This window comes from Veillonella dispar (assembly GCF_900637515.1).
GTDB classification, from domain to species: Bacteria; Bacillota; Negativicutes; order Veillonellales; family Veillonellaceae; genus Veillonella; species Veillonella dispar.
The window spans coordinates 502,501-963,873 of sequence record NZ_LR134375.1; the positions used below are offsets into that span (position 1 = coordinate 502,501).

439 protein-coding genes, 7 tRNA genes, 2 rRNA genes, 3 other RNA genes, 2 pseudogenes, 2 riboswitches and 2 other annotated features (2 of these 457 cut by a window edge) are annotated in these 461,373 nt (G+C 38.6%); of the genes and pseudogenes, 413 read left to right on the top strand and 40 right to left on the bottom strand.

What is annotated here, in order from left to right; all coding sequences use genetic code 11:
* The 5 genes from EL171_RS02215 to EL171_RS02235 all read left to right on the top strand — a co-directional run.
* A 23S ribosomal RNA gene (locus EL171_RS02215) occupies positions 1-274 on the top strand (it extends 2,661 nt beyond the left edge of the window).
* 75 nt (positions 275-349) lie between these two features.
* Positions 350-466, top strand: a 5S ribosomal RNA gene (gene rrf / locus EL171_RS02220).
* Between the two features lie 1,187 nt (positions 467-1,653).
* A tRNA-Trp gene (locus tag EL171_RS02225) sits at positions 1,654-1,729 on the top strand.
* Positions 1,730-1,841: 112 nt separating this feature from the next.
* Positions 1,842-1,918: transfer RNA gene (locus EL171_RS02230), tRNA-Arg, on the top strand.
* Positions 1,919-2,184: 266 nt separating this feature from the next.
* Positions 2,185-3,306: an IS1249 family transposase gene (locus EL171_RS02235; RefSeq protein WP_005385687.1), complete on the top strand. Its 1,122-nt coding sequence runs from the start codon at positions 2,185-2,187 to the stop codon at positions 3,304-3,306.
* A 106-nt stretch (positions 3,307-3,412) separates the two neighbouring features.
* Here the strand turns inward: EL171_RS02235 and EL171_RS02240 are convergent, their stop codons facing one another.
* Together EL171_RS02240 and EL171_RS02245 are read right to left on the bottom strand one after the other, a co-directional pair.
* A complete protein-coding gene (locus EL171_RS02240; RefSeq protein ID WP_005385689.1) occupies positions 3,413-3,856 on the bottom strand; it encodes a hypothetical protein in 444 nt (147 codons plus the stop codon).
* A 12-nt stretch (positions 3,857-3,868) separates the two neighbouring features.
* Positions 3,869-4,144 carry a helix-turn-helix domain-containing protein gene (locus tag EL171_RS02245; protein ID WP_005385690.1) on the bottom strand — a complete coding sequence of 92 codons (276 nt, stop codon included), beginning with the start codon at positions 4,142-4,144 and terminating at the stop codon, positions 3,869-3,871.
* 141 nt (positions 4,145-4,285) lie between these two features.
* Positions 4,286-4,457: riboswitch (cobalamin riboswitch) on the top strand.
* Positions 4,458-4,842: 385 nt separating this feature from the next.
* On the opposite strand from EL171_RS02245, the gene EL171_RS02250 reads away from it, so the two are divergent.
* The 7 genes from EL171_RS02250 (at position 4,843) to tnpA (EL171_RS02280) (ending at position 13,150) form a co-directional block, all read left to right on the top strand.
* A tRNA-Leu gene (locus EL171_RS02250) sits at positions 4,843-4,927 on the top strand.
* A 212-nt stretch (positions 4,928-5,139) separates the two neighbouring features.
* Entirely contained in the window at positions 5,140-8,436 is a 3,297-nt protein-coding gene (mfd, locus tag EL171_RS02255; protein ID WP_005385691.1) for a transcription-repair coupling factor, read from the top strand.
* The gene (locus EL171_RS02260) at positions 8,433-10,040 is read left to right on the top strand and encodes a putative polysaccharide biosynthesis protein (protein ID WP_005385692.1); all 1,608 of its coding nucleotides are present in this window, start codon (positions 8,433-8,435) and stop codon (positions 10,038-10,040) included. The genes mfd and EL171_RS02260 overlap by 4 nt, the downstream gene beginning before the upstream one ends.
* Positions 10,024-10,806: a nucleoside triphosphate pyrophosphohydrolase gene (gene mazG / locus EL171_RS02265; RefSeq protein WP_005385693.1), complete on the top strand. Its 783-nt coding sequence runs from the start codon at positions 10,024-10,026 to the stop codon at positions 10,804-10,806. Before EL171_RS02260 ends, mazG begins: the two co-directional genes overlap by 17 nt.
* A gap of 51 nt (positions 10,807-10,857) precedes the next feature.
* On the top strand, positions 10,858-11,157 hold the full coding sequence (locus EL171_RS02270) for a non-specific DNA-binding protein Hbs (protein ID WP_005385694.1): 300 nt from the start codon (positions 10,858-10,860) through the stop codon (positions 11,155-11,157).
* Positions 11,158-11,239: 82 nt separating this feature from the next.
* Positions 11,240-12,394, top strand: a complete 1,155-nt coding sequence (locus EL171_RS02275; protein WP_005385695.1) for an MGDG synthase family glycosyltransferase — start codon at positions 11,240-11,242, stop codon at positions 12,392-12,394.
* Positions 12,395-12,688: 294 nt separating this feature from the next.
* The gene (gene tnpA / locus EL171_RS02280) at positions 12,689-13,150 is read left to right on the top strand and encodes an IS200/IS605 family transposase (RefSeq protein WP_005380067.1); all 462 of its coding nucleotides are present in this window, start codon (positions 12,689-12,691) and stop codon (positions 13,148-13,150) included.
* A gap of 143 nt (positions 13,151-13,293) precedes the next feature.
* Here the strand turns inward: tnpA (EL171_RS02280) and EL171_RS02285 are convergent, their stop codons facing one another.
* The gene (locus EL171_RS02285) at positions 13,294-13,614 is read right to left on the bottom strand and encodes a hypothetical protein (protein ID WP_005385702.1); all 321 of its coding nucleotides are present in this window, start codon (positions 13,612-13,614) and stop codon (positions 13,294-13,296) included.
* Between the two features lie 112 nt (positions 13,615-13,726).
* Here EL171_RS02285 and EL171_RS02290 point away from each other — a divergent pair, with 112 nt between their 5' ends.
* From EL171_RS02290 to EL171_RS09910, 5 genes are all read left to right on the top strand, one after another.
* Entirely contained in the window at positions 13,727-15,733 is a 2,007-nt protein-coding gene (locus EL171_RS02290; RefSeq protein ID WP_005385704.1) for an ABC-F family ATP-binding cassette domain-containing protein, read from the top strand.
* 132 nt (positions 15,734-15,865) lie between these two features.
* Positions 15,866-17,335, top strand: a complete 1,470-nt coding sequence (locus EL171_RS02295) for a [FeFe] hydrogenase, group A (RefSeq protein WP_005385706.1) — start codon at positions 15,866-15,868, stop codon at positions 17,333-17,335.
* Between the two features lie 332 nt (positions 17,336-17,667).
* The gene (locus tag EL171_RS02300) at positions 17,668-18,297 is read left to right on the top strand and encodes a DUF47 domain-containing protein (protein WP_005385708.1); all 630 of its coding nucleotides are present in this window, start codon (positions 17,668-17,670) and stop codon (positions 18,295-18,297) included.
* Positions 18,290-19,288 (top strand): inorganic phosphate transporter, encoded by a 999-nt coding sequence (locus tag EL171_RS02305; RefSeq protein WP_005385710.1) that lies wholly within the window; start codon positions 18,290-18,292, stop codon positions 19,286-19,288. Before EL171_RS02300 ends, EL171_RS02305 begins: the two co-directional genes overlap by 8 nt.
* A 415-nt stretch (positions 19,289-19,703) precedes the next feature.
* A complete protein-coding gene (locus EL171_RS09910) occupies positions 19,704-19,877 on the top strand; it encodes a hypothetical protein (protein ID WP_005385712.1) in 174 nt (57 codons plus the stop codon).
* 288 nt (positions 19,878-20,165) lie between these two features.
* Here the strand turns inward: EL171_RS09910 and EL171_RS02310 are convergent, their stop codons facing one another.
* Genes EL171_RS02310 through EL171_RS02320 form a run of 3 tightly spaced genes read right to left on the bottom strand, consistent with a single transcriptional unit; the run spans position 20,166 to position 22,971 of the window.
* Positions 20,166-21,170 carry an ABC transporter substrate-binding protein gene (locus tag EL171_RS02310; protein WP_005385714.1) on the bottom strand — a complete coding sequence of 335 codons (1,005 nt, stop codon included), beginning with the start codon at positions 21,168-21,170 and terminating at the stop codon, positions 20,166-20,168.
* Between the two features lie 20 nt (positions 21,171-21,190).
* The gene (locus EL171_RS02315) at positions 21,191-21,937 is read right to left on the bottom strand and encodes an ABC transporter ATP-binding protein (RefSeq protein ID WP_039969014.1); all 747 of its coding nucleotides are present in this window, start codon (positions 21,935-21,937) and stop codon (positions 21,191-21,193) included.
* Positions 21,938-21,963: 26 nt separating this feature from the next.
* Entirely contained in the window at positions 21,964-22,971 is a 1,008-nt protein-coding gene (locus tag EL171_RS02320; protein WP_005385718.1) for a FecCD family ABC transporter permease, read from the bottom strand.
* 356 nt (positions 22,972-23,327) lie between these two features.
* On the opposite strand from EL171_RS02320, the gene EL171_RS02325 reads away from it, so the two are divergent.
* The 17 genes from EL171_RS02325 to EL171_RS02405 all read left to right on the top strand — a co-directional run bounded on the left by EL171_RS02325 (position 23,328) and on the right by EL171_RS02405 (position 43,520).
* Complete coding sequence (locus EL171_RS02325) at positions 23,328-23,792, top strand: PTS sugar transporter subunit IIA (RefSeq protein ID WP_005385724.1); 465 nt, start codon at positions 23,328-23,330, stop codon at positions 23,790-23,792.
* Between the two features lie 12 nt (positions 23,793-23,804).
* The gene (locus tag EL171_RS02330; protein ID WP_005385725.1) at positions 23,805-24,080 is read left to right on the top strand and encodes a PTS sugar transporter subunit IIB; all 276 of its coding nucleotides are present in this window, start codon (positions 23,805-23,807) and stop codon (positions 24,078-24,080) included.
* Positions 24,081-24,109: 29 nt separating this feature from the next.
* Positions 24,110-25,477, top strand: coding sequence for a PTS ascorbate transporter subunit IIC (locus tag EL171_RS02335; RefSeq protein ID WP_005385726.1), 1,368 nt, complete (start codon positions 24,110-24,112; stop codon positions 25,475-25,477).
* Positions 25,477-25,872, top strand: coding sequence for a YbaN family protein (locus EL171_RS02340; RefSeq protein WP_126413436.1), 396 nt, complete (start codon positions 25,477-25,479; stop codon positions 25,870-25,872). Before EL171_RS02335 ends, EL171_RS02340 begins: the two co-directional genes overlap by 1 nt.
* Positions 25,873-26,176: 304 nt before the next feature.
* Positions 26,177-27,067, top strand: a complete 891-nt coding sequence (locus EL171_RS02345; protein ID WP_005385728.1) for a helix-turn-helix domain-containing protein — start codon at positions 26,177-26,179, stop codon at positions 27,065-27,067.
* Positions 27,068-27,248: 181 nt separating this feature from the next.
* Positions 27,249-32,333, top strand: a complete 5,085-nt coding sequence (locus tag EL171_RS02350; RefSeq protein ID WP_005385730.1) for a TonB-dependent receptor domain-containing protein — start codon at positions 27,249-27,251, stop codon at positions 32,331-32,333.
* 35 nt (positions 32,334-32,368) lie between these two features.
* A complete protein-coding gene (locus EL171_RS02355) occupies positions 32,369-32,986 on the top strand; it encodes a MotA/TolQ/ExbB proton channel family protein (RefSeq protein WP_039969016.1) in 618 nt (205 codons plus the stop codon).
* Positions 32,987-32,988: 2 nt separating this feature from the next.
* Positions 32,989-33,396, top strand: a complete 408-nt coding sequence (locus EL171_RS02360) for an ExbD/TolR family protein (protein ID WP_039969325.1) — start codon at positions 32,989-32,991, stop codon at positions 33,394-33,396.
* Positions 33,397-33,398: 2 nt separating this feature from the next.
* Complete coding sequence (locus tag EL171_RS02365) at positions 33,399-34,193, top strand: energy transducer TonB family protein (protein WP_005385736.1); 795 nt, start codon at positions 33,399-33,401, stop codon at positions 34,191-34,193.
* A gap of 45 nt (positions 34,194-34,238) precedes the next feature.
* The gene (locus EL171_RS02370; RefSeq protein ID WP_005385737.1) at positions 34,239-34,757 is read left to right on the top strand and encodes a flavodoxin family protein; all 519 of its coding nucleotides are present in this window, start codon (positions 34,239-34,241) and stop codon (positions 34,755-34,757) included.
* A gap of 19 nt (positions 34,758-34,776) precedes the next feature.
* Positions 34,777-36,417, top strand: a complete 1,641-nt coding sequence (gene hutW / locus EL171_RS02375) for a heme anaerobic degradation radical SAM methyltransferase ChuW/HutW (protein ID WP_039969019.1) — start codon at positions 34,777-34,779, stop codon at positions 36,415-36,417.
* 216 nt (positions 36,418-36,633) lie between these two features.
* A complete protein-coding gene (locus tag EL171_RS02380; RefSeq protein ID WP_005385746.1) occupies positions 36,634-37,650 on the top strand; it encodes a carbohydrate kinase family protein in 1,017 nt (338 codons plus the stop codon).
* Between the two features lie 10 nt (positions 37,651-37,660).
* Positions 37,661-39,022 (top strand): TrkH family potassium uptake protein, encoded by a 1,362-nt coding sequence (locus EL171_RS02385; protein ID WP_005385748.1) that lies wholly within the window; start codon positions 37,661-37,663, stop codon positions 39,020-39,022.
* 34 nt (positions 39,023-39,056) lie between these two features.
* Positions 39,057-39,707: a potassium channel family protein gene (locus tag EL171_RS02390; RefSeq protein ID WP_005385754.1), complete on the top strand. Its 651-nt coding sequence runs from the start codon at positions 39,057-39,059 to the stop codon at positions 39,705-39,707.
* Between the two features lie 113 nt (positions 39,708-39,820).
* Positions 39,821-40,627, top strand: a complete 807-nt coding sequence (locus EL171_RS02395; protein ID WP_039969021.1) for a hypothetical protein — start codon at positions 39,821-39,823, stop codon at positions 40,625-40,627.
* A gap of 13 nt (positions 40,628-40,640) precedes the next feature.
* Positions 40,641-41,741 (top strand): AAA family ATPase, encoded by a 1,101-nt coding sequence (locus EL171_RS02400; protein ID WP_005385758.1) that lies wholly within the window; start codon positions 40,641-40,643, stop codon positions 41,739-41,741.
* Between the two features lie 135 nt (positions 41,742-41,876).
* Entirely contained in the window at positions 41,877-43,520 is a 1,644-nt protein-coding gene (locus EL171_RS02405; RefSeq protein WP_039969024.1) for a vWA domain-containing protein, read from the top strand.
* Between the two features lie 124 nt (positions 43,521-43,644).
* On the opposite strand, the gene EL171_RS02410 is transcribed toward EL171_RS02405, so the two are convergent.
* Complete coding sequence (locus EL171_RS02410) at positions 43,645-44,322, bottom strand: metal-dependent hydrolase (protein WP_039969026.1); 678 nt, start codon at positions 44,320-44,322, stop codon at positions 43,645-43,647.
* Positions 44,323-44,430: 108 nt separating this feature from the next.
* Between EL171_RS02410 and moaC the strand changes: the two genes are divergently transcribed.
* The 10 genes from moaC to EL171_RS02460 all read left to right on the top strand — a co-directional run bounded on the left by moaC (position 44,431) and on the right by EL171_RS02460 (position 53,925).
* A complete protein-coding gene (moaC, locus tag EL171_RS02415; RefSeq protein ID WP_005385765.1) occupies positions 44,431-44,943 on the top strand; it encodes a cyclic pyranopterin monophosphate synthase MoaC in 513 nt (170 codons plus the stop codon).
* 28 nt (positions 44,944-44,971) lie between these two features.
* Positions 44,972-45,457 carry a tRNA (uridine(34)/cytosine(34)/5-carboxymethylaminomethyluridine(34)-2'-O)-methyltransferase TrmL gene (trmL, locus tag EL171_RS02420; protein ID WP_005385766.1) on the top strand — a complete coding sequence of 162 codons (486 nt, stop codon included), beginning with the start codon at positions 44,972-44,974 and terminating at the stop codon, positions 45,455-45,457.
* Positions 45,458-45,561: 104 nt separating this feature from the next.
* The gene (locus tag EL171_RS02425; RefSeq protein WP_039969028.1) at positions 45,562-45,927 is read left to right on the top strand and encodes a YlbF/YmcA family competence regulator; all 366 of its coding nucleotides are present in this window, start codon (positions 45,562-45,564) and stop codon (positions 45,925-45,927) included.
* Positions 45,902-46,831, top strand: a complete 930-nt coding sequence (gene murB, locus EL171_RS02430) for a UDP-N-acetylmuramate dehydrogenase (protein WP_005385768.1) — start codon at positions 45,902-45,904, stop codon at positions 46,829-46,831. The genes EL171_RS02425 and murB overlap by 26 nt, the downstream gene beginning before the upstream one ends.
* Before the next feature lie 302 nt (positions 46,832-47,133).
* Positions 47,134-48,945 (top strand): translational GTPase TypA, encoded by a 1,812-nt coding sequence (gene typA / locus EL171_RS02435; RefSeq protein ID WP_005385769.1) that lies wholly within the window; start codon positions 47,134-47,136, stop codon positions 48,943-48,945.
* A 270-nt stretch (positions 48,946-49,215) separates the two neighbouring features.
* A complete protein-coding gene (locus EL171_RS02440; RefSeq protein WP_039969029.1) occupies positions 49,216-49,938 on the top strand; it encodes a DUF4198 domain-containing protein in 723 nt (240 codons plus the stop codon).
* A gap of 153 nt (positions 49,939-50,091) precedes the next feature.
* On the top strand, positions 50,092-52,338 hold the full coding sequence (locus tag EL171_RS02445) for an autotransporter family protein (protein WP_005385771.1): 2,247 nt from the start codon (positions 50,092-50,094) through the stop codon (positions 52,336-52,338).
* A 210-nt stretch (positions 52,339-52,548) separates the two neighbouring features.
* Positions 52,549-53,184, top strand: coding sequence for a flavodoxin family protein (locus tag EL171_RS02450; RefSeq protein WP_005385772.1), 636 nt, complete (start codon positions 52,549-52,551; stop codon positions 53,182-53,184).
* Positions 53,185-53,220: 36 nt separating this feature from the next.
* Positions 53,221-53,679, top strand: coding sequence for a low molecular weight protein-tyrosine-phosphatase (locus EL171_RS02455; protein ID WP_039969030.1), 459 nt, complete (start codon positions 53,221-53,223; stop codon positions 53,677-53,679).
* 171 nt (positions 53,680-53,850) lie between these two features.
* Positions 53,851-53,925, top strand: a tRNA-Arg gene (locus tag EL171_RS02460).
* A gap of 83 nt (positions 53,926-54,008) precedes the next feature.
* On the opposite strand, the gene EL171_RS02465 is transcribed toward EL171_RS02460, so the two are convergent.
* Positions 54,009-54,428, bottom strand: coding sequence for a hypothetical protein (locus tag EL171_RS02465; protein ID WP_005385774.1), 420 nt, complete (start codon positions 54,426-54,428; stop codon positions 54,009-54,011).
* A 601-nt stretch (positions 54,429-55,029) separates the two neighbouring features.
* On the opposite strand from EL171_RS02465, the gene EL171_RS02475 reads away from it, so the two are divergent.
* Both EL171_RS02475 and EL171_RS02480 read left to right on the top strand, forming a co-directional pair.
* Positions 55,030-55,845 carry a class I SAM-dependent methyltransferase gene (locus EL171_RS02475; protein ID WP_005385776.1) on the top strand — a complete coding sequence of 272 codons (816 nt, stop codon included), beginning with the start codon at positions 55,030-55,032 and terminating at the stop codon, positions 55,843-55,845.
* Positions 55,846-55,854: 9 nt separating this feature from the next.
* Positions 55,855-56,184 (top strand): nitrous oxide-stimulated promoter family protein, encoded by a 330-nt coding sequence (locus EL171_RS02480; RefSeq protein ID WP_005385779.1) that lies wholly within the window; start codon positions 55,855-55,857, stop codon positions 56,182-56,184.
* A 49-nt stretch (positions 56,185-56,233) separates the two neighbouring features.
* Here the strand turns inward: EL171_RS02480 and EL171_RS02485 are convergent, their stop codons facing one another.
* A complete protein-coding gene (locus EL171_RS02485) occupies positions 56,234-56,512 on the bottom strand; it encodes a hypothetical protein (RefSeq protein WP_005385785.1) in 279 nt (92 codons plus the stop codon).
* 193 nt (positions 56,513-56,705) lie between these two features.
* On the opposite strand from EL171_RS02485, the gene ilvB reads away from it, so the two are divergent.
* From ilvB to EL171_RS02555, 14 genes are all read left to right on the top strand, one after another.
* On the top strand, positions 56,706-58,433 hold the full coding sequence (ilvB, locus tag EL171_RS02490; RefSeq protein WP_039969031.1) for a biosynthetic-type acetolactate synthase large subunit: 1,728 nt from the start codon (positions 56,706-56,708) through the stop codon (positions 58,431-58,433).
* An 8-nt stretch (positions 58,434-58,441) separates the two neighbouring features.
* Positions 58,442-58,954: an acetolactate synthase small subunit gene (gene ilvN / locus EL171_RS02495; RefSeq protein WP_005385789.1), complete on the top strand. Its 513-nt coding sequence runs from the start codon at positions 58,442-58,444 to the stop codon at positions 58,952-58,954.
* A 161-nt stretch (positions 58,955-59,115) separates the two neighbouring features.
* Positions 59,116-59,703, top strand: a complete 588-nt coding sequence (locus EL171_RS02500) for a beta-class carbonic anhydrase (RefSeq protein ID WP_039969032.1) — start codon at positions 59,116-59,118, stop codon at positions 59,701-59,703.
* A 31-nt stretch (positions 59,704-59,734) separates the two neighbouring features.
* Positions 59,735-60,199 carry a hypothetical protein gene (locus EL171_RS02505; protein ID WP_005385793.1) on the top strand — a complete coding sequence of 155 codons (465 nt, stop codon included), beginning with the start codon at positions 59,735-59,737 and terminating at the stop codon, positions 60,197-60,199.
* A gap of 86 nt (positions 60,200-60,285) precedes the next feature.
* Positions 60,286-61,608, top strand: coding sequence for a fibronectin type III domain-containing protein (locus tag EL171_RS02510; protein ID WP_005385795.1), 1,323 nt, complete (start codon positions 60,286-60,288; stop codon positions 61,606-61,608).
* A gap of 344 nt (positions 61,609-61,952) precedes the next feature.
* A complete protein-coding gene (locus EL171_RS02515; protein WP_039969033.1) occupies positions 61,953-63,137 on the top strand; it encodes a M20 metallopeptidase family protein in 1,185 nt (394 codons plus the stop codon).
* Positions 63,138-63,168: 31 nt separating this feature from the next.
* A complete protein-coding gene (argF, locus tag EL171_RS02520; protein WP_005385802.1) occupies positions 63,169-64,179 on the top strand; it encodes an ornithine carbamoyltransferase in 1,011 nt (336 codons plus the stop codon).
* A 122-nt stretch (positions 64,180-64,301) separates the two neighbouring features.
* Positions 64,302-65,252, top strand: a complete 951-nt coding sequence (gene argC / locus EL171_RS02525; protein ID WP_005385804.1) for an N-acetyl-gamma-glutamyl-phosphate reductase — start codon at positions 64,302-64,304, stop codon at positions 65,250-65,252.
* A 10-nt stretch (positions 65,253-65,262) separates the two neighbouring features.
* Complete coding sequence (gene argB, locus EL171_RS02530; protein ID WP_005385810.1) at positions 65,263-66,120, top strand: acetylglutamate kinase; 858 nt, start codon at positions 65,263-65,265, stop codon at positions 66,118-66,120.
* Positions 66,121-66,210: 90 nt separating this feature from the next.
* The gene (locus tag EL171_RS02535) at positions 66,211-67,398 is read left to right on the top strand and encodes an aspartate aminotransferase family protein (protein WP_005385820.1); all 1,188 of its coding nucleotides are present in this window, start codon (positions 66,211-66,213) and stop codon (positions 67,396-67,398) included.
* A 138-nt stretch (positions 67,399-67,536) separates the two neighbouring features.
* Positions 67,537-67,719, top strand: a complete 183-nt coding sequence (locus tag EL171_RS02540; RefSeq protein ID WP_005385822.1) for a hypothetical protein — start codon at positions 67,537-67,539, stop codon at positions 67,717-67,719.
* A 95-nt stretch (positions 67,720-67,814) separates the two neighbouring features.
* On the top strand, positions 67,815-68,993 hold the full coding sequence (locus EL171_RS02545; RefSeq protein WP_005385825.1) for a M20 metallopeptidase family protein: 1,179 nt from the start codon (positions 67,815-67,817) through the stop codon (positions 68,991-68,993).
* Positions 68,994-69,255: 262 nt separating this feature from the next.
* Positions 69,256-70,611, top strand: a complete 1,356-nt coding sequence (gene dcuC, locus EL171_RS02550) for a C4-dicarboxylate transporter DcuC (protein WP_005385830.1) — start codon at positions 69,256-69,258, stop codon at positions 70,609-70,611.
* A 234-nt stretch (positions 70,612-70,845) separates the two neighbouring features.
* Complete coding sequence (locus EL171_RS02555; protein ID WP_039969035.1) at positions 70,846-72,030, top strand: MFS transporter; 1,185 nt, start codon at positions 70,846-70,848, stop codon at positions 72,028-72,030.
* 141 nt (positions 72,031-72,171) lie between these two features.
* Here EL171_RS02555 and EL171_RS02560 read toward each other — a convergent pair whose 3' ends face one another.
* On the bottom strand, positions 72,172-73,158 hold the full coding sequence (locus EL171_RS02560) for a GMP reductase (RefSeq protein ID WP_039969037.1): 987 nt from the start codon (positions 73,156-73,158) through the stop codon (positions 72,172-72,174).
* Positions 73,159-73,337: 179 nt separating this feature from the next.
* Here EL171_RS02560 and thiT point away from each other — a divergent pair, with 179 nt between their 5' ends.
* The 18 genes from thiT (at position 73,338) to EL171_RS02650 (ending at position 89,047) form a co-directional block, all read left to right on the top strand.
* Positions 73,338-73,868: an energy-coupled thiamine transporter ThiT gene (gene thiT, locus EL171_RS02565; protein WP_024066595.1), complete on the top strand. Its 531-nt coding sequence runs from the start codon at positions 73,338-73,340 to the stop codon at positions 73,866-73,868.
* Positions 73,861-74,985 (top strand): molybdopterin-guanine dinucleotide biosynthesis protein B, encoded by a 1,125-nt coding sequence (mobB, locus tag EL171_RS02570; protein ID WP_005385834.1) that lies wholly within the window; start codon positions 73,861-73,863, stop codon positions 74,983-74,985. Before thiT ends, mobB begins: the two co-directional genes overlap by 8 nt.
* On the top strand, positions 74,966-76,201 hold the full coding sequence (locus EL171_RS02575) for a molybdopterin molybdotransferase MoeA (RefSeq protein WP_005385835.1): 1,236 nt from the start codon (positions 74,966-74,968) through the stop codon (positions 76,199-76,201). Before mobB ends, EL171_RS02575 begins: the two co-directional genes overlap by 20 nt.
* A gap of 308 nt (positions 76,202-76,509) precedes the next feature.
* The gene (locus tag EL171_RS02580; protein ID WP_005385836.1) at positions 76,510-76,845 is read left to right on the top strand and encodes a cupin domain-containing protein; all 336 of its coding nucleotides are present in this window, start codon (positions 76,510-76,512) and stop codon (positions 76,843-76,845) included.
* 70 nt (positions 76,846-76,915) lie between these two features.
* On the top strand, positions 76,916-77,938 hold the full coding sequence (locus EL171_RS02585; protein ID WP_005385838.1) for an AraC family transcriptional regulator: 1,023 nt from the start codon (positions 76,916-76,918) through the stop codon (positions 77,936-77,938).
* A gap of 382 nt (positions 77,939-78,320) precedes the next feature.
* Complete coding sequence (locus tag EL171_RS02590; protein ID WP_005385840.1) at positions 78,321-78,587, top strand: membrane protein; 267 nt, start codon at positions 78,321-78,323, stop codon at positions 78,585-78,587.
* A gap of 144 nt (positions 78,588-78,731) precedes the next feature.
* Complete coding sequence (locus EL171_RS02595) at positions 78,732-79,373, top strand: hypothetical protein (RefSeq protein ID WP_005385841.1); 642 nt, start codon at positions 78,732-78,734, stop codon at positions 79,371-79,373.
* 51 nt (positions 79,374-79,424) lie between these two features.
* Positions 79,425-80,453 (top strand): AraC family transcriptional regulator, encoded by a 1,029-nt coding sequence (locus EL171_RS02600; RefSeq protein ID WP_005385842.1) that lies wholly within the window; start codon positions 79,425-79,427, stop codon positions 80,451-80,453.
* Positions 80,454-80,838: 385 nt separating this feature from the next.
* Complete coding sequence (gene ttdA, locus EL171_RS02605; RefSeq protein WP_021148394.1) at positions 80,839-81,741, top strand: L(+)-tartrate dehydratase subunit alpha; 903 nt, start codon at positions 80,839-80,841, stop codon at positions 81,739-81,741.
* Entirely contained in the window at positions 81,741-82,352 is a 612-nt protein-coding gene (gene ttdB, locus EL171_RS02610) for a L(+)-tartrate dehydratase subunit beta (protein WP_005385844.1), read from the top strand. Before ttdA ends, ttdB begins: the two co-directional genes overlap by 1 nt.
* A gap of 104 nt (positions 82,353-82,456) precedes the next feature.
* Positions 82,457-82,645, top strand: coding sequence for a hypothetical protein (locus EL171_RS02615; RefSeq protein WP_005385854.1), 189 nt, complete (start codon positions 82,457-82,459; stop codon positions 82,643-82,645).
* Between the two features lie 274 nt (positions 82,646-82,919).
* A complete protein-coding gene (locus EL171_RS02620; RefSeq protein WP_005385856.1) occupies positions 82,920-84,590 on the top strand; it encodes a formate--tetrahydrofolate ligase in 1,671 nt (556 codons plus the stop codon).
* 159 nt (positions 84,591-84,749) lie between these two features.
* Positions 84,750-85,367 carry a cyclodeaminase/cyclohydrolase family protein gene (locus tag EL171_RS02625; protein ID WP_005385857.1) on the top strand — a complete coding sequence of 206 codons (618 nt, stop codon included), beginning with the start codon at positions 84,750-84,752 and terminating at the stop codon, positions 85,365-85,367.
* A gap of 247 nt (positions 85,368-85,614) precedes the next feature.
* Entirely contained in the window at positions 85,615-86,943 is a 1,329-nt protein-coding gene (locus tag EL171_RS02630; RefSeq protein ID WP_039969044.1) for a nucleobase:cation symporter-2 family protein, read from the top strand.
* 218 nt (positions 86,944-87,161) lie between these two features.
* Positions 87,162-87,602: an MOSC domain-containing protein gene (locus EL171_RS02635; protein ID WP_005385861.1), complete on the top strand. Its 441-nt coding sequence runs from the start codon at positions 87,162-87,164 to the stop codon at positions 87,600-87,602.
* A 25-nt stretch (positions 87,603-87,627) separates the two neighbouring features.
* On the top strand, positions 87,628-88,593 hold the full coding sequence (gene moaA / locus EL171_RS02640; RefSeq protein ID WP_039969047.1) for a GTP 3',8-cyclase MoaA: 966 nt from the start codon (positions 87,628-87,630) through the stop codon (positions 88,591-88,593).
* A 1-nt stretch (position 88,594) separates the two neighbouring features.
* Positions 88,595-88,897, top strand: a complete 303-nt coding sequence (locus tag EL171_RS02645) for a hypothetical protein (RefSeq protein ID WP_005385865.1) — start codon at positions 88,595-88,597, stop codon at positions 88,895-88,897.
* A 74-nt stretch (positions 88,898-88,971) separates the two neighbouring features.
* Positions 88,972-89,047: transfer RNA gene (locus EL171_RS02650), tRNA-Lys, on the top strand.
* Positions 89,048-89,128: 81 nt separating this feature from the next.
* On the opposite strand, the gene EL171_RS02655 is transcribed toward EL171_RS02650, so the two are convergent.
* The 5 genes and pseudogenes from EL171_RS02655 to EL171_RS02670 all read right to left on the bottom strand — a co-directional run bounded on the left by EL171_RS02655 (position 89,129) and on the right by EL171_RS02670 (position 91,426).
* A complete protein-coding gene (locus EL171_RS02655; RefSeq protein WP_005385867.1) occupies positions 89,129-90,202 on the bottom strand; it encodes a tyrosine-type recombinase/integrase in 1,074 nt (357 codons plus the stop codon).
* Between the two features lie 160 nt (positions 90,203-90,362).
* Complete coding sequence (locus EL171_RS02660) at positions 90,363-90,710, bottom strand: hypothetical protein (RefSeq protein WP_005385869.1); 348 nt, start codon at positions 90,708-90,710, stop codon at positions 90,363-90,365.
* A 41-nt stretch (positions 90,711-90,751) separates the two neighbouring features.
* Entirely contained in the window at positions 90,752-90,913 is a 162-nt protein-coding gene (locus EL171_RS09955) for a hypothetical protein (RefSeq protein WP_232013645.1), read from the bottom strand.
* Positions 90,914-90,925: 12 nt separating this feature from the next.
* A pseudogene (locus tag EL171_RS10075) lies at positions 90,926-90,982 on the bottom strand (ImmA/IrrE family metallo-endopeptidase); the annotation flags it as partial.
* A gap of 66 nt (positions 90,983-91,048) precedes the next feature.
* Complete coding sequence (locus EL171_RS02670) at positions 91,049-91,426, bottom strand: helix-turn-helix domain-containing protein (protein WP_005385873.1); 378 nt, start codon at positions 91,424-91,426, stop codon at positions 91,049-91,051.
* A 183-nt stretch (positions 91,427-91,609) separates the two neighbouring features.
* Between EL171_RS02670 and EL171_RS02675 the strand changes: the two genes are divergently transcribed.
* From EL171_RS02675 to EL171_RS02855, 37 genes are all read left to right on the top strand, one after another.
* Positions 91,610-91,798 (top strand): helix-turn-helix transcriptional regulator, encoded by a 189-nt coding sequence (locus EL171_RS02675; RefSeq protein ID WP_005385874.1) that lies wholly within the window; start codon positions 91,610-91,612, stop codon positions 91,796-91,798.
* Positions 91,799-91,832: 34 nt separating this feature from the next.
* Positions 91,833-92,081 (top strand): helix-turn-helix domain-containing protein, encoded by a 249-nt coding sequence (locus EL171_RS02680; protein WP_005385876.1) that lies wholly within the window; start codon positions 91,833-91,835, stop codon positions 92,079-92,081.
* 128 nt (positions 92,082-92,209) lie between these two features.
* Positions 92,210-92,404 carry a helix-turn-helix domain-containing protein gene (locus EL171_RS02685; protein WP_005385878.1) on the top strand — a complete coding sequence of 65 codons (195 nt, stop codon included), beginning with the start codon at positions 92,210-92,212 and terminating at the stop codon, positions 92,402-92,404.
* A 2-nt stretch (positions 92,405-92,406) separates the two neighbouring features.
* Entirely contained in the window at positions 92,407-92,586 is a 180-nt protein-coding gene (locus EL171_RS02690) for a hypothetical protein (RefSeq protein WP_005385880.1), read from the top strand.
* 328 nt (positions 92,587-92,914) lie between these two features.
* On the top strand, positions 92,915-93,322 hold the full coding sequence (locus tag EL171_RS02695; RefSeq protein WP_126413440.1) for a hypothetical protein: 408 nt from the start codon (positions 92,915-92,917) through the stop codon (positions 93,320-93,322).
* Positions 93,315-94,457: a DUF2800 domain-containing protein gene (locus EL171_RS02700; protein ID WP_005385884.1), complete on the top strand. Its 1,143-nt coding sequence runs from the start codon at positions 93,315-93,317 to the stop codon at positions 94,455-94,457. The genes EL171_RS02695 and EL171_RS02700 overlap by 8 nt, the downstream gene beginning before the upstream one ends.
* Positions 94,458-94,460: 3 nt before the next feature.
* The gene (locus tag EL171_RS02705) at positions 94,461-96,020 is read left to right on the top strand and encodes a YadA-like family protein (RefSeq protein ID WP_005385885.1); all 1,560 of its coding nucleotides are present in this window, start codon (positions 94,461-94,463) and stop codon (positions 96,018-96,020) included.
* 26 nt (positions 96,021-96,046) lie between these two features.
* Positions 96,047-96,607 (top strand): DUF2815 family protein, encoded by a 561-nt coding sequence (locus EL171_RS02710; RefSeq protein WP_005385886.1) that lies wholly within the window; start codon positions 96,047-96,049, stop codon positions 96,605-96,607.
* Positions 96,608-96,785: 178 nt separating this feature from the next.
* Positions 96,786-98,552 carry a DNA polymerase gene (locus EL171_RS02715; RefSeq protein WP_232013647.1) on the top strand — a complete coding sequence of 589 codons (1,767 nt, stop codon included), beginning with the start codon at positions 96,786-96,788 and terminating at the stop codon, positions 98,550-98,552.
* 13 nt (positions 98,553-98,565) lie between these two features.
* Positions 98,566-98,901, top strand: coding sequence for a hypothetical protein (locus tag EL171_RS02720; RefSeq protein ID WP_005385888.1), 336 nt, complete (start codon positions 98,566-98,568; stop codon positions 98,899-98,901).
* Positions 98,902-98,919: 18 nt separating this feature from the next.
* Positions 98,920-100,593: a PcfJ domain-containing protein gene (locus EL171_RS02725; protein ID WP_005385890.1), complete on the top strand. Its 1,674-nt coding sequence runs from the start codon at positions 98,920-98,922 to the stop codon at positions 100,591-100,593.
* Between the two features lies 1 nt (position 100,594).
* Entirely contained in the window at positions 100,595-103,009 is a 2,415-nt protein-coding gene (locus tag EL171_RS02730; protein ID WP_126413442.1) for a virulence-associated E family protein, read from the top strand.
* Between the two features lie 466 nt (positions 103,010-103,475).
* Positions 103,476-103,748 (top strand): VRR-NUC domain-containing protein, encoded by a 273-nt coding sequence (locus EL171_RS02735; protein WP_232013660.1) that lies wholly within the window; start codon positions 103,476-103,478, stop codon positions 103,746-103,748.
* Complete coding sequence (locus EL171_RS02740) at positions 103,696-105,063, top strand: SNF2-related protein (protein ID WP_039969049.1); 1,368 nt, start codon at positions 103,696-103,698, stop codon at positions 105,061-105,063. The genes EL171_RS02735 and EL171_RS02740 overlap by 53 nt, the downstream gene beginning before the upstream one ends.
* A gap of 4 nt (positions 105,064-105,067) precedes the next feature.
* A complete protein-coding gene (locus EL171_RS02745) occupies positions 105,068-105,565 on the top strand; it encodes a DUF3310 domain-containing protein (RefSeq protein ID WP_005385896.1) in 498 nt (165 codons plus the stop codon).
* A complete protein-coding gene (locus EL171_RS02750; protein WP_005385897.1) occupies positions 105,558-105,986 on the top strand; it encodes a DUF1492 domain-containing protein in 429 nt (142 codons plus the stop codon). Before EL171_RS02745 ends, EL171_RS02750 begins: the two co-directional genes overlap by 8 nt.
* Before the next feature lie 704 nt (positions 105,987-106,690).
* Complete coding sequence (locus EL171_RS02755) at positions 106,691-107,077, top strand: terminase small subunit (RefSeq protein WP_071585426.1); 387 nt, start codon at positions 106,691-106,693, stop codon at positions 107,075-107,077.
* 4 nt (positions 107,078-107,081) lie between these two features.
* Positions 107,082-108,305, top strand: coding sequence for a PBSX family phage terminase large subunit (locus EL171_RS02760; RefSeq protein WP_232013661.1), 1,224 nt, complete (start codon positions 107,082-107,084; stop codon positions 108,303-108,305).
* The gene (locus EL171_RS02765) at positions 108,302-109,717 is read left to right on the top strand and encodes a phage portal protein (protein ID WP_050755789.1); all 1,416 of its coding nucleotides are present in this window, start codon (positions 108,302-108,304) and stop codon (positions 109,715-109,717) included. Before EL171_RS02760 ends, EL171_RS02765 begins: the two co-directional genes overlap by 4 nt.
* Positions 109,707-110,729, top strand: a complete 1,023-nt coding sequence (locus EL171_RS02770; protein WP_005385905.1) for a minor capsid protein — start codon at positions 109,707-109,709, stop codon at positions 110,727-110,729. Before EL171_RS02765 ends, EL171_RS02770 begins: the two co-directional genes overlap by 11 nt.
* 122 nt (positions 110,730-110,851) lie before the next feature.
* Entirely contained in the window at positions 110,852-111,466 is a 615-nt protein-coding gene (locus tag EL171_RS02775) for a phage scaffolding protein (RefSeq protein ID WP_050755790.1), read from the top strand.
* Positions 111,459-112,343 carry a N4-gp56 family major capsid protein gene (locus tag EL171_RS02780; protein WP_005385907.1) on the top strand — a complete coding sequence of 295 codons (885 nt, stop codon included), beginning with the start codon at positions 111,459-111,461 and terminating at the stop codon, positions 112,341-112,343. The genes EL171_RS02775 and EL171_RS02780 overlap by 8 nt, the downstream gene beginning before the upstream one ends.
* A 12-nt stretch (positions 112,344-112,355) precedes the next feature.
* Complete coding sequence (locus EL171_RS02785; protein WP_005385908.1) at positions 112,356-112,724, top strand: hypothetical protein; 369 nt, start codon at positions 112,356-112,358, stop codon at positions 112,722-112,724.
* A gap of 348 nt (positions 112,725-113,072) precedes the next feature.
* Positions 113,073-113,591: an HK97 gp10 family phage protein gene (locus tag EL171_RS02790; RefSeq protein ID WP_005385910.1), complete on the top strand. Its 519-nt coding sequence runs from the start codon at positions 113,073-113,075 to the stop codon at positions 113,589-113,591.
* Complete coding sequence (locus tag EL171_RS02795) at positions 113,578-114,015, top strand: phage tail terminator family protein (protein ID WP_005385912.1); 438 nt, start codon at positions 113,578-113,580, stop codon at positions 114,013-114,015. The genes EL171_RS02790 and EL171_RS02795 overlap by 14 nt, the downstream gene beginning before the upstream one ends.
* Positions 114,005-114,196 (top strand): hypothetical protein, encoded by a 192-nt coding sequence (locus tag EL171_RS02800; RefSeq protein ID WP_005385914.1) that lies wholly within the window; start codon positions 114,005-114,007, stop codon positions 114,194-114,196. The genes EL171_RS02795 and EL171_RS02800 overlap by 11 nt, the downstream gene beginning before the upstream one ends.
* A gap of 6 nt (positions 114,197-114,202) precedes the next feature.
* Positions 114,203-115,558 (top strand): phage tail sheath C-terminal domain-containing protein, encoded by a 1,356-nt coding sequence (locus tag EL171_RS02805; RefSeq protein WP_005385915.1) that lies wholly within the window; start codon positions 114,203-114,205, stop codon positions 115,556-115,558.
* An 11-nt stretch (positions 115,559-115,569) separates the two neighbouring features.
* A complete protein-coding gene (locus EL171_RS02810) occupies positions 115,570-116,064 on the top strand; it encodes a phage tail tube protein (protein WP_005385916.1) in 495 nt (164 codons plus the stop codon).
* Between the two features lie 33 nt (positions 116,065-116,097).
* Entirely contained in the window at positions 116,098-116,526 is a 429-nt protein-coding gene (locus EL171_RS02815) for a phage tail assembly chaperone (RefSeq protein ID WP_005385917.1), read from the top strand.
* A 173-nt stretch (positions 116,527-116,699) separates the two neighbouring features.
* Entirely contained in the window at positions 116,700-118,715 is a 2,016-nt protein-coding gene (locus tag EL171_RS02820; protein WP_005385919.1) for a tape measure protein, read from the top strand.
* On the top strand, positions 118,716-119,399 hold the full coding sequence (locus tag EL171_RS02825; protein WP_005385920.1) for a hypothetical protein: 684 nt from the start codon (positions 118,716-118,718) through the stop codon (positions 119,397-119,399).
* Positions 119,390-120,946: an XkdQ/YqbQ family protein gene (locus EL171_RS02830; protein WP_005385921.1), complete on the top strand. Its 1,557-nt coding sequence runs from the start codon at positions 119,390-119,392 to the stop codon at positions 120,944-120,946. Before EL171_RS02825 ends, EL171_RS02830 begins: the two co-directional genes overlap by 10 nt.
* Positions 120,946-121,359, top strand: a complete 414-nt coding sequence (locus EL171_RS02835; RefSeq protein ID WP_005385922.1) for a DUF2577 domain-containing protein — start codon at positions 120,946-120,948, stop codon at positions 121,357-121,359. The genes EL171_RS02830 and EL171_RS02835 overlap by 1 nt, the downstream gene beginning before the upstream one ends.
* Entirely contained in the window at positions 121,359-121,790 is a 432-nt protein-coding gene (locus EL171_RS02840) for a DUF2634 domain-containing protein (protein WP_005385923.1), read from the top strand. The genes EL171_RS02835 and EL171_RS02840 overlap by 1 nt, the downstream gene beginning before the upstream one ends.
* 4 nt (positions 121,791-121,794) lie before the next feature.
* Positions 121,795-122,862 (top strand): baseplate J/gp47 family protein, encoded by a 1,068-nt coding sequence (locus tag EL171_RS02845; RefSeq protein WP_005385924.1) that lies wholly within the window; start codon positions 121,795-121,797, stop codon positions 122,860-122,862.
* Complete coding sequence (locus tag EL171_RS02850) at positions 122,859-123,491, top strand: putative phage tail protein (RefSeq protein WP_005385925.1); 633 nt, start codon at positions 122,859-122,861, stop codon at positions 123,489-123,491. The genes EL171_RS02845 and EL171_RS02850 overlap by 4 nt, the downstream gene beginning before the upstream one ends.
* Before the next feature lie 9 nt (positions 123,492-123,500).
* The gene (locus EL171_RS02855; protein ID WP_005385926.1) at positions 123,501-124,406 is read left to right on the top strand and encodes a gp53-like domain-containing protein; all 906 of its coding nucleotides are present in this window, start codon (positions 123,501-123,503) and stop codon (positions 124,404-124,406) included.
* Here EL171_RS02855 and EL171_RS10085 read toward each other — a convergent pair.
* The 3 genes and pseudogenes from EL171_RS10085 to EL171_RS10095 form a co-directional block, all read right to left on the bottom strand.
* On the bottom strand, positions 124,403-124,588 hold the full coding sequence (locus tag EL171_RS10085) for a hypothetical protein (protein ID WP_422822133.1): 186 nt from the start codon (positions 124,586-124,588) through the stop codon (positions 124,403-124,405). The genes EL171_RS02855 and EL171_RS10085 overlap by 4 nt on opposite strands.
* 294 nt (positions 124,589-124,882) lie before the next feature.
* The gene (locus EL171_RS09960) at positions 124,883-125,308 is read right to left on the bottom strand and encodes a tyrosine-type recombinase/integrase (protein WP_232013662.1); all 426 of its coding nucleotides are present in this window, start codon (positions 125,306-125,308) and stop codon (positions 124,883-124,885) included.
* 267 nt (positions 125,309-125,575) lie between these two features.
* Positions 125,576-125,728, bottom strand: a pseudogene (locus EL171_RS10095) (tyrosine-type recombinase/integrase); the annotation flags it as partial.
* A 26-nt stretch (positions 125,729-125,754) separates the two neighbouring features.
* On the opposite strand from EL171_RS10095, the gene EL171_RS02865 reads away from it, so the two are divergent.
* The 59 genes from EL171_RS02865 (at position 125,755) to pyrR (ending at position 186,327) form a co-directional block, all read left to right on the top strand.
* On the top strand, positions 125,755-126,147 hold the full coding sequence (locus tag EL171_RS02865; protein WP_005385938.1) for a hypothetical protein: 393 nt from the start codon (positions 125,755-125,757) through the stop codon (positions 126,145-126,147).
* Between the two features lies 1 nt (position 126,148).
* Positions 126,149-126,313: a hypothetical protein gene (locus EL171_RS09915; RefSeq protein WP_005385940.1), complete on the top strand. Its 165-nt coding sequence runs from the start codon at positions 126,149-126,151 to the stop codon at positions 126,311-126,313.
* Positions 126,285-126,623, top strand: a complete 339-nt coding sequence (locus tag EL171_RS02870) for a hypothetical protein (RefSeq protein ID WP_005385942.1) — start codon at positions 126,285-126,287, stop codon at positions 126,621-126,623. The genes EL171_RS09915 and EL171_RS02870 overlap by 29 nt, the downstream gene beginning before the upstream one ends.
* On the top strand, positions 126,620-127,939 hold the full coding sequence (locus EL171_RS09935) for a hypothetical protein (protein WP_005385946.1): 1,320 nt from the start codon (positions 126,620-126,622) through the stop codon (positions 127,937-127,939). Before EL171_RS02870 ends, EL171_RS09935 begins: the two co-directional genes overlap by 4 nt.
* Positions 127,940-127,942: 3 nt before the next feature.
* Positions 127,943-128,272 (top strand): hypothetical protein, encoded by a 330-nt coding sequence (locus EL171_RS02880; protein ID WP_005385947.1) that lies wholly within the window; start codon positions 127,943-127,945, stop codon positions 128,270-128,272.
* The gene (locus EL171_RS02885) at positions 128,247-128,579 is read left to right on the top strand and encodes a hypothetical protein (protein ID WP_005385949.1); all 333 of its coding nucleotides are present in this window, start codon (positions 128,247-128,249) and stop codon (positions 128,577-128,579) included. The genes EL171_RS02880 and EL171_RS02885 overlap by 26 nt, the downstream gene beginning before the upstream one ends.
* Positions 128,576-129,094, top strand: a complete 519-nt coding sequence (locus tag EL171_RS02890) for an N-acetylmuramoyl-L-alanine amidase family protein (RefSeq protein WP_005385950.1) — start codon at positions 128,576-128,578, stop codon at positions 129,092-129,094. The genes EL171_RS02885 and EL171_RS02890 overlap by 4 nt, the downstream gene beginning before the upstream one ends.
* A 3-nt stretch (positions 129,095-129,097) precedes the next feature.
* On the top strand, positions 129,098-129,571 hold the full coding sequence (locus EL171_RS02895; protein ID WP_126413444.1) for a hypothetical protein: 474 nt from the start codon (positions 129,098-129,100) through the stop codon (positions 129,569-129,571).
* A gap of 433 nt (positions 129,572-130,004) precedes the next feature.
* A complete protein-coding gene (gene tnpA, locus EL171_RS02900) occupies positions 130,005-130,466 on the top strand; it encodes an IS200/IS605 family transposase (RefSeq protein WP_005380067.1) in 462 nt (153 codons plus the stop codon).
* Positions 130,467-130,728: 262 nt separating this feature from the next.
* Positions 130,729-131,670 carry a Dyp-type peroxidase gene (locus EL171_RS02905; protein WP_039969057.1) on the top strand — a complete coding sequence of 314 codons (942 nt, stop codon included), beginning with the start codon at positions 130,729-130,731 and terminating at the stop codon, positions 131,668-131,670.
* Between the two features lie 179 nt (positions 131,671-131,849).
* Complete coding sequence (gene thrC, locus EL171_RS02910; RefSeq protein WP_005385956.1) at positions 131,850-133,349, top strand: threonine synthase; 1,500 nt, start codon at positions 131,850-131,852, stop codon at positions 133,347-133,349.
* Between the two features lie 144 nt (positions 133,350-133,493).
* Positions 133,494-134,381 (top strand): DMT family transporter, encoded by an 888-nt coding sequence (locus EL171_RS02915; protein ID WP_005385958.1) that lies wholly within the window; start codon positions 133,494-133,496, stop codon positions 134,379-134,381.
* Between the two features lie 257 nt (positions 134,382-134,638).
* On the top strand, positions 134,639-135,106 hold the full coding sequence (gene mscL / locus EL171_RS02920) for a large conductance mechanosensitive channel protein MscL (protein WP_005385960.1): 468 nt from the start codon (positions 134,639-134,641) through the stop codon (positions 135,104-135,106).
* 171 nt (positions 135,107-135,277) lie between these two features.
* Entirely contained in the window at positions 135,278-136,327 is a 1,050-nt protein-coding gene (locus EL171_RS02925; RefSeq protein ID WP_005385962.1) for a 2-hydroxyacid dehydrogenase, read from the top strand.
* Positions 136,328-136,409: 82 nt separating this feature from the next.
* Positions 136,410-138,098: a glutamine--tRNA ligase/YqeY domain fusion protein gene (locus EL171_RS02930; protein ID WP_039969059.1), complete on the top strand. Its 1,689-nt coding sequence runs from the start codon at positions 136,410-136,412 to the stop codon at positions 138,096-138,098.
* A 127-nt stretch (positions 138,099-138,225) separates the two neighbouring features.
* The gene (locus tag EL171_RS02935) at positions 138,226-138,861 is read left to right on the top strand and encodes a hypothetical protein (RefSeq protein WP_005385967.1); all 636 of its coding nucleotides are present in this window, start codon (positions 138,226-138,228) and stop codon (positions 138,859-138,861) included.
* 101 nt (positions 138,862-138,962) lie between these two features.
* On the top strand, positions 138,963-139,550 hold the full coding sequence (locus EL171_RS02940) for a DUF3793 family protein (RefSeq protein ID WP_005385969.1): 588 nt from the start codon (positions 138,963-138,965) through the stop codon (positions 139,548-139,550).
* Between the two features lie 10 nt (positions 139,551-139,560).
* The gene (locus EL171_RS02945; RefSeq protein ID WP_005385971.1) at positions 139,561-139,980 is read left to right on the top strand and encodes a flavodoxin; all 420 of its coding nucleotides are present in this window, start codon (positions 139,561-139,563) and stop codon (positions 139,978-139,980) included.
* A 545-nt stretch (positions 139,981-140,525) separates the two neighbouring features.
* Entirely contained in the window at positions 140,526-141,158 is a 633-nt protein-coding gene (locus tag EL171_RS02950; protein WP_005385972.1) for a helix-turn-helix transcriptional regulator, read from the top strand.
* Positions 141,159-141,167: 9 nt separating this feature from the next.
* Entirely contained in the window at positions 141,168-142,379 is a 1,212-nt protein-coding gene (dpaL, locus tag EL171_RS02955) for a diaminopropionate ammonia-lyase (protein ID WP_005385973.1), read from the top strand.
* A 12-nt stretch (positions 142,380-142,391) separates the two neighbouring features.
* A complete protein-coding gene (locus EL171_RS02960; protein WP_005385974.1) occupies positions 142,392-143,702 on the top strand; it encodes a YgeY family selenium metabolism-linked hydrolase in 1,311 nt (436 codons plus the stop codon).
* 155 nt (positions 143,703-143,857) lie between these two features.
* Positions 143,858-145,051: a knotted carbamoyltransferase YgeW gene (gene ygeW / locus EL171_RS02965; RefSeq protein ID WP_005385975.1), complete on the top strand. Its 1,194-nt coding sequence runs from the start codon at positions 143,858-143,860 to the stop codon at positions 145,049-145,051.
* Positions 145,052-145,120: 69 nt separating this feature from the next.
* On the top strand, positions 145,121-146,056 hold the full coding sequence (arcC, locus tag EL171_RS02970; protein WP_005385976.1) for a carbamate kinase: 936 nt from the start codon (positions 145,121-145,123) through the stop codon (positions 146,054-146,056).
* 52 nt (positions 146,057-146,108) lie between these two features.
* Positions 146,109-147,437, top strand: a complete 1,329-nt coding sequence (ssnA, locus tag EL171_RS02975) for a putative aminohydrolase SsnA (protein ID WP_005385977.1) — start codon at positions 146,109-146,111, stop codon at positions 147,435-147,437.
* 28 nt (positions 147,438-147,465) lie between these two features.
* Positions 147,466-149,157, top strand: coding sequence for a hypothetical protein (locus EL171_RS02980; RefSeq protein WP_005385978.1), 1,692 nt, complete (start codon positions 147,466-147,468; stop codon positions 149,155-149,157).
* The gene (gene hydA, locus EL171_RS02985) at positions 149,154-150,503 is read left to right on the top strand and encodes a dihydropyrimidinase (RefSeq protein ID WP_005385979.1); all 1,350 of its coding nucleotides are present in this window, start codon (positions 149,154-149,156) and stop codon (positions 150,501-150,503) included. Before EL171_RS02980 ends, hydA begins: the two co-directional genes overlap by 4 nt.
* 17 nt (positions 150,504-150,520) lie before the next feature.
* Positions 150,521-153,070 (top strand): selenium-dependent xanthine dehydrogenase, encoded by a 2,550-nt coding sequence (gene xdh / locus EL171_RS02990; RefSeq protein WP_039969063.1) that lies wholly within the window; start codon positions 150,521-150,523, stop codon positions 153,068-153,070.
* Between the two features lie 147 nt (positions 153,071-153,217).
* Positions 153,218-154,603, top strand: coding sequence for a nucleobase:cation symporter-2 family protein (locus tag EL171_RS02995; RefSeq protein ID WP_005385981.1), 1,386 nt, complete (start codon positions 153,218-153,220; stop codon positions 154,601-154,603).
* 204 nt (positions 154,604-154,807) lie between these two features.
* A complete protein-coding gene (locus EL171_RS03000) occupies positions 154,808-155,998 on the top strand; it encodes a RuBisCO large subunit C-terminal-like domain-containing protein (protein ID WP_005385982.1) in 1,191 nt (396 codons plus the stop codon).
* A gap of 106 nt (positions 155,999-156,104) precedes the next feature.
* On the top strand, positions 156,105-156,911 hold the full coding sequence (locus tag EL171_RS03005; RefSeq protein ID WP_005385983.1) for an MBL fold metallo-hydrolase: 807 nt from the start codon (positions 156,105-156,107) through the stop codon (positions 156,909-156,911).
* Positions 156,912-156,914: 3 nt separating this feature from the next.
* Positions 156,915-157,394, top strand: a complete 480-nt coding sequence (rlmH, locus tag EL171_RS03010) for a 23S rRNA (pseudouridine(1915)-N(3))-methyltransferase RlmH (protein ID WP_005385984.1) — start codon at positions 156,915-156,917, stop codon at positions 157,392-157,394.
* A 202-nt stretch (positions 157,395-157,596) separates the two neighbouring features.
* Positions 157,597-158,052 (top strand): CBS domain-containing protein, encoded by a 456-nt coding sequence (locus EL171_RS03015; RefSeq protein ID WP_005385985.1) that lies wholly within the window; start codon positions 157,597-157,599, stop codon positions 158,050-158,052.
* 163 nt (positions 158,053-158,215) lie between these two features.
* Complete coding sequence (tig, locus tag EL171_RS03020; protein WP_005385986.1) at positions 158,216-159,520, top strand: trigger factor; 1,305 nt, start codon at positions 158,216-158,218, stop codon at positions 159,518-159,520.
* A 36-nt stretch (positions 159,521-159,556) separates the two neighbouring features.
* The gene (gene clpP, locus EL171_RS03025; protein WP_005385987.1) at positions 159,557-160,150 is read left to right on the top strand and encodes an ATP-dependent Clp endopeptidase proteolytic subunit ClpP; all 594 of its coding nucleotides are present in this window, start codon (positions 159,557-159,559) and stop codon (positions 160,148-160,150) included.
* 12 nt (positions 160,151-160,162) lie between these two features.
* Positions 160,163-161,416, top strand: coding sequence for an ATP-dependent protease ATP-binding subunit ClpX (gene clpX, locus EL171_RS03030; RefSeq protein ID WP_081442681.1), 1,254 nt, complete (start codon positions 160,163-160,165; stop codon positions 161,414-161,416).
* A gap of 65 nt (positions 161,417-161,481) precedes the next feature.
* The gene (gene lon / locus EL171_RS03035; protein ID WP_005385995.1) at positions 161,482-163,791 is read left to right on the top strand and encodes an endopeptidase La; all 2,310 of its coding nucleotides are present in this window, start codon (positions 161,482-161,484) and stop codon (positions 163,789-163,791) included.
* Positions 163,791-164,489 carry a ribosome biogenesis GTP-binding protein YihA/YsxC gene (gene yihA / locus EL171_RS03040; RefSeq protein ID WP_005385996.1) on the top strand — a complete coding sequence of 233 codons (699 nt, stop codon included), beginning with the start codon at positions 163,791-163,793 and terminating at the stop codon, positions 164,487-164,489. The genes lon and yihA overlap by 1 nt, the downstream gene beginning before the upstream one ends.
* On the top strand, positions 164,486-165,457 hold the full coding sequence (locus EL171_RS03045; RefSeq protein WP_005385997.1) for a polyprenyl synthetase family protein: 972 nt from the start codon (positions 164,486-164,488) through the stop codon (positions 165,455-165,457). The genes yihA and EL171_RS03045 overlap by 4 nt, the downstream gene beginning before the upstream one ends.
* 1 nt (position 165,458) lies before the next feature.
* Positions 165,459-166,349 carry a twin-arginine translocase subunit TatC gene (gene tatC, locus EL171_RS03050; protein WP_005385998.1) on the top strand — a complete coding sequence of 297 codons (891 nt, stop codon included), beginning with the start codon at positions 165,459-165,461 and terminating at the stop codon, positions 166,347-166,349.
* 21 nt (positions 166,350-166,370) lie between these two features.
* On the top strand, positions 166,371-169,028 hold the full coding sequence (locus tag EL171_RS03055; RefSeq protein ID WP_005385999.1) for a valine--tRNA ligase: 2,658 nt from the start codon (positions 166,371-166,373) through the stop codon (positions 169,026-169,028).
* Positions 169,029-169,040: 12 nt separating this feature from the next.
* Positions 169,041-170,348, top strand: a complete 1,308-nt coding sequence (locus EL171_RS03060; protein ID WP_005386000.1) for a bifunctional folylpolyglutamate synthase/dihydrofolate synthase — start codon at positions 169,041-169,043, stop codon at positions 170,346-170,348.
* 9 nt (positions 170,349-170,357) lie between these two features.
* A complete protein-coding gene (locus EL171_RS03065; RefSeq protein WP_005386003.1) occupies positions 170,358-171,596 on the top strand; it encodes an O-antigen ligase family protein in 1,239 nt (412 codons plus the stop codon).
* Between the two features lie 519 nt (positions 171,597-172,115).
* Positions 172,116-173,621, top strand: a complete 1,506-nt coding sequence (locus tag EL171_RS03070; protein WP_039969068.1) for a succinyl-CoA:acetate CoA-transferase ScpC — start codon at positions 172,116-172,118, stop codon at positions 173,619-173,621.
* A gap of 28 nt (positions 173,622-173,649) precedes the next feature.
* Positions 173,650-175,296, top strand: coding sequence for an acyl-CoA mutase large subunit family protein (locus EL171_RS03075; protein ID WP_005386006.1), 1,647 nt, complete (start codon positions 173,650-173,652; stop codon positions 175,294-175,296).
* Positions 175,297-175,324: 28 nt separating this feature from the next.
* On the top strand, positions 175,325-175,720 hold the full coding sequence (locus tag EL171_RS03080) for a cobalamin B12-binding domain-containing protein (RefSeq protein ID WP_005386008.1): 396 nt from the start codon (positions 175,325-175,327) through the stop codon (positions 175,718-175,720).
* Positions 175,721-175,798: 78 nt separating this feature from the next.
* A complete protein-coding gene (gene meaB, locus EL171_RS03085) occupies positions 175,799-176,737 on the top strand; it encodes a methylmalonyl Co-A mutase-associated GTPase MeaB (protein WP_005386009.1) in 939 nt (312 codons plus the stop codon).
* A gap of 51 nt (positions 176,738-176,788) precedes the next feature.
* Positions 176,789-177,211: a methylmalonyl-CoA epimerase gene (mce, locus tag EL171_RS03090; RefSeq protein WP_005386012.1), complete on the top strand. Its 423-nt coding sequence runs from the start codon at positions 176,789-176,791 to the stop codon at positions 177,209-177,211.
* A 151-nt stretch (positions 177,212-177,362) separates the two neighbouring features.
* Positions 177,363-178,892, top strand: coding sequence for a methylmalonyl-CoA decarboxylase subunit alpha (gene mmdA / locus EL171_RS03095; protein ID WP_005386013.1), 1,530 nt, complete (start codon positions 177,363-177,365; stop codon positions 178,890-178,892).
* Positions 178,893-178,965: 73 nt separating this feature from the next.
* Complete coding sequence (mmdD, locus tag EL171_RS03100; protein WP_039969070.1) at positions 178,966-179,310, top strand: methylmalonyl-CoA decarboxylase subunit delta; 345 nt, start codon at positions 178,966-178,968, stop codon at positions 179,308-179,310.
* A 23-nt stretch (positions 179,311-179,333) separates the two neighbouring features.
* A complete protein-coding gene (gene mmdE, locus EL171_RS09920; protein ID WP_004696483.1) occupies positions 179,334-179,501 on the top strand; it encodes a methylmalonyl-CoA decarboxylase subunit epsilon in 168 nt (55 codons plus the stop codon).
* A gap of 101 nt (positions 179,502-179,602) precedes the next feature.
* Positions 179,603-179,986 (top strand): methylmalonyl-CoA decarboxylase subunit gamma, encoded by a 384-nt coding sequence (mmdC, locus tag EL171_RS03105; RefSeq protein WP_005386016.1) that lies wholly within the window; start codon positions 179,603-179,605, stop codon positions 179,984-179,986.
* Between the two features lie 70 nt (positions 179,987-180,056).
* Entirely contained in the window at positions 180,057-181,178 is a 1,122-nt protein-coding gene (gene mmdB, locus EL171_RS03110; protein WP_005386017.1) for a methylmalonyl-CoA decarboxylase subunit beta, read from the top strand.
* A 192-nt stretch (positions 181,179-181,370) separates the two neighbouring features.
* Positions 181,371-181,628: a hypothetical protein gene (locus tag EL171_RS03115; protein ID WP_005377387.1), complete on the top strand. Its 258-nt coding sequence runs from the start codon at positions 181,371-181,373 to the stop codon at positions 181,626-181,628.
* Positions 181,629-181,666: 38 nt separating this feature from the next.
* Positions 181,667-182,965, top strand: a complete 1,299-nt coding sequence (locus tag EL171_RS03120) for an SLC13 family permease (protein ID WP_005386020.1) — start codon at positions 181,667-181,669, stop codon at positions 182,963-182,965.
* Between the two features lie 239 nt (positions 182,966-183,204).
* The gene (locus tag EL171_RS03125; RefSeq protein WP_004696474.1) at positions 183,205-183,468 is read left to right on the top strand and encodes a SemiSWEET family transporter; all 264 of its coding nucleotides are present in this window, start codon (positions 183,205-183,207) and stop codon (positions 183,466-183,468) included.
* A gap of 490 nt (positions 183,469-183,958) precedes the next feature.
* A complete protein-coding gene (locus EL171_RS03130) occupies positions 183,959-184,123 on the top strand; it encodes a 4Fe-4S ferredoxin (protein WP_005386021.1) in 165 nt (54 codons plus the stop codon).
* Positions 184,124-184,230: 107 nt separating this feature from the next.
* Positions 184,231-184,671 carry a signal peptidase II gene (lspA, locus tag EL171_RS03135; RefSeq protein WP_039969072.1) on the top strand — a complete coding sequence of 147 codons (441 nt, stop codon included), beginning with the start codon at positions 184,231-184,233 and terminating at the stop codon, positions 184,669-184,671.
* Positions 184,672-184,732: 61 nt separating this feature from the next.
* Positions 184,733-185,656 carry an RluA family pseudouridine synthase gene (locus EL171_RS03140; RefSeq protein WP_005386023.1) on the top strand — a complete coding sequence of 308 codons (924 nt, stop codon included), beginning with the start codon at positions 184,733-184,735 and terminating at the stop codon, positions 185,654-185,656.
* 149 nt (positions 185,657-185,805) lie between these two features.
* A complete protein-coding gene (gene pyrR / locus EL171_RS03145; protein ID WP_005386024.1) occupies positions 185,806-186,327 on the top strand; it encodes a bifunctional pyr operon transcriptional regulator/uracil phosphoribosyltransferase PyrR in 522 nt (173 codons plus the stop codon).
* A 50-nt stretch (positions 186,328-186,377) separates the two neighbouring features.
* Here pyrR and EL171_RS03150 read toward each other — a convergent pair whose 3' ends face one another.
* A complete protein-coding gene (locus EL171_RS03150; RefSeq protein WP_039969074.1) occupies positions 186,378-187,571 on the bottom strand; it encodes a tRNA(Met) cytidine acetate ligase in 1,194 nt (397 codons plus the stop codon).
* A gap of 187 nt (positions 187,572-187,758) precedes the next feature.
* Between EL171_RS03150 and EL171_RS03155 the strand changes: the two genes are divergently transcribed.
* The 65 genes from EL171_RS03155 (at position 187,759) to EL171_RS03475 (ending at position 258,561) form a co-directional block, all read left to right on the top strand.
* Positions 187,759-188,322 (top strand): hypothetical protein, encoded by a 564-nt coding sequence (locus EL171_RS03155; protein ID WP_039969076.1) that lies wholly within the window; start codon positions 187,759-187,761, stop codon positions 188,320-188,322.
* A gap of 3 nt (positions 188,323-188,325) precedes the next feature.
* The gene (locus EL171_RS03160) at positions 188,326-189,531 is read left to right on the top strand and encodes an acetate/propionate family kinase (RefSeq protein WP_005386027.1); all 1,206 of its coding nucleotides are present in this window, start codon (positions 188,326-188,328) and stop codon (positions 189,529-189,531) included.
* 151 nt (positions 189,532-189,682) lie between these two features.
* Entirely contained in the window at positions 189,683-190,306 is a 624-nt protein-coding gene (locus EL171_RS03165; protein WP_005386028.1) for a hypothetical protein, read from the top strand.
* 102 nt (positions 190,307-190,408) lie between these two features.
* Entirely contained in the window at positions 190,409-190,975 is a 567-nt protein-coding gene (locus EL171_RS03170; RefSeq protein ID WP_005386029.1) for a Maf family protein, read from the top strand.
* Between the two features lie 172 nt (positions 190,976-191,147).
* A complete protein-coding gene (radC, locus tag EL171_RS03175) occupies positions 191,148-191,846 on the top strand; it encodes a RadC family protein (RefSeq protein ID WP_005386030.1) in 699 nt (232 codons plus the stop codon).
* A 327-nt stretch (positions 191,847-192,173) separates the two neighbouring features.
* A complete protein-coding gene (gene mreB / locus EL171_RS03180) occupies positions 192,174-193,211 on the top strand; it encodes a rod shape-determining protein (RefSeq protein WP_005386031.1) in 1,038 nt (345 codons plus the stop codon).
* Position 193,212: 1 nt separating this feature from the next.
* On the top strand, positions 193,213-194,130 hold the full coding sequence (gene mreC / locus EL171_RS03185) for a rod shape-determining protein MreC (protein WP_005386032.1): 918 nt from the start codon (positions 193,213-193,215) through the stop codon (positions 194,128-194,130).
* Complete coding sequence (gene mreD, locus EL171_RS03190; RefSeq protein WP_005386033.1) at positions 194,127-194,618, top strand: rod shape-determining protein MreD; 492 nt, start codon at positions 194,127-194,129, stop codon at positions 194,616-194,618. Before mreC ends, mreD begins: the two co-directional genes overlap by 4 nt.
* A 23-nt stretch (positions 194,619-194,641) precedes the next feature.
* Entirely contained in the window at positions 194,642-196,564 is a 1,923-nt protein-coding gene (mrdA, locus tag EL171_RS03195; RefSeq protein ID WP_005386034.1) for a penicillin-binding protein 2, read from the top strand.
* A 1-nt stretch (position 196,565) separates the two neighbouring features.
* Positions 196,566-197,489, top strand: coding sequence for a P-loop NTPase (locus EL171_RS03200; RefSeq protein ID WP_005386037.1), 924 nt, complete (start codon positions 196,566-196,568; stop codon positions 197,487-197,489).
* An 8-nt stretch (positions 197,490-197,497) separates the two neighbouring features.
* Positions 197,498-198,601 carry a rod shape-determining protein RodA gene (gene rodA / locus EL171_RS03205; protein ID WP_005386038.1) on the top strand — a complete coding sequence of 368 codons (1,104 nt, stop codon included), beginning with the start codon at positions 197,498-197,500 and terminating at the stop codon, positions 198,599-198,601.
* A 58-nt stretch (positions 198,602-198,659) separates the two neighbouring features.
* The gene (locus EL171_RS03210; RefSeq protein ID WP_005386040.1) at positions 198,660-200,543 is read left to right on the top strand and encodes a TIGR03960 family B12-binding radical SAM protein; all 1,884 of its coding nucleotides are present in this window, start codon (positions 198,660-198,662) and stop codon (positions 200,541-200,543) included.
* Positions 200,515-201,210, top strand: a complete 696-nt coding sequence (locus EL171_RS03215) for a TIGR03936 family radical SAM-associated protein (RefSeq protein WP_039969082.1) — start codon at positions 200,515-200,517, stop codon at positions 201,208-201,210. Before EL171_RS03210 ends, EL171_RS03215 begins: the two co-directional genes overlap by 29 nt.
* A gap of 116 nt (positions 201,211-201,326) precedes the next feature.
* Positions 201,327-202,754: an Rne/Rng family ribonuclease gene (locus EL171_RS03220; protein ID WP_005386045.1), complete on the top strand. Its 1,428-nt coding sequence runs from the start codon at positions 201,327-201,329 to the stop codon at positions 202,752-202,754.
* A 27-nt stretch (positions 202,755-202,781) separates the two neighbouring features.
* A complete protein-coding gene (locus EL171_RS03225; protein WP_039969084.1) occupies positions 202,782-203,357 on the top strand; it encodes a manganese efflux pump MntP in 576 nt (191 codons plus the stop codon).
* 204 nt (positions 203,358-203,561) lie between these two features.
* Positions 203,562-203,873 carry a 50S ribosomal protein L21 gene (rplU, locus tag EL171_RS03230; protein WP_005386051.1) on the top strand — a complete coding sequence of 104 codons (312 nt, stop codon included), beginning with the start codon at positions 203,562-203,564 and terminating at the stop codon, positions 203,871-203,873.
* Between the two features lie 2 nt (positions 203,874-203,875).
* On the top strand, positions 203,876-204,190 hold the full coding sequence (locus EL171_RS03235; protein WP_005386053.1) for a ribosomal-processing cysteine protease Prp: 315 nt from the start codon (positions 203,876-203,878) through the stop codon (positions 204,188-204,190).
* 12 nt (positions 204,191-204,202) lie between these two features.
* Positions 204,203-204,487, top strand: coding sequence for a 50S ribosomal protein L27 (rpmA, locus tag EL171_RS03240; RefSeq protein WP_004696430.1), 285 nt, complete (start codon positions 204,203-204,205; stop codon positions 204,485-204,487).
* Between the two features lie 329 nt (positions 204,488-204,816).
* The gene (hydG, locus tag EL171_RS03245; protein ID WP_005386055.1) at positions 204,817-206,235 is read left to right on the top strand and encodes a [FeFe] hydrogenase H-cluster radical SAM maturase HydG; all 1,419 of its coding nucleotides are present in this window, start codon (positions 204,817-204,819) and stop codon (positions 206,233-206,235) included.
* Positions 206,236-206,430: 195 nt separating this feature from the next.
* Entirely contained in the window at positions 206,431-208,413 is a 1,983-nt protein-coding gene (gene recJ, locus EL171_RS03250; RefSeq protein ID WP_005386057.1) for a single-stranded-DNA-specific exonuclease RecJ, read from the top strand.
* Between the two features lie 11 nt (positions 208,414-208,424).
* The gene (locus tag EL171_RS03255; RefSeq protein WP_005386059.1) at positions 208,425-210,665 is read left to right on the top strand and encodes a RelA/SpoT family protein; all 2,241 of its coding nucleotides are present in this window, start codon (positions 208,425-208,427) and stop codon (positions 210,663-210,665) included.
* Positions 210,665-211,300, top strand: a complete 636-nt coding sequence (locus EL171_RS03260; RefSeq protein WP_005386060.1) for an MBL fold metallo-hydrolase — start codon at positions 210,665-210,667, stop codon at positions 211,298-211,300. Before EL171_RS03255 ends, EL171_RS03260 begins: the two co-directional genes overlap by 1 nt.
* Before the next feature lie 41 nt (positions 211,301-211,341).
* A complete protein-coding gene (locus EL171_RS03265; RefSeq protein WP_005386061.1) occupies positions 211,342-211,833 on the top strand; it encodes a Fur family transcriptional regulator in 492 nt (163 codons plus the stop codon).
* On the top strand, positions 211,826-213,253 hold the full coding sequence (hemZ, locus tag EL171_RS03270) for a coproporphyrinogen dehydrogenase HemZ (RefSeq protein ID WP_005386062.1): 1,428 nt from the start codon (positions 211,826-211,828) through the stop codon (positions 213,251-213,253). The genes EL171_RS03265 and hemZ overlap by 8 nt, the downstream gene beginning before the upstream one ends.
* Entirely contained in the window at positions 213,253-214,524 is a 1,272-nt protein-coding gene (gene hisS, locus EL171_RS03275; RefSeq protein ID WP_005386063.1) for a histidine--tRNA ligase, read from the top strand. Before hemZ ends, hisS begins: the two co-directional genes overlap by 1 nt.
* 8 nt (positions 214,525-214,532) lie before the next feature.
* A complete protein-coding gene (gene aspS / locus EL171_RS03280; RefSeq protein ID WP_039969087.1) occupies positions 214,533-216,338 on the top strand; it encodes an aspartate--tRNA ligase in 1,806 nt (601 codons plus the stop codon).
* An 80-nt stretch (positions 216,339-216,418) separates the two neighbouring features.
* Positions 216,419-216,591: non-coding RNA, 6S RNA (gene ssrS, locus EL171_RS03285), on the top strand.
* Between the two features lie 176 nt (positions 216,592-216,767).
* Positions 216,768-218,069, top strand: a complete 1,302-nt coding sequence (locus EL171_RS03290; protein WP_005386071.1) for a replication-associated recombination protein A — start codon at positions 216,768-216,770, stop codon at positions 218,067-218,069.
* A gap of 81 nt (positions 218,070-218,150) precedes the next feature.
* Complete coding sequence (locus EL171_RS03295; protein ID WP_005386073.1) at positions 218,151-220,895, top strand: FtsK/SpoIIIE family DNA translocase; 2,745 nt, start codon at positions 218,151-218,153, stop codon at positions 220,893-220,895.
* Positions 220,896-220,943: 48 nt separating this feature from the next.
* Entirely contained in the window at positions 220,944-221,396 is a 453-nt protein-coding gene (locus EL171_RS03300) for a helix-turn-helix domain-containing protein (RefSeq protein ID WP_005386075.1), read from the top strand.
* Positions 221,397-221,435: 39 nt separating this feature from the next.
* Complete coding sequence (locus EL171_RS03305) at positions 221,436-223,391, top strand: YgiQ family radical SAM protein (RefSeq protein ID WP_005386078.1); 1,956 nt, start codon at positions 221,436-221,438, stop codon at positions 223,389-223,391.
* Positions 223,392-223,452: 61 nt separating this feature from the next.
* Positions 223,453-224,490 (top strand): ABC transporter substrate-binding protein, encoded by a 1,038-nt coding sequence (locus EL171_RS03310; RefSeq protein WP_005386080.1) that lies wholly within the window; start codon positions 223,453-223,455, stop codon positions 224,488-224,490.
* Positions 224,491-224,556: 66 nt separating this feature from the next.
* On the top strand, positions 224,557-225,903 hold the full coding sequence (gene rimO / locus EL171_RS03315) for a 30S ribosomal protein S12 methylthiotransferase RimO (RefSeq protein WP_039969088.1): 1,347 nt from the start codon (positions 224,557-224,559) through the stop codon (positions 225,901-225,903).
* A gap of 35 nt (positions 225,904-225,938) precedes the next feature.
* Positions 225,939-227,186 carry a competence/damage-inducible protein A gene (locus tag EL171_RS03320; RefSeq protein WP_005386084.1) on the top strand — a complete coding sequence of 416 codons (1,248 nt, stop codon included), beginning with the start codon at positions 225,939-225,941 and terminating at the stop codon, positions 227,184-227,186.
* A 4-nt stretch (positions 227,187-227,190) separates the two neighbouring features.
* Positions 227,191-228,231 carry a recombinase RecA gene (gene recA, locus EL171_RS03325; RefSeq protein ID WP_005386086.1) on the top strand — a complete coding sequence of 347 codons (1,041 nt, stop codon included), beginning with the start codon at positions 227,191-227,193 and terminating at the stop codon, positions 228,229-228,231.
* A 2-nt stretch (positions 228,232-228,233) separates the two neighbouring features.
* Positions 228,234-228,677 (top strand): regulatory protein RecX, encoded by a 444-nt coding sequence (locus EL171_RS03330; RefSeq protein ID WP_005386087.1) that lies wholly within the window; start codon positions 228,234-228,236, stop codon positions 228,675-228,677.
* A gap of 214 nt (positions 228,678-228,891) precedes the next feature.
* A complete protein-coding gene (rny, locus tag EL171_RS03335) occupies positions 228,892-230,397 on the top strand; it encodes a ribonuclease Y (RefSeq protein ID WP_005386089.1) in 1,506 nt (501 codons plus the stop codon).
* 251 nt (positions 230,398-230,648) lie between these two features.
* On the top strand, positions 230,649-232,421 hold the full coding sequence (gene dnaG, locus EL171_RS03340; RefSeq protein WP_005386090.1) for a DNA primase: 1,773 nt from the start codon (positions 230,649-230,651) through the stop codon (positions 232,419-232,421).
* A gap of 23 nt (positions 232,422-232,444) precedes the next feature.
* Entirely contained in the window at positions 232,445-233,608 is a 1,164-nt protein-coding gene (gene rpoD, locus EL171_RS03345; RefSeq protein ID WP_005386091.1) for an RNA polymerase sigma factor RpoD, read from the top strand.
* A gap of 182 nt (positions 233,609-233,790) precedes the next feature.
* Positions 233,791-234,129, top strand: coding sequence for a 6-carboxytetrahydropterin synthase QueD (gene queD, locus EL171_RS03350; RefSeq protein WP_004696395.1), 339 nt, complete (start codon positions 233,791-233,793; stop codon positions 234,127-234,129).
* Positions 234,116-234,859, top strand: a complete 744-nt coding sequence (locus EL171_RS03355; protein WP_005386092.1) for a 4Fe-4S cluster-binding domain-containing protein — start codon at positions 234,116-234,118, stop codon at positions 234,857-234,859. The genes queD and EL171_RS03355 overlap by 14 nt, the downstream gene beginning before the upstream one ends.
* A gap of 90 nt (positions 234,860-234,949) precedes the next feature.
* Complete coding sequence (gene folE / locus EL171_RS03360) at positions 234,950-235,513, top strand: GTP cyclohydrolase I FolE (RefSeq protein ID WP_005386093.1); 564 nt, start codon at positions 234,950-234,952, stop codon at positions 235,511-235,513.
* 62 nt (positions 235,514-235,575) lie between these two features.
* Positions 235,576-235,650 (top strand) — tRNA-Ile (locus tag EL171_RS03365).
* 172 nt (positions 235,651-235,822) lie between these two features.
* Positions 235,823-236,554: a tRNA (adenine(22)-N(1))-methyltransferase gene (locus EL171_RS03370; RefSeq protein WP_005386094.1), complete on the top strand. Its 732-nt coding sequence runs from the start codon at positions 235,823-235,825 to the stop codon at positions 236,552-236,554.
* 15 nt (positions 236,555-236,569) lie between these two features.
* Entirely contained in the window at positions 236,570-237,673 is a 1,104-nt protein-coding gene (locus EL171_RS03375) for a Nif3-like dinuclear metal center hexameric protein (RefSeq protein ID WP_005386095.1), read from the top strand.
* A gap of 50 nt (positions 237,674-237,723) precedes the next feature.
* An RNA gene (gene rnpB, locus EL171_RS03380) (RNase P RNA component class A) lies at positions 237,724-238,074 on the top strand.
* Positions 238,075-238,131: 57 nt separating this feature from the next.
* Complete coding sequence (locus EL171_RS03385) at positions 238,132-238,461, top strand: thioredoxin family protein (RefSeq protein WP_005386100.1); 330 nt, start codon at positions 238,132-238,134, stop codon at positions 238,459-238,461.
* 281 nt (positions 238,462-238,742) lie between these two features.
* Entirely contained in the window at positions 238,743-239,882 is a 1,140-nt protein-coding gene (locus EL171_RS03390) for a hydrogenase small subunit (protein WP_039969089.1), read from the top strand.
* Positions 239,882-241,783, top strand: coding sequence for a nickel-dependent hydrogenase large subunit (locus EL171_RS03395; protein ID WP_005386103.1), 1,902 nt, complete (start codon positions 239,882-239,884; stop codon positions 241,781-241,783). The genes EL171_RS03390 and EL171_RS03395 overlap by 1 nt, the downstream gene beginning before the upstream one ends.
* 14 nt (positions 241,784-241,797) lie before the next feature.
* Positions 241,798-242,607 carry a Ni/Fe-hydrogenase, b-type cytochrome subunit gene (gene cybH / locus EL171_RS03400; RefSeq protein WP_005386105.1) on the top strand — a complete coding sequence of 270 codons (810 nt, stop codon included), beginning with the start codon at positions 241,798-241,800 and terminating at the stop codon, positions 242,605-242,607.
* Entirely contained in the window at positions 242,600-243,178 is a 579-nt protein-coding gene (locus EL171_RS03405) for a HyaD/HybD family hydrogenase maturation endopeptidase (protein WP_005386107.1), read from the top strand. The genes cybH and EL171_RS03405 overlap by 8 nt, the downstream gene beginning before the upstream one ends.
* 46 nt (positions 243,179-243,224) lie before the next feature.
* The gene (locus EL171_RS03410; protein ID WP_005386109.1) at positions 243,225-243,602 is read left to right on the top strand and encodes a hydrogenase expression/formation C-terminal domain-containing protein; all 378 of its coding nucleotides are present in this window, start codon (positions 243,225-243,227) and stop codon (positions 243,600-243,602) included.
* A 523-nt stretch (positions 243,603-244,125) separates the two neighbouring features.
* Complete coding sequence (locus tag EL171_RS03415; RefSeq protein ID WP_005386111.1) at positions 244,126-245,136, top strand: glycosyltransferase family 2 protein; 1,011 nt, start codon at positions 244,126-244,128, stop codon at positions 245,134-245,136.
* 82 nt (positions 245,137-245,218) lie between these two features.
* A complete protein-coding gene (locus EL171_RS03420) occupies positions 245,219-246,028 on the top strand; it encodes a C40 family peptidase (protein ID WP_005386113.1) in 810 nt (269 codons plus the stop codon).
* A 216-nt stretch (positions 246,029-246,244) separates the two neighbouring features.
* Complete coding sequence (gene alaS, locus EL171_RS03425; RefSeq protein WP_005386115.1) at positions 246,245-248,860, top strand: alanine--tRNA ligase; 2,616 nt, start codon at positions 246,245-246,247, stop codon at positions 248,858-248,860.
* Between the two features lie 154 nt (positions 248,861-249,014).
* The gene (locus EL171_RS03430; protein ID WP_009351224.1) at positions 249,015-249,275 is read left to right on the top strand and encodes an IreB family regulatory phosphoprotein; all 261 of its coding nucleotides are present in this window, start codon (positions 249,015-249,017) and stop codon (positions 249,273-249,275) included.
* A complete protein-coding gene (gene ruvX / locus EL171_RS03435; RefSeq protein ID WP_005386119.1) occupies positions 249,275-249,694 on the top strand; it encodes a Holliday junction resolvase RuvX in 420 nt (139 codons plus the stop codon). The genes EL171_RS03430 and ruvX overlap by 1 nt, the downstream gene beginning before the upstream one ends.
* 28 nt (positions 249,695-249,722) lie before the next feature.
* On the top strand, positions 249,723-250,019 hold the full coding sequence (locus EL171_RS03440; protein ID WP_005386121.1) for a DUF1292 domain-containing protein: 297 nt from the start codon (positions 249,723-249,725) through the stop codon (positions 250,017-250,019).
* Positions 250,020-250,189: 170 nt separating this feature from the next.
* The gene (gene mltG / locus EL171_RS03445) at positions 250,190-251,596 is read left to right on the top strand and encodes an endolytic transglycosylase MltG (protein WP_005386123.1); all 1,407 of its coding nucleotides are present in this window, start codon (positions 250,190-250,192) and stop codon (positions 251,594-251,596) included.
* Positions 251,597-251,619: 23 nt separating this feature from the next.
* On the top strand, positions 251,620-252,228 hold the full coding sequence (locus EL171_RS03450; RefSeq protein WP_005386125.1) for an O-methyltransferase: 609 nt from the start codon (positions 251,620-251,622) through the stop codon (positions 252,226-252,228).
* Positions 252,228-253,469 (top strand): peptidase U32 family protein, encoded by a 1,242-nt coding sequence (locus EL171_RS03455; protein ID WP_005386127.1) that lies wholly within the window; start codon positions 252,228-252,230, stop codon positions 253,467-253,469. The genes EL171_RS03450 and EL171_RS03455 overlap by 1 nt, the downstream gene beginning before the upstream one ends.
* A 2-nt stretch (positions 253,470-253,471) precedes the next feature.
* Positions 253,472-253,747: a DUF4911 domain-containing protein gene (locus EL171_RS03460; RefSeq protein WP_005386129.1), complete on the top strand. Its 276-nt coding sequence runs from the start codon at positions 253,472-253,474 to the stop codon at positions 253,745-253,747.
* 10 nt (positions 253,748-253,757) lie between these two features.
* Positions 253,758-254,747 carry a hypothetical protein gene (locus EL171_RS03465; RefSeq protein WP_005386131.1) on the top strand — a complete coding sequence of 330 codons (990 nt, stop codon included), beginning with the start codon at positions 253,758-253,760 and terminating at the stop codon, positions 254,745-254,747.
* A gap of 170 nt (positions 254,748-254,917) precedes the next feature.
* Positions 254,918-255,150: a binding site (T-box leader), on the top strand.
* Between the two features lie 73 nt (positions 255,151-255,223).
* Positions 255,224-257,134, top strand: coding sequence for a threonine--tRNA ligase (thrS, locus tag EL171_RS03470; protein ID WP_005386134.1), 1,911 nt, complete (start codon positions 255,224-255,226; stop codon positions 257,132-257,134).
* Positions 257,135-257,355: 221 nt separating this feature from the next.
* Positions 257,356-258,561: an MFS transporter gene (locus tag EL171_RS03475; protein WP_005386135.1), complete on the top strand. Its 1,206-nt coding sequence runs from the start codon at positions 257,356-257,358 to the stop codon at positions 258,559-258,561.
* A gap of 132 nt (positions 258,562-258,693) precedes the next feature.
* On the opposite strand, the gene EL171_RS03480 is transcribed toward EL171_RS03475, so the two are convergent.
* Positions 258,694-260,187, bottom strand: coding sequence for a DASS family sodium-coupled anion symporter (locus EL171_RS03480; RefSeq protein WP_039969093.1), 1,494 nt, complete (start codon positions 260,185-260,187; stop codon positions 258,694-258,696).
* A gap of 403 nt (positions 260,188-260,590) precedes the next feature.
* Between EL171_RS03480 and infC the strand changes: the two genes are divergently transcribed.
* The 5 genes from infC to EL171_RS03505 all read left to right on the top strand — a co-directional run bounded on the left by infC (position 260,591) and on the right by EL171_RS03505 (position 263,180).
* Complete coding sequence (gene infC, locus EL171_RS03485; protein WP_005386139.1) at positions 260,591-261,109, top strand: translation initiation factor IF-3; 519 nt, start codon at positions 260,591-260,593, stop codon at positions 261,107-261,109.
* A gap of 21 nt (positions 261,110-261,130) precedes the next feature.
* Entirely contained in the window at positions 261,131-261,328 is a 198-nt protein-coding gene (rpmI, locus tag EL171_RS03490; RefSeq protein WP_004696338.1) for a 50S ribosomal protein L35, read from the top strand.
* Between the two features lie 46 nt (positions 261,329-261,374).
* Entirely contained in the window at positions 261,375-261,725 is a 351-nt protein-coding gene (gene rplT / locus EL171_RS03495) for a 50S ribosomal protein L20 (protein ID WP_004696335.1), read from the top strand.
* Positions 261,726-261,847: 122 nt separating this feature from the next.
* On the top strand, positions 261,848-262,393 hold the full coding sequence (locus tag EL171_RS03500; protein ID WP_039969095.1) for a hypothetical protein: 546 nt from the start codon (positions 261,848-261,850) through the stop codon (positions 262,391-262,393).
* A gap of 145 nt (positions 262,394-262,538) precedes the next feature.
* A complete protein-coding gene (locus EL171_RS03505) occupies positions 262,539-263,180 on the top strand; it encodes a PdaC/SigV domain-containing protein (RefSeq protein ID WP_005386148.1) in 642 nt (213 codons plus the stop codon).
* 121 nt (positions 263,181-263,301) lie between these two features.
* Here EL171_RS03505 and EL171_RS09925 read toward each other — a convergent pair whose 3' ends face one another.
* Positions 263,302-263,538 carry a hypothetical protein gene (locus EL171_RS09925; protein ID WP_155810143.1) on the bottom strand — a complete coding sequence of 79 codons (237 nt, stop codon included), beginning with the start codon at positions 263,536-263,538 and terminating at the stop codon, positions 263,302-263,304.
* A 111-nt stretch (positions 263,539-263,649) separates the two neighbouring features.
* Here EL171_RS09925 and EL171_RS03510 point away from each other — a divergent pair, with 111 nt between their 5' ends.
* The 8 genes from EL171_RS03510 (at position 263,650) to EL171_RS03545 (ending at position 276,400) form a co-directional block, all read left to right on the top strand.
* On the top strand, positions 263,650-264,870 hold the full coding sequence (locus EL171_RS03510; protein WP_005386152.1) for a hypothetical protein: 1,221 nt from the start codon (positions 263,650-263,652) through the stop codon (positions 264,868-264,870).
* A gap of 11 nt (positions 264,871-264,881) precedes the next feature.
* Entirely contained in the window at positions 264,882-265,241 is a 360-nt protein-coding gene (locus EL171_RS03515; RefSeq protein WP_005386153.1) for an MmcQ/YjbR family DNA-binding protein, read from the top strand.
* A gap of 174 nt (positions 265,242-265,415) precedes the next feature.
* Entirely contained in the window at positions 265,416-267,011 is a 1,596-nt protein-coding gene (locus tag EL171_RS03520; RefSeq protein ID WP_005386154.1) for a type I restriction-modification system subunit M, read from the top strand.
* Positions 267,001-268,224, top strand: coding sequence for a restriction endonuclease subunit S (locus tag EL171_RS03525; RefSeq protein WP_005386155.1), 1,224 nt, complete (start codon positions 267,001-267,003; stop codon positions 268,222-268,224). The genes EL171_RS03520 and EL171_RS03525 overlap by 11 nt, the downstream gene beginning before the upstream one ends.
* A 19-nt stretch (positions 268,225-268,243) precedes the next feature.
* Positions 268,244-271,378: a type I restriction endonuclease subunit R gene (locus tag EL171_RS03530; RefSeq protein WP_005386156.1), complete on the top strand. Its 3,135-nt coding sequence runs from the start codon at positions 268,244-268,246 to the stop codon at positions 271,376-271,378.
* A gap of 224 nt (positions 271,379-271,602) precedes the next feature.
* The gene (locus tag EL171_RS03535; RefSeq protein ID WP_050755792.1) at positions 271,603-273,321 is read left to right on the top strand and encodes an ATP-dependent nuclease; all 1,719 of its coding nucleotides are present in this window, start codon (positions 271,603-271,605) and stop codon (positions 273,319-273,321) included.
* Positions 273,318-275,075 (top strand): UvrD-helicase domain-containing protein, encoded by a 1,758-nt coding sequence (locus EL171_RS03540; protein ID WP_005386158.1) that lies wholly within the window; start codon positions 273,318-273,320, stop codon positions 275,073-275,075. The genes EL171_RS03535 and EL171_RS03540 overlap by 4 nt, the downstream gene beginning before the upstream one ends.
* A 113-nt stretch (positions 275,076-275,188) precedes the next feature.
* Positions 275,189-276,400, top strand: coding sequence for a hypothetical protein (locus EL171_RS03545; protein ID WP_005386159.1), 1,212 nt, complete (start codon positions 275,189-275,191; stop codon positions 276,398-276,400).
* Positions 276,401-276,598: 198 nt separating this feature from the next.
* On the opposite strand, the gene EL171_RS10040 is transcribed toward EL171_RS03545, so the two are convergent.
* The 3 genes from EL171_RS10040 to EL171_RS10045 all read right to left on the bottom strand — a co-directional run bounded on the left by EL171_RS10040 (position 276,599) and on the right by EL171_RS10045 (position 278,641).
* Positions 276,599-276,733, bottom strand: a complete 135-nt coding sequence (locus tag EL171_RS10040; protein WP_005386160.1) for a hypothetical protein — start codon at positions 276,731-276,733, stop codon at positions 276,599-276,601.
* A 120-nt stretch (positions 276,734-276,853) separates the two neighbouring features.
* Entirely contained in the window at positions 276,854-278,074 is a 1,221-nt protein-coding gene (locus EL171_RS03550; RefSeq protein ID WP_005386161.1) for an L-lactate MFS transporter, read from the bottom strand.
* Positions 278,075-278,160: 86 nt separating this feature from the next.
* Positions 278,161-278,248, bottom strand: a riboswitch (ZMP/ZTP riboswitch).
* A gap of 258 nt (positions 278,249-278,506) precedes the next feature.
* Positions 278,507-278,641 carry a hypothetical protein gene (locus EL171_RS10045; protein ID WP_005386162.1) on the bottom strand — a complete coding sequence of 45 codons (135 nt, stop codon included), beginning with the start codon at positions 278,639-278,641 and terminating at the stop codon, positions 278,507-278,509.
* Positions 278,642-278,820: 179 nt separating this feature from the next.
* Here EL171_RS10045 and EL171_RS03555 point away from each other — a divergent pair, with 179 nt between their 5' ends.
* The gene (locus EL171_RS03555) at positions 278,821-279,417 is read left to right on the top strand and encodes a hypothetical protein (RefSeq protein ID WP_039969098.1); all 597 of its coding nucleotides are present in this window, start codon (positions 278,821-278,823) and stop codon (positions 279,415-279,417) included.
* Between the two features lie 125 nt (positions 279,418-279,542).
* Here EL171_RS03555 and EL171_RS03560 read toward each other — a convergent pair whose 3' ends face one another.
* The 3 genes from EL171_RS03560 to EL171_RS03570 all read right to left on the bottom strand — a co-directional run bounded on the left by EL171_RS03560 (position 279,543) and on the right by EL171_RS03570 (position 283,255).
* On the bottom strand, positions 279,543-280,769 hold the full coding sequence (locus EL171_RS03560; RefSeq protein WP_050755800.1) for a threonine/serine exporter family protein: 1,227 nt from the start codon (positions 280,767-280,769) through the stop codon (positions 279,543-279,545).
* A 14-nt stretch (positions 280,770-280,783) separates the two neighbouring features.
* Positions 280,784-282,187: a YkvI family membrane protein gene (locus EL171_RS03565; RefSeq protein ID WP_005386165.1), complete on the bottom strand. Its 1,404-nt coding sequence runs from the start codon at positions 282,185-282,187 to the stop codon at positions 280,784-280,786.
* A 408-nt stretch (positions 282,188-282,595) separates the two neighbouring features.
* Positions 282,596-283,255, bottom strand: a complete 660-nt coding sequence (locus tag EL171_RS03570) for an HAD family hydrolase (RefSeq protein ID WP_005386166.1) — start codon at positions 283,253-283,255, stop codon at positions 282,596-282,598.
* Between the two features lie 124 nt (positions 283,256-283,379).
* On the opposite strand from EL171_RS03570, the gene EL171_RS03575 reads away from it, so the two are divergent.
* Both EL171_RS03575 and EL171_RS03580 read left to right on the top strand, forming a co-directional pair.
* Complete coding sequence (locus tag EL171_RS03575) at positions 283,380-284,723, top strand: hypothetical protein (RefSeq protein ID WP_005386167.1); 1,344 nt, start codon at positions 283,380-283,382, stop codon at positions 284,721-284,723.
* Position 284,724: 1 nt separating this feature from the next.
* On the top strand, positions 284,725-285,564 hold the full coding sequence (locus EL171_RS03580; RefSeq protein ID WP_005386168.1) for a hypothetical protein: 840 nt from the start codon (positions 284,725-284,727) through the stop codon (positions 285,562-285,564).
* A gap of 463 nt (positions 285,565-286,027) precedes the next feature.
* Here the strand turns inward: EL171_RS03580 and EL171_RS03585 are convergent, their stop codons facing one another.
* Entirely contained in the window at positions 286,028-287,290 is a 1,263-nt protein-coding gene (locus tag EL171_RS03585) for an APC family permease (RefSeq protein WP_005386169.1), read from the bottom strand.
* 15 nt (positions 287,291-287,305) lie between these two features.
* Positions 287,306-288,046: a gamma-glutamyl-gamma-aminobutyrate hydrolase family protein gene (locus EL171_RS03590; RefSeq protein ID WP_005386170.1), complete on the bottom strand. Its 741-nt coding sequence runs from the start codon at positions 288,044-288,046 to the stop codon at positions 287,306-287,308.
* A 246-nt stretch (positions 288,047-288,292) separates the two neighbouring features.
* Here EL171_RS03590 and EL171_RS03595 point away from each other — a divergent pair, with 246 nt between their 5' ends.
* The 3 genes from EL171_RS03595 (at position 288,293) to EL171_RS03605 (ending at position 290,940) form a co-directional block, all read left to right on the top strand.
* Complete coding sequence (locus EL171_RS03595) at positions 288,293-289,330, top strand: AEC family transporter (RefSeq protein WP_005386171.1); 1,038 nt, start codon at positions 288,293-288,295, stop codon at positions 289,328-289,330.
* A 272-nt stretch (positions 289,331-289,602) separates the two neighbouring features.
* Positions 289,603-290,061: a hypothetical protein gene (locus tag EL171_RS03600; protein WP_005386172.1), complete on the top strand. Its 459-nt coding sequence runs from the start codon at positions 289,603-289,605 to the stop codon at positions 290,059-290,061.
* Between the two features lie 42 nt (positions 290,062-290,103).
* The gene (locus tag EL171_RS03605) at positions 290,104-290,940 is read left to right on the top strand and encodes a hypothetical protein (RefSeq protein WP_005386174.1); all 837 of its coding nucleotides are present in this window, start codon (positions 290,104-290,106) and stop codon (positions 290,938-290,940) included.
* A 115-nt stretch (positions 290,941-291,055) separates the two neighbouring features.
* On the opposite strand, the gene EL171_RS03610 is transcribed toward EL171_RS03605, so the two are convergent.
* The 3 genes from EL171_RS03610 to EL171_RS03620 form a co-directional block, all read right to left on the bottom strand.
* The gene (locus tag EL171_RS03610; RefSeq protein WP_005386176.1) at positions 291,056-292,612 is read right to left on the bottom strand and encodes a putative polysaccharide biosynthesis protein; all 1,557 of its coding nucleotides are present in this window, start codon (positions 292,610-292,612) and stop codon (positions 291,056-291,058) included.
* A gap of 3 nt (positions 292,613-292,615) precedes the next feature.
* On the bottom strand, positions 292,616-293,545 hold the full coding sequence (gene fba / locus EL171_RS03615) for a class II fructose-1,6-bisphosphate aldolase (protein WP_039969100.1): 930 nt from the start codon (positions 293,543-293,545) through the stop codon (positions 292,616-292,618).
* Between the two features lie 252 nt (positions 293,546-293,797).
* The gene (locus tag EL171_RS03620; protein WP_039969353.1) at positions 293,798-294,697 is read right to left on the bottom strand and encodes an RluA family pseudouridine synthase; all 900 of its coding nucleotides are present in this window, start codon (positions 294,695-294,697) and stop codon (positions 293,798-293,800) included.
* A gap of 205 nt (positions 294,698-294,902) precedes the next feature.
* Between EL171_RS03620 and EL171_RS03625 the strand changes: the two genes are divergently transcribed.
* The 13 genes from EL171_RS03625 to EL171_RS03685 all read left to right on the top strand — a co-directional run bounded on the left by EL171_RS03625 (position 294,903) and on the right by EL171_RS03685 (position 306,412).
* Entirely contained in the window at positions 294,903-296,519 is a 1,617-nt protein-coding gene (locus EL171_RS03625) for a WG repeat-containing protein (protein WP_005386179.1), read from the top strand.
* Positions 296,520-296,716: 197 nt separating this feature from the next.
* A complete protein-coding gene (gene tnpA / locus EL171_RS03630) occupies positions 296,717-297,178 on the top strand; it encodes an IS200/IS605 family transposase (RefSeq protein WP_005380067.1) in 462 nt (153 codons plus the stop codon).
* 397 nt (positions 297,179-297,575) lie between these two features.
* Positions 297,576-298,070: a YajQ family cyclic di-GMP-binding protein gene (locus tag EL171_RS03635; RefSeq protein ID WP_005386185.1), complete on the top strand. Its 495-nt coding sequence runs from the start codon at positions 297,576-297,578 to the stop codon at positions 298,068-298,070.
* Positions 298,071-298,141: 71 nt separating this feature from the next.
* A complete protein-coding gene (gene cbiD / locus EL171_RS03640) occupies positions 298,142-299,260 on the top strand; it encodes a cobalt-precorrin-5B (C(1))-methyltransferase CbiD (RefSeq protein WP_005386187.1) in 1,119 nt (372 codons plus the stop codon).
* Entirely contained in the window at positions 299,236-299,862 is a 627-nt protein-coding gene (cbiE, locus tag EL171_RS03645) for a precorrin-6y C5,15-methyltransferase (decarboxylating) subunit CbiE (RefSeq protein ID WP_005386188.1), read from the top strand. Before cbiD ends, cbiE begins: the two co-directional genes overlap by 25 nt.
* Positions 299,859-300,446, top strand: coding sequence for a precorrin-6Y C5,15-methyltransferase (decarboxylating) subunit CbiT (gene cbiT / locus EL171_RS03650; RefSeq protein ID WP_005386191.1), 588 nt, complete (start codon positions 299,859-299,861; stop codon positions 300,444-300,446). Before cbiE ends, cbiT begins: the two co-directional genes overlap by 4 nt.
* A 1-nt stretch (position 300,447) precedes the next feature.
* Positions 300,448-301,209 (top strand): precorrin-4 C(11)-methyltransferase, encoded by a 762-nt coding sequence (gene cobM, locus EL171_RS03655; protein ID WP_009351723.1) that lies wholly within the window; start codon positions 300,448-300,450, stop codon positions 301,207-301,209.
* A gap of 4 nt (positions 301,210-301,213) precedes the next feature.
* A complete protein-coding gene (locus EL171_RS03660) occupies positions 301,214-302,359 on the top strand; it encodes a cobalt-precorrin 5A hydrolase (RefSeq protein ID WP_039969356.1) in 1,146 nt (381 codons plus the stop codon).
* Between the two features lie 29 nt (positions 302,360-302,388).
* Positions 302,389-303,078 carry a precorrin-3B C(17)-methyltransferase gene (gene cobJ / locus EL171_RS03665; protein WP_005386203.1) on the top strand — a complete coding sequence of 230 codons (690 nt, stop codon included), beginning with the start codon at positions 302,389-302,391 and terminating at the stop codon, positions 303,076-303,078.
* Complete coding sequence (gene cobK, locus EL171_RS03670; RefSeq protein ID WP_005386209.1) at positions 303,075-303,863, top strand: precorrin-6A reductase; 789 nt, start codon at positions 303,075-303,077, stop codon at positions 303,861-303,863. Before cobJ ends, cobK begins: the two co-directional genes overlap by 4 nt.
* Positions 303,850-304,515, top strand: a complete 666-nt coding sequence (locus EL171_RS03675; protein ID WP_005376263.1) for a precorrin-8X methylmutase — start codon at positions 303,850-303,852, stop codon at positions 304,513-304,515. Before cobK ends, EL171_RS03675 begins: the two co-directional genes overlap by 14 nt.
* 119 nt (positions 304,516-304,634) lie before the next feature.
* Entirely contained in the window at positions 304,635-305,630 is a 996-nt protein-coding gene (locus EL171_RS03680; protein ID WP_039969104.1) for a FecCD family ABC transporter permease, read from the top strand.
* Positions 305,630-306,412 (top strand): ABC transporter ATP-binding protein, encoded by a 783-nt coding sequence (locus tag EL171_RS03685; RefSeq protein ID WP_005386212.1) that lies wholly within the window; start codon positions 305,630-305,632, stop codon positions 306,410-306,412. Before EL171_RS03680 ends, EL171_RS03685 begins: the two co-directional genes overlap by 1 nt.
* A gap of 70 nt (positions 306,413-306,482) precedes the next feature.
* Here EL171_RS03685 and EL171_RS03690 read toward each other — a convergent pair whose 3' ends face one another.
* Both EL171_RS03690 and EL171_RS03695 read right to left on the bottom strand, forming a co-directional pair.
* A complete protein-coding gene (locus EL171_RS03690) occupies positions 306,483-307,424 on the bottom strand; it encodes an ABC transporter substrate-binding protein (protein ID WP_005386213.1) in 942 nt (313 codons plus the stop codon).
* A gap of 51 nt (positions 307,425-307,475) precedes the next feature.
* Complete coding sequence (locus EL171_RS03695) at positions 307,476-308,465, bottom strand: sirohydrochlorin cobaltochelatase (RefSeq protein ID WP_005386214.1); 990 nt, start codon at positions 308,463-308,465, stop codon at positions 307,476-307,478.
* A 440-nt stretch (positions 308,466-308,905) separates the two neighbouring features.
* Between EL171_RS03695 and EL171_RS03700 the strand changes: the two genes are divergently transcribed.
* The 30 genes from EL171_RS03700 to EL171_RS03845 all read left to right on the top strand — a co-directional run bounded on the left by EL171_RS03700 (position 308,906) and on the right by EL171_RS03845 (position 345,862).
* Positions 308,906-309,787 (top strand): sirohydrochlorin cobaltochelatase, encoded by an 882-nt coding sequence (locus EL171_RS03700; RefSeq protein WP_005386215.1) that lies wholly within the window; start codon positions 308,906-308,908, stop codon positions 309,785-309,787.
* 207 nt (positions 309,788-309,994) lie between these two features.
* A complete protein-coding gene (locus EL171_RS03705; RefSeq protein ID WP_005386216.1) occupies positions 309,995-310,849 on the top strand; it encodes a sirohydrochlorin cobaltochelatase in 855 nt (284 codons plus the stop codon).
* 86 nt (positions 310,850-310,935) lie between these two features.
* A complete protein-coding gene (gene cobI / locus EL171_RS03710) occupies positions 310,936-311,643 on the top strand; it encodes a precorrin-2 C(20)-methyltransferase (RefSeq protein ID WP_005386217.1) in 708 nt (235 codons plus the stop codon).
* A gap of 29 nt (positions 311,644-311,672) precedes the next feature.
* Entirely contained in the window at positions 311,673-313,052 is a 1,380-nt protein-coding gene (locus tag EL171_RS03715) for a cobyrinic acid a,c-diamide synthase CobB (protein WP_005386218.1), read from the top strand.
* A gap of 2 nt (positions 313,053-313,054) precedes the next feature.
* Positions 313,055-313,597, top strand: coding sequence for a cob(I)yrinic acid a,c-diamide adenosyltransferase (gene cobO, locus EL171_RS03720; protein ID WP_005386219.1), 543 nt, complete (start codon positions 313,055-313,057; stop codon positions 313,595-313,597).
* 148 nt (positions 313,598-313,745) lie between these two features.
* Positions 313,746-314,135 (top strand): class II SORL domain-containing protein, encoded by a 390-nt coding sequence (locus tag EL171_RS03725; RefSeq protein ID WP_005386220.1) that lies wholly within the window; start codon positions 313,746-313,748, stop codon positions 314,133-314,135.
* 221 nt (positions 314,136-314,356) lie between these two features.
* Entirely contained in the window at positions 314,357-315,586 is a 1,230-nt protein-coding gene (locus EL171_RS03730; protein ID WP_126413446.1) for an aspartate kinase, read from the top strand.
* A gap of 3 nt (positions 315,587-315,589) precedes the next feature.
* Positions 315,590-315,907, top strand: a complete 318-nt coding sequence (locus EL171_RS03735; protein ID WP_005386222.1) for a hypothetical protein — start codon at positions 315,590-315,592, stop codon at positions 315,905-315,907.
* Positions 315,908-316,099: 192 nt separating this feature from the next.
* Positions 316,100-316,561: an IS200/IS605 family transposase gene (gene tnpA, locus EL171_RS03740; RefSeq protein WP_005380067.1), complete on the top strand. Its 462-nt coding sequence runs from the start codon at positions 316,100-316,102 to the stop codon at positions 316,559-316,561.
* 242 nt (positions 316,562-316,803) lie between these two features.
* A complete protein-coding gene (locus EL171_RS03745) occupies positions 316,804-319,713 on the top strand; it encodes an insulinase family protein (protein WP_005386223.1) in 2,910 nt (969 codons plus the stop codon).
* Positions 319,714-319,823: 110 nt separating this feature from the next.
* Positions 319,824-320,789 (top strand): tRNA glutamyl-Q(34) synthetase GluQRS, encoded by a 966-nt coding sequence (gluQRS, locus tag EL171_RS03750; RefSeq protein WP_039969106.1) that lies wholly within the window; start codon positions 319,824-319,826, stop codon positions 320,787-320,789.
* Positions 320,790-320,917: 128 nt separating this feature from the next.
* Positions 320,918-321,292: a CoA-binding protein gene (locus tag EL171_RS03755; protein WP_005386225.1), complete on the top strand. Its 375-nt coding sequence runs from the start codon at positions 320,918-320,920 to the stop codon at positions 321,290-321,292.
* Between the two features lie 9 nt (positions 321,293-321,301).
* The gene (trxA, locus tag EL171_RS03760) at positions 321,302-321,622 is read left to right on the top strand and encodes a thioredoxin (RefSeq protein ID WP_005386226.1); all 321 of its coding nucleotides are present in this window, start codon (positions 321,302-321,304) and stop codon (positions 321,620-321,622) included.
* Positions 321,623-322,001: 379 nt separating this feature from the next.
* On the top strand, positions 322,002-329,543 hold the full coding sequence (locus tag EL171_RS03765; RefSeq protein ID WP_050755794.1) for an ESPR-type extended signal peptide-containing protein: 7,542 nt from the start codon (positions 322,002-322,004) through the stop codon (positions 329,541-329,543).
* 399 nt (positions 329,544-329,942) lie between these two features.
* On the top strand, positions 329,943-330,374 hold the full coding sequence (mraZ, locus tag EL171_RS03770) for a division/cell wall cluster transcriptional repressor MraZ (RefSeq protein ID WP_039969108.1): 432 nt from the start codon (positions 329,943-329,945) through the stop codon (positions 330,372-330,374).
* 9 nt (positions 330,375-330,383) lie between these two features.
* Positions 330,384-331,316, top strand: a complete 933-nt coding sequence (gene rsmH / locus EL171_RS03775; protein ID WP_005386229.1) for a 16S rRNA (cytosine(1402)-N(4))-methyltransferase RsmH — start codon at positions 330,384-330,386, stop codon at positions 331,314-331,316.
* A 21-nt stretch (positions 331,317-331,337) separates the two neighbouring features.
* Positions 331,338-331,742, top strand: a complete 405-nt coding sequence (ftsL, locus tag EL171_RS03780; protein ID WP_005386230.1) for a cell division protein FtsL — start codon at positions 331,338-331,340, stop codon at positions 331,740-331,742.
* 55 nt (positions 331,743-331,797) lie between these two features.
* Positions 331,798-333,282 carry a UDP-N-acetylmuramoyl-L-alanyl-D-glutamate--2,6-diaminopimelate ligase gene (locus EL171_RS03785; protein WP_005386231.1) on the top strand — a complete coding sequence of 495 codons (1,485 nt, stop codon included), beginning with the start codon at positions 331,798-331,800 and terminating at the stop codon, positions 333,280-333,282.
* Position 333,283: 1 nt separating this feature from the next.
* Positions 333,284-334,642: a UDP-N-acetylmuramoyl-tripeptide--D-alanyl-D-alanine ligase gene (locus tag EL171_RS03790; protein WP_005386232.1), complete on the top strand. Its 1,359-nt coding sequence runs from the start codon at positions 333,284-333,286 to the stop codon at positions 334,640-334,642.
* 58 nt (positions 334,643-334,700) lie between these two features.
* The gene (mraY, locus tag EL171_RS03795; protein ID WP_005386234.1) at positions 334,701-335,687 is read left to right on the top strand and encodes a phospho-N-acetylmuramoyl-pentapeptide-transferase; all 987 of its coding nucleotides are present in this window, start codon (positions 334,701-334,703) and stop codon (positions 335,685-335,687) included.
* Positions 335,688-335,771: 84 nt separating this feature from the next.
* On the top strand, positions 335,772-337,142 hold the full coding sequence (murD, locus tag EL171_RS03800; protein ID WP_005386236.1) for a UDP-N-acetylmuramoyl-L-alanine--D-glutamate ligase: 1,371 nt from the start codon (positions 335,772-335,774) through the stop codon (positions 337,140-337,142).
* A complete protein-coding gene (murG, locus tag EL171_RS03805) occupies positions 337,142-338,251 on the top strand; it encodes an undecaprenyldiphospho-muramoylpentapeptide beta-N-acetylglucosaminyltransferase (protein ID WP_005386237.1) in 1,110 nt (369 codons plus the stop codon). Before murD ends, murG begins: the two co-directional genes overlap by 1 nt.
* Before the next feature lie 14 nt (positions 338,252-338,265).
* Positions 338,266-339,648 (top strand): UDP-N-acetylmuramate--L-alanine ligase, encoded by a 1,383-nt coding sequence (gene murC / locus EL171_RS03810; protein WP_005386239.1) that lies wholly within the window; start codon positions 338,266-338,268, stop codon positions 339,646-339,648.
* Positions 339,645-340,577 (top strand): D-alanine--D-alanine ligase family protein, encoded by a 933-nt coding sequence (locus EL171_RS03815; protein ID WP_005386240.1) that lies wholly within the window; start codon positions 339,645-339,647, stop codon positions 340,575-340,577. The genes murC and EL171_RS03815 overlap by 4 nt, the downstream gene beginning before the upstream one ends.
* A gap of 27 nt (positions 340,578-340,604) precedes the next feature.
* Positions 340,605-341,459, top strand: coding sequence for a cell division protein FtsQ/DivIB (locus EL171_RS03820; protein WP_005386242.1), 855 nt, complete (start codon positions 340,605-340,607; stop codon positions 341,457-341,459).
* A 28-nt stretch (positions 341,460-341,487) separates the two neighbouring features.
* Positions 341,488-342,183 carry a DUF881 domain-containing protein gene (locus EL171_RS03825; protein WP_005386244.1) on the top strand — a complete coding sequence of 232 codons (696 nt, stop codon included), beginning with the start codon at positions 341,488-341,490 and terminating at the stop codon, positions 342,181-342,183.
* The gene (locus EL171_RS03830; protein WP_005386246.1) at positions 342,180-342,524 is read left to right on the top strand and encodes a small basic family protein; all 345 of its coding nucleotides are present in this window, start codon (positions 342,180-342,182) and stop codon (positions 342,522-342,524) included. Before EL171_RS03825 ends, EL171_RS03830 begins: the two co-directional genes overlap by 4 nt.
* 138 nt (positions 342,525-342,662) lie before the next feature.
* Positions 342,663-343,703, top strand: a complete 1,041-nt coding sequence (ftsZ, locus tag EL171_RS03835) for a cell division protein FtsZ (RefSeq protein ID WP_005386247.1) — start codon at positions 342,663-342,665, stop codon at positions 343,701-343,703.
* A gap of 81 nt (positions 343,704-343,784) precedes the next feature.
* Positions 343,785-344,354 carry an outer membrane beta-barrel protein gene (locus EL171_RS03840; RefSeq protein WP_005386258.1) on the top strand — a complete coding sequence of 190 codons (570 nt, stop codon included), beginning with the start codon at positions 343,785-343,787 and terminating at the stop codon, positions 344,352-344,354.
* Between the two features lie 260 nt (positions 344,355-344,614).
* Positions 344,615-345,862, top strand: coding sequence for an aminotransferase class I/II-fold pyridoxal phosphate-dependent enzyme (locus tag EL171_RS03845; RefSeq protein ID WP_005386260.1), 1,248 nt, complete (start codon positions 344,615-344,617; stop codon positions 345,860-345,862).
* Positions 345,863-345,993: 131 nt separating this feature from the next.
* Here EL171_RS03845 and EL171_RS03850 read toward each other — a convergent pair whose 3' ends face one another.
* Positions 345,994-346,263, bottom strand: a complete 270-nt coding sequence (locus EL171_RS03850; protein ID WP_005386262.1) for a DUF896 domain-containing protein — start codon at positions 346,261-346,263, stop codon at positions 345,994-345,996.
* Positions 346,264-346,386: 123 nt separating this feature from the next.
* On the opposite strand from EL171_RS03850, the gene nth reads away from it, so the two are divergent.
* The 41 genes from nth to EL171_RS04055 all read left to right on the top strand — a co-directional run bounded on the left by nth (position 346,387) and on the right by EL171_RS04055 (position 386,555).
* Positions 346,387-347,022 carry an endonuclease III gene (gene nth, locus EL171_RS03855; protein ID WP_005386264.1) on the top strand — a complete coding sequence of 212 codons (636 nt, stop codon included), beginning with the start codon at positions 346,387-346,389 and terminating at the stop codon, positions 347,020-347,022.
* A 1-nt stretch (position 347,023) separates the two neighbouring features.
* The gene (locus EL171_RS03860) at positions 347,024-348,463 is read left to right on the top strand and encodes a hypothetical protein (RefSeq protein ID WP_005386265.1); all 1,440 of its coding nucleotides are present in this window, start codon (positions 347,024-347,026) and stop codon (positions 348,461-348,463) included.
* A 114-nt stretch (positions 348,464-348,577) separates the two neighbouring features.
* Complete coding sequence (locus tag EL171_RS03865; protein WP_005386267.1) at positions 348,578-348,847, top strand: YdbC family protein; 270 nt, start codon at positions 348,578-348,580, stop codon at positions 348,845-348,847.
* 79 nt (positions 348,848-348,926) lie between these two features.
* On the top strand, positions 348,927-349,124 hold the full coding sequence (rpmE, locus tag EL171_RS03870; RefSeq protein ID WP_004696185.1) for a 50S ribosomal protein L31: 198 nt from the start codon (positions 348,927-348,929) through the stop codon (positions 349,122-349,124).
* Positions 349,125-349,181: 57 nt separating this feature from the next.
* A complete protein-coding gene (locus EL171_RS03875; protein ID WP_005386268.1) occupies positions 349,182-350,087 on the top strand; it encodes a DUF1385 domain-containing protein in 906 nt (301 codons plus the stop codon).
* Between the two features lie 2 nt (positions 350,088-350,089).
* Positions 350,090-351,172, top strand: coding sequence for a peptide chain release factor 1 (prfA, locus tag EL171_RS03880; protein WP_005386269.1), 1,083 nt, complete (start codon positions 350,090-350,092; stop codon positions 351,170-351,172).
* A complete protein-coding gene (gene prmC, locus EL171_RS03885) occupies positions 351,165-352,034 on the top strand; it encodes a peptide chain release factor N(5)-glutamine methyltransferase (RefSeq protein ID WP_005386270.1) in 870 nt (289 codons plus the stop codon). Before prfA ends, prmC begins: the two co-directional genes overlap by 8 nt.
* A 1-nt stretch (position 352,035) precedes the next feature.
* Positions 352,036-353,067 carry an L-threonylcarbamoyladenylate synthase gene (locus EL171_RS03890; protein ID WP_039969113.1) on the top strand — a complete coding sequence of 344 codons (1,032 nt, stop codon included), beginning with the start codon at positions 352,036-352,038 and terminating at the stop codon, positions 353,065-353,067.
* A gap of 112 nt (positions 353,068-353,179) precedes the next feature.
* Complete coding sequence (locus EL171_RS03895; protein WP_039969116.1) at positions 353,180-353,626, top strand: low molecular weight protein arginine phosphatase; 447 nt, start codon at positions 353,180-353,182, stop codon at positions 353,624-353,626.
* Positions 353,627-353,637: 11 nt separating this feature from the next.
* A complete protein-coding gene (gene rpiB / locus EL171_RS03900; RefSeq protein ID WP_005386273.1) occupies positions 353,638-354,075 on the top strand; it encodes a ribose 5-phosphate isomerase B in 438 nt (145 codons plus the stop codon).
* Positions 354,076-354,119: 44 nt separating this feature from the next.
* Entirely contained in the window at positions 354,120-355,352 is a 1,233-nt protein-coding gene (locus tag EL171_RS03905; protein ID WP_005386274.1) for a serine hydroxymethyltransferase, read from the top strand.
* 173 nt (positions 355,353-355,525) lie between these two features.
* Positions 355,526-356,152, top strand: coding sequence for a uracil phosphoribosyltransferase (gene upp / locus EL171_RS03910; protein ID WP_005386275.1), 627 nt, complete (start codon positions 355,526-355,528; stop codon positions 356,150-356,152).
* Positions 356,153-356,361: 209 nt separating this feature from the next.
* The gene (locus tag EL171_RS03915) at positions 356,362-357,387 is read left to right on the top strand and encodes a sugar-binding transcriptional regulator (protein WP_005386277.1); all 1,026 of its coding nucleotides are present in this window, start codon (positions 356,362-356,364) and stop codon (positions 357,385-357,387) included.
* Positions 357,388-357,445: 58 nt separating this feature from the next.
* Positions 357,446-358,456 carry a type I glyceraldehyde-3-phosphate dehydrogenase gene (gene gap / locus EL171_RS03920; protein WP_005386278.1) on the top strand — a complete coding sequence of 337 codons (1,011 nt, stop codon included), beginning with the start codon at positions 357,446-357,448 and terminating at the stop codon, positions 358,454-358,456.
* Positions 358,457-358,469: 13 nt separating this feature from the next.
* Positions 358,470-359,648 carry a phosphoglycerate kinase gene (locus tag EL171_RS03925; RefSeq protein WP_005386280.1) on the top strand — a complete coding sequence of 393 codons (1,179 nt, stop codon included), beginning with the start codon at positions 358,470-358,472 and terminating at the stop codon, positions 359,646-359,648.
* Between the two features lies 1 nt (position 359,649).
* Positions 359,650-360,420 (top strand): triose-phosphate isomerase, encoded by a 771-nt coding sequence (gene tpiA / locus EL171_RS03930; protein ID WP_005386282.1) that lies wholly within the window; start codon positions 359,650-359,652, stop codon positions 360,418-360,420.
* 13 nt (positions 360,421-360,433) lie between these two features.
* Positions 360,434-361,960, top strand: a complete 1,527-nt coding sequence (gene gpmI / locus EL171_RS03935) for a 2,3-bisphosphoglycerate-independent phosphoglycerate mutase (protein WP_039969119.1) — start codon at positions 360,434-360,436, stop codon at positions 361,958-361,960.
* Positions 361,961-362,074: 114 nt separating this feature from the next.
* A complete protein-coding gene (eno, locus tag EL171_RS03940) occupies positions 362,075-363,358 on the top strand; it encodes a phosphopyruvate hydratase (RefSeq protein WP_005386287.1) in 1,284 nt (427 codons plus the stop codon).
* Positions 363,359-363,545: 187 nt separating this feature from the next.
* Positions 363,546-364,556: a GspE/PulE family protein gene (locus EL171_RS03945; RefSeq protein ID WP_005386289.1), complete on the top strand. Its 1,011-nt coding sequence runs from the start codon at positions 363,546-363,548 to the stop codon at positions 364,554-364,556.
* On the top strand, positions 364,540-365,559 hold the full coding sequence (locus tag EL171_RS03950) for a type IV pilus twitching motility protein PilT (RefSeq protein ID WP_005386291.1): 1,020 nt from the start codon (positions 364,540-364,542) through the stop codon (positions 365,557-365,559). Before EL171_RS03945 ends, EL171_RS03950 begins: the two co-directional genes overlap by 17 nt.
* A gap of 8 nt (positions 365,560-365,567) precedes the next feature.
* Positions 365,568-366,743 (top strand): type II secretion system F family protein, encoded by a 1,176-nt coding sequence (locus EL171_RS03955; RefSeq protein ID WP_005386292.1) that lies wholly within the window; start codon positions 365,568-365,570, stop codon positions 366,741-366,743.
* Positions 366,744-366,795: 52 nt separating this feature from the next.
* The gene (locus EL171_RS03960) at positions 366,796-367,242 is read left to right on the top strand and encodes a competence type IV pilus major pilin ComGC (protein ID WP_005386293.1); all 447 of its coding nucleotides are present in this window, start codon (positions 366,796-366,798) and stop codon (positions 367,240-367,242) included.
* 177 nt (positions 367,243-367,419) lie between these two features.
* Positions 367,420-368,001, top strand: a complete 582-nt coding sequence (locus EL171_RS03965) for a prepilin peptidase (protein ID WP_005386294.1) — start codon at positions 367,420-367,422, stop codon at positions 367,999-368,001.
* Positions 367,956-368,417 carry a hypothetical protein gene (locus tag EL171_RS03970; RefSeq protein ID WP_039969122.1) on the top strand — a complete coding sequence of 154 codons (462 nt, stop codon included), beginning with the start codon at positions 367,956-367,958 and terminating at the stop codon, positions 368,415-368,417. Before EL171_RS03965 ends, EL171_RS03970 begins: the two co-directional genes overlap by 46 nt.
* Positions 368,418-368,424: 7 nt before the next feature.
* Complete coding sequence (locus EL171_RS03975) at positions 368,425-368,781, top strand: hypothetical protein (protein WP_005386296.1); 357 nt, start codon at positions 368,425-368,427, stop codon at positions 368,779-368,781.
* Between the two features lie 107 nt (positions 368,782-368,888).
* A complete protein-coding gene (locus EL171_RS03980) occupies positions 368,889-369,353 on the top strand; it encodes a hypothetical protein (protein ID WP_005386297.1) in 465 nt (154 codons plus the stop codon).
* A gap of 34 nt (positions 369,354-369,387) precedes the next feature.
* Entirely contained in the window at positions 369,388-369,741 is a 354-nt protein-coding gene (locus EL171_RS03985; protein ID WP_232013653.1) for a hypothetical protein, read from the top strand.
* A gap of 9 nt (positions 369,742-369,750) precedes the next feature.
* Complete coding sequence (locus EL171_RS03990) at positions 369,751-370,605, top strand: hypothetical protein (RefSeq protein ID WP_005386301.1); 855 nt, start codon at positions 369,751-369,753, stop codon at positions 370,603-370,605.
* A complete protein-coding gene (locus tag EL171_RS03995) occupies positions 370,589-371,179 on the top strand; it encodes a hypothetical protein (protein ID WP_039969126.1) in 591 nt (196 codons plus the stop codon). The genes EL171_RS03990 and EL171_RS03995 overlap by 17 nt, the downstream gene beginning before the upstream one ends.
* Positions 371,180-371,225: 46 nt before the next feature.
* The gene (locus EL171_RS09975) at positions 371,226-371,576 is read left to right on the top strand and encodes a hypothetical protein (RefSeq protein ID WP_232013654.1); all 351 of its coding nucleotides are present in this window, start codon (positions 371,226-371,228) and stop codon (positions 371,574-371,576) included.
* A gap of 125 nt (positions 371,577-371,701) precedes the next feature.
* Positions 371,702-372,616 (top strand): shikimate kinase, encoded by a 915-nt coding sequence (locus EL171_RS04005; protein WP_005386306.1) that lies wholly within the window; start codon positions 371,702-371,704, stop codon positions 372,614-372,616.
* Positions 372,588-373,502, top strand: a complete 915-nt coding sequence (locus tag EL171_RS04010; protein WP_005386308.1) for an ATP-dependent 6-phosphofructokinase — start codon at positions 372,588-372,590, stop codon at positions 373,500-373,502. Before EL171_RS04005 ends, EL171_RS04010 begins: the two co-directional genes overlap by 29 nt.
* 167 nt (positions 373,503-373,669) lie before the next feature.
* The gene (locus EL171_RS04015) at positions 373,670-374,752 is read left to right on the top strand and encodes an efflux RND transporter periplasmic adaptor subunit (RefSeq protein ID WP_005386310.1); all 1,083 of its coding nucleotides are present in this window, start codon (positions 373,670-373,672) and stop codon (positions 374,750-374,752) included.
* Between the two features lie 12 nt (positions 374,753-374,764).
* On the top strand, positions 374,765-375,487 hold the full coding sequence (locus tag EL171_RS04020; protein WP_005386312.1) for an ABC transporter ATP-binding protein: 723 nt from the start codon (positions 374,765-374,767) through the stop codon (positions 375,485-375,487).
* On the top strand, positions 375,480-376,691 hold the full coding sequence (locus EL171_RS04025; RefSeq protein WP_005386315.1) for an ABC transporter permease: 1,212 nt from the start codon (positions 375,480-375,482) through the stop codon (positions 376,689-376,691). The genes EL171_RS04020 and EL171_RS04025 overlap by 8 nt, the downstream gene beginning before the upstream one ends.
* A 262-nt stretch (positions 376,692-376,953) precedes the next feature.
* Complete coding sequence (gene tnpA / locus EL171_RS04030; protein ID WP_005380067.1) at positions 376,954-377,415, top strand: IS200/IS605 family transposase; 462 nt, start codon at positions 376,954-376,956, stop codon at positions 377,413-377,415.
* Between the two features lie 258 nt (positions 377,416-377,673).
* A complete protein-coding gene (locus EL171_RS04035) occupies positions 377,674-378,138 on the top strand; it encodes a PaaI family thioesterase (RefSeq protein ID WP_024061874.1) in 465 nt (154 codons plus the stop codon).
* Between the two features lie 36 nt (positions 378,139-378,174).
* Positions 378,175-379,197 carry a phenylalanine--tRNA ligase subunit alpha gene (pheS, locus tag EL171_RS04040; RefSeq protein ID WP_005386321.1) on the top strand — a complete coding sequence of 341 codons (1,023 nt, stop codon included), beginning with the start codon at positions 378,175-378,177 and terminating at the stop codon, positions 379,195-379,197.
* 9 nt (positions 379,198-379,206) lie between these two features.
* Complete coding sequence (gene pheT / locus EL171_RS04045; RefSeq protein ID WP_005386322.1) at positions 379,207-381,651, top strand: phenylalanine--tRNA ligase subunit beta; 2,445 nt, start codon at positions 379,207-379,209, stop codon at positions 381,649-381,651.
* 88 nt (positions 381,652-381,739) lie between these two features.
* Entirely contained in the window at positions 381,740-384,163 is a 2,424-nt protein-coding gene (locus EL171_RS04050) for a U32 family peptidase (RefSeq protein ID WP_005386324.1), read from the top strand.
* 13 nt (positions 384,164-384,176) lie between these two features.
* Positions 384,177-386,555, top strand: a complete 2,379-nt coding sequence (locus tag EL171_RS04055) for an endonuclease MutS2 (protein WP_039969363.1) — start codon at positions 384,177-384,179, stop codon at positions 386,553-386,555.
* Between the two features lie 183 nt (positions 386,556-386,738).
* Here the strand turns inward: EL171_RS04055 and EL171_RS04060 are convergent, their stop codons facing one another.
* Positions 386,739-388,829, bottom strand: coding sequence for a transglycosylase domain-containing protein (locus EL171_RS04060; RefSeq protein WP_005386326.1), 2,091 nt, complete (start codon positions 388,827-388,829; stop codon positions 386,739-386,741).
* Positions 388,830-388,991: 162 nt separating this feature from the next.
* On the opposite strand from EL171_RS04060, the gene tyrS reads away from it, so the two are divergent.
* The 6 genes from tyrS to EL171_RS04090 all read left to right on the top strand — a co-directional run bounded on the left by tyrS (position 388,992) and on the right by EL171_RS04090 (position 396,086).
* Positions 388,992-390,200, top strand: coding sequence for a tyrosine--tRNA ligase (tyrS, locus tag EL171_RS04065; protein WP_005386327.1), 1,209 nt, complete (start codon positions 388,992-388,994; stop codon positions 390,198-390,200).
* Positions 390,201-390,439: 239 nt separating this feature from the next.
* Positions 390,440-391,081: an NUDIX hydrolase gene (locus tag EL171_RS04070; RefSeq protein ID WP_005386328.1), complete on the top strand. Its 642-nt coding sequence runs from the start codon at positions 390,440-390,442 to the stop codon at positions 391,079-391,081.
* A gap of 77 nt (positions 391,082-391,158) precedes the next feature.
* Positions 391,159-393,540: a phosphoenolpyruvate synthase gene (gene ppsA / locus EL171_RS04075; protein WP_005386329.1), complete on the top strand. Its 2,382-nt coding sequence runs from the start codon at positions 391,159-391,161 to the stop codon at positions 393,538-393,540.
* A gap of 98 nt (positions 393,541-393,638) precedes the next feature.
* Positions 393,639-394,268, top strand: coding sequence for a helix-turn-helix transcriptional regulator (locus EL171_RS04080; RefSeq protein ID WP_174683254.1), 630 nt, complete (start codon positions 393,639-393,641; stop codon positions 394,266-394,268).
* Positions 394,269-394,278: 10 nt separating this feature from the next.
* Complete coding sequence (locus EL171_RS04085; protein ID WP_005386331.1) at positions 394,279-395,100, top strand: pyruvate, water dikinase regulatory protein; 822 nt, start codon at positions 394,279-394,281, stop codon at positions 395,098-395,100.
* The gene (locus EL171_RS04090) at positions 395,097-396,086 is read left to right on the top strand and encodes a deoxyguanosinetriphosphate triphosphohydrolase (protein WP_005386332.1); all 990 of its coding nucleotides are present in this window, start codon (positions 395,097-395,099) and stop codon (positions 396,084-396,086) included. The genes EL171_RS04085 and EL171_RS04090 overlap by 4 nt, the downstream gene beginning before the upstream one ends.
* 107 nt (positions 396,087-396,193) lie before the next feature.
* Here the strand turns inward: EL171_RS04090 and rpmB are convergent, their stop codons facing one another.
* On the bottom strand, positions 396,194-396,382 hold the full coding sequence (gene rpmB / locus EL171_RS04095) for a 50S ribosomal protein L28 (RefSeq protein WP_005386334.1): 189 nt from the start codon (positions 396,380-396,382) through the stop codon (positions 396,194-396,196).
* A 223-nt stretch (positions 396,383-396,605) separates the two neighbouring features.
* Between rpmB and recG the strand changes: the two genes are divergently transcribed.
* From recG to EL171_RS04255, 32 genes are all read left to right on the top strand, one after another.
* Positions 396,606-398,648, top strand: coding sequence for an ATP-dependent DNA helicase RecG (gene recG, locus EL171_RS04100; protein WP_005386335.1), 2,043 nt, complete (start codon positions 396,606-396,608; stop codon positions 398,646-398,648).
* A 131-nt stretch (positions 398,649-398,779) separates the two neighbouring features.
* Positions 398,780-398,965 (top strand): 4-oxalocrotonate tautomerase, encoded by a 186-nt coding sequence (locus EL171_RS04105; protein ID WP_039969136.1) that lies wholly within the window; start codon positions 398,780-398,782, stop codon positions 398,963-398,965.
* 76 nt (positions 398,966-399,041) lie between these two features.
* Complete coding sequence (gene guaB, locus EL171_RS04110; RefSeq protein ID WP_005386338.1) at positions 399,042-400,496, top strand: IMP dehydrogenase; 1,455 nt, start codon at positions 399,042-399,044, stop codon at positions 400,494-400,496.
* Positions 400,497-400,511: 15 nt separating this feature from the next.
* Positions 400,512-401,234, top strand: a complete 723-nt coding sequence (locus EL171_RS04115) for a WecB/TagA/CpsF family glycosyltransferase (RefSeq protein WP_039969137.1) — start codon at positions 400,512-400,514, stop codon at positions 401,232-401,234.
* 14 nt (positions 401,235-401,248) lie between these two features.
* Positions 401,249-401,890 (top strand): phosphatidylserine decarboxylase family protein, encoded by a 642-nt coding sequence (locus tag EL171_RS04120; protein WP_005386340.1) that lies wholly within the window; start codon positions 401,249-401,251, stop codon positions 401,888-401,890.
* Positions 401,883-402,554: a CDP-diacylglycerol--serine O-phosphatidyltransferase gene (gene pssA, locus EL171_RS04125; RefSeq protein WP_126413450.1), complete on the top strand. Its 672-nt coding sequence runs from the start codon at positions 401,883-401,885 to the stop codon at positions 402,552-402,554. Before EL171_RS04120 ends, pssA begins: the two co-directional genes overlap by 8 nt.
* 19 nt (positions 402,555-402,573) lie before the next feature.
* Positions 402,574-403,836, top strand: a complete 1,263-nt coding sequence (locus EL171_RS04130) for a glycosyltransferase family 2 protein (RefSeq protein WP_005386342.1) — start codon at positions 402,574-402,576, stop codon at positions 403,834-403,836.
* Between the two features lie 17 nt (positions 403,837-403,853).
* Positions 403,854-404,615, top strand: a complete 762-nt coding sequence (gene surE, locus EL171_RS04135; RefSeq protein WP_005386343.1) for a 5'/3'-nucleotidase SurE — start codon at positions 403,854-403,856, stop codon at positions 404,613-404,615.
* A 54-nt stretch (positions 404,616-404,669) separates the two neighbouring features.
* Positions 404,670-404,753, top strand: a tRNA-Leu gene (locus EL171_RS04140).
* Positions 404,754-404,855: 102 nt separating this feature from the next.
* A complete protein-coding gene (locus EL171_RS04145; protein ID WP_005386344.1) occupies positions 404,856-405,647 on the top strand; it encodes a hypothetical protein in 792 nt (263 codons plus the stop codon).
* 67 nt (positions 405,648-405,714) lie between these two features.
* On the top strand, positions 405,715-406,086 hold the full coding sequence (acpS, locus tag EL171_RS04150; RefSeq protein WP_005386345.1) for a holo-ACP synthase: 372 nt from the start codon (positions 405,715-405,717) through the stop codon (positions 406,084-406,086).
* A 1-nt stretch (position 406,087) separates the two neighbouring features.
* A complete protein-coding gene (locus tag EL171_RS04155) occupies positions 406,088-407,659 on the top strand; it encodes a bifunctional ADP-dependent NAD(P)H-hydrate dehydratase/NAD(P)H-hydrate epimerase (protein ID WP_005386347.1) in 1,572 nt (523 codons plus the stop codon).
* 2 nt (positions 407,660-407,661) lie between these two features.
* On the top strand, positions 407,662-408,606 hold the full coding sequence (locus EL171_RS04160; protein WP_005386348.1) for a ComEC/Rec2 family competence protein: 945 nt from the start codon (positions 407,662-407,664) through the stop codon (positions 408,604-408,606).
* Positions 408,607-408,851: 245 nt separating this feature from the next.
* Positions 408,852-409,949: an N-acetylmuramoyl-L-alanine amidase family protein gene (locus EL171_RS04165; protein WP_039969139.1), complete on the top strand. Its 1,098-nt coding sequence runs from the start codon at positions 408,852-408,854 to the stop codon at positions 409,947-409,949.
* Between the two features lie 3 nt (positions 409,950-409,952).
* On the top strand, positions 409,953-410,513 hold the full coding sequence (locus EL171_RS04170) for a GerMN domain-containing protein (protein WP_005386352.1): 561 nt from the start codon (positions 409,953-409,955) through the stop codon (positions 410,511-410,513).
* A 114-nt stretch (positions 410,514-410,627) separates the two neighbouring features.
* On the top strand, positions 410,628-411,608 hold the full coding sequence (gene thiL, locus EL171_RS04175) for a thiamine-phosphate kinase (protein ID WP_039969140.1): 981 nt from the start codon (positions 410,628-410,630) through the stop codon (positions 411,606-411,608).
* Complete coding sequence (tsaE, locus tag EL171_RS04180; RefSeq protein WP_005386354.1) at positions 411,598-412,092, top strand: tRNA (adenosine(37)-N6)-threonylcarbamoyltransferase complex ATPase subunit type 1 TsaE; 495 nt, start codon at positions 411,598-411,600, stop codon at positions 412,090-412,092. The genes thiL and tsaE overlap by 11 nt, the downstream gene beginning before the upstream one ends.
* A complete protein-coding gene (tsaB, locus tag EL171_RS04185; protein WP_005386357.1) occupies positions 412,076-412,834 on the top strand; it encodes a tRNA (adenosine(37)-N6)-threonylcarbamoyltransferase complex dimerization subunit type 1 TsaB in 759 nt (252 codons plus the stop codon). Before tsaE ends, tsaB begins: the two co-directional genes overlap by 17 nt.
* Entirely contained in the window at positions 412,834-413,283 is a 450-nt protein-coding gene (gene rimI, locus EL171_RS04190; RefSeq protein ID WP_005386358.1) for a ribosomal protein S18-alanine N-acetyltransferase, read from the top strand. The genes tsaB and rimI overlap by 1 nt, the downstream gene beginning before the upstream one ends.
* Complete coding sequence (gene tsaD / locus EL171_RS04195; RefSeq protein WP_005386360.1) at positions 413,280-414,311, top strand: tRNA (adenosine(37)-N6)-threonylcarbamoyltransferase complex transferase subunit TsaD; 1,032 nt, start codon at positions 413,280-413,282, stop codon at positions 414,309-414,311. The genes rimI and tsaD overlap by 4 nt, the downstream gene beginning before the upstream one ends.
* A gap of 2 nt (positions 414,312-414,313) precedes the next feature.
* On the top strand, positions 414,314-415,702 hold the full coding sequence (locus EL171_RS04200) for a sensor histidine kinase (protein WP_039969143.1): 1,389 nt from the start codon (positions 414,314-414,316) through the stop codon (positions 415,700-415,702).
* Positions 415,703-416,269 (top strand): ANTAR domain-containing response regulator, encoded by a 567-nt coding sequence (locus tag EL171_RS04205; protein WP_005386363.1) that lies wholly within the window; start codon positions 415,703-415,705, stop codon positions 416,267-416,269.
* Between the two features lie 200 nt (positions 416,270-416,469).
* Positions 416,470-416,751 carry a co-chaperone GroES gene (gene groES, locus EL171_RS04210; protein WP_004696047.1) on the top strand — a complete coding sequence of 94 codons (282 nt, stop codon included), beginning with the start codon at positions 416,470-416,472 and terminating at the stop codon, positions 416,749-416,751.
* A 113-nt stretch (positions 416,752-416,864) separates the two neighbouring features.
* Positions 416,865-418,490, top strand: a complete 1,626-nt coding sequence (groL, locus tag EL171_RS04215) for a chaperonin GroEL (protein ID WP_005386365.1) — start codon at positions 416,865-416,867, stop codon at positions 418,488-418,490.
* Between the two features lie 267 nt (positions 418,491-418,757).
* Positions 418,758-419,174: a DoxX family protein gene (locus EL171_RS04220; RefSeq protein ID WP_005386367.1), complete on the top strand. Its 417-nt coding sequence runs from the start codon at positions 418,758-418,760 to the stop codon at positions 419,172-419,174.
* 58 nt (positions 419,175-419,232) lie between these two features.
* Entirely contained in the window at positions 419,233-420,489 is a 1,257-nt protein-coding gene (locus tag EL171_RS04225; protein WP_005386368.1) for a diaminopimelate decarboxylase family protein, read from the top strand.
* A gap of 296 nt (positions 420,490-420,785) precedes the next feature.
* A complete protein-coding gene (sufC, locus tag EL171_RS04230; RefSeq protein ID WP_039969146.1) occupies positions 420,786-421,529 on the top strand; it encodes a Fe-S cluster assembly ATPase SufC in 744 nt (247 codons plus the stop codon).
* An 8-nt stretch (positions 421,530-421,537) separates the two neighbouring features.
* Positions 421,538-422,947, top strand: coding sequence for a Fe-S cluster assembly protein SufB (sufB, locus tag EL171_RS04235; RefSeq protein ID WP_005386372.1), 1,410 nt, complete (start codon positions 421,538-421,540; stop codon positions 422,945-422,947).
* A 9-nt stretch (positions 422,948-422,956) separates the two neighbouring features.
* Positions 422,957-424,003, top strand: a complete 1,047-nt coding sequence (locus EL171_RS04240; protein ID WP_005386373.1) for a SufB/SufD family protein — start codon at positions 422,957-422,959, stop codon at positions 424,001-424,003.
* A gap of 12 nt (positions 424,004-424,015) precedes the next feature.
* On the top strand, positions 424,016-425,245 hold the full coding sequence (locus EL171_RS04245) for a SufS family cysteine desulfurase (protein WP_005386375.1): 1,230 nt from the start codon (positions 424,016-424,018) through the stop codon (positions 425,243-425,245).
* A gap of 14 nt (positions 425,246-425,259) precedes the next feature.
* On the top strand, positions 425,260-425,685 hold the full coding sequence (gene sufU / locus EL171_RS04250; RefSeq protein ID WP_005386377.1) for a Fe-S cluster assembly sulfur transfer protein SufU: 426 nt from the start codon (positions 425,260-425,262) through the stop codon (positions 425,683-425,685).
* A gap of 1 nt (position 425,686) precedes the next feature.
* On the top strand, positions 425,687-426,370 hold the full coding sequence (locus tag EL171_RS04255) for an HAD hydrolase-like protein (RefSeq protein WP_005386378.1): 684 nt from the start codon (positions 425,687-425,689) through the stop codon (positions 426,368-426,370).
* A gap of 217 nt (positions 426,371-426,587) precedes the next feature.
* Here EL171_RS04255 and EL171_RS04260 read toward each other — a convergent pair whose 3' ends face one another.
* On the bottom strand, positions 426,588-427,094 hold the full coding sequence (locus tag EL171_RS04260; protein ID WP_005386379.1) for an S-adenosylmethionine decarboxylase family protein: 507 nt from the start codon (positions 427,092-427,094) through the stop codon (positions 426,588-426,590).
* 328 nt (positions 427,095-427,422) lie between these two features.
* Between EL171_RS04260 and EL171_RS04265 the strand changes: the two genes are divergently transcribed.
* The 21 genes from EL171_RS04265 to ssrA all read left to right on the top strand — a co-directional run bounded on the left by EL171_RS04265 (position 427,423) and on the right by ssrA (position 449,041).
* A complete protein-coding gene (locus EL171_RS04265) occupies positions 427,423-427,902 on the top strand; it encodes a CtsR family transcriptional regulator (protein WP_005386381.1) in 480 nt (159 codons plus the stop codon).
* A 6-nt stretch (positions 427,903-427,908) separates the two neighbouring features.
* Positions 427,909-428,448: a UvrB/UvrC motif-containing protein gene (locus EL171_RS04270; protein WP_005386382.1), complete on the top strand. Its 540-nt coding sequence runs from the start codon at positions 427,909-427,911 to the stop codon at positions 428,446-428,448.
* 9 nt (positions 428,449-428,457) lie between these two features.
* Entirely contained in the window at positions 428,458-429,519 is a 1,062-nt protein-coding gene (locus EL171_RS04275) for a protein arginine kinase (protein ID WP_005386385.1), read from the top strand.
* Positions 429,520-429,628: 109 nt separating this feature from the next.
* A complete protein-coding gene (locus EL171_RS04280) occupies positions 429,629-432,076 on the top strand; it encodes an ATP-dependent Clp protease ATP-binding subunit (RefSeq protein WP_005386386.1) in 2,448 nt (815 codons plus the stop codon).
* A gap of 163 nt (positions 432,077-432,239) precedes the next feature.
* Complete coding sequence (gene radA / locus EL171_RS04285; protein ID WP_005386387.1) at positions 432,240-433,613, top strand: DNA repair protein RadA; 1,374 nt, start codon at positions 432,240-432,242, stop codon at positions 433,611-433,613.
* 15 nt (positions 433,614-433,628) lie between these two features.
* Positions 433,629-434,780 (top strand): PIN/TRAM domain-containing protein, encoded by a 1,152-nt coding sequence (locus EL171_RS04290; protein ID WP_005386389.1) that lies wholly within the window; start codon positions 433,629-433,631, stop codon positions 434,778-434,780.
* Complete coding sequence (gene ispD / locus EL171_RS04295; RefSeq protein ID WP_039969150.1) at positions 434,764-435,939, top strand: 2-C-methyl-D-erythritol 4-phosphate cytidylyltransferase; 1,176 nt, start codon at positions 434,764-434,766, stop codon at positions 435,937-435,939. Before EL171_RS04290 ends, ispD begins: the two co-directional genes overlap by 17 nt.
* A 2-nt stretch (positions 435,940-435,941) precedes the next feature.
* Entirely contained in the window at positions 435,942-437,411 is a 1,470-nt protein-coding gene (gltX, locus tag EL171_RS04300) for a glutamate--tRNA ligase (RefSeq protein ID WP_039969151.1), read from the top strand.
* Positions 437,412-437,543: 132 nt separating this feature from the next.
* Entirely contained in the window at positions 437,544-438,497 is a 954-nt protein-coding gene (locus tag EL171_RS04305) for a bile acid:sodium symporter family protein (RefSeq protein ID WP_004697231.1), read from the top strand.
* A 157-nt stretch (positions 438,498-438,654) separates the two neighbouring features.
* Positions 438,655-438,861: a binding site (T-box leader), on the top strand.
* A 49-nt stretch (positions 438,862-438,910) separates the two neighbouring features.
* The gene (gene cysS, locus EL171_RS04310) at positions 438,911-440,359 is read left to right on the top strand and encodes a cysteine--tRNA ligase (RefSeq protein ID WP_004697420.1); all 1,449 of its coding nucleotides are present in this window, start codon (positions 438,911-438,913) and stop codon (positions 440,357-440,359) included.
* A complete protein-coding gene (locus EL171_RS04315) occupies positions 440,349-440,825 on the top strand; it encodes a Mini-ribonuclease 3 (protein ID WP_004697373.1) in 477 nt (158 codons plus the stop codon). Before cysS ends, EL171_RS04315 begins: the two co-directional genes overlap by 11 nt.
* 1 nt (position 440,826) lies before the next feature.
* Complete coding sequence (gene rlmB, locus EL171_RS04320) at positions 440,827-441,558, top strand: 23S rRNA (guanosine(2251)-2'-O)-methyltransferase RlmB (RefSeq protein WP_004697367.1); 732 nt, start codon at positions 440,827-440,829, stop codon at positions 441,556-441,558.
* 2 nt (positions 441,559-441,560) lie between these two features.
* Positions 441,561-442,094 (top strand): NYN domain-containing protein, encoded by a 534-nt coding sequence (locus EL171_RS04325; protein WP_004697429.1) that lies wholly within the window; start codon positions 441,561-441,563, stop codon positions 442,092-442,094.
* A gap of 72 nt (positions 442,095-442,166) precedes the next feature.
* On the top strand, positions 442,167-442,841 hold the full coding sequence (gene sigH, locus EL171_RS04330) for an RNA polymerase sporulation sigma factor SigH (RefSeq protein ID WP_004696966.1): 675 nt from the start codon (positions 442,167-442,169) through the stop codon (positions 442,839-442,841).
* 5 nt (positions 442,842-442,846) lie between these two features.
* Positions 442,847-443,083, top strand: coding sequence for a preprotein translocase subunit SecG (gene secG, locus EL171_RS04335; protein ID WP_004695991.1), 237 nt, complete (start codon positions 442,847-442,849; stop codon positions 443,081-443,083).
* 55 nt (positions 443,084-443,138) lie between these two features.
* Positions 443,139-445,502 carry a ribonuclease R gene (rnr, locus tag EL171_RS04340; RefSeq protein ID WP_005386400.1) on the top strand — a complete coding sequence of 788 codons (2,364 nt, stop codon included), beginning with the start codon at positions 443,139-443,141 and terminating at the stop codon, positions 445,500-445,502.
* Between the two features lie 8 nt (positions 445,503-445,510).
* Positions 445,511-445,981 (top strand): SsrA-binding protein SmpB, encoded by a 471-nt coding sequence (gene smpB, locus EL171_RS04345; RefSeq protein ID WP_004697155.1) that lies wholly within the window; start codon positions 445,511-445,513, stop codon positions 445,979-445,981.
* 153 nt (positions 445,982-446,134) lie between these two features.
* Positions 446,135-446,635, top strand: a complete 501-nt coding sequence (locus EL171_RS04350) for a hypothetical protein (RefSeq protein WP_004697157.1) — start codon at positions 446,135-446,137, stop codon at positions 446,633-446,635.
* Positions 446,635-447,366: a 6-carboxyhexanoate--CoA ligase gene (locus EL171_RS04355; protein ID WP_005386403.1), complete on the top strand. Its 732-nt coding sequence runs from the start codon at positions 446,635-446,637 to the stop codon at positions 447,364-447,366. The genes EL171_RS04350 and EL171_RS04355 overlap by 1 nt, the downstream gene beginning before the upstream one ends.
* 1 nt (position 447,367) lies before the next feature.
* The gene (bioF, locus tag EL171_RS04360) at positions 447,368-448,522 is read left to right on the top strand and encodes an 8-amino-7-oxononanoate synthase (protein ID WP_004697385.1); all 1,155 of its coding nucleotides are present in this window, start codon (positions 447,368-447,370) and stop codon (positions 448,520-448,522) included.
* Between the two features lie 177 nt (positions 448,523-448,699).
* Positions 448,700-449,041, top strand: a transfer-messenger RNA (tmRNA) gene (gene ssrA, locus EL171_RS04365).
* A 233-nt stretch (positions 449,042-449,274) separates the two neighbouring features.
* Here ssrA and EL171_RS04370 read toward each other — a convergent pair.
* Together EL171_RS04370 and EL171_RS04375 are read right to left on the bottom strand one after the other, a co-directional pair.
* A complete protein-coding gene (locus EL171_RS04370; RefSeq protein ID WP_005386405.1) occupies positions 449,275-450,417 on the bottom strand; it encodes a tyrosine-type recombinase/integrase in 1,143 nt (380 codons plus the stop codon).
* A gap of 14 nt (positions 450,418-450,431) precedes the next feature.
* Positions 450,432-450,824 carry a hypothetical protein gene (locus tag EL171_RS04375; protein WP_005386407.1) on the bottom strand — a complete coding sequence of 131 codons (393 nt, stop codon included), beginning with the start codon at positions 450,822-450,824 and terminating at the stop codon, positions 450,432-450,434.
* Positions 450,825-450,959: 135 nt separating this feature from the next.
* Here EL171_RS04375 and EL171_RS04380 point away from each other — a divergent pair, with 135 nt between their 5' ends.
* The 12 genes from EL171_RS04380 to EL171_RS04435 form a co-directional block, all read left to right on the top strand.
* The gene (locus EL171_RS04380) at positions 450,960-451,166 is read left to right on the top strand and encodes a hypothetical protein (RefSeq protein ID WP_005386409.1); all 207 of its coding nucleotides are present in this window, start codon (positions 450,960-450,962) and stop codon (positions 451,164-451,166) included.
* A gap of 125 nt (positions 451,167-451,291) precedes the next feature.
* Positions 451,292-452,098, top strand: coding sequence for a hypothetical protein (locus EL171_RS04385; protein WP_005386411.1), 807 nt, complete (start codon positions 451,292-451,294; stop codon positions 452,096-452,098).
* A 2,263-nt stretch (positions 452,099-454,361) separates the two neighbouring features.
* Positions 454,362-455,126: a hypothetical protein gene (locus EL171_RS04390; protein ID WP_005386412.1), complete on the top strand. Its 765-nt coding sequence runs from the start codon at positions 454,362-454,364 to the stop codon at positions 455,124-455,126.
* Positions 455,113-455,412 (top strand): hypothetical protein, encoded by a 300-nt coding sequence (locus EL171_RS04395; RefSeq protein ID WP_005386413.1) that lies wholly within the window; start codon positions 455,113-455,115, stop codon positions 455,410-455,412. The genes EL171_RS04390 and EL171_RS04395 overlap by 14 nt, the downstream gene beginning before the upstream one ends.
* A complete protein-coding gene (locus EL171_RS04400; protein ID WP_005386414.1) occupies positions 455,412-455,747 on the top strand; it encodes a hypothetical protein in 336 nt (111 codons plus the stop codon). The genes EL171_RS04395 and EL171_RS04400 overlap by 1 nt, the downstream gene beginning before the upstream one ends.
* Positions 455,748-455,809: 62 nt before the next feature.
* Positions 455,810-456,142, top strand: coding sequence for a hypothetical protein (locus tag EL171_RS04405; protein ID WP_164712003.1), 333 nt, complete (start codon positions 455,810-455,812; stop codon positions 456,140-456,142).
* Between the two features lie 35 nt (positions 456,143-456,177).
* Positions 456,178-456,459, top strand: a complete 282-nt coding sequence (locus EL171_RS04410) for a hypothetical protein (RefSeq protein WP_005386422.1) — start codon at positions 456,178-456,180, stop codon at positions 456,457-456,459.
* A gap of 224 nt (positions 456,460-456,683) precedes the next feature.
* Positions 456,684-457,469 (top strand): sigma-70 family RNA polymerase sigma factor, encoded by a 786-nt coding sequence (locus EL171_RS04415; RefSeq protein ID WP_005386428.1) that lies wholly within the window; start codon positions 456,684-456,686, stop codon positions 457,467-457,469.
* Between the two features lie 179 nt (positions 457,470-457,648).
* Positions 457,649-458,158, top strand: coding sequence for a hypothetical protein (locus EL171_RS04420; RefSeq protein WP_005386435.1), 510 nt, complete (start codon positions 457,649-457,651; stop codon positions 458,156-458,158).
* 442 nt (positions 458,159-458,600) lie between these two features.
* Positions 458,601-459,074 carry a terminase small subunit gene (locus tag EL171_RS04425; protein ID WP_005386437.1) on the top strand — a complete coding sequence of 158 codons (474 nt, stop codon included), beginning with the start codon at positions 458,601-458,603 and terminating at the stop codon, positions 459,072-459,074.
* A 53-nt stretch (positions 459,075-459,127) separates the two neighbouring features.
* Positions 459,128-460,549 (top strand): phage terminase large subunit, encoded by a 1,422-nt coding sequence (gene terL, locus EL171_RS04430; RefSeq protein WP_232013655.1) that lies wholly within the window; start codon positions 459,128-459,130, stop codon positions 460,547-460,549.
* 14 nt (positions 460,550-460,563) lie between these two features.
* Positions 460,564-461,373, top strand: partial view of a phage portal protein gene (locus EL171_RS04435; RefSeq protein ID WP_005386440.1) — the 5' portion only. 594 nt of this gene lie beyond the right edge of the window; the window shows 810 of its 1,404 coding nt (coding positions 1-810); it begins with the start codon at positions 460,564-460,566; its stop codon lies off the right edge, out of view.

Below are 461,373 nucleotides of genomic sequence, written 5' to 3' on the forward strand. Positions count from 1 at the left end.
CGCAAGAAACTTGAAGGGGGCTGCTCCTAGTACGAGAGGACCGGAGTGGACGAACCGCTGGTGTACCAATTATCCTGCCAAGGGTACAGTTGGGTAGCTACGTTCGGGACGGATAAACGCTGAAAGCATCTAAGCGTGAAACCAGCCTTGAGATGAGGTTTCTCATAGCATAAGCTAGTAAGATCCCATGTAGACGACATGGTTGATAGGCCAGGTGTGGAAGAGCCGTGAGGTTTGGAGCTGACTGGTACTAATAGATCGAGGGCTTTACTTAAACAAAACATTAAGCAGAATGTGCAACAAATATATATAACTTCTATGTGGTTTTCAGAGTACAAACTCTGACAGATTCAGTGGCGATGGCTATGAGGATCCACCTGTTCCCATCTCGAACACAGTAGTTAAGCTCATAAACGCCGAAAGTACTTGGCTGGAGACGGCCTGGGAGGATAGGAAGCCGCTGATTAAGCTAAAGGCACACCTGAGGGTGTGTCTTTTTTTTATGTATGGCTTCCTATCCTCCCAGGGTACCTGGTAAGCAGGGCAGTAGAAGATGGAGAAGCGAAGCGACGACAGATTCACTGCATCGCTTAGTTCGGAGCGTAAGATGGACATGTAGCGCAGCTACATAGGTCCATCCACAGCGACGAACACCCAGTATCCTGGAGGGAAGAACCGTACATAAGAACTCGCTGATTAAGCATACTGCGGCTAGTGGTAGTATCCAACTCTATCCATACGGTAACGAGGCACAACGTGCCAATGTTACCGAACCGTAAACCAGTTGAGTAGCTCCAAATACATGTAAATACATATTACATATAAACCTCATCCCAATTTATGTAACATATACATTATTCATTCATATCTATCTTTAAATATTTATCCCTAAATAACCACTATATTATTCAATGGAGATTTACCTCTTAATGATCAAATATCTACCATATAGCCCTAATTTTACTCTTTTTACTGCGATATCTATACATAATAGTTTATGTTTAACTGCTTTAATAGATCATTATACAAGTTATTCTTTAATCAACTTTACTAATTAATCATCTTTATGTAATTAATATTACTTTAATTTTAAATTTTAATAATCACTATCTACTACATATTCTATTCATGCATAGGTTTACCTGAAATTCACATATAAAGCTATAAATATAGATAAATACTGGGTTTATACTTACATTAGTATTGCCTAAATATGCACCAAAATTTACTCATTTCATTTATATCTCATATAACTTTCACTATGTTTTCACATATAATCTTTATACTAGCAATAGTTGATTGAGATCAACTAAGGAAATGGAGGTCTACTGCAAATAACTTTTACCTGTCCCTTTTACAAATAATACAAACAACACAACACAAAACAATACAACACATAAAACAACACTTAAATACACAACAATACTCTCCCTGTGTATAAACAAAACAATACATATACAAAACTCTCTAATTATATATACCATCTCCCGTATATATAAAGGTAAAAGTTAGGTAGACATAAGAGCCCTTGTGAAAGGGCTCTTTTTCCTTTTAAATTCACTATTATTTCATTATTTTAAAGGGCTTTGTTTCTTGACATGGGACCTAATTTTTGTTAAACTAATCAAGTATCAAGCACAGCTTGATGAACATAGGGGTATAGCTCAATTGGTAGAGTAGCGGTCTCCAAAACCGTTGGTTGTGGGTTCAAGTCCTACTGCCCCTGCCAAATTTGGATTGCGGTCTTCGGACCGCATGTCCATAAAATTACTCAAAAAATATTAAAAAAATGCTTGCATAGATGTAAGCGTTATGTTAATATAAGTGAGTACCAAGTACATGACTCAGTAGCTCAGCTGGATAGAGCGTTTGACTACGAATCAAAAGGCCAGGGGTTCGAATCCCTTCTGGGTCACCAAATGAAAGCATCACAGCAATGTGGTGCTTTTTTATTTTTGCAAAAACCATTTATCTATTAAAAAGACGGGTTATAGGACAAAACGTGTTGGTTTTATAGGCGATGGAGCCAGTAATTTACTGGCTCCATCGCTATTTTAAGTTCTTTTGATAAACTTAGAGGGTGGACAAAATGTGTTGGTAAAAAGTCCCGAAACCCTTGATTTTACTGGCTTCAATAAGGTTATATCTTCTTAGAAAATCGTGTTCTAAGTGGAGGGAATAATCATGCTGGTAAGATGTATAAATTGTGGATTTTCTTGTCAAAAATATGGGAAAACTAAAGCTGGATCACAACGATGGCATTGTAAGCAGTGTAACATCACCTTTACACAAACTATTGATAATACTACTAAATGTTTTCATCGATTTCTAAATTGGTTATTTAGTAAAGAAACACAACAGGACATGCCTGGGCAGGGCCGTACATTTCGTAGACAGATAGCTGATTTCTGGCAAATATGGCCTATGCCGCCCAAAATTGAAACCTCGAGAGATGTGGTATTCGTTGATGGTATTTACTTAGCTAAAAAAGCTTGTATTTTGATCTGTTATGATGGTGAATATGTATTAGGGTGGTATTTATGTAGGTCAGAACAGTCTCGCTCATGGCAAGCTCTTATGCAGCGAATAGCGACCCCCATTGTGGTCGTTTCTGATGGTGGACCTGGTCTTAGAAAAGCATTAAAAAAAGTTTGGCGTACCGCCAAGCTTCAACGTTGTATTGTTCATGCCGTATGGCAAGTACATCGTTACACTACTAGGCGGCCTAAGACATTAGCAGGCATTATGTTAAAAGATTTAGCAAGCGATTTATATAACGTAAAAACACAGGAAGATGCAAAAATATGGATTCAACGATTATTTAATTGGAGGGTGACTTTTAAAGAGTTTCTAAATGAAATGACACGTGATAGTAATGATAATTTAAGAGCTACGCATGAACGATTACTAAAAGCCTATAACTCTCTAGTGGTATTAATTAATACAGAGACAATGTTTCGATATTTAGATGAAACATTGGTGTTGGATAAAGAATGTCCGAAGACTAATAACCCTATTGAAGGCGGAGTAAACGCACAACTCAGACGTTTATTGCGTTACCATCGAGGAATGTCTGTAGAAAAACGTATAAAAGCGGTCTTTTGGTGGTGTTATTTACACTCACCAAGACCGCTTTCTGCAAAAGAAATACTTAAGGTAATGCCAACTGATGCAAGTATTTCTAAAATATATAGTTCTATGAATGAAAGAGCCCAACTTCAAGGCATAATTCCAACTTGGGGGGATGCCATTTCTTGGGGTGATTTGCATAACTATGACAAATTATCTTTCAATGATTGGGATTAAAGTACCAACACGTTTTGTCCTATAACCCAAAAAGACTCTACACATAATTGTGTAGAGTCTTTTAGTTTCAGCACTTTAAATCTAATTAGATTTAAAGTGTTTTACCTTATTTTAGCTGCCCTGCAGCTACAGCAAGATCTCTCCAGTAGATAGCTTGCATATAACCATACGTATCTGGTTTTAAGGTAATTAATTTAGCTTTAGGTCGTTTTTCCTCACGTAATACTCTGCCTGTACGGGCATCGATGATATTACGTTGTTCTTGAACCCATTGAATCGTATCCGCATCTTGATCAAAGTAATAATGGTTTATATACTCTGTCATATAATATTGAGCACCTTGATGACTATATGTGCGGGCTACAATTTCAAATTTATTACCTTCTCCTGCGATGACCTTAACGCGTTGTTCTGCGTAATAATTTTGGCCATTCATACGATATAAGTAGGCATAACCTCTGGCATTCTCTAAATCAGCAATATTAACTGCTTGAGAAGGGAGGATACCTAAGATTGTAAAAGCCGCTGCAATTAATAAACTACGCTTCATGTATTCTCCTTATTACTTCGCATGTGGCTGATCAGATTCAGCAACCACATGTACAACTAATTCTTGATTAGAAGGAATCTGAGCCATGACTACAGGCATTGGTACATTCATAGCTGCTGCAATACCCTTGATCTGGCGCATTGCAACAGGTACTACAGTACCATCTTCTTGGATGTTTTTTTCTAATGCTTCAATCTCAGTAACTGTTAAGCTTGCTTTGTTCGCAAAGTCTTCGATAGATACACCATTAGCTTCGCGATATTCTTTAATGAAATCTCCGATATACATAGATTCCTCCTATTTTTAGATACCTTTATATTGTAATTAAAAATATCATATATGGCAATAGATGAATAAAAGATGAATAAATTAAATTACAAAAATAAATTGACTTAATACGATAGTGGTGTTAATATTAACTCATAGAAAACATCATATTTGGGAATAGGTGCTGAAAAGCATAATAGAGAAGCTGGTTAAATGCCAGCACGGTCCCGCCACTGTATGGTCGAGCGAGTCTAAATTAAGTCACTGGGAAACTGGGAAGGCTAGATGAGCGATGACGCCGAGTCAGGAGAACTGCCTATTCAACATTCACCATTTGACCTACGAGAGATAGGGAGGAGAAGTTAGTAGCTCCTTTTTACGTACCCGTAAAAAGGATTTTTTAGTTCTATACGATTTTTATCAGAGATGATTTAAATTGTATTCGAAAGACCTTAATGTCGATGGCATGGTCATGGTGAATAATACCTTCTTGGTATTACCAGCATGACATGTGTTATGACTGTTAATATATTTTATGGTAAATGTAGGGCATGCATTTATTCATCATCATCCTAAAAAAGAGGCTGACCCAGGATTCTAGTAGTTCGGATTCTGGGTCAGTCTCTTTTTATTTTTAGGGGATACATGAAATTTAAGTTAATTCTAAAAAAATGATTGACGATGAATTCTATACATGATATTATTATTTCAGTTGAGACGCGGGAGTGGCGGAATTGGCAGACGCACCAGACTTAGGATCTGGCGCCTTACGGCGTGGGGGTTCAAGTCCCTTCTCCCGCACCAACTTTATTGCACCTTTAGAGGTGCTATTTTTTTTGCCTAAAATTAGCTTTATTAATGGGCATACATAAGACTAAGCGCTTTTAATTAGGTACAAACAAGCGTGATTAGTAAGGCATAACATAGATAGAAAATTAACTATGCCGTTATGTGTTATAATAAATGAGTTAGAACTATTTAATTAATATAATCATAGTAATACTATATGGTGCAGTATGGATAATACATTAACACAACTGCTTTCACAGAACCCATCCTTTGTGGATGGGCTAAACGCATTTCAGCGGAAAGGGAAGTCAGTCATATATGGTCTTAGTGGATCTCAAAAGAGTTTCCTCTTAAACCAAGCTTTTTCTACGGGTCTTACAAAGCCTGTGGTTATCGTAGTCCATGATAAGGACCATAAAGAGATGTGGGAACGAGATTTAGCCTTTTTCTGGACTAATATTCCTGTTCTATCATTTCCTATAACAGATCATGTGGACTTTACAACGATTGCTCGTAGCCTTGAGGACCAAGGGGCTCAAATGCGTGCTTTAGCATTGCTTGCATGGCAGGAACCTGCCGTAGTCATTGCGAATGCTGAAGAGGTTACACAATATGTGGTATCTCCACAATATTTAAAAGGACAGTCGTTACATTTCTCTTTGAATGATACGATTGAACGCGATACAGCTCTTGAACAGCTCGTTACAATTGGATATGAACGTGTAGACCAGGTGGAACAACGTGGTCATTTTGCCGTGCGCGGGGATATTTTAGACATATATCCTGTTAATAGTGAACACCCGATACGTATTGAGTTCTTTGGGGATGAAATTGATACGTTGCGGTTCTTCTCTGTGGAGAACCAACGTTCCATTGAACAAATTGATTCTTATACAGTGACACCTTTCTTTCTTGGTAAAAGTGATGCAGATTGCACCTTATTATCATATGTGAAAGAAGGCACCCTCATTTACGATGAGCCTGGTCGTATTCAGGAAGCATTAAAGAAATTCCTCAAGGAGGATCCAACACATCGTAAAAATCATTGTGACTGGAGTGAATTGCAACGTACTGTAGAAGCGACGAATCAAGTAGCTTTCACATTTATGCAACAACGTTCTATCGGCTTAGCTGGATTTACCCCGATTGGTATTCAAGGCAAGACGATGACGAGCTTTGAGCGTCAAATTCCTTTATTAACCGATGAGATTAAACAATGGCATCGCTTAAAACATCAAGTTGTATTGGTATTAAATAATCAGCAACGAAGAGAAGGAATTGAACGTGCTCTTGAAGGGGAAGGTATTGCCTTTGTTCATAGTGCGGAATGGATTGCAAAGCCTAATACGGTAGTTATCTTACAAGGTTTATTGACCGATGGCTTTGAATTACCAAATAGCCATTTAGTAGTTGTCGTAGAAGGTAATATTTACGGACAACAAAAACGCAAACTTCGGAACAAGCCTAAAAAGGGCCAAGAAATCAATTACTTTACGGATTTAACGCCTGGTGACTATGTAGTTCATAGTATGCACGGTATTGGTAAGTATATTGGTCTTAAAACGATAGAAACAGAAGGGATTCATCGGGATTATATTGAAATTGACTATGCGGGATCAGATAAATTATTCTTACCTGCCAACAACTTAGATCAATTACAAAAGTATATTGGTAATGAAGGTGATGTGCCGCGCATCAATAAAATGGGTGGCCGTGACTGGGCTAAGGTTGTTACAAAGGCAAAGAAATCTATTGATGATTTAGCAGATAAGTTAGTTGACCTCTATGCACAGCGTGAAATAACGCAAGGCTTTGCATTCTTGCCTGACCAACCATGGCAGCAGGAATTTGAAGATGCATTTCCTTATGAAGAAACGGAAGATCAATTACAAGCAACAGCAGAAATAAAGGCATCCATGGAAAAACCAGTTCCTATGGACCGTTTGCTAGCAGGTGACGTAGGCTTTGGTAAAACAGAGGTGGCCATGCGTGCCATCTTTAAGGCTGTTATGAGCGGCAAACAAGTAGCGGTACTTGTTCCAACTACTGTTTTGGCACAGCAACATTTCCAAACCTTCTTGAACCGTTTTGCTCCATTTGGTGTCAAGGTAGATGTACTCAATCGTTTCCGCAGTACAGCAGAGAAAAAACAAGTTCTAAAAGGCGTTGAGGATGGCTCTATTGATGTTCTTATCGGCACACATTCGTTGCTTAATAAAAAGGTTGTCTTCAAAGATTTAGGTATGCTCGTAGTAGATGAAGAACAACGTTTCGGGGTAGCTCAAAAGGAAAAATGGAAAGAGTGGGCCAATAATATTGATGTACTCACCTTGAGTGCCACACCAATTCCTCGGACATTACATATGTCCCTCGTTGGTGTTCGTGAGATGTCCGTTATCAATACGCCACCAGAAGAGCGCCTACCTGTTCAAACCTATGTGGTGGAATATGATATGAACCTCGTGGCCGATGCAATCAAGCGCGAATTAGCGCGTGGTGGTCAGGTTTACTTTGTATATAACCGTGTAGCATCTATTAATCATATGGGTGAGTTATTAGAAGAGGCCTTGCCTGGTTTACGTTACGCTATTGCTCATGGTCAAATGACAGGTCGTCAAATTGAGGAAATCATGACTGATTTCTATGAAGGCCATTACGATGTATTATTGTCTACTAGTATCATCGAAACAGGTCTAGATATACCAAATGCGAATACCATCATCATTTATGATGCGGACCGCTTAGGTTTATCTCAGCTATATCAAATGCGTGGCCGTGTAGGGCGTTCTCGTAGACGGGCTTATGCATACTTTATGTATCGTCCTGATAAAATGCTCTCTGAAGCGGCAGAAAAGCGCTTAAAAGCTATTGAAGAGTTCACAGAGCTCGGTGCTGGCTTTAAATTGGCGATGCGCGACTTAGAAATTCGCGGCGCTGGCAATTTATTAGGCTCGCAGCAACATGGTAATATCGCATCCGTCGGCTTTGGTATGTACGTAAGTATGTTAGAAGAAGCCATTGCGAAGGCTCAAAATAAAGAAGTTGAACGGGAAGTATCCATCGATCCAGCTATCGACTTAGAGGTAGATGCCTTTATCGACGATGCGTATATCAAGGATAGCGCTCGTAAGATCTCCGTATATCAACGGTTGTTACATATTAAATCCAAAGAACAGCTTGATGATATGACCGATGAACTCATCGATCGATTCGGTACTCCAACAGATCCAGTAGACCGATTATTGCGCATTGCCCAAATTAAAGAGCAAGCACGTTTACTTGGCATTAAAAGTATCGTCCGTAGAGATCAACAGCTTACTATCCATTGGCATGATGATTCTAAGATGGCCGACTGGGATATGGGGGCTGTGCGAGAAGATTTATGGAAAAAGATGAAATTTGCAGACTCCAAGCCAGCCATATTGTATGTGAGCCTTAAAGGCATGAAAGGTTCTATTTTGACCATTACGGAAGCGGTGATGAAGGCTTTGAGCCAGAAATCATCGTCTAAGGAGGGCCTATGAATCGATTTTTAAAGGGCGCTATGATTTTAACCTTAGCTGGGATTATCGTTAAGGTTATTGGTGCTTTCAGTAAAGTCCTTATTGCCCGTGTACTCGGTGGGGAAGGGATTGGCCTATATATGATGGCCTATCCGATTTATCAAATTATCGTTAGTATTTCCGCGGCAGGTATTCCTGTGGCCATATCTATTATGATTGCGGAAAAGCTAGCTAATGATGATATGCGTGGCGTACAACAAGTATTTTCCGTATCTTTAAAGGTATTAACACTGTTAGGACTTGTATTTAGTGTTGCTTTATACGGCAGTGCACAGTGGCTCATAGATTCTCATATTATTACAGATCCTCGTGCATTGCTCGCCATTCAGCTATTATCTCCAGCAATCTTTATCGTTACGATTTTAAGTTGTTTTAGAGGTTACTTCCAAGGCTTCCAATACATGGTTCCTACTGGGACTAGCCAAGTCTTTGAACAAATCTTCCGCGTATCCTCTATGGTGGGCTTAGCCTATTACTTCATTGATAGAGGGTTACACTTAGCGGCTGGTGGTGCAACCTTTGCTACATTCCCTGGCGTATTAGCGGGATTACTCGTATTAATTTACTTTTACTATCGTCAACGTCGTGTACGAGCGCAAATGTTGGCACAGCAGAATCCCAATGCTATTGGTGAAAGCAATGGCTCTGTAGTCAAACGACTATTTAGCTTGGCTATACCAGTTTCAATGGCTAATATTATGTTGCCCATGGTATCTCTTATCGATACATTTATCGTACCAAAGCGATTGATGGATATTGGGTATTACCTCAATGAAGCGACAACACAATTTGGCTATCTCACAGGGATGGCTACATCGTTGATTGGTTTGCCTATCATTTTGACTACATCCTTAGCGGCTAGCCTTGTACCAGCTGTATCTGAGGCACATGCCCAAGGTGATGTGCACCGCATTGTACAGCGCGCCGGCACAGCCATTAAGATTGCCAATATGTTCACTATACCGGCCTGCATTGGGCTCTGTGTATTAGCGACACCTATATCTAAATTGATATACGCAACGCCTCATGCTGGTCCTGTTATTGCTGTTATTAGCTTGAGTATTATATTCTTAGGGTGGCAACAGATTACAGCAGGCATTTTGCAGGGCTTAGGTAGAACGGTTATTCCTATGGTAGCCATTTTTATCGGTCTATTGGCTAAGACATTCTTGGACTATCAATTGACAGGTACTATTGAACTTGGTATTAATGGTGCCGCATGGGCAACGAATTTAAACTTTGCTATTGCTGCACTTATAAACTATATATTTGTTAAAAAATATGTAGGCTCCGTACTCAATAAATTAGAGCTATTAAAAATTGTAGTGTCTGCCATGGCTATGGGCGGTGCTACACAGGTGGTGTATGTGACGACTGTAGAACTGTTCGGTAACGGTGGTGCCGTAGCAGCAGCTATTATTGTAGCGGTATTTGTGTATGGTTTATCCTTATGGTTAACAAAGGCCGTTGTAAAAGCCGATATGTATCATTTCCCAGTTATAGGTAAGCGCTTGCAAGCTCGTCGAGATAAGGAGGAGGCTAAGCTATATGAAGAACAATACTGATAAGCCAGTATCGGTACAACCATTAGTAGATGTAGTAAAAGCTTTGCGTGCTCCGAATGGTTGTCCTTGGGATCAAAAACAGACTCATGAGTCGTTGCGTCGATATTTCATCGAAGAAACCTATGAGGTAGTAGATGCTATCGACAATAAAGATATGCCAAATCTTCGTGAAGAATTAGGTGATGTATTATTGCAAGTTGTCTTTCACAGTCAATTAGCTGAGGAAGCAGGTCAATTTACATTAGAAGATGTAATTCACGACGTTACAGAAAAGATGATTCGTCGTCATCCCCATGTTTTTGACCCTGAAAATAATGAAAAATCATACAGTTGGGATGAATTAAAGGCGCAAGAAAAGAAAAATATACAAAAATCTGTATTGGATGGTGTATCCAAAGGTTTACCTGCATTAGTAGCGGCTTACAAACTACAAGAAAAGGCTGCAAAGCTAGGTTTTGACTGGGATGAGCTCGATCCAGTTTGGGCGAAAGTTTCCGAAGAAATGGATGAATTTAAGGAAGCTATTGCCCAAGAAGATAGAGAAAATATGGAAAAAGAAGCGGGAGATGTGCTTTTTTCCTTGATTAATCTATTAAGATGGTATAAAATAAGCGGTGAAAATGCACTAAATCGCACAAACACAAAGTTCCGACAGCGTTTTTTACATGTAGAAGCTTGTGTTAACCAAAGCGATCGCTCATGGGAAGACTTTTCATTAGCTGAGCTGGATGCTTTTTGGGAGGAGGCTAAAGTGCAGGAAAAGTAGCCTAGAGGTTTGCATGCTTCTTAGGTATAGTATTTTTAAGGAGGTTCTGTCATGAACAAAACAGAATTAATCGCAAGTGTTGCACAAAAAACTGAATTAACTAAAAAAGACGCTGAAAAAGCGGTAAAAGCTGTATTTGACACAGTTGCTGAAGAATTAGCTGCTGGCGGTAAAGTACAAGTTATCGGCTTCGGTACATTCGAAGTTCGTGAACGCGCAGCTCGTGAAGGCCGTAACCCACAAAACGGTAAAACTATCACTATCGCAGCTTCCAAATCCCCTGCATTCAAAGCTGGTAAAGGTTTGAAAGAACAAGTTAACGCTGCAAAAGCTAAAAAACGCAAAAAATAATCTCTAACGGATTGGAAAGAGACCTTTCGAGGTCTCTTTTTTTCGTCTATTTATGGTATAATGCACAGAGAAAGGGTGTACTATGAATAACGAAAGATCACGGAAGGTTCTCATCGTGTCCGCTTCTATTGGGACAGGACATATGCAGGCCGCCAGAGCCATAGAAGAATATTGGAAAGAGAAAGAACCACAAGCATCGATAACGCATGTGGACTTTCTTGATACAGAAACCATGTCTGTAGAGCATTTGATCAAGGGTACGTATATCAAGATGATCGACGTATTTCCGATGCTATATGATATGATTTACCGCGTATCAAAAGGGGAAAAACGAGGTACGATTATGCAAACTGCATTATCATACCTATTGAAAAGCCGCATGCTCAAATTGGTACAACAAGAGGAGCCAGATGTAATGGTATTTACGCATCCATTCCCATGTGGTGCAGCATCTATCTTAAAACGCCAAGGCCATATCGATGTACCATTAGTGGCTATCATGACAGATTTTAGTAGTCATCAATTTTGGCTATATCCACAAATTGATACATACTATGTAGCTACTGAATCGATGGTAGATGAAATGGTAGCAGCTGGTATTGATAAATCACGCATCCATGTATCAGGTATTCCTGTGCGTCGCTCCTTCTTCCGTGATGCTATTGAAGAATATATCTTAGAGAAACCGGTAAAAGTGCTCGTTATGGGTGGGGGCCTAGGGTTAGGTTCTCTAGAAACGGCATTAAAACATTTAGATGAAGTAAACGGTATTGATGAAATTACTGTCGTAGCCGGTCAGAATACATCTCTTTATGAATCCTTAGTTACCCTTAGTGAATCTATGCGAACTAAGACCATTGTATACGGGTATACTACAAATATTTCGGAACTTATGAAGTCGTCTTCCTTGCTAGTTACAAAGCCTGGTGCGTTAACATGTATGGAAGCGGTTACTATTGGGTTGCCTATGGTATTCTTTAACGCCATCCCGGGGCAAGAAGAGGCCAATGCAGAGCTGTTAGAACAACGAGGTTGTGCTCGTTGGGCTCGTGATATTCATAACTTGGAAGACGTTGTGACCGCGCTTCTTATTAACTCTCCAAGACTTCAACAAATGTCTGAGCGCGCTCGTGAATGGCATGTGGATGGTGCGGCTAATATCGTAAATAGTCTTATAGCCATATTAGATGCTGAGACGCCGGTAGAATTAGTGAAAGCAGAGCAATCTATCAGTTAATAGTTTAGTATTTACAGAATTATAGTGATTGTAAAAGCTATATAGCTCGATATGTTTCATTAACGATGTTGGTTCAATAAACGTTATATGCTCTATCATAAAATTATAAAAGCGATGACCTGTCTAAGGTCATCGCTTTTGTTATTGTCTTTAGACTGGTTCGCGACGTAGTCGCGAATCATAAAACCACCCGCTATGCGGGTGCGGCAACGAAAGTTATACAAAAAAATCACCTTGCTTAAGTATAATGTAGGTGTTCAAGCCGCATTATATACAAAAGAAAGGTGATTTTATATGGCAACAAAGACACAGAGCCTTGCGCACACAAAATGGTTATGCAAATACCACATAGTATTTACACCTAAGTATAGACGTAAAGTTATATATAATCAATATAGAAATAGTTTACGTGAAATACTGAGACGTTTATGTGAATATAAGGGCGTCAAGATTATAGAGGGGGAGCTTATGGCAGATCATGTGCATATGCTAGTGTTAATTCCACCTAAAATATCAGTTTCATCTTTTATGGGATATCTAAAGGGTAAAAGTGCGCTAATGATGTTCGATAAACACGCAAACTTAAAGTATAAATTTGGAAATAGACACTTTTGGTCCGAGGGATATTATGTAAGTACGGTAGGATTAAATGAAGCTACCGTAAAAAAATATATACGTGAGCAAGAATTACATGACCAAATGAAAGATAAACTTAGTGTAAAAGAATATGAGGACCCTTTTAAGGGTAGCAAGTAATACATATCCCCTTTAAGGGGACCGTTACGAGTCAATGGCTATGCGGCTTGAACGTAGTGAAAGCCAGCGCCTTTAGACGCTGGCCTAGTACTACGGGCTTATAGCCCGTGAGCAAACCACCCGTTTTACGGGTGGTCCTGATTTTATTGGTATTGTTCAATATGTTCTTGTCGAATGTTTTGAAGTGTTTCCAAGAATGTATCTGTGCTTTCAGCACTATCTAACAAGTCTTTTAGTTGGTAAGAATCATCGAGGGTCACACTCCATTGGAAGGAGTCATTGTCGTCGTATACATTGAATACGATTGGCGTTTCTAAATCCTCTGGCAAATGACCGTCATCATCGGACACAGTTGCATAGGTGCCATCTTCCAAGAGCTCTGTAAATAATGTATCATACCCATCGATATCGATAAGTTCAAAATTGATAGTTTCATAAAAGTCTAAAACGATATCTGCTGCCATGTGGACCTCCTCATGAATATATACGTTACGTTTATTCTACTGAGGGGGCCTGTTACTGTCAATGGTAATGTGTAGTATAATAAATATCAGAATGACACAATAGGAGCATACGATGAACGTTATTAGTTTACAAAACATAGAAAAATCATATGGCACACGACTGCTGTTTAAGGAGGTAAATATTACTTTTACCACCGAAAAACGGCTAGGTCTTGTGGGCATTAATGGGACAGGTAAATCTACCTTCTTAAAAATCTTGGCAGGACAAATGGAGCCTGATAAGGGGACCATTGAGCGAAATGGTAAGGCCAGTATACATTATTTAGCACAAACACCTGAGTTTGATCCAGATTCTACATTGTTAGAAGCTGTTCTTGATGGTGATCATCCTCGTTTACGGATGGTACAATCCTTTGAGCGCATTAGTCGTGAATATCGCGAAATGCAAGAGGCTGGTGGTGAGGATGCTAAAGTATCACGGAACTATATGAATGCCTTGGAGCAGATGGACCAACAAGATGGATGGCAAGTGGAGCAAGAGGCGCGTATTATTTTATCTAAGTTAGGTTTTCCTGATGTGAATCAAAAGGTGGCTATGTTATCTGGTGGTCAAAAGCGTCGCCTTGCGTTAGGACAGGCATTATTATATCCTTGTGATCTATTATTGCTAGACGAACCGACAAACCATTTAGATGAAGATAGTATCGATTGGTTGGAATCTTATTTAAGTGCCCGCCAAGGCGGATTATTAATCAGTACCCATGATAGATATTTCCTTGACTCTGTATGTAATGGTATTTTGGAATTATCGAATCGTCGCATGTACCAATACGATGGTAATTATGAAGAATTTATTGCTTTAAAGGCTGATCGAGAGGCTCGTGAGGCAGCTACAGAAGAGAAGCGTCGTCAGTTCTTAAAACGAGAAATCGAATGGGTACGCCGTGGTGCGTTGGCGAGAACGACAAAACAAAAGGCTCGTTTAGACCGCTATGAAAAACTTAAGAATATGGAGAAGACCCGACGCCCGGATCAAATGGATCCTATTGCTTTAAAAACGCGTTTAGGGAAAACCATCTTTGATATTGAACATTTGGCATTCTACTTTGGTGAGCGTCCTATGATTAAGGATTTTACCTATCATGTAGTGCGTCATGATCGTATCGGTATCGTTGGTCCTAATGGGGTTGGCAAGTCCACCTTTATGAATATTCTTGATGGAACCTATGAACCTACAAGCGGTACGATTGGTAAAGGCGAGACAGTTCGCATTGCACACTTCAAACAAGAACTGCCAGAGTTTGATGAAGATATGCGTGTTCTCGATTATATTCGGGAAGACTATTCGTATATGGTGTTGGGCGATGGCTCTACATTGAGTGCTGGTCAGATTCTTGAACGATTCCTATTTACACCTGAGCTACATGGTGTGCCAATCCGTAAACTTTCAGGTGGCGAACGACGTCGGTTGTATCTACTAAAATTGCTTATGAGCGCTCCTAATGTTTTGTTGCTAGACGAACCGACCAATGATCTTGATATTCCTACATTAGAGGTACTAGAGGACTTCCTTGACTCCTTTAGTGGTGTCATTATCACCGTATGCCACGATCGTTATTTCCTAGACCGCGTTGTGGACAAACTCTTTGTGTTCAGTGGTGATGGCCATATTGAGATTGTTCATGGCTCCTATTCTGACTACAAGGATTCTTTAGATGAAAGTAGCGGTGGAAAGCGCCCATTTTATATGGCTAATACAGGTACATCTGTTACTTCTAAAGATGAAAAATTGGAAGGGGCTGCACCTAGTAATGCTAGTGATGATTCATCGTTAGGAAACACAGCAGATGGGAATGATAGTAGCCTCACAACTTCTGGGGGAGATACTTTCAAAGAAGCACCAAAGAAGGGGCTAAATAAAGCGGAAGAAGCGGAGTATGCTAGTATCATGGAGGAATTGCCTAAATTAGAGCATTTAGTAAAGGGCCTCGATGTCATGATTAGTCAAGTTGCTACTGATTATGAGAAGATGCAATCCTTGATGGCTGAGCGAGAAGAGACTCAATCCCAAATAGATGCGCTCACAGAACGGTGGATGGAATTGGAAGAACGCCTATAATTCCTTATAGCATGCGATTTTTTAATATCTGTTATGCAAAGGAATTACATGTAAATTTATTGATAAAAGTCACAATTTATAGTATAATTTCATCGATTAACGATAACAACGTTACCTAAGTAGGAGGAACTCATGAGTAAGTACCAATTTTTAGACCGTCGCGTACCGATTGAAGACGGCAATATTGCTTTAGTTCAAGATTTATCCAAATGTAAAAACTGCTCCTTATGTCGTAAAGCGTGTGCTGTAGACATGGGCGTATTTGATTATTATGATTTAACAACAAATGGGGATCATCCAATTTGTATTCATTGCGGTCAATGTGCATCTATTTGTCCATTTGATTCCATCAATGAACGCTCTGAAATTGATGAAGTAAAAGCAGCTATTGCTGACCCTAATAAAATCGTTGTATTCCAAACTGCACCTGCTGTACGTGTTGGCTTAGGTGAAGAATTTGGTCTTGATGCGGGTACATTCGTAGAAGGTAAAATGGTAGCTGCTCTTCGTAAATTAGGTGGCGACTATATTCTCGATACAAACTTTGGTGCGGACATGACTATCATGGAGGAAGCATCTGAGTTGTTGGAACGCGTTATCAATAGTGATTCCGTATTGCCTCAATTCACATCTTGTTGCCCTGCTTGGGTAAAGTTTGCTGAAACATTCTATCCAGAATTCTTGCCAAACTTGTCTACTGCTAAGAGTCCAATCGCTATGCAAGCGCCTACGCAAAAAACATACTTTGCTGAAAAAATGGGCCTTGATGCAAAACAAATCGTTGCTGTTGCAGTAACACCTTGTACAGCTAAGAAATTCGAAATTCGTCGTGACGAAATGAACTCCTCTGCTGAATACTGGGATGTACCAGAAATGCGCGATACAGACTACTGTATTACTACACGTGAACTTGCAAAATGGTTACGTGCAGAAGAAATCAACTTTGATGAATTAGAAGATTCTGCATTTGATCCATTGATGGGTGAAGCATCTGGTGGTGGTATCATCTTCGGTAACACTGGTGGCGTTATGGAAGCGGCTATGCGTGCGGCTTACAAATTAGCAACTGGTGAAGATGCACCTCAAACATTGATCCCATTCGAAGCAATTCGTGGTATGGACGGTGCTCGTGAAGCAGACGTAGTCATTGGCGATAAAACATTACATGTGGCGGCTGTTCATGGTACAGGCAACTTGCGTAAATTCATCGAACGCATGCGTGCAGAAAATATCCATTATGACTTCATTGAAGTAATGGCTTGCCGTGGTGGCTGTATCGGTGGTGGTGGTCAACCACGCGTTAAATTACCAATGGCTGATAAAGCTCGTGAAGCTCGTATTGCGTCCTTGTACACTCGTGATGCGGAAGTAAAAGTAAAAGCAGCTTGTGATAATCCAGATATCCAAAAATTATATGCTGAGTTCTTCGATGGCAAACCTATGAGCCATAAAGCACATCACATGTTACATACAACATTTGTGAACCGCTCTGAAGATTTGGGCCCTAATGGTGCTTGTACACCTGCTACATGCCCAACATCTGTGCCTAACTTGAAAAAGGCCGCAGAAGCAGCTAAAGCAGCAGCGGAAGCTAATAACTAATAGCTAAAAATAGTTAACCGTAACAATTAACAGTAAATGTAACAGTTAACTATAGTTAATTGATACATACTATAAAAGCATATATGGCTTAAGATAAACGGCAGATAGTTGATATTTCAATCACCTATCTGCTTTTTTATTTAGAATATTTAGGCGCCACCTGTATGATATCTAAATGTTGTTGATACTTTCACGCTAATGAATAGTATATATGCCATATACGCATAGTGGTTAGAATATAGAAATTGGTAAATTGTTTAGGAATTATGGTTAGTGTGCTATAATTAAATTATATTTATAGAAGCAATCAATACTGTTTCAGGAGGATCTTCATGGCTTTTAAATTAAAAGGAAAAGAAGAAAAATTTTTCAGTATTTTAGAAAATCATGCTGCTCTTACATATGAAAGTGCAGAGATGATGGAACGTGTGTTTAAAGGCGATATCTCTAAAGAAGAGGCTTTTCTTGAAATTGATACAAAGGAAAAAGCTGCCGATGAATTAGTAACCGAAACTGTAGAACGTTTGCGTAAAACATTTATCACTCCAATGGATCGCGAAGATATTCAGCTTCTAATCGACCAATTGGATACTACATTGGATAATATTAAAGAAATCATGGATAAAATGGTTATGTACCACGTTGGTAAGCCAAGTGATGGTGCTATCCGTATGAGTGAAATCGTTGTAAAATGCGTTAAGCATATTAATAAATCTATTGGTTATATGGGTAGCCTTAAAAAGGACCATGTGAAGGTAGAAGGCCGTGTACACCAAGTATTAAAACTTGAGTCTGAAGCGGATAATATTTACCACGAAGAAATGGCTAAACTCTTCACTGAGTGTACAGATCCTATTGAAATTATCAAATGGAAGGAAATCCTTAGCGCCATGGAGGATGTAATCGATGGTTGCGAAGATTTGGTAGGTACATTCCGCCGGGTAGTATTGAAATATGCTTGAGTCTCATTATTTAGTATGGCTAGTAGTATTTTTAGCATTAGCCTTCGACTATATCAATGGCTTCCACGATACGGCGAACGCCATTGCCACATCTGTTTCGACCCGTGCTATTGAGCCTAAAAAGGCTATTATGATGACGGCTGCACTCAATTTCTTGGGGGCCATGGTTAGTACAGGGGTTGCAAAGACAATCGGTGGAGATATCGTAATGTCTGCATCTCTTATCAACAGTGGAATCATTTCGGCTGCTCTTATCGGTGCCATTACATGGAACTTGCTTACATGGTATTGGGGGATTCCGAGCTCCTCATCTCATGCGCTTATCGGTGGTATCATCGGTGCTGTAGGCTGGTCCGTAGGCTTTGATGCCTTAAATGAGGCAGGTATTTTAAAAATTTTCTTATCCCTTATTTTATCTCCAATTGTAGCCATGATTGGTGGCTATATTGTGATGAAAGTATTGTTGCTTATCTTTGGTAGATTCTCTCCAATTGTACTAAATGATAGATTTAGATCCATGCAAATTGTATCTGCCATCATGATGGCCTTCTCACATGGCTCTAATGATGCGCAAAAGGCGATGGGGATTATTACGTTAACTTTGCTTAGTGGTGGCTTCATTGATACATTGGATGTACCATTATGGGTTAAACTTTGTTGTGCTACGGCTATGGCTATGGGTACAGCAGTGGGTGGTTGGAAAATCATCTCCACCATGGGGACTAAGATTTTCAAACTAGAAACAATTAATGGTTTTGCTGCTGACTTAAACTCTGCTATCACTATTTTTACAGCTACATTCTTACATTTACCTGTAAGTACGACACACGTTGTAAGTGGTTCCTTGCTTGGCGTAGGTTCCTCTAAACGTCTTAAAGCTGTTAACTGGGGCGTAGCAAGATCGATGGTGTTAGCTTGGTTTGTAACAATTCCATTATCTGGTATTGTAGCGGCTATTGCTTATGAAATCGGTCACTTATTATTTGGTTAATAAATAGCTATATAAAACTAAAAAAGACTGCGAGAGCAGTCTTTTTTTAGTTCTGTTGTTTAAGAATTGGATTAATTGAGTTATACAATTTATCAATTAGATTTTACTATTTTTTTTAGTTTATTATGAACCTGTCATCAAAGAATGTTGATATACACTAGGTTTTAAATACTATATTCTATAAAAGCGATTTATCTATATTTGGCAACGTTAATGTTATAATTCAAGTTGAATATAGAGAAATGCTTATAAATATGTGGTTTTCTTAATTATGCATTTTATTAATAAATACAGTTTATTGCTTGTTTAACAGTTGTTTTAGGATTGTTTATAATGAATAACTGTTGCATACTTATGTAGCAGAGGTTATACTATCGGTAGAAGGAGTTTTTCAAGTGAAAAGTGAGGTATGTATATGGCATGGGGTGGAACTAGACGCGGTGCCGGGCGCCCACGTAATCCGATTAAACGTATTGGTAGAACCATTCGACTAAGTGATGAAGAGTTTCTTTCACTCAAACCATTGATTATGGCCATCAAGGCAAATAATGATAAACGCTATAGGCAACAATGTACTAGAAATGTATAAATAGGCATTGTCACAGCATATAAACATAATAAACTTTTAATCTATTTTACAATAACCCATTATTTAAATCTTTCAACTACAACACATCTCTACTCTCTAACAATATGCTGTGTGCAATACAAGTAGTACGAAAAAGGTCCCAATTCATTGAATTGGGACCTTTTCCGTTACATATAGTATATGTCACAGTATATTTAACTACCTAGGACAAATACTATCTAATACTATATATAATTTTATTAACTTATAGGACTAGTTAATAGAATACTTTCATAGCTGAGTAAATCGTTAGTCGATTTTTACGCCGTGAATTTCTTCAGCTAAACGTTTTAAAGCATCTACTGTACGAACGCCAGGTGTGATCTCAGATAGTTTTACACGAATGAAATGACCTTCTTTTACAGCAGTGATATCTTGAAGTTGAGGGTTAGATTTGATTTTTTCAATTTTTTGTTGGAAATCATCATCGTTGCGAATGGAGTTACCATAGTCAGCAATAATAATGTAATCAGGATTTTGAGCAATTACAGTTTCCCAAGAACCTTTAGCCCATGTTTTATCAACGCCTAAACCGCTCATTACGTTATCAGCGCCGATAAGTTTCAAGATGTTTGTAGTGTAACCTTCGAAGGCTGTGAATGGTTGGCCATCTTCAGAGTCATAAATGAATACCCGTTTACGAGGTAAGTCTTTTAATTTAGCTTGGATAGCTTCTAACGTTTTTCGTTGACCTGCAACCCATTCTTCAGCTTTAGGTTTAACGCCGAAGATTTCACCTAATTTAATCATGTCGTTGAAGTTAGTTTCTAAATCCGCTTTCGTAGACAACATGGATTCAGGAAGCCAAATATTAACCTTTTGAGCGATCATTTTATCTGCAGGAATAGCGCGTTTGCTGAAGGAGTCAGGCCAGCCTGTTGCAAAGTCTGGCTTTACGGACATGAATACTTCGTAGGACGGCCATTTGTCGGATAATACTTTTACCTTGTCATAGGCCGCTTGTAGAGGTGGATAGATTTCTTCTTCTTTGAAAGCTGTACCAGCCATCTTATCTTCAAGACCTAGTTGGAGCATCATTTCTGTAGTTGCTTGGGACATGGATACTGCATGGGTAGGAGCGGATTTTACAGCAAAGTCAGTTTTTGTACCGTCAAATGTTTCACTCCATGTTACCGCATTGCCATTATCAGCAGTATTCTTAGTTGTATCAGAACCACAACCAGCAATAGCAAAGGTTGCGCATGCCATAGCGACTAATAACAATTTTTTTGATTTTCTTAATTTTTGGAACATAGTAAGCCCTTTCTTATGAATTAATAATATAAATGATAGCGCCCTTCATCCCAAGAGGTTTTGAAAGGAACTTCAAATATAGGTTCAAGAATTTCAGGTGTTAACACCTCGGTAGGGGAACCTTCCTTTAGGATGGTTCCCTCGTTCATAACAACAACATGATCGCAATATTGAGCGGCTAAATTCAAGTCGTGTAAGACTACGATAGTTGTGCCTGTAAACGCTCGCAATTGTTTCATCAGTGCTATTTTATATTTCATATCTAGATGGTTTGTAGGCTCATCTAAGAGTAGAATTTGAGGTTTTTGAGTTAATGCTTTGGCGATGAATACCCGTTGCTTTTCGCCACCTGATAAATGATGAATTTCTTCATCTGCTAAATGAGTAATACCTACTTCATGCATATAATGCTCTGCGATTTTTACATCCTCTGAGCTATATGTGCCGAAGTGTTGTTTGTAAGGATAACGACCCATAAGAACGATATCTTTTACGAGAAAATCATCAATCATAGAATCTCTTGATTGTGTTAGAACGGCTACTAATTGAGCAAATTCGCGGCCTTTATACGATTCTAATGGCCTTTGATTCAATATGATTTTATCTTTTGATGGTAGTAGTCGGTAAAGATGGCTCAGTAATGTAGACTTACCACATCCATTTGGCCCGATGATGGCTGTAATTTTATTATTAGGAAATGTTACAGAAATATTCTTTAACACTTCTTTCTTCTCGTAGGAGAAGGACAGCTGATTAATTTGATACATAGTATCTCCTATAGATATGATATACACTAACCATTGTGTTTGTAACGATTCATAATAATCCAAATGAAGAGTGGCGCCCCTAGTAAGGATGTAAGAACACCGATTGGGATTTCTTCCGGACTATATAGGGCTCTTGATAATACATCTGACCATATCATGACGATACTACCGATTAGAGCACTAAAAAGTAATGTGTTTCTATGCTTAGGACCACCTATAATTCTAGCTAGGTGTGGAATTATGAGTCCTATAAAACCGACTACACCCACTTTTGATACTAATGTGGCAATGACAATAGAGGATATAATAACGATGCTTAGCTGTAACTGTTTAACTGATAAGCCCATTTGTGCTGCTTCATGATTACCCAGTAGTAGCACATCAAGATCTTGATTAAACATATAGATGTATAGCATAAACAAGGTTACAATGATAGCCGTTAATGGTAAATCACCCCATTGAATGCCTGCAAAGCTACCTAGGAGCCAGAACATAGCACTACGAACTTGTGCCTCGTGCTTAGCTCCGTAGATGATCATCATAGTTAAAGCCGAGAAAATCCCCGTCATGCCCATACCGATGAGGATAAGTTTTACAGGACTATTGCTTTTACCAACACAGAGCAATACCAAGATAATAGAGAGAGCTGCACCTAGGGCTGCAAAAACAGGTGTATTATAGGCCTCTAGTAGTGGAATACCGCCCATGATGATAGCAAATACGGCACCTGTACTAGCACCCGATGAAACACCTAGTACATAGGGATCTGCTAGAGCATTTCTAGTTACCGTTTGCATTAATAAACCTACAAGGGATAGGCCTATACCTGTTAGTACTGAGTAGATGAGCCTAGGCAAACGAATATCCGTAATAATTGTGTTTGTCATGGACGTGGTCGCATTTGGGTCCATCATAGCCATAAGTGCAGGAATGATTTGATCTAAAGAAATAAATGTGGATCCAAATTGCAAGGCCGTTACCAATGAAATACATAATATTACACAAAGTATTAATGCTTTTATAGAAGTTTGCATAAAATCTCCTTATTCTGTTTTAAAGGTAATATAACCTTATCTAAGTATAGAGAACTTTCTATATATATACAATATACATACGTGTATAGGTATTGATTGTAGTAAATATAATTCTATAGAAGTTCTTTATAGAATTGAGCTCAAAGTGAAATTTGAAATAGGATTTTAGTACTAATAAAAATTTAGAATTGAGGATAAATATTCGTTCGTTAGTTTTGGGTAATCTATTAATAAAATAATAGAAAAATGTTAATTTTATTTATTTTTATTACTGTATTTCTATTTTGTTATATGAAAAAATTCACAGAATGGATATAATAAAAGTATGTACGTAAGTAAATTCAGGAGGTGTTAGCTTGTTACAAGATTTACTATCTGAGGATAATGTATCTTTTCATTATCCTGCAGAAACGTGGGAAGAGGTAATTCGTCACGGTGGCCAACTCATGGTTGATGCTGGTTTTACTGATCCATCTTATACGGAGGCTATGGTTGAAGTAGTACGTGAAATGGGGCCATATATTGTATTGGCACCAGGTCTTGCGATGCCACATGCTCGTCCGGAAAATGGGGCAAAACGTGTAGGTACTGCATTGGTAACCTTAGAAAAACCATTGAATTTTGGTAGTCCTGACAATGATCCTGTGTCTGTTGCGTTGTTTTTATGTGCTCCAAACAAGGATGAACATATTCAGTTGTTGACAGATATTGCTACATTATTTGAAGATGATGAGTTTTTAGATGCGGCTGCTGATTTTGAAAGTATTGAAGATGTACAAGCATTCTTGGCCGAGCATTTAGAAGATCAAGAATACGTTTAGTAGGAGGCAAGTATGATTTCTGTATTAACTGTATGCGGTAATGGCATTGGTTCTAGCTTGATGCTAAAAATGAAAATTGAAGAAATCTGTGCTGAAAATGGTATTGATGCACAAGTTGAATCTATTGATTTTAATGCCGCACAAGGTCGTAAAGCGGACCTTATTGTAACTGTAAAAGAGTTAGCTGAACAATTTGAAGACAAGAATGTCGCTATTGTTCGCAGCTATATTAATAAAAAGAAAATCACTGAAGATATTCTTGATGCATTGAAACAAGCAGCTCAATAATGTAACAACTATATATAGGAGGTAGTGCCATGGAAATGGTATTAGAGTTCTTACGTGATGTGCTGTCTCAACCAGCACTTTTGATTGGTATTATGTCATGTATAGGTTTGATTGCCTTGAAACGCCCGTTTCATAAGGTAATGACTGGTACATTAAAACCTATTCTTGGATACTTGATGCTCGCAGCTGGTGCAGGTGTTATCGTTAACAATCTTGATCCACTAGGTAAGATGATTGAGCATGGCTTCCATATTACTGGTGTAGTACCAAACAACGAAGCTATCGTGGCTGTAGCACAAAAGGTACTTGGCGTTGAAACGATGTCTATTCTCGTAGTAGGCTTATTGATGAACTTATGTATTGCTCGTTTCACCAAGTTCAAATATGTGTTCTTAACAGGTCACCATAGCTTATTTATGGCTTGTCTTATGTCTGCCGTACTCGGTACTGCAGGTTTGTCCGGTATGGAACTCATCCTTGTAGGTGGTTTCTTGATGGGCGCTTGGTCTGCTATTTCTCCAGCAATTGGCCAAAGCTATACATCTAAGGTTACAGAAGGCGATGAAATTGCTATCGGTCACTTTGGTAGTTTAGGTTATTATTTATCCGCTTGGGTTGCCAAATATGTAGGTAAAGCAGACGATAGTACAGAAGACATTGAAATTCCAGAAAAATGGGGTTTCTTGCGTGACTCTACTTTATCTACAGCATTGACTATGATCGTATTCTACTTGATTGCAGCCTTTGCAGCTGGTTCTGAGTTTGTAGCTACTTTATCTGGTGATATGAGTCCTTACTTATACGCTGTTATGAGCGCTATGAACTTTGCTGTAGGTGTAACAATCGTATACTCTGGTGTACGTATGATCTTAGGTGATTTAATTCCTGCATTCCAAGGTATTGCAACAAAAATTATCCCTAATGCTATCCCAGCAGTAGACTGTGCCGTATTCTTTACATATGCTCCAACAGCAGTAGTATTGGGCTTCATTAGCTCCTTTATTGGAGGTATCATTGGTATGCTCATCCTTGGCGCTGTAGGTGGTGTGTTGATCATTCCTGGTCTTGTACCTCATTTCTTCTGCGGTGCAACAGCAGGTATCTATGGTAATGCTACAGGCGGTCGTCGTGGTGCAGCAGTAGGTGCATTCCTTAATGGTTTGGCTATTACTTTCTTGCCAGCATTGGCATTGCCAGTTCTTGGTCAATTAGGTTTCCAAAATACAACATTTGGTGATGCAGACTTTGCCGTAATGGGTCTTGTACTTGGTCATACATTCGAATGGATTGGTATGGCTGGTATCTATGGTATCGTAGCGATTGCAGCTCTTGTACTTATCATTCCAAACTTTATTAAAACAAAAGGTAAAGTTATTAATTATGTAGAAGAGGAGTAATGAAAACAACTGAGCAACATAGTAATGTTGTAATACGATATATATTCCTTACTATAGGGGCTATTAGCTTTGCTCTTGGTACAGCGGGTATCGTATTACCACTATTGCCAACAGTACCTTTTTATATGCTTACCTTATTTTGTTTAGCTAGAGGATCTAAACGTTTTCATAAAATGTTTTTAGAATCTAGTTTATATCAAAAGACTGTTGGTGCTTATGAACGCGATAAAGCGTTAACGTTGCGGACAAAGTTGTCCATTTTCTTATCTGTGAGTACAATAATGGCGATTGGTGCGTATTTTAGTCAAGATATGCCCATTGCACTTGGTGTTATGGCCTTTGTATGGCTTGGTCATGTTATAGCATTAGTCTTTATTGTAAAAACAAAAAAATAAAGAATTATCTCTGATAATTCTAAATATAGCCTTGTAAGTTAGACTGCGTTGGTTTAACTTGCAAGGCTTATTTTATTATAAAATCAATCATACATAGAGTAGACTGTGTAATGAATGGATTTTAATGAATAGAGCGCTATATATTACTGAAATTATCTTATGTGGATTACAAATAGTAGAAACTTATATTTTTAAAGAAAAAATGAATTATTACAAAAATTAATTTGACAATGAATATCAATAAGTATACTATGATAATTGTGTAAGTGATAATTTATATAGTATTTGTGTATATGGTGATAGTATGAATCCACATAATCATGCAATTTCACATGCAGGACTTACTATGTCGAGACATACGGTGTTTGACGGTATCGATCTATTATTTCTGGATGTGAAAGAAGAGTCGGTTCAATTTTATGCTAAATCACATACCAAGACATTTGCCATAAATCATTGTGAAGAGGGGCGCATCGAGTGTAAGTTTACATCTGGGGAATATTTATATATGGGGCCAGGAGATATGTCATTAGGATGGCATACTCATGCTGACTACCAACATAAAAATTATTTCCCTACAAAACTTTTTAAGGGAATTGTATTACTCGTAGATGTAGAAAAAGCGCAACCTGTATTGGATTCGCTTGTTACTGAGTCACGTATTAATTTAACAAGCCTAGCTGAACGATTTTGTGAGCATTCCGAGTACGGTATGATGATGGAAGAAACTGAATCGGTTAGACAGATTTTTTCTAGCTTATATAAAGTGCCTGACCAAATCAAAGGGCACTATTTTAAATTAAAGGTTATTGAGATCTTTTTGTTATTATCTGTAATTTCTACGAGCAATAATGAAAAGAGAGCAACCTATCGGAAACAGCAGGTTGATATTGTGAAAGCTGTTAACGAATATGTATCTACTCAGTTTATGAAGCGTATTACAATTGAGACATTATCTGAACAATTTGATGTACCTACGTCTACATTAAAAAGATGTTTTAAGGGCGTATATGGTACGACGATACATCAATATTTAAAAGAATGTCGTATTAATGCGGCTAAGAGGTTACTCCATGAAACGGATCAATCGATTCTAGAAATTGCTAATGCCGTAGGCTATGAGAATGGCAGTAAGTTTACTAGTGCCTTTAAAGAGGCTACTGGTGTAACTCCAAGTGCTTATCGTAAGATATAACAATTTAATATTGTCCGAAACGTATATTTTTGGTCTTTTCGGAGTAGATATGCAAGATACACTTTGCTAACATTAAAATGTAAATGATATTCAATGTCATTATATGTTGGTAGAGTGTATCTTTTTATTTGAGAGTGAAAGATACAAAACGTATAATTAGTTAAAATTTGAGGAGGGCACAATGGACCGGTGGGGACATACAAAGCGCACCATAATTCTGTCTAGTGCAGTTGCCTTGTGGCTTAGCGCACCTCTTGTAGTATGGGCTGAGAATGCAACCGTTACTACAGATGTTGTTCATGTTAAAGGAACATGGGCAGAAGAAGCAGCCAAATTAGACTCACAGCAAGTGCAAATCATTACCAAGAAAGATATTGAGAAAAAGCAGGCGAAGTCCGTCGAAGATATTATTTTTACACAAACTGGCGTCTCTAGAACTGTAGATGCTATGGGCCGTGTAGGTGTATCTATTCGTGGTGCAGAAGCGCGTCACACACTTATTTTAGTAGATGGTCAACCAGTACTAGGCGATTTTGATAAGTACTCCGGTGCAGCAGATGAAGTTCAACGGTTAGGTGCAGAAAATGTTGAACGTATTGAGGTTATCCAAGGGGCAGCCAGTGCAAAATACGGTTCAGATGCTATTGGTGGTGTTGTTAACATCATCACAAAAAAAGCACAGAAGAAACCGATCTTACAATTAAACGCAGAAGGTATGCGTCGTAAGAGTGATGGTGATACATTCCCATTCCAAAACTTCTTTATTCGTGCCGACTCTGGTCAAATGGGTAAGTTAAAGGTTGGTTTGTCAGGCAGTAAACGTGATCTAATGCCTGTTTTAGCATCCGTTAAACGTCGAGATTCTGGCATGGCTTTTGATTATGCAAAACATAATTTTAAGCCAAATGTGCTTCGTTATTATGGTGATGCGGCTGATATCGGTCTTGTAGCAACCTACGAAGCTAATGATAAGAATAAATTTGAAATGCGACTTAACCGCTACACAGAAGACCTTGTACGCGATGTTAAGCACTCCGACTCTGATTTAGAGCCTCAACAACATTTCAAACGTACCGCAGACCGCAATACGGCTAATTTACAATGGTCCTCCCGAGCAGGCAAAAGCGATTGGACTGTTGAAACTAACTACTCCCGCATTAAAGAAAATGATGTAGCCCTCATTAGCTATACAGGTCGCTCCGCCTATGAAGGCTCCAATGAGTTGCGTTATATCGATAACATCGATCATCGTCAATTGGATATTCGAGCTAATGCGAATACACAGCTTAATAAAAATCATTTGCTTAGCTACGGCGTAAGTTATGCTCGTGAAGAAGGTTCTGGTAGCCGCTTAAAGAGTTCTCCTAATACAAGTACCATGTACATTGATCCTTGGGATTACGATAAGAGCTTATTAGTGGATAAACTAGACCGCCTTGTAAGACGTAAAGGCGATAATAGCATCAAGGTTTACTCTCATATCCACGATTATAAATTCATTAATTCCGGTGGTGGTATGCCGCAATGGGATATGGATTATGAATATTATGGTGCAGAAACAGATGCTCAAAAACCAGGTATAACTTATGATGACTATATAAACTATGGTTTGTCTGAAAGTAGATTAAGTGATTGGTCTAGTACATCTCCTAATAATCAACCTGTAACAGATGAGTTCAAAGCTCGTTATAAGGCTTTAGAAGACCGTTTGAAAGCAGAAAATCCTGTATTATCTGCCACACGTGCCAATATTGTAGGTGACTATTTTAAATATGGCGAGTCCAATGATCCTGAGATGCGCAAAAAGGCACCTAAGCTAAATGGTAAAGCCTTCCTAGAAGAATATCGTAGCCGTGATCAACGCTTAACAACTGGTAGCGGTACGATTCGTAAGTTAAATGCTTATGTTTCTGATACATGGCAGGTAAATAAGAACTTAACATTATCCCCAATTCTTCGCTTTGATAACAGCAGCTTATTTGGTTCTAATTTATCTGCGTCCTTAGGCATGACCTATAACGTTAAAGGTAATACTCACCGTAGATTTAAAGCCAATGTAGGGACGGGCTATACAGAACCAGGTATGGGCGAATTGTGGTACAACTGGGAAATGTATGCTTCTAACCCTGTTGGTATTGGGGTTGCAAAACTTGGTTGGTACTGGGCTGGCAATCCTAATTTGAAACCTGAGAAATCTGTTAACTTTGACATGAGCTTAGAAGGTGAAAATAAGAATACTTATGCTCGTGTAGGCGTATTCCATAACCGCATCAAAAACTATATGTCTGTATACTTCACAGGGGACTTTATGGACTTTGCTCCATACCTCAAAGGTGATGCTAAGTACCAACGTGCACCAGACATGATTTATAGCTTTAAAAATATTGGTAAAGCTGAAATTACGGGCCTTCAAGCAGAGGTACAACAAAAATTCGGTAAGTATTGGTCCGGTAAGCTCGGGTATACATACTTGCATGCGATCAATAAGAGTGATCCAACAATGCCTCGACAATTGTTGGATAAACCAATGCATAAGGTTGATATTGGTATTACCTATGACAACCCTAAATCCGGTTGGAATGGTTCCATTTGGGGCGATTACTATATCAATATGCTTGATAGTAATACTCTTAATAATGGTGGCAACTACTGGCCAGATATTTTATCTGGTGATGCAGGCGTATATAAGAAGCAAACCTATGAAAAGAAAACATTTGGCATTTGGAACGTAATGGTTCAAAAACGATTCAATAAAAATGCCATGATGTACTTTGGCATCAATAATATCTTTAACCATCGCGATGATGACCGTGCTACGCAAGAACGTGTGTATCGTGTAGGGGTTAACCTTAAATTTGGTGGTGGAGACAGCAGTAAAACGACAGCTATCGGTAAGACTAAGGATGGTACAAAAGGTAGCGTAACAGGTGCAAATGTAACGGATACTAATGGGAAAGTTACAAATGGTGAATCCGGTGTACAAAACGTATCTGATGTGGTTCGCTTAACTGATTTTATTCATTCTGATTTCGACACTACTAAAGAACGTGGTGTTACATTAGTTGGCGACTACAGAGCACGTTGGATGGCACATGATGGCTCTAATAGACCACAATCTCCATTTAGAGAAAATTCCGCTATTGGTTCTGCAAAAGCTAATATGTACGATGCCAATCGTCATAGCTTTGAACAACGTTTGCGCCTAGGCTTCGATGCTCGTCTTAATGAGTTTACCAATCTCAAAGTTATCGGTAGTGCAACTGGTATGAGCGGTGTTGATACAAGCTGGACACAATCCGATTCTAAAGGCTTTAACCATCAACGAATCGACACAGTTGATCTCACAAGACGCGTTAAAAAATGGGATGTATCGGTAGGTCGCTTAACAGAACCTATGGGGGCTAGTGGCTACTGGTTTGGTCAATCTTATGATGGCGTTCGTGCCGTTTGGAATGGTAATGACTCACAAGTTCGTATTGGTGTTGGTACTTTCAAACATAGTACAGGTATTACTGATTCGGCTTATACTCATGCAGTACATGAAGTTATTTATAGACCGCCAACAGCGGCTGAATTGATTGGTATCAATCGTGATGAATATCCATATGATATCAACAGTGCTACAAAAACTGGCTCTGATGGTGAGAAAAAATCTAGTGAAGATACAGCTGCACCAGATAGCCCTAATGGTATTTATGATTCTACTTATAAAGGTAAGACAGATAGCATTTACTTCTATCAACAACTGAAAGAATTGCAAGCTGAATATGAAGCTTATAAAGAAACCTTGGATTTAAGCTGGAGTAATCCAAATCGCGATCAAGAGCTTGAAAAGGCAAATGCTAAGCTTGTGGAAACACAACAAAAACAAGCTCAAGTGATGAGCCGCTTACAAGATATTCTTGCTAAGGCATACCCTACAGATATGGCTGAGAAGAAATTCTCCCTCGATATACCATCTGGTGGTTATGCAATGTATGAAATCACTAATAAGAATACAGGGGAAAAACTCTATAAGACCGGGGACATTATGTATAATGTGAACTCTTCTTTATACCCTGAATACTTAAAAGAAAAGGCTAAAGGTCTTATCGTATCTGCTGATAATAAAGATGCTTTAGTAAATCCTAAAGCCTATGTTGAAAAACATGGTGACGAGATTAATCAATCCGTAGCAGAAATTGCTAAATATAATGCTACAGATAACTGGAGCAACTATAACAATAGTGAACTTGATGTGGTTTGGGTTAAACAGCCAGATGGCACATTCAAACAATCTTATGATTACTATGGACAACCAGCTAGTGATTATGAGTTCACTGGTTACTTAGGTGCTAAAACATATAAATACGATAGTGGTAGTTATGTATTTAGTGATTATGATGCTAAAGATGCAATTTACAAAAAGAACTTTACAATGTCCTCTAATGACTGGGGTGAAGGTAGTTCTTACTATGGTTGGGGCATGCCAAATGCATTGTTCAACTATATGTATAATCTTGAAAAGGTTGTACATGATGCAGAGTCTGAAAACAAATTACCACGTGAAGCGATTGGTAAGATCATTGGTAACTTGATTCGTACAGAAGGGGTAGTTCTTGAAAAAGATACTGTACCAGCTATTGATAAAGCTGCCTTTGTTCAATACAAGAAACAAATAGGCTCTCGTCTTGGGTTACAAGCGTGGTATTTACGCTCCTTTGGCGGTAAAACGCATACATACCTAAATGCAAATGGCAACGGTAATGATGAATATAGCTTCTCCAATGTAGCTCATGTATTCGGTATCGGTGCTAAATATCAGTTAGGTGCTAATGCATCTGTTACCGTTGATTACGGTCAAAACCGTTCCAACTTGGGTCGTTATTTAAATGGTAACACTGTATACCAACACGAACGTGGCACAGCCGACTTTGCTCTTAAAGGTCATCAAATGGGTGGTACACCACACTTCTGGATGGCTCGTCTAGATATTGGTCGTGCCGACCTAGATATTCCTAAATCTTGGAATGCGTTCATCGATTACAAATACTTTGAACATGGCTCCTTCTTCGGTGGTAATGGTAGTGGTGCAGTTCCGGATCGTTATCTCGACGGTATTCGCAGCTTTACATTCGGTGCTGGCTATGTGCCTCGCAAGGATTTACTCCTTGAAGCATTCTACACATTTGATGCGAAAGGTACTAATAAACGAGATACGTTATATGGTAGTGAAAGCTTTAAGTTAGGCGATTATACAAGAATTCAAGGGACCTACAGGTTCTAATGTTCAGTCTGTAAACAGGCAGAAAGGTTACTAATATGGAAAACTTAAATTATGTCATTCACTTGTTTCATAGCGGCGGATATGTAATGTATCCATTATTACTCTTGTCTTTCATGGTTATCGCTATCGCTGCAGAACGAGCTTTCTACTATCACAAATATGCCGGTAAAACTTTCGTTGTTACCCATGCAGTCAATGAACTAGCAAAATTACAAAATTGGGCAGAAATTGATAAAGTAATCAAAGAAAACCCATCTATTGCGAGCCGTATTGCAGAAGCAGGTTTACATAATGCTTCTAGCGAGGAAGCTATGAAAACAGCCTTTGCTGACCAAATGGGCGTAGACGCAGTAGGCTTCCGTAAATATATGGACTATCTCAGTGCTACCGTTACAATCTCTCCATTATTGGGCCTATTAGGTACAGTAACAGGTATGATTGGTTCTTTCAGTATCCTCGACTCCGGTGCGGGCGCATCTGCTATTACTGGTGGTGTTGGTGAAGCCCTCATCGCTACAGCATCTGGTTTGTGCGTAGCCATCATGGCCTTTATTGTATATACAGTATTCAGTCATCGTTTGGATGCTATCATTAACCAAATTGAAAATATGTGTGTTAGCATTGTTAGCGCTAAGCGAGAAGGGTGGAAATGATTATGAACTTACAAAGCTTTCGTATGAAAACAAAGCCTGAATTCATGATTATCCCAATGATTGATATTATCTTCTTCTTGTTGGTATTCTTCATGATGAATAGCTTACAAACAGTGGCTCAAAAAGCATTATCTGTACAATTACCACAAGCTACTAGTGCATCTGCACCGGCTCAGTTACCAGTTGTATTTACACTTGATGCGGAAGGGCATATTACAATTGATAACAATCCAATGAGTATTGATCAAGCAGAAGCTATGATTAAACAACGGATTCAAGAAAATCCTAACGCTAGTGTTATCTTACAAGCCGACAAACGTGCAGCTCATGGTCAAGTAGTAGCGATTATGGATATGCTAAAGCAATCTGGTGTTAAACGCTTGGCTATTGCAGCTGAACAGAAAGGATAACTATGGGACTAGGCATATCATGGAAAAAAGCAGCCATTATATCCGCCGTAGTTCATCTTATTGCTCTATTTATTGCCGTAATCTTTTTCGTAGTGGTTCCAGCAATTCAAGACATGGAAACTTATGAAATCGACCTCACACAAAGTGTGCTCGATGATGGCGGCAGTGGTCATGCCGGCGGTGGTGGCGGAAACAGGTCAGACCTATTCCCTAAACCATTATCGGCTGATGAAGTAGCGGCAAGAACAAAGGCTGTTGTAGCAAATGTTGATCCATCTACTGCAAGAGATATTCCTGATGCAGTAGATGTACCCCCGAAAGGCGGCGAACATAAAGGTAATACCTCTGGTGATAATTCCACAGGTGGTTCCGGCCCCGGACATGGTGGCGGCTCTGGCGGTGGAAACGGTACAGGTGATGGCACTGGCAATGGTGATGGCCAAGGTCAGGGGAATGGTAAGGGTGACGGCACTGGTAAAGGTGACGGTCATGGTACGGTGAAAGCTGCATTTGATGTAGAAGGATTCCGTGCAAGAGTGCAAGATAATGCACAAATGCCTTCCATGGCTTTAAAAAGAAAATTACAAGGCGATGTGACTGTACAAGTAACACTTGATACAAATGGTAGTCTTATTGGACAAAGTATCGTATATTCTACAAATGAAATATTCAATGATGCGGCAATGTCTGCCGTAGTGGCCGCAACACCATATAAAAATCCAACTGGAGCAGATATCGATATCAAGGTACCAGTTGAGTTTAGAGGTCATGAATCATCTGATGATGAAGATGAATAGAAGTATCTATGTAATAGACCTATCTATGAATTAAAGGAGCTAATTATGAAATCAATTATTTTATATTCTTCCCTCACGGGAAATACAAAAAGGGTGGCGGAAGCAATGGCTTCTGTAATGCCTGAAGGTACACCTTGCGTTCCTGTAAAAGAGGCGCCTGAGAATTTAGCTGATTATGATACTGTTTTCGTAGGTTTCTGGGTAGACCGTGGTACAGCAAATAAAGAGGCTGCTAAGTTAATTGAAACTTTGAAGAATCCTAACATCGTATTCTTTGCTACATTAGGTATGTATGCAGATTCTGATCATGCTCGTGAAAGTATTGATAAAGCATCTGAATTACTACAAAATAAAGAGTCCCTTGTAGATGGATTCGTATGCCAAGGTAAAATTGATCCAAAAGTCATTGAAATGATGTATAAAATGTTCCCACCTGGATCTGCTCATGGTCAAAGCCCTGAACGCGATGCCTTACATAAAGCGGCTGAAACGCATCCAGACGAACAAGACTTTGCAAATGCAAAAGAATTTACGAAATCTGTACTTGCAAAGTTGCAAGCCTAAACTGAAAGGGGATTGGAGTATGAGTTTAGCAAGTTTCTTTGAATCCATTCCGGAGAAACAACGCAATCTACAATTAGGTTTAGAATGCGATAATCCGATGAGTGGTGCATTCCCTCATAAACGGGTTGTTCATGCAGGGCTAAATGGCACCTTAGTTTCGCCAAAGGAAACACAAGCCGTTTGGGATACCTTAATGAATGGCACACCGAAAAAGGGTGAAATGCAATGTGCTTACATTCACATTCCATTTTGTAAGACAAAATGCACATATTGTGGTTTCTTCCAAAACGGTACGAGTCAAAGTGTAGAGGACCAATATATTGATGGTCTTGTTAGCGAGTTAAAACTAGCTAGTGAGCGTCCAAGATTAAAAGATGGATTAATCCACGCCGTATTTATCGGCGGAGGCACACCAACATCGCTATCTCCAGCAAACTCTGAACGATTGCTAAAAGCAATTAAAGAATATTTGCCACTAGCTAACGATTATGAACTGACCTTAGAAGGTCGTATTCACGACTTGATTCCTGAAAACCTCGACGTATGGATGGCAAATGGTGTTAACCGTATGTCCATTGGTGTACAATCTTTCAACACCGAGGTACGTCAAATGGTGGGCCGTTTAGATACAAGAGAAACAGTATTAGAACGGTTAGCTGCGTTAAAAGCCTATGGTCAATGTTCCGTAGTTATCGACTTGATTTACGGCTTACCAGGCCAAACTATGGAGGTTTGGGAACAAGATTTGGCTGATCTAGTAAGCTCCGGCGTAGACGGTGCAGACCTATACCAACTAAATGTATTTGATGGTAGCGATCTTAATAAAGATATTGCAAAAGGCAAGGTACCCGCTGCTGCTACAACTGCTATGCAAGGGGATATGTTCGAGTTTGGTCGGAAATACTTAGATGAACGTTCCTATCGTCGATTGAGTGCGGCTCACTGGAGTGCGAACAATCGTGAACGTAGCTTGTATAACATCTTAGCTAAAGCTGGTGTTCCTATGTTCCCATTCGGCAGTGGTGCCGGTGGTAACGTTGATGGGTACGGCATGATGTTACATCGTGCATTAAAGCCATACGAAGATATGGTTAGCCGCGGTGAAAAACCATTTATGGCTCTTATGAAACAAAGTGAATTACAACCCATTGTAAATCAAGTTGTAAGCCAACTTGAACAAGGGTTCCTCAATATTATGAGTTTGGTAACACTAGATCCAAGACTAGAAGAATTAAACTGGCTCTATGAATTATGGGAAGAACGTGGCCTCGTAGCTTACAATGGGTTACTTTATAAATTGACTGCAGCTGGTGAATTCTGGACTGTAAATCTTACACAAAGTACCTTGGAGGCTGTGGAGTATATCATGACTGGTAAAAACTCCTTCGCTATGGAAGCGGTGGCTGCCCAAGATACGAAAACAACGTCTAAAGATAATCCTAACCAAGAGGTACGTGGTATTGGTCAAGGTAAAGCTAATATTTCCGTACCAACAGATGAAGACTCCGAAGCACAACGCAAGGAAGCCCTTATAGCTAAGGCAAAAGCAGAAATTGCGAAAAGCGGTGCATCTGGTGAGTCAGCAAATCGAATGGTACAAGCTATGTACAATTTGAGTGCTGATGAAATTGAATATATGATGGAACGTATGATGTCTTAACCTGTTATATTACACCTTATATCTAACAACCTTTCTCACATACAACATATACTAAACAAGACAAACTACGTGACATACAGTACACTTTGTACTACAAAGTAGCCCCAGACCATGGTCTGGGGTTTACTTTTTATAAGGTGAAAGGTATTCTGTAATAAAAGAGCTAGAGTATAATTGTTGTATGAATCGTTGTGGTTTCGGAGTTAGGAGATTAGTATGAGTACATTTCCTCAAAAACATATAGATATTGTTGGCATAGGTGCCAGTACATTAGATCGATTTATCGTCGTCGATCATTATCCTACAGGCCGTGAGGTACAACAAGTCGTATCGTCTACTACAGATGGTGGTGGGCCAGTGGCTACAGCACTAGCGGTGGCAGGAAAATATGGTGCCCGTACCGCTATGATTGATAGCATTGGTGATGACACGGTAGGTCGTCATATATTAGATGACTTTGAAAAATACAATGTTAATACAGAGGCAATTCAAGTTGAACGCGGTGCTAAGAGCGGTGTGGCAACAATCCTCGTAAAACAGAGTACTGGTGAGCGTGCTATATTTTTTGAACGGTCTACTGCAACTGAGCCTGAGTTTTTAGATACCCATAAGCAGCTGATAGGATCTGCCTATATTCTGCATATCAATGGTCGACATCGCCAACTCATGCGCTCTGCTATGGCCGTTGCAAAAGAGGTAGGCACTATCATTTCTTTAGATGGTGGTGCTCAGCGTTACGATGCAGACATGAAGCCTATTACAGAAGCCAGTCACATCGTTATCGTAGCTCGTGATTATGCTGAAAAATATACGGGCACAACTAATCTAAAAGAGGCTTGTCGTATCATTCATGAACGAGGTGCATGTATTGCAGGTGTTACGGATGGTGCAAATGGTAGTTATTTTGTTTGGCCTGATGGAACATTTTATCGATGTGAACCATTTACTCAATCTACCGTAGTAGATACAACGGGGGCTGGGGATAGCTTTCATGGTGCTTTTCTAGCTAATTTAGTATATACAATTAATCATATGAAGGGGCAAGACACAACTTCGACGACTAAGCATGACCGTGCATCTATACATGCTGTAGAGTTGCTCAAAGCTTGTGCACATTCTGATTTAGAGAAGGCCGCTATTTTTGCATCTGCAGTAGCTTCTTTAAATACACAAGGCATAGGCGGGCGCAGTCCACTACCAACGTTAAAGTCAGTGCAGGAACTAATAGGATAGGACTATAGTTATGTGGAAAAATACTTCAAAAAATCAAGTTCAGCAATATATGCAACATAATCCTTATCGCCTATTAGCCCTTAGCTTTTTTGCTACCATGACTATAGGGACGATATTACTCATGTTGCCCATATCACATGCTCAAGGCCTTAGTACAACGCTTGTAGATGCAGCTTTTACCGCAGTATCTTGTGTTTCTGTAACTGGATTGTCAACAGTAGATACCTATCATCATTGGTCCTTGTTTGGCAAAATCGTCATGGTAATCCTTATCCAATTAGGTGGTTTAGGGATTGTTTCCTTTACCACTATTATTGCTCTAGTATTAGGGCGACGGGTAGGTCTGAAAAATCGCGTGCTTTTGTCAGAAGATGTAGGGCAAGATGGCATGAAAGGGCTTCTACACATTACGAAGAAGCTAACCATTTATACCTTTTGTGTCGAAATAATTGGGGGTATTATCTATACCATTCAGCTATATCCCTATATTGGTGATGCTGCTTTATATACGGGGATTATGCAATCTATTTCCAGCTTTTGTAATGCAGGATTTATATTCTTTGATAATGATCTACCTTATGCTATGGTGGGCGATGTATTATTTAATATGAATACAATGGCCCTTATTGTAATAGGTGGTTTTGGGTATCTCGCAACTTTTGATATTTGGTCGCATCGCAAGCTACGACGATTTGTAGATTTAAAACTACATACAAAAATAATGTTAGTTGGTACAACGGCGCTCATCCTTTTAGGGACTATTATTTTCTTGGGGGTTGAGTGGGCGAATCCCAAAACGTTTGGTCCTTTACCTATATGGAACAAGATCATGGCATCTCTGTTTCAATCGATTACACCTCGTACAGCGGGGATTGCAACTGTAGATTATAATGATTTACATCCAATTACACTGTTTATTACCATCATTTTTATGTTTATTGGGGCAGGTCCTAACTCTACAGGGGGCGGTGTTAAGATTAGTACTATTGCCGTCGCTTTTCTAGCATCGCGTACATTATTTAATAACCGTTCTGATACAGAGGTTTTTGAACGTCGTATCTCGTTGATTACTGTACTTAAGGCAAATGGGATAATCTTTTTATCTATCCTTTTTGTTTTATTTGCTACTTGTTATTTGGCTTGGGATGAGCCATATGACTTTATTCGACTGCTTTTTGAGGTAACTTCTGCCTTTGGGACCGTAGGTCTTACAACGGGTATTACACCTAATTTATCTGAAAGTAGTAAATGGGTGTTGATGCTTGTTATGTTTACAGGTCGTGTAGGGGTTATGACTGTTATTGGTACTTGGGCGCTAAGAACGGCACCGACTAAACCAATTAGCTATGCAGAAGAGCGTGTATTGTTATAAAAATAGATTAGATTGAATATAAAAGAGGTCATATATGAAACATAAAACGATAGCAGTAATAGGTCTTGGTCAATTTGGTGGCACTGTTGCCAAGATGTTAGCTTCCATGGAGCATGAGGTATTAGGTGTAGATATTGATCCAGAAGTTGTACAGAAAATTTCGCCATTTATAACACATGCTATAGTTGCAGATACAACTGATGAAGAGGCAATCAAAGAATTGGCCCTAAGCCAGTTTGATATGGTTATTGTGGCTATAGGTGGAAATCTTCAAGCTAATTTAATGACAGCTATGCTTCTTAAAGAATTAAATGCACCTAAAATTGTGGCCAAGGCTGAAAATAATATACAAGGCAAAATGCTTCATAAAATAGGTGTAGATCAAGTGATTTACCCTGAATACGATATGGCATTACGCCTCGTACAGTTTTTAACTAGAGACCATGTGATGGATTATTTACAACTATCTAAAAATATTAGTCTCATAGAAATTAAGGTGCCAACATTCTTGGTAGGATCTAATTTAAAGGATTCTAATTTGCGTGAGAAATATAATCTTAATGCAGTAGGCATAAGACGCGGTGAAGATTTAGAAGTTCCACCAAACCCAATTACCATTCTCGGTGAAGATGATAAATTATTAGTAATTGGGAATAATTCTGATTTAGATGCATTAACGGTGTAGTAAGTATACGAAAGAGATATAATTATATCGAAAAAATGTGATACAATAAAAATAGAATTCAGTATAGGCCATACGTATTCGTATGGCCTTTTTAAATAGAAATGAAGGTTAGTATGACAGAAGAACAATACATAACGGCGCTGACCAATAACCCCCATGGAATTCGGAATATTCCAAACCCTACAGAAGCAATGCAACTTACCTGCGTAGCTCAAAATGGCATGTTGTTGCAATACATTAAAGAACCTACCGAAAAGGTTATTGAAACGGCGCTTTCACAATCACCACGAGCCATACAATTCGTGGAACATCCTACAGAAGAACTATTACAGGCCTTGGTGAAAAAAGATTGGGCTGTTTTAGAATATATCGATACCCCATCCGATGCAGTTGTTCAATGTGCACTCAATCAATCTGGGTGGGCTATTCGCTATATTGCAAATCCATCTGAAGCACTGCAGTTAGAAGCTGTAAAGTCTAACTACGATGCTTTGCAATATATTAAGGAGCCTAGTGAAGCCGTACAATTGCAAGCAGTTAAAGAGAATTACTTGGCATTACGTTATATTGATGAGCCTAGCGTAGCCGTATTAGAAGCAGCAGTTAAACAAGATTCTCAAGCGATGCGGCAAATTACAAAGCTTACAAAGGACTTGGCATTGCACCTATTTGGTGTAAGTGCTGCCACACTAGGGTATATACCAAATAATTTAGGTGTCACTGTGGACGAAATTAAATCGATCATCATTAGCGCCATCTCTAGTGATACAGCTGATGAAGACTATATTCGTGAATTGATTAACAACCAAGCTATCGGTGGTCGCCAATCTAAATGGCATATCGACCTATTGTCACTTATAGACGCTTATGGAACTAGGGCTGTTAAGAAAATTGCAGTCAGTGAATATTTGAAGTATTAGAAATGGAGACACAATGAACTTTATAGATACAATGGCAAGTGTAGAATTAGTGCTTGCTGCTAATCAAGTGCCTTTGCTCGTTGGTGAAACGGGCATTGGTAAAACATCTCTTGCGGCACGCGTAGCTACTGTGCATGACTGGGAATTGGTAACCATTGATGGAAATCTTTTAAAAGAAGGTGAAATTGGTGGTTTACCAACTGTAGAATCTGTAACACATACAGATGGTCGTGGTAACACACATTCTGTAAAGACTACAGTGTATGCTGTACATCATACGTTGGAACATGTGGCTCAAGCTGTGGATAAAGGTCGTCAAGTATTACTGTTTATCGATGAAATTAACCGTGCTGAACATGCAGTACAACAGGAGTTAATGAATCTTATCTTGAATCGTGAAATCAATGGCTTCTCTTTAAGTGATCAAGTGCGTATCATCGCCGCTATGAACCCTGAGGATTCTTTTGACTACCAAACTATCGACATGGACCCGGCACAACAAAACCGTTTTGTATGGCTCTATATGAATGCTGATTATATGCAATGGATTGACTGGGCTATAAGTGCTGGTATTGAGGAAAAAGTTATCGAATTCATTTCTTCCTATCCAGAGTATTTAAATCAACGACATGAAGATGATATTGATGCGACACCACGCTCCTTTGAACGCGTATCTGGCCTGTATACGATTTATAAAAACCAAGAAGATTCAGCCTATAGTCGCGATGTATTTATGAATGTTATCCGCGGTAATGTAGGTAAACTCATTGCCGAGGCGTTTGTAAACTTTATCGAGTCAGACCAAGAACCACTTATTACCTTTGATGATGTATTGGTGGCGGTTCAAAAGCCAGGGGCCATTATGTCTATGGCTGAACAGGTTAAAGGTGAAAGTCCAACACGCTTATACGTAGCGGCTAAAAATATGTTGCATCGTTTAAACCGCAATAGCAATGCCGAAGAAGTTCATCACTTCATTGAATTCCTTACATTGTATCCAGGTGATCTACGCGTAGCAGTTATGAAAGACTTGCGTAACACATACGAACGTGTTTTCGCTTATGCCATTGAAGATGACTTGTTCATCGATACCTTCTTTGAAGCACAAAAATAGTTCTGCTCCATAGTTAACTAAATGAAGCTGTCTATATGGATAAAGAAATTTAGCGAATGATTGGGGATACAATAACCAATATATAAAACATGATATACATAAAATCTGATGTTAAACGAAAAAGGAGGTGGAATGATGCAACGAAATTTAGATAAAGATGATATTCGCGACGCCTCTGATTTACTCACTCATATAGACGGGTGGGAGAAAACAGGTTCCTATGATGAGAAGGCCATCGAGGCTCTCGATCGTTGGCATGCAAAACGGGAGCGTATTCATCGTGAAGCAGAGGCCTTGTACACGCAAATCTATGCTGCTTACGAAGCCTATGTAGATAGTTATGAAGCACAACATCATAGCATGGAACCAGAACGCATAGCGGCAGACTTGATGAACCATAATATGTCTGATAGTCATATAGGGACCATAGGACGTGCCTTAGATGAGATACAAATTGAAGGCACCGATTTTGCGATAATGCAACAAGCCGTAATGACACCTGCCTTTGAGCAACGATTATGGAATATTTTACATGATGTAAATAGCTTACTCCTTGAAGAGGACCAATTCTTTGGTTATTTCTATTTACAAATGGCTCATCGTATTCGTTTTGATATGACCAGTGCCTTCGGTATTAACTTAAAACAAGGTGGCTATGTATTATATGTAAATCCTTTTATCTTACTACGCCAGCCACCAGATGTTATGAAAGATGGCATTAAGCGTGAAATTCTTCATATTATTTCTGCACATTTGATGCGCGTAAAAACATTGAGTCAAAGCTTTAATAAAACGGCCGTACATATGGCGATGGATATGGTTGTAAATGACTACTTAGAACATGTTGATCGTGATGCGGTTACTGTAGCCAATGTAAATGAACGTTTTGGATTGATGCTCAAACGATTCCGTACCATTGAGTATTACGCCAAGGCCATCGATAAGGCGATGAAGGAAAAGCCTGAACTCTTTGTACCTGTAGATAATTCTGATACAGCTGTAGCTATGGAGTTTGACTCTCAAACTAGCCATGATATTTGGGATGAATCTGATTCCATTGATACGGATACGATGGACCAAATTACGGAGCGCTATATCAACGAAGCCTCAAAAGGTGATATGGAAGGGTATGTGAAGAGTCTCATCGATACCTTCCAAAAGACGCGTCGTGCTCTTCCGTGGTATTTCTACCTTAAAAAGCTTATGGGCAAGGTAGCAAGTGGGTACAAAAAAACGACGATGCGTCGCAATCGTCGTCAACCTGAGCGCTTGGAGTTGTCTGGTACCTTGCGTCAACATAAAGCTAATGTATGGGTTGCTCTCGATATGAGTGGTAGTATTACCGATGCAGAGTTTACGAACGCCTTAGAACAAGTACTGCAAATTGTACATGCCTATAACCATCGCATCACCGTTGTAGAATGTGATAATGAGGTGCGCCGTACTTATACGATGGAATCAGTAAAAGATGTAAAGCCTCGCCTTGATGTGCGCGGTGCAACAGCTTTCTCGCCAGTATTTTCTTTAGCCAATCAAAACCGTGTGGATTTATTGGTTTACTTCACGGATGGCAAAGGCGAGGAACGATTACGAGAGGCTCCGAAAGGGTATAAGGTTTTATGGGTTCTTACAGGGGAAAATCCTCAACTATCTCTTCATAATCCGTATGGCATGGTTCGTGAACTAGGTTATGTGGGTGTAGATGAAACACAAGATATAGATGAATTTGTACGTATGTCTAGTCGTAGTGGCTTTTCTATGGCTAACCAAGAGGTTTAGGCTGCTTTATAAAGGTGAGCATTGATATATTTTGGTTTAACCTAGAGATGTGTTTATAAAAGCATATAAAAATGACGCAATTCCTTAGAATTGCGTCATTTCTACGTAGATGTTATTTTTTATTTTAGTTATTGAGCTCGATAGAGGAACCTGGATCGATAATGAGGGCTGTTTGATTATATTTGCCTTCAACTAAGCTTGTAAATACACCTGGTTCACGGTCGATAACAGGCCATGTTTTGTAGTGAATTGGAATGGAGATACGCGCTTTTACATAAGAAGCAGCAAGAGCTGCATCTTCAACGCCCATCGTGAAGTTATCACCAATAGGAAGTAAAGCGTAGTCAATATCTCCAAAGCGATTCAATAATTTCATATCGCTAAAGAGTGCTGTATCACCTGCAAAGTATACAATATCTCCATAGAAATCTACGATACAACCTGCTGCATGACCACCAGGGATACCAGCACCGTGGAAGGCTGGAACTATGCGAACAGAACCGAATTCAAAGTCAAATTTACCGCCTAAATGCATAGCGTGTGTACGACAACCAGCAGCTGCTGCTTTACCTGCTACCTCTGCAGTAGAGATAACGAGCGCATCATTTGTTTTAGCAATGAAATCTGTATCGCCATAGTGGTCATCGTGACCATGGCTGACAAAGATATATTGGCATTTGATATCTTCTTTTTTTGCGATATCCCATGTATTACCTGTTAAGAATGGGTCGAAAATCATGGACACATCACCGCGTGTTAGCATAAAGCAAGCATGACCGAAATAAGTTAGTTTTGTTTTCATAGGAACACTTCCTTCCTTATACATATAAATCTTAATTCTATTGTATAATATAACTAATGAAAATAAAACTATTGATGATAATTTATGCATAATTAGTAAGGATATAGTATGGATTTAACACATTTTGATCAAGATGGTAATGCTTGGATGGTGGACGTATCCGATAAGGATATCACATCCCGCACAGCCATCGCAGAAGGATTCATAGCAATCAATGATGTAATTTATGAGCGCATTGCTGGAGGTACTATAAAAAAGGGCGATGTCCTTAGTGTTGCGCAACTAGCTGCTATTATGGGGGCTAAGCAAACGAGCAATCTCATTCCTCTTTGTCATCCATTAGCGCTCACAAAGGTTGAGGTTCACTGCTCTTTAGTAGATGGTGAAAGCCCTGCTTGCACTGATGAAAATCATAACAAGGCCGTCAAGGTACGTGCCATCGTTAAGACTACTGGAAAAACGGGCGTTGAAATGGAGGCCCTTACAGCTGTACAAGTGGGCTTGCTCACCGTATACGATATGTGTAAGGCCATTGATAAAGGCATGATTATGGGACCTACATACCTCGTAGAAAAAGAAGGCGGGAAAAGTGGACATTTTGTGCGTTCCTTTGTAGAATAATATAGATATAAAGAATAGGGGAACGAAAATGGAAATAGTACTTTATGAGCCAGAAATCCCTGGCAATACAGGAAATATAGCGCGTTTATGCGCAGCTAATCACATGACCCTACATCTTATCAAACCACTTGGTTTTTCTATCGACGATAAGCACGTGAAACGAGCTGGTCTCGATTATTGGCATTTGGTAGATGTACAGGTACATGAAAATATTCAAGAGTTGTATGCGAAATATCCTGATCGCAGATATTTCTACGCTACTACAAAAGCAAAGCATACCCACTCCGAGGTAAAGTATGAAATCGGAGATATGCTCGTATTCGGTCCTGAATCAAGAGGCTTGCCTGAAAGCTTATTAGAAGGTGTTGAAGAAACATGTATTCGCATACCAATGGTAGATGAGGCGCGTTCTCTAAACTTATCTAACGCAGTAGCCATTATTGCGTATGAAGCTATGCGCCAACTTGATTATCCAGATCTCAAGGCCGAAGGCAATTGGATTCAACCTAAATAAATATACTTTCACCATTGAGAGATATACAATAAATATGTGTTAGAAATCCTACCCAATCTACATGACAGGTAGTATTTCGACAGGTGTTGTTAGAGGAGGATATTATGAACTACGATAAAGCTCATGATTTAGCTCACGCTATGCGTGAATCCGAAGAGTACAAAGAGTTAATGGCTGCTCAAGAAGCTTTGAAAGCTGATGCAGTAGCAGCGGCTTTGGTGCGCACATTTATGGCACAACAAATGCAATGGGAATACGCAAAGTTGTCTGGTGCACCAGAAGCTGATGAATTGCAAAAGAAACAAGAGGAAATGATGCCTCAAATTCAAGAAAATGCTGCAGCGGCTGCTTATTTACAAGCACAAATGCGTTGGAGCCAAATCTCTAATGATATTTATAAAATCATTAGCGAACCAATCACTGAGGGGATGAAAGTGTTAGATCATGGCGAACAACAACCACAACATTGAGGCATTAAAAACTGCCTTATTAAAAGAATTACCAAGTACACGTGTACGAGAGCAGGAGTTGCTTTGCAATCATACGACATTTAAAATCGGTGGTCCTGCTGATTTATTTATTGAACCTACTACAATGGCTGAGTTGAGCTTCACACTTCGCACCATTCATGAACTTAAAGTGCCTGTAACTGTTATCGGTTGCGGGTCCAATATTTTGGTGAAAGACGGTGGCATCCGCGGCGCTGTTGTATCGGTTCGTCATATGACCCAAATCATGGATTGCAATGATAATGTATTATGCATTGGTTCTGGGTATATGTTAAAAGATGCGTCTGAATTTGCCTGGGAAAATGGTCTCTCTGGTCTTGAGTTTGCCATTGGTATTCCAGGAACATTGGGCGGTGCTGTATTTATGAATGCAGGTGCTTATGACGGGGAAATGAGCCATGTAGTCACATCAGTACTAGCTGTAGATTTCGAGGGGAATATCAAGGAATATGATGCATCTCATTTAGATTTCGCATATCGTCATAGTGTATTCCACGATAATCATGAGGTTATTGGTGAAGTCGTTATGACCCTTAAACCAGGCGACAAGGATGCTATCAAGGCTCGCATGGATGAGCTCACAGAAAAGCGCGAATCTAAACAACCTTTAGAGTATGCTAGTGCAGGTTCAACCTTTAAGCGACCGCCAGGGTATTTTGCAGGTACTTTGATTGAACAAACAGGTCTTAAAGGGTTATCTGTTGGTGACGCACAAGTATCTCATAAGCATGCTGGTTTTGTTATTAACACTGGCAATGCTAAAGCTAAAGATGTACTTGATCTTATTAAAGAAGTACAAAAACGCGTGTATGATCAACATGGTGTACATCTAGAACCAGAAGTACGTATGATTGGTGAAGATTAATACAAACTAAATATTAATACAAGATTTCTTATGTGACGTTCCTCTTATCTTATTTGAGGCAAGGTATCATAAGAAATCTTTTTTAATACCATATGCTTATGTAGCTAATTTGGCCTTAAGATGACTCAAAAGTATAATCAAATGTAGAAATTGCAATGATTAGAAATCCTATACTTCTTTGACTTTTTTCTATAGACTACGTTATAATTAAGTGTTGCCAATTTTGGGAATATACCTACATAGCTACTTTCACAAGCGCTATGTGATATAGAATATACTGAAAGAATTAAAGGGAGGATCTTATGATTCGCGAAAATCTTCGTAATGTAGCGATTATCGCCCACGTTGACCATGGTAAAACTACTTTGGTGGACGCGTTATTAAAACAAAGCCATGTGTTCCGTGAAAATGAAAAAGTAGCAGAACGCGTAATGGACTCCAACGACTTGGAACGTGAACGCGGTATTACTATTTTGTCTAAAAACACTGCTGTTATGCATGATGGCATTAAAATCAACATCGTTGATACTCCAGGCCATGCTGACTTCGGCGGCGAAGTAGAACGTGTACTTAACATGGTTGACGGCGTATTGCTTCTCGTAGATGCTTACGAAGGTCCAATGCCTCAAACTAAATACGTTTTGCGTAAAGCTTTAGAACAAAAGTTGAAACCAATCGTTGTTATCAACAAAATTGACCGTCCTGACCAACGCGTTAAAGAGGTTGAAGATGAAGTACTTGAATTGTTCATGGAACTTGAAGCTGATGATGACCAACTAGATTTCCCTGTAGTATACGCATCTGCTCGTGCTGGTGTGGCTAAAACTAACTGGGATGACGAAGCTGTAAATATGGAACCATTGTTTGAAACATTGATCGAAGAAATTCCTGCACCACAAGGTGATTTGGAAGGTCCTCTTCAATTCATGGTTACTACACTTGATTACGATAACTTCATCGGTAAAATCGCAGTAGGCCGTATCGTTCGCGGTAAAATGAAACCTAACCAACAAGTAGCTATCATGACTGGTGAAAGCACTCGTAAAGCGAAAATCGGTCGTGTATATACATACAATGGCTTGAACCGTGTTGAAACTGACGAAGCTGAAATGGGTGATATCATTGCGTTCGCTGGTATCGACGATATCAATATCGGCGAAACTGTAGCAGATGCTGAAAATCCTGAAGCATTACCATCCATCTCCATCGACGAACCAACATTGTCCATGGTATTCTCCGTAAACAACTCTCCATTCGCTGGCCGCGAAGGTGAATTCGTTACATCCCGTCACTTACGTGATCGTTTGTTCCGCGAAGTAGAAACTAACGTTTCTATGAAGGTAGAAGAAACTGATTCTGCAGATGCTTTCAAAGTATCTGGCCGTGGCGAATTGCATTTGGCTGTATTAATTGAAACTATGCGTCGTGAAGGCTATGAATTACAAGTAGGTAAACCTCGCGTAATTTTCAAAACTATTAACGACAAATTGTGCGAACCATTAGAAGCATTGACTATCGACGTACCTCAAGAATTCATGGGTACTGTAATGGAAAATCTTGGTCAACGTAAAGCTGAATTGACTAACATGGTTGAGTTAGCTGGTTACCTTCGCATGGAATTCGTAATTCCTGCACGTGGTTTGATCGGTTTCCGTGCACAATTCTTAACAGCTACAAAAGGTAATGGTATTATGAACCATGTATTCCATGGTTATGCACCATACAAAGGCGAAATTCCTTCCCGTACACGCGGTGCCTTGGTAGCATTTGAAAATGGCGAAACTACTCCATATGGCTTGAACTCTGTTCAAGATCGCGGTACATTGTTCGTTGGTCCTAACCAAGACGTGTACGCAGGCCAAGTTATTGGTGAAAACACTCGTGAACTTGATATGGATGTTAACCCATGTAAGAAAAAACACGTTACTAACATGCGTTCTAGCTCCTCTGATGAAGCAGTTCGCTTGACTCCACCTCGTATCTTCTCCTTGGAACAAGCTCTTGAGTGGATTAACGATGACGAACTCGTTGAAGTAACACCTGAAAGTATTCGTATGCGTAAAACAATCCTTGATCGTAACGCACGTGCGAAAGCTGCTAAAAACAAAAAATAATATCCTTAGTGATATAAAACGACGCTCCTATGGGGGCGTCTTTTTTGTTGTCGAAATTATAAAATTTTTATAACATATTCCTATATATTATATCCTTATGAAAAGTTGATGATAATTTTATCATTAATGCTAGATTCGTATACAAATGGTTGTATATACTAACTCTGCATATTAACTAAGTTATAGGGGTATTGGTATATACGAAACGTATGGAAGGCTGTATAATAATATCAAGTTTGTTGAAACAAGTTATTGATTATGGAGGTTCTTATGAATAAGAAAATTCTAGCTTCTTTATTTGCTGTAGGTTTAGCTGCAGGCTGTGTATGCTCTTCTGTTGATGCACATGGTGTGTTCTTCGCTAACCGTACAGATGAAAAAGTACTTGTATTAGGTGAGGGTCCTGTAGATAATGCTTATAGTGCAGATATGGTAAAAAATATTACTGCATATGATGTACAAGGCAAACAAATTCCAGTACAAGTTGTGAAGCATGAAAAAAATATAGCTATTGTTCCACCAGCAGATCTTGGTGTAACTGTAACTAATTTCGATTATGGCTACTGGACTAAGACTAAAGATGGTAAAACAATTCATAAACCAATCACCGAAGTTCCTGGTGCGGTTAAGAGTACACATGCTATCAAATATGATGTTCATTACTGGAATGCACAAGCAAAACCATTTGTAGATAAGAATGCATTTATTCAAATTGTACCTTCTGTTAATCCATTGACATTAAGAAAAGGTGATACCTATGAAATCCAAGTGTTTAAAGATGGTAAACCATATGCGAATGCACCTCTTATCAAAGATTTAGTAAATGATTTAACTGGTGAAGCTAAAGCCGATGAAAATGGTAAAGCTACTGTAGCTGTTACAGCAGATGGCTTAAATGTAGTAGGTGTTGAAGTTGCATTCCCTACACAAACTAAAGGGGAACAAAATAAATACTTTAGTGCATTGTCCTTCCTTATTTCTCCTGAAGAATAATAATTAGTAATTTTAGTACTTACCGAGTGTGTGAGTTAATAGAAGACCTCCTTAGTTGGACTAAGGGGGTCTTTTTATATTTTGAGCAAATAAAAATGTAAATGTGTTCTGTGAGGACGCTTACCTACAAGGTAAGTAAAAGGAGAGATTATTATGAAGTTACATCGCCATTTATCCGCTGTGATGGCTGCTTTAGTTTTAACTGGTATATCTTATTCTGCGATAGCAACAGAAATTACTGTAACAAGCGATAAAGCAGAGGAGTTGCTGGGTTTAACAATGGGGTCACCAGTACAAACGCAACCTGAGGTTAAACACATAGAGGATACATTAACAGTTAATGTACATGGTAAAAGTTTAACAGAGGCTGGTAAAAGTAAGAATGTTACAGGTATTTATAATGGCTTTGGTTCACAACTAACGGTAGATAAAGACCTTATTGTACGATTAAAGAATGATGCACCAGCATCGAAGCGAGAATTAGGTCATTATTATATGAGTGCAGTCTATGCTGGTTATGGCGGTAAGGTACCACGTCTAAGTAAAGATAACCCTGATCGAGACTATGGTGATACTAATATTCATGTGAAAGGTAATGTAGATATCGATGCTATCGGCTCTGGTTTACAAGTCAATCAACGAGGTCATATCCTTGTTGATGGAGGCGGTAAGATTATCACTCATCCTGTAGAAACATCTGATACCTATTCTGTAGTAGCAGAAGAAGGGGATGTATATGTTAATGCAGGCGCTGATGGCAAACATCCAGGCACTCATGACTTGGTTGTTGTTGGTAATGTAGGCTTAATCGATAAGGACTATGGTCGCGATCCAAACCATAATGAAGAACCGACGAATGTAGGTTTAGCTTTCACAACACCAAATTCTAGCCTCACAGGTGCTGTATTAAATGAATATGCTGAAAGCAATAAAAATCCTCATAATTCTGGTGCAGATATTTACTTACAAAATGGTGCTACTTGGAATAATGAGTGGATTGGTATAGAGCGCCCTACACCTAAAAAAGAACGTCCATCAGGGGATAATGCAGCATACCTATACAAGGGCAGTAAGGTTCGTAATTTTGTAGGTGGTGTTAACCCAACTGCAGTAGGTAACATTCATCCTATCGATGCGCGGCCTATAACAATTCAGAACTATAGCGGTTATGTGAATACTATTTATAAATCTGGTGTGCCGGCTAGTGATACAGGAAAAGGGCAAATCATCGTTGAACATGCGGCGGATAATAGCCATATTACAATGCAAGGCGACCATTCCGGTAATACCATCGACGATGCAAGCTACAAAAAGGATATTCAAGCATTAGCTGAGAAATTACAATACACAGGCAATGATAAGAAGCTTAGCACAACAGTTCAAATTAATGAAGGTGTTACTACACCTGGTGCTGTAGCAGACCTAGGGGCAGATCATTTTGATTCTCAAGGTCATCTCGTTGTAGATGATACAACAAAAGTTGTTCGTGCTAGTGAATCATCGCTCGTAGGTGGCACAAAATCTGCCCTTACTTCAACAGTTATGGCGTGGAAAAATAATACTAATAATTTACAACGTCGTTTAGGTGACCTTCGTCTAGCTAATACAGATAAAGGAGTATGGGCTAAATATATAGGTGGTAAATCTAAGATTACAGATGGTGCTGATGCACATATGACATACAATGGCGTACAAGTTGGTTACGACCATAAGGCAACTAATGGTTGGATTTTTGGTGGTGCTATTGATTACAGCACATCTAGCAACTCTTATGCCAACGGCAGTGGCGACGGTAAGCTTGGCGGTATAGCCTTATATGGTACAAAACAACATGAGGATGGTCGGTATATAGATATCATCGCTCGTGGGAATAGATTATCCAACGACTATAGCCTTAACTCAATTAGTGGCCAACGTTTGAATGGTAACTACCATACATTTGGTACATCCTTGAGTGCTGAATATGGCAAACGTATTAAAAAACAAAATGGTTTCTATATCGACCCTAGTGTAGAATTTATTCTAGGGCGTTTAAATGGTGTATCCTATGATGCAACTATTGCAGGCGGCGGATCCATGCATGTGAAATCTGATGCTGTAAACTCTGCGGTAGGTAGACTTGGTATTGGTATTGGTAAAGAAACAGAAAAATCTAATATCTTTGCAAAACTAGCACTAGCTCATGAATTCTCTGGTAAGGTAAATACTACATATTCTGCACCAGGTAATCCAACAGTACAAACAACTGTAGATTTAAAGGATACATGGCTTGATGCGGAAATCGGCGGTTCTTGGAGCGTTCGTCCTAGTACATATCTATATGGTACATTCACTAAAAACTTTGGTGCTACTATAGATAATACATGGCGTATCGATGCAGGCGTTAGACATAACTTTTAATTAAATATATGAAAACTCTGTAGTAGCTTGAATTGAGTTGCTACAGAGTTTTTTTGTAAAAGTGTTTATGTGAATTATTCTTTATCGGCAAATAGACAATATTAACTGGCTTGCTGTGATAGGCAGACTTTAACAATTTTGTATTTCTATGATAGTATATAGAGGCTAGTTAATATGTAACTTCTTAAGTAAGAGTTAGGAGGATATAATATGAAAGTTTTAATCGTAAATGGTAGTAGTCATGTGAATGGCACAACAATGCAAGCTATAAAAGAAGTACAAAAGGTCTTTACTGAGGCAAATGTAGATACTGAAGTCATTCAACTTGGTAATAAGCCGATTCGAGATTGTATTCAATGCGGTTATTGTTTTGAACATGGTGAATGTGTATTTAAGGATGATGATGTAAATGCCTTTGTAGAAAAAGCGAAGGATGCAGATGGCTTTATCTTTGCAACACCTGTATATTATGCACATCCGAGTGGACGTATTTTATCCTTTTTAGATCGCGTATTCTTTAGTGCAGAAAGTGTAAAGCCAAATCCATTTGCCTTTAAACCAGGTGCATCTATCGCCGTAGCTCGTCGCGGTGGTACAACGGCTTCCTTTGATGTACTTAATAAATACTTTGGTATTTCTCAAATGCCAATTGCAGGCTCTACATATTGGAATATTAGCCATGGTCTAGTAGCCGAAGATGCTAAGCAAGATGAAGAAGGTATGCAAACAATGCGCAACTTGGCTAGAAATATGGTTTGGATGATGCGTAGCTTTGCTGTAGCTAAGGAACAAGGTGTACCATATCCAGATACAGAGAAAAACGTATCTACGAACTTTGTACGTTAATACCTTAGCGCTTGGTTAGGTACTATAGGAGTTATGATGGTTAAAATTTTATTCATTTGTCATGGTAATATTTGTCGTTCAACGATGGCTGAGTTTTATATGAGGCATATCGTTGCGAAAGCTGGACTTAGCGATTCTATTTACGTTGAGTCTGCCGCCACATCTCGTGAGGAGATAGGAAACGACACCCATTATGGGACTAAGCAAAAACTAGATGAAATGGGTATTCCTTATACTCGTCGTAAGGCTCGTCAAGTAACTGTTGATGACTATCACAACTTCGATTACCTCATTATTATGGATGAAAATAATGGACGTAATTTAAAACGAATTATTGGTGATGATTTAGATTCTAAGGTATTCAAGGCCATGTCTTTTGTTGGTGAAAGCCGAGATGTAAAGGATCCTTGGTATACGGGAAATTTTGATGAAACCTATGATGATGTCAGTCGTAGCTGTGATGCTCTATTAGCGTTGATTAAAGAAAAAATATAAATATAAAGACCTTACTATTAGATGATGTAGCAATAGTGATTGAGTTTAACTATAGTTATTCCAATCTTGAATTGATTTAATAGTAAGGTCTTTTCTATATACAGACTATCTTGCTTTATACTTTATACTATCGAACCATAACGTAATATGGTATAATTTTTAGGTATTCATGCGCCTATAGCTCAGGGGATAGAGCGCCGGTCTCCGGAACCGGGTGCGCAGGTTCGATTCCTGCTAGGCGCACCAAATAAAAGGCTTCTCGAAATTTCGAGAAGCCTTTTTATGTGTCTTTATTCTTTAGGTTGATGTATAGTTCAGAAAATTATATGTTAGCATCTATATTTAGTACAACGAATTCCTCGTGCTTGAAATTCATTCATCAGTAAGTCTATTGATTTATCAATGATTTCTTCATTAGTTATATATACCATCTTTTTGTAATAGACAGTACCATCAAATTCTATCCAACGGCTTGTTTTACCATTTAGTTTACAAATTTGCATTCTGCCGGCCCAGCTACCCATACTACGGAATTGTTTTCCTTTAGAAAAACGTACCTCACGAATATCGCTAAATTTAAATGTTCTTCTTACTAAGCCAATGCCTATAGAGACTTGATCATCCTTAAAGTAAAGAAGTTTATAACGCTCTCCAGGAGGCATAGATCTGATTATAGATAAGTTATAAGTAGCAAAAACTACAGCAATAGCGATCAATAGAAACATAAGGATTATCATATATTTTCCCATACTTTCAAAGCCTCCTTTTCTTTATTATAATAAATATAAATAATATATGAAACAGCTATATTAACTCTAGTAATAGGAGAGAAACGAATGGAAATACATGCACGAACTACTAAATGGAGTAAGGGTGTATATGTTGATTCCCACCATTGCTGTGTTTTTCGGGATTAAAAAGCCTTTACTCAAGAGGGAAACAAGAAAATTGTTAGAGAAGAAATTAGGGTCTACGTGAAGCTTTCATTACTGGATCTGAACAGCTACGAAGTAATGAGCATATTGTTGATATAAATGATTTAGAAAACCTCTACTCCAATGAGTGGAGGTTTTTTTATGGTGATATATAGGGGATGTGGTACAGCTAAAAGCTCCATATAGGATTTTATATTTGATAGTATTGAAATAGCGTGTAAATGTGATTTGAGTAACACATTTTATTTTGAGAATGATGTACAATAAAAATGTCCTTATGAAAATCTGAACATCCTAGCTGGAACACTAGGCATATAGGACGTGATGAATAACATATAAATTATCTAATTAAGATTAATAAAGTACTAAATTGTATCATTGAATAGTTTTGATGTAGTGATACAGAGGAGATAGAATGACAAATAGAATACAAGAACTCACCGTCGACGAAACTTGGCGTAATGAGCAAGATGCGTGGAATAATCGATCTAATTACTTTGTAGAAATGCACAATCGGGACGATCGTAAGGCGCAGGTTACAGAGTTTTTATCCTTCTTGAAGGATGAAAATCTTTTGCCCCCTAAAGACGGTTGTACCCTTGATATTGGCTGTGGTGTATGTGACTATGCATTAGGATTGGCTCGTGAAGGCTATAAGGCAACAGGTATAGATTTATCTGATGGTATGATTCGTGGTGCTAAACAATTAGCAGAGGCAGAAGGTTTAGATCTTAGCTTGTATATTGCACCGTGGTCTGATGAAACTCGCCGTGAACTAAAATGGGATAAAACCTTTGATTTAACATATAGTATTTTTTGCCCTATCATGTTTGATGTAGAAAACATTCGCGCCATGCATGAATCAAGTAAGGACAAATGCTTGTGGATCGCTTTTAGTGAACGCAGTGATGAAACGGTAGATATGTTATCTGAACATTTCTTTGGTCGCGATTCATTTCCTTGGGATGGTAAGATGAAAGCATGTTTAGATGTTATCCATGAAATAGGACATAATGTAAAAGTGACTTATAAAACAGTGCCTGAAACAGAGGTTATGAGCCTTGATAAAGCGGTTAATTACTTTGCTATGCGACTTCATAATAATACATGGGGCGATATAGAAGATATGAAAGTAGAAATTAGGAATCTCATTGAACCATTAGCCATTAATGGAGAAATCCATAATAAAACAGTTGATAAAGTGGCATGGGTATCATGGTCTGTGAAATAGGAGGGTAGTATGACAGTTGATGAAAAACGTAAGTTAGAACTAAAAACTATGTACCAAATTATTGGCATCTATTGTCATAATAAGCACCATACTCCTAAGGGGCAGCTATGTGAGGCTTGCGAGCAGGTTTGGGAATATGCGGAGCATCGCATTGATGCATGTCCTCATATGGAAAGTAAAACATTCTGTAGTGTATGTAAAACCCATTGCTATGCACCTAATTATCGTGAAAAAATCCGTGAAATTATGCGTTATGGTGGACCAAGGATGTTACTGGTATCGCCGATCCAAGTCATTAGACATATGTATCTTGAATGGAAAGACAAAAAAAGAGGCTAGCCATGCTAGTCTCTTTTTAATGGTTTTATCACGTTTTCATGTAATAATCTTATGCGATTGCTTTGTCCAATACAGCTTTGATTAATGCTTTTGTTTGGTCATAGCTTTCACCAGGTTGAGCCTCATATTGTTTGTCGAGGTCGAACCATAAGTTTGGATAGTACTCATAAGGGTGAGTTTTGAAGAGCTCATGAGCGTCTTGATCTTCAACCCAGTTGATATGAATGTCTGCATATGCAGGGTTTTCTGCAACAAGTTCATCGATAGCACGGAATGCATTTGCACAATAAGGGCAACCGTTTAAGTGGAAACCTAAGATTTCTTTCATGGTTTTACAGTCCTTTCCAGACAAAATTAATATATATTTCTATAATTTGAGATTTATTACATACTCATGTACCACAACATGTGGTACACTACTGAGTATAACACATCTATATAAGATATTCAATTTTTTGGATATATCGAATGAGAATATTGAGAATGCGATATGCATTTTTTACATAGTTAAGGAGGCACCTATGATTTCAGGCGCAGCATATGTGGTGAAGGCCCTTCAAGAGGAGCAGGTAGATATACTATTCAACTATCCTGGGGCAGCAACCATTGATATCATGGATGAATTATATAAACAAGATAAGGTAAAAGTAATTTTGCCACGTCATGAGCAAGCATTGGCTCATGCAGCAGATGGTTATGCTCGCAGTACAGGTAAAGTAGGGGTGTGCATGGTAACCTCTGGACCAGGTGCGACAAACCTTGTGACAGGTATTGCTACAGCATACGCTGATAGTGTTCCTCTTGTTTGTATTACAGGTCAAGTAGACTTAGGCCTCATGGGCAATGACGCATTCCAAGAGGTGGATACGGTTGGTATTGTGCGCAATATCTGTAAATATGCTGTTACCGTTCGTGATCGTAAAGAGCTAGGGCGTATTTTGAAAGAAGCCTTTTATATTGCCCGTACTGGTCGTCCTGGTCCTGTAGTGGTGGATGTTCCTAAAAACATTCAAAAGGCTATGGGCTCTGATGAGTATCCTACAGAGGTTAATATTCGTGGCTATAAACCAAATACAACAGTTCACGTAGGACAAGTAAAAAAAGCATGCTCTATTATCAGCAAGGCTAAACGACCACTATTCTTATTAGGTGGTGGCGTTAGCATTAGTGGTGCTAACGACCTCATGATGAAGCTAGTAGAAAAAACAGGCATTCCTGCTGTAACTACATTGATGGGGAAAGGTGCTATCGATAGTCGACATCCTTTATATCTCGGCAATATTGGTATTCATGGTGGCTATGCACCGAATGTGGCACTCACTGATTGTGATGTAATGATTTCTATTGGTACACGCTTTAACGACCGTATTACAGGCAAATTAAGCACCTTTGCACAAAATTGTAAGATTATCCATATTGATGTGGATGCAGCATCTATTTCTAAAAATATTAAGGTAGATATTCCAATCGTAGCAGATGCTAAATTAGCTATTGAAAAATTATTGGAATATATTGAACCTCATGATCTTGGTGAATGGCCTGCGCAATTACAACAACTTAAGGCTGAGCGCCCTGTTACACAAGCTGGTGAAGAGGGCTTAACACCTCAAATTGTTATTGATTATATTAATAACCACTATGCACGACCTATTGTTGCTACTGATGTAGGACAAAATCAATTATGGACCACACAATTCCTTGAAATTAAAGGACAACACCAAATGTTGACATCTGGCGGCCTTGGCACGATGGGCTATGGGTTCCCAGCGGCGTTAGGGGCTCAAATTGGCAACCCTGATAAACGAGTGTTTGCTATCTGTGGTGATGGTGGCGTACAAATGAATATCCAAGAATTTGCCACAGCTATGCATTACCGTTTACCTGTAATGCTCATCATTTTGAATAATGGCTTCCTTGGTAATGTACGCCAATGGCAACAATTGTTCTACGACAAACGATATGCTTGTACTAATTTGTTGATGGATGAAAGCTCTATTGTGACACGTGATATGATCGATAATGATGAGTTTGAATACGTTCCAAACTTTGTACAATTGGCAGAAGCTTATGGTGCAAAGGCAATGCGCATTACTAAGGTAGAGGATATCGAAAAAGGCTTCCAATTGGCAGATACTTTCAAAGATGGACCAACCTTACTTGAATTTATCATTCCTACAGAACTTAATGTTTTGCCAATGGTACCAGCGGGCAAGTCTTTAAGCGATATGTTATTAAAGGATAAAAAATAGGAGGGGCTATGGAATTACATATGGAAAAACGCTGTATTTCAGCGTATGTAGAGAACCAAATCGGCGTATTGGCTAAAATTTCAGGCCTCTTCGCAGGTAAAAATTATAACCTTGATACATTGACTGTAGGAGAGACAGAAGATCATACCATGTCTCGTATGACCATTGAGCTCACTTGCGATGATTTGACATACGAACAAATTATTAAACAGCTTAATCGCAGTGTAGAGGTGATTAAGGTTATCGACTTTACAGATATGCGGATTACAAAAAAAGAACTATTGTTTATTAAGGTGAACAGCTGCAAAGAAGCAGATAAACAAGAAATCTTCCGCATTGCTCAAACCTTTGACTTGTTGGTAGTCGATTATAACCGCAAATCTGTTCTCGTACAATGTGTAAAAACAGTATCTAAAAATAACGACATGATTGCTCTATTTAAAGATATGTTCGTTAATCGCATTGAAGTTGTACGCGGTGGTAGCGTAGCTATCGAAGCACTATCTACACCTGATAGATAAGTCTTAACTTAATTATTCTAAATCTATTTCTGGAGGATAATGATCTAAAACTGGTAGTGATTTAGAATGGGTACAACTGAATATGATATAATATTTATATCGACCATTATTGATATAGAGACCTTGGTTGTATGCCAAGGTCTTTTTATATAGGAGGTACTATGAGTTTATTAGATGATATTTTAGCCCATAATAGAGAATATGTAGAAGATCAAAATACAGGTTATGTAGAAACAGATACTAAATGCAGTAAGATGCCTAGTCGTGAAATGGCAATCGTTACATGCATGGATACACGTCTTGTTAATTTCTTAGAAGATTCCATGGATATTGGACGCGGTGAAGCGAAAATCGTAAAGACTGCAGGGAACTGTATTACAGGTCCCTTTGATGGCGTTGTACGTAGCTTACTTGTATGTATCTATGAGCTAGGAGTTAACGAAATCTTTATCATTGGTCATCACGAATGTGGTATGGCAAAAACTACAGCAAAAGATCTAACCGAAAAAATGTTGGCTCGTGGTATTGCACCAGAAGCGATTCATATGGTCCGTAAAGAAATGGAACACTGGGCAGATGGATTTACACACCCTGCTGAAAATGTAGAAGACACTGTAGACGAATTGCGTATGAATCCTTTGATTCCGAAAGACGTACCTATTCACGGTCTTATCTTCCATCCTAGAACAGGTGAAATTGAAGTCATCGTTAATGGCTATACACAAATGAAACAATATTACGAAAAATAGTAGGTAAATACTTTAAAAGAGGTATTGTGAATTGAGCAATATAGATAGATTAGATACATTTGAGGTAGCGTGTAAACATTTTCTGGGAGATTTTTCAAATTTTAAAAATCTCATTTCTACCCAAGTTCAATCGTTAAATGGTTTAGAATGGTCTTTTGATAAAGGTTCTACTAAGGTTTGTAGTGCTGACGAAAAGGGCTTAAAAAAACGATGCAAAGTTGGCATAACATATAGACTACAGGTTGAATTATCTCAAGTTGATACGGAAATTATTTGGTCAGAATTTAGCCGATTTTGGGGTGCCACTACTTTAAATCAGATTGAAAGAGTATACAGTAATGAAGAATTAGGGCGCTATCAATTTATAGCTAATAATTCTATAGGCGATGAGCTTACATGTAATATCTATTTACCTAATGAGTGGAATATACCGCAATTAAATATGTTGGGTTTTGTTTCCGCTAGATATAGAAAAGTAGATGTTGAAGAAGTATAGCAAAATCTTATTTGACTTAAAGCTCAGTGTAAGTTTTATAATGTGTTCATATTAGTACTTAATACATATTTACATAAAGGAACTATATGAATAAAAGTAAATTATTAAAAACAATTATAGCTATTGCAGCATTGGTTGTATTAGTCATAGTTGGCTATGTATATAAAGATGCTATACAGAGTCGTATAGCTCGAACAGCAGCTGTTGTGAGTGGTCAAGAGATAAAGCCGCTCCTTGATTCGGAAAGCCGTTACATTCGACAAATTGTAGCTCAAGATAATAGCACAAGCCGTACTATTATGTGGCAGTCTGATAACAGTGAATCTGATGCCATCATAGAATATCGCCAAGATGGGACCGATACTATACAAACCATAAATGCTACAGATAAAGTTTTTACTGATGATGGCAGTACTACCTATATCCATGAGGCCACATTGACAGGGTTAACACCTAAAACAAAGTATGAGTATCGTGTTGGGTATGGCAGTGATCGCCGTAGTGATTGGTACTCCCTGGAAACGGCTGGCGCTAGTGTTTATGATGTGCTCATATATCCAGACTCTCAGTCGGGGGATTATTCTCAATGGGAAGAGATTGTTAAGGATTCTGCACATCGCAATCCAAGGACAGCCCTGTATATTAGTATGGGGGACCTTGTAGATAATGGGGAACAAGACTATCAATGGCGCACTTGGTTAAATTCCATTAGACCGTTGAGTGCTAATGTGCCGTTAGCAACGACCTTAGGCAATCACGAGATGTATACATTAGATTGGAAAATGCGCGAGCCTTATGCGTATTTGAATTACTTCGCAGTACCGCCTAATGGGAATGAAATTTTTAATCGTCGTTATTATTCCTATGACTTCGGTGATGTTCATTATGTTGTATTAGATACGCAACTTTATGAAAGCAATCATGAAGATAATCATGATACACATCATCCAGATCTTTATGATGTACAGATTCAATGGTTACGCCAAGATTTAGCAGCAAATATTAAAAAGTGGACCGTAGTTCTCATGCATCGGGATCCATTCCAATATGCCTTTGACCGCCCTGGCGCAAGTCGTGATGTAGGATTCAACGAAGAGGGCGTATTGTTTATGCCTATCTTTGATGAGTTTAATGTAGATTTAGTGTTGTCAGCTCATTTACATTCTTATCGTAATAGAGGGCATGTACGTAACTTTGATCGAGATGCTTCGGGACCATTATATATTCTGACTGGTATTGCCGGAGATGCTCGTCGTCCTAAGTGGAAAGAACATCCTTTAGATGTATATGTGGCACCAGATCGAGATAAGAATAACTATATGACGATGACTGTTACACCGAATAAATTAATAGTAAAAGCTTTCTTATCAGACGGTACACAGCTAGATGAGTCGGTTATAGAGAAATAGAAGCACAAGAATATAAGAATATATAAGCAAAAGACACCTTCCTTGGAAGGTGTCTTTTTTGTGTGTTTATACAAATAGTTTTCTCTCATTTATAGTTTAAATAGGTAAACATATAAATGATAATTATATATTTATTAGATATTTTATATGCTAAATTAAGTTCATGTAAATTACAGTTCTAAGGACTATGATAAAAATTAATTCATAGCATAACAAATAAAAATACAGAAAATTTGTATAAAACTTGAATAAAACGACTGATAGTATTATAATACGTACATAAGTTATAAAAATACGCTAATAATGTATAAAATATACATATAGTGTATAAAGGAGATAGAGTAATGAATACATTACAAGATTTGATCAAGAAATATGCCGCACAATATAAAGAACAAGTTGTAGAATGGCGTCGACATATTCATAGTCATCCAGAGTTATCTGGTGAAGAGCAAAATACGTCTTTATTTATTCAAAAGGTTCTCAACGAACTAGGGATTCCTTTTGTAAATGATATTTCTGATTATGCGGTAATCGGCAAGATCGAAGGAGCTCATACAGGTCCTGTTATTGCATTGCGTGCCGATATAGATGCATTACCCATTCATGAGGAAACAGGTTTACCATTTGCCTCCCAAAATAAAGGTGTTATGCACGCTTGTGGACACGATAGCCACATAGCGATTTTGCTTGGTGCAGCAGCCATTTTACAGTCTATTAAAGACCAATTGCATGGCACCGTAAAGCTCGTATTCCAGCCTTCCGAAGAGGAAGCATTATTCCCAGGTGCACAAGGTATTGTAGATAGCGGCATTCTTGATGATGTAGATGAAATATATGGCCTTCATGTATGGCCACAATTACCGGTTGGTACGGTAGGTCTAAAAAAAGGTAATTTGATGGCTGCATCGGATCACTTCCTCGTCCATATTAAAGGGAAATCGACCCATGGAGCGGAGCCTCATAATGGGGTAGATGCCATCGTAGCAGCCGCAAACTGGATTGTAAACGTAGAATCTATTGTGGCTCGTGAAACGAATCCAATGGAAAATCTAGTATGTACCATCGGTGTTATCAAGGGGGGCGACAGATACAATGTAGGCTGTGGCGATGTATATCTAGAAGGTACTTGTCGTACTTATGAACCAGCAAAACGGGATTATATAGAACGACGTCTTGGTGAAAGTTTACAAGCTCTCGATATGTTATTAAAAACAGAGAGTACCTTAGATTATAAACGTGGTCATGGTGCTACTATCAATGATCCGGATGCCATCGATTATGCCACATCTATTGTAGAGAAATATCTTGGGAAAGAAGCTGTAGTACATCCTGAATTTCCGTCCATGGCAGCAGAGGACTTCTCCGCGTATCTTCATAAAATAAAAGGTGCTTTCCTTTGGTTAGGTACTGGATTTGAAGGTAATCCGGCCTTGCATAATGAGGCTTTCACCATTGATGAAAGCATCCTAGAACCTGGTATAACAATGATGTCTGCCATTGCCGCCGAATTTTTACAAGAAAAGTAGTTAAATAAGTAGTTTGAAATAAGAGGTTATCATGAAGAGTTTACAATATACATCATTTAAAACAATGCTTCAATACACACCAGAAGAAATTAAATACTTCTTGGACTTAGCAGCAAAATTAAAAGCCGATAAAAAAGCAGGCAAAGAAATCAAAACATTAGTAGGTAAAAACTTTGCATTAATTTTTGAAAAAGACTCTACACGGACGCGTTGTGCCTTTGAAGTAGGTGCTGCGGACCAAGGGGCTCATACAACATATCTTGGTCCTACAGGTTCCCAAATGAATAAAAAAGAATCCTTAAAAGATACAGCTCGTGTTCTAGGATCTATGTATGATGCCATCGAGTTTAGAGGTTTTGATCAAGCCGATGTAGATACACTCGCTGATTATTCTGGCGTACCTGTTTGGAATGGCCTTACCGATATGGATCATCCTACACAAACATTAGCGAATTTTTTGACGCTTCAAGAAAATATTGATAAACCATTGAATGAAATCTCCTATGCTTATGTAGGTCATGGTCAATCTAATATGTGTAATGCCTTAATGAGTGGCACCGCTAAAATGGGGATGGACTTTAGACTTATTGGTCCTAAACAATACTGGCCAGCCGGTCCATTCTATGAAGAATGTTTGAAAGTTGCGAAAGAAACAGGTGCTACCATCACATGTACAGATAACGTAGCGGAAGGTGTTAAAGGCTTAGATGTAATCTATACAGGTGTATGGGTAACTATGGGTGATACATACGATATGTGGGAAGAACGTATCAATACGTTTAAACCATTCCAAGTTAACGCTGAAATGATGGCATTAACAGGTAATCCAAATACAAAATTCTGTCACTGCTTGCCAGCATTCCACAATACGGAAACTCAAGTAGGTAAAGATATCTTTGAACGGTTCGGCATGAATGGTATTGAGGTAACGGAAGAGGTATTTGAAGGCCCAAATTCCTTAGCATTCCAAGAAGCCGAAAATCGTCTCCATACGATTAAGGCCGTTATGGTTGCTACCTTTAGTGACTATCCATTGAAATAATTTCATCTTCCTAGAAGGTGATGAATCGTATAGTTTGTTTCCTATTTATAATCGCTGAAAGTAATAACTGAGAGTTATATAAATAGGTGTGAGTCACCAATAGGTGAGAATTGAGGTTTACTATGACACCCTATAAAGTATTTATTGTCGGTCATGAAGGCACAACAGGTTTAAGAATTCATGAACGGTTATCCGATAGAAAAGATATAGAGCTATTAGCTACAGCTGATGAGGATCGTAAAAATGTAGAGGCTATTAAAGAGGTAGCTAAAGAGGCAGATATTGTATTTCTCTGCTTGCCTGATGCGGCATCTAAAGAAATCATAGCCGCTATCGGTGAATTACCATGTAAGGTAATTGATACATCGACTGCATTTAGAACGGCTGCTGATTGGTCCTATGGTTTCCCAGAGCTCGGTGCGGATTATAAAACAGCCATCGCTACTAAAAAACATATTGCTAACCCTGGTTGTCATGCGAGTGGGATGATTGCTTGTATTGCACCTCTTGTAAAAGCTGGTCTTGTACCAACAGAGTATCCTTTCACTATCACATCCTTAACAGGCTATAGCGGTGGTGGTAAAAAGATGATTGGCCAATATGAAAGTGAACCGAAGGATTATTTCCTCTATGCACCGCGTCAATATGGTCTTAGTCAACAACATAAGCACTTGCCTGAGGTACAGCATGTGTGTGGTCTTAGTGAAGCACCTATTTTTATTCCTATCGTTGATGATTATTATTCTGGCATGGAAGTAACGGTAGGTATTCACAGTCGTTTATGTCAAAAGCCAATAAGCATTGAGACAGTGCAACAGGCATTGGAAAACTTTTATAAAGGTAGTCCGATCATTACTGTCGTACCATTTACTGAGAACAGTAATACAGGCATGTTAAATGCTAATCAATTGAGCAACACAGATAGCATGAAAATCTATGTGACTGGCAACGATGAACGCATTATGGTTCATGCTATTTTCGATAATTTAGGCAAAGGTGCCTCTGGTGCTGCTGTTCAATGTATGAACATTGCTTTAGGTTTGCCTGAGGATACAGGTCTAGCACTAGGTTAGAGAGGGAACTATGAAGGACGTAACAAATGCAATGCGGGCGCATATCTTAACTGCGGCCGTTCCATATATTAAACAATATACAGATCAATACGTTGTCGTTAAATATGGCGGCAATGCTATGATTGATGAAGAATTAAAGAAATCCGTTATGAAGGATTTAATGCTACTTCAATTGGTAGGGGTAAAAGTTGTGCTCGTTCATGGCGGTGGACCAGCTATTAATAGCACACTAGATGCCATGAAAATTGAATCCCGTTTTGCAAATGGCTTGCGTGTCACTGATGAAGCGACAATGGATGTAGTACAAATGGTATTAGCCGGTAAGGTTAATAAAGGCCTTGTAGCAGATTTAACAGACCTTGGTGGTAAGGCTGTTGGTCTCTGTGGTGTGGATGGCAATATGATTCAAGTTCATAAACAAAATGATGAGCTTGGTTATGTAGGCTCTATCGATACGATTGATACAAGTATTATCGACGATGTTATCAGTAGAGGTTATATTCCTGTCATTTCTTCCATTGGTATGGGGGCTGATGGCAAGACATATAATATTAATGCTGATACGGTAGCCGCAAAAATTGCCGGTGCTCTTAAGGCGGAAACAATGGTGGCTATGACAAACATTGATGGTGTGCTACGTGATGTACATGATCCTAGTTCTCTAATCTCTAAAATCACTATGGCAGAGGCAGATCAATTAAAAGCAGAGGGGATTATCGCTGGCGGTATGATCCCAAAAGTGGATTGCTGCTTAGAGGCCATCAAATCAGGAGCTCAAAAGGTGTTTATCATCAATGGTGAGATTCCACATGCCATTCTTATCGAGCTATTGACTGATGAAGGTCTTGGCACCATGTTTGTAAAGTAATATAGTAGGTATAGCGATGGTAAATATTTATTGCCATCGTTACCTTTCACATAGATAGACGACGGCACGACCGTACGTTTGGAGGATGTAATGAGTAATACAATCGATTTTGAACAACAAGATAAAGAATATATAGCCAATACGTATGGCCGGTTTAACGTATGTTTTGAAAAGGGGAAAGGCTCTCTTTTATGGGATGTAAATGGTAAAGAATACATCGATCTTGGATCTGGTATCGGCGTAACAGCTTTTGGTGTCGATGACGATGAATGGACAGAGGCCGTGACAAAACAATCTCATGCGTTGAACCATATCTCTAATTTATACTATTCTTTGCCACAAATTGAATTGGCAAAACAACTATGCGCTAAAACGGGTATGAAGAAGGTATTCTTCTCTAACTCTGGTGCAGAGTCTAATGAATGTGCTATCAAAGCAGCTCGTAAATATAGCCATGACAAATACGGTGAAGGTCGTCATGTCATCGTCACCTTGGTTAATAGCTTCCATGGTCGTACTATTACTACCTTGTCTGCTACAGGCCAAGATGTATTCCATCAACATTTCTTCCCATTTACAGAAGGCTTTATTCATACACCTGCTAATGATATTGATGCGGCTTTAAAAGCTCTTGATAATCCAGCAGTTTGTGCCATCATGATGGAACCTATTCAAGGTGAAGGTGGCGTTATGCCACTAGATAAAGAGTTTGTACAAGCCGTTACAAAATATGCTCATGAACACGATCAACTCGTGTTAATCGATGAAGTACAAACTGGTAATGGCCGTACTGGTAGTCTATACGCATACCAACAATTTGGCATTGAGCCAGATGTAGTATCTACTGCAAAAGGTTTAGCAGGTGGCCTTCCTATGGGGGCTACATTATTCAATGAAAAGATGCAATATGTGTTAAATGCTGGTGCACATGCAACAACCTTTGGTGGCAATCCAATCTGTGCGGCAGCAGGCAATACTATCATTAATCGTTTAACACCAGAATTCTTAGATTCTGTAAAAGCAAAAGGGGACTATGTAAAAGCTACCTTAGCAGGAAAACCTGGTATTCTAGGTGTGAGCGGTATGGGCCTTATGCTTGGTATTGAAACTACAGTAGATCCAAAAGCAGTCATTACGAAATGTCTTGAAAAGGGCGTTGTATGCTTGTCTGCAAAAAATAAAGTACGTCTTTTACCAGCTCTTAATATTCCTCAAGACCAATTGGAAAAAGCGATTGCTATTGTAGCTGAAGCTATTGAAGAGTTAGCGGCAAAATAATTTTAAGGATAACTTTCATAAATATTATTTAAAATAGTTGCGTAACCGTATAATTATTGAGATAAATCGATGAATATATAGACTTTAGTTCTCATTCGTGTTACCCTAGAAGAAACAGTCTATATTGGAGGAGTAAATATGAATACAGAATCCTTACGTAACGAAGTGTTGGTTCCTGCTGTAGCAAAAACATTAGATATTGCTACAAAAGCAAAACCTACAAAAGAAGAACTTTTCACAACAGCAAAAATTACGGCTGCTGTGGCAGTTGCAACAGCTGTTGTATCCTTGGCGGTACAAGCAGTATTACGCAACCGATAAGAAACTAAGAAAACGACATGGCACTGCCTGTCGTTTTCTTTTACTTTTACCCTGTTATTCCCCTTGATTATGGGATTTTATAAGGAGGCGATACCATGCATAGTCGCGATTTAATAGAACAATATAAAGGCTACGTTCAAGAGTGGCGTAGATATTTTCATAAACATCCAGAGCTGAGTAATGAAGAATTTGAAACAACTAAGACACTAGCTAAAGAATTAGAATCTATGGGCGTAGAGGTTCATGTAGATACAGAGCGTGGCATCGGCTTAGTTGGTATTATTCATGGTGATAAAACTGGTAAAGCCATTGCTTTGCGCGCTGATATTGATGCATTGCCTGTTCACGAACATAATACAGTAGACTATAAATCAGAAACTGAAGGCAAAATGCACGCTTGTGGTCATGATGGTCATATGGCCATCTTGCTAGGCGCTTCTAAAATGTTAATGTCTATGAAAGATCGCATCGAAGGCGACGTATATTTAGCCTTTCAACCTGCTGAGGAGACAGGAGCGGGTGCACCAGATTTCATTAAATTTGGTGATTGGTATGATAAGATAGATGCTATCTTTGGCGGCCATGTATGGATTGACTTACCAGCAGGACTTATATCTGTAGAAGAAGGTCCTCGTATGGCTGCAAGTAGTCAGATTACTATTAATGTAAAAGGCAAACAAGGCCATGGTGCACAGCCACATCAAGCGATTGATGCCATTGTAGTAGCTAGTGCTATCGTCATGAACTTGCAAACCGTAGTGTCTCGTAATGTGAGTGCCTTAGATTCTCTTGTACTCACTATTGGTAATATTCACTCTGGATCTGAATGGAATGTTATCCCCGGTGAAGCTAAAATGGGGGGAACTATTCGATTCTTTGATCCTGACCAAGAAGAGTATTATGTAGAATCTATACGTCGCGTAGTAGAACATACTGCTGAAGCTTATGGAGCGACTGCTACATTAGAATATGTAAAAAAAGTACCGCCTACTATTAATGATCCTGAAGCTAGCAAATTGGCGGAACGTGTCGTTATTGACACATTAGGTAAAGACAAGCTTTCTAAAATGCGTAAAGTAATGCCAGGGGAAGATTTTGCATGGTATTTACAAGATAAACCAGGATGCTTTGCCTTTATTGGGATTCAAAACCCTGAATTAGAGGCTACCTACGATCATCATAATAATAGATTTAATATGGATGATACTGTACTATCTGCCGCATCTGCGGTATATGCTGAATATGCCATTGCATGGTTGAAAGAGCATAAATAAAAACTATTTAATTATATAAGAAATAACCTACGTACTAATCTGCCTAATAGATTAGATATTTGTATGTTTAATAATAAAATCAATTAAATATTTCATCTTAAAAGCACTGTTATCTTAAGGGTAATGGTGCTTTTCATTGTATCTTTATTTATCTTTTGTGCATGATATAGGTATAATATAGGTATAACATGGGTTTAATACAAGTGTAGTATACATCTTATATGGGGCTAATATATATTCTCTAGTTGAGAGGTGCTTATTTATGAATATAGTTATATGTATCACCATTATTGCTATTACAGGTATATTGTTAATGAAGCGCTATCAACCACAGCCAGTTTTAATTGGTATGGGGATTCTCATGATGTTTATTGCTTATGAAGCAAATTGGATTGATGCTATACTCGTTGAGTCTCAATCTACAGGTGTCTTGGTATTTGATGCTATGGATATCGTAAGAATAACGACATCAAATAACATAGTCAATCTGGGCCTCATGATTATGACCTGTGCAGGTTATGCAAAATATATGGAGCATATTGGGGCAGGGACGAGATTGGCACATACATTTATACGTCCTTTATATCGTCTAAATCGCCCATATATTGTACTGGCTCTAATGTTTCTTCTTAATATGGGACTGTCTATTTGTGTACCTAATCCGTTGAGTCTTGCACTCCTTATGATGGTCACTATGTATCCCGTATTGCTTCGCCTTGGGGTGAGCCCAGTGGGGGCTGCAGCGGTTATTGCTACGGGACATCTTATGGACGTAGGACCTGGTGCGGTATCTACCTTACTTATTGCAAAGACCTTGAATATGCCCGTGCCAAACTATTTTGTAGGCTACCAGTTGCGTCTTTATTTCTTAGTCGCCATTGTGACTGCTATAGCACACTTTTTCTGGCAGAAATATCGTGACCGGGTGGAGGAACCTAAGGCTATAGATGCTTGTGAAAGTATTCCAGAGGCGCCAATAGGTCCTAAGCCGTATATGATATTCCCATTATTGCCATTGTGTTTTATTTTAGGCTTTAGTCAATATGGCTTTCCTGGGGTGAAGATGAATGTTACCCTTGCTATGATGCTTGCCTTTGGTATAGCTTTATTAGCTGAATTAATTCGTCATCGAAATCTGAGGACAGTACTTAAGAGTACAACTATTTTCTTTGAAGGTATGGGGAACCAGTTCTCTTATGCAGTGACACTTATTATAGGGGGACAAATCTTTGCACAAGGACTAGTGAGTTTAGGTCTTATTGAATCCTTGCTTGGGGCACTTCAAACATTATCTCTTAACTCCATAGGACTTACCTCTGTGCTAGGGGGCGGTATGTTAGGCCTTAGCATGGTGACAGGTAGCAATGTAGCGCCATTATTTACTTTGGTTCCACTAGTACCTAATATCGTAGCTCATCTAGGCCTTGATCCGATTACTACTATGCTTGGTATGCAAAACGGTGCAAGCCTAGGCTTATTCCTTAGCCCAATCAGCCCTGTAATGGTCGGTGTAGCAGGCGTGGCCCATATTAAATCAGTAGACTTACTTAAACGAACTTCTGTACCTGTTCTTGTGGCATTACTTACAAGTTGTGTGGGGATATGTCTCCTTTACTAACTGTCATCTAAAAGACTAATTAGTTATATTTAACCAGATATACTATATATCGCTTTTTAAGTTTAGTTTAAAATTAGAAAACCCTCTTTACATGTATCATAAAGAGAGTTATTATATTCCAAGATTAAATCATATGTAATTAAAATGGTTTCCTGCAATGATGCAAGTTTTAGCGCTTTGCGGATAAAAAGGGCCTTTCTTCGCCGGACGGTTCTAGAAGCCAGAAAGGATGTAATGAGCAATCAAGTTTCTATTTCAACAGCAAATATTCGTGGTGCCTTTGGGGGATTCTTTATCCCAGGTATGTATACAGCTTTATGGGCTGGCTTTGTGCCATATTTAAAAGCAAAGCTTAGTATCGGTGAAGATGTATTGGGCTCTATGATTTTAGTGCTCGGTGTAGGCTCTTGTTTGTCCATGGCCATAGCTGGTAAGCTAGTAGAGACCTTTGGATGCAAGAAAGTCGTTTTACTAGCTAGCTTTATTGGCATGTTATCTCTTGCGGTTGTTACCATGTGTTCTACAATTGCTACGACCACAGCTGCTTTATTCTTCTTTGGTATTGGCGTCGGCTTAAGTGGTGCGTCTGCCAATTTACAAGCTATCTTGACAGAAAAGGTGAGTAAGAAACACTTAATGGGTGCCTATCACGGTGGATGGAGTTTAGGCGGTTTTGCCGGTGCTGGTGTTTTGCTAGTGCTCTTAAAACTATTATCCTTACCTGTTAATGAAAGTATTTGGGGCCTTCTCATCGTATTGTTTATTGCCATGGTTGTGATTAGCCAATTTATGTTGACCTTTGGTAGTGATCCAAATGCAAAGGTTGTTAAAAAATCTAAAAGCCCATTATCTTTCCATCCCATTGCTATTATCTTTGGCCTATTGTCATTTGTATCTTACTTGGTTGAAGGTGCCGTAGGGGACTGGAGTGCATTATACCTGTTCGAAGATAAAGGTATCGTTATTGAAGAGGCCGTTATGGGTGTTATGCTCTTTAATGGTACTATGTGTATTGGCCGTTTGCTAGGGAATACAATTGGTAAACATTTAACCTCTAAACAAGTTGTTGTTGGTGGGTATTTATTAGGCGCTATTGCAATGGGGCTTATCGTATTCTTACCAGGTTATGGCTCTATGTATACGTATTTATTACTTGGTATTTCCTTAGCTATGGTAGTACCAAACTTGTTCTCTGCTATGGGGGAACAAAATGTAATTCCTATGACACAAGCTGTGGCAACATCTACCATGCTTGGCTATATGGGGATTTTGATGGGACCAGCATTGATTGGTTTCATTGCTCATGGCACAAGTCTTACAGTAGCATTTATCGTATTGACTATATTACTTGTAGTAAGTGCAGGTACTGGTAAATACGCCTATATGTTAATGGAAAAATCAAAAGAAGCTGAAGCTTAAATAATAGCCCCAAAGACGGTATGTCTTTGGGGCTAATTTTATGAAATATGGCAATATTATTACGAATATGTTGTAGATCACATTGATTACATACAAAAAAGCCACAGGATTTATCCTGTGGCTTTTACATGTAATATTGTATTAACGGTCACCGTTGAAGATGGAGTTTTTAACAAGTACATAGTCTACTTTGCGGATTGCTTGTAGAGTAGTACCACCAGCGTAAGAAATAGCAGATTGCAAATCTTGTTCCATTTCAACTAATGTATCAAAGATAGAACCTTTGGAATCGATGAAGATTTTTTTACCTTCCACGTTTTTGCGTTCACCTTTTTGGAACTCAGAAGCAGAACCAAAGTATTCTTTTACTGCTTTGCCGTCAACGATTTTTTCTTCCCCTGGAGATTCTTCATGACCAGCGAATAGGGAACCAATCATAACCATAGTCGCACCAAAGCGGATAGATTTAGCGATGTCGCCATGATCGCGGATACCGCCGTCAGCGATGATAGGTTTAGTAGCTGCTTTTGCGCACCAGCGAACAGCAGCCAATTGCCAACCACCAGTACCGAAGCCAGTTTTTAATTTAGTGATACACACTTTACCAGGACCGATACCAACTTTAGTTGCATCTGCACCAGCATTTTCAAGTTCACGAACTGCTTCTGGTGTACCTACGTTACCAGCGATAACGAAAGTTCCAGGCAAGTTCTTTTTGATGTATTGAATCATATCGATTACTGCGTTGGAGTGACCATGTGCAATATCGATTGTAATGTATTCAGGTGTTAAGTTTGCTTTTTTGAATTCGTCAACTAAAGCAAATTCTTCTGGTTTTACACCAATGGAAATAGAAGAATATAAATTAAGGTCGTGCATGCGTTTTACAAAGTCCATACGACGTTCTGGTTGGAAACGATGCATGATATAGAAATAACCTTCACGAGCTAATTTTTCTGCCAATTCTTCGTCGATAATAGTTTGCATATTTGCAGGAACTACTGGCAAGCGGAATGTGCGATTACCTAATTTTACATGTGTATCACATTCGCTACGGCTAGTTACGATACATTTATTAGGAATTAATTGCACGTCTTCATAATCAAAGATGTTCGTTGTATTAATCATATTTTCTATATCTCCTTCGAGTATTACAAATTGAACCTGTACCATTATACAAGAGACGCGTAAAATTTTCAATACGTTCCGAATATTTTGTTTGGACTCAGAAACGAACTGTAGTACAATACAAGTAGATTATGCAAGTTATATACATTAATATATATGGTAAAAGGAGGTTGATTGACATGGATCAGTCCAAAACTCGCATGCTTGCAGAAGCAGGTGTGGCGATTGCAATTGCTCAAGTATTATCCTTTATTACGATTTTTCATATGCCTCAAGGAGGCTCCATTAAGGCTGCAGCTTTGGTGCCGCTCATGATTTATGCCTATCGTTGGGGTGGTGCACGGGGAATTTTTGCTGGCGTCGTATATGGTATTTTACATTTTATTTTAGGCTTTAAATCATCTGTACACTATTTAAGTATTATATTGGATTATCTAGTTGCTTATGGTGCCATAGGTGTATGTGGTTACTTCAAAGATTCTATTTCTGGACTCATTACAGGTTCTATTGTTGGTATTGCATTGCGCTGGATCGCCACTGTTGTGAGCGGTGCCGTTGTGTTCGCTAGCTATGCACCTCAAGGTCAAAATCCATGGATTTACTCCATGATTTATAATGCCTCTTATATGGTGCCAGATGGGATTTTAAATATTGTTGTTTTACTATTCATCTACCAAGGTGTTAAACGAGGTTTAGGACGTCGTGGATAAATTAGGTTTAATTATTTTGGCTGGTGGTTTGAGTTCTCGAATGGGGCAACCTAAGGCATTATTGCCTTGGGTTAATGGTGAAAGCCTCATATCTCATGCACTTCGTAAGGGATTAGAAGCGGATGTGGATGATATCATCATCTCCATTGGTGATGATGATCAGTTAGGACATGCCATTCAGACTCATATCATTGATACGTTATCGAACGATGAGAAGAATAAAGTTTCTATTGTTCGGGATTCTATTGAGCGATGTGGTCCTCTAGGGGGACTTTATAGTGCTCTAGCTGTTGGAATGAGTCCTGCCTATGCGGTGATGGCTGTAGATATGCCATTTATGCCTATGGATTTATATTATGATTGGTTATATCAAGTGAATCATAACAATTGGAATGTCATAGTTCCTACTGGTTCTAGAGGTAAGCCAGAACCTATGGCGGGAATTTATAGACCTCATATTGTATCATTACTTCCATCTATTCTGGCCGGTAAAGACGTATCGTTGCAGCATGCCCTTGATACGATTGGTCATGTTGAATCTATTGATGCCAGTGATTATGATTGGGAGCTAAGTAATGTAAATCATTATGATGATTATCAATGGGCTCGTGCATTAGCAGAAAATGAGTTTCGTCGAGTTCCAGTTATAAGTGTAGTAGCATCAAAACGTAAAACAGGTAAGACTACGGTAGTAACCCGTCTTGTAGCTGAGTTACAACGAGCTGGGTTTTCTGTAGGTGTTGTAAAGAGTGATAAACACGGCTTTCAAATGGACCATGAAGGGACCGATACAGACCTTTCTTATAAAGCTGGCGCTGATGCGGTGGCTATTGCAGGCCCTAATGAAACAGCGATTCGTATACGCACTAAAGAACAATCAAATCTGTATGAAATATCACAGTTTATGCCTGTGGATATAGTTATACTAGAAACAAGGTCCCAAGGCATTGCCCCTATTATAGAGGTTACGCAAGAAGGACATACAGAAGAGCTTATCTCAGATTCTATTGATCGAGTAGCTATAATCGAAATTAGCAAGTTAGACCAAGACGTACCTGGATTAGTACGTCACATACAGGAAATGATGAGGTGTTTAAATGGCCGTCGTTACTGTTGAGGAGGCCCTTCAATTATGGGAGAAGGCCTTAGATACGCAAGTTTATAAAGTAGAAATGATTGATGTTAAGTCTGCTAAGGGATATGTGTTGGCAGAGGATATCGTTGCGCCCACAGATGTACCGGCCTTTTCGAAATCAGCGATGGATGGGTATGCCATTGCCTTTTCCTCGGATTGTAATGAGTATATTGTTGACGGTGTTATAGGCGCCGGCGTTGTATGGGAACAACCTGTTGCACTAGGTCATGCAGTACGTATTATGACGGGCGCACCTATACCGGATACATGTGATACTGTTATCATGCAAGAACAGGTAGTTGGCTCCGGAGAACCAGGTATAACAATTACAATTCAAGGTAAATACAAATGTGGCGATCATATCATCCCTCAAGGTGAGGAATGTAGTGCTGGCACTATTGTGATTCCTCGTGGAACAGAGGTAACCTCTACGGTACAAACTGTTTTGACTGGTCTGGGGTTGACTGAGATTGCTGTCAATGCAATGCCTCGCGTGCTAGTCCTTACCTCTGGCCATGAGGTGATTGAACCTGGTGAAAGCTTAACAGCTGGTAAAATTTATAACTCTAATAGAGCTATGATTTGTGGACTCTTGGAGGATTTAGGCTTTCATAAGATTACGCACTATCATGTCAGTGATGCTCCAGAGGAATTAGACTCTGAAATTAACCATGTGTTACAGCTCAGTGAAGATGCTGATATTATCATTAGCTCTGGCGGCGTATCCGTAGGGCTATTTGATACAATGCCTCTTATTTATGAAAAACTAGGCGCTAAATCCATTTATGAGCGCATTCAAATGCGTCCAGGTGCTGCATCCTATGGTGCAGTGACGCCGAAAGGTCAAATCATCTTTGGTCTATCTGGTAATCCAGGGGCTGCATTCAATGGATGGCATCTAATCGTAGCGCCAACATTGAAACGATATAAAGGCTTAAAAAACTGGACCACACCAGTAGTAGCCTGCGTAATGGATTCAGAAATCTTTAAGCGTAATGCTTTTGATCGGTATGTACAAGGTAAAGTAATCTTTGGCGGTGGGGCACCACGTTTTGTGGCGAATCGGCACTTTAACAGTAGTAGTATGCTAGGTTTATATACTGTGAACGCCCTCGCATGTATTCCTCGTGGGGTACATGAAGTACATCCGGGCGATACCTTTGATGTGTATCTATTAGGATTACTACCTGCAGTTTAAAATATATGGACTTACAAGTTTTATATATGTAGCATTTAAAAATTAAGCATATTAAATATTTGTAAGATTAATAGATATAAATAACAAGACGAGGTCTCTGTGGAGGCCTCGTCTATTTGTTTATATAAGTATATAAAATTACTTCAATTCTGTTGCTGTAGACACTGAAATTAAATCTCAATTAACTTATAATAAAGTCAACAAAAGGATAATCCTTTTAGTTACATCAATTGAGTTTTGACAAAATTTATTTCAATCTACTTTTTAATTACTTTTACCATTATATAGTTATATAAGGAGTGATTTCTATGAGTAAGACTTTCACAAAAAATATCCCAGTCAACGAAATTTTACATCTAGGCGATCGTTTAGAGTATAAAGAGGGGCAAGTGATTAGTATTACGATAGCCCAAAATGAACGACTCAGTATTACCTTGTTTGCATTACCAAAGGGCGAAGAAATCTCTACTCATGTAACTGTAGGTGACGCGATTGTACAAATCCTTGATGGTGAGGCACACATCGTCGTTGGTGATGTGGAACATACTGTGAAAGCTGGTGAAACCTTGATTATGCCTTCTGAAGTGCCTCATAGCCTCGATGCCCGAGAAAACTTCAAGATGCTGTTGACCGTAGTTAAATAAATATATCATAATGAATGCATCCCTTGGATTATAAGGGGTGCATTTTGGCATATGGAGTGATTGGATATCTATGGATTATTTCGACTATTCATATAAACATAATTACATAGAGTTTAGCAGTAACATATATAGAGTTGGCACATATCATTACAACTGGCATAGTGAGACGGAGATTCTTATTTTATTAAAAGGCCAAATGGAAATGAGTTGTAATGGTGAGGCATTTACGATGGAACCACTTGATGTGGTCATTATCTCTCCTCAAGTGGGACATGCCACATTAGCTTTGGAAGAGGATGTCATTGCCTTTGTCATTCATGTAGGAAATGAATTTTACCAACAGTATGATCCAGATTTTGGTGCCTATCAATTTGTATTGCGTTCAGATAATAGTACTCGTCATAATCAATTCTTTACAACCTTACGGCATCATGCAGCTATGACGATGTTGTTGATGGCTAAAGATGAAAGCCCGGTACATCGAATGTGGATAGAGCATCATTACTTAGCATTGGCTGGGGATGTATTTAGAGAGTTTGATCCCATTAAAAAGATTCATGAAAATGCTAGACCTGGTGATATGAAACCAGCAACGTTCGATAAAATGATTGCCTATATTGATGAGCATTATGAGCAGAAAATAGAGTTGGAAGATATTGCAAAAATTGGGGGCTATAATGTTGCCTATACATCACAGTTTTTTAAACGACAAATGGGGATTTCATTTGTTGAGTATGTATTACGGCTGAGAATCCGTGATGCTACTGTGCGATTAGCTAGTACGGATGACGCTGTTGCAAGAATTGCAAGCGATTGTGGCTTTGCCGATGTGAAGGCTTTTAATGTGGCTTTTAAAAAGCATTTTAATATGACACCCACAGAATATCGTAAGCACGTAAAAGGGATTGGCCGTAAAACTGTCTTACAAGATTGGAAAGAAATAATTTCTGCAGACAACCAAGATGTACTTGATGTGTTGCATTCATTCTTGTCCTATGAAGATGATTCACGAGCTAAGAGCGAATTGGAATTTATGAGCAAAAAATTGGAAGCTTTAAAAGAAAAGTTAGCTGATGTAGTAAAGGATTTATAAAGGTATTTTGTTATATCTCTATGGTAACTAGATTATTATAGTAACTAATTCTTTGGATAAACGTTTTGTGGCAAATTATTTTTGCTGAATTTATGACATATATAGAAAGATTAGAATTGGGTAAATTTCTATATTAAGAAAATCTATAAAGTTATAAAAAGAGCACTACTATTGATAAGTAGTGCTTTTTTATATGTGCTTTATGGGCGAATTTATATATCAATAGACTCTAAAAATGCAATAAATCGAGAGAAATCTATATTTTTCTGTGGATTTTACTATAAAAACTACCTTTTAATTTGGATAGTTATATTCTCCAAACTGAGTAGAATATACTTCATCAGGAGTAAAAAAATTAGTAAGTTATAATTTTGGAGGATATATGAATCAAGTAAAATTTATGGAAAACGTAGGTAAAGTTGCAACTGTTACTGCTGTAGCTATGTATGTATCTTACTTCCCACAAATCATGCATAACCTAGCTTATCCAGGCACTGGCGATTGGATCCAACCACTTGTAGCTGCGATCAACTGTACATTATGGGTAGCGTATGGTTTGTTTAAAGAACATAGAGATATTCCAGTAGCATTAGCCAATGCACCTGGCATCTTCTTTGGCTTGGCAGCAGCTATTACAGCGGTTATGTAATTTAAAGAGTAGAAACATAAAACTATAATTTATTGACATGTAAAACAAGATTACTGTTGACCGTTGTTAATTATATATATCATAATGAATGCATCTCTTAGATTTATAAGAGGTGCATTTTTTATGTGAATAAGAGAGGTTTTTGTGGTTAATAGTACTGACTCTATTAGTGTATATAGACAAATTTTTAATGCCGTTGTGCGTCCTAACTTATGGTTGCCATACTTTCAGGCTAGAGGAACTTTAAGTGGTTCTATAAAAGGTATTATATTTTATATAGTATTAATGCTATTTATCATGACTTTGGGGAGCGTAAGCGTCAATTTATTAAAACCTGAAGCTACAACAACATTAGCCGAACTTTTAATTAATCCTACTCTTGCAAGGAATATAGTAGGTTCATTTTTAACTTTTATTGTTATGTCTGTTGTCTTTGTGCCTGTCTTTTTATTGATAGCAAGAGGGGCCGACGCAACATTAACATTAAATCGAGTTTTTATGGTATATTTATATGCTTATTCTGAAATATTTTTAGTTAAGAGTATAGAGTTATTTATTTTTTCACTTATGTCTGTTTTTGTACTGACAAATATTGTTAATATGGTTTTTGCAGGCGCGGTAATTTTTGGGACAACCTTAACCTGTGGACTTTTACAGATAGTGCTGTTTTTTAAAACGTTTAAAATAGCTCTTGATATTCCGTATTTGACAATAGCAGTAGCTGGTGGAATCGGCGGAGGTATTTCTATACTTACCTTATCTCTGTTAGAGAAAATTGGCTTATAAAACTTGGTGTTTAATAATTATTGTTAAATTTTTAGGGAGCATATAGCTAATATGGATTACTTTCACTACACCTATAAACACAATCACATAGATTTCAATAGTGATATATATAAGGTTAGTACCTATCACTATAACTGGCACAGTGGCGTAGAAATCCTAATCTTACTAAAGGGCAGAATCGACATGAGTTGTAATAGTGAGGTTTTTACAATGGAACCTCTTGATACGATTATTATTTCTCCTCAAGTTGGTCATGCTACATTGGCCTTAGAGGAGGATACAACGGCTCTCGTTATTCATGTAAGTAAGGAGTTTTTCCAATATTTTGATCCTAACTTCGGCATGTACCAATTTGTATTGCGTTCAGATAAAACTAATCGGGATAATAAATTCTTTACGTCCTTACGTCATCGTGCCGCACAAATGATGTTATTAATGGTAAATGGTGAAGGTACTGATCGTCAATTATGCTTGGAGAGTCACTTTTTAGCTATGACGAGTGATATATATCGTGAAATTGATGCGGTTAAGACTATCCCTGTACATACAAAGCCTGCTGATATGACTGTAGCTACCTTTGATAAAATGATTACCTATATTGATGAAAACTATAAGCAGAAGATCGAGTTAGAAGATATTGCTAAAATAGGCGGTTATAATGTGAACTATACATCTCAGTTCTTTAAACGCCAATTAGGAGTTTCCTTTTTAGAGTATTTGTTACGGTTGAGATTACGAGAGGCTACAGTTCGTTTAGCTAACTCTGAGGATGGGGTAGCTCATATTGCAAGTAGCTGTGGTTTCGCAGATATTAAAGCCTTTAATGTAGCTTTCAAGAAACATTTCCATACAACACCATCTGAATATAGAAAGCAAGCAAAAGAGATGGGGCGTAAGACAAAGCTACATGATTGGAAGGAAATTATCTCTACTCAGGAAAAGGATATTATAGATATATTGCAAACCTATTTACCATATCAAGATGCCTCTATCAATAAGGATAGATTGGAAGAGGCTAATCAAAAGTTACAGGATGTTAGAGAAGAACTTGAGATGGTTGTAAAAAAATTACAATCATAATTTTCATTGTTATAATTCCTTGTAATTGCTTATAATTTTATGATTTTGAAAATTAAAATTAGGGGGATATACAATCATTAGGTATAGGTGATTTTGTATATTTGATAAGCATATAAAAATAAATGATGAAAGAGCACTACCTTTTGATAAGTAGTGCTCTTTTTGATATTTCTGAATAGGTGTAATTGTATATTTTACATAGGTAAAAATATAATCATATAGGTGATTTTGTATGAAATTAGCGTGCTTTCACAAGCAAAAATCAACTTATAAATTGGATAGTTATATCCTGTAAAAAGAGTACAATGAAATCATCGAAAGGAGCTAAGGTTCCGAAACATAAATAATCACGTCTTAAATAATGAAGTCTTTTTGGAGGTTTGCGATGAGTACGAAGGAACAACAAGTACAAGAAATGACTAATAAGATAGCTAATTTCATTTCTTATATGGCAAAGGTATTGCCTGATGATGTACAAGAAAAAATTCATGAATTGGCACAAGATGAAAAAAATCCTATGGCCAAATCTATTTATGAGACAATGCAACATAATATGGATTTAGCAGCTCAGCTTAATCGTCCTTCTTGTCAAGATACTGGTGTATTACAATTCTGGGTAAAGGTTGGATCTAATTATCCATTACTAGGAGAATTAGAAGATATCCTAAGAGAAGCAACCTATAAGGCTACACAAGAAGCTCCATTGCGATTGAACTGTGTAGAAACTTTTGATGAGTTTAATACTGGTAAAAATATTGGCCTCACTGCACCTTATATTCACTGGGATATCATTCCTGGTCGCGATGATGTAGAAATCTTCCCTTACATGGCTGGTGGCGGGTGCTCCTTGCCAGGGTCCGGTAAAACATTGATGCCAGGCGAAGGTTATGAAGGTGTTGCTAAATTTGTTCTTGATTTGATGACAAGCTATGGCTTAAATGCATGTCCTCCACTATTGGTAGGTGTAGGGATTGCTACAACTATTGATACAGCTGCTGGATTATCTAAAAAGGCATTAATGCGCCCTGTATCTTCAAAAGCACCTAATGAAAAAGCGGCTTATATGGAACAATTGTTAGAAGATGGCATTAATAAGATTGGTATTGGACCTCAAGGTATGGGTGGGGATAAAACTGTATTAGGTGTTAACATTGAACATGGAACACGTCATCCATCTGTTATTTCTTGTGCTGTTAGTGTAGGTTGTTGGAATCATCGTCGCGGCGATCTCGTATTTGATAAGGATGGTAATTGCACAGTTAAATCTCATAAAGGAGTGACATTATAATGGCTAAGAAAATATTAACTACACCAATTCAAAAATCTGATTTAGAAGGCATTAAGCCAGGCGATGTAATTTATTTGACTGGGCATATTACAACTAGTCGTGATATGGGGCATCGTCGTGTGGTAGAAGAAGGTAAAACTTTACCGGTTGATGTTAAAGATGGGGCTATACTTCATGCAGGTCCAATTATTCGAACTATAAGCGATAATGAATTTGAAGTAGTATCTGTAGGTCCTACTACATCTATGCGAATGGAAAAATTCGAATATGACTTTGTTAAAAAGACTGGTGTACGTCTCATTGTAGGTAAAGGTGGCATGGGTCCTGAAACAGCCCGTGCATGTAAAGACTTTGGCGCACTACACTGTGTATTCCCTGCAGGCAATGCAGTTCTTGCTGCTACAGAAGTCGAAAAAGTAGAATCTGCTAATTGGCGTGAATTAGGTATGTGTGAGACTTTGTGGACTTTTAAGGTTAAAGAATTTGGTCCACTTATCGTATCCATTGATGCAGAAGGTAATAACTACTTTGAAAATAAAAAAGTAGAATACAATGCGAAAAAAGAAGAGGTGTTAGAAGAAATCTATAAACATGTAGGCTTCATTAAATAATTGCATTGTGACATGTAACTAAATAGGAGGATTATACGGATTTTGTACAATCCTCCTTTTTTTGTACCCTTTTTTAGGTAGATTACACGTATTAGGAGGTATATATGGATACGAGTGTAATGATAACTCTTGGCTCCTTGGCATATGCTACACCAATTGGTATGCCTGCCAATACTATGGTATACAATATAGCTGGCTATAGCTTCATGGATTATGTGAAAGCTGGTTTGCCACTTATCGTTGTATTTAGTATCGTAGCACTTATTTTACTTCCAATCCTATTCCCATTCTAATAAGATAAGTATTTGGTATATATTGAAAGCCCTGATGTACATTTACATCAGGGCCTTTTCTTGGTTATGTATATATAGTGTTTGTTTTGCTATATATTAGATAGATTACTAAATTTGTTAGACATAAGTATTAGACATTAGAGAAACTTTCACATATAATAGAGTAATGTAAGTGTACAAATATACATTCACAGTAGACATATTTTGCAAAACGTATATGTCTATCTAATAGTTATTATATAGGTTTATGTGGCCATAGCGCCGAGGAGGCTTTATGTTAAGCGATATTGAGATTGCCCAACAGAATAAAATGGAAAAAATTCAGGTTATTGCCGATAAATGCGGATTAACACCTGATGATATTGAACAATATGGTCATTATAAAGCGAAGATTTCTTTTGATGCCATTCGCCGCTTAGAGTCTAAGGCAGATGGTAAGTTGGTACTTGTTACAGCTATTACACCAACACCAGCAGGGGAAGGTAAGTCTACAACGAGCATTGGTCTCGTACAAGGTTTACAAAAAATCGGTAAAAATGCCATTGCTACATTGCGCGAGCCATCCTTGGGACCTGTATTTGGTATTAAAGGTGGTGCAGCGGGGGGCGGTTATGCTCAAGTAGTACCGATGGATGATATTAACCTTCATTTCACAGGTGATATGCATGCTATTACAGCAGCAAATAACTTGTTATCCGCTATGATCGATAATCACATCCATCAAGGTAATGAGTTGCAAATTGACTTGCGTCAATTATCTTGGACTCGTGTTTTAGATATGAATGACCGTGCACTTCGCAACGTAACTGTAGCACTTGGTGGCAAAGTATGTGGTTTCCCTCGAGAAGATCACTTCATGATTACCGTTGCTTCTGAAATTATGGCTATTCTTTGCTTAGCTAAAGATCTAGAAGATTTAAAAGAACGTTTTGGTCGCATTGTAATTGGCTGTAATTTAGCAGGTGAGCCTGTTTATGTGCATCAACTTGGTTGCCAAGGTGCGATGGCCCTTCTTATGAAAGATGCTATTAAACCAAATCTTGTGCAAACATTAGAGCATACACCAGCTATCGTTCACGGCGGTCCATTTGCAAACATTGCTCATGGTTGTAACTCCATCGTAGCTACAAAATTAGGCCTTAAATTAGGTGATATTGTAGTTACAGAAGCTGGCTTCGGTGCTGATTTGGGGGCTGAAAAGTTCCTAGACATTAAATGTCGTTACGGCGATATTTTCCCTGATACAATCGTTATCGTAGCTACATTACGAGCTCTTAAAATGCATGGTGGCGTACCAAAACAAGAGCTTAATACAGAAAATGTTGAGGCTGTTACGAAAGGCTTTAGCAATTTACAAAAAGCAATCGAAAATATGCGTTACTTCAATGTGCCTGTGTTAGTAGCCATAAATAAATTTGCTACCGATACAGATGCGGAAATCGCTGAGTTAACTCGCTTGTGTAATGAATTTGGTGTACCTGTAGAACTTAATGAATGTTGGGAAAAGGGTGGCGAAGGCGGCACTGATATGGCGAAAAAAGTTGTAGAATTGCTTGAAGGTCCAAAACCAACACCTAAGTTCGTATATGATTTAGAAGATAGTTTGGAAGAGAAAGTTAATAAAATTGTTAAAACCATTTATGGTGGCGACGGCGTTATCTTCACAGATAAAGCTAAAAAACAAATTAAACAATTAGCAGATTGGGGGCTAGATCGTCTGCCTGTATGTATGGCAAAAACACAATACTCCTTATCTGATAATCCTGCGTTACTCGGTGCACCGAAAGGCTTTACTATAACGGTATCCGATATTCGTGTTGCTAATGGGGCAGGCTTTATCGTATGCCGTACGGGTGATGTAATGGTTATGCCAGGTCTTCCTAAACGTCCTGCCGCTCTTAATATGGATATCGAAGCAGATGGTACGATTAAAGGCTTATTCTAATAGTAAATACTTATAGTTAGCCTTTCTAAAACGGATTAACCTTTACGCCTAATTTTAATTAGAGTTATAGCGTTTATTGTTTTAACCGTTACAGTTTTATAGTAATTATAAGGAGATAACAAGGTTCCTCTTGTTATCTCCTTTACATGAGGTATAGATATGAAATTAGTAGAACAAAAAGTGAGTGACTTTGTAGCCGCTACTGCATCTAAAGAACCTACACCTGGAGGTGGTGCCATTGCGGCTTTAACAGCTGCAACGGGTGCTGCATTAGCTGAAATGGTGGCAAACTTAACCTTTGGGAAAAAAGGATACGAAGAGGTTCAATCTGAAATGAAAGACCTTCAAAGTAAAGCAGAAGCTATTCGTAATCGCATGCTTGAATTATCCCAAGCTGATGCGGATGTATTTAACATCTTTATGAACGCATTAGGTTTGCCAAAGAATACTGATGAAGAAAAGGCTACGCGCAGTGCAGCCATTCAGCAAGCTTATAAAGATGCGGCTATGGTGCCCTTTGAAATCGGTGAATTAGCGTATCAAATCTTTGATTTGGCGGATATGGCATCTCGCAAGGGCAATCAAAACCTCATTACAGATGGTATTATTGCTGCTATTAATGCCCGTGCTGCCGTAAAGGCGGCATTCTTAAATGTGCGTATTAATTTATCTGGTATTAAAGACGAAGCCTTTGTAACTGATATAACTACAAAAATGAATGCTATTGAAAAAGATCTCGATGAGAAAGAGGCGGCCATTATAGGTTTATATGCATAACTAGCTCAAAATAGCAATTTAAAATAATAGCTTGAAATAACTTGATAGATATCTGGATATATTAATTAATAAAACCTGAACAATTTCGAATGATTTATAATTTTGAGAGTATAATGTTCGGAAAAAATAAAAAAGAGAACTTATTATTGCTTTTGAAAATAATAGGTTCTCTTTTTTCTATTGTTAAAATCCGAACGATAGTGTAAAATAAATGGGTGTTATTTCGAGGTTTGATGTAGGAGACATTATGACAGATCAAAAACAAATGAATACGGTCGATAGTATGTTGCCAATACCACAGCTCTTTGCCTTTGGTTTACAGCACGTATTGGCCATGTATGCAGGTGCCGTTGCCGTACCTATTATCGTGGCACAGGCCATGCACTTACCTGTGGAAGATTTGATTCGCTTAATTACAGCGGACTTATTTACTTGCGGTGTTGCCACATTAATCCAGACATTAGGTTTTGGTAATATTGGTGGACGTATTCCAATGATCCAAGGGGTTACCTTTGCATCTGTAGGCCCTATGGCCATGATTGGTGCCCAACATGGTATGACTGCTATTTACGGCGCCATTATCATAGCCGGTTTATTTACATTCTTGATAGCGCCATTCTTTAGTCGTCTTATTCGACTATTCCCTCCTGTAGTTACAGGTACAATTATTACCATTATCGGTATTAACTTGATGCCAGTTGCCATTAATTGGATGGGCGGTGGTGTAGGAAATCCACAATTTGGTAGTTTTACTAATATTGGACTAGGGTTCCTTACATTCTTAATCGTCGTATTTGTTTATAAATTTGCAAAAGGTTTCTTCAGTAATCTTTCTGTTCTAATCGGTTTGATTGCAGGTACAGCTATTGCTTTTGCAATGGGCGTTACCAACTTTGACGAAGTTGGTCGTTCCAGTTGGATTGCAGTTATTGAACCTTTCTATTTCGGTTTACCAACCTTTGATTGGGCTTCTGTGCTTTCCATGATTATCGTAATGCTTGTTGTTATGGTTGAAACAACTGGTGATAGTATTGCTATTGGTGAAATCGTAGATAAGCCAATTGGTCGTAAAGAATTGGCATCAATCATTCGTGCTGATGGGGTATCTACTGTTATCGGTGGTATTCTTAATAGCTTCCCATATACAGCATTTGCTCAAAACGTTGGTCTTATTGCTGTAACAGGTGTTAAGAGCCGCTTTGTAGTTGCTGCATCTGGTGTGATTTTGATTTTATTAGGCTTATTTCCTAAATTAGCGGCCATCGTAGCTAGTATTCCAAATGCTGTATTAGGTGGTGCTGGTATTGCTATGTTCGGTATGATTGTTGCCAGTGGTATTCGTTCTTTAGGCAAGGTTAGCTTTGAAGGCAATCATAATTTAATGCTTGTAGCAATTAGTGTTGGTGTGGCTATGATTCCTATTGCAGCGCCAAACTTTTATGCTAATTTCCCTGCTTGGGCACAAATTATTTTAAAATCTGGTATTACCTTTGGTAGTATTATGGCAATTTTGCTTAACTTACTACTTAATGGTGTTAATCGTGGTGATGAAATTAAAGAAATGGGTCGCCGATAAGATGTATTATATGAGAACTCTGTTCCTTGGAGCAGAGTTCTTTTTTAGTGATTAAATTCACAGGAAATTTGTATGAATACTATGCTATAATAAATAGATAATTGTAGAATAATTTTGTGGTGCTTTCAGTAAGATGAGAATCATAAAACTAGTTGCAATTACATGTTGAATTAAAGTTATGTATATATGGTATGTTCCCATAAGAAGGGAAGGGTTGCATGGCAGACGGAAAAATTATTGCTATCTCTATTAGTGAGAAAAAAGGGCAAAAGAAACATAATATTGAAACCGCTAATCTTATTGTAGATCACGGTATGGAAGGTGATGCGCATGCCGGTAATTGGCATCGTCAAATCAGCTTGCTTGGCATTGCAAGTATTGACCATATGCGAGCTCAAGGGGCGGATGTAAAACCTGGTGATTTTGCAGAAAATATCACTGTTGAAGGTATGGTGCTTTACGAATTGGCTGTAGGCACACAATTACAAATTGGTAAGGATGTAATTCTTGAAATTACTCAAATTGGTAAGGAATGTCATCATGGCTGTGAAATCATGAAACAAGTAGGATCTTGTATCATGCCTACACAAGGCATCTTTGGCAAAGTCCTTAAAAATGGTACGATTCACGTAGGTGATGAAGTATCTATTATCAAATAACTTAGTCGTACAAACGAGGTGTGTTATGAAAGACGCATGGGGCCGTACAATTGAATATGTACGTCTGTCATTGACAGATGCGTGTAATTTTTGTTGTCCCTATTGCCGACCTGCTGAAATTACACCTCAAAGTCAAACCCAATTATTATCAGTTGATGAATGGATGACTATTTTAGGTGCCTTTCATCGTATTGGCGTGAAAGCGGTACGTTTAACTGGTGGCGAGCCATTGCTATATCCTCATATTGAAGAGCTTTTAACTCGTATCAAGGATACTGGTTGGTTTGAAGATATATCTATGACTACTAATGGTAGCTTGCTTGCATCTCGAGCACAACGATTGAAAAAACTTGGTTTGAACCGAGTGAATATCAGTTTAGATTCTCTTGAAAGTGACGCTTTTGCCACTTGTGTAGGCAAAGAGGGGCAGCTAGATTCCGTATTAGATGGTATTCGCAGTGCTATTAGCGAGAATTTTAAATCAGTAAAGATTAATACCGTATTATCTCGCCATTGGTCTGATGATGAAGTTAAATCTTTATTACAGTATGTAGAAAAGTGGCCTGTTGTATGGCGTTTTATTGAATATATGCCATTCCAAGGCGATGCGTTCCATGGTCCAACCTTTGATGAGTGGAAGGCTCAATTAGAACGTGTTAGTGGAGGTCCGCTTACAGAAGTACATTCCGTTTATGGCTTTGGCCCTGCTACGTACTTAGCGCTACCAAGTGGAAAGGCTATAGGCTTTATCTTTTCTATGTCTCATAGCTACTGCGATACATGTAATCGTGTACGTCTTACATCTGATGGGCAAATGCGTTTATGCTTGTTACGTGATGATGAGGCTGATCTTGTATCTCTTGTGCGCAATGGTGCGACCGAGGAAGATTTAGCTTTGCATATTGAACGTGCATTGCAGCGAAAGCAAGAACGTCATGATGGCGTAGGTATGGAACAACCAGAACGTCCTATGTGGCGCATTGGAGGATAATATGGGATTTTTTGATTTTCTAAAACCAAGATCAAAGGAACATATTGAAGAATGTTGGCCTGGTGGCAAGATGCTTCAAGTCCATATAGAATACGATACAAAATCTGCTGTCATTACCTACAAGGGACGTTATGGATTGCAATTTAATGTGCCAAAGGCAGATGTGACAGATATTATCGTCAAAGAGGTAAGCCGTACGCATAGCGTTCTTCAACTGTATAGTGGTGTTGACTGTGTAGGAACTAGTGATATACTCTCTACAGAGGCTTGTAATACGATGAAGGATTGGCTAAGGCAATATTGATGTATATGTTTTATAGGAATGTAATAAATATTCTTTACATTCCTATAAAATAGGCATATAATTAGTCGTGTCATGGACCACTAGCTCAGCTGGCAGAGCACCTGACTCTTAATCAGGGTGTCCAGGGTTCGAACCCCTGGTGGTCCACCAAAATAAACCCGCACTACTGTGCGGGTTTTTCTTTTGACATCATTTTTATCAGGGTACCTTTTGACATCATTTTGACATCAATTAGAATATGTTTGAAATCTTTTCTACCACGTCGGCTTCCATAATTGGAGTTACATGCGAGTAGGTATCCATAGTTTGTTGATACGAGGAATGGCCAAGCCTCATTTGTACGACTTTAAAGTTTACGCCAGCTTCTAATAATAAGGTAGCGTGTGTATGGCGGGTATCGTGCATCGTAAAGTCAGGCCTACCGATTGCGGTAGCAAACTTTTTACACTTTAGAGAAACTTTAGCAGGATCACGAGGGTTTCCAAACTTACCAGGGAACACGAGATTATTATTTCTCCAGTTCGGTGCTTTTAGTCTTCGTTTATCGACGCATGTGCGAAGTTTTAGGAGCTCTGCGATAGTTTTATCGTCGAGTGAGATAGAACGCCTTGACGAGCTGTTTTTAGTTGTTTTAGAGATAGTCGTGACTTCGTCGATACGTAAAACTGTTTGATTGACGGTTAGCGTCTTTTGTTTTAAATTGACATCATCCCAGGTTAAGCCGAGTATCTCACTACGGCGTAAACCTGTAGTAAATGCTAGCTTGAACAGGGCATGCCATTCGACATCATCGATTTGTTCGAGGAACGTTTCAACCTCTTCTTTAGATAGTGTTACCATCTCGCGTTTACGTTCTTGCTTTGGCTTCTTAACCAGTGTGGCCACGTTCTTCGATATTATCTCATCCATGACCGCCTGTTTTAGGATTGCCCTAAGAACGGTTAGCGTATAGCTGATAGTCCTTGCCGATAAGTGGCTCATGCTATCCATAAGAGCCCTTACGTTTAATGCTGACAGCTCGACTAATCGTATTGAGCCTATGAAAGGTACGATATAGGTCTTAATAATATATTGGTAAGAGGATAGGGTATTCTGTGAAACCGTATCCGTTTTAAGTCGGATCCAATATTCACACCAGCGCTCGGTTGTAATTGTGTTATCGTAGTTCGCACATTGCGCTAGCGACTCAACGTAGGCATCACGTTCAGCAATAGCAGCTTTCTTGGTAGTGCCATAAAAGTATTTGCGCTTACCATTTATCAGCTTTGATACTTGGTAGCGTCCATCAGCTCGTTTTTTAGCCATAAAAATAACCTCCTAGGCTTAAATTTGAGTATAAGAAATACGCCTTAGAGGTTTTGTATGGTATAATGATATTGGAGTAAAAATGAAATACCTTTTCTCTAAGGCTAGGTATGTAGTTTTTAGTAGCCCTCACTGCGGTGGGGGCTTATTTTTATTTTATCTAAAATACAGAATCTAGTACATTGTCATACCAGTGCTTTTTCTTTTTAGGCTGTTGCACTTCTTCAGATGGAGCCTGGTGTATCTCATGGTCAGCTTGCCATTTTGCCAGTGCGTTTTTAGTGCCTTCGTCGACTTTATGTAAGTCGTCCATTTCTTCTTTTGTCATGTTGATAGTACGTTCAAGATATTCCTGCTCATCTAGTAATTCGGTACTCCCGTCATCGTAATGTACTAGTACCTTAGGGCCGTCTAAAGCCTTAAACTCATCGTGAGATACTTCGGTTCTAGCGAATCCTGTAACTGTAACTAAGGCAAGCATAGTAGTAATTAATAAAGTCTTTTTCATGTTAACATCTCCCTTTTATATAATCCCTTTTATATAATCCCTTATAATACTGATACATAATGATGGTAGAAATCTATAGCCTCTAATTCGGCATCATCGATACATGTTCGACGGACCATTTGCTCTACTAGATTAACGTGATGGTCTAAATAGAAGTCGTCATTAATAATATGCATTAATTCGTGCTTAATTTCTTCCCTCATACGATCATGAGGGAGGTTTTTGTTTATATAGATATTATGAGTATCTATATCTTCACATTCCTCTGACACAGCGTTGGCATGTGGTAAGTCGCAATAAATCAAATTTACAACCAATATAACACTCTCCCTTGTGTATTATTTGTTTTTTAATTTTAAAAGCTCTATATATTCGACTGCTTTTTCTAAATCCTCCTTACTTATATCTTTAGCGGCAGAGAAGAGCATACGAGCTCCCGGACGTGTGCGTAGGTATTCAGCAAATTCGGCTGCTTCACGGTCAGTGTAATAGCCGTCTGTATATTTCTCTACTAGTTCAGATTTAGGAACACCAAAATAGTTTGCCAATAACTCAATTTTATCGATTCTAGGATATGTATTTCCCTTTACCCAATCGGTAAACGTAGTATACTTTAGCCCTAAATCAGCGCATATTTTATTGCGATCAATTCCGCGACTATCCATTAGTCGTTGAATATTCTCGGCCATAATAGCCTTGTTACCTAAATCACTCATAATAACCTCTCAAACACGGAATATATTAATTAATATACCTATATATTACGACATTTTCGTAATAAAATCAATATTTTACGGAAATTTTACGATAGTTTAAGTTTAGTTTATGGACATTACGGATAAACCGTAGTAGAATGATGACTGTAAACAAGATGTGAGTATCAAGAAAGGAGGTAGCTTATGAAGTATACATTAAAGATGTTAAGGGCTTCAAAAAACTGGTCTCAACTTACGGCATCTAAAGCGATTGGAGTGTCTGTTGATACTTGGGGAAATTGGGAGCGTAAACGCTCTTACCCTGATGTTCCTCACATAAAAAAGATACAAGAAGTATTTGGTGTAACGTATGACGACATTATTTTTTTATAGTTGATTACGGTTAAACCGTTACGGAGGATGGGTTATGAAAGAATTCGTAATCAGAATGTTCGGCGAATCCATTACGGAACGCATGAACGAGTTAGGCATGACTAAGACGGCGCTGATCAAACAAGCTGAAATCTCGATGGATACATTAAACCGAGCTATCAAGGGAAAGTCAGTGCAAATGTCGACAGTCGTTGGTATCTGCTATGCGTTGTGTGTCGACGATACCGAAAGTCACGACTTTTGGGAAACCGATTACTACAACCCGAAATTAGATAGGAGGTAGCTATGAATAAAAAACAATTATTAGAACTAGCTAGTTGTTGCTTATGGATTTTAGCGCTCGGCTTGTCCGCAGGTATAAGTTTATTCGTGATGTTATCCCTGGTGCTTCTAGCATTCTAGGAGGTCGCCATGAATAAGATGTGCATCACAGTAGCGGAAGCTGCAGAACTTGCTAGCGTACCGCAAGCCGTTATCCGAGAATGGGCGCAAGATTTTGACTTCCCGTCCATGAAAATTGGTAAACGTGGTGGTAAACGCCTTATCCACGTTGATTCGTTTAATGCTTGGCTTGCTAAACGATGCCAGGCGCGAACAGGAGAGTAGACATGATGAAAGTAGTTTATGGGCTTCGCATTATTGCAGCCATATTAGTAGTAGGAACTGTAGGTTCTATCGAAATAGACCGCATTGATTTATGGACTGGTATGTGCCAGGGGTTACTAGGTATCACCCTTTGGTTACTCACTGGTTACTGGATTGAGGAGTTAAAAGAGTATGAACGATAAACGATGCTCCTTCTGTAATAAAAGGATTAAAAGTCCTTACACAAATTGGTCGTACCTAACAGGTAAGCCTCGGATTGTGTGCGATAACTGTAAAGACATACACCCGTGTGTAAATAGAATAACACGTTTATCCAAACGTGCCTAGTGAAAGGAGGAGAGGACATTGCGAGACTGTACAACGTGCCCTAATAGAGATTACTGCATTCCTGATGAGTGCGAGCACCTGGGCACAAAAAAAAGCACCCCAAAGCACGGCAATGCTAAAGGGCGCATAGAAAAATATCCATTTAAAGTATATCACATCATTAAGCCGAAAGGGAATAGAACAATGATCGAGTTAAAAATCACAGTTGATAAAGCAGTTGAATTAGAACAAGAAGTGAAAGACCTATATCAATCTATCGTAGGCGCTCCAGTTAAAGAAGAAACATCTACTAAGAAGGAAGCTCCTAAACAAGCTGAACCAGTTAAAGAAGAAGCACCTGCTCCTAAGGAAGAACCTAAATCTGAGCCAGTTAAAGAGGAACCAGCAAAAGCTGAAGAACCTAAAGTAGAGGTCCCTAGCCTTGAAGCAACTCGTGAAGCAGTAAAAGACGTAATGGCAAAAGCTACTGATAAAACGAAAGCTAAAGGCGAATTCAAAGCCTTCTTAGATAGCATCGGCGCTGAAAAGGTAACATCTGCTACCGATGAACAACGTATTCAAATTATGGAATGGGTGAATAGCCGTGGCTAAGAAACATGCTTTACTTGGGGCTTCAAGTAGCGCCAGGTGGCTAGTATGTACTCCTTCAGCAAGACTCGAAGCGATGTTCCCTGATGAACAATCGCCGTATGCTGCGGAAGGTACAGTAGCACATGACCTGGCGGAAGCAATCCTCCGGCATAAGCTTGAAGGCAAAAAAGCCCCTAAGCTAGACGACTACTCTACTGAAATGATAGAAGCGGTTAATCGATATGTCGATATTTGCGAGGAGAAGGTAAACGAAGCGCGTGCTCGTTCCTCTGATGCGGAAGCCATGATTGAAGCAAGGCTCGACTTCTCTAGATGGGTACCTGAGGGTTTTGGTACTGGTGACATGGTAATCGTAGCGGACGGCATCCTGGAAGTAATTGACCTAAAGTATGGTAAAGGCGTTCCTGTTAGTGCCGTTGAAAACACACAAATGCGACTCTACGCGTTAGGTGCTTACGATGTAAACGAGTTCCTATATGACATTAAAACAGTTCGCATGACGATCGTTCAGCCAAGACTTGATAGTGTGTCTACCGATGAAATGTCACTTGAAGAACTTCTTGATTGGGGCGAAGATATCAAACCAATCGCACAACGTGCTTGGGAAGGTGAGGGCGAATGTACACCTTGCGATTACTGTAACTTCTGTAAAGCACGGCACACCTGCCGGGCATTAGCAGATACTTGCCTTGATACATTCTATAAGAATGGAGGTAAGCTCAATCAATTACTTACTGACCGTGAGGTATCTGACATCTTAGCGATGAAGGATTTAATCACGAAATGGATTAAAGGTGTTTACGACTTCGCTTATGAAAAAGCTTTATCAGGTGAAAAGCAATGGCCTGGATATAAATTAGTCGAGGGTACATCGAGACGTACCATAACGGATCCGGATGCTGCAGCTAAAACATTACTCGATAATGGCTATAAGGAAGAAGACATCTTTAAGCCACGTGAACTCGAAGGTATCACAAACTTACAAAAGGTACTCGGTAAAAAGGGCGTTGCCGAATACCTAGAAGCTTATATCGAAAAACCGGAGGGCAAGCCTACACTTGTACCGGAAAGCGATAAACGCCCAGCGATTAATACAGTTGAAACAATGATGAATGAATTTGAAGATGAGGTATAAGAGATGAACAAAACTTTAACAACAGCATTGGCAATTTCCGCGTTGGCAGTAAACGTAGCTGGCGCAACTAGTAATAATACGGTAGGCGGTACAGATAATACTATCTCCGCAACTTCTACAAGCTCCGCAGTATGGGGTTTCCAAAATAGCATCGACGCTAATAATGCGTTAGCGTTCGGTACGAATAATACCGTAACTGGTGAAAATGGCTTCGCCGGTGGTAATAACGCTACTGCAGCAGGTCGTAACTCCTTCGCTTTTGGTTCTCATGCTGAAAGCTTGGTGGAGTACACCGTAGCCATCGGCAATCAAGCTCGTGTGTCTAGCTACGACAGTGTAGCTATTGGTAACGGTGCCTTCGTATCCGGCGAGTCTTCTGTAGTATTAGGCAGAACTAATAATGTTACAGGCGCTGATACTGTGGTCATCGGTGCTAACAACGGCACAGTGGCTGGCGGCCAAAGTGCCATTGTAGGATACAACAATAAAATCGGTGCTGACAAAGAGCAACTAGTTTTCGGTTCTAACTCCGAATCTAATGGCCAAGGTGCTCTTACATTTGGCACTCATGCCAAATCCTTAGCCACTGACGCCGTTGCATTCGGCAACAATACGATTGCTGACCAAGCGAATTCGGTGGCAATCGGAACAAACTCTGTTACAGATAGCGCCATTGGCGTTGACGGCATTACTATAAACGGTACTCGCCACGTTTTCGCCGGAGAACAGCCGGCAAGCGTAGTAAGTTTTGGTTCTAAAGCCCGCGCTGGTGCAGGCGGAGTAACTCAGTACAACCGCCAACTCACGAATGTTAGTGCAGGCCAAATCTCCGCTGATTCATTAGATGCTGTAAACGGCTCCCAGTTGTTTGCTGCGATTGATGAAATCGAAACAAACGCTAAACAAATTAACAACAATAAAACAGCGATTGTTAAGACACAGAACAATTTAAAAGACCTAGCCGTTGGTGTTCAAATGCTTGGCGACGTGGTGAGTGATCATGAACAAGCTATCGCAGGTCATACTACTGCAATCGCTAACAATACTAACCGCATCAATGGTAATGCATCTGCCATCAATTCCCTTGGCCAAAAGGTAACTGCTAATACAGCGGATATCAGAAGCCTTGAACATGTGGCAGATAATCACGAACAACGTATCACGACTTTAGAAAATCGTTCTACCAGCATGGCTAATGACATTAACAACAAGGTCAACAATCTTGGCCAACGTGTTAATAAGTTAGGCGCAAGCTCCGCAGCACTTGCTGGATTGCATCCACTCGATTTCAATAGAAACGACAAGGTAAGCTACGCTGTAAGTTATGGCCGTTACCGTAACAGTAATGCAGTAGCGCTCGGCGTATTCGCAAGACCTAATGAACGTATCATGCTAGGCTTTGGTGCTACTTTGGGCGGTGAGAACCAATACACCGTAAACCTTGCGTTCAAAACAGGCAAAGGTTCTGATTACCTTGCCGAAGCCAAAGATGCACAAAGCCGTATTTCTAAACTTGAAGCACTCGTAAACAAATTAATGTCTGAAGTAGAAGCTAACAAATAATTCATTTAAAGAAGGAGACCGTAACAATGGCTAAATTAACAACTGGTATCGTAAGACTTTCCTATGCAAACATCGCTCAACCTCGTAAAAACGACGACGGCAAAGCAAAATATAGCTCCCAAATCATCATTGATAAAACCGATAAGAAGACAATCAAAGCATTTGAACGCGCGATTGAAGAACTTAAAGCGGATCCGAAAGCAGTAGCTAAGGTGGAAGGTAAAGCAGCATACCTTAAATTGAACTTACGTGATGGTGATACAGCTGAAGCAGTAGCTGACCAACCTGAAACATACGCTGGTAAATTCTTCATTAATGCGAATAGCGATAAACAACCTATCGTATTCACTCGTGACAAAATCAAGATGGACCAATTCGATATCGAAGAGGAAATCTACTCCGGTGTATACGCGCAGGTAGCGCTTTCTGTTTTTGCTTATAACTTCAACGGTAAGAAAGGTGTAGGTTTTGGTCTAAATGGTGTTCGTAAAGTTAAAGATGGTGACCGCCTCGGCGGTGTACATGTATCTGCTAGCGACTTCGGTGACGATGATTTAGGCGACCTAGACGATGACGATTTAATCTAAGGAGGCATATATGGAGCTCAGTATTGATGTGGAAACGTATTCTGACTGCCCTATTAAATATGGGGCTCAGCGATACGTTGATGATACAACATTTGAAATACTGCTCTTTGCCTACAGCTTCGATGACGAACCGGTCGAAGTAATTGATATGACAAAGGATCCACTGCCCGAAAGGGTGGTGGACGCTTTGTATAACAAGGAAATTACAAAGACCGCATTCAACGCAGCATTCGAAATGCTTTGTCTAAAAAAGTACTTCCCTGATGCGGACTATACGAACTGGGAATGTACCTCTGTACTAGCGTTATACTGCAGTTTACCTGCAAGCCTCGATAATGTGTCTAAGGCTTTACGATTAGGTGAAGCCAAGGATGCAAGAGGTAAACGCTTAATTCAATTTTTCTCTGTACCACGTAAGCCTACTAAGACAAATCCTAAGACACGTAATATGCCTGAGGATGCGCCGGAGAAATGGGCGGAATATATTGAATATAACCGCCAAGACGTAGTAGTAGAGAGGGCAATTCGTAAACGCTTACTTTCGTTAAAGCCACCTGCTATCGAGCACGAGTACTGGCTACTCGACCAAGATATCAACTGGCGAGGCGTGAAAGTAGATATGGAACTCGTCGATGCAGCGCTTGCTTGTAACGACGAAATCGTGGAAGAAGCTACCGAGTCATCCAAGATATTAACAGGATTAGAGAATCCTAACAGTACTATGCAACTTAAAGAGTGGTTAACTGCAAGACTAGGATATGATCTAGAGACAATGCGAAAAGACGATGTATCAAACCTCTTGGCACAGGATATCCCCTCCGATGTTCGCAAGGTACTACAAAATAGACAGGTGCTCGGTAATTCCTCCATCAAAAAATACTTAGCCATGAAAAACGCTGTGTGTTCTGATGGTCGTATCCACGGCATGCTTCAGTTTTATGGAGCTATGCGTAGTGGACGATGGGCGGGCCGTGTAGTACAACTACAGAACCTCCCTCGTAACTATCTAGAAGATTTAGACACAGCTCGGGACGTTCTTAAAAGTAGAGATGTAGAAATGCTAGACCTACTCTATGGAAACCCGGGTGATGTGATTAAGCAACTTATCCGTACTGCTCTTGTAGCAGAGGATGGGCACCGATTTATTGTAGCCGACTTTAGCGCTATTGAAGCCCGTGTTATCGCCTGGCTAGCTCACGAGAAGTGGCGCCAGGATGTATTTGCGCAAGGTGGCGACATCTACTGTGCATCCGCATCCAGTATGTTCCACGTGCCGGTTGAGAAGCACGGTGTTAACGGGCACCTTCGCCAAAAAGGTAAGGTAGCAGAATTAGCGCTTGGCTATGGTGGCGGTGTAGGGGCCATGAAAGCGATGGATTCAAAAGGTGAAATTCCTGAGAAGGAGTTACCTGGTATCATCGAAGCTTGGCGACAAGCAAGTCCACGAATTACGAAATTTTGGAAAGACGCAGACAGCGCAGCAAAGCAAGTAGTGAGAACAGGAGAACCCGTACGAATTATACAAGGCAATATTAAATTCTTTAAATCGAAAGGCTTCCTGTTCATTGAATTACCGTCCGGTCGCAGACTTGCCTATGCAAGACCAAGACTCGGGCTTAACCAGTTCGGTAGTGAGTCGATTGAGTATGACGGTATGGATCAGGTTAAGAATACATGGGGCAGAGTTGAAACCTACGGCGGAAAGCTCGTCGAAAACATTGTACAGGCAGTTGCAAGAGATTGCTTAGCCGCATCAATGTTACGGCTTTCTAAAGCGGGTTACAAAATTGTAGCCCATATCCACGACGAAGTGGTTATCGAAGCGCCTATAGGCGTAGGCAGTTTAGAAGAAGTAATAGATATAATGTGTGAACCTGAGCCCTGGAATGAGGGCCTCATATTAAACGCAGCAGGGTTTGAGAACCCTTACTACATGAAGGATTAGGAGGACAATTCTTATGAAACTCTCAAAACAACAAATTCAACAACAACGCGAAGCAATCGACGGCTTATATGAACTCGTAAAAGATGCACCAGCTAGCGAACGTAAAGATACAGCTATGGCATATTGCGAAGGATGTATTGCTGCATGCGACCTCGCGCTTAAGATATTAAACGGCAAGAAAGCAGAAGCTCCTAAGGTGGAAGAACCTGTAGTTGCCGAAACTACGGCTGAAGCTACTCCAGCTGTAGAAGAAAAGCCAAAACGCAAACGTACTACCAAAAAGAAAGAAGTAGAGGCTCCAGTAGTTGAGGAAACTCCTGAAGAAGATGATTTAGACGATTTGTTATAAGAGAAAGGATAGCGCCTTATGAAGGTCTTATTCAATCTACAAGTACAAAGGCTGTACGACCTGGTACGGCGCAATCAAGTATCACCTTTTAACCCTGCAAGTTATTACCATGTACCTTGCGAACACTCCTTCGCTAATCTTTGGCCAATGGAATCTAATGGGTTCGGGATAGTGCCTTGCCGGGAATCAGATGAGTTCTATTGCCCAAAATGCGGTGAGCGGATCAACGCTAAAGGGTTTACTGCAGAAGTTGGGTATAGCGCCACAGTTCCTCTCTCCCTGGACCTATCCATTATAGATAGGGGCGATAAACTGGACGTGCAATTTGAGTACGACACGGTATACGCCGACGGCGATAATGGGATGATTTACAAAGGTTATAAATCTCATGTCATTGATGTAATACGGTTTGACTTCAAGCAAAGAAAAACCTTTATCATACTTAAGAAACGCTCACGCAGCGACGTCGTCGAAGAAGCGACGGCTTCCCCTAGGCGTTTAAGCAACAGCCTTTTATCATTAGCTTGGTTTGTAGCCACACCTGACTGCAGACTGCATAACCATCAAGATGAGCTAAAACGTTTCGCTAAGGTATTAAAAGAGGTATTCTTTGAGAAGCTTTCAAAGGTCGTAGGTTATAAAGTCAAACGCATTAGACAAGGCGTACAGGTATCTAACAATTACGGAGCCTTCGATAACCTACTCCATAACTTAGTATGGAAATTACAAGCTCCGGATGCACCGGCTATCAATGATAGTCTTAAACAAGACTATGACGATTACTATAATCATAAATTCCCTAATGAGACACTCGGTATGGATAACGTATTAGAGTTAACGATAAAAGGCGATTCCTTTGTAAAGGCCTTAATCAAGGCTCACAACCTACCTGATGCTAGATGGGTTCGCCGGTTACTACATGACAGGCCTTTCTTCTATACGAAGATCATCAAGGTTATGGCTACGTTATTTAAGAACAAGGACTATCAAAAGGCTATGGTCGATGTCGTTAAAGATAACGCTGATAATACAAGTTATATTCAGTCATGGCCCTTATGGCGAGATGACCGTGACTTATCGGTCATTCGTAAATTTGTTAATATCCTTAGTCATCAATACGGTGAGCGCCAGGCGTTCTTATTCATTAGAAACGCGCCTTCCTATCATGATATTAGAGATACAGCTAGTATGTATTTTGAGTTATCAAGAAGTCGCCGTAAAGAGGTTTGGGCTAGTCGCATCCAAGTGCGTAACCTACATGACACAATCTCTAGAACGCAAAAGTTCGATAAAGTGGAAGACGAAATCGTTCAGCAGCGTAAAGCACATCGTGCATTAGCTGACATGGTTAACGGTTACCGCTTCATGGCAATCGGTTCTACTCACGGCATCATTGATATGGGTATACAGCTTAATAACTGTGTAAGCTCCTATATCAAGAAGGTGAAAGCAGAAACGTGCGCTATCGTAGGTGTCTATAAATGTAACGAGCCTGTAGCGTGTATCGAGGTTAATCCGAAGAATGATGCGGACGACTTCGTAGAGATACACCAGGCTAAACTTAAAAACAATCGTGGCGTATACGAAGACCACGATATCAACGGAGCTGTAACGCAGTGGGTAGCATCTCACGGCTTATGCGTTCCGGCGTATGTACGAGATATCCAGTTTGCGAAGGGAGGAGCGATGTAATATGGATACTACTATCATCATAGCTACGGGCAGAAGTCGCTCCGCCCGTAGCTGGAAGTCTCAGAAGATGACTTGGAGTGCTTTGGTCAGTAAATTGGCTGAACCAACTGTAACGAACGAAACGGCTGCTGAATACGCCAAGATGTCTAAAGCTGATCAGGGGCAAAAGAAAGACGTTGGCGGTTTTGTAGGTGGCTATATTCCTAAAAATGGTAGACGGATTAGAGTGGCTGTTAAAGAGAGATACTTAATCACTCTTGATGCGGATAACCCTGGCGAAGATTTCATCGTAGACCTAGATATGGAATTAGGCGGTATGGAATATGTACTGTATAGTACACACAGCCACACAGCTGACAATCCTCGCTACCGCGTGATTATCCCCGTGGATAGACCGATGACACCGGATGAGTATCAAGCAGTCTCGAGACGGATTGCTGATAACATCGGCATTGAGTTCTTTGACCCATCCACGCACCAGGCTGAACGGCTTATGTATTGGCCAAGCCATCCTAAGGACGTCGAGTATGTATACCAACATAGCGAAGGCTCACTTGTTTCAGTAGATACCTATTTGAGTACCTACAGAGATTGGCGAGATACAAGCCTTTGGCCAACATCGGAGAAGGAATCACAAATTCGCCTTGATGCGGCTAAGAAGCAAGGCAACCCTTTAGAGAAAAAGGGCCTTATCGGTGCTTTTTGTCGATGCTACAGTATCACGGAAGCTATCCATAAGTTTCTCCCTGAAGTCTATGAACCTACAGCTGTAGAAGACCGGTACACATATGTAGCCGGTAGCTCGGTAGGTGGTTTAGTTATTTACGATAACGATACTTTTGCTTACTCCAACCATGCAACTGACCCAATCAGCGGTAAGCTCGTCAATGCGTTTGACCTTGTCCGGATCCACTTATTCGGAGATAAGGACCCAGCCGATGAGACCAGCGTCACTAAACTTCCAAGCTACAGGGACATGATTGACTTTGTGAACGAAGACGGCGCTGCGCCAATCCTGCTCGATAAGGAACGTATGGCCGATATGGAGTTCGAGGACATCACAGACGATGACGAGGACTTTTTATCAAAGCTTAAACGTGATAAAAACGGTACCCCTGAATCTGATGTGTACAACTGCTTAGTCGTCCTTAAGCAAGACCCAGCGCTCAAAGGTAAAATCCGTCTCGATGAATTTGCGCACCGCTTAGTCGTGATTGACGACCTTCCTTGGCGTGGTAAGGACGAAACCCCTTACTGGACGGATACTGACGATGCATGCTTACGTAACTACTTCGCTACGAAATACCTCATCAAGGGTAAAGGCATCATCGACGATGCGCTCCAGGAAGTCACGCAAGATAATAAGTTCCACCCTGTGCGTGAGTATCTAAAGGGGCTAACTTGGGACGGCGAATGTAGACTAGATACTCTCTTCATCGATTATATCGGTGCGGAGGATACGGAATACATTCGCGCGGTTACCCGTAAATGGATGTGTGGCGCGGTAGCTCGTGTTATGGATCCAGGCGTTAAGTTTGATACGGCGATTGTGTTGTATGGTTCTCAAGGTCTTGGTAAATCCTTAATCCTAGAACGCTTAGGCCGTAAATGGTTTAATAACTCACTCGTTGACATCAAAACCAAAGATGCCCTAGAACAAATTCAAGGCTCTTGGATAGTCGAACTTGCCGAACTGGCACCTACCTACAAGAACGATAATGAAATCGTTAAAGCCTTTATCAGTCGTACCTCTGACCGGTTCCGTTCTCCATATGGGAGACGCACCGAAGAGTACCCTCGCCAGTGTGTGTTCGCTGGTTCTACTAATAATCTTATGTTCCTTAAAGACCGTACCGGTAACCGCCGATTTTGGCCAATTACTGGCGATAAGGACCGGAAGACAAAGCACTCCTGGGACTTGTCAAAAGATGAAATTGACCAATTATGGGCAGAAGCGTTCGTGTATTGGTCTGAAGGTGAGCCTTTGGTATTGGAAGGAGCACTTGAAGAGGAAGCCCTTAGAATTCAATTATCGCACACTGAAGGCGGTGAACTAGTAGGACTCATTGAGGAATACCTCGAAATGCTACTACCTGAAGACTGGGAAACAATGGATATCTACGACAGACGAGATTACGTTGCTAATTATGGCGATGACGATCATTGCGGTTCAGTGCAGCGGGAACGAGTGTGTGCCCTTGAGATATGGTGTGAAGTGCTTGGCGGGGACAGGAAGAACCTGCAGAACGCAAAGGCTAGAGAGATTATTGACATCTTACAATCAACGCCAGGCTGGAACCCATATACAAAAGGGACAGGAAAAGCACGTTTTGGCAGGCTTTACGGTCCACAGAGAGCGTTTATAAAGGAAGGTGCAGACCTCCTATCAATGTATAAACAAAATCAAGGTAAGTAGGTGTGTCCAATTATTTGAGGTGTGTCCAATTATTTAATAGGTATGAATGTTCGTAAAAATAAATATTCAGGCCTATACATCGATTAATTTTGATATAGTGCAATAATTGGACACACTAGACACGCTTGGACACACTAATTGGACACGGGCAAAAAGCGGATAACTGCTAAACTAAATAGTAAAGTGTGTCCAGTGTGTCCAATTATTTATATAAAAATAAAAAAATAAATATATGAATAATTGGGTGTATATATATAAGCGTAAAAAACGCAAATACGCGTATATATATATGTTGGAAGAAAATTGGACACTTCGGACACACCCCCCCCATAAATCCAGTAACGGCGCGGGTTCATAGGCGTGTCCGAGGGTGTGTCCAATTATTAAATGAGAACGAGGTGAGAACGTGGAAAAAGACATCGAGCGATGGTTAGGAAATCAACTCAAAAAAATGGGGTGCATATATATGAAATTCGTGTCACCTGGAAATGATGGGGTCCCGGATCGGATTATTGTACTTCCCGGAGGCGGTGTTATATTCGTCGAGTTAAAGGATACAAACGGAAAGCTAATGGCTAACCAACGAGTACAGATTTCACGATTACGAAAGCAGGGCGCTTTGGTGTTTGTGGTAACCGGGATGCCTGATGCCAAGTTATTTGTTGAAGATATGGAAAGGGCGATACATGGACTTTCATCCACACGAGTACCAAAGCATTGCAATACAACGAATCATTGACAATACCCATTACGGCTTGTTATTGGATATGGGGTTAGGTAAAACCATATCTACACTCATTGCGATTGAACGGCTTATGTATGACTACTTTGATATTAAAAAAGTATTACTCATCGCACCTAAGAAGGTAGCAGAGTCTACATGGGCCCAAGAAACGCAAAAATGGAGTGCAACAAGACGTTTAATGGTGGCTAAGGTGTTAGGTTCCGAAAAGGAACGTATACAGGCCTTAGAGAGTGAATCTGACGTTTATGTGATAAATCGTGAAAACGTGCAGTGGCTATATGAGTACTATCGTAAGAAAAAATCGTTCCCTTTCGATATGTTAGTCATCGATGAGAGTTCTTCGTTTAAGAACCCGCAGGCAAAACGGTTTAAGGCGATTCGTAAACTTCGACCATTGTTTAAGCGTATCGTCATTTTAACAGGTACACCGGCACCTAATACCTTACTTGATATTTGGGCGCAAATGTACCTCTTAGATGGCGGTGAACGATTAGGTAAGACGATTACTGAATATCGTACCCGGTATTTTACACCGGACAAAACCAACGGGCATGTCGTGTACAGTTACCGATTACAGCCAGGTGGAGACAAAGCGATATTCAGCAAGATGCAGGATATCTGCATGAGCTTAAAAGCGAAGGACTATCTTACACTACCTGAACGTATCGAGAATGTCATCACAGTAGAGATGAACCCTAAAGAATGGGAACTCTATAAACAGATGGAACGTGAGCACGTGCTTAGCTTAGCCAGTGATGACGACGTAAGTGCACTTAATGCAGCAGCACTCGCTGGTAAATTGTTACAACTAGCGAATGGATCCATTTATAACGATGATGGTGAAATCGTAGTTGTCCATAACGAGAAGATTGAACGCTTGAAAGAATTGGTAGAAACGAATGAAGGAAAACCGATGTTAGTGTTCTACAACTTCAAGCATGACCTTCAATCTATCAAAGAAGCGTTCCCGAAAGCCGTCGAGCTTAAGACCGATGATGATGTAGCGAAGTGGAACAAGGGCAACATTCAAATGTTACTGGCGCATCCCGCATCAGCAGGGTACGGCTTAAATCTGCAAGCCGGCGGTAATATCATTGTATGGTATGGACTAACGTGGAGCCTTGAACAGTATCAACAGGCGAACGCACGACTTCATAGACAGGGGCAAACACAACCCGTGATTATCCACCATTTAGTCACTAAGGGCACGATGGACGAGCAAGTCATGAAAGCGTTAGAACGCAAAGAAGCGGGGCAAGATGCCCTCTTAGAAGCTATTAAATATCGTAAGGAATTGTATAAGGAGTAGAACTATGCAAAAGAAATGTAGACGATGCGGGGACACATTCACAGTAAGAACTCACGAGGACTATTGTCCTGAGTGTGAGAAAGTTATGACACCTCCTGGTGCAGGCGTGAGTAAAGAGTTAACCTGTGAGGGATGTGGCACAACCTTCATTCACAAAAAAGAAAAAGCGCAAGGTCGTTGGCCTAAATATTGTCCGGAGTGTCTACCTAAGTATTCGAAGGTACCTAAGAAGAAGGAAGTAGCGGTAGAACCGGTAGCCCAAACTATCGAGGAGCATGAAGTTAAGGCCATTAAAGAAGATGTTATCAACCACCCTTCACACTACACACGGGGCAAGATTGAGGTTATCGATTTTATCGAGGATCAACAACTTCCGTATCATCTAGGTAATGTTATCAAGTACATCGCAAGAGCAGGGTATAAGGGTGACAAACTCGAAGACCTAAAAAAAGCGCGGTGGTACTTAGACCGTTACATCAACGAGGTAGCGCAGCATGAGTGATTATAAAGAAAAGGCGACTGCGTATCTGCAAGATATCAAGCTGATTGCGATTCGTATTCAATCACTACGGCAAGATATTCGCAAATTGCAGTATGATATCATCACCTTATCGGCGATTGATTATTCCAAAGACAGAGTATCAGGGGGCGGTACTCCAGTAGGTCTTGAAGGGGACGTAGCAAGACTTGTTGATACAGTAGATGCCAAAAAACGGGAGATAGCAAAGCTTATTGCTAAAAGGGAAGAAGCAAGGGCTTTAATTGAAAAGATAGAATGTATACCAGGGCGTATTATATTAGCGCAAGAGTACATTAACGGGGCATTCCCTAAGAAGGTGCAAGCGATGATATATTACGAAAAAAGCAGTTACTTCAATTTAAAAAATAAAGCGTTGAACGAATTAGGGGAACTCCTTTCATAGTGGAGTACTTTGGAGTGTTTTGGAGTGTTTTGGACTTAAATGAACCGACTTGACAAGGTATAATGTAGTTGTGAAAGGTGTCATTAGTCATCTAACACAAATCCTCTCTTATACACAACTCGGCAAAAAGCACGGTGATGACGACCGTGCTTTTTGTTGTATGTAACATTGTAAATACAGGGGCCCGTATTTATGGTGTAGGCGATCGCGTAAGCTAAGGAGAGGGAATATGTAAAAATGAAATTTACCGCACAATGAAACCAGGGCGAGCCGAATATGTCCACATACATTTCAAAGCTTATACATTATGAGCTTGCCCTGTATCGTTGTACGCTGACATCTGATGACTAGAACTAGTAGTCCTCCGATAACTATATAGCCTAACAACAACCAACTAGTCATCGGATTTGAGCGTACAAATTATAAAGGTGAAAGGTATGAGCACAGAAGTCAAATGCATTAAACGTAAATGCCTGAATAATAAAAACGGCGTTTGCACGGCGCAACTAATTGAATATGACGGTCTGTGTCAAACCTATATCACACACGACCAAGCACACAAAAGTAATTGTGGATTATGCACTCGTTCGCACGGCCGATTTAAGAGAAACAGCCGTGATGTATTAAGATAGCCAGGAGGTGAGATAGTGGCTGCATTAGCAAATAAACGACACGAAAAATTTTGTCATGAGTACATCAAGGATATGAACGCTACACAGGCTGCTATTCGCACTGGTTACTCTGAGAAAACAGCTAAAATGCAAGGTAGTCGCTTGATGACTAATGATGACATCAAGGCAAGGGTCAAAGAGCTCCGTGACGCCTACTTCAACGAAAACATCATGACGGCTCAGCAGGTCGAGTATGAGTTAACACGAATCGCACTGGGGCTCTCAAATGAAAAACAAGTGGTTATCGAGGGCACTGGGGAAGGATGTTCCGAAGCCCGCATTATCGATAAACCGCCTGACGAGAAGTCGAGACTGAAAGCCCTGGAGCTCATGGCAAAACGGCATAGAATACTCAGCGGTGATACGACTATCGATATTAAGCCTGTACTCATCGTAGGTGGTGACGATATTGCAGACTAATAGAGTGTACTTGCCGGATATTGTAGGCAAGGGATACGGTGCTTTTTGGCGGTTCAAAGGTCGTTATAAAGTAGTCAAGGGCAGTCGTGCCAGTAAGAAGTCTTCTACGCAGTCTCTAAAAGTCATTGTGGAGATAATGGAGAACCCTTGTATTAACTGGTTAGTCGTTCGTAAGACAGAACGGACTTTGCGTGACAGTTGTTTCGCGCAACTCAAATGGGCTATGCGCCAGTTGAAGGTGGAGCGGTATTTCAAATGTTCCGTATCTCCACTTGAGATAACGTATATCCCAACAGGACAGAAGATTCTATTTCGTGGTCTCGATGATCCTTTAAAGGTAACGTCCATTACTGTTGAAGTCGGTGCTTTGTGTAGGCTATGGATTGAAGAAGCTTACGAGATTATGAGTGAAGATGCCTTCAACAGACTGGATGAATCTATTCGTGGTCAGTTGCCTGACGGTTTGTATCACCAGGTAGTCTTAACTTTTAACCCGTGGTCCGATAGGCACTGGTTAAAGAAGCGCTTTTTTGATGAACCTAGTGACAACGTTCTAGCCATGACTACGAATTATCTGTGTAACGAGTTCTTGAGTGAATCTGACTTAGTGTTATTCGAAGAGATGAAGAAGAACCCTAAGCGGTATCAAGTAGCAGGGCTCGGTAACTGGGGCGTTGTTGAAGGCCTGGTTTACGAAAACTGGAAAGAACAAGAATTTAGTGTTGATTATATTAGAGGTCAAACCGGTACCAAGTCCGCGTTTGGCCTTGATTTTGGTTATACGGTAGACCCTACAGCGCTAGTGTGCATGCTTGTTGATATGGTGAATAAGAAAATCTACATATTTGACGAGCTGTACGAAACAGGGCTTACGAATCAACAATTAGCATCCCGCATCATTGATATGGGTTACGCTAAAGAGAAGATAAGGGCCGATAGTGCCGAGCCTAAATCTATTGAGGAATTGTACCAGGCAGGGTTAAAAGGAATAACCAGGGCACGCAAAGGTAAAGACAGCATATTAAACGGCATTCAGAGGATACAAGACTACGAATTAATCGTTCACCCAAGATGCGTTAATGTGCTGCGTGAATTATCCACGTACCAATGGGCGAAGGATCGCTTTGAGAAATACACAGGGAAACCTGAAGACGAAAATAACCATGCTATGGATGCTATGCGGTATGGTTTAGAAGATATTAATGTAGAAAGGTGGTCGTTTGATTGATATTATCTCAGCTGTGGGACCGCATCATAAAAGGTTCCGCGACTATGTCGGAACGCGAGTTCCTACAAGCACAACTGCGTAATTTTCTGGGTAGCGAACAGCGTAAAACGATGTGTACTGCTATCGATTATTATGACGGTAAACATGACATTTTGAATAAGCAACGATATGTTATTGGTGAGGGTAATACGCGAATAGCGTTACAGGGTGTCCCTAACAATCAGATTGTGGATAACCGATTTGATGATTTAGTAGACCAAAAGGTTAACTACTTATTGTCTAAGCCGTTGGATATTAACGCAGATGATGACGAGCTCGATAAGATGTTTGGTATTCAGTTCCAGCGTTTGTTGAAGTCTGTCGGTAAGTTCGCAACGATGGCGGGTAAGGCGTATATACACCCTTACATAGGCATCGACGGCACGCTAAAGTTTAAGATGATGAAACCGCATCAGGTTTTACCATTTTGGGCAGATGAGGAGCACACACAACTAGATGCGTTCTTATACTTGTACGATATTGAGTACTACACAGGGTTAGAAACTAAGACCATTCATAAAGTGGAATACTACACACCGAATGGAATTCAGTATTACATATGGGATACGGAACGTTTACTTCCGGACCCCGATAAAGAAGATACTGCTAATTTTGCGATTGCCGATACACCTTATAACTGGGAACGTATTCCTCTCATTATGTTCCGTGCGAATGAATTCGAGCAACCGCTTATCGATAAGGTTAAATCCTTGCAAGATGCACTTAACCGGTTACTATCTAACTTCCAGGATAATATGGAAGAAGATATCCGCAGCACAATTTTGATACTACAGAACTATGACGGCGAAAATCTAGCTGAGTTCCGTCAAAATCTTGCTTCGTATGGCGCGATTAAGGTTCGCACAGTAGATGGTGTCAACGGTGACGTGAAAGCCCTAAAAATAGAGGTGAATAGCGACAATTACCAATTACTGATTAACATTTTGCGTAAGGCTATTATCGAGAACGGACGGGGCTTTGATGCTAAGGACGATCGTATGGCTAACAATCCAAATCAGATGAACATCATGTCCATGTACTCTGATATTGATTTAGATGCCAATGAAATGGAGCTAGAGTTTAAATCTAGCTTACACGATTTGATGTGGTTCGTTAACACGTATCGTGGTTTAACTAATCAAGATACAGTTGAAGAAGTGGACTTCATATTTAATCGTGACCTACCTATCAATGAAGGCGATACGATTAATAACTGTAAAAATTCCGTTGGTATCATATCCAATGAAACCATTATTGCAAATCATCCTTGGACCACAGATGCTGCGGAAGAACTTGCAAAAGTAAAAAAGGAACAGTCCGAAGTAACAGCAGATTTTGTTGTACCGAACGGCGGTGAGGCAGATGGCGAATGATTACTGGGAGAAACGATATGAGCGCTTACTAGATGAATCGTTTCAAAAAGCGAATCTCACTGATGCGGAAATCAAAGCTAACTACGCCAGGGCGTTACGCAGGTTAGAAAAGGCTATCAACGATTGGTATCGCCGGTTCGCCACAGAAAACGGACTTCAATTAGCCGAAGCAAGGAAACTTCTGAACGCCTACGAGATGAAAGCCTTTAAAATGGATTTAGCTGAATTCAAGGCAGAGGCTAAGAAACTCGGCGTATCTGAAGAACACCAACAAATGCTATCGAACGCATCCATTCGTGAGCGGTTAAGCCGTGAACAGATGCTGTATATCAATGTGGTTCACGAGCTCGAAATACTGGCTCAAAAGCAGAGTATTTCACTTAACGACTTATTGAAAGACGTGTATCAGTCCTCCGCGTATAAGTCCGCATATACAGTGCAGACGCAACGCGGGGAATATTCACCTATTAATACGATTGATAGTAAGCGTGTTGATAGCGTGGTTCACAGTCAATGGGCGAGTGATGGCAAGGACTTCAGTAGTAGGATTTGGGGCGATACAAGTAAGCTAGTAGCTAACTTGCAGAATGATTTCACCCAAGCCCTCATTATTGGGCAAGGGGCGGACACGATGGCAGATAATCTACATAAGCGGATGAAGACATCATACAGTAACGCTAAGCGATTAATCGAAACAGAGACGGCACGGGTTCACGAGCAAGGGTTTCTTGATAGTATGAAAGACCTAGATGTCGAGGAGTTAGAGATACTGGCTACACTCGATAGTCATACTTCTTCCATCTGCAGACACATGGACCGTAAACGTGTCAGAGTCGTTGACGCTAAACCGGGCGTAACGGTTCCGCCGTTCCATTGCTATTGCCGGTCAACTACAATTCCATATATCCCAGGACTCGAGGGCACTCGAACAGGTAGAAGTCAGAACGATAAGAGTACTGATTTTGATGGTGCGATTACCTACGAGGAATGGGAAAAAGAATATATCAATTAGCAGCGGAAACGCTGCTTTTTTATTGCCATTTTAGTATTGTTGGGCGATAACTAACAAGACCGTAGCCGTGAGGTGTGGCTCACGAAAATAAAGCGAAATGGGTATTTTTTAAGGAGGTCACTATGACTAAGGAAGAATTGTTAGCACTAGGATTAACTGAAGAACAGACTGCTAAGGTCGTTGAAGACTATGGCAAGAATTATGTGTCTAAGGATCAATTCAATGCTAAAAACGAGGAACTCAAATCCGTAAAAGGGGAACTCACGACTCTTAATAGCGAGATTGATAACCTCAAAAAATCTAATGCAGATAATGCGGAGCTTGCGAAACAAATTGAAACGATGAAAGCTGATGCAGAAACTCGTAAAGCTGAATACGAGGGTAAAATCGCACAACTTGAAATCGACAATATTGTTAACGTAGCATTGTCCAACGCAAAAGCTAAAAACAACGTTGCGGTCCGTGCACTCTTGGATTTAACCGGTGCAAAAGTGAAGGACGGCAAAATTAAAGGATTAGATGAACAACTTGCAGAAGTTGCCAAAGCTAATCCTTATTTATTTGGGGAAGCGTCTGCCCCTAAAGGTGTAGCGCCTGGTAATCCTGGCGGTAAAGCACCAAGCAGCGCAGTAACTAAAGAAGACTTCGCTAAAATGACATACTCTCAACGTGCGGAGTTATTCGCAAACGACATTGATCTTTACCATTCATTAACAGGAGGAAACGCTAATGAATAAACAATTCTCTTTTAATTTACAAACATTCGCAGCAGGTCCTACGCAAACTGCTAATGTAGTTAACCCTCAAGTAATGGCGGACATGGTATCCGCAGGTTTACCAAAAGCTATTAAATTTACTTCTATCGCTAAAATCGATAACAAATTGGCAGGCGTGCCAGGTAACGAAATCACTATTCCAGCATGGGGCTACATCGGTGACGCGGAAGACATCGCAGAAGGCGTAGAAGTAACTGCAACTCAAATGTCCACATCCGTCGCTAAAGCTAAAATTAAAAAAGCAATGAAACGCGTTGACATCACAGACGAAGCTAAATTGTCCGGTTATGGCGACCCAGTAGGCGAAGCTACTCATCAATTACGTTTGTCCTTGGCTTCTAAAATCGACCAAGATGTAGTAACAGCTCTTGGCGGTGCTACTCTTGCAGTAACTGATACTAAAGTTATCTCCTATGAAGGTATCGTTAACGCAGTAGACAAATTGAACGAAGAAGACTACGTTGAAAAATATTTGTTCGTAGCACCTTCTCAAATTACTGCACTTCGTAAAGACCCTAACTTCATCGACAAAACAAAATACGGTAACGACGTTATGATGACTGGTGAAATCGGTATGATTGCCGGCTGTCGTGTTGTAACATCTCGCCGCATCAATGATACTGGCGCAACTATCGACAACTTCATCGTTGGCGTATCTGCAGAAGTGGAAGATGGTACTCCTGTATTACCTGCTGTAACAATTTACATTAAACGTGACGTTGTTGTTGAATACGATCGTGTTCCTGAAAAAGGTATCGACAAATTCGTTGCTAACGAACACTACGTTGTTGCGTTGACTAACCAATCCAAAGTTGTAAAAGCTACATTCAAAAAATAGTAGGTGAATAATATGACCACGAAAGAGACAGTTTTACAAATTCTTGAATCGTGGCTCGGGTATGATGCAATTTCTGATATAAATATCATTGAGTATATGATTGATGCGGAAACACAACATATCCTCAATGATATCAATCAGAAGGAATTACCTAGCGAATTACAGCACGTTCTCGTATATCGTGTAATTGGCAGCTATATCACCACAAACAAAAATAAATTGATTGAAGCCGACGGAGAAATGGCGAGCTCCATTAAAATGGGCGATACTGAAGTTCAATTTAAAGGAACCGACAAGGCATCCCGTCTCCAAGAATTGGACACCGCTTTGAGTGGATATGGAAGGGGTGACCTAGCATGCTTCCGACGGCTAAGATGGTAGACGCTGCTAGAAAGCAGTTAGAACGATTATACGATTGTACGTGTTATGTTATCTCCGAAGTGGATGCAATGGACCCCGATACTGGAATTATGAGTAAAACTGCCAGTAGAGAGGGTCCTTTTGCTTGTAGAATTAGCTATAAAACTCTCTCTACAGGTCAAATCGCTGAGATTGCGAAATTTAGTACCACCACGGTACTTTTCACCGCTCCGGAGGTAATCATACCTAATGGGGCTCGAATCGAGCTTATAGGGCGAAATACGAAGCAACTTTTTCGCAGTGCCTCGATTTCTGCACGATATGACACCCACCAAGAGGTGCAACTCGAAAATTTAGAGGTGCATTGACATGGGTGTTGAATTTAACATGGAAGATTTTGCTGAATTTAATCGAAGCCTGGTCAAACTGAGTCAATCAGGTAGCCTTCAGAATTTCAACAAGCAAGTTGTGAAGGAAATGGCCAGCGTGTATGTGCGTGAAGCTAAATTGAATACACCAGTCGGGAAACGATCGGTTAAATTCATGCAAAATGGTCAAGTACAAACAAAGTACTTTGATAGCGAGCATACTCGCCAATCGTGGAGTGTTGGTAGATATCGACTGGACGATAGAACCGGACGGGTTAGGGTGTTTAACACATCCTCTTACGCCTCGTTTTTAAATGATGGGCATCGGCAAGAAGTTGGGAGATTTCTTCCGTGGATAGGCCAATCTAAAGGTGGAGTAATGCAAGGCGGTAGACTGAAAAAGCCTTGGGTAGATGGTGCGTACATGCACGAGAAAGCTGAAAAGGCACTCAGTAAAAACGCTAAACGTATTATGGAAATTGCATTAAAGAAATGGATTGAAAAGCATGGTGGATTCTGATGTATTAACAGCCGTATCTAAAGCCGTACATACGGCACTTAACGTGCCTATATACCTAGAATTCAAAGAAAACAATATGACATTCCCCTGCGCATATATCAAGCTGATTGAACCTAGTATGGGTAGACATGTCGGTGATCTTTACAATACTTCTTTGGATTTAGACATCATGTATTACGCCAATAATCTTGATGTGGTTACTGATACGCGAAAACTCATTGATATTCCTAGTGTGCTGTACCTACTGCTTGAATTTGTACAAGTTGGGGAACGTACAATTATGGGCACTGGCATGAAATATAAGATTTCAGACGGTGTGCTGCACTTCTTCGTGACGTATGAAAACATACTCCGGAAAGTGGCCAAACCCGTCGAGCGGATGAAGCACATGGAATTAACGGAAAGGGTAAAAGATGGCAGATGAAAAAGAAACAGTCGAAGTAACGGCTGAACAACAATTTGATGCTTACGCTATCATTGCATCTGACAAGTACAGACGGTATCGTGATTTACTCACTTGCCTTCTTAACGAAGATGAAATGTATACGGAAAGCGACATTGATAAGATTTTAAATCAGGCATTAAACACGCCTGTGAAAGGTTAGTGAAATATGGCATTAGGTGGTGGCACATTCTTATTCCACAATAAAGTATTGCCAGGTACTTATATTAACTTCGTATCCAAAGACCGAGCATATGCAGAAGTATCTGACCGTGGCTTTGGCGCGATGATGCTCTCCTTTGATTGGGGCCCAAGTGGCGAAGTGTTCCGTGTAGATAACGACACATTCCAAAAGGATTGCCAAAAATACTTTGGTTATGACTACGGCCATGACAAAATGAAGGGCTTACGTGACTTGTTCCGTGGCTTGAAAACTGGTTACTTCTACCGCTTAAACTCTGACGGTGCGCAAGCTACAAGCACAATCGGTAAAGCAAAATATAAAGGTATTCGTGGTAACGATTTGGGTGTATCTGTTCAAGCTGATCCAGATAACACAGGTAAATTTATCGTAACTACTTACCTCACTACAGGCGATGTTCGTAAGGCAGTAGATATTCAAAAGAACTTGAAGAATGCGACAGAACTGCAAGATAACGATTACATCGTATTCACTAAAACTGGCGCATTAACTACTACAGCTTATACTGCACTATCCGGTGGTACTAACGGCTCCACAATCACCGTTAAGAACTACCAAGACGGCATTGATATGCTTGAACCTTACTACTTCAATACGTTGGGTTACGCAGGTGCGGACGACACAATTAAGAACTTACTTATTGCATTTACTAAACGTTGCCGTGAACAAAGTGGCGCTAAATTCCAATTAGTGATTCATGGTAAGACCGGGGTCAACTATGAAGGTGTTATCTCCATCCTTAATGACGTAACCGATGAAGGTGCCGAAAGAGGCTCTTTGGTGTACTGGACATTAGGTCAAGAAGCATCTTGCAATATCAATGCTACAGTAGGCAATATGATTTATGATGGTGAATACACTGTAAACGTTAAGTACAAACAGTTCGAACTCGAACAAGCTATCAAAGATGGTATGTTTATGTTCCACAATGTCACTGACTCCGTTGGTGGTAATATCCAAGGCGACGTACGTGTATTGAAAGACATCAACACATTTACTGAATTCAGTAAAGCTAAAAACCGCGACTTCTCCCTTAACCAAGTCATTCGTGTATTGGATAACTGGGCAGTTGACGGCGCTAGACTGTTCAATAAAACACATCTTGATAAATCCCCTAATGACCAAGCTGGTCGTGAGTCCTTATGGGGCGACCTTGTATATCTTGCTGAGCAATACCAAAAGGTACGTGCTATCCAAAACTTCGATGATAAGGATATCCCAGTACCTACACAAGGCGATAACAAGGAAGATGTATTGGTTAACGTACAATTACAGCCAACTGTGGCTATGGAAAAATTGTACATGACTGTTGTAGTAGCCTAGGAGGATAACGTATGGAAAATGAAATTTTAGATGCATTGAAAACGATGGATGCAGCTGACGTTGTTTCTTCTAAATTAGCGTCTTGCTATATCGTAGAGAACGGTAACCGATACTTACTGTTTCAAGCTAAGAAACTTAGCGCAAAAATTAAAAAGAATAAAGAAAAAGTGGCAATCTTGGGCCGTATTGGTGCGGGTAATAAGTCTACCTCCGTAGAATACAGCGGTAGCTTAACGATTTACCACAACACAGCTTTATTCGATAAGATGGTTGAAAAATACTTGAAAACCGGTGTGGATACATACTTTGACATGCAAGTAGTAAACAACGATCCAACATCTAAAGCAGGTCGCCGTTCTGTAATTCTAAAAGGTGTGAACCTTGACGAATTAACAGCAGCTGAATTTGACGCTGAAGGCAAATACATCGAACAAGAACACAACTTCACTTATGAAGGTGTTAAATATGTTCAACACTTTAATGAATTAGACGGGATGCAAGCCTAGAGCTTGCTCCCTTTTTTTTAGGAGGTTTTTACAATGGCTGAAAATTTAAGCGCATTCCTTAAACAAAACGTTGATGTAGTCAATGAGACTGAATACGTAGCATCTAAACGTATCAAAGTGAATGGTGAGCCAGTAGCATGGAAGATTAAAACATTAGCTACTGACGAAACAGAAAAGATGCGTAAGAAATACACTAAACGTATTACAGACCGCATCACTCGTCAATCTGAAGAACGCTTCGATGCGACTGCATACAACGAAGATGTGCTATCTAAGGCAATCACTTATCCTAATCTTTATGATGCGGAACTTCAAGATAGCTGGGGTGTTACTGAACCAGTTGAGCTCGTAAAAGCAATGCTCACACCAGGTGAATACGCTGACCTTTTGGCAGCAGTAACAGAAGCCCAAGGCTATGATGTAGGCATGGAAGATAAGGTAAAAGAAGTAAAAAACTCCTAGAATCCAATGAAACAGAAACGATGTTCGCATATTTGGCATTTGTTAAATACCATATGCGACCTTCTGTTTTTGCGGATATGGACATGAATGAAAAGGCTGTAGTAATTGCCTTTATTCAGCAACATGCTAAAGATGAGCAAGATGAAATGAATAAGGCAAAAAGGGGGTAATGAATGGCTACACTTTCTAACTATATAAGCCTCTCTACTAATATTCCTAATGCTATGAACGCAGCCGCAAACGCAACAACTAAAGCCTATCAATCCATGAACACACTTCACAATAAGATGAACGGTGTATCGAACGCTAGTGAAACACTAAAGGCTAGCATGGGCGGTATCATGAACAGCTTCGCCGGTAACCTGTTGGCTAGTACCGTGATGAATGGCATTGGCGCTATAAAAGGCGCCATTGAATCGATTCAAGATACTGCTACAGAATGGGCACAGGTGCAAGCTCGCCTTAAATTGGTAGCCGGAAGCCAGGAAAATGCCATTTACCTAAATAAGCAGATATTTGAATCCGCACAGCGTGCAAGAGGTGGGTATTTGGAAATGGCAGACGCCGTAATCCAGGTATCTCAATCCGCACATGATGCGTTCCCGGACCCAAGAAAAGCCGTAGAATTTATGGAGGGTATCCAAAAGGTATTCGCTATTGGCGGTGCATCGAAAGAAGCACAAAAGAACGCCATGCTTCAGTTGACACAAGGTCTAGCATCTGGTCAATTACAAGGTGACGAATTCAGGTCTATTGCTGAAAACGCGCCTATGATTGAAAACATCATTGCGAAATCTATGGGCGTATCTCGTGGCGAACTTAAGAAGCTGGCATCGGAAGGCAAGATTACCGCTGAAGTAATTAAAAACGCTATTATGAATAACTTGCCTGAGATTGAAAAGCAGTTTGAATCGCTTCCTAAAACATGGGGCGATCATATGCAGTCGATTAAGAATAAAGCTATTCGGGCGTTCGAACCTGTGTTCCAACGAATATCTGACCTTGCTAACAGCGAGGGTATCCGTGAGTTAGTGGACAACGTAACGGGAGCTATCCAAATGGTAGCACCGGTATTCTATTGGCTCGTAGGTGTTATCGGTGAAACGATTAATACTGCAGTATGGGCATTTAACACATTATCTAACTTTGTTAGACAGCACTCGTCTATCATGTATACAGCAATGATAATACTGGGCGGTGTAATGGCGTTTTATGCAATCCAGGCCGGTATAGCAGCCGGAAGAACGATTCTCGCTGCCGGTGCTATGGCGATTAAGGCCGTAGCAGACTGGGCTGAAACTGCTGCCCTTTTGGCAATGATTGTAGCTCAAGAAGGATTGAACGCCGCATTATATGCGTGTCCGTTAACATGGGTAATCGGCTTGATTGTTGCAGTTATAGTCATAATCTACTTAGCTGTAGAAGCTATTAACTATTTCTGTGATGCGAATATCAGCGTGCTGGGAATCGTAGTTGGTGCTTTTTGGGCGTTCGGTTCCGCTATTTTCAATGTGTTCGCATTGGGATGGAACATTATCGCAGCATTTGTTAATTTCTTGGCCAACGTATTTAAAGACCCATTACATGCCGTCGCTAACTTGTTTATCGATATATGGAACGGTATTTGGCAATTCGTGAAAGCTAGAATTAACGACATCATAGATGCGATTAATAAAATCCCAGGCGTAAATATCGATAAGGTAGGCGGGTCTACTGGCGTATTAGAACGATTTGAGATTGCCGGCGGTGAAACCACTGTCATGGGCAAAATGGATTATTCTAGCGTTACAGGGGCTTTCGGGGAAGGCTATAACATTGGGGCTAACCTTAGCCTTGGCGATTTGATGCCTAACATGCCTAACATTAAAACTCCTCAAGAGTTTGACGCTAGCAAAATTACTCCAGGCGCGGATCATGATGCGGCTGATAAGACTAAGAAAAACACAGGCAAGACTGCCAAGAACACAGGCAAGATTGCCAAGTCTATCGACATGACAAATGAGGAAATCAAGGCACTCCGTGAAAGCGCTATCAATAAATCGTTGAAGAAATGGCAAGATGCCAACGTGATTCACATTCAAATGAATAACGATGTGGAAATAAACAACGGTACTGATTTAGACGGCTTTACAAGTCAAATCTCGAAAGGCTTGAAAGACGCGTTCGCAATTCAAAGGGAGGGAATCTAAATGTATTACTTCTATATGGGGACGATGCAGATACCGATTCCCCCTAAAGAATTAACCACTACTATCAACGGCAAGAACGAAACAATGGAGTTATTGGGGAAAGGCGAAGTTAACGTTATTAAGCCGGCAGGGCTTACAGACCTTGCTTTCAAATTCTTATTGCCTAACTCCGATTATCCATTTAATGAGTCCTTGCTGTTTAAATCTAAGAAGGCTAAGTACTATATCGATGAACTCGAAAAGCTTAAGACTACAAAGACGATCTTCCAATTTATCGTGGTACGAATGAAACCAGGCGGACAGATGCTAGCCATGACTAACATGAAGTGTACGCTCGAAAACTACGTCATAGAAGAAGATGCGGACAATGGCTTTGACTCCTACGCTAGCGTTACTTTGAAGCAGTGGAAGCCTTGGGGTGCCAAACGCATCGAAGTAAAAACTGATAAGGACGGTACTGCAAAAGGTAGCGTTAAGTCGGATAGGCCTACAGACGGCAAGGTGGCCGCATCAACTGCTAAGGTATCCAAAGGGCAGACATTGCAGCAAATCGTTAAGAAGCAACTAGGTAATACGGATAACCTATTCCAAATCGCAGCACTTAACAAAATCGCTGTGCCTGCTATCTTGGGAGTTGGCCAAGTCGTCCAGCTTAAACGAGAGGGTAATAACGAATGGCTATAGATGAAAAGAAAACAGTCGAAAAATCTCAAATCAAAGGCACTATCATTCCGTTACCCATGCCGGTGCAACTACACTATGAGCTAACCATCAGAAACAAAAGCACTGGTGATTTATGGCTCATAGAACCTGAAGACGGCGTACAAATTACGAGAGCAGTTGACTGCGTTCCAAGTAAGATGACATTCAAAGTACCTAAAGACCCTAACCTCAATTTTGAAGAGGGTGATACTGTTAAGTTCACCCTAAACGGAGGAGCGGTGTTCTTTGGGTATGTCTTTGAGAAACAGCGTGACGGCAAGAACTCTATATCAGTAACTTGCTATGATCAGATACGCTATCTCAAGAATAAAGATTGTTATGTTATCGGAGCTATGACTGCGACTGAGTTCATCAAAATGGTGGCAGAAGACTTTGGATTGAAATGTGGTTATATGGACGATACCGTATGGAAAACTCCGGAGAAACCGCAAACCATATTCAAAGATAAGTCGTTGCAAGAAATGATATGCCAATTACTCGATAAAACGGCTATATACACGCCTAATCATGCGTTCTATCATTTGTACGATGATGCGGGTGAGTTACGGCTAGCATCGTTTGAGACTATGAAGACCGATATTTACATTGATGATGAGTGCATGGAAGACGTGCAGTACACAACTTCCATAGACAAGGAGACATACAACTATGTAAAAATCGTCCGTACAGTCCCGAACGGTGCATCAAGTAAATTGGAGAACACATTCATCGCCAAGGACGACAAGAACATCGAGAAATGGGGCAGATTACAGTATCTGCTCATTCCTAAAGAGAAGGACATCAACGCAGTAGCGCAAGCCAAGGCAATCATGGCTCACAAAAACAAAAAGAGCCGTGAGATTAAGTTAAAAAATGTCATTGGCGATGTGCGTGTGCGTGGTGGATCCTTGGTGTACATCAATCGAAACTTTGGCGATATGATTGTTAATAATTACATGATGGTATCATCTGTTACTCATACGTTTAAAACAGGATTTCACGGAATGGATTTAGATTTACGATACGTTGATAATGATGCGGCTTATGAAGTTGCAAAAGACGAAGACGCAGAAGCAGTTAAGAAAATCGAAGCTGCTAAAAAGACCAAAAGCTCCGCAGTCGCTACTGGTGCAGGCGGTACAGCTGGCCAAGTTGACACAGCTTTCAGTTCTAATGATGGCCGAGTATCCCAATATGGTAAACAGGGTTGTGCGGACACAGTATGTGCTACTGGGTCTTGGTACAATTCAGATTTGAAAGATGAGTACAACAAAGGCACGGCAAGGGTTGATACACTTCGTCAAAATCTCGAGGCTAAAGGTTATACAACGGAACAATTCAACGGATACGCTAATAAAGGCGACTTGTTGATTTATGGTGATGATGAGCACGTTGTTATTGCCGATGGTGCAGGCGGGTGCTTCGGTAACTCTTCGAGCCGAGGTTATGCTATGAAGTATGGCAACGCAAATTATGCATGGCATAATGACGAAGCGCCATCTAAGATTATTCGAATGGGGGCTAAATAATGGATAGCGAGTACATGAAAATCGTTAATACGATTAAAGAAATAGCGAGCACCGTCATATCAAACGGCGAGCCTATGGAAGTAATCGTCGGCGAAGTTGTCAGTATATCACCGCTTGCTATTAAGATTGACCCTAAGTTAACAGTACCTGAAGAGAATATTATTCTTACCAAAAACACCTGCGAATGGACTATGGAGATGAGCGTTGATCATGTTACAGAAAACCGAGCAGGTGGCGGTGGTATGGCTGAATACGCAAGCCATAACCATGAGTACAAAGGGCGTAAGAAGTATCTTGTTCATAACCAATTAGTGATGGGCGATAAGGTCATTATGCTGAAGGAAACCGGCGGACAGCGTTACATAGCGTTAGACCGATGGTATAACCCGAATAGGGGGTGCACGACTAAGTAATGGCAGATAATTTACTATTACCAAAACAAAATAACGATGCCCTTATTCCTGATACAGTGAATTACATTGAACCGTCGCATACGTATGATGTTGATTTTAGAACGGACAGCCAAATTAGGGGCTATGCAGATAAGTTGCGAGCTATGGAGCAAGCAATTTATAAAATCATCAATACGGAGCGATACCAATATATCATTTACAGTTGGAATTACGGCATCGAACTACAAGACTTATTCGGACAGCCAATTCCGTATGTGTACGCTGAGTTACAGCGACGCATAGAAGAGGCTTTACTGAATGACGACAGAATAACTAAAGTATATAACTTTGATTTTAGCCACGAAGGTGGCGACGTCATGGTTGAGTTTGATGTAGATACCATCTATGGTACGCTACAAAAAATCAAGAAAGGGGTGAAAGGTATTGTATGAGCATATGACGGCCAATCGAATTGAAAAACGAATGCTCGATAGAGTTAAAGATGAATTCGATCGGCGCGAAGGTAGTGTTATATACGATGCTACAGCTCCGGCAAGCGTTGAGTTTGCAGAACTATATATCCTAGCCGATGTGATTCTGAAACAAGCGTTTGCAACGACCGCAGACCGGGAATTCCTAATACTTCGTGCTGCGGAGTTTAATATTTACCCGGAACCTGCAACGCAAGGCGAATTTGAAGCTCAGTTCAATATGGAAGTACCGATTGGCTCCAGGTTTAATTACAATGAATACAACTTTGTTGTAACAGAGGTAATCGACGACGCGGAACATAAGTACAAACTTAAATGCGAACAGTACGGACGCACTCCTAATGCGACCACAGGTGATATTACGCCAATCCAAGGTATTAATGGCCTTACCTCTGCTAAGATATTGAAGAATATCACGCCTGGCGAAGATGAAGAAGACACAGAAGTATTCCGAAAACGGTACTTTGATGCTTTGAAATCAAAAGCCTATGGCGGTAATGGTGCGGATTACAAGGAAAAGGTATTAGCTATCCCTGGCGTTGGCGGTGTTAAAGTATACCGCTGTTGGAATGGCGGTGGTACCGTTAAGCTAGTTGTATTGAATAGCGACTACAAGCCTGCAGCAGATGAACTGATTAAGGAAGTAGAGAACGTTATAGACCCAGCGCCAAAAGGCAAAGGGTACGGGCTTGCTCCTATCGGCCACACCGTAACAATCGAAAAGGCTGACCCGGTAACGATCAACTACCGAATTGAAGTCACCATGATGAGCGGGCACAACGTCAATGAAATCCAAACTCTTGCCGAGAACGCTATCAAGCAACGACTACTTCTCCGCGCTAAGGAATGGTGTAATCAAGACGAGAAGGAACATGTTATTCTTCGGACTAGTCTTGTAACGGCTTTAATGGTTGAGCTTCCTAGTGTTCTTGACGTAGGTAGGATTACTATAAACGGTGCTTCTGTTTCAAAACTCGAATTGAAGGATAATCAAATCCCAGTAGTAGGGACGATTACTTTGGTGGCAGTATGATTACAGACTTTGGGATTTTTAAACGGGATATTGATATCTCACAATTCGCCGTTCCGTTAACTCGAGATTCTCGGGATATCCAAGAAGTCTATCGAGTAGAATCTGCAGAACTACAACTGCTATGGGATATCATGCTAGATATCTTTAAAGAAGAATACATCTATACTGCAGCAGATTACGGGCTTGAAGCATGGGAACAAATATTAGGCATCAATCCTCCGGATTTGACAGACACAGAAGGACGCAGAAGTGAAATACTATCAGTATTAATCGGACAGCGTCCTTTTACTATGCCAAAAGTGCAAGAAATGCTTAACTTCAAGTTTGGCAATCATGTAGTAAAGCACTCTGTTGTATCTGATAGATACGAGTACTGGCTAGATGTAGTCGATGGATTTGAATCACAGCTCAACAATATTGTCGATTATGTGGAGCCGTTAATACCTAAGAACTTAATCATCAAGACAAAAAGTACTACAAACATTAACGGCGAAATATATGTAGGCGCTATATCTGATGTATACGAGTCCTTCCATGTCGGAGCGGCATTAGATAAGTTTGATTTCAAAGTAGGCTCTGACATTAACATAGGCATGAGCTTCGACGTATTAGAAACAATTAAAGTATAAGGAGAACACATGGCTTCTATTTATCCAAATACACGATTAACCAATTATGGCCGTGAGTTAATCGCAAGATCGCAAGCAACCGGCAAGAAGTTGCAATACATTAAGCTAGTTACTGGTGACGGTCAGCTTGATAATCAAAATATCGATACTATGACCTCTGTACTAGCCCCAAAATTAGAGTGCCCGTTCACTTCGGGCGGTGAATTCGTAGGCGACGGCCAATTTAGAATCGAATTTGCGGTTAGTAACAGCACAGTGAATAGCGGGTTCTTCGCTAGAGAGTTAGGCGTATATGCTAACCTTGAGGGTGAATCTGATTCCGCTGCTAAACTAATTGCATATAGCAACGGCGGAAACTATGCTTCCTATATTCCGTCTAAGGAAACACCGATTAATTCTAAAGTGTTTTCTTTAGATGTAGTAATCGGTAACTCTACGAATGTAACAGTTAAGAAGATTGATGCGGCATACCTCACACGAGGGGCATTAGATTCTCATAACCGTGATACAAGCGCACACTCAAATATCACAGACCAAATTAAGGCGATTCTCGGAAGTGCGAACTGGAACGACTCCCCGGCCAGTACACTTGTTACAATTAAAAACTTATTAGGACAAGGCGCTATCGTGGCATCTAAGCTCGACGCTAATGCGGGGTTTGTAAAGTTCGCTAATGGTTTCACTATCCAGTGGGGAATAGGAGGGCAGGATAACGTGACCAAAAGTGAAGTAAGATTCCCAATCAAATTCACAACGCTATTTATGGCCAACGCTATTGATGCATACTGGTCAGGTTCTGACACGCCTAGGTATTTCGCTAACTCCGTGTCGGAGAGCAACTCCACTAAAGCCGTATTTTCGGCAAGCGATAGATACGCTGCTTCTTATTACTGGTTTGCTCTAGGGATTATCTAGTTACCTATGATAATGAACATAATCTGATCACCAACGCCTTGCTGTCCTCTATAGTCACTATCCTTATATGTTAGCTGATTTCTAGAAGTCGATAAAATGATTTCAGAAAATGAATAATCACCGTTATATCTTGCGGTAGAAACGGCGATAGTCTTGTTACTGAACTCTACCGGGTAGCGCACAGTCCAAGGCTTAGGTTGATTATAGGCGTTAAATAATACCCACTGGATATTAATTCTTCCCTACGGCCATCCAAACAAAACTACCTGTGTCCGCTCTGTCGGTTAAGAATCGGATGGTGTTTCTATTAGCTTGAGAGAACCCACTGTTCCAAGTAATAAAACATTTTGCGCCGGAAGTATCAACACTAACAGAGTCATCGGTGGCTAATGCAATTAGCACAGTGCTGCTAATCGGTAGCGAAACATCTTTATAGTATCTATTAGAATCAAACCAAGTTATCCCCCACTGGGGAGTTACTTTAATAATTCTATGGACTTGCGTAGCTCACGAATGGTCTTATGTGTGTATACCCTAGTAGTGATATCACCTTGTTTATGGCCTAGCAAGGAGCGTAATGCGTTAGGTGGCGCTACCGCATCAAGTAGACTTGCAAATGTGTGCCGGGTATCGTGGATAGTATGCTTGCAGTTAAGCTGTTTCATAATATTATGGAAATGCTTACGGAACGTTGTATAGCTGATAGTGAATAGGTAATCGCTAGTATGTAGTTGCTCTATTATAGGCATGATGCGGTGATGAATGGGAATGATACGACCTTCACCGGCTTTAGTTTTGGCGTGTCTTACGATAAGGTATGATGATCGTCTATTGATATCTTGCCTACGTAAGTTAAGGAGCTCACCTATGCGTAGTCCGGTGTAGAGCAGTATTAAAATCATGCGGGAATAAGATGTATCTATTGCCCATAATTTGTTGATTTGTTGGCGAGTGAATACTCTTCTCTTAATCGTCGGTCTATTGGGCCCTAGATTTAGGTGCAGGGCGTAATTAGTGACAGAGTAATCTCTAATGATTGCGTAATTGAATAATTGATTAAGTAATGTACGGACTTTCTTACAAGATGAGTAGGAAAGTCCTTTTACGCGCATGGAATCAATCACATTTTGAAGGTGCTGAAAATGAATATCCGTGATAGACATATCCGCTATGTTGGATATGTGTTTAAAAGCAATGTGATAAGACTTAACAGCGCTATTAGAAATAGTCTGAGAGTGAATAGGCAACCACTCGTTAAATAGTTGCCTTAATGTAATGGTATTGCGTTGTCTACGTTTTAGTATAACTGCGTAACGGCGCATAATTTCACCTCCGAAAGGATACTACTATGAATCAATATGTATTTGTATTGAACGAAATGGGCGAACGAATTACGTCCTATGTTGATAATACAGTAACGCAAGAGCAGTTGTTAGCAACTGCAAAACAAGAATGGCCAGATGCAAAGGATTATATTTACTCTACAGACGGCGATAGTATGCTAGATGAATTTATGAAAGGTAAATTCTATGTAAACGGCAAGTTTGTCGAACCTGCTCCGTATGTTCCTACCAAGGAGGATAAGATTAATGCGATTAAATCTGAATACGAGCCGCGCTTCAAATCCTTAGAAGAGGCTCAGCGCAGATTGTTATTAATGGGAAAACCTACTGGGGCCATTAGTGCACAATATATCAAATTAAATACCGAAATGGTAACACGTATTAAGGAGGTACAATAATATGCCTAAATATATCGGAGAAAGTAAAGTACCTGTTATGGAATTTTGTGAGTACTGCTGGGAAGTGCTTAACGAAGACGGAACATGCCCAACAGAGGGCTGTGTCCATAATGATTTAATGGACGAGGTACACGAAGATGAAACTACCAGTCCTACACAACTTTAATGCAATTAAAGGGGAAGTGATTTCTCTTAGCATTGGTTATAACAATGTTGTTGCAAGTGAAAGTTTGTTCGCCTGTGTTCGTAAATATTCTCCGGACGAAGAATATAAAGCTAAGTTCGATATTGACGTGTCTACCGACGAGCTAGAAAACGATGAAGCATCTAAAATCACTCTTTCGTTGGATACAAATGCCCTAGCAGTCGGTAAATACCAATGGGACTTATTTATTTGGAATGGCGACCACCCTATCAAATGTCTAGTTAAAGGACAAATTACTATAGTCGAAGGCGTTAGCAATAGGGGGAAATGATGGACGAACTACACATTCACGAAAATAACGAAACGATCAAAGTTAAAGACAATACTCAAATCGTTAAACTGCAAGGACCGAAAGGAGACCCTGGGCCACAGGGCCCTCCTGGTCCTCCAGGTCCACAGGGTGAACCTGGTCGAAATGGTATTGACGGAATAAACGGAGAACAAGGGATACAGGGCATTCAAGGCCCGCCTGGTATTCAAGGACCTCCTGGTAAAGATGGTCTTAAAGGTGAACCCGGAACTCCTGGACAACGTGGAGCGGATGGCGAACGAGGGCCACAGGGGCCACCTGGACCGAAAGGCGAACCGTTTAAGTTCTCTGACTTCACACAGGAGCAACTTAATGCACTTAAAGGACCGAAAGGTGATAAGGGCGAACAAGGACCTCCCGGTCCTCCTGGTACTGGTGGCACAGGTGGAGCAGACTTGTCGGATTATACTAAGAAAGCTGACGCCGAAAATCTTTATCTTAAGAAAGTAGACCTAAGAGCTTATCTTACTATGCTCGGTGACCCTAAATATGCACTTAAAACAGAGTTAAATAATTATTTATCTAACACAGATGCGGCTAATAATTATGCTCAAAAAGGCTGGGCAACTCAAACGTTTGCATATAAAGGTGATTTAGGTGTCTATATTAAGAAATCCGAAATCGGTCAATATGCATTAACACCTGGTGATGCTTCTAGTCGTTACGTCAATAAATTAGAGGGGCAGTCCTTCGCTCAAAAATCTGAATTAAGTGATTATGTTAAGAAAACTGAAATTAATCAGTATACATCAAGTACACAAGGGCCGCCAGGGCCTAAAGGAGAGCCGTTCAAATATTCTGACTTCACGCAAGACCAACTTAATGCACTTAAAGGGCCAAAGGGTGATAAAGGCGAGCCGTTCAAGTATTCTGATTTTACGGCGGAACAATTACTAGCATTAAGAGGGCCTAAAGGAGCCCCTGGGAGCGGTGGGGGACAAGTAACTTCACAACCAGTCGAAATATATGAAGTTGTTTGGGGTAATGCTATAGCCAGTAACCCTGGTGCTGATAGAGGTTACTTAGCGTTTGACCCCTTAACTGGTTGGGGATACTTACATTTTGATTTTAAATTGAAAACCCCTTCTGGTAATGGCAATATGGTAGCATCGCTTCCACCAAATGCGCCAGTTGCAGTAAGGCTAATTGAAAGAAGCGTTGATGCAAGTAACAATAGCATTTATGTTGAACGAAATAGCCGTATAATTAAGGGTTGGGGTGTACCGGCGAACATGCGGTATATTATTGATATTATTGGTTATTGGAGAAAGGTGTAATAGATGTGGACTTGGCAATTTGAATTGAATGACATCTTAACCACTCTTACGATTGTAGGTGTGGTTGCAGGTGCAGGATATAGATTATTGATTATTCCGTTGTTACAACAATTAGACTCACAACGGATGCAAGATAATCTTATCTTTCAAGAAAAATGGGGTGTATTAACTGATACACTAAAAGATTTGAAAGATGAAATTAAATTATCACGTGCAGAGCGAATAAAAGCTGAGAGCAAGCAAGTATTACTATCTGCAAAAGTTGAAGCATTAGAAGTACGTGTTGAGGATATTAAGGATGAACTTCATGAACATACCTCAAAAGCTCATTAATTCAATTAAACAATCTTATAAATCTGTGAGGGTGGCTAACATCCACCCAACAGGTATTTTAGCTACTCGGGCGCTAGTGTTTATTATGCTAGTGCCTATTTTATTGGTGGTCACTCAATATGTTATGTCCTTTATTAGTGGGTACGTGTCAGACGAAGCGAATAAGCTGATTAATGTAGGCATCAATATTATTGACCACATATTCATACCTAGTGTCTTAACAGCCATTGTAGGCTTCTTAGGGCTTTGGGTAGACCAAAATAATAATGGTATTCCCGATAGATTAGAAGAGGAGGATAAACGATGAAAGTATTTATTAATCCTGGCCACGATATCAACTTAGATAGTGGCGCAGTTAATCCTGTATATGGAACACGCGAATGTGACGTGGCACGTGATGCGGGCAAGATGTTAGCGTGTTACTTGGAAACAGCTGGATGCGATGTGCGCACCCTACAAGATGATGATTTAGGGCTTGTATGTTCCGAAGCTAATTCTTGGGGCGCAGATATCTTCGTATCGCTTCATTGTAATGCGTTTAACACAGAAGCCCGTGGCACTGAGACTTTGTATAAGTCTTTTAACGGGCAACGATTAGCAAACGACATTCAAAGTCAAATAATCCGCAGCATTAATACGGTAGACCGTGGAGTTAAGAAACGTGATGACCTTTGGGTGCTAAATGGTACGGACGCAACTGCTGTATTAGTTGAAATGGCGTTCATTGATAATGAAGAAGATCATACTATGCTGACTAATGATTTAGATACTATCGTTCGTGCCATTGCTAGGGGGATTACTGACTACGCAGGAGGAATATAATGTATGACAAAATCAAAGTTTTACTTAATAGCCTTAGTTACCGCCATGCTGTTATCGGTGGTATTGTGCTCCTCTCCATCTTTTGCCTCTGGTATATCTTCCACGAGCCAAGCGGAGCCAACCATAACGATTCCCTTAACACAGTGGAACGAATTGAAAGCCAACAACGAGAAAGCATTAAGCTTAATAGAGACATCCAGTCTGCCATTGACCGAGGCACAGTCCTTAGTCATGAAGCAAAGGGAAGAATTGAACGAAGCACACAATACAATCTCGACATTGGAAACCGAATTAGTGAAAGCCAAAATGCTATCCATGAAGCAAGAAGTTACCTTATCAGAAATGCAGAACTCATTGACCGAATTGAAAGGGCAAATCAACAACGACAAACGAACTATCAAGCGACTACGGACGCAACGCAACCTATCTCAGATGGTGGGAGCGGGAGCAATAATCGGAGTAGTGATTCATCGGTAAAGAGGTGATCCAAATATCTCCCTAGCCCTGCGAGGGTGGACGTAAGGCAAGCCCCAGGTAAATAGTACCTGGGGCTTTTTTTTTATTTGACATCATTTTGACATCATTTTATTAAAAAATATATAGAAATATAGTTAAATGTGATACTATGAAATGCAGTAAAATACTGTGTTTATAGAATTTGTCATTACCTATATAATTAACTCTTAATCAGGGTGTCCAGGGTTCGAACCCCTGGTGGTCCACCAAAATAACCCGCACAGTAGTGCGGGTTTTCTTATTATTGTCTTTAGACTGGTTCGCGACGTAGTCGCGAATCATAAAACCACCCGCTATGCGGGTGCGGCAACGAAAGTTATACAAAAAAATCACCTTGCTTAAGTATAATGTAGGTGTTCAAGCCGCATTATATACAAAAGAAAGGTGATTTTATATGGCAACAAAGACACAGAGCCTTGCGCACACAAAATGGTTATGCAAATACCACATAGTATTTACACCTAAGTATAGACGTAAAGTTATATATAATCAATACAGAAATAGTTTACGTGAAATATTGAGACGTTTATGTGAATATAAGGGCGTCAAGATTATAGAGGGGGAGCTTATGGCTGATCATGTGCATATGCTAGTATTAATCCCGCCTAAAATATCAGTATCATCTTTTATGGGATACTTAAAAGGGAAAAGTGCACTAATGATGTTCGATAAACACGCAAACTTAAAGTATAAATTTGGAAATAGACACTTTTGGTCCGAGGGTTATTATGTTAGTACAGTAGGTTTAAATGAGGCTACAGTAAAGAAATATATACGTGAGCAAGAGTTACATGACCAAATGAAAGATAAACTTAGTGTAAAAGAATATGAGGACCCTTTTAAGGGTAGCAAGTAATACACATCCCCTTTAAGGGGAACGTTACGAGTCAATGGCTATGCGGCTTGAACGTAGTGAAAGCCAGCGCCTTTAGACGCTGGCCTAGTACTACGGGCTTATAGCCCGTGAGCAAACCACCCGTTTTACGGGTGGTTCTGATTATCTATTTGTAATCTATTTGTATATTGTAATGAAATTAAATAATGTATATATTATAGACAATAAAGATGTAATAGCTTATGATTGCTATATAATAATTTTTCTCATTAGGAGGTACCCAATGGCAGTAGATGTTTCTAGAACACAAGATGTATATAAAGATGCAGGCCAAAGTGTTAACTTTACAACCTTATTATTAAATCGCAAAGATCGTGACGCAGAACTTGAAGTTATCCAAGATATGGCAGACCGTATCCAAGCCATTAAACGTTCTGTTAGTATTCGTGCGAATGGTGAAGGATTGGGTATTGCCTTTGGTTTTAGCCGCAAAGCATGGGATTATTTGTTCCCTAATGCACCGGTACCAAAAGAGTTAGAAGATTTCCAAGGTATTAAAGGGGATAAACAAGACGTACCAGCTGTAGCAGCAGATTTATTTTTACATGTACGTTCTAATGATGAATCCGTTACGTATACTGTAGTAGATCAAATTATGGGATTCTTACGTCCTATTACATCTGTAGTCGATGAAACTCATGGTTTCCACTATGAACAAGGTCGTGCTATCATCGATTTCGTTGATGGTACTGAAAACCCTGTTGGTCAAGAGGCTGTTGAGTGGGGGGTTATTGGCGATGAAGATCCTGAATTCACTAATGGTTCTTATGCATTTGCTCAAAAATATGAACATGATCTTGATGCATGGCGTGCACTTCCTACGGAAATGCAAGAAAAATTCATTGGCCGTCGTAAATTCAGTGATATTGAATTAGAAGATGATGAAAAAGATCCAGCAGCTCATAATGTAGTGGCTCAAGATAATCGCGATGATGAAGAACATAAAATCGTTCGTATGAACGTACCGTTTGCTCAACCTGGACAAGGTGTACGTGGCACATACTTTATCGGTTATGCTCGTTACTGGGATGTAACTAAAACAATGCTTACTAATATGTTTACGCAAAACGATAAATTGCTTGATTATTCCAAACCTATTACAGGTATGCTTTTCTTCATTCCATCCCTTGATACATTGGATGCTATTGCAGAAGGCGAGTTATAATCGACATAGCTATTTGATGTATATTTTTATAGTTCGTGATGCTCTATTTTGTTAGCAGTAAACAATTCGAGTAAAAATATCATTTAATTCTATAGAAGCGCTCCTTTTAGGGGCGCTTTTATGCTATAATAAATCTATTAAACTCGTAAAATCCATTGTAGTTATGAATGAGGTATTTCATGAATTATACTAGCACCCGCGGTACCGTTGCGGTAAATGAAACATATGCATTGTTGCACGGCTTAGCAGAGGATGGTGGTCTATATGTACCATCTTTATTCCCTACAAACTGCTTAACTTACAATGATGTGAAAGATAAAAACTATCAAGAGGTAGCAGCTGTTGTATTATCCAAGTTGTTCCCATGTTTCTCAGAAGCTCATTTAAAAGAAATGATCAACTCTGCATACAGTGATGCTAATTTCAGCACTCGTGATATTGCACCGTTACATTCCTTATTAGAAAAGGTTTCTGTCCTAGAATTATTCCATGGCCGTACACAAGCTTTCAAAGATATGGCATTGTCTTTATTCCCATATCTATTAGTAGCGGCAAAAGAGGCTGAAGGTGAGAAAAAAGAGGTTCTTATCTTAACGGCTACATCTGGTGATACAGGTAAAGCTGCCCTTGAAGGCTTTAAAGATGTACCTGGTACTCACATTCAAGTATTCTACCCAACTGATGGCGTAAGTCCAATGCAAGCTGAGCAAATGCAAAAGCAAGAAGGGGACAACGTTAATGTTACTGCGATTCACGGTAACTTCGACGATGCGCAACAATTCTTGAAACGCTTATTCGTTGATAAAGATACTGCAGAAGAGGTTGCTGCAAAAGGTGTTATGTTCTCTAGTGCGAACTCTATTAACATTGGTCGCTTGGCACCTCAAGTGGTGTACTATGTGAATGCCTATGCAGAACTTGTTGCACAAGGTGCCATTCATGAAGATGAAGCATTCAACGTTGTGGTGCCAACTGGTAACTTCGGTAATATTTTAGCTGCTTATTATGCTAAAAAAATGGGTATTCCTATTGGTAAATTGATTTGTGCATCTAACCAAAATAACGTGCTTACTGATTTCTTTGAAAGTGGTACATACGATATGAACCGCCCATTCTATACAACGATTTCTCCGTCTATGGATATTCTTGAGTCTTCCAACTTTGAACGTTTCTTATACTATATCTCTGGTGAGGATAGTGAACGCACAGCTGGTTGGATGAAAGATCTTAAATCTACAGGTAAATTGACTGTAAACGAAGAAGAATTCAACCGCGTTAAAGCTAATTTTGCAGGTGCTTATGTAGATGACGAAGAAACAAAAGCCATCATTGAGCAAGTGTACAACTCCTATGGTTATGTAATGGATCCTCATACAGCGGTAGCTATGGGTGCATACATGAAGGAATTAGAGAAACACCCAGAAGATGGTGCGCGTCATACAATTATTGCATCTACTGCACATCCATTTAAATTTCCTACAGCTATTTGTGAAGCTTTAGATATTAAAGTTGGTGATACACCATATGAAAGCTTAGATAATATTTCTGCTGTAACGGGTGTAGCATTCCCTAAACAATTGGAAGCATTGAAATCTAAACCATTGCGTTTCACAAAAGCAATCGATAAAGAGAATATGAAACAAGAAATTCTTGATTTTGTAGATACATTCTCTAAATAATAGGATGCCGCCTTTCGCTAGAAGGGCGGCATATATTTTGGTTTTATATATTCCGTATCTCCTGTATAATAGATTGCTAAGATAGATAATACAGGGATAGTAACTATTTAGTTGTACTATAGTGTATTTGTATAGGGAGGTAGTATGGCTAAAAAAGGTCTTATGTATGCATTATTGTCGGCACTCTTATTGAGTACGATGAATTTATTTGTAAAGATGCTAGGCTCTAACATTCCATCTGGGGAAATTGCCTTTTTCCGTGGTTTATTTGGAACCATAGCTGTTCTCATCGTTATGTATACCCGAGGTATCCGATTCTCGAAAGAGGATAGAGGACATCTTGTTATGCGTGGCTTATATGGCGGCTTTGGCATGGTTTGTAACTTTATTGCCTTAGTGCATTTAAAGTTATCTGATGCAACAATTTTATTTCAAACATCAGGTATATTTGTATTGATATTTAGCGCCTTATTTCTTAAAGAACGGGTACCTAAAGGGGCTGGTAAATGGCTTCTTTTGATCTTTGTAGCTGTAATGGTTATGGTAAATCCATTTAGCTTTACCGGCTTTACTTGGTTTGCCTTAGTAGCTATTTTAGGGGCTGCTTTATCTGCGGCTGCGTATACAACGATTCGCCTTATATCTAAGCGAGGTAAGCATAGTAATTTCGAAATTATGGCGTATTTTATGATTACAGGTATGATTGCAGGACTTGTTACAACTGATAAACTCGTTATGCCGCAGGGGACAGATTGGCTTATCATCTTGGCGATTGGTGGTATTAGTGTAGTGGCTCAGTTCTTCTTGACTGGTGCCTTTGTTACCACAAATGCTGTAGTGGCACAATTCTTACAATATGTTGGTGTATTCATCAGTTCCTTCTATGGCTTCTTGTTCTTTGGTGAAAGCTTATCTATTGAAACGATAGGCGCTGGTGTGGCGATGTTCGTATCTTCTGTTATGTTGGCTCGCCTCAAAGAACAAAGTGGACCTTTACAAGAAGGAAAGGTTATAGAGGATAAAATTAAATAATTGTCGAATCTATACAATAATAGACGTTGTATGACAGTAGAGGTGCTAATCACATTCGTGATTGGCACCTTTTAACATGGTGCGAAAAGTACGCATAAATACTGATTTATTACAATTTTAGATTGACCTATGAAAAACTATATTAAATAAATTCGAAAAACTACATCGAAAAATATTGACATCTCTTCATCTTTCTTTTATGATTAGTACAGTTATTAACGCATTCTCAATTAAGTGTATCTAGGAGTAGTGAGAACATGAAAGATTTTTTGAACGATTTTAAAGCTTTTGCATTCAAAGGTAACATGATGGACCTAGCTATTGGTATGATTATTGGGGCTGCTTTCACAGCGTTGGTTAACTCCGTTGTAAGCAACTTGTTCATGCCTATTATCAGTTTGTTCACAGGCGGTATTGATTTCAGTAACTTATACTTGCCATTAAATGCTGCATCTAAAGATGCATTCATGGCTGGTGCTGATATTAATACAGCTCGTGCAGCTGGTTCTGTATTGCCATACGGTACATTCATTACCGACTTGATCCAATTCTTGATCTTGGCATTCGTTGTATTCTTGATGGTTCGCGCATTAGCTAAAATGATGAAAAACGCGAAAGAAGAAGAAGCTGCTGAAGCACCTACAACTAAAGAATGTCCATTCTGTAAAACAGAAATTCATATTGATGCAGTTAAATGTCCTAACTGTACAGCAGATTTGAAATAATTCAAATTTAAAGCTACATAAAAGGAGTAAGGCCTAGGCCTTACTCCTTTTTGTTGTATTACGCCAGCTTTCTAGTATAAAATATAAGTATATAATAGAAATATATAATATTAACTTTAACGCGAAATTCTTGTGCGTGTATTATAAGATGTTTTTGGAGGACTTATATATATGGAAAAAAAACCTCTAGTTGTTGTAAATGGTTTAGTCCGTAAAGATGCAATTGCTTATTTAAAAGAGCACGTAGATGTGCGCCAATGGACTGAAAAGACTGTAATGCCTCGTGAGACATTAAAGGAATGGCTCGTTGATGCGGATGGTTTGTGGTGTGTTCGCCCTTTAGATGTAGATGGTAATCTTGTAAAAAATGCACCTAATTTAAAGGTTATTGCTCAAGCAGCTGTGGGGTATGATAATGTAAAAATTGATGAATTAACAGCAGCAGGCATTCCTTATGGCAATACGCCAGGTGTTCTTAATGAAACCGTAGCAGAGCTTGCTTTTACATTAATTGCCACTGCTAGTCGTCGTATTCTGGAAAATGCTAATTTCGTAAAAGAAGGACGTTGGGCTCAAAGACCATCTAATATTAAAGGCTTTGATTTGAGTCGCCGTACCCTTGGTATTATTGGGATGGGGGCTATTGGTGTATCTATTTCTCGTCGTGCTCGTGCATTCGGTATGACCGTGGTATACCATAATCGTAATCAGCGTATTGATGACAAGATTCATAAAACTACGTATATGGAATTAGATGACTTATTAGCTACTAGTGATGTAGTTTGTGTGATGGCTCCACTAACAGATGAAACATATCACATGTGTGATGAAGCATTCTTCAAAAAAATGAAGAATACTGCTTTGTTTGTTAATGTTGGCCGTGGACCTATCGTTGATACAGATGCTTTGATTAGTGCCTTAAAAACAGGTGAAATCGATTACGCAGCACTTGACGTAACTGATCCAGAGCCATTGCCAGCAGATCATCCATTATTGGATGTTGAGAACTGTCTTATCGTACCACATATTGGTTCTTATACTGATCGTACGCGTTATGATATGTCTATTTTGACAGCTGACAATATTATTGCTGGCGTTCATAAGAAACCATTAAAGACCTGTGTTAATGAAGAAGTTAACTATAAGAAACCAGAAATGGATGTAGAGTCTGCCTTAGAAGAGCTTAAAAAAGCTGGTGTAGACTTAGCTGATTTCGACTAATATCACAAGACCTCAAAAGATATGCGGTATTATGCAAAATATGGTAAAATAAAAGAATATTTATCCTATGGAGGTTAGAACGTTGGAACATAAAGATATTGAAAAAACTGTAGCTCCTGAAGAAGTTGTATCTGTTAACTTTATCGAAGCTATCATCAACAAAGATAACGAAACTGGCAAATACGGTGGTCGTGTGTTAACTCGCTTCCCACCAGAACCAAATGGTTACTTACATATTGGTCATGCTAAATCTATTTGTCTTAACTTTGGTATTGGCAAACAGTACAATGGCTTAACAAATCTTCGTTTTGATGATACGAATCCTGCAAAAGAAGATGTTGAATACGTAAACTCCATCATGGAAGATGTAAAATGGCTCGGCTTTGATTGGGCTGATGAACCACGTTATGCATCTGACTATTTTGGTCAAATGTACGAATATGCTAAGAAATTAATTACTCTTGGCAAAGCGTATGTAGATGATCAAACGGCTGATGAAATTAAACAAACCCGTGGCGATTTCTCTACACCTGGTGTTAATAGCCCATACCGCGATCGTAGCGTAGAAGAAAACTTGAAACTCTTCGAAGAAATGAAAGATGGTCAATACGCTGATGGTGAAAAGGTATTGCGTGCAAAAATCGACATGGGCTATCCTAATATCGTTATGCGTGACCCTGTTCTTTATCGTATTGTAAATGCAGAACATCATAACACAGGCAATGAGTGGAAGATTTACCCTATGTATGACTTTGCTCATCCTATTGAAGATGCTATCGAACGTGTTACACACTCTATCTGTACTTTAGAGTTTGAAGTTCATCGTCCATTGTATGATTGGGTACTTGAGGATTGGGATGATACTGAAATTCCGCAACAAATTGAATTTGCTCGTTTAAATGTAACTAAAATGGTTATGTCCAAACGTAAATTACGTGCACTTGTGGAAGCTGGTCTCGTAGCTGGCTGGGATGATCCTCGTATGCCTACTATTTCTGGCTTGCGTCGTCGTGGTTACACGCCAGAAGCGATTCGTGATTTCTGTGATCGCATTGGCGTCGCTAAAGCAGATAGCGTTGTTGATATTGCTTTGCTTGAGTTCTGTATCCGTGAAGATTTGAAACTCAAAGCTACACGCCCTATGGTAGTTATTGATCCTGTGAAAGTTGTTATTACGAACTATCCAGAAGGTCAAGCTGAACTATGCACAGTTGAAAATAATCCAGAAAATGAAGAGTTGGGTAATCGTGAAGTTGTATTCGGTCGTGAAATCTACATTGAACGCAATGACTTTATGGAAGAGCCAGTTAAGAAATTCTTCCGCTTGGCACCAGGTAAAGAAGTACGCTTAAAAGGTGCATACTTCATTACATGTACTGATGTTATCAAAGATGAAAATGGCAATATTACAGAAATACACTGTACATATGATCCAGAAACTAAGAGCGGCAGCGGTTGCACTCGTAAGGTAAAAGGTACATTGCATTGGGTTGAAGCATCTACTGCAGTAGATATCGAGTCCCGCTTGTATGATTACTTGCTTAAAGAAGACTCTGATGGTAAAGACTTCTTAGGCGACTTCAATCATGAGTCCCTACAAGTATTCCATAGTAAAGGGGAAGCATGTCTTGCTAATACTGTACCAGGAGACCATTTCCAATTCTTGCGCCAAGGTTACTTTGTAACTGATAAAGATAGTACACCAAATCATATCGTAATGAACCGTATTGTTGGTTTACGCGATAGCTGGGCTAAGGCACAAAAAAAATAATTTAGTCAGGCATATACGTTGCTAAGATAATGATAAAGAACCGCTCCATTAAGGGCGGTTCTTTACTACTGTGTTGTTACTATAATGTTGAGCGTTTGTGACATTAACATTTCATTAGAGGAGACATATGAAAAAATTAGTATTACTTGCTACTGCAGCTGCTGTATTAGTATCTGTTCCAGCAATAGGTTCTGCAGCAAACATTAAGTCCGTTTTGAATAAAAGTCAAACTGTAACATACCAAGGTGTTAAATTGCCTGAAGGTGTTGCCATGTATCCGAACAATCCTAAAGCGCTATTTGCTGGAGATGCTAAAAAGGATATAAAGTCTGTTCTTGTTGAAGCCGGTGCAACTTCTGCAGATGTATATACATTAAATGTTAAAAACGAAAATGAAATGCATTATGCAGTGTATGCTAATGTAGTATTAGGGAAACAGTTATCTAGTCGCATGAGTGAAACAAAACATGTAAATACTGATCCATCTGCCCTTGGTGCATTAGCAGCTGCTATTAATAAGGGGGATAGCCCGGTACTTGGTACTTTTACAGTGGTAAAATCATTAGTAAAACAAGGTAATGCCTATGAGGGTACATTAAAATATAAAAGTGTAGCTAATAATAATTCTTATAATGAAATCTTGCATATTAATCTTTCTGAAGATAAATATACAGGCCCAAACGCACGTTTCATCGCCATTGATGAAGCTAATGATGCTGCAATTTACCCTAAAGTAAAAGGTTTGCTTAATGCCAAAAAATAAATAATTATTGAAAATATATATCAATTATTCTTGACAATTTTTCTCATCAAGAGTACTATGAGCATATAGGAATTATTCTCATTAGAGAGGGTTCTAATGATGTGCAACAGGCAGGTACTATTATGATGAATTCAATTGACCATATCATTGGATATCATTGTGCACCGGCAATTCGAGGTATTAAGCTTTCGAATTTGGTTTCTATTCCACGGGACATGAATGAACAAATCCAATTTGTATTGACAGAATATAATAAAGAGTTCAATGAAAAAGGATTGTTCTTCTTTGAATTATGTCGCTGTAAAGCGCGTAGACTGTTATTGGTATTCCGCGAGAAGCAATTACGAGACTATGTACGGCAACCTGCAGTGATGACATTTTTGAAAGCCTACGGTTATCATGATCGCATGAGCATTATGGAGATGCTTGAGCATTTAAGATACCGTATGGAAGCGAGTGTTGATTTTCCACATGAAATTGGCGTATTTCTAGGTTATCCATTAAAAGATGTGAAATGCTTCATTTCTCTTCGTGGCAATGGATATCATATGTGTGGAGAGTGGAAAGTATACCATGATGTGGTAAACGCACAGCGCTCTTTCTTATGTTACAAAGCATGTCGTGATTTTTGTCAAACTCAATTGATGTTGGGAAAAACATTTAGTTCATTGGTCGCAAGAACGGCCTAGGAGGTACAAGATGATTGGTGTAATTTTTTGGTCCGGTACAGGCAATACAGAAAAAATGGCTTATGAAGTAGCTGAAGGTATTAAGGCTGCAGGTCAAGAAGTTGAAGTAAAATCTGTTTCTGAAGTATCCGTAGATGACGCAGCAGCTTACGAAAAACTAGCTCTTGGCTGCGCTGACATGGGTGCAGAACAATTAGAAGAAGGCGAATTTGAACCATTCTATACAGAATTAGAAGCTAAATTGGGTGGCAAAAAAGTAGCAATCTTTGGCTCCTATGGTTGGGGTGGTACTTGGTTGGAAGACTGGGGCACTCGCATTAAAGATGCTGGTGGCGAATTAGTAGCTGATGGCGTGGCAATCTTGGGTGAACCTGATGATGATGGTAAAGCACAATGCCAAGAATTAGGTAAAACTTTAGCAAATGCTTAATTAATCTCAACAATATACAAAGGCTGTAATAACGATAATTCGTTATTACAGCCTTTTTTGTTTGTATTGGTATTAATTATAAGGGTGTATCTCTATATATAATAGAAAATTTGGGTAGTCATGAGTGATAGGAATATTTATGAAAGGTATAGATACATACTGATATACTGGGTCCGTTTTGTAGATATAAGAATATAGATATACACTTGTCTCTATAGAATGTTACTATATTTATTTATGTAGATATGATGATGAATAGGTCATCAAAATTTTTTATAACAATAAAATTATGTGATAAAAATCATAGTGTTTATATGTGTTTATATCAATGTACGTATATAGTTGAATAATTATTAATAACTTTAATGCATGATAGCGTTGCATTTTTGTATACATAGACCTATAATTTAAGTAAGGAACCTAACAAAAAATTAGGTTAATACAAAATTAGTTAGAATTATTCTCATAATACTAATTATGTAAACGGACTGAAGTTATTTAGACCATAAAGACTAACCGATACCGATGAGAGGGAGGTTATCTCAATGAGTACATTGGAACGGCTAAAAGTTATAGCCCATGGATTGGCCATACAATTTGGACCATCTTGTGAAGTACTAATACATGACTTACAAGGTGATCTTGATACATCACTTGTATATATAGAAAATGGTACAATAACGAATCGCCATGTTGGCGATGGTCCATCACATGTAGTTTTAGATGTACTCAACTATGATGATGGTAGTGAAGGTAGATTTGGGTATCTAACAAAAACTAAGGATGGACGGATATTAAAATCCTCTACCATGTATATCCGTGATGATGATGGCAATATTGCATACTTGTTAGGAATCAATCAGGATATAACAGAGTTTGTTATGATGCATCGATCACTCGAAAGTCTTATAGGCATAGGCCAAGCTGAGGCTGGCACTGTTGAAAAAATTACTACAAGTGTATCGGAACTATTAGATGATTTACTACTAGAAGCAGAACGGTTGGTTGGTAAACCTGGACCACTTATGAATAAAGTAGAACGGCTAAAGGCTATTAGCTACTTAAATGAAAAAGGGGCTTTTCTTATCTCGAAATCTTCAGAAAAGATTGCGGAGTATTTCAATATTTCTAAGTTTACTCTTTATAGTGATTTAAATACTGTAAAGGAAGAATCCTAGGAGGCAAATATGGACCGAATTCAGTGGAAACGTAATACGATGGCACCATCTAGTGACAAGTTCTTGTCCGTTATGGATGTTAGAGAAATCAAGAAAGCTAAAGCGTTTCATGAAAGTTTTCCACAATATAGTGTAACTCCACTAGTATCACTAGAAAAATTAGCATCTCATATCGGAGTTGATTCTCTCTTTGTGAAAGATGAGTCTTACCGCTTTGGCCTTAATGCTTTTAAGGTATTAGGTGGCTCCTATGCGATGGCAAAATATGTAGCACAACAAACCGGTAAAAATGTTGAAGATGTACCATACGATGTGTTAACATCTCCGCAATTAAAAGAAGAATTTGGTCAAGCTACATTCTTTACTGCTACTGATGGTAACCACGGTCGTGGCGTAGCATGGGCTGCTAATAAATTAGGTCAAAAAGCTGTAGTATTTATGCCTAAAGGCTCTACAGAATATCGTAGAAAACAAATTGAAAATGAAGGTGCTACCGTAACAATCGAAGAATTTAACTACGATGAATGTGTACGGTTAGCAACTAAAAAATCTAAAGAGGTTCCAAATGGTGTTGTAGTTCAAGATACAGCTTGGGAAGGTTACGAAGAAATTCCAAACTGGATCATGCAAGGTTATGGCACAATGGCTATGGAAACAGCAGAACAGTTAGAAGCTGCAAACTGCAAGGTACCAACTCACGTAGTTGTACAAGCTGGTGTAGGTTCTTTAGCAGGTTCTGTAGTGGGCTACTTCACTAATTTATATAGCAATGCAGCTAAGAAGCCTAAATTAGTAGTTGTAGAAGCTCAAGCAGCAGCTTGCTTATACAAAGGGGCTGTAGCTGATGATGGTAATCCTCGTATCGTTGAGGGTGATTTAGATACAATCATGGCAGGGCTTGCATGTGGCGAACCAAATACAGTTTCTTGGGATATTTTAAGAAACCATGCGGATGTGTTCGTATCTGCTCCTGATTGGGTAGCAAGACTTGGGATGCGCGTTGGTGGGGCACCAATTAAAGGTGATACACCAATTACGACCGGTGAATCTGGTGCAGTTCCACTAGGTCTTGTAACGGCAATTATGACAATGCCAGAATATGAAGACTTACGCAAGGAATTAGAATTAGATGCGTCTTCAAAGGTGCTCTGCTTCTCCACTGAAGGTGATACAGACCCTGAAAGATATAAAAACATTATGTGGTACGGTGAAGATCGTTAGGAGGCATTAATTATGGATTTACAAGCAATTAAACAAGCAGCAGCAACTTATGGACCAGCGATGACCAAGTTCTTACGTGAAATCGTAGCATTCCCTGGTGAAAGTGCAGAAGAAAAAGAACACGTTCAACGCATTGAAAAAGAAATGAAAGACCTTGGCTTCGACGAAGTTGAAGTAGACCCAATGGGTAACATTCTTGGTTACATGGGTACTGGTAAAACTCTAATTGCCTTCGACGCTCATATCGATACTGTAGGTATTGGTAACCGCGATAACTGGAACTTCGATCCTTATGAAGGTTTCGAAGATGAAACTAAAATCGGTGGTCGTGGCGTATCCGACCAATTAGGTGGTATCGTATCCGCTGTATACGGCGCTAAAATCATGAAAGACTTAGGTCTTTTAAGTGATAAATATCGCGTGCTTGTTGTAGGTACAGTTCAAGAAGAAGACTGCGATGGTCTTTGCTGGGAATACATGATTAAAGAACGAAATATTCGTCCTGAATTCGTAGTATCCACTGAGCCAACTGACGGCGGTATCTACCGTGGTCAACGTGGTCGTATGGAAATCCGCGTAGACGTACAAGGCGTATCTTGCCACGGTTCTGCTCCAGAACGCGGTGACAACGCTATCTACAAAATGGCAGACATTCTTCAAGATATCCGTGAATTGAATGCTAACTCTGCTGATGAAAGCACAAAAATCAAAGGTCTCGTTAAAATGCTTGATCCTAAATTCAACCCTGACCACTATGAAGAAGCTCGCTTCTTAGGTCGCGGTACTGTAACTGCTTCCCAAATCTTCTACACTTCCCCAAGCCGTTGTGCAGTTGCTGACTCTTGCGCTATTTCCTTGGACCGTCGTATGACTTCTGGTGAAACATGGCAATCCTGTTTGGCAGAAATCGAAGCATTACCACATGTTCAAAAATATGGTGCGAAAGTATCCATGTACGAATATGCTCGTCCATCCTGGACTGGTTTAACTTATCCAATCGAATGTTACTTCCCAACTTGGGTAATTCCAAAAGATCACAAAGTAACAGAAGCTTTGGAAGAAGCATACACTAGCTTGTATGGCAACGAACGTATCGGTGCAGAAGACACAGTTGAAATGCGTAAAGCTCGCCCATTGACTGACAAATGGACATTCTCCACTAACGGCGTATCCATCATGGGTCGTAACGGCATCCCTTGCATCGGCTTCGGTCCTGGCGCAGAAGCTCAAGCACATGCTCCTAACGAAATCACATGGAAACAAGACCTTGTTACATGTGCAGCTGTATATGCATTATTACCATCCGTATACTGCAAAGACTAATATCACATACATTGAATTAGATCTTTTTAAAATGGAAATCACTAGAACATAGCTCATAACTAAAAATTTAATACGGTACCTTACCATTTGATGAGGTACCGTATAAAGTTAGATTCTAAGTAGCCCTTTAGGGAATTGAAAGAGAGGACTTACAGATGACAGACTTCAATAAAAGTATTGAAACTTTAAAAGGCTTAGACGTTAGCAAAATGTACGGCGAAGATTTCTTCCTTACATGGGAAAAATCTGAAGATGAATTAAAAGGTGTTTGGGCAGTAGCTGATGCGTTACGTGCTCTTAGAGAACGCAATATTTCCACTAAAGTATTCGACAGTGGTCTTGGCATTTCTTTATTCCGTGATAACTCCACAAGAACTCGCTTCTCCTTCGCTTCTGCTTGTAACCTCTTAGGTCTTGAAGTACAAGACTTGGATGAAGGTAAATCCCAAATCGCTCACGGTGAAACAGTTCGTGAAACAGCTAACATGATCTCCTTTATGGCTGACGTTATCGGTATTCGCGATGACATGTACATCGGTAAAGGTAATGCTTACATGCGTGAAGTATCCAATGCAGTTAAAGAAGGTCATGAAGATGGCGTATTAGAACAACGCCCTACACTTGTAAACTTACAATGTGATATCGACCATCCTACACAAATCATGGCTGACGCAGCTCATATCATTAAAGAATTCGGCGGTATTGAAAATCTTAAAGGTAAAAAACTTGCTATGACTTGGGCATACTCCCCATCTTATGGTAAACCTTTATCCGTACCTCAAGGTGCTATTGGTTTATTCACTCGTCTAGGTATGGAAGTTGTATTAGCACATCCAGAAGGCTACGAAGTAATGCCGGAAGTTGAAGAAATCGCTAAAAAACAAGCTGAAGAAAGTGGCGGTTCCTTCCGCAGAACTAACGATATGAAAGAAGCTTTCAAAGATGCAGATATCGTATATCCTAAGAGCTGGGCTCCATTTGGTGCAATGGAAAAACGTACTAAATTATATGGTGAAAATGATCATGAAGGTATTAAAGCATTAGAGAAAGTTCTCCTTGAAGAAAATGGTAAACATAAAGATTGGGCATGTACTGAAGAGATGATGAGTCTCACTAAAGACGGCAAAGCTCTTTACTTACATTGCTTACCAGCAGATATTACAGGTGTAAGTTGTGAAGAAGGCGAAGTTGACGCAACAGTATTTGATCGCTATCGCGTACCTCTTTATAAAGAAGCAAGCTACAAACCATATGTTATTGCAGCGATGATCTTCTTAAGCAAATTTAAGAATCCTGTAGAAACTTTAAAAGAATTAGAGCGGAAGGGAACTGATCGAGTTCAACCGTAAAGTAAAGTTTAGGGGCCATCCGCGGTGATGGCTCCTTTTTATTCTTATTAGTTTGTTATGAGGCATAACATGAAAAAAAGAGTTGTAGTAGCACTAGGTGGGAATGCATTGGGCAATTCCCTTCCAGAACAAAAGATTGCCGTAAAAAGTACAGCTAAAACAATTATTGATTTAGTAGAAGCCAATTGTGATGTAGTAGTAACTCATGGTAATGGCCCTCAAATTGGTATGATCAACAATGCGATGGCTGCGTTGACACGTGAAGTAGAAGGTCAACCAAATACTCCATTATCTGTATGTGTAGCAATGAGCCAAGCATATATTGGATATGACTTACAAAATGCGCTCCATGAAGAGTTGCTAAATCGTGGTATTGAACATTTACCAACCATGACAATGGTTACACAAGTACTGGTTGATCAAAATGACCCTGGTTTTAAAAATCCTACAAAACCAATTGGTCACTTTATGACTAAAGAAGAAGCTGAATACGCAGAAAAAAATTACGATTACGTTGTAAAAGAAGATTCTGGCCGCGGTTATCGCCGTGTAGTAGCATCTCCAGCACCTAAAGAAATTATCGAAATCGAAGCGATTAAAGGCTTAGTAGGTAAACAATTAATCGTTGCTTGTGGCGGTGGCGGTATCCCTGTAACTAGAGAAGGTAATGAACTTCATGGTGCAGCAGCCGTTATTGATAAAGATTGGACTAGTAGCTTATTAGCACAAGAAATTGATGCTGATGTACTTGTTATCTTAACAGCAGTTGAAAAAGTAGCCATTAATTTTGGTAAAGAAAATGAACAATGGCTTGATGAAATCACTGTAGCAGATGCGAAAAAATATGCAGCAGCAGGTGAGTTTGCAGAAGGATCTATGAAACCAAAAGTAGAAGCTGCCATTGCATTTGCAGAATCTAAAAAAGGCCGTGTTTCTATTATCACATTATTAGAAAAATCTAAGGATGGTATAGCAGGAAAAACCGGCACGCGTATCGTATTATAATAATATATAGATTTATAAGTATGCATCCAACGATTCGTTGGGGAGGTGCCCTATGATTTTATTAGGAAAAGGTACTGTAATTACTCGCGATACTGATAGACCTATCATTTATGATGGCGCTGTTGTTATTGACGGAACTCAGATTATTGATATTGGCGCATATGATGAATTATGCAAAACATATAAAGAAGCAGAAGTTATTGATGCTCATGGCGGCTTGATTATGCCAGGCTTTATCAATGCACATCATCATATTTACTCTGCTCTTGCACGCGGCTTATCCTTGCCTGGTCCAGCACCAACTAACTTTGGTGAAATTTTAGAAGGACTATGGTTCTATTTAGATAATAAATTGACAGCTCCAGATGTGAAGGCTAGCGCATTACTTACATATTTAGGTTGTATCGAAAATGGCGTTACCACTATCTTCGATCATCATGCAAGTTATGGTGAAACTGCCAATAGTTTATCTGTAATTGCTGATGTGGCTAAACAGTTTGGTGTTCGCTCTTGCTTATGCTATGAAGTATCTGACCGTAACGGCGTAGATCAAATGAAAGCAGCCGTTGCAGAAAATGTACGTTTTGGTAAAGAAGCGATAAAAGATCCATCTAGACTCGCTGCTATGATGGGCTTGCATGCATCTTTCACACTAAGCTCTGATACATTAGACTATGTGAAAGCTCACAATGAAGATAAATTAGGTTATCATGTTCATGTTGCAGAAGGGCCAGAAGATGTGGCAGATAGTAAAGAAAAATATGGCATGACACCTGTTAGACGACTTGTTGAAGCTGGCATTTTAGGTCCTAAGAGCATCGCCGGTCACTGCGTACACGTAACTGATGAAGATGTAGAATTGTTGAAGAAATCTCAAGCTAAGGTTGTACATAACCCAGAAAGTAACATGGGTAATGCAGTAGGCACAACAGATATCTTGAAGCTATTAGGTGAAGGTATCACAGTTGGTCTAGGTACAGATGGTTACACAAATGACATGCTAGAATCTTACAAAGTAGCAAACTGCCTTGTAAAACATGAGCAACATAAACCATATGTAGGCTGGGGCGAAGTTCCTCATATGCTATTTGAAAACAACCGCAAAATGGCGAATGAATTCTTCGACACCACAGTAGGCATCCTTAAAAAAGGTGCTGCCGCTGACGTAATCGTTCTTGATTACGCAGCACCAACACCACTTGATGAAAATAACATCAATGGTCATTTATTATTCGGTGCTAATGGTATGTATGTAGTAACAACTATTAGTGATGGTGTACCACGTATGATTGATCGCAAATTACAAGGCATTGACAAAGCTGAAGTAATGAATGAAGTATTAGCAACATCTAAAGGTTTATGGAAACGACTAAACCCATAACACAAACGCTTTAAAGGAGTGTGACATTATGAGTGACATTATGTATCCGGTAAGTTTCGGAAAATTGATGAACCACATTATGACTGAGTACAAGATGTACAATCGTATTTATAATGTAAATAAAATTCATCGTATCAATCATGAACAACGTTTACCAATGTTTGGTAAATCTATTGAAAATCCTGTAGGTCCAGCAGCAGGTCCTAATACACAGTTGGCACAAAATATTGTGGCATCTTATGTCGCAGGTGCTCGTTGCATCGAATTAAAAACTGTACAAATTATGTACGGTGAAGAACTAGGTATTCCTAGACCTTGTATCTACTCTGTAGACGAAGCATACAACGTAGAATGGTCTTCTGAATATAGCTGTGATGAAGCTGCTGATGAATATATCAAAGCATGGTTCGCATTAAAATTAATCTCTAAAGAATTAGGCTTAGGCGATCCAGATGGTTTCCTATTCATCATGAGTGTTGGTTACAACTTGGCTGGTATCAAGAGCCCTATGGTTGATAAATTCATCAACACAATGCGCAGTGCATCTCAATCTCCTATGTGGGATACTTGTAAACAATGGTGCCTTGACCATGTAGATGAATTTGAACATATCGATGCTGATTATATCAACTCTATCAGCGATGAACTTTGCCAAGCAATTACATTGTCCACAATGCACGGTTGCCCAGCAGAAGAAATCGAATCTATTTGTTCTTACCTTATCAGTGAAAAAGGCCTTCATTTATACTTGAAATGCAATCCTACATTGTTAGGTCCAAAACGCATTAGAGAGTTATTAGATAATGCAGGCTTTGAATACATTGACTTTGAAGATCATCAATTCGAAGTTGACCTTCAATTTGACAAAGCTGTTCCAATGTTAGAACGTCTTATCGCTCTTGGTGAAAAACACAACAAGATCTTTGGCGTTAAATTGACAAATACATTCCCTGTACAAATTCACAACAATGAATTGCCAGGTGAGCAAATGTACATGTCTGGTAAATCCTTGTTACCTGTAACAATTGGTGTAGCTGAGCTCTTAAGTGCTCAATTCGGCGAACGTTTACCAATGTCTTACAGCGGTGGTGCTGTAAAACAAAATATCAAAGCTATCTTTGATTGTGGTATCTGGCCTGTAACAGTATGTACAATTCTTCTTCAAGGTGAAGGCTACAATACATTTAAAGGTTTAGCCGATGAAGTAGAATCTACTGATTACAACGCTGCTTTGAAAGTACATAAAGATCTAATCGCTAAACTTGCTAAAGACATTAGTGAAAATAAAATCTTCAAGAAGAGCGATGCAATGAAGAAAAAACGTGAAGCAATGCCATCCTTCCCAGGTACACGTAGTTCTGATTATCACTGCCGTGTAACATGTGGATCTTGTGTTCGCGTATGTCCTAATAGATGTAATGAAGTCGTTACTGTAAATGATGCTAAATTGATCGTTCATGTAGATCAAAGCTGTAATGAGTGTGGTAACTGTGCATGTCATTGCGTAGAACCTTGTCAACCATACAAGGATCGCATTACATTCTTCCACAATGCTGAAGCTTTAGCAGATAGTACAAATGATGGTTTCTACATCACAGGCACTAGCTGTGGTTATCGCTTCAAAGGTGAAGAAGCCGTATGTGACATCGATGCATTACCTGAAGAATTGAAAGGAGTCGTACATGCCTTCTGTAAAGAGCATGTGTACTATGTATCATGATTATCATACAACAAGGGGACTTGGTCTTAACTGATCGAATTCTTACCGGAGATTTACTTATCGATGGCGACAAAATTGTCGCCATCGATGAACACATTTCTGTTCCAGAAGGTGCTGAAGTTATTAATGCAAAAGGTTGCTATGTGTTCCCAGGATTTATAGATCCTCATACACACTTTCAGATGACAAATGCCTTAGCGTCTACTGCGGATGATTTTGATAGTGGTACAAAAGCCGCTATTCTTGGTGGGACAACATCAATCATCAATTTTGCTTCTCCTGAGGAAGGATCCCTTTGTAAAGGTTTAGAGGTTCACAAGGAGCGTGCTGCAGGGCATTGCTCCTGTGACTACAAATTCCATATGGAACTTGTAGAAATGAATGAAGATGTAGCCCGTGAGATACCACAGGTCGTAGAGGCTGGTGTGTCATCCTTTAAAGTGTACTTAGCGTATGGTTTCCGTTTAACAGATCGAGAAATTTATGATGCTATAGAGGCAATCAAACCTACAGGAGCTCTTGTTGGAGCACACTGTGAAAATGGTGATTTAATTGACGCTCTCGTAGCTGATAAACGTAAGCGCGGTGAATTAGATGTAAGCAATCATCCACTCACAAGACCGGCCATGATTGAATCGGAAGCGATTAAGCGTTTTAGTACAATAGGTGCTGCATTAGAGTATCCCGTACATATTGTTCATGTAAGTTCTAAAGAGGGGATAGAAGAGGTTATTCGGGAACGAGACCTTGGACATAAAGTAACTTGTGAAACTTGCCCACAATATTTGGTGCTTGATGAATCACGATATAATTTACCTGATTTTGAAGGTGTTAAATATGTGATGAGTCCACCGCTGAGAACGATACAAGATCAAATGGCATTAAAGGATGCATTAGTAAATGGTCTATTCCAAACGATTGGTTCGGATCATTGTAGCTTTACCTTTAATGATCAAAAATTAAAGAGTCGACATGACTTTACCCGGATTCCTGGTGGCATCCCAGGTGCTGAGGAACGAGGGATTGTCGCTTATGATGTGTTGGTAAACCAATGCAATATGAGCGCTGTAGATTTTATGAAATTAGTTAGTGAAAACCCTGCAAAACTTTATGGTATGTACCCTAAGAAGGGAACATTATCCATAGGTAGCGATGGGGATATTACAATTGTTGATAAGCGCATTGAGCATGTGCTTTCAAAAGAGTCTGCCCATACAAAGGCTGACTATATACCTTATGAGGGCATATCCGTAACAGGCAAAGTTCGAGATGTTATCCTTAGAGGTCACCATGTGGTACAAGATGGATCCTTATTAGAATCATATCTTGGTGAATGTATTCCTTAATGAGAGGAGGGCTATATATGTACCGCTTTCAAGTGAATGGCACCCAACATGAGGTTCAAGAGGATCAACGTTTAATTGATTTCTTGAGAGCTGATTTGAAATTGACGGGCACTAAAGAAGGTTGTAGTGCTGGTGCTTGTGGTACGTGTACAGTAATTATAGACGGAAAAAAAGCAAAGGCTTGTGTAACTAAATTATCCCAATTAGATGGTAAATCAGTCGTAACAATTGAGGGCTTATCTGAACGGGAAAAAGCGGTATACACCTATGCTTTTGGTGAATGCGGAGCGGTGCAGTGTGGTTTCTGTATCCCAGGTATGATTATTAGTGCAAAAGTTTTGATTGATGAAAATAATGACCCTACACCTGACGATGTTAAAAAAGCTATTTTAGGCAATATCTGTCGTTGTACTGGTTATGTGAAAATCGAAGAAGGCATTATGCTGGCAGCAAAAATGTTCCGTGAGAACTTACCAGTTCCTGAAAAGGATACAACTGGTAATGTAGGTGCTCGTTTACACCGCGTTGATGCGGAGGAAAAAGCACTTGGTACTGGACAATATGCTGATGATATCCAGATGGATGGCATGATTTACGCAAAAGCGTTGCGTTCTAAATACCCTCGTGCTAGAGTCGATCGCGTTGATGTGTCTAAAGCACTTGCACATCCTAAGTGTGTAACGGCTTTGACTGCTAAAGATGTACCATTCAATAAGACTGGTCACTTAGTGCCAGACTGGGATGTACTCATCGCAGAAGGTGATAATACTCGCTATGTTGGCGATGCAATTGCGCTCGTAGCAACTACAGAGAAAAAATACTTGGACGAAGTTCTTGCTCTTGTTGAAGTTGATTATACAGAGTTAGAGCCTGTAGTAGACCCATTAGAAGCATTGAAACCAGATGCACCTCAATTACATCCAAACGGAAATATATTGACTCGTCAAACATTATCTCGTGGTGATGTAGATAAGGCTATTGCTGAGGCCGCATTTGTAGTGACGAATCACTATTCCACACCTCAAACCGACCATGCATTCATGGAACCTGAATGTGCTGTAGCATATCGTGAAGGCGATGTAATTCATTTACATTCCGGTAGCCAAAATGTTTACGATGATCGTCATGAAGTGTCTCGTATGCTTGGCATCCCTGAGGAATCTGTACAAGTTCATAGCATGCTCGTAGGTGGCGGCTTTGGTGGTAAAGAGGACATGAGCGTACAGCATCATGCATCTCTTGTAGCTTGGCTTACAGGCAAACCAACTAAGGTTCTCTTCTCTCGTCAAGAAAGTCTTAATATTCATCCTAAACGCCATGCGATGGAAATGGATATTACTACTGCTTGTGACGCAGAAGGCAACTTGGTAGCAAGTAAGGTAAACATCGTATCTAATTGTGGTGCATATGCATCCTTAGGTGGTCCTGTACTTCAACGTGCAGGTACACACTCTTGTGGTCCTTACAAATTTGATAACTTTGCCTTTGATGGCGTTTGCGTTTACACAAATACTGTTCCTGGTGGTGCATTCCGCGGGTTCGGTGTAACACAAACTATCTTTGGTCAAGAACAAAATATTGATGAATTAGCAGCATTGGTAGGCATGGATCCTTGGGAGTTCCGTTATAAAAACGTTGTTCGCCCTGGTGACTCCTTACCAAATGGCCAAATTTGCTCCGAAGAAACTGCATTAGCAGAATGTTTGGAAGCAGTAAAAGATGCATACTACGCATCTGACCGTACAGGTCTTGCTGTATGCTTGAAAAACAGTGGTATCGGTGTAGGGTTACCTGATACTGGCCGCATTATCTTAGAAGTGCGTGACGGTGTGGTTCGCATCCGTACTGGCGCAGCTTGTATCGGTCAAGGTATGGCTACTATGGCTACTCAAGTTCTTTGTGAAACAACTGGTTTAACAGCTGACAAAGTATTTGTAGAACGCCCTGACACAGTACGTACACCAGACTCTGGTACAACTACTGCATCTCGTCAAACAGTATTCACTGGTGAAGCAACGCGTAAAGCAAGTCTTCGCTTGAAAGAAATGTTAGAAACTAAGACATTAGAGGAACTGAATGGCGTAGAAATTTATGAAGAGTTCCTTGGTGAAACAGATCCATTCAACTCTGATAAACCACATCCAAAAAATCACGTTGCCTATGGTTACGGTGCTTGTGTAGCAACAATTGGTGAAGATAATAAAATTGCTGATTTACATGTAGCATACGACGTAGGTCGTGTAGTTAACCCACAATCCTGTGCTGGTCAAGCTGAAGGCGGCGCTATCATGGGTATGGGCTTTGCTGTAACAGAAGACTTCCCTTATAAAGATGGCTATGTAACAGCTAAATACGGCACTCTAGGTCTTCTTAGAGCGACACAATGTCCACCAATTCATGTGAGTTTGATTGAAAAGGGGACACCAGAACAATATGCATACGGCGCTAAAGGTATTGGTGAAATTTCCAGTATTCCAATTGCACCAGCTATTGCAAATGCGTATCGTCGTATTGACGGAGAACCACGTAGATCCTTGCCGATTCAACATACAGGTTATAAAAAATAGAATATTTGCTTAGTGGTTAGGGGCCTTAGCCCCTGACCATCAAGGTTCCCACGTGAAGTCGATGAGATTTCTCTAAACTCTATCATGTACGATAGTATGACTATATTATTTACTAGTAACTAAAACGTAAGATATGAGGTGATTCTTATGAGTAAAGCTATATCTGGCGTCGACCATGTAGATGGTATGCTGCCAATCCCGCAATTGTTTGCTTATGGCTTACAGCACGTACTAGCTATGTACGCAGGTGCAGTAGCGGTACCAATCATCATCGCACAAGCGATGAACTTACCTATTGAAGACTTAATTCGTTTGATTACGGCCGACTTGTTCACATGTGGTGTTGCTACATTGATTCAAACATTAGGCTTTGGTCCTATCGGTGGTCGTATTCCTCTTATTCAAGGTGTAACATTTGCTTCTGTAGGTCCAATGATTATGATTGGTCAGCAGCATGATATTACAACTATCTACGGTGCGATTATCGTAGCCGGTATCTTTACATTCCTTGTGGCTCCATTCTTTAGTCGTTTGATTCGTCTATTCCCACCTGTAGTAACAGGCACTATCATTACTATTATTGGTATCAACTTGATGCCAGTAGCAGTTAAATGGATGGGCGGCGGTGCAGGCAGTCCAAACTTTGGTGATCCGCTTAACATTGCCCTTGGTGTAGCTACATTTGTTATTGTTATTATAACCTATCGATTTGGTAAAGGATTTATTGGTAATCTAGCAATCTTAGTAGGTCTTATCCTCGGTACAGCCCTTGCTATGCTTTGTGGTGTTACTGACTTCTCCGAAGTAGGTCGTTCTCAATGGGTATCCATTGTAACACCGTTATATTTTGGTCTTCCAACCTTTGACTTTGCTTCTATCATTTCTATGATCATTGTAATGCTCGTAGTTATGGTTGAAACAACTGGTGACAGTATCGCAGTAGGCGAAATCGTTGATAAACCTATCGGTCAAAAAGAGTTGGCTGCAGTACTTCGTGCTGATGGCTTATCTACTCTTATCGGTGGTATTCTTAACAGCTTCCCTTACACAGCGTTCGCTCAAAACGTTGGTCTTATCGCTGTAACACGTGTTAAGAGCCGCTTCGTTGTAGCAGCATCTGGTGTTATTCTTATTTTATTAGGTCTTTTCCCTAAATTAGCTGCTATCGTAGCTTGTATCCCAAATGCCGTTTTAGGCGGTGCAGGTATCGCAATGTTTGGTATGATTATTGCCAGCGGTATCCGTTCCCTTGGTAAAGTTAGCTTTGATGGTAACTACAACTTGATGTTAGTAGCAATCAGTATTGGTGTATCCATGATTCCTCTAGCTGCGCCTAACTTCTACGCTCATTTCCCAGATTGGGCTCAAATTCTTTTGAAATCTGGTATCACAGCTGGTAGTATCATTGCCGTTCTTCTAAACGTTGTATTCAATGGCTTTGGTTACAAAACTGTTAACGAACCTAATCGTGCAATACATAAATACCGTCACTTCACACGATTCAAAGGCTATCCTAAACATTTCTATCAATAATATATAGTTAGACGAGTTTATTCTCATACGATTACATGTATTGTCTTTCACAATAGAAACCTTGTTTGTATAGGTAAAACATCTATATACATGTTTTCGATTTTAAAAGGGCTCACTCTAGTTTTAGAGTGAGCCCTTTTTTGTGTGGAATCGTGTACTACTTTGGTATATAATTAAATAATATTATTGCAAAGGAGACGCATTATGAAAGACGAGCGATTTATAGTTACGTATCGAATAGAAGCAAGTTCATATGAAGAGGCAAAAGCTATTGCGTGGGCTGTTCAAGTAGAACAAACCATAGAGTTTCCTTATGAGTTTGTCACAGATCCATATATTAAAGGAACCATTACTGGTCGATTAGAATCTCTTGAACCGATGAAACAGGATTCTGCATATGTTAATGTTGGTGTCATGCCAAATGCTGTTATCGATATATCTCGTTACTATGTGGCTCGTATTTCATATCTTGTAGATAGTACTGCCTTAGAAGCAACGCAATTTTTAAATGTTGTCTTTGGAAACTCGTCCTTACAACCTCATATTTGGGTGGTAGATGTTGAATTATGCCCAACTCTTTACGATGTGTTTAAAGGACCACGTTTTGGTTTGCATGGGATTCGCCAACTAGTGGAAACACCAACGCGTCCTATGATTCAAGCCGTTGTAAAACCTATGGGGACACCTAATGAAGAGCTAGCTCGTATGTGTGGTGCTTATACACGTGGTGGGGCAGATGTCATTAAGGATGACCATGGTATTTCTAATCAGTCATTCTCTCAATTTAAAGATCGGGTAAAGCGATGTGCTGCTATAGTGCGTGAAATGAATGATAAACACGGCACACATACCTTATATGCAGCTAATGTGTCTGGCGATGGTACAGACGTAATAGAACGTGCTTATTTTGCTAAGGAAGCTGGCGCAACGGCTCTTATGGTGGCCTCAGGGCTCGTTGGGTTTGGTTGGCTACATAAACTAGCTAGTGATGAAAAATTACAATTGCCCATTATACACCATCCCGCTTATTCAGGTGGATTTGTAAGTCCTGGCACATCTGGTATAGCTGATTATCTACAATTAGGCTTGTTACCTCGTATTTTTGGGGCTGATATGCCAATCTTTGTATCCTATGGTGGACGATTTACTTTCACAGAGGAGCAATGTAAGAGAATTTCGAATTATATTAAACAACCTATGGCATTGATGAAAGCGGCTTGCCCAGCTCCAGGTGGTGGTGTAACAGATGCTCGTCTTAATGAACTAGTTAAGTTGTATGGCAATGATACGATGTTCCTCGTTGGGGGCGATATGTTCCGTAGAGGTCCGGATATCGAGTCTAATATGGCTTACTTTGTAGAGCGTTTGACTGACTTATCTGAAAGTAAGTCATAATAGTTTAGGCGTACATAACTTAATACAATAGTTATATCGAATAACTAAGTCACTGACTTTCACAAAAATATGTAAAGAATTATGATTAAGTATATGGAGTGTTTTGATGAGTGAATCCTCACCGTTGGAGGTCCATGTCCTTGCTAGTGGTAGTAAGGGCAATTGTACAGTAATAAAAAAAGGGAACTCCGTCATATTGCACGATGTGGGCATTAGTTGCCGGCGCATCGTCAATGGTTTAAAAGAATTGCATATCGATATGGCACAGGTAGAGGGCATTTTTATCAGTCATGAACATAGTGATCATATTGCAGGGCTTCAACAATTGTTGAAACGTTTTGATATTCCTGTGTATACAAAACAAGGAACGTGGCGTGAAATTCAAGATAAGTTAATTGTGCCAAAGAACCAATTAATCGAATTGACTAAGGGTAGCCTCTCTCTTGGCAATCTTGTAGTCGAGTCATTTGGCGTTAGTCATGATGCGGCTGATCCAATAGGTATTAATGTATTTGCTGGAAAAGATAAGGCTACTGTCGTTACCGATACGGGTGTAATTTCTGATAGTATCTTACATCGTATGGATGATACAACTCTGCTAGTACTAGAAGCCAATTATGACCCTCATATGCTGCGCTTTGGTCCTTATCAACCATTTTTAAAACAACGTGTTGCTAGTGATGAAGGTCATTTAAGCAATGAAATGGCTGCCCGAGCTTTACTCATGATGAAGCGACCTGACTTTATGCAAGTTATTTTGGCCCATCGTTCTGAAAATAACAATAATGCCGTCCTTGTTACGCAAACGATAGGACAGATGCTTGTAGATGGAGGCGTTCGCATTGGGCCGGAAATGAAATTGCAACATGGACAACCTAATGAAATTGTGTCTATGCAATCTGTAAAGAGGTAGAGTATGAGATTTTATGTAGTTTGTATTGGTAAGTTAAAAGATGCTTACTTGCGCGATGGGGTAGCGGAATTTGTAAAACGTATGCGTCCATACGGGGGCATTACGATTACAGAACTAAATGAAAGTAAAATTGGAGATAAACCAAGTGATGCGGATCGCAAACAAGTCGTTGTAGAAGAGGGGGAACGTTTATTAAAAGCGGTTCCTAAGAATGCCTATACCGTTTTGCTTGATGTGTATGGTAAAACGATGTCCTCTGAAGAGTTAGCTAAAACAATAGCTAAACTAGAAGTCGATGGTATAAGTGATATGGCGTTCATCGTTGGCGGTGCTTTTGGCGTAAGCGATGAGTTGCGCAAGTCTGTGAATTATAAATTATCCTTTAGTCCTATGACATTTACCCATCAAATGGTGCGCTTGCTGCTAGTAGAGCAAATTTATAGGGCGTCTAAAATTAATCGAAATGAACCATATCATTGGTGATGTATTTAATTTCAATAGATCGTATCGCTTGAATAAATAATATAATTATGATGATGGTAGATTGATTTAGTATCAGTATAAGAAACACTATTAGAATAGACTTACAAATTATTTATATAATGTTCTTATGAAAAAAGGAGTTTTATTATATTATGTCGAATAGTATAATAAAGCAAGATGTATTTGTAAGGAGGAATTCACTATGAAAATCCAAGAAGTAATGAATAAATACCCTGTTACTGTTGGCAAAGATGCGCCAATTTCTGATGTAGCTGATTTGTTGGTAAAATATAATTTAACAGCTGTTTCCGTAGTGGATGACAACAATAAATTATTAGGTATTATTTCTGAAGGCGATTTGCTTTACAAAAAAGTACGTCCTCATGTACCTCACTATGTAAATGTATTAGGTGCTAGTATCTATTACAATGGCATTGGCGAATATAATGCTCAATTTAAAAAATTGTTAGCGTCTCATGTTCATGAGTTGATGACTGAAGAAGTCATTACAACTACACCGGATAAAGATGTAGAAGAAATTGTATCTGTTATGCTTGATCAACATTTAAAGAATGTTCCTGTAGTAGACAAGGATTACCATTTGATTGGTATCTTATCTCGCCGTGACATCATCAAATTGATCGCTAAAGATAACTAATTTGCATAATTATGTAATACATATAAAGACCACCCGTTTTGGGGTGGTCTTTTAGTGTAAATTGAGAAGAATTGCATTGACCTTGCATTTATGTTATTATTAGGAGTGCATAATATACTACAGAAATTTGGGCGTATTGCCCTTCGAGGAGGACATATTTTAAATGAAAGCAACTGTAAATCCTGTTGATCAACACGTAGTAACGTTAACTATTGAAGTACCTGCAGCAGAAGTAGATAAAGGCATTAAACAAGCTGTAAAACGCATTGCAGGTCAAGTAAACATTCCTGGCTTCCGTAAAGGCCATGCGCCTCGCCGTGTTTTAGAAATGAACTTCGGCAAAGACGCTATCTTGGAAGAAGCATTCGAAGTATTGGCTAGCCAAAACTACAGTGCTGCACTTCGTGAAAATGATATCGTTCCTGTAACTGACCCAGAAATCGAACGTGAACAATTCGAAGAAGGTAAAGACTTGATTTTCAAAGCTACTGTAACTAAACGCCCTGAAGTTAAACTTGGCGACTATAAAGGCTTAGAAGCTGAAAAACAAGATGCTACAGTAACTGATGAACAAATCGAAGAACAATTGAACAACATCCGTGAACAACAAGCAAAAATGGTTGTTGCTGAAGAAGGCGCTACAATTCAAAAAGACGACTTCGCAGTAATCGACTTCGCTGGTTCTGTTGATGGCAAACCATTCGATGGTGGTGAAGGTAAATCTTACCCATTACAAATCGGTTCTGGTAGCTTCATTCCTGGCTTTGAAGATCAATTGATTGGCGCTAAAGCTGGCGATGATGTAACTGTAAAAGTAACATTCCCTGAAGACTACTTCGTAGCAGAACTTGCTGGTAAAGAAGCAGAATTCAAAACTCATATCCATGACATTAAACGTAAAGAGTTGCCTGAATTGAACGATGAGTTCGCAAAAGAAGCAAGCTCTTACGAAACTATTGAAGAATTGAAAAAAGATCTTCGCGCTAAAATGGAAGAAGAAGCTTCCCGTCGCGCAATCGATACTTACAATGCTGACTTGATTCAAACAGCTGTTAAAAATGCAACTGTAGACATCCCAGAAGTAATGATCGAAGATCGCGTAGAACAAATGATTCAAGAATTGGCTATGAACATGGAAGGCCGTGGCTTGAAACTTGATGACTACTTGAAATTCTCCAACAAAACTATCGAAGATTTACGCTCTGAATACAAAGATTCCGCAGCTGAAAACGTACGCGCTGATTTAGTATTAGACGCTATCGCAACTGCTGAAGGTATCGAAGTAACTCCAGATGATATGAACCGTGAAATCTTCATTATGGCTCAAAACTTTGGGGCAGATCCTAAAGAAGTTTGGGATATTATTGCAAAAGAAGGTCGTGTAGCTATGTTGGCAGGCTCTGTAGCTCGCAAAAAAGCAGCTCGATTCATTATTGATAATGCAAAAGGCGCTGAAGCGGCTAAATAATAGTTTGCTCAACTAGGTACATGAAAAGGTGAATATATGTATGTACCAATCGTAGTTGAACAAAGTGAACGCGGCGAGCGTTCCTATGATATTTACTCTCGCTTGTTAAAGGATCGCATTATCTTCCTAGGTGGACCTATCGACGATAATGTAGCAAATGCGGTTATTGCGCAAATGCTGTTCCTAGAAGCAGAGGATCCTGATAAGGATATCCATTTGTACATTAATAGCCCCGGCGGTGTTGTAACTGCGGGCATGGCTATTTATGATACGATGCAATATATCAAACCAGATGTGTCTACCATTTGTGTAGGCTCTGCGGCGAGCATGGGTGCTGTGCTTTTAACAGCAGGTGCTAAAGGTAAACGCTATGCGTTACCTCATGCGCGCGTTATGATTCACCAACCATTAGGTGGTGTACAAGGGCAAGCATCTGAAATTGAAATCCATGCCCGTGAGATTCTTCGTATGCGTGAAGAATTAAATGGTATCTTAGCTTCTCGCAGTGGACAAGATATTGAGGTTGTAGCGCGCGATACAGATCGCGATAACTTCATGAGTGCTCAGGATGCCGTTGAATACGGCTTAATCGATGAGGTACTCACAAGAGAACCTGTAGAAAGCAAGTAATGGAGGCGCCCCTTGGCAAAAGATAAAGACACTATGCGCTGCAGTTTTTGTGGACGCACAAGCGAAGAAGTCCGCAAATTAGTAGCGGGTCCTAACGTATATATTTGTGATGAATGCGTTGAAGTATGTGAACGTATTATCGCTGATGAGTTAGGTGACGTAGAGGCGGATGACTTCAACTTAAAAGAATTGCCAACGCCGAGAGAAATTAAAGCTCATCTTGACGAATATGTTATTGGTCAAGATGATGCTAAAATCTCTTTAGCCGTGGCTGTATATAATCACTACAAACGTTTACAAACAGATAATGTAGTTGATGATGTAGAATTACAAAAGGCTAATGTTTTATTCATTGGTCCTACTGGTAGTGGTAAAACACTATTGGCTCAAACCTTAGCGAAAATGCTAGAAGTACCATTTGCTATTGCAGATGCTACAAGCTTAACTGAAGCTGGTTATGTAGGGGAAGATGTGGAAAATATCTTGCTTAAAATTATCCAAGCTGCAGATTATGATATAGCTCGGGCTGAACGTGGTATTATCTATATCGATGAAATCGATAAGATCGCTCGTAAGTCTGAGAACCCTTCCATTACACGTGACGTGTCTGGTGAAGGTGTACAACAAGCATTGCTTAAAATCTTAGAAGGTACCGTAGCTTCTGTTCCACCTCAAGGTGGCAGAAAGCATCCAAATCAAGAAATGCTTCAAATCGATACTACAAATATTCTCTTTATTTGTGGTGGTGCATTTGATGGTATGGACAAGGTTATTACTAAGCGTACCGCTAAGAAAACCCTTGGTTTTGGTGCAGACGTACAGCGCAAAGAAGAACGTAATGTATCAGCTATCTTAAAAGATGTTGTACCTGAAGATTTATTGAAATTTGGTTTAATTCCAGAATTCATTGGTCGTTTACCTGTTGTGGTAACATTGGATCAATTGGATAGAGAGGCATTAATTCAAATTTTGACAAAGCCTAAAAATGCATTAACAAAACAATATGAAAAAATTCTATCCCTTGATGGTGTAGAGTTAACTTTCACTGAAGATGCATTAGAAGAAATCGCTGATGAAGCATTACAGCGAAAAACAGGTGCTCGTGGTTTGCGTGCTATCATTGAAAAGGTGATGAAACGCGTTATGTTCGAGGTTCCTTCCATGCCGGAAGTAGCTAAGTGCATAGTAAATCGTGAATCCGTGTTGAGCACAGGTGAACCTATACTCAAAAATGAGGCAGACCAAGACATCCAGTTGAAATCGTAATTCGTAGAAACTCATTTCTGTGTAGGAATGAGTTTCTTTTCATAATATAAATACCTGGAGGAAGTATGAATTTACTCGAAGTTGGGATTCCAACTGTACCTCTTAGAGGCATGGTTGTATATCCGAATATCGTGATTCACCTCGATATCGGTCGAGACAAATCCATTAAAGCGGTGGAAGCCGCAATGAACGAGGATCGCATTTTAGCAGTTGTCAGCCAAAAGGATGATGCTGTTGATGCGCCAACTGTTCATGACTTAGCCCAAATGGGTACATTAGTAAAAATTAAGCAAATGTTACGCTTACCAGGTGGTATTGTACGTGTTCTTGTAGAGGGCATTACACGTATTCGCGTAATGAATATTACAAGTATGGATCCGTACTATGTAGGGGACTACGAACGGGTAGCCTCTGAATTTGAAGACGATGTTGAGCTAGAAGCGTATCGTCGTTTGGTTCAGTCTAAATTCGGCGAATGGGCTGAAGAGGCTAAATCTGTTACAGATGAAGGCGTTACACGCGTAATGGAGTTACGCGACCCATGTGAATTGGCTGACCAAGTTGCGTTCTTATTGCCTATTAATAACACTAAACGCCAAGAGTTACTTGAAGAGTTATCTGTAGCTCGTCGTTTAAATATGATTGTAGGCATTTTGAATATGGAATTACAAATCTCTGATTTGGAAAACTCCATTAATAATCAAGTACGTCAATCTATGGAAAAAGCGCAAAAAGAATATTTCTTACGCGAAAAAATCCGTGTTATCCACGATGAATTGGGTGACAAAGGGGATCCAGAGGAAGAAGCTGAAGAGTTACGTGTTAAACTAAAAGCACTTAACCTTAGCGAAGATGTACATGAACGTATCGATAAAGAAATTTCTCGTTATAGCCGCATGCCACAATTGATGCCAGAAGCAACCATTTTGCGCAATTACCTAGATTGGGTATTGGCGTTACCTTGGAATGAATTAACTGAGGATCGCTTGGATATCAAGGAAGCTCATGCTATGCTTGAGGCGGATCATTATGGCCTTGAAAAGGTTAAGAAACGTATCCTTGAATTCTTGGCTGTTCGTAAGTTAACTGGTAAGAATAGTGGTTCTATTCTTTGCTTAGTAGGCCCACCAGGGGTTGGTAAAACATCCTTGGCTACGTCTATCGCTAAAGCGATGAACCGCAAGTTCATCCGTGCATCCTTAGGTGGTGTTCGCGATGAAGCTGAAATTCGTGGCCATCGTCGTACGTATATTGGCGCATTGCCTGGTCGTATGATTCAAGGACTTAAGAATGTAGGTACTAAGAACCCTGTATTCTTGCTGGATGAAATTGATAAATTAGCATCTGACTATAAAGGTGATCCATCCTCTGCATTATTAGAGGTATTGGATCCAGAACAAAATAGTACATTTAGCGATCACTTTATCGAAGTGCCATTCGATTTCTCTGAAGTATTCTGGATTACAACGGCTAACGTTGCATCCAATATTCCTGGTCCATTGTTAGATCGTATGGAAATCATTGAATTATCTAGCTATATGGAACAAGAGAAGTTAGAGATTGCTAAGCGCTATTTAGTACCTAAACAAATCAAGAAAAATGGCCTTGAAGATTACAAGGTTAAATTATCTGATGCAGTGTTGAAAAAGGTAGTTTCCGAATATACTCGTGAAGCGGGTGTTCGTACCTTAGAAAAAACGATTGCTAAGATTTGTCGTAAAATTGCTTATAAAGTCGTTGAAGAAGGTGGAGATGCACCGAAAGTAACGACAAAAAATCTTCACGAATTCTTGGGTGCTCCAATCTTTGTTGACCAAGAGCGTGAAAAGAAACCGCAAATTGGCTATGTAAATGGTTTAGCGTGGACTTCTGTAGGTGGCGTAGTATTGCCATGCGAAGCAACAACGATGAATGGTACAGGTAAACTTGCATTAACAGGTAGCCTAGGCAAGGTTATGCAAGAGTCTGGTCAAGCAGCGATGAGCTATATTCGCCACAATGCTAAAGCCTTGAAAATTGAAGATGATTTCTATAAGAAACTCGATATTCATGTGCACTTGCCAGAAGGGGCGACACCAAAAGATGGCCCTTCTGCAGGTATTACAATGACATTGGCTATGGTATCTATCTTAACAAACCGCAAGGTTCGTTCTGATATTGCTATGACTGGTGAAATTACATTGCGTGGCCGTGTATTACCAATCGGCGGTTTAAAAGAAAAGTTATTAGCAGCCTTGTCTAATGGCATTAAAGAAGTATTGATTCCTAAAGGCAATGAAAAGGATATTGCAGAATTACCTGACATTGTAAAAGAAGGTCTCATTATTACGCCAGTTAAGACAATGGATGAAGTATTAGCAAAGGCACTTGTGTAATGCAAAAACAGAAAAAATCCACTAAACCTATGGGCCCAAAACCACAATATACGCGAAAAGAACCGAAGGGGCCTCGTATTATAGCAGCAAAATATAATACTTCCTGTGTGAAGGCGGATCAATATCCTGAAGGGGATACTGTAGAAATTGCTTTCATCGGACGCTCTAATGTGGGCAAATCTTCGTTGATTAACTCGTTGTGTAATTATCGTGGGTTAGCCCTCGTTAGTGGTCAACCAGGTAAGACAAAGACGATAAACTATTTTGATGTGGAGTCAAAAGAGGATATTTCTGAAACAGAGGAGCGCCGTTATCATTGGTTCCTCGTTGACCTTCCTGGGTATGGATTTGCAAAGACAAATAAAGGAAACCGCAATTTGTGGTCTTCCTTTATTGCCGATTATATTTTACATTCTGAACGATTGATGTTGTTATGTTTATTAATTGATGGTCGTCATCCAGAGATGCCTATCGATAAGGTCGCTTATGACTGGCTCGTTGAAGCTGGTGTACCATTACAAATCGTAGTGACTAAGGTCGATAAATTAACAGCTAAAGAAAAGTCTGCTAATTTAGCGATCATTAAGGAAATGTACCCAACTGCAACGCCGCCAATTCTGTATAGCTCTTTGAAGCATACAGGCCGTGAGCTTTTACAACAACGCATCAATAAAGTTCTAGTAGGAGATGAAGCATGAGTCAAACCAATGAATTAGAGATTATGGAACGCATTGCTCTAGATTTAGAGGGTGTGGAAGAGTCTCTTGCATCATCTTTTAATACAGGTGCAGAAGACTTTAATGCACTAATTCGACCATTATCTGCTGCAGGTGGCAAGCGTTTACGCGCTCAACTATGTCTATTGATTGCCAATGCAGGCACATCTGTAGAACGTCAGCGTATTAGAATTGCTGAAGCTGTAGAAATGCTTCATTTAGCGACACTGATTCACGATGATGTATTAGATCAAGCTGAGATTCGTCGCGGTGAAGAAACGATTCATATGCACAAAGGCAATAAGGTAGCCATCCTTAGTGGGGACTACTTATTTGCTAAAGCATTCCAAATCGTGTCTGAAATGCCTAATATGAAGTATTTACAAATTTTCTCCCATATTATTACTTGCCTTGTGGAAGGTGAGTTCATGCAAATGGAAGATGTATACCGCATCGATCAAGGTATTGATCGCTATATGACTAAGACCCAAAAGAAAACAGCCGACTTTATGGAAGGCTGTATGGAATTGGGGGGCCTATTAGGGGGCTGGAGCGAATCTGAAATCGTTGAGTTGAAAAAATATGGTCATGCGTTGGGCATGGCCTTCCAAATTACTGATGATATTATGGATTATCGTGAAACAACAGAGACGACTGGTAAACCAGTGGGGAATGATCTTCGCGAAGGTTTATTGACATATCCGTTGTTAAGCATCGTCAATGATGATAATAAAGATAAATTGCTTGCAGACATTAAGGCCTTACATAATGGCGGTGATGAGCAGACTATTATCGACTATGTTATCAGTCAAGGTGGTATTGATAATACATTAGCTGTAGCTGATCAATATTGCAAAGATGCTTTGGCGGCACTCGATGCTGTACGCGATTTCCCAGGCAAGGAATTCCTTGTGATGGCAGTAGAAAATTTAGCTGATAGAAAGGTATAATATGGAACCATTCGAACCAAAACCGGACTTCGAATATCCCATACAAAAACCTTCTTTTGATAGTGTAGTTCGTCAAAAGCGTCGCGAAGCTGAATTAAAGGCTGAGCAAGAGCGGTATAAGGTGGCAAATCAGCGGGTTCCTGAGGAACCAGAAGATGAACCTATTTATACTGAGATGGAACAGAAAATGATGGACGAAGCGCGGGAACTATCCCTTGTGGGCCATCTATCTGAATTGCGAAAGCGTCTGATTATAATGGCTGTTGCAGTTGTTATAGGAACTTGTATTTCTTATTATTATGTAGACTTTTTATTGGAAATACTCCTAAAACCAGCTGGTAAGCTCTATTATATGAAACCAACTGAAGCCTTCTTTACATATATGAAGGTGTCTATAGTAGGTGGTCTTATTATAGGGGCGCCTATTATATTGCATCAGATTTGGCTATTTGTTAAGCCAGCCCTTACTGTACGAGAAAAGCAGTTATCTAACTGGATTTTACCGGTTGCCATAGGACTATTTGGCATCGGTATTGTATTTTCTTATTTTCTCGTGCTACCTGCAGCCGTTAAGTTCTTTATGGGCTTTGCTACAGACGAATTACAACCGCTATTTTCCATTGGTCAGTACATGGACTTTGTATTATCCTTTGTACTACCCTTTGGATTTATCTTTGAGTTGCCGTTGATTTTAATCATCTTGGGATATTTCAACTTAATTACATCGCGTTTTTTAAAAACGAAGCGAAAGATATTTATTCTTATATCCTTTATCATAGGTGCTGTCATTTCACCAACACCGGATATGTTCTCTCAAACGATGATTGCATTGCCTATGATATTGCTATATGAAACGAGCCTATTTGTATTGGCTAAGATTATGAAGCGCTAAGGAGTTTATTTAGGAGGAACGATGAAAACCTACGAAAATTTAACCACTTATAACCCCGGTGAAATAGAAGGGAAATGGTATTCATATTGGGAAAACCAAGGATACTTTCACGAAGAAGTAGACACAAATAAAGAACCATTTAGTATCGTGTTGCCGCCTCCTAATGTAACTGGTATGTTGCACATGGGCCATGCTTTAGATAATACATTGCAAGATATTCTTATCCGTTTCAAACGCATGCAAGGCTACAATGTGTTGTGGATGCCTGGTACTGACCATGCTGGTATTGCTACACAAATCAAGGTAGAAGAAATGCTCGCTAAAGAAGAGGGGAAATCTCGCTATGATTTAGGCCGTGAAAAATTTGTAGAACGCGTATGGGAATGGAAAAAAGAATACGGTGATACTATCGTAAAACAAATCCGTAGCTTAGGCGCATCTTGTGACTGGTCTCGCGAACGCTTTACATTGGATGAAGGATACTATCATGCAGTGCGTGAAGTATTTGTAAGCCTTTATGAAAAAGGTTTAATCTATCGTGGTGAACGTATTATCAACTGGTGCCCTCGCTGTGCTACTGCTTTATCTGATGTTGAAGTTGAACATGAAGATGAACATGGCCACTTATGGCATATTAAATATCCTGTAAAGGGTGAAGAAAATCGCTTTGTAGTTGTTGCTACAACTCGTCCAGAAACAATGTTTGGTGACGTAGCCGTAGCAGTAAATCCTGATGATGATCGCTATAAAGATCTCATCGGCAAAACATTGATTTTGCCATTTGTTAATCGTGAAATTCCTGTTATTGCCGATGACTATGTAGATGCTAGCTTCGGTACAGGTTGTGTAAAAATTACTCCTGCTCATGACCCTAATGACTTTGAAATGGGCCAACGTCATAATTTGGAATCCATCGTTGTTATGAACAATGATGCCACAATGAATGAAGGTGCTGGCAAGTTTAATGGCATGACTCGTGAAGAAGCTCGTAAACAAGTAGTAGCAGAACTCAAAGAATTAGGTTTACTTGAAAAAATCGATGATCATGACCATGCAGTAGGTCATTGCTCTCGTTGTAATACAATTATCGAGCCAATGGTATCTAAACAATGGTTCGTAGATATGAAACCATTAGCAGAGCCAGCTCTTAAGGTTGTTAAAGACCACGAAGTAGAGTTTGTTCCTGAACGTTTTACAAAAACTTATGTAAACTGGCTTGAAAACATCCGCGACTGGACCATTTCCCGTCAATTGTGGTGGGGCCATCGCATTCCTGCATGGTACTGTGATGACTGCGGTGAAACAATCGTAAGCCGTGAAGATATTAATGAATGTCCTCATTGCCACGGTCATGTTACACAAGATCCAGACGTTCTTGATACATGGTTTAGCTCTGGTTTATGGCCATTTGCTACTATGGGGTGGCCTGAACAAACACCAGAACTTAAACAATGGTATCCAACAAGTGTTCTTGTAACTGGTTACGATATCATCTTCTTCTGGGTTGCTCGTATGATTTTCATGGCTCTTGAGTTTGAACATGAAATTCCATTTAAACATGTATTTATTCATGGTCTTGTTCGCGATAGCCAAGGTCGTAAAATGAGTAAATCCTTGGGCAATGGTATTAACCCTCTTGAAGTTATCGACCAATATGGTGCTGATGCATTGCGTTTTACTCTCGTAACTGGCAATACACCTGGTAACGATATGCGCTTCTATATGGAACGGGTTGAAGCAAATCGTAACTTTGCTAATAAGATTTGGAATGCATCCAAATTTGTATTGATGAATCTTACAAATTATGATGAAAGCTTTGTTCCAACAGCAGATGATTTGACATTAGCAGACCAATGGATTGTTCAAAAGTACAATGAAACAGTACAAAGTGTAACTTCTAACCTAGATAAATTCGAACTTGGTGAAGCAGCAAGCTCCGTATATGACTTCATTTGGAATACATACTGTGACTGGTATATTGAGTTAGCTAAACCTCGTTTATATAACGATGGTAATGAACGCGATCGTCGTACAGTTCAATACTTACTTGTAACAATCTTGCGTCACATGCTTGAATTATTACATCCATTCATGCCGTTCGTAACAGAACATATTTGGCAACACTTGCCTCATGAAGGGGATAGCATCGTTGTCACTAAATGGCCAGAAGCATTGAAGTTTGATAATCTTGAAGGTGCAGCACGTCAAATGGAAGTTATGATGGATGCCATCAAAGGTATTCGTAACATGCGTGCTGAAATGAATGTGCCTTTAGGTAAAAAAGCTGAGGTTATTGTGGCGCCAACAGATGAAGCATTGGCTCAAACTGTAGCCGATCATAGCGATTACTTCGTAACATTAGCTTGGGCTGAGAAGGTGACTATTCTTGGTTCTGATGATCCAAAACCAGAAAATGCAACTGTTACAGTTGTAAATGGTATGGAAGTATATCTCTTGCTTAAAGACTTAATCGATGGCGAAAAAGAAAGAGAGCGTATTGCAAAGGAAAAAATCCAAATGGAAAAAGAAATTTCTCGTTTGGAAGGCAAATTGTCTAACCAAGGCTTCCTAGCAAAAGCTCCTGAAGCTGTAGTAGCAAAAGAAAAAGAAAAGTTAGAAGAATATAAACAAAAACAACAAGCGTTATTGGAACGTGAAGCGTTCCTTGAAACCTTATAATAGGAGGTTTATATGACATATCAAGAGGCCTTAGCCTATTTAGAACAGGCATCTTCATTCGGTATTAAGCCTGGCCTTGAACGAATAACAGCCCTTATGGAAGCCTTAGGGAATCCACAAGAGGACTATAAAATTGTTCATGTTACAGGGACGAATGGTAAGGGCTCGGTTACCTCATATATTTCCTACGCACTGTTTACAAGTGGATTACGGGTGGGGCGATTTACATCGCCTCACCTTCAATCCTATACGGAGCGAATTCAAATCAATGATGGAAATATTACGGAGGAAGCCTTCGGTAATCTAATTAGCCGTGTAAAAGTGGCAGTTGATACTATCATTAGTAACGGCATAGAAGCGCCAACGCAATTTGAAATTTTGACGGCTGCAGCCTTTTTGTTTTTCAAAGATCAAGCTGTAGACTATGCAGTGGTAGAAGTTGGCTTAGGTGGACTTCTAGATTCCACAAATATTGTGACTCCAAAAGTATCTGTTATTACAAATGTGACAATCGATCATCAAGCCTACTGTGGTGATACTGTTGAGGAAATTGCACGTCACAAGGCAGGGATTATTAAATCCAAAGTCCCTGTTGTAACAGCAGCACAGGATGCGCCTCTTCGTATTATTGAAGATGTGGCTAAAGAGAAGCATGCTAAAGTATATGCTTTCAATAAAGATTTTGGTATCGATAGCCGTAGTGCTGTAACAGGTGGTCAAATGATTACTGTGAGTACTAATGATGCCGCTCCTGCGATGCTCTTTACGACAATGGCAGGTATTCATCAATCTGTAAACCTCGCATGTGCATTGATGGCTGTACGTTTATTGATGAAAGAAGATAAGAGCATCAGTGAAGAAACGATGCGTGAAGGATTTGCCCGTACTACGTGGGCAGGGCGTTTTGAAGTTAAACGCGGCTTAGATCGCACCTTTATCTTTGACGGCGCGCATAATGCGGCTGGCGCAGAATCCTTCAGTATGACCTATGCTGAACTATTTAAGGACGCCCCAAAAACGATTGTGATGGCAATTCTTAAAGATAAAAATCAAGATGCTATTATTCGTGAAGTCGTTAAGGCAGGGGATACGGTACTTGTAGTACCTGCACCTACAGATAGAACAGAAGTGCCAGAGGTTTTAGTTGAAAAAATACGTCACATTGTTCCAAAAGCTGTAGCTCAAACAGCTGATTCTGTTAAAGATGCATTGGCTTTAGCCTATAAACATACAAAGAATGGTGATATTATCGCTGTTTGTGGTTCTTTATATATTTTAGGAGATGCTCGTCAGTGGTTTAACCATGAGATGAGTCACTAAGGTGAGCCTATGGAACTCTCACTTATTCCTAATCAGAAGAGAATCACGTTCTATATTGAGCGTCTAATTTATGGTGTGGTGGTTGCTATGCCATTACAACCTATGGTGGGGGATGTACTTCTATGGCTAGCGATAGGGCTTGCTTTATATGATTTGATATCTAGTAAATCACTAAGCTTACCAACGGGCTATTTATCGTGGTCCGTTATGATATTTGTAGTATGGACTGGCATATCTGCACTAGTATCAGAAAATTGGGATTGGTCAATTCAAAGTTGGTTTTATCAAATCGTAGCCAGCGGAGGAATGTATTATCTAGTTCGCACATACATTCAAACACCTAAACAGTGGAATTATTTTCTTCGTGCTCTATTAGGTACTGCTGTACTAGTGTGTATCATAGGAGCTTATCAATATGTATTTGTTCCTAATATTCATATAAAAGAGTGGGTAGATGCAGCACAGTTCCCAAAATTGATGCGACGTATGTCATCTACATTACAAAACCCTAATTTATTGGGCGCTTATCTATTGATGGTACTCAGCGTATGTATCAGCTATATTTTGGTATATATGAAAGAAAATCGTACCCGCGAAGTGGTTACGATGCTCATTATAGGTATTATATTATTCTTAACAATGCTATTAACTTATTCTAGAGGCATTTGGATTAGCTTTGCGGCGATGATCCTCTACTGGGCTATCTTTGTAGAGCGAAGATTATTCTTATCCCTATTAGTAGTGCCAATTATCTTGTACTTTTATGATGGTGAAATTGCCTCGAGACTATGGTCTATATTCCAAGGCCATGATACATCAGCTGATCTTCGATGGGCTTTGTGGGATAGTACCATGTATATCGTACGTGAAAATCCTATCTTTGGTATTGGGTGGAATACATTTTACTTAGTATATCCAGATTATAACTATTATATTCAAGGACCTCACGTCTTGATGTATCATGCTCATAATTTGTATCTCAATATATTAGCTGAAACAGGTATCCCCGGATTGATATCATTCCTAGCAGTTATTATTGGTCATGTTATTACATCTATAAGACTTAAAGGGGATATATTCCGCCAAGCTGCACAAATTGGTGTAGGTGCGTTAGCTATAGGTGTTTTATTTAGTGGCTTATCCGATTTTGAGCTATATAGTCATCAAGTAACCATCGTATTTTGGCAATTGTTTGGCTGGGTAGGGGCTTTTGTAAAAGTTCAGTTATCTGCTGATAAATCTGCATAATTGTAATATCTTGTATAATTAGCATGTTTTATGGTAGATATATAATTTCATAATATGGTATAATTAATACATACCTTGGGTAGGTACGTATTAAGTAGTATAACCGGTTTTCTAATGTTAGACATAATTGAACATTATCGTTGGCATTTGAAAGCCGGTTTTTGTATATCATTGTATCTTTATAGGGAGGTGTATGGTCTAGTTCTTGTATATGAGATGTTGTTTTATATTGAAAAGGATCTATATATTGTATAGAGAGAGTTCGATTTAATTGAAAAACATCAATATATGCCGTATATCGATAATTCCTGTGAGTTATAACGATGTGAATAAAACTTATGTGGAAATGTGAAAATCTATGCATTTTAATCATAATGCACCCATAAAGTGTGAAGAAAAATACATTTTAGTCATATAAGTTGACAATACATTGGATGTGGACTACGATGAAGTCGGTTTAAGGAACGACCAAGAGATCAAACTGTCGTTTATACAATGTTACTCTTAAAGGAGATGGTAATGGTGATAGACATCAAAGACCGCGTTAAATGTGCGGCCCTCCAAGGTAAAATTGTCACTGCTTATGATGCAGCTCTTTTGATTAACCCTAACGATAAAGTTGGTATTTCCGGCTTTACTCCATCTGGTTATGCAAAAGCAGTGCCATTGGCATTGGCAGAAAGAATGGAAAAAGAACCATTCAAAATTGATTTGTGGACAGGTGCTTCCGTAGGTGATGAAGCTGATGGCGCGTTAACTCGTGCTAACGGTATCAATCGTCGTTTCCCATATCAAACAAATGGGGATACACGTAAAGCCTTAAATAGCGGTGCTGTTAAATACATCGATATGCATTTAAGCACAATGGCACAAAATGTTCGCTATGGTTTCTTTGGCGATTTAGACGTAGCTATCGTAGAAGTTTGTCAAATCAACGAAGATGGCTCTTTAGTACCTACAACATCTGTTGGTAACTCTCCAACATTTGTTAGTCAAGCTAAAAAGGTTATCGTAGAAGTAAACGTATCCCAACCACTTTCCTTGGTAGGTATGCATGATATCTATGAACCACTCGATCCACCACATCGTAAACCAATTCCATTGGAAACACCTGGTGATCGTATTGGTACTGAAGCAATTCCTTGTGACCCAAGTAAAATTGTTGCAGTAGTACCTTGTGATGTTCCTGATACAACAAGACCTTTGGCACCTATCGATGATGATGCAAAAGCAATGAGTCAACACCTTATCAAATTCTTCGAACAAGAAATTGCAGAAGGTCGTTTGCCTAAGAACTTGCTTCCATTACAATCTGGTGTAGGTTCCGTAGCAAATGCGGTAATCAGTGGTCTTGCTAAAGGCCCATTCACAGATTTGTCCATCTATACAGAAGTAATCCAAGATGGTATGTTCGACTTGATCGATGCTGGTAAAGTAACTGTATGTTCCGGTACTGCATTAAGTCCTTCTCCAGATGGGTTGAAACGTTTCTATGCGAATATTGATGAATATCGTAAAAAAATCATTCTTCGTCCGCAAGAAATTTCCAACAACCCTGGTATTGCTCGCCGTATTGGTGTCATTGCCATGAATACCGCTATCGAATTTGATATTTTTGGCAATGTAAACTCTACTCATATTATGGGTAGCAAAATGATGAATGGTGTTGGTGGTTCTGGTGACTTTGCACGTAGTGCATATCTCACTATTTTCTGCACTAACTCCGTTGCTAAAAATGGCGACATCAGTTCTATCGTTCCATATGTATCTCATGTGGATCATCCAGAACATGACACTATGATTTTCTGTACAGAACAAGGTGTTGCTGACTGCCGTGGTTTGAGCCCAGTGGAAAGAGCTCGTTTAATCATTGAAAAATGTGCTCACCCAGACTACAAACCTATGTTAACTGAATACCTAGAAAAAGCATTAGCTGCAACAAAGAATGCCCATACACCTATGTTGCTTGATGAAGCTCTTTCTTGGCATAAACGCTTCACAGAAACTGGAAGCATGAAAAAATAACCTGTTTTTTTAGGAGGATGATGAAAACATGGCTTACGAAAACTTAAAAGCCCAAATTGCTGAGTACAACAAACTTTGTGACGAAAAAAGTGCAAAAACTCCAGAACGTCAAAATTTAAAATACAACCGTGTATACACACCAGTTGATATCGAAGGTTTTGACTATGAACGTGATTTGGGTATGCCTGGCGAATTCCCTTACACTCGTGGCGTACAACCTACTATGTACCGTGGTCGTTTCTGGACAATGCGTATGTATGCAGGCTTCGCTACAGCAGAAGAATCTAACAAACGTTACCGCTACTTAATCGAGTCTGGTGCAACTGGTCTTTCCTGCGCATTCGACTTACCTACACAAATCGGTTACGACTCCGACGATGCAGTTGCAGAAGGCGAAGTTGGTAAAGTAGGTGTAGCGATTGACTCCTTGGCAGATATGGAAATCTTGTTCGACGGCATCGATCTTGGTAAAGTATCCACATCCATGACAATCAACGCTCCAGCATCCGTTTTGTTGGCAATGTACATCGCAGTAGCTGAAAAACAAGGCGTACCTTCCACAGAATTGAAAGGTACAATTCAAAATGATATTTTGAAAGAATACGCAGCTCGTGGTACTTACATTTTCCCACCAAAACCATCCATGCGTTTGATCACTAATATCTTCGAATATTGTTCTCAAAACGTTCCAAAATGGAACACAATTTCCATCTCCGGTTACCACATCCGTGAAGCAGGTTCCACAGCAGCTCAAGAAATCGCATTCACAATTGCTGATGGTATCGCATACGTAGAAGCAGCTTTGAAAGCTGGTCTTGATGTTGATACATTCGCTGGTCGTCTTTCCTTCTTCTGGAATGCTCATAACAACGTACTTGAAGAAGTTGCTAAATTCCGTGCATCCCGCCGTTTATGGGCAACAATCATGAAAGAACGTTTTGGTGCTAAAAAACCAAAATCCATGATGCTTCGTGTACATACTCAAACAGCTGGTTCCATGTTGACTGCACAACAAGTTGATAACAACATCGTTCGTGTTGCTCTTCAAACTGCAGCTGCTGTAATGGGCGGTACTCAATCCTTACATACAAACTCCCGTGACGAAGCTTTGGCTCTTCCTACAGAAGCATCTGTACAAGTAGCTCTTCGTACACAACAAATCGTGGCTTACGAATCTGGTTTGGCTGACGTAGTTGACCCATTGGGTGGTTCCTACTATGTAGAAGCTATGACTAACGCTATCTATGACGAAGCTATGGCATACATCAAGAAAATTGATGAAATGGGCGGCGCTGTAGTAGCAATCGAAAAAGGCTACATCCAAAAAGAAATTCAAGAATCTGCTTACAAATGGCAAATGGAAGTTGAATCTGGCTTGCGCACAATCGTTGGCGTAAACAAATTCCAAGTTGAAGAAGAAGCTCCAAAAGACTTACTTCGCGTAGACGCTTCCGTTGGTGTTAACCAATCCAAGAAAACTCAAGCAGTTCGCGCTAACCGCGATCAAGCAGCAGTTGATAAAGCATTAGCAGCTCTTAAAGCTGGTGCAGCTGATGAAAACGTTAACTTGATGCCATTAATTCTTGATGCAGTTAAAACATATGCTACTTTGGGTGAAATTTGTAATGTATTGCGCGAAGTATTCGGTGAATACGAAGCTCATTCCACATTATAATATCGGCTAATTTCGGAGGTAATTAATCATGGCAGAAAAACGTATTAGAGTAATCGTAGCAAAACCAGGTCTTGATGGTCATGACCGTGGTGCAAAAGTAGTAGCACGCGCACTTCGCGATGCTGGTTTCGAAGTAATCTACACAGGTCTTCGTCAAACTCCAGAACAAATCGTTGAAGCAGCTCTTTCTGAAGACGTTAATGTAGTTGCATTATCCCTTCTATCTGGTGCTCATAACACATTGTTCCCTAAAATTGTTGAACTTTTGAAAGAAAAAGGCATGGGCGATGTACTTGTAATCGGTGGTGGCGTTATTCCTGACGCTGATATCCCTGGCTTGAAAAAAGCTGGCGTAGCAGAAGTATTCACACCTGGTACACCAACTGGCGATATCGTTAAATTCATCAACGAAAACGTTAAATAATTAATTGGGCAAGAGAGGAGCACAACTGCATAGTTGGCTCCCCTCTATTCCCATATTTTAAGATAGGTGGTGAGGCGAGTGGATTTAGTTAAAGAACTTTTCGAAGGTTCTCGACTAGCCTTAGCACGGTCCATAACAGCTGTAGAAAACGAGTATGATAATGCCATTGATATTATGAAGGCTATTTACCCTAAAACAGGGAATGCACGTATTCTCGGTATTACAGGGGCCCCTGGTGCTGGTAAAAGTACATTGACAGATAAAGTTGTTAAACATTATCTAGATCAAGGTAAGAAAATCGGCATCGTTGCCATCGACCCAACTAGCCCATTCTCTGGTGGTGCTATCTTGGGGGACCGTATTCGAATGAATGATTTGACATTAAATGAAAATGTATTTATTCGAAGCATGGGCACGCGTGGTAGTCTTGGTGGTTTGTCCAAAAAGACTGCAGACGTTGTAAAACTCATGGATGCCTTTGGCATGGATTTAGTAATCATTGAAACAGTAGGTGTAGGTCAATCTGAAGTAGATATCGTAAAAAATGCAGATACTACATTGGTTGTACTTGTTCCTGGTCTCGGTGATGATATCCAAGCTATCAAGGCAGGTATTCTTGAAATTGGCGATGTATTTGCTATCAATAAAGCTGACCGAGATGGTTGTGATCGTTTGAATGTAGAAATTGAAATGATGCTTGACCTAGACTCTCGTGAAGTAAAATGGCGCCCACCGATTAAGCGCACAATTGCTAGTAAAGACCAAGGCGTAGATGAACTCATCGACGCTTTAGATGAACATTTTGAGTATCTTGAAGATTCTGGTGAATTGGAATCTCGTCGGGCAGAACGTACTCGTGATGAAATCATCGCAATGATTAATGAACAAATTGGTCGTTATGTAGCTGACAAAATCGTTACAAGCGACGAATTTAATAGCCAAGTGGCAGCTGTTAATGAACGCGAAAGCGATCCATACACAGTTGTTAACGGCGTAATGACAAGCGTGCTAAAGTAGACGGCGACTACATAGCATTAGAGATTTAGCCTTATAAAGGAGATAATCGAAATGGCTTTTAAAGTATTACAAGTGGATCACATCGGTATTGGTGTTAATGATTTAGCAGCAACTAAAGAATTCTATAAAAATGCATTGGGGATTGAACATCTTCCTGAAGATGAAGTGGTTGAAGAACAAAAAGTAAAAGTATCCTTCTTCCCATGTGGCGATGCTGAACTTGAATTCTTAGAAACTACAACTCCAGATGGCCCTATTGGTAAATTCATCGAAAAAAATGGCGGTCGTGATGGTATCCAACACGTTGCATTGCGCGTTGATAATATTGAAAATGCTATTGCTGATTTGATGGCTAAAGGCGTTCGTATGATTGACGAAAAACCTCGTTACGGTGCAGGCGGTTCCTCCATTGCTTTCTTACATCCAAAAGCAACAGGCGGCGTATTGCTTGAATTATGTCAACGTATGAAATAATACAGTATCCAATTCACATCATTATGTATGAGTAATAGATATACATATTCATATAATCATGAGTTATATATTAAATATGTATGCATGCTTGAACTTTAATTATTAATGAAATAAAATGATACTGTAACAAGTTTTATTTGGAGGTGCTATAATGGCAACAGTGCAAGAAAAAATCGAGTTATTGCACGAAAAACTAGCTAAAGTTAAAGCTGGTGGCGGTGAAAAACGCGTTGAGAAACAACATGCTCAAGGCAAAATGACTGCTCGTGAACGTTTGGCTAAATTGTTCGATGATAACTCTTTCGTTGAACTTGATCAATTTGTTAAACATCGTTGTGTTAACTTCGGTCAAGACAAGAAAGAATTACCAGGCGAAGGTGTAGTAACTGGTTATGGTACTATTGACGGTCGTTTAGTATATGCATTCGCACAAGATTTCACTGTAGAAGGTGGTTCCCTTGGTGAAATGCATGCTGCTAAAATCGTTAAAGTACAACGTTTAGCAATGAAAATGGGTGCTCCTATCATTGGTATCAATGATTCCGGCGGTGCTCGTATTCAAGAAGCTGTAGATGCTCTTGCTGGTTACGGTAAAATTTTCTTTGAAAATACAAATGCATCTGGCGTTATTCCACAAATTTCCGTAATCATGGGCCCATGCGCAGGCGGTGCTGTATATTCTCCAGCATTAACTGACTTCATCTACATGGTTAAACACACATCTCAAATGTTCATCACTGGTCCTGCAGTTATCAAATCTGTAACTGGTGAAGAAGTAACAGCTGAAGACCTTGGTGGTGCAATGGCTCACAACTCCGTATCTGGTGTTGCTCACTTTGCAGCTGAAGACGAAGATGATTGCATCGCTCAAATTCGCTACTTATTAGGCTTCTTGCCATCCAATAACATGGAAGATGCTCCATTAGTAGACACTGGCGATGATCCAACTCGCGAAGACGAAGGCTTGAACAGCTTGTTGCCTGATAACAGTAACATGCCATACGACATGAAAGATGTTATCGCAGCTACTGTAGATAATGGCGAATACTATGAAGTACAACCATTCTATGCTACAAACATTATCACTTGTTTCGCACGTTTTGACGGTCAATCCGTTGGTATCATTGCTAACCAACCAAAAGTAATGGCTGGTTGCTTGGACATCAATGCATCCGACAAATCTTCCCGTTTCATCCGTTTCTGTGATGCTTTCAATATTCCAATCGTTAACTTCGTTGACGTTCCTGGTTTCTTGCCTGGCACAAATCAAGAATGGGGCGGTATCATTCGTCATGGTGCTAAAATGTTGTATGCTTACTCTGAAGCTACAGTACCAAAAATTACTGTTATCACTCGTAAAGCATACGGCGGTTCTTACCTCGCTATGTGTTCCCAAGATTTGGGCGCTGACCAAGTATACGCTTGGCCTACATCCGAAATCGCTGTAATGGGTCCTGCTGGTGCAGCTAACATTATCTTCAAGAAAGATGAAGACAAAGACGCTAAAACAGCTAAATACGTAGAAGAGTTCGCAACTCCATACAAAGCTGCAGAACGTGGCTTCGTAGATGTTGTAATCGAACCAAAACAAACTCGTCCAGCAGTTATCAACGCTTTGGCTATGCTTGCAAGCAAACGCGAAAACCGTGCTCCAAAGAAACATGGTAATATTCCATTATAATTCGATTCGATAACAAGATCATCGAATTTGGGAGATACCTTTCTTTACTACTTTTTTAGAAAGGGGAATGATTATGGAAGGACAAGCAGTTACTACCAATCCTTGGTTAATCATGGCCATTAATATGACAGTTGTATTCGTTGTGTTGATTCTTTTAGGTATTTTGATGTCAATCGTTCATTTGATTGACCCTACTAAGAAGAAAAAAGACGTACCACCAAGTGCACCTGTTGCGGCTCCCGCAGCTACACCGGTGGCTGCACCAAATGCATCTGCTCAAAATGAAGGTGAAGTAGTAGCAGCTATCGTAGGTGCCATTGTGGCGATGGGGTATTCATCTGAACAAATTGCATCTATTCGACCTACAGCAACCAGTGCTAAATGGCGCTTGGAAGGTCGTTTAAGCGGTAGAGGTTAATAATATTTTAGGAGGCATTTGTAATGAGCAATGCTACAACAACTAACGGTAAAGCTCCATCTCAAGATGTAGTAGCAGTAATCGTTGGTGCATTAGCGGCAATGGGTTATTCCGCTGATCAAATCGCGCATATCCGTCCAATCGTAAGCTATAATTGGAAAATGGAAGGACGTTTGCGCGGTAATCGATAAGATTATTGGCAGTTAGATAATCTAATAGATTATCCAATTTATATGTGTAAAGAAAATTTATAAGTATTGTGTAGACACTACACATTTTGGAGGAATTTAAAATGAAACAATTCAACATTACAGTAAACGGCACAGCATATGATGTAGAAGTTAATGAAGTAAAAGGTGCAGCTCCTGCAGCAGCTCCTAAAGCAGCTCCAGCAGCAGCTCCTAAAGCAGCTCCTGCACCAGCTCCAGCTCCAGCTGCAGCAGCAGCTCCAGTTCCAGCAGGTGCTGAAACTGTAAAAGCTCCAATGCCTGGTAAAATCTTATCTGTAGCAGTATCCGCTGGTCAAGCAGTTAAAAAAGGCGAAACTTTGTTGATCCTTGAAGCTATGAAAATGCAAAACGAAATCGCAGCTCCTCATGATGCTGTAGTTTCTGAAGTTCGCGTAGCAGCTAACCAAACTGTATCCACTGGCGACGACATGGTTGTTCTTGGTTAATACCAAGTTGTGTGTGGCGCGGCTGAGCCGCGTCATATAACAATTTTATATTTGTGAAAGGGGAACGCATATGGAGGCTTTTGCTGTTGCGATTCAATCCGTTATTACAGATAGCGGGTTCCTCGCATTTACAACAGGCAATGCTATTATGATTCTTGTAGGTTTGATCCTATTGTACTTGGCATTTGCTAAAGAGTTTGAACCTTTATTGTTGGGTCCGATTGCGTTTGGTTGTGTACTTGCTAATATTCCTCGTAATGGTTTCGAAGAAGGCGTTATGGCACTTATTAGCGCAGGTATCTCCCAAGAAATCTTCCCACCTTTAATTTTCCTTGGTGTAGGTGCAATGACTGACTTTGGTCCACTCATTGCTAATCCTAAAACATTGCTTTTAGGTGCTGCTGCTCAAATCGGCGTATTCGTTGCTTTAGGTGGCGCAATGATGCTTGGCTTCACAGCTCAAGAAGCAGCTGCTATCGGTATCATCGGTGGTGCTGACGGCCCTACATCCATTTACTTAGCTACTAAGCTAGCTCCTCATTTATTAGGTGCTATCGCGGTTGCCGCATATTCCTATATGTCCTTGGTACCGTTGATTCAACCACCTGTAATGAAATTATTTACTACGCAAAAAGAACGCGAAATTGTTATGGAACAATTGCGTGAAGTTACACGTTTTGAAAAAATCGTATTCCCAATTATTTCTACGATCTTCATTTCCTTATTGCTTCCTTCCATTACATCCCTTTTAGGTATGTTGATGTTAGGTAACTTGTTCCGTGAATCTGGCGTAACTGATCGTTTGTCCGATACATCTCAAAATGCTTTGATCAATACTGTTACTATCTTCTTAGCAACTGGTACTGGTTTAACAATGAGTGCGGAACACTTCTTAAGCGTGCAAACACTCCTTATCATTTGCTTAGGTTTGGTTGCATTCATCGGTGGTACTGCTGGTGGCGTATTATTCGGTAAATTGATGAGCTTAGTAGATGGTGGTAAAACAAATCCACTTATTGGTTCTGCTGGTGTATCCGCGGTTCCAATGGCGGCTCGCGTATCTCAAGTTGTAGGTGCGAAAGCTAACCCAGCTAACTTCTTGCTCATGCATGCTATGGGTCCAAACGTAGCTGGCGTTATCGGTACAGCAGTAGCAGCAGGTACAATGCTTGCTATGTTGTCCAGCCACTAGTAATTTAATAATTATTCACCAAGGTGTGCCTAATTAGGTACACCTATTGGTGAATATAAAAACCCTTCAAATCTATGTATTCATGCATAAATAGGGTATATTTGCAATAAATGCTTTTCAGATCGGTCATTAGGTGATACAAGCATTCACACAATAACCTTCTAGTGCTTTAAATATAGTAGAGGTGGTCACTTGTTATCTGTAGAATTAAAAATACTGATTTGTTTTATCTGGGCATTTATTGTATTTTTTATTACGGCACTGATTATCGGTGTTGAAGGCAAAGCTAAATGGTTTCAACGCAGAACTAAATATACTTGGTTTAATCGCCGAGGATTTTTAGGTGAAACCTTATTCTTTGGGTATCCTAAAACAAGAGAGGGATATGGGATTACTTTTTTGATGGCTTCCGCCATTGGTATCGTAGGTTATATTTTATACCTCTTATAACTATATCAGTGCATTTCTCTGAAGGGAGATGATGATGTATGGGTACTGCAGAACAAACCTTAATCGTCCTCGCAGTCATGGCTGTTTTATTTGTTACGGAAATTATTCCTTTAGCTATTACTTCTTTAGGCGGCGCTATTACACTTGGCCTTATGGGTATTATTACTCCTAAGGTTGTATTCTCTGGTTTATCTGATAGTACAGTTGTGTTGTTTGCTGGCATGTTCGTTGTTGGTGCAGCATTGTTCTACACTGGTTTGGCTCAAAAAATTGGGGAAACAGTAGTATCTCATGCTGGTACTAGCGAAAATGGCTTAATGCTAGCAATCATGGTTGTTACAGCAACTATGTCCGCATTCTTATCTAACACTGGTACTACAGCTGCTTTACTTCCTGTAGTTGTTGGTATCTGTGCTGTTGCTAAGATTCCTGCATCTCGCCAATTGATGCCTTTAGCATTCGCTGCAGGTATTGGTGGTATCATTACAATGGTTGGTACACCTCCAAACATTATTGTAAGTGGTACATTAACTAAATTTGGTGAACAACCATTTGGTTTCTTCGAATTTGCTTGGATCGGTATTCCTTTGACTATCGCCACAATCGCATTCATGATGCTTATTGGTAAACATTTATTGCCTAAACATGAAATTCAAGATGCTGGCGACGTTGAACAAGAAGTAGCTGCTGAAGATATTTCTAACGATCCTAAGAAACAATTATACTCTGGTCTTATTCTTTTAGGTGTAATCATTGCTATGATTTTAGGTGACTTCCTAAAAGGTTATGGTATCAACTTACCATTGAGCATGGTTGCAGTTATTGGCGCAATGCTTTGCGTATTAACTGGTTGCTTGAACGAAAAACAAGCTTACACATCTATTGACTGGGTAACAATCTTCTTATTTGCTGGTATGATGCCAGTAGCAACTGCACTTGACCAATCTGGTGCAGGTAAAATGATTGCTAATGCAGTAATCGGTGTTATGGGTTCTGACCCTAGCCCTTACTTTGCAACAGCAGTATTATTCGCATTGTCTTGTGTTATGACTCAATTTATGTCTAACACAGCATCTTGTGCATTGTTGGCTCCTATCGGTATCTCCATTGCTCAAGGTATGGGCGCTGACCCTCATGCTGTATTGATGGCTATCGGCGTTGCTGCATCTTGTGCATTCGGTACACCTGTAGGTACACCTCCAAATACATTAGTACTTGGCCCTGGTCAATACAAATTTACAGACTATGTAAAAGCCGGCGTTCCATTGAGTTTAGTTTGCTTCGTAGTAAGCTTAATTATCATTCCAATGGTATGGCCATTCTTCCCTGGTAAATAATAGGGGATAGGTTACTCTACTATAAAGCACATACGAGGTCGAATCGTAAGATTCGGCCTCGTTTTTTATGATTTTAGCCTATATGATTTTAATATAGATTACATATAAGTGTAATCAAAAGCAATATGAATTAAACTAATTTGCATGATTAATTTTACACAATTGACTACATCGAAAAAAATATGATATAGTATATTGTGTAAGATATAATAACTTAATGTTGAATAAGGAGGTCATCTATGACAAAAGAAAGATTTAATATGTTAGTTGGTTCTATTGGTGCATTTATTGGTGTATTTGTATTTTTAGCCTATATCCCACAAATAATTGCTAATCTTCATGGTCAACCTAGTCAACCATGGCAACCATTATTTGCAGCAGTATCCTGTTTGATCTGGGTATTATATGGTTGGACAAAATCACCTAAACGTGATTATATTTTAATCGTACCAAACCTTGCAGGCGTTATTTTAGGTACACTAACATTCTTAACATCTTTCTAAGTGCTATAAGAAAAAAATAGTATTATTGTTATATAGTGAATAATAGTAAAGATATTACTTTACTTTATAAATATAAATGAGGTCGAATCGTATGATTCGGCCTTTTTTAGAGTGAAGTTTATATGTTAGATTAAAATATAGATAAGCGTTAAATCTGTTGTAATAAAAAAATAGTTTTTATGATAATAAATATTGATAATTAAATTCCTATTATAATGATTAGAATTTTATAAAATTGATAATTACAACATTCTCATTTGTTGAATATCATATTCAATTAATTAAATGAAAAGTAATATCAAAATACCTATAAACATAGGCTTTGTATGATAAAAATGAAAAAGTAATATGCAAAAATATATACAGTTTTTTATCATTTTCATTTGACTTTCAAAAAGAACTGTGTGATAATGAGAACATAAGTTGAGGCAAGTGCCTTTCTAAATGATAATAAAAAGTTCTGATCTATATTTTTATGGAGGTCCTAATTATGAGAGTTATTGCTGATGGTTGCATTAAATGTGGTTCTTGCGCATCTGTTTGCCCAGTTTCTGCTATTTCTGAAGGCGAAACTAAATATGAAATCAACGATACTTGCATCGATTGCGGTTCTTGCGAATCCGTTTGCCCAGTATCTGTAATTTCCGCTGAGTAATCACAAATTAAACGGCCCCTCATTGAGGGGCTTTTTATTTTGCCTAAATTTGCTTAACTTAGTATAATAGGACTATTAAGATATATATTATTATAAGGGAGTACAGCTTGTTTTATATTATACTAATTCTTTGGTTACTCTTAGATCAATGGACTAAATATTACATTATGAATCATTTTATGTTAGGTGAGTCTTTAGTGGTTATACCCAATGTATTTCATTTAACATATATTATTAATCGCGGTGCAGCATTTGGTATGCTTGCTAATCAGCGATGGTTTTTCTTACTGGTAGCGGTTATTTTGCTAGGCGCATGTGCATATTATTGGAAGCGCTTATCAAAAGGTCCGTGGACTTTACAGATTGGATCTGCTTTATTAGTGTCTGGTGCTATTGGTAATGGCATTGATCGTTACATGATTCATGGTGTGGTAGATTTTTTTGATTTCCGTATATGGCCTATTTTTAATGTTGCTGATATTGGTATCTGTGTAGGCGTAGCTTTAGTAGTCTACTATTTATTTACATTAAAAGATGATGATAAATAATTCATATATTATGACATATAATTAATTAATATATGATACTTAACTCATAGAGAGGTAGAGGATGAACGAATATATTGTAAATGCTGAGCAAGACGGTATGAGACTGGATGTATTCTTAACAGAACATATGGAAGGGTCTCGTAGTTATATTCAAAGTTTAATTAAAGGTGGTCACATTACAGTAGGTGCTAAGGTAGGGAAAGCAAATCTTAGACTTACACCAAATGCTGTTGTACGTGTAGAGATACCGGAGCCTGAATCTGTAGAGGTAAAACCAGAGGATATTCCTTTAGATGTATTGTATGAAGATCATGATATTATCATTGTAAATAAACAACGTGGTATGGTTGTTCATCCTGCGGTGGGCAATTATTCGGGTACACTTGTTAATGCATTGCTATATCATTGTAAGGATTTGTCCGGTATTAATGGTGAGATTAGACCTGGTATTGTTCACCGTTTAGATAAGGATACATCTGGTGTTATGATGGCTGCTAAGAATGATGCAGCTCATATAGGTTTAGCTGAGCAGGTAAAAGAACATTCTGCTAAACGTACGTATTTAGCACTAGTACAAGGCAATATTGTAGAAGAGAAGGGCACTATTAAGGCTCCTATTGGGAGACATCCTAAGGATCGCATGAAAATGGCAGTTGTCTTTGAAAATAGTAAGGATGCAGTCACTCACTTTAATGTAGTTGAACGATTTGGTCATCAAACCTTGGTTGAATGTAATCTAGAGACTGGGCGCACACATCAAATTCGTGTACATTTTGCTCATATTGGACATCCTGTTGTCAATGATCCATTCTATGGTTACCGTCGTATGGATTTCCCTATTGAAGGACAAGCGTTACACTCTAGATCTTTAGATGTAAAACATCCTATTACAGGTGAAAGTATGCATTTTGAGGCGCCTCTTCCAGATGACTTCAAAGCATGTTTAGAGTTTGCTAAAACATATCGAGAAGATAAGCGTAAATAAACGAAAAAACGAAAAGAAACGTAAACAAATGTAGACAAATGTAAATACATGTAAATAAAATAGCTGTCTTATATTGTGGTTTACTAAATAATCTTCTAACTATATTTGTTGAAAGGGCATAGAGGTCTCTGTGCTATAAGGGCGTATATATGGAAAAGAAACGCTTATTGATGGATCAAGATGCTATTATGCGTGCTATCCGTCGTATTAGTCATGAAATTCTAGAACGTAATAAAGGCTTATCCAATGCTCTCATTGTAGGGATTGAACGACGTGGTGTTATTTTGGCAAAACGTTTACAAGCTGAAATTGAGCGCATTGAAGGGATTCATATTGAATGTGAGTCTCTTAATGTGGCTATGTATCGTGATGATCGTGATGCTCGTCAAAAAGAAGGCGAACCATGTACGATTGATACTACAGAAAAAACAATTATCCTTGTTGATGATGTGCTTTACACAGGACGCACCATTCGTGCAGCTTTAAATGCATTGATGACATCTGGTAGACCTAAATCAATTCAGTTAGCAGTTCTTGTGGATCGTGGTCACCGTGAATTGCCAATTCGTGCAGATTATGTAGGTAAAAATATTCCTACATCTCATCTTGAAAGTGTACGCGTTGCCGTTGCTGATCTAGATGGCGAAGAAGGGGTTACAATACAGGAATAACCTGTATTGTAACCCCTTCTTTTGGTTTGTTTAAATTAAAATTATGCTATTTATTTAATATATTGTGGTGTATATGTATAGTCTGTATGGCCTATACGGTTAGCTTCATTATGGAAACATAAGGCTTGTATATCTGTAGCTAGCGTGTCGATGTGGTGCATAGATTTTCCAAGATTGTTGAGTTGAGTAGGTGCTTTAGCCCATTTCTGAATGACTGGAATATCATGTTCAGTTCGAAGCCATTTACGACCTCTGTCATTGAAGGCTAGTAATCTAGCGTATTGAGGGCCTTCGTCCATAGCGACGTTTATCAAGTCTTTTGTAATTCCTAATGTGAGGTAGGCACCCATTCGTTGTAATCGTGCATAGGTGTAGCGCTTGGATTTTATTTGATTGATAGCAGATTCCCATGTTGGTTGTTGAGCTGCTTTCAACCACAAGTGTTCAATACCTTCAGTAAAATCAACAAAACGCTCTAATTCATTGATGGTCATGCGGCGACTCAACATGTGTACCGTATTGTAATATCTACTGTAGTCGACATAGTGACCGCTTGTGATTCTATGCTTCATATCATCTAGAATAGGTGTTGGAATAGCAGTTTGGAGCGTTGAATATATATCTAAGGGATTAGCAATAGTGATGAATTGGCGCAACGCGGTACCTGATGGCAACTCTTGATCGATGTTTTGATTATGGTGATCAGATGTACGCTGAATAGGGATATATTCTAAGTTTGAGTGATATTTTAACCCAGCTCGTATATATTCAAGCCCTAACAAGGCATTAGGTGTGTTAAGCATTTCGGAGCCTAGTGCTTTACGGAAGGCTGTGCCATAGGATAGACCTTCAATTAAATAACCGCGTAATTCATTTTGAGTGCTTTCACAATCCATACGTTTAGCCGTATGGATGAGTTGGTCTAAATCAGTTGTTTCAGAACCAAAGGACAGCATATCAATAGATAAAGATTTAATTAATTGAATGGCACCTGAAGAAAATAGTTGGGCACTACCTAACGAATAAAGCGTAGGAAGTTCGATAACGATATCTGTACCACCTAGAATAGCCCATCGAGCGCGATCGAATTTTGAGAAAAGAGCTGGTTCGCCACGTTGTACAAAGGAGCCACTCATAATACAGATGCGCAATACATCAGGGTATTTTGTAGCTAATGTATGTAGTTGATGTGCATGACCATTGTGAAATGGATTGTATTCGCAAATAATACCGATGGTTTTCATAGTGACTCCTTTCATTAGTGTTAGTGTAACAAAGCATAGAAAGACTGTAAATAAATTTTGAACTTAAGAGGCCGTATAGTAAAGAAATAGATGTAAAAAATGTGTGTAAAACTAAAGTTTTTTGTAGATTTTATTTGTTCTATAGGCTATAATTAACTGTAAATGCTGAATTGATGTGAGGTATATGATGAAACAAAATTGGAAACGTACATTACAAGGGGCTCTGCTCGGTGCTGCGCTACTAGCAATGGCGGGATGTGGCTCTACAAATGTAATGGATACATATAGTTTTGGCCATCAAGTTATCCGTGCTGGTCAATCTGAAATTACCATTGCTTTGCCTTATGAAATGGGTAAAAGTACAAAAAATATGTCTGATGATGGGTATCCAATTGATATTTATGGATCTGTTACAGACCATATGGTAATTGAGGTTGAGGCTTTGCGTGCTGGTGAAAACAAACCATTGCCAACAGTGGATGAGTATGTAAACCGCAGCAAATCTGAGTTTACTAAAATTGGCGGCACCATCAAAGAAGAGTCTGTAGCTTTAGAAGGCGCGTCTGCTAAAAAGCTTGATGTGACCTATACAACTCAAGGACAAACATTTAGATTTTCTCAATACGTATTCTTAGATCATGGCGTATTGTGGAATATAGTCTACCAATATCCTGAAAAGGATCAGGTAGGTGCTGATATCAGCAAAGAAATTCAAAACAAGATTCAAGTTACACAACAGAAAGAGGGTTAATCGATGAATGTATTAGTAGTTAACTGCGGTAGTTCTTCCTTGAAATATCAATTACTTGATATGACAACTGAAACAGAATTGGCAAAAGGTCTTTTTGAGAAGATTGGTGATCAAGACGCTATCTTTACTCATAAACGTCCTAACGCAGATAAATTAGAACGCGTTGAACCAATTTTGAATCATAAAGAAGCTCTTCGTATTTTACTTGATATTTTAGTTGATGCTGAATATGGTGTAATTAAGTCTATGGACGAAATCGACGCTGTTGGTCACCGTGTAGTACATGGCGGTGAAAAATTCGCTGACTCCGTATTGATCACTCCAGCTGTTATGGAAGCATTAGAAGAATGCTGCGCATTGGCTCCATTGCATAACCCACCAAACATTCAAGGTATCGAAGCTTGCCAAGCTATCATGCCTAACGTACCACAAGTTGCTGTATTCGATACTGCATTCCACCAAACAATGCCTAAAGAAGCTTACATGTATGCGCTTCCTTACGAATACTATGAAGATTATGGCATCCGTCGTTACGGTTTCCATGGTACATCCCACAAATATGTTGCACAACGTTGCGCTGAATTGATGGGCAAACACATGTCTGATCCTCGCATCATCACATGTCACTTAGGTAATGGTTCTTCCGTATCCGCTATTAAAGGTGGTCGCTCTATCGATACTACAATGGGCTTTACTCCATTGTCTGGTTTGATCATGGGTACTCGTACTGGTGATATTGATCCAGCTATCGTTCCATTCTTGATGAACAAAACTGGCATGAACTACGATGAAGTAGACACTGTTATGAATAAAAAATCTGGTGTACTTGGTATTTCCGGCGTGTCTAATGACTTCCGTGTTATCGAAGAAGCAGCAGCTAATGGTAACAAACGTGCTCAATTAGCATTGAACATGTTCCATTACAAAGTTCGCCGTGTAATTGGTGCATTCGCAGCAGTTATGGGTGGTGTTGATGCTATCGTATTCACAGCTGGTATCGGTGAAAACGGTATCGGTAACCGTGATGCAATCTGCAATGGTTTAGAATACTTGGGTACTCGCATTGACTCTGAACGCAACAACATCCGCGGTAAAGAACAAGAAATTAGTGCTGAAGGCTCCAGAGTTAAAATCTTCGTAATCCCTACAAACGAAGAAATCATGATTGCTCGCGATACTCAACGTATTACAGCATCCTTGAAAAAATAATATAGTTCGTATCTGAACTAGGTGACTAATAGAGTCATAAAACCCCGTCTATATCATAGATATAGGCGGGGTTTTTGTAGTTTTTATACTTAGAATACCTTATAATAGAATGTATAGTTATAAAGTAGTAGTTCTTTTAAAGGGGTAACACATGACAGTATTATATGAAGAAAAATCTCAGCGTGCTAAAAGTGCAGAGTGGCTAGTATTATGTTTTGTTATTCTATTATTATGTGGTGTTGGGTACACTACATATCGTAGTATTAACTTGCATACTATACTAATAGCAGAATATTTTATTGAAATTATGGCTATCATCGTAATTGTTAAACAAGCTGTTAGTCGATATACCTATATTTTGACAGATACAAAGTTAGTAATTGAAGAATCTTCTATATTTAGAAAGCGCCATTTTGAGGTAGATTACGATATGATTGATGGCGTCTTTAAGTTTGAACGTGAGTTATTGACAAATATTAAATATCGATATAAATATAGAAAATGCTCAACTTCTGATCCACGTCCTATTTGGTCTCTAGTATATGCGATTGTAAAGGGTGATAAGGTTCAAAATGGTCGCCTTTTATTGAAAGCGGATGATAAATTTTTTGACATCTTAGAGGAACATGTACCAGGTCGTATCCGTGTGCCTCAAGCGGACATTGTGTTCTATGCTGCAGTCCGTGCTGATGCGGTAAAACATGGTGAAGATGTACAAGAGTACTATAAAAAGTTAACAACACCTGAAAAGGATGACCCTGATATTCTTGTTTAATTTACAGATATTTTCTAATTTATATTATCTAAATTGGTTGGAATGGTTTTATTTATAAAACGGTGAAATTAACTAAAATTCATATACGATAAAGGAGTGCAAATGGCTGGATTATATTTGGCGAGCCAATCACCACGAAGAACTGAATTATTAACACAAGTTGGTATTGATCATATTGTTGTATCAAGTGCCTATGAAGAGGCTAATAAGGGTTATGATAATCCTATTGAAATGGTGAAAGAACAAGCTTTAGGTAAGGCTCGTGCGGCTGTAGGCGTACCTGAAGGGAGCATCGTACTAGGTGCTGATACGATTGTCGTATTAGACAATCAAGTGCTAGGTAAACCTCATGATGAATCTGAGGCCCGTCATATGCTAGAGCGTTTATCAGGCCAAGTTCATTCTGTAATTACTGGTGTAGCCTTGCTTATTAAAGGTCAAGAAATAGTTTTTCATAATGAAACAAAGGTATATTTTAAAAAGTTAGCTCCTTTTGAAATTGAATCCTATATCGGTAGTGGTGAGCCTATGGATAAGGCTGGCGCCTATGGTATACAAGGTAAAGGCGCTTTATGGGTAGAAAAGATTGAAGGCTCTTATACCAATGTGGTTGGCTTGCCTGTAGAGCATGTGTATGATGAACTATGTAAAGCGTTAGGCGCTAAATAATACTATCGCTTTATAGTGATAGTGTTATAATTGGCTGTGCTGTGCTGTGCTGTGCTGTGCTGTGCTGTGCTGTGCTGTGCTGTGCTGTGCTGTGCAAGTAATATATAAAGAGAGTAGATGTGTTGGTTGCTTGATAGATAGATGGTGTTATCTATTTGAATGGAGAGATTCTATGGAAGTACCAACAGTAAGTGTAAAAGACATGTTGCCGTTTCAACGGCCGCGAGAGAAGTTTCTTACCCTAGGGCCATCCCATATGGCGATGGAGGAACTATTAGCTATTTTATTACGAACAGGGGTAAAGGGGCAGTCCGCCATTTCCTTAGCTAACGATATCGTACAATCCTTTGATGATGGCGTATATGGTTTAAATCGAATGACCGTTGAAGAACTCGTTAAAATCAAGGGTATTGGTACAGATAAAGCGGTGACCTTATGTGCAGCTCTTGAGATGGGGCGGCGCTTGGGAGAGCTTAAAATCAAGGAAACTTACGAAGATTTTTCACAGCCCTTTGTTATAGCCCAATATGTAATGGAGCGTTTGCGCCACGAAGAGGTAGAGCATGTATGGGCAGCTATGTTGACGTCACGAAATAAATTGATTCAGTTAGAACATATTTCTAATGGAGGGTTAGTATCTAGCCTTGTAGAGCAGCGTGCTGTTTTTAAGAAGGCCATAGCGTGTAATGCGGCGGCCATTATTTTAATACATAATCATCCATCCGGCGATAGTCGTCCTAGTGATGAAGATATACGACTAACCAAGTTGTTTGTCAGTGCAGGTCAGTTCATGGGGATACCTGTGTTAGATCATATCGTCATTGGTGATAATGAATTCACTAGCCTTAGTGAAATCGGTAAACTCAGTTAAGTTATCCTTATATGATAAGTTTTAAAACTGTATAATAATGGCTTTATAGTTTGTTGTATCAGTAAATAAGCACTCATAATGATGCGTTCTTTATTATGTCTAGTAAATAGAGAATGCATCATGATATGGGTGCTTTTTCTATTTTGTTCGACCTATAGGTAGCTTTGTAATGTATCACTTGTGAGTGTGTAAATTATGTATGACTTAAGGGTACTTGAATTATGCATTTTCTGAGCTTTTAACAATGGTAAAAGCCTTGATATTAATAGAAAAAGTCGTATTATATGTGGTAAAATGGAATGATGATGTAATGAAGGAGATTTTACTATGAGTTCCATTTTACCTACTCTAGGAAAAGATGTAAGTATAGATATTGGGTCCATACAGACGCGCCTCATGGGAGGGACGCGAGGAACCGTTATAAGCGAGCCATCTATTATAGCCACTGATACGAAACAAGAAAAAGTAGTAGCCGTTGGCGATGAAGCTGCTCGCCTTGTATTGCGTATGCCGGATATGTGGCGACCTTTGACACCGTTGAAAGATGGCTTTATTGTGGATTATCGCGTTATGCATACGATGCTTAACTATTTTCTGAATAAGGTATCTAATGCATTGCGTCGTGCTCGAGTTCTTGTTGGTGTTCCGTGCGGGATGACTGATGTTGAGCAAAGAGCTATGATGGATGCCGTTATTCAGGCGGGAGCCCGCGAAGTATTTCTTATTGAACGTCCTGTGGCTGCAGCTATTGGTTGCGGTGCACCTATCTTTGAAGCTCGTGGATCCATGGTCATTGATATTGGTGGTGGTACCGTAGATATGGGTATTGTTTCATTGGGCGGTATTGTAGATAGCAAAACTATACGCTTTGGTGGTTCAGATATTAACAATGCATTGCTACGCTATGTACGCGAGTGTTTTGGTGTTATCGTTTCTGATGAAATTATAGAGGATATTAAACATACTGTAGGTACTGCTGTGGCACCACTAGAAGATGCGGAATATGCCTTTCAAGGCCGTGATATGATGAATGGTTTAGGTAGACGTTGTGTCATTCATCAGTCTGAAGTATACCAAGTTGTTAATGACTGTATCGGAGGCCTTTTGGATGAATTAAAACAAATGATTCGTTCCGCTGAACCTGAAATTGTAGCCGATATTATGCAATATGGAATCTACCTCACTGGTGGTACAGCGCAATTATCTGGCCTGGCAGAGCGTATTGGTGGCGAATTAGGTGTGCCTGTACACGTTCCGGACGCACCTGAGACGAAAGTTGTTGTAGGCCTTAATGGGGCTTCATCGGACTTAGTGAGTTTATCGCGATTTATTGTAAATTCTAAAAATAGAAAGGGCCAAGACTAATATGATACAGTCAGATAAAAAGTTAATTATCGTCGTTGTTATTAGCTGTATCCTATTGGCTTTGCTTGGATTTGCATGGAAACAACGAACTAGTATTCCTTTTGTTACTGTTACTCTTGAAGGCATTACAACACCGTTTGCTTATGGATCTGCCCGTTTACTTGATGGTGTGCAAACTGGCTTCACAGTGCTCAATAATGCTATTTCTGCAACTATTGAAAGTGATGAGGAAGCATCTCGTAAAGCTGCATTAGAACAAAAGGTAGTTAACTATGACGAGGTAGTGGCAGAAAATATTCGACTCCGTCAGCTTCTTAACTATAAGAGTAGTCATCCAGAATTTTCCATGACATTGGCCGGTATTATTACAAAGGATTACGGTACATGGACAAATACTTTCACTATCGATAAGGGTAGTGAAGATGGGATGGCCGTTAATATGGCTGTCGTTGTACCAAGTGGGGTAGTTGGTTTTATTACCGATGTATATCCTCATTCCTCTCGTGTGCAAACTATTCTTGACCCGCGTAGTGCAATTGGTGTTATCGTACAGCGTCCTGAATCCCGTTTATCTGGTGTTGTAAAGGGCGATGGAGATTCACCTCGTACACCATCAATGGTAAATATTGCTCGTGATGGCGATGTATTAGTAGGGGATAAATTAATAACCTCTGGGTACGGTGGTATCTATCCAAAAGGATTGCCTGTTGGCAATGTACAGTCTATCGAAAATGATACAGAAGGCTTTGTTAAGAATGCCGTTATCACACCTAGTGTAGACTTTTACCGTCTGGAAGAGGTGTTTGTTCTTACAGCATCTTCTGTTAGTGCACCACAAAAACCAGGGCTTGAGCCTAAGCTTGTACCGCAAACACAACGAGATCAAGTAGAAGGGGCAAAGGGGGCCGTTAAACCATGACGCGTCTAGCTTTAGTCCTCTGTGGATTCTTAATTTATTTTATACAGGCGCAATTATTGCCTGCTATTTTTCATACGAATTGGTTGCCAAATTTAATTTTGACCACCATTGTTATAGTCACACTATTTAAAGGTCGTTATATGGGGCTGATGGCAGCTGTTATGGGTGGTATTGTACATGATGTATTGATATCTAACTTCTTTGGGCTCCATTTATTCCCTTACGTTCTTGTGGTTTACCTATTATCTGCAGTGAAACATCGACTCTATGAAGAACGTTGGTATTGGTCCAGTGCTATTGTAGCCATTTGTACATTGCTTGATGGATTTATCCGGAGCTTAATGATATTAGCCAGTGGCGGGGATTTACATATAGGGTTATATATGTGGCATATGGTTATACCGGTACTATTTTGGAACGGTTTATTGGCGGCCATCGTACACGGATTATTGTGGCGTAAGGACGAACAGCAAGATTATATTTGGTAATAAATTAGTAAGGGGGTGAAAGAGTGCTTGAAGGCCTCTATAAACGAAGAAAAACGAGTCGCTTTGATGTACTCTTTTACATTGTAGCGGGCATATTCATAGTATTGGCATTGCGTTTATTTATGCTACAAATCTTGGCTGGCGGTTATTATCAAGCTAAGGCGGAGGGTAACCGTCTACGCATGGTACCGATGACTGCAGCACGGGGCATTATGTATGATCGCAATGGTCAAATTCTTGTAGGCTCTAGACCTGCTTATACAATATCTATCATGCCTACAGGGAAGGCTTTGGATGATGGTGAAGTGGCTAAATTAGCAGTTTTATTGAAAATGAAGCCTGAAGATATTAAAAAGAAGGTTAATGATCACAAGTATGGCTATGAGCCAATACGTATCGCTAACGATATTTCAATGGACGTAGTAACAACCATTGAAGAGCATCGACATGAATTACCGGGGGTAACGATTGATGTTGAGCCACTTCGATACTATCCATATGAAACGATGGCTTCTCAACTATTTGGTTATGTTGGTGAAGTGAGTGAAGAGGAATTAGAAGAGCTGAAACAGCAAGATCCTAATACACTGGTAAGTGGTGGTACCATTTTAGGTCGTTCTGGCCTTGAGAAATTATATGATTCTATCTTGCGTGGCACTGATGGTGGTAAGCAAGTTGAAGTAGATGCTACAGGTCGTCCTGTAGCCGAGGTAGATAGAAAGCATACGGTACCAGGCTCTAATATTCATTTAACCATTGATGTAAACCTTCAAAAGGCTGCAGAAGAGGCTGTTAAGAACCAGCTTAATCAGTTGCGTGCTCAAGGTATTCCAGCACAAGGGGCCGCAGTGGTAGCAATGGATCCTAATACAGGAGCTATTTTAGCTATGGTTAGCGCTCCTGAATTCAATCCAAACTGGTTTGCGAAAGGCATTACAACGGCTCAATGGAATCAGTTAAACAATGATAAAAATCATCCATTTGATAATAAGGTTATTTCTGGTGAATATCCTCCAGGTTCACCGTTTAAGATTATTACTGGTACGGCCGCATTAGACCTTAAAAAGGTTACTCCTGAAGAGATGATCTTTGATAGTGGTAAGCACTGGTTGATCGATAAACGAAATGCGGAAGGTGAAGCATTAGGTTGGCTTAATTTTAATAAAGCACTTGCTAAGTCTGACAATGTTTACTTCTATGAAATGGGTAATCGTGTAGGCATAGAAAATCTCGATAAATATGCTGCGTATTTTGGCATAGGTGAAAAGACGGGTATTAATTTACCGGGTGAGGCCGCTGGCATTATGGCAAGCCCTGAGTATAAACGAAAAGTATATGATGAAGATTGGTACTTAGGGGAAACCTTTGATGCTGCAATTGGTCAATCTTTCACATTGGTTACGCCATTACAAATGGCTGTAATGCTCAGTGAAGTGGCTAATGGAGGCATTAAATATAGACCGTATGTGGTAAGCCGCATCGATAATAAAGATGGCACGCCAAAAGAAATTTTTGGACCTGATAAATTAGGAATTCTACCAGTTCCTAAAAATATTATGGATCTCATTCGAGAAGGCTTGCGTGATGTAACGAATGAGGGCGGTACAGCAGGGGATTTATTTAAAGGATTCCCTATAAATGTAGCGGGTAAAACTGGTACTGCGGAAAACGCACATGGCCGAGATCATGGCTGGTTCGTAGCCTATGCACCATATGATAAACCGCAAATTGTTGTGGTTGCACTCGTTGAACAAGGTAGCTTTGGTGCCGGTTCTGCAGGCCCAATCGTACGAGATGTGTTAGCTGCATATTTCAATGTACCGTTGAATAAAAAAACGAATGATACAAATACTAAAAGTAATAAAGATGCTGCCACTGTAGGCAATACGACGAATGGTCAAAAACCGGAGAAGGCAGTAACTAGTGGGCAACCAAGAAAGGATTAGTATGGGCGAAATCATTGGTGTTGTATCCGGCAAGGGTGGCGTAGGTAAAACAACTGTCACTGCATGCTTGGGTGCAGCCTTAAGTCATGCAGGGCACCGCGTATTGCTCTGTGATGGGGACTTTGGATTGCGCGATTTGGATCTTGTGTTAGGTGTAGCAGATGAAATCATCTATGATGCACTAGATGCGAGTGAAGATAAAGAATATACAGATGATGCTATTGTATCAATTGCAGAAAATCTAGATTTCTTACCGGCTAGTCAAAGTGCGCGTTGGGAAGATATAGGTCGTAAGAAGTATAAGAAATTAGTTCGTCGACTTTGTGATGTATATGACTATATTTTGATTGATGCTCCAGCCGGTATTGGTAAGGGCATAGAATCTATTTTAGACTTAGTAAATCGCTGTATTGTTGTAACACATCCGTTATGGGTATCCTTACGTAATGGAGCGCGCATGATTCAAGTGTGTGAGGAACATAATATTCGCGATTTTGCTATTGCTTTTAATGCAGTACCTACAGATGGTGAAGACATAGACTTATACGATATGCTAGAAGTTCTTCGTGCCGAATATGTAGGGGCTATGATTCCTTATGATGAAGATATCCTAACATATACACAAGATGGTCATTTGTTAGACCTTGCTTCTCATGAGTTTCGTAATGTATTAGCACCTCTTGTAGACTATGTTGTGACAGGCGATTGTTGGGAAGATTATGATGTACAAAAACAATTTGATGCCTATGTAACTAAGAAAAAAGCGGCTAAAGAAGAAGCAAGTACACCGACTCTTGCTTCAGCTGGTGAGTCTATCTTTGAAGACTCGAATAATGTTCTCTATATTAATCGCGGCGGTTGGACTACTCAGCGCTTATTAGTGCAAGGTAAGCAAAGCTTATGGCGCCGTCGTAAATTGAAATAGGTGATATGATGTGGCGGAAACTATGGAACGATAGCGACTGGGCTATTATCATATGTACTTTCTTACTTGTTTGTATTGGTTTAGCAGCCATTGGCAGTGCAACGCATGTTAATCAAGAGCCTATTGGATTTGGTAGTTTAGTAGTAAAACAACTCATATTTTTCCTAGCTAATGTAGCCGTTGTGATAGGTATGCAGTTTCTTAACTACCATCGTCTAAAGGATTGGGGTAATATCATTTACGCCATTACCCTTTTGATGTTGATTGCCGTTATGGCCGTTGGTACCTCTGCATTGGGGGCCCAACGCTGGATTCAATTGGGACCTATTACGATTCAACCATCAGAGTTTTCTAAATTGCTCATGATTATTTGCATGGCTAAAATGCTAGAGCCTCGTATTGGCAAGTTAGATACATTTAAATCATTAATATTGCCTGTATTATATGTTGGGGTACCTATTGCACTCGTATTCTTACAGCCTGACCTAGGTACATCTCTTGTGTATATTGCCATTTTTGTGGGCATGTTATTTATTTCTGGTATTAGAACAAGACTTATAAAAATTATTGCCGGTACTGGTTTATTATTGATGCCTTTAGGTTGGTTTGTACTGAAAGAATACCAAAAACAACGTATTCTCGTATTTTTAAATCCAGATATTGATCCTTTTGGATCTGGCTATCATATTATTCAGTCTAAGATTGCCATTGGTTCAGGTTTGATTTTTGGTAAAGGTATCTTTAATGGTACGCAAAGTCAGTTGAACTTCTTACCAGAAAACCATACGGACTTTATTTTCTCCGTTATTGGTGAAGAATTTGGTTTTGTAGGCTGTATTATCGTGTTGTTTTTGCTCTTTATGCTGATTTATCGCAGCATTAAAGTAGCCTATATGTGTAATGATAATTTTGGTATGTTACTAGCTACAGGGATTGCCACTATGTTTACCTTCGAGGTACTCGTTAATGTAGGTATGACCATTGGTATTATGCCTGTTACAGGTATTCCATTACCATTCCTTAGTTATGGTGTCAGTGCGTTGACCACCAATATGTTGAGTATCGGTATTTTGTTAAATATCGCTATGCAACGAACGAAATATATTTTTTAAAACCCTATGTATTTAGGATTGATTGTGAAAGAAGTCTTTCAGAAAAGACGGAGGATGTATGATTCAATTAGATACGTCATGGTTACAACATGTCCAAAAGCCGGCTCGTTATACGGGCGGTGAATATAACAGTATTGTAAAAGATCACAGTACGGTTGATGTAACAATGGCTTTAGCCTTTCCAGATGTATACGAAGTGGCTATGAGCCATTTGGGCATCAAAATTTTATATGGTCTTGTAAACCGTCGTGAAGATGCAGCAGCGGAACGTGTGTTTGCTCCGTGGCACGATATGGAAGAGGAAATGCGTAAGCGTAACATCCCTTTATTCTCTTTGGAAACTCGTACGCCTATTAAAGATTTTGATGTGTTAGCCTTTACACTCCAATATGAGATGAGCTTTACTAATATCTTGAATATGCTCGATTTGGCAGGTATTCCAATGTATGCTAAGGACCGCGATATGGATTTCCCATTACTCGTATGTGGTGGTCCATGTGCCTTTAATGTAGAGCCTATTGCAGATTTCTTTGATATTGTCTCCCTCGGTGAATCCGAAGAATGGGGCGATGAATTTATCGACCTCTATAAGGCTGAAAAGGCGAAAGGTTTCCCAGGTGGTAAAGAGGCGTTTTTGCGTAAAGCGGCTCAAATTCCTGGTACCTATTGTCCTGCCTTATATGATGTGGAATATACAGAGCAAGGCGATTTTAAATCTATAACACCACGCTTTAAAGATGTACCGGCTGCTGTAGAAAAACGCATCGTAGAGGACGTAGAGAATATATTTTATCCTACAAAACCGGTTGTGCCTTTCTTAGATATTGTGCATGACCGTGCAGTACTAGAATTATTCCGCGGTTGTACTCGTGGTTGTCGTTTCTGTCAGGCGGGTATGTTATACCGTCCTGTCCGTGAAAAGACGCCAGAACGTTTGTTACAAATCGCTAAGGATACGATTGCAAACACTGGGTATAATGAAATTTCCTTGATGAGCTTGAGCTCTGCGGACTATTCTAAATTGCCAGAATTAGTAGATATGCTTATGGAGGAGTTCAAAGACAAACAAGTGAGCGTAAGCTTGCCATCCTTGCGCATCGATAGTTTTTCCATCGATATTGCGAAAAAGGTGCAACAAGTACGTAAGAGCGGTCTTACTTTTGCTCCTGAAGCAGGGACACAGCGCATGCGCGATGTTATCAACAAAGGCGTTAGCGAAGAAGATTTATTGGCAGCGTGTACAAATGCCTTTAAATCTGGTTGGAATACAGTTAAATTGTACTTCATGATGGGCCTTCCAACTGAAACAGATGAAGATTTAGCAGGCATTGCTGATCTTGCGTATAAGGTGCTTGATTTACATCGAGATATTACAGGTAAACGAAATGGCTCTGTCACAGTCAGCGTATCCTTCTTCGTACCAAAAACACATTCTCCATACCAATGGTATGGTCAACAAGATGTAGAGGAAATCCATCGCAAACAACGGTATTTAAAATCTCTCATCAATAACCGCAATATTTCCTACCATTACCATGATGGTTATACTGGCTATATGGAGGCCGCTTTTGCTCGTGGGGACCGTAGATTATCTAAAGTTCTTGTGAAAGCATGGGAAGCAGGTTGTAAATTTGATGGTTGGACTGAGTACTTTAACTATGAAACTTGGTTGAAAGCCTTCGCTGATTGTGGTTTGGATCCAGCATATTTTGCAAGACGTACTCGTGACTTTGATGAACCATTACCTTGGGATCACTTGGATTGCACTGTAAGTAAAGCTTTCTTAAAACGGGAGTGGGAACAGGCGGTAGAGGCAAATCTTACAAGTGATTGCCGTCGCGGTCCATGTAAGGGCTGTAATGTATGTCCAGAGCTTAATACTGCAATTATTGACTATAAGGAGGGTGGCAGAGTTGAAAAAGTTACGTTTGGCCTTAAATAAGGGCGAAAAATTGCGATTCCTGTCGCACCTTGATTATGCACAAGCTGTAGAGCGTATGATTCGCCGTGCTGAAATAAAAATGGCATTTTCAGAAGGTTTTAATCCTCATATGAAGATTAGCTTTTCCTCTGCATTGGCTCTTGGTGTAACAGCAGCGGCTGAATATATTGATATGGATGTCATTGAAGATGATAGTTTAGAGTCCATTATTGAACGCCTTAATCGTGTAGCACCGCCAGGCCTTGAAGTATTAGGTGGTAAAGAAATGCCTGACAAGGTTAAAAAGATGATGGCTATTTGTAACTTTGCCATCTATGAAGTGACAGGCCCTGTAACGGATGAAAACGCTGATTGGAATGCATTACTAAAACCTTTCAATGAGGCTCCGGAAATTTCTTATGAAAAGGTAACACCGAAGAAAACTCGTATTATCGATGTAAAAGAATTTGTAAAGGAGCCCATCGTTGCATCTGTTAAAGATGGCATGGTTACTCTTACAATGGGCATCGGTATTTATCCGCAAGGTACTATTAAACCTAGTGAAGTGTGGAATCTTGGTAAAGACCAATATAATTGGCCTATTACAAGTGGCTATGAAATTCATCGTAAAGCGATTATGGTGGAAAACGAAGAAGGTCGCTACACTCCATTGGAAATTAACTACTAATACTCGTTATATACATCTTAACTACTAATATCTTTACATAAATTTTAAGCGGTTTATATATGCTTTAGTGCTTTAAAAGACCTATATATTTTATATTGAACGAAGGGAGGGATAGGATGCATAAAATTTTGGTCAATGTTATGCGCGAAGAAATTCGCATGGCTGTTGTCGATGAAGAAGGTCAGTTAATAGATTTCGTGTTAGAACGTACCGATGAGAGCCATATGGCAAATCATATGTACAAAGGGACTGTAAAAAATGTGTTAAACGGTATGCAAGCTGCCTTTATTGATATTGGGGGCTCTCAAAATGCGTATTTGAATCTTCAACAGGGAAAAGAACAGAAAATCTTGCCTCGCCTATCTGTAGGGCAACAAATTCTCGTACAAGTGGTAAAAGAGGAAATGCTTGGTAAAGGAGCTCGTGTTACGGCTGATGTGAGCTTGGCAGGGCGCTTTATGGTACTGTTACCATATTCTGAAGGCATGCATATTTCTAAGAAGATTACTGATGAAGCAGTGCGTTCTAAATTACAAGAATTAGCAGCACCTTATGTGCAGGAAGGCTGTGGATTTATTATTCGTACTGCGGCTGCTAAGGCTAGTGCCGATGAAATCGGTCGTGATATGGAATATCTATGGCGCACATGGCAACATGTTTTAAAACGCTTTAAGGTGGCTAAGAGTGGAACAGATTTGTATAGTGATGCGGATTTTTGGTTCCGCCTTGTACGAGACTATGCGCACCGCAATGTAGAGGAAATCATTGTTGATTCCGATATGGGTGAATCTCGATTACTGGATCTCTTAGGTCATGGCCCAACATCTCAACAAATTAAAGTGACACGTCACCGTGGCAGCACACCTATCTTTAAAGCCAATCATATTGAACCACAATTAGAGGATCTTATCTCTCGTGATATCAATCTACCTTCCGGTGGTTCTATCCGTATCGATCATACAGAAGCACTTACCGTATTTGATGTTAACTCTGCTCATTACACTGGAAAATCTAATAAGTTAGAAGATTTAGCTTTTACAGTCAATAAAGAGGCGGCAAAAGAAATCTGTCGTCAACTGCGATTGCGTGATATTGGTGGTATTATCGTCGTCGATTTTATCGATATGAAGGATAAATCACATCAACAAGAGTTGCTACAACTATTGAGTGCACAAGCTAAGTTAGACAAGATGAAAACCGTCGTATGTGGTATTAGTTCCCTTGGCCTCGTTGAGATGACCCGGAAGCGTGCTCGTCAAGGTTTGCAAACCTTGATGTTTGATACATGCCCTCAATGTGGAGGCACTGGTTACATGTTGTCAGGTAGAACTGTATATATGCAGATCATTCGACGCATCCGTGAGTTATTTAAGTCTGGTCGAATTAAATCGAACCTGGAAATTGAAGTTCATCCAGAGGTAGCCGAATATTTAACAAAGGCTGTTCTTGAAGAATTAGGTGACTCTATAGGTCGTAAGATTTCTATTGTAGTGAATCCACAAATCAGCCGTGAAGGATATTCATTAATGGCTGTAGCAGAATAAGTAAGTAGTTTATTATAGGTGAGTATAGTGTCTGTATTTGAAATTATATTAATTAGTGTTGGCCTAGCCATGGATGCCTTTGGTGTATCTATTGGTAAAGGTTTATCTATGCCGGTGGGTGAAAATGGACGAAAGGTGACATTAGCATTCTTATTCGGGTTATTCCAATTTCTCATGCCTGTTATTGGTTGGCTCATTGGACGCCAGTTTATCGATGTCATATCTGAATGGGATCATTGGATTATCTTTGGACTTCTTGGCTATTTAGGTATTGCTATGATTCGTGAAGGTCTTAGTGATGACGATGATGAAGACGATGATAAACAGTTTTTAGGTGCTTGGGAAATGATTATGCTTTCCGTAGCAACTAGCCTTGATGCTATGGCGGTAGGTTTAACCTTTGCCTTTTTACCTATTAATGTATGGGAAGCTTCCACTATGATTGGGGTCATTACCTTTGGTATTTCTCTCATTGGCGTTTACTTAGGTAAATTTATGGGCCAGTTTGTAGGAAAATATGCAGACATATTAGGTGGGGGTGTATTAATCCTCATCGGTACAAAAATACTCTTACAACACCTCGGTATTATCGGAGAAGTTTAGAGGTTTGTATAGATATGAATGTATCGTAAACTGAGCTATTTATGGTGAAATTTGTTTGACATAGATAGGTAAATACGATATACTATATCAGTATTAGTTCGGTTTACTGAACTTTGCAATCCGCGTGAAGCAGGTTTAAACGCCCGACCGATGTTCGGGTCGGGATACCGAATTCAGCGAGTTCGATAACAAGGAGGTGTTCTCATGTACGCAATTATTAAAACTGGTGGTAAACAATATCGCGTTGCTGAAGGCGATATAATTACTATCGAAAAATTGGAAGCAGCTGCTAACGAATCCGTTACATTCGAAGAAGTTTTGACTGTAGTGAATGACGGCGACGTTAAAGTTGGCGCTCCTCTTGTAAACGGTGCAAAAGTTACAGGTACAGTTCTTGAGCATGGTAAAGGTAAAAAAATCTTAGTATTCAAATACAAAGCTAAATCCAACTACCGTCGTCGTCAAGGCCATCGTCAACCGTTCACAAAAGTTCGTATTGAATCTATCCAAGCTTAATTATGGTTTCCATTGGAATCCAGCGGAATAGTGATGGTCAAGTAATTGGTTGTCACATGTCCGGTCATGCAGGATATGATGATCATGGCTTCGATATCGTATGTGCTGCAGTGTCTGTCTTATCGGCAACGGCAATGTTAGGACTTACCCAAATTGCTCAGCAAGAAGGGGAATATACGAATAGCGAAGGTCAATGTGATATGGTTCTCTCTGGTACGATTAACCAGAGTGGACAGGATATTCTGGGGACTATGATCCTTGGTTTAAAGGAAATTAGCCGTCAATATCCAGAGTTTGTCCAAATACACGAAATATAGGAGGTGAACTTAATGTTTACTTTTGATTTGCAATTGTTCGCACATAAAAAAGGTGTGTCCAGTACTCGTAACGGTCGTGACAGTGAATCTAAACGTCTTGGTGTTAAATGCCATGATGGTTCCATCGTAAAGAGCGGTAACATCATCGTTCGTCAACGTGGTACTCACTTCCACCCTGGTACTAACGTAGGTATCGGTAAAGATGATACTTTATTCGCACTTGTGCCTGGTAAAGTAGCATTTGAACGTGCTGGTCGTTATAACCGTAAAGTTAGCGTATACCCTGTAGAAGCTTAATTTTACAAAGACTATTAATCCCTAGTGGTTTTCCACTAGGGATTTTTTGTTTTAACTGACGCATATAATTAAATTAATATTCTATATACATTTTAATCATATTCGATATAGATAATCGATATAAATTAGAAATTCCCATACTATAAAGGTTGCTTCCTCTTATGAGGGAGTAACCTTTTATTATTGTGTGTCAAATTCCTATGTTTTTTAGTAGGAATAGTGGTATACTATGTACAGTATCAGTGAAATACCAGAAGACTGGTTGTCATATACTTTCATATACCTAAAGAGGGGTGGCGTTGCCACTAGAAAGATTTGAGGTAAGTACTATGTATGATGTAAAATCTCCAAAGGCGGAGGAATTTATTTCCCATCAGGAAATCCTTGACACCCTTGCCTATGCAGAGGAAAACAAGGAAAATCGGGAGTTGTTAGATGCTATTTTAGCAAAAGCTGCTACATTTAAGGGGTTAAACCACAGAGAAGCAGCTGTTCTATTAGAATGTCCGTTACCTGAATATAAGGAAAAGCTTTATGCGTTAGCTAAAGAAATCAAGAAAGCTATTTATGGCGATCGTATCGTTCTATTTGCACCATTATATTTGTCTAACTATTGCATTAATGGTTGTGTATACTGTCCGTACCATTCTAAAAATCGCGATATTAAACGTAAAAAGTTGACTCAAAACCAAATTAGAGAAGAGGTTATTGCCTTAGAAGCAATGGGGCATAAGCGCATTGTTATTGAGTCTGGTGAAGATCCTCTTAATAACCCTCTTGAATATATTTTGGAATCTATTAAGACTATTTACGGTATTAAAAACAAAAATGGCGAAATTCGCCGTGTAAACGTAAATATTGCAGCTTGTTCCGTTGAGGATTACAAGAAATTACATGAAGCTGGTATTGGTACATATACATTATTCCAAGAAACATACAATAAAGAAAACTACGAAGCACTTCATCCAACAGGCCCTAAGAGCGACTACGCCTACCATACAGAGGCGATGGACCGCGCTATGCAAGGTGGTATTGATGATGTAGGCATCGGTGTTTTATATGGTTTAGAACACTATAAATACGATTTTGTAGGCTTATTAATGCATGCTGAACACTTAGAGGCTGTATTTGGCGTAGGTCCACATACAATTTCTGTACCTCGTATTTGTCCAGCTGATGATATCGATGTAGATGATTTCAGTAATGCTGTACCTGACGATATCTTTGAGAAAATCGTTGCTCTTATTCGCGTATCCACACCGTATACAGGTATGATTATGTCTACCCGTGAAAGCCAATCTATGCGTGAACGTGGCTTGGCATTAGGTATCTCCCAAATTAGTGGTGGCTCTCGTACTAGTGTAGGTGGCTACAAAGAAGAAGAAAAACCAGAAGATAATTCTGCTCAATTTGATCGCAGTGATACACGTACATTAGATGAAATTGTAGATTGGTTACTAGACCTTGGCTATGTACCAAGTTTCTGTACTGCATGCTACCGTGCAGGTAGAACAGGGGATAGATTCATGGCCCTTGCTAAATCCGGTCAAATCCACAATTGTTGCCAACCAAATGCATTGATGACATTAAACGAATACATCATGGATTATGGTGATGAAAAAACTAAAGCTCATGGCGCTAAAGTTATTGAAGAACAGTTAGAAAATATCAAAAATGACTTAGTTAAAGATAAAGCGAAAGCTTATATTGCACAGATGAAAGACGGCGAACGAGACTTCCGGTTCTAAGTAATTCACTGATCTAGAACCTCCTATTGATAATGGGAGGTTCTTTTTTGTTGAGAAAAAGACAAGGTTTAAATGAGAATAAAATATATAAAATGGTTTATTTTATTCACTTTTTGATGTATAATAAATAAAAATGATAATGATAATACGTTGAATTATTATAATAATATTGATTATAAACTACTGAGGGATATGATGATTAAGAAAAAACGTTGGCGCATTTCTACAAGCGACAAAGAACAAGAAAATATCTTAATCCGTGAACTTGGTGTAAATCCTATTGTGGCAAAATTAATGGTAAATCGCCACATAGATGTTGACGAAGGGCGGAAGTTTTTACAAGGCTCTTTGTCAGATTTGTTAGATCCATTCGCATTAAAAGATATGGATGTGGCTGTTTCGCTAGTTCAGGAGACAATTGAAAATCATAAACCAATCGTTATTTATGGTGATTATGATGTAGATGGTATTACTGCAACATCTGTTTTATATCGCTTTTTAAAGAAACTAGGTGCTGATGTTACCTATTACATACCAGAGCGTCAAAGCGAAGGGTATGGCCTCAATTTTGAGGCTTTAGAGCACCTTATAGAGCAGGGAACATCTCTAGTTATTACTGTAGACTGCGGTATCAGTTCTTACGATATTGTAGAGGCTGTACGTGACCGTATTGATATGATTATTACGGATCATCATACGGCACCAGATTTGATTCCACGAGCAAAGGCTGTTATTAACCACAAGCAGAAGGATTGTCCTTATAAGGATAAAAACTTGTCCGGCGTTGGGGTTGCTTTTAAATTATGCCAAGCTTTATGGCTCACAAAATATGGTGAATGGTATTTAGATGATTTAGATATTGTCGCACTAGGTACTGTGGCAGACGTAGTACCGTTAGTAGGTGAGAACCGCATCATTGTAAAAGCAGGCCTAGAGAAGATGAATAGTCATCCTAATTTGGGCATTAAAAAGCTTATCGATGTGGCGGGTCTCCATGATCGAACTATAACATCTGGACATATCGGTTTTACTTTGGCACCTCGCCTTAATGCAGCAGGTCGCGTAACTCATGCAACACGTGCTGTTGAGTTACTTGTTACCGATGATGCTGATATGGCTGAAGCGATTGCTGAAGAATTAAACGAAACAAATCGTGAGCGTCAAGAACTAGAGTGGAATATTCACGAACTAGCTCGTATTGATGTGGCTAACCAAGGCCATAAGGCTGACTATGTAACCGTTGTGGCCGGTGAAGAGTGGCATCCTGGCGTTATCGGTATTGTAGCATCTCGCTTGGTTGAGGAGTTTTATAAGCCAACCTTGGTTATTAGTATCCACGATGGCGTTGGCAAAGGCTCCTGCCGTAGTATCGATGGTTTTAATATCTACGATGCACTGAAGTCTTGTGAAGATGTTTTGCTTCAATTCGGTGGCCATGCTGCAGCAGCAGGCTTTAGTATTGATGCAAATCGTATAGATGAATTACGGGACCGTTTAACTGCGTATTGTAAGGAGCATGTAACACCGGAGGAATACATTCCTGTTGTTGCTATTGATGCGGAACTACCCGTTGATGATATCGATGTAGATATTATTGACCGCGTATCAGCGCTTGAGCCATATGGCATGGCTAACAGTACGCCTGTCTTTGCCGTTATGGAAGCAACCGTACAAGACATTATGCTTATGGGGCAATTAAAAAATCACTGCAAGGTGATTTTAGAAACCTCTAGTGGTACCTTAGATGCCATTGCTTGGAATCGGCCTGATTTGTTTAAAACAATATTTGTGGGAACTGTGGTGAAAGTAGCATTTTCATTGCAAAAGAATGAATGGCAAGGGATGGTCTCTCCACAGCTTATGATCCAAGCTATTGAACCGCTGACTGAAGAGCCGATTACACTTTCCGCGGAAGGGCTTAGAGCAATGTATGTCATAGTCAAACAAGCTATGCGTGGTCGTAGTCAATCGGTTTATAATGTGGAGCAAGAAATTTTGCGCCGTAAGCCGGCAGATCAAAATAATCGTAGTGCCCTTACATCCTTAGATGTTTTTAAGGAGTTGGGCATCATAGAAGAATATACAAGTGATGATGGTCAATTAATGCTAAGATGGAATGCCGTTGAAGGAAAATTAGATCTTGTCACATCCGTAACATTTCTTACCTATAGTGTATAGGAGGTGACACCATGACAACTGTAAATGAAGAAGGCAAAGCTTTGGTAGAACAAGGTACATTTAACAAAGAAAAAGCTTTAGCTGAATTCATGGAATATATCCATACCTATTTAACAGATGATGAGTGTAACCAAGTATTGAAGGCTTTTGAACTTGCTGATAAGGCTCATGAAGGTCAATTGAGAGCTTCTGGTGAGCCATATATCATGCACCCACTAGCAGTAGCTGAAATTTTGGCACACTTACAAATCGACCATATTACGCTTATGGCTGCGCTTATGCATGATGTGGTTGAAGATACATCGTATTCGAAGGAAGACTTGGAGAAAATGTTTGGCTCTGAGGTGGCTTTCCTCGTTGATGGTGTAACGAAATTAAACCAGTTCCAATATGAAACAAAAGAAGATCGCCAAATGGAAAATTATCGGAAGATGATTTTAGCTATGGCGAAGGATGTGCGCGTCGTTGTTATTAAATTAGCTGACCGCTTACATAATATGCGTACCTTAAAGCATATGCGTAGCGACAAACAAAAGCGTATTGCAAAGGAAACATTAGAAATCTTTGCCCCTTTAGCACATCGCCTTGGTATCTTTAATGTGAAATGGGAACTAGAAGATTTATCATTCCGCTATTTAGAGCCGGAAAAATATTATGATCTTGTAGATCAAATGAAACAAAAACGCCAAGCTCGTGAGGACATTGTAAATGATACAATGAGCCAACTTACAAAAGCGTTAGGGGAAGCTCATATTAAGGCGGATATTAAAGGTCGTCCAAAACACTTCTACAGCATTTACAAGAAGATGAAAAAGGACAATCGTGATTTATCTCAAATTTACGACTTGCTTGCTGTTCGCGTTATTGTTGATACAATTCCAGATTGCTATGCCGTTCTAGGTATTGCACATAGCTTGTGGAAACCATTGCCGTATCGTTTCAAGGATTATATTTCTATGCCGAAATCTAATATGTATCAATCCTTGCATACAACGGTTATCGGTACCATGGGGCAACCTGTAGAAATCCAAATTCGTACCTGGGAAATGCACCGTGTATCTGAGTATGGTGTTGCTGCTCACTGGCGCTATAAAGAAGGCAATAAAAATGGCGATAAGGATTTCGACCAAAAGGTTGCCTGGTTACGCCAAGTCCTTGAATGGCAAGATACAAGTAATCCAACAGAACTGGTTAATGCGTTAAAATTAGACGTTTTCTCTGGTGAGGTATTTGTATTCACACCAAAGGGCGATGTTGTTAAATTGCCAATTGGTTCGGTTCCGCTCGATTTTGCGTACCGTGTTCATACCGATGTAGGTCATCGCTGTGTAGGGGCTAAGGTAAACGGTAAAATTGTACCGCTAGATTACACCTTACAAAATGGCGATATTGTAGATATCATTACATCTAAAACAGGTCGTCCAAGTCTTGATTGGCTCAATATAGTAGGCTCTTCTGAAAGTAAGAGCAAAATTCGCAACTGGTTCAAGCGTGAAAATAAAGCTGAAAATATAGAAAAAGGCCTAGAGGCGCTTGAAAAAGAAGCGAAACGATTAAACTATAGTTGGAAAGAATTGATCGGTGATAATCGTCTCCAACAAGTTACAAAACAGCTGAAAGCAGGTACTGAAGAGGAAATGTTTGCCGCTTGTGGCTATGGCGGCATTCCTGTCAGCACTGTTCTCTTGCGGTTAATTGAACTCTATAAAAAATCTAAAGAAGCAGAAGAGTCTAAGCACAGCACTGAACAAATCATTGAGAAGTTAATAGCTCAAGGGCCAAAAACGACCAAGAATGGTACGGGCGTTCTCGTAAAAGGGGAAGCTGGTGTTATGGTACGTATGGCGAAATGCTGTAGCCCAGTTCCTGGTGATGATATCATCGGTTACATCACGCGTGGTCGTGGTGTATCCATCCATCGCTCCGATTGTACGAGCCTAGGCCATACGCCAGAAGATTTAGAACGTATGATTGAAGTCTCTTGGGATGGTTCCTCTGGTGAATCCTTCCATGTAGGTATCGATATTCAAGCATACGATCGAAATGGTCTGTTGATGGAGGTTATGGCGGTACTTTCAGAGTTAAAAATCACCATTACAAACATCAATGCTAAGGTTCAAGAAGATACTAAAACTGTAAGTATCAATGTAGTTGTCGATATCCGTGATATTTCACAACTTGATTTTGTTATGACTAAGTTGCGCCGTATTCGTGAAGTATATACAGTACAGCGTAGTAAAGGAGGGGCTTAATGAGTGAACAACAACTAGTGCTTATGCGCATGCCATTAGGTCCACTGGGGACTAATTGCTATGTCATAGGCGATAAAGCAGTAGGAGAAGCTTTCATTATTGATCCTGCTACACCAGAAGTATTAGAGTCTCTAAAGAAGCACGACTTGAAACCAAAGGCTGTTTTACTAACCCATGGTCATGGCGACCATATTGGTGGCGTTCAAGAGATTGTAGATACATATCATGTGCCTGTATATATTCAAAAGGGTGATATACCGTATCTGTTAGATCCTGAACTCAATCTCAGCGCTTATAGTAATCCAACACCAATCAAGGTAAAGGCTGACATTATTGAGGTTAAACAAGGTGACCACATTACCTGTGGTGCTATTGACTTAGAAGTACTTGAAACACCGGGTCATACGCCAGGTGGGGTATGTTATTACATGGAAGGCCTTGTATTTGTAGGGGATACTCTCTTTAGAGATTCCGTAGGTCGTACAGATTTTCCAAATGGATCATATGAGACATTAATGGAATCCATTAAAACTCAGCTTTATAAATTGCCTGACAATACAATGGTATATCCTGGTCATGGACCAGAAACAAATATAGGTTATGAAAAACAATACAACCCATTCGTTGGGGCGTAGGTTTTATAAAACTTTTGTAAGAAGTAAAGGGGATAGTTATCATGAACACAACATTAGAGAAATTAAAAGAACGCATTAAAGATAAAAAATACAAATTGACTACACAACGTCAAACAATTTTACAAGCCTTCATCGATGCAGATGAAAACCATTTGAGCGCTGAAGACGTATATGTACTTGTAAAAGAAGTAGCTCCTGATATCGGCTTAGCTACTATTTACAGAACACTTGATCTATTCACTGAACTTGATTTGTTAAAACGCCTTGATTTCGGTGATGGTCGTAACCGTTACGAGTTGAACGATGAAGAATTCGCTCATTTCCATCATCATTTGATTTGCGTAAAATGTGGTAAAGTATCTGAGTTCGAAGATGATATGCTCGAAACATTAGAGTCCATCATTGCTAAAAAATTGAACTTCCGTACTATTGACCATCAATTAAAAGTATATGGTTACTGCAGCGATTGCCAAAACCATATGACAGAAGCAGAGCTTGAAAAAGTAGAGCGTATGGCTCATCACCATGGTTAATACATATCTATATACGGGGCCATTACCACTTGGCTCCGTAGTAGCTCATAATTGTGGTGCGGCGGGACTCTTTTCTGACAAGGTAAATCCAGACGTACTCCTTGAAGCTCGTGAAGTGGATGGGAATTATGCACTAACTGTTACCATTGGCGATACAGTTCGAAATTTTGAAGGCCCTGTTTCCTCTATGGGACGACGTCAAATTGGTCAAGCTTTATTGCGCTACTTGCGTGAATATCAAGGACTACCAGCTGAGGCTCCTTGGGGGACTATGGTAGGGGTGCGCCCTACAAAGCTACTACATAAATATATAGATACATATGGCTCTGTCCACGCAGCAACTCGTCACATTAGGGACGAGTTTTCTGTGTCTATGGAAAAGCTTGCAACCTTGGGGGCTATCGGTGAGTATCAACGGCCATTTTTAGCTGATACAGACCATAAAAAGGTAAGTCTCTATTGTGGCATTCCTTTCTGTGACACCCGCTGTGTGTACTGCTCCTTTCCTTATGGGCTCTATCAGGATTACACTGATAAAAGTCAATTCTTAGTAGCTTTAGGCCGTGATATAGAGGATATGAAAACTATTGCTCAGTCTTATGGCTTATCGGTAGATACCCTCTATATGGGTGGCGGTACACCAACGGTATTAGGTGATGAAGACTTTCACCAAATCCTAAAACAGTTATCTATACTAGTGCCAGAAGGTCATGAGTTTACTGTAGAGGCGGGGCGTCCAGATTCTGTTAATCCTCGGAAGATACGATCTATGCTCGATTTTGGTGTAAATCGTATCAGTATTAATCCACAAACGATGCAAGACGATATTTTGCGGCGCATTGGGCGTGGACATAGTGCGCAAGATATTGATGAATTGTTACAATATGTAAAAGTTAATACACCATTTGCTGTAAATATGGATTTTATTGCAGGTTTACCGCATCAAACGATGCAAAACATGGTAGAGAATATGGATTACGTATGTCAAAATTTGCCGGAAAATGTTACAATTCATACGTTAGCATTAAAACGTGGTAGCCCATTGTATGATTTAAATATGCAAGATGATATTCCTGAAGAACATCTCGTAGCAGAAATGGTACAATATGGTAAAGAGCGTCTTGAAGCAGCTGGCTATGTGCCATATTATCTATATCGCCAACAATATATGAGAGGGCAATTAGAGAATATTGGCTATACCTTGCCAGGTAAAGCGTGCGAATATAATATTCAGATCATGGAAGAGCGACAAAGTATTCTATCCATGGGACCTGGTAGCTCATCTAAGTGGATGCGCGCCCCTGAATATCGTCAATTGAAACAGCACATGCCAAAGGATGTTGATGTTTACCACGCAACGATAGATGCACTATTAGAGAAACGACATAGAATTTGTGAGAAATTTTGGGAGGTTGTGTAATGGCTATTAGAAAACCAAGAGGTACACAAGACTTTTTGCCAGAGCAAATGATAAATTGGCACTATATTGAACAACGTATGCGTGAAATTTGTAAAGTATACGGGTTCAATGAAATTCGCACACCTGCCTTTGAAGATACTAAATTATTCTTGCGCGGTATCGGTGAAACTACAGATGTAGTACAAAAGGAAATGTATACATTTACTACAGGCGATGATGGTGGCTCTAGCTTCACATTGCGTCCTGAAAATACGGCTTCTGCTGTACGGGCCTACTTAGAAAATAAAGTATATGGTAAAGAAGGCCTTACAAAATGGTATTACATGGGACCTATGTTCCGTCATGATAAACCACAAGCAGGTCGTTACCGTCAATTCCATCAATTTGGTGCAGAGGTACTAGGCTCTCAATCTCCAGTGGTAGATAGTGAAGTTATCTGTATGGTTGTACAATTGTTGAAAGACTTTGGCCTTAAAGACCTTAATGTAGAGGTGAACTCTGTAGGTTGCCCAACATGCCGCCCTGTATATCGTGAAAAATTAATTGAATTCTTTGAACCTAAAAAAGAACAATTATGCAGTGATTGCCAAGAACGTTTATATAAAAATCCGTTGCGTATCTTGGATTGCAAAAATGAAACCTGTAAATCCTTGTCCGTAGGTGCTCCTGAAATTCACGAACATTTATGTGAAGAGTGTCATGATCACTTCGAAGAGTTAAAAACATATTTAACAGCTGCTAATGTGCAATATACATTGAACCCTCGCCTTGTACGTGGTCTTGATTATTACACAAAAACAGCATTCGAAGTACAATACACTCCATTAGGCGCACAAAGTGCCGTAGCAGGTGGTGGACGTTACGATGGCCTTGTAGAGGAACTTGATGGTCCTCATACACCAGCAATTGGCTTTGCCATGGGCATGGAACGTTTGTTATTAGCCCTTGAAAAACAAAACTTATTGCCTGAACCAACTGTTGAACCATCTGCATTTGTAGTGGCTCTTGGTGATGTGGCTAAGGTAGAGGCTTTCAAAATTTGCCAAGCATTACATGATGCATATGTAACCGTTGAAATGGACGGACAGGGCAAGAGTATGAAGGCACAATTAAAATATGCTAACAAAATTAATGCAAAATATGTTATCATATTGGGTGATGATGAATTGGCTCGTGGGGAAGCCATAATCCGATTCATGGAAACTAGTGAACAAGAAACTGTACCACTTGATACAGTTTCTGAACGTATAACTTCTTTGGTGAAAGGATGACAATTAGAATGGAAACAATGCAAGGCTTACACCGTACGCACGGTTGTGGCACCATCTCTGAACAAGAGGTAGGTAAAGAGGTCGTATTATGTGGTTGGGTTGAACGCCGTCGTGACCACGGTGGTTTGATTTTCTTGGATTTACGCGATCGTTCTGGCGTAGTACAAGTAGTAGCATCTCCAGATCATAACGTGGAATCTTTCCATAAAGCAGAGGATGTTCGTAATGAATATGTACTTTGTGTACGTGGTAAAATTACAAAACGTGATGAAGCCGCTATTAATCCAAACCTTCCTACAGGTGCATACGAAATGTTCTGTGAAGAGTTGCGCGTATTGAACTCCGCTAAAACTCCTCCATTCTATATTCAAGATGATATCGATGTAGATGAAAATATTCGTTTAAAATATCGTTACCTTGACTTGCGTCGTCCAGAAATGCAACGCAACTTGATTTTGCGTCACAAAGTAACGAAAGCAATGCGCGACTTCTTCGATAGCCGCGATTTCTTGGAAATTGAAACTCCAATGCTTACTAAATCTACACCAGAAGGCGCTCGTGATTATTTAGTACCTTCTCGTGTAAATGCTGGTACATTCTATGCATTGCCACAATCTCCACAAATTTTCAAACAAATCTTGATGGTTGCTGGTTATGAAAAATACTTCCAAATCGTTCGTTGCTTCCGCGATGAAGATTTGCGTGCAGACCGTCAACCTGAGTTCACTCAACTCGACTTGGAAATGTCCTTCGTAGATGAAGAAGACATTTACTCCATGCTTGAAGAAATGATTGCTCATGTATTTAAAACTACATTGGGCAAAGAAATTCCATTGTCTATGCCTCGTATTACATGGGATGAAGCAATGGATAAATACGGTTCTGACAAACCAGACCTTCGTTTCGACATGGCATTTACTGATGTAACTGATCTTGTAAAAGATACAGAGTTCAAAGTATTCCGTTCTGTAATTGACAACGGTGGTGTAGTTAAAGGTATCGTTGTACCTGGCGATGCTGGTATTCCACGTCGTGAACTTGATGACCTCGTTGAATATGTTAACCGTTACGGTGCAAAAGGTCTTGCATGGGCTTGCTTCAATGAAGATGGTTCTATCAAGTCTCAAATCATGAAGTTCTTAGGTGAAGATACAATTCGCAATATCGGTGAAAAAATGGGCGCTAAAGGTGGTGACCTTGTATTGATGATTGCTGATAAACCTGCTACTGTGGCACGTGCATTAGGTGAATTGCGCCTGGAAATGGCACGCCGCATGAACATGATTGACCAAGATAAATTGGCATTCACATGGGTAACTGATTTCCCTATGTTTGAATATAACGAAGATGAAAAACGTTATGTTGCAATGCACCATCCGTTCACAATGCCTCGTCATGAAGATCTTGATAAATTGGAATCTGATCCTGGCAGCGTAAAAGCGATTGCTTACGATATGGTATTGAACGGTGTTGAAATCGGTGGCGGTTCCTTGCGTATTTACCAATCCGATGTACAAGAAAAAGTATTCAAAGCTATTGGTTTATCTGAAGAAGAAGCTAAATCTAAATTCGGCTTCATGCTTGATGCATTCCAATACGGTGCACCTCCTCATGCTGGTTGTGCATTCGGCCTTGATCGTCTTGTTATGTTGATGGCAAAACGTCAATCTATCCGCGACGTAATCGCATTCCCTAAAACTCAATCTGCTTCTGATATCATGAGCCAAGCTCCATCCGAAGTAGAACCTAAGCAATTAAAAGAGTTGCATATTAAACCAGATATCGAGGAAGAAGAAGAGCAATCTTTGGTGTAAAAACATAGGCAAGAATTGATTAAATTTGAAATGTCAAGACTTGTTAATTACGAATCTTTCTGATACTATTTATGTATAAGATATCCCTGCCATGTGCGTGTGATATCGCAGTTTTGAGCCAACACATTTACTTCGGGAGTCCGAACTCTCGTCTGAACGTTACGCCCTTACGGGACAACTGAAGGATGAGGAGGACACCCACCTGCCCTAAGCAGGATCAAAACGCGGTACATTACGGCATGGTGGGGCTTTTTTGCGTGTAAAAATGGCATGTAATGTCATATACTATATATAGAAAAGAGCAGTCAATATCGCTATTATGGGTTATTGATATATAAATTCTATTCTTTATGAATAGAATTTGCTGGACTGTACGATTAATAAAATTTTAGAGTTAATAAATAAGATGTTATGGATTGAGGTGATAGAATGGATAGTTTATTTGATATGACGCCTACCAATACGTATGAACCGTTACCGGTGCGTATGCGTCCTACCACATTAGACCATTTATATGGTCAAGAAAAAGCGGTAGGGAAGGGGACTTTCTTGCGCGCCATGGTTGAAAAGGATACAATTCCGTCTATGCTTTTTTATGGCCCATGTGGAACGGGTAAAACTACATTAGCAGGTATTATTGCGAAGGTTAGCAATAGTCATTTTGTAAATTTAAATGCTACTAATGCGGGCATAGGTGAGCTGCGTAATATCATAGAGGATGCTCGTAAGCGGGTGCGATCTTTACAACAACGAACCATTTTATTCCTCGATGAAATTCACCGCTTTAATAAAAGCCAACAAGATGTGTTATTACCTTGTGTAGAGGATGGTACAATCATCCTCATTGGCGCTACCACAGAAAATCCATTTTTTGAGGTAAATAGACCGCTTCTATCTCGTCTAAGGTTAATTACTCTAGAAGCGCTTACACCAAAGGCTATAGGCCAAATTTTGCGCCGTGCTATTACAGATGAAGAGGTGGGCCTTGGTAAACGTCATCTACAGGTGACAGATGAGGTTCTTGAAGATGTAGGCATCTTCGTCAACGGTGATGGTCGGATGGCCCTTAATATTTTAGAACAAGCAGCGGCTATGGTGCCTGATGAAGGGACCATATCTATTGAGGTTCTCGAAAAGGTTGTAGGCCGTCGTATTTATACATATGACAAAAAAGGTGATAGCCATTATGATACGATTTCTGCGTTTATTAAAAGTATGCGCGGCTCCGATGTGCAAGCAACAGTTCATTATCTAGCGCGCATGATTGAAGCTGGCGAAGACCCAAACTTTATCGCTCGCCGTATCGTAATTTGTGCTGCTGAAGATGTAGGGCTAGCAGATCCTCAAGCTTTGATTCTCGCCAATGCAGCCGCTCAAGCCGCTCATATGGTAGGCTTCCCTGAAGCGCGCATTATATTATCTGAGGCGGCTTGCTATGTAGCCTTAGCGCCGAAAAGTAATTCTGCTTATATGGCGATTGATGCAGCTATTGCTGATGTGCGCCACAAGGATTGTGGCCAGGTGCCAGATCATTTAAAAGATAGTCATTATAGTGGTGCTAGCAAACTAGGCCATGGGAACACCTATAAATATGCTCATAACTATCCAAATGGCTATGTAAAACAGCAGTATTTACCAACACCTCTTGTGGATGCTACATACTACAATGGCATAAAAAGAGGTAGAGAAGAACAGTTGCTTCACGATTGGGAAGAACGTCGTAAAAGTTAACTAAATACTTCGATATATGCTATAATATAATGATAAGTTAATTTACAGTAGTGTTATATAGTAAGGGGTTTGTATAGATTTATGGCAGAAGAAAAAACTTCCACCAAAAAACGAAATACACGACGAAAGCGAACAAGTACAAAACAGCAAACTAAATCTCAAGGTTTTTCCTTGCGTAGCGAAGTTAAAGGTTTAATTGTAATTGCCTTTGCAGTTATTTCCTTGCTTGGGTTCTTTGGTTTTGAACTCGGTCTTGTAGGACAAATTTTAACAGGTATATTCCGTTATGGCTTTGGCTTGGGCGGTATTATTCCATGTCTTGGTGTTTTCTGGGTAGGCTGGCGATTATTGTATAAGGGAACATTTATTTCCATTACTAAACGAGGTGTTGTAATGACCTTGTTCTTCCTATTTTTGCTAGCTCTTGTTCCATTGTGGCGCGTTCCTGAGGGGCAGGAACTTATCACAACACAACTGGCCAATCAAGGGGGTGTTGTAGGTGGCGCCATCGCTACATTCCTTCGCACATTATTAGGTGAACTTGGGGCTATCATTTTAGATGTGTTCTTATTATTAGCCTTTGGTATTCTAATTACCCGTTTATCCTTGCGCAGTGGCTTGCAAAAAGCGGCGGATAAAACTCAAGTAGGATTAGATGTAGCTAAAGAAGTGGCTGCTGAGAAGGTAGCTGTAGCTAAAGAGGTCTTTGACGATTGGAATGAACAACGCAAAGAAGCAGCAGAGCAACGTAAAGCGTATAACAGGGAAAAGGATACACGCTTTGCTGATGCTGCCGATCAAGCGCTAGATATATTGGAAAAACGCGGTATATCTACCGATAGAGATAATGTCGAACCTAGTACGGTTGTAGACCATGAACCTATGGTAAATACAGTAACAACTGTGGAAACACCAAAGGCCCCTACATCTTGGAAAGAATTAGCTGAGATAGAGGCCCGCAATCGAGCGGCGGAACAATTGGCGAATATTTCTGAAGCTTCTGGTGATGCGAAGTCTTATGATGCAGATGATTTCGATCAATTCTCTGATGCTAGTAGATCTACAGGTGATGACTATGTATATACTCCAGATGAGGATTATACATATACTCCAGACGAAGGATATACAGATGACTCTGAATCAGTAGACAATAACCATGAGGAACAACCAGAGTTTACATATCAAAATACAACGATTGGTCCGTTGGAAACTAATCACGCTGCTATAGCTTCTGCTGTACCTGGAACAGGTGCTGCTGCAAGTTCTGTAAGTGCTGGTGCAGGCATGAATGGCATGAGCTTACAAGTGCCGTCTACCATTAGTACTACAGAAGATACGGCACAAGTGGCAGTGTCTAAAGAAGGTCAAATTCACCGTACCTATGATAGACCTTACCATTTCCCAAGCCTTGATATTTTGGCGAAAGGGAAGGGGAGTCAAAGCAATGGTGAAGAAGTAGCTCAAAATGCAATGATGCTTGAAAATGTATTAAGTAACTTTGGTATTACTGCTAAGGTTGTTAATGCAACGCAAGGTCCAACCGTTACGCGTTATGAAATTGAACCTGCACCGGGTGTAAAGGTTAGCCGAATCGTTAATTTAACAGATGATATTGCCCTTAATTTAGCGGCTCAACATATTCGTATGGAGGCTCCAATTCCTGGTAAATCCGCTATTGGTATTGAGGTTCCTAATAAGACAACAGAGGCCGTGCATTTGCGCGATGTTCTTGATTGCAGTGACTTCAAAGATGCTCGTGGTGGTATTCCAGTTGGTCTTGGTAAAGATATTGCAGGTAAGCCTGTCATTACAGACCTTGCGAAGATGCCTCACTTGCTCGTAGCAGGTACTACGGGTTCTGGTAAGTCTGTATGTGTTAACACATTGATTTCCAGTATTCTATTTAGTCGTAAACCGGAAGAGGTTAAGTTACTATTAATCGACCCTAAGATGGTTGAGTTGTCTATTTATAACGGCATTCCTCATTTGATGGCGCCAGTTGTAACAGACATGAAAAAAGCAGCTGCTGTATTGCGTTGGGCCGTTCGTGAAATGGAGGCTCGTTATAAAGCCTTTGCAGCATCTGGTAAGCGTGATATCAAGAGTTATAACGAAGCGCATCCTAAGGCGGCTATGCCGTTGATTGTATTAATCATCGATGAGTTAGCTGACCTTATGATGACAGCTCCTGATGATATTGAAGAATCTATTAGCCGCTTAGCACAAATGGCGCGTGCTGCGGGTATTCATATGGTACTTGCTACACAACGTCCATCTGTTAACGTTATTACAGGTTCTATTAAGGCCAATGTACCGAGCCGTATTTCCTTTGCCGTAGGTTCTCAAATTGACTCCCGTACCATCCTCGATATGGCGGGAGCAGAAAAATTACTCGGTAAAGGGGATATGTTGTTTGCTCCAATCGGGGCGAATAAACCAATTCGTGTACAAGGTGCATTTATCTCTGATGATGAGGTGGAACATCTTGTAGAATTTGTAAAAGCTCAACGAGAACCAGAATATGATGATACTGTTACGCAAGAGGCTGAAAAGGAAACAGAGAAAGAATCATCTGAAGAAAATGATATTTACCGCGATGAATTATTAGAGCGTGCTGTTAACCTTGTAATGGAATCTGGTCAAGCTTCTGTATCCATGTTGCAACGTCGATTCCGCATAGGTTATACTCGTGCGGCTCGTCTAGTAGATACGATGGAAGATCTTAAAATCGTTGGCCCTAGCATGGGCAGTAAAGCTCGAGAAATTTTAATGAGTCCTGAACAAGCAAAGGCACGATATTTCTCAGACTCCAATGATGAACAATAATTAAATGATTACGATATGAGTATTATGTAGATTAAGAGAGGAACGAAAATGGCTGAATTAGGCGAAGAATTACGACGTGAACGAGTAAGACGTAATTTAACCTTTAAAGATGTGGAGCAAGTACTGCACATTAAAACAACCTATTTGGAAGCTATCGAAGATGGTAAGTATGACATCATTCCTGGTCAGGTCTACGTAAAAGGCTTTATTCGTAATTACGGTAATTATTTAGATCTTGATGGGGATCGCTTGGTAAAAGCCTACCAAAGTCAAGTAGGTGATATAGATACGTTTTCTTTGCGTTCTGTGACGCGTCAGAAGGCACAAGCTGCGCCAAATTTGGTGCAAAGTGAATTCGTTGAATACCAAACCTCTAAAAAGCGTATGTCCTTAGAAACGCGTCAACGAAAACGCCAACGTTCTATCGTTCAGGAACGTATTATTTTAGGCATTATTTTATTCTGTATGGCATTATTTTTACTGTGGTTATTCCTTTTCTAATAGTTGATTAGGAATGATAGAAAGGCATTTACACAATCAATGGATAGATTTTTAGTAACAGAACCTTCGGAGATGAAGGAACGAGGTTGGGCCGAATTAGATTTTGTCCTCATTAGTGGGGACGCCTATGTTGACCATCCTTCCTTTGCACCTGCAGTTATCGGCAGATACTTAGAATCCAAAGGCTATCGTGTAGGCATTATAGATCAACCAGATTGGAATGATGTAGAGGCTTTCAAAAAACTTGGTAAACCGCGTCTAGCATCCCTTGTTACGGCAGGGAATCTAGATTCAATGCTCAATAAATTTACGGCGGCAAAGAAAATTCGTCGACAAGATGACTATTCTCCAGGTGGTGAAGCGGGCCATCGCCCAGATCGAGCTACCTTGGTATATGCGAATCGTATGAAAGAGGCTTACAGTGATGTGCCTCTTATTATCGGTGGCATAGAGGCGTCCTTACGCCGATTTGGTCATTATGATTATTGGTCGGATACTGTGCGTCGTTCTATTTTAGTTGATTCAAAGGCGGATGTACTCATTTATGGTATGGGTGAACTTCAAATTGTAGAATTAGCTGATGCGTTAGATCAAGGTAGATTTAAAGAATCCTTGCCATCTATTCGTGGTATTTGTTATATGGCCAAGGAAATCCCTACCATAGACTATGTTGAGTGTCCATCTTTTGAGGAAATTAAAGCGGATAAGATGGCTTTTGCTGATGCATTCCGTATGCAGTATGATGAACAAGATCCATTCTATGGTCGTATAGTAGTACAAAAACATGGCGATAGATATCTTGTTCAAAACACACCTGCATTGCCACTTACGCAGGAGGAAATGGATGGCGTATATAACTTGCCGTATACTCGCAAGTGGCATCCTAAATATGACGATAAGGGTGGCGTACCAGCATTAAGCGAAGTACAGTTTAGCCTTGTAAGTCAACGGGGATGCTTTGGGAGCTGTTCATTCTGTGCAATAACAAATCATCAAGGTCGTATCATCCAAAATCGTAGCCATGAGTCTTTACTTGATGAAGCTCAAACTATGATTAATATGGATAACTTTAAAGGATATATTCATGATGTTGGGGGCCCTACGGCGAATTTCCGTCATTTAGCTTGTGACAAACAAGCTGTATATGGTGCTTGTAAAGGTCGTACTTGTGCTGCTCCAGAGCCTTGTGAAAATCTAAATACAAACCATGATGACTATATTGCTTTACTCCGTAAATTACGTAAGCTAAAAGGCGTAAAAAAGGTATTTGTTCGTTCTGGCTTGCGTTATGACTATGTTCTAGCGGATAACAATAAAGATTTTGTCCGCGAGCTTTGTGAATTTCATGTAAGTGGACAATTAAAAGTAGCGCCAGAACATGTTTCTAAACGCGTTACCAATATGATGGGCAAAGCTGGTAAGGAAGAGTTCCTCACCTTCAAATCTTGGTTTGAAGAGGCCAATAAAAAGCTTGGTAAGAAGCAATATTTAGTACCATATTTTATGAGCTCTCATCCAGGTTGTGCCTTGGAAGATGCTATTGAATTAGCCGAGTTCTTACGTGATCAACATATGTATCCAGAACAAGTGCAAGACTTTATTCCTACGCCGGGGAGCTTATCGACATGTATGTACTATACGGGCATTAACCCACTGGATGGAAAACCTGTATATGTTGCCAAAAAAGGTAGAGATAAAGCTAAGCAGCGGGCCTTAATGCAATATAAAAATATTGAAAATTACAACCTTGTAAAAGAGGCACTCATTGAAGCTAATCGACGTGACTTGATAGGGTTTGGACCTGAATGTTTGATTCCACCACGCCCAATTGGTCGGACTAATCGTCCTAGTCAATCTAGTGGTTCTCGTAATAGTGGGAAGAATAATGATCGTCGCAACGGACGTCAGTCTAGTGAGAAAAGTAGTAAGGGTAGACCCTCTCGTAATGGCATGACCAAAAGTCGCCCATCTAATAAAAGCCGTGGTGGTCGTTAATTATAGAGATGAGTTTTACTAATCTCATTTGGGGATACTTTATGTCTTATAGGAGGCATATATGAAACGATGGATTGCTCCGGGCATTTTAGCCCTTTTTGTGGTAGGAATGTTAACCTATGGCGTAAACTTTTACCATCAAGAACAATTAGAACATGCAAAAGAGCCTGTTCGTGGTGAGATTACAGTTTATACAGACTTACCAAATAATATAACTACATTGCTTGCCGATCGTTATGAAGAGGAGAAGAATGTAAAGGTTACAGTTATGCCTCTTACAGAGGAGCAAATGGCACAACGTTCGGCCTCTAATGTAGCTGATACATCTGGTGATATTGTACTTACCTCTGAGGATAACCTCGTTGTAGGTGCCAATACTGGAAAATATGCACCTATTGTTAATGAGAGAATCGACGAAGTTCGTGACAATTTAAAGGATCCTAATGGATATTGGGTAGGTCTTTGGTATGATCCTATCGTATTTGTTCAAAATGATACCTTCTACAATGGGGTTGGTAAATATATTACTACATGGGATACCTTGGCAAAACAAGGAGATTGGACCATTGTAATGACCGATTTTGTAGCATCCCAAAATGCGGCGAACTTGTTATATAACATGGTGGAATATAGAGGGGAGCCTGAGGCGTTAAACTATTTATATAGCTTAAAACCTCATGTAATACAACATGCTAAGTTCTTGTCTACCCCAGTTCGTTTAACAGCGCTTGGAGAGTCTAATATCGGCATTGGTAATTTATCTGATGCGGCCCAATATACGCGTCATGGATATCCAATTAAGGTCATTTATCCAACAGATGGGACCTCTTATTATGTAACTGGGGCGGCCGTATTAAAAAATTCAAAACATAAAGCAGATAGTGTCGAATTTATTAATTGGTTGTTGTCTACAAAGACTGCAAAGTATATGGTTGAAAATAACTTCACCTATATATTTACAAACCCAGAAATGGATGAGCCAAAAGACTCATTGGGACATGAGCTAATTTTATGGCCTGTTAATGGTGGTTACACTATAGATGGCAAAAAGTTATTGTTAAATCACTGGGTTAGCCAAGTGCGCTTCCGCAAGGAGTAACTCAGTTATATAGATCCTATTACAGGAAGTAAATTGAGAAATAAACTAGTTATGAAAGGATATAGAATGGGTAAGAAATTAGGGTATGTTAGCCTAGGTTGTGCTAAAAACTTAGTAGATACAGAGGTAATGTTAGGCTTATTAAAAGATAATGGCTATACGATTACAGAGGACCTAAGCGAAGCAGATCTTATCGTTGTAAATACCTGTACCTTTATTGAGAAAGCAAAAGCCGAGTCTATTAATACTATTCTTGAGGTGGCTCAATATAAAGAGGATGGTAAATGTAAAGGACTTATTGTAGCAGGTTGCTTAAGCCAACAATATCAAGATGAATTATTCCAAGAAATTCCTGAAATTGATGCTTTAATCGGTACAGGTGCATGGGACCAGATTATGGTAGCTGTTGATGCTATTGAGCATGGCAATCGCAGTTGTATCATGGAAAATATTACAAATATTTATGATGAGCGTATGCCACGTATTCAAACAACACCTCGTTACAGTGCATATGTAAAAATTGCGGAAGGCTGTAACAATGGTTGTACCTTCTGTATTATTCCAAAGGTGCGTGGTGCATTCCGCAGTCGTACTATTGAGTCTATTAAGGCCGAAGTAGAACGATTGGCTGCATCCGGTGTTAAAGAGGTCGTTCTTATCGCTCAAGATACGACTAGTTACGGTATTGATTTAAATGATGGTAAACCATTGTTGACTACATTGCTTAAGGAATTAACTGCCGTAGAAGGTATCGAATGGATTCGCATGTTATACTTATATCCAACTTTCTTCTCCGATGAATTGTTAGATATTATCGTTAATGAGCCAAAACTTTGTAAATATGTAGATATTCCATTGCAACATGTGAATAACGATATTTTAAAACAAATGAATCGTCGTGATGATCGTAATGATATTGAACGTTTGCTTAAGAAGATTAGAAATGCACCGACTCATATTACATTGCGCACATCTATCATCGTTGGGTTCCCTGGTGAAACAGATGAACAATTTGAAGAACTTTGCGACTTTGTAAAAGAAATAAAATTCGATAATATGGGCGTATTTACTTACTCTCAAGAGGAAGGCACACCAGCTGGTGCCCGTGAAGATCAAGTGCCAGAAGAGGTGAAAGAAGAACGTTACCACGTTCTTATGTCCATCCAAGCTGCTATCTCTGAAGAGAATAATCGCGATTTAGAAGGTACTGTTGACTATGCAATGGTGGAAGAAATCGAGGACGGCGAGAATGGAACATTACTAGCTAAAGGACGCTTGAAATCTCAAGCACCTGATGTAGACGGTAATATGTACATTGAGGACTGCGGTGAAGAGGTTCAACCTGGTGATATTCTTAAGGTACAGGTAGAGCAAGGCTTTGCGTACGATGTAGTAGCTACGGTTGTAGAATAAAACACTTCGATTCTTTCGATTGTGGAGGTGATCTGATGATTGTAGAACTTATTTCTACAGGTTCAGAATTATTGCTAGGCGATACAGTAAATACAAATGTATCTTGGCTAGCACAAGAATTAAATAAACTAGGCTATACTATTGCTCATCAATCTGTAGTGGGGGATAATCCTAAGCGCATGGCAGAGGTCTTTCAATTAGCTAGCACTAGAGCGGACATCGTTATTAGTACTGGCGGATTAGGACCCACGCAAGGAGATATTACACGAAATGTATTAGCCGATTCTATTGGACGACCTATTGTATTTAATCAAGAGGCAATGGATGAGGTTAAACATTTCTTTGACCGTGTAAAACGTACCGTGCCGGATGCAAGTCGTCGAGAAGCTGAGTTGCCTGAAGGCGCAAACGTATTACATAATCCGGTAGGTGTAGCGCCTGGTGTTGTAGTGGAAGATGGAGATACTACATACATACTTTTGCCAGGACCTCCTGGTGAGATGAAGGGTATGTTCCACGATAGTGTGGTACCTTATTTAATGAGTCGATTTGGTTCACAAGGTGTTGTTACCTCCTATCGATATGGTATATATGATATCCGTGAAATCGATTTAGAAAATACCTTAATGGATCTCATTAAGAACCAATCGAATCCAACTATTGCTTTGCTCATTAAAAAGGGTTACATAGAGGTTCGTATTACTGCTAAGGCTGACACCTTGGAGGCTGCTCATGAGCTTCTCAATCCTTGGGATGCTATCGTTCGAGACCGATTAGGAGCTCGTGTAGGACGTGACTTGACTGTTTCTATGGAGGAAACACTTGGTCATGTATTACTTGAAGATCATAGCACTATTAGTACTGCTGAATCCTGTACTTCTGGATTAGTTGGTAAGTTATTGACTAATGTCAGCGGTAGTAGTGAATACTATATGGGTGGTGTCATTTCCTATAGTAATGATGTAAAACATCGTGTATTAGGGGTACCACAAGACATGCTCGATACATATGGTGCCGTAAGTGAGCAAGTCGCGAAGGCTATGGCCGAGGGGGCACGAACTGTGGGTCAAACAACATATGCCGTTTCTACGACTGGTATAGCTGGTCCCGGCGGCGGTAGCCCTGAAAAGCCAGTTGGTCTTGTATGGTTTGGGGTTACTGGACCTCATGGAACGGTGGCTCATAAGGCTAATTTAATTGGTAATCGCGAAGATATTCGACAAAGTGCAGCAGAGCTAGCACTATATTATGTGTATACTTATATAACAGAAAAGGGGAAATAAAAGAATGGCTGTAGATGGCAGACAAGCAGCGTTGGATAACGCGTTAAAACAAATTGAAAAAGACTTTGGTAAAGGCGCTATTATGCGCCTTGGTGAAGCAGCAGATCGCATGAATGTAGAGGTTATCTCCTCTGGTTCCCTTGCTATCGATATCGCTGTTGGTGTAGGGGGCTTCCCTCGCGGCCGTGTAATTGAAATTTACGGTCCAGAATCTTCTGGTAAAACAACAGTAGCGCTTCACGCTGTAGCAGAAGCGCAAAAACAAGGTGGCATTGCAGCTTTTATTGATGCAGAACATGCGATGGATCCTGTATATGCTCGTAACTTAGGTGTAGATATTAATAATCTATTGATTTCTCAACCAGATAATGGTGAGCAAGCTCTTGAAATTACAGAAGCTTTAGTTCGCAGTGGCGCTGTAGATATCGTCGTAGTTGACTCCGTTGCAGCTTTAGTTCCTAAAGCCGAAATCGATGGCGAGATGGGCGATGCTCACGTAGGTCTACAAGCTCGTTTGATGAGTAAAGCATTGCGTAAATTGACTGGTATTATCAGCAAATCTAAAACTGTTGTTATCTTTATCAACCAATTGCGTGAAAAAGTAGGCGTAATGTTTGGTAATCCTGAAACTACAACAGGTGGTCGTGCGTTGAAATTCTATTCCTCTGTACGTCTTGATGTTCGTAAGGGTGAATTAATTAAAGCTAATAACGAAAATGTTGGTGCTCGCACTAAAGTTAAAGTTGTTAAAAATAAAGTAGCACCTCCATTCAAAACGGCTGAGTTTGATTTGATGTACGGTGAAGGTATCTCTAAAGCTGGTACACTTATTGATATCGGCACAAATATGGAAATCATCAATAAATCTGGTGCATGGTATTCCTATAATGGTGAACGCATGGGCCAAGGTAAAGAAGCAGCTAAACAATATTTGTTAGATAATCCACAAATCGCTGATGAAATCGATCGTATTATTCGCGATACATTAGCTGTTGGTACAGAAGAAATTGATGTAATCGGTGAAGAAGTAACTGAAGAAGTATAATTATGAGTGAAGAAACGATGCAAGCTGCTATGGATCAAGCGTATCGCTTCCTAGCTCAACGATTTCTTAGTTCCTATGAACTGACACAAAAAATGAGACGTAAACAAATCGAGGACCCAATCATTGAGCGGGTCCTTGAACGCCTTAGAGACTATGATTACATCAATGATGAGCGCTTATCTGAGCAAGTATTGACGTACTTGATGAAAGAACAAAAATACGGTGCGTATATGATTAAGCAAAAGATGAAGCTGCGAGGTCTTACAGTGCCTCAGGAAATCTCTAATTATGATGAAGTGAAAGCCGCCTATCGCGTAGTGGAGAAAAAGTTTGGTTCCATTCTCAATGAAGAACGCACTCCTCGTGTAAAAGTATTTAATTTTCTCAAATATAGAGGATTCTCAACGAGCACTATTCAAGTTGTGTGCAATGATTTTTATGAATAGAAAGTGCTTTTTAAGAGGCCTTACTAGGCTTGTAAAATCTTGACAGAAAGGGCTTTCAAGTCTAAAATTAATAATAGCCTTATTTATTTATATGATGATATGGCTAAATGATAATTTAATGCATGAAGGGCATAAAAAGGAGCATGAAAGCTCAATTTTGAGAATTTAAGAGGAGGTGAGACTGATTTTAGAGTATAGTCTAATTGCAGTGGTAATGGTACTGATTGGACTAGGGGTAGGCTATTTTTTAAGAAAAAATATTGCTGAAGGAAAACTGAATCAAGCTGAGCAAGAGGCTGCACGTATCATCGCTAATGGTGAACGCACAGCTGAGTCTAAAAAGAAAGAAGCTTTATTAGAAGCGAAAGAAGAAATTCATAAGCTCCGTTCTGATGTAGAACGAGAAAATAAAGATCGCCGTTCTGAACTTCAACGTATGGAACGTCGTATTCTTCAAAAAGAAGAATCTTTGGATAAAAAATTAGACAATATTGAGCACAAAGAGGAAGCTTTACATCGCAAAGAAGCTGACTTAGCCCAAAGCCGTGAAAAAATTGAAGCATTGTATGAAAAACAAATGGCAGAATTGGAACGTATTTCCGGTATGACATTTGAAGAAGCTAAGAATATCTTGTTAACGAATGTGGAACAAGAAATTCGTCATGAAACGGCGATTATGGTTAAGGAAATGGAGCAGCAAGCTAAGGATGACGCGGAGAAAAAAGCAAAAGAAATTATCTCCTCTGCTATCCAACGTTGCGCAGCTGACCATGTAGCGGAGACTACCGTATCCGTAGTGGCATTACCTAATGATGAAATGAAAGGTCGCATTATTGGTCGTGAAGGCCGTAATATTCGCGCACTTGAAACATTAACAGGTATTGACTTGATTATCGATGATACCCCAGAAGCAGTTATTCTTTCTGGCTTCGATCCAATTCGTCGTGAAGTGGCTCGTATTGCTTTGGAAAAATTGATTGTTGACGGTCGTATCCATCCAGCTCGTATTGAAGAAATGGTTGGTAAAGCTCGTAAAGAGGTTGACCAAACTATTAAAGAGGCTGGTGAACAAGCGACATTTGAAGCTGATGTTCACGGCTTACATCCTGAAATTGTAAAGATTTTAGGTCGTTTGAAATATCGTACTAGTTACGGTCAAAACGTTTTGAAACATTCTATTGAAGTATCTCATTTAGCAGGTTTGATGGCAGCTGAACTAGGCTGTGATGTAACATTGGCTAAACGAGGTGGTTTAATCCATGATATTGGTAAAGCATTGGACCGCGAACTTGAGGGTTCTCATGTTCAAATCGGTGTTGATGTGGCTCGTAAATATCGTGAAAGTGCAGCAGTAATTAACTGCATTGGCGCTCATCATGGTGATGAAGAGTTCCAATCTGTAGAAGCTGTATTAGTTGCAGCTGCTGATGCTATCTCTGCGGCTCGTCCTGGAGCACGTCGAGAAACATTAGAAAACTACTTGAAACGTTTATCTAAATTGGAAGAAATCGCTGAATCCTTCGAAGGCGTTGAAAAATGCTTTGCTATTCAAGCAGGTCGTGAGATTCGCGTTGTAGTAAAACCGGATAAGATTGATGAAGCTGAGTCTACATTACTCGTTCGGAATATCGTAAAACGCATCGAGTCTGAACTCGAATATCCAGGCCAAATTAAGGTCGTAATTATTCGTGAAACTCGCGTTGTGGATTACGCAAAATAATATGCTATAAGCGATAAGTATAGGCTGCAATGATTTCATTGCAGCCTATTATTATCAAATTTTATTCGCAGCCTATTAAAGAATACGGCGTATAGGAATCACCATGTATTGATCCAAAATAGATGGTGATTCCTATGATTCGTATCAGTTACTAAATCGGTCGACTTGATAATTGATTAAATTACTTTACAAATAGAGGATTTTTTATTTGTATATCGAATTAATATATATAAGGGAAGGAGGCGTTGGCTATGAGCCGATATTTTGAAAATGAATTGATTGAACAAATCAAAGATGCAAATGATATTGTATCTGTAATATCTGAGCATGTAGCCTTAAAGAAACGGGGCAAGAACTATTGGGGTTGTTGTCCATTTCATAATGAAAAGACGCCGTCCTTTAGTGTTGCCCCTGAAAAGGGCTTTTATTATTGTTTTGGCTGTCATGCATCGGGAAATGTCATTAAATTCCTTATGGAACTTGAGCATTTAAGCTTTGTTGAGGTCTTAGAGCGCCTTGCTAATCGCGCTAATATTCCATTGCCAGAGGCTAAGCTTTCACCAGAACAACGAGCTCGAGACGAACGACGGAAAAAACTATATGAAGCGTCAGAATTAGCGGCTACATTTTTCCATAACTGCCTTACACAAACATCGATTGGTAAGGTTGGCCTTGATTACTTAAAAAAACGGGGCCTTACAAAAGAGACGATTGAAAAATTTAAATTAGGCTTTGCCCCAGATGGTTGGGATAAGTTGTATCGTGCCTTTCACGAACGCGGCATTGATGATTCAATTCTCTTGGAGCTAAATCTAGTTCGTAAAAATCAAAAGGGGCAGTTTTACGATTTCTTTAGAAACCGTATTATGTTTCCCATTATGGATGGGAAAGGTCGTGTAGTTGCCTTTGGTGGACGTGTCATGGATGATAGTACACCAAAATATTTGAACTCGCCAGAATCAGCCATCTTTGAAAAGGGGAAACTATTATTTGCCTTTGATAAGGCTTATAAGTCCATTCGTCAAGAACGACAAGCTATCCTTGTGGAAGGTTACATGGACGTTATCTCTGCCCATAACCATGGTGTTACTAATGTGGTAGCATCTTTGGGAACAGCTTATACACGAGACCATGGGCATATCTTGATGCGGCAGGCCGATGAAATTGTGCTGGCCTATGATATGGATGGAGCAGGTCGTCAAGCGGCGGCTAGAGCTATAGAATTATTGCAAAATACGGACTTCAAGGTGCGTGTCCTCGCTATGCCAGATGGCAAAGATCCAGATGATTATGTACGTAATCATGGAGGACAAGCATTTAAAGATTTAGTGACTAAAGCGGTTAAGCCTCTTGATTATTTATTGAGTGAGTCCCTAATTAAACACGATACAAATGATACGGAAGGGAAGCAAGCTGTATTGGCTGATGTATTCCCGTATATTGCTAATATAGATAGTCAAACACAACGGGATGATGCATTAAAAACATTGGCATTACCTTTGTGGCTTGATAATAGTAGTATCTTTAGATATTTCAGAGACTATGTAAAAAAAGGACAAATTGAATTAGTGGATACTGCATCTGCACCTTTGCCAACACAGGATTTACCTAAAGGTGATGCAGAGAAATTATTGTCCTTAGCATTTACAGATGGTGAAGTGTTACAACATATGATGAGCTACTTGCCATTAGAGGACTTTGAAAAAATTGAATATCGCGGTATAATAGAAAAGATATTCACCTTATTTAAACAAGAAGGTCGTCTAGATGATACTACCATTCAGTCTGTTTTATCGCCATCGGAGTATGATATTTACTCTAGATTGGTTGTTATGAGTGACGATGAATATAAGGTGCAAGTGCCTGGATTAATCCGCAAGATAAGGCTTCATTCATTGCGTGAACAGTATAAAGCGCATTCAATTATGGCGGATCAACTAAAACGGGCAGGAGATTCGACATTTATTAGCGAATTACATAAGTGTCAGGAAATACAGAACTTAATTAGAGAATGGTCTAAGTAATATAATGTAAAAAGGAGAGCGCTGTGGCTAAGAAAGTACAAAAAAGTCAAATAGAGGAGATTGTTGAACAACTTCTTGAAAAAGGCCGGAAAACCGGTGTGTTGACACAATCAGAGATTTCAGATGCTCTTCATGAGCAGACTGATCTTACTGCAGAACAATTAGATGATATTTATACTACATTTGGTAAGTTAAATATTGAAGTAGTGGCTGATATCGACGGTGAGGATGCTGATGCTAATCCAATAGAGCCAGAAGAAGAGGATGAAGAGGATACTTCTAGTGAAAAGAATATCTCCATCGATTTAAGCGTAGACTCTGGCGTTAACATTGATGATCCAGTGCGTATGTACCTCAAAGAAATCGGTCGTGTTCCATTGCTTTCCGCTGATGAGGAAATTGTTTTAGCTAAGCAAATTGAAGCTGGCGCAGCAGAAGATGCTACATATAAAGACGTTCAACTTGCCAAAAAGGCTAAGAAAAAATTGGTAGATGCTAACTTGCGCCTAGTAGTAAGTATTGCAAAACGCTATGTAGGTCGTGGTATGTTATTCTTGGACTTGATTCAAGAAGGTAACTTGGGCCTTATTAAAGCTGTAGATAAGTTCGACTATACAAAGGGTTATAAATTCTCCACATATGCTACATGGTGGATTCGTCAAGCGATTACTCGTGCTATTGCGGACCAAGCTCGTACAATTCGTATTCCAGTACATATGGTAGAAACAATCAATAAATTGATTCGTATTTCCCGACAATTGTTGCAAGATAAAGGTCGTGAACCATTACCAGAGGAAATCGCAGAAGGTATGGGGATTACGGTGGAGCGTGTCCGTGAAATTCAAAAAATCGCACAAGAACCAGTATCATTGGAAACTCCAATTGGTGAAGAGGAAGACTCTCACTTGGGAGACTTCATTGAAGACCAAGATGCTATTGCTCCAGATGATGCAGCTAGCTACATCTTATTACAAGAACAAATTGAAGATGTATTTACATGCTTAACTGACCGTGAGCAACAAGTATTGATCTTGCGTTTTGGTTTGAAAGATGGTAAACCACGTACATTGGAAGAAGTAGGTCAACATTTCAATGTAACCCGTGAACGTATCCGTCAAATCGAAGGTAAAGCGCTTACTAAATTGCGCAATCGTGGTAAACGCGATAAAATTAAAGACTTCTTATAAGATGTTGAATCTCTTAAGGGTTGTAATACAGTGCTATTGTGCTGTGTTGCAACCCTTTTGTGATATAATTAAAGATAGTAAACGTAAGTAATAAGAGTACGTTAAAGCCTTTTAATGTAATACATAGCAAATATTAAAGTTCATATAATATATTAAAGTTCATATAATATTTAGGAGATATAATGTTTACAGTTACAAAACGATTAGAGGTGAGTGCATCTCACCAATTGAAATTAGATTATCCAAGCAAATGTCAAAATCTACATGGGCATAATTGGATTATTACGGTTCATGCTCGTTCTGAAGAGTTAGACCATAATGGCATGGTCATCGACTTTACCATTATTAAAGAAAAAATTCATGGCCGCTTAGATCATCGTCATATCAATGATGTATTAGGCGATATTAATCCTACTGCTGAAAACATGGCAAAATGGATTGCTGATGAGTTGGGTCCTAAATGTTTCAAAGTAGAGGTTCAAGAGTCTGAAGGGAACACAGCTATTTATGAACGTGATTGAAATCTTCGCTTCTATTGATGGTGAAGGAAGTCGTCAAGGGCTATTAACCACATTCTTACGCCTTCATGATTGCAATATACGCTGTTCATATTGTGATACTACCTATAGTTATGGTATTGATAGTACTTTCACAGACATGACCGTCCGAGAGGTGGCTGATGCAATTGAAAGTTTAGGCAATCATCGAATTACCATTACGGGTGGTGAGCCACTATTACAAGAAGCTGCTGTAGTGGAACTAATCGATGAATTAAATCGTCGTAAATCTGCTAAATTAGAGGATGAACCGTGTACTGATATAAAATCGACTACGGGAATTAACGTATCTGTAGATGCCCAAGACGTATTAGATAGTGAAAGTCTTTACGATTTCAATATTGAAACAAATGGTACGATTATACCGAGCTTTCACCGAGAAAATGTGTGGTTTACCTACGATTATAAAACACCGTCCTCTTTAGCTGAGAAATCTATGAATTTAGATATATTCAAAGTTTCTAGGGAACAGGATTTAATTAAATTTGTAGTAGGTTCCGTAGAGGATTTAGACTGTATGCGTCATATGATTAATCAATATCCTACAAAGGCTCAAATCTATGTATCACCAGTGTGGGGAAAAATAGAGGCAGCTGCTATTATTGATTATATGAATGAACATAATCTACAAAATGTACGATTCCAATTACAGATTCATAAATTTGTATGGGATCCTGATGCGAAAGGTGTATAGTATAGTTAGGGCGTAGGTAGAGTATCGAGTGTTTTTTTATGCAGTATGATACATTATGATATGATGACACCTTGATATAAAGGGGAATATATGGATACAGAAAAAATAGAATCACTTGTATATCAATTGCTAGAAGCCTTGGGGGAGGACCCTAATCGTGAAGGTTTAGTAGAAACGCCTAAGCGCGTAGCTCAAATGATGGCAGAGGTATACGAAGGGATTCAGTATACGAATGCTGAGATTGCAGAGATGTATGGTAAGACCTTTGAAGTTGATACAAATCAAATGGTTGTAGTAAAGGATATTACGTGTTTTTCCCATTGCGAACACCATATGGCTTTAATGTATGATATGAGTATTAGCATTGGCTATATTCCTAAAGGTCGTGTTATTGGCTTATCTAAAATACCTCGTATTGCTGAAATGTGTTGCAAACGATTGCAATTACAAGAAAAAATTGGAGAAGATATAGCTGAAGTTATTTCACTAGCTACAGGGTCAGAGGATGTTATTGTTCATATTACATCTTCTCATAGTTGTATGAGTGCGAGAGGGATTAAATCTACAGATAGCCAGACTACTACATTAGCTACAAAGGGCGTATTTAACGAAGATAATATGATTCACCGTTTTATGTTGATGAAACAGTCGTAGACCAGATATCTTGACTAATAGTCAGGCTATTCGGTATAATTAATGAGCTAGAAACTAACTGTGGGCCTATAGCTCAGGGGTAGAGCAACCGGCTCATAACCGGTCGGTCCCTGGTTCGATCCCAGGTGGGCCCACCAATTATGTTGATATCTACCGTCCTTGAGATTTCAAGGGCGGTTATTTTTATATGTAATTCATTTATTTCTTAGATACAATCGTCATTACTAAGATGGATAGTAGATGATACTCTAGAGTATCAGTCGTCTGATTTATGAGTTTCCTAAGAGATAAATAGTAAATAGAGGAATTATGGAACCTAGACCTATGATGGATCGCTTAGAGGCGGTTTTTTCGATTGTGCCAAAGGCTCGTGCAATAGCTGATATTGGCACTGATCATGGATATTTAGCAGTAGAACTTATCAACCGTAATCGTGCTGACTTTGTTATAGCCGGTGATGTACATAAGGGACCTTTAGAATCTGCAAAAGAATATGTTAAGTCCCGAGGGCTTGAGTCTAAGGTAGATTGCCGTTTAGGGGATGGTCTCAAGGTAACGCAGAAGGGCGAGCTAAATGGTGCCATTTGCTGTGGTATGGGCGGTTTCTTGATGCGCGATATCGTAGAAGAAGGGCCTGAACCGTTGGAATTCTACGTGTTACAACCACAAAATGGGCAAAAAGAATTGCGTCAGTATATGGTGCAAAAAGGCTATGTTATTGTTCTTGAAATTATTGTTGAAGATACCGGTAAATTATATACTGCGTTTTTAGCAATTCGCGAGGATTGCTTGGAAAACTATACAGGCACAGCAAATCATGAAAATGTGTATGCCACATTGCCTGAAGAATCCTTACTATGGTTTGTTGGGGCTCTTCTTGAACAAGAACGACCAGAACTTTGGACAAAATATATTGAGTATTTGATATATCAACGACAATGTGCCTTGGATGGTATGACAGAGAAATTGAGCCATACTGACAAATATCGGGATTTAGAGCGCGAAGTCGAATTTCTTCGTAGTCTTTTAGAAAGTAGATAGAAAGAAGTGAGTTTTATGACAACTGTTCAACAAGTCATTACCTTAATGGAACAATTAGCACCTCGATCCTATGCGGAATCTTGGGACAATGTAGGCCTTATGGTAGGCGACAGAAATGCTATGGTTACAGGTGTATTAACTACATTAGATGTAAAAGAGGAAACTATTTCGTATGCTATTGAACATGACTGTAATTTAATCATTAGTCATCACCCGTTAATTTTTAAAGGATTAAAACAATTATCTTGTGATACGGCTCAAGGGCGCATGATTCATAAATTGATTCAACATAAGATAGCCGTATATAGTGCCCATACGAATCTTGATATTGCACCTGGTGGCTTAAACGATATGTTGGCAGAACGATTAGGTCTTATAGATGTTAAGGGCTTTATCAAAACTGGTGAAGATGCGCTATATAAGATAACTACATTTGTGCCTGAAAATGCAGCTGATGCGGTTCGTCATGCAATGGGATCTGCTGGTGCTGGCAAAATTGGTAACTACGAGCATTGTAGCTTTAGTATTCATGGTGAAGGTCGCTTCATTGGTAACGAAGACTCTAATCCTGTTATCGGTGAAGCCGGTGCTTTAACGGTCGCAACTGAGGTACAAGTGAACGCTGTCGTTGATGGTACACATTTAAGCCAAGTTGTAGAGGCAATGAAAGAGGCCCATCCTTATGAAGAGGTAGCTTATGAAGTGGTATCCTTGTCTGAGCCAAAATGTTCAATTCAATATTTAGGTCGTATTGGTCATTTACCAAATGCACTCAATTTAGATACATTCCGTGAATGGGTTCAGGAAGCATTGCCAGAGGCTAATATTCGTTTTGCTGGGGTAGCTCCTCAAGAAATACAATCTATAGCGCTCTGCTCTGGTGCTGGCGCAGAATTTATTAAGGATGCAGCTCATCTACATGTGGATGCATATATTACAGGTGATGTGAAGTATCATGATGCACAATTAGCTAAAGAGCTGGGATTGCTCGTAGTTGATGCGGGACATTTTGGTACAGAATCTATTGTTGCGAGAGGCTTATGTGATTATTTACTTAGTAAAGATGTACCTGTTCCTGTGAAAGCTTTTACAGAACAGAATGATTTCTTTTTCTTATAATATTGCATTTTCTTGCAACAAATAGGCTAGCTATGATAAACTGAATTGAAGCAAGTATGAAAGACGGTTGCGAGTCCATAGGACTCGAGGAAAGTCCGAGCTCCATAGGGCAGGATGCCAGATAACGTCTGGCGAGGGTAACCTTAGGGAAAGTGCCATAGAAAAGGAAACCGCCACGTCAGTGGTAAGGGTGGAAAGGTGAGGTAAGAGCTCACCAGCAGTCTGGTAACAGGCTGGCTCGGTAAACCCCATCCGGAGCAAGACCGAATAGGGAAGGGTTAAGGGTGGTCCCGCCTACCTTCCGGGTTGTGTCGCTCGAGCGTGCAGGCGACTGTACGCCTAGAAAGATAATCGTCACCGCGCAAGCGGAACAGAACTCGGCTTATTGATTGCTTGCTTCCATATTTAAGATATAATTTATAGTATATAAGATTGTAGATCTTTGTTAGGAGAACTTCATGGCAATTACAGCGATTACTAGTGTACAAGAATTTGATGAAAAAGTACTTGGCTCTAAAGGTTTAGCTATTGTTGATTTCTGGGCTGCCTGGTGCGAACCTTGCACTGTTATGCGTCCAGAAGTAGAAGCAGTAGCAGAACGTTTGAAAGGACAAGTAGAGTTCTTTAGTGTTGATGCAGAAGATAAAAATCTTCGTGGCGTTTTGTTGAAAGAAGATATCGATGGTATTCCATCCATGGTATTCTATCGCGATGGCAAAATGCTTGATTCCCTTGTGGGTTACAAGAAAGCTGATGTGCTTGAGTCCCTAATCAAGGAAGTTATCTAATTTATTGATAACTAATGAATTTTACAAAAAATATATAATACAAGGCTGTATGCAAGTTAAATAAAATTTCTTGTATACAGCTTTTTTATTTGAATTATATAGTTTTCATAAATATTAAGTGATATAATAAAGTAGTAAGAATATGATTGTTATCATAATAGCTGTGACGAATTAAATAGTATATTATTTAATTTTCATAGTATGATTATTATCATAATAGTTGTAGTTCATTAAGTAATATTGATATATTGCGCAAAGTTGTTGTAAGGAGGCTATATTCCGTGAAGAATCGTATAAACAGTTTATGGACACTCTTCCAAGAGCGACGTTTGAGTCGACGCACATTTATGAAATCCTGTGTAGCACTCACCGCTATTCTCGGTTTGCCACCAACGATGTTAGACACCGTTGTTAAGGCAGCTGAAACAACTGAATTGCCTACGGTAATTTGGCTACATGGTCATGAATGTACTGGTTGTAGTGAATCATTCATTCGCTCATCTTCTCCGTTTACATCTGATGTAATTTTAAACATGATTTCTCTTGAATATGATGATACTTTGGCGGCTGCATCTGGTGCACCATTAGAGGAACACTTAGAGAAAATCATCAAAGAAAAAGCAGGCAAATACATCTTGGCTGTTGAAGGTGGTGTGCCACTTGATGAAAATGGTGTTTACTGTACAGTAGGTGGACGTACATTTAAAGAGTCCTTAATCGAAGCGGCTAAAGGTGCAGCAGCAATCATTGAATATGGTTCCTGCGCATCTTGGGGTGGTATTCAAGCGGCTAAACCAAATCCAACAAATACAGTATCTGTATCTTCTGTTGTATCTGGTAAGCCTATTATCAAAGTTCCTGGGTGTCCTCCAATTCCAGAGGTTATGACTGGTGTAATCATGCATTATGCATTATTTGGTCAAATTCCACCTCTTGATTCTCAAGGCCGTCCTAAACAATTTTATGGTAATCGTATTCACGACACATGCTACCGCCGTGCCTTCTTTGACTCTGGTCTCTTCGTTGAAAAATTCGACGACGATGCATCCAAATCTGGTTGGTGCTTGTATAAAGTAGGTTGTCGTGGACCTCAAACATATAATTCTTGTGGTAACTTACGTTGGTGGAATGGTTTGTCCTATCCAATTCAATCCGGTCACGGCTGTATTGGTTGCTCTGAAAAGGGCTTCTGGGATAATGACGTATTCTACAAACGTTTACCAGATATTCCATTAGCTAATACCATCACAACTGCTGATACAATCGGTACAGTGGCTGCTGTTGGTGCTACTGCAGCAGTTATCGTTCATGGTGCTGCAACTCTTACGCGTAATAAAATTCTTGATATGAAAGAAGAAAAACGCTTAAAAGAACAAGGCTTATGGGATGAAAAGAAACATAATAATGGAGGAGGTCACTAATGAAACGCGTAGTAGTAGATCCGATTTCCCGTATTGAAGGTCATTTACGGGTAGAAATAAAAGTTGATGAAGCGAGTGGTAAAGTAGAGGACGCATTGTCTTCTGGTACTGCTTGGCGCGGTATCGAACTTGTTGCTAAAGATCGCGATCCTCGTGACCTTTGGGCGTTCGTACAACGTATTTGTGGTGTATGTACTACAACACATGCCTTAGCAGCATTACGTGCTGTAGAGGATGCTCTTGGAATTACTATTCCTAAAAATGCAAACTACATTCGTAATATCATGCATAGCTCTTTAGATGTACATGACCATATTGTTCACTTCTATCATTTACACGCTCTTGACTGGGTTAGCCCTGTAGCAGCTCTTAGTGCAGATCCAGCTAAAACAGCACAATTACAAAATGATGTATTAGCTACTTATAATGTAAGTGGTTTAGCGCCTGCTGAAACTGCGTCTAAAGACTCTGCATATCCTAAAGAGTTCCCTAAAGCTACAACTGCTTATTTCACAGCGGTACAACAAAAGATTAAGAAAATTGTAGAATCTGGTCAATTGGGTATTTTCTCCGCTCAATGGTGGGATCATCCTGATTATAATTTGTTGCCACCAGAGGTTCATTTGATGGCCGTATCCCATTACTTGAATATTCTTGATCGTCAACGTGATATCGTAATTCCTCACGTTGTATTTGGTGGTAAAAACCCTCATCCGCACTATGTTGTAGGTGGCATGCCATGTTCTATTTCTATGAATGATATGAATGCGCCTATTAATACACAACGTCTTGCTGCGGTAGAAGAATCTATTGCATTGGCTAAAGATTTGGTAAATAATTTCTACGTGCCAGATCTATTAGCTATCGGCAAAATGTATGTAGAAAAAGGCATGATTGATGGCGGTGGCCTTGCGAAAAAACGCGTTATGTCTTACGGTGATTATCCAGACGATACTTATACTGGCATTTCTAATGGCGATTACCATAAAAAATGTATCGTTCGTTCTAATGGCGTTGTAGAAAACTTTGCTTTGGGCGTAGATAAAGCTACATTTATTCCATTAGAAGGTAAAGACTTCATGGATCCTCAATACCTCAGTGAAGAGGTTGATCACTCCTGGTTCACATATCCAGATGGTAAAAGCTCTCTTCATCCTATCGAAGGTGTTACAGATCCTGAGTTTACAGGCCCTAAATCTGGTACAAAAGAAAAATGGGAATTCCTTGATGAAGATAAAAAATATTCTTGGATTAAATCCCCAACTTTCAAAGGCAAAACTGCAGAAGTTGGCCCATTAGCAAAATATATCGTTGTATATACAAAAGTAAAACAAGGTATCATTAAAGATCCAACTTGGGCAGAATCCATGATTGTTCGTCAAATCGATACAGTATCTCAAGTACTTGGCGTTCCTGCTCACGTATGGATGACTACAATGGTTGGTCGTACAGCATGTCGTGGCCTTGATGCACAAGTAGCAGCAAATATGAGTCAATACTTCTTTGATAAACTCGTTGCTAACATCAAAAATGGTGACACTACTGTAGCTGATATGACTAAATTTGAGCCAAATACATGGGATAAAGATGCTAAAGGTGTTGGCCTTGTAGATGCTCCTCGTGGTGGTTTGGGTCACTGGATTCATATTAAAGATGGTCGCTCTGCAAACTATCAATGTATCGTACCATCTACATGGAATGCATGTCCTAAGACTGCAGCTAACGAACATGGTGCCTACGAAGACTCCATGATTGATACACATGTAAAAATTGCAGATAAACCACTTGAAATCTTGAAGGTAATTCACTCCTTCGACCCATGTCTCGCATGTGCAACCCATTTATACAATAAAAAAGGCGAAAAAATTGTTTCCGTCAATACAGATGCATTGTGTAAATAAAGGGTGGTGGGCTTATGTTAATACATACTGACAAAAAGGCGTATGTCGTATTTAGTTTATGGCTGCGCATATTCCACTGGACTATGGTGCTTAGTGTAACGGCTTTATTCTGGACTGGCCTATATATTGGTGATCCAGGATTTGCAGCTATTACAGGTAATCCAGAGCCAACCTTTGCTATTGATGGTTGGTTCTCTATGGAAACTATGCGTCGTATCCATTTCATTGCGGGTGTTATCTTAACATTCTCCTTCATCTTCCGATTTGCTGGTGCTCTTTGGAATCGAGGGGACAGATTATTACCTAAATTCCGTCAAAAACGGTATTGGTACGGTCTTAAAGAAACTACATTGCACTATTTGATGATTCCTCAAAAGCATGAACATCATTGGCTTCGTAACTCCTTAGCAAGAACTGCGTACATGATGGTGTACATTATGTTCTTCTTTGAAATCTTAACAGGTTTTGCCATGTTTTCAATGGTTAATCCTAATGGTATTTTAGGAACTTTATTTGCTCCAGTTATTACATTATTTGGTGGTGAATACAAGGTTCATATTATCCATCACTATATTGCTTGGGGTTTCTTGTTCTTTACTATCGTTCATGTGTATATGGCATTCCGAGAAGACGTTATGGAAGAATCTGGCGAAGTATCTGCCATGGTTTCTGGTATGAAGTATTATGCGCATGATCCAATCGATATTGAAGATCTCAATGGCAAACGCCGTCGTGGTGAACGTATCGATAAACCATCTGGTACAACATATCGTCCAAGTGATCCTAACGATCCTAGAGAAAGAGAATTACAAGAAAATGACTAATACAAGTACTGAAATCATCAGTGGCTTGGAACAATACGCGGACTCAGAGGGTCCGCGTATTGATTTAAATAGCCTTTATGATGATGGTAATAATGAAATCGTCCTACTCGGTGTAGGTAATATATTACTTACTGACGAGGGATTAGGGGTTCATGTAGTAAAAGAGTTAAAAGAGTCTTTCACATTTACACCATCTATTTCTATTATTGATGGTGGAACGATGGGAATGGAACTGCTTACGTATATGCGTGGTATGAAGAAAATCCTGCTCGTAGATGCTATCAATGGTGGGGAAGTACCTGGAACAATATATGAGTTTCCACATAAGGAATTAGAACAATATTTCACAGAACATATTTCTGTACACGAAGTAGGTATGCAAGATATTTTGCGCATCCGCGCCATTCAAGAGGATCCATTAGAGGATGCAGTAGTTATTGGTGTAGAACCAGAATCATTAGAGATTGGTTTTGAACCTAGTGCACCTGTACAACGAGCTTTACCAGAGGTGAAAGAGCGTGTACTCAATGTGTTACGAGAATGGGGCGTAACTGCAGAACCTAACACTTAAACTAATCGGTTTATAAGATGTAAAATTATCTCTAATAGGAGTATTTATGATTGAGAATTATGGTAATGTTCGCGCCGTTTTAAATGAGTTGCGTTTAGCACTTAAAAATTTGCGTGAAACAGGTGAGACTTATTCTATTTATATAGAGAAAACAGGTCTTGCAGAAGAAGAGCAAGTGGAGGTATTAGAAACACTTGGTCGTGGTCATATTACGATTAACTTCAATGAAACAGATCAGCCTGTAGAGTGGTATGAATCTCAATTCTCTGGAATTTGGATTGGCACCTTTAAAAATGGCCGAGATGATTCGATTTTGCACACTGTAGAGGTTGCTAAGTATCCAGTCATAGCTGGTGCATATGAAGAGGATATGGAACTAGCAGAGGCGGATTTACAATCTTGGATTGATGCTGCTGGCCTATAATATAAGAGACCCTTATCAGGGTCTCTTTCTTCTCTGTAGGAGAATATTTTGGTGATTTAGTTAGTTGGAATCATTAAATTAGCTTTGTTTTTTATAATGTTAGTATTTTATTCATATTTTGGGTATATATAATTGGTTTATATATAGAAAAATTTGTAAAATTACGATGAGTTTTATGAAAATAAAATGAAATCAGTTAAATTTCTTGTATTTGGTTAAGAAAATATATTTGATTTTTTGATTAATTGTTGGTTTAGCTAGTTAATAACAGCATTTATTATAATTTTACTGATATAAATTTATTTTATAATACTGTTTATTAAGTAGTTTTGTATATAAAATAATATTTTACTTATTTGATATACTTATATATAAGGTAAATGAAGAGAAAAAGCGGTAGAGTGCGAAAAAATCGCTTATTTACTGAATTTGTAGATATAAATTTGCCTATTGTTAACCTTGATGATTTGCCTTAATTTACTAATTAACTTAAAATATGTGAGTAAAATACTTTGGAGGATTTATGTTACTTTCTATTGTAGTGCCTGTATATAACGAAGAAGAGAACATAGCGAATTTTTATAAAGCTGTAACTGATGTTATGTCAGGACTCACGTACGATTATGAAATAATCTTCGTAGACGACGGTTCTAGTGATTCGTCATCTATGATATTACGTGAAATTGCTTACAATGATAAACATGTCAAAGTGTTATTGCTTGCTCGTAATTTTGGGCATCAGACTGCGCTTACTTGTGGTCTTGATTATGCTCATGGAGATGCAGTTATTACAATGGACGGTGACATGCAGCATCCACCGGCTTTGATTCCTGAACTCATTCGGTTGTGGGAATCGGGGTATGATGTAGTGCGCACCATACGCGATTCAACTGAAGATGCTAGTTGGGCTAAATCTTTCACGTCTAAGTATTATTACAAACTAATGAACAAAATGGCCGATGTTCCTATTGTTGAAGGGGGATCTGATTTCCGCCTCATGAATAGTAAAGCATTGGGCACATTGAAACGGTTCAGAGAACATGGTCGTTTCTTGCGCGGTATTGTTGGTGCCTTAGGGTATAGACAAGCTGAGTTGCACTTTGTAGCGCCACCTCGTTTTGCAGGGGTCTCAAAGTTTAGTGTGCGTAAAATGATACGATTTGCTCTCGATGGGGTAACCGCCTTTTCAAGAGTTCCTTTACGGGCTGCTTTGTACGTCGGTGTACTATGTGGTGGGTTGAGCTTCTTGCTTATATTGCACCTCTTGTATGTATATCTTACGGGTCAAGCCTTGAATGGATGGACTACCTTGGGCGTATCAATTTTGTTCATTGGTGGGATTCAACTCGTCGGACTGGGAATTATTGGCGAGTATGTAGGTCGTATTTTTGAAGAGGTGAAGCAACGGCCTTTGTATTGGGTTAAGTCAGCTATAAACTTTGATGAGCATGAAGAGGCTCCATTACTTGGACCTAGTAGTGCAGATGTGTTTATGGCACCTGAGACTTATACTAACAAAAGCAAAGAAGACTAGCTGTATTTGTGAATGCAAATAAATAGACGGTTAGTATATTTTGAATAAATAACTTACTTTAAAAGTTTTGGAAAGGAAGCATATGAAGTCAAAATATAGTAAGGTTAAAATAACGGCATTAACATTAACTTTTGTGTGTGCCACAACAGCCATGGTAGGTGCAACAACATTACAATATGGTGATAAGGGCAAAAGTGTTACAGCGGTTCAACAACAACTAATTAAACACGGTTATAATGCTACAGATAAAAATGGTGTATATGGTAAAGAAACGAAATGGGCAGTTCGTCTGTTCCAACAAGATCGTGGCTTACCAGTGGACGGTATCGTAGGTCCTGCTACATATAATGCATTGATGAGCGCTCCTCGTTCTACGAAGGCAGTATTGACTCAAAATGCGGCGACTAAAGCAGTAGCGACGAAATCCGCTTTCACAAACAGCAATGCGACGTCTCGTCGTATCTCAGGTCAATCCATTACTGGCAAAAATATTAAATTAAATAATATTACGAAGAGCGAAACACCAAATAGCATCCATGCTATCTTGGCAGAAGCGGACAAATATCGCGGTGTACCATATGTATTTGGCGGTACTACTCCAAGTGGTTTTGACTGCTCTGGTTATGTTAAATATGTATTTGCGAAACAAGGTATCTCTTTACCACGTTTGGCAGATGAACAATATAACGTAGGTGTTGAAGTTTCTCGTGCAAACTTGAAAGCCGGGGATTTGGTATTCTTTGAAACATATGAACCAGGTCCGTCTCACTCCGGTATTTATATTGGTGATGGCAAGTTCATCAGCGCCACTTCCAGTCGTGGTGTAGCAGTAGCAGATCTTGATACTGGCTATTGGGGTGAACGCTATATCGGCGCAAAACGCGTTATATAGGCTAATACAATACTAGCTTTAAAAGAGGCTATACGAATCAATTATGTTCTGTTGATTTGTATAACCTCTTTTTCGTTTATGTAAATCTTGAATTTTATCCTAACTTTTTCTCATTGTAAAAGTATAGGAACTCCGCATGACCTCAATGTTTTTGATAGATTTTATATCGGTTTTACGTTATAATGAAGAGTAAATAATTTTAGGAGGAATATACACATGAAGGGTAATGAACTGCGTCAAGCATACTTGCAGTTTTTTGAAAGCAAAGGACATTTAAAATTAGATAGTTTTTCTCTTATTCCAGAAAACGATCCGTCTCTATTATTGATCGGGGCAGGTATGGCGCCATTAAAGCCTTTCTTTACAGGTAAATTGGTACCTCCTTGTCATCGTATTACAACAAGCCAAAAATGTATGCGTACTGGTGACCTTGAAAACGTAGGCCGCACAGCTCGTCACCATACATTCTTTGAAATGCTTGGTAACTTCTCCTTCGGTGATTACTTCAAAAAAGAAGCGATTCACTGGGCATGGGAGTTCTTAACTGAAGTTATTAAACTCGACAAAAATAGATTATATGTAACTGTATATCCGGATGACCAAGAAGCATATGATACATGGCACAACGACTGTGGCGTAGAAGAAAGTCACATTACACGCCTTGAAGATAACTTCTGGGAAATTGGTGAAGGCCCATGCGGTCCTGATAGTGAAATCTTCTTCGATCAAGGTCCTGAACATGGTTGTGATGATCCTAACTGTGCACCAGGTTGTGACTGCGACCGTTACCTCGAAATCTGGAACTTAGTATTCACACAATTCAATAAAATGCCAGATGGTTCCTACGAACCATTGCAACATAAAAACATCGATACTGGCGCTGGTCTTGAACGATTGGCTTCCGTATTACAAGGTTGTAAAACAAACTTTGAAACTGATTTGATTTACCCAATCATCGAAGCGACTGCAAAACGCGCTGGTGTTACATATAACGAAGATCCAAATACAGATGTTTCTTTGAAGGTTATTGCTGACCACGCTCGTGCTGTTACTGCATTGATCTCTGATGGCGTATTGCCATCCAACGAAGGTCGTGGTTACGTATTACGTCGTATTTTACGTCGTGCTGTACGTCATGGCCGTTTGCTTGGTATTGAAAGCATCTTCTTAACACCACTTATTGATGTAGTCGTAGACATTCTTGGCCCTGGTATTAAATCCATCGCAGAAAAACAAGACTTCGTTAAACGTGTTGTACAAAATGAAGAAGAACGCTTCAACCAAACATTGGAACAAGGTCTTGAGTTATTAAACTCCTTGATTGATACACTTGCTGCTGAAAAAGCAACTGTAGTGCCTGGTACAGAAGTATTCAAATTATATGATACATACGGATTCCCTTGGGAATTAACAGAAGAAATTGCTTCTGAACGCGGCTTTACAATCGACCATGAAGGTTTTGAAGCAGCTATGAAGGAACAACGTGAACGCGCTCGTGAAGCTCGTGTAAAAGAAGATGCTAAGGTAGCAACACCTGACATCACATTCTTGAAAGACGAAGAGCTTCTTGAAGATGAAGCTGTAACTGCTTCTTCCGTATTAATGATCGGCAAAGGCTCTGAACGTTTGCAAACAGCTGCTGATGGCGATGAAATTACTGTTATCGTGCGCACCACACCATTCCACGCTGAAGGGGGCGGTCAATTAGGTGATACAGGCTTTATCGTTGGCCCAATGGGTAAGGTAGAGGTTCATAATACAAAACGTTTACCTGAAGGCACTGTATACCATATCGGTACTGTTGTGGAAGGTTCCATTTCCGAAGGCGATGATGTAACGCTTGAAGTAGATACAAATCGCCGTGCTGCTATGGCTCGTAACCATACAGCAACACATTTGTTACATGCAGCATTGAAAAAGGTTCTAGGCGAGCATGTTAACCAAGCAGGTTCCTTAGTAACTCCAGATTACTTGCGTTTTGACTTCACTCACTTCTCTCCTGTAACACAAGAGGAACTTGATCAAATTGAAGCTCTTGTAAATGAAGAGATTTTAAAAGCTACAGATTTAGCTATTGCTGAAATGTCTATGGACGAAGCAAAAGCTAAAGGTGCGATGGCACTCTTTGGCGATAAATATGGTGATGTAGTTCGCGTTGTAGAGGTTCCTGGTTTCTCCGTTGAATTATGTGGCGGTTCTCATGTAGGCAATACAGCTTTCATTAGTTCCTTCCGCTTAACATCTGAAGCGGGTATCGGCTCTGGTGTACGTCGTATTGAAGCAATTACAGGTCGCGCAGCTCTAAATGCAGCAAAACATGATCGCTTGACTATCGAACGCATGGCAGGCGAACTTAAAACTAAAGCACCTCAAGTAGAAGAACGTTTACATCAAGTATTGGCAGAAGCAAAAGAAACTGCTAAAGAATTAGAACAAATTCGCAAAGAGGTTTCTGCAGCTGGTGCGGCAGATATCATTGCTGGTAAGGTAATGATTGGCGATGTAGCATTTGTAGCGGCTGCTGTAAAAGCATCCTCTATCGATGAATTACGTGACTTAGCGGATATGGGCCTTGATCAATTAAATGGCTCTGGCGTAGTCCTCGTAGGTGCTGCTATGGGTGACGATAAGGTTAACTTTGTATGTAAAGTATCTAAAGACGTTGTTGCTAAAGGTGCAAAAGCTGGTAATATCGTAAAAGCAGCAGCTCAAGTAGCTGGTGGTAATGGCGGTGGCCGTCCAGATATGGCTCAAGCAGGCGGTAAGGAACCAGCTAAATTGGCGGAAGCATTAAAAGCTGGTGGTGAAGCTTTAACATCTATGTTACAATAGACATATAATTTTATAATTATACTTGTATCTGTTATAGAAAAATTTTATGATGCATAAAAAGTTACTGACTTTGTACCTTTAATTCAAGTATAATAGTAGGCGAGGTTTCACTTTTACAGTGAAACCTGCCAATGTAATAAAAAGGAGGGATACGATGAAGGTTTCTGATGAAACTATGTTATTCCGTAAAGTAGACGATGAACCGATGACAGCTGAAGAGGTTCTTACTCGTGTTTATCAATCTATTCAAGAAAAAGGTTACAATCCAATCAATCAAATCTTAGGGTATCTTATTTCTGGAGATCCAGCGTACATTACAAGTTATAATAATGCACGTTCTGATATCCGTCGTTTAGAGCGGGATGACTTGATTGAGGAATTGTTGAAAGAATACGCAAAGGCAAAACAACTATAATGAGAATTATGTCATTAGATGTGGGCAGCCGTACTATCGGTATTGCCTGTAGTGATGCACTGCTCATGACAGCACAAGGTATTGAAACCATTCGTAGAACATCTCTTGAAAAAGATTTTAATCGCTTACAAGAACTCATTGCTGAATATGAAGTACATGAGCTTGTAGTAGGTATGCCGAAGAATATGAATGGTACAAAAGGTGAACGAGCTGAAAAGACTGAAGAATTCGTTGAAAAGATGAAAGAAGTCATCGATTTACCTGTTTCATATTGGGATGAGCGGTTATCTACGGTTATGGCTGAACGCCAACTCATTGCAGCTGACGTAAGTCGTAAAAAGCGTAAATCCGTTATTGATAAAATGGCAGCGGTTGTAATTTTGCAAGGATACTTAGATCGCTTGCAGTTCAATAAATAAATCTTTTTTTCCACAAGGAGGGTTTCCAATGGTTGACCAAAACTTTGAAGGTGAAGTGTATTATTTAGAATTCGAAGACGAAAACGGCAATAAACAATACTTCACAGAAGATGTTGTTCTAAACCATGAAGGTCGTGAGTATGCAGTTCTTGTACATGTACAAGACGAAGAGGCAGACCACGAAGGTCAAGATGACACATATATGATCTTGGCTAGCATCGAAAAAAATGAAGAAGGCGTAGAAGTATACGTACCTTTAGATGAAGAAGATGAAGTTTTTGAGACTCTAGTAAAATTGTATGAAGAAATGGAAGATGGCGAGTAGTTGTTTTCTTTATAAATCTAGCGTGTTGTCTTTGGGCAATACGCTATTTTTATTTGTTATATATTAAGATGCCCATAATATGATAATGTCCTTTTATATAGGGGAAATATGGACTTTATGGTATAATAAGATGATAAATACTGTTATGTTACTGAAAGGAACTCGACGTCGTGAGAAAAGCCTTAAGATATATTTTAATCCTTATTATTGTAGGCGTATTAATCATCGCAGGTGGTTTGGGAGCGATTTATTTAGTGCCAAACACCTTTGCTCAAGATGATGGTACACAAGTTCTTGTCATCGAAAAAGGGCAGACTGGCACTGAAATTGCAGACATGCTCTATGAACGAGGTCTTATTCGTTCCACACAAGGCTTTAAGCTTTGGTTATATTTGAGCGGTACCAATGATAAACTTCAAACTGGTCACTATCAAATTCCTAACAAGGTAACTGTGCGAGAACTCATTTCTTTATTACAAGAAGGTCATGTAGAATCTATTCGTGTTACAATTCCTGAAGGATACACAGTTGGTGATATAGCTATCGTTCTTGAAAAAAATCAAATTATGAAGGCAAAGGATTTCTTAGCAGAAGCAAAGACCTTTGTACCATATCCATATATGAAAGGTACAAGACCTGCTACATATCCGGTAGAGGGCTTCTTATTCCCAAGTACTTATGAAATTCCAGTAGGTGCAACGCCACGTGAAGTGATTCAAATGATGGCTGATGAAATGAATCGTTACCTCACACCGGCTGTGAAGAAACAAATTCAAGCTCAACACATGAGTATTCATGACTTTGTAACATTGGCATCCATTGTTGAACGTGAATCTTTATTTGATGCGGATCGTCCAACAATTGCAGGGGTATTTAAAAAACGGTTAGCCCATGGTATTCCATTGCAATCTGATGCGACAATTTCCTATGTACTTGGTTATGCAAAAGAAGATGTAACTATTGGTGATACGCAATTACAAAGCCCGTATAATACATACGTATCTAAAGGCTTGCCACCAGGACCAATTGCGAACCCTGGTAAAAAAGCATTAGATGCAGTCTTGCATTCTGAAGATACAGAGTATTTATACTTTGTAGCAGATAAAGATGGACATAACCACTTCTCTAAAACATATGAAGAACATTTAGCGGAAGTTCATAAAATCTATGGTAATGATACGGCTACATCCTCTAATACAGAGGCCGCAGTACAAGCAGGTCCTAACTATGACGTGGCTGTGGCAACGACAGAGCCTAACTACAATTACAGCTCTGAAGAAGCGGTGGAAGCAGATTCTCAATATGTTAATGTGGAACCTACGTACAAATATACACCAACAACGGTTCCAGCTGCTGAAATTCCAGCACCAACACCAGCTCCACAAGCACCAGCTCAATCTGCACCAGCAACTCAATCATCTAGTTCTAACTCTTATGTGCCAACTACAACACCTGCTCCAGAATCTATGCAAAATGTTGTACCAAGTACACAACAAGAACCTCATATTGAAGTAAAGCCAGCTGAATCTGTGGATCGTTCTACGTTGGTAGTTCCTAGTGGTAATAGCAATAAATAATGTAGGAGATTGAATCTACTTTCATGACATTAAATGATATTTTAAATGAACAGCGTATTTACGCGATGATTAATGATGTACCGATTCTACGAGAATCTGAGGTTCATCTCTTTGAAGAATTAATAGGTTTGTACCGGCCCACCTCTGTGTTAGAGGTGGGCACCGCCATTGGTTACTCTGCTTTGTTGATGGCTCCGCTACTCGACGAAGAGGAGGGACATATTACATCTATTGAACTAGATGATGTGCGTTACGAAATGGCGAAATATTATATTAACCAATCTGATTATGCCGATACAATTACATTGCTGAAAGGCGATGCGTCTCAAGTCTTAACGGAACTCACCGGTGAATATGATCTAGTATTTTTAGATGGTCCCAAAGGACAATATCTTAAACAATTAGAACTCATTTTGCCTCATGTGAAAGAAGGAGGCGTTATCCTCGCAGACAATGTACTTTTTAGAGGTTATGTAAGAGGCGATAAGGAGCCGCCAAAACGGTTTAAGACTATCGTAAAACGGTTAAAAGAATACTTAACGTATGTTGAAAATAAAGAATTGTTTAACACCACCATCTATCCAATGGGGGATGGTATGAGTGTGAGTGTGTGGAAAGGGCACAACAAATAATGGCAGAACATTTTATGGAATTGCTTTGTCCAGCCGGTAATATGGACAAGCTTAAAATGGCTATTCGCTACGGTGCGGATGCTGTATATTGTGCAGGCAAACGTTTTGGCTTGCGCGCAGGTAACTCTAATTTCTCCGACGAGGAATTAAAGGAAGCTGTAGAATTCGTACATGCGCATGGTAAAAAAATCCATGTAACATGTAATATCATTCCTCATAATGAGGACTTTGAAGGTTTAGAGGATTATTTGAAATTCCTTGAAAGTATCGGTGTTGATGCAATCATCGTTGCTGACATGGGTATTTTCAGCCTTGCTAAACGCGTGGCTCCAGGCCTTGAACTTCACGTAAGTACACAAGCATCTACTACAAACTGGCACACAGTTCAAATGTGGAAAGAATTGGGTGCTACACGTGTAGTAGCAGCTCGTGAAGTGTCTTTGGCTGACCTTAAAGAAATGAAGGACAATGTAGACATCGAAATCGAATCCTTCGTACATGGCTCCATGTGTATTTCTTACTCTGGTCGTTGTCTATTGTCTAACTACATGACAGGCAATCGTGATGCGAACCGCGGTCAATGTTCTCAATCTTGCCGTTGGAAATATTCCCTTGTTGAATCCAACCGACCTGGTGAATATTATCCAATTGAAGAAGATGAACATGGCACATATATCTTTAACTCTAAAGACTTGTGCTTGATTCACCGCATTCCTGATTTATATGAAGCTGGTATTGATAGCCTTAAAATTGAAGGCCGTATGAAATCCGTTCACTATTGTGCAACAGTAGCAAAGGTATACCGTACAGCTATCGATACATATCTTAAAGAAGGTAAAGACTGGTATGTTCGTCCAGAATGGATTGCAGAATTAGAAAAGATTTCTCACCGTCCATATACAGATGGTTTTGCAGAAGGCCGTCCTGACGAAACTGCTCAAAACTATGGTAAATCTACAAATACGCAAAGCCATGATTTCATCGGTTTAGTTTTGGGTTATAACGAAGAAGAAAAATACGTTGATCTTGAACAACGTAATAACTTTAAGGTAGGCGATAAAGTAGAATTCTGCCAACCTAAGGGTGAGCTTGTTGAGACTGTAATTGAAAAAATGACAGATGAAGATGGTAACCCAATCGATGTAGCACCACATGCTCAAATGAAAGTGCGCATTTACATGGATACACCACTTGAACCATATTCCATGATGCGTCGTGAGTGCAAACCTAAAGCGGAGTAATTATGCGTGGTACACCATTAGAACCGAGTAAATCTATCGGTGCATTTCCCGATGTACCAGATTTAGAGACCTCTGGAGAAGAGGCGTATGTGTTCTTTCATCTTGAGCCGAAGCATACAAACTATATCAATCGCATCATTGAAGGCTATGAATACTTAGGTGTTATGACCTCTGTAGATACGAGTGGTCGGTGCATGTTGCGCTGCACACCATCTACAAAACCATTAGCTATTGAAGTATTAACTAGCTTATCTGATTATGTCACTATAGAGAAATGAGAGTATATCTATGAAACAATCTATTTTGAAACGTGCATTATTAACAGCTTGCCTTAGTGTATCTATGGCTGGCGTAGCTATGGCGGGCCCAGTAGGTCCTGTTATCATTCCTCAAGCAGGGGATGTAGTAGTCATCAATCATGGTCCTGATATGACTTTCACAGGCAATATTAACTTTGATGTGGAAAGTCAAACTAATAACAACTTACAAATTGGTTCCACTGTGATTCCTAATGTGGTATACGGTGCTGCTTTCAACAAAACGGGTGCTCCAGATACAATTATCCCAGCTCAAACTTACGTGTATGTAGGTACAAAAGATGGAGCGAATGCTTTTACAGAAGCTAGTGATGCAGATAAAAAAGGTGCTAATTGGAATGTAGAAACATTGAAGAAAACTAAGTCTGGCGATGTACAATTGGCAAGCCGTGGCATTCCTGAAAAGCCATTGGCAAACCAAGTAGCTACTATTAAAGACTCCATTATGCTTAGCGCTGTAGATCTCAGTACAACAGAGGTAGGCCGCAATAGCAAGGGCGTTCTATATATGACAGTTCCTAAGGAATTGAAATTAACTGCGGATACAGGTATTCCTGAAGACGTACGGGAAACAATGCCAGCTATGTTCCGTGGTAAAATGGGTGACTCCCTCATGGTAAACCTTATGCCTCTAAATAATGACGAAAAACAACAATTAGCGGCAAACCCACACAATGCTAATGCAATCGTATTTAACCGTGGCATGAGCATGGCTAAAATGATTGGTTCCTCTGCACGTACAAGCAAAGTGTACACATACATGAAAGACCACTATTTGAACCTCGTTATTGTAGCAAAAGATTACGATGATAATGGTGCTCGTGGTAGCGGTGTTATGATGGTGTCTAAACAAGATAACTCTAATGATGTACTCTTAACACTCTACAAAGGCCCAGATCTTTCTAATAGCAAATTAGAAAAAGTAATTGGTGCCATGTTGTCTACAAACTTCAAACGCTAATAGATCTAACAAAATCTTCAAAGTTTAATAGATCTTACAAAACGGCTCGGTATACGGGCCGTTTTCTTTTTGTTTTAGGAGATAAGGGCGTTATGTTGAATTTATAGAATTTATGAAATTTACTATTGAACCGTATTGAATTTTTTAATTCCCTGTGATACTATAATCTAGTAAAAGTTATGCAAAGGACATGATTCTCATATCCCTGTGTACCAGAGAGAGGCTGATGCTGGAAATGCCTTACACATATATCAGAGTTACCCCCTTTAAACTGATTTGTCGAACCTAAGTAGGCAAATACGGCCGCCACCGTTATCGGGCTTAATGAAGTGAATTAACTATACACATATATTCGTATAGGTAGTTAACTAGGGTGGAACCGCGAATGATCTTCGTCCCTTGTTTTGTAGGGATAGAGGGTCTTTTTTTATTACAAAAATCCAGTCTATCCTAGATAATAATTGGAGGAAATTAAAATGGCAGATGTAAAAATCATTTTACCTGATGGTAGTGCTAAGGAATACGCTGCTGGCACTACTCTTGGGGAAGCAGTAAAACAATTATCTAACAGCTTGGCTAAAAAAGTACTAGCTGCAAACGTAAATGGCGAATTAACAGACCTTCGCGAAGAACTTGTTGATGGTTCTGAAGTAGCATTCTTAACATTCGAAGAAGATGGTGGTAAACATACATTGCGCCACACAGCTTCTCATATCTTGGCTCAAGCAGTTAAACGCTTATGGCCTGAGGCTAAATTGGCTATCGGTCCTGCAATCGATAAAGGCTTCTACTATGATATCGATATGGAACATACTTTGACTCCTGAAGATTTGGGTAAAATCGAAAAGGAAATGAGCCGTATTGTAAAAGAAAACTTGCCTATCACTAAATCCGTAATGTCTCGTCAAGAAGCTATCGAGTTCTTCAAATCTAAAAATGAAGACTACAAGGTAGAATTGATCGAAGATCTTCCTGAAGATGCTGTTATCTCTTGCTATGCGCAAGGTGACTTCATCGATCTTTGTGCAGGTCCTCACGTGGCATCCACTGGTAAGGTGAAAGCTTTCAAATTACAAAGCATTGCAGGTGCATACTGGCGCGGCGATGAAAAGAACAAAATGTTGCAACGTATTTACGGTACAGCATTTGAAAAGAAAGAAGAACTTGATGCATACCTTCACTTGCTTGAAGAAGCAGCTAAACGCGACCATCGTAAACTTGGTAAAGAACTTGGCTTGTTCGTTATCAAAGAAGAAGGTCCTGGATTCCCATTCTTCTTACCAAAAGGTATGGCACTTCGCAACGAATTGGAAAACTTCTGGCGTGAAGTTCACCATGAATTTGATTACGAAGAAATTCGTACACCAATCATCTTAAATAAACAATTGTGGGAAACATCTGGTCACTGGTTCCATTACCGTGAAAATATGTACACTACAATTATTGATGATGAAGAATATGCAATTAAACCAATGAACTGCCCAGGCGGTATCTTGGTTTACCAAAACGAAATGCACTCCTACCGTGACTTCCCATTGCGTTACGCTGAACTTGGCTTAGTTCACCGTCATGAATTGTCCGGTGCATTACATGGCTTATTCCGTGTACGTGCGTTTACTCAAGATGATGCTCACGTATTCATGTTGCCAGATCAAATGCAATCTGAATTGATGAAAGTTATCGAATTGTTCGACCGTATTTATAGCCAATTCGGCTTGAAATACCATGTAGAATTATCTACTAAACCAGACAATGCAATGGGTGATGATGCAATCTGGGAAGCAGCTACAGAAGCATTGCGCAATGCCATTGAAGCAAAAGGTATTCCTTACGTAATCAACCCTGGCGACGGTGCTTTCTATGGTCCTAAACTTGACTACCATATCGAAGACTCCTTAGGTCGTACATGGCAATGTGGTACTATCCAATTGGATATGAACTTGCCTGAACGTTTCCAAATTGAATATGTTGGTGAAGATGGTCAAAAACATCGTCCTATCATGATTCACCGTGCATGCTTCGGCTCTATGGAACGTTTCATCGGTATCTTAACTGAACACTATGCAGGTGCATTCCCAACTTGGATGGCTCCTGTACAAGTTAAAATCTTGCCTATCTCTGAAAAACATGTTGAATATGCTAAAGAATTGGCAAAACAAATGCACCGCGACTATGTACGTGTAGAAGTGGATGATCGTAGCGAAAAAATCGGCTACAAAATCCGCCAAGCACAAATGGCAAAAGTTCCTTACATGCTTGTTGTAGGTGATAAAGAAGTTGAAGAAGGTACAGTTAACGTTCGTAAACACGGTGGTGACGAATTAGGTTCCATACCATTCGATGAATTCTTCAATTCCATTAAAATTGAAATAAAAGAACGTAACTAATTGATTTAGATGACTTATCCATCAATATAGTTGATGCGGATATGATGAGTTGTTATATTTAATTGGTTATAATCTAATCTCTTATATGTGTTAAAATAAACATATATAAATTTAGCCCCCATATACTAAGCCTTTCATTAGACTTAAGTCTAGGAGTTGGCCATTTGTATAGTGGGGGCTATCTCTTTAATTGTTACCTGTGAGTAGCGAAAGGAAATATTATGAAAGAAGTAAATTCATACGGCTGGAAAGCAGTCATTGGGTCTTCCATTGGTTATGCAATGGATGGTTTTGATCTCTTGATTTTAGGCTTTATGCTAACCTTAATTTCTGGAGATTTAGGCTTGACTACAGGTCAAGCCGGTTCTCTTGTAACGTGGACCTTGGTAGGTGCCGTACTAGGTGGCTTTATCTTTGGTACCTTGTCCGATAAGTTTGGTCGCGTTCGCGTATTGACTTGGACTATCGTACTTTTTGCGGTATTTACAGGTCTTTGTGCCTTTGCTCAAGGGTATTGGGATCTTCTTATTTACCGTACAATCGCTGGTATTGGTCTAGGTGGTGAATTTGGGATTGGCATGGCACTAGCTGCCGAAGCTTGGCCTGCTAAGCACCGTGCTAAAGCAACAAGTTATGTTGCCCTTGGTTGGCAATTAGGCGTATTAGCGGCCGCTTTGTTAACACCGTTACTCATTCCTATTATTGGGTGGCGCGGGATGTTTATGGTCGGTATTATTCCTGCCTTGGTTGCTTGGGTATTCCGAGCTAAACTACATGAACCAGAAATCTTTGTACAAAGTAAAGAATCTAAGGAACATTCACATACTAACTCTTTCAAGTTATTAGTAAAAGATGTAAGAACAACAAAGACATCTATTGGTGTTGCTATTTTAACATCAGTTCAAAACTTTGGTTATTACGGTATTATGATTTGGTTACCTAATTTCTTAAGTAAGCAATTAGGTTTCTCCCTTACAAAATCCGGTTTATGGACAGCTGTTACTGTATGTGGCATGATGGTTGGTATTTGGCTATTTGGACGTTTGGCAGATAAAATCGGTCGTAAACCTACATTTATTCTATTCCAAGTATGTGCTGTAGCATCTATTTTGATTTACTCTCAACTATCTGATCCAACAGCTATGCTATTTGCTGGGGCAATTTTAGGGGCCTCTGTAAATGGTATGATGGGTGGTTATGGTGCCTTGATGGCAGAAGCATACCCAACAACTGCCCGTGCAACAGCTCAAAATGTACTATTTAACATAGGCCGTGCTGTAGGCGGCTTTAGCCCAATGGTAGTAGGCATGATCATCTCTATGTACTCCTACCAAGTAGCAATTGCATTCCTAGCTATTATCTACGTACTTGATATTCTAGCAACTGTATTCTTAATTCCTGAACTTAAAGGTAAAGAATTAGAATAATGTATTGAATTAATTTAGAGTAAATATATTGTGCTCTTTAGGTTATTAATCAATTGAAAATAGTGAATTTAAAAGGCTCTGTCTTATGACAGAGCCTTTTGGTTTATATATAATTTTTATGAAAGTACAGTATTATGCGATACCAATCCAGTGCCAGTATGTTAGGGCAAATACGAGCATCATAACATAGCCGATGATGGTTAATGGAATGCCTGTAGTCATAAATGTTTTTACGTCGAATGTGTCTGTACCGTAAGCCACCATACCTTGTGGTGAGTTTACTGGTAATACTAGACCGAAGCAGATAGCGTATTGCATGAGCATGGTTACGCCGATTGGGTTAAGACCTTCTGCATTGTGACCTACTACGATGGATATTACGATAGGAATCATAGCAGAGGAGAGGGCTGTAGCAGAGGCAAAGCCTAGGTGAATGACAATGAGGAAGGCAGCCATTACAGCAATTAAAATAAATACGCTGGCGCTTTCAAGGGAGAAAGCATTTACGAATACTTGAGCAAGCCAAGTGGCTGCTTTTGTTTTAAGTAATACAGAGCCAAGGCCGATACCAGCACCAAACATAACGATGGAGCCCCAGTCGATGTTTGGCTGTGCAAACTTCCAATCCATTATGCCAATTTTAGGGAAGAAGAATAATGCAATGGCAATTATTGTTGTAGTCGTTGTGTCGATGGAATGTAGCTTACCCCCAGTAGCCCATAATGCAAGTAGTCCAATAGAGATACATAATAGTTTCTTTTCATCATTGCTCATAGGGCCGATTTCTTGGAGCATTTTAGCGAGCTGTACATCGCCACCTACAAGTTCTTTGAACTCCGGTTTAATTAATGCTTGTGTTAAGAAGTAGGCGATGATAACCATAGTAATAGAGAATGGAGCTGCTGCGGTTAGCCAATCAATCCAACTAATAGAAGTATTCATCTGAGTTTGCATAAAACCTACGGCTACAAGATTTTGTGCAGCCGCTGTTTGGATCATAATATTCCAGAATGTATCGGCCTGTACGGCACCTACCATGAGGAGTGCTGCTACGCGGCTTTTACGTTCAATACCTAAGTTCTCAACAATACCGATGATAATTGGTGCTAAACAGGCAATACGGGCTGTTGCACTCGGTACGAAGAAGGCGAGGATAAGGCCTGTAATAATAACACCTAAATAAATCCGGCTTACTTTAGTACCAACGCTAGACAGTACTAACATGGCAATACGACGATCTAGACCTGTCTTACGCATAGCTACAGAGATAAACATAGCAGCGCCTACGAGAATCATGGCCGGTGAAGAATAACCAGAAATGATGAGTTTTAACGCATTGGCTGTGCCCATAGCCTTAGCAGGTGCTTCTGGATTTGGTGAGAAACCTAATAGTAGCGCCGTAAGCGCTGTAATCATGGTGGCGCTTACTGGATAGGAAACAGCTGATGTCATCCACAGGATGATAGCAAAGGCGAGCACACCGATCATACGATGACCACCGGTAGATAATGTGTCCGGTGTAGGCAATAATAAAATAGCACCTAAAACAATAAAGGATAAAATAAGTCCAATATTTTGAGCCGTTGTACGCGCCTTTTGTGGAGGGGCAGTGGTTGTTACACTCATAATAAAACTCCTTTCTATTTGTATCATAACTATTACTGTATAATAATAAATAAGGTAAACTATATAAGCTAGACTATTCTATAAATATTATTGTATCGTATTTTCTATAGAATTAGTTGTATAATTTATAAGAATATTGTATACATAAAGAGAGAACGGTGTCAGTAAGTATACCTATATACAGAAATTCTAATGTCTGTTATACTATAAGAGTTGTAATAATAAATTTATTGAGAAAGGATCAATATTCTTATTGACTTTCACTATTCGATTTGTTATTATAATTAAGTAATTTATGAAGCAGAGGCCATCCGCCACTCACCTAATACCAAGAAGTATGAGGTTAATATAGAGAACTCTATTCGGATGGTGTTTGCCGTCCGTTTTTTTTATTCTCTTGGAGGTGAACGCTATTAGCAAGGATACACCACGCATTAATGAAGAGATTCGTGCTCGTGAACTTCGTGTCGTAGGTCCTGAAAACGAACAAATCGGCATCATGTCTGGCCGTGAGGCGTTGGCATTAGCTGAAGAAAAGCATCTTGATCTTGTGGAAATTGCACCTAACGCTAAACCACCAGTAGCTCGCATTATGAACTACGGTAAATATCGTTACGAACAACAAAAACGCGAGAAAGAAGCGAAGAAGAAACAAAAAATCGTAACTTTAAAAGAAGTTAAGTTACGTCCACATATTGAAGACCATGACTTTTACGTAAAAATGAAAAACGCATCCAAATTCTTGGGTGAAGGTAATAAAGTAAAAGTAACTATCATGTTCCGCGGTCGTGAACTTTCACATCCAGAACTAGGCATGGCAGTATTGACACGTTTCGCTGAAGAACTCAAAGAAACAGCGTCTATTGAAAAAGCAGCTAAATTAGAAGGTCGTAACATGACCATGATTTTAGTAAGTAAATAATGTTTTGGGAGGATTATAATTATGCCAAAAATTAAAACTCGTCGCGCAGCGGCTAAACGTTTCGCAGTAACTGGTACTGGTGAATTCAAGCGTGCAAAAGCTTTCAAAAGCCACATTCTTGAGAAAAAATCTCCAGCTCGTAAACGTAATTTGCGTAAAGCTACATTGGTTGCAAAAGCTGACCACAAACGCGTAGCTAAATGCTTACCATACGCTTAATCGTTAACTATTAGATCGATATATCGTAATTTAGGAGGAATATACAATGGCAAGAGTGAAAAAGGGCGTTACAGCTCATGCACGTCATAAAAAGATTTTAAAATTAGCTAAAGGTTACCGCGGTACACGTTCTCGTTTGTTCAAAAAAGCTAACGAAACAGTAATGAAAGCGTTGTACTACGCTCGTCGTGACCGTCGTGCGAAAAAACGCGAATTCCGTCAATTGTGGATCGCTCGTATCAACGCAGCGGCTCGCATCAATGGCACAACTTACAGCCGTTTCATCGCTGGTTTGGCTAAAGCAGGCGTTGAAGTTAACCGTAAAATGTTGGCTGACTTGGCAGTTAACGATGCAGCAGCATTCGCTAAACTTGTTGAAGTAGCTAAAAACGCTTAATAGCATAACAATACAGACTAAGGACTCTCTTTGGAGGGTCCTTTTTTGTATGGTGAAAGTATGATATATTGAAAATACATATCGTGTTGTGTAAAAGCGGGCGAATAGAGGAGGCGCAGGCAATGGAACAATTATTTTATCTATTGATACCCTTAGGACTTTGTTTGTTCTATTTAGGTATTAAAAATACGATTCGTTTTGGTAGAGCCAAGATGCTCTATGAAATGCCCTATGTAAATAAAGAAGGCACCTTTACGTTAGAGCGAGCAGGTACGTATGGCCTATGGCTTAGTGGAAAAATGTTTACAAAGGCGCCTATTGGCGAATTTGGTTTTAACTTAGTTGATGAAAAAACGGGAAGGACAATTCCTTTATTTCTATCTATTATGCGCGCCCGAGTTAATGGTATTACTCACTCAAGAATGGAATTATATACCTTTGATGCGGGTCCAGGCACCTATAGACTATCCGTTACAGAAGATCCCTTTGTACTAGATGCAGTTATGAAAAAAGTAGGCGATAAGGTAATTAAAGGTGCTATTGATTATAATCAATTTACTATACAAATCTACACACATACATCCTTTGTTCTAATGTTTATATCAATTTGGATGATTGTACTTGGGCTTCTTAGTGCTGTATTAGGGGGCATTCTTCCTAACATTTAGTGTGAAAGACTAGATAGTCTTGTTATTTTATATAATGAATAAATTATCAGAAAAATAAAATATAAAAGAGGAGTTTTATCATAGCTTGTAGAACTAACACAGTAATGAACCTATTTAAAGGTGTTTGTTAAAAGGAGACATTATTATGGGGATCTTTAAAAAGCTATGTATGACCTCTATGTTAGGTGTTATGTTGGCGGTACCTACGTATGCAACTGTTGTTACAGGTAGTCAATCCGATGTAAACATGGAATTAAAATATCCATTGGTATATACCAATAATATGTTTGCACAAAAAGCAATTAATACAGACATTGCTAACTATGTTTTATATGCAAAATCAGTCTATTACGATCAACATGCATATCAAGTAAAACAAAATTATAAAGTTACCTATGAAGATGCTCAAGTAGTATCTATTTTGTTAACTACCTATCACTATCATGCGGGTAGTGCGCATGGTATGTATAACACTAAAGGCTTAGTATATAACAAGATAACTGGCCAAAGAATTCCACTATATAACTATATAAAAATTGCTAATCCACAACAAATAGAACGGGGCATTAACTCTGGTATTTTGCGCTTCTATAGTGAAGGTCATAAAAAAGCAGACCTACTACCTAACTGGAATGTAGAATATGTTTCTGATAACTACTACTTGAAAGGTAAAGGCGCTATAGGCCTTGTATACCAACCATATGAATTAGGACCATTCTCTTATGGGAATACATTCGTTGAATTCTCACCAAAAGCCATTGAATACTTTAACAGAATGAACTCCTGATAAAAGTATGTTGCCATATTGATCCTAACTGTATTTTGATAAATTAAATAGTATTCTTGTAATATACGACAAAAGCCTATAGTACATTTTAGTACTATAGGCTTTTAGTATACTTACCAAATTATCTTCTATATCCGCCGCATCCTCTAAAATTAGAGTTTGGACCGCAATAATTTTGGTTGTTATTGTTGGATGTTGCATAGTTAGTATTGTTCGTATTGTTATCGGAGTTGTATTGTGTGTTAGTGTTGCAATTGTACTGAGAGTTATTGCATACATAATCGTAAGCAAATCCAGTAGATACAACAGCGGTTACGGCTAAAGCAGTCATGATGAGTATACGTTTTGTAAATTTCATAGTAATTACCTCCTTGTTCCTATATTTATATTATACTACTATGAGTCAAATAAAATATGATATTCTATATATATAATATTGGGGAGACATTATGTGAAAGGATGAGAGTTTATGATGAAACGTGCGTTAATGGCTGCACTATGTTTTAGTTTTGTGACATTAGGTAGCCAAGCAATTGATATTAATATACCAGGTGCAGATCCTACAATTTCAAAGGATGCATATCAAAACTATCGTAAGTCGGATGCTACAGCTAAGCAAATGGAGTCTGACGTAAATACTATGATAAGAAAACAATATGCTGATAATAAGCCTAAAAACTGGTCTATAGATGAATTAGTTTACTTTGCAGAGGAATTAAATCACTCTGCAGGCTTTTCATCTTCTGTGTTTATTTTAAAGAATGATGGAGCAAATATAAAGTTTACAATTCCTTCAGGTAGTCGATTCGGAGTAACTATTAAAGGGGATCCTATGACTACAGAAGTAAAACGGGGCAATTTTATCTTTAATGAAGGTAATTTAAAATACTCGATTCACAAGGAAAAAGAAGGAAACTCTAAGGCCAATACATTCTCATATCCGACCATTAAAAATGGTTCATGGGAAGTTAGACAAAATCAAAAGGGAACTTTAGAAGGAGTCCTAAGCTTTAGAATGAAAGCTGATCCTTCATTATCTTACCAAGTTACTTATGATTTAAGTAAGTCTAGAGAACTAGAATTGCTAAAGAAACATAATCAAGAATATGTATATAAAGAGCTAATGTCACCATTAGTTAATTATGTATTACCTTCAATTGAACCAGCAAAACAAGTACTTTCAAGAACTAAACCTTTTACTATAAAGGGATTTACATTCCAAACACTTAAATCGAGTAATTTAACGTATAGTGGTACTGAGGCTGATGCTATTTATAGTTATGATGGTAAAGGGTATCGTGAGGGCGTCATGGTAAGAGAATTAACTCCAACAGAGATAGCGAATAAACATAAATTATTTGCTGAAGTAATAGAGTTCTTTACGAAGTATAAGCCTTATTCTGGATATAAACCAATCCAATATGCTACTGTATGGAATGATGCTACTCCAGCTATTTATATGGAAGTAGAACGATCTACATCGAAAATGTATATTCAATCGCTATATGATGATAAATATTTATATACTCACTTTATAATGACAGACTTAGATATTAAAATTCCATCAAAAGAATTAAGGGATGTTGTTCAATATGCTGAAAATTCAAATGATAAAGAACAATATTCCAAACGAATGGCAGGTATGAGTGCTATACCAAAGGGAATGTATGAAAGGTCAACTGTTAAATAAGCTAGAAAATCATGAATCGTAATAATTTTATTAACTATTTACAACAAGAATATATCTGTGATGTTGATTATCCATGGGAGAAATACCCAGACTATGTTGTTATCCGGCGTAGAGATAATCAGAAATGGTTTGCTGGAATCTTTGCTATTAAAGGGTATCAATTAGGTCAAGATACAAATGAACCTATGGATGTAGTCAATCTAAAATGCGAACCTGATTTAATTCCAAATCTAATTCGTGAAAGTGGAATCTACCCTGCGTATCATATGAATAAACAACACTGGATCTCGATGGATATTGAAAGATATGAAGATATAGAGAAACTTAAAATGTTAGTCGATATGAGCTATCGGTTGGTGGGGAAGAAGTAAGAGCATTTAGGCTAAATTGATATTTAAAATAAAAGAATAATTACATATTATTGTTATATGTAAAATTTACCACATATTTTCACTGTTACTTTAGTAAAGTGTTTATATGTGGTATTTTTTGTAGTAGAATAAAATTAATTACTATGAATAAATAATGAAAAGTTAGGAGATATTATGGGTGCCGAATTAAATCAAAAATTATTTAGTGCTGCTGATAGTTTACGCGGTAAGATGAGTGCTGATCAATATAAAGATTATCTATTAGGGTTAATATTCTATAAATATTTATCCGATAAATTATTGGAATCAACAGTTGTAAAAGCTTATAAATCTCTTGATGAATACAATACTGTAGCAAAGCAAACAGAATTATATAAATCATATATTTTGGATGATAAAAGTAAAGATTTCTTTATTGCTACCATGTCTGATACATTGGGATATCATATAGAGCCTCAATATTTATTTAGTGAGCTTGCTAATGCTGTTAAAGATAATTCTTTTGAATTAGTTCATTTAAAAAATGCTTTTGTACGTTTAGAAACAGCATATAAACAATTTGAAGGTTTATTTGATGATATTGATCTAGATTCAAAACAATTAGGCGTTGATGCTAACCAACGTAATATTACAATTAGTGAAGTGATAAAAAAACTTGATGAAGTTGATGTCTTAGGTCATGATGGCGATGTTATTGGTGATGCTTACGAATATTTAATTGGTGAGTTTGCCGCTGGATCTGGTAAAAAAGCTGGTGAGTTTTATACACCTCAACAAGTATCAGATATGATGGCTCAAATAGTAACTATCGGTCAAGAGGATACACCATCATTTACAGTATATGACCCTACAATGGGTTCTGGTTCTTTGATGTTAAATGTACGTAAATATTTAAATAATCCAGATCGTGTTCAATATCATGGGCAGGAATTAAATGTAACCACATATAATCTTGCACGTATGAATCTTATTCTTCATGAGGTAAGTGCCGAAGATCAACGATTACATAATGGGGATACATTGAATAAAGATTGGCCTACAGATGAGCCATATATGTTTGATTCTGTTGTTATGAACCCTCCGTACTCTGCTAACTGGTCAGCAGACCCTACCTTTATGGATGACGCACGTTTTAATAGGTACGGAAAACTTGCCCCTAAGTCTAAGGCTGACTTTGCTTTCCTTTTACATGGTTTTTACCACTTAAAAACATCTGGTACAATGGCTATCGTTTTGCCACATGGTGTTCTATTTAGAGGTGCAGCAGAAGGCACAATTCGCAAAAAATTATTAGAAGATGGTAGCATTTATGCTGTTATCGGTATGCCTGCAAACCTTTTCTTTGGCACATCTATTCCTACAACTGTTATTATTCTTAAGAAGAACCGTAAAGGTCGTGATGTATTATTCATTGATGCAAGTAATGATTTTACTAAGTTTAAAAATCAGAATAAATTAGAACCTGAGCATATTAAACGTATTGTTGATACATATAAAAACCGTGAAAGTATTGAAAAATATGCTTATTTAGCTTCTTTTGAAGAAATTAAAGAAAATGACTTTAATCTTAACATTCCGCGCTATGTTGATACATTCGAAGAAGAAGCACCAATAGACATGGTTACACTAGGTGCGGAAATGAAAGCCATTAATGAAGAAGAATCAAAATTAGAACAAGACATTTATGATATGCTTCTTCAATTAGAATGTGCTGAGGAAGATAGAGAATGGTTAAATGGCGTACTAGAGGTATTTAATCATGAGAAATAAACCGAGAATACGATTTAAAGGATTTGCGGAAGATTGGGAACAGTGTAAGTTGGGAAATTTGGGGACTTTAAAGAATGGAATGAATTTTTCTAAGGAGGCTATGGGGAAAGGATATCCATTTATAAATTTACAAAATATATTTGGAAGCAATGTTATTGATTTAACTAAATTAGAAAAAGCTGAAGCAACAGACTCTCAACTAAAAGATTATAATCTTCAGAAAGGAGATGTACTTTTTGTTCGATCTTCGGTTAAGTTAGAAGGTGTCGGCGAGGCTGCTTTGATTTCTGAAGATTTAAAAGATACAACTTTTTCTGGGTTTATTATAAGATTTAGAGATAATTATGGATTAGATTATAATTTTAAAAGATTTATATTTATAACAGTCTTGATTAGAAATCAAATTATGTCTCAAGCTACTAATAGTGCTAATAAAAATATTAGCCAATCTGTTTTGAATAATCTTTATTTATTTATTCCAACAAAAGATGAGCAATCAAAAATCGGATTGATTTTTTCAAAGTTAGATAAATGTATTACCCTTCATCAGCGTAAGCTTGAAAAACTTAAATTAGCTAAAAAAGCGTTATTGCAAAAATTATTCCCTAAAAATGGAAGTCAATTTCCTGAAATTAGATTTAAAGGTTTTACTGATGCTTGGGAACAGTGTAAGTTTTCAGATATTACATATTTATCAGGTATAAAAAATAAAGAAAATAAACCCTATGAAAGTTATTCAATTTCTAATGAGTTTGGATTTATTCCTCAAGACGAACAATTTGAGAATGGTGGAACAATGAAAACTGCTGATAAAAGCATGTATTATATTGTTAGTCAAAACTCCTTTGCTTATAATCCAGCTAGAATTAATGTTGGATCAATTGGTTATTATGATAAGCCTGATAATGTTATTGTTAGTTCTTTATATGAGGTTTTTAAGACTACAGATATAGTCAGTGATAAATTCTTATGGCATTGGTTTAAATCAAATCAATTTAATCGTTTGATTGAAAAGTACCAAGAGGGTGGCGTTAGACTATATTTTTACTATGATAAATTGTGTAAGGGTACCATAGAATTACCAACTATTAATGAGCAAAATAAGATTTCTAATCTACTTGATGATTTAGACATGTATATTACCCTTCATCAGCGTAAGCTAGATAAGTTACAAGAGGTGAAAAAAGGGTTGCTTCAAAAGATGTTTGTATAGTTTTGTGGGGTTGTGTTATATGGTTAAATTGAAAATTACAAAAGAAGCTCAGCTTGAACAAAATTTAATTGAATTGCTTTGTGAGGGGCACGGGCAATGGACTTATCGTCCAGATTTAAAATCTGAAGCTGACTTATGGCGGAATTTACGTGATAAAATTGAAAATCGAAATAAGAGTGAACTAGATGGTCATGATTTAACTGATAGTGAATTTGAAAGAATTAAATCTGAAATCCTAGCTAGTACCAAAACACCATTTGATGCGGCTAAATGGTTGCGTGGGGAAAAGGGAAAATGTTCTATTGTTCTTGAGCGTGATAAAGGTTTAGGACGTATAGAGCTAGTAGTTTATTCTAATCTTGAGAAGAATGGCGGTTTTTCTTCTTATGAGATTGTAAACCAAATTGCAAAAGGTAGCTCTAAATTAGAAGAGAGGGAACGTCGTTTTGATGTTACCTTATTGATTAGTGGATTACCAATTATTCAAATTGAGTTGAAAACTGCAATTGCTAAGGATGGAGTTAAACAAGCTTATTATCAGATTGAAAAATATGTAGATGAGGGGACTTTCTCTAATACTATTTTTCAAACATTACAACTATTTGTGATGTCTAATGAGCAAACAACACGTTATATGGCTGCAGCCCCAAAAGGTGAGCTGCAGGAAAAGTTTATGTTCTCATGGCGCACAAGAGATAATACAAAGGTTGAGAATATCAACGAATTTGCTAAACAGGTATTAAATATACCTAGGGCTCATGAGTTGGTATCTGAATATATGATAGTCAGTGAAGAACCAAGTAATAAAGTTCTTATGGTATTACATCCATATCAAATTCATGCTATTGAAGCTATATTTAAAGCTGCTGGTAAACATGAGTCTGGCTATATCTGGCATGCTACAGGATCAGGTAAAACATTAACAAGTTTTGTATCTACTAAGTTATTGGCTCAAAAAGCGGGTGTAGACAGAACGATTATGTTGTTAGATCGAAAGGACTTAGACAATCAAACAACATCTGAGTTTACTAAATTTGCATCTGCTTATTCTACAGGGGTTAACACTAACAATAATACATTGATTGTTGGTACTGGCAGTACAAGAGAACTTTCAAAAGCACTTATATCGGATACAAGTACGAATGTAGTTATAGTTACTACACGCCAAAAGTTAAATAAGGCTGTTGCAGATCTGCAAGAATATAAGCCCGATAAATTAGCTATGTTACGTGGAAAACATATTGTGTTTATTGTGGATGAATGTCATCGTGCTATTAGTGCTGAAAATATGGATGATATTAAAAAAGTATTCCCTAAATCAACGTGGTTTGGATTTACTGGAACACCTATTTTTGAAGAAAATAAAAAAAGTGCAGATGGACAATACGCACGAACTACACATGACCAATATGGAGAAGTGCTACATCGGTACACTATAAAAAATGCATTAGAAGATGGTGCTGTATTAGGCTTTCAAGTGGAGCATGAGTCTACAATTCATGACGATGAGATTGCTAATGTAGTATATCGTGCTATGCGTGCGGATCAGAAAAATATTAGTTTTACTGATGAGGAGCTCGTATCTGCAGTTGAATCAATGAAAGATATTGATAAGGAAGGATATCTTCAAAGTGCTCACTATGAATCTGATGAACATATTTTATCAGTAATCCGTAAGATTTTAAGCCCTAATAACGCGTATCGTAAGTTTGTATTTAAAGATGGTAAACCAACAATGTCGGCTATTTTAACAACTAGCTCTATCAATATGGCGAAGCGTTATTATAAGGCTATTAAAGAGTTTACAGGTGATAAAAACTGGATAGAAACACAATTTCCTAATCAGCCTTTACGACAAGGTACCGTTATGAATGATCCTGATTTTCCTCGTGTGGCTATAACGTACTCTTTAGAGGAAAATACAAAGGATTCAGCAGAAAAAGAAGCTGAAATGGTAGAGATTATTGCTGAGTATAATAAGATGTTTGGAACGTCTTGGTCTGTTGAAAGTATCAATCGTTATAATGGGGATATTAACAATCGTTTAGCTCGTAAAAAGGGTGAGTTTAAAGAGTTCGGCAAACATCTAGATTTAGTTATTGTTGTCGATCGATTACTTACTGGCTTTGATGCACCAAGATGTCAGGCGCTTTTTGTAGATAGAAACCTTCAATATGCTGGTCTTATACAAGCTTTTTCTAGAACAAATAGGACGTATAAAGGGAAAGATAAAGGTCTTATTACGACCTTTAGAAAACCTGCTACTATGAAAGAACATGTATATGCGGCAACACGTTTATATTCTCAAACAAATAATAACAGTAGTTTAATATACCCAACATATGAAGAATCTAAAAAGAAATTTAATGCAGCTTATATGGCTTTGGTTAAATTAGATGCAGTAAATTCTAATAACCCTATTACAGAACATGCTCCCATATCAGATAGAATTAATTTTGTGAAGTGTTTTCAAGATTTAAATAAAGCATATCGTGCTATAGCCTCATATGATGAATTCAATATAGAGCTTGATAGTGACAAGAATGGTACTTTCACTAAGAAAATTGCACTTATAGAAGATAATATAGGTTTGTATAATACTATAAAGGCCTCTTTAAAACCTGATGACAAAACTGAACCAGGTATTGAACTTATTGACTTCTTTGATTCTAATACAGTTCAAACTTATACAGTTGATAAAAGTTATATAGATGCTTTATTAAGTGAATATGAGCCGAATAGTCAAGATACTCGTGCAAAGATTGAAGATGCCTTAACTAAATTAAATAAGAGTGAATCCGTTCGAGTTATCTACAAAAATATCCTTGATGATATTGATACACACGTAATAGATAAAGATAGTAATTTATTGAAAATTAAACGAGAATACTTTACCAAGGCATATGACTCTATTGTTGAAGACTTTGCTTCAACATGGTGTGTTGATGTAGATGAACTTATGGTATCTGTAAATCAATCTACAGTTGGTGAGGATATATATAACAAAAATCGTATAGTAGGTAGTGCTAACTATCCTGTATATGTACAAAAACACCCTGATTCCGATCCATTTTCATACCCTCAACATATGATAGAAGCATGGGAAGTATGTTTGTTTGAAGAAGTTATTCCGTTGAGAGATGAGTTGAAATAGCATTATTCAAGTATTAGTGGATAAGAGCTAGAAAAATAAAATATTTTAGTTTTGTCCATATATGGTCAGGAAAGTTAAAAAGTAGTATTAGACACTATATGGTGTGTAATACTACTTTTATATTTTGTTAAATATATGTAGTGATGAGCCGATAATTTTTTTTATTATAAAAATGCTTATAGAGCTTTGCCGTGTTCTAATTCCGTTGAAAGGTGAAGGGTAAAATGTATATTAAAGAGATTAAGACGATATCAAATTATAGAAATTTAAGTGGTCAATCTATGGTTTTTGATAAAGATTTAAACTACATTATTGGTGAGAATAATATAGGAAAAACTAATATTTTAGAATTGTTAAATATAATACTATCAGAAGGCAAGTTTAAAGAAGCTGATTTTGCTGATTTATCGAGCCCAATTGAAGTAAAATATACTATTTCATATGATGATTCAAGCATAGGTTTCTTTGAAGATAATTTTGATATAAATGAAGATAACTGTATAACTATAATTGCAGAACAAGATCTTATTGATGGTAGGATTTCTTATTACCATGATACACCTAATAAAACGAGTATAAGCTTTTCTATTATAAAAAAAATAAATTCTCTTTATTATTTTGCTCAGAGATTACCATCTAAAGAACTTGACTTTAAAGGAAGTAATGGGAGTAGTAAAACTCTTAATTACTTGATAAAAAAAAGTCTTGAGATAGTAAAGTTAGAAGAGTCAGATCTTATTAATAGCCCAAAGATTAATGATGTCATTGGGGAAGTAAATAAATCGATTAATTACATAAATGATATAACAGGTGATTCTGTCAATGCCTCTTTAGATTCAAGTCATGAAAAACTATTAGCTCGATTACTTATATTGGGAGATCAAAATGGAAGGGAGCTGACATCTTTAGGGGAGGGCATTCAATATGCTTTTAATATAATTCTACAAATTATTGATGCAATTTATAGGTCTATGTTAGGAAAAACACCAGAGGAGTTTAGAGAACGATTAATATGTAGTAGTGAGAAATACTATTTCCCATTAATATTGCTTTTGGATGAGCCAGAGATTCATCAGCACCCATATAGGCAACGAAGTTTAATGAAAAAGATTAACGATCTATTAAATAATAAAAATGAAAGTTTTATCAAACTAATAAAGGGATTATTTAACATTGATGGTTTGAAAGGACAAATCTTTATAGCAACTCATTCTCCTAATATTTTGCTAAATGACTATAAGCAATTTTTAAGAATTTATAAAGATAATGCGACACAAACAATTAAAGTAGCTTCGGGAAATTCATTTGATTTAGATGTAAAATTGTATAAACATTTATTGCATAATTTTTTATATCTTAAAGAAGCTACATTTAGTAAGAAAATTATATTTGTTGAAGGAGATACTGAAAATGGAGCAATTCCGATTTTTGCTGAAAAAAAGAAATTTGATCTTGATGAAAATGGGGTTGGTGTAATTAAGTTAGATGGTGCGGATAGTGTTAAATATTGTATGGAATTATACAAATTATTTGGTATCGAGACCTATGCAATTATAGACGCTGATAAGAAAGAGAGATATCACAATAATGCGAATATATTTTTTACTACTGAAAAAGATTACGAAGAAGATGTATTCGCATCATTTGAATTAAAAGATTATTTAACGTGTTGTAAAGAACTAGATATACTACAGTCTATGATTGGTATTATAAAAAAATATAAACGTGATTTAGATGTATCTAAGTTTAAAGAAGATCCTAGTATAATTGAGTTAGATGAGACTACTGCAAAATCTATTGTGGGTGAATGTAAAGAGGCGCAGTTGAAGAAGTTAAAAGACTCAAAAAATGCATGTAAAGGTGCGATACTAGCAAAGTATGTAACTAAAATACCTTCTGCTTTTGATGAATTGATAGAAAAAGTTAAAGGGGAAGTAGTATGACATTAGAAGATCGATTAAAAGAATTCCATTCTGGTGATGAGGAACAGTTAAGTTTTATTTTCTCGGATAAACCTAGGTTGATAGTTAACGCACCAGCGGGTTGTGGTAAAACAACAGCTATGGTTAGTAAAATTGCTAGAGAGTTAAGTCTTGGTAATATTGAAAGTAATAAAAAAGTCTTAGCAATGTCATTTAGTGTAAATGCTTCGATTCGTATAAAGTCAGATGTCAAAGAGCTTTTGCCTTCATTGGTAGATAACTCGAAATTACTTTTAAAGAAGTTAGATATCGCTAATTATCATAATTTTGCAATGAGATTACTTTATAAATATGGATTTTTATTGAATGAGGAATTTATAAATCTTTCAGAGTTTAGAATCATTAGTGATAGTATTGTTATAAAGGAAAACTTAATTTCCTCATCCGATAACTATATAATCGAAGAGTTAATAAAAATAGTTACGTCTTTTGATTTTTCTCAAATTGAATCTGTTATGGATCAATATTGGGAAACAATTAATAATACTCTTATTAATAAAAAAATAATTACATATAATGGTATTTTAATAGCGGCTAAAAAACTTTTATCTAATGATAATATTAAGAAATTTTATACTAATTATTACTCAATGATTATTATAGATGAATTTCAAGATACTAATATTCTTAGTTACTATTTTATAAAATCATTAATTGATAATAATAAAGTAGTTTTTCTAGGTGATGGTATTCAAAGAATTTATGGTTTTTTAGGCGCATTAGATGATGTGTTTCAACGTGTAGAAACTGACTATAGTCCACAGATTATATCATTCAAGAATAACTATAGATATAATAACACCTCTATAAAAGAACTAGATCATCTAATAAGAGCTTATGTAGATCAATATATAGATCCAAAGTTAGAGTCTTCTATATTAATAAAAAAACTACAATCAGATACTGAAGAGGTTAATTTTATTAGTGAAGGAATAAAGAATATAATAGAAAGTAATTGTAATGTTGCTATACTACTTCGAGCAGGATGGCAAGGTGGCATTATAGCTGAAAAATTAAAAGATGAATCAATTCATTTTTTTAATGGGCTTTATTCGGAAGATGATTGTGAATTTATTGATTTTTATAATGTTGCAATAGAGGAGTTTTATAATAACGTTTCAGGTAATGCAGTTCAAAGTTCATTAAAAAAATGCCTGCAAGCTATTAAGAATCGTGAACATGAAATTTATACTAATGACCAAAAAAAATATATATTTGATTCGTTATATAAGTTGTTAGAAAAGTTATTTGAAGTATCTAAAAATTGGGAGGGTACCACAAAAGAAAGATATAAAAATATTGAGTTTAGTCTTAATAATAATGGCTTAAAACATATGATAGAATATCTTGATGAAAAAGTTGTATTAACTACTATTCACTCAGCTAAAGGATTAGAATGGGACTATGTAATTTTGCCACAAATGAATAAAAGTGTTTTTCCTTCATGGAAACATATGTGTAAGAAGTGTCATAATTTAAATAGTTTTAAATTAGATAATGATTCCTGCACAAGTTTGTTATTACCAGAGATGAAAACTTTGTTTAGGGAAGAGTTAAGTGTACTCTATGTTGCTTTAACACGTGCAAAGAAAAATGTTTTTTTTACTGTTAATACTGGTATAAATACACATGGGTATCCTAAGAAGGAAAATTGTTTTATTAATTTACCTGGTATTAATCAATTAGATTTTGCGTGGAATGATTATGTTAGTTAGAATCTATGAGTTTATACAATAATCTATTTTATATGTATGTTAGGTAACCCCAAAAAAAGTTGTTTAATTATGTTACAATACACTTAATATTACTATTTTGTGGAGAGATGTATATGTTAAAACGATTATTATTAAGTGCTATTGTATTGAGCGCTGTTAGTGTATCTAGTTATGCTGTTGATGTGAATATTCCTGGTGCAGATCCAAGTATTCCTAAGGATGTGTATGTACAGGGGGTATATAGTACTGAAAAGATTAAGAATGCTTATGATGTAGAAACTAGAAAGATAATAGATTCGATTATATCGAAAAAGGGAATACCTAAAGGGTTTGGTACTGCTGTTAATGATGATGAAGTTGAATCCTTTAAAAATGATTTATATTCTATCAAGCGTCGTCAATTTGACGGTAATACAATTGTGAATTTACATAATAATGATGGTGGACTATCAGTTACACTTCCATTTAGTGCAATACAGAAAGAGGCTATAACTGATTTTCCTAATTCAAATGCTCATTATTTAGTAGACTCCCCAATGATTGCTGCAGGTATTATTGAAAATAAAACACCAAACACTACTGAAAAAACTGATGTGGTTTTTCAATATGACGGCTTAAGTAAAAGTTCTTTGAGAAAGACAACGCTCAGAGGGGCTGTTGAGATGGAGATTATTGGTTTAAAATTTGAGCTGAGTAAACATCCAAATCAAGAGTATAATGTTATCCTTTATCCGCGTGCAACGAAGCTAGTTACATCCAATGATATTAATACAATAATGGCCAATTATATATTGCCTTCAATTCATTCTCTTCAAGAGTTAGCTGACTATAGTAAGGTTGAGACATATAAAACGTATTCCTTTAGAGTACCTAAAACAGCTGTAAAAGATAAAAAGCTAAATGAAAGAGTAGAGGGTGTAACCTTTACAATTGATAAAAATATAAATCAACAGATTCGTATTGAACCTAATAATGAAACTGAAAAAGGTTTATTTAGTACAGTTGATGAAATTCGTATATTAAATAAGATTGATAATAAGTCGGCAGAGCTTTTTGGTATCCCTGGAGCAAGAATGATAACTAAGGGACTCCATACTTATGTTTGGAATGATGGCATACCAGGGTTATTACTTGATCTTGAGTTAGATAATCAACAGGGGATATTGATGTTTATTACTTATGATGAAAACCATAAGTATGTAAATACAATCCAATACCCGCTAGATAATGGTGTATATAGTAAAGTGCAATTACGTAAATTAATTACTGATGTAAAATTATCGTCTACTGGTAATCTATATGCAGGTGATGTTTGGATTATTTAGTTAAAACTGTCTATAAATGAAATAAGGAAAGAAATCCTTCGATTTCTTTCCCTGTTTAGATATGATATAATTTATATCAAAGTGAGGCATAAATGGTTTCGACGCCAGACTTCGCTTCTAGATTTATTGAATTGAAGAAACGGTCTGACTTCTATGTCGGGCCTTTTTTCATGCCCCAATTAGAAAGCTAGCTTTCAGCTAGAGGTCAATCACTTTGCTGCCATGATAATGGTCGCTACAAGTATGCCAAAGGAAATCATTAACGATAACACTTTGAGTGTACTCATATTGATCACCGCCAATCTCTAGAAGATTAACAAAGGCTGGACCCATTTAGAGGCCTCAAGTTCAATATAATGTTGTGAATAATAAAAGTAAATAGATTAGAGGTTCCTAATAGTCACCTAGGTGACCAATAGGAACCTCTTTCGTTTTGTAATTAGTTCGGGGGATTTAACAGTATCTTTTATGCAGACCTCGTTTGCCGTATATTTTTAAGATTATAGCAATAATTGTATTTAATACAAATAGAAGCGCAAAGCATACTAAGGCTGTAGTATATCCATATCCTGCTTCGTGAAAGTATGACACGAGCATAGGACCAACTATACCAGCTAATCCCCAAGCGGTTAGAATGCGGCCATGAATAGTGGAGAGTTGGCGTATGCCATAGAGGTCTGCAAGATATGCTGGCATACAGGCGAATCCGCCGCCATAGCAGGTGATAATGAGAAGAATTAAAACTTGGAATGTTAGAGCATTATTGGTTTCGGCAAGTACGTAGAATGCGATGATTTGTATAATAAAGAATAGTATGTAAGTTTGTGCACGGCCAAAGTAGTCGGAGATAGTGGACCATGCAATGCGACCTCCACCATTGAAGATACCGATGATACCAACTAGTGATGCAGCTGCTGCAGGTGTCATACCAATGGTTTCTTGTGCCATAGGGGATGCTAAGGATAGAAGACCTATACCACAGGTAATATTAATAAAGAAAATCCACCAAAGGGCACCAAATTGCCAAGTTTTCATAGCCTCGTTGGCTAGCATGCCATGGTTGTGAACGTACATAGTGGATTTATCTTTCGTAGTTCGAGGTGGTTGTTTTTGTTGAGGTGCTTTCAAATAGAGCGAAGAGGCGCCCATAACCACTAGATAGATTACACCGAGGATAATGAAGTTATTTACTAATCCCACTTGAGCTACGAGGAATTGCATAAGTGGTCCTGCAATGAGTGAAGCAAATCCAAAACCCATAATGGCTAACCCGGTGGCAAATCCTGGGCGATTTGGAAAGTATTTTACCAGTGTAGAAACTGGTGTTATATAACCAATACCTAGTCCGATACCACCGATGATACCATAGAATAGATAGAGTAAGGTAAGATTATGGACACTAAGTGCATAAGCAGTACCTAATAGGCCTGCCACCCAGAATAACATAGCAAGAAGGCCGCTTTTCTTGGGACCTATTTTTTCTGCAAAGGATCCTAAAAAGCCTGCAGACAGTCCAAGCATCAGGATAGCTAGGGAGAAGGTCCATGTTGTTTGAGACATAGTAAATCCCATATCTGCCATAATAGGTCGTGTGAGCACGCTCCATGCGTACACACTACCGATGGATATATGCAGACCAATGGCAGCTAGTGCAATAAGCCAACGATTTCTCATAAGAAAACTCCTTTCATATCGGTGAAATGATTAAAAATTTATATAGCAAATTTGCTATGAGAGAACAAAAAAAGACCGCCTGAACAAAAGCTTGCCCAGACGGTCGGCTATCACACGATGTGCGCTACTGTGCATGTAGTCAATTCTACGAATCCGTCAGCCCAGTAGTAATATATTATAAATATAGCAATTAAGAGGATATCTTGTCGATGATATAAGTCACTATCGTATGCACCATAAACATTTGTAATTGAAAATAGGGAAAGAAATCCTTTGATTCCTTTCCCTATTTAGATATGATATAATTTATATCAAAGTGAGGCATAAATGGTTTGGACGCCAGACTTCGCTTCTAGTAAGTAAAATTGAAGAAACGGTCTGACTTCTATGTCGGGCCTTTTTTCATACCACGATTAGAAAGCTAGCTTTCAGCTAGAGGTCAATCACTTTGCTGCCATGATAATGGTCGCTACAAGTATGCCAAAGGAAATCATCAATGATAATACTTTGAATGTACTCATATTGATCACCGCCAATCTCTAGATGATTAGCAAAGGCTGGACCCATTTAGAGGCCTCAAGTTCAATATAGTGCTGTCAATAATAAAAGTAAATAGATTAGAGGTTCCTAATAATCACCTTGGTGACCAATAGGAACCTCTTTCGTTTTGTAACTATTATAATGGAATAGATTAATTATGTTACAATACAAATAAGATAATAGTTTTTAGGGAGAGGGAGACTCATATGAAACGTTGTATTACATTACTAAGTCTTGGTCTATGTTTAGCATTACCAATGCTTTCACAAGCTAACGATATTAAACCTCTTATGCATGTTACGAATGTACATAATGGTCAATATGATGCGGCATTAGATGCTATTACAGATACAAAGTTTTATGGACCGTATCAATTCCGAGTATTAAAGAATGCTATCGAAACACAGGGTGAAACGAAGGACATTGATGGTAGGGCGTTTAGAACCTCTGATGGGGTATTTATGCATGTAAAGGCTAGATCTATTGATAGTACGAGTTCCACGTTAGATGCTGAGGTTAATGAGATTGTTAAAGATAGGACGGTTCCTGAACCTACCGTAAAGATGGTATTGCCTGTTAAGCATGATGTAATAGGGGTCAATAATGATGGTGTGCGTAGTTTGCTAGCCGAATTTATGTATGGCTGGCCATTACATAATAGGACGGATATGGTATTAGTTACTGATTATGAAGATACTCGTTACTATTATAATTTGCAGTTTTATAGAGACAAGCTACCTGAAGGTATTCGCATTGAGCAGTTGCGCCAAATGATTATGGATGCGCAGTTCAGCTATAAATAAGTGATATCTAATTAGCACAATATAGTTATAAATAAAAGAGGTTCCTAATGGTCACAGTAGTGACTTATAGGAACCTCTTTTGTCGGGCAAGTAATTTATATGAATTGGTTATAACGTTATATTATTTATAAGTGTTTTTTGATTCGTGGTGGTTTTATATGTTTTACAATTACGATAGATATAGCAATTGTAAAAGCTATCAAAAAGGATTCTTTTGCGAAGCTAATGGCAATAGTTTCTTGTCCCATTAGCATATAATAAATGGATCGATAAAAGCTGAGCCCTGGTAGTAAAGGGAATAAGCTAGTCATTAGGAAAACTATAGCAGGGCATTTTCGTTTAACAGCCAATATTCTTGATGCTATGGCGATGATAAAACCACTGATGAATATGGAGAGCATAACATTAGACTGTAGTGAAGATAATGTTAAGAACAAGAACCATGAGATGAATCCTAATATTGTACAATCGATAAAATGTTGTTTAGCTACACGGAATAAGATTGCAAATGCTGTAGTACCAATACCAGCCATTATACTACGCATAAACATAGAGGTTAAGGAATTAGTATCTAAATTAGAGGTATAAAGAGGAATCATTTGTGTGTTGAAGAGTAGTGATTGTACTACTGCGACCCCTACAGCCATTGAAATACAGGTAAGTAACGCGCCCATCATAAGGGTTATTCCTGTATTATAGTTATTCTGGCTATACTCTCTAATAGCATTGACGAAAGGAACTCCGGGAACAATGTCAATCATGGCTCCTAGTAATATAACTGATAGGTTGGAGCCTAATTCAAAGTGGATAAAGAGATTACCCAATAAGGCTATTAGAATACTACCTAAAATGGTAATCAATACATCAGAGCTAAGTATGCGTTTGATGGTACACATATAGACGCCTAATATTAAGCCTATAATACCTGCAATTATAGAGTCTGTTATTGAACTACCAATTGCATAGCTAAAGCCCGAAGCTCCTAACGTATAAGCTACTAATCTCCAAAAAAAAGAATAGTCTGACATGGTATCAATTTGATTAAGTTCACTTTCAATCTCCTCAATAGTAATATTTTTTTGTGTGATACGTCGGGAGAGAGCATTAACAGATTCAATTTTACTGAGGTTAATATCGACTTCAGGAACGTTATAAATACGAGTAATTTCAGTTCCATCAGCTTTCTTAGCAGTTGCAAAAATACCTCTATTGGATACGTAGGCTTCTAAATCTTTAAAATTCATAGCTCGTGCTATGTAGTTCATGGTATCCTCTGTACGACTGATTTCGGCGCCACTGCTAAGTAGTATTTTTCCAGCTTTTAGTATAATTTCTAATTCCACACCTGTCATTATTTCCTCGTTATTCATTTTACTTCATTGTTATTTATATTGGACTTTTTGATAGGTCTATCTTTAGAAGATTCAGTTGATTTTGATTCTTCCTGTTGTTCTTGTAGGATATTGATATTTTGATGTATAACTTCTTCGTCTACTGAGAGATGCTCTTCCACATAGTCTTTTAGCTCTTGAACTGTTTCCGTATTTGAAAGTATTTCTTTTGCTTCATTATGAATATCTTCTTTAAGAGATTTTGTATCTGCTTGACTAATATCACCTAATGTATGGAATAGTTCGCGTTCTTTTTCTGAAAGATTTTTGTGAGGACTATGTTTTTTTAATGATAAATGGAGCATCTTTCTTCGGAAGAGTTTTTCCATAATGATATCTTTACGATCACGGAGCCAGCCATAAATAAGAATAATTAGGAGTAATAGTCCCATATAACCGAGAATTGGGTAGAGGATACTAATCAAATCTTTAAAACCAAAGAAACTACATATATATCCTATGATTACTACAGAAATAATAACAATTCTCATTCTTTTTGTGCTGCCGTTGGCAAAACGTCTAGCAATAGAATAAAAAAGAGAGAATGCTGTATTAAAAATAAGTGAAAAGACTGTGATTGCATATATATATGCTAGCCAAGGATGAATTTGATTGGCAATAGCAAGAATCGGCAAATCTGCATCTTTTACTGTATCTAGATTGGCAAAAATAGAGATAGCAGCTATAAAAACAACTAATCCGACTAATAGGCCACCACGAGTGCCACCTTTTTCTGCAATACCAATACGAACAACAGAACCACCTAAAATAAAGGCCATAGAAACAGCTGTCATAGCACATAGAGAATAATAATTAATGACAGAAAACCATACATTGCTTGTGGCTGGTTTGATTGTGTGGGCTATAGTATCTAACGCAGCCCAATCATGACTTTTACCCATAAAAGAGTAACCTGTAATGATGAATATCATTACAATCATAATAGGTGTAAAAATACCTAGAACATTGGTAATTTTATCAAAGTCCATAAATGATACGGTTATGATTAAAAGTGAGCAAATTAATCCGCCAATCCAAAAAGGAAGTCCAAATTGTTGTTCTAAGTTTGATCCTGCACCGGCTATCATAACGAAGCCCATAATAAAACTACCAGCGATTAGTACAAAATCAAGTATTTTTGTAATAATAGGATGGGAAATCTGTGTAAAAACTTCTTCATGATTGTCTGCACGATAGTAGCTCCCCAAAGAAAGCATGATTTTACCAAATGCGGCATTTAATAGACCTAGTAATAGAACACCAATAAGACCTATTTGGCCAAAACTTATAAAATATTGTAGAAGATCTTGTCCACTCGAGAGTCCTGCACCTACAATAACACCTATGTAGGCAAATGCAATTTTCCATGATTGTTGCATTATATTTTCCTCCTTTCAAATACATAACTTAGTATACAAAATAATATTATATCATACTAATGATTCAGTTGATGGAAATCTTACTGCCAATCCCTATAAGATTAGCTAAGAATGGACCTATTTATAGGCCTTAAGTTCAATACACTAACTATTGAATTGACGGCGTGTACATGTGAAAGTACTGCCTCATAAATGTAACATATATCACATTTTTAAGGCAATAGATTGGGGATAGTATCTATGCGTAAAAAAATATAATGTGAAAGTTGAAATAAATTAGAGAAAATAAAAGAAAACCGCGAAAAATGAGAAATCTAATATTTTAATTCCCATTTTTGTGCGGTTTTAAGATGTAAATCGTTTATTTTATATGAATTTGTTATAGATTAATGATTATAATTTAGGATGTTATTTATTTAAGTTTTCCACAATGCTTAGAATATCTTCTGCTTTACGAGCAATGTGTGTTACGCCTAGTTCTTGGTGGAGAGATTCTTCTCTAAAGCCCCAGGTAACACCGATACATAGTAGGCCGGAGTTTTCTGCAGTAGCAACGTCAACTTCAGAGTCACCTACATAAATAGATTCTTCAGGAGTAGAGTTTAACTCTTTTAATGCTTGGAGTACCATGTCTGGTGCTGGTTTACGTTGTAAGCCCGGTCTTTCACCAATAGCAACAGGTAAGCGATCACCAAAATATTCTTTATTTAAAGGTGTAACGCCTTCTTGGATTTTATTAGATACAATAGCTAATTTATAACCTTTTTCACGCAATGCATCTAGCATATCTAAGATGCCAGGATACGGTGCTGTAGTATCCTTTAGATGTTCCCCATAGTAGGTTTTGAACTCCTCGATATATGGTTCTAATTCATGATCTGCTACTGTACTAGGCAAGCATTGACGCATCAAGTACGTTACAGCATTACCAAGTGCTGCCTTTACCTCTGCTAGAGACTTTTCAGGGAAGTTATGTGTACGTAGTACATGATTTACAGCACTCGCTAAATCTTTAGCCGTATCGAGCAATGTGCCGTCGCAATCAAAAACGATGGTTGTATATTTCATGGGGACCTCCAAATGTAATTATTAACTATTCTATTATATGACAGACAGAGAAAATTTTCATAAAAAATTGGACTATGTTACAATTAACGTACTATAGTTGGGACTTTTAAAATTGGAGAGATATATGATTCGTAAAACAATAGCACTTTCAGTATATATTAGCTTAATTACTGGTTTAGTAGGGGCTGTTGATGTTAATATTCCCGGTGCTGCTCATAGAATTCCTATAAATGCTTATGAAAGTTATATACATAGTGATTCTTCAATTAAAAACATACAAGAAGGAGCATTAAGAGATTTTCAAAAAAGCAAAGAGTATGATAAAACTAAGCAACTGTACATAGATAATGGCCTAAATGAAAAAGAGGCTGAAACAGTCATTCGAGACAGCTATGTAGGTCCTCTTAATATGTATGAGGGGCAAACAGAGATTATTGACCATAGTGGAAAAGGAATTCGTTTTCTTGTACCTTATATGAGTTATTATAAAGTACAGGAAAATAATATAACTGATAAATTTACAGCCTATGATATTTTCTCTAATGATATAATGATAAATTTAATTGTTGAGAACAAACAAAATTGGCAAAGTTCTGATTATATGGGTAAGTCATTTGATTCGATTACGGAAGATGATTTACGTAAAGATTATAAACGACCTATTAATATAAAAGAGTTTAACTCTCTTTCTTATAAGCCAGAAGATATTCATGGAGCGAGTTTTTCATATGCTGGTTTAATAGATAGCTATTGGGATTCTTTGTATGGCAAAATTAAGAAAAATAATAAAGCTCAATTTTACTCTAATTTAAACTTTGCTTTTGATAATGATTCGACTATTCGATATCATGTAGGTATAACTGAAGCTAAGCGGGATATGGGGCAGGTAATTAGTCCAATACTGGTTAATTATGTGTTACCATCTATTAAACCTTTAACAGATAGCAATGTATATTCTCATACAACAAAAATAGACGGTGAAAATTTTATCTATCGCATTCTTAATGATGCAAAAGTTAGTGCCACTTTAGCAGATTTTAAAAGTGGTTTATTTTATAAAAGTCCTTCTGGTATAACACAAACTATCTTTATAGATTTCATAGCTAAGGAAGGGGGAACTGATTCTATTACGCTAGCTAGCTTTATAGATGAGGTGATTATGAATGCAGTTCAATCGCCTGAAGGCTATGTCCATTTCTCTAAACGCATTGTATGGAATGATGGTATACCAGGCATTTTAGTGGAACAAGAGAAAGCTAATAAAGAAGGGAGAATGATATTTTATATTCAGGACGGAACAACAGCCTTAACTAGTATATTGAGTTATAATAGAAATATGTCTTATACTAAAGAACAACTTCGTAATATGTTAACTGATGTTAAGTTAGTTACTATTCCTGAGAAATTCAAGGGCAATGTTGATCTTGCTAATATTGAAGATATAGTTAAAAAAGATTTGGAGAAGTAGTATGACTGAAATACAAGCTCTTTTATTGATAAAATCTATTCTCGAATCCGCAGATATTCATGGTATTGAAAACATTTTGGCTGAGGATTGTGAATACATGTCTACGGGTCGAGGTATTATTGGCCGCAATCGTAATGAAAGTATTGAGTTTTTATCCTCTATGACTGAGTCTATTAAGGCTGATAATGTGCCTGTTACGTGCAAGGTGATGCATATTACCGATGTGTATGAGGAGGATGCGCTATTCCATGAGGGCCGTCATGGTTTGACTGTTTCTTATGAAAGCAGCGATAACTATGTGTACATGATTTTTGTTGATGTAAATGATGAGGGGCTCGTAGACCGTATCGTATCTAGTCAGGAAAACTATAGTATTGAGTATGATGATCTTCGTTTTGGCGATGATGAAAGCGAGTATGCTTTTATTTCTGCACCAACTACTGTGAAAGATTGGATTACAGCCCTCAGTATGTGGCTTGAAACCGCGAATGTTGATGTAGACGATTTCTACCAATATATAGATGAAGACACACGTGTTGTATTCCAAAAAGGCGATGCTGAATCCATCACCCTTGAAAGCGGCCTTGATGTAGAAGATTACTTTGATCAATTAATGAACCAACACTTTGATGCGGTACCTCATATCATTCGCGATGAAGAAGATGGTCTTATTTTAACCTATGGTCCTATGAGTGCCATTGCAACCCTCAATGAAGAAGGCGCACTAGCGCTTATTAGTATCTATATCGACACACGTGACGAAGACGAAGCTACTGATGAAGTTGGCTATATCGAAGAAGAACTAACCAAGACAACAACTACTGAAGAAGATTTATTATAAATAACTCTATCAGTAAAATGTACTATACTTAGTCTAAATATATATGGTTAGTGAGATACTACCAGTTAAAAGTATTATGTTTAGTCTAACTACATATGATTAATGAGATACTACCAGTTAAAAGAATATTGTTTAGTCTAACTACATATGATTAATGAGATACTACCAGTTAAAAGTATTATATTTAGTCTAGAAATGTAAAAAACTACCAGTTAATTTCACGTTGTAGTAGATCGACCTCCTGTTATTGAAGATCGGTTTACAAAACAACATGACTAACTGGTAGTTTTAAATTTAATTAGAAATAATTATTTTTAACTGGTAGTATCTCAAAAAAGAGTATATATGGGATGCCTGAAATTATTTTTAACTGGTAGTATCTCTAAAATAGATATATGTAAGCGAACTAAAAGCTTTTCTACATTTCATCATGGTCTTTAATGAGACCCGCTTTTTTCTTTTTCTAATAGGAGTAGTAGAATGGCAAGATTACAATACAGCCGCCTAGACCCCATAGTAATTGGTTGGTTTGAGCTTGGGCGAGCATCCATAGGGATGTGCCGATTGCAATAACTGGGATTAAATAGCCACCAGGGATTGTATAAGATCGATCTTTGTCTGCCCATTTACGACGGAAGATAATAACTGCTAAACATGTTGGTAGGTATTGTGTAAAACGAGATACTGCACTGATGGCTGCTAGTGTAGTAAAGGAACCAGACCATGCAAGTAATACACTGGCAATGGCTGTAACGATAGCTGCAACATATGGTGCATTGTAACGATTACGTTTAGCTAGAGCACTTGGTAACATACCGTCTTCAGCCATAGAGGTAGCCACACGAGGTGCATAGTAAGCCTCCGCAAAGTTGATACCACCCATAGAAATTAGTGTTCCTACTAATACAACGTACATACCGATAGGACCTACAATTACGTTAAAAGCATCTTGGACTGGTGCTTTTGTATTAGCCAAGTCAGAGCCGAGTACACCGATAGATACGGCGAGTATTGCCATATATAGAACGGACACGAGAAGCATACACATGATAATAGCACGTGGTAAATTCTTTTTAGGATTTTTCATATCTTCTGCAGCAATGGCAATAACTTCAAATCCTGTATAGGCAAAGAATAGAAGAACTGCGGCTTGTGCAAATGAACCATCTACATAAGTATCTTGCGGGAAGACTGGCGTAAAGTTAGCTCCATTTATAAAGAAAATGCCAATTGCAATGAATAGGGCAAGAGGAACTAACTTAGAAATAGTGATTAAGTTGTTAACGAATTTTGATACGTTAACACCAAAGATATTTACAATGGTAAGACCTACAATCAAGATAAATGAAATAACATCTTTTGCAAAATCACCACTTAACGCCGGCACTGCAGCACCTAATGCGGTAGCAAAGCCAACGGCCATGGCCGCCCAAGCAATAACGGTTACAATCCATTTTAAAACGCCTACTTCAAAGGCCCAAAAGTCACCTAATGCATGTTTTGCATATAGGTAAGGTCCGCCATTACGTGTAAATAAGCTTGCCGCTTCAGCAAAGCAAAGGGCGATACATCCTGCAATTACGGCATCAAATAATAGGACGCCTAAACTAGCGGAACCAATGATAGAATATGCTTTGTTTGGTAGTAGAAATATACCTGTCCCTACAATACCATTGATGCCTAGGAGTACAATACTCCAGAAGCCAAATTTTCCTATTTCTTTCATACTAAAACCTTCCTACTATTTAGTTATATTTTCTCGAGCTGCTGTTACAAAGGCAGCAAATAAACGTTTTGCATTTTCATCTGTTTCAGACATCATTTCTGGATGGAATTGGCAGGCTACTAACCAAGGATAGGAAGAGTCTTCTAAACCTTCTACGGTACCATCCTTAGCTCTTGCTACTACTTGTAAACCTTTACCTACATGTTTTACTGTTTGATGATGGTGAGAGTTAGTAATCCATGTGGAACGACCAATAGCACTAGCAAGCTTAGATTCAAACTCGATATCTACTGTATGTGTACCTAGTGCAGGGGTTTGATTTTGTGAATGTTTTATCGTACAGTTTTCGTCATACTTCAAATCTTGGTATAGAGATCCGCCACGATATACATTTAAAATTTGAATGCCTCGACAAATACAAAAGATAGGAATTTGTTTTTCTTCTGCTGCTTTCAATAATGCAAAATCGAATTGATCTCGTTCAGGGAATACATCGCCTAGACCTTGTAATGGTTCCTCACCGTAATTAAGTGGAGATACATCATGGCCACCAGATAATAATAAAGCATCTAGTTTTGCCACTGTTTCTCGAGCTACGTCGAGGTCTTTAGTAAATGGGATAATAACTGGAATACCACCAGCCTCTTCGATAGAGCGTGGATAATCATGGTTTACATAAGAACGTAACAAATCTACATAAGCTCCGCCGTTATCTCGTAAGATATTGCCAGATACACCAATGAATGGTTTTGTCATAATATCACCTCAGATGTGTAAAAATTTGGACAATTAGTATAATTAGTATAATTTTAGTATATCAAATATACGTGAATAAATAATACTACTATTGTAATTAATTATAAAACTTATACATACTAAAATATGTTAAGATTGATACATTTTCTAACATTCATATTAGTCCTGTAGGGAAATTATATTCATATATGTTTTGTTAAAAACATGGTATGATAGATTACAAATAAACTGTATGGGAGGTTTACTATGGTTTTTCTTACATCCTTACAGAGCATCATACCTATTGTATTGCTAATCTCGCTAGGGTATATACTAAAAGGGCGAGGGATGTTTCATCCTATATTTAGTGGTAACCTATCTAGATTTATCATGTCTGTTGCGTTACCAGCCGGTGTATTCGTATCTGTATTGCATCATCTACATACATCGGATTTATGGGACCTTCGATATGGGATGCTAGCTGTTACATTAACCTATGTAATTGCGTATATCGTTGCTTTTATCATGATGAAAGCACTGAAAGTACCTCGAGGTAGGCGTGGTATTTTTATAAATATGGTAGTTAATGATAACTGCTTATTTATTGGATTGCCAGTGCAAATCGCCCTCTTTGGTCAAGATGCTCTACCATATTTCTTGTTATATTATATCGGTAACACTATTTCAGTATGGATGGTAGGGGTATTTCTTATAGAATTAGATCCACTGCCTAATGCTGAATTAGGTTTTGATAATAGTAAAACTGATAGTATAAGTAATAGCACAGTAGATACAGAAACAAAGCGTAAGAAGTTTAAATTTGATTTGAAGAAGTTATTACCTCCACCATTGTTAGGGTTCTTTGTAGCATTGATATTCTTATTCTTTGAAATTCCTTTAGCACCAATTTTACATACTACATTAAATTACTTAGGTGATATGGTAACCCCATTATCATTGATTTATATTGGTATCGTACTTCATGATGCGGGGCTAAAAAGTATGAGTCTTAATAAAGATTCAATTGGTGGTATTATCGGTCGTTTTGTAATTTCACCGATTATTATGTTCTGTGTCATTATGGGCTTGCAATATGGCGCCGGTATCGTCCTAGAACCAATAGCAATCATTACCTTTGTTGTACAATCGGCGGGTCCCGTTATTGCAGTATTACCAATTGTAGCCAATGAATCCAAAGCTGATCTGCCATTTGCTACAGGACTTGTCATGATTAGTACTATATTATTTGTGGTAGCTATACCAATTATTATGGAAATCCTAACTATGATAGGAATAACTACATAAAATAAGGAGAAGGTTAAATTCCTTCTCCTTATTTTTATGATACTGTGTATGGTTAATGTATTACCTTATCTATATAAAACTTTGTACCTGCAATATTGATACAAGTATAAAGAGTTTATATTCTGTAAGAAGTTTAACAACTCTTCTACACTCTATGATTAGCTGTATCAAATAATATATTTATAATAAAATTTTAAATAAAATTGATAAAAAATTAATAATTAGATATAATATTTGTTAAATTGAGAGCTAGTATATAGAGGAGAGTATTTATGAATTGGAAACGAGTAATAACTTTAGGTCTTTTAGGTATTACATTAGGTGTGGGACCGTCTTATGGGATTGATATTAATATTCCAGGTGCTTTTCCTCCTGCACCAGAAGATGCATATCAGCATTATCGGATAGATCCTAAAGTAACGCGCTTAATGGATCAGAGTATAGAAAAAGAAATACCTGCTATTCGAGCAAAAGACCCTAATTATGATAAGTCAAAGTTAGATTCTGATATTTATGCTACTAAAGAATTAAATAATGCGATTATGTATTCAAGGACAGTTTTAATTTTGCGTGATAATGGGGCAGATATAAAATTTACAGCCCCTTATGAAAGCGGTATAGGAATTGCAAGATTAGATAATACAAAAGATGTCGTTAGAATGGGACGTATTTTTTCTCGAATTGCTCAATTAGGCTATGAAGTTCGTCCTCAACCAAAGGGTAATCTTTGAGAGAATACCAATATTGTATACAGTAAGCTAAATAGTGATATATTGCGTAAAGAATTTGAAGGAAGCAAAGGAGATATACGTCCTGATGGTTCTAAGATGTTAGGTAGTGGCACTTTTGCATATAAAGGCATCGAGAAGGCAACTTGGGATGTAATCAAATATGATTCAGATAATATAATAGGTACATTAAATTTTACACTCCCCACATCACCTACTAGAAGTTACCACATAGGCTATCAGATGAGTGGTCGTTTAAATCATAATGTTTTGAAAGATAATGAACAAGAAATCATGAATTCAACTATGGCACCATTAGTTAATACTATTTTGCCTTCTATCAAACCTGCATCAGCTATTTTAGAAAATACGACTCCAGTTCGTGTAGAAAACTTTACTTTCCAAGTATTTAAAAATAGTAAGCATATTGGTCGTGAGACGCTTAAGAATGGTGGCTATAAGGTAAATTATTCTTCTGGAAATATAAAAGAAGAGATCATTGTTACTCCTTTGTCATCTATAGATAACGTGAAAAAGCAAAATGTTTTATTTAACTATTTAAATGATTTTGTTTATACTGAATCGTTAAGTAAAAGGAATCCAATTCAATCGGCTACTGTTTGGAATGATGCTACACCAGGTGTGTATTTAGAGGTTGAAGGAGATAAATACACATTGTTTACTATGACGGTATATGACGAAAATCATCGTTATACATATATGGTAAAGAAACCACACGATATTCATGTAAGTAATTATAAAATTAGAGACATGATACAATATGTGGATAATAAGAGAAATAAAACAAACTACAATAAGATAAAACTAGGTTTAGGTGTACCACCTGATGTTTTTGGTGATACAAAAATTTTCAATAAATAGTATCTATATAGGTAGTATAAAAAGAGGACTGGCTTAAATATGAACTGCACCCCAAAAATTGGACACAATTTTTGGAGGTGCAGTTCAATAAGTCAGTCCTCTTGGTTTTATATAATTATCTAAAGAATCTACCAATGAGTGGCATGCTTGCACCATCGTTTTTATTAAGTCCTTTTAGAAGAACCATAATAATGACGTAGAGCAATAAGCCTTCGATACCTGTGAGTATGAAGTTAACCCACATTGGTAAGATATCTGTTAAGTAGTGGTAACTCATAAAGATGAGTATACCCATGACACCGGCACTGACCACATTTTTCCATAGAAGGGAAATATCGAGGAAGTAGCCTGTGTATTTTTTGATATAAATCAAGTTGAGTAACGCTGCAAAGCCAATATCAGCAACGGTTGCCCACGCAGCACCGCCGATACCAAGCCATGGGATGGCCGTTAATGTCCAGTTAAGGATGACTTTTATTACTAAAGCAATACCCATATTAATTACAGGAATACGAGGTTTGTTGAGACCTTGTAAGATACCTGTTGTTACTTGGTGTACCCCGAGGAAGAAGATAGAGAACGCAGTGATTTGTGTAGCTAATTCTGCCTTAGGTGCATTGTAAATCAAAGTAACTGTTGGGGCAGCTAAGACATATAATAGTACCGTAAATGGTACAGTAGCCATAAATGTCAATCTCATAGAGCCAGAGGTACGTTCATAAATACCTTGATGATCGCGTTTTGCAAAGGCATGAGAGATAGCTGGTACAATGCTTGTTGCTAGGGCCGCTGTAATAATGGTAGCCAAGTTGATGAGCGGAACTGCCATACCTGTAAGATAACCGAACAGTTCTGTTACCTCGTTCATCGGGAAACCAGCATCTAAGAGTCGACGTGGTACGATGAGCAAATCGAGGTTAGCTGTTAATGGCAACATGATACTTGCTAAGGAAATTGGAATGGACAATGTTAAGAGTCGTGACAAAATTTCTTTAGCTGATTCACGAGGACCATCGTAGCTTTCACCAGTACTACTTGCCTTAGGCAATTTATAGTAGTAGTACAAAAGGACTAGAAAGGCGCCAAAGGCACCTACGCCAGCACCTAAGCTAGCACCACCTGCAGCAGCTGGTAAACCGTAAGGCAACAAGATTGCTGCGGCACCGAGCATGACGATAACACGTAACAGTTGCTCTACAATTTGGCTGACCGCCGTTGGCGTCATCATTTCATAGCCTTGGATATACCCGCGGAAGCAGGAAATCCACGTTACAAAGAATACTGCCGGAGCGAGCGCGATGATAGAGTAGTAGGCACGGCTTTCAGCAATGAGACCACTAGAGATCAACCAATCTGCACCAAAATACATGGCGAGGCTGGCGATAAAGCCAGTAATGGTTAACATTGTAAAAGATATATTGAATACTCTCTTAGCACCACCAAAGTCGTGTAACGCTAATCGTTCTGCCGTCAAAATAGAGATGGCAATCGGCACACCTGCGCTCGAAATTTGTAATAGTAACAAATAGATAGGAAAGGCCATCTGGTAGATACCGATGCCTTCACCACCCAAGATGCGGGACAGAAGAATCCAGTTAATACTACCGATGGCTTTCACTACGAAACCGGCAATGGTTAAAATTAAGGTTCCTTTTAAAAATCCACTAGCCATTGATTATAGTTTGTTGGAAGAACCCAATACATTTTTAATTTTGTGAGCTACCATGCCTTTAATAGCATCACGAGCAGGTCCTAAGTATTTACGAGGGTCAAATTCAGATGGATTTTGAGCCAAGTATTCACGTACGGATGCAGTCATAGCAAGACGAAGGTCTGTATCAATGTTGATTTTGCAAACTGCCATTTGAGCTGCTTTGCGAAGCATTTCTTCAGGTACGCCTTGTGCACCAGGAATGTTGCCACCAAATTCGTTACATTTTGCTACGAATTCAGGCAATACGGAGGATGCGCCATGTAATACGATTGGGAAGTCAGGCAACAATTCGCCAACTTTTTTCAAACGATCAAAGTCAAGGTAAGGGTCGCCTTTAAATTTATAAGCACCGTGGCTAGTACCAATAGCAATAGCTAAGGAGTCTACACCTGTAAGATGTACGAATTCAGCGGCTTGTTCTGGGTCGGTGAAGCGAGCATCTGCATTGGATACATTTACATCATCTTCAACACCAGCTAAACGGCCCAATTCTGCTTCTACTACCACGCCATGAGCATGAGCATATTCAACAACTTGTTTAGTGATTTTTACGTTTTCATCGAAATCATGGTGAGATGCGTCAATCATAACGGATGTAAAACCACCATCGACACAGTCTTTACAGATTTCAAAGGAATCGCCGTGATCAAGGTGAAGAGCGATAGGTAAGTTGCTGTCTTCAAGAGCTGCTTCTACGAGTTTTACAAGGTAAATATGTTTAGCATATTTACGAGCACCTGCAGATACTTGCAAGATAAGAGGAGATTGTTCCTCTTTTGCAGCGTCTACGATACCTTGTACGATTTCCATGTTGTTTACATTGAAAGCGCCAACAGCATAGCCGCCTTCATAGGCTTTTTTGAACATTTCTGTAGTAGTAACTAATGGCATGTTGTCCTCCTTGGCCATAGGGCCTGTCATATCATGTTATTAATACTGTGACTGCTAGTATTTCTAGCGCATATGAGCTAGATAAAAAACTAGTGTTATTGCAATCATATATCAATTCAAGTTAAGTATATCAAGAAACACTATAAAGGGCCAATATTTTTTGTATAACTTATGCATAAAATTCGTCAAATTTTATAGCCCATGTGGGCTAATTTTTATGTATCGATATTAATTTACCAGAAATACATTAGCTCAATTGGTGAGTAATGACTCCATATCCGATGGTATGGATGCCTGTATTTCTAGCCATTCATCCGTCATGGGATGGTAAAAGCTAATGCGCGATGCATGGAGTGCTTGACGTCCAATATAGTCTAAATGCCCACCATACAGGTCATCTCCAGCAAGTGGATATCCTAGTTGAGATAGATGGACCCGAATTTGATGCGTTCGACCTGTATGTAATAAACATTGCACATGGGTAAAGCATTGCTCAATCTTATTCTTTACAATGGTATTACTCTCAATGACAGTTATATCTGTATGAGCAGGTTTACCTTCATTCGTACAGCAACGCTCGATAATACTACCTGGTTTACGTCCTATAGGCCACTGTACGCTTATGTGATTAGTGGGTAATTGACCTTCTACAATAGCGTCGTAGTTTTTATGAAAATGAGTACGCTTTTTATCGAAAGCATGTTGTACTACAGAGGTTTTAGCAATGATAACAATCCCAGAGGTGTCCTTATCTAATCGGTGAACAGGATGGAAATCATAATGCTGATTTGTCTGTTGGTAGTAATGTAGAACGCCGTTTGCTAAGGTATGATCTCGTACCGTTGAGGTGGGATGCATCAGAATACCTGCCTCTTTATTGATGACTAAAATATACTCATCTTCGTATACAATATCTAAATCCATAGGGCTTAAACTAAATTCTTGTTCTGGGGTTAACTTCATAACGAGATGGTCTCCACCGTGGACAAGGGTATTCCAAGAGGCTGGTTCGTCATTGACTGTTATAATGCCGTTATTTCGCAAGCGCCGTCGCATACGTTGGGAAATATGCTGTTGTTTTATAATATGATTCATAGACTGCGTATGTACGTTGGAATCTACAATCAAGTCGATAATAGTTGCTGTTTTCATACATAATATTATATCAAATAAATAATGGATGAAGAATTTTTCATAATTCGTTGTCTTTATAGAGACCATATAGTATAATTTTTATTAATGTTTTTTATATATTTTTTATGTGTAGGTATTTTACTTATTTGAATGCTTTGGCCGTTCAATATCTTAACACCATATATTGATGAGTATATGGTTTGCTTTGTAAAAGGAGAGGTTTATGAAACTGAATAAGAAATCCTTATTAGTCGCTTGTGTGTTGGCGACTATGTCTACAAGTGCTTTTGCAGCAACTACAACAACATCCACTAGTAGTAACACTGTGACAAATCAAGATACAAAAACATCTACTAGTACGCGTGTAACTAGTGAGAAACATACTTCAACTGTATCTACATCTACAACAAATACTACAGAAAAATCTTCTAGCCGTTCTAGCAGTACATCTGTCGGAGTTGGTGTGGGTATTGGTCGACTCGATACGTTTGTACCAATCTCTGGCGCTGTTAAGGAGCCACCAGCAGGTGTAAAAAAAGCTATGAAGGTATTAAAGGACGATTCCTTATTACAACAAGGCTATTTAGGTCTTGTAAAAGAAAAGGGTAAATGGGGTATCGTAGGTACAAATGGTCAAGTTGTACTCGCTCCAGCCTATAAATCCTTAGATGCATCTAGTAAGAAGGATGGTACTTTCTTTGTTGAAGAAGGTAAAAATAAAATTTCTCATATTAAAGGCGATGGTACTGTATTAGAATCTGGTAAAGAAGCGCAAGAAGCTTTATATAGCAGCCTTAATGAGAAGAATACAGCTGTTAAAGAGCTAAATGATTTTGATCCTAAATCTGTTAGTCAAAGCTATCCAAGTGATTCTTATATAGCTTTCACAGAAAAAGGTAAATTAGGATTTAAAGATGCTAATGGCAATGTAGTAATTCAGCCTCAATTTAAAGCACTATCTGATGTAGAAACTAAATTTAGTGAGGACCGTGCCTTTGTAAAAGCTAATGGTAAAACTGTTGCTATTGATGGTAAAGGCACTGTATTATTTAATGCTCCATCTAATGAAGTATATCCATATAAAAATGGCTTGGCTGAATTCCGCCGTAAGGTAAGTCACTTTGGCCTTGGTGGTATTCTAGGTCTTGTAGGTATGGGTTACTTCTATAATCATGGTGGCGTATATCTTGATGGACTTGGTGGTCTTGTAGATGATGGTATGAAGCGTGGTTATATTGATCGTAATGGTGCTGTTGTAATCGATAGTAAGAACGATTATGTATACCCTATGGAAGAGCATGGTACCTTGGTTCGTAATGATGGTAAATTAGGTTTTATGAATCGTCAAGGTCAATATGTAATTCAACCTGGAAATTATGAAGCTGGCACGATTGATGTAAATAATGTATTGTTAACATTGAAAAATAAAGATACTAATAAATATGGTATTTTTGATATGGAAACAGGCAAACAAGAGGTACCGTTTAAATACGATACTATCGAGTTTGTAGGCGAACATGAAATGTCTGTTACTAATGACACAAATCGTTATGTAGTAGATATGGCTACAGGTCGTGTGATCTATAAAGGCGATAAATCTATGAACGTAAAAACTTTCCTTGGTGATACATATACTTGGGTATACAACAAAGAAGGTAATTATAAGATTCTATCCCTTGATGGTACAGTGACAGAAACTCCAGTTATGAAAGATATTTCTGGTACTGGTAGCTTCTCTCATGGTTACAGCCCTGTAAAAATCAAAGGTAAATGGGGGATTATCAACTCTAAAGGTGAGTTAGTAGTTCAACCTACGTATGATGAAATTACAATTTTATAATGATAATGGTAAGGCTGCACTTGTAATAGTGCAGTCTTTTCCTATTATTGTCTTTAGACTGGTTCGCGACGTAGTCGCGAATCATAAAACCACCCGCTATGCGGGTGCGGCAACGAAAGTTATACAAAAAAATCACCTTGCTTAAGTATAATGTAGGTGTTCAAGCCGCATTATATACAAAAGAAAGGTGATTTTATATGGCAACAAAGACACAGAGCCTTGCGCACACAAAATGGTTATGCAAATACCACATAGTATTTACACCTAAGTATAGACGTAAAGTTATATATAATCAATATAGAAATAGTTTACGTGAAATACTGAGACGTTTATGTGAATATAAGGGCGTCAAGATTATAGAGGGGGAGCTTATGGCAGATCATGTGCATATGCTAGTGTTAATTCCACCTAAAATATCAGTTTCATCTTTTATGGGATATCTAAAGGGTAAAAGTGCGCTAATGATGTTCGATAAACACGCAAACTTAAAGTATAAATTTGGAAATAGACACTTTTGGTCCGAGGGATATTATGTAAGTACGGTAGGATTAAATGAAGCTACCGTAAAAAAATATATACGTGAGCAAGAATTACATGACCAAATGAAAGATAAACTTAGTGTAAAAGAATATGAGGACCCTTTTAAGGGTAGCAAGTAATACATATCCCCTTTAAGGGGACCGTTACGAGTCAATGGCTATGCGGCTTGAACGTAGTGAAAGCCAGCGCCTTTAGACGCTGGCCTAGTACTACGGGCTTATAGCCCGTGAGCAAACCACCCGTTTTACGGGTGGTCCTGATTTTGGAATATATTATGTTTATACATATACAGTTCTTGTATTACTCTACGATTTATAGTTTAAATAATCCTTCTATGATTAATAATAGTTATAATTAAAAATCTCGATTTACCTAGAAAATAAGCCTGTTATAAGGTATAATTATAGAGATATATTCCGATTTGGTGTACATTTACACTTTTACTTGGAATATGAGGATGATGAAAGTAATACTATGAGCCCCATGCCCAACGGGTTCAGGTGTAGGAGGTATAAAATGGCTAAAGATTGTTCCTTTGACGTTGTGTCCGAAGTGGATATGCAAGAAGTAGATAATGCGGTAAACCAAGCAAAAAAAGAGATTGGTACCCGTTATGATTTCCGTGGTTCCAAAGCGGAAATTAGTCTTGAAGGCGACACTATCAAAATCATCGGTGATGATGAATATAAATTGAATGCCATTATCGATGTATTAAAAGGCAAGATGATTAAACGTAATGTAGCGATTAAAAATCTTGACTACGGCAAGGTTGAACCAGCTGCTGGTGCCACAGTTCGCCAAGTAATTACTATTAAAAAAGGCATTACTAAAGAAAATGCTAAAGAAGTAGTTAAAGCAATTAAAAACATGAAAATTAAGGTACAAGCATCTATTCAAGAAGATCAAGTGCGCGTATCTGGTAAGGATAAAGACGATTTGCAAGCCGTTATCCAAATGTTAAAACAATTGGATATTCCTGTAGAATTGCAATTCGTTAACTTCCGTTCCTAATAACATATGTCCATAAGATAGGGTTAGTTTGATTCCATAGGATCGCTAACCCTATCGGTATAGGAGGCCTTATGAAAGTAGAGGACATGAAGGGTGGCTATACCACAGGTTCATGTGCTACGGCAGGTATGAAAGCTGGTTTATTGGCCCTCTTAGATAAAAGCATTGTGGACCAAGTGGTCATTGAAAATCCTCAAGGTCAGTATATTGAGGTGCCTATTAAAGCCGTAGAAGTACTATCTGATACTGAGGCTAAGGTAACCGTTATGAAGGACGGTGGCGATGATCCGGATGTAACACATGGCAATGATGTGGAAACAACGGTAACACTCGATGATACTGGTGAACTACGATTCCGAGCGGGTTTTGGTGTAGGGACGGTAACGAAACCGGGTCTTGCTATGCCCCCAGGAGAACCGGCTATCAATCCAGGGCCTCGAGCGATGATGAAAATCGTCTTTGAAGAGCACTGTGTACATGGTCAAGGTGTAACGGTAACGGTGAGCGTGCCAAACGGTATGGTTTTAGCCAAGAAAACATTAAATCATACCCTAGGTATCGAAGGTGGTATTTCTATTATTGGAACCACTGGTATCGTTAAGCCTATGAGTGAAGAAGGTTTCAAAAACTCTTTGGTGCCTCAGTTGAAAGTTATGAAGGCCAATGGCTGTGAAACCGCTGTTCTCGTGCCGGGCCGTATTGGTCAGGATCTTGCGGAGCAAGTTCTGGGTATTCATAAGAACCAAATGGCCGAGACTAGTAACTTTATTGGCTTTATGCTCGAAAAAGCCGTTGAAGTTGGCTTCAAACGTATCTTGATCATTGGTCATATTGGTAAGCTAATCAAATTAGCTAGTGGTAGTTTCCACACCCACAATCGCATGAGTGATGGTCGCATGGAAAGTATCGTGGCTTATGCTGCCTTAGAAGGGGCATCCCAAGCAGTGTGTGAAGAGTTATTTAATTGCCAAACCACGGAGTCTACGTTCCCTATTTTGGAGCGCGAAGGACTGACTGGTGTATACCAACGCGTTGTAGATCGTGCATCTTTGCGTAGTGAGCGATATATTGCTAATGAAGCAGAGGTAGGTATCATTATTACGACTTTAAAGGGCGAGATTTTGGCAATGGATAAGCATGCAAAAGAGATAGGAGAGCTTGAACAATGGCACATACCTTGTATATCGTAGGCATTGGTCCAGGTAATCCTGATTATGTGGTACCTAAAGGCCTTAATTTAATTAAACATGCTACAGTATTGGTTGGCAGTGAACGGTCCTTAGAAGACTTTCAAGAGCCTGGCCAAATTACATATCCTGTAACAGGAAAGCTTAGCTTGTTAGCTGAGCAAATCGAGCATGAACTCAATAGCCATGACGTTGTAGTTATGGTTAGTGGTGATACAGGCTACTATAGCTTGTTGCCATATTTAAAGAAGAAATTTCCTGCCAATCCTATTGAGGTTGTGCCAGGCATTAGTTCTATGACCTTTGCCTTCGCTCGACTCAATGAGGTGTGGCATGATGCGGATTTAATGAGCTTTCACGGTCGCCAACCGGCACCTGAAAAACTCGTGTATGAAGCAGGTAAAAAGATGGGGTTCTTAACGGATCCTGAATATAATCCAGCGCATATTGCGCGTATTTTAATAGATGCAGGTTGGCCAAAAGAAACGAGAGCAGCAGCCCTTGAGCGTTTGAGCTATGATGATGAAAAAATTGTAGACTCCACGTTAGAGGTATTAACTGAGCTTGAAGGTTTTGGTCATTCTGTAATGGTGGTACTAGGATGAGACATTTTTTCGGAATTCCTGATGAGGAATTTATCCGCGGTGACGTGCCGATGACGAAATGCGAGATTCGCAAAGCCGTTATGAACGAGGCACGCATCGAGGAAGATAGCATCGTCCTTGACGTTGGTGCTGGTACAGGCTCTATTTCTATTGAAGCAGCCTTAGCAGCTCCTAAAGGGCATGTATATGCGATTGAGCGCTTTGATAAAGGCATCGACCTTATCAATGAAAACATGAAGAAATTCAATGTAAATAATATGACGGTTATCAAGTCCAAAGCTCCTGAAGGCATGGAAGAATTGCCTGACCTTGATGCAGTTATTATCGGCGGCAGTGCTGGCGGTATGACAGGCATTATGGATGAGGCGCAACGTCTATTAAAAATTGGTGGCCGTCTAGTTGTAACTGCTGTAACAATGGAAACTGGCTACACAATTCTTAAAGAGTTGAAAGGTCGTCCTTTCACCTATGAAGGTTACCAAATGTCTATCAGCCGTTACCGCAAGGCTGGTCCATATCATTTGTTAGATCCATTGAGCCCAATTTTCATTGTATCTGCAACGCGTATCGCAGAAGGAGAGTAATATGGTTGATGTACATATCGTAGGCGCAGGCCCTGGAGATCCTGAGTTAATCACTCGCAAAGGGTATCGTTTAGTGCAAGAGGCAGACGTTGTTATTTACGCTGGCTCCTTGGTAAACCCTGCCATTTTAGAGGCTTGTAAACCAAGCTGTGAAATCCATAACAGTGCTACTATGAACCTTGATGAGGTGTTGGCTGTTATGAAAGCTTCCGTTGAGGCTGGTAAAAGCGTAGTTCGCCTTCACACAGGTGACCCTGCTATTTATGGTGCGATTCAAGAGCAAATGGATGCATTAGCTGGCATGGGGATTTCTTATGAAGTCGTACCAGGTGTAAGCTCTTTCCTTGCTACAGCAGCGGCTTTGAAACAAGAATATACATTGCCAAATGTATCTCAAACAGTAATTATTACGCGTATGGAAGGCCGTACACCGATGCCTCCAAAGGAAAAATTGCGCATGTTAGCATCTCATGAAGCGACTATGTGTATTTTCCTTAGCGTTCAAATGTTAGATAAGGTTGTAGCTGAACTCATCGAGGGCGGTTATGACAAAACAACTCCAGTGGCAATCGTGGTAAAAGCGTCTTGGCCAGACCAACGCATTATCCGCGGCACATTGGAAACCATTGCGGACATCGTAGCGAAAGAAGGCGTATTGCGCCAAGCTATGATCGTAGTAAGCCATGTATTAGATAGTGAATACGAATTATCTAAACTTTACGACAAAGGCTTTGCTCATATGTACCGCAGTGCTAAGGACTAGTATGATGAAAGAACTAGAAACTGTTGCATCTACAACTGGAGCTAAGAAGAATAGAACGGCTATTCTCTCTGTATCTGAACGAGGTGCAAAGCTAGGTCAACGCATCAAGTCTTTGGTGGCACCTCATGCAGATTGCTTTGAAAAGGAAAACCGTCCCTCTGGTGGAGAGGCTATTTATTTTGATTCTCTGAAAAATCATATTGGACAGATTTTCAAGGATTACGACCAAGTACTTTGTATTATGGCACTCGGTATCGTAGTGCGCATGATTGCACCGTATATTGAGCATAAATCCAAAGATCCTGCTGTAGTTGTAATGGACGAAGTAGGACATCATGTGATTAGCTTATTGTCTGGGCACCTTGGGGGCGCCAACGAATGGACGCAGTCCATTTCGCTGGCCATCGATGCGGACCCAGTTATTACAACCGCTACGGATGTAAACGGATTGCCAGCGCCTGACGTGTTGGCGCGCCATGAGCATCTGTTGGTGGATGATTTCCAAACCTTAATCAATGTGAACTCTGCTATCGTTGGAGGAGAGCGAGTTGATTATTATATCGATGCTAGCTTACCGAATGCAGAGCATTTAGAACAAGCTGCGAAAGCTCATATTGGTGAGCATGGTATGGTTCATGTTGTTTCTCTAGAGGAACTTGCTTCCATTCCATGTAAAAATGAAAGCACTGAAGAAGGTTCTTCTCGCGTCGTTATTACGGACAAAGTAATTGCCGAGTATGGTCATCAATTGATTTTGCGCCCTCGAACCTATACGATGGGCATTGGCTGTCGTCGAGATACGCCGAAGGAATTAATCCTTGACGCCATACAACAGTCGCTAGCAGCGCATAAGCTTTCACCAAAGAGCCTTGTAACGGCAGCATCGGTTATCGTTAAACAAGACGAAGTAGGCCTCTTAGAGGCTATGCAAATTATGGGATGGCCTATCGTGTTCTATACACAGGACGAGATGGCACCACTCATTGAAAAAGAAGAATTAAAAGAATCTAATTTTGTAAAAGGAACTATAGGAGTAGGAAACGTATGCGAGACAACGGCATTACTAGCGGCCAAGAGCCGAACATTAATACAGCACAAAACAATTTATCCCAAAACAACGGTAGCCATTGCACAGGTAACATCAAAGTAATCGGCATCGGCCCTGGCGATGAAGAGTTTATGACGCCTCAAGCACGCGAAGCTATCTTAGCGGCTGACCGCGTGGTAGGTTATTTGACATACCTCGACTTGATCAAAGACCTTATCGTAGGTAAAGAAACTGTAGGTACTGCGATGATGCAAGAAGTTGATCGTTGCCAACAAGCTGTTGATTTAGCGGTAGAAGGTCATCAAGTAGTTGTAGTATCCTCTGGTGACTCTGGCGTATACGGCATGGCAGGCCTCGTATTGGAACTTGCTAATAAAGTACCAGCAGAAAAACGTCCTTCCGTAGACATCGTACCTGGTCTTAGTGCTGTAAACGTAGCAGCATCTGTATTGGGTGCACCTTTGATGCATGATTTTGCAGTCATTTCTTTGAGTGATTTGATGACTCCATGGGATCTTATCAAAAAACGTGCTGACCTTTGCGCACAAGGCGACATGGTTATCTCCTTGTACAACCCACGCAGTAAAAAACGCGTTACTCACTTAGATGAAGTTCGCGAAATCGTTCTTAAATATCGCGACCCTAAAACACCTGTTGGTATCGTGCAAAAAGCAGGTCGTCCAGGTCAACATATGGTAATTTCTGACCTTGAAAACTTCACTAACGAAGAAGTAGATATGCAAACACTTGTTATCATCGGTAACAGCCAAACCTATGTTGAAAATGGTCGCATGATTACACCTCGAGGCTACAAATTATGATTTGGGTCATCGCTGGTACCTTGGATGGCCGTACCCTAGCGGTAGATATCCAAAAACGGACAGGTGAAGATATGCTCGTTACAGTAGTTAGTCAATATGGGGCAGAGCTTGCTGCCCATAAAGGCATCACTGTGCATACGGGGCGCCTTGATCAAGAGGCTATGCAGAACTTAATTACAGAGCACAATGTGCGCTTATTAATTGATGCTAGCCATCCATATGCTGCTATCGTTACAGCTACGGCTCAAGATGCAGCAAAGGCTATGAATATTCCTTTTGTTCGGTTTGAACGTAAAGAGGTGCCATTGCCAGACTATGATAAATTACATATCGTAGTAGACGAAGTGGAAGCAGCCAATTTAGCAGGCAAATTAGCTAAGGAAAATAACAGCCATGTGTATTTGACGACTGGTAGTAAGACAATGCACATCTTTGCCAAATCTGAAGCCTTACAAGATTGCGAAGTATGGACCCGTATTTTGCCTACAGCAGAGGTATTACAGATGATGGAAGACCTCAATGTGAGTCCGAAACGCATCGTTGCAGTGCAAGGTCCATTTTCTTACGATATGAACCGCATCATGTTCCACGATACAAAGGCTAGCGTTGTAGTTATGAAAAACTCTGGTCTTGTAGGTGGGGCAGATACGAAATTACAAGCAGCTATGGATCTTGGTATCCATGTTATTGTTATCGATCGTCCACGTGTTAAGATTGAAGGACATGTGGTATCATCTAATGATGAATTTTTCAAATTATGGGAGGACACTAATGGATTACGTTAAAAATCCTAAAGCCATTGAAGATAAAAGTATGGAAATCATTTACGATTATGTAAAGGATTTAGGTTTAACCGATGATGAAGTACGCGTTGTATCTCGTACAGTTCACGCATCTGGTGACGTTGAATATGCTCAACTCGTAAAAATGAGCCCTGACGCTGTTCAAAAAGGTATAGAAGCATTAGACAATGGTGCAGATATTTACACTGACGTAGAAATGGTTCGCACAGGTATTTCTAAACCGGCTCTTAAACTTCGTGGTAATGAAGTACATTGCTTAATCAAAGATGAAAATGTAGCTAAAATGGCTAAAGAATTGGGCGTAACACGTTCTATCGCTGCTATGCGCACATTTGGCAAACAATTAGAAGGCCAAATCGTTGCTATCGGTAATGCGCCAACTGCATTGTATGAAGTATTGCGTTTAGCTCTTGAAGAAGGTATTAAACCAGCTCTTATCATCGGTATTCCTGTAGGCTTTGTTGGCGCTGCGGAATCTAAAGATTATTTGATGGAAGTATCCCCAGTTCCTTATATCACTGTAAAAGGTAACAAGGGTGGTAGCCCAATTGCAGCATCCGTATGTAATGCATTGCTTTACACAGATGTAAAGCGCAACGATATGCTCTTCGTAGAAGGCAAAGAATCTAAATAAAAAGTAACCCGAATCGTTGCATACTGCTGGCGGTTCGGGTTTTACTGTATCTAGTATGAGGTTTATATGTATAATACGGGTGCTGATAGCACCATGTATTGGTGAAAGGAGAGGTTACTATGGACTCTCTGAATGAACGAAAACTCTTTCGTATATCAGTTATTATTATTTTGATTATTGCTGTCGTGGCTAGTATGATTATCTCGCTGATTTGGGGCTCCACACCGGTGTCGCTATCGGAGATTTGGCACACATTGTGGGCTAGTGAGCTAACAGATACAGCATCACAAATCATTTGGAATATTCGCTTACCCCGTAATATTGTTGCCGCATTAGTTGGCGCTTGTTTAGCTGTATCGGGGGCCATTTTACAGGCAGTTATGAAGAACCCTTTAGCAGATCCTCAAATCGTTGGCGTTTCCTCCGGTGCTGGACTTGCCGGTGTTATTATATTTATTCTATTCCCTGGCTATGATCATATTGTGCCTCTCGTCGCCTTTATAGGTGCTATGGCTGCGGCGTTGATGGTATATGCTCTTGCTTGGAAGAATGGTGTACGTCCAAGCCGTATCATCTTGGCTGGTGTTGCGGTGGCTGCTTTTTTAGGCTCTGGTATTTCTGCACTACTTGTATTCTATGGAGATCGTGTGCAAGGAGCCTTACTTTGGATGGTAGGGGGCTTGGCTGCACGCAGTTGGCCTCAAGTAGAGGTTCTGTTCCCATACGCGTTAGTCGGTCTTATTTTTGCCTGTTTAGGTGCTAAACGTCTTACGATTTTAAGTTTAGGTGATGAAACAGCAAAGGGGTTAGGTCTTAAGGTAGAACAAACGCGGTTTATTATGACTGCTGTTGCGGCTCTATTAGCAGCAGGTGCCGTTAGTATTGCGGGCTTAATCGGTTTCGTAGGCCTCGTTATACCGCATATGTTACGACTTATCATCGGTAATGATTATGCGTATTTACTCCCCGGCTCTGCATTATTAGGGGCACTCGTCCTCGTTGTTAGTGATACGGTAGGGCGTGTTATGTGGAGCCCAATTGAGGTACCGGTTGGTATTATCATGGCATTCTTTGGGGCGCCATTCTTCTTATATCTATTGAGGAGGGATAACTAATGAATACGGCTATTGATGTAAACCAGTTATCCGTCACTCTCGGTGATCGTCATATTTTACATGACATTAATGTATCTGTCCCTGTTGGTAAAATAACGACTTTAATCGGGCCTAATGGTTGTGGTAAAAGTACACTCTTACGGTCTATGATTGGATATATTCATAGTCCTCGTGACTGTGTGACTATTTTAGGTAAACCATTACAGTCGTATTCACAAAATGAATTGGCACGTCAAATGGCGTTTCTGCCACAGGTGCCTAATATGCCAAAGGATATGACCGTAGAAGAATTGGTATATTGTGGACGCTATCCATACCAAATGTGGTGGAAGAATACGGCTAAAGAAGACCGAGAAATCGTTGACTATGCATTAGGAATTACAAAAACGAATCATTTACGGAATCAATTAATTCCATCCTTATCTGGTGGTGAACGGCAACGAGTATGGATTGCTATGGCGTTAGCACAACAACCAAAATTATTAGTGTTAGACGAACCAACGACATATTTAGATATTAATCATCAACTGGAAATTATGGAATTGTTAAAACGATTAAATGATGAACAAGGGTTAACCGTATTGATGGTACTTCATGAATTGACGCAAGCCGTACAATACTCGCATCATATGGCCATTATAAAAGATGGTCATTTAGTGACAGCTGGAGAAACGAAAGAAATCGTATCGGATGAACTATTTAGAGATGTATTTTCCGTAGATGTACAAATCGATATCTTTGATGATAAACAATATGTACGCGTAAAAGGTTTAGTTGAGTAGATAGCTAGACTATAAGTGAAAGAGGGCATTCCCGAAATGGGGAATGCCCTCTTTAGTATGTTAGGATATGTTAAAATGTCACATCGACGCCATATGCTTCTTTCACTAAACGAGCCATAGCCTCAGGTGTTTGTAGACCTGGGTTAAGTAGGAATAGTTTAGATGGTAAGTAAATGACACGGTTGTTTTGTACAGCCTTAAGATTTGCCCATGCAGGATTATCTGTCATAGCTTTCTTCATGGCCTTTGTAATTTCTTCTTCTTTACCCATGGTAACGACGAAGATAATATCAGGGTTATCTGCGGTTAATGTTTCAAGAGAATAAGGTACCGTTTTATCCTTAGTTGTACCATCTAGGTGAGATGTTACAACATTTGTCATACCTAATTCTTTGACCATAGATGCAGTTACTGCTTCGTCGGTTTCGGCTGTCACACCTTTACCGGTAGCACGTAATACAGCAACACGTGCAGGTTGTTGGTTTTTAATAGCATCCTTTACCTTTTGAATGTTGCTTTCATAGGTGGCAATAACGGATTTAGCCTTATCTTGATGGTTGGTTAACTCTCCAAGGAATGTTAGCATTGGCACATTATCCTTAATGCCATCGTAATTGAAAAGTACGGCTGGAATATTGTTAGATTGTAATTGGGATTCATATTTTTTATGTTGATTTTCCAAACCCAATACCACATCCGGTTTTAAACCTAACAATTGTTCCATGTTGATGTTAGCCGTTTGACCCAATGCAGGTAATGCCTCTAAATCTGGAGCTAACTTATCTGTTGTGCTAGCACGGGAGATAGCCTTGCCATCCACTGCGTATAGCATGGACAATACGGAGTTTGAAAGAACAGCGATGCGTTGTGGATCCTTTGGTACAGTGTAGGTTTCACCATTAAAGGTAAGTTCCTTCGTAGTAGCAGAAGAGCTGGATGTGGATTTACCACACCCAGCTATTGCTAGTACGATCATGACCAAAGCTAGACTACAGAGTAGTAATTTTTTCATGATGTACTCCTATGTACGTTATATAACGATACTAGTTAAATTGTAGATTGATTATTTTTGTAAAGCGTCCCAAGATTCGTTAGCACGTTCAACAAATAAGTTACGGATATTTTGGTTTTCACCTAAACCATGAAGGTAAGTATCTACTTTGAAGCCTTCTTTTTCAAGGATGGATTTATGGGAATCTGGTTCTTTACCAGCCATGTCGTTGTTTGCATGGTCGCCTGCTACCATCATGAATGGCATCAATGTAACATGTTTAATACCATGTAATTTCAATTGAGGGATAACTTGTTCAAGATTTGGAGTACCTTCTACTGTGTAGATAAATACATTTTTCATACCAAGAGTATGGATACGGTCTTGAATTACAGAATAGTAAGCATTGGAAGGATCTGGAGTACCATGAGCCATGATAAGAAGAGCGTCTTCTTTGCCTAATTTAGGGAATTGAGATTGAACAGCTTTTAATGTTTCAATAACTTGGTCAGTTTGGTTTTCTTGACCCATCCAGTACATAAGAGATGTACCAAGTGTCATTTTTTTGAAATTATCTTTGTACAAATTATATACTGCTGCATCGTAGTTGTATTCCATACCAGGAATTACATCAAGGGATGCTAATGCAACGCGAGTGTAACCGTCTTTTTTAAGTTCAGCCAATGCTTCTTCAGGGGTTGGGTAAGTAATACCTTCTTTTTGTTGGATACGATCACGAATAATATGGCTTGTGAAAGCTGTAATTACTTTTGTGTTTGGATGAGCTGCTTTAATAGCATCTACAGTTGCATCGATTGTTTTCGCACGAGTATCTTTATAAGTTGTACCAAAGCTCATAACAACGATAGCATCTTTGTTTGGCAAGTTTTGTAAAGCTTCAGTATTGTGTGTACGAACACCAATTGCAGCAGCTTCTTTTAATGCTGGAGTAGGATCTTTTACTTCATCATTCAATTGGTATGCTGCATGAGATACAACCGGTGCACCAACGGATACGGCAAGACCCAAAATAGCGGATGCTAATGCTAATTGTTTTTTCATTTTAATACTCCTATCTATAATTAAACTACAAATCTATGCAATGATCTTAGTAGTATAGATAATTTTATATAAATCGTTATAGGTTTATAGACCACTATAGATTAATTGCATATATATAACCTCACGCCAATCGTAACAAAGGAAAATAGGGGTGTCAATAAACCCCATACCCCTAGAAGTATAGGAGAAATAAGGTGTTTTTAAGAAATTAATGTGATGAATATAGTATAGTATTAGCTTTTATAATTATATTCTTTTTGGTTATATGGATATGAATATGTGAATATATAAGTAATTTTATTTTCTTGTCATCTAGATAAATTTTGATATTATTTCTCATTGACTTATATTCGTGAATCTTGTACTATTATTACATAGTAGTTGATAACAATTTTCAGTTATGAAGATTGTATCATGTATGAGAGATATGGAGGTCACATATGAAAGGCATAATTATTGCATCCTTTGGATCAATTTATCAAGATGCTGTGGAGAAATCCATCGGCAGTATAGAGAAAAAAGTACGTTCCATGTATAGCGATATGGAGGTACGCCGTGTATTCTTATCTGATGCATTAGTGGAAAAGTGGAATGAGAAATATGATGAAAAGATTTCTTCTTTCACAGAGGCTATGCAGGATTTTGCTCGGTTGGGTGTCGATGAGGTATACATTCAACCCATTACATTGGTAGCAGATCAGTGTTACCAACAAATGCGTAAACAAGCATTGAAGTTTTTACATAGCAATGAATATGGTTTTAATCAAGTAAATATTGGTAAACCATTACTTACATCATTAGGTGTAAAAAACTATGCTGACGATTATGAAGCAACATTAGAAAGTATCGTACGTCATGTTAATACAAAAGCACTTAATAAATCTATAGTGCTCATGGCAAATGGTCAAAACCAATTAGAGTTTAGTACATTACAATTGAAAGCCATGTATGGGGCAGCACCAAATGTAGTAGTATTTACTACAAATGGATTCCCTACATTTAAACAAGCACTTACATTATTAGATCGTATGGGTCATAAAGACTTGTTAGTAGTACCATTAGCTCTTATTGGTTCTACACATTTAATGGACTACCTTGGCGGTGAGCGTTCTGACTCCATTTATGCATTGCTCGCTGAAGAAGGGTATAATGTAGATATTTGGAATGAAGGTCTTGGTGAAAACCCTTATGTACAAGATTTATTCTTGAAACATCTAGGCCAAGCTATCCGCATGTCAGATCGGAAGCGTCCCATGCCTCGTGAATCTGTAAAACCTGTAATGACAAACTCTCGTATAGAAGCACAAGGTATGATTTCTTAATTTAGTCTATCACATAATTCGACATACATCTCATCACACTCCTTTATATACGTGAAAGTCCTCCTTGTTGGAAATCCAATGAGGAGGATTTTTACTTTTACTATGAAAAATATTTATAATATCCATTTTATACGTCCTATGGTATGCCCCTAAGGTGTCGTCTATGGTATGATTAAGATACAGTATTAATTAAATAAGGAGACTTCCATGAAACAAGCTATTTTAGTTGTTGCCTTTGGGTCCACTGTTGACAGTGCTCGTGAACATAATATTGATTCCGTAGTAGAATATATCCGTAAAGCGTATCCGGACTATACTGTGGAACTAGCTTTTTCCTCTCGTATTATCGTTAAGCGTTTACGCGAACGTGGTATTGAGGTGCCTACTGAACAAGGGGCATTAGAAAAACTCATCCAAGAAGGGTATACACATATTTATGTACAACCACTTCACTTCACTGGCGGTGAAGAGTTTGATAAATTGAAAAATAATATCCTTGCTCATGAAGGGGAAGGACAGCTAGAAGTATTGCGCGTAGGTAGACCTCTCGTATATTATATTGGCCAAGAAGAGCATCCAGATGATTACCAAATCTTAATTGACCGATTCATTAAATCTCTTAACATTTCTAAGGACGATGGTTTATTACTAGTTGGTCATGGTGGCCTTGGTTCTGGTAATTCCTCATATGGTAATTTACAATTTAAACTAATTCGTGAGGGGCTTACGAATGTACGTATTGCGGTGCTAGAAAATGCGCCATATGTAGCAGACGTAGCTATGCCATGGGAATGGCTTGATGGGAAGCGTCCAAATACAATTTATGTGCACCCATTATTATTAGTTCTTGGAGATCATGCACAAAACGATCTCTTTGGTGACGAAGAAGATAGCGTTATTAATGAACTTGCCGATTATGGTTATGAAGTTAAACCAATCCATAGCGCACTTGGTGAATATGAAGCAATACAAGATATCTTCCGTCAACATGTGCAAGATTGTATTGATGATTTGTATGGCAAACGTAGTTCACATCGTCCAACAATTCCAAATATTAAATAGTAGTTTTGTATATCTTGCATAAATTAGTTATAATAAAAGAAATGAAATTTATAAATAGAATGTAACTATAAGAATAGGAGAACCCCATGAAAGGTAAATTATATGGCATTGGCGTAGGCCCTGGCGATTCTGAATTAATGACTGTGAAAGCTGCTCGCATCGTAGGTGAAGCAGATATTATCATCACACCTAAAACAGAAAAGAAAGATGGTTCTGTAGCACTTAATATTGCATCCCCATATATTCAAGAACATACAGAAATCGTTCCTGTAGTATTCCCAATGGTATTGGATGATGCTACACAAGAGGAAGGTTGGCAAGAAGCAAAACGCATTATCTTGTCCTACTTAGATCAAGGTAAAAGCGTTGTATTCTTAACATTGGGCGATCCTATGTTCTACAGCACATACATGTATGTATATCGCTTGATCGAAAATACAGGCCATGAAATCGAAACAATTCCTGGCGTTACTGCTTTCTGTGCTATTGGTTCTCATCTTGGTTACCCAATCGTAGAAAAGGAAGAAGTATTAGCTATCGTTCCTGCTACAGCACCTAAAGAAAAAATTGATGCTGTATTAGCCGTAGCTGATGATGCAGTAATCATGAAAGTATACAAAAACTTTGATGAAGTACAAGAAACATTGATTAAACACAATATGGCAGATGATGCGGTTATGATTAGCCGTGTAGGTTTACCAGATGAGCAAGTATTCGTAGGCCTTGATAATATGCCAAAAGATACTAAACTCAACTACTTGTCTACAATCCTTGCAAAACGTAAGGACCGTTAACAAACACGTCGTATTACGAGGTAATATTTATGAACACAGTACATATTCCACGTGTTGTCATTGCTGGCACTAACTCTGGTGTAGGTAAAACAACTATCGTAGCGGGCTTATTGGCTGCTTATGCAAATGGTGGACGTACGGTGCAATCCTTTAAAGTGGGCCCGGATTATATTGATCCGGGCTTTCATAAAATTGCATCCGGCCGTGACAGCTATAATTTAGATACGTGGCTCGTGCCACCTCACAAATTAAATCCTTTCTTTGCTACTATGGCGCATGGAGTAGACCTTGCTATTATTGAAGGTGTTATGGGCCTTTATGATGGTGGTCGAGAAGGCGTTAGTTCTACAGCTCAAATTGCTAAACAATTGAATGCACCGGTGGTGCTTGTTATCGATTGCAAGGCCATGGGTGAAAGTGCGGCAGCTATTGCTAAAGGTTTCCGTGATTATGATCCAGAGGTAAACTTTGGCGGCGTTATCTTAAACCGCTTAGGTTCTGCCAACCACGAGCGCATGGTTCGTGAAGGTATGGATAAAATAGGTGTACCTGTTATTGGTGCTATTTATCGCGATGATCGTATGCACTCTCCAGAGCGCCATTTAGGACTCACACCTGTTACTGAGATTGATCCAACAGAGGCAATCAACACGATTCGCGAAGCTGTTGAGAAAATGGTAAATCTAGGTCAATTGTTGGATATTGCATCTAGTGCACCTGCTATCGAGTTGCCGGAGGCTGTAGATGCTAAATCCGTTGAAAAGCGAGTTAAAATTGGCGTAGCCTATGATGAGGCGTTCTCTTTCTACTATCCTGCAAGTTTAGCTGCCTTAGAAGAGAAGGGGGCCGAGCTCGTATACTTTAGCCCTCTTAATGACTTTGAAGTTCCTGATGTAGACGGTCTAGTATTTGGCGGTGGATTCCCTGAAATGTTCTTGTTCCAACTCTCTAGTAACGAGTCAATGAAGGAGTCTATCTGTCAAGCCAACGAAAAAGGTATGCCTATTTATGCTGAATGTGGTGGCCTTATGTATTTATGTGAAAGTATCCACGATTTTGAGGGTACCGTATATGATACGGTAGGTATTGTACCGGCTAATTGCATTATGCAACAAAAGCTGCAAAAAGTAGGATATGTTACGGCTACAGCTAAGCGAGATACCTTGTTAGGGGCTACTGATACATCTCTTCGTGGTCATGAGTTCCATTTCTCCACTATGGAGCCGACTGTAGAGAATTTCCCTTGGGCATTCCACTTAGAAGGGGGCCGCAAACCTCAATCCTATGACGGTGGCTATGCGACTGATAATGTATTAGCATCGTATTTACATTTAAACTTTGCTGGTTCTGATGAAGGGGCTCAACATTTTATTGATATATGTGCTAAGTATAAAGCTAAAAGGAGCTAATTATGAGTGAACGAGGCTTAATTTTAGTTAATACCGGCAATGGTAAAGGTAAAACGACAGCAGCCTTAGGTGTAGCATTACGCGCTGTTGGCCAAGGTCTTAAGGTTTTAATCTTACAATTTATAAAAAGTGGTAATGGCTATGGCGAACTAGCAGGTCTTGCTAAATTAGGGGACCAAGTAGAAATTCGTTCCATGGGTAAGGGATTCATTTACTATAAACGAGATGAAGTAGGCGAGGCTGAATTGGCACGTCACAAAGAGGCAGCTCAAGAGGCTTGGCACACATTAGTAGAAGAAGTAAATTCAGATCGATGGGACCTCATCATTATGGATGAAATCAATAATGCCATTAATTATGAGCTTATTGATGTAAATTCTGTAGTAAATATGCTGAAGCATAAACCCGAGCGCTTACACGTCATTTTGACGGGTCGTTATGCTAAACCTGAAATCATTGACATTGCCGATACGGTAACAGAGATGAAGGTAATTAAGCATGCTTATGAGAAAGGCATTAAAGCTGCTAAGGGGATAGAGTTCTAATACGCAGAGCTTAAAAATAATTAAATCTAAAATTTTCGAAAAAGTTCTTGCTAAAACTATATCGAAAATGTATAATATAGTCATAAGCACAAGGTGCTAAATATTCTTGACATTAAGTATGTATATAAGACTAACCAGGAGGTTAACTATGGCTGTACATGATTACATTAAATCCGGCGATTTCGCTACTGAAAAACACGTTCCTGTTATCGAAACTGTTGACACTGTAAAAGCAGGTGAAACTTTCCACGTAACATTGTCCGTTGGTAAAGACATCGCACATCCTAACACTGTAGAACATCACATTGAATGGATCAAATTGTACTTCGTAGCTGAAGGTACTCAATTGCCATTCGAAGTTGGTGAAATTTCCTTCAACGTACATGGTGACGGCGCAACTGCAAACGAAGGCCCTGTACACGCAATCTCTGAAGGTTCTTTGGCAGTTTCCTTGAACAAATCTGGTAAATTGATTGCTGTATCCTACTGCAACATCCACGGTTTGTGGGAATCCGAAAAAGAAATTACAGTTGCTTAATTAACTTAATCAACTAATAAAGACCAGCCTTAGAGCTGGTCTTTTTGTATGTAATTTTTAATAATAACATAATTATTTTAGAGAAAAATCTGTCCGCACTCAAAAGAGTTTTGTTTTTATATGGTGGATAAAATGCCTTATATCCCTTTACAGTGCTATTTGTTTGTGGTAAAGTATATGCATATTGATTTTTAGTAGAATAAGTTAAATGAGGGATTATTGTGGCCTTAATCGTTAAAAAATTTGGTGGTAGTTCCGTAGCTACACCAGAAAAAATATTTAATATTGTTGATCGCGTCCTTCGTGAGAAGAAAGAAGACGATAAAGTCGTTATCGTTGTATCCGCTATGGGTGATACAACAGATGACTTGGTAGCATTGGCTAAAGAGGTAACATCTAAGCCTTATGGTCGTGAAATGGACCGCTTGTTATCTACAGGTGAGCAAGTAACGATTGCATTGATGGCGATGGCTTTCAACGAACGTGGTCATAAAGCGATGTCCTTAACAGGTGACCAAGCAGGTATTACAAGTAGTGATACATTTAATAAAGGCCGTATTTTGGGTGTTGATCCAAATCGCGTGTTTGAAGCTTTGGATGAAGGTAATATCGTAGTTGTGGCAGGTTTCCAAGGTATTACTGAATATGGTGACATGGTTACTTTAGGCCGTGGTGGCTCTGATACAACTGCTGTTGCATTGGCAGGTGCTATGAAAGCTGATGTGTGTGAAATCTTCACAGATGTTGAAGGTGTTTACTCTACAGACCCTCGCGTTGCAAAAGAGGCTTTCAAATTAGAAGAAGTAACATATGGCGAAATGCTTGAGATGGCACGTCTTGGTGCAGGTGTAATGCAACCTCGCGCCGTAGAAATGGGTTTCCGTTATGGTGTACCTATTCACGTACGTTCAACATTTAGTGACAAAACAGGTACTATTATTCGGGAGGATTATACTGTGGAAGCAAATAAACACGTAATTACTGGCGTAGCTGACGATACTAATACAGCAAAAGTAGCCCTTGTAGGCGTTGAAAATAAACCAGGTGTGGCAGAAACTGTATTTAAAGCATTGGCTGCAAAAAATGTGGACGTTGATATGATTGTTCAATCTATCCGTGCCGTAGGTGAACCTAAAACTGACCTTATCTTCACAGTAGCTATGGATGATGTTGTACTAGCTCGTGAAGTATTAGCAGAATTACAAAAAACTGTTGATATCGAAGCTGTAAACATCGACGAAAAAATGGCAAAGGTTTCTATCATTGGTGCAGGTATGTTAGGTCAACCAGGCGTAGCTGCTCAAATGTTTGATATCTTGAGCCAAGAAGGCATCAATATTGAAATCATTTCTACTTCTGAAATTAGTATTTCTTGCCTTGTTGCTGAAGACCGCGTTAAAGATGCTGTTCGTGTAATTCACAACGGCTTATTGTTAGACCAAAGAGGTTAATTCATGGATAGTCTACGTAGTTTTATGGATGAAATGCTTAATGACCAAGGTCGTAAGGAAGGTTTCATTAGCGATCTACTAGGAAATCTTAAAAATCAGCCTATTCCAACATTGGAGCAAGCTCAAACAGGTTATACTACAGTAAGTAATTTACATGGCATATTCTATGATTATGATAAGGCCGAAGTTACTATTTCTTATAAGGTGGTACCTGATATGTACCCACCATATACATTGAGCTTTGTACAATTCCAAGCAGTGTTAGAAGGCTTATTAACCTTGCGCCGCAATCAAAAGTGGCAAATGCAACATAATAAATAACATGAACCCCATGGGCGGCAATGCCTATGGGGTTTTGCGTTATTGTCTTTAGACTGGTTCGCGACGTAGTCGCGAATCATTAAACCACCCGCTATGCGGGTGCGGCAACGAAAGTTATACAAAAAAATCACCTTGCTTAAGTATAATGTAGGTGTTCAAGCCGCATTATATGCAAAAGAAAGGTGATTTTATATGGCAACAAAGACACAGAGCCTTGCGCACACAAAATGGTTATGCAAATACCACATAGTATTTACACCTAAGTATAGACGTAAAGTTATATATAATCAATACAGAAATAGTTTACGTGAAATATTGAGACGTTTATGTGAATATAAGGGCGTCAAGATTATAGAGGGGGAGCTTATGGCTGATCATGTGCATATGCTAGTATTAATCCCGCCTAAAATATCAGTATCATCTTTTATGGGATACTTAAAAGGGAAAAGTGCACTAATGATGTTCGATAAACACGCAAACTTAAAGTATAAATTTGGAAATAGACACTTTTGGTCCGAGGGTTATTATGTTAGTACAGTAGGTTTAAATGAGGCTACAGTAAAGAAATATATACGTGAGCAAGAGTTACATGACCAAATGAAAGATAAACTTAGTGTAAAAGAATATGAGGACCCTTTTAAGGGTAGCAAGTAATACACATCCCCTTTAAGGGGAACGTTACGAGTCAATGGCTATGCGGCTTGAACGTAGTGAAAGCCAGCGCCTTTAGACGCTGGCCTAGTACTACGGGCTTATAGCCCGTGAGCAAACCACCCGTTTTACGGGTGGTTCTGATTTCGATAATTATTCTTAACATCTATATATAGGGTCGTCGATATGTTATAATAAATTATTAGCATGAAATTAATTATATTTATATAGAAAGAAGGGACAGCATGGAAATAAATAAGGTTTATTCTGGCTTTCGCCTTGACCGCATTGAGCGCATTGATGAGATCAATGGTACCGCTTATGAAATGAAGCACGAAAAGTCTGGTGCTCGCTTAATTTATATCGATTCACCAGATTCTAATAAAGTATTCAATATTGCTTTTAGAACAACACCTCATAATAGCACAGGTGTAGCACATATTATGGAGCACTCCGTTCTATGTGGTTCTCGCAAATTCCCATTAAAAGAGCCATTTGTTGAACTTGTAAAAGGTTCTTTAAATACGTTCCTAAACGCTATGACATATCCGGATAAAACGATGTATCCTGTAGCGAGTAAGAACGATAAAGACTTCCATAATTTGATGGACGTATATCTTGATGCCGTATTCTACCCACGTGTTCGTGAAGATGCAGAAATCGTAATGCAAGAAGGGTGGCATTATGAGCTCGAAAATGCAGATGATGAACTTACCTACAAGGGTGTTGTGTTCAATGAGATGAAGGGTGTTTACTCATCTCCTGACTCTGTATTAGAACGCCAAATGATGCGTGAGCTTTTCCCAGATACAACTTATGGTGTTGACTCTGGTGGGGATCCTGATTATATTACAGATTTAACATATGAAGAATTCCAAGAGTTCTATCGTGTTCACTATCATCCATCTAACAGTTATATCTTTTTGTATGGTGATATGAATATTGAAGAGCAATTAGCATTCTTGAATGATGAGTACTTAAGTCATTTTGATGCTATCGATGTTCATACGGAGGTGGCTCTACAAGCTCCATTTACAGAAGGTAAAGTAGTGAGCTATCCATATAGCGTAGGTTCTGAGGAGCCAACAGATAATCGTACATTGCATTCCTTTGCTTACGTATTGCCGGATGTAACACCAGAACATAGCTTGGCATTTGAAGTGTTAACACATGCTTTGTTAACATCTCCTGCAGCACCTCTTAAACAGGCGTTGGTAAAAGCTGGTATCGGATCTGATGTTAGTGGCTATTACTTAGATAGCATTCGTCAACCTATGTGGACAGTACAAGCTACAGGTTCTAATCTAGATAAACAAGCTGACTTGCAACGTATTGTAGAGTCTACATTACAAGAGTTATGTGATAAGGGCTTAGATAAAGAGTTATTAGAGGCTTCTTTAAATAGCATTGAATTTGCTCTTCGTGAAAGCGATTTTGGTGGTCGTCCTATTGGTTTAGCCTATATTATCCGTATGATGGATAATTGGCTATATGATAACGATCCATTGGAATTATTACACTATGAAGAGGCATTAGCAAATATTCGCAAGGGTTTAGCTGGCACATATTTCGAAGATTTAATTCGTCATTCCATCTTGAATAATAACCATAAAGTTCTTGTATCTATTTATCCTGAACGTGGTCTTCAAGAACGTAAAGATGCAGAGGTTAAAGAACATTTAGCTACAGTAAAAGCTAATATGACCTCTGAAGAAATCGAAGCAATTGTAGAGCAAACAAAACGCCTAAAAATTCGTCAAGAAACACCAGATAGCGATGAAGCTCTAGCGTCTATTCCTTTGCTCGAGTTGTCTGATTTAAATCCTAATATTGAAGCCGTAGAACGCCGTGAAAGTAAAATTGGCAATACTACAGTTCACTTTGTTCCTACTTTTACAAAAGGTATCAATTATGTGGGTTTGTACTTTAAATTGAACTGCCTCACTGAGGAAGAACTATTCTACGCTGATATTTTAAGTGATATCCTCGGTCGTATTGATACATCTGAACGCGGTTATGAAGCACTGGCTAAAGATATTAATATGAATTTAGGTGGATTAAGTTCTGATATTACGGCCATTAGTAAAGATGGTAAGCGTGATGAATTTACGCCTCTTATGATTGTACGTGCGAAAGCATTACATTCTAAATTACCTGATTTATGTCGCTTGATTAATGAAGTAGTTCAAAAGGCAGATTATAGCGATGATCAACGTTTGACTGAACTTGTTCAAGAAAGCAAAGCCATTTGGGATAATGAAGCATTCCGCCGTGGTAATTCCATCGTGAGTCAACGCGTTATGGCTCAAGTATCTGCAGTTGGTAAGTTTAGAGATAATGGTAATTTAGGATATTATCAAAAAATTAGTGAACTAGCATCTAATCCTGCAGCATTGCCACTTTTACCAGAGAAATTAGCCGAAGTGGCTCGTAAGATATTCCGCGCTAACAATGTAGATATTATGTTTGTTGGGGAAGAAGGCGAATTAGAAGCCTTTGAAAACCTTATGAAACCTTTCGTTGAAACTTGGGATGCTACAGAATTGAGTGATGATGCATTACAAATCACTCGTCTATCTGGCAACGATGGTATCGTTACTGCTGGTAAGGTTCAATACGTAGCTCAAGGTGGTAACTTCATCGATCATGGTTTCAAACATGTTGGTCCAATGAGCGTGTTAGAAACGATTCTACGTTATGAATACCTTTGGATTCGTATTCGTGTACAAGGTGGCGCTTACGGAGCATTTGCTAATTTCTATGATGATGGCAATATGATTTTCTGCAGTTATCGCGATCCTAACTTGTTGGAAACTTTGAATGTATATAAAGAGTTGCCTCAATACCTTCGTGACTTCACATTGACTGACCGTGAAATGCGTAAGTATATTATCGGTACTATGAGTTCTTTAGACTTGCCAATGACACCTGCATTGCGTGGACCACGTGCAATGGGTATGTACTTCAGCGGTGCTAAATTAGAGGACAAAGTAGAGTTCCGTAAACAAGTAATCGCATGTAAGCCAGAAGATATTGTTGCATTAGCAGATGTGGTAGAACCTGTATTGAATGATAATCATATTTGCACAATGGGTAACGAACAAAAGATTAAAGATACTGGTAATGTGTTTGATAACATTGTGTCTTTAGGATAAATAAGTTTATATCAATAAATGATATAACTTTAGTTTGACATATCTTCGGATGTATAAGTGGCATATTCATAATGGATATGCCACTTGTTTTCTGCTATAGGAGAGTTCTAATGAAAGGTAGATTTGCGCCTAGTCCAACAGGATATATTCATCTTGGTAACGTGTGGATAGCACTTTTATCATATATCTCTACACGCCAACAAAAAGGAACGTATGTTGTACGTATGGAGGATATAGACCTACAACGGTCAAAACGAGAACTAGGGGAAGCTTTACTAGATGATTTAGAATGGCTTGGCTTTGAATGGGATGAAGGTCCTCGTGTAGGTGGTCCAGAAGTATCTTATTGGCAAAGTGAAAGACAAACATATTATGCAGACATATTAGAATATCTCGCATTAGAAAAACTAATTTACCCTTGCTTTTGTAATAGAGCGCGACTACAATCTATAGCTTCTGCACCTCATGTAGGCGAAGTGGTGCATCGTTATGATGGAAAATGTCGACATTTACGTGATTTTGAAATGCAAGAGTTATGTAATAGCAAAGAACCATCCTTGCGCCTTGCTATAGATTCTTGTGATCTTGAGTTTGATGATCGATGGCAAGGTAAGCAGCATATTCATTTGGAAGGTGAACTAGATGATTATGTATTACGTCGTGGTGATGGTATGTACGCATATAATTTGGCAGTCGTATTAGATGATATAGCTATGGGAATAACTGAAGTGATTCGAGGCGATGATTTACTCGATACAACGGGACAGCAATTATATTTGTATAATACATTACAACAATGCTATCCCCATAAGAATATAGTGGTTCCTAAGTATGGTCATGCCCCACTTTTGGTAGATACAGATGGCCATAGACTTTCTAAACGCCAAAAGAGTATTACAATCCGTGAATTACGAGAACAGCAATGGTCAGCATCTAGAATTTTAGGAGAGTTAGCTGTTGCAGGCGGGCTTATAGATGGTGCTAAGTATAGTCATTCACAAATAAGCCTTTCTGATTTAATTCATTTAGACCTATCGGTTCCTAGTTTGAGGCAAAAAACAATTGTCATTGAATGATAATAGATACATTGATTTTAGTTCTGAAATGTTTGCTAAAAGCGTATAATTCTTTAACTATAAAATTCGATACATTATATTGACAAAATTCGATATTTGTTTATAATAGTATATAAGAGGTGGTTGAAATGACAATTCAACAAGCTTTAGATCAAAAGGTGTGGGCCGTTATTGGAGCCACTGATAAAACCGAAAAGTTCGGCTATAAGATTTATAAATGTCTTAAAGATCACGGATATGAAGTATATCCAGTTAATCCTAATGTTGCAGAAGTAGATGGAGACAAATGTTACTCTAGTCTTTCTGCACTTCCTGTTGTACCAGCTGTTGTGGATTTTGTTGTACCAGAATCAGCGGGTTTAGCTGCACTTGATGAATGCAAAGAACTTGGCATTTCAACTGTGTGGTTACAACCAGGAGCGGATAAACCATCTGTTGTTGAAAAAGCACATGCTTTAAACTTGCATGTCATTCAAGATTGTGTATTAGTTCAATTACCGTAGGAGGGTATAATGAGCGAATTAAAAGAATTAAAAACTGCTGAATATCAAGATTTAGTAAATCAAGGTGGCGTAACTGTTATTGATTTCTGGGCTCCATGGTGCGGTTATTGCGTACGTATGATGCCGATCATCGAAGAAATTGCAGGTGAGCTTGAAGGTAAAGCTAACTTTGTAAAAGTAAATGCTGATGAAGAACCAGAATTAGCACGTAATTTACAAGTTGAAGTATTGCCTACATTTGTTATCTTAAAAGATGGCGAAGTAGTAGATCGTAAAATTGGTTTCTTGCCAAAAGGCGATCTTCAAGGTGCTATTGAATCTAAATTCTAATAATCTGAATAATTCTATATAGATAGAGTAAAAAAGACCTCATCAATGTATGTCCAATACATTGATGAGGTTTTTTTCATATTTTCTATAGAAGCAAATAAAAAGTATCGTATAAATATAAAATTAGATTAAAATATAAAATTTCATTTTACATAATTCAATATTATTAATAACTTAGTATTCAAGCGGATTTTTAGGTATTTTTAAATGAGGAAAAAATGAAACATTAGTTTAACTTATTAATTTTTTTATGGAAGTTTAAAATAATATATGGTAGTATTATGTTAAATATTGTGAATATTTAGTGAAAAAGAGTGCAATATTTGATTTATTTCTTCATCGTGGGGTGAGAGCCACAAATGTTGGGAGGGAACTTAATATGAATAAGGTATTCAAAGTTGTTTGGAGTGCAACTAAGCACGCTTACGTCGTAACGTCTGAGTTGGCTAAGTCACATCAAAAATCTGCAACTACAATTGTAGCTGCAGTTATTTTGGCGGCTAGCTTTTCTGGAGGTGTTGCTAATGCATCCAGCCCTGAGGATTGGGCTAGAGCTGATCTTATTGGTAGCCAAAGATGGTTAACACCTGATCAAAATGCTTGGGGTCATATGCAAGATCAACATCAAGTTGATTCACAACAATTAGACCAACAGCAACAGCAACAACAACAGCAGCAACAACAATGGCAACAACAAGAGCCACAGCAACAACAATGGCAACAACAAGTGCCACAACAGCAACAACAGCAACAACAATGGCAACAACAAGTGCCACAACAACAGCAGCAACAACAAATCCCTAAAAAAGGCGGTTCCACTGGTAATACCGTAATTAATAACTACTATACAGTTGTAACTACTGATGTTGAAAATGTTAAGAAAAATACACATAACATTAACGTTGTAAATAAAAAGGTAGATATCAATACTACTAATATTAATACTGTTAATAATAAGGTTGAGAGTGTAAAAACTGACATTAATAAAATCAATGCTAATATTACAAATATCAACGCTAAAGTTGATAAAAATAGCAAAGATATTGAAGGATTAAAAGGCAAAGTCGGCACTCAAATCACTAACATTCAACAAGATATCACAAATATTAACAATAATATTGACGCTAAATTTACTAAAATTAACAACGATATTGATGTAAAAATCGATAATAAAATTACTAACATTACAAATAATGTTGTTAATAATGTAAATACTAACATTGATGCTAGTGTAAAAAAACATATTGAAGCTAATAATACCAATATTATTAATCAAGTAAATCAAAATATTAATACTGCAGTTCAAAATAATAACACTACAATTTTGAACAAAGTTGATGAGAAGATTGAAAATAACAACACTACTATTATTAATAATGTTAATAAAGATGTAGATGTTAAGATTAATGATATTAAAACAAATATCAATAATACGAAAAATGAGTTGAATACTAACATTTCTAATGTTAAAAATGAACTCAATCAAAATATCAACAACGTTGATATTAAAGTTAACAACAATAAAAAAGCAATTGATAATTTAACTGTTAATGTTAACAATAATAGTAAATCTATTGCTGATTTAACTGCTAAAGTTGAAAATAACACCCAAAATATTGATGCTAATAATACTTTCATCATGGAAAACCGTAAATTTATCGGTGATAACAAAAAAGCTATCAACGAGAACAAAAAAGCCATCGATGAATTGAAAGGTAAAGTTGGCACAACAATCAATAATATTAACACTACAATTGATAATAAGATTAATGAAAATAACACTAAGATTATCAACGAAGTTAATCACAATGTAGATGTTAAAATCAACGATAGCAAAACTAACATTATTAGTGAAGTTAACAAAACAATTAATTCTAAAATTGAAGCTAACAACACAACTATTATTAATAAAGTAAATAATGATGTTGATACTAAGATCAATGCTGTTAAAACTGATATCACAAATATCAACAATACAGTTAATAATGTAAGTGCAAAAGTTGATTCTAATACTACTAACATTACTAATAACACTACAAATATCAACAAAAATGCGACTGCAATTACTGAATTAAACACTAAAGTTGATAATCAAGGTAAAGTTTTAGTTAATCATGAAGGTCGCATCCAGGAGCTTGAACAAGACAATAAAACTATTAAAACTGATGTAGCTAACACTCAAAATCAAGTTAATATCAATACTAAAGATATTGCTGATTTGAAAGGTAAAGTTGGTCAAAATATTGGTAATGTTCAAGTAGATATTAAAGATATTAAAAACAACATCACTAATATCAACAATAAAGTTGAAGCAAACACAGTTGCAATTAACAAGGTTGATGTAAAAGTTAATGGTGTTAAAGGTGATTTGGATGGCCTTAAAGGTCGTGTTGATCGCCATGACCAACGTTTGGACTACTTGCAAGACAACATTGCAGATAACTCTACACGAATCTCTATTGTAGAAGATGGTGTAAAAGCTAATACAAAAGACATTAATGTAGTTGGCACAATTGCAATGGAAAACCGCACACTTATCGGTGCAAACCAAAAAGCTATCGATGAGTTAAAAGGTCATGTTGGCACACAAATTACCAATATTGAAACTACAATCAATAAGAAGATTGAAGCTAATAATACTACAATTATCAACAAAGTAGATGGTAATATTGATGCTAAGATTGAAAAAAATAACACAGTTATTAACAATAACATTAACAATGTAAATGCTAAGACTGAAGTTAATGCTAAAGCTATTACAGATAATAGTAAACGTATTGATGCTAATTCTGCTCGTATTTCCAATAATGAAAAAGCAATCAACGAGTTAAAAGGCCATGTTGGTACACAAATCACTAACATCGAAAATACAATTACTAATAAGATCAATGAAAACAACACAGTAATCAACAAAAATATCGATGCTAAGATTGAAGCTAATAATACTACAATTCTTAATAAAGTAGACAATAACATCGATGTTAAGATTAATGCTAATAACATTAAAGTTGATCAAAAAATTGATGGTGTTAAAGGCGATTTAGATGGTCTTACTAAACGCGTTGCTCAAAACGAAAAAGACATCAACGTAGCTGGCACAATTGCTATTGAAAACCGTACACTTATCGGTGCTAATAAAAAAGCTATTGATGAATTAAAAGGTCATGTTGGCAATCAAATCACAAATATCGAAAATACAATTACTAATAAAATCAACGAAAACAATACCGTAATTAATAAAACTATCGATAATAAGATTGAAGCTAACAACACTGTTATCAACCAAAATATTGATAATAAAATCAATAGCAATAACACAACAATCATTAATAAAGTAGATCAAAACATTGACGCTAAAATCAATGCTAATAACACTACAATCATTAACAAAGTTGATAAAAATATTGATGTAAAGATCAATGAAAATAACACTCAAATCAACAATACAATCAACAAAAAAGTTGGCGATGTAAATGTTAAGATTGATGGCGTTAAAGGTGATGTAGCTGGTCTTACTGCACGTGTAGATCGTCATGATCAACGTTTAGATTACTTACAAGGCAACATTGTAGATAACTCTACACGTATTAGTGCTAATGAAGATGCTATCAAAGCATTAAAAGGTCAAGTTGGTACTACAATTAAAAATATCGAAACTACAATTAATAACAAGATTACAGAAAATAATGTAACTATTAATAAAAATATCGATACTAAGATTGAAGCTAACAACACTGTTATCAACCAAAATATTGATAATAAAATCAACAGCAATAATACAACAATCATTAATAAAGTAGATCAAAACATTGATGCTAAAATCAATGCTAATAACACTACAATTCTTAACAAAGTTGATAAAAACATCGATGTAAAAATCAATGAAAATAACAAACAAATCAACAACACAATCAATACTAAGATTGGTGATGTAAATGTTAAGATTGATGGCGTTAAAGGTGACTTGAATGGTCTTAAAGGTGATTTAGATGGCCTTAAAGGTCGTGTAGATCGTCATGACCAACGTTTAGACTACTTACAAGATAATATTGCTGATAACTCTACACGTATCTCTGTAGTTGAAGATGGTGTGAAAGCTAATGCAAAAGATATTAATGTAGTAGGTACAATTGCAATGGAAAACCGTCAATTCATTGGCGATAATAAAGTTGCTATTGCTAACAACACTAAAAACATCAACATCAATGCTAAAGCTATCGATGAGTTAAAAGGTCAAGTAGGTCAATCCTCTACAGTTATCAACGATATTAAGAAACAAATTACTAATATCAACGGTAAAGTAGAAAATAACACTACAAACATTGCTAATAACACAACTAATATTGCTAAAAATACTACAGCAATTAATAACGTAAACGTTAAAGTTGATGCTAATGCAAACGCTATCGTAGATAATAGCAAACGTATTGATGCAACTAATGTAAAAGTAGATGTTAATACTACTAACATTGCTAACAATACAACAGCAATTAACAATGTAAACGTTAAAGTTGATGGTGTTAAAGGCGACTTGAATGGTCTTACTAAACGTGTAGAACAAAACGAAAAAGACATCAACGTAGCTGGTACAATTGCAATTGAAAACCGTAAATTCATTGGCGACAACAAAGCTGCTATTGCAAATAACACTACAAATATCAATGTTAATGCAAAAGCTATTGATGAATTAAAAGGTCAAGTAGGTAAATCTTCTACAGTGATCAATGATATTAAAAACCAAATTACTAATATCAATGGTAAAGTAGAAAATAATACCACTAACATCGCTAACAATGCTACAAACATTCAAGCTAATGTAGTGGCAATTACTGACAATAGCAAACGTATTACTGAAAATACTACAAACATCGCAAACAATACTACAAACATTGCTAATAACACTACAGCTATTAACAATGTAAATGTAAAAGTTGATGGTGTTAAAGGTGACTTGAATGGTCTTACTAAACGTGTAGAACAAAACGAAAAAGACATCAACGTAGCTGGTACAATTGCAATTGAAAACCGTAAATTCATTGGCGACAATAAAAAAGCTATCGATGAATTAAAAGGTCAAGTTGGTACTACTATCACTAATATCGAATCTACTATTAATAACAAGATTGAAGCTAACAACACTACAATCCTTAATAAAGTAGATCAAAATATTGATGCTAAGATTACTGCTAATAACACTGTAATTAACCAAAACATTGCTAATGCAATCAATGAAAATAATACAACAATCATTAACAAAGTTGATAAAAACATTGATGTGAAAATCAATGAAAACAATAAGCAAATCAACAACACAATCAATACTAAGATTGGTGATGTTAATGTTAAGATTGATGGCGTTAAAGGTGATGTAGCTGGTCTTACTGCACGTGTAGATCGTCATGATCAACGCTTAGATTACTTACAAGGTAACATTGTAGATAACTCTACACGTATTAGCGCTAATGAAGATGCTATTAAAGCATTAAAGGGCCAAGTTGGTACAACAGTTACTAATGTTGAAAATACAATCAACGCTAAGATTGAAGCAAACAACACAGTAATTAGAAACGATATCAACACTGCAATTACTAATAACAACACTGTTATTAACAATAACATTGCAACTGCAATCAACGAAAACAATAAAACAATCATTAACAAAGTAGATCAAAATATTGATGCTAAGATTGCTGAAAACAATACAGTAATTAACAACACAATTAACAGCAAAGTTAATGAAGTAAATGTTAAGGTTGATGCTAACGCAAAAGCAATTGTTGATAATAGCAAAGCTATTACTGACATTAAAGCTAATGTGACAAATATCAGCAATAAAGTAGATGTTAACACTGCAGATATCAAAGCTATCCGCACAGATGTAACTAACAATACTACTAACATTGCTAATAACACAGCAGCTATTGCTAATGTAAGCAAACAAGTTAAAAATAACACAACTAACATTTCTAACAATGCAACAGCTATTGCAAACATTAGTAAACAAGTTGCTGGTAACACAGCTAACATAACTGATGTAACTGCTAAAGTAAATGCTAATACTGGTCGTATTGAATCTAATACAACTGCTATTAACAACTTAACTGGTAAAGTTGATGCTAACTCTCAAGCTATCGAATCCTTGAAAGGTCAAGTTGGTAAAGGCAATACTACAATTGTTAATGTAGCTCAAAAAGTAGAAAATATTACTCAAAACATTAACGCTCAAAATAGCAACATCCAAGCTAATACTGTAAACATTCAAAATAATACTTCCAATATTAATAACATTAAAGCTAATGTTGTTAACGTTGAAAAGAATGTAAACAATATTAAAGCTGATGTAACAGTAGTAAAAGCTGATATCACAAACATCAATGCTAAAGTTGATCAAAAAATCAATATTGTGAACAACAATATTACTAACGTTAAAAACGATGTGAAGAATATTGATGCTAAAGTTACAAATATTGATAACAAAGTTACAAATATTGATAACAAAGTTACTAATATTAACAATAAAGTAACTAATATTGATACTAAAGTTAATGATATTGACGTAAAAGTTAATAACCAAAATACTGTAATCAACAATATCAAAACTGATGTATCTGGCTTGAAAGATCAAGTTGGCAAAAATACTGAAGCAATTAAGAACTTACAAAATGTAAGCGCTGATGTAAACAAAGTGAAAGAACAAGTTAATGCTAATACTCAAAAAGCAAATGCTAACGAAGAACGCATTAAAAATGTTCAAAGCCAAGTTTCTGTTAATACTGAAGCAATCAAACATAATACTGAAAACATCAATATTAACAAAGCAGCGATCAAACAAAATGCTGAAGCAATTCAAAATACTAATGTAACTGTACAAAAAGTAATCAACAAAGTTGATGAACATAGCAAAGTTATTAACGACGTATCTAAACAAGTTAATACTAATACAACTAATATTGCTAATATCAATAATGTTGTTAACCAAAATACAACTAATATTACAAATGTAACTAACCAAGTTAATACAAACACAAGCAATATTAGCAAAGTAACTAACCAAGTTAATACAAATACTACAAACATCAACACTCTAAATGCTAAAGTAGATACTAATGTTACAAATATTACTAAAGTAGATAATCGTGTAACTGAAGTAGCTAAACAAGTTAATGAAAATGCACAATTAACTAAAGCTGTTGGTACTCTAGCATTAGAAAATCATGAAAAGGTTAGTGTATTAGGTTTACAAGTAAATAAAAATACTCAAGACATTGCTGATGTAAACACTAAAGTTGATGAAAATGTTACATTAACTAAGAACATTGGTGCGATTGCATTAGAAAACAATGAAAAAGTTAATGTATTGGGCTTGCAAGTAAATAAAAATACTCAAGATATCAGTACATTAGCAGAAGCTGCAAATTATAGCTTGAAAGCTTCCAACATTGCATTACAAGATCACGCAACACTTGTTCAACATGATGCACAAATCGCAGAAAACTCTCGCCGCATTAGCAGCGTAGAACGCGATGTTAAAGTTGTAGGTGCTAATGCAGCAGCATTAGCAGCATTGAAACCTATCGAATACCACGAAGGTCAAAAAGCCCAAATTATGGCGGCTGTTGGTACTTACAAAGGTAAAACATCTACTGCATTGGGTGTAGCACATTATGCAAATCCTGATTTATTAATCCATGCTGGTGCCGCTTATGGTGGTGACCATAGCGTAATGGCAAATGCTGGTGTAACAATCGGTATTGGCAATGCTCCTACAGCTCCTAAAGCATCCCCTGCAACTGTAAAAGTTCTTGAGGATCAAGTGGCTGATTTGCAAGCACAAAACAAAGAAATTCGTGAACTTCTTGATAAAGTGATTGCACAACAACCACAACAAGCTCCAAAAGCAGCTGTAAAAACAACTAAATAATATGCCTCCCAACCGATGGGTTACACTATAATCTATCGTAGGTATAGAAACCGCGTAGCAGAAATGCTACGCGGTTTTCTTTTTGTGTGGATTTGTGGTGATTGTATTCCAATATATCGTTTGATTTAAGTGTTACAGAACTTATGGGGATATTGTGGTGGGGATTGGATATAGATAAAACTAAAATTTGGCACCTGGTGGTGGGTAGTGGTTTTTATGATTCGATTATTATTTAATTTCGAACATATGTATCTAAGAAAAGAAGAGAAAAATAGAGATTATGAAAGAAAAATATAAAAAAGTGGGATAAAAATGGATTTTTTATTGTGATTGGTGGGGAATTGTGGTAGAATTTACCATATAGTGGTGGATAAGGAATGGTAAAGGGCGGTGATACGTATGTTCATGGGAGAATATAATCACACCATTGATACAAAAGGGCGGATGATTATACCCGCGAAAATACGTGAACAACTAGGCGAAGTATGCATTGTTACTAAGGGCCTAGATAACTGCTTAGCTATTTACACCGAAGAAGCGTGGAAGAAAATTTCTGCAGCTTTACAATCACAATCCTCCACTAAAGCTAGCGTACGTGCCTTAAAACGTTTTGTTTTTGGTAGTGCCGCTGAGCTTGAATATGATAAACAAGGTCGTGTCCTCATTCCTGTACCACTACGTGAATATGCGAGCCTTGATAAACAGGCCGTTATTGTCGGTGCTGGGGATCACGTTGAAATTTGGAGCCGCGAAAAATATGATTACTATGATGATCAAGTGGCTGAAAGTATGGAAGAACTTGTCGAAGGTCTAGAAGGGATTATGTTATAGGAGGCTATGATGGAATTTAATCATACCAGCGTACTTTTACGCGAAACGGTGGACTCCGTCGTAACTAATCCAAAAGGCATCTATGTGGACTGTACTCTGGGCGGTGCAGGACATGCCCATGCTGTGGGCGAGATGCTAGACCCAGAAGGCATGATTATAGGGTTGGATCAAGATGAAGATGCGTTGAGCGTAGCTCGACAGCGTTTATCTGATTTAACATGTCAGGTATTAACAATACCGACGAACTTTTCTAACTTAAAAGAAGCCCTCCATAATGAGGGTATCTATGAAGTAGATGGATTTATCTTTGATCTTGGCGTATCTAGCTATCAACTGGATACACCGGAGCGTGGCTTTTCATATATGAATGATGGCCCACTCGATATGCGTATGGATAAGGACGCACCATTAACGGCAGAAGAGGTTGTTAATGAATATGATGCTGATGCATTATTGCAAATTATCCGCGACTATGGTGAAGAGCGATGGGCTAAGCGCATTGTTGAATTCATCATTAATGCACGTCAAGAAAAACGAATTACCACTACTGGTGAGTTAGTTAGAATTATTAAGCAAGCAATACCTGCGAAGGCGCGTCAAGATGGACCGCATCCGGCAAAACGGACGTTCCAAGCTATTCGCATTGAAGTAAATAGAGAATTAGCTATCTTGCATGATAGTTTTGTAGATGCTGTATCCATGTTGAAACCAAAGGGGAAAATTGGGGTTATCACATTCCACTCCTTGGAAGATCGAATTACAAAACAAACTTTCAAAGAGTTGAGTACAGCATGTATATGTCCTCCAGAATTGCCAATGTGCGTATGTAACCACAAGGCAGTTGTGAAGGCGAAGAATAAGGCTATAGAGCCTAGTGCAGGGGAGATTGAGGTTAATCCGAGGGCTAGAAGCGCAAAGTTACGCGTAGCCGTCAAGTTGTAGAATTGGAAGGGGTTAGTGTTTATGTTAGCGAGAAAGGCTGTTGTGGGCCAAGTTAAAAGCGATGTGTTGGTCGCTTCACAAGGGAGAAAACGTAGTGCAAATGTGGCTCTAGATTTGAGCCCTATGATGTGGCAGGTTGTATATGGTATTGCTGCATTGGTTGCATTTTTGCTTATCATGATGGTTATGAATGCGTACAGCACAAAATTAGGCTACGAAGTAGTTAAAACACAGCAAGCTGTAGTACAATTAACAAAGGATAATGATGCGTTGGATGTTGAAGTGGCTTCTTTGAAGTCTCCTGTTCGTATTCAACAAATCGCAGAACAACAACTAGGGATGGTTTTGCCTGATTCTTTTGTTTATAGTACAAAAAGCGCTGTTACTGAACGTACTGTACAAGAGAAACAGCAAATTATAGACTAGCAGGCAAAGCAGCTCGTATTGGGCTGCTTTCCTTTGCGTGTAAAGGAGATTGTATATGAAACAATTACAAGATATAGTAAAAACTTTGCAAACACCGCATATAGAAGGAAATACAGCTGTTGAGGTATTAGATATTACGGCTGATTCTCGTGCAGTAAAAGCAGGTAGCTTATTTATTGCGTTAGATGGTGCCACTGTAGATGGTCATAATTATGTAAATAAAGCTGTTGAAGCTGGTGCTGTAGCAGTACTTGTATCTAAACCAGTAGAGGTAAGTGGTGATGTTTGTGTTATCACTGTAGAGGATACTCGAAAAGCTATGATGGCTTGTGTACCATATTTCTTTGATTATCCAGCCAATTCTATGCGTATGATCGGTGTTACTGGTACTAATGGTAAAACGACTACAACTCATATGATTCGTCATATTTTGAAAGGCCAAGGCCATAAAGTAGGCGTTATTGGTACCGTTCATATTATGATTGGTGATACATCCTATCCAATTCACAATACAACACCGGATGTAGTAGATTTACAACATATTCTTCATCAAATGGTAGAAGAAGGTGTTACCCATTGTGTCATGGAAGTATCTTCCCATGCGTTAGCATTAGGTCGGGTTTCTGGTGTTGAATATGATACAGCAGTATTCACGAACTTAACACAAGATCATTTGGACTTTCACAAGACCTTTGAAAATTATTTGGCCGCTAAGTGTAAATTATTTGAACAAGTTAGCGCGCCAAACCAAACTAAATCTGGTAAAGGGGCTATCATCAATATCGATGACGAGTATGGTCATCGTGTAATTGAAAAAACAACGGCGCCTATCATTACATACAGTATTGATGGTAAAGGAACGTTGAATGCTCATGATGTTGAAATGACGCCTAAATCTAGTCGTTATACTGTATCCTATGATGGCAATGACTATACAGTGGCTATGAATACAACTGGTTTGTTTAATGTATATAATACATTGGCTGCTATTGGCGCTTGTCTATTAGAAGGTATCTCCATGGAAGATATCGATAAGGCGATGAAAACATTTAGCGCTGTGCCTGGCCGTTTTGAGCTTATTGAAGAAGGTCAACCATTTGCAGTTGTTGTAGACTATGCACATACACCAGATGGGTTAGAAAATATTCTACAAACAGCAAAGGCTATTCAAGAAAATCGCATTATTGTAGTCTTTGGTTGTGGTGGTGACCGGGATGCTACAAAACGTCCTATAATGGGCCGTATTGCTGCACAATATGGCGATATAGTATATGTTACATCTGACAATCCTCGTACAGAAGATCCTGTGCAAATTGTGAAAGATGTAGAGGTAGGCGTTAAAGAAGGACTTCGTGAAGGCTCTCACTATGAAGTTATCGTTGATCGTCGGGAAGCGATTCAACATGCAATACAAAATGCAAAACCTGGGGATATTGTACTAATTGCAGGTAAGGGGCATGAGGATTACCAAATCTTAAAGGATAAAACGATTCATTTCGATGATCGTGAAGAGGCGCGAGCAGCCCTCAAGGAGATCTAATATGGCAGAATTTACATTGTCTCAAGTGGTAGAAGCCACACAAGGGACGAGTGCACATACCGACAATATTAAGTTTTTAGATGTATCTACTGATACAAGAACAATCGAATCAGGCTTTTTATTTGTAGCCTTGAAAGGCGATGCCTTTGATGGTCATGATTTTATTAATACAGCTATCGAAAAGGGCGCTACTGGTGCAATCGTAGAAAAAGGCCGTGCGGTGGACGGCATTGTATGCATTGAAGTAGATAATACATTGGTAGCGTATCAAAATTTAGCACGTTACCATCGTCGTCGCTTTGATATCCCTGTAGTCGCTATTACTGGTTCTTCTGGTAAGACTACAACAAAGGAAATGGTAGCTGCTGTACTCGGCACTGAATTTAATGTTTTGAAAACTGAGAAAAACTTTAACAATGAAATTGGTTTGCCAAAAACATTGTTGCGTTTAACTGCAGACCATCAAGCTTGTGTTGTTGAAATGGGTATGCGTGGCCTTGGTCAAATCGAGGAGCTTGCGTTGATTGCAGAACCAACTATGGGTATTATTACTAATGTTGGTACTAGCCATATTGAGCTATTAGGTTCTCGTGAAGCCATCGCACAAGCTAAAGGTGAGTTAATTCGTTGCTTGCCTGAAAATAGTGTGGCTATTCTCAATGAAGATGATCCATATGTTAAAGCTATGGATAGTCTTGCCAAAGGTAAAACTATTACCTATGGTATCGAACGTAATGCCACATGTATTGGCAGTCATTTGCGTTATAAAAAAGATGGTATTAAATTTACATGCAAATGTTATGACGAAGTATTTGATATCTTCTTGCCTATGATTGGTGAACACAATGTATATGACGCATTGGCAGCAATCGTAGCTGGTCGTGTGCTAGGCATTAAGTCCAATACGATCCGTAAGGGCTTAAGTGAATTTACAGGCACTCCTATGCGCCAAGAAATCGTACCATTTGAAGATATTGTTATTTTAAATGACGCATATAATGCAAATCCGTCTTCTATGGCTGAAGCGATTAAGGCTTTAGGTCAGCTAGAAGGTAAACGTAAAATCGCTATGCTTGGGGATATGCTTGAACTTGGTGATTATACGGAACAAGCGCATCGTGAAATTGGTCAATTACTTGCTGAAGAAGGTTATAGTGTTGTTTTCACCTTCGGTGATGCTGCCGCCTTTATTGCTAAAGAAGCAAAAAAAGCAGGCTTAACTACATTCCGTTGTAATAGCCATTTGGAAATGGCCAATGCCTATAGTGATATTCGTGAAAAAGGGGACGTTATCCTTGTCAAAGGCTCCCGTGGTTTGCGGATGGAACGAGTTGTTGAAGAATTGAAAGATCGTGAATAAAAGGTTACGGCTAGTTATATCTAGCCGTCATCTGTTTATTAATGAGTAGAGGATTCGTATGATATATCACATTCTGTTAGCCTTCGTAGTAACCTTTATTATTACGGTAGTGCTAGGTAAATTTGCTATTCCTATGTTGCGTTCTTTGCACGCACAACAAAGTATTCGTGAAGAAGGTCCAGAAAGTCATCAAGCGAAAGCTGGTACACCAACAATGGGTGGCGCTTTCATGATGGTAGCCCTCGTCATTGGGGTTGCTTTATTTGCACCGTGGAATGTGGGTACTGGTATGTTATTATTCCTAACATTAGGTCATTGTTTATTGGGCTTTTTTGATGATTTTGTAAAAGCTGTAAAAAAACGTAATCTTGGTTTGACAGCTAAGCAAAAGTTACTAGGTCAATTTATTTTGGCTGCCATATTCTGTTACTGTATTACTGAAATTATGGTTATTCCTACCACATTGTGGATTCCTGTAGCAGATATTCACCTTCAATTAGGTTGGGCTTATTATGTATTGGCATTTTTAATTATCGTAGGTGCTACGAATGCTGTAAACCTTACAGATGGTCTTGATGGTTTAGCTAGTGGTACATCTGCTGTAGCTGCCATTGCCTTCTCCGTTATCGGCCTTATGGCTGCATCCACAACAAATTCTATTGGCGCTGAAAGCGTTGCTTACTATGGTGCCATTGTAGCCGCTGTTTGCCTTGGTTTCTTGGTATACAATGTAAACCCTGCAAAAGTATTTATGGGGGATACAGGTTCTTTAGCATTAGGTGGCGCTTTTGCAGCAATGGCAATTCTTACAAAAACAGAATTATTACTCGTTGTCATTGGCGGTATTTTTGTTATGGAAGCGTTGTCCGTTATTATTCAAGTTATTTCGTTCAAAACTCGTGGTGTACGAGTGTTTAAAATGAGCCCTATTCACCATCATTTTGAGTTGTCTGGTTGGGCTGAACAAACTGTTGTTAATCGCTTCTGGTTTGGTGGCGCTGTATTAGCTGTTATCGGTGTCATTTTAGCGACTATAACTTTGTAAGATAATACTTAACGGAAGCCGCAAATAATGGTATGCTTATAAGATAGGAATACATTATTTTTGTTGATAATTTAGGTGATACAGATGGAATACGGAGACAAACATATACTTGTTCTGGGCGCTGGTGCTAGCGGCATAGGCGCATCTTGGGTGTTAGCTCAAGTTGGGGCCCATGTAGTGTTAAATGATTATAAGCCTGTTACACTGCCTGCAGATGAGGAAAAAAGACTAGTATCAGCGGGTGTGAAGATTATTACAGGTCGACAAGACGAATCCTTGCTTGATGGCGTGGATCGTATTGTTATTTCTCCAGGTATTTCTCTAGATATTCCCATTGTAAAAGCTGCTCAAGCGCGAGGGATTGATGTAGTTAGTGAAGTTGAAGTAGCTTATGAGTTATCTAAATCGCCAATTGTAGCTGTTACTGGTACAAATGGTAAGACTACTACTACTACATTATTAACTAAGGTATTGGAAGGAACTGGGAAACCAGTTCGCGTTGGTGGCAACATTGGGGATTCCCTCAGTGAAGTTGCCTATTCCATGCCAGCAGATGGTTTCTTAGTAGCTGAACTATCTAGCTATCAACTAGAAACAATTAAGCATTTTAGACCCATTGGTGCTATTATGCTCAATATTACAGCCGATCATTTAGCTCGTCACAAGACGATGGAAAATTATATTGCTGCAAAGGAACGAATCTTTGAAAATCAATTGAGCACAGATTTTATGGTGCTTAATATTGATGATCCAATTGTAGCAGATATGGAACATCGTGTGCTTAGCCATATCCTTAAAATTAGTCAACATCAAGTGGTACCAAATGGTGCTTACTATGATAAAGGGCAATGTTATGTAACAAAGGATGGTATAGCTACTCCAGTTATTGGAAGCGATGATATCCATATTCCAGGTAGCCATAATATTGAAAATATTTTAACTGTTATCGCTTTAACCTATGTGTTAGGTGTACCGGCAGAAACTATTCATCGCATTATTAGTGAGTTCCATGGTGTTGAACATCGATTAGAACGAGTTAAAACGATTGATGGAATTACATTCTATAATGACTCTAAAGCTACTAATGTTGACTCTGTTGTAAAAGCATTGGAATCCTTTGATCAATCAGTTATTTTATTAGCTGGTGGTCATGATAAAATGACTCCATTAGAAGATTTTATGCAGCTTGTTAAAGATCATACAAAAGCTGTTATTTTTATGGGTGAAGCGGCGGACCGATTTGAAGCTGCTGCAAAAGAGGCTGGCGTTCAGCCTATTTACAGAGCTTCATCCATGAAAGATGCTGTTGAACAAGGTTATAAATTGGCTGACCAAGGTGATATTGTATTATTATCACCAGCTTGTTCAAGCTTTGATTGGTACAGCTGTTTTGAAGAACGTGGCGATGATTTTAAAAATTGTGTTCATATGTTGCAAGAAGGGAGACACCATTAATGAAACGTATCATTATTTCAGGTGGTGGCACCGGTGGACATATATATCCAGCAATAACTATATATAAGGAAATTATGAAGCAGAACCCTGATGCACAGGTTTTATATGTAGGAACTGAAAAGGGCTTAGAGGCAACCTTAGTGCCTAAAGAAGGCATTGAGTTTACTACATTACCTGTACAAGGTTTGCAACGTAAATTATCTCTTGGTACGTTAGTGACGTTAGGTAAGACGGCTTTCTCTCTTGTGAAAGCCAATACAATCATTTCTAACTTTAAGCCGGATGTAGTTATTGGTACTGGTGGTTATGTCTGTGGTCCTATTCTCATGGCTGCAGCATTACGCAACATTCCAACATTGATACAGGAACAAAATGTCATTGCAGGTATTACAAATAAAATTCTAAGCCGTTTTGTTGATATAGTAGCCGTGGGCTACAAGGATGCAGAAGCATCTTTTTCAAAGGCAAAACGCGTAGTGTATACTGGTAACCCAGTACGCCCTGATGTATTAGTCGATACTAGAGCTGATGGACGTAATTATTTTAATTTAAGTGATGACACATTTACAGTTCTCATAGCAGGTGGCTCTCGGGGGGCGCGAACTATCAATAATGCTATGATTGATGTACATAAGCATTTTCAAGGAACAAAAGGAATCAAATTAATCCATATTACAGGGGACGGAGAATACAAATCTGTGTTATCTCAGCTTGGTATTACCGATGGTGATGGTTTAGGTGATTCTTCAGTGATTCTGCCATATCTACATGATATGCCAAAAGCTTTGGCAGCAGCTGATTTAGCAGTCTTTAGATCTGGTGCTATCGGTCTTGCTGAGCTGGCGGTTCGAGGTATTCCATCTGTGTTGGTACCATATCCATATGCAGCGGAAGATCATCAAACATATAATGCCCGTATCTTTGTTCAAGAAGGGGCTGCTCATATGATCGTTGATCAAATGTTAAGTGCTCATGATTTGATAGGGGAAATTGAAATGTTTATGGCCAATCGTGATTTATTGTCACAAATGGGAGAACGAGCATTGCAATTAGGGAAACCAAATGCGGCTCATGATATTGCAAAATTAGCATTATCTATTGCAAAGTAACAAGGAGAGGTTTTATGTTAGACGGTATTCATAAGATTCACCTTATTGGTATAGGTGGGTCTGGCATGCGTGCTATAGCGAATATTTTAATTCAAAAAGGTTATGATGTATCTGGTTCAGATGTAACTGAATCTGCAGTTATTGAAAAGTTCAGAAATATGGGCGCTACCGTTCATATTGGTCATAATAAAGAGTATGTAAATGGCGTTGATGCTGTAGTTCGTTCTACAGCTATTCGTGAAGATAATCCTGAAATTGTAGCGGCAAAAGAACAAGGTATTACAATTTTGCACCGTTCCGATATTGTAAAAGCTGTGTTAGACGTAACAGATGGCATTGCAGTAGCCGGCGCACACGGTAAAACTTCTACTACTTCAATGATTGGTCAAATTTTAGTAGAAGCAGATGCTGATCCAACAGTTATTATTGGTGGTGAAGTAGATTATTTAAAAGGCAGTAGTTGCCTTGGCAAAGGCCATTTTTCTGTAGTAGAAGCAGATGAAAGTGATGGGTCTTTCTTGAAACTACGTCCACACACAATTGTTATTACTAATATTGAAGATGATCATATGGATCATTACAAAACAATGGATAATTTGCTAAATGCATTCTGTGAGTTTGTTGAAACCTTACCAGAATCTGGCAAAGCAATCGTATGTGGTGATAATGAAAATATTCGCTACATTATGAGTCGTGTAAATCGTAACTTCATTACATATGGCTTAAGCGATAATAATGACTATGTAGCTAAAAATATTCATTATGTAGATTCTACATTGGTTTATGATGTATATCATAAGGGTGTAAATATTGAGCGTATTCGCTTGCGTGTTCCTGGTGAACATAATGTATTGAACTCCTTGGCTGCCTTTATTGTGGCTCATGATTGCTGTGGTGTAGAAACACGTATCATTACTAAGGGCTTAGGTAAATTTATCGGTGCAAAACGTCGTTTTGAAACGAAAGGTCATGTAGCCGGTGTATGGGTTGTTGATGACTATGCTCATCATCCTACAGAGATTAAAGCTACGTTGAAAGCTGCAAAAGAGTTAGAAAAACATCGTGTTATCTGTGTATTCCAACCACATCGCTTTACTCGTACTAGCTTGCTAAAGGATGAATTTGCCACTGCTTTCACAAACGCTGATGAAGTCTATATGACAGATATTTATAGCTCTGGCGAAGATCCAATCCCTGGAATTGATGGACATACGATTCCAAATGCTATTAAAGCGGCCACAGGTCAAGATGTAAATTATGTGCCGTCTGTTGACGATTTACCTGAAGTATTAGCTAAAGTAGTGAGACCTAATGACTTGGTTATCACCATGGGCGCAGGTTCTATTAATCAATATGGACCAAAATTATTAACTATATTGGAGGAAGGCTTACAATGAAAGATAAAAAAATAATCGTATTGATGGGTGGTCCTTCCAAAGAGGCGGAAGTATCTCGCCGTACTGGTGCGGCTATTGCGGAAGCACTTGAAAGCAAAGGTTATAATGCCCAAACATTAGAACTTAATCCACGTACTGTTTTAAAAGATATTGAAGCCCTCGGTGGTGAAGTAGTATTCAATGCCATTCACGGCCGTTATGGTGAAGACGGTGCATTACAAGGCTTATTAGAAATGGCTGAAATTCCATACACTGGGTCCGGTATTATGGCTCATGCAGTAGGGATGAATAAAAAAGTAAGTAAAGATGTGTTTAAAGGTGCCAATATTCCTACGGCGGCTTCCGAGTCCTTCAATGGCAATCTTGAATCTGCAGAGGCTATTATTGAACACATCCGTAAAGATTTTACAATTCCAGTAGTTGTGAAATCTGCCACTCAAGGTTCTAGTATTGGGGTTACTATCGTTCGCGATGAAGCTCAGTTAGAAGCGGCTGTAACAGAAGCTCTTAAATATGACCCTATTCTCGTGGTAGAACAATTCCTTGATGGTCGTGAATTTACAGTATCTGTTTTAGATGGTAAAGCATTGTCTGTTATTGAAATTCGTCCACATTCTGGTGAATACGACTACAAGAGTAAGTATACTGTAGGTGCTACCGAGTATTTAGTGCCAGCACCTATTAGTGAAGAAATGACTGCTGAAATGCAACGCATTGGGGAACTTGTGTATCGCGAAGTACAAGGCAGTGGGGTTGTTCGTGTTGATGTTATGACAGATCATGCCGATAAGATGTATGTTCTTGAATATAACACTGTGCCTGGTATGACAGCAACGTCTTTAGTACCAAAAGCAGCTAAAGAAATGGGAATTGACTTCCCAACATTATGTGAAAAAATTCTATTAACAGCTAGTATAGGGAAATTTTAAGGGCTAATAGAAGATAAGGAGTTAACTATGGATGATAAGCAAAACCATCCATCCAACTCTGGGGAGATGCAGTCTTCTACACCTGTTCGTGATGAACGGGCTGTATTTAGAAAACGAGTGTTAAAAATCGGTGGTGCAGTTACTCTCGTGTTGGTGGGGTTGTTTACACTACCTATTCCTTTTGGATCCTTAAAAGTTACTGGATCGGATAAGGTAACTGTACAAGATGTAATGGTAGCAGGTGATATCCATGAACCTGTTAATATATTGCAAATTAGTACAGAAAAATTAAAAACTAGATTGTCGAAAGACTTACGTGTCGAAGAGGCTCAAATTAGCTATCAGTTGCCACTTACAATGGTGGTAAATGTAGTGGAACGCAAGGCTGTTGCCGTTGTACCAGCTCAGTTTGGATATTTGACCCTTGATGGTAAAGGTCAAGTGATTGCATCTGAGCCTGCTATTCAAGATACATCTGTGCCTATGATTTCTGGTGTAAAAGCTGGAAATATACTCTTAGGAGATACGGTAGTAGATAATCCGATATTGGCTGCTCTTGAATACTTGAACTCTCTTGATGAGGAGACGTTCAAAAATATTGCGGAGGTTAATATCGGAGATCCTGATGCAATAATGGCATATACTGTTTCAGGTGTACAGATTCGACTGGGAGATGGCAAAGACTTAGCCAAAAAAGCAGAGCTAACTCAGTCGATGTTACAAGATATTAAAAAGACTCATGGTAATGTACAGTATATCGATGTAAATGTTTCGTCACCGTACATTAAAACCGATGTGATGCCAGAAGGCAAAAAACATCAAAATGGAGCACCGACTACAGAAAATTCATCTACTAAGAAAGATGAGACAAAAACAAGATAAATTAGGTCATGTTGAAAATAAAAGGTAGATGATTGTCGTGAGACACGAACGGTGGGCAATTGCCATAGTCAGTTGTATATTAGGGTTTATGGTTGTAACCCAATATAAGATGACGCAAGATAATATAGAAGAAAATATTCGCTTACAACGGGCTGGTGATTTAGCAGTACAATTGCGAGAGGCCCAGAGTGAACGGGATGCTTTATTAAAGCAAATTGAATCACTAAAAAAATCTGGTGCTAATGGTGACGGTAAAGCTGATGAACAGCTCATGATGAAGGCGGCTTTAACAAATGTTAAAGGTCCAGGTGTTAGCGTGTTGATTGAAGATAGCTTAAAGCCTGTTCAAAGTGGTGAAAATCCTAATTTGTATGTAATTCATGATGAAGATATTCTTAGGATTGTCAATGAATTACGTGCTGGTGGGGCTGAAGCAATCGCTATTAATGATCAACGCCTCATAGGAACGTCTGAAATACGATGTTCAGGCCCGACTATTACTGTAAATGGGAAGGTCTTTGGAGCTCCCTTTACGGTGAAAGCTATTGGAGATCCAAAGACATTAAATTCTGCGCTCACTATGCGCGGTGGTGTAGTAGATTCACTTAAACATTGGGGAATAAAGGTAACTATAAAGCAAGAAGAGGATGTAGCGATTCCTGCTTTCACAGGTACTTTTAGAGAAGAACATATGAAGCCTAATGAGTTAGGAGGTAAAGAATGAATATCTATATCTTTGCCATCATTGGCCTAATTATAGGGGCTATCTTAGGATGGATAGCACCACTTCATATCCCCGCTAGTTATTCGAATTATACTTCTGTAGCTGTTCTAGCAGCTTTAGATGCAGTATTTGGTGGCAGTCGAGCAGCATTGGAAAGAACCTTTGATCTCAGTAACTTTGTCATTGGGTTCTTTTCAAATATGGTATTAGCTGTTATTCTTGTATATGTTGGTGATTTAATAGGCATTAACCTATACTATGTGGCCCTTATTGGGTTTGGGTTGCGTGTATTTATTAATGTAGGCGCTATACGCAAGATAATTATGACTAAGCGGTTCTAATAAATCACATTCTATATAGTGGAAAGTTTTTAAATTTTAGTGTAAAATAAATGTAATTGTTATAAGATAGTCAGTATATAAATCGATACATTGGGACGTATATTGATACGATAGATAACGATAAGAGGAGGAAGTTCAATGTCTGATTTTGCAAATATTAAAGTTATCGGTGTTGGTGGTGGCGGTAATAACGCTGTTAATCGTATGGTTGATAACCAAATTAAAGGTGTTCAATTTTTAGCTGTTAATACAGAAAACCAAGTGCTTGAATTGTCTAAAGCGGATGTAACAATTCAAATCGGTGAAAAAGTTACTAAAGGTCTTGGCGCAGGTGCTAATCCACAAATCGGTGAAGAAGCAGCTCAAGAAAGTCGTGAAGAAATCACTAAAGCACTTGAAGGTGCTGATATGGTATTCGTAACTGCTGGTATGGGCGGTGGTACTGGTACTGGTGCTGCTCCAATCGTAGCTGAATGTGCTAAAGAAGTTGGTGCATTAACAGTAGGCGTTGTAACTAAACCTTTCGCATTTGAAGGCAAACGTCGTCGTGCTGCAGCAGAAAAAGGCATTGAGTTCTTGACTCAAAAAGTTGATACAATCATCGTTATTCCTAATGATAAATTATTACAAGTAGTAGATAAAAAATGTTCCGTATCTGATGCTTTTAGTAAAGCTGATGAAGTTCTTCGTCAAGGTATCAAAGGTATTTCTGATTTGATTCAAATTCCTGGTTTAATCAACCTCGACTTTGCAGACGTTAAAACTATCATGACTAATCAAGGCGAAGCATTGATGGGTATTGGTGAAGGTACAGGTGAAAACCGTGCTGCAGATGCTGCTAAAATGGCTATCAATAGCCCATTGTTGGAAACTTCCATTGATGGTGCAAAAGGTATCTTGCTTAATATTTCTGGTAGCTCCGATTTGGGTATTTTTGAAGTGAATGAAGCAGCTCAAATTATTTCTGATGCAGCAGATCCTGATGCAAATATCATCTTCGGTTCTGTTATTGATGAAAGCTTAGGCGATAAAGTTCAAGTTACTGTTGTAGCAACTGGTTTTGGCAATAACGCTAAAAGCGTACCAGAATTCGGTAAAACAACTACAACATCTCGTCCAGCATCCACTACAACAACAAACAGCGGTATCCCTGATATCCCTGTATTCATGAAACGCTAATTTATAGAGTGTATAATCAAAACATTCGTAAATAAGTAACTTAGTAAGACATATCTTGAGATATGTGTATAGGAGGTACAAATGAAGAAATTAGTATTATTAACTCTAGCAGCTACAGTTGTGGCAGGTAGTGCATTTGCAGCAGCACCTGTAACAAAAATTAGCGATGGTTCCACTAAAGTACAAGCTGATTATGCATTTAAACAACATGTATCTAAAGGTGGCGGTAATAGCAACGATGGTTTCGGTGTTTCTTTACAACACGATCTTTCCGATAAAACTGCAGTACAATATTCCTATGATAAATTGAATGCAAAAAATGGCGACATTAAAGATCATCAATTAGCATTGGTTTATAAAGTGCATCCAAACGTAAATGTATATGGTGCTGGTACTGCAATTCGTACAAATGATACTGAATTAGGTTTCCAAGCAGGTGTTATTGGTCATGTACCATTAACAGAAAAAGTTAACGGCTTTGCTAAAGCTGGTTGGGGTAATGATATTAAGCAAACTTACCAAGTAGGTGCTCAATATGAAGTTCGCCCTGATGTAGACTTGAACGTATACTATGGCTATGATAAATATAGCGTAAATGATAACGATAAAACTGCAAAAGGTTTACACGCTGGTGTAGGCTACTCCTTCTAAGGATAACTAAAGACCACTCTAATGAGTGGTCTTTTTTTATACGTTTATAAAAATAGATATCTGTAGGGATGTTATTTATAAATTTATTTTGTATAGGATATTGTATATATCCTATATACCTTAATTTTATAATAAATCAGCTTATAATCAGTATTATTTCTTATGTATACAATATATTTTCTAAATACTCATTGTATAATTAAATAAGTTTAGGTATGATAAATATGTAATAATTCATTTTAGATAGGATGGTGTAAGTTATGACAAGTGTTGCTGCAAAGCATGCAAAAGGGAAAAAACTTAAAGATGTAATCTTTATAACTGCTGGCCAAGCCCAAGCTGATGCTAAAGAAAATGGTCGTGAGAACGTTGTTAACGGTACATTAGGTGCGATTCATGATGAAGATGGTAAATTAGTATTCCTTAAAACCGTTAAAGATGAATATTTAAGCCTTCCTGACTCTGAACATATTGGCTATGCACCAATCGCCGGTGTACCTGAGTTCCTTGCTGCTGCAGAGAAAGAATGCTTTGGACAATCTCGTCCAGAAGGTCATATCCGTAGTATTGCCACTGCAGGTGGTACTGGCGGTATTCATCACTTAGTTCATAACTACACAGAACCTGGTGATGAAGTGTTGACTGCTGATTGGTACTGGGGTGCCTATCGTGTCATTTGCAGTGATGTAGGTCGTACACTTGTTACGTATTCTTTATTTGATGAACATAATAACTTTAACCATGAAGCGTTCCAAAATCGTGTAAATGAATTAGCTGCTAAACAAACAAATGTGGTAATTTTGTTTAATACACCTGGTAATAACCCAACAGGCTACTCAATTGAAGATAAAGACTGGGAATCTATTCTTAACTTCTTAAAAGAACTCGTTGCTATTGGTCGCAATAATGTGATCATCGGTATTGATGTGGCTTACCTTGATTACTCTGGTGAAAAAGAAGAGGTTCGTTCATTCTTTAGTAAATTTAGTCATTTGCCAAAAGAGATTCTTACATGTGTTTGCTATAGCTTGTCTAAAGGCTTTACTATGTATGGTCAACGTGTAGGGGCTTTGATTGGTATTTCTGATGACGAAGAAATTGCTGATGAATTTTTAGAAATCAACAAATCTACTAGCCGTGCTACATGGTCTAATATTTGTCGTCCAGCAATGCGTACAATGGCAAATATTGTGGCTGATCCAGCTAAGTTTAAAGCTTATGAAGATGAACGTAATTGCTATTATCAATTGATCCGCGATCGTGCAGATATCTTTAAACAAGAAGCCGCACAAGTTGGCCTTCCAATGTTACCATACCGTGGAGGCTTCTTCATTACAATTCCTACAGATTCTGCTAATGATATCTGTGAAGAATTGAAGAAAGAACATATTTATGTTATTGCTCTAGCTAACGGTATTCGTGTTGCAGCATGTGGTATTCCTAAATTCCAAATGACAGGCCTTGCTGAAAAAATTTACAATGCTATGAAACGTCTTGGCAAACTATAATACATAAGTTTTACTAATATTAAAGTCCGCTTGATAAGTATATCAAGCGGACTTTTTGTGGGTAATAGAAAAGCGTACGCATACTTGATGTATCATTTATGCGTACGCTTTATTTTATATATCTGTATATATTAATGAATATCTTTATGTTCTTTAATATCTTGGTCAGCTTCTTTAGCTAAATTTTCTAAAGCTCGTTTAGGAGCTGTTCGTTCACCGGTTTCTGGATCTACAAATTCAACGCGATCTAAAGTATCTGTAATTTGACCTCGAATGAATGATAAGTAGATTTCATAAAGTTCTTTTTTTTCTGCTAACTCCTCTGGTGTGAGTGGTTGTCCAGATTTTTTCTTTGCTGCTAGTTCATTTATGCGCTTTAATGTATCGTTAATATTACTCATATTGACCTCCTGTATTCTATATTAGAATAACATGATTTATTATAACATAGAACTAAATGAATACGTATGGTAAGATATAAGTTGTACGCGTCTGTACTTTCACAAGTGAGAAAGGAGAGCTGTATGCGTGTAACAAAAGCGATAAAGGCAGAGCAATTGAAATTATTGCAAGAGCATTATTTTGATGCAAAACCTGCCCTTGAGTATACAAATGAATTTGAATTATTAGTAGCCGTTGTTTTATCTGCACAATGTACGGATGAAAGGGTTAATATTGTTACGAAACGATTGTTCCCTGAATTAAATCATCCTGCTAAAATGCTTGAAATAGGGGTTACAAAACTAGAAACTCTTATTAAAGATTGCGGTCTTTATAAGTCTAAAGCGAAAAACTTAATTGCTACCTGTCAAATCTTGGTAGAACAATATCATGGTGAGGTACCACGTGAATTTGATCAACTGGTAGAATTACCTGGTGTTGGTCGTAAAACGGCTAACGTAGTTGTGTCCGTATTGTTCGGTACACCTGCCATTGCGGTAGATACCCATGTATTCCGTGTAGCTAATCGATTAAAACTAGGTATTGCTAAAACTCCAGAAGAGATGGAGAAGAAATTGCAAAAGGCTATCCCTAAAGAGGATTGGGCTGCTGCTCATCACTGGTTGATTTATCATGGCCGTAAATTATGTAAGGCTCGTAAGCCTTTATGTGAAGAATGTTTTTTAAATCATGTATGCCCTTCGGCGGGAAAGGTTTAATATGAAAGTAAATAACGAAGAATTTATTGCCCTTTGTGCGACTCATGGCATTGAGGGAATTGATATTGTAAATGAGTTAATGCGTTTTAAAGTACTAGATCAATTGATTTCTAGTAATGCTAGCTCCCGTGAGTGGGGTGTAACAGCAGATGATTTATATGCGTTAGCAGAAAAATCCACAGTCGAGTCTTTTGGTCCTGTTCCATATGATTTGAATACATTCCAAGCTCTATATGGTCCATCCTTTAGAGTTGAATTATTTGATTTCATTAGCGATACAGGTATCTTGGATGGTCTAGATGTAGGCACTATTTGGGAAACTCCTGTTCGTGAAAGTATCGAAGCCCATAGCAAAACGGGAGAACTCGTTCTTTACGCTTATGTAGAAGAATATGCAGGCATGGTTGAAGAGATTCTTCAATCTTATGAAGATAAAAAAGTCGTTCTTTATACGGCGTCTCCAGTGTGCTATAGCATTTTGACACGTTTATACCCAATGGCACAAATTATTAATCAATGGCCTCATCGCAGCTATTTTGATCATATCTTTACAGGAACGGTTGGCATGTTCCAATCCTCTGAAGATATTGTGGAAGAAGTGGCAAATGGACTACATAATCTTGTTCCAGAAGGGACTGCACAATTATTCTTACCTGCTACAATGGCACAAAACCAATTGGGCTTAAATAATATGGCATTGCAATTCTTCTTGAATCAAAAGCGTGTGGAAGCAATCCGTGAATGGACTCCATTAGGGGCTTATGAAATTGTATATGGTAAATACGATGTTAAAAAGATGCGCGTTGGCTTGCGTGAACGCGTAGGAGATGAGTGGAAAACGATTAATTATATTCCATTGCCTCATGGTGTATTTGCTCAATTACCGGTATTCACAGTATTAAATTATGGCTTGTCTTTACGCTCTATTTTATTTCCAGGCGGTCAAACTGATGTAGCCTTAGGTCAAGATGGTATTTACTGTATCGACAGCCGAGTTTCTGCATTAGGACGTAATGCTCTTGTGGAAAGTGGCGCTTATTTCCTAACATTCAAACGTTACGCGGATCATGTAGATGTAGATATTACTACAGAGGCACCAGCAGAGGATATTTACTGGATGTTCCCAGATGCTGAATTGGCATATATGTGGTATGCATACTTCTGTAGTACTACGGGTCAAACATTGATTCAAGAGATTTCCATGCTCGTTCAAACAGATGAGTCTTTCGGCTATATGCTTAGCAGCGTGCGTCGCCGCGTATTAGATGTTAATAATGAAGCTCAATTAATTTCATCTGTACAGGCTGCTGATGAAGCCTATATCAAGGCTGTTACAGAAGCAGCTACAAATTGGAAATCTACGGTAGATGAATTAGGTGCTCAAGTAATGCCTCCTACTACATCTATTGATATTGAAGACTATAGCGATTATAAAAACTAATTGTAAAAGTCTGATATTTAGTTTAAAATATATCGTATCCTAAAAAATATGAACTACTAAATATAGTAGGTATGAACCATACTACACAGATGTGTAAGAAAGGAGGACTGACTCATGGCAGTTATTAATTTTGAAATCTTCAAAGTTATCGGCACTTTATCTGAAGATAAAGACGGTTGGAAAAAACAATTAACATGTACTAGCTGGGGCAAATATAATCCTAAGTTTGACCTTCGCGCTTGGGATAGTGAATATACAAGCATGAAGAAAGGTATTACCCTTTCTTTAGAGGAGCTCATCGCATTGCGTGATATCCTTAATGAAAGTGACTTAGAGACTATTCTAGCTGAATCTATTGAAGAAAAACAAGCATCCAAGGAATAGTATTGGCAACTTGCATTTGTACTAGTGTCATGCTATAATCTATAAGAATAATATTGATTGTCGGAAAGAGGTGTATAGAATGAAACAAGGTATTCATCCAGACTATAAAGAAGCTACAGTAACTTGCGGTTGTGGCAACACATTCAAAACTGGCTCTGTAAAAGAAGACCTTCGTGTAGACGTTTGCTCCAAATGCCATCCGTTCTTCACTGGTCAACAACGCGCAGCTCAAGCTCGTGGTCGTATTGAACAATTTAACAAACGTTACGGCAAATAATTTGTCATGTAATGTAGCATCTATGGGCAGGGCTATGAGCTCTGCCTCTATTTGTTTATGAGAGGAGCTCTTGTGAACACAGAACGTATTAAAAAGTTTGTCGGTGGACAAGCTGTGATCGAAGGTGTCATGATGAGGGGCCCTGGCGTTACAGCAACAGCTGTACGAGAACCAGCGGGAACTATTGTAGTTCAAAAAGAGCCTACAAAATCTATTGCTGACACATATCCAATTTTGAAAAAACCATTTCTTCGGGGCTGTGTAGCTCTTTATGAATCCCTCGTAATTGGCATGAAGGCCTTGTCCTTCTCTGCTAAGGCCGCTGGTGATGAAGAGGAAGAAATGTCTAATAGAGAAATTGCCATTACTATGGTTATTTCTACCATCTTTGCGATAGCTGTATTTTTGGCATTGCCTACATTTATCGTGAAATTTATTCCTGGTGTACAGGATAATCATGTTATATTAAATCTCATTGAAGGTGTCATTCGTTTAGTTCTTTTCCTACTCTATATTTGGGGGATTGGACTTACAAAGGATATTCAACGAGTTTTCCAATATCATGGGGCAGAGCATAAAACGATTCATACTTATGAATTAGACTTGCCTCTTACTGTAGAAAACGTTCGCAAACAAAGTCGCTTACATCCGCGATGTGGCACAAATTTCTTACTTATCGTTATGGTTGTAAGTATCTTTGTATTTGCCTTTTTAGGTTGGCCTAATTTGTTAGAACGTATCGTAAGCCGCGTACTTCTCATGCCCGTAGTGGCAGGTATTGCGTACGAGGTTATTCGTCTTGCTGGTCGTAGTGAGCATTCCTTTGTGCAAGCTCTTATCAAACCTGGTCTTGCATTACAATACATGACCACACGTGAACCAGAAGATGATCAAATTGAAGTAGCTATACGAGCTCTTGAAGAGGTTCGCCCTCCTGAGAGTGATGCTTATGAAGAGGAATAAACATGCTAGTAGATAAATTACAAGTTATTGAAGATAAATTTATGGACCTGGAGCAGCGCATCAGTGACCCTGAAGTGATTGCGCGCCAAGATGAATGGCGTAAATTAACACGTCAACATGCTCAATTATCTGAAACAGTTGAAACATTCCGTACTTATAAAAAAGTATTAGCTGGTATTGATGAAGCTATGGAAGTTATCGAAGATAAATCCATGGATGAAGAATTCCGCGAAATGGCACAAGAGGAATTGAAAGAGCTAAAACCTCAAAAAGAGGAATTAGAAGAGAAATTGCAAATTCTTTTATTGCCTAAAGACCCTAATGACGATAAAAACATCATCATCGAAATTCGCGGTGGTGCCGGCGGCGACGAAGCAGCATTATTCGCAGGCGATTTGTTCCGTATGTACACAAAATATGCGGAAAGCCAAGGCTGGCGTTGTGAGATTATCGATGCTAATGAACCAGAACTTGGTGGCTTTAAAGAGGTTATTTTCTCTGTAGATGGTGAAAATGTATATTCTAAGATGAAATTTGAATCTGGTGTACATCGCGTACAACGTGTACCTGCTACAGAAACACAAGGCCGTGTGCATACATCTACCGTTACAGTAGCTGTATTACCAGAGATGGAAGATGTTGATATTGAAGTTAATGAAAAAGACTTGAAAATCGACACCTATCGTGCCAGTGGTGCGGGCGGTCAGCATATCAATAAAACAGAATCTGCTGTTCGTATTACACACTTACCTTCTGGTATTGTTGTGGCATGCCAAGACCAACGTTCTCAATTACAAAACCGTGAAAAAGCTATGCGTGTATTGCGTGCTAAATTGCAAGACCAAGCTGAACAAGAGGCTATTTCTAGCATGGCCGCAGACCGTAAGAGCCAAGTTGGTACTGGTGACCGTAGTGAACGTATTCGTACCTATAACTACCCTCAAGGCCGCGTAACAGACCATCGTATTAATTTAACATTGTATAAATTAGATGCTATTTTAAATGGCGATCTAGATGAAATCATTCAAGCCTTAAATGCTGCTGACCAAGCGGCAAAAATGCAGGAGGCTAATACAAATGTATAAGGAGATTTGGACAATCGGTCGTATTCTCCAGTGGACAGAGCAGTACTTTCAAAGCAAGGAGATGGATACACCTCGACTTGATGGGGAAGTACTGCTTTCTCACGTTTTAGGCAAGGATCGTATTTATCTATATACTCATTATGACCAACCGCTTATTCAAGAGGAACTCGATGCTTTTAGACCTCTCGTTCAAGAACGGGCCAAGGGTCATTGTGTAGCGGCTATAATTGGGGAAAAGGACTTTATGGGATTGACCTTTAAGGTTAATGATAAGGTGTTGATTCCACGACCTGATACGGAAACCTTAATTGAGCATGTACTAGGTGCGTACCCAAAAGATAGTAAGGTTCGTATCCTTGATGTATGTACGGGCCCTGGTACGATATTACTCAGTCTATTACACTATTTGCCGAATGCGTGTGGTGTAGGCCTTGAAATATCTACGGATGCCTTAACAGTAGCTGAGGAGAATAGGGAAAGATTTAACTTAAATGATCGTGTTCAATTATTAGAGTCCGATATGTTTTCTGCCTTAGATGGTAAAGCTGAAAAGTTTGACCTCATCGTATCGAATCCACCATATATCCGTACAGGAGATGCTAAATTATTGTCTCAGGATGTATTAAATGAGCCTCATATTGCCTTGTTTGGTGGTGAAGATGGATTAGAATTCTATCGTATTTTAGCTAAAGCGTGCGGTACATATTTAAAACCACAAGGCCGTATAGCCTTTGAAATAGGTTACGATCAAGCAGAAGAGGTAAAGTCTTTATTAAAAGAAGCTGGTCATTACTCTAACATTCAGTGTATCGCTGATCTTGGTGGTAATAATCGTGTTGTAACCGCAGTATATGAGGGATAATATGGATACTCAAATTATTACAAATCCATCAGAACAAGAACTAGATATGCTCGCTCGCGCTTTACGTAATGGCGAATTGGTGTCCATTCCCACAGAAACTGTATATGGACTCGGTGCTAATGGACTTGATCCAGAGGCGATGGATAAAATTTATGCTGCCAAAGGTCGTCCTTCAGATAATCCATTGATTTTACATGTTCCTAATAGTGAAAGTATAAAACCTTTGGTAACAGAGGTTTCAAATACGGCACAACTATTAATGGATACGTTTTGGCCAGGGCCATTAACGATTACATTGCCTAAATCTGATTTAGTGCCAAATCGTGCTACTGGAGGGTTACCTCGCGTAGCATTGCGTTGTCCTGATCATAAGATATGCCGTGCATTATTAGAACGCGCTGGTGTACCTGTAGCGGCTCCTAGTGCAAATATATCTGGTCGTCCAAGCCCTACAACGGCACAAGATGTTTACCATGATATGAAGGGCCGTATTTCTTATATTTTAGATGCTGGTCCATGTACGATTGGTGTAGAATCTACTGTGGTGGAAGTGCATGATGATAAGGTCATTATATTGAGACCTGGTGGAATTACAAAAGCACAACTTGAAAATGTTGTGTCTACGGTTGAATATGATACTGCGCTAGTTAATGCTACCACTAAGCCAAAGGCTCCTGGTATGAAGTATACGCATTATGCGCCTGATGCACCTATGACAGTTGTGGTAGGTAATCCTGAGGTCATAGCATCTACGTTTAAGGAGCTTTCAGAAGGTATAGAAGGTCCTATCGGTTGTTTGGTCAGTCATGAAACGTATAACCTGATTAAAGACGATATGCGTTTTATGTGTCATTGTTTTGGTCATCATGGTGATGCCTTATCATTAGGCCATGACTTTTACAAAAGCCTATTACATTTTAACGAAAATCATGTTACCTTAATCTTAGCAGAAGGTGTTAATGATAATGGTTTTGGCGTTGCTATTATGAATCGTATGGAAAAGGCATCTAGTCACCATATCATTTATAAGTAAATTTACTAGCATAAAAATGTCCACTGATAATAGAAATATGTCTTTACATATTGGATGAATTTGCTATAATGTATAAAGTAATCACAAAATGTGATTAAGTAAGGATGTTATTATGAATATTTTATTTGTGTGTACCGGTAATACTTGCCGTAGCCCTATGGCTGAAGGTATTACACGGGCCCTTGCAGCGGAGCAACATAAGGATGTGACGACTGTATCAGCTGGTCTATTTGCCGCCTATGGAGCAAAGCCAACTGAACAAGCCGTTGAAGCTGTCCGTTCCATTGCAGATATTTCTGATCATGAATCGAGACCATTGACGATGGAACTCGTGAATGCAGCAGATCTTATCATTGGTATGACGAAAGATCACAAATCTGTACTACTTCGCCAATTCCCATTTGAGGAAGGTAAAATCAAAACGATTTCCGAGTGGGGTGGTCAAGATGGTGATGTTACTGACCCATATGGATCTGATCAAACCGTATATAATCAATGTGCGGAACAAATTTATCACTTAGTAGAGGCCGGTCTTAGCTCAGTGCCTCAGAAGGCGTAGGAGATGAAATTATGAAAGTTGCAATCGGTTGTGATCATGGCGGATTACATTTAAAAGCATCCGTTAAGGAATTATTAAATGCATTGGGACATGAAGTAGAGGATTTTGGCTGTCATACAGCTGATTCTTGCGACTATCCTGACATTGCTGTACCTGTAGCAAATGCAGTTGTATCTGGTCAAGCAGACCGAGGTATTTTGATTTGTGGTACTGGTATTGGTATCGGTATTGCAGCAAATAAGATTTCAGGTATTCGCGCTGCTCTTTGTCATGATACATTCTCTGCTCATGCATGTCGTGAACATAATGACGCTAATATTCTCACAATGGGGGAACGCGTTATTGGTCCTGGTCTAGCTAACGATATTGTAGCCATCTTTATGGAAACAGAGTTCGAAGGTGGTCGTCACGCACGCCGTGTAGAGAAAATTAAAGCACTAGAGAAGTAATACATCATTACCTATATATATTCGTTTTCACGAGGAGGATACTCATGAGTTTCTTAGAAAAACAAGACCCTAATATTCAAGCTGTTATCAATCAAGAATTAGCACGCCAACGCGATAAATTAGAAATGATCGCTTCTGAAAACTTTGTTTCTCAAGCAGTAATGGAAGCTCAAGGTAGCGTATTGACTAACAAATATGCAGAAGGGTATCCTGGTAAACGTTATTATGGCGGTTGTGAAAATGTTGATGTTATCGAAACATTAGCTATTGAACGTGCAAAACGCTTGTTCGGTGCAGAACATGCTAACGTACAACCTCATTCTGGTTCTCAAGCAAACTTTGGCGTGTATTTCGCATTACTACAACCTGGTGACACTATTGTGGGTATGAACTTGTCCCATGGCGGTCACTTAACTCATGGTTCTCCAGTTAACGTATCTGGTACATATTTCAACGTAGTACCTTACGGTGTAGATGCAGAAACTCAACAAATCGATTATGATGAGTTCCGTAAAATCGTATTAGAAGCTAAACCTAAATTGATCATCGCTGGTGGTAGTGCTTATAGCCGTCAAATCGACTTCAAAAAAATGGCTGATGTAGCTCATGAAGTTGATGCTATCTTCATGGTAGATATGGCTCACTTTGCTGGTCTTGTAGCAGCAGGTTTACATCCAAACCCAGTAGAATATGCTGATATCGTTACTACCACAACTCATAAAACATTGCGTGGCCCTCGTGGTGGCATGATTCTTTGCAAAGAAAAATATGCTAAAGCAATCGATAAAGCAATCTTCCCTGGTATTCAAGGTGGCCCTTTGATGCATGTTATCGCTGCTAAAGCTGTTGCATTTGGTGAAGCATTACAACCAGAATTCAAAGTATATGCACAACAAGTTATCGATAATGCAAAAGCATTGGCTGCTGCATTGCAAGAAAAAGGCTTAACAATCGTATCTGGTGGTACAGATACTCACGTTATGTTGGTAGACGTACGCAATACTGGTTTAACAGGTAAAGAAGCAGAACATTTACTTGATGAAGTAGGTATTACTTGTAATAAAAATACAATTCCATTCGATCCTGCTAGTCCATTTGTAACAAGCGGTATCCGTCTTGGTACACCAGCACTTACAACACGTGGCTTACAAGTAAAAGATATGGAAGAAATTGCAGATATCATTGCAACTGTACTTAGAAATCCTGAAGATAAAGCAGTTCATGAAGAAGCAAGCAAACGCGTAGCAGCACTTTGCGAAGCGTATCCATTGTACTAATCTTTGGATTAATCTTATTAAAATTACATAAGGCTTAAATACGATAAAAGGGATGTGTATTATCACATCCCTTTTAATATTTTTATGGCATGATTTATCAATCTGTGATAGAGTAAATATGAATATTAAATGGATACCGATAGGGTATATAAATTATTTATAGGAGGACAGTCATGAAAGTTAGTGTTATGACACATCCATTGATTCAACACAAAGTTACATTGATGCGTGATGCAGAAACAGGCTCTAAAGATTTCAGACAATTACTTGATGAAATTACGATGTTGATGGGCTATGAAATTACACGTAGCTTACCATTAGAGGATGTAGAGGTTCAAACACCTTTAACTAAAATGACTGGCAAACGTATTGCAGGTAAAAAATTGGGCATTATTCCAATTCTTCGTGCTGGTTTAGGTATGGTAAATGGTATGCTTAACTTGATTCCAACTGCAAAGGTTGGTCATATCGGCTTATATCGTGATCCAGAAACATTAAAACCAGTAGAATACTACTGCAAGTTACCTTCTGATGTAGGTGAACGCGACTTCATCGTAACAGACCCAATGCTCGCTACTGGTGGTAGTGCGGCAGCAGCTATTACCTTGCTAAAAGAAAAAGGCGCTAAAAACATTAAATTAATGTGTCTTGTTGCGGCTCCTGAAGGTGTGGAAGCAGTAAATAAGGAACATCCTGAAGTTCCTATTTACGTAGCGGCTCTTGATGAAAAACTTAATGATCATGGTTACATTTTGCCTGGTTTAGGCGATGCTGGTGACCGTATCTTCGGTACAAAATAAAATAAACATATACAAACGACATAATTTAGGTACAAAGTTGTATAAAATCCCTAAATTATGTCGTTTTCTACGTATAAAGTCTTGAATAAAATCTACATAGGGTATACAATACAAATGTAAAAGTATTTTTTTATTTTAGGTGGGACGAATTTTGTTCACATGGGACGAAAAACGATTCATACAATCCCAACGGGTAAAGGAGGGACCCGATGAACGAGTTTCTAATGATATGTGAACGTATTGTTCCTGAAATCGTTAGTGTATTAAAGGAGCGATACAAAATATTAAACCACCTAGTTTATGAAGAGCCTATAGGCCGTAGAACATTAGCTACTGCAACGGATCTTCCAGAGCGAACCGTACGAAGTCATATTGAGCTAATGCGTGCTAATGGTCTAGTAGACATTTATAAACCAGGGATTTTTCTCACTGATGAGGGACATGCAATTGTTCCAAAGTTGCGAAATTTTTTAAATGAATTAGATCGTATTAACGAGCTAGAACATCGATTGACTGAAGCACTTCATATCGATAGGGTTATCATCACTCCTACTGAAGGAACGTTGATGGTAAAAAAACTAGGCTTTGCAGCAGCAAAGTTATTACAGGAATTATTAGAACCGAACTCTGTAGTTGCCATCAGTGGTGGTAGTACAATGGCTGCAGTAGCTGAGGAAATGCCTGTATTACCATTTAATCCTATTGGTGTACCGGCCCGTGGTGGCGTTGGTGAGGTTGTAGAATATCAAGCTAACGTAATTGCTTCGGTGCTTGCTGAACGGCTTCGCGGTACCTATAAAATGCTCCATTTGCCTGATGGACTTTCACAAGACTCATTGCATATGCTCATCACTTGCGAACCTCAAATCAAGGAAATTGGTGATCTTATTAGTAGGACTGACGTACTCTTGTTTGGTATTGGTACAGCTATGAGAATGGCGGATCAACGCCATATAGCTGATGATGTGCGTAAGCAGTTAGTAGATAATCATGCTGTTGGCGAAGCTCTTGGTCAATATCGCGATATAGATGGTAAGTTGATTTATTCCACTAATAATATTGGTTTATCACTTCCTGATGTTGCAAAAATTCCCAATGTGATTGCTGTGGCTGGTGGACAAGATAAATCGAGTGCCATTATTGGTGTTATGAGAGCTTGTCAAAAAGGCATACTAATCATCGATGAGCAAGCTGCAGAAGGTATGCGTCAATTGTTACAAATTTCAGCATTATAAATGAAGTTGGTAGTTAAATATTTTGTTAGAATATTTTTGTTATTAGGAGGATCTAACAATGGCAGTAAAAGTTGGTATTAACGGTTTTGGTCGTATTGGTAAATGTGTAGTACGTGCAGCGATTAATAATCCTGACGTAGAAGTTGTAGCAATCAATGCTACTGGCGATAATGAAGGTACTGCATTATTGTTAAAATATGACTCTGTTCATGGCACAATTCCTAATGAAGTAACATTTGATGATGACAATATCTATGTTGACGGTAAAAAAATCCGCGTATTCCATGACCGCGATGCTTCTAAATTGCCTTGGTCTGAAGAAGGCGTTGAAATCGTTATGGAATGTACTGGTAAATACCGTGACGCAGAAGAAGCAAAAGTTCATTTGAATCAACCTACTGTAAAAAAAGTATTGATTTCTGCACCTGGTAAAAACGAAGACTTAACTATGGTTATGGGCGTTAACCAAGATATGTATGATCCTGCAAAACATCACATTATCTCTAATGCATCTTGTACAACAAACTGCTTGGCTCCATTTGCTAAAGTTTTATGCGATGAATTCGGTATCAAACGCGGTATGATGACTACAATTCATTCCTATACAAATGACCAAAAAATTCTTGATGCACGTCATAAAGACCCTCGTCGTGCTCGTGCAGCAGCAATGTCTATCATTCCTACAACAACTGGTGCAGCAAAAGCGGTTGCAAAAGTATTGCCTCAATTAAAAGGTAAATTAGACGGTTTCGCATTGCGCGTTCCTACTCCAGATGTATCTGCTACAGATCTTGTTTGCGAACTTGAAAAACCAGCTACTAAAGAAGAAATCAATGAAGCATTCCGCAAAGCAGCAGCTGGCGAATTAAAAGGTATTCTTGGTGTATCCGATGTACCATTGGTATCCTGTGATTTCAGCTCTGATCCTCGCAGCTCCATTGTTGATGCTGATTTAACCATGGTTATGGATGGCAACATGGTAAAAGTTGTTTCTTGGTATGATAACGAATGGGGTTACTCCGAACGTCTTATCGATATGGCAGCATTCGTAGCAAGCAAAGGCTTATAATCGGGAGGCTTTGATGAAACTAACAATCGATGGTTTACAAGTAGACAACAAAACAGTATTTGTTCGTGTTGATTTTAATGTTCCTATGAAAGACGGTGTCATCACTGATGACACTCGTATTCGTAGTGCCTTACCTACTATCAATTATTTAATTGAAAAAGGGGCAAAGGTTATTCTTGCTTCTCACTTTGGTCGTCCAAAAGGGGAACGAAAACCGGAAATGTCTTTAGCACCATGTGCAAAACATTTATCTGAGCTTATTAATAAACCAGTAGCATTCGTAGATGACTGCATTGGCCATAAGGTTGAAGAAGCTGTAAAAGCATTGCAACCTGGCGATGTATTGATGCTTGAAAACTTGCGTTACCACAATGAAGAAACTAAAAACGATCCTGAGTTTGCTAAACAATTAGCATCTCTTGCTGATGTAGCTATTAACGATGCATTTGGTGTTTCTCACCGTAATGCTGCGTCCGTAGTTGGTATTGCTGACTATATTCCTATGGCAGCAGGCTTCTTGCTCAAAAAAGAAATTGAAGCATTAAGTGCAGCGGTTGTACATCCTAAAACACCTATGGCAGCTATCATCGGCGGTGCTAAGGTAACAGATAAAATTTCTGTAATTTCTAATTTATTACCTAAAGTTGATGTCATGATCATCGGAGGCGGTATGGCTAATGCTTTCATTAAAGCACAAGGCTGTAACATTGGTAGCTCCTTATTTGAAGAAGGCCAAGAAGCTATCGCTACAGATCTTGTTATGGAAGCACGTGTAGCAGGGGCTAAATTATTGACTCCAATCGATGCTGTAGTAGCTGATGCTTTCAGCAACGATGCTAATACTAAAATCGTTGACGTTGAAAATATTGAAGATGGTTGGATGGTTCTAGATATTGGCCCTAAAACACGTGAGCTATATGTAGAAGCATTGGCGCCAATGAAGACTATTATTTGGAATGGTCCAATGGGCGTATTTGAAATGGAAAACTTTGCAGCTGGTACAAATGCGGTAGCAAAAGCTGTAGCTGAATCCGATGCGATGACTATCGTTGGTGGTGGTGACTCTGTAGCTGCTATTGAAAAAAGTGGCTTAGCAGATAAGATTAGCCATATCTCCACAGGTGGTGGCGCATCCTTGGAATTCTTAGAAGGTAAAATCCTACCAGGTATTGCTGCATTGTCTGAGGCATAATATGAGAAAACCCATTATTGCAGGAAATTGGAAAATGAATGGCACCATTGCGTCTGGATCTATCCTGATCGAAGCGTTTAACAGCGTGTTACAAGATATGGAATTATCCTGTGATGTAGTTGTTTGCCCGCCTTTCACAGCTATTGAGCGTGCAGTAGCATTAACACGCGATACGGCTATTGCAGTAGGCGCACAAACCATGGATTATCATGATGCTGGTGCATTTACTGGTGAAATTTCACCACTTATGCTTACAGAGGTAGGTGTCAATTATGTTATCATTGGTCACTCTGAACGCCGTGAATATTATGGTGAAACAGATGAGACGGTAAATGCAAAGATTAAAAGTGCATTCCATCATAATTTAACACCTATTGTCTGTGTTGGTGAAAGTTTAGAACAACGTGAGTCCGGTCATACTCTTGACTGGATTACGTCTCAACTTAAAGGTGCTTTGGTTGATGTTCCGAAGGAACAAGTTAGCCAATTGATTGTTGCGTACGAACCAATTTGGGCTATCGGTACAGGAAAAACAGCAACTGCTGATCAAGCTGAAGAGGTATGTAAAGAAATTCGCGATTACATACGTTCTTTATACGATGATGAGACTGCTGATGCTGTGCGCATCCAATATGGTGGTAGTGTTAAATCTGAAAATGCTCTCGAAATCCTAGGAGAACCTAATATTGATGGAGCACTCGTGGGTGGTGCATCTTTAGTAGTTGATGAATTTATTGATATTATTAAAGCGGCGAATCAAATAGGCGCTTAATATGAGGTTAAAAATGGCTAAATTAAAGGCTCCCGTAATGCTAGTCATCTTAGATGGCTTTGGCATGGGAGATCAATCAGATACAACCAATGCTGTAGTACAGGCGAAGCCGCACTGTTTTAATCAATTATGGGATACGTATCCACATACAAAATTAGAAGCATCAGGACTAGCGGTAGGCCTTCCAGAAGGCCAAATGGGGAATTCTGAGGTTGGCCATTTAAACCTGGGCTCTGGTCGCATTGTGTACCAAGATTTAACTCGTATTACTAAAGACGTTGAGTCTGGTGAGTTTTATAATCGCCCTGTTATAAAGGAACTATATGAAGTAGGCAAAAAACAAAGCTTACATCTTATCGGCCTAGTTTCTGATGGTAATGTGCATTGCTCCTTAGAACATATCAAGGCTGTTATTAAAGGCGCTCATGACAATGGTATTGAACATGTATATGTACATGCATTGCTCGATGGTCGTGATGTAGCACCTCAATGTGCACAAGTTTATATCAAAGATTTAGAAGCATATATGGTAGAGCTAAACTGTGGTAAAATTGCCACCGTAAGTGGTCGCTATTATGCAATGGATCGGGATAATCGTTGGGACCGTGTGGAACTTGCTTACAACGCTATTGTACATGGTCAAGGTGAAAGTGCCGCATCAGCTTGTGAAGCGGTACAACAATCCTATGATAAGGATGCAGCTGATGAGTTTGTTCTTCCTACAGTGATTGACTCTGAAGGAACTATCAAGAATGGCGATGCTGTTATCTTCTGTAACTTCCGTCCAGACCGTGGGCGTGAACTTACAAAAGCTTTAGTATTGCCAGAATTTGATGGCTTTAACCGTGAACCATTATCCTTGTATATGGCGACTATGACCAAATATGAAGATGGCTTACCAGTTCATATTGTGTACGAAAAAGACATCTTGTCAGAAACATTAGGCGAAGTACTCAGTGTAGGTGGCTATCGTCAATTGCGTATTGCTGAAACAGAGAAATATGCCCATGTAACGTACTTCTTCAACGGCGGTAAAGAGGAACCATTTGAAGGTGAGGACCGCATCCTTGTAAAATCACCTCAAGTGGCAACTTATGATTTACAACCTGAGATGAGCGCTTATGAAGTGACTGATAAGGTTGTACAAGCTATTCAAGATGAAACATATGACATGATTATCTTGAACTTTGCAAACCCAGATATGGTTGGTCATACAGGTAGCTTTGAAGCAGCTGTAAAAGCAGTGCAAGCAGTAGACACTTGTTTAGGTCGAATCGTAGAGGCTATACGTAATAAAAAGGGTCATTTGTTGATTACTGCAGACCATGGTAATGCAGAGCTTATGGTTAACCATGAAACAGGTAAGGTGCATACAGCACATACAACGAACTTGGTACCGTTAATTTTAATGAGTGATACTCTAAAATCAGCTACATTAGAATCTGGTAAATTATGTGATATTGCGCCAACATTATTAGACTTGGCTGGCATAGATCAACCAAAATCTATGACTGGTCATAGTTTGGTAAAAAAAGCATAATATAGAGTTTTCACTATATTTATAGTTAATTAGAGTGATAAGCCATATGGTTTAGCTCAATATATAATGATTGTCATATGATAGTCATTCCGTTAGATTTTATGAGGTGAAGAAATGGCAGTAATTGAACAAGTCATTGCAAGAGAAATTTTAGATTCCCGCGGTAATCCAACTGTTGAAGTTGAAGTATGTTTAGAAGATGGTACTATTGCAACAGCAGCGGTTCCATCCGGTGCTTCTACAGGTAAGTTTGAAGCTGTAGAATTACGTGATGGTGATAAATCCCGTTACTCCGGTAAAGGTGTATTAACAGCTATCGACAATGTAAATGCTAAAATCGGTCCTGCCATTATTGGTTATGATGCGACTGAACAAGTAGCAATCGATAACTTGATGTTGAAATTAGATGGTACAGACAATAAATCTAACCTTGGTGCTAATGCAATTCTTGGTGTTTCCATGGCTGTAGCTCGTGCGGCGGCTGAATCTTTAGATTTGCCATTATTTGCATACCTTGGTGGTTTCAACGCAAAAGAATTACCAGTTCCTATGATGAACATCTTGAACGGTGGTGCACATGCGGATAATAATGTAGATATTCAAGAATTCATGATCATGCCTGTAGGCGCTACTTCCTTCGCAGAAGCTCTTCGCAGCTGTGCAGAAGTATATCATACATTGAAATCTGTACTTCATGATAAAGGCCTTAGCACTGCCGTAGGTGATGAAGGTGGTTTCGCACCAAACTTGGCATCTAATGAAGAAGCATTAGAAGTCATTTGTGAAGCTATTAAAGCGGCTGGTTATGAACCTGGTAAAGACTTCAAATTAGCTCTTGATTCTGCATCTTCCGAATTCTATGAAGATGGCAAATATAATTTAGCTGGTGAAGGCAAAGTTAAAACAGCTGCTGAAATGGTAGAGTTCTATGAATACCTAGTAGGTAAATACCCAATCGTATCCATCGAAGATGGTCTTGCTGAAGAAGATTGGGATGGCTGGAAATTGTTGACAGAACGCCTTGGTAATCGCGTACAACTTGTTGGTGATGATTTATTCGTAACTAACACAAAACGTTTGGCTCGTGGTATTGAGCTTGGTGTAGGTAACTCCATTCTTGTAAAAGTTAACCAAATCGGTACTTTAACAGAAGCATTCGACGCTATGGAGCTTGCTAAACGCGCTGGCTATACATGTGTAGTATCTCACCGTTCTGGTGAAACAGAAGATACATTCATTGCTGATATTGCTGTAGCTGTAAATGCTGGTCAAATTAAGACTGGTGCACCTGCTCGTTCTGAACGTGTAGCAAAATATAACCAATTGCTTCGCATTGAAGAAATGTTATACGAAACAGCTCAATATAAAGGTAATGACGTTTTCTATAATTTAAAATAAGATACGTTATATCTAATAGTCCAATAAGGGCGCCCTTCGGGGCGCCTTTTTTGTATGCCTAAAATAAAAAAGTTTTCGCTTCGTGGATTTTTAAACATAAAAGAGGAATTAAAGGTATGATGTCGAACCTTATAACGCCATACGCTAGTGTGAGGTAAAAACATACCGCAAGGTATAGGAGGTGACCATGTATGTAGATGTAACATTAGACGATATTATTCTGTATGCATTAGAGCATCATGTCAGCGATATTCACTTTGATCCAACTAAAAATGGTGTACAAATTAGATTACGACAAGATGGATTATTACAGACGCATATGACTGTATCAAACGAAGAGGCAGATCTTATTATTAACCGTATCAAGGTATGTAGTACGTTAGATATTAGTGAAAAGAGATTGCCTCAAGATGGTCGTTGGGCATGGAGTCATAAGGATACATCGGTAACGATGCGCGTATCTACATTACCCAGTTTATATGGAGAAACTTTGGTGTGTCGTCTTATGGGGAATGAAGGTAGTCATAAGGATCTAAAAGCGTTAGGCATGCGTGCAGATATTTTTGATCATATTGAACAGCTATTAAAACGTCCTTATGGATTGTTACTCATCTGTGGGCCTACGGGAAGTGGCAAAACTGCTACCTTATATGCGATGCTCCGCATGTTGAATTTAGAGGAAACAAAGCTAATTTGCCTTGAAGATCCTGTAGAGGCTGAAATAAAAGGAGCCATTCAAATTGGTATTAACGAAAAAATCGGCTTTACCTTTGCCAAAGGGTTAAGATCTGTGCTACGTCAAGATCCAGATACGATTATGATCGGTGAGATTCGGGATAAGGAGACGGCAGAGCTGGCTGTTAAATCAGCTTTAACCGGACACCGTGTACTATCCACTATTCATACAAATACAGCACTTGGTGTTGTAACGCGTCTCATGGATATGGGGGTAGAACCGTATTTAATACGGGCTACCTTGATGGGGGCCATTGCACAACGTCTAGTTAGAAAATTTGATGGTACATCGTATCACGGACGGACTGCTCTGTTTGAATACTTAGAGATACCTATTAATTCGGCTCAGTGGGATCAATTAGAGGCACATGTGTTACTGTCCTTAGAAGATTCTGCCCGTGAAGCCGTAGCTCAACATGTTACATCTATAGAGGAGGTGCATCGTTGTGGACTCATGCTGTAATAGTGAAAGTTTAGAAACCATTGTTGAAGAGGCTATACACTTATCATCAACAGATATTCATCTACAATGTGGCGAGCCTATCTATTTGAGACATGGTGATGGATTAAAGGCTACTCGATTTGTATGTACGACTACATTGATTGAAGATATTTTACGACGTTGTGGTATAGCATCGTATGAATGGCAATCTCTTGATGAAGCTTGTTCCTGTTGTGGTGTACGCATTCGTGTTCATCTGTATCGAGCTAATCAAACTATATGTGGCACACTTCGCTTATTGTGTCATCAACAACTTAAACTGGATGATAATAGTGAAGGTCAACTCCTACAAAAATTATGTGAATCTCATGATGGTTTATTGCTCGTCTGTGGTCCTACGGGTAGTGGTAAAAGTTTTACCTTAGCTTGTTGTATTGACTATATTAATCAAACGATGGAGCGCCATATCATCACGTTAGAAGATCCTATCGAATTTGAGTTTAAACCTAAGAAATCGTTAATTCATCAACGCCAATTAGGTGCAGATATTAAGTCTATGTCTGATGGTATTCGAGATGCATTGCGGGAGGATCCAGATGTCATTATGGTAGGAGAACTCCGAGATCGAGAAACCTTAGAGGCTGCACTTCATGCAGCCGAAACAGGTCATCTTGTGATGGCAACCATGCATACACAGCGGGCTGTAATGGCTGTTCACCGCATGATTTCATTATTCCCTGGAGAACAACAAGAGGAGGTGCGTAGTCAAATATCACAAGTGCTACGTGCCGTTATATGTCAACGGCTCCTTAGATGGAATAAAAAGTTCATTACCATCCGTGATATTTTGCTAAACACGCATGCGGTAGCGAATTTGATACGTACTCGTAAGGAACCACAAATCATTTCTATTCAAGAAACACAACTACCTATGAAAACACTAGAGATGGCCGTACGAGATGCGAAGGTACAATATGGCTCTCAGCAACAACTACATACATTATTAGATCAACAATTATCGTAGGTGAAGGTATGGAGGCTTATGAATATGTCGTAAAAGATGAGAATAATGAAACGATCAAAGGTTTAATATGGGCGGATTCAGAACAGGAGGTCGGTACACGGTTAAAGCGAGATGGATATAAGATTTATAAAATTACTTTACAAGTAAATAAGAAGAAACATAAGTGGAATCATACTATGGTGGTAGATGTAACCTATCAATTAGGACTACTCATCGAATCTGGCGTGCCTTTACGACGCGCATTACAGTTACTATGTCAAGGGAAAAGAGGCCTTCTGTATACCGCCTTATATGAATCGATTGAGCGTGGTCAAACGTTGTCTCAAGCATTGCGAAGTGAAAGTTGTCCTGCCATTGCACTGGCTTTACTAGAAAGTGGAGAAGCTGCAGGTACATTAGGAGAAAGCTTGCAATATATATCACGTCACTATGATTGGGAACGACAGCTACGGCAGAAGGTTATCAGTGCTATTTCCTATCCATTATTTTTACTTGTATTAATGAATATCTTTTTTCTTGTTACCATTTTGTTTATTATTCCATCCTTTGAAAAGGTTTTTACTACTATGCATATTACATTACCTGTGATGACGCGATCCCTCTTTGCATTAGGACAAGGGCTAAAGAATCATCCCATAGTGGTTGTTATTCTGCATTGTGTAGGCCTAGGGGCTATGGTCTTTGCATATCGTCAATATAGTATAAAACGCAAAGTACATCGTTGGCTTTGGCAGTTGGCTCACCGATACCAATGGATGACCTGCATTTACTATACAAGTATGTTAAAAGTTTGGGCGCTTTTGTTAGATTCTGGAATTTCTATTATTCACACTATGAATATTACAAGACCTTTATGGGGCAATATGCATGGTTCCGAATGTAGTGAAAAGGTAGAGGCAAAATTATTATCAGGCCATTCTTTAGAAGAGAGTCTGAGAACTGAGAATATTGGAAATTCCTTTATATGGCAAATGATCTCTATTGGAGAGGAAAGTGGGGAACTCGTAAAGATGTTAGAACATTGTGGACATTATTATGAATCTATACTTTCAAAATATATTGCTCGTCTTGAGAGACTATTAGAACCAATTTTACTGACCTTGATGGGGATTGGTGTAGCCGTTTTGGTTGTGTCTGTTATGTATCCGTTGTTTACGTCTATTGCTAAATTGGGAGGGCCGTAGGCATTGTTATCAAGCTATTTTACAGAATTAATAATGATAAAAGGAGGATATTATGAGTTCTGTTATGCACCTAGTTCATGAATTAAATCATAGATTAGAAATATGTAGTCAATGGATTGTAGAGCATCTACAAATTAATCATGTTCGAGAAAACCTTAAAAAATCGAGAAAAGGTGGATTTACTCTTGTAGAATTAATGGTTGTCGTTGCAGTTATCGCCATATTAGCAGCTATTGCGATGCCACAATTTCTATCGGCTGCTGATCGAGCACGAACTGCGAAGGAAACAGCAGATATTCAAATTATTAAAAATGCAACGCAGCTCTATATGATTGACAAGAATGTAGATACACCGCCAACTGTGGAAAATTTATATAAAGAAGGCTATCTTACAGAACATGTTAAAACTGCAAAAGATAAGGAATATACCATTACTTATGAAGCGGTTAATGGTGGTACTGCGAAGGCAGTTGTAGTTAAAGCCCCTGATGCACCTTAAACCTAAGCGCTATCTAGTATTTAGTACTTAATATTTAATACTTAATATTTAAGTCTTAATAGTTAATGTGCATGGATTGATGATTGAAATGTAGATTTTTATTTGCATATACATATGTAGTTATATTAATAGCTATACAGTAGTTATATTTACATTAATATATATACAGTTGATTTTATGGAAGGACAAGGTATGAAAGGGACTCATTACGTTATAGCACTGATCGTGTATATAGCATCCATTGTATTGCCTATTATACTTTCATCACGAGCAATATCCTTTATTCACGTTGCTTTGTATGCTGTGTTTTCACTCATCATCATAGCAGGTGCTACCATCGATATGCATTACTATATATTGCCTGATGAAGGGGCGTTAGTGCTTGTTTTAGGTGGTATCGTGTATAGCTTTATAAATGATAAGTCTATGCTTGTAACGATTATAAGTGTTATGAGTGTAGGTGCTATTACATATGGACTTCGTCTTATGAGTCATAAAGGTTTTGGACTAGGCGATGTGAAATGGTTTTCTGCTATTGCCATGTGGCTTACGCCGTGGGAGATTGTATGCTTCTTTTACGTAGCCTTTTGTGTTGGTTCTCTCTATCTCTTACTAACAAGCTATCGTAATCGATACATTCCATTTGGTCCCTTTCTATGCTTTGGTGGTTGGTGTGCCTTACATGGCGGATCCTATATGGAGGTGTTGTACCAATGGTTAAGGCACAACCTGTACATCATCAATACGGCTCTTTGTTAGCTGAGTGGATTATTGCGATTAGTTTATTTTTACTTCTTATTTCTATGTCTTTGCCTATTGTAACAACGCCTAGCCGTTACACTCTAAATGGAAGTACTGAAGAAGTAGTATATATGTTAAAAAAGGTTCAACTTTGGTCTATGCTTGGGCATAAATCTAATGGAAAAGGGCGTATGTTATTCATATTAAATAAAGACAGCTATACCTTAGAGGAGGATGCTCATCATCATACAGTTAATATTTCCTTACCTGTAGGGATTGAAAATGTACAACCCTTAACGGTTATCTCTTTTTCTTCTCTAGGATTACCTTATGATGGAACGGAACTTATTTTACGAGATCGAGAAAGTGGTGAGAGAAATCGTATATGGATATCTGTACAGACGGGACGTATTCGATGGGAAGAAGTCCATTAAGGGCTTTATGTATGGAGATGCCTTAGTATCAACAGCTATTATTATGTTTATCTTGCCGGTTATATTATCTGTATTTTGGATGTCTACCTTAACAATCTATAAGGCTTACTATTGGGATCATATATTACAAGACACCATAACATATGTAGAGGAAAGTAAGTCTATGTATTATCAAACGGGTCATATTCAAGAAGGTATACATAACTCTCAATTTATTATGAGTCCCAGTGAATCTATTACTTATAAAACACATGTAGAACCTATCGTAGAAAATGGCATTGTCCTACAACGATTAACTGTGCAGGCCATAGATAATGAATCTGTTGTGTATACCTTATCTCTCGACTTGGAGGAAATACGGTGAGAACTCATGATACACAAAGAGGTTTTATTTTGTATTCAACCCTCATCAGTATAACTATTTCGACCATCGTTTTAACCTTATTGTTAGGCATAGTTTTTTATGGGGTTATGTGGAATGCAAAATTAGTTGATAGCGTAGCCATGATGGAGGATGGTCGTTATACGCGGCGCATGGCGGTGGCTCAAATCATATGGAATCCTGTACAGATAACGGTAGAGGATCGAAATATGACCTTATATATTCACGACACTAAGCGTACTAAACTAACATTACAACGCCATGCTTTGTATAGGAAGCTTACAGATGGCAGCTTACAACCTGTTAGCGGCAGCCGTATTATCGGCACAAAGGATAAACGAAATGTTGGGTACACACAAGAACATTCATTTAGTATGGATGAGAGCGGAGCAGTCCATATGAGCTGGTATATTACGAATCGATTTACTGGTGATAAACAATATACTGCTGGATATGGAGGCTTAGCTATATATGAAGTCGCCATAGGTCAAAGTAGTATATATGATTGGTATAAAGATAATGAGGAAACAAGTCATGAACATGGGAGCCCATAATGCTGGGTTTATTACATATGTAGCCATATTTACAATGTCCTTTTTATTAGTATTGGCCTTTATGGGACTGCGTATTGGTCAAATTTGTGAAAGTAATGCAGTAGATGAATTGCATTTAGAAGAGGCTCATTATGCAGCGCAAAGTGGAGCGCATTGGTTTGTAGGCTACTGTAAGGCTGGTAATACATGGGACTTTCAGGAAAAGCTAATTGTGGCTGATGATGCGGATGTGGAAATCACCATTGAAGCCGATCCATCCCGTGACAATCCTCGTCACGTTATGAGTTATGGAAAATTGAAACATCAGGAAATAGTAAGTCGTGTACATATGTATGTGACAGTAGATACAGATCATACTATGCATGTTATGAAGATAAAACCATATTGAGGTGAATCTATGAAACGGAAAAAGAAAATACATACTGGTGTATGTATTACAGATGAACGTATTGTATGTGTAACAGCTCATGTAGAAAATAAAACGATGGTCATTACCGATGCACTAGAAATGAAACGCAGTGCATCTATTGATGAGGATGTTAGAAAATTTATAGAAATGTATGATTTAGATGACGGAGCTTACAGCATGGTAGCTAATATTGATACACAAATGCATGTAGCACCTTATGATCCTCACGATTTTGATATGAAGGAGTTCATCAAATGGAATGTAGAGGATTACTTTACCTTTGATGGCGACAGTTTCCAAATGGATGCATGTCGTCGAGAATATCCAAGACATAATTATCATATGTTTATGGTTGCCGTAGAGCGTCATTCATTAGAACTTTTAAAACAAGGTATACGAGACACCTATGCACCGGTGGATGTAATCGATTTCTGGCCTATTCCTATTTGTTACAGCTTGATGCGGCGTAGTGGTACCGTGACAGGTGTCGTAGAAAAGGATAATCTACACTTATGGCTGTGGTGGAATGATATATGTATTCAAGAACGGATTGTCCCTATTAGTGGCAGTGATGTATCAGAAGCTATGGAGGTGCTAGAAGCTAGGCTGCAAGAATTTGGCGTAGATGAAATACAAGGGATTAAGTTGTATGGCTTCGACCGATTAACCGAAGAAGAACAGAAGGATATGGAAGCCATTATTTCTATATATGGAGAAACAGAGTATATTCCATTATTATTCTTAGGGCGTGGTCGTAATCGATGTAAACAAGGACAATTAGATTGGGATATGGCCATTGGTATGGCTGCAAGGGGGCTTAAATGGATTGGCTTGGGATGGTAGATATATTAATCTAATGCCTCGATCGTTACGTTGGCATAGTTTATGGCACAGATATCGTTATTATCTATATGGCATAAGTATTGTATACGTAATAGTAGGATTAATAGCTATAGGTTGGTGTTGGTCTAGTTATAAACAGTATAAGACTGAAAAAGCAGAACTATTGACTTTATTGGAAAATTCGCAGTATCAGTCAATTGGAAAACAGTATGAGGATATAGTATCAGTTAAAAATAAAATACTTAAGAATAGTTCTGGGAGAAATAAAAAACCTATTTTTCAAAATACTATCGTTTTATATGTCCTTGATATAGCTATGGGACAAGGAATCAGTTTACAACACCTTAATATAAAGGATGAACATATTAGTGTAGATGGTATAGGCCATAGTGATGAAGCATGTCGTAAATTTATAGCTAGTCTTCAACAAAGGTTAATTGGAATGGATTGTCATGGAACAGTTAAAGCAGATCAAGGTATATATACATTCCATATGGAAGGATCTAAAGGAGAGCACAACATATCCAGTAGAGAAGATAGTAATGAGCATACTAGTGTGGGGCATCATCATTAGTATCTCACTATATGGATATATAAGCTTAGATCACAAAGCGACTCATTTGAAAGAACGACAAGAAAATTATGTTATCCAAATGCAGGTTGAGTCAGATTATATCGCATCTAAGGAAGCAAAATTACTAGCGTCTTTTACAGAAAATAAGCTGTCGAACACAAGTTCTAATACTAGTGTTTTTGAGTCTTTGCAAGGAGAACCATTAATGATTGTTAGTACTGATGAGCATGAAGGTGTATTAGAGTTAAATTTATTAGGAAGCACAGAACGCCTAATCAACTGGATTAATACTGTTGAAGCAAAAGACCCTTCACGCCGTATAGAAATAGAGGACATAGAACGAAAAGGCAATGTTGTGTATGTACATTGTGCAGTAAAACCGACTATAAGGTCTTAATATATATTCTTTTATAGTAATATTAATAGAGACAGATTATAGATTGTTATTCTATAGTCTGTCTTTGTTTTTGTTGCATTTTATAGTACAATGAAGGATATGAAATAATAAGGGGCACATAACAGATGATAATAAAACGAAATATTATGCTCATCGGTTCTATGGGGAGTGGCAAGAGCCATTTCGGTCGTAATCTTGCGGAACGCAAGGGATGGCAATTTGTAGATACCGATCGCGTATTAGAAGGTCGTTTTGGGTTGCCTATTGCTGAAATATTCAAGAAAATTGGGGAAAAAGCATTCCGACGTGCAGAAATGGATGTACTGAAAAAGGTTTGCTTATATCACGAAGCAGTCATCTCCGTAGGTGGTAATTTTCCCATTGAACATCGCACATTAAAGATATTGAAGAAATATTCTTATATCATTGGTATCCGAGCTGCACAATTTCGCATTGTCAGTCGTGTGAATCGCCGTATTGGGAAACGGCCAACCATGGATTATAACAATGTTCATGCCTTTGTACATGCTATGATACAATCCTGGAAACCGGTGTATAAGCAGTGTGATTTTGTACTAGATACAACAAATGGTCGGACCTATGATTTTATGCAACGTATTGAGGATGAGTTAGTTACCTCAGGTGTTCAATTTAAAGCAAGACGTCAACCCAATGATACGGAAAATAGAGATGGTAAAGAGCCATCTCAAGAATTACAATTTAATAATTTTCTAAGAAATAAATTAGATAATCCCAGCTTATCTAAAACACAATGCTTTAATAAACGGATTTCTAATGATACAGAAACTAAGCAAATAGTCTTAAAAAAAGAACCATCTAATAAGGCAGTTTCTTATAAAGCTGGTAATGACAAACATCGCAAACATAAGAAATCTAATCAAGCGGTTACAGGACATAAGAAAGAAACTATATCCAAACAACGTACACCACAAGGGGGTAATGGATATGAGAAGAATCGCAATACTAACAAGCGGCGGAGACGCACCTGGAATGAACGCCGCCATAAGAGCGCTAACTAGAAAAGCCATTCATGAAGGCTTTGAAGTTTTCGGTATTGAACGTGGCTATTTAGGTATTATGGAAGAACAATTTGTTCCTTTAGCAAACCGTTCTGTAGGTGGTATTATTACTCAAGGCGGTACCATGCTAAAAACAGCTCGTTTTCCTGAGTTTCAAAATGAAGATGTTCAGCGTAAAGCTTACGATATTTTGAAAGCTCATAATATTGATCACCTTATTGTTATCGGTGGCGATGGTTCTATGCGAGGCGCTATGAGTTTAGCTAAGCTTGGCATGTCTACAATGACAATTCCATGCACCATAGATAATGATATGGGTGGTACTCAATATACTATAGGCTTTGATACGGCGCTTAATACTGTAGTTGATGCGGTTGGAAGAATTCGTGATACATCTAATTCCCATGAACGGGTAGCCATTGTAGAGGTAATGGGTCGTAAAGCAGGTCATATTGCACTTAAAGCTGGCCTTGCCTGTGGTGCTGAAATTGTACTCGTTCCTGAAAATCCTATGCCTTTACATGAGGTCTGTCGTCATTTAAAGGAAACACAGATTCGGGGTAAAGAATATAGTGTGATACTCGTTGCTGAAGGTGCATATAATAGTGGAGAAGTAAAATCCTTCATTAAGGAGCATACGGAATTTGATCCAAGTTTGACTGTATTAGGATATTTACAACGCGGTGGCGGTCCTTCTGCATTCGATGCTATTTTATCGGCACGTATGAGTGAAACTTGTATTGAGTTATTGATGAATGGTACAGATAATCGACTAATTGGATATATTGATGGTCACATTCGTGCTATTTCCTATCAAGAGGCTGAAAGTCTTGTATTTCCTATTAATGAAAAGGATTATACATTATTATCTATATTAAGCAGTTAAAACTATTAATGACCCGCAAGGGTCATTTTCTTTTATCATCAATTATTCATTAATGAAATTATATTGCATAAAAGTAATTGGTATTGTATAATTTAAAATTACTAATAGTATTGTTAGGAACGATACATGTTGTGCCAATATCTTCGTTTTAATATAAGGAGATTATAATGAAAGAATTTTTACAAAAGCATCGTAAACGCATTATTGCAGGTGCTGTTGTTCTTTGTGTTCTTGGTGGTGGTACATACTACTACATGCATAGCGAAGGTTCTAAGCAAACACAAAACTTATATACTACTGGTAAGGTAGAAAAGGGTGATGTAAAAACTAGTATTAGTGCAACTGGTACTATTAACCCTGTCAATTATGTAGACGTTTCTACGAATGTGGCTGGTAAGCTTGAAAAAGTCTTAGTAAAAGAGAATGATCAAGTTACAGCTGGTCAAGTTATTGCTTATATTGATACACGTCAATTGCAAGCCTCTGCAGATGATGCACGAGCTGCATTAGCTAAGGCAGAACTTGATATGAATCGTTATAAAGCATTAGCAGACCAAAATGCTATCGCTCAACAAACCTATGATGATTCTGTAACATCTTATGAACGTGCAAAATCTACGTATGACCGGGCAGCAGCAGATTTAAGCGATGCTACAATTACAGCACCAATGTCTGGCACTGTTATAGGCACACCATTGAAAGCTGGTCAAACTATCAGTACTGGTATTTCTACACAAATGATTATCGCTACTATTGCAGATTTAAGTGACTTAGAAATTTACTTAACTGTAGATGAAACAGATATTGGTAGTATCAAACAAGGTGCTAAAGTAGAATTTACTGTAGACTCTAAACCAGGTGAAACTTTCACAGGCTACGTATCTGAAATCGCAAAGGGTACAAAAGGTAACATGGGTGCTACAAGCAACAGTGTTGTTTACTATACTGTAAAGGTTCAAATTCCTGAAAATATTTCCAACAACTTCTTACCATCTATGACGGCTCGTGCAACCATCTTTGGTGAAGATATTAAAAATACATTAGTAGTACCTCTTACGGCAGTGCGTACAGATAAGCAAGGTGAATACGTATATGTTATTAAAGATGGTCAACCAGTACGTACAGCTGTTTCTACAGGTGTAACTGGGGATACTAATGTACAAATTTTAAAAGGTTTATCTGAAGGTGATGAAATCATCGTAAGCGGTGATGTAACGGCACCTAAGAATAATAACCGTGGACCATTCTAATAGTAGGTGAATATGAATCAAGCAGTAATCGATATACAAGGGATTACAAAGACCTATGTAAATGGTAAATTATCGGTGCCTGTTTTACATGGTATTGATTTACAGGTCAATAAAGGCGAATTCGTATCTATTATGGGTCCTTCCGGTTCTGGTAAGTCTACCTTTATGAACATTCTTGGCTGTTTAGACAGACCAACGACAGGTTCATACCGCCTTAATGGCGATGAGGTAGCTACTTTATCCGATGATGAATTGGCCTTTGTACGAAACAAACAAATAGGCTTTGTATTCCAAAGTTTTAACTTATTAACAAAATTGACAGCTTTAGAGAATGTGGCGCTCCCTATGATTTATGCAGGGATGGATAAAAAGTCACGTAATGAACGTGCCGCTGCATTGTTATCCTCTGTTGGCCTTGGGGATCGTATGGATCACTTGCCATCTGAGTTATCTGGTGGTCAGCGTCAACGTGTAGCCATAGCTCGCGCGTTAGCGAATAATCCTGCTATCATCATGGCCGATGAACCGACAGGCAACCTTGACTCCAAGTCGACTATTGATGTTATGAATATCTTTAGAGGTCTCTATGATGAAGGGCGTACAATTATCCTCGTTACTCATGAACCTGAAATTGCAACCTATGCAAGTCGTAATGTAGTATTGCGCGATGGTTTGATTGTAGAGGACTCTCAAAATCTCAATATGACGCCTGTACAGGAGGTGCCACATGTATAAAGAGAGTTTCTTAATGGCATGGGCATCCCTCATTGCTAATAAAATGCGTTCCATTTTAACCATGTTAGGCATTATTATCGGTGTAGCTGCCGTAATTGCCTTAGTATCCATTGGTAATGGTGTAAAGCAAGATATTCAAAACTCCATCTCTAGCTTAGGATCTAATCTATTGATGGTTATGCCTGGGGCACCACGCACACCAGGGGTTCGACCTTCTGCAGGTTCTATGAAGTCTTTAAAGGTTTCTGATTACGAAGCGATTTCAAAATTGGATGGTGTGAAAGCTGCCAGTCCGATGACAAATGGTTCGTATGTAGTAATTTATCAAAATAAAAACTGGACCACTTCTGTATCTGGTGTTAGTTATAACTATTTAGATGTAAACAATTGGTCTATGAAATCTGGTCGCTTCTTATCTGAAAAGAATGTACAGAATCGTGAACGCGTCGCAGTAGTAGGTAAAACAGTTGTTAAAAATCTATTTGGTGATGAAGATCCAGTAGGTGCAGAAATTCGTGTTAAAAACATTCCGTTCCGTATCATTGGTGTCCTTAATAGTAAGGGCAGTGGTGCTATGGGTAATGACCAAGATGATATGGTTGTTATCCCGTATACTACAGCCATGGAACGGGTAGAAGGTGTTGATTATCTTCGAATGATCTACGTAGTAGGTAAGGATGAAAACGGTATCGATCGTTTACAATCCGATATTGAAAACCTATTGCGCGTACGTCATGGAATCAAGGATACTAATCTAGATGATTTCAATATTCAGAACATGAACTCTATCATGGAAACTATGGAGGAAACTACAGGAACATTAACATTATTCCTTGGCGCTGTAGCTGCTATCTCGCTCGTTGTTGGTGGTATCGGCATTATGAATATTATGCTCGTATCAGTAACAGAACGGACAAGAGAAATTGGGGTGCGTAAGGCTTTAGGTGCAACTTATAGTGTTATCGTTACACAGTTCCTTATCGAGGCTGTTGTTATCAGTCTGATGGGGGGCATCATAGGTATTGCACTCGGTATAGGGGCCTCTAAGTTAATTGGTATGGCTTCAGGCATGAGTACAGTTATATCTATACCAACTATTGTAATGTCTTTTGCCTTCTCTATGGCAATTGGTTTGATCTTTGGTATTTATCCAGCTCGCAAGGCGGCAAAACTCAATCCAATAGATGCATTACATTATGAATAGTCTTGAATTGTAAGTGTGTATTTTTAAGAACATACTAATAAATAGATAGAGTTATTCGCATATGGTGCGTTGCATGATACAATATGTATGATGTAACGCACCATTTTTATTATTGTCTTTAGACTGGTTCGCGACGTAGTCGCGAATCATAAAACCACCCGCTATGCGGGTGCGGCAACGAAAGTTATACAAAAAAATCACCTTGCTTAAGTATAATGTAGGTGTTCAAGCCGCATTATATACAAAAGAAAGGTGATTTTATATGGCAACAAAGACACAGAGCCTTGCGCACACAAAATGGTTATGCAAATACCACATAGTATTTACACCTAAGTATAGACGTAAAGTTATATATAATCAATATAGAAATAGTTTACGTGAAATACTGAGACGTTTATGTGAATATAAGGGCGTCAAGATTATAGAGGGGGAGCTTATGGCAGATCATGTGCATATGCTAGTGTTAATTCCACCTAAAATATCAGTTTCATCTTTTATGGGATATCTAAAGGGTAAAAGTGCGCTAATGATGTTCGATAAACACGCAAACTTAAAGTATAAATTTGGAAATAGACACTTTTGGTCCGAGGGATATTATGTAAGTACGGTAGGATTAAATGAAGCTACCGTAAAAAAATATATACGTGAGCAAGAATTACATGACCAAATGAAAGATAAACTTAGTGTAAAAGAATATGAGGACCCTTTTAAGGGTAGCAAGTAATACATATCCCCTTTAAGGGGACCGTTACGAGTCAATGGCTATGCGGCTTGAACGTAGTGAAAGCCAGCGCCTTTAGACGCTGGCCTAGTACTACGGGCTTATAGCCCGTGAGCAAACCACCCGTTTTACGGGTGGTCCTGATGTTTGTACTGAGTTTTTTTGCAAGAACGCTCTAAATCATTTCATGCAAGTAATTTGTAATAAACGGGGTATGTAGATTACCTAATCTACGGGTAAGTATATTGAATGGAGAACCTTATGGCTACAACATTGTTAGAATATTTCAACGAATTACGAAATCAGAATCCATTTTCTTGGGTAAAAGATTCTGAAATTACAGCAGTTGAACCAGGTCATGCAGAAATGACCTTACAAACAAATGATACAGAGTATTGTAATTTCCGAGGGGATTTACATGGTGCCGTTTGTATTGGTTTAGCAGATAGTGTAATGGGGACCGCTTGTTTCACATTGGGCAAATCTGTTAGCACTATTGATCTTAATGGTAACTATGTGAAAGCTGTTAAGGGTGGTACTGTATTGCGTGGTGTAGCCAATGTAGAGCATAATGGTAAAACAACTATGGTTGCTACAGCACGTATCTATAATGAATTAGGTGAACTTGTTCACTTGGCACGTGGTACATTTTTTGTACTAGAAGAGAAGTCATTACCTGAATTACCATGGCGTTTTATTGAAGAAGACAACCCTGATTTGGTATAATATAGTTTAGACTTTTAAATATAGGAGGATGCTTTAATGAAAGAAGAATTACAACGGATTAAGGCTGAAGCTCTTGATGCGATTAAAGGGTTGACAGATATACAATCACTGCAAGATATACGCGTTAAATATTTAGGTAAAAAAGGTGAGGTAACGGCATTACTAAAAGGTCTTGGTAAATTATCTCCAGAAGAACGCCCGAAGGCTGGCGCCCTCGTTAATGCTGTTCGTGAAGCATTAGAAGCCGAAATTGATACGGTTAAAGTTCGTATGGAAACGGCAGAGTTAAACGCTCGTTTAGAACAAGAACGCATCGATATTACATTGCCTGGTCGTGCACAAAAAGCTGGTCATATCCATCCATTAACTAAGGTTAATGAAATGATTGAGGACTTCTTCATGAAAATGGGGTATACCGTTGAAGAGGGGCCAGAAATTGAACAGGATTACTTTAACTTCGAATGCTTAAACTTGCCTAAAGACCATCCTGCACGTGATATGCAAGATTCCTTCTATATTACAGAAAACTTCTTATTGCGTACGCATACATCTCCAGTACAAGCTCGTACAATGCAACGTCATGAGCCTAATAGCCCAATCCGTATGATTGCGCCTGGTAAGGTTTATCGTTGGGATTATGATGCAACACATTCCCCAGTATTCCATCAAGTGGAAGGTCTCATCATCGATGAGCATATTACATTTGCTGATTTGAAAGGCACATTAGAGTCCTTCTTGCGTCATATGTATGGGGATGAAACAAAAGTACGTTTCCGTACAAGCTTCTTCCCATTTACAGAACCATCTGCAGAAGTAGATATTTCCTGTGTAATGTGTGGTGGTGAAGGTTGCCGTGTATGTTCTCATACAGGTTGGCTTGAAATCTTAGGATGCGGTATGGTTCATCCTGATGTATTGCGTATTAATGGGTACGATCCTGAAAAGGTTAAAGGCTTTGCCTTTGGTATGGGCGTAGAACGTATTGCTATGCTTTTATATGGCATTAATGATTTACGTCTATTCTTTGAAGATGATGTACGATTCTTGGAACAATTTTAGGAGGAACTCATGAAAGCAAGTTTACAGTGGATGAACGAATACGTGCCTGTGGATATGAATCGTCCTGCTCAAGAATTGGCCGATGAATTAACACAAGCTGGTATTCCTGTAGAAGATGTCATTGCTATGGATAATGGCATTAAGAAAATTTATACTGGTAAAATCGTGGAGATTACAAAACATCCAGATGCAGATAAATTACAAGTATGCCAAGTTGAATGCCTTACAGAAGAAGGTGAACCTGTTACAAAACAAATCGTAACAGCTGCTACCAATGTTGCAGTAGGCCAAATCGTGCCTGTGGCGTATCATAAATCTCGCTTAGCTGATGGCACAGAGATTAAAAAAGGTAAATTGCGCGGTGTAGTTTCTGAAGGCATGTTCTGCTCCGTTGCAGAATTTGGCATTTCTAGTGATTTAGTATTGCCTGAAGAAGCTCAAGGCATTTATATTTTCCCTGAAAATACACCAATTGGTCTTGATGTAAAAGACGTTTTAGGCTTAAATGATACAGTGTATGAATTTGAATTGACTGCTAACCGAGCAGATTGCTTCTCCATGGTTGGTTTATCCCGTGAATTCGGTATTATGACAAACCAAAAAGCTTTATTCCCTGTTATCATGGTTAACGAAAATGGCGAGTCTATTGAAGGAAAAGCATCTGTATCCATTGAAGCGGATGATCTTTGTACTCGTTTTACTGCTCGCGTAGTAACTGATGTTAAGGTTGAGCCATCCCCATTGTGGATACAAAACCGTTTGCGTAACAGTGGCATTCGTCCTATCAATAACGTAGTAGACGTTACAAACTATGTTATGTTAGAACTTGGTCAACCTATGCATGCCTATGATTATGACCATGTAAAAGGTCATCAATTGGTGGCAAGACGCGCTAAAAATGGTGAAGTTCTTGTTACACTTGATGGTTCTGAACGCGAATTGAATGACTCCATGCTCATCATTGCCGATACAGAACGTCCAGTAGGTGTAGCTGGTATCATGGGTGGCTTTGATAGTGAAGTGACAAATGAAACGACTACCGTTTTGTTCGAAGCTGCCGTATTCAATGGTCCATCCATTCGTCGTACATCTAAAGCTCTTGGCATGCGTTCCGAAGCATCTGGTCGTTTCGAACGTGGTGTAAATCATAAATACACTGCTTATGCTATCGATAGAGCAGCTCAATTATTACAACAAATCTGTCCTACTTGTAAAGTTGATGTAGGCGTTATCGATGTATATAAAAATCCTGTAGAACAACATACTGTTACTTTTACAGCAGAACAAATTAACGATTACTTGGGTACAAACATTGAAAAAGACGAAATGGTTCGTATTTTGACTGCCCTTGAGTTCGTTGTAACTGAAGATGGCGATAAATTGTCTGCTCTCGTTCCAACATGGCGTGGCGACGTAACAGTGATGCCTGATATCGCTGAAGAAGTGGCTCGTATTTACAACTATGATAATATTAAGCCTACAATTCCGGTTGCCGTATTATCCTCTGGTGGCATGACACCTAAGAAAGCTCTTACTAAAGAGGTAACTCATGCATTGGCTAAATTGGGTATGACTCAAATCATTACATTTAGCTTCATGCATAAAGATGGTCTTACTAACATGATGCTTCCTGAAGTGGATAGCCGTTATACTGCCATCCCAATCTTGAACCCTATTTCTGAAGAGTTCCCTTATATGCGTACTACATTGGTACCAGCTGTTATTGAAGCAGCTAAACGCAATATTGCGCAACAAAATAAGGATCTTTGGTTATTTGAAACAGCCAATGTATATGAACCAAAAGCATTGCCTTTAACAGAAGTACCTCATGAACGCCCTATGGCTTGCGGTATCTTGATGGGCAAGGCAAACCAAGCTGGTTGGAATCAAGCAGAACGCACTACAGATTTCTATGATGTAAAAGGTATTGTAGATGCGTTGTTAGCTGAATTAGGTGTTACAAGTTATGAAATTAATCGCGGCACTGAGCCATACTTCCACCCAGGTGTAAGTGCTCAATACGTTGTTGATGGTAAAATGATTGCTCAGTATGGGGAATTACATCCACAAGTGAGCAAAAACTTTGACTTACCTGGCAAAGTATACATGTTTGAAATCGATTTGGAAGCCGTATTATCCTTAACGATTCCAGCATTCCGTTATACATCCTTCAGTAAATTCCCAGGCACTAGTCGTGACCTTGCTATCGTAGCACCTGTGTCCGTATCTAGTGGCGAAATTTTATCCATCATCAAAGAGCATGGTGGAGAATATTTAGAAAATGCATCTATCTTCGACGTTTACGAAGGTGAACATATTGAAGCTGGTTACCGCAGCCTTGCATACAACTTACAATTCCGGTCTATGGAAGGTACGTTGAATGATGAGGATATTGATGGTAATATTCAAGCTATTATCGATGCATTAGCAGAAATTAACTGCAAATTACGTTAATTTTAAGCAGTATATTGAAAGGGTTTACCGTATGGTAAACCCTTTTAGTACTATAGTTATACCTTTAGTTAGGTAGAAAGGATTGTCCATGGAATTATTGGCTCCTGCCGGTACGATGGAAAACTTTATAGCCGCTTTAGAATCTGGAGCTGATGCCATTTACCTTGGTGGTAAAGGCTTTAATGCCCGTGCTCATGCAGCAAACTTTGGCATTGAAGAATTGGCGGAGGCTATTCGTTTGGCCCACATTCTAGATGTGTCCGTATATGTAACTGTAAATATCCTCATAGGTGATTCCGAATTAACGGCTCTCGAGGCGTATTTAAAGGACTTAGAACGCATTGGTGTGGATGCTATCATCGTTCAAGATTTAGCGGTTGCTAAACTAGCGCAACGTGTGGCTCCTAAATTGCACTTGCATGGAAGTACGCAAATGACGGCTGCTACGCTAGATGCTGTGCGTTTTTATGAAAGCCTCGGCTTTACCCGTGTTGTATTGGCCCGTGAATTAAGCCTAGCTGAAATCGAACACATTTGTAAAAACTGTACAGCTGAAATTGAAGTCTTCGTACACGGTGCGTTGTGCGTATGTTATTCTGGTCAATGCTTAATGAGTTCCTTCATCGGTGGTCGTAGTGGTAACCGTGGTGCTTGCGCACAACCTTGCCGTTTACCTTATGAATTGTTGGATTCTTCAGGTACTAGTTTGTTGCCAAAACATGAAGCCTATCTATTAAGTCCAAAGGATCTTAACTATAGTGAGCATATGAATGAACTCGTTGCAGCCGGTGTTACGTCCTTTAAAGTAGAAGGACGTATGAAAAAGGTTTCCTATGTGCGTCAAGTTATTGGGACCTATCGTCATATTTTAGATACAGCTCATATAGACTCTTCTGATGCTGATGCATTGGCATCAGGATTTAATCGTGGCTTCTCTACGGATTACTTAACAGACCATGTAGGGAAATCCATGATGACCGTTGTGGCTCCAAATAATCAAGGGAAATTGATTGGTAAAGCAGAGGTCAAAAAGGGACAAGTTCATTTGTACCTAACAGAACCGATTGAAAAAGGATCACTCTTAAAGGTAATGCAAGCTTCTGGTAGTATTACGTACTACCAAATTGATCAGAATTGGTCCTTAGTAAATGAAAAGCATTTTGTAGGTAAACCTGATGAAGGCTTTGCAGCAGGACAAGTATTCTTAGCATCCACGCCAAAGTCTCAAAAACAACGGGGCTTACAAGACTTTAGTGCTAAATTAGAGGTACATGGGTATCTATCTATTAATACAGACCGAGAACAGCCTTGTACAGATCTTACCTTTGTATTAAACGACGGTCGTACGGTCACAGTATCTAATGAGTTTGAACCGGTTTATGCTAACAATAAACCGACTAGTTTAGAGAAGGTTACAGATCAAGTGGGTAGATTAGGTAATACATTGTTTACTCTAGCTTCTATGTCTATTCCAGAAGGTCCATATATGTGGCCTGCTAGTGTTTTGAATGCATTGCGTCGCGATGCAGTAGAGGCTTTAGAAACTCTGTTAATTACAGATCATGAAAAAGCTTGGGCAGAACTTGCCGTAGAACCTCAAGATATGTCATCCTTAGTAGCTAAGGATACGATTCAGTATACAGAGCCTATGGTGAGTGTTCGCGTTGATGAATTAGAGGCTGAGAAAGCTGCTATTGAAGGTGGTGCTAAGAAGATTATCTTCGGTGGTGACCGTTTACAACGCAAGCCTTATGAACTTAGTATTTATGAAAAGGTAGCTACTCTTTGTAAAGATCATAATGTGCTTTGTGTATTTGCTACGCCTCGAGTTGTGAAAGACGATGAAGTTGAGGTGTACATGAATACTCTTAAGGCCATAGTTGAGGCTAAACCAGATAGCATTTCTATTCACGTGCCACAAGCGTTATTATGGCTTCGTGATTTAGGGTATACAGGTGCTATTGAGGCTGATACAGGGCTTAATATATTTAATGGATCAGCACTACAAGTATGGCAAGACTTTAATATGAGTAGCATAGCACCATCCTTAGAGTTAACATTGGCACAACTAGTTAACTTGCAAAAATCTACTAAATTGCCATTAGAAATTATGGTACATGGGTATACGGAAATGATGATTTCCGAATACTGTGCCATCGCAAGCTTTGTGGGCACTGGTAAAAAGGAAAACTGTCCTATGCCATGTGTAAGCGAAGACTATGCATTGAAGGACCGTAAAGGGGAAGTGTTCCCACTTCGTACCGATCCTTATTGCCGCATGCACATCATGAATAGTCATGAAATGGATATGCGTGCCTATGTACCTGAGTTACATCGAAAAGGGCTACATATATTGCGCATCGATGGTCGACATATGGCGCCACATCGTTTGCGTACTATCGTAGCAGATTATGTATCCATTCAAAATGGAACAAAAGAGGCTCCGCCTAAGAGTGTAGGTAAAGATGATACACCTATTACAAGGGGCCACTATTTTAGAGGTATTTTATAAAAGAGGTAGTACATTGTTTAACGAAGATGTATTAGACTTTCACCATATAAAAGAACAATTACAACAACATTGTAGTTCTACCATTGCTAAAGAATTAGCTATGCATATTGAACCAATGACGGATGCTAAAGCTATTCAAGAGAACCTTGATGAAACAGCAGAAGCCATGCGTTCTTTACAAACTGAGGTAGAACAACCGTTAGGCGGTACGCGAGATATTCGTGAGTCCTGTAAGAAGAGTCGTAAAGACTTTGTCCTTACGCGTGAAGCATTATGGGATATTTATTTAACCATTGGTGCTTATAAGCGGATGACAAAGTTCTTTAGAACGAAATATATGGAATATCCTTTGCTATTCTTATGGGTTCAGGATATGCCAAATACAGATCGCATTGAAAATCGCTTTAAACGCGTCTTTGATGAAAAAGGGGAATTGCTTGATACAGCATCTCCTAAGTTGGCGAGCCTAAGAAATACGATTATCAAAACTCGGGAAAAGATCAAAAATGATATTCAAGCTATCTTACACGACAAGGATAATCAGAAGTATTTCCAAGAAACGATCATTACACAGCGTAACAATCGCTACGTAATCCCTGTAAAACAGGAATATCGCCAATATTTTGATGGTCTTATTCACGACCGTTCTGCAACGGGTCAAACACTCTATATTGAACCGATGCGCTTGGTGAATCTAAATAATGAATTACAAGAGGCTTTGATTGGTGAAGAGCAAGAGGTATTGCGTATTTACCGTGAATTATCAGCCCTTGTAAAACAACATAGTAATGATTTGATGGATGCTTGTGAAAAGGTATCCCACATCGAATTTGTATATGGTAAGGCGAGCCTTGCTATTTCTTATAAGGGTGTACCGGCCATCTTGAGTACTGATAGAACTGTCAATCTCATGAGAGCTCGGCACCCATTAATCCCACCGAATGTGGTAGTGCCTACAAATATTCAATTAGGTACATCGTACCGTATTTTATTGATTACTGGTTCTAATACAGGTGGTAAAACAGTCTCTCTTAAAACATTAGGGTTATTGAGCTTAATGAACCAATGTGGTCTATTTATCCCTGCAGACCACGGCTCAATGTTGCCTATATTCCAAAATATCTTTGCCGATATTGGGGATGAACAAAGTATTGAGGCTAGCCTTAGTACGTTCTCTGCTCATATGACACAAGTTATTTCCATTATTAAACATTGTGGCCCAAATGACTTGGTATTGCTGGATGAGCTTGGATCTGGTACAGATCCAGAGGAAGGTAGTGCTTTAGCTGTATCTATCCTTGAATTCTTCCGTAAAAAAGGTGCCCTTATGATGGTAAGTACCCATTATAATGAGCTTAAAAACTATGCATACCATACAGAAGGAATCGAAAACGGCCATGTAGAATTTGATGAGCGTACCTTAAAGCCAACGTATCGACTTCATATTGGTGTAGCAGGTAGTAGCCATGCATTGAGTATTGCGGCCCGCTTAGGTTTACCAAAAGATATCGTAACGCGCGCGGCAGAGTATAAATCTCAATTTGGTAGCCATGAAATGGAAGAAGTTCTTTCAGATTTGAATGAGCAACTTCGTAAGGCATCTGAACGGGAAAGAGCGTTAAAGAAAGAGCTTGATGAAACACGTCGCATGCGTGGTCAATTAGAGAAGGAAAAGAAACAGTTTAACGAAAAGCGTAAACAAATCTTAGCCAAAGCTCAAGCTGATGCAGAATCTATGAAACGTAGCTTGCGCGTCGAAGGGGAAGCGATTATTAAGCAATTGAAATCGCAATTCTCTGAAACAAATAAGGATAAGCGTCAATCTGCTATTAATGCTGCACGTAAGGGCATTTCTAATGTACATGTACCAGAAGCCCCAGTAGATGATGATCGTAAGTCCTTGACGGCAGATGCTATTAAGGTAGGCCAAGCAGTATATGTTACATCTTTACGCTCATTAGGTACCGTATTAGCTATCAATGGCAATCGTGTGAATGTAGATATTAATGGACTAACAGCTACTGTAAAGGTTAGCGAATTACAATCTACTACACGTGAAGAAGGAAATAAGCTTGAACGGGAACAAAAAGCAGCTATGCCTAAGACTAGAAAACGTATGGGTGGCTCTGCCGTACAACGCCAAAAAGAGGTTCGTACTGAAATCAATATTCTTGGACAAACGGTAGATGAAGCGACAGTTTCTGTTGGTAGATTTATTGACCAAGCTTTACTTGGTGGTGTTAATCAAGTGCGCATTATTCACGGTAAGGGGACTGGCGCATTACGAGAAGGTGTACATCAATATTTGCGTACCTTACCTCATGTAGCTCATTTTGAAACGGCAGGCTATGACGAAGGTGGTGCAGGGGCTACGAATGTAGTTTTGAAATAAAGCTACACAATAGTGATATAGTTATAGATAATACAGTAAATTATTATCGTATATCAAATTGGTTATGGGGTATAGCCATATACCTATATAGAAATAGAAGAGGTAGTAAGTTCTTAGAACTTACTACCTTTTTACGTAAAAGAAAGGAGCGGAACACATGTTCCGCTCCTTTAGCGTATGAGATTAACGATCTTTTTTACTAGACTTTTTACTTTTGGATGAATTAGATTTCTGTTCAGTTGCATCATCTTTTGAGCCACTGTCATCTTTTACAGCTTCATCTTTTGACTTGTCTTTATCGTCTTTTTTGTCTGCTTTTTCGTCCTTAGCAGCTTCTTTTTTAGGCTGTGCTTTTACAGGATTATAATAACCTTCAGAAACAGCTGATTGAGCGCTAGCAGGAACGGAGAAGTCAGATGCAGGGGTGTTGGCAAGTGCATTAGCCATGAATTGCCCCCACATAACAGCTGGTGTAGTACCACCTGTAATACCGTGTAATGTTTCAGAACCGTAGTCGTCACCAATCCAAACGGCAGCTACGAGATCAGGTGTATAACCAATGAACCAAGCATCTTTAGAATCATCTGTTGTACCTGTTTTACCAGCTGCAGGGCGACCGATTGCTGCATTACCACCAGTACCGCCACTGATAACAGATTCTAGCATGCTAGTAATGATTGCTGCATCTTTTTCATCTACAACACGTTTTTCTTGAATAGAGTTTTCTTCTACAACTTGACCATTGCGGTCTACAATTTTAACGATTGCCGTAGGTTGAACCTTGATACCACCATTAGCGAGTACACCATAAGCTTGAACCATTTCAAGAGGTGTTACACCATGAGTTAAACCACCAAGTGCAGTAGACAAGTTATTATCTTGATCTGTAAGAGTAGTGATACCCATTTCTTTGGCAAGTTTAATAATCTTAGACATGCCTACTTCATCAGCAACTTTTACGGCAGCTACGTTACGAGAATGTTGTAATGCATAGCGATATGTAATATTACCTTCGAAGTCATTTTCATAGTTTTTAGGGCTCCAGTTACCAAATGTAACAGGGCTATCATCTACGATAGAACCAGGAGTTTTACCAGATTGAATAGCTGCTAAATATACAAATGGCTTCATAGTGGAACCTGGTTGACGTTCTGCTTGTGTAGCACGGTTAAATGCATCATCACCGCGGCCACCAACCATAGCCATAATGTAACCATTATGAGGGTTCATAGCAACGATAGCACCTTGTGGTTGATGTAAACCATTGCTATCAGTGTAGTAATTAGGCAAGTTTTGCATTGCTGCTACAGCTGCATTTTGTGCATCCATATCAAGAGTTGTATAAATTTTTAAAACATCTTTATAGATTGCATCGTCGCCATATTTTTCAGAAACTTGTGCAATAACATAGTTAATGAAGTAAGATGCATTAGATTTTTCATGCGTTTGTTCTTGCTTTGCCACTAAGCCTAAATCTGCTTGACGTGCTTGATCAGCTTGCTCTTGTGTAATGTAACCGTATTTAACCATTTGGCCTAATACAACAGCTTGACGTTTTTTACTAGCTTCCAAATCATTGAATGGAGAGTAGTAGTTAGGACTTTGTGGTAAGCCTGCAATGAGTGCTGCTTGAGCTAGCGTTAATTGGCTAGCATCCTTACCAAAGTATACATGAGCTGCAGATTGTACACCGTATGCACCTTGGCCAAAGTAAATTTGGTTCATGTACATTTCAAGGATTTCATCCTTAGTGTAATGTTGTTCAATTTTAAGTGCTAGCAATGCTTCAGAAATTTTACGTTTAAATGTTCTGTCTTGAGATAAGAATGCATTACGCGCTAACTGTTGAGTGATTGTAGAACCACCTTCAGATACGCCACTATGAACAATGTTAACCCATACAGCACGCAAGATACCAACAGGGTCGATACCGTGATGGGAATAGAAGCGAGAGTCCTCAGTAGCAACAAAGGCATTTTGTAAATCCTTTGGTACATCTTTTAAAGGTACTGGTAATCTATTCTCTGTGGAATGAACCGTTGTGATGAGATTACCATGGACATCGTAAATTTGAGACGATGCAGAAGGACGTACATTGGATACATCTGGTAGGTTAGACAGTGTAGCACTGATGAAACCACAGCCACCTCCGGCTACGATGAGTATAAGGAGAAGGGCACAAATCCAAAATAGACGCTTCGGACTTGTCTTCTTCGGTGTAGCGCCGCTACCATTAGAACGGCGGCTGCTTCTCGCATTTGAGTTATTACTCATAGAGTCACCTCTTTTTTCTTTTGTTAGTAAATATAACGTAAATTCTATTACGCAGTTATAAATATTATATCATATATGGCTTAAAACCAATACTATATATATAATTGTGAAAGTTTTTAGATAATGGTATACTAAAACAATAGTATTTCGAGGAGGATTATCATGGTTAGTGCTCAAGAACAAGTGCGCCAAATTAAACACGGCGTAGCAGATTTAATTAATGAACAAGATCTTGTAAAGAAAATAGAAAAATCTATTAAGGAAAATAAACCTTTAGTTGTAAAATTAGGTTTGGACCCAACAGCGCCAGATATTCATTTAGGCCATACAGTACCACTTCGTAAACTACGTTTGTTCCAAGAATTTGGTCATCAAGTAGTGATCGTTATCGGCGGTTTCACTGCGCGTATTGGTGATCCTACTGGTAAAAGTGTAACTCGTCCACCACTTACAAAAGAAGAAGTATTGAAAAATGCTGAAACCTATAAAACACAAATCTTCAAAGTGTTAGATCCTGAAAAAACGATCGTCCGCGACAATAGTGAATGGCTAGAATCTATGAACTTTGCGGATGTTCTACGTTTGGCAAGCTCTTATACTGTAGCACGTATGATGGAACGCGATGATTTCAATAAACGCTTTAAAGAAGGTCGTGCTATTGGTGTTCATGAGTTTATGTATCCATTGATGCAAGGTCAAGATTCTGTAGCATTACATGCTGACGTTGAATTTGGTGGTACAGACCAAACTTTCAACTTGTTAATGGGCCGTCATTTACAAGAATTAGAAGGTCAAGAACCTCAAGTTGTTATCACAATGCCATTGCTTGAAGGCCTTGACGGTGTTCAAAAAATGAGTAAATCTTTAGGCAATTACATCGGTATCGACGAAGAACCTAAAGAAATGTACGGTAAAGCAATGTCTATTCCTGATGAATTGATGATGCGCTACTTCATGCTCGTTACAGATATGCCAATTGAAGAACAAGAGGACATGGAAAAACGTCTTGAAAGTGGTGAATTACATCCACGTGACGCTAAAATGCAATTAGCTCGTACCATCGTTCGTTTGTACCATGGTGAAGAGGCTGCTCTTGAGGCAGAAGAGGAATTCAAACGTGTATTCCAACAACGCGCATTGCCTACAGATATTCCTGAATGCGCTATGGATGCGCCAACAGAACCAATCTTTGTACCACAATTCTGTACAGATGCTGGTTTGACTGCTTCTAATGGTGAAGCACGTCGATCCATTAAAGCTGGTGCTTTCAAAGTCAATGGTGAAAAATATACAGAAGAAAACCTTACCCTTGAAGACGGCATGATCGTTCAAGTTGGTAAACGTAAATTTGTAAAAATTAAATTTAACTAATATAAAACTGTGATGAGATAGAAACCTCATCACAGTTTTTTTATGTCTATTTGGTCTATAAGATTATTTATCTACTAAATCTGTTGTTTGTAAAGCAAAAAATGACTTACAAGTTCATGTATAATGAAAGTAAAATATAAATTCAAATTTAAATACAGATACAAATATAAAATACAAATTTGACACATAAAAGATTTATAGAGATATCGTATAGTATCTATAAAGTAAGAGGACTATATATGGACAAAGAACTAAGCAACTTTTTAGAACAACGAGAACATACTGTTCTTACCGATATTGATGTTATAACTGCGGCAGTAGCTGTACCATTATTAGAAATCGATGGGGAAGATCATGTAGTATTTACTGTGCGCAGTAATAAGCTACGCCGTCAACCAGGTGAAATCAGTTTTCCTGGTGGACATTGTGAGCCTAATGATAAAAGTGGTGCCCATGCTGCCATGCGTGAATGCTCTGAGGAACTGGGTATCGATTTAGATCAAATTGAACTTCTGGGCAATTTAGACTGCTTAGTATCTGCGATAGGTGTCAAGCTATATGCCGTAGCCGTGCGCCTGCATACAAGCGATTTGAAACCAAATCCAGACGAAGTAGGAGAGGTATTCACAGTTCCATTACAATATCTATTAGACATGGAGCCAACGGTAGGTCATCTAGACATTGGGACGAAACCGTTAAGAGACTTTCCGTTCCATTTATTAGAAGGCTACAACATTGACTGGAAAATCAGACAAAACTACTCCGTTTATTTCTATCCTTATAAACAATACACCATATGGGGGCTAACTGGGCGAGTACTGAAGAACTTTTTAGATATATATAGGGAGATAGATTTGCATAATAATCCTCATATAAATTGACAGATTGTAAATTAAGGTATACTATTTATGTGTAAAAGGTTTAATGTGTTGCACTAATTAATCTAGGAGGTTCTCACATGAATCGCGAAACAGCATACGTACTTTGGTTTGATGAATTACGACGTGAAGATGTTAATTTAGTTGGTGGTAAGTCTTCTTCCTTAGGGGAATTGACATCCTCCACTAATGTACCTGTACCTTACGGCTTTGCTACAACTGCTCATGGTTATCGTGAGTTTATGAAAGCAACAGGTTTGGAAGATAAAATCCGCGCTGAACTTGATGCATTAGATGATGTAGAAAATTCTGCATTATTGCGTGAAGTATGTGCTAAAATTCGCCGCATGATTTGCGAAGAAGAAATGCCTAAAGAATTGGCAGATGCTATTCGTCATGCTTATGAAGAACTTGGTAAAAAAGTAAACGAAGAAAATCCATTCGTAGCAGTTCGTTCTAGTGCAACAGCAGAAGACTTGCCAGATGCAAGCTTTGCAGGACAACAAGATACATATTTAAATGTACGTGGTGCTGATGTTATTATTCAAAAAGTAAAAGAATGCTATGCATCTACTTTCACAGACCGTGCAACATATTACCGTGTAAAACAGGGTTTCGATCATATGACAGTAGCATTGAGTGCAGCTGTTCAAATGATGGTATTCTCTAAAGCGGCTGGCGTAATGTTCACTGTTGACCTTGTAACAGGCAATGACAACAATATTCTTATTGAAGGCTCTTGGGGTCTTGGTGAATACGTTGTACAAGGTACCGTTACACCAGATAATTTCCGTGTAGATAAAGCTAAAATGGAAATTACAGACCGCATGATTAATGACAAAAATATCCGTTTAGTTCGTAAAGCTGACGGCGATTGCGTTGAAGAAGTTGTTCCAGCAGATGAAGCTAAACAACAAGTGATTACAGATGCTCAAGTTCTAGAGCTTGCTGAATATGCAAAAGCAATCGAAAAACATTATGGTTGCTACATGGATATGGAATGGGGCGTAGATGAACGAGACGGTAGAATTTGGATTTTACAAGCTCGTCCAGAAACAGTTTGGTCCCGCAAAGAAAAACCAGAAGTATCTGAAAAATCTAGCACATTAGATGCAGGTAATCGCGATATTATCGTAAAAGGTTTGCCAGCATCCCCTGGTAATGCAGCTGGTAAAGCTCATGTTATCATCAATCCTGAGGATATTGATGAGTTCAAAGAAGGAGAAATTCTTGTTACAGCTATGACAGCTCCTGACTGGGTGCCAGCAATGAAAAAAGCGAAAGCCATCGTTACTGATGCCGGCGGTATGACTTGCCATGCGTCCATCGTTAGTCGTGAGCTTGGTATTCCATGTATCGTAGGTACTAAGAGCCGTAGCCATGAAGCGACTACATCCATTAAAGATGGTCAAATGATTACTGTAGACGCTACAAATGGTATCGTATATGATGGCGTATTAGAAGATATCGTTAAAAAGCCAGAAGCACAAGCTACTGCAAATGTTGTTGCTGAATCTGTTCCTGTAACAGGTACTAAGATTTACATGAATTTAGGCGATCCTGATTTGGCTGAAAAACATGGTGTATTGCCTTGTGATGGTATCGGCCTTATGCGTGAAGAGTTCATTTGGACTACTTTCATCCATGAACATCCATTGCACCTTATCGAAACAGGTCGCAGTGATTTTGCTGTAAATACATTGGCAGAAGGTATGCGTAAAGTTTGCCAAGCATTAGCTCCTCGCCAAGTTGTAGTTCGTTTGAGCGACTTCAAATCTAGCGAATACCGTGATCTTAAAGGTGGTGACAAATACGAACCACATGAATCCAGTGCATTACTTGGCTGGCGTGGTGCTTCTCGTTACTACGATCCTAAATATACACCTGCTTTCAAATTAGAATTAGAAGCAATCAAAAAAGTACGTAACGAGTTTGGTTTCAAAAACTTACAAGTTATGATTCCATTCTGCCGTACTGTAGAGGAAGCTGAACTTGTTACTAACTTAATGGCTCAAGAAGGCCTTGTACGCGGTAAAGATTTCAAAATCTGGCTTATGGCTGAAATTCCAGCAAATATTATCTTAGCTGATCAATTCAATAAATATGTAGATGGTTATTCCATCGGTTCTAACGATTTGACTATGCTCGTTCTTGGCTGTGACCGTGATAATGAAACAGTTCAACATATCTATGATGAACGGAATCTAGCAGTTCGTAGAGCAATTCGCCATCTCATCGAAGTAGCTCACAAAGATGGTAAAACTGTATCCATCTGTGGCCAAGCGCCAAGTGTGTATCCTGAACTTTGCGAATTCCTCGTGAAGAGTGGTATCGACTCCATTTCTGTTAATCCAGATGCGGTTGTGAACACTAAGAAAATGGTGGCTCAAATCGAACAACGAATCATGCTTGATGCTATGACTGGTCGTGGTCGTCAAGAAACTGATGACTTAACTTGGTAATCATATAGTGGTATTGAAAGAGGAGGCCCGTTGGTCTCCTCTTTTTCTGAATGGTAACTTAGGATATAATACAAACAGAGATGAAAGGGGGTTACCGTGTGAAACTGTCGAAACGACAAGAACAAATTGCTCAAATCGTTCGTGAAGAAGGACCTGTTACAGGTAGTGCTATTGCTGAACATTTAGAGGTTACACGATCTGCATTGCGTTCAGATTTATCTGTTTTAACTATGCTAGGTGTTTTAGATGCACGTCCTAATGTAGGTTATTACTATGTGGGGCTTTCAAAGGAAACACAAACAGCAGAGCGATTAAAATCATTTCTGGTAAGTGATGTATTATCTCAAGCCGTCGTAGTCAATGGGGATACAAGTTTGTATGACACGATTGTTACTATATTTACTGAAGATGTAGGGACTATTCTAGTGTGTGATGATTCCTATTTAGTAGGTGTAGTATCTCGTAAGGACTTGTTGCGTGCCTCTATGGGGCAAACAGATTCGCACACAATGCCTATATCTATGATTATGACCCCTGTGAGCAAGGTTATAACAGTGGAGCCTACCGATACATTAGTAGAGGCTGCACAGAAGATGATAGATTATGAAGTGGATTGTTTACCTGTCGTCGTTCGCGAGGATGTGGAAAACAAGAAACGCTTAAAGGTTGTAGGCCGTGTATCTAAAACGACGGTAGCGAAAGTATTTTTAGAATGTAGCATACATTGAGGTTGATAGAATGGCAGAAAAAATTATTTATGCAATATCGGACTCCCTTGGGGAGACCGCAGAGGCTGTAGCAAGAGCTACGGCGAGTCAATATGATAAGGAACAAATTGAAATTGTTCGTATTCCTTATATTGATAGTGAAAGCCAAATTGATGAAGTTATAGCAGATGCAAAACGTGGTAATCATGTTATTTGTCATACCATTGTATCTGAGACTTTACGTAAATATCTTCATGAAAAAGTGGCGGAATACAATATTCCTGCTGTCGATATTATGGGCCCAGTTCTCGATGCTGTAGGTACTGTTGCATCCACAAAGCCTCGTATGACAGCTGGTATGGTTCATAAGCTTGACCAAGAATACTTCAAAAAGGTAGAAGCCATTGAATTTGCCGTAAAATATGACGATGGTAAAAATCCATCTGGCTTTGAAAAGGCCGATGTAGTTATTATTGGTGTATCTAGAACAAGTAAGACACCATTGTCTATGTTCTTGGCCTACAAAAAGATTAAAGCTGCCAATTTGCCATTAGTACCTGAGGTACCATTACCAGAGGAATTATTTAAAATTCCAGCAAAGAAAATCGTGGGCCTTATTATTGACCCATTCAAATTAAATAATATTCGTAGTGAACGTTTGCGTGCTATCGGCCTTGAAGACGAAGCAAACTACGCATCTATTGAGCGTATTCAATCTGAATTAGAATATGCAAAAGCTATTATGCGTCGTTTACATTGTCAAGTGCTAGATGTTTCTAATAAATCTATCGAAGAAACAGCATCTCTAGTTATGCAATTGATCGATAAAAACCGTGCATCGGAGGGTAAATGAATATACGGGAACAAATAGAGGAGAGGGAGGCTTTACTCCTTTCTCCTTATGCTGCTAAAAGCCGCGATGCAATCCGTGATATAGAGGAAGCTCCCGATCCACTTAGAACGGCATTTCAACGTGATCGGGATCGCATTATTCACAGTAAATGTTTTAGACGGTTAAAGCATAAGACACAAGTTTATATTGCGCCAGGTGACCATTATCGTACGCGCATGACTCACACTCTTGAGGTGGGCCAGATTGGACGTACAGTGGCTCGTGCATTGCGACTCAATGAAGACTTGGTAGAAGCTATCGCCATGGGGCATGATGTGGGACATACACCATTTGGTCATGTTGGGGAATATGCGTTGCGTGATATGGTAGGCCATTTTAATCATAATGAACAAAGTTTGCGCATGGTAGAGGTGTTAGAAAAGCATGGTGAACATCAAGGCCTTAATCTAACAACAGCTGTGCGCGATGGTATTGTAGGCCACACAGGAGCAACAATTCCAGTTACCTTAGAAGGTCAAATTATTCGTATCGTTGACCGCATTGCCTATTTGTGTCACGATTTTGATGATGCGCAACGGGCAGGAATGTTGACGGCCGAGAACTTACCTTTTGAAGTGCGTGAACATTTTGGTATGACGCCATCCAGCATGATTACCGCTATGGTTGAAGATATGGTGCGTGAGTCTTTAGATAAGCCTGTTATTTCTATGTCCTCCGATATAGAAATGACAATGAATCTATTCCGTCAATTTATGTTTAAAAATGTTTATTTGGCGCCAGCTTTAATTCCTGATCGAAATAAGGCATCTCATGTGGTGAAAAACTTATTTACTCACTTTATGGAGCATCCTGACGATATGGAGGGCTGTGAAAGTAATCGAGAGTTTTACTCTACCCGTGATGTGGTTGATTATGTAGCAGGCTTAACAGATCAATATGCTATTAAGTTGTTTAAACAGTATTATATTCCCAATATTACATTGTAAGACTTTTAGTAATAGGTATATAGATAACAAAAAAAGCAGTTAGTTCAAATGAACTAACTGCTTTTTTTGGGGCTCTAGAACCCCAAAGAGTACATGTACTTTTTATTTTACGCGCGTGTAATTTTATTAGAACGAAGGCAGCGAGTGCATACGTTAACTTTTTTAGTAGCACCGTCTACAACCGCCCGTACTCTTTGAATGTTCGGTTTCCAAGTTTTTCTTGTGCGAATGTGAGAGTGACTCACGTTCATACCGCTAGATGTGGATTTGCCACATACTTCGCAAAGGTTTGCCATAGTTTCCACCTCCAAGCTTAATCTATAACATAACAAAAGTATATTATCATAAAGACATAGTTAAAGCAAGTGTTTTTATCGTACATATTGCTCTTTTTATGAAATATACTACAATATAAGGTATACTATATATCATATTCTATGATATGAATGGGCTTTTACACAAGGATATACAGAAATTGGATATATCCTCAGTGTTTATCGTATATTTAAAGGAGTTTCTATGGATGAACGGTTAACGACCATTAAAGGAATTGGTCCTGGTCGGGAGAAACAATTGCATAAGCTAGGGATTACGAATGTAACATCATTGTTGACATATTTCCCTCGGAGCTATGAAGACCGCCGTACAATTTATAGAATTGGTGAATTAAAGTCTGGTATGACCGGTGGCGTTATGGGCAATGTTATTGCTGTACAAGAAAAACGCCCTCGACCTAGATTGTCTATATTAGAGGTGGTCATTGCAGATGGTACTGGTCCACTAAAGATTGTTTTGTTTAACCAAGGGTATAAAAAGAACTTTTATAAAAAAGGTCAGCGTTTATATGCATATGGCAAAGCGGAATTTCAATATGGGGCTATGCAAATGAATACGCCCCAAATAGAAAATTTGGGGGATGGTGGAGAGCCTGATCGTGGTATCGTTCCTATTTATGCTCTTGCAGATGGTGTATCTCAATTTGTGGTGCGCTCATCGGTACGTAATTGGTTCGCCGCTAATCATGAACTGCAAGAGATTTTGCCTGCTGAGGTTCGTGAAGCACATCAATATATGAGTCGCTATGATGCTTTTAAAATGATGCATTTCCCTGCTTCTTCAGAGCGATATGAAGAAGCGCGTCACCAATTGGCCTATGAAGAGTTATTTGTTATGCAATCTGGTTTGGCCTTGTTGCGGAATAAAGAGCAGTGTCATAAAGGATCTAAGATGGGGCCTAATGGAGACTTAATGGCTCAATGTATAGAAAACTTGCCGTTCTCCTTAACCGGCGATCAACAGCGTGCATTAGAGGACATTCGCATCGATATGGAAGATGAACGTCCTATGCAACGATTATTACAAGGTGATGTAGGTTCTGGTAAAACTGTTGTAGCTACATTGAGTTTATTGAAGGCCATCGAAAATGGTTACCAAGGGGCATTAATGGCCCCTACGGAGATTTTGGCAGCTCAACATTATGAAGGCATAACAGAGGTATGTCGTAATTTAGGTATTACTATAGAGTTATTAACTGGTTCTACTACAAAAAAAGAAAAAGAGCGTATCTATGAGGGGTTAGCTGATGGATCAATTAATATGATCATCGGTACTCATGCTCTTATTCAAGAGGGTGTTAACTTCCATAATTTAGGACTCGTCATTATCGACGAACAACATCGCTTTGGCGTGGAGCAACGGGCACGATTACAACAAAAGGGTACATACCCACATGTGTTGATTATGACAGCTACACCAATCCCTCGGACCATGACATTATCTGTGTATGGTGATTTAGCGGTTTCTTTAATTAAAGAAATGCCACCTGGACGTAAGCCGGTTAAAACTTATGCTGTAGATAGCTCCTATAAGGAACGATTAAGAAACTTCTTCGGCAAAGAGATGGCAGAAGGCCGTCAAGTGTACGTAGTATGTCCTCTAGTAGAAGAATCTGAAAAATTAGACTTACAGGCAGCAGAAGAACTGTATTTGGAACTAAAAGAGTACTTTTACAAGGCCTATGAGGTTGGCCTTGTTCACGGTCGTATGAAACCAAGTGAAAAGGATGAAGTGATGAATGCCTTTCATAAGGGTGATATTTCACTACTCGTTTCTACTACCGTTATCGAAGTTGGTGTCAATGTGCCTAATGCGACCATTATGTGCATTGAAGGGGCAGAGCGATTTGGTTTATCTCAATTGCACCAGTTGCGTGGCCGTGTAGGCCGTGGATCTCATCAATCATATTGTATTCTTGTAAGTGATTCAAAAAATGATGTGAGCCAAGAGCGTTTGAAATTGATGGAGCAGACACAGGATGGTTTTGAACTTGCTGAACAAGACTTATTATTGCGTGGTTCTGGTCAATTATTTGGCTTAGCTCAATCGGGATTACCTGATTTGCGAGTTGCCAATATTATTAAAGATATTGAAATATTAGTACAGGCTCGCAAGGATGTATTAGATTTTGCAAGCCAACATGGAATGGAAAAACTTGAATCTGTAATGAAAGAAGAATTAGAAAAAAGATTTGGTGAAAAATTTCTTAGAATATTGTATAATTAAGAGGTAGGAATAATAAGTACATAAGTAGCGATAATATTAGATTTTATCTGGGTTTTTCCCTTGTGTATCTGTTCCTCATACCGTATAATAGAACAAACAAATTTATTTCATTTTCATCTATGGAGGTCAATATGCCACTTATTCATGTAGAGCTCGTTGAAGGGCGCACAAAAGAACAAAAAAAACAATTAGGTGAAGCTATCACTAAAGCTACGGTTGATATCGTTAATGTACCTGCTGACGCAGTAAAAGTTATCTTCGTAGATATGAAAAAAGATGATTATATGGAAGGCGGCATTTTGCGGTCTGAACGCTAAGCTACGACTGACCGCCTAGTCCAATGTGGACTAGGCGGGTCGTAGTTTTGTTTTATTATACGGAAAGGAATTAAATATGAGAGACGATAAATTCGGTATGCGTGGACTAACTTTTGATGATGTTTTATTAGTACCAGCGGCTTCTGATGTGCTACCACATCAAGTAGAGTTAAAAACTCAATTAACTCGTGACATTACGTTAAATATCCCTATGATTAGTTCTGGGATGGATACAGTTACTGAATCCCGTATGGCTATTGCTATGGCTCGTGAAGGTGGCCTTGGCGTTATCCATAAAAATATGTCTATTGAAGAACAAGCTCATGAAGTTGATAAGGTAAAACGCTCTGAACATGGTGTTATCGTTGATCCTATTTTCTTAAGCCCTCAAAATTTACTATCTGATGCAGCAGAAATTATGGGAAAATATAAAATTTCTGGTGTACCTATCACAGAACATGGTAAACTAGTAGGGATCATTACAAATCGCGATATGCGTTTTGAAACTGATTTAACTCGCCAAATCGGAGACTGCATGACAAAGGATTCCCTTGTTACTGCACCAGAAGGTACTTCTCTTGAAGAGGCAAAAGCAATTTTAAGTGAACATCGTATTGAAAAATTACCTCTCGTAGATGGCGATGGAAACTTAAAAGGCTTAATTACTATAAAAGATATTGAAAAAGCGACAAAATATCCAAATTCAGCTAAAGATAGTAGTGGCCGCCTATTAGTTGGTGCTGCTGTTGGTGTGGCTAAAGATTTATATGATCGTCTTGATGCACTTGTATCTGCAAAGGCTGATGTAATCATTGTAGATACAGCACATGGCCATTCTGCAGGTGTACTACGTACATTGAAAGAAATTAAACAAGCTTATCCTCATATTCCTGTTATTGCAGGCAATGTTGCTACTGCAGCTGGTACAGAGGCTCTTATCGAAGCTGGTGCAGATGCTGTTAAGGTTGGTATTGGACCTGGCTCTATTTGTACAACTCGCGTTATTGCAGGCATTGGGGTACCTCAAATCACTGCAGTATATGAGTCTGCTCAAGTAGGTCGTCGCTATGGAATTCCTATCATCGCTGATGGGGGCATTAAATATTCTGGCGATATTGCCAAAGCTATTGCGGCTGGTGCCAATGTAGTTATGATGGGTAATATTTTAGCTGGTACTGATGAAAGCCCAGGAGAAACAGTGATTTACCAAGGCCGTTCCTATAAAGTATACCGTGGCATGGGTAGCTTAGGGGCTATGAAACTTGGTAGTAAAGATCGATATTTCCAAACAGAAGCTAAGAAATTAGTTCCTGAAGGTATTGAAGGTCGCGTACCTTATAAAGGTATGTTGGCTGATACAATTTTCCAAATGGTTGGTGGTTTGCGTGCAAGTATGGGGTATTGCGGATGTCATAACATCCAAGAAATGATTGAAAATACTCAATTCATTCAAATTACAGCGGCTGGTTTAAAAGAAAGTCATCCGCATGATGTAAGCATTACCGTTGAAGCACCAAATTATAGTGGTTGATAATGGAGTATTACATTGAATAAACGTATTTCTGTTTTATCTGTGCCTATCGATTGTGTAACAATGGATGAGGCAGTCCAATGTATTTTGCAATTAACTGAAGAGCCGGGGCTACATTTAGTAGCCACGGCTAATGCAGAAATGGTTATGTTGGCTAATGAAAATCCTACATTGCACACCATATTGAATAATGCTAGTCTCGTCGTTCCTGACGGGGCTGGCATTTTGTGGGCTGCAGAGCGTAAAGGCGAACATGTGCCTGAACGCGTAACGGGGGTAGACGTAACAAAACGATTATTTAAAGTTGCGGCTGACCAGCAAATTCCTGTATACTGCTTAGGGGCAGCACCTGGTGTTGCTCAACGAGCAATTGATAATTTATCTGCCCAAGTTGGACCATTAAATATTGCAGGGATTCATGATGGATTCTTCGATAGCGTAGAGGAACAAGAAATCGTTAAAGCTATTGGGGAGTCTAAGGCAAAATTAGTGTTTGTTGCATTAGGCGTACCAAAGCAAGAACAATGGATTTCAGAAAAATTGAGTCACCTTGATGGCGTTGTTGCCATTGGTATTGGTGGTTCCTTTGACGTTTTGGCAGGTAATATTCCTCGGGCCCCAGAATGGATGCAACGCAATCGTCTCGAATGGTTGTATCGATTATATTTAGAACCTCAACGGATTGGCCGCATGTTGGCTATTCCTAAGTTTATGTGGACCGTTATTAGAAATAAATAGAGGAGTGTTGAATCGTGCCTACAGGACCAATAATTAAGGAAGGGTTTCCACTGATAGGGGCTATGCTCATTATCACTGTGGTGTTAGGATTTTTAGGACATTATGTAATTGCGATTATTTCATTTATTCTGGCATTATTTTTCGTCAATTTCTTTAGAAATCCTAAACGTGTAATCCCTCAAGATCCAGATTTAATTTTATCTCCAGCAGATGGTAAAATTATGGATATTTCTGATGTATACGAAGATATTTACTTACATAAAGAATGTAAAAAGGTAACTATTTTCTTATCTGTTTTCGACGTACATGCCAATCGTGCGCCTATTGACGGTAAAATTACATACCGCCATTACACAATGGGCAGTTTCTTGCCTGCTTTTAAAGATGATGTAGGATTTGAAAATGAACGTCATACGATTTGTATTGAAAATGATCGCACTTCCGTATTAGTAACACAAATTGCGGGCCTTTTAGCGCGTCGTATAGTATCTTGGACGGATCTTGATAGTGTGCTTGAACGCGGTCAATTGTACGGGATGATTAAATTCGGTTCCTGTACTGAAATCTACATGGATAAGGATGTAGAGTTGTTCGTGGAAAAAGGTCAACATATTACAGGTGGTGACACTGTTATCGGGAGGTTGCGTCATGAATAAATCTATTATTCCAAATTTATTTACTAGTGCTAATTTAGCCTTCGGTGTCCTAGGCATCACATTCTCTGCTACAGGTAATACTTTCTATGCAGCTATTTGCGTACTATTATCCTTAGTCGCTGATGGTTTAGATGGTCGTGTAGCGAGAGCATTAGGTGTAGCAGGTCCTATGGGGCGTGAATTAGACTCTTTATCTGATGTTGTAGGCTTTGGTGTAGCTCCAGCTTATATGTTATATATAAAAGAGCTATACGGTTTAGGTTGGATTGCTTATGTTCCTTTACTAGCATTTGCTGTATTAGGCGCATTCCGTCTTGCTCGCTTTAACATCAAAACTGAAGAAGTTCATGGTTACTTTGAAGGTTTGCCAATTCCAGCAGCAGGTTGCTTGGCAGCTACTTACGTATTGTGTGGCGTAGAGGTACCTCAATTTGTACTAGTAGTTTGTATGATAGGTGTAGGCTTCTTAATGGTTAGTGAAGTAAAATATCCAGACTTCAAAGGTAAATCTGCGGTTAATATTAATAAACTTTCCATTGTACTCACTGCTATTTTTGTTATAGCTTGTCTCGTTTATGATTGGCATACATGGGCCGTGATGATTTTTGCTGGCTATGTAGTGTTTGGCCTTATTAATGGGGCGTTAAATATGGTGCGTAAATAAGTGTGTGGAGGATAATAGTATGAATTACCTACTGGATCTGATATTGATCCCTATGCAGGTAATAATCGTAATTTATACGGTTTATTATTTTGTACTCGCCGTAATCGGTATGTGGCGGTCTAGAGTACATAAAAACTATACCCCAAAAAATTCCTTTGCTATTGTTGTGTGTGCTCATAATGAGGAAGCTGTAGTCGGTGAATTAGTAAAAAATTTACGAAGTCTAGATTATCCAGATGAGCTGTACGATATCTTTGTTGTAGCTGATAACTGTACAGACAAGACTGCTGAGGTAGCAAGAGCTGCTGGTGCTAATGTGCATGAACGATTCAATAAAGAAGAAGTAGGTAAAGGCTATGCAATGGGGTGGATGTTTGATCGCGTGGAACAAATGGATCGGAAATATGATGCATTTCTTATCTTTGACGCCGACAATTTAGTACATCCACAATTCATGTTAGAAATGAATGATCATCTTGAAAAAGGTGAATCTGTTATTCAAGGTTACTTAAATTCTAAAAACCCTACGGACTCATGGGTTGCGGGTACATTCTCTATCGCATTTTGGATGGTTAACCACATGTGGCATTTAGCAAAATACCGCGTTGGTTTATCTACAGCGTTAGGCGGTACTGGTATGTGTATACGTACATCCATCATCCGTGAATATGGTTGGGATTGTAATAGCTTGACTGAGGATATGGAATTCTCCATGAAGTTGTTAACTCATGGTATTCGCACATGTTGGGCTCATGATGCCATCGTATACGATGAAAAGGTTACAACCATGATGGCGTCTTGTAAACAGCGTTTGCGTTGGGCGCAAGGTCAATTCGACTGTGCAGGCCGCTACATTCCAAAGTTGTTTGCCACAGGTATTAAAACTGGCAATATTATGATTTTGGATGGTATTTTCCAAGTGAGTCAACCATATTTCCTATTGTTGACTACTGTGTACTTGGTATTGTCTTATATCAATGCATACACACCAATCTATACAAACATTTTGTATCAAATTTTACCGATGTCTGTATGGACCATCATTGGGGTGGGTCAATATTTATTCCCACTTATCGTATTATTGAAGATTAAGGTACCACCAAAGATTTGGTTCTACTATTTACTATATCCATTGTTTGTATACTCTTGGATTCCTGTAAATATTTTAGGTTGGTTCCGCCGTCATAATAAGGTGTGGTCTCATACAGTTCATACGCGAGCTGTTGGCTTAAATGACGTTAAATTGACCCGTATGGGAAACATGAATAAGAATAAAAAATAGAATCTGTAGGAGTGACTATGCATATTTTAATGTGTAATGATGATGGTATTTTAGCAGATGGTTTACGCCGTCTTGCATCGTACTTAAGTCAATATTATCGAATTACCGTTGTAGCACCTGCAAATGAGCAAAGTGCTAAATCCCATGCATTGACGACTGAGATTCCTTTAAAATTAGATGCGTACAATGGCGAGGATGAAAATCCTCGCCTTTATGCTCTAACGGGAACTCCTTCTGATTGCATGAAGTTTGGTCTTAGTTATTTATTGATTGATGATATGCCTGATCTTGTGATTTCAGGTATTAATCATGGTTTTAATTTGGGATCGGATGTATTGTATTCCGGTACGGTGTCTGCTGCCATGGAAAGTTGTTTTTACGGCATTCCAGGGTTAGCATTATCTGTTGAACGGTATTCTCCTGAACGCGGGGATGAAATGCACCCCTTTATACTTGAATTAATTGAAAAGATTTATGTTAAAGGTCAATTTGATGGCTTATTAAATGTAAACTTCCCATTGCGTGGCGCATGTGATTGGGATCATTTTAAAATGGTTAGTCAAGGTTTACAAACCTATAGTAATATTATTGATGCTCGTATTAACTCAAGAGGGCAAGATTATTACTGGTTAGCAGGTGAGCTTGATTATGGTGCTGAAAGTGTCCCTACCGATGTGGAGTATGCTCGCAAGGGCTATATAACAGGGGTAGCACTTACATGGAAGCAGCAATGTGATGTAGGTATGGAAGCCGTTAAAAATATTTTAGATAAAATATAAAAAATATGTTGACATTGTTTTGGGATATCTGTATAATAACAAATGTTCCGAGACGCCGGAGTGGCGGAATGGCAGACGCACTTGACTCAAAATCAAGCGGGTAACACCGTGTGGGTTCAAGTCCCACCTCCGGCACCAACTTTAGGCGGTAAGACTTTTGTCTTACCGCCTATTTTTTATATATTTATATTTATGAATTAATATACAGTTGTATACATTTTATTTGCTTGAGGTGAAAGTATGGATCAAGGTGTAATTGAATATATTGCTAATGTCTTTGACATACCAAAGCTAGCACAACCTGTAAGTGTAGTTCAAATGCCTTTACCGTTAACACGGTTAGCTGAGATACCCTTAGATAGTTCTGTTAATCAATGCCAAGGCTTTTGTTATAACTCTAAAAAAGATGTATTTGTTCTTGCTTGTATAAACTCAGATAATACAAAACAAATTATGTATGAAATAAATCCAACAACGTTACAAGTTGTTGCTAAGTATGAATATAGTCAAAAACGTTTATTAGGCCATATGAATACGTTGACCTATAATCCGAATAATAATCGCTACTATACAACCAACGCTGTTGTAGATGGATATATCGTTACACCTATTGAAGCTGATAGCATGATTGTAGAGGCACCTATTAAATTAAAAGAAAAGGTATTTAACTTTGCCTTTGATAAAGAGCGCAACGAATATGTATCGATTGTGCCTTTAACAAATTCTCATCGTACAATTAATTATTACGATGCTGATTTTAACCGAATTCGTAGCTTTACAATTGATGCAGAGCATACTGATTTAAATAATAATGGCGCCTATGCAGCAAATGGTAACACTATATTTACAACCTTAACAACCTTTGTTTCTGTTGATGATGAAGGTGTTGTTAAGAATATAACTCCTTATGCGTCAGGTATGGAAGTAGAAGATATGGATTATCGTAATGGTCAAATGTATGTAGCCGTTAATCGCAAGGGGAAAGTTGAAATTTATAGCTTACCTACATTACCATTTTCAGTAAATGCCTAGATTTTATCTATGTTTTATCCACTTTAAGAGTGTATAATATAAATGTTGGGGTAATTTAGGAGTTATTATGAAATTAGGGAATGATATTATTGAAATTGACCGTATCCGTTGTGCTATAGAAAAATCTAAACCATTTCGTGATCGCGTCTATACGTCTCATGAGATTGATTACTGTGAAAGCAAAAAAAAAGGGCGTTATGCGTCTTATGCTGGCATATATGCTGCTAAAGAGGCTTTCATTAAAGCATTAGGAACGGGAATGCGCCATGGTTCATGGCAAGATATAGAAATTTATCATGATGAATTGGGGGCGCCCTTAATTCGTCTACAAGATACTTTCAAAGAAATCTATGAAACATTAGGTTATACTGATATACATGTGTCGATTAGCCATTGTAAAGAATATGCAATGAGTACGGTTATACTTGAAGGAGCATAAGATGCAAATATTAACAACTGAAGATGCTCGATATATAGATCAAGAGGTACCTAAGCAGTTAGGTGTTTCTTTAGAAATTCTAATGGAAAATGCAGGACGTGGCATTGTAGATGCTTTATGGGGACAATATGACTTATTTTCCTTAGATAATGCACGTTCTATCAATAGTTTTGTGCTATTTATCTGTGGTACAGGAAATAATGGGGCAGATGGTCTTGTAGCCGCTCGTCATCTATTAGAACAAGGCGTACCTGTACAAATTGTACTTGTCGGTGATACGAGCAAATGTAGTGACCTCTTTGCAATGCAACTTGAAAGATGTGAAGCAATGGGGTGTATCATTGATACGTATGACGAATTCAATGATTGGTCTAATGTGGCTATTGTTGTAGAAGGCATTATGGGCACAGGCTTAACAGGCCGATTGCGGGATTTAACCATCGATGTTTTGCATGATATTGATACTATGCGTAGTCAATATAATTTTGATTTGTGGGCTATTGATGTACCTGCAGGGCTAGATGCTTCTTCTGGTCAAATTTCAGAGGGAACATTGACTTATGATTATACGGTTACCTTTGGGGCTATTAAACAAGGTTTATTGTTATATCCTGGTAAGGCCATAGGGGGCACAGCTATTGTTGCACCGCTAGGAGCACCTTGGCAACACGTATTAGTTGATCGAGATAGTACTATAACGATTGATTCGGATTTAGCAGAAACTCTAATTAATTATCGGGTTCCTATGGCACACAAAGGTGTAAATGGGAATACATTAATCGTCGGTGGATCTAGTGATATGGTTGGAGCCCCTATGTTGGCCGCAGAAGCTGCTGTTCACAGTGGAGCCGGTAAGATTACATTAGGCGTTCCAGATATAATTAAACATGTTGTGCAAGGTCATATCATACCGGAAGTAATGGTAACATCTATCGATGAAAATGAATCCCTTTATGACGGACGTCAAGTAGTTGCTATTGGGCCAGGTTTGGGGCGCACTACAGATATTCCAGATGTAGTAAATCAAGCTATTGATTCCTGTGAAGGCGCTCTCGTCATTGATGCAGATGCGTTATATGCATTAGGCCATGTAGGTTCTGTCGATAAAGATGCTTTACGTGATGGCCATATTGAGTCCGTATATAAGGTGCAAAAAAATCTGCCATACTGTGTAATGACGCCTCATTTAGGTGAATTTAGTAGACTTATAGATTTGCCAATAAAATGGATTGAACGTCATTATATTACACTGGCTCGAGCATTTGCTAAGGCTCATCAAGTAGTGTTAGTACTTAAGGGAATTCCTTCTGTTGTGGCACTACCTGATGGTACGGTATATGTTAATACTATCGGAAATGCTGGTATGGGAACTGGCGGAATGGGGGATGTATTAACAGGTATTATTGCAGGTTTTATTAGCCAAGGTTATTCCTTACAAGATGGTGCAATTTTAGGTGTCTATGTACATAGCCGCAGTGCAGATATACTAAGTGATACTAAAACTTGGGGGTATACACCTAGTGATGTAAGTACATCGATAGGTTGTGTCATTAGTGAATTATTGGGAGAATAAGAATGACAAATAAAATACAGCGATTTATAGCCTTTTTGTTAGTGTTATGTATTCCAATCTTTGCTATTGCGGGATGCACGAATAAAGATGTAGCTAATGCAGCATCTCAGAATAGCACTAGTGTAAATGAAGGCTATTCAATTGATACGAAGCAGACGAATCCTGAAGGTCATCTAGATGTATATATGCTAGATATTGGTCAAGGCGATGCCATATTACTTAAGGTTGGCGATGAATATAGTATGATCGATACAGGTGATATAGAGCATCGTGAGAACATTGTGGCACAGTTAAAATCTATGGGTGTTACAAAGCTAAAAAATGTAATTATCACACATCCTCATGCTGATCATATGGGTGGTTTCTATGCCATCGCAAAAGCTATGCCTATTGAACATGTGTATGATGATGGTATTTCTGTTGATAATAATATGTATAAAACCTATGAAAAATGGATTGATAAAAATAAAATTCAACGGTCTACATTGCGTAGTGGTGATGTAGTAGATTTTGGTCATGGAGCGGTATTTGTTGTATATGCACCTTGGACTGAACCTTTAACAGATAAAAAAGGAGCGCCAGATCTTAATAATAACTCTATTGTAGGTAAATTAATTTTTGGTAAATTCTCTATGCTCTTTACTGGTGATGCAGAATTACAAGAAGAGAAAAAACTCATAAAAGAGCAGAACTCTAGACTGTTTGCCCGTGTTCTTAAGGTAGGTCACCACGGTTCTCGCACAAGTAGCTCTGAAGATTTTTTGAAATCTATTAAACCAGAAAGTGCATTAATTTCAAATGGCATGTATAATAGTTATGGTCATCCTCACGATGTAACATTACGTCGTTTGCAGGAAAATAATATTGCCATTTACCGTACAGATACGATGGGACGTATTCACATTAGTACGGATGGGAATGAATGGCAAATTACAACTGAACGTTAGTATCGATTGCATAGCACAAAAATTAATTTTAAGCAACTGATTTTTGTGTGTACTGTATAAAGACTTTATATAGTAATATGTATAATCGGCATACTAATCTTCATGTTTGTATGAAATAATCTATCTATAATCTAACATTAGTTTATGGATAGATTGGAACGATGAGACTTTGATTCACAAAGATATCATCGACTCATCTCTATGGTTTGGACACTACGTATGTCAGTTAGATTGGAGTGAATGTATTGCGTAAACTATTTTTTATGTGCCTTGCTGTCTTGATGGCGATACCACTATTCTTGACTCAAGCAAAGGCAGCTAATCTTGAAGATGCTCGATGGGTGACACGAACTGATGCACCGGTACCATATGTTCGTATGGTTATGGATTTGTCAGCACCGGTAAAAGCGTCTGCATCGATTAGCAAAGATGGGAAAACGACGACTGTTACCTTAAAGAACACAAAGCTAAAAACTGCTAAAGCGAATATCAATATGGACTCTAGCATAGCTAGTTCTGCTAGACTCACAGAAGATGGCAGAGATGTGAAGGTAACAATTAAGACACCTTCATCTATCGATACGAGTGATGTAAAGGTATTTTCCCTAAAGAAAGATACGGTTAATCAGAAACCGTATCGCATCGTTGTAGATGTACAGAAAAAAGGTGTGGTACCTAAACCTGCTTATTATGGCAAACGTCCATCTCCTTCTGCACATCCTGCGAAAAATATGCCAACAGGATCCGGTAATTATTCTATTAGCGGTGGTCTATCTGGTAAAACAATTACGATTGACCCAGGTCATGGTGGTAGTGACTCTGGTGCCGTTGGGCCGCATGGTGTACAAGAGAAAAATATTACACTACCGATTTCTATGTACTTGAAAAAAGCTCTAGAAAATCGTGGCGCTAAAGTGCTTATGACTCGTACTACAGACGTAGACGTATACGGTCCTAATGCAAGTGGTGTTGATGAATTGGGTGCTCGTGTTAACGTAGCAAACCGTAGCAATTCTGATGCGCTCATCAGTGTGCATATTAACGCATTCAACAACCCAAGTGTTGGTGGTATTGCAACATACTACTATAGTAAAACAGGCAATGATGCTCGATTAGCACAAAAGGTACAATCTCAAATTGCTAGCGTTCCAGGTTTCAATGGTGACCGTGGCATTCAAGAAGGTAACTTATATGTGTTGAGACATTCTAACATGCCTGCAGTTCTTGTAGAGCTTGGTTTTATTTCCAACCCTAATGAAGAACGTGTATTGCAATCTCCTCAAACACAAGAAGACTTTGCAAATCGCATTGCCAATGGTATTGCTAGTTACTTTGGAGGTTAATCGATGAAATTACGTAAACAAGTTCTGTCGATCCTCTGCGTAGGTTTGCTTGCATTTGCAGCGGGTTGTACACCTAATCAAGCACCTACAACGGGTAAAAGTGAACCTGTGCAAGAGACGAAAGTCAATAAGGATGCAGAAACAACAAAAACATCTCAAGAAATGGTTAAGATGGCCTTCTTTGTTCCAACAGAGGATGGCTCAGGGGTAAAACAATCAACCGTTGAGATGGAGGCGGACAAAGTAACGCCTAAAGCTGCTCTTCTAGCGATGTTAAAAGCTGATAGAGCACAAAAATATCCAGTATTCTCCAAGGATATTAAAATTACATCCGTTACTGTAAAGGACGGCATTGCTTCTGTAGAAGTGAATGACGCTTTCGTAAAAGGTAATGGTGGGGACTTAACTGTTAAATTACAAATGGCTGCCATTGTAAATACATTGACATCCTTTGATAATATTAATGGTGTTCTCTTCGTTAGCAATGGTAAAAAGGTACCTACTGTAGGTTCCTTTGATACGAAAGATCCTGTTAAACGGATGACAAACCTAATTAAAAAATAATTAAGTTAGGCTCATTGATAGCAGATAGTTGATATATCAACTATCTGCTATTTTTGTTGTCTTTTATATATGTTACAATACAATATGTATACTAATCGGAAGCCAGGTGATGAGATGCAATTAAAAGATGTAGGGGAATTTAATTTCATTCGCCACATTCAAGATAATACGATACATGATCCAAGTACTGTGATTACAGGAATTGGTGATGATTGTGCTGTATATAGTGCTAAGGAAGAAACAGATCAATTAATTAGTACTGATACGATGGTGGAAGGGGTTCACTTTAGCTTTCACTATATGAAGCCCTATGATGTAGGCTATCGTCTCATGACGGCCAATTTGAGTGATATTGCTGCTATGGGTGGTACTCCTCGTCAAATTGTGCTATCTGTGGCGGCACCTGAATATGTTGATACGGCTATTCTTGATGAAGTTTATAGAGGTATAAAAGATCAATGCGCAAAATATCATCTTAATATACTTGGTGGGGATACGGTGTGTACGGAAGGGCCCATGGTGTGGACTGTAACAATTATTGGTGATGTCCCTAAAGGAACTGCTATTATGCGTAGCGGTGCGCAAGTAGGTGATATTGTGGGTATTACAAATTACGTAGGTTATGCTGCTACAGGTTTGGGTGCCTTATCATATAATTTAGATGGTTATCATATGACCAAGGTTGGTCATCAACGTCCAGATCCACAAATAGAATTGGGCCAACAATTGAGACAATTAGGTATTCATAGTATGAATGATATTAGTGATGGTCTCGGTAGTGAATTAAATGAAATTGCATCGGCTAGCAATGTATCTATTGTCATAGAGGAAAAAGCTATTCCACTACATGAGGAGACTTATGAATTAGCTAAGTATTTGCAGACTAATCCAGTGGACTATGCATTGTATGGTGGAGAGGACTTTCAACTAGTATTCACGGCTCCTAAATCATTGCTTTCTAAATTAGAGAATTTAGCAGGCATTACAATAATTGGTGAAGTTGTATCTGGACCAGCTCAGGTGCAGATGGTAACACCAGATAAAACGATTAAGACCATAGAAGCGAAAGGATATAATCATTTTCATGAATCATAAGGCACAGGTTCAATTAGAGACTCATACAGTTGAAGATACACAACAATTTGGACAATTATTAGGCAAATGGGTCAAACAAAGTGGAGACCCTTTATGTATTGCCTTAATTGGTAATTTGGGGACAGGAAAAACTCATCTATCTCAAGGCATTGCGAAAGGCTTTGGCGTTACAGAGGAGATTACAAGCCCTACGTTTGCTATCATGAATACTTACGATGTTGATAGAACACATTTATATCATTTTGATGTATATCGGTTGGATGATATAAGTGAACTAGAAAATATTGGCTTTTACGAATATACAGAGGACTGTGTATCCATTGTGGAGTGGGCTGATAAATTTTCTGATGAATTACCAGATGAAACATTATGGATATATTTAACTCGTATTGATGATACAAGCCGATCCATTACGTTAAGTAGTGATTATCTTACGAAAGATGATTTAGTAGATATAGGAGGCCCATATGTGGTTGGGAATTGAGACAAGTTCGCTCGTATCGAGTGTGGCCTTAATGGATGAAACAAACTTGATTGGTGAATTAACCATTCAAGCGGGATTAACTCATTCTGAGCAGCTAATACCTCACATCGACATGTTGTTGCGAGCCTCACAAGTAAAAAAGAATGAACTAAAAGGTATTATAGTTAGCATCGGTCCTGGTTCATTTACGGGATTGCGTATAGGTATGGGGACTGCAAAAGCTATGGCTTATGCCTTACAAATTCCATTGTATGGTGTGATGACAATGGATAGTTTGGCTCATAATGTTTCATATACAAATAGAACTATCTGTACTGTTATCGATGCTCAGAAAAAGCATGTCTATACTGGTCTGTATCGATATGAAAACAATGAGCTAGTATGTAAAGAGGAACCCTTTGTTATTGCGGCTAGTGATTTATTAGAAAAGTTCCGAGAAACTAAGGAAGAGGTCTTATTCTTAGGTGATGGTATCAAGCGCATTGAAAAGCTTTTAAACGAAAACGATACTAATTTGACTATTCTAGATATTTCACAACGCATTCCTAAAGCCAGTTCTTTACTTTTAGCGGGACGCGACTTAGTTATCCGTGAAGAGATATGTGATCCAATGGATATGGTTCCTTATTATATCCGTCGCTCTGAAGCAGAGGTTTTATGGGAGGAACGCCATAAGGATAATCCAGACATGTTAAACCAAAATCCTACAGTTGTTGTCACTGAAGCGGCAGGAGTAGAATAATGGAGATTCGGTTAGCTACGGTAGATGATGCTCAATCCATTTATGATATAGAGCAACAGTCCTTTTCTGTTCCATGGAGCTTGGAATCTGTACTTGCTGAACTTGAAGGGGCCGATAATAAGCTATATATGGTCATTTGTGAAGATGAGCATATTGTGGGCTATGCTGGTGCTTGGCTCGTATACGATGAAGGACAGATTACGAATATTGCTATTTTACCTTCCGCCCGTGGTAAGGGATATGGCTCAAAACTTACTAAAGAATTAATAGAAGAATGTTTGAATAGAGGGATGCATGAAATCTTCTTGGAGGTACGCATATCTAATTTACCGGCCTTGGCAATGTATAGAAATCTAGGATTTACTGTTAAGGGAATTCGTAAAGAGTATTATTCAGAGCCAAAAGAGGATGCTTATATTATGTCTCTCGTTTCAGAGGAAATAGAATGAGTATTTACACATTAGCCTTGGAAAGTAGTTGCGATGAAACATCTGCATCCGTCCTAAAGGATGGGCGTACTGTTTTATCTAATGTAATTTCTAGCCAAGTACCTATTCATAGAAAATTTGGTGGTGTTGTACCAGAAATCGCATCACGCCATCATATTGAACAAGTTATACCGGTTATAGATCAAGCATTGCGCGATGCAAATGTGACGTTACAAGATATAGACCATATTGGCGTTACCTATGGCCCAGGTCTTGTAGGGGCATTATTAGTTGGTGTAGCTGCTGCAAAGGGGTTATCCTTTGCTACAGGTATTCCTTTGATACCAGTTCACCATATGGAAGGTCATATTTTTGCTAATTTCTTAGCTAATCCAGAATTGGAGCCTCCATTTTTAAGCCTCGTCGTGTCTGGTGGTCATACCATGTTAGTGCATGTGAAAGGCTATGAAGAGTTTGATATCCTTGGACAAACTCGGGATGACGCAGCAGGGGAAGCATTTGATAAAATTGCTCGCGTTATGGGTTTCCCTTACCCAGGTGGCCCTCATATTGATGCTTTAGCTCTTGAAGGGAATCCAGATGCTATTGAATTTCCAAAAGCATTGAGTGAGCCCGGTAATTTTGAATTTAGTTTCAGTGGCTTAAAATCTGCGGTGTTAAACTATTTAAATAGTAAGCAGCAAAAGAATGAACCGATAAATCAAGCAGACGTTGCAGCATCCTTCCAAAAGGCGATTGTAGATGTATTAGTTGAGAAAACACGAGATGCAGCGCATACATTGGGGGAAACTCGTATTACCATAGCTGGTGGTGTTTCTGCTAATAAAGGTTTACAAACAGCATTACAAAAGATGTGCGAAAAAGAAGGATTTACCTATTACAAGCCTCATAAAATTTTGTCCACTGATAATGCAGCGATGATTGGTTGTCGCGCTTATTATATGGCCCAAGCCGGTAAATTCGCAGATTTAACATTGAATGCAAAACCAAGTGTTGAAATTGGTCATGTATCTTGGAAAGAGGATTAATCGTGGATATCGGTCAAGATATTTTAAATACAACACCATTAAGTCCATTACAAACCTCATTATTAGAGCATATTAGTAAACTTATATCCTTTGGCGAGTCATTGACCCGTCAAAGGATACAGATTTTTACACCTCTTCTAGAGTCCTCACAAGGTACTATGCATCATCGTGCTGATATGCTGTGTATTGAACGGAGTGACCAAGGTGTTATTACTCGACAGTTAAAAGGGAATAATACATGGCATTCTATGATGGAAAGTGGACAACCTCTTATTGGGGTAGAACATGATCAACGACAACATGTTTTTCCCGTTGTAGATAATGGTGGTCGTATTATTGGGGGCATTGCTTTTACCGTGTCTCCGTCTATTAAGATAGAACAATATGAGCAAGAGTATACCTTGTCGGATACGATGCAACGGCTCATGTTGACTGCTACGGATGAGCAAATACAATCATATGAACCGATTTCTTACTTTGATGGTTTAATCATTTTTGATGATTCTCATAGAATTCTGTATGGTAATGAGGCGGCTGTACAACTAGTAGATGTGCTAGGATTTGACCGACGACTTGTGGGCTCATCAATTTATAGCAGTACCTTAAAAGTTTCAGCCATCCAACAAGTGTTAGAGGATAGAACCATATATACTAGTGAAGAGATCTATCAAGATATGGTCATTCGTCAGCATATGATTCCTATTGCTATGGGGCGTAATGAAACACGTTGTTTCCTTGTGCTTCACGATTGTACCCGTGAAAGTAAGCAGCAACAAGAATTACTGGTAAAGAACTCGATTATTAAAGAAGTTCATCATCGTGTAAAAAACAATTTACAAACCGTAGCAGGTTTGTTGCGCATGGAGGCTAGACGTTCTAGCTTGCCTGAGGTTAAACAAGCCTTGCAAGAGGGAATAAATCGTATTGAAAGTATGGCATTAGTTCACGATATTGTATCCCATTATGACGAGGATTATATAGGTATCCGATCAATTTATGACGAGCTATGTCGCTTATTGCGTATGAGTATGGTTCGACAAGACCAAGATGTTACGTTTACCTATAGTGGAGAAGATATGTTGATATCCTCTCATATGGCTAGTTATGTATCCCTCATAATTAATGAGCTAATTACCAATAGCCTTGAACATGGCTTAGATGGTAAAAACGGAGAGATTCGTTTAGCTGTTACAGAGTCAGAGGAATATATTGTATTAGCTTTTTCTGATACGGGTAAAGGGTTGCCTCCAGAGTTTTCTATTAATTCCAACAAGCGATTAGGATTAACTATCATTAATAATTTAGTTACCCATGAGTTAAAAGGTAAATTATCTGTAGAAAATACAGATGTTGGTGTTCTAGTAACAATACATATGAAGAAGGAGAAGTAAATGCGCGTTTTAATAGTGGATGATGAATCCCTTATACGTATGGATCTACGCGATATTATTGAATCCTGTGGTCATGAAGTTGTAGCAGAAGGCACTAATGGAGTGGAAGCCATTAAACTTTGCAAAGAATATAAGCCTGATATTGTTCTTATGGATGTAAAGATGCCGGAGTTGGATGGCATAGAAGCAGCACGTCAAATTGGCTTTCACCATGAAGCACCAGTCGTACTATTAACAAGTTATAGTCAACAGGATTTAATTAATAAGGCTAGAGAATCTGGCGTTTATGGATATTTATTAAAACCTGTACGTGAAGAGCAATTGGTTCCCACCTTAGAAATGGCCTTAGGCCGTTATCATAGTGATGCGCAGCTTCGCGAAAAAATGGCTGAATTAGAACAGTCATTAGAAGATCGTAAAATCATTCAAAAGGGGACCGGTATATTGATGGATTTATACTCTATATCTGAAGAGGAAGCGTATAATCGCATTCGCGCCTTAAGTATGAAGAAACGCGATAGTATTGTTAATATATGTAAAGCATTAATTAATCAAGTTTCTAAATAGATGAAAAGACTAGTATAAGGATAAATCTTATACTAGTTTTTTTGTGTCTAACATCAAATAAAAACTAAAAAGTCAAAAAATCAAAATTTCTGCTTGCATTTATTTTGACATAGGTTATAATAATACATGTGATTAGCACTCGATAACTTAGAGTGCTAATAAATTGTAAATAATAACTAGTAAATAAGGAGTGACATCATATGTTAAAACCATTAGCTGACCGCGTTCTTATCCGTTTAGAAGCAAAAGAAGAAAAAACTAAAAGTGGTATTTTCCTTCCTGATACAGCAAAAGAAAAACCTCAAGAAGGTGTAGTAGTAGCTGTAGGTGCTGGTAAAGTTTATGACAATGGTCAACGTGTAGCTCCAGAAGTTAAAGTTGGCGATACTGTTATGTTCGCAAAATATGCTGGTAGCGAATTAGAAATCGATGGCGCTACTCATTTGATCATTAGCGAACGCGATATCTTAGCAGTATTATAATAGCTAATTTATAGCTGTATAGAGCTAAACATACTATTGATACATTTTATATTGCCTGCGGGCATATACATTCCCTTACATTAGATACTGTTATTATCTAGGAGGTAATACATATGGCAAAAGAAATCTTGTTTAATGAAGAAGCTCGTCGCGCTTTAGGTCGTGGCGTTGATCAATTGGCAAATGCTGTAAAAGTTACATTAGGACCAAAAGGCCGTAATGTTGTATTGGATAAAAAATTCGGTTCTCCAACAATTACAAATGATGGTGTAACTATTGCTCGTGATATCGAACTTCCAGATCCATTTGAAAACATGGGTGCTCAATTAGTTAAAGAAGTTGCTACTAAAACTAACGATGTAGCAGGTGACGGTACTACTACTGCAACTGTATTGGCACAAGCTATGATTCAAGAAGGCATGCGCAACGTAGCAGCTGGTGCTAACCCAATGATCTTGAAAAAAGGTATTGAAACAGCAGTAAAAACTTTGGTAGAAGAAATTAAAAAACGCTCCATCAAAGTTTCTGGTAAAGCTGAAATTGCTCAAGTTGCTAGCGTATCCGCTGCTGATGAAGAAATCGGTGGTTTGATTGCTGAAGCTATGGAAAAAGTTGGTAACGACGGCGTTATCACTGTAGAAGAATCCAAAGGCTTGCAAACTGCATTAAACGTAGTAGAAGGTATGCAATTTGACCGCGGCTACATTTCCCCTTACATGGTAACTGATCCTGATCGTATGGAAGCTGTTATGGATAACCCATACATCTTGATTACTGACCGTAAAATCAGTGCTATCGCAGATATGTTGCCAACACTTGAAAAAGTTGTAAAAGTAGGCAAAGAACTTCTTATCATCGCTGAAGATGTAGAAGGTGAAGCATTGGCTACATTGGTAGTAAACCGCTTACGTGGTACATTCAAAGCTGTAGCTGTTAAAGCTCCTGGCTTCGGTGATCGTCGTAAAGCTATGCTTGAAGATATCGCTATCTTGACTGGTGGTACTGTAATCACTGAAGATATGGGCCGTAAACTTGATTCCGTAGAACTTACTGACCTTGGTACAGCTCGTCAAGTTCGCATTACTAAAGATGAAACTACAATCATCGATGGTGTAGGCGATAAAGATGTAATTGCTAAACGCGTTAGCCAAATCCGTGCACAAGTGGAAGAAACAACTTCTGAATTCGATCGTGAAAAATTACAAGAACGTCTTGCTAAATTGTCCCGTGGTGTTGCAGTTATCGAAGTAGGTGCTGCTACAGAAGTTGAAATGAAAGATAAAAAACTTCGTATCGAAGACGCATTGAACGCAACTCGTGCTGCTGTTGAAGAAGGTATCGTAGCTGGTGGTGGTACTACATTCATCGACATCATCCCTGCATTGAACACATTGGAAGCTACTGGTGATGTTCAAACTGGTATCAATCTTGTTAAACGTGCAGTAGAAGAACCTCTTCGTCAAATCGCTTACAATGCTGGTCTTGAAGGCTCCGTTGTAGTTGAAAAAGTTAAAAATACTGAAGCTGGCGTTGGTTTCAATGCTTTGACTGAAGAATACATCGACATGGTAAAAGCTGGTATCGTGGATCCTGCAAAAGTTACACGTTCTGCTCTTCAAAATGCTGCATCCATTGCATCTCTTGTATTGACTACTGAAACAATCGTAGCTGACAAAGTAGAAGAAAATGCTGCAGTACCTGCAATGCCTCCAATGGGTGGCATGGGCGGTATGATGTAATCAACTGCTTAGCGCATAATCTATAAGATTTAGAATAATCCTAATGAATTAGGAACTATATGTTCACTTTTTCATTAGGATTATTTTTGTATTTATCTAAATCAGCTATATGAGGATTATCAAATTGATAAAATTGATTTTGTATACAATATATGTTATAATTCTATAGAATTTAATATTGAGTCTAGTTTGACACAGTAGTTACTGACCTTTATAATATGGTTATCGAATTATTTCGATGTTGTTTAACCTGAAAGAAGGATTACTATGTTGAGCTTTATTTTTAAAAGTAAACCTAATTATGTTAATTTTGGCCTCTTAGTTTATCGTTTGGCACTTGGTATTTCCATGTTTTATCATGGATATTTAAAGTATTTGAGCGGTGCTGAAGGCCTTTATAAAGTTGGAGCTATGTTGGCACCATTAGGTGTACCTGGTGGTTATGAAATATTAGGTACTATGGCAGCATATGCAGAAATGATAGGCGGCGTACTTATAGCAATTGGTCTATTTACACGGAGTGGATCTTTGTTACTTATTGGTATATTAGCAGTGGCCACAATATTAAATCTTAGTGGCAGCTTCTTTAGTTGGGACTATCCATCTCAAATGGGCTTTGGTGCACTTATGTTATTCTTCGCAGGTGCAGGTCGCTATAGCCTAGATAAAGCTTTATTTAAATAATAATTAGGTTAATAGACTCGTCGATTGATGAGTCTTTTATTTGTGTAGCGAGGTTATTATGAATACAAAAACAGTTCCGTTTACAGCTGAACAATTAGAAAATATTATTGCCCAATATCCAACACCATTTCATATTTACGATGAAGAAGGTATCATTGAAAATATGAAATCTTTCATCGATGCATTTTCTTGGAATAAAGGGTTTAAACAATATTTTGCTGTAAAAGCGACTCCAAATCCATATATTATGCGTGTGTTACAAAAACTTGGGGTAGGTGCAGACTGCTCTTCCTTGGCAGAGTTGATGCTATGCGAAAAAGTGGGCATTACAGGTCATGACATTATGTTCACATCTAATGACACACCATATGTGGAATATAAAAAAGCACTAGAAATGGGTGCTATTATCAACCTAGATGATATTACTCATATTGAATATTTAGAAAAAAATCATGGTTCTTTGCCTGATACGTTCTGCGTTCGTTATAACCCAGGCTCCTTAAAAGAAGGGGGCAATACAATTATTGGCCTTCCTGAAGAAGCTAAATACGGTATGACTCGTGAACAAATTTTTGAAGCCTACAAACAACTACAAGCAAAAGGTGTAAAACACTTTGGTATCCATACAATGGTTGTTTCTAATGAACTTGATATCGATGGCTTAGTTGGCACGGCTGAACTTTGCTTTAATCTTGCCGTAGATATTAAAAATGAGCTTGGCATCAATGTTGAGTTTATCGATCTTGGTGGTGGCGTAGGTGTTGCTTATAAACCAGAACAAACACCTGTAGATTTCAAAGCGCTTAGCAAGGGTGTAGAAGAGGCTTACAATAGAATTCTCGTAGCTAATGGTCTTGGTGATGTAGCATTAGCTTATGAATGTGGTCGTATGGTTACAGGTCCATTTGGTTACCTAGTTTCTACAGCGATTCACAAAAAAGATATTTATCGTCATTACATTGGTCTTGATTCTTGCATGGCAAATCTTATGCGTCCAGCATTATATGGTTCTTATCACCATATTACTGTAATGGGTAAAGAAAATGCGCCTAAGGACCATGTATATGATGTAACAGGCTCCTTATGTGAAAATAACGATAAGTTCGCTATCCAACGTGAATTGCCAAAAATTGATATTGGTGATCGTATCATCATTCATGATGCTGGTGCACATGGTCATTCTATGGGCTTTAACTATAATGGTAAATTGCGTTCTGCTGAGTTGTTATTACATAAAGATGGCTCTGTTACACAAATTCGTCGTGCTGAAACATATGATGATTTGTTTGGCACCCTCGATTTCTCCAACCTATAATTTAATATTGAGAATCGAATAGGATGAGAATGAATATTATTAAAAGCCTATCAATATATGTAATATATGATATTCTTTTAATTCCTGTATATTTTAGTAGGAATATCTTGCTATCATTTAGATAAGAATGTATAATAATTGTAGATTGTTATGCACATACTTGCTAAGTTGGCGAGAATTACGGCGGTATTCACGTTAGTGCGTACCGCCTTTTTATATGTGTCAGTATATACGTTTTACATATAACGATTGTATGCCTCGATATTGAGGATACATAATAAAAAGGAGTGAATATTTTGGCTGAATTACTTCAGATAAAAGATTTAAAGGTATCCGTTGAAGATAAACAAATCTTGAAAGGTATCAACTTAACAATTAATAAAGGTGAAATTCACGTTGTAATGGGCACAAATGGTGCAGGTAAGTCTACACTTGCTAATGCTATCATGGGTAACTCTACATATACTGTAGACAGCGGCTCCATTATTTTTGATGGTAAAGATATTACAGAAGATGCAGTAAACGATCGTGCAAAAGCTGGTATTTTCATGTCCTTCCAAAACCCAATTTCTATTCCTGGTATCACTGTAGAAAACTTCATTCGTACAGCGAAATCTACAATTACTGGTGAAAATGTACGTGCCTTATCTTTCAAAAAAGAATTGAAAGAAAAAATGGATGAATTATCCTTTGATTTGTCCTATGCACAACGTTATGTAAATGAAGGGTTCTCCGGTGGTGAACGCAAGAAAAATGAAATTCTTCAAATGTCCATTTTGAATCCTAAATTGGCTATTCTTGATGAAACTGACTCCGGTCTTGACGTAGACGCGGTTCGTATCGTATCCGAAGGCGTACAACGTTTCCACAACGAAGACAATGCTGTATTGATCATCACTCACCACAACCAAATCTTGCAAAAATTAAAACCTGACTATGTTCATGTATTGATCAACGGTAAGATCGTTAAAACTGGTGATGCTTCTCTTGTACGTGAAATCGAAGAAAAAGGTTACGACGCATACAAAGCATTAGCATAGGAGGCACAATGGAAGAAAGAAAGAAAACCCAAGTCGCGGATATGGACCGTGGTGTCTATGATATTAAGAATGACTTTGAATATTCTTATATTTCTGATGCCGGTTTAACAGAAGATATTATCCGTGAAATTTGGTCTAATAAAAATGAACCTGAATGGATGCTTGACTTCCGTTTGAAATCTTTAGAAATCTACAATCGTATGGGTATTCCAAACTGGATTCCTGATATTTCTGGCTTAGATATGGCTAACATCCATACTTATGTTAAGCCTAAAGTAGATATGAAAGAAAACTGGGACGAAGTTCCAGAAGAAATTAAAAGCACCTTTGACCGCTTAGGTATTCCAGAAGCGGAAAAAACATCTCTTGCTGGTGTTGGTGCGCAATATGACTCTGAAGTTGTTTACCACAGTATTCAAGAAGATCTTGTTAAACAAGGTGTTATCTATACTGATATTGAAACAGCATTACATGAGCATGAAGAAATCGTAAAAAAATACTGGATGACATTGATTCCACCTACAGATCATAAATGGGCTGCTCTTCATGGTGCCGTTTGGTCTGGTGGTTCCTTCGTATATGTTCCAGCAGGTGTACAAGTTGAGATTCCATTGCAATCCTATTTCCGCTTGAATGCACCAGGTGCTGGTCAGTTTGAACATACTATGATCATCGTAGAAGAAGGGGCTAAATTGCACTTCATCGAAGGTTGTTCTGCTCCTAAATATGACGTATCTAACCTTCATGCCGGTGCCGTTGAATTGTTTGTAAAAGATAATGCTACATTGCGTTATTCTACAATTGAAAACTGGTCCAAAAACATGTACAACCTTAACACAAAACGTTGTGTGGTAGGTAAAGGTGGTACTATTGAGTGGGTATCTGGTTCCTTCGGTTCTAGAGTATCTTGCTTGTATCCAATGAGTATCCTTAATGGTGAAGGTGCACATGCTGAATTCACAGGTGTAACATTTGCTGGTGAAGGACAATTCCTTGATACTGGTTGTAAGGTAGTTCATAATGCTCCTTACACAACTAGTAATGTAAACTCTAAATCTATTTCCAAATCCGGTGGTGCTGCTATTTACCGTGGCCTTTTGAAAATTGGCCCTAAAGCAGAACATTCTAAAGCGACTGTATCTTGTGAATCCTTGATGCTTGATGCAGAGTCTCAATCTGATACAATTCCAGCGATTATCGTAGAAAATGATAATGTGGATTTAGGCCATGAAGCTAAAATCGGTCGTATTTCTGACGAAGCGATTTTCTATCTCATGACACGTGGTATTAGTGAAGAAGAAGCTCGTGCAATGCTCGTTCGTGGTTTCGTTGAGCCAATCTCCAAAGAATTACCACTTGAGTATGCTGTAGAAATGAACAATCTAATCAATCTTGAATTAGAAGGTTCTATCGGTTAAGGAGGAATTATGAGCGAATTACTATTTAATGAACTCCCTAGACCGACATTCAGATGGTTGCGTGTTAACCATACTGTAAGCTCTCTAGTTGGAGAAGATACATCCGTACAATCCATCGCTGTAGAAGCGAATCAAAATATACTTTCACCATTACCTACAGGAGCAGCACTGTTAGATGCTAAATATGAAGGTGCTAATAAGGATGCTGTTCAAGCATTGGTGGATAATGCAGAAGGTTATGTTATCAATGTTTCTGCTAAGACAAAAGAAGTTGTAGGCATCCGCATTGATGCTAATGCACGTGTAGCTAACCGTTTCCAATTCATCGTTGGTGAAGGGGCAGAACTAGAGGTACAATTCTATGTAACTGGCACTGGTGAAGCTTTAACAAATATTAGTTATCTAAATGAATACGATGTAAAAGAAGGCGGTAAAGTTGTAGTGAAAAAGGTAAATCTTTTACCTGAACATGTACAACATATCGAACATCGTTATACAAAATTGGAAGATAAAGCAGATGTAGAATACATTAATATTGAACTTGGTGGTAGCGAAAATATTTTGAACTACTATCATGATTTAGTAGGTCAAGAATCTCGTATGGTTCATGATATTGCTTATCTTGGCAACGAAGAGCAAAAATTTGATATCTCCATGGTTATGAGTCATGGTGGTAAAAAATCTTTCAGTGATATTCATACATTAGGTGCTCTTAGTGGCAATTCTAAAAAATCTTTCCGTGGTACTCTTGATTTCCTTCATGGTGCAACAGCTTCTGAAGGTGCGGAAGAAGATACTTGCTTATTGTTAGATCCAACTGTAAAATCTGTTTCTTTACCTCTATTATTGTGTAAAGAAGATAATGTAGTTGGTAATCATGCAGCGAGTGCAGGCCAAATTGATCATAATAAATTGTTCTATATCATGAGCCGTGGCTTTAGTGAAGTAGAAGCAAAACATATCATTGTAGAATCTATGATTCGACCTATTATTGATCGCATTGGTGATGAAACGATTGAAGAAGCAGCGTTAGCAGCTGTACGTAATAAAATTTAAAGAGGCGTTTTTATGAGACCAATTGCAGAAGCATACAAAGACTTTCCTATACTACATAAAGAGCATAATGGGCACCGCGTTATCTATTTAGATAGCGGTGCTACTGCACAAATTCCACAGTCCGTAATTGATCGTGTTGTGGAACATATGACACAACGTAATGGTAATCCACATCGTGGCTCTCATATTTTAGCTATTGAAGCATCTGAAGACTATGAAAATGCTCGTGATCGCGTAGTTGAATTTATCAATGCTCGTGAACGTGAAGAAGTTGTATTCACACGTAATAGTACAGAATCTATGAACTTGATTGCTCATAGCTATGGTCTTCATAATGTGAAAAAAGGTGACAAGATTGTCATTACTGTTGCGGAACATCATGCCAATCTTGTAACATGGCAATATGTGACAGAACAAACAGGGGCAACTTTAGAATATATGTACCTTGATGAACATGGGCATTTAAAAGATGGTGAAATCAATAAAATTGATGAAAACACTAAAATTGTTGCCTTTGCTCATGTTAGCAATGTGCTTGGTATGGAATTCCCTGTAAAAGAATTAACTGAAAAAGCGCATTCTGTAGGTGCTGTAGTAGTCCTCGATGGTGCTCAATCTACACCTCATAAAAAAATTGATGTCCAAGAATTAGATTGTGATTTCTTCGTATTCTCTGGCCATAAAATGTGTGCATCTCAAGGTATTGGTGTACTCTATGGTAAACGTGAGTTATTAGAAGCTATGCCACCATTCCTATTGGGTGGGGACATGATTGAATATGTAAAAGAACAAACTGCTACATTCAATGAGCTTCCATATAAATTCGAAGCTGGTACTCCAAATGCTGATGGTGCCGTTTCCTTGCATGCAGCTATTGATTATTTAGAATCCTTTGGCATGGATGCTATTGAAGCTTATGAAGAGGAACTTGTAGCATATATTCTTCCTAAGATTGTTGCATTGCCACATGTTCACGTAATTGGCTCTCAAAATCCTAAGGAAAAACACGGCGTAATTGCATTTACAGTAGATGATGTACATCCTCATGATGTAGCTACAATTTTGGATTCTAAGGGCATTTGTGTTCGTTCCGGTCACCACTGTGCACAACCATTAGGTGCATTCTACAACGTATCTGCATCCACTCGTCTAAGTATGTACTTATATACTCGTAAGGAAGATCTAGATGCATTCCTTGAAGTATTAAAGACAGTTCGTTCAGTAATGGGTTTTAAAGATTAGGAGATTTACCATCAATGGAAATGGATCAATTATATACGGAACTTATTTTGGAACATAACCAAGATAAGCGTAATAAACATGAATTAGCTCATTTTACAAATTCTGAGCATGGCCATAACCCAAGTTGTGGTGATGACCTAACATTGCAACTCAATGTGGAAAATGGCATTATTAAAGATGCTGCATACACAGGCTCTGGTTGTGCTATCAGTCAAGCATCTGCATCTATGATGATTGATATCATCAAGGGCAAATCCGTTGAGGAAGCTCTTCGTTTGGTAGAAGTTTTCTTAGGTATGATCAAAAAAGAGATTACCGATGAAAATGAGTTAGAAGAATTAGAAGATGCTATGGCACTACAAAATATTTCTAACATGCCAGCACGTGTTAAATGTGCAGTTCTTGCATGGCATACATTGAAAGAGGCTTTAAAGAAATAATATGAAGAAAACGATATTATTTGATTTAGATGGAACTTTAACTGATTCTCAAGAAGGTATTCTTAAAAGCATTAAATTTGCATTGGAACATTTTGGTTATGATGTACCTGATGAAGAAACACTACAATTATTCTTAGGACCACCATTGGTAGATGCGTTCCAAGAACATTGTGGTATGACCTTTGAGCAATCGGAAGAAACATACTTTAAATTCCGTGAACGGTATGGTACAATCGGAAAATTTGAAAATCAAGTATATCCGAATATTGTAGACTTGTTGGCTAAATGCAAAACAGAACAATATACTATTGCTGTTGCTACAGCAAAGCCTGAACATTATGCTAAAGACATTTTAGATCACTTCGAATTAACACCGTACTTTGATGTAATTGTTGGTGCAAATTATGAAGCTGGTTTATTGCATAAGAAAGAGATTCTTGAAAAAGCTCTTAAACTTTGTGGCAATCCTTTAACTGATGACAATGGTCGTCGTTTGGCCTTTATGGTAGGTGATCGTAAGTATGATGTAGAGGCAGCTAACGAACTTGGCTGTATTTCTATCGGTGTTACTTATGGTTATGGTACAGAAGCTGAACTAAAAGAAGCCGATGCAGAGTACATCTGTGATGACGTTGATGAAATTGCTGATGTTCTGGACCTAGAAGAAATGATGGTTCGTAGATAAGCTGTCTATAGATAAATCACATATTAACCTAAATAAAAAGCTAGAGGATTTTCTCTAGCTTTTTTGTATGTCTATTTGTTCTTTATATTGTTATGATATGGATATAGTGATATAACAATAATATTTTCATCTAATAAAAAGGACTAACCATGAACTGCACCCCAAAAATTGGACACAATTTTTGGAGGTGCAGTTCAAATAGGTTAGTCCTTTTAGGTTATTTTTTTAGGCCACTTTTTTTAGCTAACGTTTTGATAACCTTAGCACTTTGTTTTTTTAATTTGCCACCTGTTTGTTTGAGTTGGATACGCGTACGGGAAACACGACCAAGTGTAGTAATCTTAGTTTTGCGACGTGGCTTCATATCGCGCTCGTTACCAAAGTCGCCACGTTGTACACTTGTTGCTTTTACCTTTTCCGCTCTGAAAGATTTACGCAATGCTTTCATAATTAATGTGAGCGGTAAGGATTGCTCAAAAGAGTATAAATCAACAGCCACATAGCCTAGAGCAGGATACGTGTGCAATGTAAAGTGAAAGCCTGGTGCAACAGATAGGAGGGCGATCTCCTCGTCCATAACTTGACAACTGATTTCATCAACATCAAGGTCAGCTAAATCAAATGCGGTTGCTACACTTTCTTGTACAGCTGTAGCGGATGAGATTGCATCTTCATCGCAGGAATATAAATCAATTAACAGTTCTTGTCCTAATGCTTCTGCCATAACAACACCTTCTTTCAGAAAAATATATCTTATTTATTATACCTAGAAATTAATATTAAGTCCAATCATAGGAGAATGGATTAAAAAGTAAAGGAAAAGTCAAAATCGTTTAGAGTGATTTGACTTATTTACAATATATAGAAAAACTCATGTTTAATCAAGCTTGTACTAAATTTAAATTATGTAAAAGTACATAATAGGTCAAATGTGAATACAATGAAGTTTGACTTTTATATTGACTAAGGTCAAATAGTCGAATATAATAGAGTTGTATTAAAAAACAAATAGTCAAAAACTATAGTAAATATATTTTAAAGGGGTGTTTTTTATGAGTATGATAGCTGATAAAATAGAAAAGTTTATATTGGATCGTATGCGTGAAGAACAAGAGAAATTAATCTTAAAACGTAATGAATTAGCCGATGAATTAGATTGCGCACCATCGCAAATTAGCTATGTACTAAGCACACGATTTTCTAATGAACGAGGTTTTGATGTGGAATCAAGGCGTGGATTAGGTGGATATATTCGAATTACTAAATTAAATCCAGAAAATCCCGGTTCTCTACCAGCTGTAACAACCTATCGTATTTATGAAGGTCAAAATACAGTGGATCCATTAATTGATATTAAAGATGTAGACCAATCATTGTTTCAATTATTGCAAGCTGAAAAAATTACTCGTCGTGAAGCTCAATTGATGCATAATTCTTTTGCTACATTGATCGAGAATACCGATATTGAACATCGTAATGATGCAATTCGTCAGCTCTATGCAACAATGGTGGATACACTACGGAAGGAGTGATGATCAATGATATGTGATCATTGCCATAAGAATGAAGCTACCATTCATATGACTAATATCGTCAATAACCAAAAGACGGAACAACATTTTTGTGGTACTTGCGCTAGCAAGTTACAACAAGAGGGGAAATTATCCCCCTATAGTTCTTTTATGAATGATATGTGGGATAATAGCTTTTTTACCAATGATTTTTTTAAAAACATGATTTATCCAGATAACTTATTAAAATCTCATCAATCAAAACGGTGTCCTCAGTGTGGTATTACTTATGACGAATTTAATCGAGTAGGTAAGTTTGGCTGTGGGCAATGTTATGAGACTTTTAATAGTGAAATAGATCCCTTATTACAACGTATACAAGGTAGTTCTGAATATAAAGGAACTGTACCTAGTCGTGAAACTAATGTATTTAAAGCTAAACATGAAGTGAAGCGATTGCGTCATCAATTAGATACAGCAGTTCAAGCTGAAAACTTTGAAGAGGCTGCTATCTTAAGAGATAAAATTAAAGGATTAGAAGCCATCATCGATGGCGATAAAGAGTAGGAGGTTCTTATGTTAGATACTATATTGGACTCTCCTTTAAGTCAGTGGTTACATCACGATACAGATGTGACAGATCACATTGTAATCTCTAGTCGTATTCGTTTGGCACGGAATTTTGATGGCCTATTATTTACAAATTGTAATGATATATCTGCTTTAGAAAAAGTAAATGCAATTTCTAGAGGGTTGCTGCAACCTTTGAAAGATGCAGACGGACATCAATATTCCAATATTAGTCTAGAGCAGTTAAGTCAAAGTGAGCGGGCTGTATTAGTAGAGAAACACTTAATGAGCCCAGCTCTTGAAGAAAAATTACCATATCGTAACTTAGTCGTATCTGATGATGCATCCATTGTAATTATGGTGAATGAAGAGGATCATTTACGTATCCAATCTATGGCTTCTGGACTTCAATTGCAACAGGCCTATGACCATGCAGTGCAAATTGATAAGGCTATCGAGGCAAAGCATCCCTATGCTTTTGATGAACGCTTTGGCTATTTGACGGCATGCCCTACAAATGTAGGAACCGGATTAAGAGCATCTGTCATGCTACATTTGCCTGCATTAACTATGTCTGGTCGAATTACACGACTCATTCGCAGCATCATTCAATTAGGATACTCTGTACGAGGTCTGTACGGCGAAGGCTCAGAGGCTTTAGGCGCTATATACCAAATTTCCAATCAACGTACGATGGGGATAAGTGAAGAAGCAACGATTGAGCAATTAAGCAAGATTGTAGAAGGAATAATTGCGGAAGAGCGTAAATCTCGTCAATCTTTATTACATAATGATAAAGAAGGTTTAGAAGACGTTCTGTGGCGATCCTATGGTGTTCTACAATATGCACGACGTGTTAATGGTAAAGAAGCATTAACAAAGCTTAGTGATATTCAATTAGGCGTAGATTTAGATATCTTACCACTTTGGGGGAATGATACCTTCAATGAGTTGGTGGCAATAACTCGACCTAATTTCCTTACTAAATATTTAGGTAATGAAGATTTAACAGAGGCCGATCGCGATAGCTATCGAGCTAAAGTAATACGTCAAAAACTTTCAAAATAGTATATATTTCACAAATACTCAATTGATATTCCAATGGTGTTTCCCACCATTGTTCACATATATTTGAAGAGATACAATTACAATTTACATAGATAGAAGAGGTGATATTATGATGCAACGATTTACAGATGATGCACAGCGTGTCCTTTCTTTTGCTCAAGAAGCTGCATTGGAGTTGGGACATGACTATGTAGGCACTGAACATGTACTCATCGGGCTGACAAAGGTTAAAAATGGTGTTGCGGCTAAGGCCTTAGAAGAGCTTGGTATAGTTACAGAAGATATTTTTGAAGCTGTAGAAGAGCAAGTGGGGCGCGGTAATAAAAAAGCAACATCTATATATATGACGCCACGTGTTAAACATGTACTTGAGTTAGCTGTTCAAGTAGCTAACCGCATGAATCATAACTACGTTGGTACTGAGCATATTCTACTCGGTTTACTCAGCGATGGCGGTGGTGTTGCAGTTGGAATTTTACGGGCTATGAATATTCGTACCGACGATATAGTAGAAGCGATTCGTCATATTCTGGGCTCTAGTAGTAATGGTGATGATGGTAGACAAGAAGGAGCGAATAACAATGGCGATTTAGGTGACTTAACCGATTTTGCTACAGATTTAAATGAATCTGCGAAACAAGGTAAAATTGATCCTGTTATTGGTCGCGATACAGAAATTCAACGAGTTATTCAAATTCTTAGCCGTAGAACTAAAAATAATCCAGTTCTCATTGGTGAACCTGGTGTAGGTAAAACAGCCATTGCCGAAGGTTTGGCTCAGCGTATTGTTACTGGTAATGTACCGGAGATTTTACGGAATAAGAGAATTATTTCCCTTAGCATTGGTTCTATGCTTGCTGGTGCAAAATACCGTGGCGAATTTGAAGAACGATTAAAAAAAGCGATTGATGAAGTACAACAACATGATGACATGATTATCTTTATTGATGAAATCCATACTTTAGTTGGTGCCGGTGCCACTGAAGGGGCCATGGATGCAGCGAACATCTTGAAACCAGCTTTGGCACGCGGTGAATTCCAAGTTATTGGTGCTACAACCCTTGATGAATATAAAAAGCATATTGAAAAGGATGCCGCTTTAGAGCGTCGTTTCCAACCTGTTCAAGTAGGAGAACCTAACGAAGAGGATGCTCTTGAAATTCTAAAAGGCTTACGAGATCGCTATGAAGCGTTCCATAAGGCTAAAATAACGGATGAAGCTTTAAAAGCAGCTGTTACCTTATCCAGTAGATATATTACAGATCGTTTCTTGCCTGATAAGGCTATCGATGTGGTTGATGAGGCTGCATCTAAGGTCCGCATGAAAGTATTTTCTGCAGCACCAGATGTTAAGGCCTTAGAAGACCGACTCAATACAGTAAAGAAAGAAAAAGAAGCTGCTGTTACATCACAAGATTTTGAGAAGGCTGCTAAACTTCGTGACGAGGAGCAATCTTTAGTTAAAGAAATTGATGATAAAAAATCTGTAGCAAAAGAAGAAAGTGAGCAAAAGTTAGTAGTTACGGAAGACGATATAGCAGCAGTCGTGGCACAATGGACGGGAATTCCAGTGGCTAAAATAGCAGACGAAGAATCCCAAACTTTACTCCATTTAGAAGAAGAGCTTCATAAACGTGTAGTAGGTCAAGATGATGCTGTTACTGCTGTAGCTAAAGCTGTGCGCCGTGCAAGGGCTGGATTAAAGGATCCGAAACGTCCTATTGGTTCATTCTTATTCTTAGGTCCCACAGGGGTAGGTAAAACTGAACTAGCAAGAGCACTTGCGTCCTCCTTGTTCGGCGATGAATCTGCTATGATTCGACTTGATATGTCAGAATATATGGAAAAGCATACTGTATCACGCTTAGTTGGTGCCCCTCCAGGCTATGTGGGCTATGAAGAAGGCGGTCAACTAACAGATGCGGTGCGTCGTAAACCATATAGTGTTATTCTTCTCGATGAAGTAGAGAAAGCACATGCAGATTTCTTTAATATCTTGTTACAAGTTCTTGATGATGGTCGCCTTACTGATAGTCAAGGTAGAACTGTAGATTTTAGAAATACAGTTATCATCATGACGAGTAACTTAGGTGCTAAAGCTTTACATAAGAACTCTTCAGAGCTTGGATTCTTAGCTCCTAAAAAATCTGAATCTTCTACAAATCAATCTAATAGTATAGATTTTAAAGAAGCTAAGAAATCTGTTATGGATGCTGTAAAACGTCATTTCAGACCTGAGTTTTTAAATCGTATTGATGAAATGATTGTATTCCGGCCATTAACTGAAGAGGACTTAAAACACATTGTCTCTATCTTGATGAGTGATGTTACAAAACGCCTTAAAGAGCGTGAGCTTCAATTAGAAATCACATCTGAGGCGATGCAATTACTCGTTAAGGAAGGTTCTGATTTTACAATGGGGGCTCGACCACTAAAACGAGCTATTCAACGATTAATTGAGGACCCTGTATCAGACCTTATTTTGAAAGGAGATGTTACAGAAGGAAAAACTATAAAAGTAGATGTCAAGGATAACGAGATTGTTGTCAGCGTATAAAAAATATAAAATATACAGTTAATAACTTTCATATAAAAAATATGGGTTAAATGGTATACTATAGAATGATGATAGTTAACCATGTAGTAAAATTATGCATAAAAGGTCATGAATGGTTATCATTCATGACCTTTCTTTTCTTATTAAAATATTTTGAGGCATTATGGGAAAAGCAAAATCAGTATTCTTCTGTCAAAATTGTGGGGCTGAGTCTTCTAAGTGGATGGGCCGATGCCCACAATGTGGCGAATGGAATACATTAGTTGAAGAAATTATTAAAGAAACTAAACATAGCCGTACACCTTCCCGAGGTGTGGGAAATCAAACAACAAAACCAACAGCTTTACCAGATATTGAAATTTCATCTCTCGCTCGTGTATCTACAACCTTTGGTGAAATCGACCGCGTATTAGGTGGTGGGATTGTTCCTGGGGCTCTTATGCTCTTAGGTGGTGATCCTGGTATAGGCAAGTCTACACTACTTCTTCAAGTATCTCAAAAGGTGGCCGATACTGTAGGGACAGTTCTCTATGCATCAGGGGAAGAGTCTCAGTTACAACTTAAGCTTAGGGCAGAACGATTACATATCAATAGTGAACGATTACAAGTTATTGCAGATACAGATTTAGATCATATACTTGAGCAAGCTGATACAATGATGCCATCCTTACTTGTCATTGATTCTATTCAAACTATGTATACTGGTGATATTGATGCTGCTCCAGGCAGTGTTAGTCAAGTTCGAGAATGTACATCTCGACTCCTTCGATTTTGTAAAGAACGCAATATTCCTACGGTAATTATTGGACATGTTACTAAGGAAGGTAATATTGCAGGGCCCCGTATGTTAGAACATATGGTGGATGTAGTACTTTACTTTGAAGGTGAACGGTCTTACCAATTCCGTATTTTGCGCTCTATCAAGAATCGTTTTGGCTCTACATCTGAAACAGGTATCTTTGCCATGGTTGAGGAAGGGTTACAAGAGTTATCTAATCCATCAGCTTCCTTATTGGCAGAACGATCTGATGAGGAAAGCGGCAGCGCCGTTATGATTTATCTTGAAGGTGTTCGTCCTATCCTTGTAGAGGTACAAAGCCTTGTTGTTACGACTGCTTTTGGTATGCCTAGAAGAACTGCAATCGGTTATGACCTTAATCGTTTAATAGTACTTTTGGCAGTATTAGAAAAACGTTGTGGTTTTACGTTAGGTAATAAGGATGTGTACGTTAACGTTATTGGTGGTCTCAAGGTTAATGAACCGGCTTGTGACTTGTCTATGGCCGTTGCTATTGTATCTAATTTAAAAAATCGTATTGTTCCTACCGATATGGTCATTTTAGGTGAAGTAGGGCTCACTGGTAATGTTCGTAGCATTCCACGTATTGAACAGCGTATCAATGAAGCTAAGAAATTAGGCTTTAAAAAGTTTATTATTCCTGAAGGCAATTATAAACAAATCAAGGATAATGATAGTTCTATCAAGATTAGAGGCGTTAAATCTATTCAAGAGGCAATGCAGTTGGTATTTTCTTAATTAGGAGGTGATGTAATGATTTATCGGATATTGCGCTATGTAATAGCTATTCTTGTGGGCACAGCGGCCTATGTTGGAATGGATAGCTTAGCACCTATTATCGACCCATATTTGGTATCTCAATTTGAGTCCTTTGGGGATATGTCATTAACCATTGCACGTATTTCAGTATTGATTTTTGGTACTCTATTAGGCGTTATTATTGGGTATTTAATTTCTTCATTTATTTTAAAGCAAGGCTTAGTCATTGCTAAACGTTTAGAACGCATTCTTACTCATATTCCAAATCAAGAATTGATTGCAGGCACCATCGGTTTATTATTCGGTCTTATTATTGCAAATTTAATTGGTGTTGCATTCAATCAAGTACCTATTATAGGACCTTATATTCCTATTATATTGAGTGCTATCTTTGGATATAGTGGCCTTAAAATTATGGCTCGTAAAGGCCCTGAAATGTACAATAACTATGTACAACAATGGAGTGGAGAAGGCCCTAAAAAAACAAGTCGTTTTAAAATGTTCTCTACTCATAAATCTGATAAAACTACGAGCACACCAAAACTACTAGATACATCTGTTATTATTGATGGACGTATTAAGGAACTATGTAATACAGGATTTATTGAAGGCCCTCTAATGGTTCCCCTCTTTGTATTGAATGAGTTACAAATTATTTCTGACTCTGCTGATGCTACAAAGAGAAATCGCGGTCGTCGTGGCCTCGATATTTTGAAAGAGATGCAAGATGCTAACAAGGTAGCCATTGAAGTGATAGAAGATGATTATGATGATCTTACAGAAGTAGATTCTAAATTAATGCGTCTTGCTTTGGATAAGCAGTGGAAGTTGATGACTAATGACTTCAACTTAAATAAGGTGGCTCGAGTGCAAGGCATTGAGGTGCTTAATCTGAATGAACTAGCCAATGTACTGAAACCGGCCCTCATTGCAGGCGAATGGATTCGCGTGCAAATTATGAAAGAAGGCAAGGAAGTACACCAAGGTGTTGCTTATCTCGATGATGGTACCATGATTGTTGTTGAAGATGGTAAACCTTATGTGGGGCAAACTGTAGAGGTAATGGTTACATCCATATTACAAACTAGTGCAGGTCGCATGATCTTTGCTCGTGTAGATGGAGGACAAAATGGACAAGGTAATTAGTTGTATTGTTCTCGCCGCTGGTGCGGGGCGCCGCATGGGGTATAAAGAAAATAAGATATTTATCCCTTTAGGACGATTCTCTATCATTCAGCGTACATTGCAAAATGTGGCAAATATTGAAGGTTTGAAAGAGATTATTCTTGTTGTAGCCGAAGGCGAACAAGAATATATGACAAAACATATTCAAGAGTTGGATTTGTCTGTTCCAGTTCATATAGTGCTGGGTGGAAAAGAGCGTCAAGACTCTGTAGCATGTGGCCTTAAAACTGTATCAGAAGAAACCAATATTGTCCTTGTTCATGATGGAGCGCGACCATTAGCCTCTACAGAAATGTTTAATAATGTTGCTGACTCGGCTAATACCTATGGTGCTGCTACAGTAGGTGTTCCGGCTACAGATACCATTAAACGAGTTGATACAGACCATAATGTTCTAGAAACATTACAGCGTAGTGAGCTATACCAAATTCAAACGCCACAAGGCTTTCAAAAAGAATTATTTGTAGAGGCTCATCAAGCGGCATATGAAACTAAGTATCTTGGTACTGATGATGTATCACTAGTTGAGTATGTAGGTAAACCTGTACATATAGTTGAAGGGGATTATTGTAATATTAAAGTGACAACACCAAATGATATTGCAGTAGCTAAGCGATATTTAGAAATTGAGGATACACGTATGCGCGTTGGATTTGGTTATGATATTCATCAATTAAAAGCAGGTCGCCCATGTATTCTTGGCGGTGTTCATATCGAATCTGAACTCGGCCCTGATGGGCATTCCGATGCGGATGTTCTTATTCATGCATTGATGGATGCTATGCTAGGTGCTGCAGGTCTACGAGATATTGGATATTATTTCCCACCTGAAGATGACCAGTATAAAGGGATTTCTAGCATGCTTTTACTAGAAAAGGTTAATTCCTTATTGAAAGAACGTGGGTTACAAGCCTATAATATAGATATTATGGTTATTTCAGAGACACCTAAGTTAAAGCCACACATCGATACGATGAAGGCTAACTTACAATCTGTTTTAGAAATACCATTAGAACGTATTAGTATTAAAGCGACAACAAATGAAATGCTTGGGGCCATCGGGCGCCGTGAAGGCATTGCTGCACAAGCTGTCGTTTCTGTATATGAAGGAGAGGTATAATCATGAGTTCCATGAAAGTTCGTTTTGCTCCAAGCCCTACGGGTCCATTCCACATTGGTGGTGCTCGTTCTGCTTTGTTTAACTGGTTGTTAGCACGTAAAGAAAAAGGCACATTTGTATTGCGTATTGAAGATACAGATCTGGCTCGCTCTACTCGTGAAAGTGAAGAAAATATCAAAGCTTCCTTGCAATGGCTTGGCATGAACTGGGATGAAGGCATTGATGTAGGTGGCGATAATGGTCCTTACCGTCAAACAGAACGTCTTGACTTATATAAAGAAGTAACACAACGTTTGTTGGATGAAGGCAAAGCGTATGAGTGCTATTGCACACCTGAAGAATTAGATGCTGTTCGCCAAGAACAAATGGATCGTGGTGAAACACCTAAATATAATGGCCATTGCCAACATTTAGATGAAGAAACAAAGGCTAAATATATTGCAGAAGGTCGTAAACCAACCATTCGCTTGCGCGTTCCCTTGAATAAAACATATGCTTTCGATGATATGGTACGTGGTCATGTATCCTTTGAATCCAATGGTGTAGGTGACTTTGTAATCGTAAAATCTGATGGTATTCCTGTATATAACTTTGCAGTAGTAATGGATGATCATATGATGGGGATTACTCACGTTATTCGTGCAGAAGAACATTTATCTAATACTCCACGTCAAATGGCTATTTATGAAGCACTAGGCTGGGAAGTGCCAAAATTTGGTCACATTTCCTTGATTCTTGGCAAAGATTACAAAAAAATGTCCAAACGCCATGGTGCTACATCTGTTGAACAATACAAACAATTGGGCTATTTACCAGAAGCACTAGTAAACTTCTTGGCTCTTCTTGGTTGGGCTCCAGAAGGGGAAGAAGAGTTCTTCACACAAGATGAATTGATTCAAGCCTTCTCCATGGATCGTGTAGCTAAAAACCCTGCTGTATTCGATATTGATAAGTTGAACCATATCAACTTCCACTACATGAAAAACTTAAGCGATGAAGAGCTATTCCATCTTTGTTTGCCACATTTGAAAGAAGTTGGCTTGGCTCCAGATAGCTTAAATCAAGCGGATATTGATTGGTTGACATTATTATGCTCTACATTCCGCGACCATATTAGCTATGGGGCGCAAATTAAAGATCATGTAGGCATGTTTATGGGTGAAACTGTATTCCTTGAAGAAGGTCACGAAGAGGAATTGCGTGCTGTATTGAATGAAGAAACAACACCAACAGTTATAGGTGCATTCCGCAGTGCATTGGCTGAACTTGATGAAATTACGCCTGATGTTGTAAAAGCAACTATTAAAGCAGTTATGAAAGAAACTGCTTTGAAAGGTAAATTCGTATTCATGCCAATCCGCGTAGCTTTAACTGGTCAAATGCATGGTCCAGATTTGAATAATATTGTTACATTGCTTGGTAAAGAAAAATGCTTACATCGCTTAGACAATGTTAGCGCTTTAACAAAATAGTAATACAATCTAAGAAAAAAGCTCTCATAGCTATTGTTATGAGAGCTTTTTATGTATATTGAGATTATCCTATAGAAATGCTATAATAATCGGCGTCTTTTATTTTTATTTATTATGAAAGTGAGTGCATTTATGAGTATTATTCGTTCTCTTAACCACTTATTCAATAGCTATCTTTCCTGGGTCGTGCTATTGATGGCAGTGTTAGCGTATGTATTACCAACTGTATTTTCTTGGATGACGCCGTACATTGCGTACATGCTTCAATTTGTAATGTTTGCCATGGGTTTAACATTAACAGCTCAAGTGTTCCTTGATGTATTTAAGCAACCGATGAAAGTTATCCTTGTATCTGTAATTCAATTCTTGTGGATGCCATTAGCAGGTTTCTTGGTAGCCCTTATTTTCAATTTCCCTCCAGAAATTGGTATCGGATTCATCTTGTTAGGTGCATGTCCTGGTGGTACTGCCTCTAATGTAATGACATTCCTTGCGAATGGTAATGTTCCGTTATCTGTATCTGCAACGACTGTTTCTACATTATTGGCTCCAATTTTGACACCTTTATTCGTTGTATTGTATGCAGGTGCTACATCTTCCATTGAAATCCAATTTATGCCGATGTTTATTTCTATCGTAAAAATCGTATTGGTACCGATCATCTTGGGTATCGTATTGAATTACTTCATCGGCTCTAAGATCGAACCTGTTAAATCTGTATGTCCTACAATTGCGGCTATTGCAGTATTATTAATCTTGGCTGCTGTTACTGCAGTGAACCAAAAACAAATTGCTGAAACTGGTTTCATCATCTTCGTAGCTTGCTTAGTACAAAATGTGAGTGGTTATGTAGTAACGTACTTTATATGTAAGGCTCTTAGTATTGATGTTTCCTCTCGTCGTGCAATGCAAATTGAAGTGGCAATGCAAAACTCTGCATTATCCGTATCTTTAGCGCTTAAACATTTTACTCCTCAAGCGGCAGTAGCAGGTGCAGTATTCTCTATCATTCATAACTTTACAGGCTCTATCTTCGCAGGTATTTGCCGTAAACATGACGATCAAGAGAAGTTGGAAAATGCTTAATAGTTAATTCATCATCCTCATCTTTCAAATTTATATCCGAAATATGCATGTTTAATACATTGTTTGGCTATGTTGAAAGATGAGGGTTTTCTTGTTTTCATTGACATTCTATAGGATAATTGATATAATATTTCTATATCTGAATATAGATTTAATAGTAAAAGCTGAGACTGAAAGAAGTACTCTACAACTAACTTTTTAGCGAGAACCGATGGTGGGAGGGTTCAAGTATAGGTAGACGAAATGCATTCACGAGCTGACATTCCGATTATAGGTAGGTTTGTCCGGTGACGCGCCGTTATGCGATGAGTGGGTGCCACTGCTGGTACCTAACAGAGTGGAACCGCGGACCATCGTCTCTGTATGAGATGAGGGGTCTTTTTTATTTTACGAAAATGGAGGCATCGGTAACGATGAGAGAAATTACAGTTTATAATACTATGACGCGCCAAAAAGAGGTGTTCAATCCTGTAACACCAGGTGAGGCAAAGATGTACGTATGTGGTGTTACACCATATAACCATCCTCACATTGGCAATGCACGTCCATTCGTAACTTGGGACGTAATTCGTCGCTATATGAAACATGTAGGCTATAAAGTAACATATGTACAAAACTTTACTGATGTAGATGACAAAATCATCAATACATCCAATGGTGAAGGCGTATCTTGGGATACTATTGCAAACCGTTATATCGACAGCTATTTCGAAGTAATGGATGCCCTTGGTGTACAACGTGCTGATATTTATCCACGTGTTTCTACACATATCGAAGATATTATTGCTATGATCTCTACATTGATTGAAAAAGGCTATGCTTATGAACTCGATGGCGATGTATATTATAGCGTTGATAAATTTGAACATTATGGTGAGTTATCTGGCCGTACATTAGATGATATGGAAGCGGGTGCTCGTATCGAAGTTGATGGCCGTAAGAAAAATCCTATGGACTTTGCGTTATGGAAAGCTGCAAAACCAGGTGAACCATATTGGGAAAGCCCTTGGGGGAATGGCCGTCCAGGTTGGCACATTGAATGTTCTGCTATGAGCCAAAAATATTTAGGTACAGAATTTGACTTCCATGGTGGTGGTAGTGATTTGATCTTCCCTCATCATGAAAACGAAATTGCCCAATCTGAAGGTTGTTCTGGTCAACATCCATCTGTACGCTATTGGTTACACAATGGTTTCATTACCATTAATTCTGAAAAAATGTCTAAATCCTTGAATAACTTCTTCTTGGTAAAAGATATTTTGGAACAATATAGCCCAGACGCATTGCGCTACTTCTTGTTGAGCACTCATTATCGTAGTCCATTAGATTTCTCTGATGAACGTTTAGAGGAAGCAAATAAATCCTTAGAACGTTTAAGCACTGCTATTGAAAATCTATTGTACCTTGAAAAATGTGAACCAGGTCCATGTGATGAAGCGCAACACTTATTAGAAAAAGCTAAAGAGTATGAAGAAGAATTCGAAGCAGCTATGAGCGATGACTTCAATACTGCGTTAGCTACATCTAGCATGTTTGGTCTTGCTAAAGAGATCAACATTTACTATCAAACTGTAACAGGTCGTGAAGGTGTTGTTTGCCAAGAAGCTATTGCTGAAGTAAAACGTATCTTCAAGTTCATGACAGAAGTAATTGGTATTCTTGAAAAAGCATGGGAAGGCAACACAGGTGCTAACGCTGCTGAATATGAAGAATTAATGCAAGTAATCTTGTCTGTACGTCAAGCATGTCGCGATCAAAAACAATGGGCATTAGCTGATTGTATCCGCGATCGTTTGGCTGAAATCGGTATTACTATTGAGGATTCCCCTCAAGGTGCACGGTGGAAAAAACGTGAAGTTTAAACAATTTCAATTCTTAAAGAATGAAGCAATAAAAAAGTTGACGGCTCTTGAACAAGAGCCGCTTCGTTTGCGTAAACGAACTATAGAGGAGTGTCTCAGTGCAGATGCAGTTATGCTTGCCTATATTGGCGATGCCGTATACTCCATGTATGTCCGTGAACGAGTGGTACAAATGAATATATCTAAGGTACAAGTGTTGCACACCATTGTTACTGAGTTTATTTGTGCTAAGTCACAAGCGAAGGTATTGCTTGAAATAGAGGATGCTTTCACAGAACAAGAACAAGCTATTGCACGACGAGCTAGAAATAGTAATGTAAATGTGCCAAAAAGTAGTTCTGTTCAAGAGTATCGTAGTAGTACAGCCTTTGAAGCCGTACTTGGATTTCTTTATGAAACGCGTCAAGATGAGCGCTTACAAGATGTTATGAAGCAAGCCTTTTCAATAACTCTACGAGGTATGTAGTATGGATAATTATATTGTAGGTCGCAATGCGGTTAAAGAGGCCCTTAAAAGTGGTCGTTCCATCCAGCGCATTATGGTCAGTGAAGATAAGGTTAAAACAGGTCTAGCTGATATTGTTGGCCTTGCTAAATCTCAAGGCATTGAAGTGCGTCCAACACCTATCAAACAAATGAATAAATATGATTTAGAGGTACCACACCAAGGTGTTATTGCTCTTGTTTCTGCTGTTCAATTTAAGGAACTTGGTGAAGTACTACAAGAGACGAATCATGATGTCCCTTTGCTTATCCTAACAGATGGTGTTGAGGATCCACATAACATGGGCGCAATTATCCGTACTGCGGAATGTGTAGGGGCTACGGCCGTACTCATTCCTAAGCGTCACAATGCTCCTATTAATGCTACTGTAGCTAAAACATCGGCAGGTGCTATTGAACAAATTCCACTTGTACAGGTTGGGAATGTAGCTCAAACTATTAAACAACTTCAAAAACAAGGTTTTTGGGTTATGGGCGCTCATATGGAAGGTGATCGTACCTTATACGAGGCGGATATGACAATTCCTACAGTTATCGTTATCGGTAATGAAGGTAAGGGCATTAGCCGCGTTGTGAAAGAGGCTTGTGATTTCCTCGTTACCATCCCTATGTATGGGAATTTAAATTCTTTGAATGCATCTGTTGCAGCCGCCGTTCTTATGTATGAAGCGGTTCGTCAACGACAAGCGAAATAATTATGTTAAAAGATATCTTAATTGTAGATGGATATAATGTGATATTCGCCTGGACTCATCTAAAGAAATTGGCTCATGAGTCATTAGAACATGCCCGTATGGAGCTTAGAGATAGATTGTTAAACTACGGAAAATTCAAGGGATACGAAGTTATCCTTGTGTTTGATGGTAAATATACAAAGTCTGGCGGTTCTGTAGAGGCTATTACGAGCGGATTTCTTGAAGTCTATACTGAGGATGGAGAGACGGCGGATTCCTTTATTGAACGAGAGGTATTTTTGCGGAAAGGCAAATATACCAATGTATATGTTGTAACCTCTGATGGAGCTGAACAAAATCAAATTCTTGGATCTGGTGGTTTACGCATTCCAGCTCGAGAATTGCAAAATATGATTCGCATAGCTAAGGAAGAGGAACGATTACAATACGCTCATGAACATAGACGAGATCAATTTAGCTTGCGACGTAATGAAGTAGGAGGGTTATTATCTCCTGAAGTAGCTGAAAAGCTAGAGAAATTACGGCGTGGCCATTGATAGTTGAAAATCACATATAGTTCCAGTATAATGAATATATTGGTTTTTCTGCTCAATTGTAAGGAGGAGCATATGAACACAATTCATACACGCAAGCCCGATTACAATTTCAAAGAAATGACCGATGAGCAAGTTGTGGTCATAGCTCAAGAAGAGCAAAATGAGTTTGCAATCGATTATATTGTTAATAAATATAAAAACTTTGTTCGTGCAAAGGCGCGTTCTTACTTTTTAGTAGGCGCAGATCGTGAAGATATCATTCAAGAAGGGATGATTGGTCTTTATAAGGCTACGCGAGATTTTAAACATGATAAATTAGCGTCCTTTAGAGCTTTTGCGGAGCTTTGTATAACTAGACAGATTATTACGGCTATTAAGTCGGCTACTAGACAAAAACATGCGCCTTTAAATTCCTATGTATCTTTAAATAAGCCAGTTTATACAGAGGAATCAGAGCGTACATTGATCGAGATGCTATCTTCAGCAAAGGTTACCAATCCTGAGGATCTTATTATCAGCCAAGAGGAATTGGATGATATTGAGCGCAATATTGGTCATATTTTAAGTGAACTCGAGTGGGAGGTCTTGGAAGGATATCTAGACGGACGTTCTTACCAAGAAATGGCTGAGGTCACTGATCGCAGTGTTAAATCTATAGATAATGCGTTGCAAAGGGTTAAACGTAAATTAGAGAAGTATTTAGAACATCGGGTTTTGGATTCTCCAAGAGCCACACAGGAAGGATGACAGTCGTGACAAATTTCTTAATGATTGTAGAAGTTATTGTATCTATCTTATTAATCGTAGTAGTTGTTGCACAGAATAGCAAAAACGCAGGCATGGGTGGTGCTGTTTCTGGTGCGGCAGACTCTTCTTTTGGTGGTAAGCAACGCGGTTTAGATGCTTTCTTATCTAAATGTACGATTATATTGGGGATTATCTTTGCTGTGTTGAGCTTAGTGTTAGGGGCAATGATTAATCAATTCTAATGATGAAAGCCTGCTTTGCAGGCTTTTTCTTTTTTCAGAATAAGGAGGTGAAGATTTGAAGAAGAAAGTATTAGACTTTTATAAATCTATACAACCACATGCATATCATATTGAAGATGCTGCTATGGATAATCACATTCGAGGTGGTAAGGATCTTGAGATGTTTATTCGTTCAGCAAAAATGCTTGCTCGAGAAGGGGTGCTAACATCTTCTCGACCTGATGTATATCAATATGCAGAACAACAACATGAAGAATATGAAGGTATTTATAAGGGCTATCGTAAGTCGTATGGCTTTGTGATTATGCCTGATGATGAAGATATATATGTAGCAGAACAAAATAAAGGGACTGCTATGCACAATGATAAGGTTCGAGTTCGCGTTGTACCGTCTAACTATACAAAGCATAAACGAGAAGGCGTCATCGTTGATGTTATTGAACGAGCTAATGAAACTGTAGTAGGTACCTATGACCGACAACAACACTTTGGCTTTGTTATCCCTGATGATGAGCGTATAGGGACAGATATCTTTGTAGATTTAAAAAATACATTAGATGCTCGTAGTGGCGCAAAGGTACTAGTCAAAATTACAAAATGGCCGGAAGGTGATAAAAAGCCAGAAGGTATTATAACGGAAATTCTTGGCTATAAAGGTGATGTAGGTCTCGATATTAACTGCATCATGGCGAATCATAAGATTCCATTTAATTTCCCAGACGATGTCATTAAAGCTAGCCAGAAAATTGATACTGTGATTCATGAGGATTCTGATCGTTGGGACCTTCGTGATGTACAGATGGTTACCATCGATGGGGAAGATGCAAAAGATTTAGACGATGCTGTGAGTGGTCGTAAATTACCAAATGGTAATTATGAATTAGGCGTACATATTGCAGATGTAAGTCATTATGTAACATCTGGGCAAGCCATTGACAACGAGGCCTATAAACGGGGGACATCTGTATATTTAGTTGATAGAGTAGTACCGATGTTACCAGAGGTTTTATCCAATGGTATTTGTAGTTTAAATGCTCATGAAGACCGTTATGCTATGACGTGTATGATGGAAATTAATAAAGATGGTAAGGTTGTACATTATCGCATTCGACCATCTATTATCCATGTAGGCCGTCGTTGTAGCTATAAAGAAGTGTATAAGGCGCTGGAAGAAAATATTATTCCTGACGATTTACAAGACTTTATGCCTATGCTTCGCGATTTAGCAGAAATCTCTAAAATTCTTAATGCAATGCGTCGCCGTAGAGGTGCATTGGACTTTGATTTTCCTGAGTACAAGGTATTACTTGATCATGATGGTACACCGTTGCGCATCGTAAAACGAGATCGCACCATGGCAGAACGACTTATCGAAGAATGTATGCTCATTGCCAATGAAACAGTGGCTACACATTTAGAGCATACACACCGTACATCGGTATATCGTATTCATGAGAATCCTAGTGAGGAAAAACTAGATTTATTCCAAAAGGTGCTTAATTATTTAGGTCAAAACCTAGTTCTAAGTACTGATGGTGTGACACCACGAGATTTCCAAAAAATCTTAGATGTAGTAAAAGGGCAAGATATTGAGCAAGTAGCTCAAATTATGACCTTGCGTTCCATGCAGCAAGCTAAATATAGTACCAACAATGTGGGTCATTTTGGCTTGGCATCTACATGTTATACGCATTTCACATCTCCTATTAGACGATATCCTGACTTAATGGTTCACCGCCTTTTAAAAGCAGATATGCATTGGAAAAATGGTTATTCTAAACGGGATGTAGACGAAGCGTTCTTAGCTGGAGCTGTTGAACATTCTTCTATACAGGAGCAAGTAGCTACTGAGGCTGAACGAGATACAGTAGATCTTAAAAAGACTCAATACATGGTTCCATTTGTAGGGGAAGTCTTTGAAGGAACTATTTCTAGCATTACATCTTTTGGGATGTTTGTAGAATTAGAAAACGGTATCGATGGCCTTGTGCATATGAGCATGATGAATGATGATTACTATTTCTTTGATGAAGAACATTTTGTACTTGTAGGCAAAAGAACAGGTAAAACCTATCACTTAGGTGAAAAGGTAACTGTTACATTAGTAAAAGCCGATGTAGAAAAGAAACAGATCGACTTTGTACTTGGTGAAGTCAATAACCTAATGGCTATACAAGAACAATTGCAAAATGGTTCTGACTATGCAAGTAGTCGAGATGGCTATGGTAGTCGAAAAGGTCGTAAATCTTCAGGAAAATCCAGTAAAAAATCTTCACGACGCGATAGTAATAAATCTAGTCATTCTAAGTACGATGCTTTCAGTAAAAAAACTAGTAAAGGCAAATCAAGTCGTAAGAAGTCTAATAAAACGACTAAGCGCAGTCAATCTAAGAAATCTAAAAGTAAACGTAAACGATAGAGGTACATATGGCAAAACAATCTAGTCCATCTCTTATTGCTGATAATCGTAAGGCCCGTCATGATTTTAATATTCATGAAACCTATGAAGCAGGCATTGCTTTGACAGGTACTGAAATTAAATCGATACGTCAAGGTAAACTGAACTTAAAGGATAGCTTTTGTCGCATTGATAAAGGCGAGCTTTTGTTGTATGGTGTTCATATCAGCCCATATGAACAAGGCAATCGTTTTAATCATGAACCTGAACGGACCCGTAAATTGTTGATGCATAAATCTGAAATTAATAAATTACATGCACAGGTTAAGGAGAAAGGATTCTCTTTAGTGCCGCTTAACTTCCATTTTAGCCATGGTTATGTAAAGGTAACTGTAGGCCTTGTAACTGGTAAAAAGTTATACGATAAGCGTCAAGATATGGCGGAACGCGATGCTAAGCGAGATATTGCAAAGCGTCTCAAAGAGCAACAAAAATATTAAGATAAAAAGATCGAGTCATGATGGCTCGATTTTTTTGTGTGATATTTGTTAACTTATCTTGTGTTTTTAGTTGATAAATATGTATATTGAAATTATAATGTAAACAAAGAGTTGTGATTGTGGTTGACATTTTCTAAGTAGAGGAGAAACATCATGAATCAGAATATTCGGTACATTACAGAGGTTGCTATTTTAACGGCTATGATTACTGTATTAGGTGCTATTAAAATACCTAATGTCATTCCAGGTATAGAGTTTCAACTGTCAGCTCCATTGGCGGTAGCCATATGTGCCGTATTCGGATTTAAGAAATATATTATTAGCGGATGTCTATCTAGTTTAATCGGTTTAGCACTAGGTACACAAACTATTTTGAATGTTATGATTGCTATGCAATTTAGACTTATCGTAGGGCTAATTCTTTGGATGTGCCACAATCATATGATAGGTATTATGATTTCTGGCCCGATTGCATCTGCATTAGCGCGATTGACCTTGTCTGTATATATCGGTAAAGCTGCATTACCTATGGTTGCATTAGCAGTGCCTGGCATGATTTTTACTGTTATTATGGCACCAGTATTTGTGAAAGTATTCCGTAAAATTCACAGCCAAGTACCTAAAAATGATCTTATTAAAGGGAAGGTGTCATAATGGCTGAATTATATAGTGTACGCATGCGTGCTGCTCAAGGTGGTCCCCATGAAAAAGGGGGCCACCATATTTCTGGGGCAGAGCGGATTGTGAAGTTAGAAGAAGTAGGGGCTATAGCTCAATCGTTAGCTGATCGCGCACTGCATCACAGTAAAGGAAGAGCTGATTTTATCAATATTACTGTAGATTTAATCCCACCGGAGAAGATTACATATATTGACTGTCTTAAGGTAGAGGAACATAAAACTAGTAGTATTTCTGAATCCCATCAATTGGCGACTGAGCTTTTACAAGGTCCTCATATTAGTGAGGCAGCTGTTCTTAAAGCTATATCTTTGTTAAAAAGTTTAGATAAATCTATGCGCGGCGCTATGTTAGTGGATGCCATTACTGGCGAGCGCTTAGATACAGGTGACCGCGGAGTACGTGTTAGTCATATGGACTCCTTTGACTCTTATGCATTAGGTGATAATGAACATATGAGAGAGGCTTTAGTATTAGCTTCAAAGGTTCAATCAGCAGATGGTATTGTGGGCGAATTATGTTGGTCTGATGATCCAGACTATACAGTAGGTTATGTTGCTTGTAATGGTGTATACCATCGCCTTCCTAATATGAAAGAATTTGGTTCAGATATAGGGGGCCGCGTTTTCTTTGTACGGTCTGATATAGATAGTGAAAGTGTAATTGAGTATTTGGAGCGTACTCCAGTACTTGTTCAACGGAGATAGAATGTACAAATTTTTTAAAGAACAATTAGATTCTAAGATAGAGAACCATAATTTACGAACCTTAAGAGAATACTGTCCTCTAGATGCAGTGCGAGTAAAACGAGATGATAAAGAATATTTAATGATGGCTTCAAATAATTATTTGGGCTTAACTTTTGATACTCGTGTCATAGAAGGGGCCCTGAAAGGGGCTCAACAATATGGAACAGGATCTGGTGGATCGCGCCTTGTATCTGGTACATTTCCATTATTTACAGAGCTCGAAAGGTCATTAGCTAAATTTAAGAATACTGAAAAAGCCCTTGTATTTAATACCGGTTATATGGCCAATGTAGGAACTATTTCTGCCGTAGCTGATAAGAATACTATTATTTTTAGTGATGCTCTTAATCATGCTAGTATTATTGATGGTTGTAGATTAAGTCGAGGTACTGTAAAAACATATAGCCACTGTGATATAGACGAGTTAAAGTATCTGTTAAAACAGGTAGATCGAAACACTCGAAAGCTTATAGTTACTGATGGCGTATTTAGTATGGATGGGGATATTGCACCACTAGATAAACTGTATGAATTAAGCCGTGATTACAATGCATTGCTCATGGTTGACGATGCCCATGCAACGGGAACTATTGGTAATGGTCATGGTACAGCGGCCTATTTTGGACTTGAAAAAGAAGTAGACATACAACTTGGTACATTGAGTAAATCTCTAGGCTCTGTTGGTGGTTATGTAGCTGCAAATAGTACTATCATAGATTATCTCGTTAATACGAGCCGCAGTTTTATATTCTCTACCGCATTATCTCCTGCTGATATAGGGGCGGCCTTAGCTGCATTACAGGTTCTTGAGACAGATGCATCTGTTTTAGCGCGTTTACATGAAAATGTAAACTATATGGCAGATCAATTGATTTCTATGGGAATTGATGCTACTAATGAAACGCCAATTTTCCCAATACTAATAGGGCGTAATGAAGATACACTTGCCGTATCTGATTATCTATATGAGGATGGCATTATAGGCACCGCTATTCGTCCGCCTACAGTACCTATTGGTGAAAGCAGAATTAGACTAACGGTGACTGCTGCGCATAATAAAGAACAAATAGATTATGTGTGCCAATCACTGCAAAATGCTATGAAACAGTTATAATCATGATAATAGATAATATATCCTCTGAAGACAGGGATAAAAGAATCCTTGGATTGGTAAAATTGTCAAATTTAGATAAGTTGAGAAGGTTAAGAGTAGTGAATATACCGAATTGGTGAAGGTTTCATATAATTGACAGTAATACTAAATAGGCTTATAATTATGAGACCGACACACGGGGATGTAAAGGTTTCGACAGGGGTGCGTGTGGTATAGATAGCGAGTCGGCGTTCCATGAGGCCGTTAAACGGTGGGAAAACATTTAAACGCAGAAGAAAATTTTGCATTAGCTGCATAAGCTACGTCCCTCATACTTGTGCCTACCAAGTGTGAATGGACGTCAAACCGTAGGCTGGCTTAATTCAGTTGTTCATATGAATTAGGCGAGACAACATGAACTGGGGTTGTGTAGCTTGTCTGTGAGCGGTAGCAACCTGAGATCTAAATCATAGACTGTGCTCGGAGAAGTCTATATGGCAACACTTCTGGACAGGGGTTCGACTCCCCTCATCTCCACCAATATTCAAGCTAAAGCTAGAAGAGGCGTGATTACTGTATAAATGCAGTAGTTAACTAATCTTCTAGCTTTTTTTAGTGTTCATATATGTTCGCTTAAATTCGTATTTATTCGCTTGAAATTTCACCATGATTTCACCACCGTTTCACCACGAGACACTTTTTTAAAAACACCGGAAAAAGTGCTTAAATACGGTACTTTATAATAAAAAAGACCGGCAATAATGCCGGCCTAATTATGCCATAATATCGATTGAATCGAGTATCTGTTTTTCTTGCTCCTTCATCGCATCTGTTACGTGTGTATAAATGGAAAGGGTAGTCTTAGGTTCGTTATGTCCGACACGAGCCATAATCGTCTTAAGAGGCGTTTGCTTCTCAGCTAATAACGATATATGAGTATGACGGAATGTATGAGTCGTTACAGTCTTATTAAATGATACTGATTTTAGCAATTTATTTAAATAATGGGAATCATAAGGTACGCCGCCATCCGTAACGAAGATATAATTATCGTCGTTCTTATAATGCTGCATGATTTGCTTACGGCTATGATTAAGCTGTATAAACGTCGATAAGATATGTCGAGCACGTTTATTTAATTGCACTCTACGGACCGAGTATTCATTCTTAGGTGGTATCCTAAGCCCGTCTACCGTTAACGTAGCATTTACGTCAATATACTCATTTTTAGAATTGTAATCTTTGACGCGTAATGCTCGCAACTCACCAATTCGTAATCCGGTTAATGCCTGGAATTCGAATAGGAGGGCGACACGTTGATTCTTCTTAGCAAGAGCCGTTAAGAAAGTCTTTAATTCATCCTTCGTAAGGAACTTCTCACGAGCCTTAGTCATCTCTTCGGTAGTACGAGGCGGTCTCTTAAGAATAACGTCGTCGAGATACGATACGTCATTAATATAACCCATACGCTTACCATACTTTAAGACTTGCTTTAGCACGGAATAAACACGCTTAACATAGTTAAAGCTTTTCTCCAATAAAACTTTATTTAACATTCTTTGGATATAAATCGCTTTAAGATTAACGACTAGGATATCGCCTTCAATCCATCTTAAAAGTGCTTTAGCATGGTCTTCGATATTCTGCTGGGTAGTCACCTTACGAAGTCCTTTATCGATAGTAACGAATTCATCGGTAAGATCTTTAATCGTGAGAGTTTTACTACTAACACTATTCGTTAGGATCTCGTTAATTCTGTCGTTAAGAATACGTTGCATCTCTTTTTGTACGGCTTTAGTATTCTTAGTCGATGTAACACTAACTCGTTTGTTCTTGCCAGTTAGTGGATCCTTATAGTTCTCTCCATAACGGTAGGAGATAGTACCGTTTTTTTGCCTACGTTCATCAATATACATGTTTTATAATACTCCTATTGGCGTTTAAATGATGAGAGCATATTTAAGAGGGCCGTTAGCTGTTCCTCGGTCATATAACTCAAGATAATATTAATATCGTCGATCAACTCCTCACGTTCACGGTTGTCGATAACGATCGTACAAGCATCTTTAACGGTATCGAAGTCAGTATGTAGTACATGGGCTAATGCTTCGATTAAATCGTTGGATACGGTCTTAACATAGCCATTCTCTAACATGGTGTAAGTAGTACGTTTATAAGAAGCTTTCTTAAGATCGAGGGGCGTGATACCTTTACCATTATCTAACAATTTCTTTCGCAAATAGTCTTGTACACCGTCAGCTAATGCTTGATGGCTTAACTTATTCTGTTTTCTAAGGTTTTCTAATTTAATTAATTTAGGCATATTAATAGTCCTCCTAACTATAGTATAATTCAGATATAAATTAAAGTCAATGACATGTATTGACTGTTCGCATATGTTCGTGTATGATTATTATAGATGAATTGTAGATCAGTGTTAGTGTATTGTAGGTGCACCATGACACAACAATATGCGAGTGTAACTGACTTAGCTAAGATTTTTGCTATTGGTAGGACAAAAGCTACTGAGTTAGTACATCAAATGGAGACGGAGCCAGATTTTAAAGACAACGTTATCTCTTTTAGTCATAGAAAGAAAAACGTCAATATCGAGGCTTTCCGAGAGTTTTTAGTGACAAAGGTTAGCCGTCAATGGGTTAAATAATCGTTAGCTATGCATAAACAATATAACTATTAATGAATAACTCCATGACAAAGATGAGTAATATCTTATTGAATCGCAAATTAAGCGGTTAGAAGTTTTTAGTCAAATATAAAAGGATTAACATTATGACATTACAACAACGAATTCAAGCAAAAACAACTTTGTACACTATTCTTAACAGAGAATACATTAAAGGCCAAGGCCATGTATGGACAGTTAAAAACAATGAGACCGGCGCCGTTAGCCAAAAGAATACTCACGAGCTGACAGGCGGCACTGACACAGCGGCTAACGGTTACAAAAACAAAACTAATCGTCACGTTAAATCGACCGCTAAGTCCTTATCTCACGGCATGTCAAATACTAATTTCTATCGACAATGGAAACAAATGAAGAACCGCTGTAATAATCCTTCTCAGCCTCAATATGAAAAGTATCATGCTAAAGGCTATGATCCAAGATGGGACGTATTTGAGAACTTCATGAGCGACATGTACGATACATACGAGGAAGGCCTTACAATCGACCGCATTGATGGTGAAAAAGGCTATTACCCAGATAATTGCCGATGGGCCGATAGAAATACCCAACAACGCAACATGAAGAGTAACGTAAAAATCAACTGGTTCGGTACTGAAATGACTTTAGTTGAATTAGTCGAAAAGCACGGCTTAACAAATTACGGCATGTGTAACCAGGACTTAAGACGTTATCAAAGCATGGGCTTTAGCTTAGACATGGCGGCTGTTATGATGGTCTTAGGATTTGCATCTGGTGTACGATTACTTAAAGGTAGTCCAAAGGCTAAAACTGTTAAAGCTGGTAAGGAACTATATGGAGATGTGTATGGCACATTAAGCGATCCATTGAGTCCAGACAATCTAGTGGCAATGTGCAGAACGTCGGAATTAGCCGACATGGAAGCGCTATAACAATAAGAATTATCCTCTACCCGGGAGACTGGGTAGGGGGTATTTTTTTGCCCTAAAATAAGTTGGTACTGCAAGAATGTATAAATATATATCGATCGCCTATACCGATTAAAAATATAGCTTAGGATAAATTATACCTGGCCAATATCAAAACTTCCGTATAGGGCCTTTAAATGAATTCTACGGCTATTCTTGCGTCGGATATATTCCTTAATTTGTAGTTAGGAAGTAAGCGCGGGCCGAGGTCGTCAGACCGAGTTGTTAGGACTCTCTGTTAGTCGATATAAGGATGTTAATTAAAGCTCCTCTAAGACCAGCTACTATGTCTCTGGAGTATTTATATCTTAAACACAGTAGACGGCCCTTAGAGCGTGAATAACGAAGTTTTATAACTACTGTAGCGATGTAGGTATATGTGTAAGGGCGGCTTATTGTCTTTAGCATAATGACTTAATTCATTTAAATCGCCTCTGAGAGAAGTTTTAGCTGTTGAGGATAGATTATACCTGGTCCATATTAAAACGCTGTTAACGGGGCTATAATTGATAAATTTGGCTATTGCTGGCTACGACATATATCTGACGTTGGTGGCTTTAAAACGCTGGAGCTGAAGAGATGTTTCAATGCTGTTAAGAAGGGCATATATGGCAAGAGTTTGAGAGGGGCCGCTATGGGAGCCTGGTATGTTTCTTAACATAGAACATCTGTTTGGTGTATGATCAAAGAGCGGCCGTTGGTACATATAACGTATTGTGTCCTGGCCGCCCTTTACGATATACAAGCTGCCGGGGCCTTTATTCTATTGGAGCATAGGACGCATGGCCTTTGACGATATGCTACAGAAACAGAAATGGCCGCCTCTGTCCATCCAATGTATATTCTCCATTATTATCAGCAGTGACAATAGACTATATCCTATGACAACAACTAATCAAGCTTCAGTAGTAGTCTTTGGCCATAGAATATTCTACAAGAGTTGATTTCAATTAAATAGAAGGGCCACAACCTGTCAAGGCTGATAAGGAACGATAGATGATATTCCACAACCTAATACCGTTAAGAGCGCCGGCGATCTCTTCTCAATCATATATCTCTCATTAATAGCCTCTTAAGACATTTATATAACTTTAATCAAAAGAAATCACTTAAACACATCTCTTCAGCCAACTACATCTCCAACAATAAACATTCTTTACATCAACTTTATTTTTAACTCCTAACAGCCGCCCATAATACGATATTTACAGCTATTAATAACATTTTCCCACAATTTCCCCCTATGCTCCTAATATACTTAGTAGAAGGAACATTTCTTCTCAAAGAATATTTATTTTGACATGGTATATCTAAAAGCTATGGCAAAATTTATACTATAACTAAATATATTTTAACTGTTGCTATAACTTTTGACATATAAAATATACCTTGCTATAACTTCAGGCTATACTATAATTACAGCAAAAATCACAATATACTACTAAGAACATTTTTTCTGTAACGACATTTAAAAGCCTTAAAAACATAGTATATATCTGGTCTATATGTCGCTACGCTCCCCCTAATGAAACTAATTCGCTCACTGCGTTCGCTTCACTAGTTTCATTTAATTTGAAGTCATTAAAAATATTTTTTGACAAAATACATTAACTTAATACGGCCATGAGTAATATATGTACGAGAAGTAAAAACACTTCCGAATGATATATTCGTTCGCGATGCTCACTTCATAATCATTCTACAGTGATCGTCACACTCAAGCGTCAAGAATGCCGATGGACATAATTCATAAAATTAACAAAATTTAATATGTTGGCGACTTGTATATGACGATATTATTTGATATAATGTATTTAGAATAGTAAAAGCATCTTGAACATTAAAAACCAACTGAGTCAAAAATATCTCTTTAGTATACTTATAAGGTCTAAACACGAAAATTCACACAAAAGCCAGTTAAAATCTAGCTTTTCTCACGTTGGGCACCTTATGCAAATGCATAAGAAAAAAATCAAAACTTTATGCATTTGCATAAGAAAATTTAGAACAGTAAAAACATAATACTGACTTAAAATTACAACATTATAATATTTACTCTTAAGATTACTTATAAGGAGATTTTTGTAAAAAACTTAACAAACCCAGTTAAAACCTGGCTTAGTCACCATTTACTACTTTATGCATTTGCATAAGAAAATACTTTTAATATTATGCATTTGCATAAGAAAATATAGTAGTCAAAATTATATTAACGAGGTAACAATATATGTCCAAAACAAAGAATTTTGATGACGACTTTTTTGAGAAAGCTCAAAATGAATATATTCCTGCCCTAGATGGTCCAGAGGCTCAAAAACGGAAAGAGCTTGAAGAAGAAATTGAAGCTGATAATTCTAATGTTCAAGCCGATCGTTTTAAGAAAAAAATCGAACAAGCTCTAAGAGAGCGATATATTAAATTATTTAGTCCTAACGGAAAAATGATAAATCTTAATAATTTTAATAAAAGAACTTCTGACTTAGCTAAGAGAAGAAATCAATTATTAAGACTAGTGTGTGCATTCGCTATTGAAGAGCTTGCTAAATCTGGACGTAAAAGAGCTGATTTCGCATCGTTTAAAGCCGCGACAATAATGCTCGCCGGTTATGTTAATATCGATAATACTATTGTCGGAATAAGACAAAATGATTATCTTAACACCGATCAACTAAAAGAGCTTTTAGCAACAGAAGATTTTAATATGTCTAAATCAACAGCAGAACTATATATCCGTTGCGCTAAAAAAGCTAAAGTGTTAAAAAAAATAGGCAAAGGCAAAGATTGTCGATATATGTTAAATCCAGGAATTCATCTTAATTCTTACTATACAAGAATTAGCACAGAAATATTTTTTGAATTTCCGGAAACATCAAGATTATATTTTAATATTGAACAATATTCTGACATAAAAAATATGATCCAAAATGAAGCTATATTTACACCAGAAGAAAAGAAACGATTAGCGGAAGGAATAGCTTATGAACGAGAATAAGGAAATTATTAAAAAACAACTTGTATATGCAGTAGAAGATTGTCAAATAATGGGAAATAACCTAACACCGTCGAAGCTAAGATTTATATTTGATGGCCTTATAAAAGATCTCTTATCAGATTTTACAGTTATATATACTGCTATTATAGAAAATCCAGATGAAATGCAAGAATTATATGCTGCTTATATTAAAGTTAAAGATAATAATGGCATTACATATAAAGCTGGCTTAAGTCACGATGTAAATTGCGGTGCATACGTAACGATAGACGAGGTAAATGGTTAATGACAGATAAAGAAATCAACAAAGAAAAACGATATGTGATCAAAACAAAAGATAAAATTTCCAACGCTCTTATGAGAGAAAAATCTCTTTGGATTCATCATAAAAACTATCCATCTAAAGAAGCGCTAGAACAAGCTTTTAAAGATGATTTGCAAAAAACACTCAAAGGCTTAAACGTCGTCGATGCTTACATACTTCAAAATGAAAATGGTTTTTGTGAAGCATTCTTCGCAATCATTGAAGACGATAAATATCAATACCAGGCGGCACGATTACCTGGGAAATATGAAATTATGGCCGAAACGACTTTTGATTTTTTAAAGGTAAAGGACTAATAATTATGGAACAAAAAACAGTTGCTTTTACAGAAAGTGCTCTATTAGAATTTTATGAAGGTATGGATACAATAAGATCCTTATTTATAGATCGAGAACATATTTACTACCTTCTAGATAACGATAGCCAATATAGCATTGAAGATAAGTTAAAACAGATCCTAAATAAGACACGTTTAAATATTAATTTACTGGGATTTAATACAAAACAAAGAAAAAATGTAGTATTCGATGAAATGGAAATAGAAAACTTAAACATCTTCTTAAATCTTAATGATATCGATTATACTGTAACAATCAACGTAGGATTAACTGGTGATATTACAATGAGGACAAAACTTAATTTTAGCTTGCCGATGATGGAGAAAGTTAAAGCTTCACTAAATCTTAATTAACATTATTCAATAATTATACAAAAACAGGTATTCATATGAGTAAGATTTTTGAACTTACAGACAAAGATTTTGAAGGGCTTTGGATGGCTTGTAAGTTTAATGGATATACTCCGATACGAGCTATCGACAAATTGCTAACAATTAAAAAGATCGAGCATAAAAACCTAGATGCTAAGGTTCATCATCCTAGAGGATTGAATGGACGACAAGAGACGCAATATCAGTTTTATTATATAGATAAAGACAATAAAGAAGTTAATGTCTTAGCCGATAAGAGAGGATTTCGGGTAACGACAAACTTCTATAACATAGATTGATGAAACTTCATTAAAATTTCATCCTAGATATCGCTTAACGCCACTATACCGTGAGTAATATATCAATGAACGGCGAACAAGCGAAGACAATTTAATACACTGGATCGGGCGCCGAGAGCTTTACATACTCCGGCGCTCTTTTTATTTGCGCGGATGGCCGCCATTCATCATTCTTAACAGCTTTATCTATTACATAACATAACACAAAGGACTTATATAACAACATGAAACTATCTTATCTTGTACCTACAACAGAATACCTTACTAAAGAAGAAGAAAAAGCTCTCTTTAAGGAGTACCACGAAACACCATCTCTAAGACGTAAGAAACAAATTAAAGAAGACTTAGTATTAAATCAGTGCGGACAAATTATTAGTATTGCATCCATATACAAGAACGTCGACGACATCGAAGACCTCTTCCAAGAAGGCATGATTGCTGTACTCGAATCTTTCGAGAACTATGATTATACTCACGAGGCTTCTTTTACGACCTATATGCGTCGAGGTATCTTCCGTCAGATATGCGATTACCTTAGACGGAATAAAACAATAGGCTTGCCTCAAGCAGCTATCGAGAAGCTTAAGAAAATCAACAAGGCTAAAGAACTTCTCGAACGACTTAATAAACCGATCACGACTGAAGCCATCTCCGATATCACCAATATCAAAGAACACAATGTAATCGAAATACTTAATACACTCTCAGTCGAAGAATTAGATCGCTTATGTAACGATGGAGAAGGAGAAGTATCGATCCTAGAACATGTCGAAGATAAACAAGCCTCAAAAGCATTCGACGACGTACTCGATGACATGACTGAACCTACGATCGATATGTCGTGCTTAAGCGACCGAGAAAAGGAAGTCATTATACTACTCTACTACAAAAACTTATCCCTACATCAAATAGCTAGACGACTACATCTGAAAATAACTTTAATATCTGATGCTAAGTCTAGAGCTCTCAAGAAATTAAGAAAGGCACTATCCCATGACAATCAACATTAGAAGACAACAACCGAACGAAGAACCTAATATCCTTATCGACCACGAAAATAATCGTGTAGTCATCGTATCGACATTCTATTTAAAAGCGATCGTGTACACCGTGATCGCCTTATTCTCCTTAATAGCTTACTTAATCATTTCTCTTATTATTAACATATAAAATACTAAAGGACTTAATTATGAAATATGCTAAACAACAGAAAGCTCTTATCAAAGAACTGCTAGATAGCTCTAATAATTATATTGAACAACCACTCTTTAACGAAGAACATCCTTACTATAATACTAATTTAGCCCGTAAATATTTATATCGATATCGAGATGCTAAGACAAATCTTAAACAGTCAAATGCTTTAACTAAACTCTATCAACAAGATATATCGCGTATCGACGATAGCGAGTTACAATCACTACTTACTAAATACAAGCAAGAAGAATTAGCCTCACAGAAAGAATATATCGCTATTCAACAAGAAGTCATCAATACTATTAATAAAGTACCAGATGCACGTTACAAGCTACTTTTAACAAACTACTACCTAAACGATATACCTCTCGTACAAATTGCTAGTAATTGGGAACAGTCATATACACAAAACAGAGGATGTACCTTCAGAGCTATTAAATATATTCATGTCGAAGCCCTCAAACAAGTATGTGAAGTATTACATGGAGGCAACAATGGATAACGAACTATTATTAATCATATTGTTTGTACTATTAACAATGTACTTACCTATGATGATCATGTCGTTATATTAACGAACCAACAACTTAAGAACTACAAAGGCGGCCGAACACAAATCGACCGCCTCTTTATTTTTAATAGCTTCTTATACTTATCTTAATAACAATACTATTAATAATAATAACAACATCTTCCCCTAATTTCCCCTTAACATCATAATATAATATTAGAGGGTACAAAACATTTAAAATTTACCTCCTATTATTTATACCCTTAAAGAAGATGTCATAATTTTAGTCCTTTTCTAACATCTTTGATTAATTTTTACTACTGGAAAAAAGATACCCTCTGACGAGGGTTCTTTTTTTTGCCTTATCAACCAAACATATATTCGTAGTTATAAACTACTTAATAATACATACACATATCAAACAGCGAAAGAGGTGAGATCCATTGCTATAACACAAGACGCCAAAGGAAGAATCGTTGTAGATGGGTATACGCTCACTTTTAAACAAGCTAGGTTTTGTGAAGAATACGTTTCTAACGGCAATGTTATTAACGAAGCGGTCATTAAAGCTGGTTATTCAAAATCCAGCCCATCGGTCGTAAATAGCATGGGCCTAGAAAACCTCAACAAACCAGCTTGTAAGGCTTATATAGCCGAATTACAACAACGATTTAGACAAACTGCTGATCATAGAGTAGCTACCATAGAAGAGCGACGTAACTTACTTACTCAATGGATATACAGTGACGATGTAAGGTACAACGACAAACTTAAAGCACTCGATATCTTAAACAAGATGGATGCTGCTTATGAACAACGTATCAAGATGGATACGACGATAAATAATCCGGTTCAGTCCCTTACAACAGAAGAGCTTAGAAAGTTAATTGATAATAAACCCGATTAATGCTCCCTATGTATTTTTGAACTTATGCGAACACATACGAACACTCGAAGGAGGTGATACGAATTCCTAAAGCAAGCCAATTGAGAATGACGCCAGAGCTTAAACAACATATCCAATACCAGGCGAAGCTAGAACTCGCTAGACGAGACTTCTTCGACTATTGCGAGTTAATGGCTCCAGATTTTTATAAGAGATCGCGGCCTTATCTTCTTTATTTAACAGCTACCTTACAACATTTCGTATCACAATCTTCTAAGAAAGTATTAATAGTATCTATGCCACCACGTACTGGTAAATCTAGAACCGCTATTATGTTTACGGAATGGTACTTAGGTAAAGATCCGACACAAAAGATTATGACAGGATCTTATAACGAAACCTTATCGACACAATTCGCTAAGTCAGTCAGAAATGCTATTCAAACGAATAAAGCCGATCCATTTACACCGGTCTATTCCGACGTGTTCCCTAATACAAAGATTAAACAAGGTGATGCGGCTATGAATATGTGGTCCTTAGAAGGACAATATTCATCTTATCTTGCTACATCTCCTTCGGGTACGGCTACCGGTTTCGGCTGTACGTTAATGATCATAGACGACGTTATTAAGAATGCTCTCGAGGCAAATAATCAACTTACTAAACAAGCTCACTTCGAATGGTTCACTAATACGATGTTATCTCGTTTAGAAGAAGGCGGAAAAATCATTATCATTATGACACGCTGGGCATCAGATGATTTAGCTGGACGTATTATTAATCACTTTAAAGACGATGCCGAAGTCGTATCGCTTAAAGCACTTCAAGACGACGGAACGATGTTATGTGACGAAGTACTTTCTAGAGAATCATACGAAGAGAAGAAGAAATTAATATCGCCCGATATATTCTATGCGAACTACCAACAAGAACCGATCGACCTTAAAGGACAGCTATACTCGTCTTTAAAGACATACGATACTCTTCCTCAATTCGAGAAGATACAATCTTACACCGATACAGCCGATACAGGTTCTGACTATTTATGTTCGATCATATACGGCATCCGACAAAAGGAAGCTTATATTCTCGACGTTATATATACGAACGAACCGATGGAGATAACAGAGCCCTTAGTCGCAAAACATTTGTTCGATTATAAAGTTAATGAAGCGTACATCGAATCGAACAACGGCGGCCGAGGATTCTCACGTCAAATCTCCCATTATTTAACAGATATACATAATACTAACCATACAGTCATCATACCGTTCCATCAATCAAAGAATAAACAATCACGAATACTATCTAATGCTACATGGGTAATGGAACATATATACTTCCCGATAAACTGGCACAACAAATTCCCCGAGTTTTATAAAGCCATAACTTCTTATCAGCGTGAAGGTAAAAACCTACACGACGATGCTCCCGATGCTTTAACAGGCGTCGCCGAGAAGATTAATACACAAACTCCTATATTCTCATTCGATTAACTAAAGGATATCCAATGAATACTACCGAACAATGGATCGACATCATACGTCGCAATACAGGTATCTCGGAACAACAATTTGTACAAGCCGAATACGAAAAATTCCTGTACTCTAAGAAACGACGTAAGATGCTTTTATCACGACAATATTATTTAGGCAATCAACAAGAACCTAAGCATCTTGTATATACAGCGAAAGATACGATGCAAGATGCGTCCGGTATTATACCTAATAATAAAATCATCAATAACTTATTCGACGATCTAGTCGATCAAAAGACTAATTATCTATTATCACAACAGATCGATGCACAAACTGACGACGATATCGACGTAACCGAGTACTTTAATCCAAGCTTTCAAAATCTATTAAAGGAATTAGGTAAGGACGTATACCAATGCTCGATCGGTTATCTACATCCGTTTATCGACGAACAAGGTAACTTGTCCTTTAAGCGCTTTAAACCAGAAAACGTTATCCCGTTCTGGCACGACGAAGCACATAAACAACTCGATGCCTTTATTCATTTCTACGACGTCGAGATCTATCAAAGTCCTTCTATCACGACGACCGAAACACACGTCGAATATTACTTACCCGAAGGCGTACATTATTATATTTACTCTAACGGTCAACTAGCTCCCGATACATCCAAATTAAATACGGCGTATATCCATAAGAACGATATTTCTTATAATTGGACGTCCGTACCGTTGATCTGGTTTAAGCCTAATTCAGACGAAACATTCTTACTCGATCGTATTAAGACACTCCAAGATGCTCTTAATCAAATGATATCTAACTTCGCTAACGTGATGTCTCAA

Coding starts and splice junctions, on each gene's coding strand:
- EL171_RS02235 (WP_005385687.1), top strand. CDS start 2,185: ATGCTGGTAAGATGTATAAATTGTGGATTTTCTTGTCAAAAATATGGG.
- EL171_RS02240 (WP_005385689.1), bottom strand. CDS start 3,856: ATGAAGCGTAGTTTATTAATTGCAGCGGCTTTTACAATCTTAGGTATC.
- EL171_RS02245 (WP_005385690.1), bottom strand. CDS start 4,144: ATGTATATCGGAGATTTCATTAAAGAATATCGCGAAGCTAATGGTGTA.
- mfd (WP_005385691.1), top strand. CDS start 5,140: ATGGATAATACATTAACACAACTGCTTTCACAGAACCCATCCTTTGTG.
- EL171_RS02260 (WP_005385692.1), top strand. CDS start 8,433: ATGAATCGATTTTTAAAGGGCGCTATGATTTTAACCTTAGCTGGGATT.
- mazG (WP_005385693.1), top strand. CDS start 10,024: ATGAAGAACAATACTGATAAGCCAGTATCGGTACAACCATTAGTAGAT.
- EL171_RS02270 (WP_005385694.1), top strand. CDS start 10,858: ATGAACAAAACAGAATTAATCGCAAGTGTTGCACAAAAAACTGAATTA.
- EL171_RS02275 (WP_005385695.1), top strand. CDS start 11,240: ATGAATAACGAAAGATCACGGAAGGTTCTCATCGTGTCCGCTTCTATT.
- tnpA (WP_005380067.1), top strand. CDS start 12,689: ATGGCAACAAAGACACAGAGCCTTGCGCACACAAAATGGTTATGCAAA.
- EL171_RS02285 (WP_005385702.1), bottom strand. CDS start 13,614: ATGGCAGCAGATATCGTTTTAGACTTTTATGAAACTATCAATTTTGAA.
- EL171_RS02290 (WP_005385704.1), top strand. CDS start 13,727: ATGAACGTTATTAGTTTACAAAACATAGAAAAATCATATGGCACACGA.
- EL171_RS02295 (WP_005385706.1), top strand. CDS start 15,866: ATGAGTAAGTACCAATTTTTAGACCGTCGCGTACCGATTGAAGACGGC.
- EL171_RS02300 (WP_005385708.1), top strand. CDS start 17,668: ATGGCTTTTAAATTAAAAGGAAAAGAAGAAAAATTTTTCAGTATTTTA.
- EL171_RS02305 (WP_005385710.1), top strand. CDS start 18,290: ATGCTTGAGTCTCATTATTTAGTATGGCTAGTAGTATTTTTAGCATTA.
- EL171_RS09910 (WP_005385712.1), top strand. CDS start 19,704: ATGGCATGGGGTGGAACTAGACGCGGTGCCGGGCGCCCACGTAATCCG.
- EL171_RS02310 (WP_005385714.1), bottom strand. CDS start 21,170: ATGTTCCAAAAATTAAGAAAATCAAAAAAATTGTTATTAGTCGCTATG.
- EL171_RS02315 (WP_039969014.1), bottom strand. CDS start 21,937: ATGTATCAAATTAATCAGCTGTCCTTCTCCTACGAGAAGAAAGAAGTG.
- EL171_RS02320 (WP_005385718.1), bottom strand. CDS start 22,971: ATGCAAACTTCTATAAAAGCATTAATACTTTGTGTAATATTATGTATT.
- EL171_RS02330 (WP_005385725.1), top strand. CDS start 23,805: ATGATTTCTGTATTAACTGTATGCGGTAATGGCATTGGTTCTAGCTTG.
- EL171_RS02335 (WP_005385726.1), top strand. CDS start 24,110: ATGGAAATGGTATTAGAGTTCTTACGTGATGTGCTGTCTCAACCAGCA.
- EL171_RS02340 (WP_126413436.1), top strand. CDS start 25,477: ATGAAAACAACTGAGCAACATAGTAATGTTGTAATACGATATATATTC.
- EL171_RS02345 (WP_005385728.1), top strand. CDS start 26,177: ATGAATCCACATAATCATGCAATTTCACATGCAGGACTTACTATGTCG.
- EL171_RS02350 (WP_005385730.1), top strand. CDS start 27,249: ATGGACCGGTGGGGACATACAAAGCGCACCATAATTCTGTCTAGTGCA.
- EL171_RS02355 (WP_039969016.1), top strand. CDS start 32,369: ATGGAAAACTTAAATTATGTCATTCACTTGTTTCATAGCGGCGGATAT.
- EL171_RS02360 (WP_039969325.1), top strand. CDS start 32,989: ATGAACTTACAAAGCTTTCGTATGAAAACAAAGCCTGAATTCATGATT.
- EL171_RS02365 (WP_005385736.1), top strand. CDS start 33,399: ATGGGACTAGGCATATCATGGAAAAAAGCAGCCATTATATCCGCCGTA.
- EL171_RS02370 (WP_005385737.1), top strand. CDS start 34,239: ATGAAATCAATTATTTTATATTCTTCCCTCACGGGAAATACAAAAAGG.
- hutW (WP_039969019.1), top strand. CDS start 34,777: ATGAGTTTAGCAAGTTTCTTTGAATCCATTCCGGAGAAACAACGCAAT.
- EL171_RS02380 (WP_005385746.1), top strand. CDS start 36,634: ATGAGTACATTTCCTCAAAAACATATAGATATTGTTGGCATAGGTGCC.
- EL171_RS02385 (WP_005385748.1), top strand. CDS start 37,661: ATGTGGAAAAATACTTCAAAAAATCAAGTTCAGCAATATATGCAACAT.
- EL171_RS02390 (WP_005385754.1), top strand. CDS start 39,057: ATGAAACATAAAACGATAGCAGTAATAGGTCTTGGTCAATTTGGTGGC.
- EL171_RS02395 (WP_039969021.1), top strand. CDS start 39,821: ATGACAGAAGAACAATACATAACGGCGCTGACCAATAACCCCCATGGA.
- EL171_RS02400 (WP_005385758.1), top strand. CDS start 40,641: ATGAACTTTATAGATACAATGGCAAGTGTAGAATTAGTGCTTGCTGCT.
- EL171_RS02405 (WP_039969024.1), top strand. CDS start 41,877: ATGCAACGAAATTTAGATAAAGATGATATTCGCGACGCCTCTGATTTA.
- EL171_RS02410 (WP_039969026.1), bottom strand. CDS start 44,322: ATGAAAACAAAACTAACTTATTTCGGTCATGCTTGCTTTATGCTAACA.
- moaC (WP_005385765.1), top strand. CDS start 44,431: ATGGATTTAACACATTTTGATCAAGATGGTAATGCTTGGATGGTGGAC.
- trmL (WP_005385766.1), top strand. CDS start 44,972: ATGGAAATAGTACTTTATGAGCCAGAAATCCCTGGCAATACAGGAAAT.
- EL171_RS02425 (WP_039969028.1), top strand. CDS start 45,562: ATGAACTACGATAAAGCTCATGATTTAGCTCACGCTATGCGTGAATCC.
- murB (WP_005385768.1), top strand. CDS start 45,902: ATGGCGAACAACAACCACAACATTGAGGCATTAAAAACTGCCTTATTA.
- typA (WP_005385769.1), top strand. CDS start 47,134: ATGATTCGCGAAAATCTTCGTAATGTAGCGATTATCGCCCACGTTGAC.
- EL171_RS02440 (WP_039969029.1), top strand. CDS start 49,216: ATGAATAAGAAAATTCTAGCTTCTTTATTTGCTGTAGGTTTAGCTGCA.
- EL171_RS02445 (WP_005385771.1), top strand. CDS start 50,092: ATGAAGTTACATCGCCATTTATCCGCTGTGATGGCTGCTTTAGTTTTA.
- EL171_RS02450 (WP_005385772.1), top strand. CDS start 52,549: ATGAAAGTTTTAATCGTAAATGGTAGTAGTCATGTGAATGGCACAACA.
- EL171_RS02455 (WP_039969030.1), top strand. CDS start 53,221: ATGGTTAAAATTTTATTCATTTGTCATGGTAATATTTGTCGTTCAACG.
- EL171_RS02465 (WP_005385774.1), bottom strand. CDS start 54,428: ATGGGAAAATATATGATAATCCTTATGTTTCTATTGATCGCTATTGCT.
- EL171_RS02475 (WP_005385776.1), top strand. CDS start 55,030: ATGACAAATAGAATACAAGAACTCACCGTCGACGAAACTTGGCGTAAT.
- EL171_RS02480 (WP_005385779.1), top strand. CDS start 55,855: ATGACAGTTGATGAAAAACGTAAGTTAGAACTAAAAACTATGTACCAA.
- EL171_RS02485 (WP_005385785.1), bottom strand. CDS start 56,512: ATGAAAGAAATCTTAGGTTTCCACTTAAACGGTTGCCCTTATTGTGCA.
- ilvB (WP_039969031.1), top strand. CDS start 56,706: ATGATTTCAGGCGCAGCATATGTGGTGAAGGCCCTTCAAGAGGAGCAG.
- ilvN (WP_005385789.1), top strand. CDS start 58,442: ATGGAATTACATATGGAAAAACGCTGTATTTCAGCGTATGTAGAGAAC.
- EL171_RS02500 (WP_039969032.1), top strand. CDS start 59,116: ATGAGTTTATTAGATGATATTTTAGCCCATAATAGAGAATATGTAGAA.
- EL171_RS02510 (WP_005385795.1), top strand. CDS start 60,286: ATGAATAAAAGTAAATTATTAAAAACAATTATAGCTATTGCAGCATTG.
- EL171_RS02515 (WP_039969033.1), top strand. CDS start 61,953: ATGAATACATTACAAGATTTGATCAAGAAATATGCCGCACAATATAAA.
- argF (WP_005385802.1), top strand. CDS start 63,169: ATGAAGAGTTTACAATATACATCATTTAAAACAATGCTTCAATACACA.
- argC (WP_005385804.1), top strand. CDS start 64,302: ATGACACCCTATAAAGTATTTATTGTCGGTCATGAAGGCACAACAGGT.
- argB (WP_005385810.1), top strand. CDS start 65,263: ATGAAGGACGTAACAAATGCAATGCGGGCGCATATCTTAACTGCGGCC.
- EL171_RS02535 (WP_005385820.1), top strand. CDS start 66,211: ATGAGTAATACAATCGATTTTGAACAACAAGATAAAGAATATATAGCC.
- EL171_RS02540 (WP_005385822.1), top strand. CDS start 67,537: ATGAATACAGAATCCTTACGTAACGAAGTGTTGGTTCCTGCTGTAGCA.
- EL171_RS02545 (WP_005385825.1), top strand. CDS start 67,815: ATGCATAGTCGCGATTTAATAGAACAATATAAAGGCTACGTTCAAGAG.
- dcuC (WP_005385830.1), top strand. CDS start 69,256: ATGAATATAGTTATATGTATCACCATTATTGCTATTACAGGTATATTG.
- EL171_RS02555 (WP_039969035.1), top strand. CDS start 70,846: ATGAGCAATCAAGTTTCTATTTCAACAGCAAATATTCGTGGTGCCTTT.
- EL171_RS02560 (WP_039969037.1), bottom strand. CDS start 73,158: ATGATTAATACAACGAACATCTTTGATTATGAAGACGTGCAATTAATT.
- thiT (WP_024066595.1), top strand. CDS start 73,338: ATGGATCAGTCCAAAACTCGCATGCTTGCAGAAGCAGGTGTGGCGATT.
- EL171_RS02575 (WP_005385835.1), top strand. CDS start 74,966: ATGGCCGTCGTTACTGTTGAGGAGGCCCTTCAATTATGGGAGAAGGCC.
- EL171_RS02580 (WP_005385836.1), top strand. CDS start 76,510: ATGAGTAAGACTTTCACAAAAAATATCCCAGTCAACGAAATTTTACAT.
- EL171_RS02585 (WP_005385838.1), top strand. CDS start 76,916: ATGGATTATTTCGACTATTCATATAAACATAATTACATAGAGTTTAGC.
- EL171_RS02590 (WP_005385840.1), top strand. CDS start 78,321: ATGAATCAAGTAAAATTTATGGAAAACGTAGGTAAAGTTGCAACTGTT.
- EL171_RS02600 (WP_005385842.1), top strand. CDS start 79,425: ATGGATTACTTTCACTACACCTATAAACACAATCACATAGATTTCAAT.
- ttdA (WP_021148394.1), top strand. CDS start 80,839: ATGAGTACGAAGGAACAACAAGTACAAGAAATGACTAATAAGATAGCT.
- ttdB (WP_005385844.1), top strand. CDS start 81,741: ATGGCTAAGAAAATATTAACTACACCAATTCAAAAATCTGATTTAGAA.
- EL171_RS02615 (WP_005385854.1), top strand. CDS start 82,457: ATGGATACGAGTGTAATGATAACTCTTGGCTCCTTGGCATATGCTACA.
- EL171_RS02620 (WP_005385856.1), top strand. CDS start 82,920: ATGTTAAGCGATATTGAGATTGCCCAACAGAATAAAATGGAAAAAATT.
- EL171_RS02625 (WP_005385857.1), top strand. CDS start 84,750: ATGAAATTAGTAGAACAAAAAGTGAGTGACTTTGTAGCCGCTACTGCA.
- EL171_RS02630 (WP_039969044.1), top strand. CDS start 85,615: ATGACAGATCAAAAACAAATGAATACGGTCGATAGTATGTTGCCAATA.
- EL171_RS02635 (WP_005385861.1), top strand. CDS start 87,162: ATGGCAGACGGAAAAATTATTGCTATCTCTATTAGTGAGAAAAAAGGG.
- moaA (WP_039969047.1), top strand. CDS start 87,628: ATGAAAGACGCATGGGGCCGTACAATTGAATATGTACGTCTGTCATTG.
- EL171_RS02645 (WP_005385865.1), top strand. CDS start 88,595: ATGGGATTTTTTGATTTTCTAAAACCAAGATCAAAGGAACATATTGAA.
- EL171_RS02655 (WP_005385867.1), bottom strand. CDS start 90,202: ATGGCTAAAAAACGAGCTGATGGACGCTACCAAGTATCAAAGCTGATA.
- EL171_RS02660 (WP_005385869.1), bottom strand. CDS start 90,710: ATGAAAAAGACTTTATTAATTACTACTATGCTTGCCTTAGTTACAGTT.
- EL171_RS09955 (WP_232013645.1), bottom strand. CDS start 90,913: ATGAGGGAAGAAATTAAGCACGAATTAATGCATATTATTAATGACGAC.
- EL171_RS02670 (WP_005385873.1), bottom strand. CDS start 91,426: ATGAGTGATTTAGGTAACAAGGCTATTATGGCCGAGAATATTCAACGA.
- EL171_RS02675 (WP_005385874.1), top strand. CDS start 91,610: ATGAAGTATACATTAAAGATGTTAAGGGCTTCAAAAAACTGGTCTCAA.
- EL171_RS02680 (WP_005385876.1), top strand. CDS start 91,833: ATGAAAGAATTCGTAATCAGAATGTTCGGCGAATCCATTACGGAACGC.
- EL171_RS02685 (WP_005385878.1), top strand. CDS start 92,210: ATGAATAAGATGTGCATCACAGTAGCGGAAGCTGCAGAACTTGCTAGC.
- EL171_RS02690 (WP_005385880.1), top strand. CDS start 92,407: ATGATGAAAGTAGTTTATGGGCTTCGCATTATTGCAGCCATATTAGTA.
- EL171_RS02695 (WP_126413440.1), top strand. CDS start 92,915: ATGATCGAGTTAAAAATCACAGTTGATAAAGCAGTTGAATTAGAACAA.
- EL171_RS02705 (WP_005385885.1), top strand. CDS start 94,461: ATGAACAAAACTTTAACAACAGCATTGGCAATTTCCGCGTTGGCAGTA.
- EL171_RS02710 (WP_005385886.1), top strand. CDS start 96,047: ATGGCTAAATTAACAACTGGTATCGTAAGACTTTCCTATGCAAACATC.
- EL171_RS02720 (WP_005385888.1), top strand. CDS start 98,566: ATGAAACTCTCAAAACAACAAATTCAACAACAACGCGAAGCAATCGAC.
- EL171_RS02725 (WP_005385890.1), top strand. CDS start 98,920: ATGAAGGTCTTATTCAATCTACAAGTACAAAGGCTGTACGACCTGGTA.
- EL171_RS02730 (WP_126413442.1), top strand. CDS start 100,595: ATGGATACTACTATCATCATAGCTACGGGCAGAAGTCGCTCCGCCCGT.
- EL171_RS02735 (WP_232013660.1), top strand. CDS start 103,476: ATGAAATTCGTGTCACCTGGAAATGATGGGGTCCCGGATCGGATTATT.
- EL171_RS02740 (WP_039969049.1), top strand. CDS start 103,696: ATGGACTTTCATCCACACGAGTACCAAAGCATTGCAATACAACGAATC.
- EL171_RS02745 (WP_005385896.1), top strand. CDS start 105,068: ATGCAAAAGAAATGTAGACGATGCGGGGACACATTCACAGTAAGAACT.
- EL171_RS02750 (WP_005385897.1), top strand. CDS start 105,558: ATGAGTGATTATAAAGAAAAGGCGACTGCGTATCTGCAAGATATCAAG.
- EL171_RS02755 (WP_071585426.1), top strand. CDS start 106,691: ATGAACGCTACACAGGCTGCTATTCGCACTGGTTACTCTGAGAAAACA.
- EL171_RS02770 (WP_005385905.1), top strand. CDS start 109,707: ATGGCGAATGATTACTGGGAGAAACGATATGAGCGCTTACTAGATGAA.
- EL171_RS02775 (WP_050755790.1), top strand. CDS start 110,852: ATGACTAAGGAAGAATTGTTAGCACTAGGATTAACTGAAGAACAGACT.
- EL171_RS02780 (WP_005385907.1), top strand. CDS start 111,459: ATGAATAAACAATTCTCTTTTAATTTACAAACATTCGCAGCAGGTCCT.
- EL171_RS02785 (WP_005385908.1), top strand. CDS start 112,356: ATGACCACGAAAGAGACAGTTTTACAAATTCTTGAATCGTGGCTCGGG.
- EL171_RS02790 (WP_005385910.1), top strand. CDS start 113,073: ATGGGTGTTGAATTTAACATGGAAGATTTTGCTGAATTTAATCGAAGC.
- EL171_RS02795 (WP_005385912.1), top strand. CDS start 113,578: ATGGTGGATTCTGATGTATTAACAGCCGTATCTAAAGCCGTACATACG.
- EL171_RS02800 (WP_005385914.1), top strand. CDS start 114,005: ATGGCAGATGAAAAAGAAACAGTCGAAGTAACGGCTGAACAACAATTT.
- EL171_RS02805 (WP_005385915.1), top strand. CDS start 114,203: ATGGCATTAGGTGGTGGCACATTCTTATTCCACAATAAAGTATTGCCA.
- EL171_RS02810 (WP_005385916.1), top strand. CDS start 115,570: ATGGAAAATGAAATTTTAGATGCATTGAAAACGATGGATGCAGCTGAC.
- EL171_RS02815 (WP_005385917.1), top strand. CDS start 116,098: ATGGCTGAAAATTTAAGCGCATTCCTTAAACAAAACGTTGATGTAGTC.
- EL171_RS02820 (WP_005385919.1), top strand. CDS start 116,700: ATGGCTACACTTTCTAACTATATAAGCCTCTCTACTAATATTCCTAAT.
- EL171_RS02825 (WP_005385920.1), top strand. CDS start 118,716: ATGTATTACTTCTATATGGGGACGATGCAGATACCGATTCCCCCTAAA.
- EL171_RS02830 (WP_005385921.1), top strand. CDS start 119,390: ATGGCTATAGATGAAAAGAAAACAGTCGAAAAATCTCAAATCAAAGGC.
- EL171_RS02835 (WP_005385922.1), top strand. CDS start 120,946: ATGGATAGCGAGTACATGAAAATCGTTAATACGATTAAAGAAATAGCG.
- EL171_RS02840 (WP_005385923.1), top strand. CDS start 121,359: ATGGCAGATAATTTACTATTACCAAAACAAAATAACGATGCCCTTATT.
- EL171_RS02845 (WP_005385924.1), top strand. CDS start 121,795: ATGACGGCCAATCGAATTGAAAAACGAATGCTCGATAGAGTTAAAGAT.
- EL171_RS02850 (WP_005385925.1), top strand. CDS start 122,859: ATGATTACAGACTTTGGGATTTTTAAACGGGATATTGATATCTCACAA.
- EL171_RS02855 (WP_005385926.1), top strand. CDS start 123,501: ATGGCTTCTATTTATCCAAATACACGATTAACCAATTATGGCCGTGAG.
- EL171_RS09960 (WP_232013662.1), bottom strand. CDS start 125,308: ATGATTTTAATACTGCTCTACACCGGACTACGCATAGGTGAGCTCCTT.
- EL171_RS02865 (WP_005385938.1), top strand. CDS start 125,755: ATGAATCAATATGTATTTGTATTGAACGAAATGGGCGAACGAATTACG.
- EL171_RS09915 (WP_005385940.1), top strand. CDS start 126,149: ATGCCTAAATATATCGGAGAAAGTAAAGTACCTGTTATGGAATTTTGT.
- EL171_RS02870 (WP_005385942.1), top strand. CDS start 126,285: ATGAAACTACCAGTCCTACACAACTTTAATGCAATTAAAGGGGAAGTG.
- EL171_RS09935 (WP_005385946.1), top strand. CDS start 126,620: ATGATGGACGAACTACACATTCACGAAAATAACGAAACGATCAAAGTT.
- EL171_RS02880 (WP_005385947.1), top strand. CDS start 127,943: ATGTGGACTTGGCAATTTGAATTGAATGACATCTTAACCACTCTTACG.
- EL171_RS02885 (WP_005385949.1), top strand. CDS start 128,247: ATGAACATACCTCAAAAGCTCATTAATTCAATTAAACAATCTTATAAA.
- EL171_RS02890 (WP_005385950.1), top strand. CDS start 128,576: ATGAAAGTATTTATTAATCCTGGCCACGATATCAACTTAGATAGTGGC.
- EL171_RS02895 (WP_126413444.1), top strand. CDS start 129,098: ATGACAAAATCAAAGTTTTACTTAATAGCCTTAGTTACCGCCATGCTG.
- tnpA (WP_005380067.1), top strand. CDS start 130,005: ATGGCAACAAAGACACAGAGCCTTGCGCACACAAAATGGTTATGCAAA.
- EL171_RS02905 (WP_039969057.1), top strand. CDS start 130,729: ATGGCAGTAGATGTTTCTAGAACACAAGATGTATATAAAGATGCAGGC.
- thrC (WP_005385956.1), top strand. CDS start 131,850: ATGAATTATACTAGCACCCGCGGTACCGTTGCGGTAAATGAAACATAT.
- EL171_RS02915 (WP_005385958.1), top strand. CDS start 133,494: ATGGCTAAAAAAGGTCTTATGTATGCATTATTGTCGGCACTCTTATTG.
- mscL (WP_005385960.1), top strand. CDS start 134,639: ATGAAAGATTTTTTGAACGATTTTAAAGCTTTTGCATTCAAAGGTAAC.
- EL171_RS02925 (WP_005385962.1), top strand. CDS start 135,278: ATGGAAAAAAAACCTCTAGTTGTTGTAAATGGTTTAGTCCGTAAAGAT.
- EL171_RS02935 (WP_005385967.1), top strand. CDS start 138,226: ATGAAAAAATTAGTATTACTTGCTACTGCAGCTGCTGTATTAGTATCT.
- EL171_RS02945 (WP_005385971.1), top strand. CDS start 139,561: ATGATTGGTGTAATTTTTTGGTCCGGTACAGGCAATACAGAAAAAATG.
- EL171_RS02950 (WP_005385972.1), top strand. CDS start 140,526: ATGAGTACATTGGAACGGCTAAAAGTTATAGCCCATGGATTGGCCATA.
- dpaL (WP_005385973.1), top strand. CDS start 141,168: ATGGACCGAATTCAGTGGAAACGTAATACGATGGCACCATCTAGTGAC.
- EL171_RS02960 (WP_005385974.1), top strand. CDS start 142,392: ATGGATTTACAAGCAATTAAACAAGCAGCAGCAACTTATGGACCAGCG.
- ygeW (WP_005385975.1), top strand. CDS start 143,858: ATGACAGACTTCAATAAAAGTATTGAAACTTTAAAAGGCTTAGACGTT.
- arcC (WP_005385976.1), top strand. CDS start 145,121: ATGAAAAAAAGAGTTGTAGTAGCACTAGGTGGGAATGCATTGGGCAAT.
- ssnA (WP_005385977.1), top strand. CDS start 146,109: ATGATTTTATTAGGAAAAGGTACTGTAATTACTCGCGATACTGATAGA.
- EL171_RS02980 (WP_005385978.1), top strand. CDS start 147,466: ATGAGTGACATTATGTATCCGGTAAGTTTCGGAAAATTGATGAACCAC.
- hydA (WP_005385979.1), top strand. CDS start 149,154: ATGATTATCATACAACAAGGGGACTTGGTCTTAACTGATCGAATTCTT.
- xdh (WP_039969063.1), top strand. CDS start 150,521: ATGTACCGCTTTCAAGTGAATGGCACCCAACATGAGGTTCAAGAGGAT.
- EL171_RS02995 (WP_005385981.1), top strand. CDS start 153,218: ATGAGTAAAGCTATATCTGGCGTCGACCATGTAGATGGTATGCTGCCA.
- EL171_RS03000 (WP_005385982.1), top strand. CDS start 154,808: ATGAAAGACGAGCGATTTATAGTTACGTATCGAATAGAAGCAAGTTCA.
- EL171_RS03005 (WP_005385983.1), top strand. CDS start 156,105: ATGAGTGAATCCTCACCGTTGGAGGTCCATGTCCTTGCTAGTGGTAGT.
- rlmH (WP_005385984.1), top strand. CDS start 156,915: ATGAGATTTTATGTAGTTTGTATTGGTAAGTTAAAAGATGCTTACTTG.
- EL171_RS03015 (WP_005385985.1), top strand. CDS start 157,597: ATGAAAATCCAAGAAGTAATGAATAAATACCCTGTTACTGTTGGCAAA.
- tig (WP_005385986.1), top strand. CDS start 158,216: ATGAAAGCAACTGTAAATCCTGTTGATCAACACGTAGTAACGTTAACT.
- clpP (WP_005385987.1), top strand. CDS start 159,557: ATGTATGTACCAATCGTAGTTGAACAAAGTGAACGCGGCGAGCGTTCC.
- lon (WP_005385995.1), top strand. CDS start 161,482: ATGAATTTACTCGAAGTTGGGATTCCAACTGTACCTCTTAGAGGCATG.
- yihA (WP_005385996.1), top strand. CDS start 163,791: ATGCAAAAACAGAAAAAATCCACTAAACCTATGGGCCCAAAACCACAA.
- EL171_RS03045 (WP_005385997.1), top strand. CDS start 164,486: ATGAGTCAAACCAATGAATTAGAGATTATGGAACGCATTGCTCTAGAT.
- tatC (WP_005385998.1), top strand. CDS start 165,459: ATGGAACCATTCGAACCAAAACCGGACTTCGAATATCCCATACAAAAA.
- EL171_RS03055 (WP_005385999.1), top strand. CDS start 166,371: ATGAAAACCTACGAAAATTTAACCACTTATAACCCCGGTGAAATAGAA.
- EL171_RS03060 (WP_005386000.1), top strand. CDS start 169,041: ATGACATATCAAGAGGCCTTAGCCTATTTAGAACAGGCATCTTCATTC.
- EL171_RS03065 (WP_005386003.1), top strand. CDS start 170,358: ATGGAACTCTCACTTATTCCTAATCAGAAGAGAATCACGTTCTATATT.
- EL171_RS03070 (WP_039969068.1), top strand. CDS start 172,116: ATGGTGATAGACATCAAAGACCGCGTTAAATGTGCGGCCCTCCAAGGT.
- EL171_RS03075 (WP_005386006.1), top strand. CDS start 173,650: ATGGCTTACGAAAACTTAAAAGCCCAAATTGCTGAGTACAACAAACTT.
- EL171_RS03080 (WP_005386008.1), top strand. CDS start 175,325: ATGGCAGAAAAACGTATTAGAGTAATCGTAGCAAAACCAGGTCTTGAT.
- mce (WP_005386012.1), top strand. CDS start 176,789: ATGGCTTTTAAAGTATTACAAGTGGATCACATCGGTATTGGTGTTAAT.
- mmdA (WP_005386013.1), top strand. CDS start 177,363: ATGGCAACAGTGCAAGAAAAAATCGAGTTATTGCACGAAAAACTAGCT.
- mmdD (WP_039969070.1), top strand. CDS start 178,966: ATGGAAGGACAAGCAGTTACTACCAATCCTTGGTTAATCATGGCCATT.
- mmdE (WP_004696483.1), top strand. CDS start 179,334: ATGAGCAATGCTACAACAACTAACGGTAAAGCTCCATCTCAAGATGTA.
- mmdC (WP_005386016.1), top strand. CDS start 179,603: ATGAAACAATTCAACATTACAGTAAACGGCACAGCATATGATGTAGAA.
- mmdB (WP_005386017.1), top strand. CDS start 180,057: ATGGAGGCTTTTGCTGTTGCGATTCAATCCGTTATTACAGATAGCGGG.
- EL171_RS03120 (WP_005386020.1), top strand. CDS start 181,667: ATGGGTACTGCAGAACAAACCTTAATCGTCCTCGCAGTCATGGCTGTT.
- EL171_RS03125 (WP_004696474.1), top strand. CDS start 183,205: ATGACAAAAGAAAGATTTAATATGTTAGTTGGTTCTATTGGTGCATTT.
- EL171_RS03130 (WP_005386021.1), top strand. CDS start 183,959: ATGAGAGTTATTGCTGATGGTTGCATTAAATGTGGTTCTTGCGCATCT.
- EL171_RS03140 (WP_005386023.1), top strand. CDS start 184,733: ATGAACGAATATATTGTAAATGCTGAGCAAGACGGTATGAGACTGGAT.
- pyrR (WP_005386024.1), top strand. CDS start 185,806: ATGGAAAAGAAACGCTTATTGATGGATCAAGATGCTATTATGCGTGCT.
- EL171_RS03150 (WP_039969074.1), bottom strand. CDS start 187,571: ATGAAAACCATCGGTATTATTTGCGAATACAATCCATTTCACAATGGT.
- EL171_RS03155 (WP_039969076.1), top strand. CDS start 187,759: ATGAAACAAAATTGGAAACGTACATTACAAGGGGCTCTGCTCGGTGCT.
- EL171_RS03160 (WP_005386027.1), top strand. CDS start 188,326: ATGAATGTATTAGTAGTTAACTGCGGTAGTTCTTCCTTGAAATATCAA.
- EL171_RS03165 (WP_005386028.1), top strand. CDS start 189,683: ATGACAGTATTATATGAAGAAAAATCTCAGCGTGCTAAAAGTGCAGAG.
- EL171_RS03170 (WP_005386029.1), top strand. CDS start 190,409: ATGGCTGGATTATATTTGGCGAGCCAATCACCACGAAGAACTGAATTA.
- radC (WP_005386030.1), top strand. CDS start 191,148: ATGGAAGTACCAACAGTAAGTGTAAAAGACATGTTGCCGTTTCAACGG.
- mreB (WP_005386031.1), top strand. CDS start 192,174: ATGAGTTCCATTTTACCTACTCTAGGAAAAGATGTAAGTATAGATATT.
- mreC (WP_005386032.1), top strand. CDS start 193,213: ATGATACAGTCAGATAAAAAGTTAATTATCGTCGTTGTTATTAGCTGT.
- mreD (WP_005386033.1), top strand. CDS start 194,127: ATGACGCGTCTAGCTTTAGTCCTCTGTGGATTCTTAATTTATTTTATA.
- EL171_RS03200 (WP_005386037.1), top strand. CDS start 196,566: ATGGGCGAAATCATTGGTGTTGTATCCGGCAAGGGTGGCGTAGGTAAA.
- rodA (WP_005386038.1), top strand. CDS start 197,498: ATGTGGCGGAAACTATGGAACGATAGCGACTGGGCTATTATCATATGT.
- EL171_RS03210 (WP_005386040.1), top strand. CDS start 198,660: ATGATTCAATTAGATACGTCATGGTTACAACATGTCCAAAAGCCGGCT.
- EL171_RS03220 (WP_005386045.1), top strand. CDS start 201,327: ATGCATAAAATTTTGGTCAATGTTATGCGCGAAGAAATTCGCATGGCT.
- rplU (WP_005386051.1), top strand. CDS start 203,562: ATGTACGCAATTATTAAAACTGGTGGTAAACAATATCGCGTTGCTGAA.
- EL171_RS03235 (WP_005386053.1), top strand. CDS start 203,876: ATGGTTTCCATTGGAATCCAGCGGAATAGTGATGGTCAAGTAATTGGT.
- rpmA (WP_004696430.1), top strand. CDS start 204,203: ATGTTTACTTTTGATTTGCAATTGTTCGCACATAAAAAAGGTGTGTCC.
- hydG (WP_005386055.1), top strand. CDS start 204,817: ATGTATGATGTAAAATCTCCAAAGGCGGAGGAATTTATTTCCCATCAG.
- recJ (WP_005386057.1), top strand. CDS start 206,431: ATGATTAAGAAAAAACGTTGGCGCATTTCTACAAGCGACAAAGAACAA.
- EL171_RS03255 (WP_005386059.1), top strand. CDS start 208,425: ATGACAACTGTAAATGAAGAAGGCAAAGCTTTGGTAGAACAAGGTACA.
- EL171_RS03260 (WP_005386060.1), top strand. CDS start 210,665: ATGAGTGAACAACAACTAGTGCTTATGCGCATGCCATTAGGTCCACTG.
- EL171_RS03265 (WP_005386061.1), top strand. CDS start 211,342: ATGAACACAACATTAGAGAAATTAAAAGAACGCATTAAAGATAAAAAA.
- hemZ (WP_005386062.1), top strand. CDS start 211,826: ATGGTTAATACATATCTATATACGGGGCCATTACCACTTGGCTCCGTA.
- hisS (WP_005386063.1), top strand. CDS start 213,253: ATGGCTATTAGAAAACCAAGAGGTACACAAGACTTTTTGCCAGAGCAA.
- aspS (WP_039969087.1), top strand. CDS start 214,533: ATGGAAACAATGCAAGGCTTACACCGTACGCACGGTTGTGGCACCATC.
- EL171_RS03290 (WP_005386071.1), top strand. CDS start 216,768: ATGGATAGTTTATTTGATATGACGCCTACCAATACGTATGAACCGTTA.
- EL171_RS03295 (WP_005386073.1), top strand. CDS start 218,151: ATGGCAGAAGAAAAAACTTCCACCAAAAAACGAAATACACGACGAAAG.
- EL171_RS03300 (WP_005386075.1), top strand. CDS start 220,944: ATGGCTGAATTAGGCGAAGAATTACGACGTGAACGAGTAAGACGTAAT.
- EL171_RS03305 (WP_005386078.1), top strand. CDS start 221,436: ATGGATAGATTTTTAGTAACAGAACCTTCGGAGATGAAGGAACGAGGT.
- EL171_RS03310 (WP_005386080.1), top strand. CDS start 223,453: ATGAAACGATGGATTGCTCCGGGCATTTTAGCCCTTTTTGTGGTAGGA.
- rimO (WP_039969088.1), top strand. CDS start 224,557: ATGGGTAAGAAATTAGGGTATGTTAGCCTAGGTTGTGCTAAAAACTTA.
- EL171_RS03320 (WP_005386084.1), top strand. CDS start 225,939: ATGATTGTAGAACTTATTTCTACAGGTTCAGAATTATTGCTAGGCGAT.
- recA (WP_005386086.1), top strand. CDS start 227,191: ATGGCTGTAGATGGCAGACAAGCAGCGTTGGATAACGCGTTAAAACAA.
- EL171_RS03330 (WP_005386087.1), top strand. CDS start 228,234: ATGAGTGAAGAAACGATGCAAGCTGCTATGGATCAAGCGTATCGCTTC.
- rny (WP_005386089.1), top strand. CDS start 228,892: ATGGTACTGATTGGACTAGGGGTAGGCTATTTTTTAAGAAAAAATATT.
- dnaG (WP_005386090.1), top strand. CDS start 230,649: ATGAGCCGATATTTTGAAAATGAATTGATTGAACAAATCAAAGATGCA.
- queD (WP_004696395.1), top strand. CDS start 233,791: ATGTTTACAGTTACAAAACGATTAGAGGTGAGTGCATCTCACCAATTG.
- EL171_RS03355 (WP_005386092.1), top strand. CDS start 234,116: ATGAACGTGATTGAAATCTTCGCTTCTATTGATGGTGAAGGAAGTCGT.
- folE (WP_005386093.1), top strand. CDS start 234,950: ATGGATACAGAAAAAATAGAATCACTTGTATATCAATTGCTAGAAGCC.
- EL171_RS03370 (WP_005386094.1), top strand. CDS start 235,823: ATGGAACCTAGACCTATGATGGATCGCTTAGAGGCGGTTTTTTCGATT.
- EL171_RS03375 (WP_005386095.1), top strand. CDS start 236,570: ATGACAACTGTTCAACAAGTCATTACCTTAATGGAACAATTAGCACCT.
- EL171_RS03385 (WP_005386100.1), top strand. CDS start 238,132: ATGGCAATTACAGCGATTACTAGTGTACAAGAATTTGATGAAAAAGTA.
- EL171_RS03395 (WP_005386103.1), top strand. CDS start 239,882: ATGAAACGCGTAGTAGTAGATCCGATTTCCCGTATTGAAGGTCATTTA.
- cybH (WP_005386105.1), top strand. CDS start 241,798: ATGTTAATACATACTGACAAAAAGGCGTATGTCGTATTTAGTTTATGG.
- EL171_RS03405 (WP_005386107.1), top strand. CDS start 242,600: ATGACTAATACAAGTACTGAAATCATCAGTGGCTTGGAACAATACGCG.
- EL171_RS03410 (WP_005386109.1), top strand. CDS start 243,225: ATGATTGAGAATTATGGTAATGTTCGCGCCGTTTTAAATGAGTTGCGT.
- EL171_RS03415 (WP_005386111.1), top strand. CDS start 244,126: ATGTTACTTTCTATTGTAGTGCCTGTATATAACGAAGAAGAGAACATA.
- EL171_RS03420 (WP_005386113.1), top strand. CDS start 245,219: ATGAAGTCAAAATATAGTAAGGTTAAAATAACGGCATTAACATTAACT.
- alaS (WP_005386115.1), top strand. CDS start 246,245: ATGAAGGGTAATGAACTGCGTCAAGCATACTTGCAGTTTTTTGAAAGC.
- EL171_RS03430 (WP_009351224.1), top strand. CDS start 249,015: ATGAAGGTTTCTGATGAAACTATGTTATTCCGTAAAGTAGACGATGAA.
- ruvX (WP_005386119.1), top strand. CDS start 249,275: ATGAGAATTATGTCATTAGATGTGGGCAGCCGTACTATCGGTATTGCC.
- EL171_RS03440 (WP_005386121.1), top strand. CDS start 249,723: ATGGTTGACCAAAACTTTGAAGGTGAAGTGTATTATTTAGAATTCGAA.
- EL171_RS03450 (WP_005386125.1), top strand. CDS start 251,620: ATGACATTAAATGATATTTTAAATGAACAGCGTATTTACGCGATGATT.
- EL171_RS03455 (WP_005386127.1), top strand. CDS start 252,228: ATGGCAGAACATTTTATGGAATTGCTTTGTCCAGCCGGTAATATGGAC.
- EL171_RS03460 (WP_005386129.1), top strand. CDS start 253,472: ATGCGTGGTACACCATTAGAACCGAGTAAATCTATCGGTGCATTTCCC.
- EL171_RS03465 (WP_005386131.1), top strand. CDS start 253,758: ATGAAACAATCTATTTTGAAACGTGCATTATTAACAGCTTGCCTTAGT.
- thrS (WP_005386134.1), top strand. CDS start 255,224: ATGGCAGATGTAAAAATCATTTTACCTGATGGTAGTGCTAAGGAATAC.
- EL171_RS03475 (WP_005386135.1), top strand. CDS start 257,356: ATGAAAGAAGTAAATTCATACGGCTGGAAAGCAGTCATTGGGTCTTCC.
- EL171_RS03480 (WP_039969093.1), bottom strand. CDS start 260,187: ATGAGTGTAACAACCACTGCCCCTCCACAAAAGGCGCGTACAACGGCT.
- rpmI (WP_004696338.1), top strand. CDS start 261,131: ATGCCAAAAATTAAAACTCGTCGCGCAGCGGCTAAACGTTTCGCAGTA.
- rplT (WP_004696335.1), top strand. CDS start 261,375: ATGGCAAGAGTGAAAAAGGGCGTTACAGCTCATGCACGTCATAAAAAG.
- EL171_RS03500 (WP_039969095.1), top strand. CDS start 261,848: ATGGAACAATTATTTTATCTATTGATACCCTTAGGACTTTGTTTGTTC.
- EL171_RS03505 (WP_005386148.1), top strand. CDS start 262,539: ATGGGGATCTTTAAAAAGCTATGTATGACCTCTATGTTAGGTGTTATG.
- EL171_RS09925 (WP_155810143.1), bottom strand. CDS start 263,538: ATGAAATTTACAAAACGTATACTCATCATGACTGCTTTAGCCGTAACC.
- EL171_RS03510 (WP_005386152.1), top strand. CDS start 263,650: ATGATGAAACGTGCGTTAATGGCTGCACTATGTTTTAGTTTTGTGACA.
- EL171_RS03515 (WP_005386153.1), top strand. CDS start 264,882: ATGAATCGTAATAATTTTATTAACTATTTACAACAAGAATATATCTGT.
- EL171_RS03520 (WP_005386154.1), top strand. CDS start 265,416: ATGGGTGCCGAATTAAATCAAAAATTATTTAGTGCTGCTGATAGTTTA.
- EL171_RS03525 (WP_005386155.1), top strand. CDS start 267,001: ATGAGAAATAAACCGAGAATACGATTTAAAGGATTTGCGGAAGATTGG.
- EL171_RS03530 (WP_005386156.1), top strand. CDS start 268,244: ATGGTTAAATTGAAAATTACAAAAGAAGCTCAGCTTGAACAAAATTTA.
- EL171_RS03535 (WP_050755792.1), top strand. CDS start 271,603: ATGTATATTAAAGAGATTAAGACGATATCAAATTATAGAAATTTAAGT.
- EL171_RS03540 (WP_005386158.1), top strand. CDS start 273,318: ATGACATTAGAAGATCGATTAAAAGAATTCCATTCTGGTGATGAGGAA.
- EL171_RS03545 (WP_005386159.1), top strand. CDS start 275,189: ATGTTAAAACGATTATTATTAAGTGCTATTGTATTGAGCGCTGTTAGT.
- EL171_RS10040 (WP_005386160.1), bottom strand. CDS start 276,733: ATGGGTCCAGCCTTTGTTAATCTTCTAGAGATTGGCGGTGATCAATAT.
- EL171_RS03550 (WP_005386161.1), bottom strand. CDS start 278,074: ATGAGAAATCGTTGGCTTATTGCACTAGCTGCCATTGGTCTGCATATA.
- EL171_RS10045 (WP_005386162.1), bottom strand. CDS start 278,641: ATGGGTCCAGCCTTTGCTAATCATCTAGAGATTGGCGGTGATCAATAT.
- EL171_RS03555 (WP_039969098.1), top strand. CDS start 278,821: ATGAAACGTTGTATTACATTACTAAGTCTTGGTCTATGTTTAGCATTA.
- EL171_RS03560 (WP_050755800.1), bottom strand. CDS start 280,769: ATGACAGGTGTGGAATTAGAAATTATACTAAAAGCTGGAAAAATACTA.
- EL171_RS03565 (WP_005386165.1), bottom strand. CDS start 282,187: ATGCAACAATCATGGAAAATTGCATTTGCCTACATAGGTGTTATTGTA.
- EL171_RS03570 (WP_005386166.1), bottom strand. CDS start 283,255: ATGAAATATACAACCATCGTTTTTGATTGCGACGGCACATTGCTCGAT.
- EL171_RS03575 (WP_005386167.1), top strand. CDS start 283,380: ATGATTCGTAAAACAATAGCACTTTCAGTATATATTAGCTTAATTACT.
- EL171_RS03580 (WP_005386168.1), top strand. CDS start 284,725: ATGACTGAAATACAAGCTCTTTTATTGATAAAATCTATTCTCGAATCC.
- EL171_RS03585 (WP_005386169.1), bottom strand. CDS start 287,290: ATGAAAGAAATAGGAAAATTTGGCTTCTGGAGTATTGTACTCCTAGGC.
- EL171_RS03590 (WP_005386170.1), bottom strand. CDS start 288,046: ATGACAAAACCATTCATTGGTGTATCTGGCAATATCTTACGAGATAAC.
- EL171_RS03595 (WP_005386171.1), top strand. CDS start 288,293: ATGGTTTTTCTTACATCCTTACAGAGCATCATACCTATTGTATTGCTA.
- EL171_RS03600 (WP_005386172.1), top strand. CDS start 289,603: ATGAATTGGAAACGAGTAATAACTTTAGGTCTTTTAGGTATTACATTA.
- EL171_RS03610 (WP_005386176.1), bottom strand. CDS start 292,612: ATGGCTAGTGGATTTTTAAAAGGAACCTTAATTTTAACCATTGCCGGT.
- fba (WP_039969100.1), bottom strand. CDS start 293,545: ATGCCATTAGTTACTACTACAGAAATGTTCAAAAAAGCCTATGAAGGC.
- EL171_RS03620 (WP_039969353.1), bottom strand. CDS start 294,697: ATGAAAACAGCAACTATTATCGACTTGATTGTAGATTCCAACGTACAT.
- EL171_RS03625 (WP_005386179.1), top strand. CDS start 294,903: ATGAAACTGAATAAGAAATCCTTATTAGTCGCTTGTGTGTTGGCGACT.
- tnpA (WP_005380067.1), top strand. CDS start 296,717: ATGGCAACAAAGACACAGAGCCTTGCGCACACAAAATGGTTATGCAAA.
- EL171_RS03635 (WP_005386185.1), top strand. CDS start 297,576: ATGGCTAAAGATTGTTCCTTTGACGTTGTGTCCGAAGTGGATATGCAA.
- cbiD (WP_005386187.1), top strand. CDS start 298,142: ATGAAAGTAGAGGACATGAAGGGTGGCTATACCACAGGTTCATGTGCT.
- cbiE (WP_005386188.1), top strand. CDS start 299,236: ATGGCACATACCTTGTATATCGTAGGCATTGGTCCAGGTAATCCTGAT.
- cbiT (WP_005386191.1), top strand. CDS start 299,859: ATGAGACATTTTTTCGGAATTCCTGATGAGGAATTTATCCGCGGTGAC.
- cobM (WP_009351723.1), top strand. CDS start 300,448: ATGGTTGATGTACATATCGTAGGCGCAGGCCCTGGAGATCCTGAGTTA.
- EL171_RS03660 (WP_039969356.1), top strand. CDS start 301,214: ATGAAAGAACTAGAAACTGTTGCATCTACAACTGGAGCTAAGAAGAAT.
- cobJ (WP_005386203.1), top strand. CDS start 302,389: ATGACGCCTCAAGCACGCGAAGCTATCTTAGCGGCTGACCGCGTGGTA.
- cobK (WP_005386209.1), top strand. CDS start 303,075: ATGATTTGGGTCATCGCTGGTACCTTGGATGGCCGTACCCTAGCGGTA.
- EL171_RS03675 (WP_005376263.1), top strand. CDS start 303,850: ATGGATTACGTTAAAAATCCTAAAGCCATTGAAGATAAAAGTATGGAA.
- EL171_RS03680 (WP_039969104.1), top strand. CDS start 304,635: ATGGACTCTCTGAATGAACGAAAACTCTTTCGTATATCAGTTATTATT.
- EL171_RS03685 (WP_005386212.1), top strand. CDS start 305,630: ATGAATACGGCTATTGATGTAAACCAGTTATCCGTCACTCTCGGTGAT.
- EL171_RS03690 (WP_005386213.1), bottom strand. CDS start 307,424: ATGAAAAAATTACTACTCTGTAGTCTAGCTTTGGTCATGATCGTACTA.
- EL171_RS03695 (WP_005386214.1), bottom strand. CDS start 308,465: ATGAAAAAACAATTAGCATTAGCATCCGCTATTTTGGGTCTTGCCGTA.
- EL171_RS03700 (WP_005386215.1), top strand. CDS start 308,906: ATGAAAGGCATAATTATTGCATCCTTTGGATCAATTTATCAAGATGCT.
- EL171_RS03705 (WP_005386216.1), top strand. CDS start 309,995: ATGAAACAAGCTATTTTAGTTGTTGCCTTTGGGTCCACTGTTGACAGT.
- cobI (WP_005386217.1), top strand. CDS start 310,936: ATGAAAGGTAAATTATATGGCATTGGCGTAGGCCCTGGCGATTCTGAA.
- EL171_RS03715 (WP_005386218.1), top strand. CDS start 311,673: ATGAACACAGTACATATTCCACGTGTTGTCATTGCTGGCACTAACTCT.
- cobO (WP_005386219.1), top strand. CDS start 313,055: ATGAGTGAACGAGGCTTAATTTTAGTTAATACCGGCAATGGTAAAGGT.
- EL171_RS03725 (WP_005386220.1), top strand. CDS start 313,746: ATGGCTGTACATGATTACATTAAATCCGGCGATTTCGCTACTGAAAAA.
- EL171_RS03735 (WP_005386222.1), top strand. CDS start 315,590: ATGGATAGTCTACGTAGTTTTATGGATGAAATGCTTAATGACCAAGGT.
- tnpA (WP_005380067.1), top strand. CDS start 316,100: ATGGCAACAAAGACACAGAGCCTTGCGCACACAAAATGGTTATGCAAA.
- EL171_RS03745 (WP_005386223.1), top strand. CDS start 316,804: ATGGAAATAAATAAGGTTTATTCTGGCTTTCGCCTTGACCGCATTGAG.
- gluQRS (WP_039969106.1), top strand. CDS start 319,824: ATGAAAGGTAGATTTGCGCCTAGTCCAACAGGATATATTCATCTTGGT.
- EL171_RS03755 (WP_005386225.1), top strand. CDS start 320,918: ATGACAATTCAACAAGCTTTAGATCAAAAGGTGTGGGCCGTTATTGGA.
- trxA (WP_005386226.1), top strand. CDS start 321,302: ATGAGCGAATTAAAAGAATTAAAAACTGCTGAATATCAAGATTTAGTA.
- EL171_RS03765 (WP_050755794.1), top strand. CDS start 322,002: ATGAATAAGGTATTCAAAGTTGTTTGGAGTGCAACTAAGCACGCTTAC.
- mraZ (WP_039969108.1), top strand. CDS start 329,943: ATGTTCATGGGAGAATATAATCACACCATTGATACAAAAGGGCGGATG.
- rsmH (WP_005386229.1), top strand. CDS start 330,384: ATGGAATTTAATCATACCAGCGTACTTTTACGCGAAACGGTGGACTCC.
- ftsL (WP_005386230.1), top strand. CDS start 331,338: ATGTTAGCGAGAAAGGCTGTTGTGGGCCAAGTTAAAAGCGATGTGTTG.
- EL171_RS03785 (WP_005386231.1), top strand. CDS start 331,798: ATGAAACAATTACAAGATATAGTAAAAACTTTGCAAACACCGCATATA.
- EL171_RS03790 (WP_005386232.1), top strand. CDS start 333,284: ATGGCAGAATTTACATTGTCTCAAGTGGTAGAAGCCACACAAGGGACG.
- mraY (WP_005386234.1), top strand. CDS start 334,701: ATGATATATCACATTCTGTTAGCCTTCGTAGTAACCTTTATTATTACG.
- murD (WP_005386236.1), top strand. CDS start 335,772: ATGGAATACGGAGACAAACATATACTTGTTCTGGGCGCTGGTGCTAGC.
- murG (WP_005386237.1), top strand. CDS start 337,142: ATGAAACGTATCATTATTTCAGGTGGTGGCACCGGTGGACATATATAT.
- murC (WP_005386239.1), top strand. CDS start 338,266: ATGTTAGACGGTATTCATAAGATTCACCTTATTGGTATAGGTGGGTCT.
- EL171_RS03815 (WP_005386240.1), top strand. CDS start 339,645: ATGAAAGATAAAAAAATAATCGTATTGATGGGTGGTCCTTCCAAAGAG.
- EL171_RS03820 (WP_005386242.1), top strand. CDS start 340,605: ATGGATGATAAGCAAAACCATCCATCCAACTCTGGGGAGATGCAGTCT.
- EL171_RS03825 (WP_005386244.1), top strand. CDS start 341,488: ATGATTGTCGTGAGACACGAACGGTGGGCAATTGCCATAGTCAGTTGT.
- EL171_RS03830 (WP_005386246.1), top strand. CDS start 342,180: ATGAATATCTATATCTTTGCCATCATTGGCCTAATTATAGGGGCTATC.
- ftsZ (WP_005386247.1), top strand. CDS start 342,663: ATGTCTGATTTTGCAAATATTAAAGTTATCGGTGTTGGTGGTGGCGGT.
- EL171_RS03840 (WP_005386258.1), top strand. CDS start 343,785: ATGAAGAAATTAGTATTATTAACTCTAGCAGCTACAGTTGTGGCAGGT.
- EL171_RS03845 (WP_005386260.1), top strand. CDS start 344,615: ATGACAAGTGTTGCTGCAAAGCATGCAAAAGGGAAAAAACTTAAAGAT.
- EL171_RS03850 (WP_005386262.1), bottom strand. CDS start 346,263: ATGAGTAATATTAACGATACATTAAAGCGCATAAATGAACTAGCAGCA.
- nth (WP_005386264.1), top strand. CDS start 346,387: ATGCGTGTAACAAAAGCGATAAAGGCAGAGCAATTGAAATTATTGCAA.
- EL171_RS03860 (WP_005386265.1), top strand. CDS start 347,024: ATGAAAGTAAATAACGAAGAATTTATTGCCCTTTGTGCGACTCATGGC.
- EL171_RS03865 (WP_005386267.1), top strand. CDS start 348,578: ATGGCAGTTATTAATTTTGAAATCTTCAAAGTTATCGGCACTTTATCT.
- rpmE (WP_004696185.1), top strand. CDS start 348,927: ATGAAACAAGGTATTCATCCAGACTATAAAGAAGCTACAGTAACTTGC.
- EL171_RS03875 (WP_005386268.1), top strand. CDS start 349,182: ATGAGAGGAGCTCTTGTGAACACAGAACGTATTAAAAAGTTTGTCGGT.
- prfA (WP_005386269.1), top strand. CDS start 350,090: ATGCTAGTAGATAAATTACAAGTTATTGAAGATAAATTTATGGACCTG.
- prmC (WP_005386270.1), top strand. CDS start 351,165: ATGTATAAGGAGATTTGGACAATCGGTCGTATTCTCCAGTGGACAGAG.
- EL171_RS03890 (WP_039969113.1), top strand. CDS start 352,036: ATGGATACTCAAATTATTACAAATCCATCAGAACAAGAACTAGATATG.
- EL171_RS03895 (WP_039969116.1), top strand. CDS start 353,180: ATGAATATTTTATTTGTGTGTACCGGTAATACTTGCCGTAGCCCTATG.
- rpiB (WP_005386273.1), top strand. CDS start 353,638: ATGAAAGTTGCAATCGGTTGTGATCATGGCGGATTACATTTAAAAGCA.
- EL171_RS03905 (WP_005386274.1), top strand. CDS start 354,120: ATGAGTTTCTTAGAAAAACAAGACCCTAATATTCAAGCTGTTATCAAT.
- upp (WP_005386275.1), top strand. CDS start 355,526: ATGAAAGTTAGTGTTATGACACATCCATTGATTCAACACAAAGTTACA.
- EL171_RS03915 (WP_005386277.1), top strand. CDS start 356,362: ATGAACGAGTTTCTAATGATATGTGAACGTATTGTTCCTGAAATCGTT.
- gap (WP_005386278.1), top strand. CDS start 357,446: ATGGCAGTAAAAGTTGGTATTAACGGTTTTGGTCGTATTGGTAAATGT.
- EL171_RS03925 (WP_005386280.1), top strand. CDS start 358,470: ATGAAACTAACAATCGATGGTTTACAAGTAGACAACAAAACAGTATTT.
- tpiA (WP_005386282.1), top strand. CDS start 359,650: ATGAGAAAACCCATTATTGCAGGAAATTGGAAAATGAATGGCACCATT.
- gpmI (WP_039969119.1), top strand. CDS start 360,434: ATGGCTAAATTAAAGGCTCCCGTAATGCTAGTCATCTTAGATGGCTTT.
- eno (WP_005386287.1), top strand. CDS start 362,075: ATGGCAGTAATTGAACAAGTCATTGCAAGAGAAATTTTAGATTCCCGC.
- EL171_RS03945 (WP_005386289.1), top strand. CDS start 363,546: ATGTATGTAGATGTAACATTAGACGATATTATTCTGTATGCATTAGAG.
- EL171_RS03955 (WP_005386292.1), top strand. CDS start 365,568: ATGGAGGCTTATGAATATGTCGTAAAAGATGAGAATAATGAAACGATC.
- EL171_RS03960 (WP_005386293.1), top strand. CDS start 366,796: ATGAGTTCTGTTATGCACCTAGTTCATGAATTAAATCATAGATTAGAA.
- EL171_RS03965 (WP_005386294.1), top strand. CDS start 367,420: ATGGAAGGACAAGGTATGAAAGGGACTCATTACGTTATAGCACTGATC.
- EL171_RS03970 (WP_039969122.1), top strand. CDS start 367,956: ATGGTTAAGGCACAACCTGTACATCATCAATACGGCTCTTTGTTAGCT.
- EL171_RS03975 (WP_005386296.1), top strand. CDS start 368,425: ATGTATGGAGATGCCTTAGTATCAACAGCTATTATTATGTTTATCTTG.
- EL171_RS03980 (WP_005386297.1), top strand. CDS start 368,889: ATGTGGAATGCAAAATTAGTTGATAGCGTAGCCATGATGGAGGATGGT.
- EL171_RS03985 (WP_232013653.1), top strand. CDS start 369,388: ATGTCCTTTTTATTAGTATTGGCCTTTATGGGACTGCGTATTGGTCAA.
- EL171_RS03990 (WP_005386301.1), top strand. CDS start 369,751: ATGAAACGGAAAAAGAAAATACATACTGGTGTATGTATTACAGATGAA.
- EL171_RS04005 (WP_005386306.1), top strand. CDS start 371,702: ATGATAATAAAACGAAATATTATGCTCATCGGTTCTATGGGGAGTGGC.
- EL171_RS04010 (WP_005386308.1), top strand. CDS start 372,588: ATGAACGCCGCCATAAGAGCGCTAACTAGAAAAGCCATTCATGAAGGC.
- EL171_RS04015 (WP_005386310.1), top strand. CDS start 373,670: ATGAAAGAATTTTTACAAAAGCATCGTAAACGCATTATTGCAGGTGCT.
- EL171_RS04020 (WP_005386312.1), top strand. CDS start 374,765: ATGAATCAAGCAGTAATCGATATACAAGGGATTACAAAGACCTATGTA.
- EL171_RS04025 (WP_005386315.1), top strand. CDS start 375,480: ATGTATAAAGAGAGTTTCTTAATGGCATGGGCATCCCTCATTGCTAAT.
- tnpA (WP_005380067.1), top strand. CDS start 376,954: ATGGCAACAAAGACACAGAGCCTTGCGCACACAAAATGGTTATGCAAA.
- EL171_RS04035 (WP_024061874.1), top strand. CDS start 377,674: ATGGCTACAACATTGTTAGAATATTTCAACGAATTACGAAATCAGAAT.
- pheS (WP_005386321.1), top strand. CDS start 378,175: ATGAAAGAAGAATTACAACGGATTAAGGCTGAAGCTCTTGATGCGATT.
- pheT (WP_005386322.1), top strand. CDS start 379,207: ATGAAAGCAAGTTTACAGTGGATGAACGAATACGTGCCTGTGGATATG.
- EL171_RS04050 (WP_005386324.1), top strand. CDS start 381,740: ATGGAATTATTGGCTCCTGCCGGTACGATGGAAAACTTTATAGCCGCT.
- EL171_RS04060 (WP_005386326.1), bottom strand. CDS start 388,829: ATGAGTAATAACTCAAATGCGAGAAGCAGCCGCCGTTCTAATGGTAGC.
- tyrS (WP_005386327.1), top strand. CDS start 388,992: ATGGTTAGTGCTCAAGAACAAGTGCGCCAAATTAAACACGGCGTAGCA.
- EL171_RS04070 (WP_005386328.1), top strand. CDS start 390,440: ATGGACAAAGAACTAAGCAACTTTTTAGAACAACGAGAACATACTGTT.
- ppsA (WP_005386329.1), top strand. CDS start 391,159: ATGAATCGCGAAACAGCATACGTACTTTGGTTTGATGAATTACGACGT.
- EL171_RS04085 (WP_005386331.1), top strand. CDS start 394,279: ATGGCAGAAAAAATTATTTATGCAATATCGGACTCCCTTGGGGAGACC.
- EL171_RS04090 (WP_005386332.1), top strand. CDS start 395,097: ATGAATATACGGGAACAAATAGAGGAGAGGGAGGCTTTACTCCTTTCT.
- rpmB (WP_005386334.1), bottom strand. CDS start 396,382: ATGGCAAACCTTTGCGAAGTATGTGGCAAATCCACATCTAGCGGTATG.
- recG (WP_005386335.1), top strand. CDS start 396,606: ATGGATGAACGGTTAACGACCATTAAAGGAATTGGTCCTGGTCGGGAG.
- EL171_RS04105 (WP_039969136.1), top strand. CDS start 398,780: ATGCCACTTATTCATGTAGAGCTCGTTGAAGGGCGCACAAAAGAACAA.
- guaB (WP_005386338.1), top strand. CDS start 399,042: ATGAGAGACGATAAATTCGGTATGCGTGGACTAACTTTTGATGATGTT.
- pssA (WP_126413450.1), top strand. CDS start 401,883: ATGAATAAATCTATTATTCCAAATTTATTTACTAGTGCTAATTTAGCC.
- EL171_RS04130 (WP_005386342.1), top strand. CDS start 402,574: ATGAATTACCTACTGGATCTGATATTGATCCCTATGCAGGTAATAATC.
- surE (WP_005386343.1), top strand. CDS start 403,854: ATGCATATTTTAATGTGTAATGATGATGGTATTTTAGCAGATGGTTTA.
- EL171_RS04145 (WP_005386344.1), top strand. CDS start 404,856: ATGGATCAAGGTGTAATTGAATATATTGCTAATGTCTTTGACATACCA.
- acpS (WP_005386345.1), top strand. CDS start 405,715: ATGAAATTAGGGAATGATATTATTGAAATTGACCGTATCCGTTGTGCT.
- EL171_RS04155 (WP_005386347.1), top strand. CDS start 406,088: ATGCAAATATTAACAACTGAAGATGCTCGATATATAGATCAAGAGGTA.
- EL171_RS04160 (WP_005386348.1), top strand. CDS start 407,662: ATGACAAATAAAATACAGCGATTTATAGCCTTTTTGTTAGTGTTATGT.
- EL171_RS04170 (WP_005386352.1), top strand. CDS start 409,953: ATGAAATTACGTAAACAAGTTCTGTCGATCCTCTGCGTAGGTTTGCTT.
- thiL (WP_039969140.1), top strand. CDS start 410,628: ATGCAATTAAAAGATGTAGGGGAATTTAATTTCATTCGCCACATTCAA.
- tsaE (WP_005386354.1), top strand. CDS start 411,598: ATGAATCATAAGGCACAGGTTCAATTAGAGACTCATACAGTTGAAGAT.
- tsaB (WP_005386357.1), top strand. CDS start 412,076: ATGTGGTTGGGAATTGAGACAAGTTCGCTCGTATCGAGTGTGGCCTTA.
- rimI (WP_005386358.1), top strand. CDS start 412,834: ATGGAGATTCGGTTAGCTACGGTAGATGATGCTCAATCCATTTATGAT.
- tsaD (WP_005386360.1), top strand. CDS start 413,280: ATGAGTATTTACACATTAGCCTTGGAAAGTAGTTGCGATGAAACATCT.
- EL171_RS04205 (WP_005386363.1), top strand. CDS start 415,703: ATGCGCGTTTTAATAGTGGATGATGAATCCCTTATACGTATGGATCTA.
- groES (WP_004696047.1), top strand. CDS start 416,470: ATGTTAAAACCATTAGCTGACCGCGTTCTTATCCGTTTAGAAGCAAAA.
- groL (WP_005386365.1), top strand. CDS start 416,865: ATGGCAAAAGAAATCTTGTTTAATGAAGAAGCTCGTCGCGCTTTAGGT.
- EL171_RS04220 (WP_005386367.1), top strand. CDS start 418,758: ATGTTGAGCTTTATTTTTAAAAGTAAACCTAATTATGTTAATTTTGGC.
- EL171_RS04225 (WP_005386368.1), top strand. CDS start 419,233: ATGAATACAAAAACAGTTCCGTTTACAGCTGAACAATTAGAAAATATT.
- sufB (WP_005386372.1), top strand. CDS start 421,538: ATGGAAGAAAGAAAGAAAACCCAAGTCGCGGATATGGACCGTGGTGTC.
- EL171_RS04240 (WP_005386373.1), top strand. CDS start 422,957: ATGAGCGAATTACTATTTAATGAACTCCCTAGACCGACATTCAGATGG.
- EL171_RS04245 (WP_005386375.1), top strand. CDS start 424,016: ATGAGACCAATTGCAGAAGCATACAAAGACTTTCCTATACTACATAAA.
- sufU (WP_005386377.1), top strand. CDS start 425,260: ATGGAAATGGATCAATTATATACGGAACTTATTTTGGAACATAACCAA.
- EL171_RS04255 (WP_005386378.1), top strand. CDS start 425,687: ATGAAGAAAACGATATTATTTGATTTAGATGGAACTTTAACTGATTCT.
- EL171_RS04260 (WP_005386379.1), bottom strand. CDS start 427,094: ATGGCAGAAGCATTAGGACAAGAACTGTTAATTGATTTATATTCCTGC.
- EL171_RS04265 (WP_005386381.1), top strand. CDS start 427,423: ATGAGTATGATAGCTGATAAAATAGAAAAGTTTATATTGGATCGTATG.
- EL171_RS04270 (WP_005386382.1), top strand. CDS start 427,909: ATGATATGTGATCATTGCCATAAGAATGAAGCTACCATTCATATGACT.
- EL171_RS04275 (WP_005386385.1), top strand. CDS start 428,458: ATGTTAGATACTATATTGGACTCTCCTTTAAGTCAGTGGTTACATCAC.
- EL171_RS04280 (WP_005386386.1), top strand. CDS start 429,629: ATGATGCAACGATTTACAGATGATGCACAGCGTGTCCTTTCTTTTGCT.
- radA (WP_005386387.1), top strand. CDS start 432,240: ATGGGAAAAGCAAAATCAGTATTCTTCTGTCAAAATTGTGGGGCTGAG.
- EL171_RS04290 (WP_005386389.1), top strand. CDS start 433,629: ATGATTTATCGGATATTGCGCTATGTAATAGCTATTCTTGTGGGCACA.
- ispD (WP_039969150.1), top strand. CDS start 434,764: ATGGACAAGGTAATTAGTTGTATTGTTCTCGCCGCTGGTGCGGGGCGC.
- gltX (WP_039969151.1), top strand. CDS start 435,942: ATGAGTTCCATGAAAGTTCGTTTTGCTCCAAGCCCTACGGGTCCATTC.
- EL171_RS04305 (WP_004697231.1), top strand. CDS start 437,544: ATGAGTATTATTCGTTCTCTTAACCACTTATTCAATAGCTATCTTTCC.
- cysS (WP_004697420.1), top strand. CDS start 438,911: ATGAGAGAAATTACAGTTTATAATACTATGACGCGCCAAAAAGAGGTG.
- rlmB (WP_004697367.1), top strand. CDS start 440,827: ATGGATAATTATATTGTAGGTCGCAATGCGGTTAAAGAGGCCCTTAAA.
- EL171_RS04325 (WP_004697429.1), top strand. CDS start 441,561: ATGTTAAAAGATATCTTAATTGTAGATGGATATAATGTGATATTCGCC.
- sigH (WP_004696966.1), top strand. CDS start 442,167: ATGAACACAATTCATACACGCAAGCCCGATTACAATTTCAAAGAAATG.
- smpB (WP_004697155.1), top strand. CDS start 445,511: ATGGCAAAACAATCTAGTCCATCTCTTATTGCTGATAATCGTAAGGCC.
- EL171_RS04350 (WP_004697157.1), top strand. CDS start 446,135: ATGAATCAGAATATTCGGTACATTACAGAGGTTGCTATTTTAACGGCT.
- EL171_RS04355 (WP_005386403.1), top strand. CDS start 446,635: ATGGCTGAATTATATAGTGTACGCATGCGTGCTGCTCAAGGTGGTCCC.
- bioF (WP_004697385.1), top strand. CDS start 447,368: ATGTACAAATTTTTTAAAGAACAATTAGATTCTAAGATAGAGAACCAT.
- EL171_RS04370 (WP_005386405.1), bottom strand. CDS start 450,417: ATGTATATTGATGAACGTAGGCAAAAAAACGGTACTATCTCCTACCGT.
- EL171_RS04375 (WP_005386407.1), bottom strand. CDS start 450,824: ATGCCTAAATTAATTAAATTAGAAAACCTTAGAAAACAGAATAAGTTA.
- EL171_RS04380 (WP_005386409.1), top strand. CDS start 450,960: ATGACACAACAATATGCGAGTGTAACTGACTTAGCTAAGATTTTTGCT.
- EL171_RS04385 (WP_005386411.1), top strand. CDS start 451,292: ATGACATTACAACAACGAATTCAAGCAAAAACAACTTTGTACACTATT.
- EL171_RS04390 (WP_005386412.1), top strand. CDS start 454,362: ATGTCCAAAACAAAGAATTTTGATGACGACTTTTTTGAGAAAGCTCAA.
- EL171_RS04395 (WP_005386413.1), top strand. CDS start 455,113: ATGAACGAGAATAAGGAAATTATTAAAAAACAACTTGTATATGCAGTA.
- EL171_RS04400 (WP_005386414.1), top strand. CDS start 455,412: ATGACAGATAAAGAAATCAACAAAGAAAAACGATATGTGATCAAAACA.
- EL171_RS04405 (WP_164712003.1), top strand. CDS start 455,810: ATGGATACAATAAGATCCTTATTTATAGATCGAGAACATATTTACTAC.
- EL171_RS04410 (WP_005386422.1), top strand. CDS start 456,178: ATGAGTAAGATTTTTGAACTTACAGACAAAGATTTTGAAGGGCTTTGG.
- EL171_RS04415 (WP_005386428.1), top strand. CDS start 456,684: ATGAAACTATCTTATCTTGTACCTACAACAGAATACCTTACTAAAGAA.
- EL171_RS04420 (WP_005386435.1), top strand. CDS start 457,649: ATGAAATATGCTAAACAACAGAAAGCTCTTATCAAAGAACTGCTAGAT.